The sequence below is a fragment of the Levilactobacillus brevis genome, assembly GCA_021383565.1.
Taxonomy (GTDB): Bacteria; Bacillota; Bacilli; order Lactobacillales; family Lactobacillaceae; genus Levilactobacillus; species Levilactobacillus brevis_B.
Genome location: CP079699.1, coordinates 1,326,446 through 1,787,818 on the forward strand (window position 1 = coordinate 1,326,446; position 461,373 = coordinate 1,787,818).

Annotated in this window: 424 protein-coding genes, 10 tRNA genes, 5 pseudogenes and 2 riboswitches (1 of these 441 running past the window's edge); of the genes and pseudogenes, 130 read left to right on the forward strand and 309 right to left on the reverse strand. The window is 50.4% G+C overall.

Going from position 1 to position 461,373, the window contains the following annotated elements; translation table 11 throughout:
* The 11 genes from KB236_06225 to serS all read right to left on the reverse strand — a co-directional run.
* On the reverse strand, positions 1-1,031 hold the start of the coding sequence (locus KB236_06225; GenBank protein ID UIF28163.1) for an ATP-dependent Clp protease ATP-binding subunit. Its footprint begins 1,462 nt before the window's first position; 1,031 of the gene's 2,493 nt are visible here — the first part of the coding sequence; the start codon lies at positions 1,029-1,031; its stop codon lies beyond the left edge, outside the window.
* Positions 1,032-1,048: 17 nt separating this feature from the next.
* Positions 1,049-1,516: a CtsR family transcriptional regulator gene (locus KB236_06230; GenBank protein ID UIF28164.1), complete on the reverse strand. Its 468-nt coding sequence runs from the start codon at positions 1,514-1,516 to the stop codon at positions 1,049-1,051.
* Positions 1,517-1,823: 307 nt separating this feature from the next.
* Positions 1,824-1,897 (reverse strand) — tRNA-Pro (locus KB236_06235).
* Positions 1,898-1,934: 37 nt separating this feature from the next.
* Positions 1,935-2,008: transfer RNA gene (locus KB236_06240), tRNA-Pro, on the reverse strand.
* Positions 2,009-2,043: 35 nt separating this feature from the next.
* A tRNA-Arg gene (locus tag KB236_06245) sits at positions 2,044-2,117 on the reverse strand.
* Between the two features lie 20 nt (positions 2,118-2,137).
* A tRNA-Leu gene (locus KB236_06250) sits at positions 2,138-2,223 on the reverse strand.
* An 11-nt stretch (positions 2,224-2,234) separates the two neighbouring features.
* A tRNA-Gly gene (locus KB236_06255) sits at positions 2,235-2,306 on the reverse strand.
* Between the two features lie 27 nt (positions 2,307-2,333).
* Positions 2,334-2,406: transfer RNA gene (locus KB236_06260), tRNA-Thr, on the reverse strand.
* 37 nt (positions 2,407-2,443) lie between these two features.
* Positions 2,444-2,525 (reverse strand) — tRNA-Leu (locus tag KB236_06265).
* A gap of 39 nt (positions 2,526-2,564) precedes the next feature.
* Positions 2,565-2,637 (reverse strand) — tRNA-Val (locus tag KB236_06270).
* Between the two features lie 526 nt (positions 2,638-3,163).
* Entirely contained in the window at positions 3,164-4,435 is a 1,272-nt protein-coding gene (gene serS / locus KB236_06275) for a serine--tRNA ligase (protein ID UIF28165.1), read from the reverse strand.
* 853 nt (positions 4,436-5,288) lie between these two features.
* Here serS and KB236_06280 point away from each other — a divergent pair.
* Both KB236_06280 and KB236_06285 read left to right on the forward strand, forming a co-directional pair.
* On the forward strand, positions 5,289-5,966 hold the full coding sequence (locus tag KB236_06280) for a transposase (protein UIF28166.1): 678 nt from the start codon (positions 5,289-5,291) through the stop codon (positions 5,964-5,966).
* Positions 5,963-6,856 (forward strand): IS3 family transposase, encoded by an 894-nt coding sequence (locus KB236_06285; GenBank protein UIF28167.1) that lies wholly within the window; start codon positions 5,963-5,965, stop codon positions 6,854-6,856. Before KB236_06280 ends, KB236_06285 begins: the two co-directional genes overlap by 4 nt.
* A 192-nt stretch (positions 6,857-7,048) precedes the next feature.
* Here KB236_06285 and KB236_06290 read toward each other — a convergent pair whose 3' ends face one another.
* The 3 genes from KB236_06290 to KB236_06300 form a co-directional block, all read right to left on the reverse strand.
* Positions 7,049-7,681 carry a deoxynucleoside kinase gene (locus KB236_06290; protein ID UIF28168.1) on the reverse strand — a complete coding sequence of 211 codons (633 nt, stop codon included), beginning with the start codon at positions 7,679-7,681 and terminating at the stop codon, positions 7,049-7,051.
* 239 nt (positions 7,682-7,920) lie between these two features.
* Positions 7,921-9,426 (reverse strand): amino acid permease, encoded by a 1,506-nt coding sequence (locus KB236_06295; GenBank protein UIF30309.1) that lies wholly within the window; start codon positions 9,424-9,426, stop codon positions 7,921-7,923.
* 368 nt (positions 9,427-9,794) lie between these two features.
* Positions 9,795-10,343 (reverse strand): GNAT family N-acetyltransferase, encoded by a 549-nt coding sequence (locus KB236_06300; protein UIF28169.1) that lies wholly within the window; start codon positions 10,341-10,343, stop codon positions 9,795-9,797.
* Between the two features lie 167 nt (positions 10,344-10,510).
* Between KB236_06300 and KB236_06305 the strand changes: the two genes are divergently transcribed.
* The gene (locus tag KB236_06305; GenBank protein UIF28170.1) at positions 10,511-11,299 is read left to right on the forward strand and encodes an alpha/beta hydrolase; all 789 of its coding nucleotides are present in this window, start codon (positions 10,511-10,513) and stop codon (positions 11,297-11,299) included.
* A gap of 617 nt (positions 11,300-11,916) precedes the next feature.
* On the opposite strand, the gene KB236_06310 is transcribed toward KB236_06305, so the two are convergent.
* From KB236_06310 to KB236_06340, 7 genes are all read right to left on the reverse strand, one after another.
* On the reverse strand, positions 11,917-12,585 hold the full coding sequence (locus tag KB236_06310; GenBank protein ID UIF28171.1) for a phosphatase PAP2 family protein: 669 nt from the start codon (positions 12,583-12,585) through the stop codon (positions 11,917-11,919).
* 109 nt (positions 12,586-12,694) lie between these two features.
* Positions 12,695-13,144, reverse strand: a complete 450-nt coding sequence (locus KB236_06315; protein ID UIF28172.1) for a threonine/serine exporter family protein — start codon at positions 13,142-13,144, stop codon at positions 12,695-12,697.
* 12 nt (positions 13,145-13,156) lie between these two features.
* A complete protein-coding gene (locus KB236_06320; GenBank protein UIF28173.1) occupies positions 13,157-13,912 on the reverse strand; it encodes a threonine/serine exporter family protein in 756 nt (251 codons plus the stop codon).
* A 489-nt stretch (positions 13,913-14,401) separates the two neighbouring features.
* Positions 14,402-15,049 (reverse strand): metal-dependent transcriptional regulator, encoded by a 648-nt coding sequence (locus KB236_06325; GenBank protein UIF28174.1) that lies wholly within the window; start codon positions 15,047-15,049, stop codon positions 14,402-14,404.
* A 51-nt stretch (positions 15,050-15,100) separates the two neighbouring features.
* Positions 15,101-15,985 (reverse strand): cation diffusion facilitator family transporter, encoded by an 885-nt coding sequence (locus KB236_06330; GenBank protein ID UIF30310.1) that lies wholly within the window; start codon positions 15,983-15,985, stop codon positions 15,101-15,103.
* 324 nt (positions 15,986-16,309) lie between these two features.
* On the reverse strand, positions 16,310-16,873 hold the full coding sequence (locus KB236_06335) for a GNAT family N-acetyltransferase (GenBank protein UIF28175.1): 564 nt from the start codon (positions 16,871-16,873) through the stop codon (positions 16,310-16,312).
* 565 nt (positions 16,874-17,438) lie between these two features.
* A complete protein-coding gene (locus tag KB236_06340) occupies positions 17,439-17,882 on the reverse strand; it encodes a MerR family transcriptional regulator (protein ID UIF28176.1) in 444 nt (147 codons plus the stop codon).
* A gap of 218 nt (positions 17,883-18,100) precedes the next feature.
* Here KB236_06340 and KB236_06345 point away from each other — a divergent pair, with 218 nt between their 5' ends.
* Together KB236_06345 and KB236_06350 are read left to right on the forward strand one after the other, a co-directional pair.
* The gene (locus KB236_06345) at positions 18,101-19,588 is read left to right on the forward strand and encodes a multidrug efflux MFS transporter (protein UIF28177.1); all 1,488 of its coding nucleotides are present in this window, start codon (positions 18,101-18,103) and stop codon (positions 19,586-19,588) included.
* Positions 19,585-20,310 carry a DUF4811 domain-containing protein gene (locus KB236_06350; protein UIF28178.1) on the forward strand — a complete coding sequence of 242 codons (726 nt, stop codon included), beginning with the start codon at positions 19,585-19,587 and terminating at the stop codon, positions 20,308-20,310. The genes KB236_06345 and KB236_06350 overlap by 4 nt, the downstream gene beginning before the upstream one ends.
* Before the next feature lie 262 nt (positions 20,311-20,572).
* On the opposite strand, the gene KB236_06355 is transcribed toward KB236_06350, so the two are convergent.
* Positions 20,573-20,812 carry a helix-turn-helix domain-containing protein gene (locus tag KB236_06355; GenBank protein UIF28179.1) on the reverse strand — a complete coding sequence of 80 codons (240 nt, stop codon included), beginning with the start codon at positions 20,810-20,812 and terminating at the stop codon, positions 20,573-20,575.
* 388 nt (positions 20,813-21,200) lie between these two features.
* Here KB236_06355 and KB236_06360 point away from each other — a divergent pair, with 388 nt between their 5' ends.
* Positions 21,201-21,905 carry an AzlC family ABC transporter permease gene (locus tag KB236_06360; protein ID UIF28180.1) on the forward strand — a complete coding sequence of 235 codons (705 nt, stop codon included), beginning with the start codon at positions 21,201-21,203 and terminating at the stop codon, positions 21,903-21,905.
* Positions 21,896-22,231 (forward strand): AzlD domain-containing protein, encoded by a 336-nt coding sequence (locus tag KB236_06365; protein ID UIF28181.1) that lies wholly within the window; start codon positions 21,896-21,898, stop codon positions 22,229-22,231. The genes KB236_06360 and KB236_06365 overlap by 10 nt, the downstream gene beginning before the upstream one ends.
* Positions 22,232-22,315: 84 nt before the next feature.
* On the opposite strand, the gene KB236_06370 is transcribed toward KB236_06365, so the two are convergent.
* The 6 genes from KB236_06370 to KB236_06395 form a co-directional block, all read right to left on the reverse strand.
* Positions 22,316-23,587: an NCS2 family nucleobase:cation symporter gene (locus tag KB236_06370; GenBank protein ID UIF28182.1), complete on the reverse strand. Its 1,272-nt coding sequence runs from the start codon at positions 23,585-23,587 to the stop codon at positions 22,316-22,318.
* A 226-nt stretch (positions 23,588-23,813) separates the two neighbouring features.
* The gene (locus tag KB236_06375; protein UIF28183.1) at positions 23,814-24,221 is read right to left on the reverse strand and encodes a hypothetical protein; all 408 of its coding nucleotides are present in this window, start codon (positions 24,219-24,221) and stop codon (positions 23,814-23,816) included.
* Between the two features lie 117 nt (positions 24,222-24,338).
* A complete protein-coding gene (locus KB236_06380) occupies positions 24,339-24,875 on the reverse strand; it encodes a GNAT family N-acetyltransferase (GenBank protein UIF30311.1) in 537 nt (178 codons plus the stop codon).
* A 270-nt stretch (positions 24,876-25,145) separates the two neighbouring features.
* Positions 25,146-25,922, reverse strand: coding sequence for a DUF1003 domain-containing protein (locus KB236_06385; GenBank protein UIF28184.1), 777 nt, complete (start codon positions 25,920-25,922; stop codon positions 25,146-25,148).
* Between the two features lie 2 nt (positions 25,923-25,924).
* Positions 25,925-26,812, reverse strand: coding sequence for an RluA family pseudouridine synthase (locus KB236_06390; protein UIF28185.1), 888 nt, complete (start codon positions 26,810-26,812; stop codon positions 25,925-25,927).
* Between the two features lie 15 nt (positions 26,813-26,827).
* Positions 26,828-27,145 (reverse strand): glycine cleavage system H protein (lipoate-binding), encoded by a 318-nt coding sequence (locus tag KB236_06395; protein UIF28186.1) that lies wholly within the window; start codon positions 27,143-27,145, stop codon positions 26,828-26,830.
* Positions 27,146-27,331: 186 nt separating this feature from the next.
* On the opposite strand from KB236_06395, the gene KB236_06400 reads away from it, so the two are divergent.
* Positions 27,332-27,526 (forward strand): hypothetical protein, encoded by a 195-nt coding sequence (locus KB236_06400; GenBank protein UIF28187.1) that lies wholly within the window; start codon positions 27,332-27,334, stop codon positions 27,524-27,526.
* 259 nt (positions 27,527-27,785) lie between these two features.
* Here KB236_06400 and KB236_06405 read toward each other — a convergent pair whose 3' ends face one another.
* The 9 genes from KB236_06405 to recQ all read right to left on the reverse strand — a co-directional run bounded on the left by KB236_06405 (position 27,786) and on the right by recQ (position 40,330).
* Positions 27,786-29,195, reverse strand: a complete 1,410-nt coding sequence (locus tag KB236_06405) for a sugar porter family MFS transporter (GenBank protein UIF28188.1) — start codon at positions 29,193-29,195, stop codon at positions 27,786-27,788.
* Positions 29,196-29,605: 410 nt separating this feature from the next.
* Positions 29,606-30,169: a sugar O-acetyltransferase gene (locus KB236_06410; GenBank protein UIF28189.1), complete on the reverse strand. Its 564-nt coding sequence runs from the start codon at positions 30,167-30,169 to the stop codon at positions 29,606-29,608.
* 94 nt (positions 30,170-30,263) lie between these two features.
* Positions 30,264-31,688, reverse strand: a complete 1,425-nt coding sequence (gene araA / locus KB236_06415; protein UIF28190.1) for an L-arabinose isomerase — start codon at positions 31,686-31,688, stop codon at positions 30,264-30,266.
* Positions 31,689-31,738: 50 nt separating this feature from the next.
* Positions 31,739-32,467, reverse strand: a complete 729-nt coding sequence (locus KB236_06420; GenBank protein ID UIF28191.1) for an L-ribulose-5-phosphate 4-epimerase — start codon at positions 32,465-32,467, stop codon at positions 31,739-31,741.
* Positions 32,468-32,484: 17 nt separating this feature from the next.
* The gene (locus KB236_06425; protein UIF28192.1) at positions 32,485-34,086 is read right to left on the reverse strand and encodes an FGGY-family carbohydrate kinase; all 1,602 of its coding nucleotides are present in this window, start codon (positions 34,084-34,086) and stop codon (positions 32,485-32,487) included.
* A gap of 37 nt (positions 34,087-34,123) precedes the next feature.
* Positions 34,124-35,524, reverse strand: coding sequence for a sugar porter family MFS transporter (locus KB236_06430; GenBank protein UIF28193.1), 1,401 nt, complete (start codon positions 35,522-35,524; stop codon positions 34,124-34,126).
* A gap of 630 nt (positions 35,525-36,154) precedes the next feature.
* Positions 36,155-37,252 carry a GntR family transcriptional regulator gene (locus KB236_06435; GenBank protein ID UIF28194.1) on the reverse strand — a complete coding sequence of 366 codons (1,098 nt, stop codon included), beginning with the start codon at positions 37,250-37,252 and terminating at the stop codon, positions 36,155-36,157.
* A gap of 189 nt (positions 37,253-37,441) precedes the next feature.
* Positions 37,442-38,032 (reverse strand): sugar O-acetyltransferase, encoded by a 591-nt coding sequence (locus KB236_06440; protein ID UIF28195.1) that lies wholly within the window; start codon positions 38,030-38,032, stop codon positions 37,442-37,444.
* Positions 38,033-38,548: 516 nt separating this feature from the next.
* A complete protein-coding gene (gene recQ, locus KB236_06445) occupies positions 38,549-40,330 on the reverse strand; it encodes a DNA helicase RecQ (GenBank protein ID UIF28196.1) in 1,782 nt (593 codons plus the stop codon).
* Between the two features lie 175 nt (positions 40,331-40,505).
* Between recQ and KB236_06450 the strand changes: the two genes are divergently transcribed.
* The 4 genes from KB236_06450 to KB236_06465 all read left to right on the forward strand — a co-directional run bounded on the left by KB236_06450 (position 40,506) and on the right by KB236_06465 (position 44,819).
* Positions 40,506-40,946 carry a MarR family transcriptional regulator gene (locus KB236_06450; GenBank protein ID UIF28197.1) on the forward strand — a complete coding sequence of 147 codons (441 nt, stop codon included), beginning with the start codon at positions 40,506-40,508 and terminating at the stop codon, positions 40,944-40,946.
* 72 nt (positions 40,947-41,018) lie between these two features.
* Entirely contained in the window at positions 41,019-42,401 is a 1,383-nt protein-coding gene (locus KB236_06455; GenBank protein ID UIF28198.1) for an NAD(P)/FAD-dependent oxidoreductase, read from the forward strand.
* 200 nt (positions 42,402-42,601) lie between these two features.
* Positions 42,602-43,354, forward strand: coding sequence for a potassium channel family protein (locus tag KB236_06460; GenBank protein UIF28199.1), 753 nt, complete (start codon positions 42,602-42,604; stop codon positions 43,352-43,354).
* A gap of 61 nt (positions 43,355-43,415) precedes the next feature.
* Positions 43,416-44,819, forward strand: coding sequence for a C69 family dipeptidase (locus tag KB236_06465; protein UIF28200.1), 1,404 nt, complete (start codon positions 43,416-43,418; stop codon positions 44,817-44,819).
* 688 nt (positions 44,820-45,507) lie between these two features.
* On the opposite strand, the gene KB236_06470 is transcribed toward KB236_06465, so the two are convergent.
* The 3 genes from KB236_06470 to KB236_06480 form a co-directional block, all read right to left on the reverse strand.
* Positions 45,508-46,584, reverse strand: a complete 1,077-nt coding sequence (locus KB236_06470; protein UIF28201.1) for a hypothetical protein — start codon at positions 46,582-46,584, stop codon at positions 45,508-45,510.
* A 379-nt stretch (positions 46,585-46,963) separates the two neighbouring features.
* Positions 46,964-49,498, reverse strand: coding sequence for a M1 family metallopeptidase (locus KB236_06475; GenBank protein ID UIF28202.1), 2,535 nt, complete (start codon positions 49,496-49,498; stop codon positions 46,964-46,966).
* A 136-nt stretch (positions 49,499-49,634) separates the two neighbouring features.
* Positions 49,635-49,919 carry a helix-turn-helix domain-containing protein gene (locus KB236_06480; GenBank protein UIF28203.1) on the reverse strand — a complete coding sequence of 95 codons (285 nt, stop codon included), beginning with the start codon at positions 49,917-49,919 and terminating at the stop codon, positions 49,635-49,637.
* Positions 49,920-50,086: 167 nt separating this feature from the next.
* On the opposite strand from KB236_06480, the gene KB236_06485 reads away from it, so the two are divergent.
* The 5 genes from KB236_06485 to KB236_06505 all read left to right on the forward strand — a co-directional run bounded on the left by KB236_06485 (position 50,087) and on the right by KB236_06505 (position 53,934).
* Positions 50,087-50,293 carry a helix-turn-helix domain-containing protein gene (locus KB236_06485; GenBank protein ID UIF28204.1) on the forward strand — a complete coding sequence of 69 codons (207 nt, stop codon included), beginning with the start codon at positions 50,087-50,089 and terminating at the stop codon, positions 50,291-50,293.
* 43 nt (positions 50,294-50,336) lie between these two features.
* A complete protein-coding gene (locus tag KB236_06490) occupies positions 50,337-51,026 on the forward strand; it encodes a hypothetical protein (protein ID UIF28205.1) in 690 nt (229 codons plus the stop codon).
* A gap of 116 nt (positions 51,027-51,142) precedes the next feature.
* Positions 51,143-51,562, forward strand: a complete 420-nt coding sequence (locus KB236_06495) for a hypothetical protein (GenBank protein ID UIF28206.1) — start codon at positions 51,143-51,145, stop codon at positions 51,560-51,562.
* A gap of 33 nt (positions 51,563-51,595) precedes the next feature.
* Entirely contained in the window at positions 51,596-52,735 is a 1,140-nt protein-coding gene (locus KB236_06500; GenBank protein UIF28207.1) for a hypothetical protein, read from the forward strand.
* A 56-nt stretch (positions 52,736-52,791) separates the two neighbouring features.
* Positions 52,792-53,934, forward strand: a complete 1,143-nt coding sequence (locus KB236_06505; protein UIF28208.1) for a hypothetical protein — start codon at positions 52,792-52,794, stop codon at positions 53,932-53,934.
* Between the two features lie 116 nt (positions 53,935-54,050).
* Here KB236_06505 and KB236_06510 read toward each other — a convergent pair whose 3' ends face one another.
* The 17 genes from KB236_06510 to KB236_06590 all read right to left on the reverse strand — a co-directional run bounded on the left by KB236_06510 (position 54,051) and on the right by KB236_06590 (position 78,664).
* Positions 54,051-54,989 carry a restriction endonuclease gene (locus KB236_06510; protein ID UIF28209.1) on the reverse strand — a complete coding sequence of 313 codons (939 nt, stop codon included), beginning with the start codon at positions 54,987-54,989 and terminating at the stop codon, positions 54,051-54,053.
* Positions 54,990-55,156: 167 nt separating this feature from the next.
* A complete protein-coding gene (locus tag KB236_06515) occupies positions 55,157-58,510 on the reverse strand; it encodes an LPXTG cell wall anchor domain-containing protein (protein UIF28210.1) in 3,354 nt (1,117 codons plus the stop codon).
* A 397-nt stretch (positions 58,511-58,907) separates the two neighbouring features.
* Positions 58,908-59,441 carry a hypothetical protein gene (locus KB236_06520; protein UIF28211.1) on the reverse strand — a complete coding sequence of 178 codons (534 nt, stop codon included), beginning with the start codon at positions 59,439-59,441 and terminating at the stop codon, positions 58,908-58,910.
* Positions 59,442-59,940: 499 nt separating this feature from the next.
* Positions 59,941-60,507, reverse strand: coding sequence for a TetR family transcriptional regulator C-terminal domain-containing protein (locus KB236_06525; GenBank protein ID UIF28212.1), 567 nt, complete (start codon positions 60,505-60,507; stop codon positions 59,941-59,943).
* A 192-nt stretch (positions 60,508-60,699) separates the two neighbouring features.
* Complete coding sequence (locus tag KB236_06530) at positions 60,700-63,282, reverse strand: MucBP domain-containing protein (GenBank protein ID UIF28213.1); 2,583 nt, start codon at positions 63,280-63,282, stop codon at positions 60,700-60,702.
* A 581-nt stretch (positions 63,283-63,863) separates the two neighbouring features.
* Positions 63,864-64,757, reverse strand: coding sequence for an IS3 family transposase (locus KB236_06535; GenBank protein ID UIF30312.1), 894 nt, complete (start codon positions 64,755-64,757; stop codon positions 63,864-63,866).
* Entirely contained in the window at positions 64,730-65,212 is a 483-nt protein-coding gene (locus KB236_06540) for a helix-turn-helix domain-containing protein (protein UIF28214.1), read from the reverse strand. Before KB236_06540 ends, KB236_06535 begins: the two co-directional genes overlap by 28 nt.
* Before the next feature lie 114 nt (positions 65,213-65,326).
* Positions 65,327-67,972, reverse strand: a complete 2,646-nt coding sequence (locus KB236_06545; protein ID UIF28215.1) for a DEAD/DEAH box helicase family protein — start codon at positions 67,970-67,972, stop codon at positions 65,327-65,329.
* Positions 67,972-68,580 (reverse strand): site-specific DNA-methyltransferase, encoded by a 609-nt coding sequence (locus KB236_06550; GenBank protein ID UIF30313.1) that lies wholly within the window; start codon positions 68,578-68,580, stop codon positions 67,972-67,974. Before KB236_06550 ends, KB236_06545 begins: the two co-directional genes overlap by 1 nt.
* Positions 68,513-69,288 (reverse strand): IS5-like element ISLpl3 family transposase gene (locus tag KB236_06555; protein UIF28216.1). Its coding sequence is split into 2 segments (ribosomal slippage): positions 68,513-68,964 and positions 68,964-69,288, totalling 777 coding nucleotides; the frame shifts between segments, so codons are not numbered across the junction. The genes KB236_06550 and KB236_06555 overlap by 68 nt, the downstream gene beginning before the upstream one ends.
* A 42-nt stretch (positions 69,289-69,330) precedes the next feature.
* Entirely contained in the window at positions 69,331-70,680 is a 1,350-nt protein-coding gene (locus KB236_06560; protein ID UIF28217.1) for a site-specific DNA-methyltransferase, read from the reverse strand.
* A 438-nt stretch (positions 70,681-71,118) separates the two neighbouring features.
* Complete coding sequence (locus tag KB236_06565) at positions 71,119-72,117, reverse strand: IS30 family transposase (GenBank protein ID UIF28218.1); 999 nt, start codon at positions 72,115-72,117, stop codon at positions 71,119-71,121.
* Between the two features lie 79 nt (positions 72,118-72,196).
* Positions 72,197-72,703 carry a hypothetical protein gene (locus KB236_06570; protein UIF28219.1) on the reverse strand — a complete coding sequence of 169 codons (507 nt, stop codon included), beginning with the start codon at positions 72,701-72,703 and terminating at the stop codon, positions 72,197-72,199.
* 166 nt (positions 72,704-72,869) lie between these two features.
* Entirely contained in the window at positions 72,870-74,411 is a 1,542-nt protein-coding gene (guaA, locus tag KB236_06575) for a glutamine-hydrolyzing GMP synthase (GenBank protein UIF28220.1), read from the reverse strand.
* Between the two features lie 142 nt (positions 74,412-74,553).
* A complete protein-coding gene (locus KB236_06580) occupies positions 74,554-75,144 on the reverse strand; it encodes a hypothetical protein (GenBank protein ID UIF28221.1) in 591 nt (196 codons plus the stop codon).
* Between the two features lie 11 nt (positions 75,145-75,155).
* On the reverse strand, positions 75,156-76,079 hold the full coding sequence (gene coaA / locus KB236_06585) for a type I pantothenate kinase (protein ID UIF28222.1): 924 nt from the start codon (positions 76,077-76,079) through the stop codon (positions 75,156-75,158).
* A gap of 287 nt (positions 76,080-76,366) precedes the next feature.
* On the reverse strand, positions 76,367-78,664 hold the full coding sequence (locus tag KB236_06590; GenBank protein UIF28223.1) for an AAA family ATPase: 2,298 nt from the start codon (positions 78,662-78,664) through the stop codon (positions 76,367-76,369).
* A gap of 829 nt (positions 78,665-79,493) precedes the next feature.
* Between KB236_06590 and KB236_06595 the strand changes: the two genes are divergently transcribed.
* Both KB236_06595 and KB236_06600 read left to right on the forward strand, forming a co-directional pair.
* Positions 79,494-81,350, forward strand: a complete 1,857-nt coding sequence (locus KB236_06595) for a cation:proton antiporter (GenBank protein UIF28224.1) — start codon at positions 79,494-79,496, stop codon at positions 81,348-81,350.
* Between the two features lie 97 nt (positions 81,351-81,447).
* Positions 81,448-82,104 (forward strand): histidine phosphatase family protein, encoded by a 657-nt coding sequence (locus KB236_06600; GenBank protein ID UIF28225.1) that lies wholly within the window; start codon positions 81,448-81,450, stop codon positions 82,102-82,104.
* A gap of 525 nt (positions 82,105-82,629) precedes the next feature.
* Here the strand turns inward: KB236_06600 and KB236_06605 are convergent.
* The 7 genes from KB236_06605 to KB236_06635 all read right to left on the reverse strand — a co-directional run bounded on the left by KB236_06605 (position 82,630) and on the right by KB236_06635 (position 92,946).
* On the reverse strand, positions 82,630-83,589 hold the full coding sequence (locus tag KB236_06605) for an ATP-binding cassette domain-containing protein (protein UIF28226.1): 960 nt from the start codon (positions 83,587-83,589) through the stop codon (positions 82,630-82,632).
* The gene (locus KB236_06610) at positions 83,589-84,689 is read right to left on the reverse strand and encodes an ABC transporter ATP-binding protein (protein ID UIF28227.1); all 1,101 of its coding nucleotides are present in this window, start codon (positions 84,687-84,689) and stop codon (positions 83,589-83,591) included. Before KB236_06610 ends, KB236_06605 begins: the two co-directional genes overlap by 1 nt.
* Before the next feature lie 13 nt (positions 84,690-84,702).
* The gene (locus tag KB236_06615) at positions 84,703-85,728 is read right to left on the reverse strand and encodes an ABC transporter permease (GenBank protein ID UIF28228.1); all 1,026 of its coding nucleotides are present in this window, start codon (positions 85,726-85,728) and stop codon (positions 84,703-84,705) included.
* Positions 85,729-85,739: 11 nt separating this feature from the next.
* Complete coding sequence (locus KB236_06620) at positions 85,740-86,669, reverse strand: ABC transporter permease (protein ID UIF28229.1); 930 nt, start codon at positions 86,667-86,669, stop codon at positions 85,740-85,742.
* A 194-nt stretch (positions 86,670-86,863) separates the two neighbouring features.
* The gene (locus KB236_06625; protein ID UIF28230.1) at positions 86,864-88,492 is read right to left on the reverse strand and encodes a peptide ABC transporter substrate-binding protein; all 1,629 of its coding nucleotides are present in this window, start codon (positions 88,490-88,492) and stop codon (positions 86,864-86,866) included.
* Between the two features lie 926 nt (positions 88,493-89,418).
* Positions 89,419-91,044, reverse strand: coding sequence for a peptide ABC transporter substrate-binding protein (locus KB236_06630; protein ID UIF28231.1), 1,626 nt, complete (start codon positions 91,042-91,044; stop codon positions 89,419-89,421).
* Between the two features lie 273 nt (positions 91,045-91,317).
* Positions 91,318-92,946, reverse strand: a complete 1,629-nt coding sequence (locus tag KB236_06635) for a peptide ABC transporter substrate-binding protein (GenBank protein ID UIF28232.1) — start codon at positions 92,944-92,946, stop codon at positions 91,318-91,320.
* Positions 92,947-93,406: 460 nt separating this feature from the next.
* On the opposite strand from KB236_06635, the gene hflX reads away from it, so the two are divergent.
* The gene (hflX, locus tag KB236_06640) at positions 93,407-94,684 is read left to right on the forward strand and encodes a GTPase HflX (protein ID UIF28233.1); all 1,278 of its coding nucleotides are present in this window, start codon (positions 93,407-93,409) and stop codon (positions 94,682-94,684) included.
* 650 nt (positions 94,685-95,334) lie between these two features.
* On the opposite strand, the gene KB236_06645 is transcribed toward hflX, so the two are convergent.
* The 9 genes from KB236_06645 to KB236_06685 all read right to left on the reverse strand — a co-directional run bounded on the left by KB236_06645 (position 95,335) and on the right by KB236_06685 (position 101,833).
* The gene (locus KB236_06645; protein UIF30314.1) at positions 95,335-95,988 is read right to left on the reverse strand and encodes an amino acid ABC transporter permease; all 654 of its coding nucleotides are present in this window, start codon (positions 95,986-95,988) and stop codon (positions 95,335-95,337) included.
* Between the two features lie 19 nt (positions 95,989-96,007).
* Positions 96,008-96,646 carry an amino acid ABC transporter permease gene (locus KB236_06650; protein ID UIF28234.1) on the reverse strand — a complete coding sequence of 213 codons (639 nt, stop codon included), beginning with the start codon at positions 96,644-96,646 and terminating at the stop codon, positions 96,008-96,010.
* Positions 96,643-97,479 carry a transporter substrate-binding domain-containing protein gene (locus tag KB236_06655; protein UIF28235.1) on the reverse strand — a complete coding sequence of 279 codons (837 nt, stop codon included), beginning with the start codon at positions 97,477-97,479 and terminating at the stop codon, positions 96,643-96,645. The genes KB236_06650 and KB236_06655 overlap by 4 nt, the downstream gene beginning before the upstream one ends.
* Positions 97,480-97,500: 21 nt before the next feature.
* Positions 97,501-98,235, reverse strand: a complete 735-nt coding sequence (locus KB236_06660; GenBank protein ID UIF30315.1) for an amino acid ABC transporter ATP-binding protein — start codon at positions 98,233-98,235, stop codon at positions 97,501-97,503.
* A 472-nt stretch (positions 98,236-98,707) separates the two neighbouring features.
* A complete protein-coding gene (locus KB236_06665; protein UIF28236.1) occupies positions 98,708-99,649 on the reverse strand; it encodes a hypothetical protein in 942 nt (313 codons plus the stop codon).
* Positions 99,650-99,669: 20 nt separating this feature from the next.
* Positions 99,670-100,209, reverse strand: coding sequence for a hypothetical protein (locus KB236_06670; GenBank protein UIF28237.1), 540 nt, complete (start codon positions 100,207-100,209; stop codon positions 99,670-99,672).
* 100 nt (positions 100,210-100,309) lie between these two features.
* Positions 100,310-100,774 (reverse strand): transcriptional repressor, encoded by a 465-nt coding sequence (locus tag KB236_06675; protein UIF28238.1) that lies wholly within the window; start codon positions 100,772-100,774, stop codon positions 100,310-100,312.
* An 83-nt stretch (positions 100,775-100,857) separates the two neighbouring features.
* Positions 100,858-101,418 carry a guanylate kinase gene (locus tag KB236_06680; protein UIF28239.1) on the reverse strand — a complete coding sequence of 187 codons (561 nt, stop codon included), beginning with the start codon at positions 101,416-101,418 and terminating at the stop codon, positions 100,858-100,860.
* Positions 101,408-101,833 carry an NUDIX domain-containing protein gene (locus tag KB236_06685; GenBank protein UIF28240.1) on the reverse strand — a complete coding sequence of 142 codons (426 nt, stop codon included), beginning with the start codon at positions 101,831-101,833 and terminating at the stop codon, positions 101,408-101,410. The genes KB236_06680 and KB236_06685 overlap by 11 nt, the downstream gene beginning before the upstream one ends.
* Positions 101,834-102,286: 453 nt before the next feature.
* Here KB236_06685 and KB236_06690 point away from each other — a divergent pair, with 453 nt between their 5' ends.
* The 3 genes from KB236_06690 to KB236_06700 all read left to right on the forward strand — a co-directional run bounded on the left by KB236_06690 (position 102,287) and on the right by KB236_06700 (position 108,024).
* Positions 102,287-103,693, forward strand: coding sequence for an amino acid permease (locus KB236_06690; protein UIF28241.1), 1,407 nt, complete (start codon positions 102,287-102,289; stop codon positions 103,691-103,693).
* Between the two features lie 619 nt (positions 103,694-104,312).
* On the forward strand, positions 104,313-106,751 hold the full coding sequence (locus KB236_06695) for a Xaa-Pro dipeptidyl-peptidase (protein ID UIF28242.1): 2,439 nt from the start codon (positions 104,313-104,315) through the stop codon (positions 106,749-106,751).
* A 361-nt stretch (positions 106,752-107,112) separates the two neighbouring features.
* Entirely contained in the window at positions 107,113-108,024 is a 912-nt protein-coding gene (locus KB236_06700; protein ID UIF28243.1) for a proline-specific peptidase family protein, read from the forward strand.
* An 85-nt stretch (positions 108,025-108,109) separates the two neighbouring features.
* Here KB236_06700 and KB236_06705 read toward each other — a convergent pair whose 3' ends face one another.
* Together KB236_06705 and KB236_06710 are read right to left on the reverse strand one after the other, a co-directional pair.
* Positions 108,110-108,706: a L,D-transpeptidase gene (locus tag KB236_06705; GenBank protein ID UIF28244.1), complete on the reverse strand. Its 597-nt coding sequence runs from the start codon at positions 108,704-108,706 to the stop codon at positions 108,110-108,112.
* Between the two features lie 102 nt (positions 108,707-108,808).
* A complete protein-coding gene (locus KB236_06710) occupies positions 108,809-110,362 on the reverse strand; it encodes an ATP-binding cassette domain-containing protein (protein ID UIF28245.1) in 1,554 nt (517 codons plus the stop codon).
* A 185-nt stretch (positions 110,363-110,547) separates the two neighbouring features.
* Here KB236_06710 and KB236_06715 point away from each other — a divergent pair, with 185 nt between their 5' ends.
* Entirely contained in the window at positions 110,548-110,931 is a 384-nt protein-coding gene (locus KB236_06715; GenBank protein ID UIF28246.1) for a VOC family protein, read from the forward strand.
* A gap of 77 nt (positions 110,932-111,008) precedes the next feature.
* On the forward strand, positions 111,009-111,701 hold the full coding sequence (locus KB236_06720; protein ID UIF28247.1) for a CPBP family intramembrane metalloprotease: 693 nt from the start codon (positions 111,009-111,011) through the stop codon (positions 111,699-111,701).
* Between the two features lie 623 nt (positions 111,702-112,324).
* Here the strand turns inward: KB236_06720 and KB236_06725 are convergent.
* The 7 genes from KB236_06725 to KB236_06755 all read right to left on the reverse strand — a co-directional run bounded on the left by KB236_06725 (position 112,325) and on the right by KB236_06755 (position 120,477).
* A complete protein-coding gene (locus KB236_06725) occupies positions 112,325-113,437 on the reverse strand; it encodes a 5-methyltetrahydropteroyltriglutamate--homocysteine S-methyltransferase (GenBank protein ID UIF28248.1) in 1,113 nt (370 codons plus the stop codon).
* 14 nt (positions 113,438-113,451) lie between these two features.
* On the reverse strand, positions 113,452-114,234 hold the full coding sequence (locus tag KB236_06730; GenBank protein ID UIF28249.1) for a cyclase family protein: 783 nt from the start codon (positions 114,232-114,234) through the stop codon (positions 113,452-113,454).
* An 83-nt stretch (positions 114,235-114,317) separates the two neighbouring features.
* The gene (locus KB236_06735; protein UIF28250.1) at positions 114,318-115,655 is read right to left on the reverse strand and encodes an APC family permease; all 1,338 of its coding nucleotides are present in this window, start codon (positions 115,653-115,655) and stop codon (positions 114,318-114,320) included.
* A gap of 594 nt (positions 115,656-116,249) precedes the next feature.
* The gene (locus tag KB236_06740; protein ID UIF28251.1) at positions 116,250-117,020 is read right to left on the reverse strand and encodes an ATP-binding cassette domain-containing protein; all 771 of its coding nucleotides are present in this window, start codon (positions 117,018-117,020) and stop codon (positions 116,250-116,252) included.
* Positions 116,950-117,918, reverse strand: coding sequence for an ABC transporter permease (locus KB236_06745; GenBank protein UIF28252.1), 969 nt, complete (start codon positions 117,916-117,918; stop codon positions 116,950-116,952). The genes KB236_06740 and KB236_06745 overlap by 71 nt, the downstream gene beginning before the upstream one ends.
* 17 nt (positions 117,919-117,935) lie before the next feature.
* A complete protein-coding gene (locus KB236_06750; GenBank protein ID UIF28253.1) occupies positions 117,936-118,907 on the reverse strand; it encodes an ABC transporter substrate-binding protein in 972 nt (323 codons plus the stop codon).
* 679 nt (positions 118,908-119,586) lie between these two features.
* Positions 119,587-120,477, reverse strand: coding sequence for a DegV family EDD domain-containing protein (locus KB236_06755; GenBank protein ID UIF28254.1), 891 nt, complete (start codon positions 120,475-120,477; stop codon positions 119,587-119,589).
* Positions 120,478-121,067: 590 nt separating this feature from the next.
* Between KB236_06755 and KB236_06760 the strand changes: the two genes are divergently transcribed.
* From KB236_06760 to KB236_06775, 4 genes are read left to right on the forward strand one after another with little or no spacing between them, the layout of a single operon-like run.
* On the forward strand, positions 121,068-122,063 hold the full coding sequence (locus tag KB236_06760) for an ABC transporter substrate-binding protein (protein UIF28255.1): 996 nt from the start codon (positions 121,068-121,070) through the stop codon (positions 122,061-122,063).
* Positions 122,063-122,962, forward strand: a complete 900-nt coding sequence (locus tag KB236_06765; protein ID UIF28256.1) for an ABC transporter permease — start codon at positions 122,063-122,065, stop codon at positions 122,960-122,962. Before KB236_06760 ends, KB236_06765 begins: the two co-directional genes overlap by 1 nt.
* Positions 122,955-123,725 carry an ATP-binding cassette domain-containing protein gene (locus KB236_06770; GenBank protein ID UIF28257.1) on the forward strand — a complete coding sequence of 257 codons (771 nt, stop codon included), beginning with the start codon at positions 122,955-122,957 and terminating at the stop codon, positions 123,723-123,725. The genes KB236_06765 and KB236_06770 overlap by 8 nt, the downstream gene beginning before the upstream one ends.
* Positions 123,726-123,735: 10 nt before the next feature.
* Entirely contained in the window at positions 123,736-124,167 is a 432-nt protein-coding gene (locus tag KB236_06775) for a GNAT family N-acetyltransferase (GenBank protein UIF28258.1), read from the forward strand.
* A gap of 208 nt (positions 124,168-124,375) precedes the next feature.
* On the opposite strand, the gene KB236_06780 is transcribed toward KB236_06775, so the two are convergent.
* Positions 124,376-125,242: an NAD(P)-dependent oxidoreductase gene (locus KB236_06780; GenBank protein ID UIF28259.1), complete on the reverse strand. Its 867-nt coding sequence runs from the start codon at positions 125,240-125,242 to the stop codon at positions 124,376-124,378.
* Between the two features lie 487 nt (positions 125,243-125,729).
* Positions 125,730-126,518, reverse strand: a complete 789-nt coding sequence (locus tag KB236_06785; GenBank protein UIF28260.1) for a TerC family protein — start codon at positions 126,516-126,518, stop codon at positions 125,730-125,732.
* Between the two features lie 241 nt (positions 126,519-126,759).
* Here KB236_06785 and KB236_06790 point away from each other — a divergent pair, with 241 nt between their 5' ends.
* Positions 126,760-128,085, forward strand: coding sequence for a class A beta-lactamase-related serine hydrolase (locus tag KB236_06790; protein ID UIF30316.1), 1,326 nt, complete (start codon positions 126,760-126,762; stop codon positions 128,083-128,085).
* 634 nt (positions 128,086-128,719) lie between these two features.
* Here the strand turns inward: KB236_06790 and KB236_06795 are convergent.
* Positions 128,720-129,343, reverse strand: a complete 624-nt coding sequence (locus KB236_06795) for a glucosaminidase domain-containing protein (protein UIF28261.1) — start codon at positions 129,341-129,343, stop codon at positions 128,720-128,722.
* 116 nt (positions 129,344-129,459) lie between these two features.
* Here KB236_06795 and KB236_06800 point away from each other — a divergent pair, with 116 nt between their 5' ends.
* Positions 129,460-130,446: a YdcF family protein gene (locus KB236_06800; GenBank protein UIF28262.1), complete on the forward strand. Its 987-nt coding sequence runs from the start codon at positions 129,460-129,462 to the stop codon at positions 130,444-130,446.
* 46 nt (positions 130,447-130,492) lie between these two features.
* On the opposite strand, the gene KB236_06805 is transcribed toward KB236_06800, so the two are convergent.
* Positions 130,493-131,470 (reverse strand): linear amide C-N hydrolase, encoded by a 978-nt coding sequence (locus tag KB236_06805; GenBank protein ID UIF28263.1) that lies wholly within the window; start codon positions 131,468-131,470, stop codon positions 130,493-130,495.
* 172 nt (positions 131,471-131,642) lie between these two features.
* Positions 131,643-131,885 carry a hypothetical protein gene (locus KB236_06810; GenBank protein ID UIF28264.1) on the reverse strand — a complete coding sequence of 81 codons (243 nt, stop codon included), beginning with the start codon at positions 131,883-131,885 and terminating at the stop codon, positions 131,643-131,645.
* Between the two features lie 202 nt (positions 131,886-132,087).
* Between KB236_06810 and KB236_06815 the strand changes: the two genes are divergently transcribed.
* Positions 132,088-134,865, forward strand: a complete 2,778-nt coding sequence (locus KB236_06815; GenBank protein UIF28265.1) for an MMPL family transporter — start codon at positions 132,088-132,090, stop codon at positions 134,863-134,865.
* Between the two features lie 113 nt (positions 134,866-134,978).
* Here the strand turns inward: KB236_06815 and KB236_06820 are convergent, their stop codons facing one another.
* Positions 134,979-136,421, reverse strand: coding sequence for an MFS transporter (locus KB236_06820; GenBank protein UIF28266.1), 1,443 nt, complete (start codon positions 136,419-136,421; stop codon positions 134,979-134,981).
* Between the two features lie 17 nt (positions 136,422-136,438).
* The gene (locus KB236_06825) at positions 136,439-136,963 is read right to left on the reverse strand and encodes a PadR family transcriptional regulator (protein ID UIF28267.1); all 525 of its coding nucleotides are present in this window, start codon (positions 136,961-136,963) and stop codon (positions 136,439-136,441) included.
* A 211-nt stretch (positions 136,964-137,174) separates the two neighbouring features.
* Between KB236_06825 and KB236_06830 the strand changes: the two genes are divergently transcribed.
* Positions 137,175-137,747: a DUF1295 domain-containing protein gene (locus KB236_06830; GenBank protein ID UIF28268.1), complete on the forward strand. Its 573-nt coding sequence runs from the start codon at positions 137,175-137,177 to the stop codon at positions 137,745-137,747.
* Between the two features lie 66 nt (positions 137,748-137,813).
* On the opposite strand, the gene KB236_06835 is transcribed toward KB236_06830, so the two are convergent.
* Entirely contained in the window at positions 137,814-138,284 is a 471-nt protein-coding gene (locus tag KB236_06835) for a MerR family transcriptional regulator (protein UIF28269.1), read from the reverse strand.
* A 202-nt stretch (positions 138,285-138,486) separates the two neighbouring features.
* Between KB236_06835 and KB236_06840 the strand changes: the two genes are divergently transcribed.
* A complete protein-coding gene (locus tag KB236_06840; GenBank protein ID UIF28270.1) occupies positions 138,487-138,966 on the forward strand; it encodes a C40 family peptidase in 480 nt (159 codons plus the stop codon).
* A gap of 158 nt (positions 138,967-139,124) precedes the next feature.
* Here KB236_06840 and KB236_06845 read toward each other — a convergent pair whose 3' ends face one another.
* The gene (locus KB236_06845) at positions 139,125-139,559 is read right to left on the reverse strand and encodes a GNAT family N-acetyltransferase (GenBank protein UIF28271.1); all 435 of its coding nucleotides are present in this window, start codon (positions 139,557-139,559) and stop codon (positions 139,125-139,127) included.
* Positions 139,560-139,574: 15 nt separating this feature from the next.
* Positions 139,575-140,240, reverse strand: a complete 666-nt coding sequence (locus KB236_06850) for a histidine phosphatase family protein (GenBank protein UIF28272.1) — start codon at positions 140,238-140,240, stop codon at positions 139,575-139,577.
* 792 nt (positions 140,241-141,032) lie between these two features.
* On the opposite strand from KB236_06850, the gene KB236_06855 reads away from it, so the two are divergent.
* The gene (locus tag KB236_06855; protein UIF28273.1) at positions 141,033-143,183 is read left to right on the forward strand and encodes an LTA synthase family protein; all 2,151 of its coding nucleotides are present in this window, start codon (positions 141,033-141,035) and stop codon (positions 143,181-143,183) included.
* 543 nt (positions 143,184-143,726) lie between these two features.
* Here KB236_06855 and KB236_06860 read toward each other — a convergent pair.
* Positions 143,727-144,725: an NAD(P)/FAD-dependent oxidoreductase gene (locus tag KB236_06860; GenBank protein ID UIF28274.1), complete on the reverse strand. Its 999-nt coding sequence runs from the start codon at positions 144,723-144,725 to the stop codon at positions 143,727-143,729.
* Between the two features lie 49 nt (positions 144,726-144,774).
* On the opposite strand from KB236_06860, the gene KB236_06865 reads away from it, so the two are divergent.
* The gene (locus KB236_06865; protein UIF28275.1) at positions 144,775-145,530 is read left to right on the forward strand and encodes an alpha/beta hydrolase; all 756 of its coding nucleotides are present in this window, start codon (positions 144,775-144,777) and stop codon (positions 145,528-145,530) included.
* Here the strand turns inward: KB236_06865 and KB236_06870 are convergent.
* Positions 145,515-146,558, reverse strand: a complete 1,044-nt coding sequence (locus KB236_06870; protein UIF28276.1) for a PrsW family intramembrane metalloprotease — start codon at positions 146,556-146,558, stop codon at positions 145,515-145,517. The two genes, KB236_06865 and KB236_06870, sit on opposite strands and share 16 nt — an antisense overlap.
* Positions 146,559-146,738: 180 nt before the next feature.
* On the opposite strand from KB236_06870, the gene KB236_06875 reads away from it, so the two are divergent.
* Positions 146,739-147,695: a nucleoside hydrolase gene (locus tag KB236_06875; GenBank protein ID UIF28277.1), complete on the forward strand. Its 957-nt coding sequence runs from the start codon at positions 146,739-146,741 to the stop codon at positions 147,693-147,695.
* Between the two features lie 341 nt (positions 147,696-148,036).
* Here KB236_06875 and KB236_06880 read toward each other — a convergent pair whose 3' ends face one another.
* The 7 genes from KB236_06880 to KB236_06910 all read right to left on the reverse strand — a co-directional run bounded on the left by KB236_06880 (position 148,037) and on the right by KB236_06910 (position 155,456).
* Positions 148,037-148,687: a hypothetical protein gene (locus tag KB236_06880; GenBank protein UIF28278.1), complete on the reverse strand. Its 651-nt coding sequence runs from the start codon at positions 148,685-148,687 to the stop codon at positions 148,037-148,039.
* Between the two features lie 82 nt (positions 148,688-148,769).
* Positions 148,770-149,585: a Cof-type HAD-IIB family hydrolase gene (locus tag KB236_06885; protein ID UIF28279.1), complete on the reverse strand. Its 816-nt coding sequence runs from the start codon at positions 149,583-149,585 to the stop codon at positions 148,770-148,772.
* Between the two features lie 61 nt (positions 149,586-149,646).
* Positions 149,647-150,456, reverse strand: a complete 810-nt coding sequence (locus KB236_06890) for an alpha/beta hydrolase (GenBank protein ID UIF28280.1) — start codon at positions 150,454-150,456, stop codon at positions 149,647-149,649.
* Positions 150,437-151,729 carry a PTS transporter subunit EIIC gene (locus tag KB236_06895; GenBank protein ID UIF28281.1) on the reverse strand — a complete coding sequence of 431 codons (1,293 nt, stop codon included), beginning with the start codon at positions 151,727-151,729 and terminating at the stop codon, positions 150,437-150,439. Before KB236_06895 ends, KB236_06890 begins: the two co-directional genes overlap by 20 nt.
* Positions 151,730-151,814: 85 nt before the next feature.
* Entirely contained in the window at positions 151,815-152,630 is an 816-nt protein-coding gene (locus KB236_06900) for a Cof-type HAD-IIB family hydrolase (protein ID UIF28282.1), read from the reverse strand.
* A gap of 240 nt (positions 152,631-152,870) precedes the next feature.
* Positions 152,871-154,037 (reverse strand): serine hydrolase, encoded by a 1,167-nt coding sequence (locus KB236_06905; protein ID UIF28283.1) that lies wholly within the window; start codon positions 154,035-154,037, stop codon positions 152,871-152,873.
* A 246-nt stretch (positions 154,038-154,283) separates the two neighbouring features.
* The gene (locus KB236_06910) at positions 154,284-155,456 is read right to left on the reverse strand and encodes a serine hydrolase (GenBank protein ID UIF28284.1); all 1,173 of its coding nucleotides are present in this window, start codon (positions 155,454-155,456) and stop codon (positions 154,284-154,286) included.
* Positions 155,457-155,670: 214 nt separating this feature from the next.
* Positions 155,671-155,762: riboswitch (TPP riboswitch) on the forward strand.
* Between the two features lie 87 nt (positions 155,763-155,849).
* On the opposite strand from KB236_06910, the gene KB236_06915 reads away from it, so the two are divergent.
* From KB236_06915 to KB236_06935, 5 genes are all read left to right on the forward strand, one after another.
* Positions 155,850-156,404 carry an ECF transporter S component gene (locus KB236_06915; GenBank protein UIF28285.1) on the forward strand — a complete coding sequence of 185 codons (555 nt, stop codon included), beginning with the start codon at positions 155,850-155,852 and terminating at the stop codon, positions 156,402-156,404.
* A 518-nt stretch (positions 156,405-156,922) separates the two neighbouring features.
* The gene (locus tag KB236_06920) at positions 156,923-158,332 is read left to right on the forward strand and encodes an energy-coupling factor ABC transporter ATP-binding protein (protein ID UIF28286.1); all 1,410 of its coding nucleotides are present in this window, start codon (positions 156,923-156,925) and stop codon (positions 158,330-158,332) included.
* Complete coding sequence (locus tag KB236_06925) at positions 158,329-158,982, forward strand: energy-coupling factor transporter transmembrane protein EcfT (GenBank protein ID UIF28287.1); 654 nt, start codon at positions 158,329-158,331, stop codon at positions 158,980-158,982. The genes KB236_06920 and KB236_06925 overlap by 4 nt, the downstream gene beginning before the upstream one ends.
* 24 nt (positions 158,983-159,006) lie before the next feature.
* A complete protein-coding gene (tenA, locus tag KB236_06930; GenBank protein ID UIF28288.1) occupies positions 159,007-159,696 on the forward strand; it encodes a thiaminase II in 690 nt (229 codons plus the stop codon).
* Positions 159,697-159,741: 45 nt separating this feature from the next.
* Positions 159,742-160,104: a hypothetical protein gene (locus tag KB236_06935; GenBank protein UIF28289.1), complete on the forward strand. Its 363-nt coding sequence runs from the start codon at positions 159,742-159,744 to the stop codon at positions 160,102-160,104.
* Positions 160,105-160,863: 759 nt separating this feature from the next.
* Here the strand turns inward: KB236_06935 and KB236_06940 are convergent.
* Positions 160,864-161,034 carry a hypothetical protein gene (locus KB236_06940; GenBank protein UIF28290.1) on the reverse strand — a complete coding sequence of 57 codons (171 nt, stop codon included), beginning with the start codon at positions 161,032-161,034 and terminating at the stop codon, positions 160,864-160,866.
* A gap of 263 nt (positions 161,035-161,297) precedes the next feature.
* Here KB236_06940 and KB236_06945 point away from each other — a divergent pair, with 263 nt between their 5' ends.
* A complete protein-coding gene (locus KB236_06945) occupies positions 161,298-161,492 on the forward strand; it encodes a hypothetical protein (protein ID UIF28291.1) in 195 nt (64 codons plus the stop codon).
* A 92-nt stretch (positions 161,493-161,584) separates the two neighbouring features.
* On the opposite strand, the gene KB236_06950 is transcribed toward KB236_06945, so the two are convergent.
* The 6 genes and pseudogenes from KB236_06950 to KB236_06975 all read right to left on the reverse strand — a co-directional run bounded on the left by KB236_06950 (position 161,585) and on the right by KB236_06975 (position 166,084).
* Complete coding sequence (locus tag KB236_06950) at positions 161,585-162,097, reverse strand: O-acetyl-ADP-ribose deacetylase (protein ID UIF28292.1); 513 nt, start codon at positions 162,095-162,097, stop codon at positions 161,585-161,587.
* A gap of 4 nt (positions 162,098-162,101) precedes the next feature.
* Positions 162,102-162,356 carry a zinc ribbon domain-containing protein gene (locus KB236_06955; protein UIF28293.1) on the reverse strand — a complete coding sequence of 85 codons (255 nt, stop codon included), beginning with the start codon at positions 162,354-162,356 and terminating at the stop codon, positions 162,102-162,104.
* An 11-nt stretch (positions 162,357-162,367) separates the two neighbouring features.
* A complete protein-coding gene (locus KB236_06960; GenBank protein ID UIF28294.1) occupies positions 162,368-162,694 on the reverse strand; it encodes a hypothetical protein in 327 nt (108 codons plus the stop codon).
* A 12-nt stretch (positions 162,695-162,706) separates the two neighbouring features.
* On the reverse strand, positions 162,707-163,873 hold the full coding sequence (locus tag KB236_06965) for a hypothetical protein (GenBank protein ID UIF28295.1): 1,167 nt from the start codon (positions 163,871-163,873) through the stop codon (positions 162,707-162,709).
* Between the two features lie 126 nt (positions 163,874-163,999).
* The gene (locus tag KB236_06970; protein ID UIF28296.1) at positions 164,000-164,974 is read right to left on the reverse strand and encodes an asparaginase; all 975 of its coding nucleotides are present in this window, start codon (positions 164,972-164,974) and stop codon (positions 164,000-164,002) included.
* A 120-nt stretch (positions 164,975-165,094) separates the two neighbouring features.
* A pseudogene (locus tag KB236_06975) lies at positions 165,095-166,084 on the reverse strand (IS30 family transposase).
* A 195-nt stretch (positions 166,085-166,279) separates the two neighbouring features.
* Here KB236_06975 and KB236_06980 point away from each other — a divergent pair.
* The 5 genes from KB236_06980 to KB236_07000 all read left to right on the forward strand — a co-directional run bounded on the left by KB236_06980 (position 166,280) and on the right by KB236_07000 (position 170,518).
* Positions 166,280-166,429: a hypothetical protein gene (locus tag KB236_06980; protein ID UIF28297.1), complete on the forward strand. Its 150-nt coding sequence runs from the start codon at positions 166,280-166,282 to the stop codon at positions 166,427-166,429.
* Positions 166,430-166,488: 59 nt separating this feature from the next.
* Positions 166,489-166,587, forward strand: a riboswitch (purine riboswitch).
* A 127-nt stretch (positions 166,588-166,714) separates the two neighbouring features.
* A complete protein-coding gene (locus KB236_06985) occupies positions 166,715-168,091 on the forward strand; it encodes a purine permease (GenBank protein UIF28298.1) in 1,377 nt (458 codons plus the stop codon).
* 170 nt (positions 168,092-168,261) lie between these two features.
* On the forward strand, positions 168,262-169,158 hold the full coding sequence (locus KB236_06990) for an ABC transporter ATP-binding protein (protein UIF28299.1): 897 nt from the start codon (positions 168,262-168,264) through the stop codon (positions 169,156-169,158).
* A complete protein-coding gene (locus tag KB236_06995) occupies positions 169,151-170,374 on the forward strand; it encodes an ABC transporter permease (protein ID UIF28300.1) in 1,224 nt (407 codons plus the stop codon). The genes KB236_06990 and KB236_06995 overlap by 8 nt, the downstream gene beginning before the upstream one ends.
* A 71-nt stretch (positions 170,375-170,445) precedes the next feature.
* Positions 170,446-170,518: transfer RNA gene (locus KB236_07000), tRNA-Ala, on the forward strand.
* Positions 170,519-170,794: 276 nt separating this feature from the next.
* On the opposite strand, the gene KB236_07005 is transcribed toward KB236_07000, so the two are convergent.
* Both KB236_07005 and KB236_07010 read right to left on the reverse strand, forming a co-directional pair.
* The gene (locus KB236_07005) at positions 170,795-171,373 is read right to left on the reverse strand and encodes a hypothetical protein (GenBank protein ID UIF28301.1); all 579 of its coding nucleotides are present in this window, start codon (positions 171,371-171,373) and stop codon (positions 170,795-170,797) included.
* Between the two features lie 393 nt (positions 171,374-171,766).
* Positions 171,767-172,426, reverse strand: coding sequence for a hypothetical protein (locus tag KB236_07010; GenBank protein ID UIF28302.1), 660 nt, complete (start codon positions 172,424-172,426; stop codon positions 171,767-171,769).
* 560 nt (positions 172,427-172,986) lie between these two features.
* Between KB236_07010 and KB236_07015 the strand changes: the two genes are divergently transcribed.
* From KB236_07015 to KB236_07035, 5 genes are all read left to right on the forward strand, one after another.
* Positions 172,987-173,337: a hypothetical protein gene (locus KB236_07015; GenBank protein UIF28303.1), complete on the forward strand. Its 351-nt coding sequence runs from the start codon at positions 172,987-172,989 to the stop codon at positions 173,335-173,337.
* Between the two features lie 243 nt (positions 173,338-173,580).
* Positions 173,581-174,693 carry an ABC transporter ATP-binding protein gene (locus tag KB236_07020; protein UIF28304.1) on the forward strand — a complete coding sequence of 371 codons (1,113 nt, stop codon included), beginning with the start codon at positions 173,581-173,583 and terminating at the stop codon, positions 174,691-174,693.
* Positions 174,671-175,495, forward strand: a complete 825-nt coding sequence (locus tag KB236_07025) for an ABC transporter permease (protein ID UIF28305.1) — start codon at positions 174,671-174,673, stop codon at positions 175,493-175,495. The genes KB236_07020 and KB236_07025 overlap by 23 nt, the downstream gene beginning before the upstream one ends.
* Positions 175,492-176,295 (forward strand): ABC transporter permease, encoded by an 804-nt coding sequence (locus KB236_07030; protein ID UIF28306.1) that lies wholly within the window; start codon positions 175,492-175,494, stop codon positions 176,293-176,295. Before KB236_07025 ends, KB236_07030 begins: the two co-directional genes overlap by 4 nt.
* Positions 176,292-177,362 (forward strand): ABC transporter substrate-binding protein, encoded by a 1,071-nt coding sequence (locus KB236_07035; GenBank protein ID UIF28307.1) that lies wholly within the window; start codon positions 176,292-176,294, stop codon positions 177,360-177,362. The genes KB236_07030 and KB236_07035 overlap by 4 nt, the downstream gene beginning before the upstream one ends.
* A 199-nt stretch (positions 177,363-177,561) precedes the next feature.
* Here the strand turns inward: KB236_07035 and pstB are convergent, their stop codons facing one another.
* The 4 genes from pstB to KB236_07055 all read right to left on the reverse strand — a co-directional run bounded on the left by pstB (position 177,562) and on the right by KB236_07055 (position 181,180).
* The gene (pstB, locus tag KB236_07040) at positions 177,562-178,365 is read right to left on the reverse strand and encodes a phosphate ABC transporter ATP-binding protein PstB (GenBank protein UIF28308.1); all 804 of its coding nucleotides are present in this window, start codon (positions 178,363-178,365) and stop codon (positions 177,562-177,564) included.
* Between the two features lie 11 nt (positions 178,366-178,376).
* Entirely contained in the window at positions 178,377-179,264 is an 888-nt protein-coding gene (gene pstA, locus KB236_07045; GenBank protein ID UIF28309.1) for a phosphate ABC transporter permease PstA, read from the reverse strand.
* Positions 179,254-180,207, reverse strand: coding sequence for a phosphate ABC transporter permease subunit PstC (pstC, locus tag KB236_07050; protein UIF28310.1), 954 nt, complete (start codon positions 180,205-180,207; stop codon positions 179,254-179,256). The genes pstA and pstC overlap by 11 nt, the downstream gene beginning before the upstream one ends.
* An 82-nt stretch (positions 180,208-180,289) precedes the next feature.
* Positions 180,290-181,180, reverse strand: coding sequence for a phosphate ABC transporter substrate-binding protein PstS family protein (locus KB236_07055; GenBank protein UIF28311.1), 891 nt, complete (start codon positions 181,178-181,180; stop codon positions 180,290-180,292).
* A gap of 279 nt (positions 181,181-181,459) precedes the next feature.
* Here KB236_07055 and KB236_07060 point away from each other — a divergent pair, with 279 nt between their 5' ends.
* Positions 181,460-181,810: a hypothetical protein gene (locus KB236_07060; protein ID UIF28312.1), complete on the forward strand. Its 351-nt coding sequence runs from the start codon at positions 181,460-181,462 to the stop codon at positions 181,808-181,810.
* A gap of 200 nt (positions 181,811-182,010) precedes the next feature.
* Here KB236_07060 and KB236_07065 read toward each other — a convergent pair whose 3' ends face one another.
* Both KB236_07065 and KB236_07070 read right to left on the reverse strand, forming a co-directional pair.
* Positions 182,011-182,214, reverse strand: coding sequence for a hypothetical protein (locus KB236_07065; GenBank protein UIF28313.1), 204 nt, complete (start codon positions 182,212-182,214; stop codon positions 182,011-182,013).
* 66 nt (positions 182,215-182,280) lie between these two features.
* Positions 182,281-182,544, reverse strand: coding sequence for an HPr family phosphocarrier protein (locus KB236_07070; GenBank protein UIF28314.1), 264 nt, complete (start codon positions 182,542-182,544; stop codon positions 182,281-182,283).
* 153 nt (positions 182,545-182,697) lie between these two features.
* Here KB236_07070 and KB236_07075 point away from each other — a divergent pair, with 153 nt between their 5' ends.
* The 3 genes from KB236_07075 to KB236_07085 are packed head-to-tail and all read left to right on the forward strand — an operon-like array spanning position 182,698 to position 186,670.
* Entirely contained in the window at positions 182,698-185,064 is a 2,367-nt protein-coding gene (locus KB236_07075) for an ATP-dependent DNA helicase (GenBank protein UIF28315.1), read from the forward strand.
* Positions 185,061-185,750, forward strand: a complete 690-nt coding sequence (locus KB236_07080) for a hypothetical protein (protein UIF28316.1) — start codon at positions 185,061-185,063, stop codon at positions 185,748-185,750. The genes KB236_07075 and KB236_07080 overlap by 4 nt, the downstream gene beginning before the upstream one ends.
* The gene (locus tag KB236_07085) at positions 185,747-186,670 is read left to right on the forward strand and encodes a sce7725 family protein (GenBank protein ID UIF28317.1); all 924 of its coding nucleotides are present in this window, start codon (positions 185,747-185,749) and stop codon (positions 186,668-186,670) included. Before KB236_07080 ends, KB236_07085 begins: the two co-directional genes overlap by 4 nt.
* Positions 186,671-187,490: 820 nt before the next feature.
* Here KB236_07085 and KB236_07090 read toward each other — a convergent pair.
* On the reverse strand, positions 187,491-188,534 hold the full coding sequence (locus tag KB236_07090; GenBank protein UIF28318.1) for a lactonase family protein: 1,044 nt from the start codon (positions 188,532-188,534) through the stop codon (positions 187,491-187,493).
* 140 nt (positions 188,535-188,674) lie between these two features.
* Between KB236_07090 and KB236_07095 the strand changes: the two genes are divergently transcribed.
* A complete protein-coding gene (locus KB236_07095; GenBank protein ID UIF28319.1) occupies positions 188,675-189,130 on the forward strand; it encodes a GNAT family N-acetyltransferase in 456 nt (151 codons plus the stop codon).
* 198 nt (positions 189,131-189,328) lie between these two features.
* On the opposite strand, the gene KB236_07100 is transcribed toward KB236_07095, so the two are convergent.
* The 3 genes from KB236_07100 to KB236_07110 form a co-directional block, all read right to left on the reverse strand.
* Positions 189,329-190,921: an APC family permease gene (locus KB236_07100; GenBank protein ID UIF28320.1), complete on the reverse strand. Its 1,593-nt coding sequence runs from the start codon at positions 190,919-190,921 to the stop codon at positions 189,329-189,331.
* A gap of 84 nt (positions 190,922-191,005) precedes the next feature.
* Positions 191,006-191,713 carry a VIT family protein gene (locus KB236_07105; GenBank protein ID UIF28321.1) on the reverse strand — a complete coding sequence of 236 codons (708 nt, stop codon included), beginning with the start codon at positions 191,711-191,713 and terminating at the stop codon, positions 191,006-191,008.
* Between the two features lie 15 nt (positions 191,714-191,728).
* A complete protein-coding gene (locus tag KB236_07110; protein ID UIF28322.1) occupies positions 191,729-192,415 on the reverse strand; it encodes a VIT family protein in 687 nt (228 codons plus the stop codon).
* A gap of 447 nt (positions 192,416-192,862) precedes the next feature.
* Here KB236_07110 and KB236_07115 point away from each other — a divergent pair, with 447 nt between their 5' ends.
* From KB236_07115 to KB236_07125, 3 genes are all read left to right on the forward strand, one after another.
* On the forward strand, positions 192,863-193,366 hold the full coding sequence (locus tag KB236_07115) for a transcriptional repressor (GenBank protein ID UIF28323.1): 504 nt from the start codon (positions 192,863-192,865) through the stop codon (positions 193,364-193,366).
* 230 nt (positions 193,367-193,596) lie between these two features.
* Positions 193,597-194,670, forward strand: a complete 1,074-nt coding sequence (locus KB236_07120; GenBank protein UIF28324.1) for an N-acetylmuramoyl-L-alanine amidase — start codon at positions 193,597-193,599, stop codon at positions 194,668-194,670.
* A 123-nt stretch (positions 194,671-194,793) separates the two neighbouring features.
* Positions 194,794-196,092, forward strand: coding sequence for an SH3-like domain-containing protein (locus tag KB236_07125; protein ID UIF28325.1), 1,299 nt, complete (start codon positions 194,794-194,796; stop codon positions 196,090-196,092).
* 226 nt (positions 196,093-196,318) lie between these two features.
* On the opposite strand, the gene KB236_07130 is transcribed toward KB236_07125, so the two are convergent.
* From KB236_07130 to KB236_07140, 3 genes are all read right to left on the reverse strand, one after another.
* Positions 196,319-197,113 carry a YibE/F family protein gene (locus tag KB236_07130; GenBank protein ID UIF28326.1) on the reverse strand — a complete coding sequence of 265 codons (795 nt, stop codon included), beginning with the start codon at positions 197,111-197,113 and terminating at the stop codon, positions 196,319-196,321.
* Positions 197,110-198,225: a YibE/F family protein gene (locus KB236_07135; protein ID UIF28327.1), complete on the reverse strand. Its 1,116-nt coding sequence runs from the start codon at positions 198,223-198,225 to the stop codon at positions 197,110-197,112. Before KB236_07135 ends, KB236_07130 begins: the two co-directional genes overlap by 4 nt.
* Before the next feature lie 453 nt (positions 198,226-198,678).
* Positions 198,679-199,104 (reverse strand): universal stress protein, encoded by a 426-nt coding sequence (locus KB236_07140; protein UIF30317.1) that lies wholly within the window; start codon positions 199,102-199,104, stop codon positions 198,679-198,681.
* A 217-nt stretch (positions 199,105-199,321) separates the two neighbouring features.
* Between KB236_07140 and KB236_07145 the strand changes: the two genes are divergently transcribed.
* The 3 genes from KB236_07145 (at position 199,322) to KB236_07155 (ending at position 203,230) form a co-directional block, all read left to right on the forward strand.
* Complete coding sequence (locus KB236_07145; protein UIF28328.1) at positions 199,322-200,209, forward strand: hypothetical protein; 888 nt, start codon at positions 199,322-199,324, stop codon at positions 200,207-200,209.
* A 370-nt stretch (positions 200,210-200,579) separates the two neighbouring features.
* Complete coding sequence (locus KB236_07150; protein UIF28329.1) at positions 200,580-201,074, forward strand: MarR family transcriptional regulator; 495 nt, start codon at positions 200,580-200,582, stop codon at positions 201,072-201,074.
* A gap of 206 nt (positions 201,075-201,280) precedes the next feature.
* Positions 201,281-203,230: a M13 family peptidase gene (locus tag KB236_07155; GenBank protein UIF28330.1), complete on the forward strand. Its 1,950-nt coding sequence runs from the start codon at positions 201,281-201,283 to the stop codon at positions 203,228-203,230.
* A gap of 105 nt (positions 203,231-203,335) precedes the next feature.
* On the opposite strand, the gene KB236_07160 is transcribed toward KB236_07155, so the two are convergent.
* From KB236_07160 to KB236_07195, 8 genes are all read right to left on the reverse strand, one after another.
* Positions 203,336-204,343: a LacI family DNA-binding transcriptional regulator gene (locus KB236_07160; protein UIF30318.1), complete on the reverse strand. Its 1,008-nt coding sequence runs from the start codon at positions 204,341-204,343 to the stop codon at positions 203,336-203,338.
* A gap of 21 nt (positions 204,344-204,364) precedes the next feature.
* A complete protein-coding gene (locus KB236_07165) occupies positions 204,365-205,825 on the reverse strand; it encodes a UDP-glucose--hexose-1-phosphate uridylyltransferase (GenBank protein ID UIF28331.1) in 1,461 nt (486 codons plus the stop codon).
* Positions 205,825-206,832, reverse strand: coding sequence for a UDP-glucose 4-epimerase GalE (galE, locus tag KB236_07170; protein UIF28332.1), 1,008 nt, complete (start codon positions 206,830-206,832; stop codon positions 205,825-205,827). The genes KB236_07165 and galE overlap by 1 nt, the downstream gene beginning before the upstream one ends.
* 130 nt (positions 206,833-206,962) lie before the next feature.
* Positions 206,963-208,132, reverse strand: coding sequence for a galactokinase (locus KB236_07175; protein UIF28333.1), 1,170 nt, complete (start codon positions 208,130-208,132; stop codon positions 206,963-206,965).
* A gap of 187 nt (positions 208,133-208,319) precedes the next feature.
* A complete protein-coding gene (locus tag KB236_07180; GenBank protein ID UIF28334.1) occupies positions 208,320-209,747 on the reverse strand; it encodes a glycoside-pentoside-hexuronide (GPH):cation symporter in 1,428 nt (475 codons plus the stop codon).
* Between the two features lie 60 nt (positions 209,748-209,807).
* A complete protein-coding gene (locus tag KB236_07185; protein ID UIF28335.1) occupies positions 209,808-210,050 on the reverse strand; it encodes a hypothetical protein in 243 nt (80 codons plus the stop codon).
* A 421-nt stretch (positions 210,051-210,471) separates the two neighbouring features.
* Positions 210,472-212,205: a phospho-sugar mutase gene (locus tag KB236_07190; protein UIF28336.1), complete on the reverse strand. Its 1,734-nt coding sequence runs from the start codon at positions 212,203-212,205 to the stop codon at positions 210,472-210,474.
* A gap of 146 nt (positions 212,206-212,351) precedes the next feature.
* A complete protein-coding gene (locus KB236_07195) occupies positions 212,352-213,380 on the reverse strand; it encodes a galactose mutarotase (protein ID UIF28337.1) in 1,029 nt (342 codons plus the stop codon).
* 214 nt (positions 213,381-213,594) lie between these two features.
* Between KB236_07195 and KB236_07200 the strand changes: the two genes are divergently transcribed.
* From KB236_07200 to KB236_07210, 3 genes and pseudogenes are all read left to right on the forward strand, one after another.
* On the forward strand, positions 213,595-214,716 hold the full coding sequence (locus tag KB236_07200) for an acyl-CoA dehydrogenase family protein (GenBank protein UIF28338.1): 1,122 nt from the start codon (positions 213,595-213,597) through the stop codon (positions 214,714-214,716).
* 11 nt (positions 214,717-214,727) lie between these two features.
* Complete coding sequence (locus tag KB236_07205; protein ID UIF28339.1) at positions 214,728-215,522, forward strand: electron transfer flavoprotein subunit beta/FixA family protein; 795 nt, start codon at positions 214,728-214,730, stop codon at positions 215,520-215,522.
* Between the two features lie 13 nt (positions 215,523-215,535).
* Positions 215,536-216,261 (forward strand): annotated as a pseudogene (locus KB236_07210) (electron transfer flavoprotein subunit alpha/FixB family protein).
* A 299-nt stretch (positions 216,262-216,560) separates the two neighbouring features.
* On the opposite strand, the gene KB236_07215 reads toward KB236_07210, so the two are convergent.
* Positions 216,561-218,279 carry a phosphoenolpyruvate carboxykinase (ATP) gene (locus KB236_07215; GenBank protein ID UIF28340.1) on the reverse strand — a complete coding sequence of 573 codons (1,719 nt, stop codon included), beginning with the start codon at positions 218,277-218,279 and terminating at the stop codon, positions 216,561-216,563.
* A gap of 201 nt (positions 218,280-218,480) precedes the next feature.
* On the opposite strand from KB236_07215, the gene KB236_07220 reads away from it, so the two are divergent.
* A complete protein-coding gene (locus KB236_07220; protein ID UIF28341.1) occupies positions 218,481-219,353 on the forward strand; it encodes a quinate/shikimate dehydrogenase in 873 nt (290 codons plus the stop codon).
* Positions 219,354-220,175 carry an SDR family oxidoreductase gene (locus tag KB236_07225; GenBank protein ID UIF28342.1) on the forward strand — a complete coding sequence of 274 codons (822 nt, stop codon included), beginning with the start codon at positions 219,354-219,356 and terminating at the stop codon, positions 220,173-220,175.
* Positions 220,176-220,413: 238 nt separating this feature from the next.
* Here KB236_07225 and KB236_07230 read toward each other — a convergent pair whose 3' ends face one another.
* The 4 genes from KB236_07230 to KB236_07245 form a co-directional block, all read right to left on the reverse strand.
* Complete coding sequence (locus tag KB236_07230; protein ID UIF28343.1) at positions 220,414-220,767, reverse strand: type II toxin-antitoxin system PemK/MazF family toxin; 354 nt, start codon at positions 220,765-220,767, stop codon at positions 220,414-220,416.
* Positions 220,767-221,036 (reverse strand): hypothetical protein, encoded by a 270-nt coding sequence (locus KB236_07235; GenBank protein UIF28344.1) that lies wholly within the window; start codon positions 221,034-221,036, stop codon positions 220,767-220,769. Before KB236_07235 ends, KB236_07230 begins: the two co-directional genes overlap by 1 nt.
* 358 nt (positions 221,037-221,394) lie before the next feature.
* The gene (locus KB236_07240) at positions 221,395-222,021 is read right to left on the reverse strand and encodes a hypothetical protein (GenBank protein UIF28345.1); all 627 of its coding nucleotides are present in this window, start codon (positions 222,019-222,021) and stop codon (positions 221,395-221,397) included.
* 156 nt (positions 222,022-222,177) lie between these two features.
* A complete protein-coding gene (locus KB236_07245) occupies positions 222,178-223,593 on the reverse strand; it encodes an MFS transporter (protein UIF28346.1) in 1,416 nt (471 codons plus the stop codon).
* A 202-nt stretch (positions 223,594-223,795) separates the two neighbouring features.
* Between KB236_07245 and KB236_07250 the strand changes: the two genes are divergently transcribed.
* From KB236_07250 to KB236_07265, 4 genes are all read left to right on the forward strand, one after another.
* Positions 223,796-223,972 carry a hypothetical protein gene (locus KB236_07250; GenBank protein UIF28347.1) on the forward strand — a complete coding sequence of 59 codons (177 nt, stop codon included), beginning with the start codon at positions 223,796-223,798 and terminating at the stop codon, positions 223,970-223,972.
* A gap of 102 nt (positions 223,973-224,074) precedes the next feature.
* Entirely contained in the window at positions 224,075-224,248 is a 174-nt protein-coding gene (locus tag KB236_07255) for a hypothetical protein (GenBank protein ID UIF28348.1), read from the forward strand.
* A gap of 77 nt (positions 224,249-224,325) precedes the next feature.
* On the forward strand, positions 224,326-225,126 hold the full coding sequence (map, locus tag KB236_07260; GenBank protein ID UIF28349.1) for a type I methionyl aminopeptidase: 801 nt from the start codon (positions 224,326-224,328) through the stop codon (positions 225,124-225,126).
* Between the two features lie 12 nt (positions 225,127-225,138).
* Positions 225,139-225,858: a demethylmenaquinone methyltransferase gene (locus KB236_07265; GenBank protein ID UIF28350.1), complete on the forward strand. Its 720-nt coding sequence runs from the start codon at positions 225,139-225,141 to the stop codon at positions 225,856-225,858.
* Between the two features lie 146 nt (positions 225,859-226,004).
* Here the strand turns inward: KB236_07265 and KB236_07270 are convergent, their stop codons facing one another.
* Positions 226,005-226,631 (reverse strand): DNA-3-methyladenine glycosylase, encoded by a 627-nt coding sequence (locus KB236_07270; GenBank protein UIF28351.1) that lies wholly within the window; start codon positions 226,629-226,631, stop codon positions 226,005-226,007.
* 54 nt (positions 226,632-226,685) lie between these two features.
* Here KB236_07270 and KB236_07275 point away from each other — a divergent pair, with 54 nt between their 5' ends.
* Entirely contained in the window at positions 226,686-227,078 is a 393-nt protein-coding gene (locus KB236_07275; protein ID UIF28352.1) for a DUF488 family protein, read from the forward strand.
* On the opposite strand, the gene KB236_07280 is transcribed toward KB236_07275, so the two are convergent.
* The 6 genes from KB236_07280 to KB236_07305 form a co-directional block, all read right to left on the reverse strand.
* A complete protein-coding gene (locus KB236_07280; GenBank protein UIF28353.1) occupies positions 227,032-227,709 on the reverse strand; it encodes an HAD family phosphatase in 678 nt (225 codons plus the stop codon). The genes KB236_07275 and KB236_07280 overlap by 47 nt on opposite strands.
* A gap of 99 nt (positions 227,710-227,808) precedes the next feature.
* Positions 227,809-228,267 carry a universal stress protein gene (locus KB236_07285; GenBank protein ID UIF28354.1) on the reverse strand — a complete coding sequence of 153 codons (459 nt, stop codon included), beginning with the start codon at positions 228,265-228,267 and terminating at the stop codon, positions 227,809-227,811.
* Positions 228,268-228,587: 320 nt separating this feature from the next.
* Positions 228,588-230,183: a BCCT family transporter gene (locus tag KB236_07290; protein UIF30319.1), complete on the reverse strand. Its 1,596-nt coding sequence runs from the start codon at positions 230,181-230,183 to the stop codon at positions 228,588-228,590.
* A 330-nt stretch (positions 230,184-230,513) separates the two neighbouring features.
* Positions 230,514-231,119: a sugar O-acetyltransferase gene (locus KB236_07295; protein ID UIF28355.1), complete on the reverse strand. Its 606-nt coding sequence runs from the start codon at positions 231,117-231,119 to the stop codon at positions 230,514-230,516.
* 136 nt (positions 231,120-231,255) lie between these two features.
* The gene (locus tag KB236_07300) at positions 231,256-231,720 is read right to left on the reverse strand and encodes a VOC family protein (GenBank protein ID UIF28356.1); all 465 of its coding nucleotides are present in this window, start codon (positions 231,718-231,720) and stop codon (positions 231,256-231,258) included.
* Positions 231,721-231,837: 117 nt separating this feature from the next.
* On the reverse strand, positions 231,838-232,728 hold the full coding sequence (locus tag KB236_07305; GenBank protein UIF28357.1) for a ribonuclease H family protein: 891 nt from the start codon (positions 232,726-232,728) through the stop codon (positions 231,838-231,840).
* A gap of 275 nt (positions 232,729-233,003) precedes the next feature.
* On the opposite strand from KB236_07305, the gene KB236_07310 reads away from it, so the two are divergent.
* Positions 233,004-233,486 carry a hypothetical protein gene (locus KB236_07310; protein ID UIF28358.1) on the forward strand — a complete coding sequence of 161 codons (483 nt, stop codon included), beginning with the start codon at positions 233,004-233,006 and terminating at the stop codon, positions 233,484-233,486.
* 326 nt (positions 233,487-233,812) lie between these two features.
* Here the strand turns inward: KB236_07310 and codA are convergent, their stop codons facing one another.
* Complete coding sequence (gene codA, locus KB236_07315) at positions 233,813-235,048, reverse strand: cytosine deaminase (GenBank protein ID UIF28359.1); 1,236 nt, start codon at positions 235,046-235,048, stop codon at positions 233,813-233,815.
* 35 nt (positions 235,049-235,083) lie between these two features.
* A complete protein-coding gene (locus KB236_07320; protein UIF28360.1) occupies positions 235,084-235,380 on the reverse strand; it encodes a hypothetical protein in 297 nt (98 codons plus the stop codon).
* Between the two features lie 184 nt (positions 235,381-235,564).
* Here KB236_07320 and thiD point away from each other — a divergent pair, with 184 nt between their 5' ends.
* Positions 235,565-236,383, forward strand: a complete 819-nt coding sequence (gene thiD, locus KB236_07325; protein ID UIF28361.1) for a bifunctional hydroxymethylpyrimidine kinase/phosphomethylpyrimidine kinase — start codon at positions 235,565-235,567, stop codon at positions 236,381-236,383.
* A gap of 69 nt (positions 236,384-236,452) precedes the next feature.
* On the opposite strand, the gene KB236_07330 is transcribed toward thiD, so the two are convergent.
* The 4 genes from KB236_07330 to KB236_07345 form a co-directional block, all read right to left on the reverse strand.
* A complete protein-coding gene (locus tag KB236_07330; protein UIF28362.1) occupies positions 236,453-236,632 on the reverse strand; it encodes a hypothetical protein in 180 nt (59 codons plus the stop codon).
* Positions 236,625-237,317, reverse strand: a complete 693-nt coding sequence (locus KB236_07335) for an NAD(P)H-dependent oxidoreductase (GenBank protein ID UIF28363.1) — start codon at positions 237,315-237,317, stop codon at positions 236,625-236,627. Before KB236_07335 ends, KB236_07330 begins: the two co-directional genes overlap by 8 nt.
* 139 nt (positions 237,318-237,456) lie before the next feature.
* Positions 237,457-237,609, reverse strand: a complete 153-nt coding sequence (locus KB236_07340) for a hypothetical protein (GenBank protein ID UIF28364.1) — start codon at positions 237,607-237,609, stop codon at positions 237,457-237,459.
* Between the two features lie 120 nt (positions 237,610-237,729).
* Positions 237,730-238,035 carry a hypothetical protein gene (locus KB236_07345; protein ID UIF28365.1) on the reverse strand — a complete coding sequence of 102 codons (306 nt, stop codon included), beginning with the start codon at positions 238,033-238,035 and terminating at the stop codon, positions 237,730-237,732.
* Positions 238,036-238,179: 144 nt separating this feature from the next.
* Between KB236_07345 and KB236_07350 the strand changes: the two genes are divergently transcribed.
* Positions 238,180-238,253: transfer RNA gene (locus KB236_07350), tRNA-Arg, on the forward strand.
* 114 nt (positions 238,254-238,367) lie between these two features.
* Here KB236_07350 and KB236_07355 read toward each other — a convergent pair.
* From KB236_07355 to KB236_07375, 5 genes are all read right to left on the reverse strand, one after another.
* Positions 238,368-238,607 carry a cytochrome B5 gene (locus KB236_07355; protein ID UIF28366.1) on the reverse strand — a complete coding sequence of 80 codons (240 nt, stop codon included), beginning with the start codon at positions 238,605-238,607 and terminating at the stop codon, positions 238,368-238,370.
* 152 nt (positions 238,608-238,759) lie between these two features.
* A complete protein-coding gene (locus tag KB236_07360) occupies positions 238,760-238,963 on the reverse strand; it encodes a cold-shock protein (protein UIF28367.1) in 204 nt (67 codons plus the stop codon).
* Positions 238,964-239,156: 193 nt separating this feature from the next.
* Positions 239,157-239,765, reverse strand: a complete 609-nt coding sequence (locus KB236_07365) for an esterase (GenBank protein UIF28368.1) — start codon at positions 239,763-239,765, stop codon at positions 239,157-239,159.
* Between the two features lie 10 nt (positions 239,766-239,775).
* Positions 239,776-240,096 (reverse strand): hypothetical protein, encoded by a 321-nt coding sequence (locus KB236_07370; protein ID UIF28369.1) that lies wholly within the window; start codon positions 240,094-240,096, stop codon positions 239,776-239,778.
* Between the two features lie 70 nt (positions 240,097-240,166).
* Positions 240,167-241,303 carry an A/G-specific adenine glycosylase gene (locus KB236_07375; protein ID UIF28370.1) on the reverse strand — a complete coding sequence of 379 codons (1,137 nt, stop codon included), beginning with the start codon at positions 241,301-241,303 and terminating at the stop codon, positions 240,167-240,169.
* A 273-nt stretch (positions 241,304-241,576) separates the two neighbouring features.
* On the opposite strand from KB236_07375, the gene KB236_07380 reads away from it, so the two are divergent.
* Complete coding sequence (locus tag KB236_07380; protein ID UIF30320.1) at positions 241,577-243,127, forward strand: peptide ABC transporter substrate-binding protein; 1,551 nt, start codon at positions 241,577-241,579, stop codon at positions 243,125-243,127.
* A gap of 611 nt (positions 243,128-243,738) precedes the next feature.
* Here the strand turns inward: KB236_07380 and KB236_07385 are convergent.
* Together KB236_07385 and KB236_07390 are read right to left on the reverse strand one after the other, a co-directional pair.
* Positions 243,739-244,047: a hypothetical protein gene (locus KB236_07385; GenBank protein UIF28371.1), complete on the reverse strand. Its 309-nt coding sequence runs from the start codon at positions 244,045-244,047 to the stop codon at positions 243,739-243,741.
* Position 244,048: 1 nt separating this feature from the next.
* Positions 244,049-245,083 (reverse strand): lipoate--protein ligase family protein, encoded by a 1,035-nt coding sequence (locus KB236_07390; GenBank protein ID UIF28372.1) that lies wholly within the window; start codon positions 245,081-245,083, stop codon positions 244,049-244,051.
* A gap of 155 nt (positions 245,084-245,238) precedes the next feature.
* Here KB236_07390 and KB236_07395 point away from each other — a divergent pair, with 155 nt between their 5' ends.
* Positions 245,239-245,622, forward strand: coding sequence for a glycine cleavage system protein H (locus KB236_07395; protein ID UIF28373.1), 384 nt, complete (start codon positions 245,239-245,241; stop codon positions 245,620-245,622).
* Between the two features lie 232 nt (positions 245,623-245,854).
* Positions 245,855-246,070 (forward strand): hypothetical protein, encoded by a 216-nt coding sequence (locus KB236_07400; protein ID UIF28374.1) that lies wholly within the window; start codon positions 245,855-245,857, stop codon positions 246,068-246,070.
* A 384-nt stretch (positions 246,071-246,454) separates the two neighbouring features.
* Here KB236_07400 and KB236_07405 read toward each other — a convergent pair whose 3' ends face one another.
* The 7 genes from KB236_07405 to KB236_07435 all read right to left on the reverse strand — a co-directional run bounded on the left by KB236_07405 (position 246,455) and on the right by KB236_07435 (position 253,993).
* Entirely contained in the window at positions 246,455-247,075 is a 621-nt protein-coding gene (locus KB236_07405; protein UIF28375.1) for a histidine phosphatase family protein, read from the reverse strand.
* Positions 247,076-247,099: 24 nt separating this feature from the next.
* The gene (locus KB236_07410; protein UIF28376.1) at positions 247,100-248,071 is read right to left on the reverse strand and encodes a DMT family transporter; all 972 of its coding nucleotides are present in this window, start codon (positions 248,069-248,071) and stop codon (positions 247,100-247,102) included.
* A gap of 234 nt (positions 248,072-248,305) precedes the next feature.
* Complete coding sequence (locus KB236_07415) at positions 248,306-248,989, reverse strand: ABC transporter permease (protein UIF28377.1); 684 nt, start codon at positions 248,987-248,989, stop codon at positions 248,306-248,308.
* Positions 248,990-250,051, reverse strand: a complete 1,062-nt coding sequence (locus KB236_07420; protein UIF28378.1) for a methionine ABC transporter ATP-binding protein — start codon at positions 250,049-250,051, stop codon at positions 248,990-248,992. It lies immediately after the preceding gene.
* A 231-nt stretch (positions 250,052-250,282) separates the two neighbouring features.
* Positions 250,283-251,098 carry a MetQ/NlpA family ABC transporter substrate-binding protein gene (locus KB236_07425; protein UIF28379.1) on the reverse strand — a complete coding sequence of 272 codons (816 nt, stop codon included), beginning with the start codon at positions 251,096-251,098 and terminating at the stop codon, positions 250,283-250,285.
* A 508-nt stretch (positions 251,099-251,606) separates the two neighbouring features.
* Positions 251,607-252,155, reverse strand: a complete 549-nt coding sequence (locus tag KB236_07430) for a DNA-3-methyladenine glycosylase I (protein UIF28380.1) — start codon at positions 252,153-252,155, stop codon at positions 251,607-251,609.
* A 197-nt stretch (positions 252,156-252,352) separates the two neighbouring features.
* Positions 252,353-253,993: a peptide ABC transporter substrate-binding protein gene (locus KB236_07435; GenBank protein ID UIF30321.1), complete on the reverse strand. Its 1,641-nt coding sequence runs from the start codon at positions 253,991-253,993 to the stop codon at positions 252,353-252,355.
* A 421-nt stretch (positions 253,994-254,414) separates the two neighbouring features.
* Between KB236_07435 and KB236_07440 the strand changes: the two genes are divergently transcribed.
* Positions 254,415-256,664, forward strand: a complete 2,250-nt coding sequence (locus KB236_07440) for a glycoside hydrolase family 3 C-terminal domain-containing protein (GenBank protein ID UIF28381.1) — start codon at positions 254,415-254,417, stop codon at positions 256,662-256,664.
* Between the two features lie 58 nt (positions 256,665-256,722).
* Here the strand turns inward: KB236_07440 and KB236_07445 are convergent, their stop codons facing one another.
* From KB236_07445 to KB236_07465, 5 genes are all read right to left on the reverse strand, one after another.
* The gene (locus tag KB236_07445; GenBank protein UIF28382.1) at positions 256,723-257,169 is read right to left on the reverse strand and encodes a GNAT family N-acetyltransferase; all 447 of its coding nucleotides are present in this window, start codon (positions 257,167-257,169) and stop codon (positions 256,723-256,725) included.
* 14 nt (positions 257,170-257,183) lie between these two features.
* On the reverse strand, positions 257,184-258,167 hold the full coding sequence (locus tag KB236_07450; GenBank protein UIF28383.1) for a choloylglycine hydrolase family protein: 984 nt from the start codon (positions 258,165-258,167) through the stop codon (positions 257,184-257,186).
* A gap of 460 nt (positions 258,168-258,627) precedes the next feature.
* Entirely contained in the window at positions 258,628-261,786 is a 3,159-nt protein-coding gene (locus tag KB236_07455; GenBank protein ID UIF28384.1) for an SMC family ATPase, read from the reverse strand.
* A 3-nt stretch (positions 261,787-261,789) separates the two neighbouring features.
* Entirely contained in the window at positions 261,790-262,920 is a 1,131-nt protein-coding gene (locus KB236_07460; GenBank protein ID UIF28385.1) for an exonuclease SbcCD subunit D, read from the reverse strand.
* Between the two features lie 14 nt (positions 262,921-262,934).
* Complete coding sequence (locus KB236_07465; protein UIF28386.1) at positions 262,935-263,495, reverse strand: DNA-3-methyladenine glycosylase I; 561 nt, start codon at positions 263,493-263,495, stop codon at positions 262,935-262,937.
* Between the two features lie 218 nt (positions 263,496-263,713).
* On the opposite strand from KB236_07465, the gene KB236_07470 reads away from it, so the two are divergent.
* The 4 genes from KB236_07470 (at position 263,714) to KB236_07485 (ending at position 268,163) form a co-directional block, all read left to right on the forward strand.
* The gene (locus KB236_07470; GenBank protein ID UIF28387.1) at positions 263,714-264,640 is read left to right on the forward strand and encodes a matrixin family metalloprotease; all 927 of its coding nucleotides are present in this window, start codon (positions 263,714-263,716) and stop codon (positions 264,638-264,640) included.
* A gap of 174 nt (positions 264,641-264,814) precedes the next feature.
* Complete coding sequence (locus KB236_07475; protein ID UIF28388.1) at positions 264,815-265,756, forward strand: 1,4-beta-N-acetylmuramidase; 942 nt, start codon at positions 264,815-264,817, stop codon at positions 265,754-265,756.
* 144 nt (positions 265,757-265,900) lie between these two features.
* Positions 265,901-266,848 carry a ferrochelatase gene (hemH, locus tag KB236_07480; protein UIF28389.1) on the forward strand — a complete coding sequence of 316 codons (948 nt, stop codon included), beginning with the start codon at positions 265,901-265,903 and terminating at the stop codon, positions 266,846-266,848.
* Complete coding sequence (locus tag KB236_07485; GenBank protein UIF28390.1) at positions 266,835-268,163, forward strand: Nramp family divalent metal transporter; 1,329 nt, start codon at positions 266,835-266,837, stop codon at positions 268,161-268,163. The genes hemH and KB236_07485 overlap by 14 nt, the downstream gene beginning before the upstream one ends.
* A gap of 37 nt (positions 268,164-268,200) precedes the next feature.
* Here the strand turns inward: KB236_07485 and KB236_07490 are convergent, their stop codons facing one another.
* From KB236_07490 to KB236_07560, 15 genes are all read right to left on the reverse strand, one after another.
* Positions 268,201-269,331: an endoglucanase gene (locus KB236_07490; protein UIF28391.1), complete on the reverse strand. Its 1,131-nt coding sequence runs from the start codon at positions 269,329-269,331 to the stop codon at positions 268,201-268,203.
* Positions 269,332-269,484: 153 nt separating this feature from the next.
* Positions 269,485-269,805 (reverse strand): carboxymuconolactone decarboxylase family protein, encoded by a 321-nt coding sequence (locus tag KB236_07495; GenBank protein UIF28392.1) that lies wholly within the window; start codon positions 269,803-269,805, stop codon positions 269,485-269,487.
* A gap of 13 nt (positions 269,806-269,818) precedes the next feature.
* Positions 269,819-270,229, reverse strand: coding sequence for a cupin domain-containing protein (locus KB236_07500; protein ID UIF28393.1), 411 nt, complete (start codon positions 270,227-270,229; stop codon positions 269,819-269,821).
* A gap of 17 nt (positions 270,230-270,246) precedes the next feature.
* Positions 270,247-270,675, reverse strand: a complete 429-nt coding sequence (locus KB236_07505; protein UIF28394.1) for a MerR family transcriptional regulator — start codon at positions 270,673-270,675, stop codon at positions 270,247-270,249.
* 114 nt (positions 270,676-270,789) lie between these two features.
* Positions 270,790-271,359, reverse strand: a complete 570-nt coding sequence (locus KB236_07510; protein UIF28395.1) for a TetR/AcrR family transcriptional regulator — start codon at positions 271,357-271,359, stop codon at positions 270,790-270,792.
* Between the two features lie 87 nt (positions 271,360-271,446).
* Positions 271,447-271,602, reverse strand: a complete 156-nt coding sequence (locus KB236_07515; protein UIF28396.1) for a hypothetical protein — start codon at positions 271,600-271,602, stop codon at positions 271,447-271,449.
* On the reverse strand, positions 271,599-272,483 hold the full coding sequence (locus KB236_07520; protein UIF28397.1) for a bifunctional hydroxymethylpyrimidine kinase/phosphomethylpyrimidine kinase: 885 nt from the start codon (positions 272,481-272,483) through the stop codon (positions 271,599-271,601). The genes KB236_07515 and KB236_07520 overlap by 4 nt, the downstream gene beginning before the upstream one ends.
* Position 272,484: 1 nt before the next feature.
* Positions 272,485-273,849 (reverse strand): cytosine permease, encoded by a 1,365-nt coding sequence (locus tag KB236_07525; GenBank protein ID UIF28398.1) that lies wholly within the window; start codon positions 273,847-273,849, stop codon positions 272,485-272,487.
* 14 nt (positions 273,850-273,863) lie between these two features.
* Positions 273,864-274,886: an ADP-ribosylglycohydrolase family protein gene (locus tag KB236_07530; GenBank protein UIF30322.1), complete on the reverse strand. Its 1,023-nt coding sequence runs from the start codon at positions 274,884-274,886 to the stop codon at positions 273,864-273,866.
* 172 nt (positions 274,887-275,058) lie between these two features.
* Complete coding sequence (locus KB236_07535) at positions 275,059-275,901, reverse strand: aldo/keto reductase (GenBank protein UIF28399.1); 843 nt, start codon at positions 275,899-275,901, stop codon at positions 275,059-275,061.
* Positions 275,902-275,956: 55 nt separating this feature from the next.
* Positions 275,957-277,141 carry an MFS transporter gene (locus KB236_07540; GenBank protein UIF28400.1) on the reverse strand — a complete coding sequence of 395 codons (1,185 nt, stop codon included), beginning with the start codon at positions 277,139-277,141 and terminating at the stop codon, positions 275,957-275,959.
* Positions 277,142-277,250: 109 nt separating this feature from the next.
* Complete coding sequence (locus KB236_07545; GenBank protein ID UIF28401.1) at positions 277,251-278,438, reverse strand: MFS transporter; 1,188 nt, start codon at positions 278,436-278,438, stop codon at positions 277,251-277,253.
* A gap of 145 nt (positions 278,439-278,583) precedes the next feature.
* Entirely contained in the window at positions 278,584-279,222 is a 639-nt protein-coding gene (locus KB236_07550) for a TetR/AcrR family transcriptional regulator (protein UIF28402.1), read from the reverse strand.
* Between the two features lie 141 nt (positions 279,223-279,363).
* Positions 279,364-280,584, reverse strand: coding sequence for an ABC transporter permease (locus tag KB236_07555; protein UIF28403.1), 1,221 nt, complete (start codon positions 280,582-280,584; stop codon positions 279,364-279,366).
* A complete protein-coding gene (locus KB236_07560; GenBank protein UIF28404.1) occupies positions 280,581-281,306 on the reverse strand; it encodes an ABC transporter ATP-binding protein in 726 nt (241 codons plus the stop codon). The genes KB236_07555 and KB236_07560 overlap by 4 nt, the downstream gene beginning before the upstream one ends.
* A 157-nt stretch (positions 281,307-281,463) precedes the next feature.
* Here KB236_07560 and KB236_07565 point away from each other — a divergent pair, with 157 nt between their 5' ends.
* A complete protein-coding gene (locus KB236_07565) occupies positions 281,464-281,892 on the forward strand; it encodes a MarR family transcriptional regulator (GenBank protein UIF28405.1) in 429 nt (142 codons plus the stop codon).
* Positions 281,889-282,734, forward strand: coding sequence for an alpha/beta hydrolase (locus KB236_07570; GenBank protein UIF28406.1), 846 nt, complete (start codon positions 281,889-281,891; stop codon positions 282,732-282,734). Before KB236_07565 ends, KB236_07570 begins: the two co-directional genes overlap by 4 nt.
* A gap of 86 nt (positions 282,735-282,820) precedes the next feature.
* Here KB236_07570 and KB236_07575 read toward each other — a convergent pair whose 3' ends face one another.
* The 15 genes and pseudogenes from KB236_07575 to KB236_07645 all read right to left on the reverse strand — a co-directional run bounded on the left by KB236_07575 (position 282,821) and on the right by KB236_07645 (position 296,626).
* Positions 282,821-283,420 (reverse strand): TetR/AcrR family transcriptional regulator, encoded by a 600-nt coding sequence (locus KB236_07575; protein UIF28407.1) that lies wholly within the window; start codon positions 283,418-283,420, stop codon positions 282,821-282,823.
* 35 nt (positions 283,421-283,455) lie between these two features.
* On the reverse strand, positions 283,456-284,349 hold the full coding sequence (locus KB236_07580; GenBank protein UIF28408.1) for a 1-acyl-sn-glycerol-3-phosphate acyltransferase: 894 nt from the start codon (positions 284,347-284,349) through the stop codon (positions 283,456-283,458).
* A 1-nt stretch (position 284,350) separates the two neighbouring features.
* The gene (locus KB236_07585; protein UIF28409.1) at positions 284,351-285,298 is read right to left on the reverse strand and encodes a glycosyltransferase family 8 protein; all 948 of its coding nucleotides are present in this window, start codon (positions 285,296-285,298) and stop codon (positions 284,351-284,353) included.
* A 21-nt stretch (positions 285,299-285,319) separates the two neighbouring features.
* Entirely contained in the window at positions 285,320-286,267 is a 948-nt protein-coding gene (locus tag KB236_07590) for a glycosyltransferase family 8 protein (protein UIF28410.1), read from the reverse strand.
* A 13-nt stretch (positions 286,268-286,280) separates the two neighbouring features.
* Positions 286,281-287,102, reverse strand: a complete 822-nt coding sequence (locus KB236_07595; GenBank protein ID UIF28411.1) for a glycosyltransferase family 8 protein — start codon at positions 287,100-287,102, stop codon at positions 286,281-286,283.
* Between the two features lie 3 nt (positions 287,103-287,105).
* Positions 287,106-287,852, reverse strand: coding sequence for an acyl-phosphate glycerol 3-phosphate acyltransferase (locus tag KB236_07600; protein ID UIF28412.1), 747 nt, complete (start codon positions 287,850-287,852; stop codon positions 287,106-287,108).
* Between the two features lie 273 nt (positions 287,853-288,125).
* Entirely contained in the window at positions 288,126-288,674 is a 549-nt protein-coding gene (locus KB236_07605; protein UIF28413.1) for a hypothetical protein, read from the reverse strand.
* A gap of 137 nt (positions 288,675-288,811) precedes the next feature.
* Positions 288,812-290,365: a hypothetical protein gene (locus KB236_07610; GenBank protein ID UIF28414.1), complete on the reverse strand. Its 1,554-nt coding sequence runs from the start codon at positions 290,363-290,365 to the stop codon at positions 288,812-288,814.
* Positions 290,366-290,409: 44 nt separating this feature from the next.
* A pseudogene (locus KB236_07615) lies at positions 290,410-291,729 on the reverse strand (putative glycosyltransferase, exosortase G system-associated).
* A 29-nt stretch (positions 291,730-291,758) separates the two neighbouring features.
* On the reverse strand, positions 291,759-292,364 hold the full coding sequence (xrtG, locus tag KB236_07620; protein UIF28415.1) for an exosortase family protein XrtG: 606 nt from the start codon (positions 292,362-292,364) through the stop codon (positions 291,759-291,761).
* Complete coding sequence (locus tag KB236_07625) at positions 292,364-293,032, reverse strand: Firmicu-CTERM sorting domain-containing protein (protein UIF28416.1); 669 nt, start codon at positions 293,030-293,032, stop codon at positions 292,364-292,366. Before KB236_07625 ends, xrtG begins: the two co-directional genes overlap by 1 nt.
* Before the next feature lie 286 nt (positions 293,033-293,318).
* A complete protein-coding gene (locus tag KB236_07630) occupies positions 293,319-293,963 on the reverse strand; it encodes a hypothetical protein (protein ID UIF28417.1) in 645 nt (214 codons plus the stop codon).
* 206 nt (positions 293,964-294,169) lie between these two features.
* A complete protein-coding gene (locus tag KB236_07635; protein ID UIF28418.1) occupies positions 294,170-294,580 on the reverse strand; it encodes an amino acid decarboxylase in 411 nt (136 codons plus the stop codon).
* A 1-nt stretch (position 294,581) separates the two neighbouring features.
* Positions 294,582-295,145, reverse strand: coding sequence for a UbiX family flavin prenyltransferase (locus KB236_07640; GenBank protein ID UIF28419.1), 564 nt, complete (start codon positions 295,143-295,145; stop codon positions 294,582-294,584).
* Between the two features lie 14 nt (positions 295,146-295,159).
* Positions 295,160-296,626 carry a UbiD family decarboxylase gene (locus tag KB236_07645; GenBank protein ID UIF28420.1) on the reverse strand — a complete coding sequence of 489 codons (1,467 nt, stop codon included), beginning with the start codon at positions 296,624-296,626 and terminating at the stop codon, positions 295,160-295,162.
* A gap of 137 nt (positions 296,627-296,763) precedes the next feature.
* Here KB236_07645 and KB236_07650 point away from each other — a divergent pair, with 137 nt between their 5' ends.
* The 4 genes from KB236_07650 (at position 296,764) to KB236_07665 (ending at position 299,371) form a co-directional block, all read left to right on the forward strand.
* The gene (locus KB236_07650; GenBank protein ID UIF28421.1) at positions 296,764-297,642 is read left to right on the forward strand and encodes a LysR family transcriptional regulator; all 879 of its coding nucleotides are present in this window, start codon (positions 296,764-296,766) and stop codon (positions 297,640-297,642) included.
* A 75-nt stretch (positions 297,643-297,717) separates the two neighbouring features.
* On the forward strand, positions 297,718-298,290 hold the full coding sequence (locus tag KB236_07655) for a DUF1697 domain-containing protein (protein UIF28422.1): 573 nt from the start codon (positions 297,718-297,720) through the stop codon (positions 298,288-298,290).
* A gap of 31 nt (positions 298,291-298,321) precedes the next feature.
* Positions 298,322-298,732, forward strand: coding sequence for a peptide deformylase (locus KB236_07660; protein ID UIF28423.1), 411 nt, complete (start codon positions 298,322-298,324; stop codon positions 298,730-298,732).
* Positions 298,733-298,750: 18 nt separating this feature from the next.
* A complete protein-coding gene (locus KB236_07665) occupies positions 298,751-299,371 on the forward strand; it encodes a sugar O-acetyltransferase (GenBank protein ID UIF28424.1) in 621 nt (206 codons plus the stop codon).
* 55 nt (positions 299,372-299,426) lie between these two features.
* Here KB236_07665 and KB236_07670 read toward each other — a convergent pair whose 3' ends face one another.
* From KB236_07670 to KB236_07685, 4 genes and pseudogenes are all read right to left on the reverse strand, one after another.
* Complete coding sequence (locus tag KB236_07670) at positions 299,427-299,798, reverse strand: hypothetical protein (GenBank protein UIF28425.1); 372 nt, start codon at positions 299,796-299,798, stop codon at positions 299,427-299,429.
* Between the two features lie 138 nt (positions 299,799-299,936).
* Complete coding sequence (locus KB236_07675) at positions 299,937-301,178, reverse strand: hypothetical protein (GenBank protein ID UIF28426.1); 1,242 nt, start codon at positions 301,176-301,178, stop codon at positions 299,937-299,939.
* A gap of 46 nt (positions 301,179-301,224) precedes the next feature.
* Positions 301,225-302,000, reverse strand: a pseudogene (locus KB236_07680) (IS5 family transposase).
* A gap of 46 nt (positions 302,001-302,046) precedes the next feature.
* On the reverse strand, positions 302,047-302,322 hold the full coding sequence (locus KB236_07685; protein UIF28427.1) for a hypothetical protein: 276 nt from the start codon (positions 302,320-302,322) through the stop codon (positions 302,047-302,049).
* A gap of 203 nt (positions 302,323-302,525) precedes the next feature.
* Between KB236_07685 and KB236_07690 the strand changes: the two genes are divergently transcribed.
* Positions 302,526-303,293, forward strand: a complete 768-nt coding sequence (locus KB236_07690; protein UIF28428.1) for a site-specific DNA-methyltransferase — start codon at positions 302,526-302,528, stop codon at positions 303,291-303,293.
* A gap of 102 nt (positions 303,294-303,395) precedes the next feature.
* On the opposite strand, the gene KB236_07695 is transcribed toward KB236_07690, so the two are convergent.
* Both KB236_07695 and KB236_07700 read right to left on the reverse strand, forming a co-directional pair.
* Entirely contained in the window at positions 303,396-304,268 is an 873-nt protein-coding gene (locus KB236_07695; protein UIF28429.1) for a DNA adenine methylase, read from the reverse strand.
* A gap of 250 nt (positions 304,269-304,518) precedes the next feature.
* Complete coding sequence (locus KB236_07700; GenBank protein UIF28430.1) at positions 304,519-306,162, reverse strand: PucR family transcriptional regulator ligand-binding domain-containing protein; 1,644 nt, start codon at positions 306,160-306,162, stop codon at positions 304,519-304,521.
* Positions 306,163-306,340: 178 nt separating this feature from the next.
* Here KB236_07700 and KB236_07705 point away from each other — a divergent pair, with 178 nt between their 5' ends.
* The 3 genes from KB236_07705 to KB236_07715 all read left to right on the forward strand — a co-directional run bounded on the left by KB236_07705 (position 306,341) and on the right by KB236_07715 (position 308,493).
* Positions 306,341-307,606 carry an MFS transporter gene (locus KB236_07705; GenBank protein UIF28431.1) on the forward strand — a complete coding sequence of 422 codons (1,266 nt, stop codon included), beginning with the start codon at positions 306,341-306,343 and terminating at the stop codon, positions 307,604-307,606.
* 154 nt (positions 307,607-307,760) lie between these two features.
* On the forward strand, positions 307,761-308,135 hold the full coding sequence (locus tag KB236_07710; GenBank protein UIF28432.1) for a CrcB family protein: 375 nt from the start codon (positions 307,761-307,763) through the stop codon (positions 308,133-308,135).
* Between the two features lie 4 nt (positions 308,136-308,139).
* Positions 308,140-308,493, forward strand: a complete 354-nt coding sequence (locus KB236_07715) for a CrcB family protein (GenBank protein UIF28433.1) — start codon at positions 308,140-308,142, stop codon at positions 308,491-308,493.
* A 586-nt stretch (positions 308,494-309,079) separates the two neighbouring features.
* Here the strand turns inward: KB236_07715 and KB236_07720 are convergent.
* The 11 genes from KB236_07720 to KB236_07770 form a co-directional block, all read right to left on the reverse strand.
* Positions 309,080-310,039, reverse strand: a complete 960-nt coding sequence (locus KB236_07720) for a 2-hydroxyacid dehydrogenase family protein (GenBank protein ID UIF28434.1) — start codon at positions 310,037-310,039, stop codon at positions 309,080-309,082.
* 75 nt (positions 310,040-310,114) lie between these two features.
* Positions 310,115-310,873, reverse strand: a complete 759-nt coding sequence (locus KB236_07725; protein UIF28435.1) for a glucose 1-dehydrogenase — start codon at positions 310,871-310,873, stop codon at positions 310,115-310,117.
* Between the two features lie 291 nt (positions 310,874-311,164).
* Positions 311,165-312,106, reverse strand: coding sequence for a carbamate kinase (gene arcC / locus KB236_07730; GenBank protein UIF28436.1), 942 nt, complete (start codon positions 312,104-312,106; stop codon positions 311,165-311,167).
* A gap of 32 nt (positions 312,107-312,138) precedes the next feature.
* Positions 312,139-312,993, reverse strand: coding sequence for a DUF2877 domain-containing protein (locus KB236_07735; GenBank protein ID UIF28437.1), 855 nt, complete (start codon positions 312,991-312,993; stop codon positions 312,139-312,141).
* Positions 312,994-314,256, reverse strand: coding sequence for a DUF1116 domain-containing protein (locus KB236_07740; GenBank protein UIF28438.1), 1,263 nt, complete (start codon positions 314,254-314,256; stop codon positions 312,994-312,996).
* Positions 314,257-314,259: 3 nt separating this feature from the next.
* Positions 314,260-316,026, reverse strand: coding sequence for an acyl-CoA synthetase FdrA (fdrA, locus tag KB236_07745; GenBank protein ID UIF28439.1), 1,767 nt, complete (start codon positions 316,024-316,026; stop codon positions 314,260-314,262).
* A gap of 28 nt (positions 316,027-316,054) precedes the next feature.
* Positions 316,055-317,122: an ureidoglycolate dehydrogenase gene (gene allD / locus KB236_07750; GenBank protein ID UIF28440.1), complete on the reverse strand. Its 1,068-nt coding sequence runs from the start codon at positions 317,120-317,122 to the stop codon at positions 316,055-316,057.
* Positions 317,123-317,161: 39 nt separating this feature from the next.
* A complete protein-coding gene (locus KB236_07755; protein ID UIF28441.1) occupies positions 317,162-317,947 on the reverse strand; it encodes a (S)-ureidoglycine aminohydrolase in 786 nt (261 codons plus the stop codon).
* Between the two features lie 54 nt (positions 317,948-318,001).
* Entirely contained in the window at positions 318,002-319,225 is a 1,224-nt protein-coding gene (allC, locus tag KB236_07760; protein ID UIF28442.1) for an allantoate deiminase, read from the reverse strand.
* Positions 319,226-319,561: 336 nt separating this feature from the next.
* Positions 319,562-320,950: an allantoinase AllB gene (gene allB / locus KB236_07765; protein ID UIF28443.1), complete on the reverse strand. Its 1,389-nt coding sequence runs from the start codon at positions 320,948-320,950 to the stop codon at positions 319,562-319,564.
* Between the two features lie 2 nt (positions 320,951-320,952).
* Positions 320,953-322,458, reverse strand: coding sequence for a putative allantoin permease (locus KB236_07770; GenBank protein ID UIF28444.1), 1,506 nt, complete (start codon positions 322,456-322,458; stop codon positions 320,953-320,955).
* Between the two features lie 299 nt (positions 322,459-322,757).
* On the opposite strand from KB236_07770, the gene KB236_07775 reads away from it, so the two are divergent.
* Both KB236_07775 and KB236_07780 read left to right on the forward strand, forming a co-directional pair.
* Positions 322,758-323,603, forward strand: a complete 846-nt coding sequence (locus KB236_07775; GenBank protein UIF28445.1) for an alpha/beta hydrolase — start codon at positions 322,758-322,760, stop codon at positions 323,601-323,603.
* 152 nt (positions 323,604-323,755) lie between these two features.
* A complete protein-coding gene (locus KB236_07780; GenBank protein UIF28446.1) occupies positions 323,756-324,097 on the forward strand; it encodes a DUF1801 domain-containing protein in 342 nt (113 codons plus the stop codon).
* A 51-nt stretch (positions 324,098-324,148) separates the two neighbouring features.
* Here the strand turns inward: KB236_07780 and KB236_07785 are convergent, their stop codons facing one another.
* From KB236_07785 to KB236_07795, 3 genes are all read right to left on the reverse strand, one after another.
* Entirely contained in the window at positions 324,149-324,799 is a 651-nt protein-coding gene (locus KB236_07785; protein UIF30323.1) for an aquaporin, read from the reverse strand.
* Between the two features lie 218 nt (positions 324,800-325,017).
* Complete coding sequence (locus KB236_07790; GenBank protein ID UIF28447.1) at positions 325,018-325,638, reverse strand: SDR family oxidoreductase; 621 nt, start codon at positions 325,636-325,638, stop codon at positions 325,018-325,020.
* A 12-nt stretch (positions 325,639-325,650) separates the two neighbouring features.
* On the reverse strand, positions 325,651-326,304 hold the full coding sequence (locus KB236_07795; GenBank protein UIF28448.1) for a nitroreductase: 654 nt from the start codon (positions 326,302-326,304) through the stop codon (positions 325,651-325,653).
* Between the two features lie 157 nt (positions 326,305-326,461).
* On the opposite strand from KB236_07795, the gene KB236_07800 reads away from it, so the two are divergent.
* From KB236_07800 to KB236_07810, 3 genes are all read left to right on the forward strand, one after another.
* A complete protein-coding gene (locus KB236_07800; GenBank protein UIF28449.1) occupies positions 326,462-327,538 on the forward strand; it encodes a helix-turn-helix domain-containing protein in 1,077 nt (358 codons plus the stop codon).
* A 22-nt stretch (positions 327,539-327,560) separates the two neighbouring features.
* Positions 327,561-327,875: a winged helix-turn-helix transcriptional regulator gene (locus KB236_07805; protein UIF28450.1), complete on the forward strand. Its 315-nt coding sequence runs from the start codon at positions 327,561-327,563 to the stop codon at positions 327,873-327,875.
* Positions 327,876-328,108: 233 nt separating this feature from the next.
* Positions 328,109-329,863, forward strand: coding sequence for a phosphatase PAP2 family protein (locus KB236_07810; GenBank protein ID UIF28451.1), 1,755 nt, complete (start codon positions 328,109-328,111; stop codon positions 329,861-329,863).
* A 77-nt stretch (positions 329,864-329,940) separates the two neighbouring features.
* Here KB236_07810 and KB236_07815 read toward each other — a convergent pair whose 3' ends face one another.
* The 10 genes from KB236_07815 to KB236_07860 form a co-directional block, all read right to left on the reverse strand.
* Positions 329,941-331,707 carry an ABC transporter ATP-binding protein/permease gene (locus KB236_07815; protein ID UIF28452.1) on the reverse strand — a complete coding sequence of 589 codons (1,767 nt, stop codon included), beginning with the start codon at positions 331,705-331,707 and terminating at the stop codon, positions 329,941-329,943.
* A gap of 27 nt (positions 331,708-331,734) precedes the next feature.
* Positions 331,735-332,280, reverse strand: coding sequence for a MarR family transcriptional regulator (locus KB236_07820; protein ID UIF28453.1), 546 nt, complete (start codon positions 332,278-332,280; stop codon positions 331,735-331,737).
* Between the two features lie 189 nt (positions 332,281-332,469).
* Positions 332,470-332,826, reverse strand: a complete 357-nt coding sequence (locus tag KB236_07825) for a VOC family protein (protein ID UIF28454.1) — start codon at positions 332,824-332,826, stop codon at positions 332,470-332,472.
* A 623-nt stretch (positions 332,827-333,449) separates the two neighbouring features.
* On the reverse strand, positions 333,450-334,868 hold the full coding sequence (locus KB236_07830) for an NAD(P)(+) transhydrogenase (Re/Si-specific) subunit beta (GenBank protein UIF28455.1): 1,419 nt from the start codon (positions 334,866-334,868) through the stop codon (positions 333,450-333,452).
* On the reverse strand, positions 334,865-335,179 hold the full coding sequence (locus KB236_07835) for an NAD(P) transhydrogenase subunit alpha (GenBank protein UIF28456.1): 315 nt from the start codon (positions 335,177-335,179) through the stop codon (positions 334,865-334,867). The genes KB236_07830 and KB236_07835 overlap by 4 nt, the downstream gene beginning before the upstream one ends.
* Before the next feature lie 2 nt (positions 335,180-335,181).
* Positions 335,182-336,390: an NAD(P) transhydrogenase subunit alpha gene (locus KB236_07840; GenBank protein ID UIF28457.1), complete on the reverse strand. Its 1,209-nt coding sequence runs from the start codon at positions 336,388-336,390 to the stop codon at positions 335,182-335,184.
* A 460-nt stretch (positions 336,391-336,850) separates the two neighbouring features.
* Entirely contained in the window at positions 336,851-337,663 is an 813-nt protein-coding gene (locus tag KB236_07845; GenBank protein UIF28458.1) for a Cof-type HAD-IIB family hydrolase, read from the reverse strand.
* Positions 337,664-337,782: 119 nt separating this feature from the next.
* Positions 337,783-339,324: an FGGY-family carbohydrate kinase gene (locus tag KB236_07850; protein UIF28459.1), complete on the reverse strand. Its 1,542-nt coding sequence runs from the start codon at positions 339,322-339,324 to the stop codon at positions 337,783-337,785.
* A gap of 39 nt (positions 339,325-339,363) precedes the next feature.
* The gene (locus KB236_07855; protein ID UIF28460.1) at positions 339,364-340,140 is read right to left on the reverse strand and encodes an SDR family oxidoreductase; all 777 of its coding nucleotides are present in this window, start codon (positions 340,138-340,140) and stop codon (positions 339,364-339,366) included.
* Between the two features lie 134 nt (positions 340,141-340,274).
* Positions 340,275-341,708, reverse strand: a complete 1,434-nt coding sequence (locus KB236_07860; protein UIF28461.1) for a glycoside-pentoside-hexuronide (GPH):cation symporter — start codon at positions 341,706-341,708, stop codon at positions 340,275-340,277.
* A gap of 394 nt (positions 341,709-342,102) precedes the next feature.
* On the opposite strand from KB236_07860, the gene KB236_07865 reads away from it, so the two are divergent.
* Positions 342,103-343,221 (forward strand): ROK family transcriptional regulator, encoded by a 1,119-nt coding sequence (locus KB236_07865; protein UIF28462.1) that lies wholly within the window; start codon positions 342,103-342,105, stop codon positions 343,219-343,221.
* 68 nt (positions 343,222-343,289) lie between these two features.
* Here the strand turns inward: KB236_07865 and KB236_07870 are convergent, their stop codons facing one another.
* From KB236_07870 to KB236_07880, 3 genes are read right to left on the reverse strand one after another with little or no spacing between them, the layout of a single operon-like run.
* Positions 343,290-344,057 carry a hypothetical protein gene (locus KB236_07870; protein UIF28463.1) on the reverse strand — a complete coding sequence of 256 codons (768 nt, stop codon included), beginning with the start codon at positions 344,055-344,057 and terminating at the stop codon, positions 343,290-343,292.
* Positions 344,050-344,760 carry an ABC transporter ATP-binding protein gene (locus tag KB236_07875; protein UIF28464.1) on the reverse strand — a complete coding sequence of 237 codons (711 nt, stop codon included), beginning with the start codon at positions 344,758-344,760 and terminating at the stop codon, positions 344,050-344,052. Before KB236_07875 ends, KB236_07870 begins: the two co-directional genes overlap by 8 nt.
* Entirely contained in the window at positions 344,757-345,128 is a 372-nt protein-coding gene (locus tag KB236_07880) for a GntR family transcriptional regulator (protein UIF28465.1), read from the reverse strand. Before KB236_07880 ends, KB236_07875 begins: the two co-directional genes overlap by 4 nt.
* Positions 345,129-345,290: 162 nt before the next feature.
* Between KB236_07880 and KB236_07885 the strand changes: the two genes are divergently transcribed.
* Entirely contained in the window at positions 345,291-346,007 is a 717-nt protein-coding gene (locus tag KB236_07885) for a sulfite exporter TauE/SafE family protein (protein ID UIF28466.1), read from the forward strand.
* A gap of 539 nt (positions 346,008-346,546) precedes the next feature.
* Here KB236_07885 and KB236_07890 read toward each other — a convergent pair.
* From KB236_07890 to argF, 4 genes are all read right to left on the reverse strand, one after another.
* Positions 346,547-347,215 (reverse strand): hypothetical protein, encoded by a 669-nt coding sequence (locus tag KB236_07890; protein UIF28467.1) that lies wholly within the window; start codon positions 347,213-347,215, stop codon positions 346,547-346,549.
* Positions 347,216-347,403: 188 nt separating this feature from the next.
* The gene (locus KB236_07895; protein ID UIF28468.1) at positions 347,404-348,957 is read right to left on the reverse strand and encodes a YfcC family protein; all 1,554 of its coding nucleotides are present in this window, start codon (positions 348,955-348,957) and stop codon (positions 347,404-347,406) included.
* A gap of 164 nt (positions 348,958-349,121) precedes the next feature.
* The gene (arcC, locus tag KB236_07900) at positions 349,122-350,048 is read right to left on the reverse strand and encodes a carbamate kinase (protein UIF28469.1); all 927 of its coding nucleotides are present in this window, start codon (positions 350,046-350,048) and stop codon (positions 349,122-349,124) included.
* Positions 350,049-350,062: 14 nt separating this feature from the next.
* The gene (gene argF / locus KB236_07905) at positions 350,063-351,061 is read right to left on the reverse strand and encodes an ornithine carbamoyltransferase (protein ID UIF28470.1); all 999 of its coding nucleotides are present in this window, start codon (positions 351,059-351,061) and stop codon (positions 350,063-350,065) included.
* A 189-nt stretch (positions 351,062-351,250) separates the two neighbouring features.
* On the opposite strand from argF, the gene KB236_07910 reads away from it, so the two are divergent.
* Complete coding sequence (locus tag KB236_07910) at positions 351,251-352,549, forward strand: ATP-binding protein (GenBank protein ID UIF28471.1); 1,299 nt, start codon at positions 351,251-351,253, stop codon at positions 352,547-352,549.
* Positions 352,546-353,376: a response regulator gene (locus KB236_07915; protein UIF28472.1), complete on the forward strand. Its 831-nt coding sequence runs from the start codon at positions 352,546-352,548 to the stop codon at positions 353,374-353,376. The genes KB236_07910 and KB236_07915 overlap by 4 nt, the downstream gene beginning before the upstream one ends.
* Positions 353,377-353,612: 236 nt before the next feature.
* Here the strand turns inward: KB236_07915 and KB236_07920 are convergent, their stop codons facing one another.
* The 3 genes from KB236_07920 to KB236_07930 form a co-directional block, all read right to left on the reverse strand.
* Positions 353,613-354,092: a glutathione peroxidase gene (locus tag KB236_07920; protein ID UIF28473.1), complete on the reverse strand. Its 480-nt coding sequence runs from the start codon at positions 354,090-354,092 to the stop codon at positions 353,613-353,615.
* 125 nt (positions 354,093-354,217) lie between these two features.
* Positions 354,218-354,715, reverse strand: a complete 498-nt coding sequence (locus KB236_07925; protein ID UIF28474.1) for an isochorismatase family protein — start codon at positions 354,713-354,715, stop codon at positions 354,218-354,220.
* A 193-nt stretch (positions 354,716-354,908) separates the two neighbouring features.
* Positions 354,909-357,440: a glycosyl hydrolase gene (locus KB236_07930; protein ID UIF28475.1), complete on the reverse strand. Its 2,532-nt coding sequence runs from the start codon at positions 357,438-357,440 to the stop codon at positions 354,909-354,911.
* Positions 357,441-357,591: 151 nt separating this feature from the next.
* Here KB236_07930 and KB236_07935 point away from each other — a divergent pair, with 151 nt between their 5' ends.
* Entirely contained in the window at positions 357,592-358,587 is a 996-nt protein-coding gene (locus KB236_07935) for a LacI family DNA-binding transcriptional regulator (GenBank protein ID UIF28476.1), read from the forward strand.
* Positions 358,588-358,748: 161 nt separating this feature from the next.
* Here the strand turns inward: KB236_07935 and uidA are convergent, their stop codons facing one another.
* From uidA to cadA, 6 genes are all read right to left on the reverse strand, one after another.
* Positions 358,749-360,557, reverse strand: coding sequence for a beta-glucuronidase (gene uidA, locus KB236_07940; GenBank protein ID UIF28477.1), 1,809 nt, complete (start codon positions 360,555-360,557; stop codon positions 358,749-358,751).
* Positions 360,558-360,583: 26 nt separating this feature from the next.
* Positions 360,584-362,470: a DUF2264 domain-containing protein gene (locus tag KB236_07945; protein UIF28478.1), complete on the reverse strand. Its 1,887-nt coding sequence runs from the start codon at positions 362,468-362,470 to the stop codon at positions 360,584-360,586.
* 87 nt (positions 362,471-362,557) lie between these two features.
* Positions 362,558-363,853 carry an MFS transporter gene (locus tag KB236_07950; GenBank protein UIF28479.1) on the reverse strand — a complete coding sequence of 432 codons (1,296 nt, stop codon included), beginning with the start codon at positions 363,851-363,853 and terminating at the stop codon, positions 362,558-362,560.
* A gap of 319 nt (positions 363,854-364,172) precedes the next feature.
* A complete protein-coding gene (locus KB236_07955) occupies positions 364,173-364,361 on the reverse strand; it encodes a hypothetical protein (protein UIF28480.1) in 189 nt (62 codons plus the stop codon).
* Between the two features lie 96 nt (positions 364,362-364,457).
* Complete coding sequence (locus tag KB236_07960; GenBank protein ID UIF28481.1) at positions 364,458-365,915, reverse strand: NCS2 family permease; 1,458 nt, start codon at positions 365,913-365,915, stop codon at positions 364,458-364,460.
* Between the two features lie 239 nt (positions 365,916-366,154).
* Complete coding sequence (gene cadA / locus KB236_07965) at positions 366,155-368,062, reverse strand: cadmium-translocating P-type ATPase (GenBank protein ID UIF28482.1); 1,908 nt, start codon at positions 368,060-368,062, stop codon at positions 366,155-366,157.
* Positions 368,063-368,219: 157 nt separating this feature from the next.
* Here cadA and KB236_07970 point away from each other — a divergent pair, with 157 nt between their 5' ends.
* Entirely contained in the window at positions 368,220-368,525 is a 306-nt protein-coding gene (locus KB236_07970; protein UIF30324.1) for a metalloregulator ArsR/SmtB family transcription factor, read from the forward strand.
* A gap of 125 nt (positions 368,526-368,650) precedes the next feature.
* On the opposite strand, the gene KB236_07975 is transcribed toward KB236_07970, so the two are convergent.
* Positions 368,651-369,838, reverse strand: a complete 1,188-nt coding sequence (locus KB236_07975; GenBank protein ID UIF28483.1) for a multidrug effflux MFS transporter — start codon at positions 369,836-369,838, stop codon at positions 368,651-368,653.
* A gap of 377 nt (positions 369,839-370,215) precedes the next feature.
* Complete coding sequence (gene map / locus KB236_07980) at positions 370,216-371,004, reverse strand: type I methionyl aminopeptidase (protein ID UIF28484.1); 789 nt, start codon at positions 371,002-371,004, stop codon at positions 370,216-370,218.
* Positions 371,005-371,213: 209 nt separating this feature from the next.
* Here map (KB236_07980) and KB236_07985 point away from each other — a divergent pair, with 209 nt between their 5' ends.
* From KB236_07985 to KB236_08000, 4 genes are all read left to right on the forward strand, one after another.
* Positions 371,214-372,125, forward strand: a complete 912-nt coding sequence (locus KB236_07985) for a hypothetical protein (protein UIF28485.1) — start codon at positions 371,214-371,216, stop codon at positions 372,123-372,125.
* A 146-nt stretch (positions 372,126-372,271) separates the two neighbouring features.
* On the forward strand, positions 372,272-373,102 hold the full coding sequence (locus tag KB236_07990) for an undecaprenyl-diphosphate phosphatase (protein ID UIF28486.1): 831 nt from the start codon (positions 372,272-372,274) through the stop codon (positions 373,100-373,102).
* A gap of 303 nt (positions 373,103-373,405) precedes the next feature.
* Positions 373,406-373,747, forward strand: a complete 342-nt coding sequence (locus KB236_07995; GenBank protein ID UIF30325.1) for a transglycosylase — start codon at positions 373,406-373,408, stop codon at positions 373,745-373,747.
* 126 nt (positions 373,748-373,873) lie between these two features.
* Positions 373,874-374,410 carry a hypothetical protein gene (locus KB236_08000; GenBank protein UIF28487.1) on the forward strand — a complete coding sequence of 179 codons (537 nt, stop codon included), beginning with the start codon at positions 373,874-373,876 and terminating at the stop codon, positions 374,408-374,410.
* A gap of 45 nt (positions 374,411-374,455) precedes the next feature.
* Here the strand turns inward: KB236_08000 and KB236_08005 are convergent, their stop codons facing one another.
* From KB236_08005 to KB236_08015, 3 genes are all read right to left on the reverse strand, one after another.
* Positions 374,456-375,619 (reverse strand): DUF998 domain-containing protein, encoded by a 1,164-nt coding sequence (locus KB236_08005; GenBank protein UIF28488.1) that lies wholly within the window; start codon positions 375,617-375,619, stop codon positions 374,456-374,458.
* A 136-nt stretch (positions 375,620-375,755) separates the two neighbouring features.
* Entirely contained in the window at positions 375,756-376,619 is an 864-nt protein-coding gene (locus tag KB236_08010) for an aldo/keto reductase (GenBank protein ID UIF28489.1), read from the reverse strand.
* A gap of 16 nt (positions 376,620-376,635) precedes the next feature.
* Positions 376,636-377,502 carry an aldo/keto reductase gene (locus KB236_08015; protein ID UIF28490.1) on the reverse strand — a complete coding sequence of 289 codons (867 nt, stop codon included), beginning with the start codon at positions 377,500-377,502 and terminating at the stop codon, positions 376,636-376,638.
* A 125-nt stretch (positions 377,503-377,627) separates the two neighbouring features.
* Here KB236_08015 and KB236_08020 point away from each other — a divergent pair, with 125 nt between their 5' ends.
* Both KB236_08020 and KB236_08025 read left to right on the forward strand, forming a co-directional pair.
* On the forward strand, positions 377,628-378,503 hold the full coding sequence (locus KB236_08020) for a LysR family transcriptional regulator (protein UIF28491.1): 876 nt from the start codon (positions 377,628-377,630) through the stop codon (positions 378,501-378,503).
* Between the two features lie 195 nt (positions 378,504-378,698).
* Positions 378,699-379,739, forward strand: a complete 1,041-nt coding sequence (locus KB236_08025) for an alcohol dehydrogenase catalytic domain-containing protein (protein ID UIF28492.1) — start codon at positions 378,699-378,701, stop codon at positions 379,737-379,739.
* A 151-nt stretch (positions 379,740-379,890) separates the two neighbouring features.
* Here the strand turns inward: KB236_08025 and KB236_08030 are convergent, their stop codons facing one another.
* Positions 379,891-380,463: an NAD(P)-binding domain-containing protein gene (locus KB236_08030; GenBank protein UIF28493.1), complete on the reverse strand. Its 573-nt coding sequence runs from the start codon at positions 380,461-380,463 to the stop codon at positions 379,891-379,893.
* A 188-nt stretch (positions 380,464-380,651) separates the two neighbouring features.
* On the opposite strand from KB236_08030, the gene KB236_08035 reads away from it, so the two are divergent.
* On the forward strand, positions 380,652-381,083 hold the full coding sequence (locus KB236_08035) for an Rrf2 family transcriptional regulator (GenBank protein UIF28494.1): 432 nt from the start codon (positions 380,652-380,654) through the stop codon (positions 381,081-381,083).
* A 654-nt stretch (positions 381,084-381,737) separates the two neighbouring features.
* Here KB236_08035 and KB236_08040 read toward each other — a convergent pair.
* From KB236_08040 to KB236_08050, 3 genes are all read right to left on the reverse strand, one after another.
* A complete protein-coding gene (locus tag KB236_08040) occupies positions 381,738-382,868 on the reverse strand; it encodes a GGDEF domain-containing protein (GenBank protein ID UIF28495.1) in 1,131 nt (376 codons plus the stop codon).
* Between the two features lie 464 nt (positions 382,869-383,332).
* Positions 383,333-383,761, reverse strand: a complete 429-nt coding sequence (locus KB236_08045; protein UIF28496.1) for a 6-carboxytetrahydropterin synthase — start codon at positions 383,759-383,761, stop codon at positions 383,333-383,335.
* 37 nt (positions 383,762-383,798) lie between these two features.
* On the reverse strand, positions 383,799-385,457 hold the full coding sequence (locus KB236_08050) for an SWIM zinc finger family protein (GenBank protein ID UIF28497.1): 1,659 nt from the start codon (positions 385,455-385,457) through the stop codon (positions 383,799-383,801).
* A 228-nt stretch (positions 385,458-385,685) separates the two neighbouring features.
* On the opposite strand from KB236_08050, the gene KB236_08055 reads away from it, so the two are divergent.
* The 3 genes from KB236_08055 to KB236_08065 all read left to right on the forward strand — a co-directional run bounded on the left by KB236_08055 (position 385,686) and on the right by KB236_08065 (position 388,617).
* Positions 385,686-386,534, forward strand: a complete 849-nt coding sequence (locus tag KB236_08055; GenBank protein UIF28498.1) for a hypothetical protein — start codon at positions 385,686-385,688, stop codon at positions 386,532-386,534.
* Positions 386,535-386,749: 215 nt separating this feature from the next.
* Complete coding sequence (locus KB236_08060; protein UIF28499.1) at positions 386,750-387,676, forward strand: tyrosine-protein phosphatase; 927 nt, start codon at positions 386,750-386,752, stop codon at positions 387,674-387,676.
* A gap of 182 nt (positions 387,677-387,858) precedes the next feature.
* On the forward strand, positions 387,859-388,617 hold the full coding sequence (locus KB236_08065) for a glucose 1-dehydrogenase (GenBank protein UIF28500.1): 759 nt from the start codon (positions 387,859-387,861) through the stop codon (positions 388,615-388,617).
* A gap of 98 nt (positions 388,618-388,715) precedes the next feature.
* Here KB236_08065 and KB236_08070 read toward each other — a convergent pair whose 3' ends face one another.
* The gene (locus KB236_08070) at positions 388,716-389,399 is read right to left on the reverse strand and encodes an N-acetyltransferase (GenBank protein ID UIF28501.1); all 684 of its coding nucleotides are present in this window, start codon (positions 389,397-389,399) and stop codon (positions 388,716-388,718) included.
* A gap of 234 nt (positions 389,400-389,633) precedes the next feature.
* Entirely contained in the window at positions 389,634-390,221 is a 588-nt protein-coding gene (locus KB236_08075) for an NAD(P)H-dependent oxidoreductase (GenBank protein ID UIF28502.1), read from the reverse strand.
* 102 nt (positions 390,222-390,323) lie between these two features.
* Here KB236_08075 and KB236_08080 point away from each other — a divergent pair, with 102 nt between their 5' ends.
* Positions 390,324-390,665 carry a helix-turn-helix transcriptional regulator gene (locus KB236_08080; protein UIF28503.1) on the forward strand — a complete coding sequence of 114 codons (342 nt, stop codon included), beginning with the start codon at positions 390,324-390,326 and terminating at the stop codon, positions 390,663-390,665.
* A gap of 189 nt (positions 390,666-390,854) precedes the next feature.
* Here KB236_08080 and KB236_08085 read toward each other — a convergent pair whose 3' ends face one another.
* The 5 genes from KB236_08085 to KB236_08105 all read right to left on the reverse strand — a co-directional run bounded on the left by KB236_08085 (position 390,855) and on the right by KB236_08105 (position 393,714).
* Complete coding sequence (locus KB236_08085) at positions 390,855-391,232, reverse strand: DUF2255 family protein (GenBank protein UIF28504.1); 378 nt, start codon at positions 391,230-391,232, stop codon at positions 390,855-390,857.
* Between the two features lie 53 nt (positions 391,233-391,285).
* Positions 391,286-392,221: an aldo/keto reductase gene (locus KB236_08090; GenBank protein ID UIF28505.1), complete on the reverse strand. Its 936-nt coding sequence runs from the start codon at positions 392,219-392,221 to the stop codon at positions 391,286-391,288.
* 375 nt (positions 392,222-392,596) lie between these two features.
* Positions 392,597-392,815 (reverse strand): hypothetical protein, encoded by a 219-nt coding sequence (locus KB236_08095; GenBank protein ID UIF28506.1) that lies wholly within the window; start codon positions 392,813-392,815, stop codon positions 392,597-392,599.
* 62 nt (positions 392,816-392,877) lie between these two features.
* Positions 392,878-393,195, reverse strand: a complete 318-nt coding sequence (locus tag KB236_08100) for a hypothetical protein (protein ID UIF28507.1) — start codon at positions 393,193-393,195, stop codon at positions 392,878-392,880.
* Between the two features lie 273 nt (positions 393,196-393,468).
* Positions 393,469-393,714, reverse strand: a complete 246-nt coding sequence (locus KB236_08105; GenBank protein UIF28508.1) for a hypothetical protein — start codon at positions 393,712-393,714, stop codon at positions 393,469-393,471.
* Between the two features lie 279 nt (positions 393,715-393,993).
* On the opposite strand from KB236_08105, the gene KB236_08110 reads away from it, so the two are divergent.
* Positions 393,994-395,334, forward strand: coding sequence for an LPXTG cell wall anchor domain-containing protein (locus KB236_08110; protein UIF28509.1), 1,341 nt, complete (start codon positions 393,994-393,996; stop codon positions 395,332-395,334).
* A 148-nt stretch (positions 395,335-395,482) separates the two neighbouring features.
* Here KB236_08110 and KB236_08115 read toward each other — a convergent pair whose 3' ends face one another.
* From KB236_08115 to KB236_08130, 4 genes are all read right to left on the reverse strand, one after another.
* Positions 395,483-395,680, reverse strand: coding sequence for an energy-coupled thiamine transporter ThiT (locus tag KB236_08115; GenBank protein UIF30326.1), 198 nt, complete (start codon positions 395,678-395,680; stop codon positions 395,483-395,485).
* The gene (locus KB236_08120; GenBank protein UIF28510.1) at positions 395,641-395,955 is read right to left on the reverse strand and encodes an energy-coupled thiamine transporter ThiT; all 315 of its coding nucleotides are present in this window, start codon (positions 395,953-395,955) and stop codon (positions 395,641-395,643) included. Before KB236_08120 ends, KB236_08115 begins: the two co-directional genes overlap by 40 nt.
* Positions 395,956-396,146: 191 nt before the next feature.
* Positions 396,147-396,920: an ABC transporter permease gene (locus KB236_08125; GenBank protein UIF28511.1), complete on the reverse strand. Its 774-nt coding sequence runs from the start codon at positions 396,918-396,920 to the stop codon at positions 396,147-396,149.
* Positions 396,921-396,936: 16 nt separating this feature from the next.
* Positions 396,937-397,872, reverse strand: coding sequence for an ATP-binding cassette domain-containing protein (locus tag KB236_08130; protein ID UIF28512.1), 936 nt, complete (start codon positions 397,870-397,872; stop codon positions 396,937-396,939).
* 152 nt (positions 397,873-398,024) lie between these two features.
* Here KB236_08130 and KB236_08135 point away from each other — a divergent pair, with 152 nt between their 5' ends.
* From KB236_08135 to KB236_08150, 4 genes are all read left to right on the forward strand, one after another.
* Positions 398,025-398,543 (forward strand): MarR family transcriptional regulator, encoded by a 519-nt coding sequence (locus KB236_08135; protein UIF28513.1) that lies wholly within the window; start codon positions 398,025-398,027, stop codon positions 398,541-398,543.
* A 113-nt stretch (positions 398,544-398,656) separates the two neighbouring features.
* Positions 398,657-399,226 carry a hypothetical protein gene (locus KB236_08140; GenBank protein ID UIF28514.1) on the forward strand — a complete coding sequence of 190 codons (570 nt, stop codon included), beginning with the start codon at positions 398,657-398,659 and terminating at the stop codon, positions 399,224-399,226.
* A 148-nt stretch (positions 399,227-399,374) separates the two neighbouring features.
* The gene (locus KB236_08145; GenBank protein UIF28515.1) at positions 399,375-399,857 is read left to right on the forward strand and encodes a helix-turn-helix domain-containing protein; all 483 of its coding nucleotides are present in this window, start codon (positions 399,375-399,377) and stop codon (positions 399,855-399,857) included.
* The gene (locus tag KB236_08150) at positions 399,830-400,723 is read left to right on the forward strand and encodes an IS3 family transposase (protein UIF30327.1); all 894 of its coding nucleotides are present in this window, start codon (positions 399,830-399,832) and stop codon (positions 400,721-400,723) included. The genes KB236_08145 and KB236_08150 overlap by 28 nt, the downstream gene beginning before the upstream one ends.
* A 63-nt stretch (positions 400,724-400,786) precedes the next feature.
* Here the strand turns inward: KB236_08150 and KB236_08155 are convergent, their stop codons facing one another.
* The 5 genes from KB236_08155 to KB236_08175 all read right to left on the reverse strand — a co-directional run bounded on the left by KB236_08155 (position 400,787) and on the right by KB236_08175 (position 410,076).
* Positions 400,787-404,836 (reverse strand): hypothetical protein, encoded by a 4,050-nt coding sequence (locus KB236_08155; protein ID UIF28516.1) that lies wholly within the window; start codon positions 404,834-404,836, stop codon positions 400,787-400,789.
* 36 nt (positions 404,837-404,872) lie between these two features.
* Positions 404,873-405,925 (reverse strand): DUF916 and DUF3324 domain-containing protein, encoded by a 1,053-nt coding sequence (locus tag KB236_08160; GenBank protein UIF28517.1) that lies wholly within the window; start codon positions 405,923-405,925, stop codon positions 404,873-404,875.
* 99 nt (positions 405,926-406,024) lie between these two features.
* Positions 406,025-406,420 carry an LPXTG cell wall anchor domain-containing protein gene (locus KB236_08165; GenBank protein UIF28518.1) on the reverse strand — a complete coding sequence of 132 codons (396 nt, stop codon included), beginning with the start codon at positions 406,418-406,420 and terminating at the stop codon, positions 406,025-406,027.
* A gap of 33 nt (positions 406,421-406,453) precedes the next feature.
* Positions 406,454-407,125 (reverse strand): WxL domain-containing protein, encoded by a 672-nt coding sequence (locus tag KB236_08170; protein ID UIF28519.1) that lies wholly within the window; start codon positions 407,123-407,125, stop codon positions 406,454-406,456.
* A 509-nt stretch (positions 407,126-407,634) separates the two neighbouring features.
* Positions 407,635-410,076: a MucBP domain-containing protein gene (locus KB236_08175; protein UIF28520.1), complete on the reverse strand. Its 2,442-nt coding sequence runs from the start codon at positions 410,074-410,076 to the stop codon at positions 407,635-407,637.
* A gap of 482 nt (positions 410,077-410,558) precedes the next feature.
* Here KB236_08175 and KB236_08180 point away from each other — a divergent pair, with 482 nt between their 5' ends.
* The gene (locus tag KB236_08180) at positions 410,559-410,843 is read left to right on the forward strand and encodes a hypothetical protein (protein ID UIF28521.1); all 285 of its coding nucleotides are present in this window, start codon (positions 410,559-410,561) and stop codon (positions 410,841-410,843) included.
* Positions 410,844-410,867: 24 nt separating this feature from the next.
* Complete coding sequence (locus tag KB236_08185; protein UIF30374.1) at positions 410,868-411,041, forward strand: hypothetical protein; 174 nt, start codon at positions 410,868-410,870, stop codon at positions 411,039-411,041.
* 244 nt (positions 411,042-411,285) lie between these two features.
* Here the strand turns inward: KB236_08185 and KB236_08190 are convergent, their stop codons facing one another.
* The 6 genes from KB236_08190 to KB236_08215 form a co-directional block, all read right to left on the reverse strand.
* On the reverse strand, positions 411,286-411,585 hold the full coding sequence (locus tag KB236_08190) for a DUF3781 domain-containing protein (GenBank protein ID UIF28522.1): 300 nt from the start codon (positions 411,583-411,585) through the stop codon (positions 411,286-411,288).
* Positions 411,542-411,793 carry a hypothetical protein gene (locus tag KB236_08195; protein UIF28523.1) on the reverse strand — a complete coding sequence of 84 codons (252 nt, stop codon included), beginning with the start codon at positions 411,791-411,793 and terminating at the stop codon, positions 411,542-411,544. Before KB236_08195 ends, KB236_08190 begins: the two co-directional genes overlap by 44 nt.
* A 244-nt stretch (positions 411,794-412,037) precedes the next feature.
* Positions 412,038-412,730 carry a 2,3-diphosphoglycerate-dependent phosphoglycerate mutase gene (locus KB236_08200; protein ID UIF28524.1) on the reverse strand — a complete coding sequence of 231 codons (693 nt, stop codon included), beginning with the start codon at positions 412,728-412,730 and terminating at the stop codon, positions 412,038-412,040.
* A 159-nt stretch (positions 412,731-412,889) separates the two neighbouring features.
* The gene (locus KB236_08205; GenBank protein UIF28525.1) at positions 412,890-413,990 is read right to left on the reverse strand and encodes an AI-2E family transporter; all 1,101 of its coding nucleotides are present in this window, start codon (positions 413,988-413,990) and stop codon (positions 412,890-412,892) included.
* A gap of 186 nt (positions 413,991-414,176) precedes the next feature.
* On the reverse strand, positions 414,177-415,361 hold the full coding sequence (locus KB236_08210; GenBank protein UIF28526.1) for an ROK family protein: 1,185 nt from the start codon (positions 415,359-415,361) through the stop codon (positions 414,177-414,179).
* A gap of 474 nt (positions 415,362-415,835) precedes the next feature.
* Positions 415,836-416,732 carry a hypothetical protein gene (locus KB236_08215; protein ID UIF28527.1) on the reverse strand — a complete coding sequence of 299 codons (897 nt, stop codon included), beginning with the start codon at positions 416,730-416,732 and terminating at the stop codon, positions 415,836-415,838.
* A 218-nt stretch (positions 416,733-416,950) separates the two neighbouring features.
* Between KB236_08215 and KB236_08220 the strand changes: the two genes are divergently transcribed.
* Positions 416,951-418,153 carry a cyclopropane-fatty-acyl-phospholipid synthase family protein gene (locus KB236_08220; protein ID UIF28528.1) on the forward strand — a complete coding sequence of 401 codons (1,203 nt, stop codon included), beginning with the start codon at positions 416,951-416,953 and terminating at the stop codon, positions 418,151-418,153.
* Positions 418,154-418,469: 316 nt separating this feature from the next.
* Here KB236_08220 and KB236_08225 read toward each other — a convergent pair whose 3' ends face one another.
* The 24 genes from KB236_08225 to KB236_08340 form a co-directional block, all read right to left on the reverse strand.
* Positions 418,470-418,817 carry an AzlD domain-containing protein gene (locus KB236_08225; GenBank protein ID UIF28529.1) on the reverse strand — a complete coding sequence of 116 codons (348 nt, stop codon included), beginning with the start codon at positions 418,815-418,817 and terminating at the stop codon, positions 418,470-418,472.
* Positions 418,818-418,834: 17 nt separating this feature from the next.
* Entirely contained in the window at positions 418,835-419,638 is an 804-nt protein-coding gene (locus KB236_08230) for an AzlC family ABC transporter permease (GenBank protein UIF28530.1), read from the reverse strand.
* 209 nt (positions 419,639-419,847) lie between these two features.
* The gene (locus KB236_08235; GenBank protein UIF28531.1) at positions 419,848-420,342 is read right to left on the reverse strand and encodes a GNAT family N-acetyltransferase; all 495 of its coding nucleotides are present in this window, start codon (positions 420,340-420,342) and stop codon (positions 419,848-419,850) included.
* Between the two features lie 738 nt (positions 420,343-421,080).
* Positions 421,081-424,227, reverse strand: a complete 3,147-nt coding sequence (locus tag KB236_08240; protein UIF28532.1) for a YhgE/Pip domain-containing protein — start codon at positions 424,225-424,227, stop codon at positions 421,081-421,083.
* A gap of 356 nt (positions 424,228-424,583) precedes the next feature.
* Complete coding sequence (locus KB236_08245) at positions 424,584-425,906, reverse strand: D-alanyl-D-alanine carboxypeptidase (GenBank protein UIF30328.1); 1,323 nt, start codon at positions 425,904-425,906, stop codon at positions 424,584-424,586.
* Between the two features lie 74 nt (positions 425,907-425,980).
* A complete protein-coding gene (locus tag KB236_08250; GenBank protein ID UIF28533.1) occupies positions 425,981-427,150 on the reverse strand; it encodes a HAMP domain-containing histidine kinase in 1,170 nt (389 codons plus the stop codon).
* Between the two features lie 76 nt (positions 427,151-427,226).
* Positions 427,227-427,916, reverse strand: coding sequence for a response regulator transcription factor (locus KB236_08255; protein UIF28534.1), 690 nt, complete (start codon positions 427,914-427,916; stop codon positions 427,227-427,229).
* Positions 427,917-428,680: 764 nt separating this feature from the next.
* Positions 428,681-429,820, reverse strand: a complete 1,140-nt coding sequence (locus tag KB236_08260) for an IMP dehydrogenase (protein ID UIF28535.1) — start codon at positions 429,818-429,820, stop codon at positions 428,681-428,683.
* A gap of 216 nt (positions 429,821-430,036) precedes the next feature.
* Complete coding sequence (locus KB236_08265) at positions 430,037-431,689, reverse strand: teichoic acid glycosyl transferase (GenBank protein UIF28536.1); 1,653 nt, start codon at positions 431,687-431,689, stop codon at positions 430,037-430,039.
* Positions 431,690-431,908: 219 nt separating this feature from the next.
* Positions 431,909-432,565 (reverse strand): hypothetical protein, encoded by a 657-nt coding sequence (locus tag KB236_08270; GenBank protein UIF28537.1) that lies wholly within the window; start codon positions 432,563-432,565, stop codon positions 431,909-431,911.
* 418 nt (positions 432,566-432,983) lie between these two features.
* On the reverse strand, positions 432,984-433,709 hold the full coding sequence (locus tag KB236_08275; GenBank protein UIF28538.1) for a DUF1129 domain-containing protein: 726 nt from the start codon (positions 433,707-433,709) through the stop codon (positions 432,984-432,986).
* A 16-nt stretch (positions 433,710-433,725) separates the two neighbouring features.
* Entirely contained in the window at positions 433,726-434,826 is a 1,101-nt protein-coding gene (ychF, locus tag KB236_08280) for a redox-regulated ATPase YchF (GenBank protein UIF28539.1), read from the reverse strand.
* Positions 434,827-434,831: 5 nt separating this feature from the next.
* Positions 434,832-435,038 (reverse strand): DUF951 domain-containing protein, encoded by a 207-nt coding sequence (locus KB236_08285; protein UIF28540.1) that lies wholly within the window; start codon positions 435,036-435,038, stop codon positions 434,832-434,834.
* A gap of 17 nt (positions 435,039-435,055) precedes the next feature.
* The gene (locus KB236_08290) at positions 435,056-435,940 is read right to left on the reverse strand and encodes a ParB/RepB/Spo0J family partition protein (GenBank protein ID UIF28541.1); all 885 of its coding nucleotides are present in this window, start codon (positions 435,938-435,940) and stop codon (positions 435,056-435,058) included.
* A complete protein-coding gene (locus KB236_08295; GenBank protein ID UIF28542.1) occupies positions 435,930-436,697 on the reverse strand; it encodes an AAA family ATPase in 768 nt (255 codons plus the stop codon). The genes KB236_08290 and KB236_08295 overlap by 11 nt, the downstream gene beginning before the upstream one ends.
* Positions 436,698-436,711: 14 nt before the next feature.
* Positions 436,712-437,542 (reverse strand): nucleoid occlusion protein, encoded by an 831-nt coding sequence (noc, locus tag KB236_08300; protein ID UIF28543.1) that lies wholly within the window; start codon positions 437,540-437,542, stop codon positions 436,712-436,714.
* Positions 437,543-437,561: 19 nt separating this feature from the next.
* Entirely contained in the window at positions 437,562-438,290 is a 729-nt protein-coding gene (gene rsmG / locus KB236_08305; protein UIF28544.1) for a 16S rRNA (guanine(527)-N(7))-methyltransferase RsmG, read from the reverse strand.
* Between the two features lie 282 nt (positions 438,291-438,572).
* A complete protein-coding gene (locus KB236_08310) occupies positions 438,573-439,454 on the reverse strand; it encodes a metallophosphoesterase (GenBank protein UIF28545.1) in 882 nt (293 codons plus the stop codon).
* Positions 439,455-440,070: 616 nt separating this feature from the next.
* Positions 440,071-440,985: a ribonucleoside hydrolase RihC gene (gene rihC, locus KB236_08315; protein ID UIF28546.1), complete on the reverse strand. Its 915-nt coding sequence runs from the start codon at positions 440,983-440,985 to the stop codon at positions 440,071-440,073.
* Positions 440,986-441,068: 83 nt separating this feature from the next.
* Entirely contained in the window at positions 441,069-442,385 is a 1,317-nt protein-coding gene (locus KB236_08320; GenBank protein UIF28547.1) for an NCS2 family permease, read from the reverse strand.
* Between the two features lie 441 nt (positions 442,386-442,826).
* On the reverse strand, positions 442,827-444,083 hold the full coding sequence (locus KB236_08325; protein ID UIF28548.1) for a NupC/NupG family nucleoside CNT transporter: 1,257 nt from the start codon (positions 444,081-444,083) through the stop codon (positions 442,827-442,829).
* A 275-nt stretch (positions 444,084-444,358) separates the two neighbouring features.
* Positions 444,359-445,183, reverse strand: a complete 825-nt coding sequence (locus KB236_08330; GenBank protein UIF28549.1) for a phosphopentomutase — start codon at positions 445,181-445,183, stop codon at positions 444,359-444,361.
* A gap of 1,363 nt (positions 445,184-446,546) precedes the next feature.
* The gene (locus tag KB236_08335; GenBank protein UIF28550.1) at positions 446,547-447,188 is read right to left on the reverse strand and encodes an SDR family oxidoreductase; all 642 of its coding nucleotides are present in this window, start codon (positions 447,186-447,188) and stop codon (positions 446,547-446,549) included.
* A gap of 174 nt (positions 447,189-447,362) precedes the next feature.
* The gene (locus KB236_08340; GenBank protein UIF28551.1) at positions 447,363-447,629 is read right to left on the reverse strand and encodes a hypothetical protein; all 267 of its coding nucleotides are present in this window, start codon (positions 447,627-447,629) and stop codon (positions 447,363-447,365) included.
* A gap of 482 nt (positions 447,630-448,111) precedes the next feature.
* Between KB236_08340 and KB236_08345 the strand changes: the two genes are divergently transcribed.
* The gene (locus tag KB236_08345) at positions 448,112-448,720 is read left to right on the forward strand and encodes a hypothetical protein (GenBank protein ID UIF28552.1); all 609 of its coding nucleotides are present in this window, start codon (positions 448,112-448,114) and stop codon (positions 448,718-448,720) included.
* A 137-nt stretch (positions 448,721-448,857) separates the two neighbouring features.
* On the forward strand, positions 448,858-449,118 hold the full coding sequence (locus tag KB236_08350) for a hypothetical protein (protein UIF28553.1): 261 nt from the start codon (positions 448,858-448,860) through the stop codon (positions 449,116-449,118).
* 99 nt (positions 449,119-449,217) lie between these two features.
* Here the strand turns inward: KB236_08350 and KB236_08355 are convergent, their stop codons facing one another.
* Both KB236_08355 and KB236_08360 read right to left on the reverse strand, forming a co-directional pair.
* The gene (locus tag KB236_08355; protein ID UIF28554.1) at positions 449,218-449,604 is read right to left on the reverse strand and encodes a winged helix DNA-binding protein; all 387 of its coding nucleotides are present in this window, start codon (positions 449,602-449,604) and stop codon (positions 449,218-449,220) included.
* A gap of 234 nt (positions 449,605-449,838) precedes the next feature.
* Positions 449,839-450,609 carry a hypothetical protein gene (locus KB236_08360; protein UIF28555.1) on the reverse strand — a complete coding sequence of 257 codons (771 nt, stop codon included), beginning with the start codon at positions 450,607-450,609 and terminating at the stop codon, positions 449,839-449,841.
* Positions 450,610-450,937: 328 nt separating this feature from the next.
* On the opposite strand from KB236_08360, the gene KB236_08365 reads away from it, so the two are divergent.
* The gene (locus KB236_08365) at positions 450,938-451,546 is read left to right on the forward strand and encodes a hypothetical protein (GenBank protein UIF28556.1); all 609 of its coding nucleotides are present in this window, start codon (positions 450,938-450,940) and stop codon (positions 451,544-451,546) included.
* Between the two features lie 74 nt (positions 451,547-451,620).
* Here KB236_08365 and KB236_08370 read toward each other — a convergent pair whose 3' ends face one another.
* The 4 genes and pseudogenes from KB236_08370 to KB236_08385 all read right to left on the reverse strand — a co-directional run bounded on the left by KB236_08370 (position 451,621) and on the right by KB236_08385 (position 455,656).
* Complete coding sequence (locus KB236_08370) at positions 451,621-453,006, reverse strand: hypothetical protein (GenBank protein UIF28557.1); 1,386 nt, start codon at positions 453,004-453,006, stop codon at positions 451,621-451,623.
* 186 nt (positions 453,007-453,192) lie between these two features.
* Complete coding sequence (locus KB236_08375; protein ID UIF28558.1) at positions 453,193-453,711, reverse strand: hypothetical protein; 519 nt, start codon at positions 453,709-453,711, stop codon at positions 453,193-453,195.
* Positions 453,712-453,917: 206 nt separating this feature from the next.
* A complete protein-coding gene (locus KB236_08380) occupies positions 453,918-454,580 on the reverse strand; it encodes an FRG domain-containing protein (GenBank protein ID UIF28559.1) in 663 nt (220 codons plus the stop codon).
* 86 nt (positions 454,581-454,666) lie between these two features.
* Positions 454,667-455,656, reverse strand: a pseudogene (locus KB236_08385) (IS30 family transposase).
* A 589-nt stretch (positions 455,657-456,245) separates the two neighbouring features.
* Between KB236_08385 and KB236_08390 the strand changes: the two are divergent.
* Positions 456,246-456,554, forward strand: a complete 309-nt coding sequence (locus tag KB236_08390) for a hypothetical protein (protein UIF28560.1) — start codon at positions 456,246-456,248, stop codon at positions 456,552-456,554.
* Positions 456,555-457,413: 859 nt separating this feature from the next.
* Here KB236_08390 and KB236_08395 read toward each other — a convergent pair.
* The 4 genes from KB236_08395 to KB236_08410 all read right to left on the reverse strand — a co-directional run bounded on the left by KB236_08395 (position 457,414) and on the right by KB236_08410 (position 460,113).
* On the reverse strand, positions 457,414-457,827 hold the full coding sequence (locus tag KB236_08395; protein UIF28561.1) for a protein-export chaperone SecB: 414 nt from the start codon (positions 457,825-457,827) through the stop codon (positions 457,414-457,416).
* The gene (locus KB236_08400) at positions 457,827-458,372 is read right to left on the reverse strand and encodes a helix-turn-helix domain-containing protein (GenBank protein UIF28562.1); all 546 of its coding nucleotides are present in this window, start codon (positions 458,370-458,372) and stop codon (positions 457,827-457,829) included. The genes KB236_08395 and KB236_08400 overlap by 1 nt, the downstream gene beginning before the upstream one ends.
* Positions 458,373-458,401: 29 nt before the next feature.
* Complete coding sequence (locus tag KB236_08405; protein UIF28563.1) at positions 458,402-458,746, reverse strand: hypothetical protein; 345 nt, start codon at positions 458,744-458,746, stop codon at positions 458,402-458,404.
* Between the two features lie 152 nt (positions 458,747-458,898).
* Complete coding sequence (locus KB236_08410; protein UIF30329.1) at positions 458,899-460,113, reverse strand: PLP-dependent aminotransferase family protein; 1,215 nt, start codon at positions 460,111-460,113, stop codon at positions 458,899-458,901.
* Between the two features lie 307 nt (positions 460,114-460,420).
* Between KB236_08410 and KB236_08415 the strand changes: the two genes are divergently transcribed.
* Positions 460,421-461,329, forward strand: coding sequence for a LysR family transcriptional regulator (locus KB236_08415; protein ID UIF28564.1), 909 nt, complete (start codon positions 460,421-460,423; stop codon positions 461,327-461,329).
* Positions 461,330-461,373 lie beyond the last annotated feature (44 nt).

The following is a 461,373-nucleotide window of genomic DNA, read 5'->3' on the forward strand; positions in this document are numbered from 1 at the left end:
ACCGTCGCGAACCGCCGTTCCAACGCGGCATCGGATTCGATGTACTTCTGGTATTCGTCCAGCGTCGTGGCCCCAATGGTTTGGAGTTCGCCCCGGGCTAAAGCAGGCTTCAAGATGTTCGATGCATCAATCGCCCCTTCAGCACCACCGGCACCAATCAAGGTGTGAAGTTCATCGATAAACAGGATAACTTGGCCATCGTTGTAAATCTCTTCGATAACTTTCTTCAACCGGTCTTCAAATTCACCACGGTACTTGGTGCCGGCCACTAAGGACCCCATGTCCAGCATCATCAGCCGTTTGTTTTGCATGTCTTCTGGGACATCGCCGGCCACGATCCGTTGGGCCAAACCCTCGGCGATCGCCGTCTTCCCAACACCGGGTTCCCCAATCAAGACAGGGTTGTTCTTGGTCCGCCGACTCAAAATCTGAATGACCCGCTTTACCTCTTTGTCACGGCCAACGGTTGGGTCCATCCGGCCTTCCTTAGCGGATTGGGTCAAGTCGCGTGCCAGAGAGTCCAGCGTTGGCGTTCCGCCCTGTGGTGCCCGCCGGTTACGGTTATCGTTCCGGCGTTTAGGCGTATCGGTAATCCCTAACTTGCGAAGCACCACCTTGTGGGCGTCCGTCAGTTGAACGTTTAAATTCTTCAAAATCCGTGAAGATAAGATTGTTTCGTCACTCAACAACGCCAATAATAAGTGTTCCGTCCCAATCTTCGTTGCGCCTAAGCGTTTCGCTTCGTCACCGGCCAGGGCCAACATGGATTTGGCCTTCGGCGAGTATGGCAAGTAACTATCTTTATCGGTGTTCGCCAGCGTACCGTAGCCCGTGAAGCGCTCGATCTCTTCGCGAACATCATCGTCGGTCACTGAGAACTGTTGGAGAACCTTGTTGGCAATGCCATTTTTTTCAATGGTAAGGGCCAGCAGCAAGTGTTCCGTCCCCACTGCTTGGTGCTTGAAGTACTTTGCTTGTTCCTGTGCCAAGACGAGGACGCTCTTAGCGCTTGGTGTAAATAAATTATCCATTGCAGCTCCTCACTTTCTTAACTCTCATAGCGTAGGTGATTCAAAATAGAAATTAAAATCTGCGCGCGAATCTGCTCATCGGCTTGCCGGTCACCCGTGTTGATGGCATCCTTGTTAATCGCCGCGAGAATAATATTGGCCTCGCTTCGATTAATTGCCCCGGCCTCAAACAGGCTTCGAACCACGGATAAACTATCGTGACGCGAAATCTGGTCGCCAACTGCCGTCACCAGCGAATCAATAAAATCTAAGTTATCCAGTAACTTGACCTTTTCAATTCGAATATAACCGCCACCACCGCGTTTACTCTGAACCACGTACCCGTCTTGAATCGTAAACCGGGTCTTAATCACGTAATTAATCTGCGATGGCACGACGTTAAACTGATTGGCAATTTCCGCTCGACGGATCTCCACCTGCTGGGATTCAGCCAAAATCTGCTTCAGGTAAGATTCAATAATATCCGAAATATTTTGATTCTCCATTATCGTCCCCCCTTCAGTGCAGTGTTCTTGACTAATGTTGACTAATATTATACGAAATTCCAGTGAAATTGCAACGGATTAGACCGCTGATTGGCGAGAAGTTTTGTTTTCTTAACAACGAACCGATTTGGTGCGTGGACCGGCAACACAATCCACCAGTCCAAATACCCGCGCACTGCCCAACTCATCGTCACAATTTTGGCAGAAGTTCTAGTAATCTATGGTAACAAAAAAACGGCTCGCTTCCAAACAATCTGTATGGAAGTTGCCGTTTCTATCATTATATATGTATTCGGGAATAAAAAAATCGGGAAGACAAGATTTGAACTTGCGACCCCCACGTCCCGAACGTGGTGCTCTACCAAGCTGAGCTACTTCCCGAGGAAAGCTCACTGACCCACTAATCACGTCAGTCAAATCGGGAAGACAGGATTCGAACCTGCGACCCCCTGGTCCCAAACCAGGTGCTCTACCAAGCTGAGCTACTTCCCGAAAAATTGCTTACAATGGCTTATAAGCAACAAAAATGCACCCAGTAGGAGTCGAACCTACAACCTTCTGATTCGTAGTCAGACACTCTATCCAATTGCGCTATGGGTGCATAATTATTATTAAGTTAAATGCCGAGGACCGGGATCGAACCGGTACGGTCATCACTGACCGCAGGATTTTAAGTCCTGTGCGTCTGCCAATTCCGCCACCCCGGCAAAAGGGCAAAAGCGGAAGACGGGATTCGAACCCGCGACCCCCACCATGGCAAGGTGATGTTCTACCACTGAACTACTTCCGCAAATTGGCTATTATATTAATGGTACCATGCCGACTAGAGGATTCGAACCTCCGACCTCCTCATTACTAGTGAGATGCTCTGCCAACTGAGCTAAGTCGGCAAAATATTGTTTGAAATATTTTGCTATATTTGGTTAATGCAGGTGAAGGGACTCGAACCCCCACGTCATAAGACACTAGAACCTAAATCTAGCGCGTCTGCCAGTTCCGCCACACCTGCAACGTTGGCGAACTAACGCCAGGAACTTTTGGGTTCCGATGGAGGATACAGGGCTCGAACCTGTGACCCTCTGCTTGTAAGGCAGACGCTCTCCCAACTGAGCTAATCCTCCATATTCTTCGAAGCAAGTCAACAAGCTCGCTCGAAACAACTATTATAATTTACCATGCTCAGCGAAGCTTGTCAACAACAATTTCGAATTATTTTGAATAAATATTCGTTAGCTGAATAACTACTCGCTTAACAACAAGTAATATTGTATCTCATCTTTCGAAGAAAAGCTACTCTTTTTTGCATTTTCTTGCAAAATTTTGAATCAACCAAATTCCAAGAAAGATTGTCGGTACACGCCTGCGCCGGAACTTGTCAACACCGGTCGAATTAACCAACAGAAACTATTTTATACGAAGTCCCTACCCCTCGTCAACAAAAAATTGCAAAAATACTCAAAAAGTTTATTCATCCCGATTTAACTACTAAGCTTCAGCTAGCCCTCGCCGGCAATTTGTTTATCTATATTGTCCAGTCAATCCAAAAAGGCTCCACCGACAATTCAATCGATGGAACCCTCTACTCAATGTTTTAGTTTGTCCAACCAGTCGCCTATGGCTGGCACTATATTTACTCGGTCAATTGACCTATTTGGTGATCTTCGTGACGCCGCCCATATAAGGAACCAGAACTTCTGGAATCGTTACGGTACCATCGGCGTTTTGGTAGTTTTCCAAAATAGCGGCCACGGTCCGACCTACGGCTAAGCCAGAACCGTTCAGCGCGTGGACGTATTGCAGCTTGCCGTTGTCATCCCGGTATTGGATGTGGGCCCGCCGAGCTTGGAAGTCCGTGGTGTTGGAGCAGCTTGAAATTTCCCGGTACATGTTTTGTTCTGGGAACCAGACTTCCAAATCATGGGTCATAGCGGCCGTGAAGCTCATGTCGCTAGTGGTCAACGTAATCACGTGGTAAGCCAAGCCTAACTTCTGTAAGAGGCTCTCAGCGTGCTTGGTTAAGGATTCCAATTCATCCCATGAGTTTTCTGGCTTACAGAACTTCACCATTTCAACCTTATTGAATTGGTGCAACCGAATCAGTCCCCGGGTGTCACGACCGGCACTCCCAGCTTCTGACCGGAAGGCAGGCGTCAACGCCGTGAACCAGACTGGCAGGTCGGCTTCGGGAATGACTTCGTCGCGGTAATAGTTGACCAAAGGAACTTCGGCCGTGGGAATCAAGGTCATGTCTTCATCCCGCAGTTGGTAAACGTCCTGCTTAAACTTAGGGAATTGACCAGTCCCGTACATGGAGTCATCGTTGACAATGTAAGGGGGTAAGACTTCCTTGAAGCCCGCCTTGGTGTTTTCATCCAAGAAGAAGTTGTAGACGGCCCGTTCCAGACGTGCGCCTAAGCCCAAGTAATAGAGGTAACGGCTACCGGAAACCTTGGCCCCTGCTTCAAAATCCAGAATACCGAGGTCTTCACCCAATTCGTAGTGGGCCTTAGGCGTGAAGTCCATGTTGGGCTTTTCGCCCCACTTGCGGATTTCCACACTACCGTCTTCCGTCAGACCAACGGGGACGTTGTCATTGGGAATGTTTGGCAGGTGGGCAGCGGCGTCTTGGACTTGGTCCTTTAACGTGTCCAGATCGGCATCCAGCTTCTTGATGTCCCCACTGACTTGACGCATTTCGGTAATCTTATCGTTAGCGTCTTGCTTGTTGCGCTTGAGTTGTGAAATCTCATCGGAAACCGTGTTCCGTTGGGCCTTCATCGTCTCACTCTTAACGATCAGGTCTCGCCGCTTGGCATCCAAGGCCAACAGGTCGTCGATATCGGCAGGGTCGACACCCCGCGTAGCCAACTTTTCTTTAATGAAGTCTGGTTCTTGACGAATTAATTTTAAATCTAACATCTGCTTACTCCCTTCGATTTTCCGGATGATACAAAAAAGGCCTCCGTCACATGGGACGAAGACCTTCGCGGTACCACCCAAGTTCATGACTGCAATCTTCAGCCATACCCTTGAACATGATAACGGTCTGCACCGTGCGGCATTACCCGCCCACTTTAGTTTGTGCTGGAATGTTCGACGTCGCGGTTTGCAGCTTTCCCCGCTTCTCTGGCCGTCTACTGGATAGGCACCTCGTGTTTTTGATTACGCTTATCATACCGCATTTTGTTGGCGATGACAATTGCAAAGCAAAAGTTTAAACCAGCAAATTAGGTAAATCAGTGTCTACGACTGTCAGCTGTGAAAAGATTAAAGCCATTAAATTGATCATCGTCATCCACCTGCGGTTGCCAGAGATTCCGGCGCTGTGGGGACTGCCTGCGGCCTAAGAAGCGGTCCTCCGGCTCGGTTTGAAGCCTAGCAAAGTTCGCCAGTCTCCAAACACGTCCCGCGCTGTAAGCTGACTCAGGACGTCAGCTAACACCGCTGTCTCGGCTGCCTACATCTCTGGCTACCTCCGGTTACACAAGTGGCCTCCACTAAATGGGTAATGACATCGCCGAGACGGCAGTATTCAGCAGGATTGGTTGATACCCTCTCGCGTAGCCGTGAGTGAGGCAAATTTGGTCTCAGCCGTGGGATTATCTTAGCGGCATCAGCCGGTTAGATAATGGCGACTTGGAAACGCCGATTCTGGGCGGTTCCAAGCGAGCTCCGAGACCGCTTTTCAGGCTCGGAGCGTCTGTTATGATCCCTTTGGGGTTGTCAAATGAAATAATATAATTCATCTGACAATCAACGGAGGGAATATGACATGTCGAAGATCAAGTATAGTGCCGTGGAGAAGCTGGAGTTGATTAATGAGTTTGAAGCATCAGGTCAAACTAATATTGGCTTTGCCAGAGAACATGGTTTGGCAGACAAGGAGGCGGTCATTCGGTGGCGGGCGTTGTACAAACGAGATGGCTTTGATGGGCTTAAAGAATCTAAAGGTTGTCGCAGATACAGTGAGGTCTTTAAGCTAAGAGTCGTGTATGCTTTTTTGAACGGCGAAGGTTCACAACGAGAAGTAGCAATGAAGTATGGTTTGCGCTCAGCTACGCAGGTAAATTACTGGGTTTCCAGGTATAATAGGGACAAAACTGTGACGGCAACCCCGTCTAGAAAGCAGGTCCCAACGATGAGCCGAAAAACTACTCTGGCAGAGCGTATTGAAGTGGTTGAGTACATTACCAAGCAGAACCACTCATATAACGAAGCAGCTGAACATTACAGCGTCTCCTACCAACAAGCCCGTTCGTGGGTGCTTAGAGCTAAGAAAGGTGGTTACAACGCCTTAGAGGATCGACGCGGACACCGTAAGCCACAACGAGAATTAACCGACTTAGATAAGGCCAATTTGCGGATTAAGCAACTAGAAGGTCAAGTCGCCGACATGGAATTACTGAAAGAATTCGTAAAAAAATTTCAAGAAATTCAGCACAAGGGGTGAATCAGCAACATCGACTGGCATATCAGGCAATCAGTGAGGTCAGTCAAGGAAAGCGAGGCGCCATTAAGACATTATTGACGCATATCGGAGTTAGTCGGCAAGCTTATAACAAGTCTTTTCATCGGCAAGAAACGCCGTGGGAGACTCAAGAGCGGCTTCTAGAAAAGCGAATCACTTATTGGTTCAATCAACATCATCAAGCAATCGGAGCTGGCAAGATCTTGTCCAATCTACAGCATGATGAACAGGTGACGTTTAAGGTAACAATCAAGCGTGTTAAACGAATTATGCGTAACTTGAATATCAAGTGTCAGATTCGGGTTAAGAAGCGCCAACGTATCAAGGAACAGGAACAATACATTCAGGACAATGTTTTGAATCGTAACTTTAAAGTCGCCGGTCCCAACCAGGTTTGGCTTGCGGATTCGACTGAGTTGTCTTACGGACCAAAGGGTCAATTCAAAATCCGACTGAGTGGTGTTTTAGATCTATGCGGCCGGAGACTGATCGCCTCATTTTTGAGCACTACAGAAACAGCTGTGGCAGAGATCCAGGTTTTTAAACAGGCTTTTGAACAGGCTGGCGATGTACACCCACTGATCCATACGGACCGTGGAGCTGCTTACACCGCTAAAGCTTTCAATAACTTTCTGTCAGAACATAAAGTGATGCGCAGTATGTCCCGACCAGGAACACCTTACGACAACGCGCCAATGGAGCGTTGGTGGAATGAATTTAAAGCGCATTGGATGGAACGTCATCCAATGCCAAAAACGTATCGAGAGTTTGTGGAGCTGGTAAACGAAGGCATCCACTACTTTAATTACTTGGATCGTTCCCCAGAAAGAAACGGCCTCACCCCAGTAGAATACTGGAATGAAGCCGCTTAGAGTAAATATCCATTTTATATTATTTCGAATGACAACTTGACAGGGACTAGTACATCCTACCCACCGCGTTCCAGACCAAATTTGGCGAACGGTAAGGCGGTCAACTTAGCCTCACCCCGGCTCCTTTCACCAAAGAAAAAAGTGCCAACCGCAGTCAGCACTTCTTGCCTCATAACATTTCAACCAAACGGCCTAGAGTGAGGCAATCTTTTCATCAATTAACTTCAGAACTTCTTGCCGGGCAGCTGGATCTTCCACGAAATCAAGCTTGTCGCCGTCGATCTGCATCTTAGGTGACTTATCGTAGTTGTTGTACCAGTCCACGTAGCGTTGGTCGAGTTCCTTGTAGTATTCGAACAAGCTCGGGTCATGGTCGATTTGTTCGTATGAGCGGCCCCGCTTCTTGATGCGGTCGAGCATCGTGTCGAACGAGATGTTGATGTGAATCAACAGATCTGGGTTCTTCTTGTGCACGGCGTCGGGTAATTCCTGCATCATGTTGGCCAGCAAGGAGTCGTAGATGTCGACTTCCGTACTGGTAGCGCGACCCAGGTCAGCGTTTAAGTGAAAGAGCAAGGAATCTTCGAAGATTGACCGATCCAAGACACTTTCATCGTCCGCGTTAGCAGCCTTGATGCTGTCTAAGCGCTTGTTTAAAAAGTAGATTTGTAATAAGAAAGCATACTTTTGTGGGTTTTGGTAAAACAGTGGCAAGATCTTGTTGTCGTCCACCGATTCATAAAAAGCTGGTTTCTGTAAGTGTTCGGCTAATAAGTTAGTTAGACTCGTCTTGCCGGCCCCAATTGTTCCTGATAGTACAAGCATGCTATCTCTCCTTTGATTTACGCACATTCCGGAAATCGTTTTCATCCGGTCTAAAATTCAACACTACATATTGTACCAACCCTATCGGTAAAAGACAACATGTCGTGGGAAATTCCTCTTCAGCGGTTTTCACGTTCTGTTCCCTTGCAGGATACAAAACGGCGACCAGTCGGGATTCACTCGACCTAGTCGTCGTTCAACTTTTTTTATTTAATTAAAATCGCCCACACAATTTCAATCTAATCGTTTGTCGTATCACTCGTAACGTTAGCCGTTTCCTTCAGCGTCCCATCGCGGTGCACTGGGGAGACGTCAACGTCCTTCAATGGAATCAACTTCGTGTGCTTCTTGATCTTGTAGCCAATGTAGAGAACTAAGACCAGTGGAACACTCATGTAAGTGACCAGCACTTGTTCCCAGTTACCCGTGAAGAAGGATTGTGGGTCTTGCCCAACAATCACAGCGATACAGAGGACTAAGGCCAAGATTGGGCCTAATGGGAACCACTTTGCATGATACTTTAATTCAGACAGCTTGTGCCCTTGCAGGGTAAATGCCCGACGGAACCGTAAGTGTGATAAAGCAATCCCGAACCAAGCGATGAACCCGGTCAACCCACTAGCAGCAACCAACCACATGTAAATCTTAGGGCCGGCGATACTACTGATAAAGGTCAAGGCAGCAATAACAGTCGTGGCAAACAAAGCAGGATAAGGAATCCCATTCTTACCAGTCCGTTCAAACAACTTCGGTGCGTAGCCTTCCTTGGAAAGTGAGAACAGCATCCGCGTTGACGCGTACATCCCAGAGTTGGCAGCGGAGATAACGGCCGTCAAGATAACGGCGTTCATGACGCTGGCCGCAGCGGCTAAACCAGCTCGCTTGAAGACCAAGGTAAATGGACTGATGGCAATGTCACTAGCAGAAGATCCTAACAAATCATGGCTCGTGTAAGGTAAGACAGCGGCGATAACAAAGATAGCTAAAATGTAGAATAAAATGATTCGCCAGAATACAGAATTGATAGCCTTAGGAACACTGTGCGAAGGATCTTCGGATTCACCGGCTGTGATGCCGACTAATTCAGTCCCTTGGAACGAGAAACCAGCAACCACGAACACACTCAGGATAGCAGGGAAACCACCAACGAATGGGGCCTTCTTGTACGTGAAGTTTTCTAAGCCCGTTGCGTGACCACCCATGATACCCACGATGGTCATCAGCCCAACGGCTAAGAAGATAAAGATCGTGACCACCTTGATCAGTGACATCCAGAATTCCGTTTCGCCAAAGGCTTGGACGGAGAAGGCATTGATCGTGAAGACTAAGAGTAAGGCGATGGCACTCCAGATCCAACCGGGGACGCCGGGTAACCAGAACTTCATGACCAGTGCGGCAGTCGAGATGTCAACGGCAACCGTAATGGCCCAGTTGAACCAGTAGTTCCAGCCCATGGCAAATCCTAAAGCCGGGTCAACATACTTGGCTGAGTAAGCCGCGAATGAACCAGAGATTGGCATGTTCGTGGCCATTTCACCCAAGCTGGTCATCAGGAAGTACACCATCAAACCCATGGCGATATAGGCGACTAACGCACCACCAGGCCCGGCAGTTGAAATTGCCGACCCACTTGCGACGAATAATCCTGTCCCGATACAGCCACCTAACGCAATCATTGAAACGTGACGCGTCTTGAGTCCCCGCTTAACCTGATCAGAGGCCTCGCTGGTTGTTGCGTTTGACATGCTTTGTTCCATAATGTTTCCTCCTTCTTTTTATAGAAGGACTTCCTCGAAACGACCCAGTGAATTAAAAAATCTCTCCCGCAGAAAAGCTTTGCGAGAGAGATTGGAAAATTCATTATTCCAAGTCAATATCGTTGAAAGCGCCCCGCAGCCGATATTTGGCTGCGACAGTCCCTGATCTGTTAAACCAGGACCCAACCCCCGCGCTAGGTTGTCACGCGAGAATTTCGGCAATCGCCCCTTTTACTTTCCGTCATCGGTGTGACCCACCTCAGGAAAGCGACTCATGTTGATTGCGCCTCTTCTATTCGATACATTGAAGTATACTCATGAATTCTGAAAATTGCAAGATTAAATCTAGATTAGTATCAATTATTTTCCCAACAATTTAGGTCAAGGCGCAACAAAGCCTGTCGTTGCAGCGTTTGACCGCTACCTGTCACGGCCATCAATTGGTCACCGATTGTTTGGAAAGATAATTTTTCTAATAATTGGACGGAACGATCATTGCTGACCAAGGTATTGGCCCAGACCGTTTTGACCGTGGTCTGTGACCGGGCAAGGTCCGTCAGACAAGCGGTGACGGCCTCGGTCATCAGTCCCCGGCCCCAGAAGGCGGGGTCCATGAAGTAACCAAGCTCCAGCCCGGTTTCATCGGGCGCGCCCGTCTCATCCGTCCAGTCGTAGAATAAGACGACCCCAATCATTTCGTTTGTCGGATGAAAGACCACGGCATAGGACCGCGGGGTACGCCGGTCAGCGCGATACCAATGCCGGACCTGCTGATCGTCCGGATTACCCATGAGTCCCGCCGGCTGTGAAATCCTGAGATCGGTCACCAAGCGTTTATAGGCCGCGTAATCACTGTCCGTCAACGGGCGTAAATCCAACCGCGTCGTCTTTAAAATTGCTGTCACGCTACCCCTTCTTTCCCACTAGGTTTTTGCTTCAACTGCGTTACAATATAGGTGTGTGTACGCCGGGCATGGCCGTTTAAGATTATTTTCAGCCACCGCCCGTTCGCCTAAATCAATCAGCGCACACCCATCTTACCATGCATTCACTTCATCAAGGAGGATTCGTCATGAAAATTATTACCCAATCGCTCGCTGAAGACTCCGCGGCTTACCTACAAGGTTATCTGCGTCAGGGCGATTCAGCCACTTACCCCGCCATGATTATTGTTCCCGGTGGGTCATACACCCACATCCCGGAACAGCAGGCTGAAGACCTGGCGTTGGCCTGGTCCGCTCGGGGCTATCAAGCCTTCTTCCTACGGTATAGCTTTGTCGGCGAGAAGACCCCGCTATTACCGGCACCAGTCGTTGAGTTAGCGCAGAGTGTCGCCGCAATTCGGCAACACGCGACCGACTGGCAGATTGACTCTGACCAGATTGCCGTAGCTGGCTTTTCCGTGGGTGGCCAAATTGTGGCCTTATTCAACGACCTTTGGCACGACCAAAAGCTTAATCAGCTTGCCGGCACCCAGCCAGAACAGGTGAAGCCCCACGCTATTATCTTAGGTTACCCGGTCATTTCACCAAAATTAGGTTTTCCAACCGATCAACAAGTGCTGGCCAGCTGGACCGATGACCCCGATAGTATCGCCGCCGATGAGTTGGTCAACGACCGCAACGTTCCGAGCTTCATCTGGGTCACGGCCGCCGATCCCCTCGTTCCGGTGCAAAACGCCATGAGTTATGCGCAGGCTTCCCTCGCCCATCACGTAGATACCGACCTGCACGTCTTCCATCACGGTTCTCACGGCCTGGCCTTAGCCAACCACGTGACCGCATGGAAACCGGGGACGGCACTGCCACACGTGGCCCACTGGATGGACCTCGCCGCCGAATGGTTGAACGAGCTGAAATAGTTCATCGGCTTAGTCGCCTACGACAGACAGAACATCACACTGACTGTGCCACCCACCTTACCGTTCGCCAAATTTGGCCTGGAACGCGGCGGGAAGGACGGCAAAAGCCAAAGGGCTGTCTTTTGCCTCACTTTGAGCCGATAGTCCACGTCTCAAAGTCGCCATTTTCCAAGCAAATCACTTGGAAAATCCCACGGCTGAGACCAAATTTGCCTCACTCACGGCTACATGGGATATTACCGATTTCTCTGGGTGAACGTTGATATTCTAGTGAGTCGATGGAACATTTAGTAACTTTATCCACATGTAACCGGAGGCAGGCAGGAATGGAGGTAGCCGTGACAGCGGTGTTATCTGATGTCCTGGGTCAGCTTACAGCGCGGGACGCGTTTGGAGACTGACGATTTTGGTCAGGCTTCAAACCGAGCCGAAGGACCACCTCTCAGGCCGCAGGCGATCCCCACAGCACCGGAATCTCTGACAGCCACAGGTGGAGTGACCACTAATTTACCAGCTGAAAACGAGTCAATATTATTTTTAACCTTAATCAGCAATTGAACAATTTTCCACAGAAAAAGGCATGGCCGCTAACGACCATGTCTTTTTGGATAAGCCACTTAAACTTCGGATTTCTTGAGTAACGGCCAGTTCTGCATCATCGGTGCAAAGCGGATGTACAGGCCTTCCGCCACTTGTAACCATAGGTAGGCTAAGAGCACCGCACCAATCGTGTCGGTTGGGAAGTGGGCGTTTAGGTAAACCCGTGAGATCATGACCATGAGCATCCACACAATCAAGATGATTCTGAGGAGCCAGGCTTTCCACGCCTTAGCAATCATCGGCAATAAGATGACCCAAATCATCGCAATCACTAGGAAGGTGCCGAAGACGTGACCACTGGGGAAGCTAAACCCATCATCAATGGCCAAGTGCGTCGAGGGGCGAGCACGCGCCACCACTTTTTTAATTAAAGCGGCAATCACATCCCCACCCGCTAAAGTCGCGAGGCACCATAAAGCTGGAATTTTGAATTTAAAGCCCCATAAGAAGAAGGCAAGAATCAATGTCCAAATAATAGCGAGTTTCGGTTCCGCTAAACTGGTGACCCCTCGATAAAGTAGCGTCTTCCATTCCGGTTGATTTTTCTGAATGACGTCAATGATTGACGAGTCTAAGAAATCAACGTAAGCGTTTTGAGCCTTCACAAAGTAGGCCACGATCAGGAACAGCACCGTGGTCAAGGTAAACTTCCACGGCCGGTCCCGATCTCGATTAAATAACATCATGCTAAAAATTCCTTTCGTCATACCCGATTCTGGGAAACCCCTAGCAATGAGTATACCACCCCACCGCTAGATTACTACACTCCCTGCCAGATTATCAGATTTCCTTAAATTATCGCCGATGCCGCCAAACGCGTTGCTGGACCCGATTGACCAGTTCCGAGAGCAGAAAACCAAAGGCGATGGCCCCAGAAATCATGACCACCTGAATTAAGAAAATAAATGCCGTGGAATTTTGGCCCAGCGCAAAGTATTTAATCATCTGGTAGGCCTGGCCCCCCGGTACCAACGGCACTAGGGCGGGAATATTGAAAAGAATCATCGGCATCTTCTTCATGCGCGCCGCCTGGAGCGAGGCCACCCCAATGACCACAGCCCCCAACATATTCCCGATGACGTAGCCGCCACCCCAGATAACTAAAAATTTATAAACAAAGTAGCCCAGCACCCCAATCCAGCCGGCGTAGTTCAACGCACGCCGGGGGATGTTAAGCAGGATGCCAAAGCCGATGGTCGCGACATAGTTGCCCGCAACCTCAATAAAGAATTCAGTAATAGACATTCGGCAGCCTCCCTAAAGAAATTGTAAGACCATGGCAATGCCAAAGCCAATCGCCGCAGCACTGACCAGCGCTTCGACGCCTCGTGCCGGACCACTCACCAAGTTACCGGCCAAGATATCGCGCACGGAGTTGGTGATGGGAACCCCGGGAACCAGCGGCATGACACTCCCGATAATGATATCATCAACGCTATTTCCCAATCCCAGGTGAACTGACCAGATTGCCAGCACACCAATGGTCGCCGCCGCCGCGAATTCGGAGAGAAACCGAATCTGAATGAACTTACTTAAGAGATAAAAGACCAGCCACCCCACGGTTCCCACGATACAGGTAATCCAGAAGTCATGGAGGTTGTGTCGAAAGACCACTTCCAACGGCCCACTAACCATGGCTGCCGCCAAAAGTTGAAGCCAGAACGGAAAGTATTTGGTTGATTTGTCCAAGTGGTCCAGCTGATTAGCGAACTGCTGCAGCGTAATCTTATGCGCCGCAAATTGCCGCGAGAGATCGTTGACCACGGAGATCTTCTCCAAGTCAAACGTCCGCCGCTTGACCGGTTCAATCTGCGCGCCGACCTCACCGTTGATCGCCATCAGAATGCCCGTGATCATCACGAAGAGTTGACTGGTCTTGGCCCCCGCATTGTGGGCAATCCGTTCCATGGTATCCTCGACCCGTTCCACCTCTGACCCATTTTCAATCATGATACGGCCAGCGGTTAAAGCTGTATGTAAAATTAATTGATCGCGTTTCTTCTGACTACTCATCTCAGTCCCTCCCGCCGGTTTTTCATTCATTATACGACAGTCAGTGGGGGTCTGGCAGTAACAATCTGGCGGATTGCGCAAATACTTAAGAATTCGGTGCCAATCCTGCCGTGAGACTCGGTTATTTTTGCTTGGACTGGTCACCTTACCGTTCGCCAAATTTGGTCTGAAACGCGGTGGGACGGACCGGAAAAAGCCAAAATTCTGTCTTTTCCCTCGATTTGAGCTGAAAGTCCGCGTCTCAAAGTCGCCAGTTTCCAAGCAACCCACTTGGAAACTCCCACGGCTGAGACCAAATTTGGCTCACTCACGGCTACTCGAGGCCGAACCAATTATTCAACAAAGCCCCTCCACACCAGCGATATTAGCGTAAAGTTCGTCACGTTCACCTACTGTACGAAAACAGTCGCTAACCCAAGCTCTCACCCGCTATCCCTCCGCGTAAAAGCACGAAAAAAGCGGCAGCTCAACACTACCGCCTTTCATTATTTATTTGATAAAGATGTAGTGCGCCGCCTTGTAGCTGACAATCAGCTCGGCATCATCGGTTAAGTTCTGTACGGTCACCGGCCCCTCGAATGGGTCGTGCTTGATGATTCGCAACTGGTCGCCAATGTCTAACTTCAGGTCGCCCAGATACGTCAGCAAATCACGGTTATCAATGAACCGGTCCACCGTGACCACCGAACCATCCTTCGCGTCATTCAAGACGGTGTGGCTATCTTCGTGGTAATGGCCATACCGGTCAGGGATCACACCACCGTGTGGACAATGCGTGGGATGGCCCAGCATGTCATCCAGCGAATTAATTAATTTAGGACTCGTCACGTGCTCCAACACTTCGGCTTCTTCGTGGACGTCCGGTAAACCATAACCTAATTTCTCCACCAAAAAGTCTTCCCAGATCCGGTGTTTACGCACCAGATCTTCGGCCAGACGAATCCCCTTGTTGGTCAGGGAAATCCCGGCGTAGGGCGTGTGTTCGGCCAAGCCCTCTGCTGTCATCTTGTTCACCATTTCGGTTACCGATCCGGCAGCAATATTCAAGCTGATGGCGATTTGCTTATTGGATACTTTCTTCTGCTTACCACCCAGCTCAAAAATAATTTTTAAATAATCCTCCTTCATCGGAGTCATCACTGTTCACCTCATCTAAATTAGATACCAACGTTACGTAATCGACTGTTCCTACTCGTGACGCCAATCGTTCTGATCATAAAATAAGGACTCGTGTTCTCCCCGATGACACTCCGCCTGAATCGTCACATGATTTACATTATACTTCTGACAGAGCAACGTTTCAATCTGTCGGTAAATGGGTTCGACCTGCGCCAGCGGTAAATTAGGCATATTGACGTGCACGGAAAAAATAATATTGTGCTCGTCAATCTGCCAGGCATGGAGGTGATGAACCCCCGCGACCTCCGGCAACTGTTCTAAATCGCGGGCAATCGCCTCATAATCTAAGTCCGGCGACGCCTCCATCAAGATGCCCAGTGTTTGCTTAATAATCGGCCACGATTCCCAGGCAATGTAACCGCCCACTAGAATCGTAATCAACGGGTCGACCCACTCCACGTGCCAGAACGTAATCATCAATGCCCCCACGATAACGCCGACCGACGCCAACGCATCGCTGAGTAAATGAAGATAGGTGGCCCGAATGTTTAGATTGTGCTGCGCGCCGTGATTTAGCAAAATCGTCGACAGCAGATTTGCCACAAAGCTAATGACCGCGACCCCCAGCATCACAGTCCCCTGCACGTGCTCCGGATGGAATAACCGCCGAACCGCCTCAATCGCTAGAATGACGCAGATGACCACTAAAACTAATGCATTAAGCAAGGCGGCCAGAATCTCCGCTCGACGATAACCATAGGTATTGGTTCGCGTCTGCTGGCGACCGCCAATCCGATGGGCCGCGTAGCTCAACACGATGGACAGGGCGTCACCACAGTTGTGAAAGGCATCTGAAAGCAGTGATAGGCTACCCGACAGCAGTCCCCCAATGAATTCGAAGACCGTAATCACAACGTTTAACACGGTGACCAGAAAGAATCGGCCACCCGACATACTTCGCTTTTCCAACGTAAACCGCCCCCCGTGGTTAACTACCCCTATTATCGCAGAGTTTAGGTCGAATGAAAAGGTGGTTTTCGGGGAACCTGACTTTTATCTCATTTTGTTTTCTGTCAATCGACTGCGCTGGGTGCATGGAAATCGTAGCCCCACAATAGACAACGAATTTACAGTCTGGTCGGCGGCAAATAACCACCCCACATCCCCGTCGCGCCAGCGTTCAACCATAAAAAAAGGATTGTTTCCACAGTGAAAACGGAAACAATCCTACTATTATATATTCACTTACGCGTTGTTTACCCTAGTCTTGAGACGACCCTACTTCGTCGTCACGGAATGAACCACGTGCGTCGGGCGAACATTTGCCGTCAGCCGTTCGTACGCGAAGTCCTTAACGCCTGGCATGTCGACCGCCGCCAAATCAATCGTCCCGGTTTCCGTGAAACCATTCTTCTTGATGACGTGTTGCATCGCCATATTTTGAGGGTGCGTATCAATCCGGATGCTCTCGATATCTGCGGACTGGTCAATCTGTTCGAAAAGCCGACTGAACAATTCACCGGCGAGGCCCCGACCATGATGATGGCTGGATACGGCTACACGATGAATCGCCAGATACGGCGCCTGTTTGGTCAGCCACTGGCCCTCAATCTGTTTGTACGTTGGGTCTTCGCCCGGAATAATTGCGGCAGTCCCCAAAATTTCGTTGTTTTCTTCCAACACGACCGTCCACCCTTGGTGAATGTCGTCAACTAAGACCGCAGTGTTGGGATAGGCTCCCTGCCATTGATCAATTGCTTGGGCCGCCAATAATTCACGACCATCACGAATGATTGATTCAATTTGTGGTAAGTCCGCCATAGTAGCTTGTCGTAACAGCATGTGTAACACCATCCTTCATGTTTTTGGTTTAAAGCGATTTTGTTATCTTAACACGCTGGCGACGAAATACAACCATTTTGACCAACTTTTTTCTTCTGTGCAAAATGGCACAAATGAAAACGCCGGCTCTATAGCTTTCAGGGGACTTCTCAGCACCAATTTTTCTTTCATTTTCTCACGGACTTTTCACCAACTAACGCGGGCCGTGCGGCGAAAAATGGCCGCAAAAAAAGCGATCAGTCAAGAACTTTCTAAACTTGACCGACCGCAACGGGAGCCGTCCCCGGGCGAGCGAAAAATCAAAACCAGTTTCAATTTTTCAAAAAACACGTCGTTTAGGTTTCACGATTGCTTACGTCAGCTTGTGCCGCCGTAGTCCATGCGCGAGATAAACGCGCTATTACTCATGGTTATTCGCCTGGTTTCACAACACGTCAACAACATGATTGACCACCAATCCAGCCAGAAGATCGATTGGTATCGAAAGTTTTTTCTGCCCGGGACATGAAGAACCTCCCGTGACTTCAGATTACCATTGTTACCGCCGATAAACAATCAAATACGCCTATTTCCCGACTGGACTCAGCTTAAAATGCCACTTGCCGTTGGTTCTCTCCGCAATTAACTCCTGGGACGGGTCCGGATCAAACTGGCCCAAGCCAATCTGAATCTGATCGTCGTCCGCCATGTGGACGTCCATGAACCGCCCGTCAACAAAGGACCGTAGTGCATCGAACAAGGCATCCCGCCGTTGCGACTGCTTGACAGCCGCCACCAACGTTAATCCCTCATCCTGCAGGGTTTTAATCTGCTGGACCCTGAGCAGCGTCTTATAGCTAAATTTACGGTTCTTGCGGTCCCCGACCTCGCGGCTGTGAATATACCCCTTGCGTTCCCAGTAGCGAAGTTGACTCTGCGACACCCCGGTTGCTTCCGCGACGTCGCCAATTCCCAGTACTAAATGTTCGACAGGAAATTTTTTTATTAATTCCGTTTCATCATTATTCATGACCCATCACCCACTTTCTTCAAAAATATTCAAATTTACAAATGCCGTTCTATCTACAATGAAATCGCTTGTTATTTTTATGAACAAATCTAAAAACGTTGTTCACTTTTCTCCAACCAGTATATATATTTTAAAAAGCATGTCAAGCTAGTTGACAAATTAGTTCATTCTGCGTATAGTGATTCCAGAATTAATTTTAGGAAAAAGAGGGAATTACTTTGGGAAATGCAACAGTTGATACAAACGGCAAGCCCTACAACCGGAACCTCCTGGTTGTGCTCCTATTAATTGGGACTTTCTGTACCGTTTTAAACCAAACTATTTTAAGTACGGCCTTTCCAACCTTAATGAAGGCCTTCGATGTCTCGACCTCAACCGTTCAATGGTTGACCACGGGATTTCTGTTAGTCAACGGGATTATGATTCCCATTAGTGCTTGGCTGCTAAACACAATTAGCTCCAAGGTTTTGTACATCAGTGCCATGACCACCTTCTTGGTCGGGACGATTACTTGTTGGGCCGCCGTTAACTTCCCAATGTTATTGGCTGGCCGGTTGATTCAGGCTGTCGGGGTCGGGGTTTCCATGCCACTCCTCCAGACGATGATGCTGACCATCTTCCCAGCCAATAAGCGGGGAACTGCCATGGGTCTGGCCGGAATCGTTATTGGTCTGGCGCCAGCCATCGGGCCAACCCTATCTGGGTGGGTCATCGACAACTGGACGTGGCGTGACCTTTTCGGCATGATCATTCCAATCGTCGCCGTCGTGATTATCGCTAGCTTCTGGATCATGCGCAGCGTGCTGGAAACGCGGAAGGAACCGTTAGACGTCTTATCCGCCATCCTGTCGACCATCGGATTTGGGAGTATGCTATACGGCTTCTCCTCCGTGGGTGACGACGGCTGGGGTAGCGTCAAGGTCCTTTCTACCTTAATCATCGGTTTTATTTTCGTCGGATTATTCGTTTGGCGCCAACTCGTCATGGACGATCCGTTCTTGAACTTCCGGGTTTACAAGTCCAAGCAATTCACCGTTTCCGCCATCCTGAGTTCCGTGGTTAACATGGCCATGGTTGGGGTTGAAATGGTTATTCCCCTCTACCTCCAAATGGTTAAAGGGATGTCGGCCTTCCATTCCGGACTGACGCTGTTAGCCGGGGCCCTCATGATGGGGATCATGAGCCCCATTACCGGACGGGCATTTGACCGCTTCGGGGCGAAACGCTTAGCCACGATGGGGATGTTCCTCCTGACGATCGGGACGCTGCCCTTCGTTTGGATTACCAAGGATACGTCGACGCTGTACATCGTGATTCTCTACGCCATCCGGATGTTTGGGATTGCCATGGTCATGATGCCCGCAACGACTGCCGGGATGAACGCTCTGCCGATGAACATGATTTCTCATGGGACCGCCGTCAACAACACGCAACGGCAAGTGGCTAGTTCTGTCGGGACCGCCATCATGGTCAGTGTCTTGACGAACGTGACCAAGAACAGTATGCCCGCTAAGCACGTCTTAACCACGAATCCCCTGAGCTATGCCTCACGGGCCATCAACGCAACGTTGAATGGTTATCACGCTGCCTTCTGGATTGCCATCGGTTTCAGCGTTGTTGCCTTGTTCGTGGCCTTCCAGTTAAAGGGTACCCACTCCGTCCACATGGCGGATGAAGATTCTATCAAAGGAGGTGCCGCCAAGTGATTGTCATTACATTAGTGCTCTGTGCGGTTCTCGCTTTTATTTTCTACGTGTACCTGTCCAACCGGGTACTCGCCAATAGTCTGACGGTGCTTGCCATTATCGGCCTGCTCACCAGTGTCTTCTTCATGGTGAAGAACGACCACGACCACTATGGCCTGCACAACGTCACGACCACGTCGACGCAAAAGATTTACTCGGCTTCACCTTCTAAGCAAATGCCGATGATGATTTACCAATCTATCGGCACTGCCGACAAGCATCAGGTCTACGTCTATAAGACCAGTGCTAACGCCAAGAAGACTCGCCACACCGCCGCTAAGGTGACCACCAAGAACGTGGTTAAACGGACGACCGGGGCGAACCGGATCGTCACGAAAAAGGTGTATCGCGAATATAAGAATGATATGTACAGTTTCTGGTTTGGCCTCTCCGGCAACGGTCACAAGTACGTCAAGGAAACCAATACCATTTACATCAACAAGAATTGGACGGTGCTGAGTGCTCAGCAAGCCAAGAAGCTCCAGAAGATGGCCAGCTCCAAGGCCTTCAAGGCTAAGCAAAAGACGGCCGCCACTGCCTACGTCAAGCAACAAGTCATGGCAGCGATGACCAAAAACCCCACCATGTCCGCAGCAGAACAGAAGAAAGTTACCCAGCAAGCCGCAGCCGCTTATCAGGCCAAGGCCATGCAACAGCTGATTAAACAAGTTAAGGCTGAATAACCGGTAACGCCGAGGCAATCATCCATCGTGGTGATTGCCTTTTTTGCTGTGCTGGTCAGAATTTCTGCCGTGAAGACCGCAGGCGGTCCCCCACAGCGCCGGAATCTCTGGCTGTGTTGATGACTAGTTTAATGGCGGTAAACCTTGCCAGTTGGGGAATGGAGCTTATTCGCAAACTTTCAGCCTTCAATTTTGGGCAAAAAAATAACGCCTGCGGCTCAACCGCACGGCGTTATCTGGAGCTATATTTACACGTTTGTTACTAAACTTGCATGAGTCGAGATTGGCCCTTCCGGCATCGTGGCAACAATCCGGATAAGTCATCTAAAGACGTCCCGTTATCCTGAAAACACTGAATCATATCGATCCAGTAGAGATCCGAATCGTCAAATTCCGTTGCAGAGTGGTCCGTCCCTAGCAAGCCATGCTGAACGTATTCCGTGATTCGGCTGGCATCAACATTAGCCGCCTTTGCCAGTTCAGTTAAGTTCATCTTCATCATCTTTACCCCGCTTTCTTCTTCGTTAATGAGAGTATCATACAACCGCCGTGAATAAAAAGCAACCCTTTTAAGCTAAGTATTTTTCACAGAAATTTTACATTTTAATTGCAGACTGGACTAGGCCAATAATGTTGACTCTTATCCCTTTAGTGGCGGTATTTATGTCAAATTGATTGGGGACTTTCCGAGTTAATTTTTAGGGGATGATAACTTTTTGTAAGCCCTTTCTTAAAGTCGCCTGTTTCTTCTCATTCAACGGCCGTTTGGCGATAAGTTTTCTTATTTTCAATTGGCCGCCAAACAATTGTCATTACGGGTTTACCTTCATCCCAGATAGCGATAAACTGGAAAATAACTTTATTAATATTTCATGAGAGGAAGTCTGTCTATGGGTCCATCGCTAACCTTCAAGACCGGCGTCCGCGACGTCTTGCCGACGGTTTTTGGCTACATTGGGGTCGGCCTCGCCTTCGGTATCGTCGCGCACACCAGCCATCTAAGTCTCCTGGTTGTCGCCGGCATGTCCTTTATCGTTTACGCCGGCTCCGCCCAATTCATCATTACCAGCATGCTGCTCCTCCACGACCCGCTGTCCGCCATCTTTATCTCGACTTTCTTGGTGAACTCCCGGATGATTCTGATGAGTACCAGTCTAGCCCAATACTTTCGGCACGAATCGCTTTTCAAGAATCTGCTGATTGGGACGCTGGTTACCGACGAAACCTTTGCTTTGGCGATGAATAAACAGAACCGGACGCAGGGAAAACTCAGCTTTGCCTGGCAATCCGCGGCCAACCTCGTCGCCTATCTGGTCTGGGGCGTGGCCACCATTGTCGGCGCTATCCTGGGGGGAATGATTGCCAACCCCACCCAGTTTGGCTTCAACTTCGCCCTGACCGCGATGTTCATCGGGCTGGTCTACCTCCAGCTAATCAGCGATCGGCATCTCGGCCTTTCGCTTCAGTTAATGGTCATGCTCTTCGTGGCACTGGTCTACTACTTCATGATTGCCGTGATGAGCCAAAACTTTGCCCTGCTGGTGGCCACGGTCGCCGGGTGCCTCTTTGGAATGGAGATGAAAAAATGTCGATAACACTAACTGAACTGTGGGCTATTCTGGGCTGCGGCGTCATCACCGTGGCTTCGCGGGTGCTCCCCTTTGCCTTTGTCAAACAGGTCAAGATGCCGGCGTGGCTGATTGACTTTCTCACCTTCGTGCCGATTACCATCATGACGGCGCTGTGCTGTCAGAGTCTTTTCGTCGCCAATCCTGGCCACTTGGCGACCCTCAACGTCGCCAACTGTCTGGCGGCCATCCCCGCCACCATCGCCGGTATTCTGACCAAGAGTCTCCTGATGGTCGTGGTTGTGGGCATCATGGCGATGGCAGTACTCCGCTACTTTTCGATCGGCGGTTAATGGGTAAGTGAGTCACCCTTCTTCTGAAAATGCAAAACGTTGCTGACGCAAAGGTGTCGGCAACGTTTTTTCATTAATAATAGCTTAAATATCCTTAGGTAAAATCAAATTCAGCGCAATTCCTAGCACGGCCGCCACGGCCAATCCAGAAAATTCGTACTGGCCCAACTTGAGGTAGGCATTACCGATCCCAATGACCAGAATGGCCGAGGCGATCATCAGGTTGCGGCGCTTGTTGAAGTCCACGTGCTTTTCAATCAGAATCCGCATCCCACTGGAGGCAATCACCCCGAACAGCAGGAAACTAATTCCCCCGATGACCGGGTTAGGAATACTTTCAATCAACGCACTCAGCTTGCCAACAAAACTGAAGATGACGGCAAACATCGCGGCACCAATCAGGACGTAGACACTGTGTACCCGGGTAATCGCCAACACGCCCACGTTTTCACCGTAGGACGTTACGGGCGGGCCCCCGACCAGACTGGCGACAATCGAGGCCAGCCCATCCCCAGCTAACGTGTGATGGAGACCGGGATCTTCGAAGAAGTTACGGTGCGTCAGTTCGTTTAACACCGTGATGTGCCCGATGTGCTCCGTCATGGTGACAAAGGCAATCGGGGCGAGGCTCAGGACGGCCCCCCAATAGAAATGCAGCGGGTAACTGACGCCGGGAAATTCAAACTTCGGTAGCTGGAACCAGGCCGCGTCCATGACCGGCTGGAAGTTCACCAGTCCGGCGAATGCGCCGACGAGATAGCCGAAGACAATTCCCAAGAGAATCGGAATCAGGCCCAGGAACCCTTTGAGATACAGGTTGAAGGCCACCGTCAGGAGCAAGGTCACCATGGCCACCAGGAAGAATTGCCAGTGGTAGGTACCGTTGCTATCTACCGTAGCCTTCTGCGCAGCGCTACCGGCCAGTGACAGCCCAATCACCATAATCATCGGCCCGACCACGATTGGCGGTAAGACCTTGTTGATCCAGTCCGAACCGACCAGTGCGACCACCACGGCCACAATCAGGTAAACTAGCCCCACGGCCATGGTCCCCTGAGCGATGCCGGGATAGCCCGTGGTCTTCATCAACGCCACCATGGGAACGATGAACGAGAAACTCGACCCCATGTAGGCGGGAATCTTTCCCCGCGTGATCAGAATGTACATCAGTGTGCCGACCCCGGAGCTAAACAACGCAATCCCAGGATTTAACCCCACCAAAATGGGCACTAACACGGTGGAACCAAACATCGAGAATAAATGCTGCAGGGACAACCCAAACCACTGCCCCCAACTCGGACGTTCCCAAATATCAATCAACGCATCGGGATTCCGGTAACGTGATGGTTCTTTCATGCTCTACGACCTCCAGTTCAAAATATATAAAAAAAGACGCGCCCGTCCCGTAAGGAAGCGTGCTCGCCCAATTAGCCCAGCTATCGCCGGAAGTCGAACCCTTCACCGCCTCACGGGACGATGTTAAAGGAACTAAATTTTGTTAATTATACGGTGGAATTTACCAACTTGTCAAGAGAAATCGTCTCTAGTGGCTGAATCATGGTGCCCCACAATTGCTATGGGATTAATCCACCATTCGCCAATTGCCTTCGTCCGCCTTGGAAATATCGTTCAAAAATTTCAGGACGCGTTTAGCCCGGTCAGGTTGTTGCTCATTCAACAGGTTCAAGCCGGCACCGGTCACCAATGGTTGGCTCAAACGGAAGTTGCCATCCGCCATCTCACCCGTCGCGAAGGCCATGACCGTCTCGCCCGACTCAATCTGCGTGGTCAGGAAAAACATGGTGAAGTCATCGTCGGCCTGCATGTACGCGGGCATGGCCCAGATATCAGGCGCAATCTCCTGCATTTCACCGGTCTCGGTGCCATCCAGAAACTTGAATTCCTTGTGGTTGGCCTGGGTAACGGGTTGCTTCAACACCAACATCATCTGGGCAAATTCATCATCGCCTAATTGTAGATTATCCTTCATCGGTACAGTTCCTCCTCGAATCGTTCTTTCGTTATCAGTAATCACTAGTATACCAGGGTTTACGGTTAACGCAAAGGGACCAAGGCAGCCGCCCTGGTCCCACTTTCAAGTCTCTAATTAATTCGCAACCTTAGCGCGTTGGCCAATCTCCAGTTGCATGTGATAGTAGTGATGGTCCCCAATCATTTGCTTGCCAGATACCTCGTAGCCCATGCGTTCATAGAGCCGCATAGCATCCGGGTTCTCCAGATCAACGTTCAAGCCAATGACGGCCTGATTGTCGCGCCGGGCGTAGTAAGGTAACGCCTGTAACAATTGGTGACCAATTCCCTGACCCTGATGATCGGGCGATACCGCCAGTGAGTCCAGATACCACTCACCCTTGGCCGTCTCCGACTGGGTCTCAAAGGGAACATCAAACGCTGCACTCTTAGCGGTGATTTGCGTAAAGACATCGTCCACGGTCTCTTCTCGTTCTCCGGGATAGCCGAATGCCATCCCCACGACTTGGCCATCGGCCTCGGCCACCACCGTGGTTGCCGGCCCGGATAAATAAGTCCGGGTGCGGTACGCCGCCGTAATGGCCTTTAGTAAGTCGGGTTCGGGAACGTCTTCCAAGTCGGTCAGTTCCATCTCATCGTAGATCAAGTTCATCAGCGGCGCTATCTGAGGGGCGTCCGCTGGTTGCGCCTCGCGTATTATCACAAAAAATCCTCCATTTCTAGTTCTCTCACTAGCCTAACGGAGGATCCTAACTTTGTCAACGGATTTGATAGGGTGCCACCCGTATCCCTGACTGGACGGGACTCGGGCACGGCCGACTAATTTCGCCGACGCAACCGAACCATCCCACAATTTTAACCCTAATGTGCGCGTCTAACGGCGGCACGTTTGCCAAAAACCAAGCCAACGGCAAATAAGACGCTAGCTGTGATCCATGTCCTCATGGTGAGACTCCCTTCGTTTTGCCGAATCGCTCTGCGCATCGCGTGCGCGCAACTCGGCCAGTTCTTGTCGAATTTCACCTAAAATTTCTAACTGAAATCGTGCGATCTCCATGGTGTGGGGGACCTGATTCTGTGCTAAATGATCGACCTTGGCGTGGAGTAAGCGTAGCTCATGCTCCGACTTTAGGTTCACATGATAGTCGTTTTCGGCCATCATCCGGTCACGGTCGGCCGAGCGGTTCTGACTCATCATGATGATGGGCGCCTGAATCGCCGCCACACAGCTTAACACTAAATTTAACAGAATGAAGGGGTAGTTGTCAAAGTTCACCCCAAACAAATGAAGCCCGTTGACCAGCATCCAGCCGATCAGAACGAACATAAACACGAAGATAAAGCCCCAGGACCCGCCAAACCGAGCCACGTCGTCCGACACCTTCTGGCCAAACGTCAGGCTTTCCTTGAGGGAATCGTTCACGTCAATAATATCGTAATCATCGCTCTGTAGCGCCTTAGTCAGCTTCTGATTAATCTTGCGCGTCTGCTTCATGTCCGCATTAATCAGGGCGTCCACGTGCTCCAGACGGTATTTTAACAGGTGGTGTCCACAGATATAGTCCCCGGCCTTACTCTGCGGGTAATCCCGCTTAATCCGGTTTCTCAGGCCCACCTCTAGCTCTGAGAGCTGCAGGCTCCCCTCGAGATTGACGGGTTCCCCGTCAACGAGGCAACGTAGCCCCTGTTCATCTGCCATCGCTATTCACTCCTTAATTGCGTGAGTAAGTCTTGCCAATCGGCCGGTACCGGACTCTCGAAGGTCCGTTTCTCCCGAGTAAATGGATCGCTAAAACTTAACGACCGCGCGTGCAACGCCTGCCGCATCATTCCCCCCATCTCGGGACCACCATACAGGTGATCACCAATCAACGGGTGGTCCAGGTAGGCAAAGTGGGCGCGAATCTGGTGCGTCCGACCCGTATGTAGCTTAACGGCCACGACCGTCGCCTGAGCGAAGCGTTCCTGTACCCAATACTCCGTCAGCGCGGGTTTGCCGGCCGGCGAGACCATCTGATTGTACCCCGCGGGATCACTCGCGAGCGGCGCATCAATCGTGCCGTGGTCCTGGGTCAATTGGCCGCTAACCACGGCTAGATACCGTTTGTCCACCTGCTTTTGGGCCTGCAACTGACTGGCTAAGCTATTGGCCAGCCGGTGTCGGGCCACCCAGACCACGCCGCTCGTAAAGCGGTCGAGACGCGTCAAGATATGGGGAACTTGGTTTTCGGCCTGAATCGCCGCCCAGTGCCCCTTAATCCGATTCACCAGCGTATCCGTCCGGTTGGCGGGGCCGGGAACCACGTTGAGTCCCGCTGGTTTATCGACCACCAGCCAGTCTCGATTCTCGAATAAAATCTGAATTGGTTCAGTGCTTACCGCCACCGCCGGATCGGCCACCTCGGCGGGGAGTTGAACGGTCACCGTATCGCCCACGTTGAGCGTCACGGCCGGCGTTACCACCGCACCGTTGACCTTGATCGTCCCATGTTGTTTTAAATCACTAAAAACGCGATGACTAACGCCCTGCTGGTTCAGGAACCGCTTGAGGCTAGTCACCGGCGTTATTACTTGCCAAGTTAAGTCCATGCAACAATTTCCCTTCTACTCATCGATCAGATCGACCATCCAGTCGAGGTCGTCATTGCGATTATTCAGCCATTCCGGGTGACTCGCCAATCCCTCGTTGATCCGCACAATGCGCCCAGCGAAAGGAAAATGAAGCGTCAACTCTTCGTTTGCACCGCTAACAATCAAGAACGGGGTTCCCAGGTGGACGCGACCGGTCGTGACCTGCCACGAAATCTTCTGAACGGGGCCCAACAACTCACGCCCATCATCGGCAAACCCGATCCGGACGACGCCCTGCTCCTTAGGCGTTAACCATAAGGCGCTGGCACTTACTTCAAGCTTATCAATCATTCTCGTCACCCCTCGTATGCTGATTTGTCTGGCGAAACGCCGCGTCAACACTTCCAGCGACGTTTCTTAAGTGGAAAATCTTCCAATCACGATATATTTTAACATAGCCGCAGAATTGACGGGAGTTATTTCACCCTTTTCCACTCCAAGTCGGTATAATAGAAACCATCAAAGGGGGAGAAAATCATGATGATGTCACACAACATCTTAACGGGGACGCTTATTTTACTGGCGGGAATTGTATTGTTGGTCTTTGTTCTCTTTAAGTTATTTCCACAAACTAACAAGACGGGTGACCAGGATACGCGGGTTTTATTGGTCATCTTTACGCTGGTCGCGGTCGGCTTGCTCGGCATGGGCAGTTGGGTCTGCTTGATCTAACAGCGGATGTCACGTCGCCTCCGGCTGCCAGGGATTCTGGCTGCATGGCTACACTGCCTTACCGTTCGCCATGGCACGCTGTAGATGCTCCCCCAAAAAATCGGAGCACAGTCGAACCCCACCACAATCTGGCACTAGTTCATACGGCAATTGTTCGCTTTGTTTAGTCCGGAAGCCGGCTTCCATCAGTGAATCCTACCTATACGCAAAAGACGTTGACTAACGGGAAGCTTCTCGTCGGTCAACGCCTTTTTAAGTTCTATTCTACATAGTCGTCTGAAGTTTCTAAGTTCTCCGTGTTTTTAGCGTGTGTCCCTTGTTGTTCGATTTCTTCCAACGTGCGACCCTTGGTTTCTGGAACGCAGAAGCGGACGAACGCGACCCCTAGCAGGCAGATAATCCCGAAGATGGCAAAGACGGCTTCTTGGGACATGGCGGCCGTCATCACTGGGAATAACAACCCAACTGCGAAGGACCCAATCCAGTTAAATGATGAAGCCAGACCGGAGGCACGGCCCCGAACAGCCAGTGGGAAGATTTCCCCGACCAGCACCCAGGTCAACGGTGCCCACGTGAAGGAGTAAAATGCCACGTAGATGGATAGGAAGACCACAATCAACATGGGGTTGCTGTTGAGTCGCGTCACGTTCAAGAAGGCTGGCAACAGGAAGGATAGACCCATGACGGCGCCCCCCAGAATCAACAGTGTCCGCCGGTTGAATTTATCGGCAATCCACAAGAAGACCAGTGACCCAACCACCAGGATAATCCCTTGGATAATTGGCCACATCAGTGCGGAGCTAGCGGCACTCCCCGTCGCCTGTTGGACGATCAGAGGGATGTAGTAGAAGATGGCGTTAGCACCTTGGAACTGTTGAAAGGCGGCGATACCTACCCCGGCGATGACCAGGTACCGGTATTTCCCAGAAAATAACGTGGCCCATGACGTATTCTTAGCGGCCGCACTTTCCGTTTTAGCCGTGCTTTGAATCGTGGTCATTTCCGTTTCAATCTCATCGGCCGGACGAATGTAGCTTAACACTGTCCGCGCGGCGTCTAACTGACCACTCTTGATCAAGAAGCGTGGAGATTCCGGCAAACGGAGCACTCCAGCGAACAGGATGATCGCTGGCACCGCTGCAGAACCCAACATCAGACGCCAAGCAAAGGCCTCTGGCAACCCTTTCAAAAGAAAGTCGACCACGTACGAGATGAGCATCCCCGACACGATCATCGTCTGGTTAATCCCCGTTAAACGGCCGCGTAGGCGTGCCGGTGACATTTCCGACATATAGGCTGGGACCAGCGCCGAAGCGGCCCCCACGGCCAATCCGAGGAAGATTCGGACGCCAATTAAGTAATATTCGCCCATGTTGGGAACCATGGCGGACATCAGTGAACCCAGCGCAAAGATCAGCGCTGAGATCAGAATCATTTTCCGCCGCCCCAGCTTATCTGAAAGCTGACCGGAGATGGCACCCCCGAAGATGGCACCGAACATGACGGCCGACGTAATCCAGCCAATCAGCGTGGCGTTGGATAAGCTCCAGTCCGTTTCCAAAAATGGCAAGGCGCCCGTCATGACCCCAATGTCATAACCAAACAGGATGCCCCCGAAGGACCCGAAGAAGTAGATGTAACCGCTTGAAATTTTCTTGTTGCCTTTCACTCAAAAAACCTCCCAATATCTCTACGTTGTTCTCTCTGCCGAATCGGACCAGTTTGCAATTGGTCCGATAAATTATAATTGCTGTTTCAACGTCAGGAAAAGCAGTCGTTACCGCGAATTAGGTAAAACGTTTTCACAAACGCAATACAAGTAGTTTAAAACACTTATACGGATAAATCAATAACTGATTTTATTATGCGGATGATTTTTCAAAGCGCTTTCTCCGCTAAATCCCGGTATGAAAGCAACCGTTTGCTTTAAAAACTTTTTTCGAAATTTGACTCTTGCGCGCAAAAAAAGCGGCTCATCAGAATCCCCATCCATTAGGAATGGAAACGCTCTGATGAGCCACTTCATAACGACTTGCTGATTAACCCTAGTTTCTCGGGCTTAAACCTGATATTATGCGCTTAATCCAAGTGCTTGACGACCCGGGCTGGATTCCCGGCAACGACCACGTTGTCGCCAAAGGACTTGGTAACCACGGCACCAGCACCAACGATCACGTTATTGCCTAACGTGACCCCTGGGCAGATGATGGCACCGCCACCAACCCAGACGTCATCGCCCAAGGTCACGGGCCGGCCAATGCCCATGGCTCCGTTGCGCCGCAGCTTCGGATCGGCTGGGTGGTTAACGGAGTAGATCTGAACTTTCGGTCCGAGTAAGCAGTGCTTTCCAATGCGAATGGGCGCCACGTCCAGCATGACACAGTCATAGTTGGCGAAGAAGTCCTCGTCCACGTAGATGTTGTAGCCATAGTCACACTTGAAGTCGGCGTGCACACTGACGTCCTTACCGGTAGAACCGAAGAGCTTCTTGACCAGTTTTTCGGTTTGTTCAGGATCGCTTTCGCCTAAGGCATTGATGGCTTCGACTTGCTTTCTAGCGGCACCCCGTTGCGCAACAAGCTCGTCATCGTAGACGTCAAAGAGTTCACCGGCAACCATTTTTTCTTGTTCTGTTTTTCCCATATTTTCTCTTCCTCCTCATATCCTGAAGCTTCAGAAATAAAAACGGTCGAGGCCGCTCTCGGCAACCCCAACCGTCTTTATCAGTCGTTAATGACTATTTGATGAATGCTTTGTTCATGTTAACCATGGTTGCAAAGTCTTCCATTTGTTCTTCAGTCAGAGCAAATGAGAGCATGGTGTGGTGACCACCACCGGCTTGCATCCAAGCTAAGGCACCCTTTTCAAGGCCAACCTTTGGCGTCCAGAGTTGCTTAGCAACTGGCAAGTTAGGGGTTTCAGCCTCTGGCTTGTGAGCGTCAACGGCGTAGCTGATCATCTTGAAGCCATCACGGAAGTCAGAAACCGTAACGTCAATGGCGTCACCTTCTGAACCAGTGAAGACCAGACGTGCAGGGTCAGCCTTACCACCGATATCCAATGGGTGAACTTCAACACGAGGCTTGTCGGAAGCGATCGTAGGGTCAACTTCCAGCATGTGAGAACCAAGAATAGCTTCGTGGCCCTTACGTAAGTCAAGCGTGTAGTCTTCCATGAAGGCCGTCTTCTTACCGTGGGACATGATCTTCATGACACGGCCAAGCGCAGCGGTCTTCCAGTCACCTTCGGCACCGAAGCCATAACCGTCACGAATTAACAATTGTGCAGCTAAGCCAGGGAGTTGTTCCATACCCCAGAGGTCTTCGAAGTTCGTGGTGAAGGCAGTGTAGCCACCCTTTTCCAAGAAGCTCTTGATCCCAAGGTATTGCTTCAATTGAACACGTACTGAGTGCTTGTAAGTCTCAGCATCGTTGTCGCCTTGAACCATCGTGTACTTGCTTTCCAAGTCGGCGTATTCCTTGTCGATGTCAGCATCCTTAACCTTGTTGATTTCTTCAACTAAGTCACCGATACCGTAGTAGTCAACAGTCCAGCCCATTTGGATTTGTGCTTGTACCTTGTCACCTTCAGTAACGGCAACGTTACGCATAGTGTCTCCGAAACGTGCAACCTTAACCTTGAAGCTTTCGTTGTAAGCAACTGCAACGTCTTCCCAAGCAGCAATCTTGTCTTGAACTGCTTCGTCGCCCCAGTAGCCGTAAACGATCTTGTTGTTCTTCTTCAAGCGAGCATTGATGTAAGCATATTCACGGTCACCATGCGCACTTTGGTTCAAGTTCATGTAATCAAAGTCAATGTCAGCGTATGGAATGTTGTTTAAGTATTGCGTAGCCAAGTGGAGTAATGGCTTTTGCAACAATTCAGTCCCACGGATCCAGTTCTTGGCTGGAGAGAACGTGTGCATCCAGGTAATAACCCCGGCAACCTTATCGTTGTAGTTAACTTCCTTCATGAAGTTAGTGATGCTTTCAGCAGTCGTCATAACATCCTTGAAGACAACCTTGTAAGGTAACTTGCCGCTGGCGTTTAACTTGTCAGCGATGTCTTGTGCGTCTTTGGCAACGGACTTTAATTGTTCTTCACCATAGAGATGTTGACTACCGGTAACAAACCAAAATTCATAATCAGGAACTGATAACATAATTTAAGCACTCCTTCTATATATGATTGTTAGTAAAGCATGATACCTAATTATTCACGCGTCGCATGACTCTGCGACTTGGCATTGTTTTGCCCATAATAAGCGTTCTTACCGTGCTTACGGTAATAGTGCTTATCCAACAGATATTGTGGTAATTCCAGGTTCTTGTGGGTCAATTGCATGGAGTGGTAATCCTCTTCAGCAACAACTTCCAAGACCTTGGCGTTGTACACAGCCTTGTCTGCGGTTGGTCCCCAGGCAAATGGTCCGTGTTGACTGACTAAGGCAGCTGGAATTGCTTCGTAGTCCAAACCACGTTCCTTGAAGGTCTTGACAATGGTCTTACCCGTATTGCCTTCGTAGTCTTCTTCGATCTCTTCCTTGGTCAAAGCATCGGCCGCTGGAACATCACCGTAGAACGTGTCGGCGTGCGTCGTGTTCATGGCTGGAACGTCTAAGTTGGCGCCAGCGAATGAGACGGCCCATGGAGAGTGCGTGTGCACAATCCCACCGATATTTGGAAATGCGTTGTAAAGTACCGTATGCGTTGGTGTGTCGCTGGATGGGTTCATATCCCCTTCAACAACTTCACCTTTCAAGTTTACGACGACCAAGTCGCTAGGCTTCAGCTTGTCGTAATCAACCCCAGAAGGCTTGATGACGAACAGACCCTTTTCCCGGTCAATCCCGGAAACGTTACCCCAAGTAAAGGTAACCAGGCCAAGCTTAGGCAGCTTCATGTTGGCTTCATAAACCTCTTGCTTTAATTCCTCTAACATTCAATTAACTTCCTCTCTTAGTCGCTAATTGCATCGCCAGCGGCAGCTTCCACCGGCAAGCCAGCTTGATACTTTTCGATGAACTTCTGGTAACCCGCAACCCCTTCAGGTTCTGGGCTCAGCGTCATGGATTCTGGGTTGGTGAACACTTCTTGATCCAAGAAGTCTTCCAGTGATTCATCGGTATCGCGCTTAGCATAAACAGCTAAGACCGCCATCCCCCATGGACCACCTTCGCCGGCAGTACTCATAACAGTGATTGGAACGTTCAACGCATTGGCCAAGACTTGTTGACCAATAACTGGTGTCCGGAACAAACCACCTTGGGCAATCATCACATCGGTATGAACGTGTTCTTGATTAATCAAGATGTCCATCCCAATCTTCAGTGGTGCAAAGGCAGCGTATAACTGCGTTTGCATGAAGTTAGGTAAGCTAAACTTGCTGTTTGGTGTCCGAACGAATAATGGACGGCCAGCCTTAATCTTGGTGATGTTTTCACCAGATTGATAACTGTAGTTCACCAAACCACCGGCCTCTGGATCAGCCTTGGCTGCTTCCAAGAAGAGCGTTTCGTACAACCGGTCTGGCTTCAGGTCAACCCCGAGTCGTTGCGCAAATTCGTTGAAGATGCTTGCCCAAGCATTAATATCTGAAGAACAGTTGTTAATGTGGACCATGGCTACGGGTGAGCCATCTGGCGTCATCACGATATCGATATCGCGGTAAACCTTAGTCAGCGGCTTGTCCAAGACGTTCATGGAGAAGGATGAGGTCCCAACGGAGATATTCCCAGTCCGCTTCCGCACACTGTTCGTACCAACCATCCCGGTACCAGCATCCCCTTCAGGTGGTGCCATCACAGAACCGGCTTCCAAGTTGCCATTAGCATCCAGGAGCTTAGCCCCGTCAGCCGTCAAATGACCGGCAACCTTACCAGCTGGCAAGATCTTTGGCAGAATGTCTTCGATGTCCCAAGGGTACTGCTTAACGTTATCGAGGTTGCTGAACTTCTCCAGCATCGTCTTGTCGTAAGAGCCCGTCTTGTCATCGATTGGGAAGACACCGGAAGCATCCCCAACACCCAAGACCTTTTCGCCAGATAATTTCCAAGTGACATACCCAGCCAATGAAGTGATGAAGTTGACGTTACGTACGTGGTCTTCACCATTCAGGATAGCTTGGTACAGATGGGCAATACTCCACCGTTGTGGAATGTTGAAATCGAACAACTTGGTCAATTCATCAGCGGATTGTTCCGTGATGTTGTTCCGCCAAGTCCGGAATGGAACCAACAGTTCGCCACTCTTATCGAAGGCCAAGTAACCATGCATCATGGCACTAACCCCAACGGCACTAATCTTGGTCAAGGCACTGTGGTACTTGCTTTGAACATCAGCAGCCATTTGCGTGTAGCTTTGTTGGATCCCGGTCCAAACTTCGTCGATCGGGTATGTCCAGACACCGTCTTCAAAGCGGTTTTCCCAAACATAACTGCCTGAGGCGATGGTATTGAAGTCATCGGTGACCAATACCGCTTTAATCCGGGTTGAACCTAACTCAATCCCTAAGGAAACCTCACCGGCTTCGATAGCGCGAGTCGTTTCAACTAAGTTCATTTAACTTACCTCCCAATAATTTTAAAATCGAGAATTACTAGTTGTTAGCTGCTTCTTTCTTGGCAGCATGAGCAGTCCCACGTGCTTCGATTTCTTCAAGAGTGTGACCACGCGTTTCTGGAACACAGAAGCGGATGAACAGAACACCCAAGACACAGATAACACCGAAGACAGCGAACACAGCTTCTTGTGACATTGCAGCCGTCATGATTGGGAAGATCAAACCAACAGCCCATGAACCGATCCAGTTAAAGGATGAAGCTAAACCAGATGCACGGCCCCGGATAGCCAATGGGAAGATTTCACCAACCAGAACCCAGGTAAGTGGTGCCCAAGTGAATGAGTAGAATGCAACGTAGATAGATAAGAAGACAACGATCATCATTGGACTTGCGTTAGGAACTAACTTGTTAATGATAGCTGGTAACAGGAAGGACAAAGCCATAACCGTACCACCCATGGTTAACAACGTCCGACGATTGAATTTTTCAGCAATCCAGATGTAGAGTAATGACCCAAGAACTAACAGAACACCTTGAACGATTGGCCACATCAGAGCAGAACTTGCGGCATTCCCAGTTGCCTTTTCAACAATCAATGGAATGTAGTAGAAGATCGCGTTGGCCCCTTGGAATTGCTGGAAGGCAGCGACCCCAACACCGGCGATAACCAAGTAGCGGTACTTGCCGTTGAACAAGGTTGCCCATGAGGTCTTTTCCAAGTTATTTTCTTCAGTCTTAGCAGTATCTTGAATTGACTTAACTTCTGGTTCAACTTCGTCTGGCTTACGAACGTAGGACAGAACCGTCCGTGCTTCGTCTAACTTACCAGATTTGATTAAGAAACGTGGAGATTCAGGTAACCGGAGAACACCGGCGAAGAGGATGAAGGCAGGCACAGAAGCCAAACCTAACATTAACCGCCATGATAAGTTCCCAGGTAAGTCCTTCAATACGAAGTCGACGATGTAGGAGATTAACATCCCAGAAACAATCATCGTCTGGTTAATCCCGGACAAACTACCACGTAACCGTGCCGGTGCCATTTCTGACATGTAGGCTGGGACTAAGGCGGAGGCAGCACCAACGGCTAACCCTAAGAAGATCCGCATCCCGATTAAGTAGTAAGTCCCACCGTTAGGAGAGAATCCACAAAGGATTGACCCAATGGCGAAGATTAAGGATGACATCAGAATCATCCGCCGCCGACCTAATTTATCGGCTAATTGACCGGCAATTGCGGCACCGAAGATGGCACCGAACATAACTGATGACGTTACCCAACCGATTAATGAGGCGTTGGTTAAGGCCCAGTCGGTCTTCAAGAATGGTAAGGCACCGGTCATAACACCGATATCGTAACCGAACAGAATTCCACCAAATGATCCAAAGAAGAATATGAAACCACTTGAGACTTTCTTTTTCGCTTTCGCTTCCAAATTTCGTTCCTCCTAAGTTTAAAGGGGTAAAGATAAAAAACAAATAATGGCTTTTCCCACTTAACTATTGATAGAAATGCAATCGCTACCTAGTTTCATCGCCCTTTCGAACTGGCCGGCCAGCGCGAAAATTTCGATTAACTTTGTGAAGCGTTTTCATTTCTGAACAAACTTAGTGTATTATATTTATACGCATAAATCAACACTTATTTTTTATGTGCGGATTAATATTTAGGGAAATCCCTTGATATGACGCGGTTTTGATTGATTCGACTTTTTTGAAAGCGTTTCCGAATGTTGTTAGGTTAAGCGTTTTACGTTTCTCGTACCAATCTCAATAATTCTCGTGATCATCTGTTTTTGCGCAAATTTATTTATCGCTGTTGCGGGCTGATCACCGGTATTTGGTCTAATCACTTGATAATTAGTAAATACGATCTAACACCGCCCCGGCGGTGTTGGGTCGTCTCAACCACCTCGCCGCTGGATGAACGGCCAGTCACAACCAGCAACACTTTCGGCCTGTTCAATCAATTATTTACTAAAAAAAGCGTGCCAAGACGCGGCACGCTAAGGTTGCTTTAAAATTGGTTGCCCATTCGGGGCTGATAACCGAAGTTGGTTCGAAATTCATCCTAACCTATCTGAAACCGACTTGGGTGCCGCCGCGGACTGACGAATCACCAGTTCCGGTTCATAAGTGATGGATTGGACCGGCTGTTTGTTGAGCAGTTGGAACATCATCCGGCCAGCATCCTCCCCCATGATTTCCTTTTCATGGTTGAGCGTGGTCAGACCGGGGCTCATGTACTGCGACATTTGATAGTTATCGAAACCGACAATCGAAATATCTTGCGGTACCCGGAAGCCCTGCTCCTTGACAAAGGCCATGACGGGAATCGCCAACTGGTCGTTGTAACAAGCAATGGCAGTCGGCCGTTCCGCGTCCTTGAGGTAGGAGGCGATGCGACTGGTAATCCGGGCGAAGTCGTCACCGGACTGGTACATAATCAGATTGCTCTTATAGGAAATATCGGGATGTTCCTGGTACGCCTGAACAAACCCATTCATCCGGTGCACGCCCTGAATATCGTCCACTTGAAAGATTCCCAAGATACTCTCGTGCCCCAGGCGTAAGAGGTGGTCAATGAGCTTCTTCTCGGCGCTCACGTCCGCGGTCGTCACGTACGGAAAGTCTAGTTGCGGATAGGCCGCGTTAATGAAGAGTACTGGGATCTGGTCGTCCTTAATCTCCTGATACAGATCCATATTGGGGTTGGGTAAGGCACTCTGCGTGGGTTCGATGATCAGCCCGGCCACCTTGCTGTTGAGCATGTTAATCAGGTTCTTGCGTTCCTTATCGTGGTTGTTATGCGTGTTCCCCAGGAGCAGTGAATAGCCGCCATCGGAGATCACCTTGTCCATACCATAGATAATCTGAGGGAAGATGTAGTCGGCGATGTGGGTCGTGATGACCCCAATCATCTTACTATCGTTCTCGGTCGCCCAGTCCTTGTGCCAGTCCTGAACGAACATGCCACCACCCTGAATTCGGTAAATGAAATGCTCCGTCTCCAAGTCCCCCACGGCTCGTCGAATAGTATAACGTGAAACCTTAAACTGTTCCATCAGTTCCGTCTCAGTTGGTAATTTTTCGTCAATGGGATACTTGCCCGAAAGAATCGCTTCTTTCAGGGAATCCTTGACCCGTTGGTATTTATTTTCCATGTTTACTCTCCCATAGTTTGCAACCAACCTGCACTGCAGCACTCCCGTTGGTAACGCTTTGCCACATTTGCGCAAAGTTTACCGCACCCATATCGGCCGGCACAAATTTGTTCGTAATTTATCTGGTTACCCTTAGCATAGCAAATTTTACCCCAATTGCCAATTTAACACTGGTTTATTCGGATAAATCTATTTATCGGCCGGGATCACGTTCCCCTCAGCGTCGAGATGCTTAATAATCCGGGCCGGATTGCCCGCAATCACCACGTTATCGCCGAAGGACTTAGTCACCACGGACCCGCCGCCAACAATCACGTTGTTTCCAATCGTCACGCCAGGCACAATCACCGCGTCGCCGCCGATCCAGCAGTTATTGCCGATCTTAACCGGTGCGCCGTTCCCCAGCCACGAGGTCCGTGCGGCGATATTAAAGGGATGGCCGGCCGTATAGATCTGAACCCGCGGCGCCAAGAGCACATTGTCACCAATCGTAATTTCATTGGTGTCCAACAGGATACAGTCGAAGTTTGCGAAGAAATTATCACCCACGTGAATGTTGTAACCGTAGTCACAGACGAACCGCGGCCGAATTTCAACGTTCTTACCCACCGTACCAAATAGCTTCTGGACCACGGCTGTCACCCGGTCCTTCTCGCGGAAGGGAATGTGATCCAATGATTCATAGAGGTCGCGCGCGGCAAACCGGTCGTGCACTAACTTTTCGTCATTTACATCGTAGAGTTCTTGGTCCATCATCTTTTGAAATTCACTTTTCGCCATTTTGTCGTCAATCCTTCACCATAATTTATGAGGATAATGGTAGCACACGATGTAAGCGATTACAACATATTTATCTGTTTTCTAGCAATATTTTACGATTCATCCGGATAAATAAAACGTGCCAAAAAGCGGCGCCACCAGCAATTGGTGACGCCGCTAAATTTATTTGGTTATTTGATCTCCAGCCCCGATAGACGCTAGACCGCAGTTTCTTAAAGGCCGACGCTGCTTTCCGTTCGACAGCTCACCGGATCAATTATGTCAATTGACCCCAGCAGACCGATAACCTTTTTGTTATGATCTGCCATTTCACCCCCGTTTCCGGTTACCACTAAATCATTGATTCTTTAGATGGTTAGCAGAATGGGGAAAATGAGTGGTCAATCATTAACATGACCAGTCGCTCAGCTGTATCGGTCCGGCTAATTCACCATTTAAGCCCATCACGACGGTGGTCCCACTGAAGAATAGCCACCATTCGTCAAGCCAACTAACATACTAGAATGTCCCTAGCGACTAATCAGCGACTGCCGCCTGATCGTCACGAATGATGGCCATGAAGGCTTCACCGTACTTCGCCAGCTTACTCTGGCCGACCCCCTTGACTTCCAGGAACGCGGCCGCACTTTGGGGTAGTACGTCACACATGTCGTGGAGCGACCTGTCGGAGAAGATGACGAATGGTGGCACGTGTTGCTCCTCGGCCAGCTGTCGGCGTAGCTCGCGTAGTTTGCCAAAGAGCGCGTCGTCCACTGGGGCCAACCGCTTGGCCTGCCGTGCCATCTTCCGAAAGACCTGTTGTTCCCCCTTCAAGACGGCGGCCCCCTGCTGGGTAATCGACAACGTCGGGTACTGACCGCCCACGCTCTGCAGATAACCGGCCGCCGTCAGGAAATCAATCAGTTCGCCGACGCTCTTCTGCCGCTGACCGTTCAACAGGCCATAGGTGGACAAGGTCTCTAGGTGATTGTCGCGAATCCGTTGATTATGTGCGCCCGTTAAAACCTGGGCCACGACACCCTTGCCGAAGCGCGATCGGAGTCGAACCACGCACGACAGAACCTTTTGCGCCGTTACGGTAATGTCCTGGGCCTCGCGATCGTCACGGCAATTGCTGCACCGACCACACGGCGCCGAATCCTCACCAAAGTAGGCCAAAATAAACTGTTGCAGGCAGCCCTGCGTATTGGCGTACTGGCTCATCACCTGAAGCTTCTGGTACTCGCGCTGTTTATTGGCCTCGTCACGTTCCGACTGGTCAATGAAGAAATGTTGAATCTGCAGGTCTTGGGCCCGGTAGAGCAGAATGGCTTCACTGGGGAGACCGTCTCGACCGGCCCGCCCCGCTTCCTGGTAGTAGGCTTCTAGCGTCCCCGGAACCTGCGCGTGAATGACGAACCGGACATTACTCTTATCGATCCCCATCCCAAAGGCGTTGGTCGCGACCATCACCTGAATTCGGTCATACAGAAAGTCTTCTTGATTCTGACGGCGTTCATCATCACTCAATCCCGCGTGATAGGCGGCCGCCTGGACGTGGTGCCGGGTCAATAAGGTTGTGAGGCGCATGACCTCCTTCCGTGTGCTGGCGTAAATGATCCCCGTTTCCCCTTGATTGACTTTCAGATAATCGAGGATAAAGCGGTCGGTATCCTGGTCCTTGACCACCGTTAAGTCGAGATTGTCCCGGGCAAACCCGGTGTTCACCTCGTTTTGTGGGTCGATCTGCAACTGCTGACAGATGTCGGCGGCCACCTGCGTCGTCGCCGTGGCCGTCAGCGCCAGAACTTGGGGCTGCGTCGGTAATTGCTCAATCGCCGTACTCAACGCCAGATAACTCGGGCGAAAGTCGTGTCCCCATTGGGAAATACAGTGGGCTTCGTCGACCGCTAATAAGTCAATCGGCAGCTGACCCAGTGCCTGGAGAAAGGCTGCCGAATCCAGCCGTTCGGGCGCCACGTACAGTAATTTATACGCCCCGTTATGCAGACCAGCTAGGCGTTCCTGGATGTCCGGCCAGTCCAACGAGCTATTAATAAACGTTGCGGGGATGCCGCTATCGTTGAGCGCATCCACCTGATCCTTCATCAGAGAAATCAGCGGTGAGACCACGACGGTAATGCCGTCAAACATTAAGGCGGGAATCTGATAACACAGAGACTTCCCTCCACCCGTTGGCATGATGGCCAGACTGTTCTCCCCCGCCATCACGTGTTCAATGACGGCGCGCTGACCCGGACGAAACTCATCGTAGCCAAACGTTGTTTTTAAAATTTTCTGTGCTGCCGTTAAATCCATCACTGTTTACTCCTTTTTCTCAATGTGTCCATTCTACTGGCAAACTCTAGTGGATACAACCGAACGGCATGGCGAACAAGCTTTTTTCACAAAATACCCTGAAATAGTTGACAGCTCGCACATATTAGATTATAGTAAATTAAATCGTACGCAATTGAAATTGGAGGAACCAATCATGAAAGATTCAGACATGACGCTGGCGAACCAACTTTGCTTTTCGATGTACCACGCAAGCCGTCTTTTTATCAAGTTTTACCAGCAGGCCTTACAACCGTTTGGCCTGACCTATCCGCAATACTTGGTTCTTTTGACGCTGTGGGAAGAGGATCGCCAGCCCCTCCATGCACTTGGTGAGCAGCTGGACTTTGGGAGTAACACCCTGACCCCATTACTGAAAAGAATGGAGAATAAAGGGTGGATTACCCGGGAGTTAGCAAGCTCCGATCACCGGCAGTTAATTATCCAACTAACCGAAACCGGGAGAACGAGTAAAACTGAGATTTTTAAGTCGATTCGCGTCTGCGTTCGCCAGCAAGATATTGACCCCGCGGATTACCAGGGCATGCTCGCTCAGAATCACGCGTTAATTGCCACTTTGGAAAAAATGCTGAACTAGCATTTTTAGTTTGATAGATTAGTCGCACACGACCGTTTTTATTGGTCTCACAAGAAAGAGGTATTTTATTTAATGATTCAATATGATGTCGCATTTATCGGTAGTGGCCACGCCACTTGGCACGCCGCAGTCGCTCTTCGTCAAGCCGGCAAGTCGGTGGTCCTGATTGAAAAGGATCTCGTCGCCGGCACTTGCACCAACTATGGCTGTGATGCCAAAATTTTACTGGATGGCCCTTCCGAACTAATCGCCCAACTGAAGCAGTACCGTGGCGTTGGCGTTGACCAGACCCCCGCCTTTAACTGGGAAGACTTTATGGCCTACAAGCACCAAGTCATCGATGCCCTGCCCACTAAAATGACGGCGCTCTTCGATCAACTGGGCATCGACATCATTCACGGTACCGGGATTCTGATGGGGAACCACATGATCCAGGTCGGCAAGCAAAAGATTTTGGCCGACAACATCGTCTTGGGAACCGGCCAGCATGCGACCAAACCGGAGATCCCCGGCAAGGAATTTCTCCATGACAGCCGTGAGTTCTTGAACCTGGAACACCTCCCGGCCGACATGACCATTATCGGCGCCGGCGTGATTGCCTTGGAATTTGCCGCGCTGGTTCTTCAACTCGGGACGCACGTGACGATTCTGGCCCATGGTAGTCGCGCAGCCAAGGGCTTTGCCCCCCGCTACGTGACCAAATTACTGGTTCAATTACAGGCCGCTGGCGCCGACATCCGGTTCAACGAGCCAGTCACCTCGGTGGTTAGCACGGATGCTGGCTACGACGTGACCACCGAAAGTGGCCTAGTCGTGTCGACCGATTACGTTCTCGCCGCCACTGGTCGCCAACCCAACATCAACCTGCTTGGTCTGGAAAACGCCGGCATTCACTCCAGCAAGCGGGGCATCGTCGTGGACGATCATCTGCGTGCTAACGGCGACAACATCTATGCCAGCGGCGATGTCCTCGACAAGTCCGTAGCAAAGTTAACCCCCACAGCAACTTTTGAATCAAATTATATCGCCGGTCAAATTTTAGGTGAAACCGCACCAATCAGTTATCCCGCCATCCCCAGCGTGCTCTTCTCCCTGCCCCGGATTGCCCGGGTCGGTCTCAGCGCCGCCGAAGCTGCCGGAAATACCGACTACCACATCGTTCACTTACCTTATGGGAAGCTATTCAACTTCGAATACAAGAACGAAAACGATGCCGAGATGACGGTCGTCTTAGATGCGACGAATCACTTGGTCGGAGCCGACATCTATGGGATGGACGCGCCAGACCTCGTGAACGTTTTGGTACTGGTGATCGACCAGCGCCTGACCGCGGCGGAATTGTCGAAAATGATTTTCGCCTTTCCCACCCCGGTACAGGGCATTATCGACGCGCTCCTACCAGCCCTGACTCCGGCTACACCAGACTCAGCCGTAAAGATGCGCCTAGACGCTTAGACAGGTCGTCTTCTCTCTAGGGACGTTATCCCCACAATTCAACAGTCTTCATAAGAAAAGTCGAGAGTCCGCTTTCGACTTTTTCTATGTTCTTGACCAAGTTAAGCCACCTGCGCTACCAAGCGGCCCTACACCGTTTGGCCCCGAAAACATGGGATACTGAACTTAAACAGGTGTTTCACAATTGGGGGGTGTGGCGCATGGCCTGGCAACGAAAATTCTATAACGGGATAATTATTCTCTTGGCGTTAGCGGCGATTGGCTTGACCATTCTCGACTTCTCCAGCGTGCTCAACCTGACGTCACGGCCGTGGTCGTGGCTAGATGATAGTATTCTCGCCGTGTTTACCGTGGACTACGTGGTTCGGTTCTGGCGGGCACCACGGAAATGGGTCTTCTTCTGCCACAACCTCTGCGACCTCATCGCCATCCTTCCGCTGACCAGTCTCTTTAGTTTCTTCCGGTTGGCACGCCTGACGCGACTGCTCCAACTCACCAAACTCTTTCGTCTGGTTCGACTGGCGGGATTCATCGGTCGTTTGCGTAAGCCTCTGCGCACCTTTCTGCGGACTAACGGCTTCATTTACCTGGTCTGGGCCAGTCTCGCCATCCTCATCTTGGCGGCGACCCTCTATGCTTACGCCGAACACGTCTCGTGGAGCGAGGCCCTCTGGTGGGCGATCGCCACGGCCTCGACCGTGGGTTACGGCGATGTCGCACCGCAGACCACGATTGGTAAATGGGCAGCGACCCTGCTAATGATTGTCGGCATCGGCTTTATCGGTGCCCTGACCAGCACCATCACCACCTACTTCGCCCACCGCGGGGAAACCAACCAGTATCAGCAATTACGCGACCAACTGACGACCATTGAGAAACAGAACGCGGAGCTCCACCGGTTACTCTCCCAACAGTCGCCTCCACAAGACGACCCGAAGTCCCCACACGACTAATCAACCACTTCAACGCACCCACTTTCAATGCTATAATGTGGGAAAAAGGAGTGCTGTATTCATGACGAAGAGAATTAAAGGTTCATGTACCACCATTTTAGTAGGAAAAAAGGCGTCCTTAGACGGTTCCACCATCATTTCACGAAACGATGATGGCCACGAGGCCTTAGATCCAGAACGGTTTGTCGTGGTTAACCCCGACGACCAGCCCCGCGATTACCAAGCGGTTATCAGCGGTGTTAAGATCAGCTTGCCTGACAATCCCTTACGCTACACGTCCATTCCCAACTCCATTTTGACCAATGGAATCTGGCCCGCTGCCGGGATTAACAGTGAAAATGTGGCAATGTCCGCGACGGAAACCATCACCACGAATTCCCGTGTTCTGGGTATCGATCCGTACGTTGCCGGCGGAATTGGCGAAGAAGACCTCGTCACTTTGGTTCTGCCATACATTCACAGTGCCCGCGATGGGGTTAAGCGTTTGGGCAGTCTGCTCGAAGAATTCGGGACTTATGAACCAAACGGGATCGCCTTCTCCGACAACAACGAAATCTGGTGGTTAGAAACCATTGGTGGCCACCACTGGGCAGCCAAGCGGATTCCGGACGACGCCTATGTAGTTGCGCCCAACCGCATGAACATTGACGACTTTGATTTCAGCGCCGAAGACACCCTGTCCTCTGACGACTTAGAAGACCTGATCGCCAAGTACAACTTGAACCCCGACTTCGACCACGTGAACTTGCGGCACATCTTCGGTAGTGCCACGATCAAGGACACGGTCTACAATAACCCGCGGGCCTGGTTCGGTCAGAAGTACTTCAATCCTGAAATTGAACACGATCCCCAAGACCAAGACCTGCCTTTCATCTGCCACGCCAACCGGAAAATTTCCATTGATGACGTGAAGTTCGTGCTGAGCTCCCACTACGAAAACACGAAGTACGACGTCTACGGTCACGGCTCCGAAGATGACAAGACCCTCTTCCGGCCAATCGGTATCAACCGGAATCACGACGTCCACATCTTACAAATCAGAAACAACGTGCCCGACAGCATCGCCGGGATTCACTGGTTAGCCTTTGGCGCCAACACGTTCAACACGGTCGTACCGTTCTACGCCAACGTTAACGATACGCCGGCTGCTTACAAAGATGCCGATGGTACGTTTAACATGAACCACATGTACTGGTTGAGTTGTACCACTGCTTTATTGGGTGACACGGACTACAGCCTGTACGAAGACTTCCGAAACACTTTCGCCTTGGAAGCCATGTCCGCTTACCGTCAGATTCAACACGAGACGGATGCCGCTATTGTCGATGGTGCCAACACGGATATTTTGAAGGAAGCCAACGAAAAGCTGTCTGACGAATCCTTCAAACGGCAAACCAAGTTACTCGGTGACATGGTGACGTTTGGTTCCGAACACATGAAGTTACGGTACAATTTGAACGACTAATTTTAATCGCAGGTTACCGGTTGAACGACTGGCAACCTGTTTTCTTTTGCTAACTAAAGGTTGAAAGCTAGAAAACAGCTAGAATCCGTAGTATGACAAAGGTACCAGCCACTATAATATGTTAGTCGCGTACTGGCCGCCTTGCCGTTCGCCAAATTTGGTCTGGATCGCGGTGGGAAGGACGGGCCAAGCCAAAGAACGGTCTTGTCCCTCGCTTTGAGCCGTCAGCCGCGTCTCAAAGACGCCATTTTCCAAGCAAAACACTTGGAAAATCCCACGGCTGAGACCAAATTTGACTCACTCACGGCTACCTGAGGGGTATTCAATTAAGCTACATTGCCACTCCAGCGGTGTCACCACGCGTTCAACGGTTTTCATCCAGCGTAACTGGAGGCAGCCAGAGATGGAGGTAGCCGTGATAGCGGTGTTAGCTGTGCATCAGCTTACACCGCGGGACGTGTTTGGAGACTGGCGAATTTTGCCAGGCTCCAAACCGAGCCGGAGGACCGCTTCCCGGGCCGCAGGCGGTCCCCACAGCGCCGGAATCTCTGGCAGCCGCAGGTGGTGTTAATGGCTTGTTTAATGGCGATAAGCCTTGCCAGCTGGGGCTGGAATGTGTTCGCAAACTCTCAACCTTTAGTTGCTAATCCAAAAGGGCCCTGGAAGAAAACTTCCGGGTCCCTTTTCGTTAGAATTTCAATTCATACTCAAACTTTAACTTCTTGTAGTAATCCTGCTCAATAAAATCCGTGGGGCGTACCTCGCCGGGTTTCATCTCAAAGTAGGCCACTCCCGCTCGTTGGAGCATCGTGTAGACGAACTGGGAACAAAACATGATGTTGGGCTTGGCCGAATGCTTCGACACCAACCCAATCATGTTGTAGGCGCTACCCTCACGGTTGATTTCGGCAATCTTGTCGATCACGAAGCGCTTCTGCACCACCGTCACCGGGAGACTGTAGACCAAAATCGAAGCCCCCGCTTTTTGGTGGAAGAACTCCAGCGTTTCCGCATTCATGCCGGGCGGATAGACGTTGTCGCCGCCGTTGTAGCTGATAATGGTTTCTAAGTCGCGATCAAAGGATAGCGAGACGTGGTTGAATTGTTTGCGCGTAAAGACCGAGATCATCTCGCTGGCCGCACTCCCCGTGTTGGACACGGCGAGGTACAGGTTGGTGTCGGGTAACGTGGCAGTCGCCGCCTCAAAATAGGCCGGCGTTAACGTCCCGTGATTGATATAGTGCACGGCGCTATGCCGCGGGAGATCCTCGATAATCATTTTCACGTGAGCCACGGACACCTTATCCTTGGCCGCGGCCGCTCCGTTCAGCAGGTCGCTAAGCTTGTCGGCGCTTTGCCGGAGTTCATCGAAGCTCACCGTCGCCGCCTCTTCCACCGTGGGGAGGTAAAAGACCGTCTGATTATTGGTGGTCACGAAGCGCTCGACCCACAGCGGCAAGACGACCAGCATCACCCCAACCAATTTGCCGACGAAATACATCAGCGATGCACCGCGCAACGGAAAGACCGCTACCGAAATGAAGATGATCTGAATCACCATCAGTAACGTGTAGGCCACGGTCAGTCCAACCTTGGCGGCGTGAGGAAATTGGGCCAACCAGGTCCGCAAGACCATTACCGCCGCCACGTACAGATACACAATAATCAGAATCGGTTGGTTGGCGAATAAATACAGACAGACCAGTAGAATCCAACCCATCCCCCGAATCTTGATGGATTGAAAATAAGCAATAACTTCGTTCATGAAAAGTGGGTCTCCCATCTCGACCGATCCCATCCTGGCGGGGATACGGCTGATTTTGTCATGAAATTAGTATACCATAGACGGCTCATTTGGTGCGGGGACTAAAAGCTGTTGCCCCCTGACCTTTCTCGGGCCTATTCGAAACTTCAACTTTTTTGGTAAAATCCTGCAACAAATCCGTCAGAAATTACATTAGTAGTAAGTGAGGGCAACAAAAAGAGTTTGAGAAAAATATTCCCAAACTCTTGTGTTTCCAATTTAGATAACCGAAACGTGCGCCAAAAGGCAGCCGGTTCCGCCTAAAACTCTTAATGCCCACCGACTAATCGCCTATTATCCCACTCTGTTTCATGTATAGCTCTAAATTAACGATACAGTCTTATTTCACCGCCGCAGCAATCGCAGCGTTGACGGCTGCCTGTTCGTCTCTAATCAGGTTCACGCGGGTGGTAATCACCTTGATGTCCATCGTGATTTCCCGGGTTAAGCCTGGGGTGTTGACCTTAGGTTCGAAGAAGGCCTTGAACTCGGCCAGACGTTCCGGTGTCCGGAAGACCCGCGAGATGACGGTGATGTAGGTTGTAAATTCCATGTCCCCACCAACCGTGTCTTCGAGCCATTGCCAGTCGTTTCTGATCCAGTCCCAAGCGGCTTGTTCGCCCTTGCTGTTGGCAAGAACGTCGCGGAACCAGGCCCGCAAGTCTTGTGGTTTGACCGTATCAGCGTCTTCGAAGGCCACGATTAATTTGGCAATTAAATCCGCGTCCGTGGTACTGGTCAAAGCGGCACACAGGTCGGCCTTGTAGCTGGCATCGGTGGAGTCCCGGTAAGCAGCCAATAAACGGTCGAACAATTCGGCACTGCCGTAATTCTTCACCTCGTTGGCGAGGATTAAGGGCCGCGTGGCTGCCGGTAAGTTGACCAAGTCATCGGCGTTGGCCGTGAACTGGTCGTGAGCGGCGGCGATGGCCTTCGTATTGTGCGCAAAGAGCGCGGCACTCAACACCGTCGGCCGGGATAATTCATCGTCGATGTCGTCATTTTCACGTGGCGTCCAGCCTAAACGGGCAACTTGTTGGGCACTCAGTTGGTCATAGTAGGCCTTAATCTGCTGTTCTTCCGTGGAGTCTGGCGTCACGAATTTCCGCAGGTTGCCGGCGACCGTGTAGAGTGCGCTGGTAACCACCGTGTACTTACTGTCGGCAAATTGGTGAAGTAACGGAACGACGTCGGCGTAGGAAATCCGGCGTCCCTCGGCCAATAGGCGCAAATCTTGTAGGAGTTGCAGTTGCGAAATCTCATCGAGCGCGTTGACATTGGCTAAGATATCCTGTAACAACGTCTCGTCGTACTGGACGATGAAGTGGGAGTTGTTCCCCACGTTCAGCCGGAAAGGTTCCCCGCTGGCCTGACGTAGTGTCTGGTAGTCACCGAGGTTGAGTCGCTCGTTCTTAAGAAGCGTTGGTGCAGCAGCGTAATTGCTGTTCAACGGAATTTGCCATTGCCGACCGGCGTCCTGACCGTCACCTACGAAGAACTGCTGCTGGGTGAGAATCAACTGACCGTCGACAACCTTGGCCGTCACGACCGGATAACCGGGCTGTTCGAGCCAGGAGTTCATGATGGCACCGACGTCTAGGCCGGAAGCCTTCCCCAACGCGGACCAGAGATCGGCACCGCGGGCATTGCCGTATTTGTGGGCGGCGAAGTACGCCTTTAGGCCGGCACGTAAAGCATCGTCGCCGATTAAAGCGCGCACCATCACCAGCATCCGTGCCCCCTTGGCGTAGACGATGGCGCTGTCGAAGAGTGCATCGATTTCGGCCGGGTCCTCGACCTGTACGTGAACGGACTGCACGCCATCGGTGGCGTCGCGTTGTAGGGCCATCGGTACATCGCCGGACTGGAAGGCGTCCCAGGCGCCCCAGGTTGGTTCGATGGCGTCGATAGCGACGTATTCCATCATGTTGGCGAAACTTTCGTTCAACCATAGATCATCCCACCACTTCATGGTGACCAGATCCCCGAACCATTGGTGAGCTAATTCATGGGCAACCACCGTGGCAACCCGTAGCTTCAGGTCAAAGGCGGTATTGTCGGGATCAATTAACAGGTAGGCTTCCCGGTACGTGACCAGGCCCCAATTCTCCATGGCGCCGGCGGAAAAGTCGGGTAAGGCCATCTGCCAGGAATGTGGGAGCGGATATGGTGTCTGGTAGAAATCTTCATAGAACTCGATGGACCGTTTGGCGATGTCGAGAGCGAAGTCGAGTTCCTTGGCCTGGTGGGCCTTGGTGGCGAAGACGCCGACTTGTACCCCACTCTTGGTGGTGGTCAATTTGCTCTGCATGTCCCCAAAGGCAAATGCAATCAAGTAGGAGGACATCCGGACCGTGGTGTCGAAGTAGTGGACGCCGTTTTCGGTCTTCACTTCGGGCATGTTGCTGATGATGGTCTCGCCGGGTTGTTCGTCGAACTTAATGGCCAGGTCAAACGTGGCCTTGGCTTCGGGTTCGTCGACACATGGGAAGGCTTGGCGCGCCGCGGTCGTTTCAAACTGCGTGCCGATAATCTGCTTCTTCTCGCCGTTGAGTTCGTAGTAAGATGGGTAAATTCCCATCATGCTGTCGGTTAAGGGTGTTGTGAAGTCGATGGTCAGGGTAGTGTCACCGGTCTGGCTCAGGTCGATGTGAATGCCTTCGGACTTGTCATCAAAGGTAAATGGGACGTCTTGCCCATCGGCCTTGACGGCAGTGATGGTCATGTATTTTTGGTGAATTGCGACCTTAGATTCGCTGGCGTTCCCCGTGATGGTGGACGTCCCACTAATCTGTTTGGTGGCACGATTAATGTCTAAGTAGATGTTGTAATGCTTAGGTTGGAATAATTCATAGAAATGTGTGGATTTTGCCATGATTGCCTCCTAATAGGATAATGTCGCGCCATGAACCGGTCATGTGTGAGACGTTAAGCGGTTGTGGACGCTAACATTAGAATATTCTCATTATACACTATTATGGGTGGGATGCCGCGTCATTTGTCAGTGTGAGTTAACCCTTCGCGCCTTGCTCCGCCACTAACTTTTGCAGGTACGCGCGGGCCTTATAACGATTAGCCGCGTCGAGCTGTTCATACAGTTCGGCAATTTCCATATCATGCAAGCCTAACAAATCACTGACCTGCACGTTTAGCGCGGTCGCAAAACGATCCACGTAATTTAATGGAAAAGTCCGCGACTTATTTTCGTAGCGTGATAGCGTAGATTTAGCAATTCCAGTTTTTCGGGCCAACTCGGAAAGTGAGATCGCCCGATCCATTCTAATTTTGATAATCAAGTCGATAACTTCTTCACTTGTTCTAACGATCCTCACCTCCCGACTGATTGACTGAAGTATATCAAAAAAGTTCCCACATATAAACTTTTGATGCGAAGCCGGAACACTTCGTTGACAATTGGGAACGATAACGGTATTGTTTATTGGTGAAAAGGAGGCTGGATACTTTGGATTTTGACTTAAGGCGAATCAAGGCAGAGCGCATAGCATCAGGTATTACCCAGACCAAAATGGCACAACGCTTGGGGATGAGTCGGAGTTCTTACTGGAAGCGTGAAGCTGGGACGGTTCCTATTGACGTCAAAGAATTTGCATCCATCCTCACTGTCATTGGGATCGATCGCGACCAAATCTCGATATTCTTTAAGCCGTGATTGCTTCTATTTGACAACTTTTACATATTTCGGAGGTGGAGACATGGATGACATTCAAACAATGTCTAAAGAATCATTATTGGATACGCTTTCCGTTCTTGATAAGGCGGAAAGAATTTACGAGACGGCACTCGCCAAGAAAAATGCGATTAATCGTCAATGGCAACAACAGACCAACGATGCTGCGGATAGTCAGTATCGAAAGCGTGTCCTAGAAATCACGGGAATTTTCACCCTTCCCTCAATTGGCTCACTACTAGGCGCTGAAAATCTCTTCGTTCTATTGGTCGGCTTTATCTTTGTGTGGTGGATTAACTGGTTGGTCTACAAGTTAATTGATAGAATTTTTAAGATTAAGCCGTGGTACCACAATCGCTATTTGCAAAAACACAATACGGCTAGTCCCAGTGTAATCAATCAACTGCGGACGCTTCAGGGCGACATAGCTTACAATCAAAATGGTTTACAAAAACTAGCAGCAACCGTTAACTACCCCGACCGCTATCTTTACAACTACGATCCTGCACGATTGTTTGATATCGTATCCGTTGGACGAGCAGACAGTTTCAAAGAGGCACTGAATGTGCTGGAAACCGACAAGTACCATGATCAAATGAAGAAGACTTCCGATCTGACCTACCAGTCGGCACGCCAAGCTGAAATGGAAGCTCGGGCCGCCAAGGGATGGGCCATGGCGGCTACCTTCTACGCAGCCAACGCCAATCGTCGCTGATTCATTGATACCCGCATCACATCTTTAGCAAGTTTACACCTATAATCAATCATAATTTAGACGATTGGTTTGACGCCTTTTAACGACGATCAAGACTTTCTCGAAGGAAGACACTTATGCCACATAAAATACAAAAGTTCGCTTTACTTATCGTACTCACAATAACAACGATTCTAGTCGTATCTGCTCCTGCCAAGGCTCAAGCCGCTAAATGGCACCACATCACCTTTCAGGGCAAGACTTATCGTTCAAAATACACAATTAAACAGATGCGTAAAAAATATCATTTGAAGTATCGTAAAACTTATCATGGCCACGGCGTTTTGCGCTACTCGACGACCTTCAATGCCTTCGAAGGTATCCTCCACAACGCTCATACCGGTCACTGGGAAAGTGGCCGCTGGCAGAGTGGTAGGAAAATCAAAGGCTATTATGCGCAATTCGTCAGTCAGCCAACCGGAGACGGAAGCATTGTCGATTACAGCAGTCTGATTAACTTAAAGACTGGCCATTTATACAAGTCACACAATAATTAAAGCTTATTAACAACTGAATCAGAGGAGACTATCATGAATAAAATTGTTAAACGAGTTGCACTGACAGCATTAACCCTCGTTAGTTTTGTTGGCCTAGCTGCCGCTCAACCAACCACTGCCAATGCATCAAAAGTTCACTATGTCAAATGGAATAAACCCATGAAACATCACCAAGTAGCCGTCAATGGGCGCAAGTCCTCTTGGAAGGGCTACACGCTGAAGAAAGTTTCTAAGAAGCATTATCGATTCAGAACTGCCGCCAAACTCAATAGTCAGAGGTATCAAACGCATTCCCTGACGACTCTGCGCCATGCCAAGATTGATCACAGCATCTATTATGCAGTTCGCATCGGTAAGAAGGGCAAGACCGTTTGGGTTAACCGTAAGTACTTAACCAGCTGGGTGAAGAAGGCTTCTACCAACAAGAAGGCGCGTGCAAAGGCAGCTTCTAAAACAACCTCATCCAATGCTAAGTCTAAGAATACCGTCAAAAAGGCCAACTCCAAGACAACGAACACCGGAAAAATGTACGTCAAATCTACTAAGCACATCACTTGGACCCAATGGCTTAATCTGCCGGCATTTGGCGCAGATGGCAACGGCATTCCCCTCTACAATGTAGACAATGTGCCCTACGACGAAGACGGCTTCCCGTACGTCTCCAACAAGATGGGCAGCGCTTCACCAATTGAGGTCACTCAGATCAAGAGTGAGTTCACAGCGGCAGCCTATGCGGCAATTCCGGACAAGACCAATACGTACTACTTGAGTGATAAGAACGCCCTCTACCACCCAACAAATCCAGAGGTTGGCCAAGCGATTCGGGATAAGATTCCCAGTGACACATCTATCGCTAATGCTAAGCAGACACAAGCACAAGCCGGAAATCGTGTCGCAGAAATCTCATCTAATTTCACATTAGCTAATATGTCAGTTGGTCAATCGAAAACTGCGCAAATGTGGAGTTCTGTTTACGGAAACTTAAAACTAAGTGAAGCAGCTCGAAATACATTTACCATTCAACCTGCAGATAGCTCAATCGTATCTGTACCTAGTAAAACAACTACCGGCAAGTTTACTATTACGGCCAGACGTACTGGGAGTACAACCATTAAAGTAATTAGCGTAAACAACCCTAACCTTTTTGAAACGTTCACTATCAACGTTAAATAAGGTGTTCAAGTTCACGATGAGTTAAAATTTGGATTAATTGAATGTAGGAGAAAATTATGAATAAGATTACTAAACAACTTACAATTGGCATACTGGCCCTTGCTAGTTTTGTTGGCCTAGCTGCCGCTCAACCAACCACTGCCAATGCATCAAAAGTTCACTATGTCAAATGGAATAAACCCATGAAACATCACCAAGTGGCCGTCAATGGGCGCAAGTCCTCTTGGAAGGGCTACACGCTGAAGAAAGTTTCTAAGAAGCATTATCGATTCAGAACTGCCGCCAAACTCAATAGTCAGAAGTATCAAACGCATTCCCTGACGACTCTGCGCCATGCCAAGATTGATCACAGCATCTATTATGCAGTTCGCATCGGTAAGAAGGGCAAGACCGTTTGGGTTAACCGTAAGTACTTAACCAGCTGGGTGAAGAAGGCTTCTACCAACAAGAAGGCGCGTGCAAAGGCAGCTTCTAAAACAACGTCTTCGTCTAATGTCAAGACTAAGAACGCCGTCAAAAGGGCCAACTCCAAGACAACGAACACCGGAAAAATGTACGTCAAATCTACTAAGCACATCACTTGGACCCAATGGCTTAACTTGCCGGCATTTGGCGCAGATGGCAACGGCATTCCCCTCTACAATGTAGACAATGTGCCCTACGACGAAGATGGCTTCCCGTACGTCTCCAACAAGATGGGTAGTGCCTCACCAATTGAGGTCACTCAGATCAAGAGTGAGTTCACAGCGGCAGCCTATGCAGCAATTCCAGACAAGTCCAACACTTACTACTTGAGTGATAAGAACGCCCTCTACCACCCAACGAATCCAGAGGTTGGCCAAGCGATTCGGGACAGCATCCCCGACACAACCAACTTTGATAATGCAAAAGAGAGTCAGGCAGCAGCTGGCCACCGTGTAGCAGATATTTCCTCCAACGTTTACATCGTTTATCTGGAACCCGGCCAGAGTAAGCAAATCACTATGTGGGCCGGCACCTACAATAACATCAAGCTAAGCGATGTCCAGTTAAATTCCTACACGATCACGAGTGCTAACTCAGCCATCGCAACTGCTCCTACAAAAATCAGCAATGGAAAATTCGATATTACAGCTTTACGCGCTGGCGACACCAGTCTCACGGTTCGTAGCGTGAATAACCCTGATCTATCTGAACGAATCGATGTTCATGTGAAGTAAGCTAAAAAATAGCCTTACAGCCAATCGGCTGGGGCTATTTTTTATAAGAAAATTCGTTAATGACAAACATCGCTCATGCTTAAAAAGATTATCAGCGAAAAAAGACAGCGTTAACCTCAATCCACGTCCTTAAAGAAATCATCGAGTTCAAACGTCACGACCGGCTTCACGTACAGCTGGTATTTAGCGACCAAATCAGCCAATCGTTCACCATTAATCAGTGTAATCACCCGCGTCCCAGTCCGTGCCGCTTTAATAGCCGCCCGCGAAAAATCAGAAGTGGTGACGAAAATGCCAAATTCGGCGTTGTATTTATCCATAGCCCCACGAAATTTGTCGATCTCGGGTGAAGGCACCGGTGATGTCCAACGCTTAGCCTGAATCGCCACTCTTGCCGTTCGAAAGTCGTCGCTGGTCAGATAGCCGAATCCATCGAGGCCTTCATCCCCACTGAGCTTGACCCCAATCTTTTCATCCAGATCGACGCCCATTGCCTTCACTAACCTGCGGGCAAAGAGTTCAAATTTCGCCGGGCTAATCTTTAAAAGCGCATCCTGTAACTCGGTTCGCCAAGTATCAATCGGATCATCGTCAGGGGCGATTCCCTCCTCAGTTGTCAGGGATTCTTCCGTTGGCACTGCCTTATTATGGCGGCTCGCCGCCTTTCTGTCATGTTGCTTTTGCCATTCTGGATCGGCCTTAGCATAAATGTCGCGCTGCACATCCAACGTCTCTAGATCGACCTCTCGTCCCAATTTCGTGAGTTCAACTTCTCCCCGCTTCGGACGCGTTAAAAAATCAGAAAATTCCAAGTTTTTAACACTGAAGTTAAAGATAAAAGCAAATGGTCGATACTTATGTCCGGACTGCTGACTCACGACCTCTCGCGTAATAAATGCTTCTGGAATCACATTGTCCCGCGTTAAGATATCTTCTCGAATACTCTTCGTGAGCGCTCGTCCACCAAGTTTGCGCAAAGATTTGATAATTTCTGGCATCACCAGTATCTCTTGTTTCCGTCGCGATAAATCTTCAAATTTATCATCCCGATTCATACAGTCTCTCCTCACCTTCGCTGAATTTAACTAACCTCATTAGTTTTAAGCATACCACAACGTCACTCCAAGACTTTCTTTGAAGTACCACCAAGGCACCGTTTTCTTCGCAAACAAAAAGCACTATTCGATCATCCGAATAGCACTCTCCTAACTATCTAACTGATTTAATCCTCGCGTTTCTTCCAACCAAACACGCCAGCAACAGCGCCCAACAAGGCCAATCCAACAATTGCCAGCATATTGCCCTGTCGTTCGTTAGTCTGTGGTAAGGTCTGCCGTTCAGTCTTCGTGGCTGACTTATCCAGCGTGACTGGGTGGTGAACCGTGGTCTTCGAGGCAGCTACTGGCTGTACCTTCGCCGCTTGACCACTTACCGTGACCATTGCGCCAGGCTTGGCAATTGTTTTTTGACTATCAGTGGTGACATCGTCTGGGACCTCGCCGCTCGGCTTCTGCCCGTTCTCTTGGTCATCGATCTGGGCACTATCACCATCCGTGTCCGGTACTTCTGGTGTTTCCGGCGTCGTGGTTGGTGGCGTCACATCACCACCGCCGTTGTTGCCACCGTCACCGCCACCACCGGTCGTGTTGTCTGCCGCATAGGTCACTACAATCGCTAAGTCGGCGCTGTCCGGCGTCACCGGTTGAGCCGTCGTCTGCGTCAAATCGTTAGCCGGATCGGTAGTGGCCACCACGTGCATCCCCGTGACCGTTGGATTCTTCACACTAGCCAGCGCTAATGCGTCTCCGCCTTGATAAATGATCCAGTTTGCATCGGTTGGCTTACCCGTGACGTCTAACTCTGGCGTCTCTGCCGACGTGGCATTACTGTAGGTTGTCACGTCCTGCGTCACCTGATCCGTGACGGTCGCAAACGCCATAGTCTGGGCAACCGGTGCGACGACTTGCTTCTGCTGTTGATTTTGATAGCTAATCTGCTCTTGAACCGTTTTCACGGCCGTTTGAAAACCATGGGCCAACGTAATCGTGTAGGCGCCACTACCATCCTTAGTAAAGACAATCGCACTACTACCATCGGCGTTCTTGGTGGTATCGCTGACCAGCTGATAGCCCTTGGCCAGTTCAGGCGTAATGATAGCACTGGAATCAAAGGCACTCGTCGTTCCAATGGCCCCTTTTAATTCTGGATTGGTCGTCGCGTCCAACACCTGAATCGTCTGGCCAGTCGTGGCGTCCGTAACCGTGACCGTGGCTTTCTTAGCTTGGGCATAAACCATCCGCACCGCTTGCGTATCGCTAACGTAAGGAATATCGGCCGTTTGACTGATATCGCTCCAGGTTTTACCAGCGGCACTCGTCTCGGCACCAACGTAGACGTAATCGTCAAAGTCCTTTTCGTAATCGGTCAGCGCCAGCTTGTCAGTCGACGTTCCCTTGTAATTGGCTGTTACGGGCGTCCCGTCCGTGTTCGTAATCGGCGCATAGTTGCCAGCGTCATCCTTCACCCCATAGCCAACCGAGACTGTCCACGGCATAACATCTTTATAGAACAGGATCGTCCAGTTCCGGGAGTCATCGCCCAATGTCGCAACCCAAGAGCTCTGCGCATTGGCTTTCCCGTTACCGGCTAGATAGTCTGAGTAAAGACCCGTGCCATCTAAAATTAATCCGGAGAACGTGTACCCCTTCGAGAGCTGTTGATCCAATAACGTCATTACCGTCGCATTTTGTTGGACGTTGACGTTTGACCCAACTTCACCAGAAATCAAGGTAGCCGGCCCCAGACTCAACTGTTGCCCGTCAGCCTGTAAGAGTTGGATGTTAACGTTTAAATCGCTCACATTTTCGGCTAAATCGTACGGTTGGATGATGTACCCGCCGAAGTTGCTATTGGTATCAGCCCAGGTCGTCGACAGACTCCCGTAGCCCTCACTCGTTCCGGCCAGTAAGTTATACCAGGATAACGTATTACTATTGACGTTCCCGGCATCGGCGCTAGATGGGAAGAGGTGGGGGTAAAGTATTTCTTCGGCGTTGTCGAAGGCCTTGACTGGCAAATTATTAGCCGTTAAGTCCTTAACGATAAAGGATGGGGTCGTATAGGTCAACACACCATCGTCCAAAGTACTCTGGCCCTTCGCCAGTTTGGTGTTAACCGTGATCGGTGCGAGTAAGATATGCTGATTAGCCAGGTTAGTCCCCGTCTGAACATTCAAGCTCTTATCTGTGGCCAGCGGCGAAATATCAGAGATCTGGTTGTACGGCATGTCAACCTCGGTCAATTTATCCTTATTACCCAACGCCGAAATATCATTTACAGAAAACAAAGTAATATTGACACTTTGTAGATTGGTCAAAGCCCCCAAGGCCCGAATATCCCAGAGGTTACCAGACTGCATGACATTGCCAAAAGCATTTGAACTGACAATCTCATCCGGAGAGAGTGTGAGTCTCTGCAAATTCGTCGCGTTCTGTAGGCCCTCCAAGGTGGTCATTGACATGAGCGCCATAAAGTAATCAGTATATTTTAACTGTGCACCGTTAACGGATTGCAACGTCTGACTGGATAAAATGCTCGTAACGGTCGCCAATTCTGCCTTCGTGAAGTTGTTTCTAAAGTCCGTAAACGTCGCATATTTTTTAGAAAAGTTACTCTGCCAAATGAAATATTGGAGCCCAGAATCAGGCATCCATTCATCAATATACAGTGGATGGGTCTCATCTGCATAATGTAATGGAGAATTCATATCCATTCCCTTGGCGTCCTGTGCAATATTAGTCGCGTAGGTTTCACCTAACCAAGTGCGCGCCCCCTGCGCTTGATACTTCGTGCTATAGTCATCATAGGCCCGCAAGTCAGTACTTACGCCTTCATCATCCGTGTGATCATAAGTATACTGAAGCCGCTGGGTCTTGCTGACATTAAATGCTGGCTGTCCCGTGACCTTGTTCGTTAAGTTATCCGGATTCTGAACCGTAATCCCAGTGGAAACGGGCGGCATTGTAGCGGTCCGATCAGTCGGTGCCGATTTCTCCAGTTGATCGCCAGTCGGCCCATCTGTGGTCCCGTCGTTCTGAGCTGACGGCGCATTATCACCACTGCCAGTACCCTCGGGGTCTTGCTCATCAGCAGCCACGTCACCTTTAGCGGCTGATGCCTGTGGCGTACCAGGCTCTTCATTACTCCCCTCATTAGCATCATTTCCAAGATTGCCAGAGCTAACACCACCTGCACCAGCGTCCCCGGACTTCTCACCAGAATCATTCCCAGGCGTTGGTAGCGCCTCAGGATTATTTGTGCCAGCGCTTTCATCATTGCCAGGCGTGTCACTGTCGCTCTTTGACGATTGTAAGACGACCTGTTGTGACTGGTTCTCTGCAGCCCCATCGCCGGCCTTTTCTGTCACCGGTGTGTTATCGGCCGCTTGAGCGGTTGGCATCGCCTGTGGGCTTGCAATGATCCCGACAGCCATACTGGTTACTGTAATCCCGGCTACCAGCCACCCCCGGTGTGACTTGTACATCTTATAATGTGTTTTACGTTCAATATTCCTCATGATTGGTCCCCCTCTTTAACTATGACCAAAATCAGGCGAAACAGCAGCAAAATCATTATTTTTATCGTTGTCACTATCCATTATAGCCACAGTGTGAGAAACAATCAATACGATGAAGTTTTACGGTGCAAAAACGTTCCCCCGAGTTACTGTTGTCCCCGGTAGAAAAGGCTTTTGCGAATTTACAAGTACGCGTGATTTTTTAAGCACAGCTTATTAACTAATAACATATATCCATTAATTGGTACGGTCTTATAAACCGTTTAGGGGACTTTAAATTTACTGGATTTGATATTCAACACAAAAGTCCTCAAAACCATATTGGCGGCTTGAGGACTAGACCATGTCACATTAAATTATTCATTTGCTAATAATCACGCTCAACTAAATCACAGTTTTACCGCTCCGCTGTCGGTCTTACTTTTAACTTGTGAAAATTTCCGACGGTATAACGATGCCCCTTTACATACCCCGGGCGTTTAATCTTGGCATACCGGTAAACCTTCATCGAACGGTGATTCTTAGATAAATAGACCTGATATCCTGATTTATATTCGCCAGACATCGCTGAATAGTCGCCAGTAATCACATAATGCCGGTTACTAATCTTCCTAAAGGCTAATTTATGATGCTTTCTAGCGAACGAACCATAGGGCCCACTGTTGAATAAATTCTCTTTATGCTTGTCCATCGTAAAATCTTCTAAATGAAATTCCTTATTCGTTACATAAAGATCCGTAACAACGTAATGAATGCGCGGATCACTATGTACTTTCAACTTGCGATCATTAGTTTCCCAACCGCCCTTAAGCACTTTAGGCGCCCGGTTAAAATGAATTGCTTGTGCTTGTGCACGCTCATTGACTGAAAAAGATAGACTAAATACCCCCACCAACACGGACCCTATGGCGATAACGCTTTCTTTCTTCATCCGTATGCCTCCTCCGATGAAAACGGCTGACGAGTTAACGACATTCTAAGAATATGAATAGGTAAAAGCTTGAACGAAAGATGCAATCCGCTAGATTATATCTCGTTCCATCAACCTACCCAAGTCAGCATACTAGAAAAGGGAATATTATTCAACACGTAAAACGTTAACATTACACAATAAACATCAGCATGATTTTCTTAATACATTCCTACTATTTCTGTCATATTTCCCGCCAGTCGCTTAATCGTCATTAAATCCAACTAACAGTTGAACGATAGACTAAAAGTTCTAGAATGCTTTCCCATTCATTCACAATAAGATGGTAATAGCTCATAGTGGGGCTTCCTTTGCTTTTCTTGGTCGTTAAGGAATTGTCCCCACTATGGCTCTTTTTAATCAATTAGTATTGCACTTGGTTTGACAATTCATTGTTGAGAAGAAGGTTATTCAACAATCGCAAAGGTACTGGCGCACCACAACGACTTTACGATGGCAGTTACTGCGCCTTGATACCCAGCACATCATACGGTGACAGATACAATGTTCGCATGATTACTTTTGAAAGTTCGCTTTGCGTTAATGAATCCTCATTGGACAGCCAGGTCAGAATGACTGACATGATGGCGTTAGTGACTATGCACAACGCATATTTTTGCGGCAAGTCATTTCTAAATTTTGCAGCCCCCTTGACGCGCTTTAGTTCGCTTAAAATTGATTTCTGAAGCAAAGCTGTAATTGCGCCGGCGAAAGCCGGATCACCATTGGAACCAAAAAGAAAGCTAAGAATTGCTTTGTTCTCAGCCGCAAAAGCAACAATATCTTCTACCACAGGATACGGTTGACCGGAACTCAAATCTTGATAGTTCATCGTCCCGTCAATGCCAGTATCTAACATCAACTGAAACTTGGAAGAAAGACTATTTTCAACATTTGTTACCAAATCATCCTTATCAAGGTAGTGCAAATAAAAGGTTCCGCGACTAATCCTACTAAGACGGGTTAAATCACTCACCGTAATTTGGTTTAGTGATTTCGTTTTCCCCGCGGTAACCAATGCATTCAAGATCTCTGCATCAGTCTGCGCAATTTGTTCTTGTTGATCAGGAGGTCAATACCATGAGTAGAACGCGAAGTCTCTCGAATGTTCATTCGATACATGCAACAAGTTCTTCGCAATGAAAGAATTAACCATCATCGTAAACATGTGCATGGCGGTTATAAAATTGAACCGCTATTGACGCCTCGCTACTATGATTTACTCATTTCTAAACCGGTCCATCCATTTGAACCCGAAAAAAATACTAGTCACAGTCAAGAGGACTTCTCCCCACCATGAAGATGTCTGCTGGTCATTCGTTTGCGGTAAAACCGAAGTCTTGGTAGACATAGCTTCGACCTGCTTTGGACTTTTGGTTACTAATTTTAAAGCTCTCCCACCCTGCAACTTATGAATTGCCTGTTTCTTAATCGGTTGAGTTAGATTGACCTGATTATCCCCATTGCCACCTTCTGCCAAATGAGAAGGTGATTCTGGCCTAGTTGGTGTGCCTGGAACTTCCATTGCTGGTTTCCCACCACTTTCAACTATTTGATACGTATAGTTAACGTCCTGATTAACCGATGTGTAAACGCCCCTTGCATTAATTGGCATCATAGCGAGCTTATATCCTTTAAAAGGCTTAGGAATCGTTGCGTAATATTGACCTACCTTTCCAACCAGCCTATCATTGGGTGCTAACTCTTCGCCGGTCGCTGTTTGATAGTGAACGACCACCGTTCCGACTGCGGCAGGTTTTCCAGGAACAACTGGTGTTACAGGTGGCATTATGGGTTTACCATTGGCTTTATAGTAAAGATAGATATCCTGATTAACGTCCCGAATGGTCCCACTAAGGATTCGGTCAGTCACTGTACCGTTCCCCTCAACGCGGTCAAAATCATAGCCATTAATCTCAGGCAGATTAAGCTTCCAGGACGAATCCATTTGTCCAGATTTCTTGATAAGCTTATCACCAATTGCATTTCCCATTTCATCGACCAAATAAATTTTCTGTAATGGATTGAAAATCAACACAATGCTTTGCGCATCACTATCATAGATCACCTTCGAGCTTTCAACCACATTTGTAAGATTGTGATTATGCTTTCTGGAATTTTCATATGCAAATCCGCGATTTTCAAGATTGGCTATTGTCTTCTGAACAGAAGCATCATTCAATACGTCAAATGTATCACCAGTTTTACCGCTTAAGATGACAAACGGTGCAATATTAACCACACCATTGAGCTGAAAAGCAACCGTAACTGCGCCTACGCTAGGAGCTAGCGTATACGGTACAGTAATAATTCCACTGAACATTAAGCCATTAGGTGCTACTGGCTTAGTAAGATCGTTGTGTCGATCAACACCCCAGTGCAATTTCAATTGTCCGTGTGTAGCGTCTAACATTTTCAACTCGCTCCACGTTGACCAATTTCCACCACCAATCATATGTTCCTCTCCGGTCGAATTTGGATCTCCCTCCATGAACTCATTAAAATGTAAATTATCGTAAGCAAATGACCAAGTTGATAATTTTGTTGTCGCTGAATTTAGAGTGGCTTGAGCTGTCGTCCAAGTTTGTCCGTCCGCCGAAATCGAATACCTAATTTCAGCTCCAGGGAAAAATGGCTTCCAGTCTAGTGCCAACAGGGGCGTAATGTCAAAAATATGATTGCCACCAAAACTCATCATTTCTGGTGAGGTGATATGTTTGAGTGGCGTAAGGTCCGAAATATCATTATTTGAGAATGAAACATGTGTTAAGTTGATTAATGCCGTCAACGGCTTCAGACTTGTAATCTTATATTTACTATCTGCAGACTGGGAGAAATTAATCGTTTTTAAATTGACTAAGTTGGATATAGCCGATAAATCTGTGATTCTATTATTTGATAAATTCAATGAAGTCAGGCCCTTTAAGCTACTGATCACGGACATACTTTCATCCGCAATTTGGTTCCAACTTAAATTTAAGCTAGCTAACTTTGTAAGGCCTTTGAGAGCAGAAATGTCCGATAATTGGCCATGCTGGCCAGCCTTCCCAATCTCTTTACTAACCGACCTATCAGGTAGTATGGCCAATGTTGTCAAATTTTTTGCATACTGAAGGCCGTTCAGCGATTTAATATTAATTACAGCATTGTAGAAAGATCGATCAATTCTCTGTTTTTTTCCTTTATCATTCCAAAGATCAATTTCTGTCAATTCACCTAAAAGGTCCGTGGTGATCTGAGAAGCATCCGTAACCTCAGGGTGCGTCTGCTGAATCGCATACAAGACTACCCGTTGGAGATTCTTGTCCGGTATGATATTGTTCACTGTTGGTAGGGATTTTTTTACACTTGCCACGGGAGTCACCTGGTTAATAACACTATTGGAATTGGGTTGGGACGGCGTATTTGGTACTACTGACTCAGTCTTATCAGGTTTGGGAACGGGATCAGTTGGCGGCGCAACTATCCCCTTTTCCGGTTTAGTAGTTTTATGGCCTTCACCATCTTGAGAATCCACTTTATCCTCATGTTGTTGCAAATCAACTTCAGATTCAGACTTATCTGATCTATCTGTATCCATCTCGGCATTAGCCTCCGATTTAGATACTTCAAGCGACTCCTCATCTTGGTGATTGTGGCTGGTCATCGTACTTTCAGTCGCATTGCCAATCTCTGTGATGGTATCTGCGTACGCTGATCCAGTCGGTACCAGTCCTGTCGTTCCCAATGTAAAAGCCACCACACCTGCAAATAACCAATAATTTTGATGGTGTTTGTCCACGCTTTTCCAATCAATTTTCATTTTCAATCCCCTATCATTGACGAAAAAAACAGCTATCGATGTCCAATGTATGTAATTTTTCTTGTTAAGAAATAATATATCATCAGCAACAAATCCAATCAACACCTTAAACTTTATTTTTAAATAGTTTTTTGAGAGTCAATTTTAAAATAGCAGTCAAATCAATACATTCCACAGGTATCAATAAAATAATATAATTAATAGAAATGTTCTTATCAGAATTCGTTTCATTACTCATATATCAATATTTATCCAGTAATAATCAATGCAACCATGGATGCTAAATATACATTTTTTCAATGATTTTCGTTAGTCAACATTCCAATTAACCGAATAAAGCTTTAAATATGGAAAGAATTCGTATCTTATATTTTTTTATGTATAACTTTGCTAAATATGTGTAAATTCCCTCGTTCAATGCATAATAGACCCCAAAGAGAGTTCTGCACATTTCCAAACATATCTAATTACGTGTAACCCCATTAATCCGTCCAACATCAAACTAATATAACGTAGACAACCTAAAAAAAAGACAGACACCAACTATAATTGAAGTGAACCCCATAAATTGGAGTGAATTTCTAAGCTACTAATTGGCTGGCATGTTCCCGGTATTTTACCGGGGACATGCCGGCCAATTTTGTTTTTATCCGGTGGTAATTGTAATAATCTACGTATTCGGTTATTGCTGCCGCAAGCTCTTGATAACTGCTATAACTGTGATTATGAACAGTCTCTACCTTGAGAATGTGGAAAATACTCTCTGCTACGGCGTTATCAAGGCATGTGGCCTTGCGGCTCATGCTTTGAAAGACTCGAGCTTCTTTGAGAATACTGATATATCGACAGTTCTGGTACTGGAATCCTTGATCCGAGTGAATAGTCATTCGATAAGGCACTTTGGGTCTTCTTACTATAAGGCGTTCTAAGGGATCAGTGACGAATTTAACTGTTGGATGCTGACTAATTGCCCACTCAAGAATTTCTCCGTTATAAAGATCAATGTAGGCAGTGAAGTATGCACGTTCATTGACGGTCTGATGACCCCAACGCACTTCGGTGACATCAGTCACGATTTTTTGAAAAGGGCGATTGGTCTTAAAGTTGCGGTTTAGACGGTTTCTAGCGATTTTACCGACAGTACCTTTATACGAGTTGTACTTCTTTGTTTGCCGTTTAAAGGCAGTGCACAATAAATTATTTTCGCGCATGATTCTCAAAACCGCCTTATGATTGACCAGTATGCCTTTATTCCTAAGTGCTAAGGTTACAGTGCGATAACCATAGTCTGGATTGTTTTGTCGAATCTTTTTGACCTCTTCAACTAACGTTGAAGAGGTGTTTTGATACTTACGATGACAAGCATCATGATAGCTACTGCTCGACATCTTGGCCGCTTTCAATACCACAACTAATTTGACGTTGAATTTACACCTTAGCTCAGTGATTAGCTGGGCTTTTTCTTGGTTTGAGATTTTTTCTGTGCTAAGGCTTCGAGTTTTTCCAAGTAGGCTACCCGAATGCGTAAAATTTCATTCTCTTCTTGAAGTTGTTTGAGTGTTTTAGAATCCTTTGATTTGTCTGTCACTTTTAAAGACCGTCCTTTGAATGGCTTCAAACGTCCTTCAATCAGCTTTCGCTCCCAATCCCATATTGTAACTGGGTTCTTTAGGCGGAAGTGGCTTGCTGTAGCTGGATATGAGGCATGATGAGTCTGTCGCCATTTGATGACTTTAATTTTAAAGGAATAGTCGTAAAAAGTCTTCTCTGAATGGTTCTCCAAGCCCGGAATACCAAACAATTTAAAATTGGCTAACCATTGATAAATGGTCGCGGAGCCTTTGATCCCATACTCTTGCATTAATTTTTGTGGCGATTTTCCTTGAAGATATTTAGTTAAGACTTGTTGTTTTATTTTAGCTGAAAACATAGTAAAACCCCTCGAGTTGGATTTACTCCAATTCGAGGGGTTCACTTCAAACCCAAATGAAGGCTCGGTTTTTTTATTTTTTAGACAATTTCATTCTTTATAGTCTGAAAACATTTAATTATCAGCTAGCAATCCTTTTTCTCGTAATTCAGGAAACATTCGGTGAATATCTTGCTTCCCCTTATCCTCAACGTAAAATTTAACACCAAAGAGCTTTACGTCATCATTATCCTCTAGAATCATTACGTTCTTTGGATCAATTCGTTCAAGTAAATCTTCTTTCCATCTGTCTCTTTCGACAAATGCAGTTCCTTTGGGCTCCATATAAATCTGATAAATATAATCTTCGTTTTTAAGGTACATGATAAAGTCTGGCATGTATCCTTCATAACGATAAACACTTTCACCAAAGTCATGAAGCTTAAAGTCAGTATTTCGCTCATCAATACGTAATAGATAAATTTGATCGTATTTCTTTCGGAAATTTGGGATTTCTGCGCCAATTCGATCAATAAAGTCCATCTCAAGTTGATCTACAATCGCGTAATCATAAGCGTACCAATCCTTACCTTTCATCTCATAAGGGCCGATTTTAGCTGCCTTAGGATCGTTAAAGTTATCCCCCACACGTTTCTCATAGTCTCTAATTACTTCATTAACAGCGAACTTCTCAAATCGGTTAGTCCCTTTAGAGCGCTGGAAATTGTTTACTAAAGCATTCTGAACGCGAAGTAGATACCTTTCAACAGCAGTTAATCGCTCCTGAGGAGTTAATTGATGTCCATTAGCAACTCGCACCCTTACAACTGAATGTCCTAACCAACTGTCACTTGTAAGAAATTCTCTTACACTTGTTATAGTTGGGCATTGTTGTTTTAGGGATTCAAATCGAAAGAATGGGTTAAATGATACGGCAGTCCTAACTAAAGCCTTATCTGCTGGATTACTAAATAGGGCAGCATTTACTATTGGAAATAATGAACGATTATCCTTATCTGCTCCGGTATCGAATTTACGCTCAGTAGTCGCACTAATCATATCAATAGGCTCTGTCGTTTCTGGATCAAACCCGTACTTCAAAATTGAATTGTAGTGTTCTGCTGGTACTACCTCTACTTTGTTGTAGTAAACATTTCCATGTTTATAAGCATCCGTTCGCTTGAATGAGCTCTTAACATTCGCTGTATAAATTTTATACTTAGTGTCCTCATTAACAGGGAGATTAATAGCATCCAATGATTTACGAAGATTCTCCAGATACTGAGGATTATTAATTGTGTGGTAGTAAAGTCGTTCCAGTAACTGAATTTCTGATCTCCGGTCATCAAACCGGCGAGTGTAGACTTTCTGGCCTTTATAGATAAAAGGATTATATCTGGCTCCACGACCGATTAATTGTGCTTCCGCATTGGTATCATTTGGCTTGATATTCTTTTCGCCGATACGGACAATATCATAAAGGTTTAGAACGTCCCAACCCTCACTTAATTTAGCAACGGCAAAAACTGACCTAATCGGGTTTGATGGACTTTCTAGATTATTTAACTTTTGAGCAACATCGTTATTATCAAGAATATCTTTTTTACTAGAATCGTTAGCATTAACCGTCGTGAACTCTTGAAAATCACGTTTTAATTCCGCAACAGTCTCACCAAAGTCTTGGTTTAACCAGTATTTGTACGCTAAACTAAGAGCTTCACTTTGCGTTGAACGGTTTTGGGATTGGACAAAGCTTTGCAATGACTCAGCTGTTAAATTAGCAATCATTGTTAAGAAGCGCGCTTTAATGTCCTTAGATACCTTGATAGTATTGGACTTAAAAAGAATAACAGGCTTGAAGTCTGGAATCTCCATGTTTTGTGCAATTCGCTTTCGGTATTGAGATAGTAAGACAGCGTTTAGCATCTTATCTTCATCACTGTTATTAGCTTGAAGTCGATATACCTGTTTGGAATAGCCGTCGTTAATGAACTTGCTTAAATCATACTGAGCAATAATCTTATTCTGGTATTTATGGTAAATTTCTGGATTATGAAGGTCGATAGTTGCTGTAAATTCAAGCTGCTGGTTGTCAGGGTTCAGGCCCCTAATTCTATCTAGTAACGCTTCCCAACTTTTATTATTAGCATCGTCTTTTTTACTTCTAGTTCCAACGTTAAAGTGGTGAGCTTCATCAGCTAAAATCACAAGTTTATGATTCTTTAGTGATTCTTCAGTAATGCCATTTTCACGTGGAGAATTGATATCATTTGAGAGTTGCTGAATACCAGAAAATTTTAAATAGATTGTATTTTTCTCCAGTGTTATAGGAAACTCTGGCACAGCTTTAATAGATACTCTTTTGCTATCAATAACTAATGGATCCTGATACAGATACTTAGGAGATGCTGGATTAGTTAAATTATCGATAGTCTTGTTAACGACAGCAGTTGTGTTGGTAGTAAATAAGAAGCATTGATAATTATAGTTCTGATACATGTATAAGATAATTGCTGCCATGATATCGGTCTTACCTGACCCAGTAGCCATATAAAACATTAACTGGTTATAAGAGTCCTCTTTATTATCTAATTTTTCAACAGCATCCAGATTATGAATTGCTGAGAATTGGTAATCTCTTAAACTATGCTTCAGGTTCTGCTTAATGTAGAGAGGTAACCTTTGAAGCCCCTGATCCTGATTAAATAAAGAAGTATCATTTAGCCAATTTAGCAGCTTCAGATCAATTTTTTCTTCTGGGATTGTTTTTGAACGAGCCATTATTCTGACTCCTTCCCATAGAAGCTCTTATTGAACTTATAGTCGGTGTCTGAGACTAAGTCACGAACATCAGCATCATCAATATTTGCTTCGTTGTAGTAAAGTTGGTTTTTATCCAGCATCTTAATTAAAAGCTTTTTTTGATCGTCAAAGGATAAGTTTTTACGACCAGGATCACTTTCGTATTTTGCAAGATCAACCCGAAAGTCAAGATCCGCCCCTTTTTTCATTCGTTGATAAACTTTATTCAGTTCGTCAACGTTTGTAGCTTTTTGTAAATCTCGCAGGAATCCTTGATTTTTCTCCATTAATTCAGCATAAACAAAAGATCCACCACCATGCCAATCAACATCTTTTGAAATACCACCTTGTTCTCCTTCAATTACCTTTTGTAATCTGGGAACGGTAATAGTATTAACGTAATCCATCTGTTCAATTCCTATAAACCGTCGATGCATTTTCATAGTTGCTGAAGCCGTAGTACCCGATCCAGAAAAGAAATCCAAAACAATATCATTTTTATTAGGGTCCGTCTGAAAACTACTTAAGTAAGATGCAAATTGAGGCAATGTAGACCGTAGCCAGATAAACATGAGCGAGCTTATCATAACGCGTTGCAATCCTACGAAAGTTCTTCAACTGATTAAAGAAGTTCTCAATCAAATGGCGCTCACAATAAACGTGGTAATCACAGGTCCACTTGTCTTTGGTATTTTCCTTTGGCGGAATGGTATAGACGCCTGCTTTATCTTCAATATACTGGCGAAGTTTCGCGGTGCCATAGGTTTTGTCCGCGATAATATTTGATTGAGAAATATCGAAGCCTTCCAGCAACTCACTGGCAACTTGGCTATCATGTACTTGACCACCTGTTAGGCGAAAACCCAAGGGATTCCCTAATCCGTCAACGAGTGCGTGAATCTTGGTCGTTCGGCCACCTCGACTTAGTCCAATAGCTTGATTTTCGACCATACATTCGGCGTTTTTTTTGCCCCAGTGGCCTTTTGATGCGCTCGAACGATCGTTGAATCTAAGCTCAAGTTTTCCATGTCGGGATCGTCAATCAATTCGAGAAAAACCTGTTCGAACAAGCCTGAACTTACCCAGGCTCGGAAGCGACTATACACCGTTTTCCAAGAGCCATAGCGTTCAGGTAGATCACGCCAAGGAGCCCCGCTGCGCATGAGCCAGAGGATAGCGTTGAGGGCGGTACGGTTGTCTAGGCTTGATGGACGGCCAGTCCGGTATGGCGGGAAGTATCCTTTGATTCGGTCCCACTGAGCATCTTCCAGTTCGTATCGTTTAGGTGTTGTCATCGGAATGCCTCGATTCGTTTTTCCTCAGATTGTACCTGAATTTTAAGTTTTCAGACAGTCCCTAGTAACCATAGTAATAATTCTTTGGATTAATTCCTCTGGCTTTTGGCCACTTGAAAAATCTGAAATTCTTTCCTTAGACATAGGATTAATCACATATATATCATCCCAAAGAGAGTTTATAGGCTGCCCCTTATACTCGTCTAAAAATATCTTTCGATTTATATTTTTATCCTTAGAGTCCGGAAATGCTAAGCGTCCCTCCTTATCCCATTGTTCAAGTACTTTTTTCGATACTGAGTATCCTTTTTTAGGAGTCTTATATCCTTTATAATCATAAATTAAGTTTGGACGATAATTAGGACTTTGTATTGGGGACTTCATAAATTTACGACCATTAGCATCAACATTAGTGAAACGTTCCTTAATATACTTTTGAGTATTTGAATTATTTTTTGTAAATACAGGATTATATTGCATAAGTTCAACATTTTTTGAATACCACAATATATATTCCACAACATTGTTGAGTTGTTTTGCAGGATTGGCACTTCCACCTCTTCGCTTCCAATTAATTTTGTTTCTAAAATTGTCTCTACCAAATATTTCATCCATTAATACTTTTAAGTATGAGTCTTCAAATGAGTCAATTTCAATAAATATACTTCCATTATCACTTAATAAATCATGTGCAATTTCTAATCGGCTCTTCATAAAAGTAAGCCATGTTGAATGGTTAAAACGATCATTGTATATGAATGAATCGGATCCCGTATTATAAGATGGATCTAAATAAATTAAGCTAATCTTTCCTGCATATTTTTTCTTTAATGAGTATAAGGCTATTAAGTTGTTTCCTTTGATAATTAAGTTATCATCCTCATTAAATTCATCAGCTAATTTAACACCATCTCTGTCATACTTTTTAGCATTAATCAGAATTTTAGGTTCAAATAATTCGCTAATTTCAGAATGCGCTAGCGTTTCATTAAGAAACGGCTCATCAGCTCCCACATCAGGATCAGCATCTTCTTTGTCCATACCGGCTTTTAATACTGTATCCTTATATGGAAAATTGAGTACAACATCTGAAGAATCAGAAATAAACTTATTATCACTTGCAAGGCCTATTCTATTTGCATACTTTGTAAAGCTATCTTCCCAGAATTCTTTGTACTCAAACATATTAATAAATTGATTAAGTTTAAAGACTTCAGTATTAGCAATTATTTCCGTATATTCATCATGAATTAACTGATTTGAAAGTAACGCCGTCATTAAGTCATGATCATATTTATCAAGGTCACTAATTACGGTACTTCGTTTTAATGCCCCACCCTCTGTTATATATTTTGTACCAAATTGGCGTAAAACATTTTTTACTTGCTTCATTATCTTAGTTTCTATTTGCATAACTGTTCTCCCATTAACTAATTCCCTTTTTCTTAAGTAACTGCTGGACTCGATAATTTCTTTGCAGTAGTACATTACAATAAATTTTAGTATAAACAGTTTTTGCCCAACTATTAGCACCATCAATTTTATAATAAGAAGCCATTCTTATAAACATCATATTAAGTTCTGATTCCAGCATCGTTAATTCAGATTTTTATCATACATTTCTATTATCATATTAAATTCATCATTATGAGGCTTTACTTTAAAGTTAGCGATCCCATTTACACCATGAGTATTATCGGAATAAGGGGCATACATGCCTAAGTAAAGATCCTTAATTCCAAGATTTTTACATAGTTGATTGAAACTTGTATTTTTGTAATCCGGTTCAGCATTATACCAATGTTGTTTAATCTTATTCCTGACGAATTGTCAAGTCAAGCGCAACTTTATTCCAAAGAAAATTTCTGATGGACTCTTCCAGCCTAAGACCTTACGTGGTCGGTTATTTAATGTTTCAATGAACTGACAGATATCTTGGTCAGTGAGTTGATCTAAATCAGTTCCTTTTGGGAAATACTCACGAATAAGACCATTTGTATTCTCGTTAGTTCCCCGTTGCTGTGGTGCGTGTGGATCTGGAAAATAGACCGGAATACCTAGCTCTTGACTAACTTCACGATATCTTGCGAATTCAGTCCCACGATCCGGCGTAAGCGTACGAACTCGTTTGGGCGTCACAGTATGCAATAAGTCAATCATAGCTTGTGTAACGTTCTTGGCGTTTACTTTGGAAACTCGTTGAGATAGTAAGTAACGTGATTTACGGTCCACCAACGTAACTAAAGCTGAACGTCCAGTCTTACCTCGAACGGTGTCACCTTCCCAATGGCCAAACCAGCTCCGGTTATCACACGACACTGGCCGCTCATGGACTGAAGGAACATCATTAAACCGCCCCCGTCGTTCATTGATTGTTCCTTTGACCTTGCGAGTTTTGCCACGATGGCGGAGTTTACGGGCAAAACCACGAGCGCCACGACTCTTACGTTTAATTCCCAAATTATCACGTTCAATTCCGCGATAAATGGTGTTGTAACTAATTCGCCATCCACTATTTTCGTGAAGTAAACGCCCTGAGATTTGTTCGGGAGACCATTGGTATTGAACGATGCAGCGAAGGACAAAATCTCGTAATTTCAGGTCAGTTAGGAGTCTAGGACGGCGGCTCTTCAGTCGGCGCCTTTGGTAGCTCTCTTGTGCTTTGACAGCTGAGTATGCATCACGACCGCCATTGCGTGTAACTTCACGTGATACAGTGGCTTTAGAACAGCCAATTTTCTCCGCAATAACTTGATAGCTATCGTTTAAAGTGACGCCTAACAGTATGCATTCTCGGTCTTTTAAGGTAAGATGTTTGTACGAACTCATAGCCTAAAATCTCCTTTAAATGATTGTTGTGGTGACTTCATTTTACAGGACTCAGGCTATGAGTTCCTTTTTTATCTTCTTACTTGTTGCACTTCAATTGTAAATTCGTCCTATTAGGAATATTTTGAGGAAATAGTGTATCGTACTTTTTTCTAAAGTATTTGGTTGATTCTTCAAGGCTAGATGCTTCTGAAGGATCATTTTTTATTTGATTATCTATTTGTTGCTGCATATTTTTGGCTAACTCTTTATCAGTTAGTCCTTTTACTATGCTTAATGCCTTAGTATGTGAATTCATTTTTTCATAAAAGAATAATAACTCAGCCCTGGCCTCAGTATTTTTCTGAAATATATATGTCAGATAAACCGATTGTTCTATAAATGCCCTTAATAATGTATCGGTCACATTAGTTAGACCATTATCTGTAAGAATTTTTATTGCCTTGGCATTTGATAATGCAGAATAATACAAAGAAATAATCGCTACATCACTCAGTGTTAATTTTTGCTTTGAAAATACAGAATTATCCTCAAATAATTTGTCAATTAATTTTTCGTTATCATCTATTGTTACTTCTAAACTCATATATTCTCCTCTAACTTCAAAAAGCACCCAGCTTTAATACTGGATGCTTTCATCATATGGCAAACATTTTGGCAAACAAACATGTAGTTTTTAATGAGTTGGTCACCTTTTAACACTGCCAAAATGCTGATACACCGCGATTCCAACTCTAAGTTACATTACCATCCTATTCCCATTCAATAGTCGAAGGCGGCTTACTCGTCACATCATAAAGTATGCGGTTCACGTGATCCACTTCGTTAACGATCCGCACGGAAATCGCCTGTAAGACGTCCCACGGAATGCGGGCGAAGTCGGCGGTCATGCCATCGATGGAAGTCACGGCGCGGATACCGACTGCATAGTCGTACGTCCGGCCATCCCCCATGACACCGACACTCTTGATGTTTGGTAAGACCGTAAAGTATTGCCAAATATCGCGGTCGAGGCCGGCCTTCTTGATTTCTTCACGCAAGATGAGGTCACTATCGCGGACGATTTGTAGCTTCTCCGGCGTGATTTCGCCTAAGACCCGAATCCCTAAACCAGGACCTGGGAATGGCTGACGCCACACGAGGGCACTCGGCATGCCGAGCTTTTCACCCAATTCACGGGCTTCATCCTTGAATAGCGAACGCAAGGGTTCAATCAACTGGAAGTGCATGTCTTCCGGTAAACCGCCCACGTTGTGGTGAGACTTGATGGTTTGCGCCGTATCCGTCCCACTTTCGATGACGTCGGTGTACAACGTCCCTTGGGCCAGGAAGTCGATCCCATCGAGCTTCTGGGCCTCGTCGTTAAAGACTTGGATGAACTCGTTACCGATGATCTTCCGTTTCTTTTCGGGTTCGGTGACGCCGGCCAGCTTACTCAAGAAGCGGTCCTGCGCGTCGACCTTAACGATGTTCAAGCCGAACTTGCCTTCCAGGCTATCCATAACTTGCTGGGCTTCACCCTTCCGCAGCAGACCGTGATCCACGAAAATACTGGTCAGTTGCGTGCCGATAGCCTTGTGCAACAGCACCCCGACCACGGAGGAGTCAACCCCACCGGACAAGCCGAGCAGGACGCGCTTATCGCCGACCGTCTCGCGGATGTGTTCGATTTGCAAGTCAATAAAGTCATCCATCGACCAGTTAGCTTCCGCGTGGCAGACATCAAAAGCAAAGTGCTTCAAGATTTCATTACCGTATTCCGTGTTCCGAACTTCTGCGTGCAATTGAATGCCGTAGAAGTTCCGGTCAACGTCTTGCATGGCAGAAATCGGGCAGTTTTCACTCGTTGCCACCCGTTCGAAGCCATCCGGCACTTGGGTCACCAAGTCGCCGTGGCTCATCCACACCGTTTGTTGCTTAGGCGTACCCGCAAATAGCTTGGCATCATCACTTAACACGGTGATTTCCGCCCGCCCGTATTCCCGGTTGTCGGCGGCTTCAACTTTCCCGCCATCCAAGTCGTAGGCCATCAGTTGCATGCCGTAGCAGATTCCCAAGATGGGAATGCCCAACTTATAAATCTCAGGATCGACGTTAAAGGCACTACTATCGTACACACTATTCGGTCCACCAGAGAAGATGATTCCCTTGGCGCCCCAAGCTTTAATCTCGACCGCACTCATCGTATGGGCCTTCAGTTCGGAGTAAACGCCCATGTCACGAATCCGGCGCGTAATCAATTGATTGTATTGACTTCCGAAGTCCAAGACGATAATCTTATCGAATTTGGACATATCCACGTTTGCCAAGCCATTCACCCTTTCTTCTTTCTCAACATTGTATCTATCATACCGATTTCTGAAACGCGGGTCAATCTAAATCTAACAGAAAAGCGGGAGAATTACTTCACCCGTTAATCGGTTGTGGGACTCCCTGCTACCAACGATTCCCCTGTAAATTCAGTCGGAGATGAAAGGTCGTCTGGCGGTCGATTCGCCGACGTTCCACCGCAACAAAGCCGTACTGGGCCGCCAATTTGGCCAACGCACTGCCCGGCCGGACATCGACGCCCATCGCTTGGGCGCCACTCAACCGAGCCCGATGAATCGCGTCACCCATCAGCCACTCATCGAACCATTTCTGCTGGTAGGTCTTCCCCCGATAGCGTCCGCGGACCGTCAACAGGTCCAAATACCACTCGTCCGGTCGCGCCCGCGGCGTCACCACCAGTTGCTGGGGCGGGGCCACCTGCAACCGGGCAAACAGCGCCGACCACTGATTATCCAGTGTCTGCTCTACCGCCGCTGGGTAGCCATACGCCACGCCCACGGCCACACCTTGATTCTGGTAAACGCGTGCCTGCGGGTAGCCATAGCGAAACTGCGGCTGGTGGTAGCCAACAAAGAGCAATTGCGACAACTGTTCCTTGCTCAGTCGCCGCAAGCGCCGTAGTTGCCGACGTTCCAGCTCGTGGAGCACCAGCATCGCCACCGAGTCGGCATCCACGATTGTTGCATCCCGTAACATGCCGCCACCTCCTAGTATTTCCGCAGTAACAAGCGATCCACCCGGTGATGGAACGTCTTGTGAATAATCATATCCGCCCGATTCCGCGTAGGCAGGATATACTCCTCTAGATTCTTCAAATCAATATCGTGCCACACCTGCTTGGCCTTAGCAATCGCCTGGTCATGCCCGCCAATCGCATACGGATAATAATAGTTCGTCGGGTCCTGAAAGGCCGTGTTCAGCAGCAAGTCGAAGCGCTCCAAGAACCAATCCTCGATTAGCCCCGGATCTGCGTCCACGTAGAGGGAGAAGTCCGTGAAATCACTGACATAAATCTGTTCATTGGTCGGCAACTGCAGGGTATTAATTCCCTCGACAATCAGCACGTCGGGGTGCACGATATAATCAAATTGTTCCGGCACAATATCGTAAATCTTATGCGAATATACCGGCGCCTTAATCAGCGGTTTACCAGCCTTGACGTCATTTAAAAATTGAATCAGTCCGGCCATATCGTAGCTCTCCGGGAACCCCTTGCGCGCCATGAGATTGCGCTTCTTCAGTTCCTCATTACTATACAGAAAGCCATCGGTCGTAATCAGTTGGATACGTTGTCCCTGAAAATAGTGATTCAGGAGAACTTCAAGCAACCGTGCCGTGGTACTCTTGCCCACGGCCACACTCCCCGCAATCCCAATGATAAAGGGCACCCGGTGAGGCTGACGCTGCAGGAACCGCGCCTTGTCCTGCTGGAGTTGTTGATAGTGGTCGAACTCCAGCCGCAGCAAGTGAATTAGTGGAATATAAATATCCTGCACATCTTGTAGCGAGATACGGTCATTAAACGCCTTAATCTGCCGCAAACTCTCCTGAGTCAACGGTAACGTCGCGTCATCGGAAAACGCTCGCCACTGCGCACGCGTAAAGGCATTGTAATTGATGGGATCTGACATGGGGACACCTCAACTTTTTCAGAAATAATTAGCCCCATTATACCGCAGATACGTCCCAATTCCTTATGCTTCGGTGATAAAAATGGTGGAATTCTTCCGCTTAAGAAATAGCAAAAGGGCTACCCGCCATAACTGGAAAGTAGCCCTCGTCATTGCAATCACGATTGACGCTGAGTCAACGTGATCACAAACACCCTGATGGAAATTTTTTATTTAAATTGTCATGGTCACCCAAACCGTTTGAGCGACACAGCATATCGAGGCTTGCGGACTCAACTAGGGCAAGCTTAACGCAACACCTCATACTCATCGGTCGGCACATCGCTCAGCAGCGGTGACATCTCGCCAACCGCCACCAGACTCAGCCGGTGCATCGCCCGCGAACAGATGGTGTAGAGCAATTGCCGCTCATCATCCGCCCCGTAGCGACTAGCTGAAGCGTGCCAAACGATGACGGCATCGAACTCCAACCCTTTGGCTAAGAACGATGGCACTACGATCACGCCGGGTGCCAGCCGTTGATTTTCCGACTGGATCAACGTGACCGCGACGTCCTGCGCCCGCAATTGCTCGGTCAGTGCTCGGCAATCTGCCAAGTCCTTACCAATGATCGCAGTCGTCTCGTCCTCGGCATTGTTCTGCTTGACCTGCGCGATGACGCGTTGCAGGGCTGCCTGCTCATCCGGTGCCACCGTGAGCGTCGGCAGTTCGCCTTCCCGATCAAAGGCCGTGACCGCCTCACCGTTTTTCAAAATATGCTTGGTGAAGTCGGTGACCTGTTGCGTGGACCGGTACGACTGCGTCAGCTGAACGACCTTGGTCTTATCCGGATCAAACATCGTACTGAGCTCCTGTAGCAGCGTGCGGCTATTTTCCTTGGTGAAAATGGCCTGATTCAGGTCCCCGAGCATCGTGAACCGTGCTCGTGGGAAACTGTACTTCAGAAAGGCCAGTTGGAAGGCGTTGTAGTCCTGAATTTCATCCAAGAAGACGTAACGCATGTCCCGTTCACCGGTCTTACCGGTCATCTTGTCGTAGAGGTACAGGTACGGCGTGGTATCGACCAGCTGCATGGTATGATCTCTGAGCTTGTCGATGGTCTCCTCCACACTCGCCTGCCAATCGGCCACGGTGATGTGATAATCCTGCAGATCGAGGCGGTTCGGCATGTCCCGCAGCATGTGCACGTACTGATTGTTAATGCTCAGGAACCGCGCCCGCACGATCGCCTTACGAATCGGGCTAAAGGCCTGCATGACCACCTTCCGCGCCAAGAACTGGAATTCCTTGTCGGCGGATTCAAATTCTCGCGGATCGTCCCCGTACAACGCATTCAACTGTTCACGGTCGAGGTCCTGAATTTTTTCTTCGACCCATTTTGTCCGCATTTCACTAGAGATCCGGCGATTCAGAATCCGAATCAGGGCTTCCTTGGTCGCCTGCAAGCGGTTGGCCAAGTGGTAGTTGCGGTTGAAGCTGTAGTAAATCTCTTGAATCTTTTCTTTCGGGATAAAGACTTTCCCGTTAAATTTAATATTGCGAAAGACCATATCGATACTTTCCAGGTGATCGGCGTATCCAGTCACGGCGTCGAAGAAGTCGAGGCTCCCCTTCAACCGGCTGATTCGGCGCTGGGCTGGCGTATTGACCTCGCCGAAGCGTTGCGCCAACGTCTCCACGTCAATCTTCGGTAGCCGGCGGCCCGCGTACTGGTAGTAGGTCATCTGGACCATGTTGTGCTCACCCAGTTCGGGCAAGACCTGGTCGATATAGTCGTTGAACAACTGGTTGGGCGAGAACAGCATGACCTGTCCGGCCGTCAAATGCCCCCGGTACCGGTATAGCAAGTAGGCTACCCGTTGTAAGATAGCCGCCGTCTTCCCGGACCCCGCGGCTCCCTGCACGAACAGCAAGTCGGACCCGGTGTCTCGGATAATCCGGTTCTGTTCCTTTTGGATGGTCGTCACGATACTCTTCATCTTGGTATCGGAGTGTTCACTCAGCGCCGACAACAACATCTGGTCGGTCACCGTCTGATCGGCATCGTACAGGGTGATGATCGTGCCATCCTCGATCTGAAATTGCCGCTTTAATTGAACGTCGACGGTCTGTTCCCCATCTGGCGTCTGATAGCTGACATTTCCCAGCTCACCATCGTAATAGATGCTCGAGATGGGCGCCCGCCAATCGTAGATGAGAAAATGATCGGGTGAATCGGAGAACGATCCCAGACCGATATAAATGGTCTCGGGCTTCGCCTTAACGCCTTCCTGAAAATCGATCCGGGCAAAGTACGCCTTCTTCTCCAAGCGTTTCAAGGTGCTCAACTCGGTCGTGGCGTGTTGCCAGCTATTCTGCCGTTCAGCCAACATCTGTTGTTGCTGCCGCACGGAGAGCGCCGTTTCCAGGATGCCTTCGTAACTGTCTGTCTTGATTCGTAAGTCATTGACAAAGTTCTTGCGAATGCCCGCCTCGTCATTTTCGGCAGAATCGATCCGCTTCTTGGATTCGGTTTGTGCGACCTTAATCTTCGCGACCACCGCATCTAAATGTTTTTGTTCATGAGCCTTAATTGAATCTGGCAAGCCAATCCCTCCTCGAATTAATGGGCTAATCAGTCATCCAAATCAGCAATCACTATGGCGTTCCGAGTTCCCGTACTCCCCCGTGGTGACCCGGATTAACCATAATAATTCGACTTTCAATTCTACACTTAATCCCCTTATAAATAAAGAAATGTGACCGGCTAAAGATTGAAAACTTGAAAACGCTGACTCATTCTCAACTGGTACAGTTTTGGGGGTATTAAATCACCTATTATGATCCACCTACGGCAGTCAGAAATTCCGGGGCTGTGGGGACCGCCTGCGGCCTAAGAAGCGGTCCTCCGGCTCGGTTTGAAACCTAGCAAAATTCGCCAGTCTCCAAACACGTCCCGCGCTGTAAGCTGACTTAAGACGTCAGCTAACACCGCTGTCACGGCTACCGCCATCTCTGGCTGCCCCCGGTTACGCCGAGTGAAAGCCACTGAATGTGTGGAGTCATCGCTGGTGTGGCAACGTTTGGTCAGTTTAATTGGATACATCCTCATGTAGCCGTGAGTGAATCAAATTTGGTCTCAGCCGTGGGATTTTCCAAGGGTTCTGCTTGGAAAATGGCGTCTTTGAGACGCGGGCTGACGGCTCAAAGCGAGGAACAAGACCGTTCTTTGGCTTGTCCCGTCCTGCCCACCGCGATCCAGACCAAATTTGGCGAACGGTAAGGCGGACGGCAACGACCACATATGATTGAGACTGACTATGCCTTGATCCACCAGGGCTACCAGTCACCTTTTGACTTTAGCGGCGGCTTAATTCCAGTTATCTGCCAATAACTTTGGTATACTTGAGGGGAAATTTTTTCGGGGGTGACTCTATGGATCAAGTTTCTCTATTAATTATCTTAACTGCCGCATTGGTGACGCCGCTCGTGATGGCGAAATTCAAGCTCACCGTCCTGCCGACCGCTGTCGTGGAAATCCTGGTCGGTATCATGCTGGGGCCCAGTCTCTTCAACGTGGTACACACCAACGCCACGTTGACTCTGCTCTCCAACACCGGGGTTATTTTTCTGATGTTTCTCAGTGGGATGGAGATTGACTTCAGTCTCTTCAATCGCCGCAAACAACCGCAGACACCACTAGCCGCCAAGGCCGCCGGCAACGCGCCCAAGTATTCGCCGGTCTTTATCGCGGTTAGTAGCTATGTGGCCATCGCCGCTAGCGCGCTACTACTGGGCTTTATCTGCCAGTGGACCGGTCTATTCAAGGACCCGTGGCTAGCTGCCATCATCTTCATGACCATTTCGCTGGGCATCGTCATCGCGACGCTCAAGGAAAAGGAACTCCTGAGTAAGCCCTTTGGTCAAACGGTGCTCCTAATTGCTGCTCTGGGGGAAATCGTGCCTCTCTTCGCCCTGACCATCTACGCCTCCATCTTCGGCAAGGGTGGCAAATCTCTATGGCTATTATTGTTGGTCTTCCTGGCGGCCGGGATTCTCTTCCGCCGGTTCAAACCGTTCTTCACCTTCTTCGAACGCATCAACAAGTCCACCACGCAATTGGACATTCGGCTCGCCTTCTTTCTGATCTTTAGCATGGTGGTCATCGCCGAATCCGTGGGCGCCGAAGGAATCCTCGGTGCATTCGTGGCCGGGATTGTGATGAAGCTTCTCCAACCCCAAGAGGACACGCGCACGCGACTAGACGGAATCGGCTACGGTTTCTTCATCCCGATGTTCTTCATGATGAGTGGAGTCGACTTAAACTTACGGACATTACTAGCCGATTCGGCGACGTTACTGCTGATTCCCGCCTTTCTGGTGGCTTACCTGCTGGCCAAGGCCGCGGTCTACTTCATCCTGCGGCTCCGTTTCAAGCGTGGCAATGCCTTCGCCGGTATGGCGATTACGTCCGCCACGATTACCATGGTTCTGGCCGTCTTGCAGGTCGCGAAGACCATGAATGTGGTCACTAGTCAACAGTCCGGCGCCTTCCTGCTGGCCGCCATTCTGACCTGCGTGCTGGGCCCGTTGCTGTTCAACACGGGCTACTCCGCCGAGGCCGAGGATCTGAAGAAATCCACGGTCCACTTCATCGGTACCAATTTACTCACGGTTCCCGTGGCTCAGCAGTTGGCCGATAGCTGGTATGACATCAGCATGTACACCGACAAGCCCGCGAACTACAAGACTTACAACTCCGAAGTCAACGTTTCTCTACTGGACTCACTGGACACCGACTACGTGACCAATCAGGACGTCTTCGATGCTGACATCGTGGTACTGGGGCACTTCAACGCCAACAAGAACTACGAGCTGGCCAAGGCGGCCAAGGCTTACGGGGTCAAACGCGTGATTGTCCGCTTCGAGGACCGCAACGTGCTGGACGAACGTGAAGACGAGCTGACCGACCTGGGTATCGAAGTCTACAACACGCCCAACGTCAACATCGCCATGTTGCGTAGCCTAATCGAAGCGCCAACCACACTCCGGCTGATGACGGCTTCAACCTCCGCCGTGTACGAAGTTGCCCTGCGCAACCGGCGCTACACCGACCAGCAGATTCGTAACCTGGACTTTGTGGGGGACGTCACCATCAGTCAAATCTTCCGCAACGGCCACTTTGTGCGGCCCACTGGGAGCACGCTGTTAAAATTCAACGACCGGATCATCTTTACCAGTACGCCAGAAAAAGCTCGTGAAATTCGGCGCGAACTAGGCATTCTGAACTAAAACTGTTACAATGAGACCCGCACCGTTGCTATTGGTCTGGACCTGATTTTCCTAACGACCAAGCACGTTGATTTAACACTTAAAAGGAGCGAATGACATGGCGACAGTTGAACTTTATTTGGTGCGTCACGGCCAAACCTTTTTGAACAAGTATTTCCGTATTCAGGGCTGGATTGATGCCCCACTAACCGACAAGGGCCTCGCCGATGCCAAACGTGCCGGCGAACGGCTGGCGAACATCCCCTTCGCCGCGGCCTACACCAGTGACATGTCACGGGCCAAAAAGACCGCCGAGATTATTCTGGCGGCTAACCAGCTTGATTCCCAATCCCTGCAAGTTGACCCCGCTTTCCGTGAAGAAAGCTTCGGGTTCTTCGAAGGCATGGACGAGGGCGAAACTTGGCACACCGTGGGTAGTCCTAAGGGTTTCCACACCTTTGATGACATGATCGCCGGGTTAACCATCGAGAAGACCAAAGACATGTTCCACGCCCAAGACCCGTACGGCGATGCCGAAGACAATGCCGCCTTCTGGGCACGTCTGCAACCGGGATTCGACCGCGCCATTGCGGCGGCCAACGACGGCGACAAGGTGCTTATCGCTACCCACAGCACCACCATCCGCAGTACGGTGTCGAAGTTCTCCAACATCGACGTGTCAATTCCCGTCGATAACGGCAGTATCACCAAGATTACCGTCACAGATGGCCAGTATCACGTGGACTATTACAATAATTCTGAAGGCACGCTTTAATGGCCTGCTACTAAACGAAGGACGCGCAACCAGCGAATGGTGGCGCGTCCTTTTTGCATGGGACGAATTGAAGATATGGACAAAAGTTAAGAAAGTTTAAATCTGGAGAGATTCAGTGCAACAAAAAATGGAAAATTTACATTAGTAGTAAGTAGAGCGTGGGACAAAAGGCGCTTAGTCGATGAGCATTTAGTTATTAGTTTTAAGCGGAACCGGCTGCCTTTTGGCGCACGTTTCGGCTATCTAAATTGGAACGCAAGGGTTTGGAAAGTTTTATCCCAAACTCTGGGGGCCTTGACTTGGCGGTGGATTTGAATGAAGCCACCAAACCCAGGAGTGCACAAAAAGCCCGAGAACCACACTGGCTCCCGGGCTTTACTTAAGGCGTGCTTTTCATTTATGGTGCCGAAACGTGTTCCGCGAGGCAGCCGGTTCCGCTTAACCCCATTCAGGCCAAAATCCAAAACCGGGATTTTAACCTGAATAACGTTAATGCTCGCCGACTCCCAGCCTCGCTCCACACTCTTATGACTTAATCAACGACGCTTCTTCCGCGCGTTGTCTGTACAACGACACCTCATCCTTCGCGGCGCGGACCCAGTGACGTGGGGAAATTTCGACTAAATGCCGTTCCTTACCGTCATTTTCACCACTCCCGTCGTAGGCAATCTCTTCCCGTGTCCGTTCGAACTCTGGATCGGGCACTGGGACGGCCGACAGTAGACTCTTGGTGTAGTCGTGTAACGGATGGGCGTAAATTTCGTCAGCGTCAGCGATTTCTAACATCCGGCCGTAGTGCATCACCCCAATACGATCGGAGATGTACTTCACCATCGACAAGTCATGGGCGATGAACAGGTACGTTAAGCCCTGTTCCCGTTGTAACTTCTTCATCAAGTTGACCACTTGGGCCTGAATCGACACGTCCAACGCGGAGATCGGTTCATCGGCAATCACGAACTTGGGGTTCACGGCTAACGCCCGGGCAATCCCGATCCGTTGCCGTTGCCCACCGGAGAACTCGTGAGGGTACCGGCTGGAGTGGTCCTTGTTCAGACCTACCGTTTCCAGCAAGTCCTCGACGCGTTTCGTCCGGTCGGCATCATCTTTGGCAAGGTGGTTGATATCAATCCCCTCGGCCACGATGTCCTTAACCTTCATCCGCGGATTCAGTGAAGCATACGGATCTTGGAAGATCATCTGCATCTCTTGACGAAAGTCATGTTGGTCCTGCTTACTGGTAAAGGAATCGACGTTCTTACCGTCAAACAAAATTTCACCAGAGGTTGGCTCGTACAGGTGAATAATCGCCCGGCCCGTCGTGGTTTTCCCTGACCCGGATTCACCAACTAAGCCAAAGGTTTCTCCCTTGTAGATGTCAAATGAAATGTCATCAACGGCGCGAACTTCATCAGCCTTGCCCACGTTGAAGTATTGCTTGAGGTGCTTGACCTCGAGGATTTTTTCGGCATTTTCGTAATCCATTATTGCTGTTCCTCCTCTTCTTCAATCGGCGTGGCTGACTTCTGAGCAGCTAGCCAGTCCTGCTGCATCTTGGCATACTTCTTCTGCCGTTCAACAATCTGTGCGGGTGGCGTCACCTTGGGCGCATTCGGATGCAGCAACCAAGTGGCCGCGTAGTGCGTATCGGAAACCTTGAAGAACGGTGGTTCCTTTTCGGTATCGATCTTCAGGGCGTACGCATTCCGAGCGGCAAAGGCATCCCCGGCCGGCGGATCCAGTAAATCCGGTGGCGTCCCAGGAATCGATGGCAAGGAATCACCACTCGAATCCAGCGTCGGCATCGAACTCAGCAAACCCCACGTGTACGGGTGCTTCGGGTTGTAGAAGATTTCATCGACGGTTCCGTACTCCACGATCTTACCCGCGTACATGACGGCAACCCGGTCGGCCATTCCGGCCACCACCCCTAAGTCATGGGTGATGAAGATGATCGACGTTGAAATCTTGTTTTGTAATTCCTTCATTAGGTTCAGAATCTGTGCTTGAATCGTGACATCCAGGGCCGTGGTTGGTTCGTCGGCAATCAGCACTTCGGGATAGTTAATCAACGCAATCGCAATCACGATCCGTTGCCGCATCCCACCGGAGAATTGGTGTGGATAGTCGTTGATCCGGTTTTCAGCATCCGTAATTCCGACTAACTTCATCATTTCCAAGGCTTGGGCCAACGCCTTTTCCTTCTTCATGCCCTTGTGAACCATCAGTGGTTCGGCGATCTGCCGACCAATCTTCATGGTGGGATCAAGCGAGGTCATCGGATCCTGGAAGATTTCGGCAATGTCTTGGCCCCGAATGGCTTGCATTTCCTTCTCGCTCTTCTTTAGTAAGTCCTGACCCTTGTAGAGAATCGAGCCACTGACAATGTCCGCGTTCGTCGCGTTCAGACCCATGATGGTCCGCGTGGTTACAGATTTACCGGAACCAGATTCCCCCACAATTGCTAAGGTTTCACCCTTCCGTAAATCCAAGTTAACGTCTCTGATTGCCTTAACGTCACCGGCATAGGTCTTGAAGTTAACTTGTAGATTCCGGACCTCTAAAATATCTTTTTCATTATCCATGACGTTATTTCACCTACTCTTTCGTCCGCGGATCGAATGCATCCCGTAGCCCATCACCCAAGAGGTTAAAGGCTAACATGATGATACACAAGATCAGTGCCGGCCACCACATCTGGTAAGGCAGGAACTGGAAGTTCTTTTGTCCATCATTCAGCAGGGTCCCCAAGGAAGCCTGTGGTGAGGAGATCCCGATCCCGATGTAAGACAGCGTGGCTTCGAAGAAGATCGCACTGGGGATGGTGAACATCGTGTTGATGATGATGACACTCGATAAGTTCGGTAAGAGATGCTTAAACGCAATCTTCCACGAACTCTCCCCCAACGTGCGGGCCGCTAAGACGTACTCTTGTTCCTTAATCTCCAAGGTTTGCGCTCGGACTAGCCGGGCCATGTTGACCCACGACGTTAACGCAATGGCGATGATGATTGAGGTCATCCCGGGTTTCAGAATCAAAATCAACAGGACGATAACAACCAAGTTAGGGATCGACAAGATGATTTCAATGATCCGTTGCATGATCGTATCCACCCGACCACCTTTCCAACCGGAGAACAACCCGTAGGTCACCCCGATGGTCAGGTCAAACAACGTCGCTACCAGAGCGATGATTAGAGAAATCCGCGTCCCGTACAAGACCCGGGAGAAGAGGTCCCGACCTAAGTAGTCGGTTCCCATGATGTAGTGCAAGCTGGAAGCCCCGGCTTGCTTGTAGGCGTCCACCCGTTCACCAGCCTGAACCAACGTTCCATTGAACCCGTTGATGTTCACGCCAGGAATCTTAGAAGGTAGGTTGGCGTATGAAGGATTCACGGCGTTGGGATTGTGCGGTGAGAAGAAGAGTGAACCAAAAGCCATAATGAAGATAATGCCCAAGATAATTAATGAGATCCAGGCGCCCCGGTTTTTCTTTAACCGCCGCCATGCATCCTGTGTAAAGGTTAGTGACGGTGCCGCAATCTTTTCACTATCTAAAGCCGCCCGGTCATCGGCCGTAATCGGCTTAAAGCTATCTTCTGGGAGTTTTACTGTATCTGCCATTTATTTACCTCCTAGTTAGCCTTTCCTGTGATCCGAATCCGTGGGTCAACGATTCCGTAGAGGATATCGGTGATCAACAGAACGACACATAACATGAATGAGTAGATGATCGTCAAGCCCATGATGGTTGGGTAATCGTTCGTCAAGACGGACTTCACGAATTGTTCCCCAATCCCGGGAATCGAGAAGATGTTTTCAACAACCATCGACCCGGTCATGATGTTAACCGCTAAGGGACCGACAATCGTAATCAGCGGAATCAAACTGTTCCGCAGCGCATGGTGGTAAATAACCCCCATCCGACTCAGTCCTTTAGCCTTGGCCAACTCAATGTAATCTGAACTCAACACGTCGACCATTTCCGTTCGGACGAACCGCGCCGACTCGGCTAACGGCGTCGCCCCTAACGCTAAGGTTGGCAATACCGTGTAGATAAAGCCGCCCCATTCGGCGATTGGGAACCAACCCAACTTCAGTCCTAAGTAGTACTGTAACAGCACGGCCAAGACGAAGGAAGGAATGGAAATCCCTAAGATTGAAACAACAGTTGTGGTGGTGTCGACCCATGTATTCTGTCGCATCGCGCCTAAAGCACCAATGATGATGCCGACAATGACCCCCAAGACCATGGCTTGCAGCCCAATCTGTAAGGAAGGTCCAATCCGACTCGAAAGCAGGTAGGACACGGGTTGGTCACTGAATTGGAATGATGTTCCGAAGTTACCTTTGACGGCACCTGCGAGGTACAGCAGGTATTGTTGCCAAACGGGCTTATCCAAGCCATATTGCTGGTAAATTAAGGCAATCTGACTCTTGGAAAGCTTGGCTTGGTTGGTCAATGGCGTCCCTGGTAACAACTTCATCAGGAAAAAGGTGACGGTAATCACGATGAATAAGGTCAGGATCAGGTAGAAGATCCGTTTTGCTAGGTACTTTGCCATTTGTTTACCTCTCAATCAGTAGACTTATTCGTTACCGTTAAGTTGTTAAGCTTAACAAGAATTATATGAAAACAACAAGACGATAAATGATTGCTAAATATCGAAAAGTAAGGACTAACTGCCTCGTTAATCCTTACTCCCCGATGTGACTATAAGGTTTGACTCTAACGCGTTATGCCGAATTTTAAATGCTGTTATTTGGCAATGTATGCCTTACTGAAGTCCCAGTTAGCGCCGGTTGGGAAGTAAATTACACCCTTAACCTTGGACTTAACCAGTTGTGACTTCCCTTGTTGGTAAAGTGGGATGATCCCTTGTTCCTTCATCAACGTCTTTTCAGCGTTTACCATGTCATTCCACCGTGCGCTCTGGTTGTTGGCATCCTTGCCATCAGCAGCGGCGATGTCCTTGTCATAGGAACTGTTCTTCCATTGACCACGGTTGTATGAGTTGGTTGATGTGAACATTTCGAGGAAGGAAATAGCATCTGGGTAATCAGCACCCCAGCCAGAAACTACGGCTTGGAATTGACCATTTTCAGAACGGCTCAACCGCGTCTTGAATGGTAAGTTGGAGTTGGTTACCTTGATGTTGCCCAGCTTAGACCATTGACTCTGTACGAATTCAGTGGCGTTCTTACCAGCTGGCGTGTCATCGGCCATCAAGGTTAAGTTGTAACTTGAACGACCCGTTTCCTTCAAGGCTTCCTTCCACAGCTTCTTAGCCTTGGTTAAGTTCTGTGAGTAAGCTGAAGGTACAGCGGCTGCCGTCGTGAAGTCTTGACCCTTGTAGGTCGCTAATCCGGTGGAAACCAGACCCTTAGCTTGGGAAGAGCCATCGGCTAAGACCTTGTTAACGAATTGCTTCCGGTCAATGGCCAGTGATAAGGCTTGACGGGCCTTCTTGTTCTTCATCATACTGTCTTTCCGTTGGTTCAGTTCAATGTAGAAAGTCGAGGCCCCCTTACGTTCAACGTATTGCTTACTGTTCTTGTAGTTCTTTGGTTGTTGACCACTCAAGTAAGTTGCGTCCAGTTTACCACTCTGGTATTGACTCAGGGCAGTTTGTGGTTCCTTTATCGTCTTGAAGTTAATCTTCTTCAGTTTAACATTTTTGGCGTTCCAGTACTTAGTGTTTTTACTCAACGTCCAGTTATCAGAAGTCCCGGTCCAGTAAGTCAGCTTGAAGGGTCCGTTGTAAACGTTACTCTTGGCGTTCGTCGCGTACTTCTTACCGTACTTCTGAACGACTGATTGATCTTGTGGGAAGAACATTGGGCTGGCCGCTAAGGATGGGAAGTAGCTCGTAGCTTGTGTTAACGTGACGACTAACTTGTAGTTACCCTCTGCCTTAACCCCTAAGCTAGATACCGGCTTCTTACTCTTCATGATTTCGTTGGCGTTCTTAACGGGCGCGTACATGTAAGCGTATTGTGAAGCGGTCTTAGGGTTGACGGTCCGTTGCCAGGCATACACGAAGTCTTTGGCAGTAACTTTATCACCGTTACTCCAGTTGGACTTCCGTAAGTTAAAGGTATAGGTCTTCCCGTCTTTAGAAACTTTATAGCTCTTGGCAACCCCAGGGTGAATGCTACTCTTCTTACCGAAGCGTAACAGACCTTCACCGGTGTTGTTTAAAGTTTCACCGGAAACCACGTCGGTTGCGGTGGAAGAATCCATGGATGGTAAGGCGGAACTTTCCATCCAGTTCAACGTTTGTTTACTTGCTTGACTGGAACTGCTCGACGATGACCCACACGCTGCGAGCAAGACTGCCGCGAACGTAGCCACCGTCCCGAGTTTGACTGCCGAATTGATTTTCATTAATATCCAACCCCTCTATGTGTTGTATGTGAAATAAATTGACATCCTCAAATTTGATGTTTCCAATTGTATATTAGAAAACCATTAAAATCAATGGTAAAAACTAATAAAATTTAAATATGCAATTACAAATGCCGTTAAATCAACGTTTGTCGTGTAAAAATAAAATTAAAAATCGTATTTTTTCTCATTTTGATGATAAATTTAAGATAACGCTTACATAAATATTTACCTATTATACATTCACTACGCAATTATCCCCCTGCCGAAATCGTTCGCTAATCCTAGACCGCCTCGCCAGTCCCTTACTCATGAACTTGCACGCTCTAGTCGATCGACTAGGGTAGCAATGGCCACAGAGATTAGTCCCTTTTTTTAATCGGGAAACTGGCTACCCTAACCCCCTCTAAATCATCGTCGACCTCAGCCTTTGTCACGCCACTAGCGACTACATCTCCTCTTAATTCCAAACTGAAGTGGCGGCTAATATACAATTTATGACGCCAGCGGCTTTATGAGAAAACTGCCACCACTTTTTCCCGAGACCGCCATCGCTACACTGCGACTTAAACCGGTTTAAAATCAGCTAAACGCCCTTTATCGCGTTTGTCCGTCTTGCGATGCCTAACTATTATTAAATGACGTACACAGCCATTCACTGCCGTTCACGACTTTCTTGCTAATAACTTCAAGGTTGAAAGCTCGCGAACACGTGCCAGCCTCCCCACAGTAGTCCAGACCAAATTTGGCGAACAGTAAGGCGGTCAGTCTTATCACACTATGGATTCTAGCTATTTCCTAGTTTTTACCCTTCAGCAAATAAGCATAAAAAGGTCCCCAGTAGGCAGGGACACCTTCTGGGGACACATCGTTGACTCGGCTTTACTTCGCCAACGTTAGGACTAATTTACTTTTTAGAATGCGGCTTACTTCGCAACGTAAGCGCGGCTGTAATCCCAGTTCGCACCGACTGGAAAATAAACGACGCCCTTGACTTTAGACTTGACCAGCTGCGGCATCCCCGTTTGGTAAACTGGAATGATCCCTTGGTCCTTCAACAGAACTTTCTGGGCATCCACCAGATTCTGCCACCGCGCACTTGGCCGGTTAGCATTCTTAATCGTGGCTTGGTCGATCAACTTGTCATAACTCTTGGAAGACCATCTTCCGTTGTTGTAAGTATTGCCGGTCGTGAACAAGGACAGATCGGTGATTGGGTCTGGGAAGTCGGCACTCCAGCCACTGACGACAGCCTGGAATTGACCATTCTGTGACCGAGACAACCGGGTCTTGTACGGAATATTCGAGTTCGTAACCTTGAAATTATCCAGCTTACTCCACTGGCTTTGAATGTACTCGGTCGCTGACTTACCGGCTGGCGTGTCATCGGCCAACAAGGTTAGGCTGTAACTCGTCCGCCCAGTCTCCTTCAGCGCCTGATTCCAAAGCTTTTGCGCCTTGGCTAGATTGTAAGAGGTTGCTGACGGAACGGTTGCTTCCTTGGCAAAGTCCTTACCATCACGAATAGCTAGCCCGGTCGACACAATCCCGGTAGCAGGCGTAGAGCCATCTTGTAAGACCTTATTGACGTATTGCTTTCTGTTCAGCACCATGGATAACGCCTGGCGAGCCTTAGTATTCTTCAGCATGGTATCCTTGCGCTGGTTCAGCTCAACGTAATTAATCCGGGAACTCTTACGTGAATGGAATTCCTTATCGTTCTTGTAGTTTTTCGGTTGTTGCCCACTCAGTGAGATAATATCCAGCTTACCACTCTGGTATTGACTGAGAGCGGTCTGGGGATCCTTAACGGCACTGTACTTGACGTGCTGAAGCTTAACAACCTTTGCGTTCCAGTACTTCTTATTCTTGGTCAGCGTCCAGTTGTCAGAGGTCCCGGACCAGGACGTCAACTTGAATGGCCCGTTGTAAACATTCTTCTGGGCGTTGCTGGCAAACTTACTGCCATATTTCTCAACGGCCCCCTGATTAACGGGGTAGAAACATTGCTGCGCCACCAACGTCGGGAAGTAGCTGACGGGGTGGGCCAAAGTTACGACCAACTTGTAGTCGCCATCCTGCTTGACGCCTAACGTCGACGGGGCTTTCTTCCCGTTCATAATCGCATTAGCATTTTGAATGTCAGCGTACAGGTAGGCGTACTGGGAACTGGTCTTTGGCGCAATGGTTCGCCGCCAAGAGTAGACGAAGTCATGTGCCGTCAGCTTTTCACCATTACTCCACTGAGATTTACGCAGGTTAAACGTGTAGGTCAACCCGTCCTTAGACTTGTGGTAGCTCTTTGCCAACCCCGGTAAGGTTTTGCTATTTTTACCGAAACGCAACAAGCCCTCACCCGTATTGTTTAGTGTCTCACCGGAAATAATATCCGTCGCCTTGGCATTATCCATCGAAGATAGCGCCGAGGTCTCCATCACGTGAATCGTTTGATCCTTGGCCTCGTTGGTCTTTGAGCTGGTTCCGCACGCTGCTAACGCTAGCGTCGCGATGCCGGCCACCGCACCTAATTTGGCAATTGATTTAATCCTCATATAAATTCCGACCCCTTCACAAATTAACCGCTAGTAACATAACGTTGAATAACATGTTAAATTACAAAACGATTAGAATCAATAGTGAATTTTAATATTAGTGATTAACCCCGCTCACAAATACCGCAAACATGGGGAGCCAGAGTTGAAAAATAATTTATTATCACCCAATTCATTCGGAAATGTCGCCCAAAAAGCGCCTAGAAGTCGTGCACAACTTCTAGGCGCTTTAAAGACTAGGCCACGGTGGACCCGATTTAATTCAACGCTTCATTATTTACCAATGTAAGCCCGGCTGAAGTCCCAGTTCGAGCTGACAGGGAAGTAAATGACCCCTTTAACCTTAGACTTCACCAGTTGTGGCTTCCCACTTTGAGAAACCGGAATGATCCCTTGGTCTTTCAATAAGATCTTTTGGGCATCAATCAGGTTTTGCCAACGGGCAGCTGGCTTATTGGCATTCGTGGTCGTGGCCTCGTTAATCAGCTTGTCGTAAGTCTTGTTCGACCACTTCCCGTTGTTGTAGGAGTTATCGGACGTGAACAACGACAGATCGGTGATTGGGTCTGGGAAGTCGGCGCCCCAGAGCGTGACGACAGCATCAAATTGGCCAGACGCAGACCGTGACAACCGGGTCTTGTATGGCAAATTAGAGTTGGTGACCTTGAAGTTATCCAGCTTGGACCACTGACTCTGAACGTATTCGGTCGTACTCTTCCCTTGCGCCGTATCATCGGCCATCAAGGTCAGCGAGTAGCTCTTCCGGCCCGTTTCCTTCAAAGCTTCCTTCCACAACTTCTGTGCCTTGGCGACGTTGTGTTCCGTTGCGGCTGGGATCGTGCCTTCCTTGGCAAAGTCCTTACCGTTACGGATGGCTAAGCCGCTGGTGACGATTCCCGTAGCAACCTTAGAACCATCGTCCATCACCTTGTTGACGAATTGCTTCCGGTTCAAGACCAGAGACAAGGCTTGCCGGGCCTTTCGGTTCCGCATCATTGAATCTTTCTTTTCGTTTAATTCGATGTACGTTACCCGAGAGCTGTTCCGGGCATGGTAATCCTTATTGTTCTTGTAGTTCTTCGGCTGTTGGCCACTCAGGTAAATCGCGTCGAGCTTGCCACTCTGGTATTGGCTCAAAGCCGTCTGTGGGTCCTTGACCGCACTGAACTTAATTTGATGGAGCTTAACCTTCTTGGCATCCCAGTACTTGCTGTTCTTCGTCAGCGTCCAGTTGTCAGACGTCCCCGTCCAGTACGTCAGCTTGAAGGCCCCGTTGTAGACGTTGTTCTTGGCATTCGTGGCGTACTTCTTGCCGTACTTCTTCACAACCGTTTCATTTTGAGGGAAGAAGGCCGTTTGGGCCACTAAGGTTGGGAAGTAGCTGACAGGATGAACCAAGGTGACTTTGACCTTGTAATCCCCAACTGCCTTGATCCCCAGCGTGGAGACGGGCTTCTTCCCCTTCATAATGGCGTTGGCGTTCTGGACATCCGCGTACAGGTAGGCGTATTGAGACCCCGTCTTCGGGTTGACCGTGCGTTGCCAGCCGTAAACAAAGTCTTGAGCGGTCACTTTATCGCCGTTACTCCAGTTGGACTTCCGCAGGTTAAACGTGTACGTCTTCCCGTCTTTAGATTTGGTGTAGCTCTTGGCTACGCCGGGATGGGTGCTACTATTTTTTCCAAACTTCAGTAACCCTTCACCCGTATTGTTCAACGTTTCACCGGAAACCACATCGGTGGCCAACGAATTATCCATCGTTGGTAAGGTAGAACTTTCCATCCAATTCAAAGTTTGGTTCTTAGCTTGCTTGTTACTACTTGAAGACGTGCCACATGCGGCTAACGAAATCGCTGCTAGCGTGGCCACCGTCCCTAATTTGACGATTGACTTAACCTTCATAAAATTCCGACCCCTCTAAATATGTATTTCTACCGCTGTGTACCTTAAAGCTGACCTCTCTTGTGCCAACCCTCAAGGCCCACAACGGATGACCCACGTTGCCATCGCAACAGCAACTATTTTAGATTAAAATTAGATTAGAATCAATACCATTTCTTAATTTATCAACATTTTTTTGCTAACCAGGTAACCAAATGAACTTGATTTAGCTTTCTAAGTAATCGTAAAAAGCAGCGTCAACCACTGTAAGATCAGCGTTTATAGATCATAGATCCTATCTCTCCCACAACTAACTCTGAATATTAAATTATACTCATCTCTAACTGAATGTCTTACTTGCTTCCCCTCATCGTTGACGCAATCACTTCGTTCATTTACGCCCAGTTCCCCAGCTAATCTTTATTCGCTCCTGAGCAAACATGTTATACTCAAGTCATAGACTTTAAAGGAGGGTGATCTTTTGGAAGAAACCCCACGAACACCCGTCATTACCATTGGGCTAAACGCTGGTCAATCCACGTTTAACTATTCCATGACGGAGCTGAGAAACTTGGTGGAGGCCAACAACATGACCGTGGCTGAGGAGATTCAACAGTCTCTGACGAAGCCCAACCCTGGGACTTATTTCGGAACGGGAAAGGTCGAGGAATTGGCGACAATCGTGGCCGACGACGGTGTCAACATCATCGTAGTCAACGACGAGCTGACCCCGAGTCAGATTCGGAATCTGGAGAACGGCACCAAGGCCAGAATCATCGACCGGACCGGCTTGATTCTAGAAATCTTTGCGAACCGTGCCCAGTCACGTGAAGCCAAGTTGCAGGTGCAATTGGCCATGCTCCAATACCAACTGCCCCGCCTACACACCAGCGCGTCTCAACGGTTGGACCAACAGACTGGTAGCGGTGGCGGCGGTGGCTTCACCAACCGTGGTTCCGGTGAGTCACAGACTGAAATGAGTCGGCGGACCATCCAACGGTCGATCAACCACGTCAATCATGAATTAAAGGAAATCAATCAGGCGGCGGCCACCCAGCGGCAACAACGAGAACGCAATCAGCTTCCTTCCGTTGCGCTGGTCGGCTACACCAACGCCGGAAAATCAACCTTGATGAACGCCCTCGTCCGCGAATTTGGCAAGAGCGAGGACAAGCAAGTCTTCGTTAAGGACATGCTCTTTGCCACGCTGGACACCAGCGTTCGCCAACTGGTCTTTCCCGATCAAAAGAAACTGTTGCTCAGCGATACGGTCGGCTTCGTCAGCCAGCTGCCAACCCAACTGGTCAAGGCCTTCCGTTCCACGTTGGCCGAGGCAGCTAGTGCCGATCTGCTGGTTCAGGTCGTGGACTACGCCGACCCAAACCGCGAAGCCATGATGGCCACCACGGAGAAGACCTTGGAAGAGATTGGCGTGACCGATGTGCCAATGATTACCGTCTTCAACAAGGCCGATTTGACCGAAGCCAGCTACCCTAGCCGCGTGGGTGATCAACTCATCTTGTCGGCCAAGGACCCCGACTCTGTCGCATTGTTGGTCAAGGCCATGAAGGAAAAGGTCTTCCACGACTACGTGACGGCTAACTTCCTGGTGCCCTTCTCAGACGGTGAAATCGTGTCGTACTTAAACGAAAACGCTAACGTCCTCGACACCAGCTACGAAGCGGAGGGAACCGCATTGAAAGTTGAGCTCCAGCAGGCCGACTTCGATCGTTTCCAGAAGTTCGTGGTCACGGACTAGCGCCTAAATAACCCATCATCAGCCACCAAGACACATGTGCTTGGCGGCTTTTTGTTTTTTCATCCGCCTTCCGTTCGCAAAATATGAGCTGGATCGCGGTGGGGAGGACGCCCCGAGCCTGAGGAGCGGTCTCGGGACTCGCTTGGAACCGCCAAAGACCGGCGTTTCCAAGTCGCCATTCCCTAACCGGCTTGACCCGCCGCTAAGGGAATCCCACGGCTGAGCTCATATTTTGCTTCACTCACGGCTACGATAGCTTTTACCACGGATTTGGGTGCTGTAGCTCGCCAGCTCGTAACGTGCTTCCAGCTTATCTGACGTTCAGTGCCCTCACCGTCAATGCCGGAGGAGGCCAGTAATGGAGCCAGCCGTGACAACGGTGTTAGCTGGCGTATTCTGCCAGCTTAGACCGTGGGACGCCTTGAGAGACTGTCGGGCTTTGACAGGCTTTCAAGCGAGCTGGAAGACCGCTCTTTGTCTGGAAGCGGTCCCCACAGCAGGCGGAATTGCTGGCAGCCGCAGGCATAGTGGCATGGGGACGCTGAACGGCAGGCGGAATGCTTAGGACTACCGTAAAAGGAAACAAAAAACAGCGACTGACAGCTCCCCCATTTCAGGGAACCATCAGTCGCTGTATGATTTAAGCCATTTTAAGCCTGCCGTTTCTCCAAGTACCGTGACAGCAAGGATAGTAAGTAGCAGACGATGAAGTACATGAGCGCAATCGCCACGAACATCGGAATAATGTAGTTGGTGTTTTGCCCGTAAATAATCTGGGAGCGGAACAGCATTTCTGGCAATAGAATAATCGTCGCCAGTGACGTGTCCTTGACCAGTGAGATGAATTGACTAACGATGGCTGGAATCATCTTGACCAGCGCTTGCGGTAAGACGATGTGCCACAGGCCTTGCCAGTATGTCAGCCCGTTGGCCCGCGCCCCTTCCATCTGACCGGGATCGACCGCTTGAATCCCCGAGCGCACAATTTCAGCGAGCATCGTGGATTCGAAGATGGTCATGGCCAAAATGGCCGCCGGAATCACTTCGGGTTTGACCCCTAAATTGGGTAAACCGAAGTAGGTGAAGAAGAGAATCAACAGCAGTGGCAAGTTCCGAATCACATCGATGACGAAACCCACAACCGCCGACACGTATTTAATCTTAACGTAGCGAATGACCCCCAGCACCGACCCGATAATAAAACTACCGATGATGGAAATCACCGAAACCAAAATCGTTATCCATAAGCCCCCGAGCAGGTAGTGTAAGTTTTCGGGAGAATAGGCATCAATAAAGTTCTGCAACATAATTATTCTCCTCCCCTTAAGCTAACCGCTTTTCCAAATAGCGCATGTAATAACTGATTGGCATGGTGATAATCAGATAGAGAACCCCCACGGCGGAATAGGCCGCCATGGTCTCCAGAGAACTTGAGGCAATCACGTTACCTTGATACATCAGATCAAAACCGCCGACAAAGGCCAGCGTCGATGAGTTCTTGACCAAGTTGACGAATTGGTTACCCAGCGGTGGAATCACATAACGGAACGCTTGGGGCAAGACAATGTAGCGCATCGCCTGCCAGAAGGTGAGCCCGTTGGCCCGTGACCCTTCCATTTGGCCAGGGTCCACGGACTGAATGCCCGCCCGAACCGTTTCGGCGATAAATGACGAGGTGTACAGTGTCAACCCAATCGTTCCGGCGGTGAACCCGTTCATCTTGACCACGTACAACGGGAAAACCACGTAGAAGAACATCGTGATAACCAGCAAGGGAATATTCCGGAAAAGTTCAATGTAGGCCCGCGCAATCCGCCGGGCAATCTTACTCGGCGATTCCTCGAGCAAAGCAAAGAACGTCCCAATAATCAAACTGAAGACTAATGCAATTAAACTACAGAGCAACGTTTGGCCAAGGCCGTATAGGAGTGTGCCTCCGTATGCTTGAAAAATATGAATCATTCTTTAGCCGCCTCCTCGTAGTCAAAGCCCTTCACGTTGTGGAACCATTTGTGAAGAATCTTGTTATATTCACCATTTGCCCGTAACTCAGCCAGGGCCTGGTTCACGGAATTCTTAAATGGCGTTTGGTTTTTATCGATCGCAATTCCGTAAGGCTCCGAGACAAACGTTCCCCCCGTGACTTCATAGCCCGGGTTCTGAACGGACATCCCATAAAGAATCCCGTTATCGGTGGTTAACGCTTGGCCCTGCCCAGACTTCAAGGCCGTCATCGCTTGGGCGTAATCCGTCAGCTGTAAGACCTTGGCATTCGGGGCCACCTTCGCCACGTTTTCCACTGAATCGGACCCCACAACGCCGAGGACGGTTCCCTTCTGCTTGTTGAGATCCTTCACGTTCTTAATACTACTGCCGCGTTTAACCAGCAGCGATTGGCCGGCGAAGAAGTAGGTGTTCGAAAAGGCAACCTGCTTGCGCCGCTCCGGCGTATTCGTCATCGTGGCGATAATGGCGTCAATGTTGCCGTTCTTTAACATCGGCATCCGCGTTGAACTCGTCACCTGAATGAATTTAGCTTTGGCGTCCTTCCCCAACATCTGCTTAGTCAGTGCCGTTGCGAGGTCGACTTCAAACCCCTTGATCTTACCGTCCTTCGTGTCTAGTAATCCGAAGAGGCGGGTATCCGCCTTAACTCCCCAGGTAATCGTCTTGTCTTGTTGATCCGTCTTCAACACGTTTCGTTGCGACAGAGGCTTACTACCACAGGCGCTGACCACAACCGTCAGCGTTAACAGGGTCAGGACTAAGCCCAGAATTCGAATAAACTTTTTCATACTGCGCGTTCCTCCCCCATTTTAGTGTGTAATAATCTTGCTTAAGAATTGACGCGCCCGTTCGTTGGTTGGTTGGCCATCGAAGAAGGTTTCCTTGGAATCATCTTCCAGAATCCGACCGTCAGCCATGAAGATGACCCGGTTGGCCACCTCACGAGCGAACCCCATTTCGTGGGTCACAACCAGCGTCGTCATACTGGAGTCCCGGGCGATGGTCTTCATAACGTTTAGCACATCGTCAATCATTTCGGGATCCAAGGCACTGGTGGGTTCGTCAAATAATAAACACTTGGGCTTCATCGCCAGTGAACGGGCGATCGCGATCCGTTGTTGCTGCCCCCCAGAAAGCTGCGAGGGCATCTTCGGTGCTTGGTCGGCCAGACCCACTCGGTCGAGCATCTCCATGGCGACCTTCTTGTTTTCGTCTTCGTTGCGGTGCAACACAATCCGCGGGGCCAACATGATGTTTTCAAGAATTGTTTTGTTCGCATAAAGGTTAAAGTGCTGGAAGACCATCCCCACGTTCTTGCGGATGCGGTTCATATCCGTCTTCGGGTTGGCCAGGTCCTGGCCGTTCACAATCAGTTGGCCGTGGCGAATGGATTCAAGACCATTGATCGTCCGAATTAGCGTTGACTTCCCCGACCCGGAAGGCCCAATCAGCACCACGGTTTCCCCATCTTCAATCGTTAAATTAATGTTGTGTAATGCGTGAAAACTACCGTAGTATTTTTCAACGTTGTGAAATTCAATCATTGACATAAGTCTTTCCCTCCACATAACTAAAGTAGTTGCCTGGTCGGTGTTTTTAACGTCCGTACCTCTGATTTTTTGTGTCTATGATAGAGTCTAAACCAAAAAAATATCGCGGTCAAAACAAACACTCCCGGTGTCACCACCCCCGCTAAAGATTCAGGGATAAAAAGATTAGGCATACCATGGATTGTGCACGCCTAATGACCACCAAAAAAAATTCTGTTAAGTAGCACAGATATGTTAGAAAATATGACATATAGACCGTTATTTTCCGAACATCCCCCCCGGATTTAACCAATTCAGCGTGACTGACGGCTTCAACATGGAGGTTCCCCAGCCTCACCTTCACGCTACCATTGATCACGTTTTCCAATCTTTTTCTACTTCTAGTCGTCATGTTGACGTCCACGTGTGACCTGGCCATAAAAAAGGCACGCGGCTAGTCTTATCCGCGTGCCCTCGTTTGTTCAATTTAGTGATGATACCGTGATGTCCGCGTCATTGGTTCCGAGTCGGTATCCGTCTGCGGTGCCTGATCGTAACGTGCCCGCCGTGAAGTCGTCGTAGCTTCCCGCGTTGCTGGCGTGTCTCGTGACCGATCACGACTGCCCTGATGCTTGTAGGCCAGTTGGACGGCAACCTGAAAATCATTCGCCTGTTCAATCACTGAGGTCCGCCCCAAAACCTTAAAGGGCCCGCCGACCAGCGTCGCATTGGCCAAGTACAATTCGAATTGATCCCGCACGTCGGCTACGTTCTGAAGACCTACCGTGCTGACCACACCGACTCGTTGCTTTTCGGCCTGATTCATCCCCGCATACACGACCAACTGATTATCCTCGGTCTGCATGTCGAAGTACGGAATCAAGGCCCCGGGGCCAGAGGCGTAGACAGGTTTGCCCGTCTGCCGCGTCTGTTCCGTAATCTCCCGATCGCCTAAGCCGGAGTAATCCAGCTGGAGCAATTGATTCTGCTGAAGCCGAGTTGCCAGATTCTGGATATTATCTTGCTCCAAAGGCGTCGACGATAATTTCCCGGGTAATATCTTCTTCTCATCGAAGTATCCGTTAGCCGGGATGTTCCGCCCGCCGATGGTCCGCTTGGGCTGATCCATTTCGGCCTCCTTAGGCTTCATGTGGAGAAGTTTTTCAATCTTCGGCGAGATATCAAACGGGGCCTTTTTATTGGTGAAATAGTAAACCGTATTCAAATAAGCAAAATACAGTAAAATAATGGCAACCAACAGAATCAAGAGGCCCCAGAATGGGTGGCCATTTTGGAGATAACGAACCCCGATGTAGAACAGGTAAAGGTCCCCTAACGCACCCAAAATCACATAAATGCGGTTTTTAATCTTAACACTCACATTGATGTAGCCCAGGTAATGGTTGACCATATCAAGAAAACTAAGCATTGTCGGTCCCCCTTTCTTCGTTATTGACCCGTGGTGTTGGTGTCATTCGTCGTGTTATAAGTGTTCGCGTGACTGTAAGTGCCCGCACCAGTGTCATCCGTCGTGGTGTCATCACTGGTTGAACCGGTGTCGTCACTAGTCGTACCACTATCATCGGTCGTGGCAGAACTCGTCGTACTGGATGACGTCTTCTTCTTAGACGTCGAACCCGTGTTACCTGTCGAGCCCGTTGTGCCGGCCGTACTGTTTTCCGTTTCAGACGTGGAATTAGCCGACGAACTTTCCGTATCCGTCGATGAACTGCTACTACTGCTGTCCTTATCGGATGACTCACTGCTGTCTTTCTTTGAAGAATCGGAATCCTTCTTCTTGCTGTCGTCACTGGCCTTTTTCTTCGAATCATTGGATTGGTTCACGACTAGCGACGAACTGGTCGACGTCCGTGAAGCCCCTTCGTTGGTCTTCGTGACGGAATTGGTCACCACGTTGGTGGCCCCGAGTGCCAATGCCATCGAGACGATGGCAAACGGCGTGATAAAGGGTGGTGTCCGGTACGCCATATGACATTCCTCCTTCTACGTTAAATCAATGCCTCTTATTATCGCACGTTCGTTTCAAAATTTTCTCAAGTTTCTGTTAATTTTTAACTAAGTTCGGCCGTTAATTTTTCACCAACGACTGCGGTGCCGCCGTTACCCCGGCCGCCTTGCATTCCGCACAAATACCATACAATTCAAAGCTGTGGCCGGTGATGTCGTAACCCGGTAGCTGGTCGGTGAAAAAGTCCATGGGGCACATCTGGAGTTCGGTGACCTTGCCACAATTTTGGCAAATGAAGTGGTGATGGTGCTGATGGTGGAAGTCACACTGGTACTTCACCCGCGTCCGCTCCTGTTCCGTGTTCTGCTCCACGATGCCGACTTCCTCGAATTCCTTGAGGTTCCGGTAGACCGTGTTATGGCTCATCCCCGGAAATTCGGTCCGCATGTAGGCGTCAACCGTTACCACATCCGTGTAGTGACCCTGGTTGGTCACCAAAAATTCCAGCAACGCGTGACGTTGCTTGGTCAACTTGTACTTATTCTTTCTTAAAATCGCCACGGCGGCGGTCAACGTGTCTGCCATGATGGGCGGCCTCCTCTTAAAATTTAGTCCGAAATCCTCATTAGTTTCGCACACTTTCAGTCGAAACTCAACCAATGCGCCACTTATTTCGCCTGTAAGCGGTTCATCAGCGCATCTAACTTAATCTGGGTCTGTTGCCAGTTATCATTGTTGAGCTGAATCGCCTTGCCGCGTAACGCCAGTGGCATGGTCAAGTCGCGACGATACTCGGGACTGGCAAAGCGTTGCCGCAACATCTCCCGGTCGTCACCTCGCCGCGTCACCCGCGTTAGCAGGTCATCGGGCTGGCTAACCGTCAAGAAGATGATGACGGCCTGATCGCCCAGCTCCTGCGCGTAGGTGATGGCGCCCTTCGTATCTAAGACGATGGCGACGAACGGTTCCCGCTCGAATCCAGCCGCCAGCCCTTCACGTGACGAGCCGTAATGGTAGCCCGAATAGAAGACGGACTCCAAGTAATGGTTCTTGGGAAAGCTCTCGTCGGTCTCGAAGTAGTAGTCACGACCGTTGACTTCTCCCTGCCGCGGTGGCCGCGTGGTATGGGTGATGACCTTGGTCACGGGGTATTGGCGCACCAAATAATCCTGCACCGTCGTCTTGCCCGTCCCGGTGGCGCCAGTGATGACCAACACTTTATTTGTCATGCTGGTCCCCCACTAAGAAGGTATTGGCCTGCGTCAGTAAGTCCTGCAAGTTGGGATAGCTCAGGCGCTCGTGGGCCGTCTCAAAGTCAAACCAACCGTAGTCGCTAATCTCTTCAACCTGCCGTTCAATCGTGACGTCTGCCGGAACTTGGGCGGTGTACAACACCACATGTTTATGGTGACCATTACGCATGTCGTAATCCAGATCGGCATGGAAGGTCGGGTTCACCGTGACGTTGAGACTGGTTTCCTCGCGAATTTCGCGCACCGCCGTCTCAATATCCGTTTCATTTCCCTCGACGTGCCCCTTGGGAAATCCCCAAAAGTTACTGGTCGCGCTCTTCAACAATAAATACTGCGGCTGCTGGTCGACCAAACGATAAACCACGGCACCGCTGGCATTTTCCGTTATCATCTTCAAATTGCCTCCTCGTTAGCTATGACCTCAACTTTAATTGGCCAGCAAAATAGGTATGGAGTGCTGGCCGCCGTTCAATTCATGAAACTTAACTCTACCACGAACGGCACTTAAAGTGGTCAATTTGTCAGAAAAAATTTTAATTCCGGAGAAATTGTGATTGCCCCGCCACTAAAACCGCTGGTGGCTGTCCAATCGTCTTTCTCAAGGATTGGGCCAGACTGGCGGTATCACGGGGTTTGTCTGGCCAATGATACCACTGAAGCTCCGAGTGGTCGTCGCTATTTTTCCCCGTTAGCCGGCCCATAACTGTTCTATTTTATCCCGAAATCCCGGGTTATGGGGGATTTTTAACTGGTTTTTCCGAAAAGTCTGACTAGCTCTCATTGACTTTTAATTTACGTCTAGGGTACACTATCCGAGATATCATCATTATTAAGGAGGCTTTTTATGGGTATTTCGCGAATTTTTCGCCGCGAACGCTTAGATAATTATTTAAAAAGTGACCAGCATTTTGCCAAGACCATGACGGCAAAAGATCTGATGTCACTGGGCATTGGCGCCGTGATTGGAACCGGGATTTTTATTCTCCCCGGAACCATCGCCGCGCAGTACAGCGGACCCGGAATTGTCTTATCCTTTCTGCTCGCGGCCATTGTCTGTTCGACAGCGGCCATGTGTTACGCCGAGTTTGCCTCCGTCCTGCCCGTCGCCGGGTCGGCTTACTCCTATGGCAACCTGGTTTTCGGCGAAATCATTGGCTGGGTGCTCGGTTGGGCGTTGATTTTGGAATACGTGCTGGCCGTGGCGGCCGTGGCCAATTCCTTTGGCGCCTATTTTAACTCGTTTCTTGCCGGTTTCCACCTAGCCCTACCCACAGCTCTCGCTGGTCCTTACGACCCCGCACATGGGACGTACGGCAACGTGGTGGCTATCCTGGTGGTCCTGCTGATTAGTTGGTTGCTCAACCGGGGCATGCGCGAGTCGATGCGGATTAATACCGCCATCGTCTTCGTCAAGATTGCCATTATTATTTTATTCGTCCTGGTGGGAATCTTCTACGTCAAACCAGCCAACTGGAAACCCTTCGCACCGTTCGGGACCAAAGGAATCCTGCAAGGCGCCTCAACTGTCTTCTTCGCTTATCTTGGATTCGACGTGGTCTCCGCTTCCGCAGCCGAGGTCAAGAATCCCAAGAAGAACATGCCCATTGGGATTATCGGAACGTTGATTGTGGCTTCCGTCCTCTACATGCTGGTCGCCGTGGTGCTGACCGGGATGGTCCATTACACCAAGCTCAACGTGGCCGATCCAGTGGCCTTCGCGTTAACCTTGGTCCACCAGAACTGGACGTCCGGGATCATCTCGCTGGGGGCGTTGGCCGGGATGTTTACCATGATGGTGACCATGATCTACAGCTCCTCACGGCTCATCTACTCCATCGGTCGGGATGGGCTATTGCCTAAATTCTTAGGGAAAATCGACGAAACCAACGGCACACCTAAGAACAGCCTAGCCATTATTACCGTGGTAATTGCGCTTCTCGGGGGCTTCGTTCCCCTGGCGCAACTAACCAACCTGGTCAACATCGGGACGTTAGTGGCCTTTCTCTTCGTTTCCTTTGGTATCATTCGGTTACGGCACATCAAAGAATTACCGGCGAACTCCGGCTTCAAGGTGCCGTGGTATCCGGTCCTACCAATCGTCTCTGGACTACTGTGCTTTGGGATGATGCTCCAACTACCGGCGGAGACCTGGATTGCCTCGTCAATCTGGTTCGTCCTCGGCCTCATCATCTACTTCACTTACGGCCTACGCCACAGCCGCCTCAATGACGACCAGCCTGAGTCTAAATAGAACTTTACATTCGCTGGTCTGCGGCTGCCAGAGTTCCGCCTGCTGTGAGGAACGGGACAAGCCACAAAACGGTCTTGTCCCTCGCCTTGAAGCCGAAAATTCACGTCTTCAAGGTCGTCCAGTGAAGTAACCTGGCCCAAAACGCCAGCTAGCTTCACACTCACAGCTGGCTCCACTCTGGCCTCCTCCGGCCGGCTAACATTGGTGCAAATAGACTGTTCATCATTGACTCAGCCAAAATGAATCGTTGTGCCACGCACCAACGTAGCCGCGAGTGAGCCAAACCGGGACTCACTACCGACTCCACTCGTTTTTACTAACAGCTTCCACTTATTCACTCTGGCCGCCAACGTGTGACTCACACTACTAGCTGAGTTAAGCCACCACCTTAGCCGTAGGCAGACAGGGATGGAGTCAGCCGTGAATGCGCAGTTAGCTGACGTCTCACAGTCAGGTTACTGCGCAGGACGTATTTGGAAACGTGCTTTTCGGCTCCAAATCGAGGTAAAAGACCGTTCCACAGGCTTTTACCGGTCCCCACAGCAGGCGGAATCCCTGTCTGCCATAGGCGACCATAACATAAACCAACAATTTAAAATTATTTAGGAGGGTGATTCATTTGCGTAATCAACAATTTTCCATCCGGCCCACACAACCGGCCGAGGCAATTCACGAACTTGAACGGGTACGTTTCTTAACCGCGGACAATCAAGAACTAACCAGCGGTAGCGCCCTATTACAGGACTTCTACGACAAGAGTTGGCCGGAATATACGACCGCAGCCGTGGTTGAGCAGCAGCTCGCCAGCCTGATGGCCTCGCCGGATACCGATGGTCTCGCCTACCTGACCAGCCACGATGAGGTGGCCGTCAGTGCCTTCTACAACTTAGCGCTTCAACGGCTGGGGTTCTTGCCAGAAGTTGATTTCGACTTAGCCGATCCCCTGGCCGCGATGGCTAAGATTCAGCTTCCGATCGCCGATCACGCGGGAGATGTCTTCACCCTGTCCGAGCTCAAGCAAGCCTGGTATCTCCTGTTGACGACCCACACCAAAAACGGCCAAACTTTCTTGGATCATCTGACCACGCACGGTTATTTTGCCCCCTTCGTTCATGACGAAAGCGTCGAAAAGCCCCTGATCTTCAACGGCAAGGCCCAAGCCGTCTTCGACACCACCCACTTAATTCGCGAAGTGGTCTACGTCGAAAGCCCTCAGGACACCGATGACGACGGCCAACGTGATTTACTCAAAGCCGAGGTCATTCGTCCCGCCGAAACGGAATCCGGGTTGAAAGTGCCCGTCCTCTACACGGCGAGCCCCTACAACCAAGGGACCAACGACGAGGCCGGCGATCAGATGATGCACAACGTTAACGTCCCGTTGGAGCCTAAACAACCCAACGACCTCACATACGCCGACGTCACCGCCGAGCCGAATACACGGCCCGTTCCCGACCCACGGCCCGTGACCACCACGACCAAGACAGCCGAGGAGACCTTTGCCCGCGAACAATCCTACACACTCAACGATTACTTCCTGGCCCGGGGCTTCGCGGTCGTCTACGCCGCGGGGATTGGAACCGTCAATTCCGATGGGGTCCGCACGACTGGGGATCCCGAGGAAACGACCTCGACCATCGCCATTATTGAATGGCTGGCTGGCAACCGCACGGCCTTTACTAGCCGGGCCGCCACGCAAGCCATTCCCGCTTGGTGGAGTAACCACGCCGTTGCCATGACCGGTCGTTCCTACCTGGGAACTCTGGCCACAGCCGCCGCAACCACCGGTGTTACCGGGCTGAAAACGGTGATTTCCGAAGCCGCCATTTCCAACTGGTACGACTACTACCGTGACGGTGGGTTGGTCGTAGCTCCCGGGGGCTTTCCCGGTGAAGACGCCGACGTTCTGGCCGAAGAGACCTTCAGTCGGCAACTCAAGGCTGGTGACTATCATCGTATTCAAGCAAAATGGCAAGCCGACCTCGCCGCCATCACGCATGGCCAAGACCGCGCAACCGGAAACTACAACCGCTTCTGGGACGCCCGCAATTACTTAAAGAATGCCGGAAACATCAAGGCCGATCTGTTGCTGGTTCACGGGCTCAACGACTGGAACGTCAAGCCCCGTAATGTCAACAATCTCTGGAATGCCGTTCGCGACCTGCCCGTTACCAAAAAGTTGATTCTCCACCAAGGCCAGCACATCTACATCAATGCTTTCCGGTCAATCGACTACACTGACATCGTCAATCTCTGGTTGACCCACGAGCTGTTGGACGTGGATAACCAGGCGGAGACATTGTTACCTAACGTCATTATCCAAGACAATGTGGCCCCAGAAACCTGGCATGCGACCGACGATTGGGACGCGCCAAGTAATCCGCAACGCGTCTTCAACCTCCAACACGACGAGCTGGTCGACCAGACGACGCACGAGCCCATGGAATTTGCCACGAGCTTCAACGACCAGTTACCGACCGCACAGTTTCAGCGTTATACCAAGGACATTGACGCCTGGGAAGCGGACTTACTGGGTGACAAGCACAACGACATGTTCGGTCACCGTTTAATCTTCAAATCTGCCGTCTTAAAGGACGATCTGATCTTGGACGGCAAGCCAACCGTTAAACTGCAGGTCGCCGTCAACCAACCGGTCGGCATGCTGAGTTTCCAGGTCGTGGATTACAGCGAGGCCAAGCGTCTCGGGGTTAGTCCCACTTCGTTGCGGATCAACCTTGACGAGGGTTACCACTGGCGCGAGGACAACCTGCGGGAATTCCAGACGACCAAGAGTACGCCGTGGAAGATGATCACCAAGGGCCACCGCAACCTGCAGAACCGGACCAACGCCTATCACGTTGACTCGCTCAAACCCAACCAGTTCTATGACCTCAGTGTGACCCTACAACCGACACACTACAAGTTGTTGGCGGGCCATCAGTTAGGATTGGTCGTGTACGCCACAGACTTTGGCATGACCGTCCGCGGGAATCAGGATCTACAGTATTCCGTTCAACTCGGCGAATCCTCGCTGACGATTCCCTTTGTTGAGAAATAGTCTTGCCCACTGCACCGCCTTACCGTTCGCCAAATCTGGGCTGGAACGCTGGGGAAGGACCGGGCCAAGCCTGAAGGGACGGTCTTGGCCCTCGCTTGAAACCACCACAATTCGGTGTTTCCAAGGCGCCCATTCATAACTGGTAAATCACCAGTCATGGATGCCCCGGCTGAGCCCAGATTTGACTCACTCACGGCTCTGCTAATTCTTTCATCACCAATTTGAATGCCAGTGGGTCCCTGGCTTCTCCACATCGTCAACGAAGGACCAACCAGACCACGCTTCAATTAACTTTAGTTTCGGATTTTAACCGACAGTGCTAAACTATTAGATAACTCATTAGAAACGGGGGAATTTCATTATGAAACAAGGCACGACGATCATTACCTTAGACAACGGCTACCACCTCTGGACCAACACCCAAGGCACCGGCGACATTCACTTGCTCGCCCTTCACGGTGGCCCCGGTGGTAACCACGAATACTGGGAAGATACGGCTAAGCAATTGGCCGCCCAAGGCTTAAACGTTCAAGTCCACATGTACGACCAACTTGGCTCCTGGTACTCCGATCAACCAGACTATAGCGACCCCGAGATCGCTAAGAAGTATCTGACTTACGACTACTTCTTGGATGAAGTCGAAGAAGTTCGCCAAAAATTGGGTATCGACAAGTTCTACCTGATCGGCCAATCATGGGGTGGCGCTTTAGTTCAGATGTACGCCGCTAAATACGGCCAACACTTAAAGGGCGCGATCATTTCCTCCATGGTTGATAACATCGACGAATACGTTGAAAGCATTAACCATATTCGCGAAACGGTCTTATCCGCCGACCAAGTGGCTTACATGAAACAAGTTGAAGCCCAAGGCAACTACGACGACCCAACCTACCAGAGCTACGTGGACATCTTAAACGACGGCTACGTGGATCGGAAGAAGCCAGCCGCCATCTCCCACTTAATCAGCACCATGGCAACCGACGTTTACGGTGCCTTCCAAGGGGACAACGAGTTTGTCATCAAAGGGAAGCTGAAGGAATGGAACTTCCGTGACCACTTGAAGGAAATCAAGGTCCCAACCCTGTTAACCTTTGGGGAACACGAAACCATGCCAATCGCCACTGGTAAGAAGATGGCCGAACTTATCCCTCACTCTCGTTTCGTTACCACACCTGAAGGGGGCCACCACCACATGATCGATAACGCACCCGTTTACTACGATCATCTGGCCACGTTTATCCGTGATGTGGAAAACGATAATTTCAATGCTTAAAAGCTAAACTAAAAACATCCAGTCAATTCCAAACACGAATTGACTGGATGTTTTTCATTTTTATTTGCTTAACAACCGAATCGAGCTAGTGAATCACAACCTTCATCCCATAAGGTACGTTGGTGTAGACCCACTTGGCGTCGGCCACCGATAACCGGACACAACCGTGTGAGGCGTCCGTCTTACCCAGTTCTTCGGCTTCACTCTTGATGAACTTGCCATTCTGATCCGTGGGCACACTGTGGAAGAGGTAAATCCCATGATCCTTCCAAGAAACCCAATATTTGGCCCCTTCACCAGAAGACTGATTGTAGAAGAACTTCCCGCGCTCGGCCTGAATGTAATAGGTCCCGTGCGGGGTGCCGTTCTCCTTACCCGTCCCGGTGGAGCAGTACATGGTGTAGAGGGTCTGGTCACCGTCCTTGATGTACACCCGTTGCTTACTGGTATTCACGTCCAGCCACGCATTCGGATGCTGCTTCAAGTTCGGATAGGCCTTGTCTTCGGATGGCCGACGCCAATTAATCTTCTTGACTGTTGCTTTTTGGGTCGTACCGGTCGTGGCCGTCTGGGTAGTCGACGTTGTCTTATCGGCTGCCGAATGTTGAATCACGCGATTGATGCCCATTGCCGCCACCACAACCAAGATCACAATCACCACTAGTTGTCTGAAACGTCTCATGCTTTGCCGTCCCTTTCTCCTGATATTTTCTCTACCGTCAACTCTAACGGATTTTCATGAAAAAGGAAATGATTTTTACCGAAACGTAATCTTCATGCAACGTTAGTTTTGGACGTTCTTCAAACTTAACTTCTCAACGTTCAAGATCTTATCGACTAAGCCCGTGTAGAAACTGGCCTCATGGCTGACGATGATCGCGTTACCCGGAAAGTTCGCGATGGCTTCCTTCAAAGCTTGTTTCGTCTCGTCATCCAAATGGTTCGTCGGTTCGTCCATGATAAGGAAGTTTGCGGGTTCAAATTCCATCAAGGCCAGCTTGACCTTGGTCTGTTCGCCCCCGGAGAGCTCTCCAATTGGTTTCATCGCATTTGCGGAGTCCAGTCCACACTTGGACAGCTTCCCCCGAATGGCCTTTTGTGGTAACTTTTCGTACTTCGCCTGGATAATCTGCAGTGGTGTCTGCCGATTGTTATCCCAAACTAAATCCTGACTGAAGTAGCTGATCCGCGCGGATGGCGAGAAGGACGCTTCCCCACCCTTGGCCTTGATGATTCCCAGGATGGACTTAATCAACGTCGACTTCCCGACCCCGTTGAACCCAGTCAGTCCAACTTTTTGGTCGGTCGTCACGGAGAACGTCACGGGCTTCAACAGTGGCCGGTCGTACCCAACGGACAGTTGGTCCACCACCAAGGCGTTTTGTGACCCCGTTTCCTGGTAAGGGAAGTCGAAGTGCGCCTGAATGTTGGTCGAAGGCGGATCGACCCGGTCCATCCGGTTCAGCATCTTTTCCCGTGACTTGGCCATGGTCGACTTAGAACCGGCCTTGTTTTTACGGATAAACCGTTCGGCCTTTTCAATCACGACCTGTTGCTTATCGAATTCGCGTTGTTGGGCCTTTTCCTTCTCGGCCCGTTGACGCATGGCCTGCTTGAAGTTCCCACGGTACTTGGTAATCTGCCCGAAGGCCACGTTGATGATACAGTTGGTCACGTCTTGGAGGAAGTCGTAATCATGGGACACGATTAAAGCGGCCCCGTCAAAACTGTTCAGATAGTCTTCCAGCCATTCAATGTGCGCCGTATCCAGATAGTTGGTCGGTTCGTCCAATAAGATAACATCGGGCGTTTCCAGCAATAATTTAGCCAAAATAATCTTCGACCGTTGGCCCCCAGACATCTTAGCCACTTCATGATCCCGGCCCATGTCATCGAGACCTAACCCGGAGATGACCCGTTCAATCTGCGTTTCCACGTCATAGAAGTTGCGCGCGTCCAGTTCCTCTTGAATTCGACCCGCCCGCTCCAGAAGCTTGTCATCCATGCTCTCGGCGTATTCCGTGTACATGGCCGTCATCCGGTCATTCATTTCATATAAGTCAGCGTAAGCCGTGTGGAGAAAGTCAATCAGCGTCATCCCCGCTGGAATGTCCGCGTATTGGTCCAAATAGCCCACGTGGGTCTTCTTCTGCCACTTCACTGACCCCGTCAGTGGCAGCTCCTGCCCCGTAATAATCTTGATTAAGGTTGACTTACCGACCCCGTTTTGCCCAACGACGCCCATGTGTTCGCCTTTCTCCAGGGTAAAACTGGCCCCTTCATAGAGCTTCTTATCGGCGAAACTCATGCTTAGGTCGTCAACTTCTAGTAATGGCACGTGTATCCTTCCCTTCTTCTCTCATGCAAGAAAAAAGCCCCGACAACGTCAAGGCCTCCTCCCAAACGGTAATATATAAGTAGTAACTTACCACGAAACGCCCGGGTTCGTCAACTTCATGGCTTAGGGTCTCGTGAAAACTATGCTATAATAGTGAAAATTTACTTCTAAGGACTGAAGCTTTCATGAATATTCGTAACATCGACCACATTACCCTAACCGTTAGCGATATCGAACGCTCCGTGCGTTGGTACCACGAGGTCTTTGACCTGCCCATCATCGAATTTGACGACGGGCGGCGCGGCGTGAAACTCGGCAAGCAAAAGTTGAACTTTCAACAAAGTGACGACCTGCATTTACCCGTTGCTAAACATCCCACGGTGGGTGGCGCAGACTTCGCCATCATCGCGACTGATCCCCTCGCCAACATTCTCTCTCACCTGACCAACTACGCGGTCGAGATCGTTGACGGTCCCATCCCCAAGCAAGGGGCATTGGGTCCGATGACCTCCGTTTACGTCCGCGACCCCGATGAAAACCTCATCGAGATTGGTAAATACGACAAGTAACGGCGGCGCTTACTGCGACAACGCTTGATTGGTCGTGGTCACCGCTAGAAACACACTAACATTGGAGGACTGCTTGCATGAATTCGTTGAACAAGGGTCTCAACTGGCTACTGGACTGGGTGCTTCGCGACCTCAAATGGCTGGGCTTTCTACTGCTCTACCTGATTGACAGCCTCTTCCTGACCAAGGCGACACTCCAGGCGAGTCACGGGACCGCTACCAACCGAACCATCGGTATGATGCTGATCTACACGGGCCTACTGTTGGGATTCATCACCTGGCGCTATCAGAAACAACTCCAGCAAAATAATCCCCGCCAGTTTGGCCGGACACCCTTTACCGGAAAGACTGTGAGCCAGCTCATTGGCTTCTTTATCCTGATGCTGGCCATTCAGTACTCGTGGTCCATTCTGATTGCCACGCACGTGCTCCCGAGTCCCGCCAACCAGCAGGCGATTAATCAGCAGGTCACCCAGTTACCCTTCTGGAATCTGGCCTACGCCATCCTGCTGGCGCCGGTGATTGAAGAGCTGATCTTCCGCGGTATCTTTCTCAATTACTTCTTCAGTAAGAATACCAAGCTGATGAACTTCCTGGGGATTTTCGTTTCAGGCATTATCTTTGGTTTCATGCACGTCGCCAGCTTCACCCCAACCTTACTGATGTATTCGGCGTTGGGCTGGGTACTGGGCTATAGCTACCTGCATTTCCGTGATATTCGCTACGACATGACCCTACACTTCTTGAATAACGCCATGTCACTCATCTGACTGGTCACAAAAAGCCCGAGGCAATCGCCCCGAGCTTTTTTATGTATGGCCGCTTATCCATGATTTCCTAGTTCTCATGGTTAGCGTCCTTTACGTTTTTCTCGTAACGCCCGCGAGAACTCTCGCTGAATACGCGTCACAATCGCTTCACTCAACTTTAAATGCGGACCTCTTAGGCCACCCAACATTGTGTGGCCCGCGAATCTGGTTACAGTATAGACCATGTTGGGTTGGTTAGAAAGGAAACTCCCACATATCGCGCAAGGTGCCGTGCGTTTCCGAAGACAAGCGGTGGTGAAGGGGCATTTTTTTCATTACGTGTTGGTTTAACAATCAGACTAGACCAAGCTTGGCCTGCGCCTACCAGGGATTCCGCCTGCTATGGGGAACGCTTCCAGCCAAGGAACGGGCTTCCAGCTCGCTCGCCAGCCTCACAAAAATCGCGAGTCTCCCGAGTCGCCCCACCCAGTAACCTGCCAAAATACGCCAGCTAACTGGGTCGTCACAGCTGGCTACACCCCGGCGATATCCGGCCTGAATGCGACCTCTCTTGAAATAACGGCTTGTCCCACCACGCCATGATACTCAGCTCAAATCCTTTTAGCTGGTAACCGCTTGTCAGCCTAAATGGCCCAAACCTGTTTGGCGACATCAATAATTCGTTGTAACTTACGCCATTCTTCGTCCTGCGTCAATAAGTTTCCGACCGTAGATGAGGCAAAGCCACATTGCGTTGAGAGACCCAAATTCTCCAGCGGCACATGCTTAGCAGCCTCATTCAGTCGTGCAATCAATGTTTCTTCCGTCTCGAGTTGAGGTGTTTTGGAGGTGACCAACCCCAAAATTAACCGCTTATTGGCGTCATTATGCCAAATCTCATCGAGGGGTTCAAAACCTCCCGCACGCTGGCTATCATACTCCAAGAATAGGCCATCATAATTAAGTTGGCCTAAATATTTAGCCACCACATCATAACTACCAGAGAAGACGTACGTCGATTTAAAATTTCCTCGACAAATATGCGTTGTGGTCGTGAGATCCGCGGGCAAATCTTTGAGAACAGCATTAACCAAGGACACTGCATCCCTTGCCTGACTCTCAAAATTCGCATGTGCTTCGGGATTATCTTCAGTTGCGTTAAGCTCACTAATCAGATATGCCCAATTAGTATCGTCCAATTGGAGATAACGATTACCCAATGCATAAAAGTGTAGAATCGTTTGATGATAAGCCTCTGCAAGATCACTTAAATAGGTATCCCAATCCGCGTAGATATCATGCCAATTCGCTCCAAACAATAGTGTTGGGGATGGAATCGTCTGCTTAACCGTGACACCGTCCGGCACCAATGATTGTGTGTACTTAAAATCCGTAAAAAAGGGATGTTCTGGATTGAAGGCTACTTTATCCACTAACTGTGCCGTATGAAGTTTGTTACCGCCACCAGCAAACGAAATGGATTCCTTAAAGTGCTCACTAATTCCTGTCAGAGACTTCCAAAAATCCAAGTGCCACCAATTTCGGTTGAATTCACCATCCGTGACAGCCTTCAGCCCTAAGGCCACTTCCCGATCGACGACCTTCTTAGTTTCGGCGCGCTGAATCTTTTTCAGTTCTAACGCCGTGATATCGCCGCGATCAAATCGTACCAAGGCATCCTTCAATTCTGCTGTACGGAGCAAACTCCCCACAACATCGTAATGGTAAGGAAATTTTACATCAGTTACTTCAGTCATCTGCTACACCTCCTCTACTTAGCATCTGGAATTACTGCGAAAGCACGAACCGGAAAACCCGGTGCCTTCTCAGCTTTGGGTACGGAAATAAAAATATAAGCGCCTGTTGCTGGTACCAAATCCAAATTATCCAGCAGTTCCACTTGATAATGACCATGGGACAGCACGTAATACTCACCAACAAGACCATTTTCTTGCTTAACAGCGGTATCCGTATCAAACGTTTCGTGGCCATTAGCTGTGACATGCCGCTGCTCGTAAATGAATTTCAAGGCTTCTAAATCCCAGCCGGGGTAATGTGCCTGATTGTGGCCGTCTAAATTTTCAAATTTGTCTTGACTAGGCCAACGTTTACTCCAATCAGTCCGCAACGCCACAAAGGAGTTTGCCGGAATCTTTCCGTGCTTCTTCTCCCAATTCTGAATGTCTGCCACGCTCAACGAGGTATCCGGACTTTTAGCTACCGCTGCTGAACGATCAATCACAACCAACGGGAGCACCAACTGTTTAAGCTCTAAATCCTCCACATATTTTTCCTGATGGGCATCAAAGTGAATGGGTGGGTCAATGTGGGTACCGAACTGGCCAGGAAATGTATACTGCTTGACGAAGAAACCATCGGCATGGGTAAAAATGGTCTTAAATTCTGGTTTCGCAAATGAGGGGAATCTTGGACTATCCGGCCCAAAAGTGTGGGTCAAATCAACCCAGTCGTAGGATTTTAGCTGCTCAATTGTTTGAGCGACAGGTGAAGTTACGGGTTCAACAGTTACGGGTTCACTAATTTTTGTAGTCATAATTTAGTCCTCCAATAATAATTGTTTCGAATACAAAACGTATCGTCATCAAGCTTCGTCTCGGTTTCAACATAATAACTTCATCAGTCCTTACTGGTGAAGTCTAGCTTCGGCGTACGAACTTTAAAAAACTTGGTCTTGATGATCAGAATAATCAATCCAATAATTAGCCAAGTAGCCCCCACTAATTTGGCATCAGCTGACAGGCTTAAGAAAATCCAGGCACTGACTCCAAAACCAATCAGCGGCGAAATACAATGTTTCAGTAGATCAGCAACCGTTTGATGATGTCCGGTGATATAAAATTTCCAAATAACAGATAAATTGAGAATCATAAAACCAAACAAAGCGCCAAAGCTAACGAGATTAGACACCATGTCTTGGGACAATGCCAACGATAGAATTAAGGACACAACACCGACCAAAACGATGGCGACAACTGGTGTTTTATATCGCTTATGTAGCTTGGCTAGTGACGATGGCAATACGCCGTCCCGTCCCATTGCATAAAGGATTCGTGAAACTGCGGTCTGCCCTTCTTGACCACTGGCAAAGCCAAAAGATAAAATAATCGTGATGTCAGCCAACTTAACTAACCAAGTTCCTCCAACCCGATCAAGAATACCTAAGAAGGCTGTATTGGGATTCAAATTCTGATAGTCTGGAGCGACAAACCCCGCCAGCACTGTGATGAAAACAAAGAGTAACCCAATGCTAACAATTGATAAAATAATTGCCCGACCAACCGAATGATAAGGATTTTCTGCTTCTTCAGATAACGTGCTCACCGCATCAAATCCTAAATAGCTCACGATTACAATTCCAGTAGCTTGAAGCACTCCTTGAAAGTTAAAGTGTTCTGGATTATAGAAAGCCACAACGTTAGGATGAATCGTGCCCTGAATCAACGCCGTAATTGTTCCAACCACGAAAGCTAATAGAACAAACGCCTGGAGGGCAATCAGTGCCCAGCTAATCTTGGTCACGATGTTTACGCCTAAAATATTAACTGTAGTGTTAAAGAGCACCAGAGCAACGATCCATATCCATCCCGGAATACCAGGTAGAAGAGACTTGCCAAATGACTGTGTAATCAAATAAGTAATCGTGGGAATTAGCAGATAGTCAAGAACAATCCCCCAACCACTAATAAATCCTAACCCAGCGGTCGTTCCCTGTTGAACATAGGTATAAACGGAACCCGAAAAAGGATATCGCCCGGCCATTGTGGCGTAACTAAATCCCGTAAATAGCATCGCAATCATCCCCACCAAATAGGCCAAGGAAACCATACCGTTAGCTGGTGTCAGAAACGAACCATAGAAGGCTAATGGTGCGACAGGAATCATGAAGGTTATCCCGTAAATAACTAAATCCTTAGTCGACAAACTAACTTTTAATTCTGAAGTGGTACTTTCCATATCGTCATCTTCTTATGCAAATTATTTATACTGGCTGGCCGTTACATGAGCCAGCACAATTCTCTTCGAGCGGTTGCCAATCCGCATGTCACCTTGCTGATCACTGCAGTTGACCAGCAAAACGTCCAATTGTTTCGACAAAAAAATTCGCCCCTTAAACGTTGTTAACACAACGATTAAGGGGCGAATTGTCGCTTTACCACCCTTTGTTCACGCCAATCACTTGACGCCTCAACGGTACACTATGATACCAGGGATGGTAACGGATCCTTCCGTGGTACTAGCTTGCACTAACACCGGTCATTTCGAAGTTCATCTTCACCACGTTTTTTCTTGCCCGTTCACACCATCGGGGGCTCTCTTAAAAGAACGACGCTTGGCTACTCTTCTTCTCGCGACTTTTTCGAATTTATTTTTATAAATCACTGCGCAATGATTCAATACGTTAAATCATAATGAGTATCAGTCTCATTGTCAAGTATATTTTCACATTATATTTTAATTTAGCATCACAACTAGTAAACTGAAAATCCGGATTCACCCATACTGGTTTATAGAGTCCGCAACTTCCATGCCAACGTCATCCAAATAGGCTTACTCCGCAAACAGCGTCAACAAGTCTTCCTGCCGCAGATTGGCCTTGGCCGCGCCGCGCACGTCTAGCTTGATCTGGCCGTATTGAACCATGACCAAGCGATTGCCATACTTCAGGGCATCACTCATCTTGTGAGTAATCATCATGGTGGTCAACCGGTTCTTGGTCACAATGGTCTGGGTCAGCGCCATGACTTTTTGGCTGGTCCGGGGGTCGAGTGCCGCCGTGTGTTCATCCAATAAGAGCAATTCCGGTTGGCTCAACGTGGCCATCAAGAGTGACAGTGCCTGCCGTTGCCCACCCGATAAATACTTCACTTGGGTGGTCAACCGATCCTCTAGGCCCATATTCAATGGTCGCAGTAAGTCCTGATAGGCGGCCATTTGCCCGTGATGACGATAACGTTTCAAGCTCATACTACCGGTATGCTGGGCGGCTAGCGTCAGGTTCTCCGCCACGCTGAGCTCCCCCGCCGTGCCCATCTTAGGGTCCTGGAAGACCCGCGACAACCAGCGCGAACGGTAGGCGATCGGCTTACGTGTGATCCGGTGTCCCGCCAGTGTCAGCTCACCCGCATCTGCCGGCAGCGTTCCGGCAATCGTATTGAGGAGCGTGGACTTTCCGGCGCCATTATTTCCAATCACGGCGACGAAATCTCCCGGTTCAATCGTCAGGTTGACGTCCTTTAAGACGTGACGCTCATTTGCCGTCCCGGGAAAGAAGACCTTCTGGAGATGCTTGACGCTTAAGACTGCTGGTTTCTGTGGCATTCGAATCGACTCCAATCTGTTTGAGATAACGTTTCAGTTGCTGCTTCGTTTGATATTTTTGCCGTAATAGGGGTAAGCAAATCACGACGACCAGGATACCGGCGGACAGAATCTTCAGGTCATCGACTGGGAAACCGAGGCCCATCGCTACCGTGAGTAAGAACCGGTAAATGATGGCACCCACGACCATCGCCGACAGCCGAACCCACATTTGACGACCGCGCAGGAAGATCTCCCCCACCAACACGGAGGCCAGACCAATCACGATGGTCCCAATCCCCATGCCGATGTCGGCATACCCGTTGCTCTGCGCAATCAGCGCCCCCGACAAGGCGATGCACCCGTTAGAAACCATGTAGCCAATAATCACCATGCGATCGGTGTAAATACCGTTGGCGGCACTCATCGCCGAATTATTTCCCGTTGCCATCAGAGACAGGCCCAGCCGCGTTTTGAAGAGCCAGACCAGCAATGCCATAACCACGCCGGTAATCACGACGCCGACCACGATGGTTTGCAAATCTACCGACCAACCGGCAGGTAAATAACTCGTCAGGACCCGTTGATTCAACAGGGGCACGTTAGACTTGCCCATCACGTGCATGTTGACCGAGTACAGACCGGTCATCGTTAGGATTCCAGCAAGTAATGACGGCATCCGTAGCTTGGTATCCAGCACGCCGGTCACCCACCCGGCCAGGCAACCAGCGACGAACCCCAGCAGGCTAGCCACCAGTGCCGACTGCCCACTGACCATGGCGCTGACCGTGACGGCCGCCCCCAGTGGGAAACTCCCCTCTGTCGTCAGATCGGGAATATCTAAGATACGAAATGTAATGAAAACACCGATGGCAAGGGGCGCCCACAGGAGGCCCTGCCCGATACTCGTGATTAACATAGCCATTCTCCTTCTTTCTAAGGTTCTTGAATCTGGCTGGCCTTCAGCCCAATGGCCTTGGCATTTGCCTGGTTAATGTACATGTGTAGCTTCTTCGAGGTTTGAACGGCGAGGTTCTGGGGCTTCTTGCCCTTTTCCAAAACATCGTAGGCCATCTTCCCCGTTTGCTTGCCTAAATCGTAGTAGTTGATGCCGTAGGTGGCGGTACCGCCGTCCTGAGCCATTTCAATCGATCCGGTAACGACCGGTAACTTCGCGGTCTTAGCCTTCTGACCGATCGTCTTCATTGCGCTGGCCATCAAGTTGTCCGTTGGTAAGTACAGTCCCGAAATCTTACCCTCTAAGCCGGCCAACACGCTGGTCACATCGTTGGTACTCGTGGCACTGACGACTTTTAGACTAAGGTTGTGCTTCTTGGCGTAGGCCTTGGCTAACTTCACCTGAAGAACGGAATTCTCTTCGGATGAGTTGTACATGATACCCAAGGGCTTGTTACCCTTACGCATGCTGGCAAGGAGCTTTAGTTGCAGACCCACCGGCGTTAAATCACTGGTCCCACTGACGTTGGTCTTCGGTTGACTGTCGGACTTGACCAAGCCCGCGGCCTTCAGATCCGTGACGGCCGTTACCAACGTTGGCGTGGTCGTGGTCTTCTTGGCCAACGCCTGAGCGGCCGGCGTAGCAATTCCCAACAATAAATCATTCTTTTGCTGAACCAGCTGCTGGCTCATGGTATTCAGGTTGGACTGATCCCCCTGCGCATTCAGATAGTGATACTTGACCTTCACGGACTTGTTGTGCGCCTTCAATTCATGATTCAGTCCGGCCTTGAAGCCTTGCCGCGCCTCGTCGAGTGACCCGTGTTGAACGACCTGTAAGATCCCCACGTTAAGTGTACTTTTGCTGCTAGCCGCAGACTTGCTGGAACAACCGGCTAACGTTAAACCCAAGCCGAGTAATGCAATACTGGTTAATAATAATTTTTTCATGATGACGACCTCCAGAGTTTGATCGGTCCTGTTGACCGAATTTGATGGTGCTGTTTTATTGGTGGTTCAAGTTTCAGAAAAAGTTTGGATTTTTGATAAGTAATCCGTTTGACCCACCAGTCGTGCTGGCAGGTCAGCCCACAGATTGATTCAACGTGACGTTTGCTTAGTCCGCGCATTTAGCCCGTTTTCCTCATCCAACGCGTCCGCTGGATGAGGATCTGAATTTCTCTTTAGAACCGCTCCGGATCGGTTCTAAGTGGCTAATGCTTTACGTTGGCTTGAGGTTTGCTCTCCATAGGGAGACTGCGGAAACTTGCGGCCTTCGAAACGCTCGACTTCACGCTCTAAACAAAAAACACCAGACAGATTCTAAGTAGAATCTACCTGGTGTTATCGGGCCCGATATTATTTCTCCAGATAGATTATACCCGTATCTATCTGGCGCTTAAGTCATGTTGAAAAACTTTAGCTATTCGATAGATACAAACGCAGTTGTGCGGCGCGTTCGTATCCAACGAGGTGAATACAAACGCTATCTAAAGAAAAAGCTAAAGGCAAATTGGCTATTCAAATGAGTGAGGTTATTTTGCTTCATGAGTGAAGTTCCTTTCATTTATCAATTTACATGTATAAGTAAACCATTAAAAAATAGCCGTGTCAACCCTATTTTTTTAATCTAATTCTCATCATCAACAGTTAAGCTCCGAAAGTCTTGGGACCACGCCATCCCCATCGCCCCGTCGCCCACGTGCACGCCGAAGCTGGGTCCAATCAACGCGACGTCAAATTTCACCGTGGGAAAACGCTCCTGCGCCGCGGACAACCAACGTTGCGTGGCTTCCGGTTGGTCGGCGTTAAGAATTGTCGCCTTGACCGGAACCGTGGCGGTGAGGTCCTGCGCCAAATCATCGAGAAAGTCGCCGCGGGCCCCCCGCCAACGCAGGGTGCTACCGGCATATCGCATTTTACCTGACGGATCGAAAGCCAAGATGGGCTTGCCCGCGTGGAGGGGCGTACTGCCGGGGCCGCGGCTAGGATTGACTTCCCCGGTCCGCAACAGGGGCTTGATGGAATCCACCACGAAAATACTGTGGATGGTCTGCCGCAACAAGGAGAGCTGATCAAAGACCGCTTGGACGGTGGCCCCCTGCTTCACCAAGGCGGCCGCCAGCCGCACCTGATCGCCCATCACCGTCAGAATTCCTCGCGAATCCCACGGCCACACGTGAATGGTTTGAATGCTCTCGGCAAAGGCCGCCAACGTGTTGACAAAACCAGAGATACCCAGCGACGGTCCAATGACGATGACATCGGTGTAGCCCTGCTTCACCAGCGCATCACATGCCGCCTGAATCGTCTTCATCGAGAGTTGAGGCGCGGTCGGCACCACCTTTTTCGTCTTGGCTAACCGCATCAATCGGTAATAATCCGCCGTCGATAGATCTTGATATTCATGATATTGGCGGTTGCCGAACATTATCGGTTCCGGCAATAGTGTAATCTGTCGCTGCTCAGCTTCGATAAAGTCGATGCCCGCTGAGGTATCCGTCATAACTGCAATTTTCATCTTTTTTAGGCAACCCCCTTGAGGTTCACGTCCCGCTAGCGATGACACCCCATCTCTAGCGCTTCACTTAATTACCCTACAGTATACCAAAGTCCCTCACCAGTCACCAAAAAATTCCGTTACCGGCCGCACCGTATCCCAGAAGGCCGTCATTTTCCGAAGAACGGCACCGTTTTCGTTGCGGAAAAAATGAAAATAAGGTTGACGCTTTTTCAGCAATGCCGTACACTAAAATTATTCGAAAACGGAAGGAAGGAAAGTTAGATGCTACTGTCTCGTATTCAACTTAATGGACGTTGGCAAAGCCGGTAATCAAGTCGTCATCGCTGTAGATGCGACTTGAGCTCCCAGAGCGATTTTCGCATCTGCGCCGGCTAACTTTCTGATGCAATAGCCCGCACGGATGTCTTCTATCCGGTTTTGCGGGCCTTTTTCTTGGGCACCCAGCCGGACTGGGTGCTCTTTTTGTTTAAAGAGTGTGGCGCAAGGCTTCTGTCCTGCACCGCACGTTTCCGCTATGTTGCCGTCAAAAAACTATCTACATAAACTAGCACATCAAAAACACTTAGAGAATTGAGGTTGATTGTAGCATGAAAAGATTGTACGGACTCATCGCCATTCTGGTAATTTTTCTCGGCTTTGCCTTCGTCAAGGAAAGTCACCAAGAAGCGGCCACGACCAAGGCGGTGCCGACCGTGGGGATTTTACAACTGTTATCCCATCCGGCACTCGACGCCATTCACAAGGGAATTATCCACGGACTTGCCGAGGAGGGCTACCACGTGGGCAAGAACGTGAAGATTGATTTTCAAAACGCCGAAAATGACCAAAGTAATCTGAAGACCATGAGCGCGCGCTTCGTCAATGAAGACGCCGATGCCATGATTGGGATTGCCACCCCCGCCGCTCAGGCTTTAGCCAACGCCAGCTCCACCACACCCATCGTGCTGGGGGCCATCACCGACCCCAAGGGCGCTCACCTGGTGAAGAGCAACACGCATCCCGGCAATAACGTGACCGGCGTTTCCGACCAAGCTCCCCTAGCTTCACAGCTGAAATTGATTCAACAGATCATGCCCGATATGAAGACACTGGGAATTATTTATACCTCATCTGATGACTCGGCCACCGCCCAGTACCACCAATTTGCGGCGCTCTGCAAGCGAGAACACGTCCGGCTCAAAGCCTACTCCATCGCCAACACCAACGACTTAAACCAAGTCAGTCAACAGATGGTCAGCCAAGTCGATGCCGTTTACGTGCCGACCGATAACACCGTCGCTAGTGCCATGCAAACATTGGTAGCCACCGCAACGGCCAAGAAGGTCCCTGTCTTCCCCGCCGTCGATACCATGGTGAAGGCCGGGGGCTTGGCCACGCTCAGTATCAACCAATATAAGTTGGGCGTGACAACTGGGAAGATGACCGCCGCCATTCTCAAGGGCAAGAAGCCTGCGGACACCCCTATTCACTTCGTTCGCAAGGGTGAAATGACGATTAATTTGAAGACGGCCAAGAAGCTCGGGCTCACGTTGCCCGCTTCGGTCGTGAAAGAAGCCAAACAACACGGGGAGGTATACCGCTAATGAGTTTATTCGTATCCGCAATTGGACAGGGCCTGCTCTGGGCCGTCTTAGGGGTGGGCTTATTCCTCACCTTTAGAATCTTGGACTTTGCCGACATGACCGTTGAAGGCACATTCCCACTGGGCGCCGCAACCGCCGTAGCCGCCATCAGTAACGGGATGAATCCCGTGCTGGCCACGCTATTGGCGTTTGCCGTTGGCGCCATCGCCGGATTGATTACTGGCCTGCTCTACACCAAGGGTCACATTCCCATCCTGTTGGCCGGTATCCTGGTCATGACCGCCTGCTACTCCGTTAACTTGCGGATTATGGGTCGAGCCAACGTTTCACTACTCGGTAAATCCACGTTATTCAAGAACCATTTTCTCGCATCACTCCCGCAATACTTCGACAGTGTCTTCCTAGGCACGCTGATCATGGTGGTCATCACCGGACTGGTCATCTACTTCTTACAAACGCAACTGGGACAAGGTTTCATTGCGACCGGAGACAACCAGACCATGGCCCGGTCGCTGGGTATCAACACCGATAACATGAAGATTATGGGGCTGATGGTCTCCAATGGCTTGATTGCCTTTGGGGGTGCCCTGGTCGCCCAAAATAACGGGTACGCCGATGTCAACATGGGGATTGGGATCATCGTTATCGCGCTGGCTTCCATCATTATTGGGGAAGTGGCCTTCGGGGATTTAACGCTGAATCAACGGCTCGTGGCGGTCACGCTGGGGAGTATCCTCTACCGGTTCGTCCTGTTGATCGTCCTCAAGCTCGGCTTCAGCGCCAACGACCTCAACCTGATCTCCTCGATTATCCTGGCGCTCTGCATGATGTTGCCGGTCTTCAAGAAGACGCTGAACTTCAAGCATATTTTGAAACGGGGGCTGGATACCAATGACTAAACCATTACTCGAACTAAAAAATGTCGTCCTCAAGGTCAACCGCAACACGCCCGAGGAAATTATGATTCTCGACCACCTGAACCTGACCATCAACGCCGGTGATTTCATCACGGTGTTGGGCTCTAATGGGGCCGGGAAATCCACGCTGTTCAACGCTATCGGGGGCGACCTCAGTATCGACAGCGGCCAGATTCTCCTCAACGGCAAGGACATCTCCCACGAATCCGTGGAGAAACGGACGCGCTTCCTCGCCCGGGTCTTCCAGGACCCCAAGCTGGGCACGGCTCCCCGAATGAACGTGGCCGAAAATCTTCTGTTGGCCGAACGCCGCGGACAGCGCCGAACGCTGGCACCCCGTCACCTCAATAAGCAACTCGACCGCTACAAAGAAATCACGGCCACCATGCACAACGGGTTGGACGAACGGCTGACCACGGCGACCGGGAACCTCTCCGGGGGCCAACGCCAAGCCCTGAGCTTCCTGATGGCGACGCTTAAACGACCGGAAATTCTCCTCTTGGATGAACATACCGCCGCCCTCGATCCTCAGACCAGTCAGGATCTCATGCATCTTACCAACGAACGGGTCCAAGAAGAACAGTTGACTTGTCTGATGATTACCCACCACTTGGAAGATGCCCTGACCTACGGAAACCGTCTGATCGTGCTCCACCACGGCAAGGTCACCTTCGATGTGGCCGGCGCTGAGAAAAAGGCCCTGACGACTGAGAAGCTCTACAGTTTCTTCGCCGAGATTGAATAGGAGGCCGCCCATGGAATGCGTCATTTCAAATGCCCCCTTTAACCGTGCCGCCGCGTTATCTCTACGCCAAACCATCTTCGTTACCGAACGCGGCATCCCCCGCGATGTTGAGTTCGACGACCGCGACACCGGCGACCGGATCTACGTCACGCTGTATCAGGACGCCACTCATCCCGTGGCCACGTTACGCTTGGAGCCGCAATCACCAGCAGAGATGCGCTTCGGGCGGGTCTGTACCCGGCAAGATTTGCGCGGTCAAGGTCTGGGTAGTCGCCTACTCACGGCGGCCGAGGACTGGTCGCGTACTCATGGCTACCGCACCGGCGTCATTCACGGTGAGGTCAGCGCGCAGGGGTTTTACGAACATTGCGGCTACGTTGTGGCAGCCGGGCCCTTCGATGAAGATGGTGCGCCGGTCGTGGTGTTGCATAAGGATCTTTAAAGATTGAAATGAGGGTTCACCCCATGACAACTGATGTTTTTGACCGGTCCACGTGCTACCAAGATTGCCCGTAAAGTAACGAGAAGAAGACCGGACAACTCACCACCAGCCAGAGATTCCACCACGAAAAGACCAGCGCCCACACGTCGGTCGACATCAACTAAAAATGCCGTTCACCTCTTGATAGTGTGAACGGCATTGCTTTACCTTAATTTTGTTCGTACGTCTTAATCAACCCTTGGGTTCCATCGTCGCCCAGGCCAAAGTCATCCACCATGGCTTCATAGAGCAACTTGGCCTGCTTGGTCGCCGGTAAATCCAGCTTCATTCGGTCGGCCTCCTGCAAGGCAATCCGCAGGTCTTTAAGGAAGTGTTTGGCGAAAAATCCCGGCGTGTAATCGCCCTTCAGAATGCGCGGCACGTAATTATCCATGCTCCAATTGTCGGCGCCACCACTACTCAGCGTGGCCAGAACCTGCGGCAGATCAAGTCCTGCCGCCTTGGCGTAGACCAGCATTTCGGTCAACCCGGTCATGGTCCCCGCAATCATAATCTGATTGGCCATCTTAGTGTGCTGTCCCTTGCCGGCTTCACCAAAGTAGTTCACGCGTTGCCCAATCTGTTCGAAGATCGGCAGGATCTGGTCGTAGGCGGCGCGATCGCCACCCACCATCACGGTTAACGTGGCATTCTTGGCCCCGACATCCCCGCCGGAAACGGGGGCATCCAACGCTTGGATGTGGTGTTCGTGTGCCAGTCCAGTTAATTTAACAGCCAGCGCCGGCGTGCTCGTGGTCATATCCACGATAATGCTGCCCGCCTGAATCCCGGCAAAGACACCATGCTCGCCGGTGTAAACGGCCTCCACATCACTGGGATAGCCGACCATGGTCATCACCAGTTTAGCCTGCTGAGCCACGGTCTGGGGCGAATCCGCCCACGTGGCCCCGGCATCCAGAACGCGCTGGGCGTGAGCCTTGGTCCGGTTATACACCACGACCGTGTTGCCCGCCTTCAACAAGTTTGTCACGATACCAGTCCCCATCACGCCAGTTCCGATAAATCCAATTTGCATAAAACGCGACCTCCTTCATCCATTTGAGTCTTATGGTACCACGTTGCTCTCCAGATAACGCGGAAAGTCTTCGCCGACCACCTGTTTCCCAAAGAACGGGACCACCAAACGGCTAGCTGGTCACAAAATTGTTGACATCGCCAAACCGCAAGCCCAGGGGCCCCTCACCCGGACTATTCGCTGCGCCTATAAACGAGTTCACGGTTAATTCGATTTTTTCCCAAATCTCCCAAAAACGTGCAACAAAAGGCCATCAATTTACATTAGTAATAAGTAGATGGTCCTTGAGCTGATGTTTTCGTAATTTTTGGTTAGTCGACCGTCGATAGGGCTATTCATTGAAGGTTGAAAGTTTGCGAATACGCGCCAGCTTCCAACTGACAGAGCTTATCGTCATTAAACGAATCATCAACGCCCGCCCTGCGGCTGCGTCAACTGCCAAAGAGATAACAAAAAGGCGCTGACCCGCAGGCCAACCCCCTTAGATTTACGATTCAGTTGATTTCGATGTCTCTTTATTTTTAGTTGCTTGCTTAGTCGGTTGCCGGCGTTTGCGAATCACGTGAATGATCAACGTGAGCACGATTGCCCCCAACACGACGATCCCAAAGTCCGTCGCCGGGATTTCAATGTCGATAGCGGGAATCGAGACGAAGAGCTTCACGGCAATCAGGCCAATCAGAATGTAAGCCATCGGCTCGAGCTCCGGAATTCGCCGCATGAGTTTCATGATGACTTCGGCGACCCCCCGCATGGCCAGGATCCCAATCAATCCCCCGATCAACACGATCACGGGATTGCTGGAGATGGCCAGTGAGGCCAAAACAGAGTCCACGGAAAAGATGATGTCCATCATTTCAATCTGGAGCACTACGGACCAGAACAACGGTAAGATACGCTTCTTCCGGTCCTTCACCAACTTGCGGGTGTGCTTAACCCGCGTCTTGGTGAAATACTGAAAGACCAGAAAGACCAGATACAAGGCCCCAATGACCTTGATTTCCCAGAAATTAATCAGATATGTTCCCAGCCCAATAATGATAAACCGGAAAATGTAGGCGCCCCAGATACCGTAAAACAGAGATTCTTCCTGTTGTTTACGCGTCGGTAATGATTGTGTCTGGGCGGCCAAAACCACGGCATTATCCACGGAAAGTAGGCACTCAATCAGCACCAGCGAAAAGATAATCAACCAGTCATTGCCCGAGGTAACGACCGTTTCCCAATTGTGAAGATCAAAGAAAGGCCCATAGAGTTGGCCTAGAAAGTGTAACAACGGTGTCTTCAGCTCCTCATACGTTATTGTTCATGCGATTATAAACATATTTTTATCTGGATAAGTTTACCACACTCCCTTTAAACTTGCGACTGTTTTATCTAGTGTGCCCCACAACTACTCATGCTGTTAGTTAGCTCACTCAATCCGTTCACCAAATAAAAGATTGAAAATATGGCCGAGCCGCGTTACCATGTAACTGGCTTTGGAGAAACTTAAATCAACTTTAAGGGAATGGATGATGATTTTGAAGAAATTTGTGACAATTTTGGGGGTCACGCTCGCTTGTGCACTCGCTGGTGGCCTATCGACGATTTCCGCCAATGCCAGCAGCTATCTGGGCATCAAGAGCACTCAAAACACCAGTTACAACGCACGCTTTGTGAATCAAAGCAGCCGTAATGACGGAATTTATTATTACGCCCCGTATTACACGCAACGGTCGGCCAAGACGCGCGATGCCAGTGGTAAGAACTGGGAACACCGCTTCGTCAAGGTTAGCCAAATTGCCACGTTATCTAACGGGGTACAATTTGCGAAGTTTTCCTGGTACGGCGACACCATCGGCTGGGTAGACGTCCGCGCGCTAGAGAAGTTCAGTCGAAGTCAAAATGCAAAGGTTCTCTTGAACAATGCCCACTTCCAAGGGAGTGCGATGCTCTTCAATAACTTTGCGACTGGCGCGAGCCACGTCAACGTTGGTTACGCGGATGCGGCCACCAAGACGCTGAATTCGTCGTCGACCATTTACCCCATCGCTTCTCTACAGAAGGTCATGACGGGGGCCATCATTGAGCAGTTGGCTGGTCAAGGCAAACTTTCGCTGAACAATAAGCTCAGTCGTTACTACCCTGGCGTCAAGAACAGTAGTCAGATTACGTTACGGCAACTGTTAAATCAGCGCTCCGGCATCGACATGTCCGAGTCCACGCCATCAACCTTGTTGACGACGCAATCCGCCGAAATCAACTATACGCTAAATCAGCTTAAAGTTGGCAAGAGTGGTGGCTTTAACTACACCAACGCTAACTTTACCCTGTTGGCCGGGATTGCCTCTAAGGTGACCGGTCAAACGTATGACCAGTTGGTTCAAAAACGGATCATCGCGCCACTAAACCTCAAGCACACCTATGCTTGGGATAACCTGCCCAAGAGCGGCACCGTGGCGAACGGTTACAGTTACGCCAACGGCAAGAGTAATAATATCGACAACGCCTCACGGAATCTTGTGTCTTCCCTCTTAGGCGCCGGCAATTACTACTCCACGCCAGCCGACTATTACGCGATTCAAAAGGGTCTACGTAACGGTAAGATCCTGACGACCAATCAGTATTACGATTTGGCCAACGATTATAAGTTAACTTATGGCGGTGGCTTGTACCATTACACGGGCACCATGAAACGGGTCCGTGGCACCCTGAGCGGCGCGGGTTACGAAACCGTGCTGTACGGGTCCGAAGGCAACAAGTCCGGGGTTATCCTCTTCGCCAACCAAGCACCAACGACGGCAATGGACAGCCTCGCCAAGACGCTCTATGATCTGGCACGCTACTATAATGAAAACTAATCCTGACCGACCGCAGCTCTAGTCGGCAGGCATCTTGCTCGACTAAAACGAGACGGCACCAGCGCACTTGCCGGTACCGTCTCGTTTTGATTTACATATCGCTTTTCGTGTTCGTTAGTGGTTAACAACGACTTTCGCATAGGGCCGCCTTACCGTTCGCTATCTGTCAACGATCGCGGCTGCCAGAGATTCCGCCTGCTATGGGGACCGGCGCAAGCCAAAGAGCGGTCTTGCGTCTCGCCTTGAAGCCTCGCCAAAACCGCGAGTCTCCAAGCGCGTCCAGTGACGTAACCTGGCTAAAAAAGCGCCAGCTAACGTCACACCCACGGCTGGCTCCATCTCCGGCCTCCTCCAGCTAAATTTCTAACCGAACGACTAACCCACACGCGACCCGTACGACATACGCCTAAGAAGTAAGCATTGGTTGGCGTACATCTAGCCGAGAGTGAGCCAAATCTGGGCTCAGCCGGGGCCTTTACTGGTGAATGGGCGACTTGGAAACGCCGAATTCTGGCGGTTTCAAGCGAGGGACAAGACCGCTCCTCAGGCTTGGCCCGGTCCTTTCCCCAGCGTTCCAGCCCAGATTTGGCGAGCGGTAAGGCGGCGGTCATCATCCAATCCTGATCCTAACGACCTAAGTGTCGTACTGGTTGAGGTTGTAGGTGGCGATGAGGTTGGTTAGCTTCTTGGCGTAGCTGGGATCCGTTGCGTAGCCATTCTCCTGCAACAACTTAGCCGCCGTCTCATAGTCGGTCACCGTCTGCTTGAAGTAGCTGCGTTTGAGCAACGCATCGTGGTCCAAGATGGCCGCGGTGAGGTTCGGATAGTCCCGGAAATTGGCATGCACGGAAATTTTCTTATTATTCACATATTCATTGGTCAGGAAAGACTTGGTCCGCCCCTCATAACTGCCCTTCACCCCAAAGGGATTGTTGGCCTGCAAGAAGAGCTGCGACGTCCCCCAGCTCGATTCCAGAATAGCCTGAGCAATCACGATGCTGGGTAGCACCTGACCGTTTTGACGATAAACGCGGACGGCTGGTTTGGCCATCTTCTTGATAAATTTCTTTTGGGCCGCGGATTCGTTATCGGTCGAGCTAGTCGCTGTCTGTTCAATACGTTGCGACTGAATGACCGTCTTGATTTTGCCGCGGACTAACAGCCCGCCACCCAGTACCAAGAGGACCATGACGAAGATCCAGGTGGCGGTGGCAGGGTTGTGATTTGATTTCCTTTTCGTTCTTCGACGCTTGGGCACCCGGATTCCTCCAATCTCGGTTATAATGTTCTCAATTATAACGAGTTTTTTTTTAGATAGAATTAATTATCCAAAGCCTCAACAAAACTTAAACTTTACATCGAAAGGAGATCATCATGCTACTAAGCGCCAGCATTGTTCTGATTTGTCTCGTCATTTTACTAACCATCTGGGACCCACACGGCCTAACCAGCGCGGTGGTCACCATTCTGAGTGGCGGTTTGATTACGCTCATGGCCACCCTCTCACAACGACCGTGGGCGCCGCTGATTGCCGATACTGGCCGCTTCATTATTGCGATCATTGGCTGCTGGGGACTCTTCACCCTGCTGCTCATCATCGGCTCGCCCCGACTCATCGTCCGTAAGCGTGAACACTTAGCCTGGGGCCTCATCGCCGGCATCTGGGTCTGGTTGTTTCTAGGTGTCGCCTGGATCTACGCGGTCGGCCACGGTGCTTTCAACGATACTATCTGGCCCTGGCTCAGCTTCATCCCCGCATTTAGCCTCTACCTTGGCATCTTCTTCGCCGCGGGGCTCGTTGGTTACCTCCGCGTGGTGTGCTTGCGCGCCCGGCACGCCGACACACTGGTAGTTCTGGGCGCTGGCCTGATCAATGGTGATCAGATTGGCCGGGTCCTCGGCGCCCGATTGGATACCGCTCTGGCCTTCGCTAAACGTCAGGATCACCCCGTCACCCTAATCGTCACTGGTGGTCAGGGACCGGATGAGTCGCTAAGCGAGGCCGCCGCCATGGCCGACTACCTCACGCGACGTGGCTACCCCGCCGCACGCATCATTCAAGAGACCGCCGCGACCAACACGCGGACCAATCTCATCAACAGCCAGAAGCTCTGGTGGCGTCTGCCCAATCAGGGCGGCCATGTGGTCCTGATAACCAATGGCTACCACCTTTTTCGAACTCGGTTATTGGCTCACCAATTGGGCATTCACGCCGGCGGTTATCCCGCCCCGACGCGGCCCGGCTACATCGTTGTCGGCTGGGCCCGCGAATTTCTAGCCCTCATCATGCTTCACCCACGCCTGCATCGTGGCGTATTAATTGGTCTGATTGCGACGAACGTGCTGTGGATGCTGCCCTAAACAAAAAACGGCAGCGCGGGCCGAGACCCCTGCTACCGGCTTTGACTTAATTTAAGGCGGTCACGGTTAATTGATTGGCCACGTTGTAAAATTTAGGCTTGGTCCACGCCAACATGTCCGGCGTTAATTTCAACTGCACCACATCCAGGCGGTTGTAGGGTTGAAAATAGTACGTCAACGACTCGCTACACGTCGCCGCCCGGTAAACGGAATAGGTCGGCCGGTACTGATGACTCTTGGGAACCGCCACGCTATCCAGCAGATGCCAGGCGCTAACAATGCCCGCCCGTTCATCGGCAGGCAAGTCGGCGCGTTCCTTGTAATAGGCGGCCCGGACGAAACGACCACCCGGCGTATAGGAACCACTCGGCACGGGTTTACCGGAGAAACGACCGGTGGTGACCCGCGGAGCGTTCAGCGGCACCGTGCCCTTCTCAAAGTCGTCGGTGTAGTTGACGTACTGCCCCAACCGTTCAAGCTGCAACTCAAAGTCTTTACTGTTGGTCACAACGCCCAGCGGATTCTCGCGTACACGCATCGGAAAATGCGTGGGTTCAATCACCACGGTGCGCCCCGTCCGATCGACCACCGCAAAGTGGAGTTCGGAATCACCAATATTATTGACGGCATAGGCGCCACTCATCAGTTGAACCTCGTCTAGATGGGCCTCGATGTCGGCGACGGAGGCGTAATTGGCCAGCAGATAAAAGGAGAATTCGTACGGGGCCAAATGAACCTGTCCCGGCGTGGGCCGTTCCACCAGCTGAGAACCATTGGCAAACGTCAGCTTCTGTACGCTCAACCCCATCTCATTAACCCCGTCGGACACGTCGATCTCGTGGTGGTGAGCACCGCCGCCCCCAATCATGGCGTAGCGGTTGGTGTGCCAATGATTGTCGAAGACACTCTGCCACTGGTAGCCACGGGGCACGAATAACGGCTGCACGTAGAGCGCGTGCCAGTCCATGGTGCGCGCCAGGATATGGCTACCGTCCTTGGCAATTTGTAAAATACTGGTACACATGGCAAACGCCCTCCTTTGTTGCTCATTGCATAGTTCTGATGCTTCAATGCCTAGTGTGATCGCCTGCGGTTGCCAAAAGTTCTACCGGATATCACGCGTACCAGCAGGTCCATCATCCAAAACACGATTAATCTAGTTAATTAAGTTTACGTGAAAACTACCGAATCCGCAATTAAAGTGGTTTCGGGGTACCCGCATCTTCGAGAAAGGCCTGAAAACGCCGGTCAATCTCCCGTTGACGGGCCGTGACCGTTTTTCCTGGTTCGGCAACGGTCGCTGTAATCTGAAGATAGGCAAACATGACCTGGCTTTCGTCGAGGTGGTATTGTGCCGCTAATCGTGTGGCCAACGCGAATCGTTCGTTCGTCAGCATCGCGGCGTAGGGACTGTGGTAGGCTTGATGGTGCTTCGTCATTTTTTCACGTTCTTTCTTTTAGTTAGTACGAGGTCTTCTACTTTACCCGCTTTATTCTCAGTGTCAACGAAAGGGTTTCTTAAACTTTCTTAAATAACGCCGAAAACGGCCCGAATTTCCCCCAATATGGTAAAATTGAGAGTGAACTGCACCCTGCTTGCACGGCGGGAAATTGATTAGATAGAGAGGACTCAGATTACATATGCGAGAACGGATAAGAAAGCTTCACCACAACCGGATTTTTGCACTCGTATTCTGGTTAGTCGTGGTCTTTGCGGCCATCGTCACCTTGCCAAATGTTAAGACCATCATTCAATATGATGGGCAGCCACAATTGGCGAATACGAGTCAACCCGTTAAGGCGACCCAGCTTAAGAATAATTGGGGTCGGAATCTAAACGGAACATACACCGTCAACGCGGTCTTTAACAACCCCGACGGTGCCCTCACCAACAAGCAACTCGCCTCAGTCAATAAGACTGTCTCCGATTTGCAGAAACGGTCCAGCTACTACGGTGTGCAAAAGATCACGACTATGACCAACACACCAACGAGCCGTACCCAACTCCTTTCCAAGGATAAATCTACGGAAATTGTTCAGCTGGAGGTTAGCCACAATCAAGGTACCGTGCGGCAAATCACCTCCCAGTTGAAGTCACAAATCTCAACGGTCGGCTTGAACACCTACGTGACGAGTCCCGAGATTATTAGTGATGCCGCCAACGAACACATTTCGTCGTTCACCCTGATCGTCATTTTGATGACCATGCTGATTGCGTTAATTGCCATGGGGATTTTATTCGCTTCAATCATCGCCCCAATCATCACATTTTTAGCTATTTTAATTAGTTATATTGCGACGCTCTCTCTGGCAACTAACCTGGCCTACCACTGGAACTTCGCGTATTCCGAATATACGCCGATCTTCCTCTTACTTGGAATCAGTCTATTCACGTTACTGACCAGCTTCTGGTTCTTCCGGGAACTACGGAACCTGACCGATGACGGGGCCGACAGCCAAGCGGCGACGTCAAAAGTCGTCAATGACTTGGGCTACCGCATCCTCATCAGTACGCTGAGTTTGACCATTGCCTTTGGAAGTCTAATGCTCTTTGACTTCTCAACCATTCGGGCATTTGGCCTGCTGGGGATTGGCTTTGCCATCACCGGAATTGCCAGCGTAACTTTGGTTCCTGTCTTCACGGGAATGCTCGGTACCAGCCTCTTCTGGCCTAAGAAGACGCGGCCACGGTTGAAAGATCACAAGCTCTGGTTCCATTTGACCAAATTCGGTCTCTGGCAACCTTGGATTGCGGTCGCCGTCGTCTTGTACCTCATCGTCCCCGTCGTCTTTGCCAATCGGACCAACCTCAACTACGACAACGCTCAAGATATTCCGAACAATCAAGCCGTGCAGGGTGCTCGGGTATTAAGTGCACACTTTGGTCAAGGGAAAGCAACGCCAGTCACGCTGTACATCTCAACCAATCAACGCCTCGACAATCAAAATCAACTCTATCAACTGGATAACCTGACAAAGAAACTGCAAGCCCAACCGGGTGTTGCCGCTGTCACCTCCGTTACCCAGCCTGGTGGTCAACCGATCACGCAGTACTACGTGTCTAACCAACTGAGTTCCCTCAACGAAAACATTACGGGAATTGTCGGTCAGTTAGGGACTGTGCGCAACGATCTGCAGTCCGACAAGACGAACCTGAAACAGGCGACCTTGAAGTCTGAGGTCAAACGGCTTAACAAGTTGACCACCCAGACGACTTCTTTGATGAGCGACAGCAATGTCCTGCAATCATCACTGCAAGCCGCACTCAGCCGGTCAACGGCCGCTGGCACCACCAGTACGTCCAAGCGCATCACGCGGTACATCAACCAGTTGAACGCCGTGAATACGGAGTTGAACACCGCGGTTAACGATTTAACCAACATCTCCAATTCTGTAGGTACGGTCAATACCGGTGTGACGACTGCTCACTCCAGCCTCAGCAACTACGCAGAAGCCATCAAGGCCGTTAGCGACAACCTGAAGACGTCTAAGAAACAGGTTGCCAGCATGCAAACATCCATGAACAAGATTTACCTGTACCTCAGTGGCTTACAGTCTTCCGAAGCCGCCAAGTCCCTGTACTTGTCGCCTACCCAGATTGCCAGTGGTGATTTCCAACAATCCCTGACGAACTACACGGACGCCAAGGTACAGACGACCTACTTAACGATTACGTTAAAGCAGGCGCCAAACGCGAAGACAACCACCCAAACGCTGAATCAATTGAAGCAAGTCGCCAAGAGTCAATTGCGCGGTACGGTATTGAACAATGCCACGTTAACTTTCAGTGGTCAGCCCGTCGTTGCTAGCACCATTCAAACGCAATACCAACACGACTTACCTCGCGTCTTGCTCCTAGTCTTCGGCATTACGTTGTTACTCCTGGTCCTGTTCAGTCGCTCCCTGCTCCAAGCGGGCTACTGGTTCTTAACGTTCCTGGCCTCCGCCGCCGCAGGTTACCAGCTGACCCAACTCATCATGGGTTGGATCACGGGTAACAGTGAATTCAACTGGCAAGTTCCTCTGTTGGCCTTCATCCCATTAACCGTCCTCGCAGTGGTCGAGTTAACGCAGTTAGCCTTGAGCTACCGCCTCAACGATGGCCCTCTGCTCGACTGGTTATTGCCGGGCATCAACGAAGTAGGCCAGACCATGCGTCACTCCCTGTTCATCATCATCGCCGGGGTTCTCGGGCTCTTAGCCGCCGAATCACAGACGTTGACTGCAGTGACGCTGATCACGATCTTCACGGCCATCATCTTCAACTTAGCCTTGCCACTCATGGCCTCGTCCTTCGGCAAGCTTTCCGTTATCATTCCGGCCCAAAAGCCGATGCAATTCCGGAAACGCAAGCGGTCAACCCGCAAGCCAAAGACCCGTGCAGCTAAGCGGCGTGAAGACACCACCGATAAAAAGTAAATGTTACGCAAAAGGCAGCTCTCGCGAAAAGTGAGGGCTGCCTTTTTGAAATCGTATTGAACTGATCGCCTTACCGCTCGCAAGATATGAGCTGAAACGTGGCGGCTAGGTCATTACCCCTTCGCCGGCGTCGTGCGATGAAACACCCGCCAACCGGTAATCACGCTGGCGACCAGACAGATGGCTAGCGAGACCATGAACGCCACGTGCATCCCGGCGATGAAGATGTCCGGATGCGCTGGTAAATACGCCGTGACCTTGTGGCCCGCGTAATGGCCCATCGCTGAGAACAACACGGTCGTGGCAACCGAGATGCCGACGATCATCCCCATCTCGCGCGCCAATGCGTTGACCCCACCGGCCACGCCGAGATCTTTCATAGGCACTGAGCTCATGACAATCGAGTTATTCGGCGCCATGAAGACCCCGTTACCGAAGCCCACCAGACCGACGAAGAACATGAAGAGCCACAGCGGTGTTGCCAGATTGGCCAACATGTAGCCTACCTGACTGATGGAAATCAGGAGCAACCCGACGAACGTCAGAATTTCCGGTCCAATCTTATCCGAAATGCTTCCGGCAATCGGCGCCACGACGACCTGCACGATGGGAAAGGTCATCAGCGCATACCCGGCGTAATTGGCGGGCATATTGCGGGCGTTTTCCAGATAGAACGGCGCAATCACGTTGAAGAAGAAGTTGGCCACAAAGATCAGAAAGGCACAGAGAATGCTGACGGAGAAGCGTTTATTTTCAAATAAATGGAGGGCCAGAATCGGCTGGTCCAACCGCAACTCCAGCCGGACGAAAACGACTGTGACAACTGCGGCGATGATAAATAGCCCCAGAATCGCAGGCTGGGCAAAGCCAATCTCTTGCCCAATGAAGACGCCGGCGAAGAGCGTGACCATCATCACGGCAAACAACGTGGCCCCGGCCTTGTCGATCGGTTGTTGACTGACGGTAATGTCTCGCGGCAAGATACGTTGCCCCAGCAAAAAGGCCGCGATACCAATCGGCACGTTGATCCAGAAGATATACCCCCAGCTCAAGTGGGCCAGAATCAAACCACCGACGCCGGGTCCCGCAATGCTTCCCAACGCGACAAACGATCCAATCATTCCGAGCGCCCGACCGCGTTCGTTAAATGGAAAGACCTCCGTGATGATACCGCTATTGGTCGCCATGGTCATGGCAGCGCCAACGGCCTGAAGCGCCCGCGCCACCAGCAGAAAGGCCAGGCCAAGGCTGAATCCACAGAGCAAGGAACCGATCGTAAATAGAACGGACCCTATTTTAAAAATCCGAATCTTCCCACAGGTGTCTCCCAGCTTTCCGAACAAGAGGAGCAACGCGCAAATCACAATTAAATAAATGGACACCACCCACTCCGCTTGGTTCATCGGAATGGCTAAGTCCCGACTAATGACGGGTAAGGCAATGTTCACGATGCTCGCGTCCAAGGTGGACATAAAGGTGAAGAGACAGACCGCCACTAGAATCCACCAACGATGCTTTTGAATCTGCGGATCGTCCGCAAAACGTTTCACTTTCATCTGCTCAACTCCCTGACTTAGCACTCAGCAAGCCGAGCGGCCACCCAATCGGCTTGGGCTTGGGCGCGAACTTGCTGTAACTGATTGACCTGCAGCGCATCGACGACATCGGTTGGCACCATTCGCGGGTGACCACCGAGATAGTCCCGAACGTCCTGCAAGTTTTGTAATTGAAACTGACTAAATTTTTGAAAATCCGATAAAATGGTTCGCTGATCAGTCGAAGATAACAGATGTAAAAAATTACATTTAATCTGGAAGGTCAACTGGGCTTGCTTGTTGATGGTGACCGGCACCATGACGAGCTGAGCGAAATGCTCCCGGCCCCGCGACGTAATCCGCGCCACCTTCTTGGCCCGCGACTGTCCAGCTTCGGTCACCAGCGTAATCTCTTCGCGCTGCGCCAGCCGGTCCAGTAACGGGTAGAGCACCCCATAACTCACGGTCTGTTCCTGCCCCACCACCGTGGCCAAGGCCTTGCGCAGTTGATAGCCGGACATGGCATGGTCCATCAACTGACCTAAAATAAATAATTCGTACACACGCGTCAACTCCCTTATCGCTGACTTATTATAGTATATCGGGACGATATATGAAAGTAAAACTGGCATCACAAATCTACCGCTTTATCCCCTTAAGCTACGGGTGTATGCTTAGGCCAAAGTCAACGAAGGAGACGATGACGATGTATGGACGGAAACAATCGGCAACTGGCGCTAAACTCACCATCCTGGTGGCGCAGTGCTTGTATTTATGTCTAAGCGGTTATTGGTTAGCGAACGAGGACCAGCCCCGTCTACTGACCTGGACGCTAGCTGGCTTTCTGGCCATTATCTTTGCGCGTCTCAACGCCATGATGTTCTGGTGGCTCCCCCGGGGATCGGCTGGTCCGAAGCCATTGGAAACAGTCTGGCCTTTGCCCTCTACTATCTGGGGTTCCCCCTGCTGCTCATTTACGGTGGTCACTTCATCCCGGTCACCTACGCGCTGGGGCTACTTTGCTTTATCGGTGGCAGTGTCATCAATACCACCGCCGAACTTTTGCGCAAGCCCTTCAAAGCCGACCCGAACAATGCGGGTAAATTATATCGCGGTGGCCTGTTCAAGTACGCCATCCACATCAATTACTTTGGCGATGTACTCTGGGTCCTCGGTTGTGCGCTCCTGGTGGGCAACCCGTACGCCCTACTCATCCCACTGATGTTGCTGGCGCTCTTCGTCTTCTCTTACATTCCCACGGCTGACAAGTATCTCGCCGATAAATACGGCGCGGCCTTCATCGCCTATCAACGGGACACCAAGGAACTGATCCCCTTCATCTGGTAATCATCACTAAAACTGAACGTCAAAACGGGCCCAAGACCTTGGCGTCTTGAGCCCGTTTACTTATGTTTACATTGCAATTTCCGCAGTCAATCGCTGCGCTTCGGCATTCGGCAATAGTTTGTACTGCACATCGCCCTCGTCCGGTAGCACGGCCATCAACGTTCGCTCGTCATCGAACCGACCCAAATTAAGAGCCATATTCCCGTCGATCTGCGCGAATCCCTTCATCCCCGTCGAGATGAACCGGTGGATATCTTTCACCCGGTCCTCCCGCGCTTGCGCCTGCTTGGCCGCGCCGTTTAGGGTATAGCCGTTATCTAGAAAATATTTCATGATGGAAACCTTGATAAACGTCTTGAACGTGTAGACCCGTGCTTGCTGGCCATCCTCCCGTTCACGAGACGTGATTAAACCCTTCTTCTCCCAGTAACGGAGCTGCCGGGCAGACACATCGGTCATCGTCGATAATTCCCCGATTCGAAAGACTAACCGATGGAAATCAAAGGCTGCTCGCATTTGTTCTGAAAATACTGCCATTGCTCACGCTTCCTCCCCGTGTTAACTTACTTATCAACCCTGTTAGATAATACCAAGTTTTACCGGTATATTGCAACTAAATTGCAAAAAGTAACGATTTGTTTAAGACATTTAACCCGTTTGCAAACGGCTTGTTACATATTTGTCACATTACATTGGTACGCTAGTAACTGTAATAATTCATGAGGAGTTGTCAGTAGGAATGAAGAAAGTTGTTAAACTATTAGCCGCATTTGCATTGGTTTTGGTTGGGGTTTTCGCTGTTTCGATGAGCACTACGACCACCGCATCAGCCGCTTCCAACAGTTCTTTCAAGTCAGTTTACAAGGTTGCTAAGTCTCACTTGGGTGCTCGTTACGTTTACGGTGCTACCGGTCCTTCCGCCTTTGATTGCTCTGGTTTTACCAGCTACATCTACAAGAAGGGTGCCAAGACCACGTTACCACGGACGGCCCAAGCACAATACAACAAATACAAGCATGTTAGTTACAAGAACATTCAAAAAGGTGACCTGGTCTTCTTCGGTTACAGTAAGGGTTCTATCTCTCACGTTGGGATGTACATAGGTAACGGTAAGATGATTGACGCCCAAAACCGTGGTGTCGTTCGCGAAGCCGTTCATGCCCCATGGTGGCACGCCGTTGGTTACGCTCGTGTAACCACGGCCACTGACGCCGACTAGTTCGTCTGAACCTCATGAATTCAATTGAACGATCATAATGATGACACGTTACGCGTAAGCAGTTGGCTTGCGGTAACGTGTTTTTTGTTATCAAATTTCAAACCAAAAAGGCATTGTCCACGACGCGCACACGTCACAGGCAATGCCCTTCAACTCTTCTAATCTACTGTATAGCGCATGGTCTGATGCGGAATTCCTGCTTCTTCGAAGACCTCACCAATCACCGTAAAACCCAACTCCCGGTAAAAATCCAATGCCGTCTGTTGGGCGTCCAATTCAACCCTAGTCACGTCAGACTTCTTGGCGTCCGCCATAATCTGTTTAATCAATTCACCGGCGTACCCATGATACCGCGCGGACTTTTCCGTGGCGACCCGTTGAATCTTCACGCGGTTACCCGCTAACATGTCAATTCGCGCCGTGGTAACGGGCTGGTCGTCCACGTACCCCACGTAGTGCATCTTATCTTCATCCGTGCCGTCTAACTCCACCTGCGGGTCAATCTCCTGCTCGGCGATAAACACGTCCTTGCGAATCTGTACAGCGTCCTGGTAGACGGGGTTCAATTTACCCCAAGCCATTCTAATTTCCATCAAACCATCCTCGTCCTAATCTTTTTGGTTGTAACTCAGCACCTGAATGTCGTCCGGTGTCAGTAATAATTTGGTCAAACTGCCATTGGCGGGCCGCACGCTCAGATCGTACTTGCCCTGACCGTAACGTTCCATCAGGCTCAGCAGGGTATTGCCATGGCTAATCATCAGGACCTTGTCGCCATCCTTCAAGGCCGGATTGGCGCGGATCAAGTCAAAGGCTTGGTCTACCCTTGCCCAATACTCGTCATTATTCTCGGCTTGGCGGAAAGGATCGGCTTCCTTTAAGAAGTCCTTGGCCTTACCAATGGAGTATTTCTCCTCGATGGCCTTAAAGGATGGTACGCCGTGAGGTGCGCCGGCCACGTACCACGCCTGAGCCATATCGGTGCCTTCGTAGTAGCCGTAGAACTCCTCGCGAAAATACGGGGCCGTGGTCAACTTGGGCGCCGGCTGGGTGTGGTTGGCCGCCAAAATCGTCTTGGCCGTCTGCTCGGCCCGCGTGGTATCACTGCAATAGGCCGCCGCAAATGGCACGTCTTGCAGTCGCTCACCGGCCGCCTTGGCATCCGCGATTCCGGCTTCAGTCAGCGGTGAATTACTCCAGCCCTGTAATTTATTATAGATGTTGAAATAAGTCTGTCCGTGCCGCACCACATATAATGTGATTTGCTTGTCCATAACGTCTTCACACCTTTCCTTTACTGACAGTTTTGTCTGACTCTAGTGTACCAAATAACGCCAGAAATGGTATTGATTTCTTTACCCAAACTAGTCCGTTCTGGTCGCCTTGCCGTTCGCCCCAGATGAGCTGGAATGCGGTGGGTAGGACGGAGAAAGCCTGAGAAGCGGTCTTTCTCCTCGCTTGGAACCGCCAAGAATCGGCGTTTCCAAGTCGCCATTATCTAACCGGCTCACGCCGTTCAGATAATCCCACGGCTGAGCTCATCTGAGGCTTCACTCTCGGCTCTGGTAGTGGTTGACCACACTAATTGGCTACGGCTATGACGGCGGGGCCTACAGTTAACGTAAGCTAACGCTAACTTTTGGTTAACTACCCAATCTTGCCGGAGTTCGCCAGTAGTGGAGCCAGCCGTGACAGCGCAGTTAGCTGGCGTTCTAGGCCAGGTTACTGCGTGGGACGACTTGGGAGACTCGTGAGCTTTGCGAGGCTTCCAAGCGAGCCGGAAGCCCGTTCTTTGGCTGCAGGCGGTCCCCACAGCAGGCGGAACTGCTGGCAGGCGTAGGCTACTGGTTTAGTCCATTTCGTGGTTGAAGATAAGTTTGAGTTGGCCCGGGGCGAACGGCAAGGCGACCAGCTGTGTTTTATCGGCCGGGACTTAAACTTTTCCTAAACTTGCCGCTAGACCTACTATCTACCCCAGTTATTTGCTAGGATAGGGAAAATGCCAAGTTTGCGAGCACCAGCCAAGACCCGTTAACTATGGTAGAATAAGACTACTTATCTACAAAATGAAGGAGCGAAATAACTTGGAACGTTTCAAAAGAATCTGGGCCAGAACCGGCACACGAATGGGCTTTGTTACCCTACTGGTCGTGCTCTTCTGGCTGAAGACATTAGTCGCCTATTTCGTCGACTTCAAATTAGGACTGAGCGATCCCTTCCAGTTCCTCATCGTCATCCTGAACCCCATCGCGACAACCGTGTTACTCTTTGGACTGGCACTCTACCTCAAGCGCGCGCGGTTCTTCTACCCCTTTCTCTTTCTGATCGACATCTTAAATACGTTGTTGCTCTACATAAACGTCATTTATTTCCGGGAATTTACCGACTTCATGACCGTGAGCACCGTACTGGGGTATTCAAAGGTTGACCAGGGACTCTCCGGCAGTTCGCTGGCCCTGACCTCACCACATGATATTCTCTACTGGCTGGACCTCGTCATCGTCTTACTCCTGATGCTGACCCGCCGCATCTACGTCGATCCCCGGCCCGTCAACAAGCGTGTCGGTCTGGCCGTTACCTCTGCCGCCCTGCTCGCCTTCTCCGTCAACCTGACGCTGGGCGAAATGGACCGGCCGCAACTGTTAACGCGGACCTTCGATCGGACTTACGTGGTCAAGTATCTGGGGCTGGACGCCTTCACCGTTTACGACGGTATCAAGTCCGGGCACACCAGCGAGATGCGCTCTCACGCCAAGAAGTCCGAGCTTAGTGGCATTCTAAAATACGTTCATAAGAACTACGCGGCGCCTGATAAGAAACTCTACGGGGTCGCCAAGAAGAAAAACGTCATCATCATTCACTTGGAGAGTTTCCAGCAATTTCTGATTAATAAAAAGGTCAATGGCCAGGAAGTCACGCCGTTTCTGAACAAGCTCTACAAGAGTAAGTCCACCTACAGCTTCGACAACTTCTTCCATGAAGTCGGTCAGGGGAAGACTTCCGACGCCGAGACCATGCTAGAAACCGGGACATATGGGCTGTTGCAGGGGTCGTTATTCACCCAATTGGGCAACGACAACACCTTTCAGGCCGCCCCGGCCATCTTCAATCAGGCCGGCTACACCACAGCCGTCTTCCACGGTAATGTGGGAAGCTTCTGGAACCGGAACAACACCTACAAGAATCTCGGCTACCAGTACTTCTTCGATGCCAGCTACTACGATACCTCTGGCGATAAATCACTGGGCTACGGCTTAAAGGATAAACTGCTGTTCAACGACTCCGTCAAGTACCTGCAACACTTGCAACAACCGTTCTACGTGAAGTACCTGACCGTATCCAACCATTTCCCATTCTCCTTGGATAGCGAGGATAGTAGCTTCAAGACCCCAGACACTGGGGATAAGACGGTCGACAACTACTTCAAGACCGCCAATTACCTCGACCAATCCATTCAGGAATTCTACCGCTACCTCAACAAGTCCGGCTTGGCGAAAAATTCACTGGTCATGATCTACGGGGACCACTACGGCATTTCCAACTCGTCCAACAAGAGCCTGGCGAAGTTGTTGGGTGTCAACCCAGATGACTGGAACGATTACGACAACGCTCAGCTCCAGCGCGTGCCACTGATGTTTAACATGCCCGGATACACCAAGGGAAAGGTTGAACACACCTATGGCGGCGAGATTGATGTCTTGCCAACGTTGATGCACCTGATGGGGATGAGTACCAAGAAATACCTGCAGTTTGGGACCGACCTGTTCTCCAGCGAACACAACCAAGTCGTGGCCTTCCGTAACCGCGATTGGGAAAGTCCCGACTACACCTCCGTCGATGGGACCATCTACAGCAATAAGACCAAGCAGGAGATTCATCCGACGGGTAAGTTGAAGACCAAGATTGAGAAGATGCAGCAGCACGTTAATCAAGGGCTAAGTTACTCGGATTCCTTGAACTCTAAGAATCTGTTGCGTTTCTACCATCCGAAGGGCTTTACCGCCGTTGACCCGGCAGACTATAACTATTCCGATGGCCTCCAAAAGGCTGAAAAACTAGAGAAGAAGCTGGGCTTGAAGTCCACAAGCCTCTTCTCCCGGAATGGCGATAAGTCCACGCAGGGTCTGTACAAGACGGATGCGCCGGAACTCAACCACAAGCAAACCGATTCGAACCGTATCAAGATTACCAACCCAGATGACACCAGCGGCAAGTAGACTGCGTTATCTGCGTCCAAAATAAAGAAGCTATCCGTTCAATCTTCACGTTGGACGGATAGCTTCTTTGCATTTAATCAGTGTGCATTCTAAGGTTTAGCTGAAGGTCAGGGGTTGAGCATAGCGTGGTGGCATTGCTCGAACTGGCCGCCTTGCCGTTCGCCCTAGATGAGCTGGAACGCAGAGATTGGCTGAGTGCTCGACAACGGCCAAACCTAACTTGTTTTGAAAGTTGTAACTACGCTACTCGTATCCACCAGCAATGGACAAGTGGCCCCACGAAAAAGCAGCATAAGCAATAACCGCCAATGGCTGACGTAACGTATCTGATTGGACGACGCTTACCGTAGCCGTGAGTGAAGCGAAATCTAGGCTCAGCCGGGGGATTTACCAGTGATCTTTACTGGTAAATCGGTGACTTTGAGAAGATGGGCTTCCAGCTCAAAGCAAGGTTCCGAGACCGCCCTTTGGCTCGGACCGGCCTTCCCCAGCGTCCCAGCCTAGATTTCGCGAACGGCAAGGCGGTCACCCGATATCTCCCAGCTAATCTTTGTTAAGTGAAATTGATGTGCTGTGAACCGGGCCACGACGATCGGGGAAGTACGTGGACATGATGGCCTGTACGGCGATCGGCGCTTCACCATAACCGATGGCAATCAGCGGTGACTTTCCCGGATAAGTGGCCCCGTCCCCGATGGCGTAGATGCCCGGAACACTGGTGGTCATTTGGCGGTCAACAGCGATCAAACGGTGCTCCTCGGCCAAGTCCACGTCCCACGCGGCCAAGGCCGAATGGTCCGCCGTAAAACCATAACTGACCACCAAATCATCGACAACTTGATGGGTCAACTCATCGGTCGACCCGACTTGCTTGAGTGTAACGTCCACGGCCCCATCGGATGTGGTCTGGAGGTCGCGAATCAGATACGGCGTCTGCACGTTGACCGTGGAGGCTTCGAGCAAGTCCACCATGTGGGCCAGCCCTCTGAATTGGGCCCGGCGATGCAGGAGCGTTACGGATTTAGCCACGGATTCTAGCAGCAGAGCTTGGTCGATGGCGGCATCCCCGCCCCCGGCAACCATAACCCGTTTGTCCCGGAAATGTTCTAAATCGCGAACGCTGTAGAACAGGTGCTTGCCGGTCAAGGCATCGGCGTTGGCAACATTTAACTTGCGCGGCGTAAAGGCGCCGTTACCCACGGCCACGATGACCGCCCGCGTCTGACTGGTGCCCTTAGGTGTGGTCACCACAAAGCCCGCGTCGTTAGCCACCACATTGGTGACCGCCTCACCCGTCTTAATTGTCAACGGAAATTGTTTGAGCTGATCTTGTTGGCCGGCAATGAGGTCCCGACCTTTGATACCGGGAAAACCGGCCACGTCTAGAATTGTCTTCTCTGGATACAGGGCGTTCACCTGACCCCCAAGTTCCGCGAGACTTTCAATCACTTGGGTCTTCGCATTGTGCATCCCGGCGTAAAAGGCCGCAAACATGCCGACGGGACCACCGCCGACAATCGTAATATCATAAGCTTCTGTCATTTGTCTTTACTCCATTCTTGAATACCCACACTGTTAGGAGGTGGCCGTCATGAAACATCTGCGTGGCTTCACAATCCTACTCACTACCCTACTGACCCTCGGCGGCCTCACCGGCATTTGGCAGTCGCGACAGGCGGCGTTGGCCCACCTGCGCGTCCCCCAAACCACCACGGCCACCCTCTTCTTACCGGGGAACAGCGGTGGCTGGCTCTCCATGCGCGACATGGTGCTTGATCTCAACCGCCGCCACCTCGGCCACTTTGCCCTGACGGCGCACGTGGCCTACGACGGGCAGATTCGCTGGCAACAACACCGGTGCTTGACCACCAACGTTCTGGTGCCAGTTCTCTTTAAGGATAACACGCACGCCCAACGTGAAGCGACCCAGCTGGTCCCCGTTTTGCGGCAATTGCATGACCGCTACGGTATCACTCACGTTAACTTTATCGGCCACTCTTCCGGCGGCACCATCGCCTACGACTACCTGAATCGCAACCGGCAAGCACCAGTCACCGTCAGTCGATTGGTCTGCATTGGCGCCGACTTCCCGGGTCGCGCACCACTGCGGCGGGCCTATCCGCAGCTTCACATCCTCAATCTCGCCGGTAATATCGGCCGAACGGGTAACGACAGTGAGGTCCCGGTCGATACCACGCTTCCACTACGCCAGCTGGTGGCCGGCCGCGTGGGTAGCTACCGTTTTGAAGAGCTCGACGGCCCCATCTGGGACATGCAGCACTCCCTACTCCACGAGAATCCGGGGATTGACCGGCAGATTATCCGATTCCTCTATCCGCCAAGCTGACTGTTCTTCAAGATGCGTTGCCCCTGGAGCGTCCGGACCTCCCGCAGACCGGCGTTAATCAGCACGAAGATGGCCAGCCAACCAATGGCGATGAGCGCCCATTGTTGGAGATACAGGATATCCAGTACGTCAAACGGCGCGTTCCAATCCCAACCGGCGTGTAACAGAATCGCCAGGAGATAGAAACGGAGAAATTTTGGCGCCACCATATTTCCCCCAGTGACCGGTTGGTGCCGGTCTTTGGCCAAGATAATCGCGGCGCCCATGATGGCGGACCAGATAGTGTGCGTCCCGATGGCCTGCCAACTGCGCATCAGCAGGGTAACCAGTCCGTATTGGCCGGTGTAGCCAGCGGTCTCAAAGACGGCGAACCCCGCGCCGATGGCCGCCCCCACCAGTAAGCCATTAAAGATATAATTCAAGCGGAAACGGTTGACGAAGAAGGCAATCACCAACATCTTAGCGGTCTCTTCGATAAATCCCACGATCAGGGCGGACTCCCACGACACGCCGTTGCCGGACGGAATCAGCGAGTACAGAATCATCGTGGCAACCAACGACAGAATCCCGCCGACCAGAAAGACTGCCATCAGCTGATACACGGAGATATTGCGGAACACGTTGATTTCAAAAAACATGATCATGAGTGAAAATGGGACGGTCAACGATCCGATAAAGATCATCCCCGGCACGGCATTGTTACTCCGAAACCCCAGAAATAACAGGGCTAAAAGGACAAAGCTCGCGCCGAGTACCGCAAAGACGCGGGAAAATAACCACGGTTTCACTGGCGCCGAGGAAACGGCCTCCAGTGATGGCGTGGTTTCTTTGGTCCCTACGATAAATAATGATTCGGCATCATCCAAGTCATGATGTTTAAAAACGGCTGAAAACATTGAAAATAAATGAATTTCAACGACTTTGTTCTCGCCCGTCCATTCGTTCATCTCTTTGGTGGCATCGTCCAATAAATGGTTGTGATACTCAAAATGCCGTTTGACCGGCTTAACAGACTCTTTATTCGCCAAGATTGACTCCCCCTTACATGGTTCACACTGACGCCTAGACTTGGTTTCTAGTTTACCGTGAATGGCGAGCGGCTTCAACTTGCTTCCAACAAGGGTTGCTAAATGTAAACCGTTACATTATAGTTAGAGTAGGTGTTCAGCCCATTTAATATATATCGATCAAAGGGGACGTATGAAATCATGGCAAAACGTAAAATGATTCTAGACTTAGATACAGGTATCGATGATTCCTTAGCAATTGCTTACGCCTTAGGTGCACCAGACGTAGACTTAATCGGGATTATCGGTTCTTACGGTAACGTGGTGGTCGAAGCTGGTGGCCAAAACTCATTAAAGATTTTGGAACTGCTCGGTCACACCGACATTCCCGTATACTTAGGTGAAAGCCACTCCTCAACTAGCGATCACTTTGACCGGATGCAAGTTAGTGCCGACATCCACGGTGAAAACGGGATCGGCCAAGTCGAATTACCCGCACCCAAGCGGTCCATTGAAAAGGAATCCGGTGTGGACTTCTTAATCGACGCCGTTCACAAGTACGGTAAAGACCTGACGTTGGTCCCAACTGGCCCAATGACCAACCTGGCTGCTGCTATCAAGAAAGCCCCAGAAATTGCCACGGAAATTGGCAACATGACCTTCATGGGCGGGGCCTTAACGGTTCCTGGTAACGTGACGGCCTACGCCGAAGCCAACATCAACCAAGATGCTGAAGCCGCTAACGCCGTCTTGACCAGCCCAATGCATTCAACGATGGTCGGCCTGGACGTTACGTTACGGACCCTCTTAACCAAGAAGGAAACCCAACAATGGCGTGACCTGGGCACCGAAGCCGGCGAAAAGTTTGCCGACATCGTGAACTACTACATCCAAGCCTATGTCGACGTTAACGATAACTTAGGCGGCTGTGCATTGCACGATCCACTCGCCGTTGGGGTTGCTTTGGACCCTAGCTTCGTGACGACGATCGACTTGAACATGGTCGTTAACTACAACAAGGAAACCTATGGCCGGACGATCGGTGACGACAACCGGTTAAACGAACCTACCAACGTGAAGGTTGCCGTGGCGGTTGATAAGGACCGTTACTTGAAGACCTTTATGGAATACCTCACCGCTTTGTTCAAGAAGAACTAAGCTCTTGTTAAATCGAAGCCACGCTCATCAATCACGATGGGCGTGGCTTTTTGGGTCGTAATCTTAATGTCCGCCTGCCGTTTCAAGTCAGCTTACAGTGCGGGACGTGTTTGAAGACTGGCAAATTCTGCCAGTCTTCAAACCGAGCCGGAGGGCCGCTTCTCAGGCCCCAGGCGTTCCCCACAGCGCCGGAGTCTCTGGCAGTCGCAGGTGGTGTTGATGACTCGTTTTATGGCGGTAAGCCCTGCCGGCTGGGGACTGGGGCGTGTTCGCAAGCTTTCAATCTTTAGTCAGCAAAAAAACGGCACCACCATCTCTGGCCGTGCCGTTTCGCCGTTGCGTTATTTAACTTTGTAATTGAAGTTGTTGGTCATGGTCTTGACCCCGGCGTTCGCGTATTGATTAGCGAACTTCTTTTGGTTAGCCGCCGACAGAGAGTCGAAAGCCTTCATATATTCTTTATAGAGCACTGGCTTAACGTACTTCTTACCGTAAGCTGCGGCTGGACTGGTCTTCGTCTTGGTATACGTGTAAGTCTTCCCGGTCGTTGCTAAACGCCGGTTAGCCTTGGTCCCAGCAATCTTAGCCGTAAACTTCGTGCTGGACTTCTTGGTTAACTTGAACGTATAGGTCTTCTTGGTCAGTGACGTTGTGGTCTTCTTATCCACCGTCTTGAATTGGATCAACTTGTACTTGGTAGTCAGCGTCTGCCGATTCTTGCTCAGCTTAGTCGACGTTGGTACCCCGTATTTCACGTTAGGCGTGGACCCGAAGTCACCAAAAATCAACATGGAACCGGTCTTTCCACCTGACTTATACGTCTTGAAGTAAAAGGCTGTCTTGGATTTGGCATTCTTATAGTACCGTTTTAAATCGGTATTGTTAATCGTTGGTTTCTTCGCAGCACTCGCAGAGACGCTGGGCGCAACCACGCCACCCAAAGTCCCCAATGCCATCACTGTTAGTCCTAACTTAACCAATAAACGTTTCATGACCATACTCCTCCTTATTCTTCCACTCAATATATCTTTTATAGTGCCATCAAACCTATGAAATTGCAACGAATCGCTACCGTTAAGCCAAGAGCTCTGCGAAACGTTGTTTCAGGTACGCCGCCACGCCGGCCTCGTTGTTGGTCGTTGGCGTCAGATGATCGGCCGCCGTCTTAATTCCCGGTTGACCGTTTAACATCGCCACCCCGTCGCCGGCCGCCTTTATCATTCCCAAATCGTTCTCAGCATCGCCAAAGGCCATCAGATTACTGAAGTCCCAGCCAAAGTGCGTCAACAATTGGCCTAAGCCCACGGCCTTGTCCATGTCCGCCGCCAAGAATTCCAAAATCTTCGGTTGCGAGCGGACCACGTGATACTGGTCGCGCAGTGCTGGGGTCAGATTGCTGACGACCTGATCCAGGATTTCCGAATCGGTGGCCATGACGGCCTTACTGAAGAGGTGATCCGGTAAGTCGGCAAACTTGGTGGGCACGAAGTCCATCGGTGCTTTCAGCATGTGCTGGTAAACCGATGGCGTCAGATCGGCCACCGGATACACTTGGTCAAAGTCCAAGATATCTAGGGGATACCCGTTCTCCTGGGCAAAGGCATGTAGCGGCTGGAAGTCGTGCTTGCTCAAGCCACTCTGGGCCAGCGCTTCTTTGGTTGTGTTCTGGATAACCAACGCGCCATTGAAGGTAATCGTGTAGTCTTCGCTGGTCGTTAATCCCAGCTGCTCCAGATACCCCCAAATCGCGTTGATGGGCCGACCAGTGCACAGCACCACTTTCATCCCTGCTGTGTGCAGCTGGCGTAAAGTGGCGGCGTTCTCCTCACTGATCGTTTTATCGGTATTCAATAACGTCTCGTCTAGGTCGAGTGCAATCATTTTTATCATTCGTTTTCGTCCTCCGTATACCTTCTAGTTTACACGTTACGGGCCGTGAAGTGAACCACGACTATGCCAAAAGGTCCTGACGAATGAGCGCAAGGATTTGCTGATTCTCCGGCAAGTCGGCATGATTGGCGTTTGCGCCAGTCACCGTCATTTGCGTAAAGCTCTTAACTTGCCCCTGGAAGATCAGTTTTCCGCGGTTCACGCTGTCAAAGGGCACGATGCCATCACCAGCATACCCCTGACTCCCCGCAATGGAGTACACGGTAAGCGCCTTGGGCAATCGTTTTCGTCCAGCGATGAGTTGTTTAAATAGTGGCGTATCGACGTTCTGATCTTGTTCCTCGAGGTTAAATGGCGAGGCAATCGTCATCAGGCGATCGGCGTGCGCCTTGGTCCGCGCTAAGTCATCTTCCAAGAAGATAGTTAGGACCAGCCCGCCGTTAGAGTGCCCCATGGCCGAAAAATGATTGAAGTGATACGTTCGCTGTAAAGCCTGAAAGGCAATCGTAAACCACTTGGCTTGTTTCTGAATTGTCTCATAGCCATCGTGGTGATTCTCGAACCCGACCACGATGATTGGCTGCGTGTCGTTGGCCCGAATGCTGCCCGTATACTTCAGGGCTCCATCCGTCATGACTTCCACCCGTAACAGGCTGTGGCGATGCGCCGTCTTCTGATTCACACCATCGACCAGATCGTTGAAGCGATTCTGTGTTGCACTCGAACCAGGGACCAAGAAGACGGGGGCCATTTGACTCCGATACGTCGCCTGCACCGCGGTCCGTTGTTGCGGACGCCACAGAAATCCGGGCACACACAGCAAAACCAAGCCCAAGATAATCACAAGAACACTACGAAATCGTCGGGTCATGGTTCACCGCCTCCTCCGCTATGCTGGCCCACTTCACAAAGGGGTAATAAATCGCCGTACTCAACAGCAGTTCCACCACCGACAAGAGCAGCGCAGCTAAACTGCCTCCGGTGCCCAGATAGGCCTGCAAGATCCCCGGCGTCCCATTTGCCAACGGATAAGCCGCGGCAGGAACCCACTGAAGGACCAAGCACGCCCAACTCATCAGGATGCAGAGCAGTGGCGTCAGCACAAAGGGCACCAACAGAATGGGACTAAAGAGAACCGGCAGCCCCATCAGTAGTGGCGCGTTGAAATTCCCCAGCGTGGGAACCAAGCAGTACCAGCCCAATTGCCGTTGTCGCCGGTTGTGCTGTACCAAAAATATGGCGAGCAACAGTGCAAGTACCATACCGGGTCCCCCACTGGTCGCATACACATCAAAGACCGTATGCACCGTGATGGGATGAGGAATTTGCCAGCCACTGTGATTCAAGACGGCCGCTAAGTTCTGGACCGCCTCGACCGATTGACCGCCGACACTAGCAATGGGACCTAAGATACCGAACCACTGGCAAACGCCAGTCAACAGACCAAAGCCCAGCAAGCTCCCAAGCGTATGGGGCAACTGAAACGGCCAACGCGATAACGCCAAGAGCGCCGCATTAAGGCTAGTGGTTTGCGTGCTCATCCACAGAAATCCCAGCCCGGTCAAGACTAACAACCAGAGGCTAACCGCGCCCACGTTTTGCTCTAAAGGTTGATGGGGCATCTTTCGATGATCAATCAACCACCGATAACCGTTGCCCACGACAAGTCCCACGAGGACGCCGACCAGGACGCCCGACAGGCCCAGGTTGTTTGAGAGCCATTCGACCGGATGATTACTCAGCACCGACTGACGATTTACATTGAGCAATTTGAGCGTGATAATTGCAATAATCCCCGCCATTAAGCGGTCCACAATCAGTGGTGTGGCCGGTGCGACCAAGTAGAAGCTCACCGCAAAAGTCACTAGGATTGCCGTCATCCCGAGAGTCCCGGCACTCAACAAGCCCAGATATTGCCGACACAGTTTCAGCTGGAGCACCCATTTGGCCACGTGTAGCGTCTGATAATAATAACCGCTTCGTTGTAACCAGGCCTGATTGACAAAGTCCGCTAGGGTCCCCACTAAAATTAACGGAAAGATGAGCCGCAACGCATGGTAGATGGCGCGCATCTGCCGGTTGCGACGAAACTTAATTTCAACTCCTATGAGGTGGCGACCTAAGCCGCTTGTTTGTTCAGCCAACGTTATCATCCCCTCAACACCGCCGATTGTACGGCAAAAGGGCTGACACGGATTAATCAAGCTACTCAGTTAGTGTGGCAGTCACCTAAACTAACCACGCCTCAATTTGCTGGCTCACGGCCCCTTGTTGATTCGTAGCCGTTAGCCGATTAATCGGCCCCGTCACGATAGCCGGATCGGCATTGGCCACGGCAAAGCCCTGCCCCACCATCTCAAGCATAGCGTGGTCATTTCCCGAATCACCAAACGCAGCCATCTGATCCGGCGAGACGCCCCATATCTGGCCAAGGGCAAGTAGTGCGGTCGCCTTACTGACCAGCGGTAACGTCACATTCATCCCGCCTAGGCCGCTACTGGTGCCGACCAAGCGGTTCCGAAAATGTTGATTGAATGCCGCAACTTGTGCGCTCACGGTCGTTTCCAACCAGGTGACGTCCAGCTTGAGGATTGCATCGGTCACCTGCGTTAGATCCGCAACGCTGGTCAGACTGGGATAAAAGGCCTGCGATTCGTGAAACCGTTGACTGGTGGCCGCAAGCTCGGTGTACGCCCGATCCCGGCCACAAGCGATGACGAAGCACCCCGCCATCACTGGTGCGGTCTGCAACCAGCTAACCGCCGCGCGCCAGTCAGCCTTGGAGATCGCCTGCAACTGCAGTTGTTCCCCCCGTCCCGTCACGGTTAACGCGCCATCTTCGACGATGTAGGTCAAGGCGTCCCGGTGACGTAAGGGGGCAAACAGGGCCTGGACGTGGTCGAGCGGGTCACCAGTGGTCACGACAAACCGTATTTCTTGGCGGGCCAAGGCCGCGAGTTGCGCATCAAACCGTGCAACAGCGTAGTGTCCCGTATCATCTAAAAATGTCCCATCCAAATCCGTCGCAATCACCTTGGGTCGCATTCGTCTCCACCCTTTCTGAAAAGAAGATACCTCCAGCATACCTGACCAGAACCCCGAGTACAACGCATTTACCTTACAAATAAAATCATAAAACCAGCGCCGGTTTGACGGCGTTCTCGATAGGGTAAACGACTTGTTTACGTGGTAATTATTGGCTAAATTAGTTGCCCACAAAAACCATCATGTAAAAAAATCACGCCAGCGACGACCGGCGTGACTTTCCAGATTATTCAGTTAGGTCTACGCATCCATCCCCAGGCTGTAAGCGTGGTTCATCAAGGATTGCGTTTCCGTAAATTCATTTTCATCGTGCAGGACGACCGTGATGACCCGGTGCTTACCGGTCTTCTGACCAGTCCCGACGAAGCAGTAACCAGCGAGCGGCGTGTACCCCGTCTTCAAGCCATCCACGTTGAGACTGGACTTGTAGTATTTTCGGCCAGGCAACATGTTGTTGTAGTTGTAGCAGAGTTGACCATTCACCGTCTTGGAGCCCACGGAACCGTCCGTTAAGACCCGCGGGTAGTCCTGAATCAGGTGCCGGGCAATCAACGCCACGTCCTTAGCGGAGACCATGTTTGCATTGGCCTTACCGTAGCTGTAGCCAAATGCCTTCAAATCGCTATTTTCCAAGCCAGAAGCCGAGACGAAACTGGCCTTATCTAAGTCCCAACTCTTCGCCTGAGCATTCATCTTCTTGATGAACTTGGCGTTACTGCCAGAGACCCACTGGCCCAGCGCGATAGCGGCGTTGTTGGATGAATCCAATAGTGCGGCATCGTACAATTCTTTGACCGTGTACTTGTGGTTACTGTAGAACTTGAAGCCCCCACAGCTGGCACTGTTCCCCATAGCAACTAAGCCGCTATTACTGGTCTTCACGATATCCGTCCATTTACCAGAGCCGCTATCAATCTTATCCAAGACCAGATACAGCGTCATCAACTTGGACACGGAGGCAATCGGCCGCGCCGTATTGGCACTCTTGGACCAGACAGCCTTACCGGTGGTATAGTCCAGCGCAACGGCGTTCTTGGCGTATTTCAGGCCAAACGGTGCCTTCCCCTTCTTCAAGTAACCGTGCCAGATCCAGCCCTTGACCGAACCCCCCTTGTTGGACACGTAGAAATAAATGCCCTTGGAGTTGCTGTGCTTCAACGTGGCTTGTTTCGTCACGTACCAGGTGGTGTTCGGATACCCCTTCATCGTGGCAATCCGCTTGTTATGGGCCTGGTTGTAAATAGCGCCCGACGTACTCTTCTTGTGGTAAGCCGTCTTCTTGACGGTCTTACTCGAGACGGTCGTATACGTGGCGGCATCTGCGGTCGTTTGAACACTCACGGCGGCCCCTAGCGTCACCGTAAAGAGCAAGGCCACCAGCGCGCCTTTAAGCTTTGACATTTTCATGTTATGTAATTCCCCTCTTCTAATCACTATCGACTAGCCTACCATGCCAAATATCTTGTCAGCAAGAGCTAACAAGACTTTGTAATCTAGTTGTTGGGGACGTAATTTTATCGTAATCCACCGCTTGGCGGCTTAACAACGCAATCGTTTTACCTTTATCCCACCGAGTGGTTGCGGGGCACCCTCATTTCACGAAAAAAATGCCGACTCAGTTATTTCTCCGAGTCGACATTTGAGACATTAATCTTAATCATTCATGCTCCGCAAACCATAAGCATGATTCATCAGTGACCGTGTTTCCGTGAATTCATTTTCATCGTGCAGGACGACCGTAATGACCCGGTGCTTGCCAGACTTGTGGCCCGTCCCAGTGAAACAGTATCCAGCCAACGGCGTGTAGCCGGTCTTCAAACCGTCCACTTTCAATGAGGCCTGATAGTATTTCCGGCCTTTCAGTAGGTTGTTGTAGTTATGGCAAGTCTGGCCATTAACCTTCATCGAACCAATCTTGCCGTCCTTCAAGACCCGCGGATAGTTGGTGATGAGGTGCCGGGCAATCAGCGCCACGTCCTTAGCGGAAACCTTGTTAGCATTGGCCTTGCCATAGGCGTACCCGTACGACCGCAAGTCGCTGTTCTCCAGACCAGACGCAGAAACGAAGTGGGCCTTGCCTAAGTGCCAGGTCTTAGCCTGTGCATTCATCTTCCGAATGAACTTGCCGTTACTGCCAGAGACCCACTGCCCCAGCGCAATCGCCGCGTTGTTTGAGGAATCCAGGAAGGCCGCATAGTAGAGCTGACGGACCGTGTACTTATGGTTTAATTTAAAATGAAACCCGCCGTACGCCGCGCTTCGGCTCATGGAAACCAAGCCACGACTGGTTATCTTAATCTTGTGATTCCAGTTACTAGACTTGCCATCGATCTTTTTCAGTGTCAGGTACAGCGTCATCAACTTGGAAACGGAGGCAATCGGCCGCGCCGTATTGGCGTGCTTGGACCAAACCACCTTGCCCGTCTTGGCATCCATTGCCACGGCGGCCTTGGCCTTGCTCAGAACAAAGGGGGCCTTGCCCTTCTTCAGGTAATTGTGCCAGATCCAGCCCTTAACGCTGCCCTGGCGATTCTTAACGTAAAGGTAAACGCCCTTGGTCTTCCCGTGTTTCAACGTGGCCCGCTTGGTCGCGTACCACGTGGTATTGGGGTGAGCAGTTAGGTTAATGACCTTACGTGTGTGGGTCTTATTAAAGATGGCCCCGCGCCGACTCTTCTTGTGGTAAGCCGTTTTCTTAATTGACTTGGTACTGACAGTCTTGTAGCGAGTTGCCGCTGAAACGGGGGCGACTGGACCGACCACGCCGCCGATCGTTATCGCAACAGCAAAGGCGATCAGGCCGCGGTTCATCTGTACTTTACGCATAATTTTTGAATCCTTCCTATTCCGTAATAATTAAGCTGACTAATGATTAGACTAACACTCTTTTCTGATTGGCGATAGTTGTTCTGACCAGCATAGTTGTAGATGTAACGCATTTGTAAAAACTATTGCGCCACGCAACTGCTTATAGACTGAAAACGATTTTTTTCGGTCACGGTTGCAATTCCCCAGCAAACTCGTTAAGCTAGAAATTAATCAAATACGACTGGGGTGCCATCGCGGCTGAGATCAAACCCATTGAACCTGCTCTGGTTAATACCAGCGAAGGGAACGCGTAATCCATAGCTATCAATGACCCCCACTAAGTGTCTTTAGTGGGGATTTTTTTAGCCTTGGTGACCCCTCAGCGTCTAAAATTATTGGAGGCGACTGTTTATGAAACATTGGCATATTCGAGATATTATTTTGGTGACAATTATTGCAATCTTTATGGGCATCATCTTTTGGGCAATCGGGCCGGTCTACACGATTCTTCAGGCGGCGCTGGCGCCGGTGGGCCTGTCTCCACTGGCTAATGAATTGGTCATTGGCATCTGGGTCATGGCGGGGCCACTTGCCGGCTTTGTCATTCGGATTCCCGGCGCGGCCACGTTAGGTGAGTTGCTAGGGTCCATAGTTGAAATGTTTCTGGGCGGCATATGGGGCGCTAGCACGTTAATTTCCGGCATCCTTCAGGGATTTGGCTCCGAACTTGGCTTCATCTGCACCGGGTACAAACGCTACGGTTGGTTCACACTCGTTCTTAGCGCGCTGACGACCACGATCGTCACCTTTGCCTGGGACCTGGTACGCAACGGGTACGCGGCTTACCATCTACCGTTACTGCTATTGCTGGTCGGCGTCCGGTTCGTCTCCATCTTCCTCTTCGGGGGCGTACTGACCAAGCTCATCAACAACTTGTTGGTCCGCGCCCACGTTCTGAAGAACTAACCTGCATCTTCTGTTTACCGCCTGTGGCTGCCGGGGATTCCGCCTGCTGTGGGGACCGGACCAAGCCACAGTGCGGTCTTGGTCCTCGACTTGAAGCCTCGCCAAAACCGCGAGTCTCCAAGCTCGTCCAGCAAAGTAACCTGGCTGAAAGACGCCAGCTAACTTTGCACCCACGGCTGGCTCCATCCCCGGCCTCCTTCGGCTACGGCAAGAGCAACAATGCCACGAATTACCCTCGGCAGGACATTGCCGTACACACTCATGGGTACGACAATTACAAGTTGCTCGGTTCGTCGCCTAGCTGGAGGGGGTTAGGGTGCAGCTAGCCGTGAACGTTAAGTTAGCTGGCGTTTTGGGCCAGGTTACTTAACCAGACGCTTGGGAGACACGCACCATGGCTCCCAAACGAGGAGAAAGACCGCTCTTGTGGCTTTCTCCGGTCTTCACCGCAGGCGGAACCCTAACCACCGCAGGCGACAAAACGCAAAAAGACAAAGTTAAGTATTGGGGGAATTCATTTGGCAACCGTCACGGTACAATCACTCACTTACACCTACCCGAAGCAGTCGCGCCCGGTGCTGGACCAATTGTCCGGTACCTTTCCCGCAGGTAAGTTCTCCCTGCTCACCGGTGTATCCGGTGGCGGGAAATCCACACTGCTTAAATTAATTGCGGGCCTCTTACCAGATCCCAGTTCAGCCATCACCTTTGACGGCCAACCGCTCAGTGCCATTGCTCCGGGCAAGCGCGCCAGTGCGGTATCCATGCTGTTTCAAGAACCCAGCACGCAGTTCACCATGGATACCGTGACCAACGAGTTGCAGTTTGCTCTGGAAAATCAGCAGGTTCCGGCCGCTGAGATCGCCGATCGAAGCGCCGCCGCCCTGACCTTTGTGGGCATCACGGATCTCGCCCACCGCAAGCTCATGCAGCTATCCGGTGGCGAGCAACAGAAGGTCGCGTTAGCCATCATCGTGGCCATGAACAGCGACGTCATCCTGTTGGACGAACCCTTCGCCAGCATCGATCCGCCCACTCGACTGGTCCTACTCGAGAAGCTGGTCGCGCTCTGCACGCAACGGGGCAAGACGATTATCCTCGCCGATCACGACCTAAGCGGCTATCAGCAGTGGGTCGACCATCTGGCCGTCTTGGCGGATGGACACCTCACCCTACTGTCTACGGCGGAAACGCGTGCCCGGTTCGCCGCCTTTACTCCGCAACGCCTCCAACTCACCCACGTTCAACTGCCGGCCGACCAACTGACCGTTTGCTTACACGGACATCAACTGGGGCTGGCTCACGGTGATCGCCAGCTAGTGACGCCACAGGATCTGCGGCTGTACGCACACCGGACGACACTCATCACCGGCCCCAACGGCAGTGGGAAGTCCACGTTGTTCAAGGCCCTCGTACGGTTGGGACGCTATCAAGGGAACATCACCTACCGCGACACCGACATTAAGAAGATTCGTAAACGTCACTACGCCCGGCAAGTCGGCCTGATGTTTCAGGCGGCCTCCGCTCAATTTCTCAACGTCACCGTCGCTGAGGAACTGGCGTTATCGCAAAAATACGGAAATAACACCTACTTCACGCCGACCCGAATCCAACAGCTCCTGCAGCAGTTAAATCTTGCGGGGCGTGAAGATCAGGTCCTCTACTCACTCAGCAGCGGACAACAGAAAAAGATTCAACTGCTGTGCATGCTCATCATGGCGCCGGCGGTTCTGCTCCTAGACGAACCGCTCAAGGGCCTCGACTACGCGTCCATTCAAGTCGTCATGCACATTCTGACGACCGTTCAGCGTGATCTTCACCTCACGTTAGTTTTAATCAGCCACCAGCTCAGCGGCTTAGACGATCTGGTCGACCTACATTTACAACTCGCCGACCGACACCTCACGTATCTGGGGGTGAGTGCATGAATCCTTCACTCAAACTCGCCTTACTGGTGCTGATTGCGCTGGAGGTTTCCTTCACTCAGGTCTGGAGCGTCAATGTGGCCCTGATTGTGGTCAGCCTCGGTCTGATGCTCGTCAACCACATCGCTTGGCGGCGACTGTTCTGGCTGACGCTAATACCTCTGATCTTCGCTAGCACCTTGGTCTGGTCACTGATGCTCCGAGGAAACGCATCCAATCATTTCCTGCTGGTTCTCTTTACACGGATGTTCGTGTACGTCTACATGGGAGGCTGGTTCACGCTAACCACCAATCCGCTTTGGCTTACTCATTCGCTGGAACAAAACGCCAAGCTGCCCAGCAAGTTCGCCTACGGTTTTCTGGCGGCCTTTAACCTGATGCCCAAGATTCAGGCGGAAGTGGCCACCGTTCGTGCCGCCGCACTGATGCGCGGCGAGATGCTCCACGTGTGGTCGCCCCGACTGTATTTCAAAGTCATCCTGGCCGCCATGAACTGGTCAGACCAGATCGCCGCCGCGATGACCTCTCACGGCTTTGTGGAAGGCGCACCACGAACCCACGCCGAAACGGTGCCCCTAGTGGCCCGCGACTGGTGGTTATTCGCTGGGAGCCTAGTATTGGTTCAACTGGGGCTGTTCATTGGTCTCCCCTAATTTCATGACTAAAGGAGTTTTGACATGTTTACTGACTTAGCACACACCGCGACCTTGGCGTCTTGGACGGCTTCCAAGCACCATCCCTTTATCACCCAACTCTGCGCGGGAACCCTACCGCTGGTGACGTTTCGCTACTACCTGATTCAGGATCATTACTATCTCCAAGAATTCGGCAAGCTCCACGACCTCGCCGCCGACCAGAGTGCCGATCCGCTGGTTGTCCAACAGCTACATGCCGGAGCCGAACACCTCCGCCAGGGGGAAATCGCGGTGCGGCAAACGTTCTTTGACCGCCTACACATCACGGCGGATGAAGTAGCGGCCACCCCCATCGCGCCCACCGGCTACGCCTACACCAGCCACCTCTATCGCGCACTGGCCACGGCCGGTCCGGCGGGCGCTGTGGCGGGACTTTTGCCCTGTTACTGGCTCTACGCCGAGATTGGCCAAGAGCTGGCTCAGGCCGGTTCACCCGTTCCGATTTATCAGGATTGGCTAAACACTTACGACGCCGACGATTACACCGGTATGATGGCCGATCAATTGGCGCTGGCCAACCGCGTCGCGACACCGGCCAACCAAGCGGAACTCCTGACAATTTTTAAGCGTAGCAGCTGGTACGAGTTAAACTTCTGGCAAATGGCCCTCGATCACGAGACATGGGCCCTGCCTGACGCAACGGATCCGTCAGATTTTTCAGTCGAAAAGTAATGCGGTATAATTAGGGCACCGTACGAGAGAAAGTAGGTGTCGGCAATGAAAAGATTACGACAATTAACATTCTTACAGTCTTTTGGTTATCTGGCCTTGCTACTGGGGCTCCTGATTGAGATTTATGCGTTATTCAACGGTTTAGGCAGTCGGCTATCCGGCGACGACATGTTCGGTGGCGCGGTGGTCTTGGCTTTAGCGATCGCCTTCATCCACAGCAAGAATCTGCCCGTCAATCTGGTTTTGATTGCCTTAAGCACTTTAGGGTTTGCGTACTTCACCTTCATTCACACGCAGGCGTGGTTCTGGACCATTGTCTTGGCGGTGCTTGTGGCCGCGTTCATGGTCTACTTCTTCGGTTTACGCGGTGAGGTTCGCCGCAACCAGAGCGAATGGTTCCACTTCTAACTTCTACAGCTAAACGTCGCGCGTTCCCATTGTCGGAACGCGCGATTTTATTTGTCCGCACAATTTAAAATCACACGAGCCTGGCCGCCTTACCGTTCGCCAAATGACGACAATCGCCTGCGGCTGCCAGGGATTCCGCCTGTTGTGGGGACCGGGGCAAGCCACAAAGCGGTCTTGCCCCTCGCCTTGGAGCCGAAAAATCACGTCTCCAAGGTCGTCCCGAAAAGTAACCTGGTTGAAAAACACCAGCTAACTTTGCCATCACGGCTGGCTCCATCCCTGGCCTCCTCCGGCTATGATTAACCAGCAACACGGTATCGCAGGCAATCCAGTAGAACCTTCCTGTTTGGTCCGAAGAAAATGAACAATAGTAAAATTCGCCATCAATCTAGCCGTGAGTGAGTCAAATCTGAGCTCAGCCGGGGCATTTCTAGCTGGCGGGTTACCAGCTAGAAATGGGTGTCTTGGAAACACCGGGATGTGGTGGTTCCAAGCGAGGGCCAAGACCGCTCCTTCAGGCTTGGCCCGGCCCTTCCCCAGCGTTCCAGCCCAGATTTGGCGAACGGTAAGGCGGCCATTTATCACTTTCTTTTATTCCCACCAAATTTATTTCAGATCAAAAAGAAACGGACTAACCGAAGTTAGCCCGTTTCCCTGCTTGATAAACTACAAGAGACTGTAGTCATGTAATCAATATGATTACCGAAATTTAAAGTGACACAGCCGGTTACCCGGCCCCAGTGGCGGCGTGTTCCCGCGTTATTTTAGACGAATCTGCGAGGCGTGGGTCCGCATGACGTTGACGGCTTCGGCGTGGGTGACCACGTGCGTCACCGTTCGCTTCCCCATGGTGAACCAGGAAAACCCACTCACAATGGCTAACACAACCACTGCGACGGTCAAACTCGAAATGACACGCCTAAGATTCATCCTAACACCTCTTTAACCTTTTTACCGCTTAGCTTAAGCCCTGAATGTCACAGAGTCATGACAACTTGGCCAAATTGCGTTAACAATTTTCTAACTAATCGACAGGAATTGTTATATTGGGTATAAGTTTACGCAATTTTGGCCCGTTCATCAAGTAGAATACAAAAAAACTTGCAGATATCGAGGGTTATTTCACCGCTTTTGCAAAACTTTAGTATAATAAACGTAAGCAGTAATCTGGATTATCATTTGGAGGGATATTAATGAGTCAAGAATTAAATGATCTTGCTGAAGCAATCATCGCCTACCAAAAGAAATACGATAAAACTGATGGCGAAATGGCTTTCGGCTCACGCATTTCAGTCGAAAAGTACCATGCAATCAAGTCAGGTGAACTGGCCCCGACGAGTGACGAACAAAGTGCCTTGAAGAGTCTAATCGCCACCAAGCCGAATTAAGCCAGTTTCATCGAATAAGTTTACAAATTCTGTTTCCTTTTTGCAAAGACAAGTGCGTCAAATCAGTTGAGCTGGTTTGGCGCACTTTTTAATTATTGAACTTCTTCCCAAGCCGTGCGGTAAGCGGCCGCGGTCGTCTCATCGAAGGCCACCAACCGAACCGATTGCACAGTTGTCGTGTGGGCCAAAGCCGTCGCGATGGTCTGCGTTGCGATTCCCGCCGCTTCTTCCAGCGGATAGGCGTAGACGCCCGTGCTGATCGATGGAAAATCAACGGTCTGACAACCATACTTGCCAGCCAGAGCCAAACTATTCCGGTAACAGGCCGCTAGTAGCTCGGCTTCGTGCTGGTCACCACCGTGCCAGACCGGTCCTGGCGTGTGAATCACCCATTTGGCCGGTAGCTTAAACCCGGGCGTAATCCGGGCCTCGCCGGTGGGGCACCCGTTAAAGGGCACACACGCCGCGAACAGCTCTGGTCCCGCCGCGCGATGAATGGCCCCATCGACACCACCGCCACCTAACAACGTGGTATTGGCCGCATTAACGATGGCGTCAACGTGACTCTTCGTGATATCACCATGAATCACCGTAAACTTTGCCATATACTCACTCCTTTGACCACGGCCAGTGCCACCGATGCTTGGTTGGCGCTGGCGCCTTGGCTTCTCGTGCTTTCAGGCGCTTCATGCCCTCCCGGTACGGGTTAGCATAGAGCGCGGATAAATTTAATTTTTGCGGGTCCGCCTTTGCCGCCGGTGCGGTTCGAAACGGCCGCAAGTCCGTGTGACACTTGGGACACCGGTCATCGGTTGCCGTCACCGCCGCACCACAATGCGGACAGAACTTTAAGTCTTCAGCCATGTTGGTCCTCCCTACTTCGGCTGCTGATGTTGCTGGTTACGTTGCCGCCGCTTCTGGGCGTTGACGACCTCTTCCAAGGCCGCTTGCTTCTGTTCTTCCGCCCGACGTTTGGCCGCGGCCACCTGTCTCTGCGCCGCGAGTTGCCGGCGCCGTCGGCTACGATCGCTTAAAAAGCTCCACACACCAACGGCCAGCAGTGCCAGCACAATCTGGACTGGCACCAATGTCCAGTCGGGGTGCTTCACCATGAACAAATTATACGCAATCAAGAGGATGGACATGGCGCCCACCACCGACAACGCATCGCGTAGCCAGCGCGGCATCTTTTTGACTTTCATGGTTACAACTCCTTACAAGTCGCCTTCCACACGCAATTGCCGCTCCACCAGGTAGGCGTCCAAGTATCCGAAGGCCACCTCATCAACGTCGCTGATCCGATAGACCTTGCCAACTTGGTCGAGCTGATTGTCCGCCACCTCGTGGAAGATGAACCGCTCACCGCCGACCTGACTGGGATAACCCAGTAACGTGGTGCTGTCGTGTAACTTCAACCGAATGATGGTCCGAAAGGCCGCCGCCTGATTCAACCGAGCGCTAAATTGGTCGACGGTCGGATCAAACAGTCGCTCATCGTTTAAGACCGGCTGGATCTGCTGTTGCTGCGACCGATTCAATAGGGAGAAGAGTCGCATGGTCTGCAGGTAGTCCGACTCGAGCACCACCGCGTGCAGCTCGGTCAACCGCATCACGGTATAGCCACCGAACTGTCCGGTCATGTCGATCAGGTTCATAATCACCGCATTCTTGGTGACCGTGTTAATCCGCCCCACGAAGAAGAGGTCTTGATCGTGGCTCGGCACCAAGGCCACCAGTGAATCACGACCGGCCAGTTGTTGCAACGTCGCTGGAATCAGATCCGCTGCCGTTACTTCTTTAGTCGCAATGTGCGAGAGTTTTCGCAGACGGGGTGCCGCGATGCCTTGTAAGGTCAATTCCTTACCTTGGAACTCGATGACCTCCAACTCGGCTGGATTTAACGTAAACGTGGCCTGATCCGTGTAGTCGAACTTGTTCAGTAACTGAATCGTGACCTGATCGCCCGCCACACTGGTCACCAACCCCTCGTAGAAGTGGTCGTCGTTTTTCACCACCAACATCAACACCAAGCGGTCAACCCACGCGTGGCTTAACACTTGCCGGCGCAAATCACGCTGACCATCGAAACGCATGGTAAGTCCCCCGGCCTGGACGAACTGCTCTTCTTGCGCCGTTTGAATCCGAAAGGCCATGTTATCCAAATCATCGCTCGAAAATTCCACTTCGTCGATCACCGCAACGTCCAGGAACACGGCGCCGTCCGGTAATCCAAAATCATCAAAAGTGGCAAGGATGATGCCAGTATCGCTGACTGCCGTCACGTAACCGGTATACACAACGTCTTGATTGGTCTGATAAACATTGACTAAGATGTGCTGTGCCAATGCCCGGTTTAAATCATTCATGATTGAATTCAACATGACGACCCCCTTTTTGATTGTCTATCGGGCTCACGGTAGACCGTTCACCCGCAACTTATTTCTACTGTTCTGAAAAGCTTATCATATCTGACTTAAAATAGCTCGTGAACCGCCATCAAATTTTGACTAAGAAACCGCCGTACTCAGATATTCCGCCAGCCGTTCTCCCTGTAAGCCTGCGCTAAGGCCGACCAGCAACTTAATCCGGGCTTTTTGTCCGTTTAATCCCTGGCATAGCATCAGCCCCATCTTCCGCAGCTCAATGCCGCCACCCTGGTAATCATAGATGTCCTCGGCAACGCCATTATAACACCGGGAAACCAGGACTAGCGGAATATGGTGGTCGAGTAGCTGTTGAATGGCCGGTAAGGTAACTGGCGGTAAATTCCCGGCACCCAGGCCCTCAATCACGATCCCCGCCGTCTGGTCATTATCCAACGCTTCAAACAGGCTGGCGTCCATCCCCGCGTAGGCTTTCAACAGGTAGACGTGGTCAACCACGTGGTCAATGTCGCAGACGGCTTCACGAATGAGTTGTTGGAAGTAAATCGGATGCCCCTTTGCCACTAAACCGATGGGGCCAAAGGTTGGTGTCCGGAACGTGGCAACGTTGGTGGTGTGGGTCTTGGTCACGTAGCGAGCGGTGTGAATCTCATCGTTCATGACCACCATGACCCCATTGCCCCGTGAGGCATCGTCTGCGGCCACTTCGATCGCTGTCTGAAAGTTATACAGACCATCGGAGCCAACCTCGTTAGACGAGCGCATAGCCCCCGTTACGACGACAGGAATCGTGCTGGGCAGGGTCAGATCGAGAAAGTACGCCGTTTCTTCCAGCGTATCGGTCCCGTGGGTAATAACCACCCCATCGATGCCGTCTCGTTCGCCCTGATTAATCCGTTGCTTAATTTTCAGCATTTCCACCGGCGTCACGTGGGGGGATGGCAGGTTAAAGAGCTCGTCGGTAATCAGCTCGACGCGTCCTTCCATGATGGTTTCTTGCTGAGCGATGGGGTTCTCCGCGTTAGGCACGACCTCGCCCTTTTCATTTTGAGACATAGAGATGGTGCCACCGGTATGGATGGCCAAGATTTTCTTCATTACCGTCAACTTCTTTCGCAACCCCAATTGTCAAATCAAGTGCAACACAGGACAGTAAGGCGTAAGCATAACCGGATGCATGTTCTTGAAGACCTGTGTTTTGAAGACCTGGGCGGCGCTAGCATAGCCCAGGGATTTACGTAAGCGATGGTTAAGTGCGTTTTGAATGGCTTGGATCGTTGGTAGATCAAAGTTCTTGAGAGAGATGCCCTTCGGAATGTACTCACGGATGAGACCGTTGAGATTCTCATTAGACCCTCGTTCAGAGGGCGTATAAGGATGAGCGAAGTAAACTTTGGTTCCTTGGACCTGATCTAGCTCGGCAAATTCACTGCCATTGTCAAATGTGATTGACTGGAAGTTCTTAGGACCATAGGCCGTAATGACCCCTTGAAGTGCCTGGCGGCAAGTGTCAGCGTGGTAGTCAGGAATCTTAACGATGATTTCAAAACGACTGACACGCTCGGTTAATGTCATCAGTGCGGGCTCGCTAGCAACCCGCTTGCCCTTAACTAGGTCTCCTTCCCAGTCACCCACCAAGATGCGTTGGTCGACGATAGCTGGTCGCTCATCGATTGAGCTACCCAATATCTTCTTATTCTTTCGGGAGCGAGTTCGACGAGTGCTCTTTACTCGGCGACGAAGCTTGACTGGTAAATCAGCGTTACAGAGGTCGAGATAACCTAAATCAATGTACCGATAAACCGTGGGGGTCGATGGACACGGCTTGTCCGGATAAAGTTGATGGAATCGGTGGACGAAGCTATCGACACTATCGACTCTAATCTTGGTTTTGAGTGCTTGGACTAACAGCTTGAAGAAGAGCCAGCAACGCTTTAGTAAACCCTTAGAATGGCATTTAAGGCGGTCTTTTTCATAGACAGCCTGTCCTGCTTCAGCAAAATATTGATAGTATGGCAGATAGTCGGAGTTAAGCTGGCGAACCGTGCCACGCTTGATTTCGCGTGAGATAGTACTGGGATTTCGATGAAGATTACGAGCAATTTGGCGAACAGATTGGTGGTCCTTCAAGAACGCTTCAATTTGGCCACGCTCTTCGGCAGAGAGTTGTTGGTAAGTAATGGTAGTGGTATGATTTGACTGGGTCATGGAGATACCTCTTTCTTTTTGGTTTGGTCGCTTAAAAGTATAGGTCTCCATGGCCTATTTGTTTACCCTTAATGTCTTAAGGGGTGTTGCACTTCAATTTTAAATCGGGCACTTCTTTCGCAAAAGATTTCTTGTCCACATTGTACCTTATTTGCTGTAGAATTTAGTTAGAATTAGGAAAGGATGTTCGGAAAAATGGCTAAAAAAGATGAAAGCGCTAAACCCTACCGTCCTGGTGTGGTCGTCCACCCTAAAAAATATAGTAACTCCGGCGGCGTGGCCGACTGGGGACCGCTGCTGGCCTGGTTTAGCAGCATTTTCAAGAAACTATGGCACCGGCATTAGAAATCTGCAAGGGGTGTTGTTTTTTCCATTTTCTCGTGGTAAAGTAAACAACATTCAATTCAAAAAAATAAGTGATTGCCTATATAATGCCAAGATAAGGTTGGCGAGTTTCTACCCAGAGCCGTAAACTCTGGACTATAAGCAAATTGAGGACGAAACTCTTTTTGCCGATGAAAAGAGTTCGTCGGTAGAGTTTTCAGAAAGCCCCCTTTTTGCAAGGGAGCTTTTTTGTTTTCAATCGTTTTCTTGGCGGCGTATGGACATCACGAGAAGGAGGAACTTTTCTTGCAGTCCACTAAGTCCGCGAATACAGCGTCATCAGATACCAGTCGACCACTGCCCATGTGGCGGGCGGCCATCCTTGGATTTCAGCATTTATTAGCCATGTATTCCGGTGACGTCATCGTGCCACTGTTGATTGGGGGCGCCCTGCACTTCAACGCCATGCAGATGGCCTACCTGATCAGCGCGGATATCTTCATGTGTGGGGTCGCAACCCTGCTTCAGCTCAAACGCACGCCGTTGACTGGAATCGGGTTACCCGTGGTTCTGGGTTGTGCGGTGCAGGCCGTCACCCCCCTCAGCGCGATTGGTAATCAATATGGCGTCGGCGTGATGTACGGTGCCATTATCAGCGCCGGGATCTTCGTCTTTCTCAGCGCCGGTTGGTTCTCCAAGATTAAGCACTTCTTTCCACCGGTCGTGACCGGATCACTCATCACCATTATCGGTTTTACACTGATTCCCGTGGGCTTTCAGGACCTCGGTGGCGGAGACGCGACCGCCAAGAACTTCGGCGATCCCAAGATGCTACTGGTTGGTTTCTTGACGATGGGAATTATCCTCGGGCTCAACGTCTTTGCTAAGGGCTTCCTGAAGTCTCTAGCGATTCTCGCCGGCATCCTAATCGGTACGTTGATTGCGAGTGCCATGGGGATGGTGTCACTCCGTGCGGTTGGTCAGGCCAGCTGGTTCCACCTGCCGCAATTCTTCTACTTCGGTACGCCCAAGTTCGAGTGGTCATCGATTCTGACCATGATTCTGGTGTCACTAACGACCATGGTCGAGTCGACCGGCGTCTTCTTTGCCCTCGGTGAAATCACTGGTCGGCAAATTGGTGAACGAGATTTGAAACGCGGCTACCGGGCCGAAGGAATTGCCGTGATTCTGGGCGGCCTGTTCAACACCTTCCCCTACTCGACGTTCTCGGAAAATGTGGGCGTCGTCCAACTGTCCGGCGTGAAGACCCGTAAGCCGCTGTACTTCTCAGCGCTATTCTTGATGCTGTTAGGCTTGCTACCCAAGATTGGGGCACTGGCAACCGTCATTCCCGATGCCGTCCTAGGTGGCGCCATGATTGTGATGTTCGGCATGGTCGGGGTGCAGGGAATTCGGATGCTCCAACAGGTCGATTTCAAAGATAACAATAACCTGTTGGTCTCCGCCATCTCCATCGGTCTGGGCCTCGGTGTCACGGTCTATCCGCAGATCTTCCAGGCGATGCCACAATCCCTTCAGATTGTACTGAACAACGGCGTCGTCATCGGCAGTTTCTCCGCGGTCATTTTAAATATTGTATTTAACATGCGGCCACACCGGGCGACTGCACCTGCAACTGCCCAAGCGCGGGTAAATACCGCCGCGCAACCGCAAAATAAATAATTGCGTCATCGTTGTCCGTCACTTAGCCGATAACCGGGTCCTTTGCCTGGGTTATCGACTTTTTTCTTACATTAATTCGCCCCATCCCCAGCGGTCCACGCGGCTTCCTTTGGGATTCATGGCCGGTTCGCGTATAATGTGGGTATTAACTGCGAAGAGGAGCACGACATATGCTAAGTATTCAGCACATCAGCAAGCAATTCGGTCCCGTCAAGGCCCTGAATGACGTCAGTTTTGAGGTCCCCAACGGTCAGATTCTGGGCTTGATTGGTCAAAACGGTGCGGGTAAGTCGACCACCTTTCATAGCATCTTGAATTTTATTAAATACGACGGCACCATCCGCTGGCAAGGACAACCCTTATCGCCGGCCGATTTCGATACGATTGGCTACCTCCCTGAGGAACGGAGCCTGATGACCAAGTTAACCATTGAACAACAGATTATCTATCTGGCGCGGCTAAAGGATCAATCAGCCAAAGACATTCGACCACAGATTGACGACTGGCTGGGCCGCTTTGCCGTCAAGGGCACGCGGAAGAGTCGGATTAACGACCTGTCCAAGGGAAATCAGCAGAAGGTTCAACTGATCTGTACCTTGATTCATCACCCGAAGTTACTGATCCTAGATGAACCCTTTAGCGGCCTCGACCCGGTCAACGCCGACCTGCTCAAGCAGGCGATTCTGACAGCCAGAGACGATGGTGCGGCGATTATCTTTTCCAGTCACGACATGGAAAACGTCTCGGAACTGTGCGATCAATTGGTCATGCTGCGGAAGGGCGACATGGTCCTTCAGGGCACGCTCAGCGAGGTCCGTAACCAATTTGGTAAGACCGAGCTCTATGTGACCACCGATTGGTCAGCCAAACGACTGGCTACACTCCCCAGTGTCGATCACGTCGACCAGCGTCAGCCCGGCCAATACCGTCTGCATTTGACGGACCCCGCAGCTGGTCCCGCCATCTTCGCCGAACTGACCCAGGGCCACTACATCGAGGAGTTCAGCCAACAGCCGCCAACTCTCGACGAAATCTTCCGCATGAAAGTGAGTGAAGGCCATGCATAAAACTTGGATTGTCACGCTAGAAACGTACTTCCGCCAGATTAAGTCCTGGAGCTTTCTGTTCATGGTCATCGGTCCCTTCCTGATGATTGGGCTGACTGTTGGGATCAGCTACCTCAGCGCCAACAGTGCTTCGAGCAGTAAGCAAGTCGCCGTCATTAGCACCTCGCAGCCGTTACGTCAGGCTTATCTCAAGCAGCAGACAGATTCGCTGAACACTAAGATTACCACGGTAGCGGCGGCCAAATCGGCAATCAACAAGAACCATCTGGCGGGATACCTCAAGCTCAGTGAGTCGGCGCATCAGATTCGGGCCGACTACCACGGCAGCAGTGCCATGGCCAGCGGCTTGAAGGCCCAGACGCAAAACTTCCTCCAGCAGTATCAACAAGCCCAGAACTACCAACAGGCCAAGCTAACGACGCAACAGCAACGGTTGCTGGCTCGAGCGCCCGTCTTGCAGCAACACATTGAGGAAAAGGCAGGAACAGCGAACTTGGTCAAGACCATTTCGTTCTGGGTTCTGGTTACCATGATTTACATTATTTTAATTACCTACGCCTCAATTGCCGCACAAGAGATTGCCTCGGATAAGGGCACCAAGATCATGGAGATTATCTTCTCCAGTACGACGGCCACCAGTTACTTTGTCGGTAAAATCGGGGGAATTCTGCTGGTGATTCTGACGCAGATTGTCATTTACCTGATTGGTGGCTGGGCGGGCTACCAACTCGCTTGGCGAAGCGCCAGCCTGAAACCGTTGATTGTGGAGAATCAAAGCTTGATTGACGCCGTTATCCATAATCTGTTGAACCTGAATCTGGTCTATCTCTTTCTGGGCGTCATTATCTACACGATTCTCGCGGCGTACAGTGGCGCCGTGGTGGCCAAGGCCGAGGACGCCTCTAAGGCTGCGCAACCGGTGATTATGCTGGGGATGTTTGGCTTTTTCGCCACCTTTCCCTTCCAGAACAACCTCGACGCCCTGTTCGTCAAGATTCTGTCGTACGTACCGTTCTTCTCGTCCTATTTCATGCCCATGCGAATCATCAATGGAACGGTCAATGGCTGGGAACAGTTGATTTCGTTGCTGATTCTACTGGCAGCAATTGCGTTGTTCGCCGGGTACATCGGCAGTCAGTATCAACGCCTGATGCTCCAGACGGATAATCGGAATTTCTGGCAACACCTATTCCACGGCTGGCGGCGACACGACTAACGTCAGTTGAAAAAATCTAACTTACCCATTAACATTTTTAGCCGGCGTGCTATAATTAATAGGTAAGTTTCGGGCCCTTAGCTCAGCTGGGAGAGCGCCTGCTTCGCATGCAGGAGGTCGTCGGTTCAAATCCGGTAGGGTCCATTTGGGCTAAATTAGTCAGTCAGAATGCTGATATACCGGCATTCTGATTTGCAATTTAATCACGAATTCGTTCGAAATCACAATCAATGGTAACTTTTTTGGTAACCATTGACTCAAGCACACCTTGGCAGGGGCAACACAAAAACTGTTAGCTTAGCGGCTAGCAGTTTTTATTTTGACCATTTTAGGGGCTTAGTAAAAGGTCTCACAAACACTTGATCATTAGCGTCCGGTCAGTTATCTGTGAGACGCTTCTCTTTCGGATAACACTATGGGTTACGAATCAAACTTCACATTTGCATTTGCCCTTTCTAACTTTGTCAGCGCAAATTCACCATCACCTTCACGAGAAGCTCGATAATAGCCTAAAGTAGCTTGGCCTACCCGCACCATCTTTTCAGACGTCCGCGTGTAAGGGACCGTGAAAATCTGATGCCGTGCTTTTTGATACCTAACTTCTCGGCCATTGACGGCCGCCACTGAGTTTACGAAATCATAGGAATAGGCATTCATTTTTTCACTGATTCTTCGCTGCTTTTTCTTCACCGTCACCGAGGCCGGCAGCAATCGTGGCTGTTTAAATTTAGTCGCCTGCAGCCGCGCCAATTGACGTTGATCAGTTGAAATTATCCGCTTATCCGTCTTAATATTCGCAAAACTAACGACTGTGGCGTTCTGATTGCGTTTTAGATTTTTCTGTTCTTCAGCCAGTGCTTCGCGAGTCGTTGCAATTAGTGTGCGCCGTCTTGCGATAAAATCTTGTTTGGCCCACACGCTTCCCTCTCGCACCAGCTGATCAGTAGACAGCTTAACGACATCCCCCAGCGTAACTGTGGTGGGCACCCGAAAGGCCATTGCCCGACCATTTTGCGTAATCACGATGGCCTTCAATGGTGTGCTCGCTTTAGGCGTTGCCTGACTGGCGGCGAGATACCACGCACGAGCTCGAGAACTTCGCGCGGATTCCCCAAACGCTACATCCCCACTACTCGCAGTCTTCCGCCTACTGGTAGACTGATTGCCACAGGCACCTAAGGATAAGACCGCTAGAATGATTAAGCCCATTATCATTTTCTTTTTCATTAAACGAAACACTTTCCTGGTGACGCCACCATCTTAATTGAGTTGATTGCTTTAGATTATACCCGATACCTGCGTTATCTTTCAAAAGAATAACCACTGACAGAAAAAAAGGACTCACCTCATGAGCCCTTCTGTGTTTATTACTTTAGTTGATGTCACTTTGAGTTACTTATAGGCCTGAACCTTAACCTTCTTGGAATCAGAGAGCAAGTGGAAGGTGTAGACGATCTTACCATTCTTTTTAACAACCTTACCGTTCTTGACCTTCTTAGCATAATACCCGGCCTTGGCCCAAGTAGACTTTGCCTCTGGCGCCTTGATAGTCTTGGTAAATGTCCCCTTCTTGCTCAAGCGAACATACTTATAACCCTTGTATGTGGTGATACGATCCCAGGTTGCTTTGTGTTTCTTCGCATTGGTCTTGTTGTTTACCTTGATTGTTCCGCTAACCTTAACATACTTGTTGGACTTCGTTTTCTTTGAGGTCAACTTCGAAACTTTGTACGCGTAAGCTCTGGCTTTCTTCTTTGCTGCTGCTTTCTTGGCAGCCTTCTTCTTGGCCGCTTGTTTCTTTAATACTTGATTATACTTATATTCATTTGAAGACTTATCCTTTAAACTGTTAGGGTCGTCGACCTTCGCGTCCTCAACAGCCATCTTCTTTTGAGCTGCTGACATCGAATTCCATGAATTCTTATCATCTACTTTGGCTTGTTTCTCAGTAATTTCATAAAATCCTCGTCCAGACGCCGCATGGGCCGTAACATCATTGCCAATACTCGTAAAGGTTGGGACCGCGATACTTAATCCCATTACTGCTGTCATTAACACGACAGTCGATTTCAATTGACTCTTTTTCATATACAAACTCCTCCACCTTTAAATTTGCTCATCATAAAAATATCAATACATAATTATTTTTGCGATGATTATTGTTACTGGTTGACTTAGTAATAAGATAACTATGCCGCTTATCTTCTGGTTTGAACAGCCGTTATTGGCTTGTACAACTCAAGTTGAGATATGGCTAGATTGCGGTTAGTTGCGACAAGCTCCTGGGTAAATATCCTCAAGCTCCATTACTTCTCTCCTGACCAACTAACTATCTACACGTTAAAATCTTTCCAACGTCTAACTACTCAACTTTCTGTGCTACTCGGCCACATCTTCCTAACCAAGTCAATTCGCTTCAATCCTTTATGTTAATTACCAATACAAACATAGCCTAAACATTATCCCCTACTACCGAATTACAGTAAGCTAGAAGAAAGGCTGAGTTACCGTTTTTTAACAAGGGGGGAATGTGTGGGAATTGGATAAATCAGCGGTTCCCGCATGCCAAAATGAAAACTAAAGTGAAAGATACTAAATTTCTTGCATATTCCATGAAACAAATCGCTGAAAAGTATGGCTTTGAGTTGTTTTCCGTGGACTTAGTTGCCGCCTTCAACGAGTCGCCCTATCGCCAATGTCATCCAAAATCCATTATCTTCTTCACCAAAAATACGGATCAACAGTTGATTGCCTTCTTGAGTTTTTGGCACGGCGCTTGGCATCCACTTGATAATCCGCAAAAGTATAAGGTTTATTTCAACACCACCCGGCCAGACTTCACCAAATCCCTAGCCGTCAAATTTGCCGATGAACTCAACTACCTGACCGACAAGTCCGCCAGCCCACTGAAACCGCAAGACTTTATAGCCGCAGAGGATTGGCAACAAATGCAAGATTACTAATCACCGAATCAACTTGGGGGAATCTTTTTTCAATGAATCATACTCAGCCGCGCGCTTTCTTAGGTTCTAAGAAGGCGTTTTTTCTTTTCATTGACCCCTTATCATGGCGTTAATTGCCTCCATTAATTATCTGACCCAATCACCATCTTTTTTCGTTCCCTTTTACGTTCAAACCCGCTATAATCAATAAAGTTACACCGGATTTATCCGCGACACTATTCATTTAACAGAGGAGGTTGCCTGATGACAGAACCCATTATTACCCTACGCCACGTCACCAAGCGTTACGATTCCCATACCATTCTCAACAACATTAATCTAACGCTGGAGTCTGGTAAATTTTACACCCTGCTCGGACCATCGGGCTGCGGCAAGACCACGATTCTGCGGGCGATTGCCGGCTTCATGCAAGTCTCCGAGGGCGATGTACTTTTCGCCGGCAAACGGATCAATGAAGTTCCCGCCAACAAACGCAACGTCAACACGGTCTTTCAAGACTACGCCCTCTTCCCTCACATGACCGTGGCGGAAAACGTAGCGTTTGGTCTGACCCTTAAAAAAGTAGCCAAGGCCGAAATCGCTGAACGCGTGGCCAAGGCCCTCAAACTGGTCCAACTCGCCGACTACGGCGACCGCGCCATCAGCGAACTCTCCGGCGGTCAGCAACAACGCATCGCTATCGCCCGGGCCATCGTCATGGAACCCAAGGTACTCTTGCTCGACGAACCACTCTCGGCCTTAGACGCCAAGCTCCGTCGCCAAATGCAGTATGAACTTCGCGATTTACAACAACGCCTTGGCATTACCTTCCTCTTCGTCACGCACGATCAGGAAGAAGCCCTCGCCATGAGCGACGAGATCTTCGTCATGAATCAAGGCGAAGTCCTGCAGAGTGGCTCCCCCGTCGACATCTACGATGAACCCATTAACCACTTCGTTGCCGACTTCATCGGGGAAAGTAACATTCTCCCCGCCAAGATGATCGAAGATTTTCAGGTGGCTTTCGGCGGTCACCAATTCGAATGTGCCGATGCCGGGATTCCCGACAACGAGCCTGTCGAGGTTGTCATTCGTCCAGAAGACCTGACACTGACGACCCGCGACCAAGCGAAATTAATCGTGACGATCGACACCCAACTATTTCGGGGAGACTATTACGAAATCGCCGCGACCGACAACCACGGTAATAACTGGTTGATTCATTCAGTCAACCCGGCCGAAGATGGCGCGACGGTCGGCATCACCTTCCGCCCACAAGACCTCCACGTCATGCGTTTCGGCGAAAAGGAAGCCGAATTCGACGCCCGCCTCGAAACCTACGAAGAATTGGAGGATGATCACGTTGACCAAACGTAGAACTTGGGCGTACTTCATCCCCTACGGCCTCTGGCTGGCGCTCTTCGTGATCGCCCCCGTCGCCCTCATCATCTATCAGTCCTTCTTCGACCTCGGCCATCATTTCACCTTTGGCAACTATGGCACTTATTTTCAATCCGCCACCTACTTAAAAATGACGGCCAATTCCGTGTGGTACGCCCTACTCATCACGCTCTTTACCGGGCTGATTAGCTACCCCACGGCCTACTTTATTCATCAACTCAAGCATCGACAGTTCTGGCTCTTATTAGTTATCTTACCAACCTGGATTAACATTTTATTGAAGGCCTACGCCTTTATCGGCATTTTTAGTCAGGCCGGCCTCGCCAATCAATTTTTCACGTTCATTGGCATTGGTCCCCAACAGATTCTTTTCACCAACGCCAGCTTCATCTTCGTGGCGACCTACATCCAGATTCCTTTCATGATCCTACCCATCTACAATGCCCTCGATGATCTTAACCCCGCCTTCATCAACGCTAGCCGAGACTTAGGCGCCAGCAATTGGCAGACCTTCCGCCACGTCATCTTTCCGCTGACGCTTCCCGGCGTTAAGGCCGGTGTGCAAGCCGTCTTCATTCCATCGCTTTCCCTCTTCATGTTGACCCGTCTGATTGGCGGTAACAAGGTCATCACGCTGGGGACGGCGATCGAAGAGCATTTCCTGACGACCATGAACTGGGGGATGGGGTCCACGATTGGTGTGGTCCTCATCATCGCCATGATCGTGGTCATGTTACTGACGGGCGATCAAAAGGTGAAGGGAGGGACGCCCCGATGAAACACAAACTGGCAACGGGGTACTTAATCCTCGTCTTCATCATTCTCTACGCACCTATTATTTTTCTGATTGCGTACTCATTTAGTCAGGGTGAAACGATGACCAACTTTCACGGGTTTACCTGGCGTCACTACCAAACATTGTTTAGCGACGCGCGGATGCTCGCCATCGTCGCCAATACGTTACTCATCGCCTTATTGTCGGCCCTCATCGCCACCCTGATTGGGACGCTGGGCGCCCTCAGCATCACCCGAACCACGCGGCGAGTCACGCGCGAGTCCTTATTGACCCTAAACAACGTCCTCATGGTCTCACCGGACGTCATCATCGGCGCTAGTTTTCTGATCTTCTTCACCATGTTGAAGATCCCCTTGGGCTTTGGCACGGTACTCATGAGTCACATTGCCTTTGAGATTCCCATCGTCGTCCTGATGGTCCTGCCACGGTTGCGCGAAATGTCGACATCCCTGCTCGACGCCGCTCAAGACCTCGGGGCCACCACCCGACAACTGCTGACGCAGGTCATTATTCCCTTTATCTCGCCGGGCATCTTCGCCGGTTTCTTCATGGCGTTGACCTACTCGCTGGATGACTTCGCCGTCACTTTCTTCGTGACCGGTAACGGCTTCTCCACGCTGTCCGTGGAAATCTATTCGCGTGCCCGCCAAGGCATTAACTTGGAAATCAACGCCTTATCCGGGGTCATGTTCCTCTTCTCCCTCCTTCTCGTGGGCGGCTACTACTGGATTCAGCAGGCCGGCCATAAGCGGCGACAACGGAAGCGGGAGGTGGCCTCATGAAACGTCTCGTGAGTCTCATCATCGGTTTATTAGCGATTTGCGGTCTACTGGGCTATTCGGCCCATCAGCTTCAGGCCTCAAGCGGCAGTACCGGCCAGAAGGTGCTGAACCTCTACAACTGGGGCGACTACATTGACCCGCAACTACTGACAAAATTTCAGCGCGAGACCGGCTACCACGTCAACGTGGAAACCTTTGACAGCAACGAAGCCATGTATACCAAGATTAACCAGGGCGGCACACACTACGACTTAGCCATTCCCAGCGAGTACATGGTGGCGAAGATGAAGCGCGCCCACCTGTTGAAACCGCTCGACCGCAGTCGGTTAACCGGCCTGACAAACTATGACCGGCAGTTTCTGAACCAGTCGTTTGATCGGGGCAATCGCTACTCGCTGCCCTACTTCTGGGGGACGTTGGGTATCATCTATAATGATAAATTCATCCGCCCTGGGACAATTCACCATTGGAACGATCTCTGGTCGGTGAAGTACCACGACAAAATCATGCTGATTGATTCCGCCCGCGACATTATGGGCATGGCCCTGGTCTCTCAGGGTAAGTCGATGAATACGACCGATCCCACGACGCTGCGGGCGGCTGAACGAAAGCTCAACCGCTTAGCCCCCAATGTGAAGGCCACGGTGGCCGATGAAATCAAGATGTACATGACCCAAAACGAAGCCCCACTGGCCGTTGACTGGTCCGGGGAGGCCGCCGAGATGCTGGCGAACAACGCCCATCTCCATTACGTAGTCCCTAGCGAAGGCAGCAACCTGTGGATTGACAACTTCGTCATTCCCAAGACGGCACAACACACCGACGCCATTTACGCCTTTCTCAACTTCATGTCGCGGCCGGAAAACGCCGCGCAGAACGCCGAATACGTGGGCTATGCCACGCCTAACCGTGCGGCCAAGGCCCAGTTACCGCGCAAGGTCCGCGACGATCGGCAATTCTATCCGGACGCTACGACCCTACGACATTTGGAAGTCTACCGAGACTTGTCCCCAACCAAGGTTGAGTTGTACAATGACCTCTATTTGGAATTCAAAATGCACCATTAACCCGTTAGCAAAAGCCCCGCAACGACACAGCGTTGTGGGGCTTTTGCGTAGATTAAATGATTATTGACAGAGTATTGCATGCATTCAGGGTAGTTTTAGCATTGGTAGTTTCATTGCAGCTCTCGTGGCCGTTTCCAATAGCCATAATCTCGCCAAAACTTGGCGACCAGTAAAATTGGCGCACTGCCACAAGGTAACTTTACCCAAAGCTACCAGCAATATAATCCTGAGTGACCGGAATTTGGGGATTGCTAAACATTGTCCCGGTTGGAGCGTACTCCATAATGTGACCCAGATGGAAGAACGCACACTGACTGCTAATCCGTGACGCCTGTTGCATGTTGTGCGTCACAATAATAATCGTATACTTCTTCTGCAGTTCCAGCAGCGTCTCTTCGACCTTCACCGTGGAGATGGGGTCGAGCGCGCTACATGGTTCATCCAGTAATAGGACATCGGGCGCCATCGCAATCGACCGCGCGATACACAGCCGTTGTTGCTGACCACCAGAAAGTGACAACGCACTCTTGTCCAGATTATCCTTAACTTCGTCCCACAGCGCCGCGCCCTTCAGGCTTTGCTCGATTCGTTCGTCGAGTTCAGACTTTTTCTTAATTCCGTTGGCGCGTAAGGCATAGACAATATTCTCACGAATTGACTTGGCAAATGGATTCGGCCGTTGAAAAACCATGCCGATATGCCGCCGAATCTCGTAAATATTGACGCCGGGTTCGTTGATGTTCACGCCGTGGTACCAGATCTTACCGGTCACCGTGGCAATCCCATCATTCATCCGGTTCAGTGACCGCAGATACGTCGATTTCCCGGAACCTGAGGCGCCAATCAATGCCGTAATCTGATTCTTGGGAAAGGCCAAGTTCGCGTCAAACATCGCATGATTTTCACCATAGAACACTTGCATGTTCTCGGTCTTCATCGCCAAGGCCGTCTTGTCGTCGAACGTCTGCACGGCCGTTTCTTCAAATGAATACTGTTTTAACATCTTGACACCTCCTACTTGCTAGCCGTGACGCGACGATACAGATACGTTCCCAGTAACCGTGCGCCCAGGTTAAAGAGCAGAACGGCAATGATCAGGACGGCCGATGCTGCCGCGGACAGTGCCGCCGCATTGCTGGCCAGACCTTCCGTATTCACCTTCCAGATGTGCACCGCTAAGGTTTCAGCGGGGCGGAATGGATTCAACGGACTGGCAGGGTCCATCGGGTTCCAATCCGCAAAGTTGGTCACGGGGGCACTCTGACCCGCCGTGTAAATCAAGGCTGCGGCTTCCCCGAAGACCCGCCCCGCACTCAACACAATCCCGGTCACAATCCCGGGAAGCGCGACGGGTAAGATGATGCCAATTTCGGTCTTCCATTTCGATAAGCCTAGCGACAGGCCAGCTTCACGCTGACTCCGTGACACCGCACTCAATGATTCTTCAATATTCCGCGTTAACAGTGGCAGGTTGAAGAAGGTCAAGGCGATGGCACCGGAAATAACGGAGAAGCCAATCTTGAACTTAACCACGAAGAGCAAGAACCCGAACAGCCCCACCACCACGGATGGCAAGGAACTCAGGACTTCGATAGCGGAACGAATCAGACTGGTCCGCCAATTGTCCTTGGCATATTCAGCCAAGTAAATCCCGGCCCCCAAAGAAATCGGCACGGAGATTAACATGGTCAGAACCAGCAGGTAAAAAGAATTGAACAGTTGGACGCCAATCCCGCCGGCACCACTAAAGGCATCGGTTGCCCCGGTCAGAAATGACCAGCTAACGTGGGGGAGCCCCGCCGTCAAAATATAAGCCAGCAGGAAGAAGAGAATGCCCACCACTGAGGCGACAATCAAATCAATGACAATCGTTGCAATGAGATCCGTACGTTTAGCGTTCATGTTTGAGTTGCCCCCTCTTAGCAATGATCCGCACTAAGGCGTTGAAGAACAGTGACATCAGTAACAGAATTAAGGCTAATGACCACAACGCGTTGTTTGGCAACGTGCCGTCAATGGTGTCCCCAATCCCGGTCGTCAGTTGACTCGTCAGCGTGGAGGCCGGCGAGATCAGGTTTTTCGGCATGATAGCGGCGTTCCCGATGACCATTTGAACGGCTAAGGCTTCCCCGAAGGCCCGGGCCATCCCGAAGATAATCGCCGTCAGGATACCGGAAGTCGCGGAGCGCAGAATCACGCGAGAAACCGTCTGCCACCGCGTTGCACCTAAGGCCAGTGAGGCTTCCTTGTAGAAGCGTGGAACGGCCCGTAAACTGTCGACCGTCATGGACGTAATCGTCGGTAGCACCATGACGAACAGGACGAATGTGGCGGAAATAATCCCGAAACCAGAACCACCAACCAGATGCCGCATGAACGGCACAATTACGGCCAGACCGATGAACCCGTAAACAACGGAAGGAATCCCAACCAACAATTCAATCACGGGTTGTAAGAACTTACGCCCCTTGTTCGGTGAGATTTCGGTCATAAAGATCGCGGTGCCGATGGCAAACGGCGTTGCGACGATCGCCGCGGCAAACGTGACTGCGAATGATCCTAAAATCATGGGTAACGCGCCAATCTGGCCTTGATCGGGTGCCCAACTGGTTCCCGATAAGAACTTCCAGAGGTTGACGTGGTTTTGCGTAAACGTGGCAATCCCTTTAGAGGTGATAAACCACAACATTGAGGCAACAACTAGAATAATAATACCAATACAGAAATAACTGACACCGCGCCCAATCCAATCCTCACGGGTCGCTTTAGTTGCTTGGTGCAACCGGGCATCCCACTCATGAGTTTGGGCGTCTTGTTTTTTTAAATGAATATTAGTTTGCTCCATTAGATGACTCCCCCTTAAAAAAAGTGAAGGTGCTGCGAACGCACCTCCACCCCGTATCGACTACTGACAGACAGTTGTTCGCTTAGTTTTGCGTCACAACACCCTTAGCGTCCTTGATCACTTTCATATCATGGATACTGATGTAACCCATGTCTTTGACTAAACTGTTTTGAACATCCTTGGAATCCATGTACTTCAGGAATGCAGCAGTTGCCTTGTCAGGCTTGCCCTTCGTGTACATGTGTTCGTAGGACCAGATCTTCCACTTGTTGGTTTGCACGTTGCTATCGGTAGGCGTTACATTGTCGATAGAAACGGCTTGTAACTTGTTCGTGAAGTAGGAGAAGGCCAAGTAGCTAATCGCACCTGGTGTGGTGGAAACGATCTTCTGAACGGCACCGTTAGAATCTTGTTCCTGTGACTTCACAGCGGTTGCACCCTTCAGAACAGCATTTTCAAAGGTTGCCCGAGTCCCACTACCTTGAGCCCGGTTGATGATGACGATCTTTTGGTCCTTACCACCGACTTCTTTCCAGTTGGTAATCTTACCCGTAAAGATCTTCTTCACTTGTGCCATCTTCAGGTTCTTGATGCCGGCATCCTTGTTAACAACTGGGGCCATCCCCACGACAGCCACCTTGTGGTCCGTCAACTTGTCGGCCTTAATTCCAGCCTTTTCTTCGGCAAAAATATCAGAATCCCCGATTGAAACGGCACCGGCCTGAACTTGACTTAAGCCAGTTCCGGAACCGCCACCTTGGACGGTCAAGTTGACCTTGCTATTCTTACCAGTAAAGTTGGCCCCCGCCTTAGCAGCCAGTGGTTGTAAGGCGGTCGACCCAACGGCGGTTACCTTCCCAGAAAGCGGTTCGCTACTGCCCTTACTACTCGTGGAACTTGTTGCCTTGCCACAACCGACTAATAACAAACTGATTGCTGCAATCCCCATTGCTAACTTTGATCCCTTATTCATCTCTGTCACTCCATGTCTTTAAAGATAGTAGAACCACTTCAAGAATTGCGCGAAGCTTTTCTTAAAATGCCTCCCCATAACTTACAACCCTGATTCTAAGCGATGAATATATATTATTCGTAGCAATCGTGTAAATTTTCGGTAAATGTTGCCAAATTCGCTATAAATTCATTTATATTACGGTAGTTAAGCCCCAAACACGATAATTAACTTAATCTGTGACGTTAATTGCGTCTACTCCCGAAATTGGCTAGAATTAGGGGTAAGAGGTGACCAGCAGTGGCAAATAAAAGTGAAAGAAAAGCACGGCACGCCATGATCGTTGATATGAACGATTTTCTGATGGATTACGCAGCAGCTAAATTGGGAGCAAAAGCCGATTTAGCCCAACAAGTGGCGACAGCCGGTAAGAACGACCTGAGTGGCTTGGACGATTTATTCAAGGATAACGGCGTCGGCCGCCGAACCAAGTATCTCGACCTCGCTTCCGGCTTCCTAAGAGACGAAGCGGATGCTGAAGGCGACACAGCTTCTACGGACTTCGATGCCCAAATTAAGGCAATGGGCCAGGAAGCCATCGACTACCTCGGCAGCCATCCCCAAGAATTCAACCGTTGGGAAGAAGCTTAAACACCAATACCGTTAGCGCGGTGACTTTAGAAAGTCACGCCGCTAACGGTATTTTTTCGTTCATATTATCTTGACGTTCATCAAAGGTGGGGTGAAACCCTCTAAGTAGATGCTTCGAGTACCATCGGAAACAAAAAAGGCCGGAAAATCACTTCCGACCGATACATCCTATTTCTCTCTTCGGTAAACAACCGAAGCAGTTACTTCCAATCCCACAAATCTGCCTTCATATTTGTCCCAATAATCTGTGTTAACAAATCAATAAACTGATCGGGCATGTACTTGGTCGTGTCCAACTGGGTCGGCTGATCGTTGACCCGGGTAATGACCAATCCCGAGTGTTCCAAATATAGCCCGTACTTGGGCGCAATTTCACATAATCTTGCTACTTGTTCTTCACTCACCGCTAAGTCTCCTCGAAAAAATCACTTAACTTGAGCTTAGCGAATCAGCACCGGCGCGTCAAGCGGCTAGTAGCAACACTTATCCGCGGCCAATTGTTGATGAATGGCGCCCGCCAATAGTGCCTCGTCTGGGCCCTCGGCTACCACGCGAACGTAGTGGCCCGCGTAGTCCATCAGCCCGGCGATCTCGTCTTGTCGGCTCGGGTCAATCTCGACATCACGAATCTTGATGGTCACCTTACCCGTGTGCTTGCGACAGATCTTTTCAAATGCAGCGGCCTCGTCAACGGTTGGTAGTTCTTCGAATAATGAGAATCCAATTGTCTTCATCGTGATCACCTCTTACTTCTATTGTAAGCGATTACATATGAAAAGCCAAGACTTTTACAATTATTTCACAAGCATTAAATCTCTTCCGAACACGCGTTCAAAGTCGGTCCAAAGTATGGTATGCTTATTGCCAGAAATGGAGGCGATGTGGGTTTGCCAATTAAATTAGGCGTCCGTGAATTGGTTGAATTCACCTTACGAACCGGTGACTTGGGTAGCACCAGCAACAGCCAAAACACGGCATTATTGGGCGCACGCATTCACCGTCGCCTGCAAAAACAGCGCGGAGAAAATTACCAAAAAGAATATTATCTCGACAAGCACCTAACCTTAAATGGTGAGGACTACCTCCTGCATGGCCGAGCCGATGGCGTCACATTGACCGAAGCCGCCGCCAGTATCGAAGAGATTAAAACCTCGGAGACCGTCTTTGATCAGCTAAGCGACAACACACTGACGCTCTACTGGGGCCAGGTCAAGCTGTACGCCTACCTCCTAATGGAGAAGGAGACCGACCTCGACGACGTGACCCTCACCCTGACGTACTTTCAGACCAACACCGAGACCATGACGCAAACCGAACAGGTCATCACGCGCCAAGCCGCCAAGGACTTCTTCGATCAGGTCATCGCCGAGTACGTCACCTGGCTAAAATTCCGCTCCGACCTACGCGAACGGCGTGACCCAACCATCCAGCAACTCACTTTCCCCTTCGACCACTACCGGCCGGGTCAACGCGAGCTCGCTGTGGCGGTTTACAAGACCATTTTAACCAGCAAACGCCTCTTCGCCGAAGCCCCAACTGGGACGGGAAAGACGATATCCACCCTCTTTCCGACCATCAAGGCCATTGGTGAGCGCGTTATCCAACGGATCTTCTATCTCACAGCCAAACAGAGCACGCGTACCGTGGCCGAAGAAGCCATCACGCTCATGGCCAGTCAGGGACTGAAGCTCAAGAGCATCACGTTGACGGCCAAGGACAAGATTCAATTCCCCGAGGAGGCCGACCTCCAACCCGACGAGAATCCCTACATGCTGGGCTACTACGACCGATTAAAGCCGGCTTTGCTCGACCTCATCCAGCACAACGACCAACTGACCCGACCGGTGATTGAACAGTACGCGCGCAAACACACCCTCGATCCGTTTGAATTCCAACTGGACGCGAGCCTCTTTTGTGATGTCATCATCGGCGACTACAACTACCTGTTTGACCCCCAAGTCCACCTCCAACGCTTCTTCACCGCCGAGGACCCCGACAACTTCTTTTTGATCGATGAAGCCCACAACTTGGTCAGCCGGTCACGGGAAATGTACTCCGCCGACTTGACCAGCCGACCGCTAGACCGGTTGATCGACCAAAGCCGTGACCTCGCGCAGGCCACGCCCAAGTTACGGCGCCGCCTGCAAGACCTGCGGGCCACCTTTGACGATATCGTGGCCCCCCTGCTTCAGGACGGCCGAACTGACAGCACCTTCCTAACGCCACCCGAGGACTTCAACCACGACTTGGGGCGCCTCGTGGAAGCCATCCACGACTGGTTGGTCGATCAACCGCAGACGCCCTTTACCCAGAGTATCCTGGACTATTACTTCGCGGCCATTAGCTATCAACGTATCGGTGAGTATTACGATGACACCTACCGCATGCGCTTGGCGGTCGCCGACGGGAATATTACGATCAAACAACTCTGCCTGGACCCGAGTGCCTTTCTGGCCGATAGCCTCGCGCTGGGCCACGGCGCCGTCCTGTTCTCGGCCACCCTGTCGCCGATGAGCTACTACCAAACGGTATTGGGAGGCGACGAAGACAGTCTGGCCTATCGCCTCGATTCGCCGTTTGAACCCGAGCACCAAGCTATTCTGGTCACCAACTACATTCAGACCACCTATAAGCAACGCAACGCCAACCTAGCCAACATTCTGCTGGCCATCAAGACACTGGTCGATGGTAAGGTCGGTAATTATCTTATCTTTCTGCCATCCTACAGCTACCTACTCGATGTCACCCAGGCCTTTCAGCTGGCCTACCCCCACGTCAAGACCGTGATTCAGCAGGCCCAAATGGCCGAGGCGGACCGCACCGCCTTTCTGGCCAATTTCCAGCCCAATCCCAGTAAAACTCTGGTGGGCTTTGCCTTACTGGGAGGAATCTTTTCCGAGGGAATCGACCTCAAGGCGGACCGGCTGATTGGCGTCGGCGTCGTCAGCGTGGGCCTACCGGGGATCAACCCGGAGACCGACCTGATCCGCGACTACTTTGACGTGCAGTCGCACCAGGGATTTGCCTTTGCCTACCAGCTTCCCGGCCTGAACAACGTCTTTCAGGCGGCCGGTCGGCTGATTCGAGGGGCCAAGGACGTGGGCATTATTCTGTTGATGGACCAACGCTTCGCCAGCCCCCGCTACACCAATCTGTATCCACGGCACTGGCAACATTTCCGCCGACTCTACCGGCCCGAACAACTGACGGCCGCCGTTCACAATTTCTGGCAACAGGAGGAATCACCATCATGAAGACTAAGCTCACTCTCGCGTTAGAAAAAACGCTGTATTACTACTGCCGAGAAACCGGCGCCTCCCCCGTTGAAGAGGTCACGATGCCCGATGACGCGGGCATTGTCGATACCCTCAGCTACCAGGAAATGCCCGATTTGTCGGTTGAATGGCGTTGCTATGAACTGAAAGTCACCAAATCCGACTTCCATTCTAAGGCTAAATTATCCTTTGTCGGTCACTACAACTACTTCGTCCTGCCGCTCAAGCTTTATCAGACGGTCGCCGACGAGATTCCGGCCGGCATTGGGGTTTTAATCTATCGACCATTTGACAAGACCATGCTGGCGATGGCGACCGAAGCCCCCGTCGCACCGGGATATCTGACCGTAGCGCGACCACCTCGCCGGCAAGCTCTTCAGGTACCCGAGCAACAGTTGACGTCGCGCTTCATCGCGTCACAGGCCCGTGAGGTCAATAAGGCCAAACAAATGGCGACCGGCCTCAAACAATACGGGACCGATCGCCTCTATCAGGAACTGAAGAAACGCCATCAACACTACGATATCTATGACCCGGACAGCAACTTCTACGATCAATTCATCGCGGACACCCAGTCCACCGCCGTCACCGCCCTGCAAGGCGAGGTCGATGCGCTAAATCTCGAAGTCTACCAGCTACAGCAACAGTTAAAGGAGCGCTCATGATTTACTTTCCCTACTTTCGCGGACGACAGTATGACCTGCAGGCGCTAAAGGCCGTCGCCCAGCAACAGATTCTCCCCGCCAACATCATCCCCATCATTGAACCCGTTCGGGATATCCGGGGACTTCCTCAGACCATCGCGGCTTTCGTCGAGCACGACCAATCAGTCGCCGTCATCGCCAATCCCACCGTCAGCGATTACGCTCTGACCCAACAGAAACTGTATGACTGGCAATCGTACCGGGACAATCCACACTTGATCGTCGGCCACATCTTGACGCCCACCCTGATTCCGGAAACCTTGCGGGCACCAGCAGGACACCAAACATTACTGGTCGCCCGCCAATACGACGAGCTCCAAGCGGCAAGTCAGGCCGGCTGGTTGACGGCGCCCGACTACCTTTTGGTTCCACCGGAAGCCCGGATTCGCCAGCTTCTTCACCGCCCAACGGTCCGCCTCTTCGACCACGCTTGGTTTCCCGAACACGATCGAAGCTACGCCGACATCACCGACGGCTTCTTCAGCGATGATTGGTCTCTGGCCGAGCTGTACGGTGACGTTGGCTTTAGCGACTACACCATCGGTGGCGGCCACTATAGCGAGCATGGCTATCCGTCCCGGGCGGTTACGCTCCACCTGACCTATTTTCGTGGCGACCAGTTGCGGATTCACCGCTTCGTTTCCACGGACCGTGAGGACTTCAAGCACCCCAAAGAAAAATTTTTCCAAGCCGTGGCGCAACTAGCTGACTGGCTCCCGCAACAACCGATCGCTACCCAAACCTCTGCCGCCAAACAACTGGCAGCATATCACGACCAGCATCATTTCCCGGGATTGGGCGTGGTGAAACGTTTGAGCTTGGAACATCACTTGCAGGTGATGGCGGCGTACTTTAAGGCGAATTTTCCCGTTAAAAAATGAGCTCGGCGTTGATCCCAGCTCATTTTTTATGTGATTTTATTTTTTTATACTAGAGGTTGAATGTTCGCGAACACCCCCTAGTTCCTAGATGGCAAGGTTTATCGCTATTAAACGAGCTATCAACGCCACCTGCGGCTGCCAGAAATTCCAGCGCTGTGGGGACCGCCTGCGGCTGCCAGAAATTCCAGCGCTGTGGGGACCGCCTGCGGCCTGAGAAACAGTCCTTCGGCTCGGTTTGAAGCCTAGCAAAATCCGCTAGTCTCCAAACACGTCCCGCGCTGTAAGCTGACTCGGAACGTCGGCTAACACCACTGTCACGGCTACCTCCATCTCTGGCCGCCTCCGGTTACGCTGATTGAAAGCCAATAAACACATGGTGACATCACTGGTGTGACAACGTTCGTTCAGTGTAATTGGACACCCCTCATGTAGCCGTGAGTGAGTCAAATTTGGTCTCAGCCGTGGGATTTTCCAAGTGGGTTGCTTGGAAAATGGCGTCTTTGAGACGCGGGTTGACGGCTCAAAGCGAGGGAAAAGACCGCCCTTTGGCTTTTCCCGGTCCTGCCCACAGCGATCCAGACCAAATTTGGCGAACGGCAAGGCGGCCAGCACGCAACTAGCATATTATAATGGGTGCTATCCTTATCACACTATGGATTCTAGCTGTTTTATAGCCTTCAAACTTTAGTTCTATAGACGAAACGTGCGGAGCAAGGCAGATCCCTGCGCTTAACCCCATTAAGGCCAAAATCCAAACCCGGGATTTTAACCTTAATGACGTTAATGCTCAGGATCTAAACGCCTTGCTCCGCACTCTTTTTTATTTAACCGGCACCACGCAAACACCCTCTGGTACCATGAAGTCCTTTTGAACCATCGTTAATTTACCGCTGTCCGCGTCACGCTGATATAACGTTGCGTTGTCGGAGTTTTGGTTCACCACGATGACCAAGCTTTCGTCCGCGTTCCAGTTGAAGTCCCGTGGGAAGTCGCCTTCCGTGGAAATCCGTTGCACCGTGGTCAGCTTGCCTGCATCATCGGCCGCGAAGACCGTGATAGAGTTGTGCCCCCGGTTGGAAACGTAAACGAAACGGCCGTCACTGCTCAACCGAATTGCCGCAGAACCGTTGTGCGCCGTCCAGTCATCTGGAATGGTGTGACTGATTTGCTTAACCGTTAATTTACCGGCAGTGGCATCGTAGTCCAACGTGGCCACATTACTGCTTAATTCACCGACCAGATAAGCCACACTCTTCTTGGCATCGAACACGATGTGCCGTGGACCGTAACCGGCTGGCAGGTCGACGTGACTGACGGCGGTCAATTTACCAGCCGCCGATACATCATAAATGTAGACCTTGTCCGTCCCCAAGTCACAAACGACCAACCGGTTGTCCGGCGTCAAGTTAGCGAAATGTGGGTGGGCCCCATCGGCTTGTTCCGGTGCTGGTCCGACTGGATCGTCATCATGAATCTCATCGGTTTCCGTCAAGGTTCCATCGTCAGCGATAGCATAGACGTCGACCAGGCCCTTGTGGTAGTTGGCCGTGTAGATTAATTGCCGCGCCTCATCAACCGCAACGTAGGCCGGTGAAGAACCGTGTTCCAGCACCTGTTGAATGGCCCGTGGTTTTTCTTCAGAAACATCGTAGATAATCAACCCACCTTGGGTCTGGCCATCCGTTTCCTTCTTGTTGATGACGTACAGGCGCTTAGCAGCGGCCTTGGCAATATAAGTTGGGCTCCCAGCAGAAGCTAACCATTCACAATTCGTTAACTGTGGCATCTTGGTATCCAGGCTCACCCGGTAAATGCCGCGACTGATTCGCTTGGTGTAAGTCCCAATATAAAAATCTTCCGTCATATGTGCTACCCCTTTCAACTTACCAATATCTAGTTTAAGTATAGCACAGCTCAGCCAACAACACCTGTGAAGTCACTGGTAACGGCACCGATTTATCTGTACAATAGGGATAAATCGTTTTAAGAAAGGAATCACCGTCCATGTCAAGCTTTGAGGGTTACCACCCGTTACTCACACCGAAGTTTCGGTTCGACTGGCTTACCCGCTTTAAATTAAAAAATGTTGCCGACCTCACTCACCGCGATCTCGCCGAAACTGCCGACTGGATCAACAATACCATGCGTTCTACCATGAAACGATCCACCCTCACTTGGGGGATCGAACGGCGGCAGACCCACAAGTTGGTGGGCTGGGGCGGCTTCTTGGAATTAGATCTGCCCGCCCATACGGGTCACGCCGGTCTAGCTGGCAAAACACTGCCCGCTAGCGAACAACAGGAAATCGTAGATCGTCTCGTCAGCTTCGGTCGCGATGAACTCCAACTGACCGAATTGAAATTAACACCGTCCGCGCGATTAGACGAGGCGGTACTTGCGGCGGCAGGGTTTACTGCCGATGACACCGGTCACGACTGGACCTGGCGCTTACACAACTAATATCGCCATCTGGTAGCTACTCATGATTACCATCTATCAATACACCAGCAAAAAGCCTTTGCATCGCCAAATATTGGCGGTACAAAGGCTTTTCTACGTTCTCTTTGCTACAGGCTGACGACTGCTTGCTAACGGTCAGGCTTCCAGCCAACGGAAATCTCCCAACAATATTAGCCGCACTTAACATCAGCCATCCCCTTAATCCTCTTCCGTTACCCGTTGATTGAGCTCACGGGCAATGGCGAAAGATTCACTCCGATAAGCATCGTGGACCCCGAGATAGTAACAGGCCAGACTGCCCAGTGCGACCACCAGGAAGTCCAGCGGATAGGCCAACTGGCCGACCCCGCCGAACTGAGTACTCCCCGCATAAGACATCACGGTGAGCCAGATCATTTCGGCTAACAGCCAGCGGCTTCCCTTGAGACTTGCCCGTAAGGCCCGCCATCCCGCTGGTTGTCGAATTTCGTAATAAATGTAGCATAGCAGTCCCAGGGCAATGACCCCAAAGACCTCGACCGTGGTCGGCCACTTCGCCCAGTAGATAGCGAGGCTCGCCAGCACATAGGCCAGTGGTGCCCACACCCGGACGCCGTGAAGTCGGAACGGCCGACTGAAGTCACGGCCTTGGTGTCGCAGTGCCATCACCGTAACGGGACCCGTCAGGTAAGCGATTAATGTCGACGTGGAAATTACGTTGGACAAGGCACTCCAGTTTCGGAAACCCGCGACCAAGAGAACCCCCAGCAACATGTCCACGACCATGGCGCGCCGTGGCGTTTGGTACTTCCGGTTGATTTCACCCAATCGCGTCGGAACGTGCTTGGTCCCGGTCATAGCGGCCAGCGTACGACTGGTCGTCGCCACGAATGAAACCCCGGTCCCAAATGGGGAGACGAAGGCGTCCAAATACAGTAACGTCGACAACCAGCCCAGATTCAGCAGAATGGCGATATCGGCAAATGGCGACTGGAAGTTGACGCCCTGCCAGCCGTGAGCCAGCATGGTCGTTGGCACAGCCCCAATGAAGGCCACCTGTAGCATCGTGTAAATTACGGTACTAATACCAAAGGCAATGACGATTCCCCAGAGAATGTTCCGTTCTGGGTGGTCAATTTCATTTCCCATATTAATCGTGGTCTGAAAAGCATTGTACGAGAAGATAATCCCCGCAGCCGTCGTCGCCGAGAAGATTGCCGCACTCCCGTTAGGCATGAAGCCCGCGGTGTGGGCAAAGTTGCCGGAATCAAACCCGGTCGCCAACAACACAATAATCGTCAGCGTGGGAATCACTAATTTAAAGACGGCAATAAAACTGGTAAATCGCGTCAACAACTTGACGGACCAGAAATTCAATAGCGTAAACGCCAAAATAAACAGAAAAACAATCAGTAATCCTTGATTGGTAATGTTTCCATCCTTCAGGAAACCCCTGGTCCAGTTTGCCCAGGCCCAGGGCCACGAACTCATGTATTGGACGGCGGCCACCGCTTCAATCGGAATGATCGTCAGTAACGATAGCCAGTTCGACCAACCAGCCACAAACCCTAGTAGTGGGCCGTGGGAGAAGGCCGCATACTGGCTCATCCCCCCGCTGGTCGGGAACATTGTCCCAAGTTCAATGTAATTTAATGCAATCAGGCCGATGACAACGGCCCCTAAAATCCAAGATAGGACAGCGGCCGGACCGGCGATCTGGGCAGCCATTCCTGCCCCAAACAACCAACCTGAACCGATGATGGCACTCAGCGTTAGCATGACTAGTGAAAATAAACTCATCTTGCGCTTCAACCAAATTCCTCACTTTCAAAAAAGATATTGGCCCATTGTACACTAGGAATCTGGCAATGCGCTAAGAAAGCAGCGATATTTCACTTAGAAGAGTTGACCGACGTAGTAGTGAATAAGCATGGTAATAATCCCGACAATTACGTTACGGATAATCGCGGTGCGGACCAATCCGTGGCCTAATTTAGCACTCAGAAATCCCGTCAACGTAACCGACAGTAACACGGCGATAATGGTTGCCGGCCACTGCCAAGCCGTTGAGAAGAGACTCATGGCAATCAGTGGGAAGGCGCCCCCCAGCGATGCCGCAATCAGGGAAGAAAAAGCCGCGTTCCAGGGATTCATGTAGTGTCCCAGCTGAATGTCTTCCTTGACGTTAACCACCGTTGCCAAGGCATCCTTATGCATTAAATCTTGGGCAATCGCCAGAGAAGTCTCGGCAGAAACCCCCCGCTCCTCGTAAAACTTCTGAACGGCGGCCTCTTGGTCGGAGTAGTGACTCTTGAGTAACGCCGCTTCTTGGTCCACGGCTGCCCTTTCCGTATCCTTTTGCGTGCTGACGGAGGCGTACTCTCCCGACGCCATCGAGAAGGCGCAGGCCAACAGGTCCGACAGGCCGGCAATAAAAATCGTAAATTGATTGTTGGTTGCGGCGGCGACACTGAACAATACCCCCACGACGGTTAGAATGCCATCGTTGGACCCTAACACACCGGCCCGCAACGTATTTAACTTTTCAGCCATCGTTTGTTGTTTCTTTTGCTTCTTAATCTGTACTTCTTCATTAGCTGCCATTGCTGTAGCCTCCCTCTAAGCGAATAGACTTCCGATGCCATACGTCACCAACATCGTTAAAATTCCCGCAATCACGTTTCGTCTCGTCCCGTTGCGCCGGTTGGCATTACCCAGAACAGCTGCCACGTAACCGGTAATCGACAAGGCAATAATGACGGCGATAAAGGTACCGAGAATTCGCCATTTCGCCGGCAATAAGGTAATGGACACTAGTGGCAGAATCGACCCGGTTGGAAATGAAATCATCGACGCAATCGCAGCTGCATACGGATTCGTATACTCCCCGACGTTAAAATCAAACCGTTCACGGACGGTGGTCTTTAATGGATCTTCACTCATCATTTCCTTGGCCGCCTGATCAGCCAACTCCGGTCGAATACCGCTGGCCAGATACTTATCGCGCACAAAGGCAAGCTCACCGTCGTAATCATCATCCAAGGCCACGGTCTGCGTCTCGATCGCCTTGCGTTGGGCATCCTTCTCGGCGTTAACGGAGACATACTCCCCCATCGCCATGGAGACCGTCCCGGCGATCATGCCGGCAATCCCGGAAATAAAGATGGCAAAACTACTGGTGGCCGCACCAGCCACTCCAACAACGATCCCGGCGACGGAAAGAATCCCATCGTTGGCGCCCATAACGCTAGCCCGCAAAACGTTGATTCGTTGGGCCAACGTGGCCTTTTTCTTCTCTTTTCTCATACTATCTACCCCCGATTATGTCCGTCTTCCATCTTAACACTCTTACAAATAAAAGTTAGGTGACACAAACTAAATAATGATACGTTTCTAACTAGCCGGTCATTCGTCATGATTAACGGCTCCCCCGCCACCCATCACGGTGAAATTGTGGTATCCTTTTTAAATGCACATCATGGTTGGGCCAACCACTACTTTTGGCGGTCATTACCGCTAGATTAGAATCATTATTATCTGCTAACGAATCCATTGTACTCACATTGTCGTCAAAAGTAAACTCTAAAAAACGCGAATATTTAATTTAGCACGCGGTTTGGTCTCGCGAGGCAAGAAACTGGAAGTATTGTCAAAATGTGGTTTAATAGAGGCAAACTAGATTGATTATAAATTATCTTGGTCGATAGTACGACCAATTGACTAAAACAAAAACAAACAAAAGGAGGGTTCACCTTGGCAAATCAGCAACAACTTTTAAAACAGGCCCTGCAGACCTTGAAGGATCACCACGTCCGGGTCACCCCGCAACGGCAAATTATTTTGACTTATTTGGTGACCCACCACAACCACCCTTCGGTCGACACCATCTTTAACGCGCTCGCCAGCCAGCTGCCCAATCTCAGCATGGCTACGGTCTACAATACATTGAATCTCTTGGTGGATCTGGGCGTCGTCATTGAATTGCCGAATGATAACGGTGGCCTGCGCTATGACTTTTACGGCCGACCACACTACCACGTTATTTGTGAAAACTGTGGAAAAATCACGGATGTCTTCGCTCCCGACTTTCCAGAGATTGAGCGCCAACTCAACCAGGAAGCGGCGGATCAGACCGGCTACCTTATCACCAGTAACCACGTTGAAGTCTATGGTCTCTGCCCCGAGTGTCAGCAGAAGCTCCACATCGATCCGAAGCGGCAAAATTGGACGGCGGATACCCAGAAACCGCTGTCATAGCAATATTACAGCCACATTACAGGTGTCGTTAACTTTTAATGTATTTGCAAACACGCTAAACAAATCCCGTCAGTATCGTTATTAACCCCGTAATATTACGGGGAAACGCCGGTCTGACGGTTGTCGTGGTGGCCGATAATGTATATAGTTGATAACGAAGAATATCGACTGAGCGGCCTGAAAAGGGTCGTGTACGAATAAAAAAGATTTGAGGGATGATCAGGGTGAAGATGCATAAAGTAGTATTGACCGCACTGGCCGCCTTAGGGGTTGTTGGCATTCTCGGTGTCACCAACACGACTACGGCTAACGCGAGTTCTAAAGTGAACAATTATATTAGTAGCAAAAATATCAAGCCAGCTAAAATTACCAAGTCCATTTGGAGTGGTTTTCCAAAGAATAAATACCGGCATGGTAAGGCTAAGCCTGAAGGGGTCGTCGTTCACGAAACGGCCAATCCATCTTCAACCATCTACAACGAAATTGCCTATATGAAGCGTAACTACAACAACGCCTTCGTCCACAGTTTCGTTGACGGTTCGCGGATCATCAACATTGCCAATACCGACTACTTGGCTTGGGGGGTCGGCTTCCCTGGGAACGCCCGCTTCGTTCAATTCGAACAAGTGGAAGTTCACAGCAAGTCCGCTTTCGCCCACGAAATTGCCAACGCGGCTTGGTACACGGCCTACCTTTTAAACGAATACAACTTAAAGCCTAACGATGCCGCTTATGACGGTAAGGGGACGGTTTGGTCCCACGGGTCCGTTGCTTCTCACCTGGGCGGATCATCACACACCGACCCAGTTGGCTACTACTCTACCACGGGTAAGAAGTACTTTGGTCAGAAATACACGATGGCGGCCTTCTACCAGATGGTTAAGAAGTACTACAACGCCATGAATGTTAAGCACACCAAGTTGGTTAGCGCCACTTACAAGTCTGTCAACAAGGAAGCCAAGTTGAGCAGCAAGTACACTAAGTACTACCTGTACAACCACGTTAAAGGTGCCAACAAGAACGCCAAGCGTCAAAGTTGGTCCAAGATTGCTCCTAAGGTTGGTAAGAGTTACGTCGTTGATATGACGGCCAAGAAGAGCAATGGGTCCATGTGGTACCGGATCAAGCCTTCTAAGAACACCACCAGCAAGACGCGTTACTGGGTCTACTCTGGTAACTTGACCAACATCAAGGATATCGAAACGGCCACGGCAACCAGCACGAGTGTGAGTGCCGCTGCCACCTCATCATCCGCTTCATCTGCTAGTGACACCGCAACTTCAAGCGCTTCTAGCAGCAACTAAATTTGATTTAAACCGAACACGACTGGATTGAATTTCCGGTCGTGTTTTTTTACGGCTCTGTAGGCGAATCCGCCCCTGCGCGCTATAATTAAAATTAACCAGCGGACGGGGAGGCTATTTACAATGACTAATAAACGGGGATGGAAAATCGGCGCCATATTCATGGTTCTGGGACTCGCGGGTGGCCTGGGATGGTTCGTCAGTCAACACCAGCAGGCCCATGCGATAGCAGCAACCACCGTGTCGTCCAGTCTGATTCGGCGCCAAAAAGTCCAGTCCCGCACTCACCGCCAGCTACAGAATCTGCGCGCTAAGGTGGGGACCCTGCGGCGAATCGCGCCCAACGACCGGCACATCGCCTACCACCTCACCAAGCACACTCGAATCTACGACGAACTGTTAGACCGGGAGCGACCGAGCCGGCTTAACAATGCCGCCTACGTTACCTATGATGATCACAACGAACGCTACAATTTTATGGCTATTCGCACGTATTACGGCAGTAAGCAAACGCTGGTGGCCGTTCGTATTTACGACCTCTATAACACCTTCAAGCCGTGGCGTGCACCTAATTTTTATCAAGTCAGCACGAACGACTTCGACGACCCCGCCATCACGGGTTACGTGCGCCTGCAGGATCTGCACCGCATCAACCCGGTGCGCTCGCAGAAAACGCTCAATCACGTGCCCTACTACCTCAACCAGTTTGATGGTCGAAACGTCCCCAATAACTATAAGATGACGACCATGCGGGTCTGGAACGCCATCCCCGGCACTAAGCCTAACGTGACCGGTGGCGATGTCAGTCACCTCATGTATCAACAGCTCTACGCCACCAAGGAAGCCACTAACAATCAGGGGCGGACTTACGTCTACCTTCACAACACCGCCGGTCCGGTCGGCTGGGTGCGGAAGAGCTTTCAGCTCACGCAGGGACGCTTCGTTCAACCAGCGAAGGCCCTCCTGCACGCCAAGGCCACGGATACGGTGCGCTTACAGGTTCAGCCGGTCAAGACCCAACACGGCTACCACTACGCGCAACGGACGTACAATCTCTACCGGCATCACCACTGGATTCGTACGCTCACCATGAGCTATTTGCACTCCCCGACCGTCTTTGAGATTACGCACGACAAGGTGACGGCCGTTAAATTCTACGACCACCACAACCGCCTCATCCAGCAGGCGCACAATACTCACGGTCTCCACCACACGATTCAAACACACCCCAAGGCCCACACGTTGGATTGGGAAAATGATACCGCCCGCGTCGTAACCTTTAACCGCCAGCACCAATCTGGGCGCGACCTCTTCTCCATTCAAGATGGCGACCCAGACCCCGAAGACACCTATGGCACCATCACCGTTAATCGCCACGGGCAAGCCACCATGCGCAGTTCGGGCATGGCTTCGCTGGAATAATAATGCTAAAAATAGCCTTTCCGCTTAACCACTCTGGGTTAACTGGAAAGGCTGCTTTGATTTAATAGCTGCAGGTTGAATGCTAGAAAACGGCTAGAATCCGTAATGTGACAAGGATAACATCCATCATCATATGATAGTCACGTACTGGCCGCCTTACCATTCACCAAATTTGGTCTGGAACGCAGTGGGGCGGCCGGGAAAAGCCCAAACCGCTTAACCCCTTTCATTCCAAGCGATCATGGTCTTTCTGGGCCTTGGTCGTTCGACGTCGCTTACCGGCTACCGCGCGCGTCATGACCCACGCCGTAATCGGGACGGTTAGGATGACACTGACCATAGCGAACAGAATCATCAAGATTTCTGAGACAAAGATCTTATCATTTAGAATTTCGCCAAAAGAATAGTGCACGCCGGTAAACCAGATGAAGAGGGCAAGAAAACCTCCGAAGAAGCCGAAGAACAGCGTGTTGAAGGTTGTCCCGATGATCTGCTTGCCCACGGCGATACCGTCCCCTAGCAGGGCCTTAGGCGTCACTTGCGGGTGCTGCTCGAGGATTTCACTGAGGCCAGCCGCAATGGCCATAGCGGCCTCCGCAATGGCCCCCAGCGTGCTGAGAATGGCCGTAGCGGTCGTCACCTGAATAAAACTAATGCCGACCAGAACCGATAAGCCCTCCAAGTCTTCACTATCCTCCGGACCAAATCCCTGAACCAGCGCCCAGTGCTCCACCGGGACGATCAACAGCACTAAAATGACGAGAACGGCTGCCGAAGCCAGAAAAGCCACCGTACTGGACAGGTCATCCCCACTGCTCATGAAGATGGTCAACGCCAAGACTAACAGGCCGACCACCAGCGTTACCGGCAACGGCGGAAAATGAAAGGCCACCAGCACGATTGCCAAGAATAGCAGGCCAAAGTTCAAGAGGAGCGCCAGAAAAGACTGCAGCCCCGCCTTCCCTCCGACCAGAACCATCAAGATTAGGAGCACCAATCCCAAGACATTAATTGTACTCATGCACGCACCTTCTTTTCCATAAAACGGCTGGCGAGGTAGCTGGCCAACGGTACGGCCAACACGATGCCAATGCCACTAATCAAGCTTTGGACCACGCCCATCGACATGTTCATCGAGAAGGTATAGCCCCAACTATTTCCATTCTTCAGGTATAGCATTGCCATCGGAAAGGTGTCCGCCACGAAGATGAAGAAAAGGACGTTAATCAGCGGGCCCATAATGGTACTGCCAATCTGCCGACCAGACTTGAAGACTTGGCCCGCCGACAGCTCCGGCCGTTCGCGTTTCAACGCAAACAATGACGAGATAATATCGGTCGACTCATCCATAACAGCCCCCAGTGACCCCAGCAACGTTTCCGCCAAGAACAATGGTCGCGGTAGCTGCGTGACGTATTGCATGGACTCGTAGTACATCCCCTTCTCGTGGGTGAAATGAAAGACCAGTAGGGCCACGACAATTGAGAGCGCCGTTCCGCCTAGCGTGGTGGCCAGCGTAATCAGCATCTGCCGATTGGCGCCGATGACCAACCACAAGGTCAGCGCGGCGAAGACCACCGCCAGGCTACCGAAGATCCAGAGGACCCGGGCGCCCTGCGTTGACCCATTGAGGATAATGGCCATCAGGAACAGCACCCCATTGAGGGCCACACTCAGGAAGGCCATGAACCCGCTGAACTGCATGATGAGGAGCAATAGGCCGACAACTAACCACAGCATGAAGACCAACGGCGTGTCCCGCTTGGCATCCTTAGCCGTCGCGGTCAGTCCCGAGCGATGCTGATGGACCACCACGAAGAGTTGACTGCCCTTGCGATACCGTTGGTCCATGGCTCCCGACAGTGAATACGTGTTGGTGACCGTCAGCGTTTGCCCGCGATATTGACCATTGAGAATGTGCCCGCGCAGAACCTGTTTGGTCTGGCGATCCACGTTGTGAAAGTCATCCTCCTCGTGAGTGGCCGTCCCCGTCTGCACGCTCGTGACCTGCATGATGGGGTTCCGGTAGAGTCCCGCGTTGTGCTGCGTTCCCCATACCACTAGACCACCGATGAGAAGCACCAGTAGCCACAGGCCGAGTGTGACCTTTCTTTTCTTCACTAAACCTTGCATACTCCCGATCCCTTCTAACCTTTGACGCGTTGCATTCAATATACCACTTTCTGTGGTGGTGCCAGCGTCACGCTAAAAATTTTAACCAAATCACATGAATCGCCGTTCTAGCAACCCTACTAGGGGGTTAATTACCGGAGAATCCCTGGGGACCCTTGCAATTTGTGAGGATAAACGATAGAATGGTAGCCGATTGTTATTTTAATTAAGCGAGGGTTTTTACAATGAGAAAAGCACATCCAAATGGCGTTCAAGGCCGTCGGAAGGTTAACCGTAAAAAGGACCGGAAGCGGCGCGACGAAATTTCAGATTTACAACGTTGGTTAAAGAACAAAAAGTAAATCTGACGCCTATACCATAAAACGCACTGACAAGTTAATTGCCGGTGCGTTTTATTTTGCAGATTTTTTTAGACTAAAAAGGACTCGGCCAACGCCAAGTCCCCTGAATGACTTAATCAACGACTAACACACTCGTCTTGGAATTATGAACCACATAGCTCGTGGTTGACCCCATGATGGCCCGGCCCAGGCCGTGTGCCCCGGAACGCCCAATCACCGTCAAGTTCGTGTTGAGTTCTTCGGGCAAAGTCACGGCAATCGTCGGCTTCGGTAGACCGGTCTTGAACCGTGTTTCCACGGGCACACCGGCTTCCTTGACCTCTTCAACGGCAGTATCCAAGAATTTTGACGCCGCTTCCTTGAAATGCGTGACAATTTCACTGCCAAATTCCGCGCCGTAGTGGGCATAGGTTTGATCACTAGCGACGGAAACGATGAACAGCTTTGATCCCAGCTTTTGGGCCAATTTGGTTGCCTCCACCAGTGCTTTATGGGCGTTATTGCTCCCATCCATTGGTACTAAGATCCGTTCATACATCATATCCCGTCCTTTCCATATTAAACCATCAATGTGGTATCGCTTTCAACACCTTTATCATAGCAATAAACACCGCCCGTTGGAAGACAAATGCACAAATTTTCACGAGAATTTTAGGCTTCTGGGCAAATGTTTAGCCGATTCTCATTCTCGCTTTCCTCCCGGTTTGTGGTAAGATTAACCAAATAACTGAATTAGAAGGATGGTTTCCACAATCATGAAAAAGTTTTTACTGGGTGCCCTAGGCTTACTCGCGTTAACCCTAGCCGGCTGCTCGAATAATCACCTCACCACGAAGAAGTCCAGTTACCGGCCCACGGCGCTCACGGCGGTGGTCAAGGGAAACGCTAGCGCCAAACGCGTCAGCTACCAAATTGATAATGGGAAGAAGCAATCCGTCAAGGTCAACAGCGGCGCTTATTTCTTCCAAGTTCCCGCAGCCACCAAGGACCAAACCGTTAAAATCACGGCGGGGAGCGCGAAGAAGACCGTTACCGTCAAGAAGGTCAAGGCGCTGGGTACCTACAAGTCCCTAGCGGCCAAGTACAACCAGATGGTCACGGCTTCCTACCTGCCAACCAAGGTCCAAAAGCAATTGCAAGCGGCTCAAAAGAACCAAGCGGCAACCAAGAAAAAGTTAACGGCGCTGGCTAAGACCGACCCGGCCGCCGCAGCCGCTGCTGCTCAGCAACAACAAGCCGCCGCCAAGCAGTTACAGGCCGAGATGAACACGGCCAAGCGCAAGGCCAAAGATAGCTTGCTCCCCACCACCACTAAGGATGGTGTCAAGAATCTAACGACGACCAAGTACACCACAGTGCGGGCCAACGTTCAGGACGGCAAGTTAATGGGTCTAGCCATGATTACGCCAACCAAGCAGATGAAGACCAAGACGGGCCAGAAAAAGTTTGGCACGACTTTCGCCCTGCTAGGAACGACGTTGAAGGCTAAGCCGAAATACGTCATTAACAAGTTCGAAAAGGTCTTGAAGGACGCCAAGAAGAATAGTTCATCCACGACGACCAAGACAATTGAATCAAATGGGATTCGCTTCAACACCGGTTTCTCGACGGATCACCTCTACATCTACATGACGCAAGGCTAACGGATAATGGGGAGTGTCTCCGGCTGTCCGCCTTACCATTTGCCAAAATGACTCGGACTTTCTGTCGGGTCATTTTTTTACCGACTTAACTAACTGACTCTCCATCTCGTGGCCACTGTCATCTGTCGCGAAGCCCATTTAGATGGGCTTTCTTCGCCACTTCTTCGTTAATTCAAGGGAATGGTTAACGTATACCCTAAACCAGATAACAAACTGACTTACCCTAACGCATTCTCCCTAAGGGTAATCATTTTTATCCCCAGCAATCAGGTGGCATAATAACGGTATGCTGAGGTAGTGAATATTGGCTGTCATTCAGCATGGAAATGTTTGCTAAACCAGCTAGATTCGTTTTCAAGGGGGAGTTATTATGCAAAACGAAGAAAGAGTATTTGAAAATTTTCTACGGCAGTACCGCGAAATTTTTCGGGTGTTGATCAATGCGGCAGAACAGATTACCGGGCAGTACTCGGTTAGCTTCGAACAGTATTTATTGTTAAAGCAGATCCACGAACAACGGAATATTACGTTGAGTGAATTGGCCGATTCCACGCGGACTACGCGCTCGGCTGCGGCTCGGAAATTGCGGGCCCTGCTGCTGGATGGGTTCGTTGAACAGGAAGCCAAGATGGATGATCGGCGGGTGAAGTACCTGCGCTTGACCGATAAGGGGACCACCGTGGAACATGACATTCACCAAGCCTTTTTGCAGAGTGCAGAGACCTGGAACCAGATTCCAACCAGCTTAACTCCGGCAGATATTACCGACTTCTTTACCCAGTATCAACAAAACATTGCGGTCTGGGACCGGACACGACCAAAGTTCCAGCGGCCAATTCTCAATGCCAAGCGGCGGGTTGAATAACGCCGTGAATTGAAACCGTAAACATGGCTGGTTTCATCACGCATGGAACCACCCATTTCAAAAATAGCGGGAGTTGAATCGTGAGGTTCGGATCCCGTTATTCTTGTATTAGTTTCTATTTATGAGAAAACTATGATAAAAAAATTCCCTTTTAACTATAAAAGCGTTAACCTGTCACTAATGACAATTTTTAAGGAGGATTTCCTATGCGTATTAATCATTTTGCTTCCGATGCGCCATCCGCTGGCGACTTTCCGGTCGACGAATCCCTGTTAACTCAGGACTTTTACGATGCCGTTAATGGCAAGTGGGCCGCCCAAGCAACCATCCCTGGCGACCACGCCTCGACCGGGGGCTTCATGGATCTGGCCGACAACATTGAACACACGCTGATGCATGACTTTAGTGACTTATTAGCGGGCAAATTAACGCCGGCAAATCCCGAAATGGCGGAGTTCAAGAAGCTCTACACCATGACTAGCGACTTCGACCAACGGGAAAAGGCGGGCACCGCACCGCTCAAGCCGTGGCTCGCCAAGATTGAGGCACTGACAGACTTTGATGACCTTAGCCAACACCTAGCCGATTGGTATCGTCAAGGACTTCCGGCGCCCATCGAGGTCGGCGTCGAACCCGACATGAAAGATACCAGCCAATACGCGCTCTACGTGGACGCGCCGAGCCTCTTTCTACCCGACAAGACCTACTATAGCAAAGACAATCCGGCGGCCAAGCAACTCATGCCAATCTTCACCCAAACGGCAACGAAGCTATTGGAACTCCTCGGTTACGACACCGATAAGGCCGCAACCATCGTCGAACAAGCCAAGCAATTCGATGCGCAGATTGCCCCCCACGTGAAGTCCTCCGAAGAAGCCGCTGACTACGTCAAAATTTACAATCCGCGGAAGTTAGCCGCTGTTGATGGCCAGGTCAGTGCGCTTGACCTGACCGGTGCCATTACGGACTTACTGCACGATACGCCGGAAACGGTCATCCTGCCGCAACCGAAGTTCTTCGATGCCGTCGATGACATTCTGGCGCCGGCTAATTTCGACGCGGTTAAGAGCTGGATGCTGGTGAACACTGCCTTTGACGCAACCGGTCTCCTGACCGAAGAATACCGCCAAGTCGGTGGCACCTACAGTCGGGCGCTCTCCGGCAAGAAGGAAGCCCGTTCCCAAGCCAAGGCCGCTTACTACCTGGCCATGGGCAACTTCTCCCAAGTCGTTGGTGACTACTACGGTCGCAAGTACTTCGGCGAAGCGGCTAAAAAAGACGTTCACGACATGGTCGTCAAGATGGCCAACGTTTACCAAAATCGGTTGAAAACCAACGATTGGTTGAGTAAGGCTACCCGGGAAAAGGCCATCGTTAAGCTCCAGAAATTAACGATTAAGGTCGGCTATCCCGATAAAATTGATCCACTCTACGCCAAGTTCCACGTGGACACTGACAAGTCGTTATTCGATAACTTGCAAGGCTTTAGCGAGATTGTTCTGGCTGATTTCTACGGTCACTGGGGCCAACCCGTGGACCGCGACAAGTGGGAAATGAGCGCCAGCACTGTCAACGCTTACTACTCCCCAACCAACAACGAAATTGTCTTTCCCGCGGCGATCTTGCAGAAGCCATTCTACAGCCTGAAGCAATCCAGCAGCGCTAACTACGGGGGTATCGGGGCCGTGATCGCCCACGAAATCTCCCACGCCTTCGACAACAACGGCGCCCAGTTCGATGAATTTGGGAATTTGAACAACTGGTGGACGGACGCCGATCTGGCCCACTTCAAGGACCTGGCTAAGGCCATGATTAACGAATTCGATGGCATCTCCTTTGCTGGTCAGAAAGTCAACGGTAAGCTGACCGTCTCCGAAAACATTGCTGACGCCGGCGGTCTGAGTTGTGCGCTGGAGGCCGCTAAGTCAGAGGATGACGTTGACCTGCGAGCCTTCTTCATCAACTGGGGTAATATCTGGCGGATGAAGGCCACCACTGCGTACATGCAGCTTCTGCTGTCGATTGACGTCCACGCCCCCGCCAAGCTCCGGGCGAACGTGCAACTCAAGAATCTGGCCGACTTCTACAGTACCTTCAACGTTCAGTCGGATGATGCCATGTACTTGGCACCAGCTGACCGGGTGAAGATCTGGTAGTCTTGCCACTTCAATTTCGAATCAAAAAAGCATTTAAATCTTACAGCATATTCAATAACTACGACAAAATAAGGCCTGAATCCGCAAAGATTCAGGCCTTATTTTTTATGCTTTCAACGTACTTTCTCGTTCAATTAATTCGGTACCAATCGTCACTCGTTGCGGTGTCTGCCGGCCCGTCTGCATGCGGTCGGCCACCAGATCGGCGGCCTCCGCGCCCAGCATCTCCGTATTCACGTGAACGCTGCTGAGTTCAGGAAAGACGTACTTAGCAATCGTGGTGTCGTTGAAGCTAAAGACGCTAACCTGTTCCGGCACAGCGACACCATTTTCACGCAGGGCCTTCAGTGCCCCCGCGGCCATAGGATCATTGGTAACGAAGAATGCGTGAGGTAACTGCTTGCCTAGCCGCGTAATGGCGGCCTGCATCTGTTCATAACCCGACTCCGCGGTGTAATCGCCGGTGAAGACCAGCTTGGGATCAAAGACCCCGCGCGCCTGCATCTCGTGGCAGTACGCTGTATACCGGGGATCAATCACCGCCAGCTTGCCATCGGTCGTCGACTCACTCCCACAGATCAGCCCAATCTCGTGCTGATCGCGTTGCCAGAAGAAGTCGACCACCTGCTGAACGGCCACGTCAAAGTCCGTGACTACACTATCGTAGCCGTGACCCAATTGATCCTGATCGACAAAGACCAGATTGGCCGTCAGCTGAGACAATGTACTGACCTGCTCGTCACTGAATTTACCAATAGCAATCACGGCGTCCACGTCTGGATCAATGGCCTGCAGGTTATTCTGAAACGTTCGCGTAGCCAGCATGTTGAGCTGCTCACAGCGTTTCTCTAAGCCCAACCGAATCGCCATGTAATACAGGTCATCCAATTCCTTAGACTTCGAGTACCACTGGACGATGGCAACTCGCAGTTGCTTGGCCGGTGCGTTAGCTCGTCGTTTGGACTTGGTGTAGTTCAAGTCCTCGGCGACCTCGAATATTTGTTTTCTGGTGGACTCACTGACCGACAATGTCCGGTCGTAATTCAGAACCCGTGACACGGTCGCCAGCGAGACCCCTACCGTTGTCGCAATATCTTTTAAGGTGGCTGCGATCACCATCACCTCCCGACTGTTTTAGAGCTGTGCCATGAATTTATCTAGCGCGGCTTGGCCCTGGGCATCGCGCTTGAAGACACCGGCATCGGCCAGCACACGGGCAAAGGTATTGCCGATCGCCTGGTGGATGATGGCCGTGACGTTAGCCGCCGTAACCGTGTTTTGACGCTTCAAATCATCGGCCCACGCCTGATGCATTGGCGCCATCTGGTTCGGCTGGTCCAGCAAGTATTTGCTGACCTCAGCCATCTCTGACTTCAGCCGTGCCGGCAAGATGGCCCGCCCCATGACCTCAATCAAGCCAATGTTTTCGCGCTTGATGTGTTGAACGTCCTGATGCGGATGGAAAATACCGTCCGGATACTGTTCGGACGTCTGATTATCCCGGAGCACGAGGTCCAACACGTAGTCCGCACCATCGCGGTAAGCAATGGGGGTAATCGTGTGATGCCGCGTGCCGTTCGTATAGGCCCGCACGTCCACGCTTTCATCGGAATAGTCAATCCATGAGGTTAAGACCTTGGTTGCCGCCGTAATCAGCGGTTCTGGCTGCGGTCCGCGGAGCCGAATATCGGTCATCGGCCACTGCACAATGCCAGCTGAAACGCCATCGACCCCTAGATCTACCGGCCGGTCAATCCCCGCCTTCATCATTGGGAAGGTGTGTTTACCGCCCTGATAGTGGTCGTGGGTCAGCATGGATCCGCCCACGATTGGCAGATCGGCATTGCTCCCGACGAAGTACGTAGGGAACTGCCGGACAATTTCCAACAAGTTGGTAAAGGTGTGTTGGTTAATCACCATTGGCCGGTGTTCTTGGGCCAAGAAGATGGCGTGTTCCGCGAAATAAGCGTATGGCGAATACTGGAAGCCCCAGGTCTCGCCGCCCACCATCAACCGGATAATCCGGTGATTGCTGCGGGCGGGATAGCCCAGACGGCCCAGATACCCCTCGTTGGTCATGCAGAGTTGGTCAAGCGGATAGCTGACCTGTTGCTGCGTCTGCGCGGCCGCAATGGCCTTGGGGTCCTTTTCTGGCTTGGACAGATTAATGGTAATCTCCAATTCACCAGCTGGTGTCTGCGCCGGGAAAACCACGTTACGCGCAATGTTCCGTGTCTTAATGTAGTTATTGGCCTTGCTCAACTGGTAGAACCAGTCGGTCGCGGCACTGGGACTCTGTTGATAACGGTCCCAAAAGCCACGGTTCACGGCCGATGGGAGTGGTGTCATGAAGTCCATTAACTGTGACTCCAGAATCTCACGGGGACTGGGTGCATCTTCAATCTTATCGTTGGCCACAGCCGTGTCGACCATGGCGGCAACCAAGTCAATCGGTTCGTCACTCACGGCGGCTTGGGCCGGGCCATCACCAATCAGCGCGAAGATCCGGTTGGTCACGTACTGTCGGTCCAGCTCCGTGTACGGCGCTGGTGAAGCCACGACTGCGTTAATAAATGTTTGAATGGTATCCGTCATTACTTAGCCGCCTCGTTTTGATCGTCATAGCCAGCTGGATGCTTTTGTTTCCAGTTCCAAGCGGTCCGGATGATATCCTCAACGTTGTCAAATTGTGGTTGCCAGTTCAGTACCTTTCGTGCCTTGTCGCTGGCCGCAATCAACGTGCTAGGATCGCCGGCCCGCCGTGGTGCCATCTTGGCTGGGATTTCCTTGCCCGTGACCTTCCGGGCAGCCTCCAGCATTTCCTTGTTGGAGAAACCGGTTGAAGAACCCAGGTTAAAGGCGTCGCTGTCGTGGCCGGCCTTCAGGTATTCTAGCGCCAAGATGTGGGCATCGACCAGGTCGACAACCTGGACGTAATCCCGGACGTTGGTCCCATCCTTGGTCGGGTAGTCGCCGCCGAAGATGGAGAGTTCCTTACGTTCGCCAGCAGCTACCTGCAAGATAATCGGAATCAAGTGGGTTTCAGGATGGTGGTCTTCACCGATGCTCCCGTCTTCCTTGGCCCCAGCTACGTTAAAGTAACGAAGCGCAATGAATTTAATCCCGTAGGCTTCATCGGCCCACCGCATGATCTTTTCCATCATCAACTTGCTTTCGCCATAGGGATTCGTCGGAATCTGTGGGTCGGTTTCCTTGATTGGAATCTGCTTCGGTTCGCCGTAAGTGGCGGCCGTCGATGAGAAGATAATCCGCTTGACGTTGTGTTTGTTCATCACTTCAAGTAAGGAAACCATCCCGGTCGTATTGTTATCGAAGTATTTCAGCGGCTTTTCCATGGATTCAGGAACAATGGAGAAGGCGGCGAAGTGCATAACGCCATCGACATCTTCTTGATCAAACACGCTGTTTAAGAATTTTTGGTCGCGTACATCGCCTTCGTAGAACCGTGCCTTTTTATTGACCGCAGCCCGGTGACCCGTGACTAAGTTGTCCACGACGGCCACGTCATACCCCTTTTGAATCAACCGGTCAACGGCGTGGGAGCCAATATAACCCGCACCACCTAAAACTAAAACTGTCATCATCAATTTCTCCTCAATTAGGTTGTCTTCTGTTTATTCTAACCTTATTCATTTTGACTGTTAACCCGTTTAAACCCGGTGAAATCACTTAAAATAAGCTCCCTCATCTGGGTCAACATGACCGACCACTTTACTTTTGTAATTCCTGTGGGCCGTCCGCAATCTCGGCGACGTAGAACTCAGCCTTGTGACCAATCGTCTTCTCGTAGACTTGACCAACTTTGGTTTCGAAGTCTTCGACGTTGCTCTTCTTAACAATTGCAATCGCACAACCCCCGAAGCCGGCTCCGGTCATCCGGGCACCTAACACGCCAGGTTGTTGCCAAGCCGTTTCAACCAAGGTATCGAGTTCCTTACCCGTTACGGCAAAATCATAGTTCAGGGAAACGTGGGAGGCATTTACCAAGTGGCCAAAGGTCGGCAAATCATGGTTTTGTAAGGCCTTAAACGCCTTCAGGGTCCGTTGATTTTCGAAGACGGCATGCCGTGCGCGCTTGATTAACGTGTCATCATTGATGAGGTAAGCGTTCTGGTCGAATTGGTCTTCGTCTAAGTCGCCCAGCGTCTTAATATCGAGCTTGGTCTGCAGCCGCTTCAAGGCCTCTTCACACTGTGCCCGCCGTTCATTATACTTGGAATCGGTCAGTTCACGACGCTTCTTCGTGTTCATGATGACCACGACGTTATCGCCTAAATCAAGTGGCGCGTATTCATAGGCCAGCGTATTGGTATCCAACAAAATGGCTTGGTCTTTCTTGCCCATCCCGATAGCAAACTGGTCCATGATCCCGGTATTCAGGCCAAAGTAATCATTTTCCACTTGTTGGCCGACCTTAACCATTTCAACTTCATTCAGTTTCATCCCGTAGGCGGCATGGAGAATCTCACCCATCAGCATTTCCATGGAAGCGGATGAGGACAAGCCGGAAGCATCCGGTAGGTTCCCATGAACAAAGAGATCGAATCCGTGGTCAATGGTTAGGTCTTGTTTTGCCAGCTCGAACAACATGCCTTTCAGGTAGTTAGCCCAATTGTCGGCTTTGTTAAACGTCAAATCGTCCAACGAGAACGTCAGCGTCCCGGCCTCGGGAACGTTGGCCGAATACACCCGAAACTCACGGTCGCTTCTATCCGAATAGGCGGCGTAGGTTCCCATGCTAATGGCTGCCGGGAAAACGTGACCTCCGTTAAAATCTGTATATTCACCAATCAAATTAATTCGTCCGGGGGAAAAGAATACCCGTTGCGGAGCGACATCAAATTTTTCTTGATATTCAGTTGCTAAGCTGGCAAAATCCATGTCTATTAACCCCTTAATGTTTTTAGTAAAGTTTTACTATAATTATCATAACTGCTTTTCAGTTGATTGTCAACGCATTTATAAAGCGCTTTCTTCTTGTCATCACGATTTACACCTTGGTCATCACCGCCCTTAGTTACCTACAGAAAAACCCCAGACACAAGTTCTGAGGTTTTCTAGATTCTAATTAATTTTGCGTTTCAGACTGCTTTTCAGCCTGTTCAGTCCTTAATTTTTTCTCCAGTTTTCTGACGATTTCTGCATGTTTCTTCTCAGACAGCGTCACCTTAAATTGATAAATCAAGGCTGACACTACCAGCAAGATCATGGGCATGTAGAAAATAAAGGAATGGAAGATAAACATACCATGCGCGGTAATATCACTCGGCTTGGCATCCCCCGTCATCCCAGCTTGGACGGCCGCAATCACAACAATCCCAGTTGAGAAAGCCCCAGCCAATTTATCAATCAAAGGCCGGACGGACAAGGTCACGGATTCGTTCCGCGTCCCGTTCTTCCACTGACCATACTCCACACTGTCGGTAATCGTCATCAACGCCGCCAAGAAAATCATGGGGTACGGGAAGAAGAAGATGGCATCCGCGACGTACATCATCATGGCGCTATCGCCCGCAAAATTAAAGAGCAGGTAGCCAACCAACATCATGCAAATCCCGCCAACGTAGACACCGCGCCGGGTAATCTTGGACACGATGATTGGGAAAAGTGGCACCGAGATGATTCCCAATAAGGCAGTCACCCCACCGATAACACTATAAGCATTGGGATTGCCGATGACGTAGCGGAAATAATAAATCAATAGTGAGTTGGTGACGACATAACTTAAGGCAAATAGCAGATAGGAAAAGCCTAACCACATCAACTGGTCGTTTTCAGCGATCACCTTGAAGACATCCCGGAAACGCGTCCGCTCCGTATTTTCCCGGATCAAGTTCTTGGTTTCTTTCGTCCCAAAGAAGGTGGCTAACGCACCCAGCAGCGAGACCAAGCCAATCACAATGGCGAAGCCTAACCATCCAGCACGGGTCTGCGTATCTCCGTGGGTCCCTGAGAACTTCTGGGAGAAGTAGGTGACCAGGGGCACGACCACAATAATGACCCCTTGAGACCCTAAGGTAGAGCCAAACCGACCGACTGTCCCAAAGCGGTTACGCACCTTGGTATCCACACTCAAGGCCGGTAACATGGACCAAAACGAAATGTCTTTGAACGAATAGAAGATATCCATAATGACGAAGACAATCCCAAAGACTAGGAAGTACATGGAAGTGTTGGAATCCGCCAAACCAAACAGGCTAGAGAACATCAGAATCAGTCCGATCGAACTGACGATGGCCCCGGCCAATAACCACGGCTTGAACTTCCCCATCTTGGTGTCGGTATTATCAACCATCCCACCAATCATCGGGTCAAAGGCAATTTCAACTAACCGGATGACCACGACCATCGTCGTCACAATGCCGGCTTCAGCGGCGGCACCCTTGCCAACGAATAAGGCGCCGGTCACAAACATCGCAAAATAAGTATTGAGTGTTGCGTAGAAGGCATCGTGTCCAAATGCCCCTAAAGCGTATGAGAAATATTGCTTAATCATGGTTCTTTCCACACCTTTCATCGAGAAACTTATCTCTAAGCCACAACAATGACCATTAAGTTAGTGGTATCTGTGTTCAATGATTTTTGAAAGAACATTCTCCCGCTGTTGTGCTTTGGCCATATCAAACTGGGATTCTTCCAGCTTGTTAAAGTCCTGGGCCAGCAACGTGGCCTCCAAATAAAGGGTGAGCTGCCGCTTAATGTACAGTTTATTTTCTTCACCCGGATGCTGCGCGTTACCACCCAAAACAGCGGCCGCAAACTTCGCGGGATCCAATTTAATCTTGTCATTCTTAGCCATCTTGATACACCTCTGATTTCTAAAGATAGAACACCCACAAAATCGGTAAAAACAAGAATTCTATTTTAACTAAAATGTAAGCGGTTTTACGGTCATTATTCTAAGGTTATCTGGCCGTAATTGCAACCAATTCTGCGAACTTAAAAACGTTGGTAGTCCTAGAATTTCCTATCTTAAAGCTGTTGCAACCGGTTGCTCTAAAATTGTAACTTTTTTAGTAAAGAAATAAGTAAATTATCTCACAAATCCCCGGCCTGATGAAAAATACCGAACCATCAAAAAATTACTGAAAGCATGTCACACCGGTAAGGGGCGTCGTGACAACCGGTTGTCCCTCTTTACCAACTGAAATGAACAAAAAAAGAGCTTGGGCTCACTGCCCAAACTCCCGTGTTCAAATTAAGATAACCGTCCGCGATACCTACTTCACTGAAGCCACATAAGTCTTCAGCGCTGCTTCATAGTCCGCCAATTGTTTCTGCGCGGCATCGTTGGTCTTGGCACTGGTTCCGATGTAGAACTTCACCTTGGGCTCCGTTCCGGACGGTCGGATGCAAATCCACGTACCGTCATGCAGCCAGTACTTCAGGACGTTGGCCGCTGGCAAATCAATCTTGCTAGTGCTACCATCCGCGTTCGTCTTCACGCCCGTCGAGAAGTCTTCAGCCGCATCAATCGCCGTGCCGGCAAAGTTTTGCGGGGCATTTTCTCTGAATTCACTCATCAGATGTGCCATCTGGTCGGTCCCATTGACACCAGGGAACTCCTCAAACGTGGTCTTTTCGGCAAAGTAGCCGTAGGTCGCGTAGAGTTCCTCGATCCCGTCGTACAGGGTCATTCCGCGTTGCTTGTAATCGGCGGCGACTTCCGCCAACAGCACCGTGGACTGAATGGCATCCTTGTCCCGGACGAACGGCTTAATCAGGTAACCGTAACTTTCTTCAAAACCGAAGAGGAAGGTGTGGTCATGATTGGTCTCGTACTGGTGAATCTGTTCGGCAATGAATTTGAACCCAGTCAGAACATTCTTCATTTCAACACCGTACGCCGCCGCAATCTTGGTGGCGAGTTCGGTCGACACAATGGACTTGACCACGCGTGAATTGGCCGGTAACTGTCCGGCTTGCTTGCGGGCCTTCAAGATGTAGGCCAACAGAATCGAGGCAATCTGGTTCCCCGTCAATAGTTGGTAATCCCCATCAGGCTGGCGAACGGCGGCGCCTAGTCGGTCGGCATCGGGATCGGTGGCGACTAACAGATCGGCGCCCTCTTTTTTACCCAGGGCAATCGCCATATCAAAGGCTTGGGCGAATTCCGGATTCGGGAACGGAACGGTTGGAAATTCAGGGTCGGCAATCGCCTGTTCCGGCACCATGGTGAAGTTTTCGAAACCGGCTCCGCGTAAGGCGCGTTCCCCGATGACCTTCCCCGTCCCGTGAAGTGGCGTGTAGATGAGCTTCATCGTCTTCCCTACGGACTTAATCAAGTCGGGGTTGATCGTCACGCTGGCGACGTTCTTCAGGTAAGGCTGGTCAACATTTTCACCAATAATCTGCATCGTCTTATCCGCGCGCAGTTGACGTTCATCGGCGACCTTGATGCCAAAGACATCCTTGGCCGAACGTACGAAGTCGGTAATCATATCGGAAGCCTTAGGCGGCATCTGGCCACCATCTGGGCCGTAAATCTTATAACCATTGTACTGCTTCGGGTTGTGGCTGGCCGTGATCATAATCCCCATGGCCGTCTGTAAATGCCGCACCGCAAAGGACAATTCCGGCGTTGGCCGCAGATCATCGAAGACGAAACTAGGGATATGGTGGGCGCCCAAGACCCGAGCCGCCTCGTGGGCGAATTCCGTGGAATGGTACCGGGAGTCAAAGCTAATGGCCACCCCGCGTTGCTTGGTCGCGTCGTCCAGCGTATCCAGGTAACGGGCCACCCCTTCGGTCGCTTGCCGTACCGTGTAGACGTTCATTTGACCAATCCCCGGGCCCATGACGCCCCGCATTCCGGCCGTTCCAAAGCTCATGGGACCACTGAAGGCCGCTTCCAAAGCTTGCGGATCGTCCGCGATGGCATCTAATTCGTGCTTGATATAAGGAATCATCGTGGCCTGTTGTTGCCAAACTTGATAATTATCTTGCCAACTCATCTAAACCTCTCCTTTTTCATCAGTTCTAAACCATTTTGTCTGGCCGTCCGCACCCCTTCAACTGCTCCCCTGAGGTGTGCGACCGTTTAAATCCAATATCACTACTATACCAGTAACGCCCCGATTTTCACAAATGCCGACAAGGATTACTTCTGACCCGCGAGGTATTGATAGGCAATCGTGTGGGTCACGGCTTGATTAGCCGGCAACACAATGTCGCCGAATCCTTGATGGTGAATGGCGTCGGGCAACGTCTGGGCTTCCAGCGCCAAGGCATTGTAATCCCGCTCGGCCGCCCGCTTCGAATCGGTCGGATTGGCCGTGAAGACGACCAGCCCGTTGCGATCGGAGTAAATGGCAAGCCGCCGATGGCCCGCAGCGTCCCCAATTGCAGCGATTGGCGTACGGTCACTCGGAATGACTTCGAAGGCATCGTCGTATTCGACCTTGCCAGCTTCCTTGAGTTGCTTCAGGCCATCGGTAATCTTTCGTGGTTGACTAAAATCATAACCGGTCCCGGCCGTTGGCAGTTTCTTACCCGTCGGAACTTTGGTGTCATCGAGTTCTAGACGATGATCCCCACTCAATAATAGCCACTGTTGATCGAGGCTTTGCTGATCGTCAGTCACATTGAAGTACGTGTGAATCGTCGGGTTAAACAGCGTGTCAGCGTCACTCTTCCCGGTAAAACTAATTTCCAAGCGATCGGCCGCCGTCAACGTGTAGGTGATGGTCGTCGTCAACGTCCCCGGATAACGATCAACTGCCGGCGTTGCGGTATAGGTCAGTACCAAGCTAGCCGTATCGTCGGTAGTGTGTGTCGTTCCCGTCCAGTTGACATTCCGAAAGCCATGGGGGCCGCCGTGAATGGCATTGCCGTCATCGCCAGCTTCCAAGTGAACCGTTTGGCCATCCAGATCAAATTGCGCGCCGCCAATCCGACCGGCAACCCGCCCCAAGGCTTGACACAGGGCCCAGCCATTGTGATCGTAAGCGGCAAGATCTGATTCTCCCACCACGAGTTGTTGCCGCCGAGCCCCCTCGACAACACTAAATTCTTGTAACGTTGCGCCCCAGGATAAAACGGAAACGCGGGTACCTTGTTGATTAGTTAACAGGTACTGGGTGATCGACTGATTGTCGATGGTCCCCATGACACTCTTGGTTATTTTCATCGTGAAATACCTCCCAATTAGAATCCGTTTTCATTGTATAATATTCGGCTGGTCAGTACCAATTTTTTTATAATCGGCATCGTGTTTAGCCACAACCGTTTATTTCCGAAATCAGTAATACTTTTACTGGACTTATCATTTGATTATTCGCTATACTTACTTCGAATCGTGCACTTATACACAATTAAATTGTCTGTTAAGGAGGAACTATCTTATGCCATCTACAACTGCTGCGGCTGAGAAGCTGCTGCTCCAAATGGTCGACGACTACACCGAACGGGAAATCGCGCCTCAGGATATGCCCATGGATGCAGCGGGTGACTTTCCAGCTGGTTTCATGCAAAAGTTAACGGATACCGGCTTTCTCGGCATCATGTTACCTCAAGAATTCGGGGGTGCCGGCTTTGGCCCCGAAGTCACGGCTCAGGCCTTAAACCACATCGCCCGCGGAAACGCCAGCACGGCGGTCACTCTCGAAGGCCATTTTAAAACCATTGATCAAATTTTAAAATTCGGGACACCCGCCTTGCAGAAGCAACTCTTGCCGTCCGCCAACGACCGAATCTTCGCCTTCTCCATGACCGAAGCCTCTGGGGGATCGAATCCCATGGGCATCAGTTCCACGGCGACTCGTGAGGGGGATCACTGGGTCATCAACGGCGATAAGATCATGATTACCAACGGTGGCCTGGCTCAGGTCTACTGCGTCCTGGTCAAGACCGCGCCTAAGGAACTTTCCGTCTTCGTGGTCGACCAAGATATGCCTGGCTTCTCCTTTGGCAAGCGCGAAGACTTCATCGGTCTCCGCGGCACGCCCGTGGGGGAAATCGTCATGGACCACATCATGGTTGACGACGACCACCTGCTGGGGAAACTAGGCGACGGCGGCCTCATCGGCGATTCCGCTCATGATGACGCCCGGATCTTGATGGGCGCCGTCCTTACTGGCATTATGGAACACGAATTGAAGATTGCGACCGACTACGCCAAGGAACGGAAGGCCGGCGACACCCCACTAACCGCCCTGCAAGTTACCCATCGCAAGGTTGCCGATATCGCGATGCGTAAGGAAACTACGCGTCTGTTGTATCAAAACGCCGCTAAATTGAAAGCGGCCGGTCAACCGTACAGCGAGGAAGCTGCTATGGCCAAGGCCCACGGCTCCCGTGCCGCCGTTAGCGCCGGTGACGACACCTTACAGATTTTGGCTGGCTACGGCTACAGCCGCGAATACCCGGTTGAGCACCTGATTCGGGATGCCCGGGCAATGGAAATCGCCGAAGGAACCGTTGAAAAGATGCGGTCCGCCATTGCCACCGCCGAATTTAACAAATAGGAGGTCTCCCCATGAAAATTGTCGTATGTATTAAACAAGTTCCCGAAACCAACGATGTCACCATCGATCCAGTGACCCATAACCTGGATCGGCGCGGCCTCGCGGGGGTCATGAATCCCTTTGATAAAAACGCCATTGAACTGGCCCTGCATCTCAAAGACACGGCCGACGAAGAGGTTCAAGTCGCCCTGCTCACCATGGGACCCGACGACTACGCTGAATCCCTGCGCGAAGGCATGGCGATGGGCGCCGACGCCGGATATCTCCTATCCGACCGGGCCTTCGCTGGGGCCGATACGCTAGCCACCGGCTACGTCATTGCCCAAGCCCTGAAGAAAATCGGTGACGCCGATCTGATTTTATTTGGTCGGCAAGCCGTCGATGCCGATACCGGTCAAGTCGGTCCCATCGTCGCCGAATTTCTTCACCAACCCCAGATTACTTACGCGGCCAGCCTGCGTCTGAGCGGTAAAAACGAAGTCACCGCCGAACGCCTGCTGGAAGACACCAAGCAGACGCTGGTCGCCCAACTCCCCGCCGTCGTTAGCGTCCGCAGCGAATTGAACACGCCGCGCTACCCGACGCCCCGAAACATTCAGCTAAGTTTCGACAAGCCGCTGACCGTTTGGCACCACGACGACCTTGACTTGGATGATTCTCGTCTCGGCCAAGCCGGATCGCCAACCATCGTGACCAAGGTCTACGCGCCTAAGCCTGTCAAACGGGAACTGACGCCGCTGACTGGGACGCCAAGCGAAGCCGCTAGTCAACTCATCACAGCCTTAAAGGGCCGTCAATTAATCTAAGGAGGAATCTGCTATGTCAAAACCAGAACTGTGGGTCATCGCGGAACGCCGCTTAGACCACATTGAGCCCACGACGCAACAACTGATTACCAAGGCCAAGCACCTAGCCGGCAACGTCTTTCACACCGTGGTCATCTTGTTCGAAGCCAACAACGACCACTTGGAAGACGAATTGAAAGCGTACGGCCCCGATGAGATTCGGGTCGTCCGGGATGACCGTTTCCCAACGGCCACCGACGCCGAACACGCCGACGCCTTGGAACAGTTGGTGCACAAGTACCAGCCTAATTCCATTCTCTTTGGCGCTACCATCACCGGCCGGTCTATCGCCCCACGGCTTCAGGCCAAGCTGCAAACCGGCCTGACCGCCGATTGCCTGGACCTGCGCTTCGACGATGAGACCTTAGTCGCCACCAAACCGTCTTACGGGGACAACATCATGTGTGAAATCATCTGCCCCGACCACCGGCCACAAATGGCCACGGTACGGCCGAATACCTTCGTCGCCGAGACCACACCCGGCGACGCCACCGTCACCACAGAAACGATCACCTTCCACCCCGTGGCCCGACTTCAGGTCAAGGCCGCGACACCGGTGGTGAACACCGCCACCACGGTCGGCGATGCCACCCGGGTCGTCGCCTTGGGTCGTGGAGCCGCCAGTGCGGCCACCATCGACACGGCCACGAAGCTCGCCGAAAAGTTAGGCGGCCGTATCGGCGTTTCCCGCCCACTGACCACCGCTTGGTAGCCGTGAGCGAACCAAATCTGGGCTCAGCCGGGGCATTTACGACTGGTGAGTTACCAGTCGTAAATGGGCGCCTTGGAAACGTCAGTTTATGACGGTTCCAAGCAAAGGCCAAGGCCGCTCCCTCAGGCTTGGTCTGGCCCTTCCCCAGCGTTCCAGCCCAGAATTTGGCGAACGGCAAGGCGGCCAGCTAACACCAACGCAGCCAACGATACCTGACAAATTTATTTCAAAAAACGTGCAACAAATCCGCTAATTTTTACATTAGTAATAAGTGTAGGGCCCACCAACTAGAGCTTCAACAATTCAGCCAGCAGTTCCTTTGCCGACTCGTTGAGCTTGGCTTGTGACTTGTCGTTGCCCAAGTGGGTGTAAATCTCACCCACGTAAACGCCATCCGTGAATAACCGATCAAAGACCGCGTCGATGATGGGCTGGGTCGCAGCTTGTTCCTGAACCGGGCCGAACGGGTTAGCGAAGAAGGTCGTGCTCATCCCCACTTCATCCGTGGTGCCCAGCGCCTTACGTTTACCGGCGATGAACGTCTTCTTGGCGGTCTCCTGGTCCGTAAACCGGTGGACGCCCACAGCATCGTCGTAGTTGTTGGCGTAAACCCACATGTCGATGTGATGGTGCGCAACCACCCGTGGCCAGGTATTGGCCGGGATGATGACCCGCGCATTCTTCTGTTCGGGGTTCATGTAGATCCCCCGGTCCATATTGTTAAAGGCCACCTCACTGCTCAGGTCATCGAGGCGGACAAAGGCCCCCGTTTCGGTCCCCTGCGCGTAGAGTTCTTGGCCGTCCAACGTGAAACTCCCCATGTCGTCAAAGATCGTTTCCATGCTGACAATCTGATCATCGGCCACTTGTTGTAAGGCCTCGATGGATTCGGACTTGCCGGCACCGGAATCACCGAAGAAGACCACCGTCTTGGTCTGCCCGTCGGCAAAGGTAATCTTCATCATCGACCCGTGAATCGGCAGGCGTTTCTGCGCAATCATATGCAGGTTATGCAGGGTCAGGCACATCTTCTTCATGTAGCCAAAGTACGTGGTCTGGTCGTTGTACGGAATCTGGCCCACGTAGATGTCATTGGCCTGGTCGTAGAAGTAGTGACCATTCTCCGGATCGGTATCCGTGGCCACGCCTGGCGTCCCAAACAGCAGCACTAGATCCGGCTTGTGACCGGCGACCTGCTTCACGTCGGCGAGCTGGAACAGGTTGGCTAGGGCCAGCCCGGAAGCCAGGTAGTCGCGGTGGAAGTAAATGTAGGCCAAACTTTCGCCAATCATGGCCGGGTAGCAGAAGAAGTCGTCCGACGTTCCCTCAAAGTTGGTCAGTGGATTGACTTGCGTTGCCGTGAAGGTCCCCTTCCGCTTGTTACTCTTGGTATGTAACATCATTGGTGGCCGCAACATGATGCGGTCGATGAAGCGGATATCCTGTAATTTTTCGTAGCCAGCGGGCATTGGCCAATTCAATTTCTGTAGGAGTACGCAGGCACTCGACCCGGCGCTCACTTGCCGGTACACGTGATTGGCGTGGCCCTGAAGCTTCTCTTCAATCGTCCGGTACAACCGAATAACCAAGTCGTTGAAGCGCTGGTCGATGGTCATAAATTCACTGGCGACCACGTCATTACGTTTGATGGTCATCGTAGCAACCCGCAGATACGTCCGGTAATACGAATAGAGGTCTTCGATGCTGGCCAGAATTTCTGATTTTTGGTACGTGGCAAAAGCATCCGGCTGATCGGTCAGAATCGCCTTGATAGTGGCCAGGTAAACCTGAGGCGTGACCAGATTAAAGGTGGTCGACGCATCGGCGACTTCTGGCGTGTGATCGCGTTGTTCATCCAAGAATAACCGCACAAAATCGGCGAGTTCGTCACTGTTAACGAGGTCGAAGATGCTGGTAATAAAACGCGTATTGTAATCCAAGACCGCCACATTGCGGTCCGGATTGGCATAAAATGAAGCCAAATCAATTGCTGCTGGTGTCTGCATGGTGAAGCTCCTTTCATAATGTCTTAACGGTAATTTTAGCCTAAAAGTCGGTCAGAAGGAAGTGACTTTACACTTTAATTAATGGCAATCGCGATTTGTGTGACTTACCATAAAGGGGTAAAGCGCTATCAAAATTTTTATAATCGGCACGGCTCCCCCTCGATTCAACTCGGCCGTGCCCCATGAAAGGAAGTTTCTGACATGAAAATTGATGGTCATACCCAATTAATCGCGCTCATCGCCCATCCCGCGGGTCACTCGCAATCACCGGCGATGTATAATTTCGCCTTTGACCACGAAAATATGAACGACCGCTTCTTGGCGTTGGACGTGGAACCCGAGAACCTCGCCCAGGCCATTGCGGCCGTACGCGCCTTCAAGATGCCCGGCGTCAGCGTTTCGATGCCCTTTAAACAAAAGGTGATCCCGCTACTCGACCACCTCGATGACGCCGCCAAGATGATCGGCGCCGTCAACACCGTGGTCAACCACGACGGCGTTCTCACCGGCTACACCACCGACGGCATTGGTTTCGTCAACGCCTTAAAGGACGCAAACGTGCCGCTAGCCGGTCAGACTATGACGCTGGCTGGCGTCGGCGGGGCCGGCACACCGATTGCCATCCAATCCGCACTGAACGGACTCAAGACGCTGAACGTCTTCAACTTAAACGATGCCTCGGTGGCTAACGCCAAGCGCGTGGTGCAAGTGATCAACGAACAGACCGCTTGTCACGCTAGTTTCACACCGCTCGAAGATCGCGGCCTATTTCACCGGGCAATCGCCGACAGCGATATCTACACCGACGCCACCGGTCTGGGAATGGGCAAGTTGATTGACCAGACCCTAGTGGACGACCCCACCTGGTTCCATCGCGACATGACCGTCTTCGACACGGTGTACGCGCCTGCCGAAACCAAGCTCATGCGCGTGGCGAAGCAAGCCAGCGTCACCCACGTCCTTAATGGTCAAGGGATGTTGCTCAATCAAGGTGTAGCGGCCTTTAAATTGTGGACCGGTCACGACATGCCGGTGGTTGCTGTACGGCGCGAAATTTTTAAGGAGGACGACTAAATGACTGAAAATTGGTTAGGTTTAGACGGTAAAGTGTGCGTTGTCACCGGTGCGATCGGTGGCATGGGAACCAAGATTTGCGAAGCCTTGGCGGATCAGAACGCCAAGGTGGTCGCACTGGATATGAAAGCTGACGCTGTGACGGCATTTGCGACAAAGTTAGCCACGGAACACCACACGGAAACGTTGGCGGTGGCCTGCAACGTCACGGATGAGGCCAGTGTTCAGGCGGCGGTCGCACAGGTTAAAGAGAAGTTTGGCTGGGTTGATGTGGTCATCAATACGGCCGGTATTTTAAAGTTTGACCCGTTGGAGGACCTCGACTATGCCACTTGGAAACAGGTACTCGACGTCAACCTGAACGGCTACTATCTGGTGACCCACGAGTTTGGTAAATTGATGATTCAGCAACGCCACGGCACCTTCGTTCATATCTCCACGGTGGCCAGTGACATCCCCGAGACTTACAGTGGCGCTTATAGCACCAGTAAGGCCGGCGTTAATATGCTATCGAAACAAGTGGCGGCCGAATGGGGCATGTTTGGTATCCGTAGCAACGTGCTCGAACCTTGCCTGGTCAAGACGCCGATGTCCGCGGCTTTCTATGCCGATCCGGAAGTCGAAAACGGGCGCAAGAAGTTAACTGCCAGCAAGCGCATCGGGACGACTGACGACATTGCCAACGCCATTTTATTCTTGGCCAGCGACCGGTCTAGCTACATCAATGCCACCGGCCTCGCCATTGATGGCGGCTTCAGCGTCATGATGCAAAACCAGATTCCTAAGCCCGGTGGTCGCCGCGGCTTTGCGGAAACGCACTAACCTTGCCTTAGCAGTTTAACGGCGTCCGTCGAAATGACAACTAATATCAAAAAAGCTATCCCCATCAGTCGCAAATGACCGATTCGAGATAGCTTTTGTCGTCCTGCCCACCGCGTTCTAGACCAAATTTGACGAACGGTAAGGCGCTAGTACGCGACTAGCCTATTATCATGGATGGTATCCTTGTCATACTACGGATTCTAACTGCTTTATAACTTTCAACCTTTAGTTGCCACTGTCAAAATATCTGACTGGCTTTTTGTAACAAATCATTTAACAGCCTGGCGTGAACATGTCCAACGACTTCTCCATGTCGCGCCTGATAATCATAATTAGGAATTTGGAAGGTAATGACCGAACCATTAATACCACTATCGTAATCTACAATTGCTTGGTAAATTCTGGCGTCACTCTTTTTCTGAGAGGTAATCGGCATACACACCACCATCCCCATAGCTGCGTTATAACCGCTATTCGAAATAACAACCATGGGCCGACGGATATTTCCCGATTGTGGATCATGTCCACTCTCTTCGTGACCGACATGTGGCTCTGCATCAATAAAAATTAAATCACCCTGTTTAGGCATCATCAGTCTTGCTTCTCCTTACCTACGGGAACTTCAACACCGTAATTACCGACGTCTGCCATTTCCGCCCGAAAATCGATGTCGCGATAATCCCCGTTCAGCCACGGGTTATCGTCCTGCGCCTTATAAATCAGCGTGCCATCCGCTTCCATTACTAACAAATACTTCTGCCCCTCCGAAACACCGGAACCGACTGGAACTGTTAAGGATAACGAATTACCCGTTTTTCGCGCTGTAAATTCGCCGAGTACCCGTGCTTTTTTTGTATTCATTACGCTCACCTCATGTGCCTACTAGTATATACACTTTAACTTGTACTCACAAGTCATAACATCTGGCTATCCTGAATACTACGCCTCATCAGTTACTATGCAAAAAGCTATACCCATCAGCCACCATCGACCAATTCGGTATAGCTTTTCTATTTGCTAACCCGGAGCCGTCACCGGATAAACCAGGTTAAACATCAAGATTCGTGTCACGTGAAAATCAACCACTTAAAAACCCGCACTTGAATCTAAGTAAGACCGATTAGTCTCACAGATGCGTTCAAGATGATAGCGTCCCAAAACCTATCGCCAATGCTCACTCACCTTTTTCTGGACATATCGCCCCATCACTTTCAGCGGCCTACGCCTCATCAGCGGACGCAATTGTCTTCAACTGATACGTGTTCCACAGTTTCAACGGATCACGTGGCGTCACCGCGAGGATAACCACCACGTTTGCCTCCCGTTCGCCCTGCAGCGTTGCTAAATACAATCGTTCACGATCGGTACTGCCCAACGCATAGGCCACGTGCACGGCCTGTGCTTGACGGACCGACGCGGCCACGGTTGGCGTCGTGCCGAGTGCCGCAATCGCCGCATTATCTTGCGTCACCGCTTTATCCATGGCCGCCTGCGCCAGTCGGAACGGCCGATTGGTCTGCATGTAGGTGTTGAACCCACCCAAGGCCACCAACAACACCGTCCCCCCTAACAGGCTAAGTGTCGTATTTCTGGGTAGTAATAGGCGCCAAACCGTCGTGAACTGGTGGTGATGGCCGAGTAACGCGCTCATCCCCGTCACGACCAACAGGACAATTCCCCAGCACGCCAACAGACTGAGACTCGTTCGCAAGAAGTCCAAGCGGTAGAGTCCCCAGCCGGTAGACTGGTCATTGCCACCAATCGGTCGGCCCAAGATCACCACCAGGCTTCCGAGGGCTACCAAGAAGACTAGGATGGGCACTGCCCCCAAACTATGAACGTGCATATCTGCTCCCCCCATTCGTTACCCCCATTGTAAACCGAAACGGTATTTAAACCATTTAATCGCCTCGATATTAGAATTTCTTTAAGGAAACCCGCTTGGCAGATTTTTCGTTAAAAAAAGAGCCTGAGATTTCTCCCAGGCCCCAAATTGTTTAATTTAAGCCGCGACCTTGGTCTTGCGACCATCCCGCAACATCGCGGCGAAGATCCACCCGACCACGGCAACCACCAGGAAGGTCACGAAGACGGCGTGATACCCCGCCAGTGTCGCGGCGGCATGACTGGCCACTTTGACGTGACTAGCCGTGACCATCGCCAAGATTAACGTGGCCACCGCTACCCCGGTCGAGCCAAGGATTTGCCGGACGGTCGTGATGACCGCCGTTCCGTGAGAAATCAACTGGTCAGGCAAGGAGTTCGCCCCCAGCGTGACGGCTGGCATCATGACGAAGGCATTGCCGCCCTCAATCAGCGCGGCAATCAGAATCATCGCCACCAGAGACTGCCGGTTGGAAACAACCGCCAGCCACAACCAGCCCAACACGATCATCGACATCCCCGTGAGCATGGTCCCCTTAAACCCGATGTGATCGGCCAATTTACCGGTCAATGGATTCAAAAGGCTCAGCACCACGGCACCGGGAACCAGTGCCATCCCGGAAGCGAACGGCGAGATGCCCAGCACTTCTTGGTAGTACAGTGGAAAAATAATCGTGACCACGATCAGCGCAATGTATGACGTCCCGGTCAGTAGCACCGCCAGATCGAAGTTAAAGGTCTTGAGCACCCGCAGATCTAGCAGCGGCGTGGACATTTGAAATTGACGCCAGACAAAGAAGGCCACGGCCAATAGGCTAACGACCAGTAGACCGGTCATCAGGCCCCAGTTAACGTTGGCTTTACCAATCTGGTTGACCACGTAGAGAATCCCGATAAACCCGACACTGCTGATGACGGACCAGTAATCCAAGTGGGATTCGTGTTGCGGCATGACATCCTTAATCGTCTTCAACGCAATCAGAAAAACGACGGTGATGATGACCATGAAGACCACGAACAGCCCCTGCCAAGTGGTGTAACGCAGGACAATTCCCGAGATGATCGGCCCCACGGCAAGCGCCGAACCCATGACGAGACCGGCCATTCCCATGACGCCACCCCGTTGCTTCTCCGGCGTGATTCGGAGCATGACCGTTTGATACGAGGGAAACATAATCCCCACAGCCATGGCTTCCATTACCCGTCCGAGCATCATCAACCCGAAGCTTGGCGCTAAATAAATAATAAAGGTTCCGATATCGAATAAGGCCAACACACTAACGAACAGCACCGGAAAGCGAATGTTATTGAGTAACCACGGACTAACCGGCATCATCACGACCATGACCAGCATGAACCCAGTCGTCAACCACTGCACGGTCGAGGCTGGCACCCCGAAGTACCGCATCAACGTCGGATACGCCGTCGACAGCGATGACTGACTGATGGACATGGTAAAGGTCCCCGCCAGTAACGTCCAAATAAAGGCCAAATGATTGTATGACCGCCCCTGTAAATCAATTGGTTGTGCCATGTAATTCCTCCCTCATGCCTACTTTAGAAGCATTATCAACTGACTTTTATCCTAGTCCTTTTCCTGTTTTCTGTAAACTCAAGCGTCCCGCAATGGTTGCCCGTACAATCAAGTTACTTATCCGCCAATCTTTGGTACAATGAAGCTAATCAGGACCGATACCAATCGGTCACGCGGACTACGCAAGGAATGAGGGTAAACTATGGATTTAGTAGCATATTTGCACGACGAAATTAACTTCTTGACGGAACAAATGAATCGCGCCAAGAAGGAAAAGGATAACGCCATGAATTTTCTCTGCGACGCCCGAATCACCGAGGCTAAACGGATCTTGGAGCAGATTGATAAGGGAAACATTGATCGGCTGAAGGCCGAATAAATCAACTGACGTCTCGTTGGCGCCGGTTATCTAAACGCACCTGGGCGGGATTGTCCCAAGTGCGTTTGTGCCGTTTAAATACGCTCAGAGAGGGACAGTAACTTGCAGTTAAAAACGCTCATCGACAGCCTGATTTTCATTGTCATTATTGGTCTAGTTACTTTTTTAATCATCAACTTTATCACGGACTTCCGCACCACCCTACTCGTGGTGCTCGCCCTCACGGCTGCCGGTTGGGTAAAAGCACATTTTTTCAAGGGCCACGTCGACCGGTGATTTTTGTATCGCAGGTTCGCCTAATCATGCAATTAGGTGTAGATTAGTAGTGTACGAATTTTTGAGGAGGCAACACATTGATAACCATTAAATCAGATCGTGAAATTAAAAAAATGGCCGAATCAGGTGCCGTTTTAGCAGGCGTTCACAAGGGTCTGCGTGACATCATCAAGCCAGGTATTTCAAGTTGGGAAATCGAACGGTTTGCCAACAAGTACATCGCCGAACATGGCGCCACCCCGTCCGAAAAGGGCTTCGAGGGCTACAAGTACGCCACCTGCGTCAGCGTGAACGATGAAGTCGCTCACGCCATCCCCCGTAAGGACCTCTTGCTTAAGGAAGGCGACATCGTGGCGGTCGACATGACCGTTAACTTGGACGGCTTCGAAAGTGATTCTTGCTGGACTTACGCGGTCGGCAAGATCAGTCCAGAGGCCCAACACCTGATGGACGTCACCAAGAAGTCCCTATACTTGGGCATCGACCAGGCCGTCGTGGGCAACCGCATCGGCGATATTGGCCACGCTATCCAAGCCTACACGGAAGGTCAGGAACACATGGGCGACGTTCGGGAATTAATCGGCCACGGTATTCAACCAACCATGCACGAACAACCCAATGTGCCGAACTACGGTGAAGCGGGCAAGGGCTTGCGTTTACGCGCCGGCATGACTATCACCATCGAACCCATGATTAACTTGGGGACTTGGGAGATTGCGTCCCGTGAAACGGCCGACAAGTCTTGGGAATACTACGTTACGGCCGACGGCTCACTGTCCGCTCAGTACGAACACACACTGGTCATTACCGATGACGGTCCCAAGATCTTAACGTCACAAGACGACCCCATCGACGAAAAATACCGACTCAACTTCTAGGAGGCTCCGCGTATGGCACTGACGAATCAGACACCGGAACACACCGTCCAACACCTCTTTGATCAGATTGCCCCGCAATATGATCAGATGAATAGCGTCATCAGCCTGGGAACCCACCGCATCTGGCGTCACCGCGTCATGACGGCGATGGCCGTCCGCCCCGGTGACTTTGCGCTAGACCTGTGCTGTGGCACCGGTGACTGGACGTTGGCGCTGGCTCGCGCGGTCGGTCCCGCTGGCCGCGTGGTGGGCTTGGACTTTAGCCCGGTGATGATTCGTGAAGCGCAACGTAAGGTCCGCGCCGCTAAGCTAACCGGTCGGATCACGCTGCGACAAGGAGACGCCATGCAGTTGCCCTATCCCGACAACAGCTTCAACGTGGTGACGATTGGCTTCGGTCTGCGAAACGTTCCCGATGCCAATCAGGTCCTGCGGGAGATGACCCGGGTCGTCAAGCCGGGTGGACAGGTGGTCTGCCTGGAAACTTCGCAACCGACTAACCCCATCATTCATGCGGGGTGGCAGGTCTACTTTGGCCACGTGGTCCCGCTGATGGGCAGTCTGGTGGCCCACCACTATCAGGCCTACAACTATCTCCAGCGGTCGACCCACCGCTTCGTTTCGGCCGAACAATTAGCTAAGATGTTTACCGCGGCCGGGTTGACGCAGGTACATGACCACCTCTTCAATCTGGGAGCGGCTGCCGTGCATTTCGGGGTTAAGCCATACTAAATAAAACGGAAAAATCCGCCCTACCAGCGATAGTTCACCATCGTTGATACGGCGGATTTTTTGATTGTCTTTTATCGCCTGCGGCTGCCAGAGATTCCGCCTGCTGTGGGATCGAGGGTTAAGCCCCCCTCCCAATTATTTCAGATTTATGCCCAACCATGGTGCTCGCGGTCCCAGTCGCGCTTGCGGCTACCGGAGACGAACGGGTTACCCGCCACCGTGAAGCGCAGTGGCCGATCCTGCCAGCTTCCAGCCGACACGCCCACGCGTGACGTTGCCGCAATCTTCCTTGGTTGCCGCGTCATTTCCGGCGTAATTGTTAGATTTTGAGCGCCTAGCATGGTCCGGTTCAAGTTCTTTGACTGAATCCCCAGTGCCGCCATCAGTTTTCCCGGACCATTGGTGACATCCGGCACCGGCTTGTCGCGATTTTGCTGCATCAAGTCCAGCCCCTCGTGCGGCTCAATCCCCCGAATCAGAATTCCTTGGGGCGTGCCGGCTGCCTGGGTAGCCACGTCAAACATGTAATACCCACGCAAGATGTAGATATAAATGGTTCCCGGCGCATCATACAGGGCCGCGTTAGCCGCCGTGTAGCGCCCGTTAAAGGCGTGGGCCGCCGTATCCTTCTCACCCAGATAGGCCTCGGCCTCGACAATCCACCCGCTCATGGTACCAGCCGGCGTTTGGTAGACCAACTCGTGACCCAACAAGTCCTGCGCAATTTGCGGCGTGGGCCGTCCCGTAAAAAATTCTGCTAAAGCGTCTGACATCGTTTTCTCCTCCAATTTCACTATGTTAGAATGGGGCCATGGAGATGATACCTTATGGCAATTAAATGCGAACGAATCTACACCAAGCCCGCCGATCTTGACGGTTATCGCGTGCTCGTCGACCGACTGTGGCCGCGAGGAATTTCTAAAGTGAACGCGCAACTCGCGTCCTGGGAAAAGGAAATGGGACCCACCACCGACCTGCGGAAGTGGTTCAACCACGAACCCGAAAAATTCCCAGAATTCAAAAAACGCTACGTCACTGAGCTTGAAGCCAACGCAGCGTTACCCGCCTTTTTAGACCTGGTCGCCGAACAACTCAACGACCAAGATGTGATTTTATTATACGGCGCCAAGGACGAAGAACACAACCAGGCTGTAATTTTAAAGGAATTTTTGCTTAAACGCTTAGCGGATCGAGTACCCGCTGCACGGCTGACAGACTAAGCTCGCGAGTACTGGTGAGCATGGCATCCGCCTGCGGTATCGGCTGAGCATTGATGCCGATGGTCAGGCAACCTGCGGCCTTCGCGGACTGCACCCCAGTCACCGTGTCCTCAAAGGCAATGCACGTGGTCGGGTCGCGATGAATCAGGGCGGCCGCGGCGAGATAGACGTCCGGTGCCGGCTTGCTAGCCTTCAAGTCCTTAGCCGCCACGATGTGTGGAAAATACCGATCCAGACCCAGATGGGTGATTTCGGCTGGCGCATTGGTCGAAGCTGAGGCTAGAGCCAGCGGATACCCCGCCGCCACGAGCTCATCCAGAAAGGCCGTGACCCCGGGCAGACGATTAGCCGGCGTCAGAGCGGCCACATACTGCCGATACAGCGCGTTTTCATGATCCGTAATCATTTGGCGCTGGTCGGGGCCAAAGTCGTTCTGACGGCCCACAGGCGCCAAAATCGTCAACAAAGAATCGGCCCGACTCATGCCGGGTAACGTGGCGGCTAGCTGGTCGGTCCACGGAATGTGGAGTTCTTGCGCAACCGTTTGCCAAGAAGCCAAATGGTATTGCCAAGAATCAGCCAACACCCCGTGGAGGTCAAATAGGAAGCCGCGAAGTTGTCGTGCTTGCATGTAATCTCCCCCTCGTGAAAGCGTTTCAATTTTTAAATCTATTATACACCAAAATAAAATGGTTCACCGCTTTAAACTATGCGGTGAACCATTGTTAATTTAACGAATAACGATAACTGAAACGTCAGACTTCTTGGCGAGCCGTAACCCGATGGCCCCGGGATGACCGTGACTGGCGAAATCAACGTCCGCCCCGCAGACGATCAGATCCGGTTGAAAATCGGGGACAATCTTCTGAAGCACAACATCGTCGACGTCACCGCCCTCCCCCACGATGGCCTGGACATCTTCCACGCCAAACGCGGTGGCCTGATCAGCGTAACTTTTGACGATGGCCTTAAGGTGCTCACGCTTCTCGTTCAACTTATCTGGCATCAGCGATTCATAGATGCTGATGTCATCGCTTTCCAGTACGGAGGCAATGCCCAGATGTGCTTGATAATCCCGGGCCATCGTCATCGCGAACCGGAATGCCCGACTGGTTGAGGGCCGGTCATCCTCATCGATGGTGATTAAAATTCGCCGGAAAAATAGTGGATTGTTTATTTCGTCTGCCATAAAACCCCTCCTGCAGTGATTGTTGATTCGGCCTTATTGTATCATACCTGAGAATGAAAAGACTCGTCGGACTGACGTAATCCGCTCGATTGCCACTCCATGAAAAACGCCCTCCGTGAGCTGGAGGGCGTTTGGTGACTTATTTTGATTGGATGTGGGCGCTAGGTCTCGCTGATATTTTTCTGGCGAGTCTGGCGGCCGCCGAAACGTGCTCTCTCGGGCAGGTTCCTGCGCTCAACCCGGCTAAGCACCGACTCGGTTCTACCGAGTGGGCCCTTAGCCACGTTAATGCTCAGAACCTAACCGCCCTCGATCGCACTCTACCTTGCGTGGTCCGGTGACAAAATCATTGGCCCGCGAACCGCTCGTGGTAATTCAACCGTAATTCGGCGTACCACAACGGGTTGTGGCACGACCACTGGTGCTGGCTTGGGCTTGGCGGCCAACATGTGCCAAATGGAATGTAGCAACAACAGGCAGACAAACATCAGTGGGAAACCGGCAATCGTCGACACCGTTTGAACGGTCTTGAAACCCCCGACCATCACAATCCCAAAGGAGAAGATGATGAAGACAACGACCCAGATCATTCGGTTCCAACGACTGGGTTCCTGACCGTCATCCAAGTGAAGACTGGTGAACGACGATACGATGAAAGCGGACGACGAAATCGTCGTGGCCAAGAAGATGAAGCAAGAGATACAGTACAGCGCCAAGATAATCATCTTGAATGGTAACGTCGCAATGACCGTCGATACCACGGCGGCTTGCCCCTGCGTATTTAGGATGTGTACCAAGTTAACGGCACCAGTCCGTTGCAGCCACAGTGAGTAGCCCCCGAAGATGGCATAAAAGCTCATGCATCCTAAGGCCCCATACGTCAACATACCAACTAAGACCTGACGAATCGTCCGACCCTTGGAGATCCGGGCAATGAACAGCCCCATGACGGGCATGTAGGACAACCACCAGCCCCAGTAGAAAATCGTTTCCTGCTGAGCGGTACTGTCCCCACCGTTAGGTAACGTGTTGGTCGACATTGAAATAAACTTCTGGGCCATTAACCCAATACTATTCGTTTCGGAATTTAAAATATAAATCGTGGGTCCAATAATTAAGATAATAGCAAGCAGACCCAACGCCGTCCAAATGTGGGCGGAACTCAACCGATTGATTCCCCCGTTTAATCCATGGAAAACCGTGACGGCAAATAAAATAAACAGAATGACAAAGAGTTCAATCTTAAGCATGAGGTTGTCTTGAACCCCGGTAAGCCGGCTTAACACCTTCGAAATGATGGGAATTTCCATCCCAACAGATGAACCAATTCCCCCCATGATCCCAAAGACCACGAGAAAATCGACCACGTGACGCGCAATGACCTTGCCCTTGCTGTCACCTTGTAAGCTGGTGATGGCGGCACTGACCCGTTGAACCTTGGCGTGCTTAACGTAGAGCACGTAAGCAATCGCAATCGTCGCGGGCGCAAACATCATCCACGCCATCGGTCCCCAGTTGAACTGCCCTAACATGTGGGCAGCACCGTAAGCATTGCTGGAGAACGGCTTGAACCCAAAGGCGGGGTGTTGCAGATACCGCAGCGGATCAACGATGGACAGCATTAAGATGCTGGCATCAATCGCCGTGGCGAAGACCATTGACCCCCACTGAAAGTTACTGTAGTGGGGCTTGTCATCGGCATCGCCCAATTTAACCTTACCAAATTTACCAAATGCCAAATACATAAAAAATAAGAAGTTGATCACGTACACCATCAAATAGGCCCATGACATGTGCGTATCAATCCAGTTCAATAACGAACTCAGAGTGGTTTGTAATTGGTTACCACCTAAGATAAATAGCAATGACGCGAGAATAAATAAAACGATGGTTGGTACGAATACTAACTTATCAATATTTTTACGCGCTAAAATAAATAATCCTCCTCATTTGTTTCCTGGAAGCAAGCTTCCAGCGGTCATGTTTCGAAGAGATTGTACGAAAAAAGCGCCATACACGGGTCGTTACACGAGCCACCTGTACAGCGCCAATCACGGTTAAATACAAATTGCCTACGCAAATCTCTTTGAATCAATATCCAAAGTCTATTATACGCAGTCGCTAGGATTAGTAAAATCTTGAATAAGGATAAGATTTTTCTGCGGAAATTTAAGCGCTTACACTACCAATCACCATTGGATTCTAAGAATTCGATTAGAATTTAGGTGATAGCTTAACCCTTTGCTTTAGTCAAACTTTTCTGGCCACTGGGCTTTAGCCGCCGTATTTCCAGTGGGACCGTTATCAATTTCCTTGATCACGTGGGCCGGATTGCCAACTAAAACCACGTTATCGCCAAAGGATTTGGTCACGACAGCACCGGCGCCGACCACGACATTATTGCCTAACGTCACGCCCGGTAAAACGGTCACGTTGCCACCAAACCACGCGTTATCACCGATGGTAATGGGCGCCCCCATCTCGACATCGTGGACCCGCGCCATGGCGTTCAGGGGATGAACCGGCGTGTACAGACCCACGTTAGGCCCGAAGTAGCAGTGTTCGCCAATCGTAATCGGGCAAGTATCCAGCAAGGTCATGTTGTAGTTGCCGTAGAAATGGTCGCCGATGTGGATATTCCAACCGTAATCGTATTCCAACCCGGCTTCAACGAAGAAATCATCCCCACTATCCGCCATCAACTTGCGGTAACCCGCGTTCCGTTGATCATTGTCGTCTAACTGGTTGACCGCGCGTAGTTGCTTTCTAACGGCCACCCGGCGTGCAATCAGTTCTGGATCGAATTGTTCGTAGGGTTGACCCGCCGTCATTTTTTCCCGTTCAGTTGCCATTGCATCAATCACTCCTCTTGAGTTCCATGATACCACTTATTCAGAGCGGCCCTAACCATCGACGGGACTAAAAAGGCATCTCGGAGTCTACCGAAACGCCCGCATTACTGATTAAATTAACCGGTCAGCCACAGCGTTAAGCATTTTCCGCTGCCGACTCACCCGATACCCGTTGTTCCCGCAGAATCCAAGTGATCCCGTAAGCATCGACGATCTGGCCCATCTTACCACCAGCGCTCTGTTCACCAAACGGACTGATGACCTTAACGTCGGACTTGAGGAGCCGTTGATACAGCCCCGTTAATTCCTTAACACTAGCGGAATCATCTTCGTCCACCGCAATCATCAGTGAAATTAGCGTGGAAGACGTGGGTTGTCCCATCAAGGCGTCAGCACATTGGACATCCAAGCCCATGATTTTGAAGCCGCCTTGCATCGTCATTTCCTCTAAATTAACGGTGGGTGCTAACCCAAACTGTTCGACTTCCTCGGCTGTCGGGCTGACCCGGTAGGCGTTGGTTGCCCCAAAGACGCTCTGATAATAAGCGATCGCTTCTTTGGCGTTTTCAAATTCCAAATATGGAATTAACTTTGCTTGCATCGTCGGTACCCCATTCACTACTTGATTTTTTGGAACATTTTGCCTGGTCACTGGTGGACCGGTACTAGTCCCCCCAATGAGATTATCCGCATGTGATCTCTAGCTGTTATTATACCCTTAATGACCACGAAACGGTAGGTCTCGCAGCCCCTTGGCAATATCCGCGACCGATTGTTCCGGCGTGGTATGCGTTAACGACGCCTGCGAGGCCGCGGATTGCGGTGCATTTACTGATGAAACCGTCTCGGATTTTTTCGCGACTGACGGCGTGTTTTTCGGCCGGCTTACCCCTGCTTGATGGCGCTCCCGGCCCATCTGATCCATGGTCTCGTTGAGTAAATGATCAACGAACACATTGCCTTGATTGGTCGCGTGCCCCTTGGTCCAGTGGTACTGCAAGTGGCTAAATTGAGGCAACAACCGGTCCACGTCCTGCCACAGCTCGGCGTTGGCCAGTGGTCCGGCACTACGCTTCCAGCCACGACGTTTCCAGCCAGCCAGCCACCCCTGCGTCACGGCATTTAAGACGTACCGCGAATCCAGGACAAAGACAATGCTTTCATGTGCCTGCTGAAGTTCCACTAATTTTTGTAAGGCATTGCGAAAGGCCATGATTTCCATGCGATTGTTGCTGGCCCCAAATTCACCATCCGACCCGGTCACCACATCATTGGGCAACTCGATCCGGTAGGCCCAGGCTGCCTTATCGCCGGTGCGCACGTGACCCCCGGCAACGTTACCGGTATTCCGGGAACCACCATCCGTGTAGACGGTAATGGTAGCGGCCGTCAGCGGTTGCGTCGCTGTTGGTTTAGCCGTCGTCTTAGCCTTAGCTTTGGCCTGGTGCGTGGTCCCCGTATCCTGCATAAAGGCTTCGGCGGCGCTGGCCGTCGTGAAGCTCTTGTACTGCGCACCGGAGAAGCCACTCACCTGTGCCTGTGTCTCTGGCCACGTCTGGTAAATTCCCGGTTTACGGCCCCGACGAACCGCATAGTATTTCTGTGCCACATTCATTCCTCGCTTTCAACCTAATCTAAGCTAGTTTACCATAGATTTCATCATTCTAAATAAATTCGATATGACAATACTTATGAAGCCGATGCCATCCCCCACCGGGCCGTAAAAAGTTTTTTTATACCACCCAGCACAATCTTTAAAAATCGCTAATTTTAAAGTGTAAATTGTTTCCATAACTTTTAGATTATGCTAACCTAGTAGGTGTGAGTAATGGCCGGAGACTGTCATTTTTTACTTAATTTTCCAAATTTCTAAGGGGGTTTTTGATGAAAAATCCAATCCATGCGTCCATGATTACCGTCGAGCAAGCCCGCGCAATGCTTAAAGACCAGCGAGAACAACGTGATGAACGTTTTCCAGAGCTGGCCGCCTCCGGCCAATATATCTTACCAGACTATCGGTTAACCCGTAAACGCGAGGCTTTTAAGATTCGACGACATACTTTTTTGAAGAAACATTTTCGTTCCTACGTGGCCTTTGATTCCGACAACGGTCAGACCTTGTGGATTCACAATTTCTCAAGTCTTTCCGAAGCTTGTTTCTGGTTGAACACCGGTCTGAAGCCCAACGACACGGACTCCGCCGGCTCCTATCAAAGCTGGAAGGAAGAACACGTGACTGAGATTGAAGCGCTCAAGGATCAACTGCGCGCCCAACATCAAGAAAAGAAGAAGCCCGTTGCGACGCCGAAACCGGTGACCGTGACGACCGTTAAAAAGGCCAAGCGCGCTAAAGCCAAGAAAAAATAAGTGCGTCTCTACAGCCCCACAAGATTGGTCAGTTGACTCGTCTTGTGGGGCTGCTTTTTTCAAGAGTGCGCCAAAAGGCGATTAGCCGGCGAGCATTAAGGCTGATAACCGAATAATCCCGGGTTTGGATTGTTTGGTTATCAGTTTTAAGCGGAGCCGGCTGCCTTTTAGCGCACGTTTCGACTATCTCAATGCCGAGACAACACGGATTTTCAGCTCAATGCAAGCTCATTTGACACAAACTACAAAGCACCCCGCCCCACCACACAAAAATCGGCAAGCCATCTCAAACGAGACGCCTGCCGATTATTTTTAACTGTTTAAAATTACAGGTCTAAATGTACCTGTTTCGGGTCGGTCTTAACGATCACCTTACCGTGGTGAATCGAGTACAAGACTTCCGAGCGCTGATTCAATGCATTGTAGAAGTTATCGTTGTTCATGATGACCAGGTTGGCCGGCTTGCCTTCCGCGATACCATAGTGATCGCCGACGTGCATGGCCTTGGCCCCGTTGGTCGTGACAAACTTGTAGGACCCCATGATATCATCGTACCCCATCATCTGGGTGACGTGAATCCCCATGTGGAGAGCGTCCAGCATGTTACCGTCGCCCATCGGGTACCACGGATCTTTGATATCATCCTCACCAAAGGCCACATTAACCCCGGCGGCATTTAATTCCTTAACCCGGGTTAACCCCCGCCGCTTCGGATACGTGTCGAACCGACCGCCCAAGTGGGTGTTAATCAACGGGTTGGAGATCATGTTGATGTGGGACATCTGCAGGAGCCGCATGAGCTTATAGGCGTAGGCGTTGTTGTACGAGCCCATCGCCGTCGTATGGCTGGCCGTGACTTGATCGCCCAAGCCCGTTTCCAAGGCCAAGGTTGCCAACGTTTCCAGTCCGCGGGAAGCCGGGTCGTCAATTTCGTCACAGTGGGCGTCCACGAGTTTACCGTACTTCTGGGCTAGCTCTACCGCGAAATGCAGGGATTCCACGCTGTATTCCCGGGTGAATTCAAAGTGCGGGATGGCTCCGATGACGTCGACGCCCAACTTGGCAGCTTGTTCCATCAATTCCTTACCGTGAGGGAACGACAAAATCCCTTCTTGGGGGAAGGCCACCAGTTGTAATTCGATAAAGTCCTTCACCTCATCACGAACCTGAATCAAGGCTTTCAACGCCGTCAAACTAGGGTCCGTCACGTCCACGTGGGAACGGACGAACTGGACACCGTGACTGGCTTGGCGTTCCAGTGCCTGCCGGGAACGGGTCTTCACGTCTTCAATGCTCAACGTCTTCTTCCGTTCGGACCAGATCCGAATCCCGTCAAATAATGTCCCGGACTGGTTCCACTCCGGATCGCCGGCCGTCATCGTACTGTCCAAATGAACGTGTGGATCAACGAAAGGTGGCAGAATTAATTTTCCCTGCGCATCAATGACCTGTTCATGATCCTTTGCCGTTAAATGATCGGCAATGGCCGTGAACTTCCCGTCCTCAATTCGAATATCCTGTGGCTGCTGTGCGTTTTCAATAAGACCTTGTTGAATTAACATGCGCGTTAACCTACCTCCTACACTTTTCCATCAGATTAATAAAAACCGGGAATGGTTAGACCCAATAAGAGTAGCGTGCTGTCGGCAACCAACCCCAAGACCACGGCAATCGCACTCACCGTAGCCGGAATCAAGCACCACCAGGGGCCACACTTACCAGCACGAACCAACCCTACTAAGCTTATCACAGTTAGCCCGACTCCGAACAATAAAGTGACGGGTTCGTGGGGAAACCAGCGATAAACCGTTTGGACGGCGCCAATTATTGCATACCAACTAACCGCCAAACCAATTAGACTCCAGATCAGGACGCGCCTTGACTGTCGTTTCATCTCTATCGCCCCCACGCATTATCAGCTTCCTTGGCACTCCCCTTTAATTTACACGGTACCAGCGGAAATGACGAACACTTGGCTTGGGTTGTATAACTAAATTTATAGAACGTCAGAGTCATCATTTCCCGACGTTTTATGCTATGCTGGAAGCTATAATCCTGACTTCGGAGGTCGATCAATCATGGTAAATTCTTACCCACAAGCACTCACCATCGCTGGCTCGGATAGCGATGGAAGCGCCGGCATGCAAGCCGATCTGCACACTTTCTTCGCCCGTCACGTCTACGGCGCATCCGTCATGACCGCATGTGTCGCCGGAAATTCTTACGGAATTCACGCCAGCGTGCCCATGCCCACGGACTTTATCGACCAGGAATTCAAAGATCTCGCGGATGACTACCGGATTCGCGCCGCTAAGACGGGGATGTTAGCCGATTCCGAACTGATTCAAACGGTCGTCAAAAATTATCAAGCGGCCGATTTTGGCCCGCTGGTCGTCGATCCCGTGATTATGACCAAGCACGGCAACCAACTGTTGGAGGAAAGCGCCTTTAACACGCTACGGACGACCCTCATTCCGCTGGCCACCGTGCTGACGCCGAACTTCTTTGAGGTCGAAAAGATTGCCGAAATGACCATTACCAGCGATGCCGACATGGAAACGGCGGCTCACCAGCTACAAGCCATGGGGGCCAAGAACATCATCGCCAAGGGCAGTCACGCCGACCCTCACCAGACGGTCGTCAAGGACTTCGTGTTGTTGGAATCCGGCGAGAGTTTTTGGTTGAGCGAACCCTACCACGAGACGGACCGGGTCAACGGCACGGGTGATTCGTTGTCGGCTTGTATTACCGCCGAGCTAGCGAAGGGCACCCCGATGAAACGTGCCATCAAGATTGCCAAACAATTCGTCAACGCGGCGATTGGCTCCCCCATTGCGGTCGGTCACAAATTTGGTCCAGTCAATCACTGGGCGGCAATGGATCGCGATTTCAAATAGTCAAATAGATCCAAGTCGGAAATGGCGGGCTCCCCACGGAACCCGCCATTTTTAAGCACCAAGTCATCGTCACCAGCGATCAGGCCGCCACGTCCGGCCGTCGACCTCACCGCCAAGCTGTTCACTGCGGCGGTCCTGTTCGGCCACCACGCGTTTCAACGCCAGCCAGAAGGCTCGGTCCGTAAATTTTTCCTGTTGATTCGCCAACTGATCGATTTGTTGGCTTAACCATACCGATTGTTCAGTCATCGTCCTGCTCCTTAATCATGGCGAGGGTGTCCTGCAACTGGTCGATTTGCTCGCGATTCTGGTCAAACACACTGGCGATTAACCGTCCCGTAGCGCGCTGTTCCGCTGGCAAGCGGTCAATCACCCCGTCCAGCCGCTGGGCAAACCAATCCTGGCGATTCGCCAAACTATCCGGTTGCGGCTGCGTCAGATATCGTTGGTAGTCCACGACCAGCTGTAACTTCTCCGACTCCTCGAGATAGCTGAATTGATAGATGGGGAAGATTGGCAACCAAATCATTTTCGCCCGGTGTGCCAAAGCCGCCAGTGGCGCCAAGGCGGCGTCGAGTGTCAGACCTTCCGCCCCGCCACGTTGAAAGGCAGGTTGGGGCATACCCGTGGTTACCACAATTCCCAACTCCTTGTCGGCCAACGGATAACGGTGATCCCCGTAAACAAAAGTCCGGGTCAGTACCGTGTCCTCCCAAGCCTTGAGACCGGCCGGTGCCGCATACCAGTACAACGGGAACTGGAGAATAATGCGGTCTGCACGACGCAACTGATCCTGCTCGCGTTCGACGTCTAGCGGGGTCTGTGCCTCGATATGCTCCCAGATGATATTCTCATCGGGTAAGCTTTCCTTCAAAAATTGCTGGCTGGTCGAATCCGCCAACTGGGGATGCGAGACCAAGACAAGCGTGGTCATCGGGCCATCAACTCCTTTGCGTTTTTTCACTAAACCTACTGTAGCACATTTCCCCTGAAATCTTAGCCGTTTCCGCTCAGTAAACTTGGCCAAAAGAAAAGGCCCCTAGCGAAAACGCTAACGACCAAGTTGACTTAAATTAACTTAAACGCCGATCCGAACCATCGTGGAACTTGTCTCCCCGGGTCGCCAGATGTTTGCTATTCTTCCGGAAAGCTTCCCGGTTGTTCAGATATAACTGGCCAACACCGGCCAACAGAATAATGGCCAAAATAATCAGTAGTGCGTGCATAGCAATTCCCCCCGTCAACTTTTAGATTACAATTATATTATCTAAATGTTACAGGAATATTGCAAGTATTGTGTCACGGAAATAAGAAATTCTTCACCTTTTACCGGCCAATTGTATGAATTACTTCGTCGTTGACACGCTTGACGACTGTTGGGATTCCCTTTTCTGCTGGGACTCTCGCTGGGAATGCCGTTTTTTCTGGGCCTTGCGTACCTGATTTGAGACCTGATCCGTGGGACTTACCGTCTTCTGTCGCGAAAGATTGGCCACCGGTGCCGCCAGCAAAAGAACAATTACAGCAGAGAGACAATAAATATAGTTCTGTCGCTTATTGCCCAGCCCCTGCGTAATTTGGAAAAAATAATAAATAATACAGATGGCGGAAAAGAACACCGCAATTTCTGCCACAACGTGCAAGACGATCACCGTGGCCACCTCCAATCCCGTTTATCCCTACTCTACTGAACTGGCGCGGTCCCTGTCAACTTTCAACGCCCGGTTAATCCGCAATTGACACGGCGCAGCGGCTTCTCTATAATTAAGAAGTTGTGGGTTTGCTATTCACATTAGGTCGCAATAGCTCAGCTGGATAGAGCAACGGTCTTCTAAACCGTAGGTCGAGGGTTCGAATCTCTCTTGCGACATCAAATTTAACGAAACGATCGGTGAAGTCGAGAGGCTTTGCCGATTTTTTTAGCTTTAATCCAACCAAAAAGCAGGACCAGCACTCAGCCGATCCCGCCCAGTTTTTAATGAACCTAAGCTTCGTACTTGCCAACAATCGGTAGCTTGGCCAACACTTTGCGGCCGTGTGGGGATTTTTCGTCAATCACACTGGTCAGTTCTTGACCGGCCAAGTTGCCGTGGTGCTTGCCGCCAGCCCAAGCTTCTACACCAGACACGTCGTATACGACGCCATCAATGGCCACGTAGGCTGGCTGACCCTGTTGGCCGTCAAATTTGGCTAATTCATCCTTGGAAAATACTTTTTCACTCACAACTACCACCGCCTCAATTTATTTAGTTTCATCATAAACTGACCGAACCAACAACACAAGTAATTCATCTTTCAGGTGATAACTAAAAAGCATAAAAAAAACCACCAACCGAAGTTGGTGGTTTTTCACGACACGATTTAGGCTAATGTAAATTAGTCAACTACCGTAACGTTAGCGGCTTGTGGGCCACGGTCGCCTTGTTCTACATCAAGGGATACGTGTTGGCCTTCTTCAAGCGTCTTGAAGCCTTCGCTGTTGATAGCAGAGAAGTGAACGAAAACGTCTGAGCCGTTTTCCAAAGTGATGAAGCCGTAACCTTTATCAGCGTTGAACCATTTAACAGTACCTTGTTCCATAAGAATGAAACCTCCATGCGCATAGCGCAATAATATTTGCATTTGAAAGCTGGGGTAAAAAGGAGCCATTCTTATAAGAACGTCGAGCCTTTAAAACTTCCGAACCATAAATACATTAACCATAGGATAACAGGTATTTCGCAGAATAGCAAATGCAAACTCCGATATTTTTAAACTATTTTGCAATAAGCCGCTAATTATTTTCCGATAACCATTCCTTGGCGGCTAATACTTCCTGCGGCGTCAGCATATGGCTTCCCCCCGTTTGAAAGAGCGTGGTAGCCACACCACTTTTTTCGCAATCCGCTGCAACTTGAGCGACTGTGGCGACCGACACTAAGGGGTCACGCTGCCCGGCAGAGAGCCATGCGCGGTAGTTTTTTCGTTGCACATTTTGACTGACGGGCAACCACAGCGGATGAAATAATAAAGCCCGTTGACCGGGAAGAATTCCCGTGCGAATCCCGTAAGCCGCCATCGCCGCACCGTTCGAATATCCCACCGTAATTAAACGGTCAATATCCCAGTGACGGTGCACACAAATATTTTTTACCGTCGCGCTCAACCAGATTGCTTCTGTGGTGACCTGATCGCTGTCGATTGGTCCCGCCGCGGTCTGCTGAAAATATTGACGCTGGGCACCAACGCCACTGCGACCGGCAATCGTCACCAGTGGACTCTGTGGGGCCAAGCGCCGCCCAAAGTTCAACATTTCCGTGTTGGTGCCGCCGGTTCCCTGCAAGAGGAGGACTGGTGGGGTCGTGTTCGCGCCCGGCGCCGTTTCAATTAGTTCATCGTCCACGCGAAGCCTCCTAACGCCGAACGATCAGTTCAATCTGACCCTTCTGCGGGGCGAAATTAAGCCCGTAGCAGTCTTCCCCTAGAATCTTACCGTACTCGGCCAAAACGTCGTCAGGCAACGGCGTATGGGTCTTTAATCGGCTGATGAGGTCTGGCCCCGACTGCACGTCAGCCAACGACACAAATAGCAACGCATTATCAATTAAGTCCCGTAACAAATCAGTCAGCAGACCATTGGGTTTGCCCTTTTCATCGGTCACCACCACCTGATGGCTTTCGACTTCCTGATGATTTACCGAAACTGTTTTTAATTGGTCAAAAATCGTTTGCACGATCAGTCACTCCCTTGCGAATCCGTTTCCAGTTTAACTAGATAATACAGCAAATAGCGCCTAACTGAAACTAATTCTCCCGAAAAGCCGCAGAATCTTGCTGTTTCGCGTACCGCTGCATCATTTTCTCTTGGACCTTCGGCAATGGTAAGGCCGAAATCTCGCCAGCCGGCACCCACTTTCCCGGGAAAAATTCCAAGGGAAGTGCCGTTGGTAAGGTCGCCGTTAAAAGCTTGACCTGCCAGCGTTGATGCGTATACGTGTGGCTGACCGGTTGCCCGCTCACTGGCCCCAGTTTCACGGGGAGCTGATATTCTTGACGCCACTGTCGTTCGAGCGCTGAAATATCGTCAGCTAGCGTCCATGATTTCTGATCCGTCGTGTGCAGGGTTTCCCGTGGGACCAGTGGAAAGCTCCAATACCCGGTCAACATCTCGTTGGCGCCACGCTGGACGAGCAGATAGCCTGCCGGCGACTGAATAATCAGGCCATAGTAGGCGACTGGCTTGGGCCGAGGTGCCCTGGTCTTGACCGGAAAATCCAGCACCCGTCCTGCCCGATAGGACGCGTCAAATGCCTTGACCGGCGAATGTTCCGGGTCGGGATTCTTGGCCGTCATGTAGCTTGACCCCAGATCCATGATGGCTTGATTGAAGGCGCCCGGACGCTGCGGATCCACGATCGGTTGAATGATGGTCGTAAACAATTGGCGCGTCTTAGGCTTGGCAATGTCGGCGTCAATCATCAGTAGCCGCGCGAACACCCGAAAGGCATTGCCATCCACGGCCGGCACGACCTCGTCAAAGGCAATGCTGGCAATGGCACTGGCCGTATACGGACCGATACCAATCAAGTCTTCCAATTCGGCGGCCGTCTCCGGCCATTTGCCGTGGTAGTCCGTCATCAGTTGCTGGGCCGCGCGCTGGAGATTGCGAGCACGCGAATAGTAGCCCAATCCCTGCCAGGTTTTGAGTAACGTCGCCTCGTCAGCCGCCGCTAAGTCGGCCACCGTCGGAAAGGTCGCCAAGAAATTTTCGTAATACGGAATCACCGTATTCACCTGTGTTTGCTGCAACATTACTTCACTGACCCAGGTGTGATAGGGATTCCGGCCATGCCGCCAGGGCAGGTCCCGCCCCTCGCGATCATACCAATCTAGCAACGTCTTGCGAAAGTCGCGGATCGTTGCCGCCGACCATTTTTCCATAGTGTGCCACCGTCCTTGTTTTTACTATTCTAGCGAATCCCCTGCCACACGGCAAGTCCACCACGCAACTAAGCCTTGACGTGCCGGCGCCGCTCCCCTATTATCAGGGAAGATATAGTCAATGAAGCATCACATCATATGAAAAACACCACGTAGTTCGGAGGAAGTAACTTGAAACGTTGGGGAATTCTGATTATTTTAATTGTTTGCAGTGCGCTCAGCGGCTGTACCATCAGTCATGAGACGGACACGCCCAGTGACAGCAAGGGGGTCATGACCCAGAACCAGGTGCTCACGCTGGCCGCGAACCATCCCTTAACCACGCTGGATACGGACAAGCTGACCCAATTTGGGCGACTGAACAATACGATTGAGGGCCTGTACCAGGCCAACGGCGACAACAATCCCCAGCTGGCCCTCGCCAAGCGCGTCAAGGTTAATGCGGCACGGACGACTTACACTTTCACACTGTGGAAGGACTCTTACTGGAGTAATGGCGACGTGATCACGGCCCCCGACTTTGTCTTCTCCTGGCGCCGGGCCCTCGCTCCGACAACCAAGGCGCCCGAGGCCGACCTCTTCGACGGTATTCAAAATGCGCGGCAAATCTTAGATGGCCAACTTCCAGCTAGCCGACTCGGTGTGCGTGCCCCCAGTCGGTTCAAGCTAGTCGTTCACTTAGACCATCCAATGGCCGAGCTCCCACAGAAGTTGGCCTACCCGCTGTTTGGCCCGCAGAATCAGCGAATTGCCCAAAAATACGGCAAGTTGTACGCCACGAAGCCACGCTATCAAGTCTACGCTGGGCCCTTCATGGTCGCGGCACATGGCAGTACGCCCTACCGCTGGCACATGATTCCCAACCCCCACTATTGGGACCGCAAGCACGTCTATCTCAGCCGAATCAACGTGAAGACGTACCGGTCACTCGACGCAGCATGGGACGCCTATGATAGCGGCAAGCTAGACGAGATGCGTCTACTTGGCAAGGCGGATACGAAATATTACGAAAAAAAAGCGGACTACACGGCCCGCCCTTACTCCAAGATGGTCCTGCTGAACTACCGGCAAAACGGTCCCAATGCCACGATTAACCACCTCCTCCAACAGAAGATTGCCCGACTGGCCATTTCCCACGCTATTAACCGGAAGGCTTTGGTCAAGACAGCGTACGGCAATACCTCACTGGCCGCTCAGGGCGTGGTTCCTGCCGGCCTGAGCAGAGGGCTCAAGGGCACGGCCGATTTTGCGGCTGCCCAACCGGAACAGACCACCCTGACCTACCAGCCCAAGACGGCCCAACGGGAATGGCAGACGGCTTTGCGGCGGGCCCATACCGACCGGGTCACCCTGATGCTGAGCTATTTGAACGGAACCAATAGCGGCAGTGCAGCCCGGACATTACGCAGTCAGCTCGAATCGCGTTTGCCCGGCCTCACCATTCTCCTGAAGAAACGAGAACAGACCATCAACCGGTTGGCGGCACCCGTCAATTCCGACCTAACCCTCACCACTCAACGCGCCCAATACGCGGACCCACTCGCCATGCTCTCCCTATTCACCAGTAGTAACTCGGCTAACATTGGCCATTGGGCGAACCAGGCTTACGACGATCTGATTGACGAGGCCAGCAACGCACCGTCATTCAATTCAAAACGGTGGCAGACCCTACTCTCGGCAGAAGGCATGCTCATGAAGGATCAGGGCGTCACCCCACTCGTACAACCGGCCAGCACCTACCTGGTCAACCCGAAGCTCAACGGCGTCCTCTACAATACGGTAGGCACCCAGTCGAATTTCAAAAGTGCCTACTTTGTCAAATAACGCCGTCAAAAAAAGTCAGAGCCAAAACGATTGTCGTTTGGCTCTGACTTTTTTAGTTACACGTCTAAAGGTTGGAAGCTAGAAAATAGCTAGAATCCGTAGTATGGCAAGGATAGCGCCCATTATAATATTAGTCGCGTGCTGGCCCGCCTTGCCGTTCGCCAAATTTGGTCTGGAACACGGTGGGTAGGACGGGGAAAGCCAAAAAGCTGTCTTTCCCCTCGCTTTGAGCCGACAATTCACGTCTCAAAGTCGCCATTTTCCAAGCAACCCACTTGGAAAATCCCACGGCTGAGACCAAATTTGACTCACTCACGGCTACCTGAGGGGTATCCAATTATGCTGGCCAAACGTGGCCACGCCAGCGATGTCACCGTGCGTTTAGTATTTTTCAACCATTGTAACCGGAGGCAGTCAGAGATAGAGGTAGCCGTGACAGCGGTGTTTGGAGACTGGCGAATTTTGCCAGGCTTCAAACCGAGCCGGAGGACCGCTTCTCAGGCCGCAGGCGGTCCCCCGCCGGAATCTCTGGCAGCCGCAGGTGGGGTTGATGGCTCGTTTAATGCCGATAGGCCTTATCAGCTGGAGTGTGTTCGCTTCTATACTAAAGATCACAGCTGCTGTTGGGCCGTTTGTAAGACGTCTTCGGCGACGAACTCACTAGTGAGCCGGGCCATCGGCGTGTATGCGTGCCGTTCCTTGTAGGGTACGGGGTAGGCAGCAACCACCGCTACCTTCAAGTTATTTTCAGTGAGAAAGATCTGTCCCACGCCACGGTACTTGCCCTTGCTGTGCCGTCCTGTTCGCCATGAATGGAGTTTGAAGTCACCATCGGGCTCACGTTTGATTTCATACTTACCGGAGGCGTTGGCCGCCACGGGCACGCCGATGTATTGATTTACTTCGTATTTTGCCTTCATGCTACGCCTTCTTCGTTAAAATTTCGGTTAGCGGCGCCACGGCGGCCGCCCCCAAGACGGCCATTACTTCTGGCCGCTGTAAGACAGCCTGAATCGCCGTAACCGTGGTGGCCTGACCCGCCAGTTGATCGGCAATGTCATGCAGGTCTGCTGGCGTGCCCACCGTGCCAAACAGGGTGATGGCCCGTAGTTGGTCGTGCCGTCGCGTGAAGTTCACGTGCAGATCCCCATTAGGCAAACGCAACCGTTGATACTCGCGAAAACCCGGATTAGCCCCGTAGTTCCACGCGTCCGTCCCGTATTTCTCGGCCAAGCGCTGATCGATAATCTCCCAATCATGCGCGGACAACCGGTACGTCTCGACTTCAGCCAGATTGTCCACTTCAAAAACATGGCAGAGCAACGCCGTCTTAAAGTCTTGAATGTCTAAATCTTGATATTCGGGCGCTAGGTATTGCCGTAGATTGGTGATAGGCACCCGGTTGGAGGCCACGCCCCGATGTGGCCGATCACTGACGGGAATCAAGGCCTGATGAGCGGCATCCACGTTGAGGTCGTACATGATGGTTCCCCCGGCCGCATATCCGGCACCGTTCTTAAACATGGTCATGCCCGAGAACTTCTTGCCGGCCACCAAGAGATTACTCTTCTGACTAATGGACAGATCGGCCACGCCCATGGCGGCTAACGCCTTGAGGACGGGATTGGCGAACACCGTATAGTCACCGAATTGCGCCCCATCTTGCGGATCGCCATTGACGATGTGCTCAAAAATCAGGTTGCGCTCATCATGGTAGACTGCTCCCCCACCGGAAGTTCGGCGGACCAGCTGCACATCATGCTTGGCGAGGTAGTGAAAGTCGACCTCGGCCGTCACATTCTGATTGATCCCCACGATCACGGCCGGCTGATTAACGTACATCATCAGGCCATGCCCGGGGAGCTTCAAGTCATTCACTAAATAATTATCAATCGACTGATTCACAATGGCATCGGTCACGACCTGGCCCTGCCGGTTCGTATCAATGAGAAACATGGTAACCCTCCCTAAACGTCGACAGTTGCCGCCGTTATTTTGATTTTAGTGTAGCATACCGGCTAGCCAGCAACAACTTGCCGACTAGATATTGTCAGCGGTTACAGCTTAAGGGTATACTAAAGCGGTAACCACCTTAAGGGAGGAAATTAATCATGTCTGAAGAAGCCAAGCCATCATTTTGGCAAATATTCAAAAGTTTTTTTCGTCGTAAACCCGTTGAACCCAAGGTCACCACGCTAAATGGCGTGTGGTGGGAACAGCGCCACAGCATCTACCGTCTCGGCCTGACCAGCGATGCCATCCAGCAACTGGGCAAGGTTAGCTTTGCCGACTTGATTGTGGCCCCCGACGACGTCCTCGACCAAGATGAAGATATCCTAGAAGTTGAAAGCGACAAGGCCGTCCAGAACTTTAAGACCCCCTTCGCCGGAACCGTGGTCGACGTCAACCACTTTCTGGTAGACAATCCCGACGCCATCAACTCGAACCGCCAACTGGAAAACTGGATTCTGGATATTCGCATTGATTTCGATTAGCGGCCAATCCCTCGCGATAATTAATTTTACCTACTTTCCCGCCGAGTTGCCTCAGGTCGTTAGCACCACCATTTCGCTGCGCTGACAACCACGAACTTATCTATCTTCGAAATGGGCTAGACAAAATATTTACCTTTTGGGGCGTAAAGGACTACCATAAGTATTGAAGCCGGTGGTACCCATGCCAAACACAGATCCACTGACCCCAATATTTTTTTGGAGGTAATTGGTTATGGCTGTTGTAGAAAAGACTGCTTTATTGGATGAAAAAATGAGCGAAGTATTCGATTGGTCCGATCAAAAGCTCCCAGTACGGGATGCTCTGTGGGATCACTTCATGGAATCCAATGGTCACAACACCGATGAAACTGAAGCTTCAATGAAGGAAATCGACGCTAAGTCCGACGATGAAGTTCGTTCTTATGTCGAAGATAACCTCAAGAAGTAACCGGCTGTCTCAACCTAAAAATAACCCCGCCAATTTGGCGAGGTTATTTTTTCGTCCAAAATTCCGATGACCGCTCTTAGAGGATACCCTACTGCTCACGAAAACTGGCGTGAGCCGGCCGTGGGTACCAAGTTAGCTGGCGTTTCTTCAGCCAGGCTACTTGGCTGGACGACCTTGGAGACGTGATTTTCGGCTCCAAGGCGAGGGCCAAGACCGCCTGTTGGCTTGGCCCGGTTCCCACAGCAGGCGGAATCTCTGACAGCCGCAGACAACCCACGCAATGTGGACTAAAATCTAGTTGAACGGTAAAACAGCATCGTTCAAGGTTAAAGAAAGGTCGCGTTACCCGATGAAACAGGATAACGCGGCCGATTTTAGTTTGGTTTATAACTGCGGGCTAACCCCGTAGAACGGCAGATAGCGGTGGCCCGTCGTCGGGTCAATCACCATCCGCGTGACACTCGTATTCGTGGGTTCTGGCAACGCCGTCGTCGCTGGCGATCCTAGCATCAGCAGAGCCGTTGCCTTGATGGTTAAACCATGACTGACCACCAGGATATGGTCATGGGGATGGTCAACCACCTGTTCAGCCAACCACTGGCCAACGCGCCGCTGAATGTCGCGGTAAGACTCGCCGCCCACCGTCGCCAACACGTCAGGAAGAGCTTCACCGGTCACGGCATCAAAGTCTTGCGGCCGTTGTTCACTAATCACCGGTAGACTCTTTCCCGTCCAATCGCCATAAGAGGCTTCCATCAAGCGTTCATCGAAAGACGGCGTGAGGCTCAACATTGTCGTGAGGGCCGCCGTCGTTTGTCGCGTTCGGTGTAAGGGACTACTAATCAGCTGGTCATAACGTTGATCGTGAAGCCACTGCGCCAAGTGCTCCGCCTGCTGTAGCCCGCGAACCGTCAAGTGGGTTACCGTCGTGTCCAATTGGCCTTGCATAATTTGATCCACGTTGGCTTGCGTTTGCCCGTGGCGAACCCAATCGAAGGTTGTCATTTCTCAGTCACTTCCTTATTCCCATTAAAACCCTTTTTCCACGTTTCGTCGACCCCGTTGAAGTAAATAAATGGCCACAATGACCAATACGGAACCAATCACCTCGGCGGTTGAGATGGCCAGACTGAGGAAAATAATGGATAAAACAAACGTCACCACCGGCTGCATGGCGTCAACGATACTGATGACGTCGGACGGCGCGAAGTGGGAACTGTACAATAACAGAGAAAAGGGCAGAATCGTCCCGAAGATAATCACCGTCGCCATCGAGGCCAACAGCGTCCCAGTCAACGGTGGCGTATTAACCCAAACGGGCTGGTGAATATTAAATACGATACCGGCGATAAACGTTCCCCACCCTAAAACCGTGATGGGGGCGTGACCGCCGTCTCGGACCAAGTTTCGCGGCAGAACCACGTAACAAGCCGCCGTAATCCCGGACCCGATTCCCCAGAGAATGGAGTTCAGGGGCAAGGCTAGCTGCGAGAAATCTCCTCGGGTGATTGCCAGAAAAACCCCAACCATCGCCACAACGAAAGCAATCACGTCGCTTCGTAGCGGCCGTTCATGCTTGAAGAGCAGGCTGCCCAACACAATGAATAGCGGGCTCAAATACTGAAGAATCGTGGCCCCGGCAGCATTCCCCGTTTGCACCGCAATATAAAAGGTCAACAGGTTCGCCCCTAATCCGATGAGCGCGTAAGCCACTAGCCACGCAATCTCACGCCAACTACGAAAGACCGTAAATGTCTGCTTACCATATAAAATCAAGCTAATGATAAGTAAGACGACCCCGGCACCCATCGTCCGCGCCGACAAGAACCAGCCAACGGGAATCGATTGCTCCTGCGAAATAAATTGTAAAACAGTTCCGGAGACCCCAAACATCCCTGAAGCGATGGTGGCCCAGAAAATACCCTTAATGACGTTACCCGTCGATATCTCTGAATTTTTCAAACCTGTGAATCCTTTCTCTCTCACACTCGCGGCGTGCATTATAATTCTCCAAGTTTACCCGATATTCATTAGAATTTGATGATGAAACGGCAATAAATCCGGGATTCAACAAACTTTTTTTCTGCGGCGGACTTTAGCTAAAAATACGGGTGAAGATTGTGAAAAATGTGACGTAACCAGCTACTTTTAGCACTTCAATCTAAAAGAATGGGCCTGAACGTCACCGCTCAAGTCCATCCCTTCTGTTTTTTCATGCTTAGACTATGTGTTCACCTAAGCCGTGTGGTCCACGTGACGGGCCAACAGGTCGCCAATCAATTGAATGGCAAAGACAATGACCAAGATGATTAACATGGCCATGATGGTTACGTCCGTTTCAAACCGACTGTAACCCACGTTGATGGCCAAGTTACCCAAGCCACCACCCCCGATGGCACCAGCCATCGCGGTCAGGTCAATCAGACTAATCAACGTTAGAACGGAGGAACGAATGATATCGGCCAAGCCTTCCTTCAAGTAAACGCGGAAGATAATGGCAATCGGACCAGAGCCAACGGATTCGGCGGCTTCAATCACCCCGTGGTCAACTTCGGCCAGTGCATTTTGAATCTGCCGCGCATAGAACGGTGCGGAACCGATGACCAACGGCACAATCGCCGCGGTCGTCCCGATTGCCGTTCCCACAATGATCCGGGTCAGTGGCGCAATGACGGCCAGTAAGATAACGAAGGGAATCGACCGGCACAAGTTGACGATCTTATCGAGAATATTGTAAATCACGCGATTCTCCAAGATACCGCCGGGTTGGGTGACAATCAATCCAATCCCAATCGCCATCCCCAGAATACCGGCAACAATCGCCGTAATCGCCGTCATGTACAGCGTCTCAGCCGTCGCCTGCACAAAGTCACTCTTCATCGTGACCGCATTAGGAAAATATTTAGTTAATAAATTCATCTAGGCCACCTCCGAATCGTTAGGATTTAAATGCGTAATGCTGATGCCGGCGTCCTGACAATACTGCCAAGCCGCAGCTAGTTTATCCGGTTCGCCGGACATGACCACAATCAAGTTCCCCAGTGGCGTATCCTGTAAAATCTCAACGTTTCCGTACAGGATGTTGGAGACCACGCCGTACCGCTTGTACAGTTCCGTAATCAGTGGCGCATCGGTGCTAGCGCCCACGTACTGCAGTTGAACCAACTGTTGACTGTCACTGAGTTGAAGCGAATCGGCCTGCCGGAAAATCTTTTCCAGCGCCTGATTGATCTGGGTCGCGGTATTGATGAAGTCTTGGGTCAACGGCTTTTGAGGCCGACTGAAAATAGAAACCAAGTCGCCACGTTCGATGATCTCGCCATCTTCCATGACGGCCACCTTGTTACAGATTTCCTTCACGGCTTCCATTTCATGGGTAATCAGGACGACGGTTAAGCCCAATTCCTTATTCAAACGCTTCAACAGCGCCAGAATTGAGGAAGTTGTCTTCGGGTCCAAGGCACTCGTGGCCTCGTCACTAATCAGAATCTCGGGGTCATTGGCCAGCGCTCTGGCAATGGCCACCCGTTGTTTTTGTCCACCGGATAGTTGGGCTGGATAGTCCGTCGCCTTCTCGCTGAGGCCCACCAAGTCCAAGAGGTGCGCGACCTTTTGCTTGCGCTTCTCGTGAGACAACCGGCCCTTCAGCGGGTAACCAACGTTGTCCGCAATCGTACGGGAAGCCATGAGGTTAAAGTGTTGAAAAATCATGCCAATCTTAGTCCGAGCCGTCCGTAACTCACGGGGCGAGAGGTCTAAGATATTCTGGCCGTTGACCACCACGGAACCAGCAGTGGGCCGCTGGAGCCGATTGATCACCCGGACTAAGGTACTCTTCCCGGCACCGGAATACCCAACAACACCGTAGATGTCGCCGCGTTCTACCGTTAATGAAACTTTTTTGACGGCCTCGACCGTCTGCCCCTTGTTGTGGAAGGTGACGTCGATATCTTTTAATTGAATAATCGCTTCATTAGTCAAATCTTCGTTCTCCTTACTCGCCCTATGCTGGCAATTTTTCTCTCTACTTAATTTCCATGACCAGCGCCGCACGCTGAATCTTACTGACAGCGTTCAGGCACCGTGCTGTGAGGGTAACATCATCGGCACAGCGCAGTGCCCGAAAGTCTTTAACGCGTAGAAGTTGGTTAAGTCACTAACATCCGTTATCATGTTAATTGTCTTTTACTTTCTTCTACTTATAATCGCTGTTTACCAAGCTGGTACGGATAAGCCGTGGAAGTACTTCTTGATTAACTTCTTAGTTGCTTCTGATTGGTAAGCCTTGACGATCTTCTTGTAAGTCTTGTTGTTCTTATCAGACTTGTTGGCCGCAATAATGTTGACGTACGGAATAGAGGCCTTGTTCAGCTTTTCCTTGTAAATAGTTTCGCTGTTCGGCAACTTGGCTTCGGCAGCGAATTCGTTGTTGATAACGGCACCAGTCGCATCGCTCAATGAACGTGGCGTCTGGGCAGCATCAACGGCAGTAATCTTCAAGTTCAACTTGTTTTGCGTGATGTTCTTAGGCGTTGGCAGTGCAACCTTGGAATCAACCTTGATTAAACCAGCGGATTGCAGTAAGTGTAAGGCCCGGCCTTCGTTAGTCGAATCGTTTGGAATGGTAATCTGGTCGCCCTTCTTGATATCAGAGACGCTCTTAACTTTCTTGGAGTACAACCGTAGCGGTGCGCGGACAGTCTTCCCGATGGAAACGATATCGGACTTGTGCGCCTTATTCCATTGGTCCATGAAGTACGTGTGTTGGAACGAGTTGATATCAATTTCGTGGTTCGTCAACGCCGCGTTAGGCTGGTTGTAATCGGTGAAGGTCACCAGCTTGATGTTGATGCCCTCCTTCTTCAACTTCTTTTGGATAGGTTTCCAGATCTTTTCGTCGGAGCCCATGATCCCAACTTTAACCGTCTTGTTGCTGGAACTACTGCTGGATTTGCCACAACCGGCAACGATCAACAGTGGAATTAATAAAACGAGTAGCCAACTAAAGCGTTTAAATGATTTCTTCATATTCAAAATCCCCTTTATCCCAATTTAAAATAATTGCTTAATTCTTGCGAGAGAAAACGGTGACCAAAAGAAAAGAGTCCGCTTCTAAATTAATAGAAACGAACTCTGTCGTGGTACCATTCTAATTCAAGTCAGCTGTTGCCTGACCCCTCATTAACACTCGCCAGCTTGCGCCTTAAAGTGCGTGCACGATAATGAGTGCCAAGCATCACCACTTCATCACGAGGACTTAGCGGTGCCAATTCATTTCAGGCCATCTTCACCCCGCCGTGAGTTACTCGCTTTCAGCAAAACGCAAGCTCTCTTGAAACCCGTAACGGTGGTTACTCTCCTGATCACATTGTTTTCAATCGCTTAATTTAATTGCAAGTCTAATGCAACTTTAATCCGATGTCAAGGAAAACATTCAATAAATATTTTTATATTAAGCCCGTCATACCGGCCTTTTGCCGCTACGACTGCTTTAGAATCGGTTTCATAGCGTCTAAACTTCTCACGTAACTTTTACTTATTCCGGTAAAATCGGTTGGCGTAGGAGACCAGCCGCCAGTAAAAACATGTGGGTGACGACCGGACCGACAAAACTAAATCCGCGCCGCTTTAAATCCTGAGCAACCGCCCGGCCAATCGTCGACTGATTGGTCAATTCATCCCGCGTTTGCGCTGGCAGGAGCAGTGGCGTCCCATCCACGAACGCCCACAGATAGGCGCCAAAACTGCCAAATTCCTGCTGAACTTTGAGGATGGCCCGGGCATTCTTCAAGACGGCCCGAATCTTACGCTGATTGCCAATCATCTCCGGATCGGCAGCAATCTCCGGGATCGCCACCTCATCGATCATCGCCGCCACTTTCGGAATGGCCATTTCGGCAAAGACCCGCCGGTATACCGGAAGCTTGCTGGCGGCCGCCTGCCAGCTGAGGCCCACTTGAAAGACGCCAACCGTCAGTAATTCGAATAAGACGTGGTCGTCGTGAGTGGGCGTGCCAAAATACGTGTGGTATTCCTGGACGCCATTCGTTTGCCAGTCGTGGCCATCGTCCGGTTTAATCGTCATCGTGACATGCCTCCTTAAAGACCATCATAGCAAAGTCGGTTGATTTTGCCCAACCGTTTGCCTGTCCCGATGGCTTAACGCAAGTTATCGGTGAGATTAGCGTTTGGTCTAACCTCACCGGCAACTTCAATCTGGTTATCTTCGAACTTGCCCGGGTGCCCACCACCCAGGCTGAATGCGTTCGTTTATTTACAATCTTACTTCATGTACGCGTACTTGTAGCTCCACTGCGTTCCAGCCGTGTTGTGGATAACGCCACGCACGTCCTTACGCTGAAGGTAGGCGTAGTTGGCCTGATAGAGCGGCGTAAAACTCTGCTGTTTATTAATCAGCTTGGCCGCCTGAACCATGTCTTGCCAACGGGCTTCATCGTTGCCGGCATCGGCCCCCTGTGCCTTATCAATCAAGGCGTCGTACTGCTTGTTGGACCACTTTCCGTAGTTCAACGCATTTGAGCTCGTTGGAATCTGCAGGAAGGAAATTGGATCGTTGAAGTCGGCCCCCCAGTGCGAGAGATAGAGGTCAAAGTCCCCGCTGGTTGACCGGGACTGCGCCACCGAAGCCGGCACGTTATCAATCTTCAAGTTAAACCCACTCAGGTTCTTTTCCAACGTGCCCTTGAGGTACTGCGTCACGGTGCTGGCTGCGACGTCATCGTTACCAGCCATAATGTTTAGGTTAACTTTCTTAATGCCTAGCTGTTTCAACCCGGCTGCCCACTTCTTCTTGGCCAACGTTGGATTGTACGCCGTGGTATTCTTCACGACCTGTTGCTTGGCGAAGTCTTCGCCAGTCTTGGGATCACTGGCCAAACCACTCGCCACAAAGCCGGTCGGGGTCACGGAACCATCCCCCAGAACCTTCTTCGTCAGCTGACTGCGGTTAATCGACAACGCAATGGCCTGCCGAATATTTTGATTGCTCATAATCCGCCGCTTCTCGCTGTTCGTATCCTTGAAGTTATACTTCAGGTGAATCACGATTGAATACGGATATTCCTTAAAGGCGCTGTTGTTCTTGTAATTCTTAACCTGTTCCGTGGACAGCTGCGCAAAGTCCAGCTTGTTATTTTGATACAAGCTCAGTCCAGTCTGAGGATTTGTGACCACCTGATAATTAATCTTCTGGAGCTTGACCACTTTCTTATCCCAATACTGATTATTCTTAACAAAGGACCACGTGTTCCCGGTCCCACTCCAGTTGGTAATCTTAAACGGTCCACTGTAGACCATGTACTGTGACTTGGTGGCATATTTCTTGCCATACTTGTTGACCACTTTTTCATTTTGTGGGGCAAACAGCGGATAGGCCATCAGAATCTTAAAGTAGGCAATCGGCTTGTCCAACTGAATCACCACGGTCTGCTTGTTCTTCGCGTGAATCCCAATGGTATCAGGGCTGGCCTTGCCCGCGATGATCTTATCCCCATTCTTGATGCCGGAGAACATGGTCGTATAGGAGGCCTTGGTCGCTGGCGTCAGCGTCCGCCGCCAAGAATACACGAAATCTTGAGTGGTAATCGGATCACCATTACTCCACTTGGCGTTGTCACGGATGTGGAACGTCCAGGTCTTCTTATCCTTGGAAACCTTGGCGGAATCGGCCAACCCCGGAGCGACCTTCCCGTTCTTACCTAACCGATAAAAACTTTCAAAGACGTTCCCCGTCTGGCCATAACCCGTGGCCTTGGCCAAGTCGATTGTGTCGAGCTGAGCCGTCGCGGGTAACCGTAAGACTTGCGATGGCTTAGTCGTTGAGGCGGATTGACCGCAGGCAGCTAGACCCAATCCTAATACCATAACTGCCGCAACTAAGCCGATACTGGTCCATTTTTTCATAAAATCCATAGCTCCCTTATCCTCAAATTTAGTGGTGTGCAATCCCTAAATCCGTGTGAAATGAGACAGAAAAAGGCGGGTTCCCCCTCACGTCGATCGTGATGGGAAACCCGCCTACAGGGACAACAATTACTGTTGTCGTCGTTATGTAGTACTACTGGTTAGCCGGAAAATCACGATTGAACGCAACGCAAACAAGCACGTTACATTGGCAACATGCGGCTAACATCATTTGGTTTTGGTTGGCGTTGAGCATCATCGTGATTTTCCCTCCTTACTTTTTATAATCGAATTGGATTGCACAAGATTAAAGATAAACTCTTTCACGTCGTTTGTCAAAAGAAATAAATCGGTGACTAACATCTCAAACAGGAAAACTGTATACTGGAGATAGTTGAATTAGTAGAAAGGATTTGAACGTATGGACATCGAACGAACGCTTGCTGCATTGACGTTACCGGAGAAGGCCGCCATGGTCTCCGGCAAGAATTTTTGGTACACGGCCGCTGTAGACCGCTTGGGCATCCCCGCCTTAATGATGACGGATGGCCCTTCCGGCTTACGGAAGCAGGACCCGAACGCTTCCGCCGGAGATATTACGGACTCCGTCAAAGCCATCACGTATCCCGCCGCGGCTCTCAGTGCCAGCTCGTGGAATCAGGACCTGATGAAACAGCTGGGGGAACACCTAGGAGAAGAAGCGCGGGCCGAACAGGTTAGTCTCTTGCTGGGACCCGGGGTTAACTTGAAGCGTTCCCCACTCGGCGGGCGGAACTTCGAGTATCTCTCAGAGGATCCCCTGGTTGCTGGTAAATTAGCCAGTGCCTACGTCGAAGGTGTCCAGTCCCAACACGTCGGCGTGTCGGTCAAATACTTCGTGGCCAACAATCGCGAAAACCAGCGTTTCACGGCTTCTAGTGATATGTCGGCACGGACCTTACGGGAACTCTACTTACGGACGTTTGAAATCATCGTCAAGGCGGCCTACCCAGCAACGATTATGACCTCGTATAACCGCACGAACGGTGTGCTCAACTCACAGAACCGCCACCTCTTGCGTGATATTCTGCGTGATGAGTGGGGCTTCCACGGCGCCATCATGTCCGACTGGGGCGCAGTGGCCGACCATGCCGCCGCTCTAACGGCTAGCCTGGATCTGGAAATGCCAGGGAAGGGCCAAGCCTCGGTCGACGAAATCATTCGGGCCGTAGAAACCGGCGAACTGGATATCGGAACGCTGAATAAGGCGGTCCGACACCTGCTACACGTCGTGGACAAGTGGAAGCCTGCGCCGACCGCTCAGACCTACGACCATCAAGCCCACCACGATTTTGCGCGTAAGCTGGCGGACGATAGTATTATTTTGCTGAAGAATCACCAACAAGAACTGCCACTCAATCCTAAGCAGGCTGGTAAGGTGGTTGTCATTGGTGAATTGGCCGAACACCCACGTTACCAAGGGTCCGGTAGCTCCCACGTCAATCCAACAAAACTGGTTACACCGCTGGAAGCGCTCAAGAACACCGGTCTACAAGCCGACTACTACCCTGGCTATCAGCTGGACGAAGGCGAAACGGATGACCGCTTGGCGGACGCCGCACTCGCTGCAGCCAAGGATGCCGATCACGTCATCATTTTCGCCGGTTACCCAGCTGCGGCCGAATCAGAAGGCTTCGACAAAACGTCGATCATGTTACCGGAAAATCAAACGGATCTGATTGGCAGTCTGGCGAAGTTGAACGCACACACAACAGTCGTCTTGCAAAACGGATCAGCCGTTGAAATGCCTTGGATTCACACGGTGGCTGCCGTGGTTGAAACTTACTTAGCCGGTGAAGCCGTCGGGGAAGCTACCTGGGATATTCTGACCGGAGCGGTCAATCCTTCCGGTCACTTGACGGAAACCTTCCCGATTCGGTTGACCGATACGCCAATGGCCCCAACCTTTGCACAGGACCCGCGGCACGAACTTTACTCCGAAGGCATCTTCATGGGGTACCGGTACTACGATACTCACGAAATGCACGTGCTCTATCCCTTTGGTTACGGTCTGAGCTATACTGAATTTGAGTTCACCAATTTGGCCGTCAAGCAAAGCGAACACGGTGCCACGATTACGTTCGATGTGACCAACACCGGCGATCGGCCTGGCCAAGCGGTTCCTCAACTTTACGTGGCAAACCACACGTCGCACGCACCAATGCCAACCAAGGAATTACGCGGCTTCACTAAACTAGCCGTTGAACCGGGCGAAACTAAGCCGGTCACGCTAACCTTAGACCGGCAAGACTTTAGCTGGTGGCGGCAAGGGAAACATCGTTGGCAAGCCGACTCCGGTGATTATGAAATCATGGTCGGTCAATCTTCCCGCGACATTCGGTTGCAGGCCAAGCTGACGATGGACTTCAAGAACTCACCGGCACCAGTCACGGATGAAACCTACCTGACAATCGTAGCCAGTGACCAACGTTTGCTGAAACTCTTCAAGCAGTACGTGATTGCACCGGCCAATCAGGACGACAACAGCCTATTGAGCGCTACCGACGCTAACGGTGAGCCAACCGTTCTGCAGGATAAGATGTTTCTCAACATGCCGTTACGCGCCTTGACTGCCCAAGGCGTGCCAGCAGATTCAATCGAAGACTTTATCCAAGCCGCGAACGCACGGTAATCATAAAAAGATAGACGAGCTCGAAATCAATTGATTTCGAGCTCGTCTTTTGCTGTCTTTAAGTTAGCGATAGCACCATGTCCAGATGGGGAATTCCCGTGTCCAAATAGACCGCACTCGTTGGCTGAAAGCCAAACGAGGCGTAAAACTTCTGCAGATACGCCTGAGCCTGAATGACAATAGCCGTGGCTTCTGGATACGTGCGGCGAGCCGCCGTCAGAGCCATGGTCACCAGTCGCCGTCCGGCCCCCGTACCACGATGGTTCGGGGCGACCAACACGCGACCGATGCGTACTTGCTGGCCCTCATCGATCAATCGGGCGTAAGCGGTGACGTGTCCCATCGCGTCTTGGGTAAACAAATGCTGGGCTTGGACGTCTAAATCATCAACTTCCTGATACGCACACGCCTGTTCCACCACGAATACGGCCACCCGGACGCGATAAATTTCAAACAATTCGGTGGGCGTAAGTTGGGCGAACCCTTTTTGCTGAAAGTCTGACATCAATCCACCCCCGCCTAATTCAAATGCTTAATATGGTTCTGATGGGCCAGCGGATATTCAACTGGCGTATCCCAATCCGTTAGCATCTTATCCGTTATCTCGACGCGCTGTAACTCCAAGTTATCGTAAGGTTCCATGTAGTAGGCCCGTTCGTTCAGGCTCATGTAACCCCGATACTGCGTGTAGTCACTGCTGCCATCCGGCTTGAGTTTAACACCCTTAGGAATCGTCACGCCATCCAGCAGATGTTGCAACAAGTTCATGGTCGTTGGTGTATCGGCAGTTGGCCGGCTGTAGTGCTTGTTAAAGACCGTGCGCACAAACCGTGAAGGAGACGTGTAATCCCCAGGCATCCCAAAGGCCCCCGTTCCCGGCCCAACCGTCTTGAGATTGAAACCTTGATAGTCGTGGAGGGGGCGCGTATCCGCCACCAAGGTGCCGTACGTGCTCAGGTTCTGCAGGTGCCAGCTTAACTGGGGCGAGTTAGCCATGACCCCGACTGGATCCTCAATCAAGTGCAAGTCGTGATCGGTGGCTTCTAACACCGCCGTATCGCCAGTCGGATCACTGAAAATGAAGTGTAACGGCACCGTAATTCCCAGTAGTGCGACGGGTTTATCCACAATCTGAATCTCCTTAATTAGCTCACGTAAATCCGCAACGCTCCGAGCATTTCCGAGCACCCAAGCCGTCAGGTCATGGGGGGCAATTCCCAGCTTATCGGCCGGTGCGGACTGCGCGTACTGGGCGTAATCCGAGAAATACAGGGCGGCCGCGCCCAGACCAAACTCATTAACCCCATCAACAAACATGTAGTGACTCAGGTTACGCCCGGCCCCGACAAATCCAAATTTCGTCGTAAACTCACCGGCATCGCCTTGAATCTTCTGGTTCCGGGGCATGAAGATCGGCTGACCACCCAGCTCAAATCCAAAGTCCATGGTGCGAGCCAGGAAGTGGTCTCCACGGCTATTCTCGTAAGTCAAACTCGTACACATCAAAATCATCCCGTTTCCAATTTAGTTACCAATCATTTTAACCCTAAATCAGATGGCGTGCACGGATAATCGTTGATTATATAACTTATTTTTATAAATCCCGCCAAATCGCATAGCACCGCCGTTTTACGGTTCATCCCCAGAACCGTATGTGGGGCAAAAGATTGCCCATTATGGCGATCATTGGCTGACCAAATGACTGCGTTTATTTAGCAATTACTCAGTCTCATGGTTAGCCGGTGTCCACGATGGACGGGCCTTCATTTTCTTCAGTAAAGATATGTGTCACACCCTTTTACAGGGACACCCTAATCCCCATCATTGAAGGCATCCACGCAGACCGTAAAATTCATCAGTCGGTTAACCTTAACGAATGCAGTAAATTTCCTGTCCCAGTTGCGTTTCCAAACTGGCGGCACGCATCTGACCATGCTCGTCAGGACTACTCCCCCATTTCCGCTTAGCCTTCATCAATTTGGTAAGTAATCTTACTTTCCCCGTTGCCATTGCTAACCACTTGGAGCTGGTTGGGTACTTGGGCGCGTAATTCGCTGACGTGACTGATAATACCAATCATGCGGTGCTGGCCTTCCACCGTCTCCAATGATTCCAAGGCGGTCATCAAGGCATCCTCGTCCAACGAGCCAAACCCTTCGTCAATAAATAGCGCATCGACATCCACACTCCCTGTGGTCTGTTGAATCACTTCCCCCAAGGCCAGCGCTAGTGCCAAGGCGGCAATGAAGCTCTCACCCCCAGATAGCGTATGAACACTACGCTGCTCACCAACGTGGTCGTCATAGACGTTAATTTCCAAGCCGGAATTCTTTTTATACGTGGCCGGCTGGTCATCCACCAAGAACTGATAGCGGCCGTTAGTCAATTGCTGCAGGCGCTGATTGCCGACCGTTAAAATCTGCCGGAGATACGTCTGCAACACGTAACGTTCCAAGCCCAGCTTGCTGTTGGGACCATCCCCATTGACCACATCGACCAACTCCGTTAGCTCCTGCGACCGTTTAAGGGCCGTTTCCTGTTGTGCCATCTGACGTTTCAGCGCTGACACCGTCTCGGCGTTACGTTGAAATTGATCCTGTTGGTTGTGGCGTTGATCCTGTAGCGCGTTGACCTGCTTAGCCGCAGCTTGCAAAGCCGCTTGGGTCTGTGCCCGATCGGGTTCCGGTTGGTCGGCCACCCGCTTTTTTAGCTCCGCAATCGTGGTGGTTACCCGCTCTTGCTGGGTCCGAAAGTCCTGTACCCGTTGGCGTTTCTGGGGTAACGTCGTGAGTTGTTCGAGGCATGCGGCCACTTGGCTTTCCGTTTCCGGCGTGACCGCCTCAAAATGCTGGCTCAGCAACGCCTGAACTTGGTCAGCAGCCATTTGACAGCGCTGTTGACTTTTCTCCAATTCCGCCGTGGCCGCCTTGACCTCAGTCGTAGCAACGGTTAGCCGATCTGTGGCCTGCTTAACGCGTTGGGTAACGGCCTCCCAGGCAGCTTGATCGGTCGCTAGTTGCTGTTGAAGCTGTTGTTCCTGTCGCTTGAAATCGGCTAACGTCGCGGCCGTAGCCGGTAGTTGTTGCCGTTGGGTGGTTAACTGAGCCGTTAAGCGGTCAACAGCGCGGGTCTTTTCTTGCTGCGTTGTCTGAGCCGTCTGCAATTGCTGCTCGCATTGCGTGACTTGCTTCTTCAGTTGGTCAACCTGAGCTTGCGCCTGCGTAATGGCGGCCTGCTGTTGGTGTAACGTCCGTAACGCGGCTTGTTGTTGGTTGGTTAGATCTGCTAGGCGTTGGGCAACCGCCGGCAACGTCATGGGGTCTACCGCAACCGTTGCGGGTAAACTCTGCCAAAATACCCGCACATCCGCTTGCTGCTGGGTTTGCCGCGTCGTTAACTCTTCCCGTAAATTTTGTTGCCGCGTGGTCAACTGCGTTAAACGATCCTGCTGCTGTTGGGCCACTGCTTGCGCCTGTTTGACTTCGGCCTCTGTAACCGTGGTATCCGCAACTGCCGCCGGTGACGGATGATCCGTGGCCCCACAGATGGGACAGGGACTGCCCGGTTTCAGCTGGCCCACTAACCGAACAATTTCATGGTTTAAGAGCTCTTGATTTAAGTCTTCCGCCTGCTGGCGAGCCTGACCCGTCGCCTGCCGCTGCGTTGCAATCTGTGTTTGCAGCGCTGTTAACTGCTTTGTCTCTTGCTGCTGTTGCTGCTCAGCTGTTTGGAGCGCCGTTAGCTGGCGATTCCAGTCCTTGAGCTGTCCGTCTTGTTTGGTGAGTTGTTGACCCGTCTGATAGAGGGTCGCCTGACCAGTGACCACTTGCTGTTGGTCCTGCAGTTCCTGTTTGGTCTGCGTTAACTTTTGCTGAAGCGCCACCACCGTCTGTTGGGCAGCCGACGCGTCCTTTTTTCCTTGGCTTAGTTGCGTGGTCAGCGCCGCAATCTGCTGGTAAATCGGCTTAATCTTGGCCTGTTGGGCCAGTTCATCCTTGGTCGTCGCGATGCGATCGGAAATTGACTGCGCATCGGTCTGAGCAGTTGTAGCCGTCACGTGGGCCGCTTGTGCCTGATCCAACCCAGCCTGTGCTTGCTGCAGCGCGGTTCGCCGCTGCGTCAAGTTATGACGGGCAGTCTGCCGTTCTTGCCACTGGGATTGAATACCTTGACTCCACTCCAACTCCGCAATCTGCTGCTGTACCGTCTTCATTGCCGGGGCTTGAGCCGCCAACTTCTGCTGACGATCGGTCTGAATGACCAGCTGCTGGCGGTCTTGTAGCAACTGCTCTTCTCGAGTATCCTGCTTCGTCAGCATCGTCACCTGATCCTGCGCGGCTGTCACTTGTTCCGTGAGCGCCGCCACCGCTGACTGCGTAGCCTGTTGCTGCTCTTCCACTAGTGTTAGCAAGGCCGGTGTCTGATGAGCATCTAACAGTTCCGTTGCCCGATCCTGATTCGCCTGAGTCCAGATTAGTCGCGTCTGAAGCTGCTCCAACTGTTGGGCAACTTTTTCCGTCTGTGCACGATCCCGCCGCCGTTTATCGCGTAGCTGGTCCGTCCACCGCGCGAAAATTTCCGTGTTAAATAATTGCTCCAACACAGCGGCCTTATCCTCACTGGGTGCGACCAAGAATCGACGAAATTCACCCTGCGGCAACAGAACGATTTGAGCAAATTGCTTGCCGTCCATCTGTAACAATTCCTGCAAATACTCGTTGACTTGCCGAGCTTTGGTGAGCTGCTTAATCTCCGTTTCCCGTTCAAACACCGTTAGTTCAACGCTCGCAGCTGTTCGTTTGACTCCCGTTCCCCGTTTTTTCTTCAGTATCTGAGCAGGTTCTCTGACGATCCGATACGTCCGATTCCGGTGACTAAATGTAAAGGTCACCCGGGTATGATCACCAGTCGTGGCAAAATCCGACCGCATGTCTTGCGGCTCTCTATCCACCCCGGAAGACTGGTCAAACAGCGCGTAACACATGCCATCAAAGATTGTGGTCTTGCCACTACCCGTTTTACCGCTAATTAAAAAGAGTGGTGTGGCGTCAAATTTTTGAAAATCGATATTTTCGTCCCGATAAGGACCAAAAAACTGGAGGTGTAAGGTTAATGGTCGCATCGCTTATTTTTCCTCCTTCATGGCATCTTGTAAGGTCGTCTTCGCCCAAGTCTGTTGCTGCATCGTCAAGGCATGGGTCGTGACTGTGTCAAAGAAGTCCCCTAACAAGGTCAGCGGGTCACGCTGCACTTCCTCAATGTTTAACGTCGTCGGTGTAACGTCCAGTTGGTTGACCCGTTGCAGTTCAATGATCTTGGGGAACCGGGTCTTTAGCCGCTGCATGACGTTGGCAATCGGCGTCGTATCCGTTAATTCTACGGCAATAAAGTCATCGGCCGAAACCGGGTAGCTCACCTCGGAATCTATCAAATGGTCAAATGAGTCAGTCAACACAACCAGGTCATGGAGGGGCTTCAGTGGCTTAAATGTCACGCTGACTGGCGTCTGATCGGTATCCACAATCCAAACACCTTTGGTATCCTCGGCCTCACTCGTCGAAAATTTCAACGGTGAACCGCTGTATTTAATCACGGGTTCGTTCTGTAAGGCTTCCTTGCGATGCAAGTGGCCCAAGGCAACGTAGTCAAACGGTGCCAGCAAATCCACGGGCACCGCGTTCAGACCACCCACTTGAACCAACGTTTCCGAGTCACTGTGTTGGCTGCCAGCCGCAAAGAAATGGGCCACCAGTACGTGCTTCATCTGTGGGTCAAATTGGGCCTGCATCGCCGCCACCAATCGTTCCATCCCCGCCGCAACCGTCTTAATGCTGTCATCGTGGAAATACTGCCGAACAGCAAACGGCTCAAAATACGGCAACAGAAAAAATTGGGTATTCCCCATGACCACGGGCTTCACACCATCGGCAATCCGCGTCTTCAAATAAAAATCGGTGCTGGCGTACCACTCACTTCCCTGGCCCAGCCGCACCGCCGAGTCATGATTACCACTAATGGCTAGCAGCGGCAAATGTTGCTGGCGATTCAAGTCGACCAGCATCTCATCCAAGGCACTGACAGCATCTTCACTCGGCAACGCCCGATCGTAAAGATCCCCAGCAATGACGACCGCATCGACCCGCTCCGCAAGTGCAATCGCCTTAATCTGTTCGTAAGCATCCCGTTGTTCCGTCAGTAAATCATAACCGTGAAGCTTTTTGCCGATATGCCAATCGGCCGTATGTAAAAAGCGCATGACATCTCTCCTCTCTACTGATTCTCCGGCGCCCAGTCACAACCCAGTACATGGTCATTAACCAACCCGGCGCCCTGCAAAAATGAATATACGGTGGTGGGCCCGACAAATTTAAATCCCCGCTTCTTCAACTCACGAGAAATGTGCTGGGACAAATCCGTTGTCGCGGGAACTTCATCGTCTGTCGTCACCTTGTGGCGGATCGGGTGTCCCCCAACAAAGTCCCACAGCCAGGTGGCAAAATCGGGCGTATCCGGCCAATTCATCAGTACCCGCGCATTATTGACCGTCGCCTCTAATTTACGGCGATTCCGAATAATCGCCGCATTGGTCATCAACCGATCGATGTCAGCCGACTGCATGGCTGCCACGGCGGCAATATCATAGTAATGGAACGCCGCTTCAAAGGCTGACTGCTTATTCAAAACCGTCTGCCAGCTTAATCCCGCCTGATAGGTCTCCAAGCAGAGCAATTCAAACAGCGTCCGTGTGTCATGCTCTGGACGGCACCAAACCTCATCGTGATACCGTTGCATAGCTGCTGAAGACATTGCCCAAGCACACCGTTTAACCATCGTGAAACCTCCTCTTTTCTGTTGTCTTTACTATACCAGATTCGCCGGGAAAAGGCCCGAACAAATGTTCACTTCTATATTTTTGAAACCGTCATCATTGCCGTCGTTATTGAGAATGTTAGTTAAAAATTAACAGGCAGTTTTTACTTGACCGCCCCCGCAGAAAAGGCTATGCTATTGTAAATGTTACGTTTTGGGGAATTGAGGAGGTTAGTATCATGCACAGAGCACACCATCTGAAAGCGCGATCGTTAGCGATTGCTGCGGCAGCCGCACTCCTATTCGCGCCGGCTGTTGCCACCAGTACCGTCACAGCACAAGCAGCCAGCGTGACGCCTTCAGCCGCCAAGTTGAAGAAGTCCAAGAGCTACTACCGTAAGAACGCCAAAAGCTTGGGCAAGAAGTACAAGTTAGCCTTTGACGCCCAAACCGCTCTGAAGAAGAACGGCAAAGCTACGGTGTGGATCAACACCAAGGACGCCAAACTCAAGAGCAGTGTTAAAATCGCCATGAACTACTGGAACAAGAAGCTGGGTAAGAAGGAGTTCGTGCAGGGGTCTAAAAAGAACCATACCCTGACCTTCTCCGTCTCCAAGGCGAAAGCCACGAAGAGCGATCAGAGTGACGCCTGGTGGACGCCTAGCAATAAACGACTACAAGTTCGGTGGTCCTACTATCAGGCCGAAACCAAAAATATCGGGGTCGCCATGACCAACCAGTTAAACGATGCGTTCTACAACAAGTACGCCAACACCATTGAATCGCACGCCAAAGCCAACTTAGCAGCTAAGGGGATCACGTCTGCTGACACCGACTACCAGGACGCCTTCAACGCCGAAGCGCAATCCGTCGAAAAGTCTCTGCCGGCTTACAGTACGCTTGAAAAAGAAGTCCAAGGCGTCAACACGGTGGCCAAGAACGGCCGAATGTACGAGTACGCTAGCACGATTGCCCACGAACTGGGCCACGTGATGGGACTCAATCATTCACCGAATAAATCAGACCTGATGTACTTTGAAAGTGGTAACAGCAACGTTTACAGCTACAAGAAAGTCAAGGCCGGGTTGTCTAAATATAATCCGGTCACGAAGACCGATAAGAACCGTGCAAAACTCGCCCTTAAAATTTACACGGCTGTTCACTAAATTTAACGTCAACTTCTACCCGGAATTCAGTTCCGGGTATTTTTTATTTGCTCACCAAAATTGTCGCTTTTCACGAGCTTGCAATCTAACTGTAATCAATTGTAAATCTGTAGTAACCTGCTAGCTGGTCACACCGTGTACAATAGCAGGTAAAGACTGAGGAGGATGTCATTCATGCAAATTAAGTTACATAAATTGGTTGCCGGTATCGCGGCTTTTGCAGCTGTGTTGGCCGTTGGGGTTAGTTTGAACACGACGACGGCGAACGCTGCGGGTAAGAAAGTTGCCGATATCTCGCAATACCAAGGGAATATCAATTGGAAAAAAGCGTCTAAGGACTTAAAGTACGCGATTATTCGGGTTCAACACGGGAGTAAGGGTGACGCTGGCTACATGATCGATAGCAAGCGTAACGTCAACGCTAATGGTGCTTACAAGAACGGCGTGCCATTCGGCCAGTACATGTTTGCCGAATTCACCAGCGTTAAGGATGCCCAACAAGAAGCCAAGGACTTCTACAAGCGGAGCAACAAGCATACGAAGTTCTTCGTCTTGGATGAAGAAAAGCGGATGCCATCTGCTAAAGGTAAGGAACAAACTTACGTTAACGCTTGGTTGAAGACGATGCGTGGGTTGACCGACAAGCCATTAATCATGTACGCCGGCGAATACTACGCCAACGCACACAACCTGAACTTCGACAAGTTTGATGGTACTTGGATTGCCAAGTACAGTTCCGTTAAGCCTAAGGTCAGCGGCACGTCCGTCGACTTGTGGCAATACACCAGTACTGGCCGCGTCTCCGGTATCAGTGGCAACGTTGACTTGAACAAGGTACTTGATAGTTCTGCCGTGAATAAGTGGTTCTCCGGCAAGACCAAGAGTGCAGCTAGCTACTACAAGAGCATGACTGACGTTAGTGGTATCAAGACCAAGAAGACCGTCTACCAATACAATTCAACGTCATTCACGAAGAACAAGCGCAGTACCAAAGTTACTGCTGGGACGAAGTTGGCCGTTAAAGCCATCACCAAGAACAGCAAGAACGCCTACCGTTTCCAATTAACTAACGGTAAGTACGTCACGGCGAACCAGGCCTACGTTTCAACTTATTAATCAGTCATCTATTAAGGGTCACTGGCCATCGCCAGCGGCCCTTTTTTGATCTCATGTTTACATCCTTAGACTGGTGGATTCGCTGTTATTGAAAGCGGTTAATTATGCTATGATAAAGCTATGAAATCTTTGGGAGGGATTGGTATGCAAGGTCTATTACTCGTTAACTTAGGCTCACCGGCATCCCCAGAAACAGCGGATGTACGCGCCTACCTCAAGACATTTCTCAGTGATCGCAGTGTGATTGAAATGCCACCGGCGCTCTGGCAACCCATTTTACGGGGGATTATTCTGCCGTTACGGTCCTGGCGCTCGGCCACCTTTTATCAACACATCTGGACCAAGGAGGGATCGCCTCTCGTCGTTTATACGCAACGGATCGCCCAGCAGGTCCAACAGTTATTACCCGACTGGCAGGTCCGGTACGCCATGACCTATGGTGAACCGGACATTGCACAGACGCTAAACGATATGGTCCGTCAGGGCTGTGAACACGTTGTTCTCCTGCCTCTCTTCCCCCAATACACCCAGAGCACGCATGGTGGTATCTTCAAACAAGCTTCAGCTAGTGATGCCGAACTCCTGACCATTCGCCACTTCTACCAGGAACCGGCCTACCTCGACTTGTTGGCCGATCAGGTCTGGCACGCCTACCAGCAGGCTGATTTCGACGCCGTTCTCTTCAGTTACCACAGCATTCCTAGCGCGATGGTGGCGCACGGCGACCCCTATCCCGACGAATGCCAGGCCACGACACGCGGCGTACTCGAGCGCCTACCGGACTTACCTGCTGAGAAGGTTCAGACCGTCTATCAGTCCAAGTTTGGGCCGATGCCGTGGCAGAAACCGTACTTAAAAAATACGCTCATGCAACTCGTCGAATTGGGCAAACGAAATGTTCTAATTGCCACACCGTCCTTCGTGGCCGACTGTCTGGAGACCTTGGAGGAAGATTACGTTCAAAATTACCAGACGTTCAAGGCCAGTGGCGGCGATAACTTTCAGCTGGTGCCGCCCATGAACGACGACCCGCGCTTTGCAAAATTCCTCGCCGCGTTGGCGCAACGAAGGGCGCGTGATGGCCATGCCTGAACCTCAACGTCCCAGTCTAGACGAGGTCAACCGTAGTGTGGCCGTTCCCAACTATGGTGCCTCATTTTTCCAAAAATTTCTCGCCTATAGCGGACCGGGGGCCCTGGTCGCCGTGGGCTACATGGATCCCGGCAACTGGCTAACTTCACTAGCGGGTGGCAGCCAGTACCGCTACCAATTACTGGCCGTGTTGACGCTTTCCATTCTGGTTGCCATGTTCATGCAGACCCTCGCCATTAAGTTGGGCGTGGTGGCCCGCCGCGACCTGGCCCAGGCAATCGCCGAGCGGGTACCGACGCCGCTACGGTTCACACTGTGGATTCTCAACGAAATCGCCATGATGGCTACCGATCTGACGGGCGTGGTAGGTACCGCCATCGCGTTGAAGCTTCTCTTCGGCCTGCCGCTAGTCTACGGCATTCTGTTGACGATTGCGGACGTTCTGATTGTGCTCTTATTTCTGCGCTTTGGGATTCGACGCGTCGAATTCATTGTCTTGGCCGCCATCCTGACCGTGGGCGTCATCTTTGCCATTGAAGTCGCCCGCGCACATCCCGCCCTGCCGGCGATTCTGCGGGGCGTCGTGCCCACAACTAGCCTGTTGACGGACCACCGCCGCTTGATTCTCAGTGTCGGTATCATTGGTGCGACCATCATGCCCCACAACCTTTACCTGCATTCATCCTTGGCGCAGAGTCGGCGCTACGACTACCATGATCCTCAGCAAGTCAACGAGGCGCTGCGATTTGGCAAATGGGACTCCAACGTCCACCTAATTGCGGCGCTAATTGTCAACGCGCTACTGCTGATCCTAGGCGGCACTCTCTTCTTCGGGCGCACGGGCCAACTCACCAGCCTGCAAGCCGTCTTCACAGGGCTTAAAAATTCGGCGATTGTCGGTAGTCTGGCCAGTCCCGTCATGAGCTGGCTCTTCGCCTTTGCGCTCCTCATCACCGGATTAATCTCCTCTATCACCAGTACCCTCTCCGGTCAAATCGTGATGGAAGGTTACATTCACATTCGCCTACCACTCTGGCAACGACGACTACTGACACGATTCGTCACGCTCATTCCGATTCTCCTCATTGGGTGGCTCATCGGCTTTAACGACCGAACGTTTGAGCACCTCATCGTCTACGCACAGGTCACGTTGAGTGTGGCCCTTCCCTTTACGCTATTTCCGATGGTGGCCCTCACTGGTAGCACCCAGCTTCTCGGTGAACACGCCAATCGGCGCTGGGTCACCGCCTTAGGTTACCTGCTCACTGCCGTCATTACCGTATTCAATCTGCAATTATTACGTGATCTCTTCTAAAAAAACTCCCGACAAGTCCTGTCGAGAGTTTTTTCGGTTACTGTAACCCGGTAACCACCTGTAATGTAGCCGAATAATAATTGTGTTTTTCGATGGTCCGCGGCAATTGCTTAGCCGTCTTGTTCTTCAGTCCAGTTTGTTTCAACGTCTTCGCGGCAAAATGAACGGGGGCTGTGAACGCCGTATTTTCATAAGAATTGACCGCCTTGCCACCTAACGTGTAGACCGCGGTGATTTTTTTCTTACGATTGAAGAATTTCAACTGCTTCAACAGCGCCTTCTTGGTCGTACTATCCTTGCGAATCTTGTAGGTTTGCGCTAGCCGCCAAGGTACCCGGTTAGCATTGTAACCCACCTGATTATCCGTGCTGGATTCGATGCTATATGGTTTCACGGCCTTCAGCTTCAGACTCTTTCCCGTCACCAGGATAAAATCAGGGAACAGCCCCGTCTTGTGACGCGCACTGAGTTTCTTCACGGCCGACTGGCTACGCTTGGCTACCTTCGTCCACGTCCCATCCTTGGTGTAGGTAGCGAACGTCTTGAAGTACCCCGTCATCAGGTCGGAGGTCCGCAATTTGCTCAAATCATAACTATTTGTGGCCCAGTTGCCCATCGTCGGCAGGTAGGTCGTATGATTGATTTCTTTTTGCTTAATGGCCTTGATCAGCTTCTTGGCTGCGGCCCGGTAATTGGTGTGCTTACTGCCCCACTTCTTGTCCGCCAAGATTAAGGCGTAGGCGATATCCAAGTCGCCATCCGTTGCAGAATTTCGTTGCGAGCCCGTGCTGGTCATCTTGCCACCACGCTTGGTCTGTTGCCACTGCATGAGCGGCACCTTGCTGGAAACGCGATGCGCCCGGTAGTATTTATACATCTGGTTAAATGTCGTCTGGGTCTTGGCCCCCTTCTTGGCCGCCAGGACGGTCGCTAACATCCCGTAGCCCTGTCCCTCAGACAGCGCCGTGGTTGCGCCCTGACCGTTATTAGACTTCACGTACTTTTGCGTCTTTCCACCAACGTAGGCCTTCTTCCACTGCCGGTACTGCGTCACGGCCTGGCTGGTCTTAGCCTGTGCGGTCGTTGGTCGTAATACATTTAAGCCCATGACCAAGCCACTCACAGCTAACATACCGAGAAGGCCAGCGAAAATTTTACGTTTCTGCATCCCAAATCAGTCCCCTTTTTGATGCGTCTTTATGTTTTATTATGTAACTTTTCTCACAACTTGTCGTCCAAAATGACTCAGTCTGCTGGAAATGGCCTAGAAAAAATTAGCAAAAAAAGGCGTCCAGGAAGGGGCCCCGGACGTCAATTCTGTCTAGTCTTTAAAGATTTCCTTGGCAATGACAAATGCGGACCAAGCCTTAGGCCAACCCACGTAGAAGGCTAAATGCGTAATCACTTCGGAGATTTCATCCTTGGTGATGCCATTGCCCTTGCCAATCTTCAGGTGGGCGGGCAATTGTTCAAAATTCCCCGCCGAAATCAAGGCGGAAATGGTAATCAGACTCCGTTGATGAGCGGACAGCTTGTCCTCACGCGACCACACTTGCCCGAATAAAACATCATCATTTAACTCGGCAAATTTAGGGGCAAATTCACCTAAATTATCCCGACCAGCCGTTTGTTTCTTTGCCATTATCCGTAACCTCCTAGTCTAAAGCGTCGTAATGAGCATCGTCAACGGGTTCCAACCATTCTGGCGTGCCCGCGGTGATGGCGATGTGGCTGAACCAGCTATCCTTCGTCGCACCGTGCCAATGCTTAACACCATCTTTAGTAACCACCACGTCACCAGGATGTAAGCGCCGTGCGGGTTGACCGGCTTCCTGGTACCAGCCTTCGCCGCCAGTTACCAGTAAAATTTGAAAGCCGTTGTGGTGAATATGCCAGTTGTTCCGGCAACCGGGTTCAAACGTCACGTTACCAACCCCCACACTGACGTCGGGATCATTGACTAATCCTTGTAAGTAACTTTGTCCGGTGAAAACATCCTGATAGGCCACGTTCTTGTCGCCAGCAGGAAAAATCACACCATTTTTGACTTCTTCATTTTTTGCCAAATTCATGCACTCCTTTGCTATTCTTGGTTAAAGCGTTGCAAATAATCGTGGAAACTCTCGGAATCGGCGATGGTCTGGTCCAGCTTACCGTCGTACCAGTCAATCTTGTGACGTAGCACTTGCAGATGCATCTGTAGTTCGGCAATATCGGCCTCAGCATCATCCTTAGTTTTCTGCAACATCTCCCGGCGTTCGGGAATCGTTGCGTCGCCCTGGGCCCGCAACGTCACGTAACGTTTAAGCTCATTGAGTCGCATGCCGGTGCCCTTCAAATGTAAGATGAACCCTACCCACCGAATATCCAAATCCGTGTAGTAACGGATGCCAGCCTCATCGCGATGAGACTTAATCAGGCCCTGGTCCTCGTAGTACCGCAACGTATACGTGGATAGACCCACTAATTTGGCAAATTCGCCAATCCGATAACGACGGTTCGTCTCTACCATGTCGCCACCTCCTTCGCTTCCTAACAAGTCCTAGTAAACACCTTAGAGTGCACTTTAAGTCAAGCTGAATTTGATAAAAAATAAAAAAGCCGGACGCGCCGCCCGACCCTTAATCTATTCCAATGTCATCTGATCGATGACTAACTGCATCATCTGCTGGAACCGTTCGTCAATCCGCTTCTGCGGCAACTTCAAGTACCCCCCCAGTTCCTGCATGATAAAGCCAAACAGGGCCGAACGATACAACGTCGATTCAACTAAGTTGGGATTATCGGCCCCTTCCAGTACGTGCAGGCTCTCAAACATTTGCTTATACAAGTCCCATAAGGCTTGATGCGTTCGCTTTAATTGACGTAAGTCATTGGAATTCATTAAAATGGGCGCCAGGTGTTTTTCCTGACGACACCCCTTCCGGAATTCCTGGGCAAAGACCATTAAGGCTTCTTTTCCACCCACGCCAAACAAACGATGCATCAACCGATCAGTCAACTTATTGACGAAGCGTAGCCCCACTTGATCGAGCAAATCATTCAAACTATCCGCGTAGTTATAAACGGATTGCGGTCGAATCTCCAAGGCATCCGCTAAGGCCCGGATCGTCAGGTTTTCCAATCCCCGCTCCGCGATCAACCGGTTCGCCTGATCCAACACAATCTCTCTGGTTAATGTTCGCCGTTTTACCACGTTCTCGCCTCTTTCTGAAGTGTTCAATACTTCCTATTATACCTTGAATAGGTGTCTTAAACCAAATCAATCATGGGGCTCCCACGCTTATTTCTTCGGGCGATCACGAGAAAAAAGATCGGCTAACGACACCCAAGCCTGACCGTACCCGCCACCTATCAGACCACTGCCCAACATAGCCAGCAGAAAACTACGCGTCAGCCATGCCCGTTGCTCGGTCTTAATCTGCTTATCTTCAATCATGATTGACGCTCCAAGGCACCGGCACGTTGCGCGACCACCCGGGCGGCCAACTGGTTAGCGCGTTGAACGGCCGTCGCTACCGCATGTCCGGTCGCCAATTCAGCCAATAAACCACCGCAGTGCGTGTCGCCGGCGCCAATCGTATTCACCACCTGCGTCGCTTCGCCGGGAACCATCGTCCCCACGCCATGATCGACGTAGTAACATCCCTGGGCATCCAGCGTGACGACGACCGGTGCTTCTGTCTGAGCATTCAACCGCTGCGCGATGGCCTGGTAGGTTTCTGTGGGCGCACCCAACTGTTGAATCTCGACCGCGTTCCCATGAATGATGACGCCCGGCCGAATCAGCTGCTCGATAACTGCTGGCGCCAACTGGCTAACGCGTGGTGACGTGTCAAACAGCACCCGTAATTGTGGGTGGCGCTGCAGCGCTGTTAAAATGACCGCGGCCGCCTGTGGATCCTCCAGCTCATAACCGGAAAGATAGACGTAATCGTAGGCGGCTAAGTCGAGACGTGAAAACCACGCCGCCTGCCAATACCGTTCGACACCACTAATGGACAGAAACGCCCGCTCACCAGTGGCCTCGACAAAGGAAATATCCCAGCCGTTGTCCGCCCGTGAATCCTCTAGGCGTATCGGAATCTTCAAGCGGTCAAAGGTTGACCGCACAATTGTCGCGTGTTCGCCGCGACCAATCGGTGCCAGGAGATCGGCCGTGACACCCGCATACGTCAAGGCCCGCTGAACGTTAAAGGCCGACCCACCCACTTGCGTACTGCGCCACTCACCAGCAACATCTTCTCCACTTTGTGGCAACCGCTGAACGTTAATCACAACGTCCACATAGGCGGCGCCAATGACCAATACCCGTCCCACGTTACTCGACCTCCTCAGTCAGTCGTTTCCCAATGGGCCGTAGCACCAGCATGCAGATCACCGCCGCCAAGCCAGCGATGAATACGCCTAAGCTGTTATCCCGGAAGATTCCCTGTGCAAACGGCCCATTCCACACTGCGTTATTCGTGAATAGAAAGCCGGTCACCACCGCCACGATCCAGGAGCTGATTCCTTTCCAATTATAGCGATTGGTCGAGGACAACATCATCTCACTCACGGCATACCCCTCACGGCGATAAAGCACGCTGTCACAGAGAAAGACGGCGACCCATGCGGCTAGGCACGTGCCCAAAAAGCCCAAGAATAATTCGAAATTCCCCATAAAGTCTTCCGCCACAAAAAGCACGTAGACGGGAATCAAAATGACAATTGCCCCGTGAAGCAACAGTGAATGCGGCTGAGAAATGTGAATTCCCACCGTTTCCAGATTAATCCGTGCTGAACGCAGACTGATAATACACTGGGGAATCAATCCACCAGCGGCGACTAAGAAGTAAATCACCGTCATCCATGAAGGCAGGGCACGACTCATCACGTCAATGGGATTCGCAGCACTGGCCAGTCCCGGTTCAACAGTACTGAGGAGCACACCACCCCACATGAGGATGAATAATGGTACCGCGCCACCCAACAATGTATGCCAAAAGGTCGCACGTTGCGTGGCCTGGGGTTTAACATAGGCGCCCCAATCCGCCGCGGCCATGGACCAACTAATCCCGGAACCGGCAGCGACAATGGATACGGCCGGCCAAAACCCGCCTAACCATTTACCAGACGGTCGAGCCAGGGCCTGTTGCCAATCGGCTTTCATCAAGAACAAAATTAAGATGACGACCGTTAGCGCCCCAAAGATCCACGACAGCCAGGTTTGAATCTTGGCTAGAAAGGCTTCATCTACCAATCCCGATAGAATGACTACCCCAGCAAAGACGGCTAAGGCAATAGCCATCACTACGCCGGACTTGGCAACGTGGACGACTTGTAGGAGCGAGACCAACAGGAGGGTCCCCGTAATGACGTTGATGGCGAGCCACCCCACCATGTTGACCCAAGCAATCCCGTTGGGCAATTTATTTCCCTGCGTCCCGTATGCGGCCCGAGAGAGTTTAAACGTTGTGACACCCTCACGTTTGCCAATCATGGCGACCCAACCGGGAAAGACGAAGGACAGTGCCCCAACCAGTGAAGCCAGCGTGGCCTGAACAAACGAGAGATGATAGCTCACAATAATCGCACCGAATACAATTCCCATGATGCCGATGTTGGCCGCAAACCAATTGTAAAACAGTTTTCCCGGCGTTAACGTCTTGTCTTTCTGTGGTACTTTCAGTGTTTCCCCATTCATATTTTCCAAACTCCTCAGTTATGTATTTGTTGATTACGGCAGGCGACAATCGCCGTCACGTAGGTCGATAAATGATGCTGCGGATTCTGTTGATCGATGAGACTTCCCCACCCCAATGGCAAGCAATGGTAGCCGAGCTTAGCGCCGCAAACGGCGACGGCCATCGCCCCGATCGTATCGGTATCCCCACCAAGATTCGCCGCTAGGAGCGCACACTGCCGCAGATCACGCGTGTAGTAGGCTAACGCCAAGGCCGCCGGCACCGATTCACTCACCGCCGTACCGGTCCCCACCAGTTCGGTGAGTTGCCGGGTAAATTCGGCCGGATCGCCCTGCGTGGCCCGAGCAATCTCCAGTCCCAAGCGTAACCGGGCCTGAGGACTAGCGGCCCATGTCGGCGTCCCCAGGCGTTTGGCAGCATCACCAGCCATGATTGCCCACTCAAGAAGTGCGTCCCAATCCTGATCGGCCAACGCGGCCGTGACCGCACCGGCAATCATGGCCGCACCGCTAAAAGCAACATCCGTGGCGTGGGTCACGCGCGTGATGGCGACCACCATTTTTACCAGCTCAGGTAACTGTTCCGGCGTAAACAGCGTTCCGATCGGTGCAATTCGCATAGCACAGCCATTGGTGACGGCCTGTCGCGTGACATGCTGCGGGTCTTGGCCTGCCTGGATGGCGAGCAACGCCGCCTTCGAACTGGGACCGAGAATATTGCGCTCAAAGGCGTGGACTGATTTCGCCCAAGCTAAGAACCGTTGCGCCAAGTCAGTCGGCGAGACCTCCCACCGCTGTGCGCGCAGACTGTCTAAAATCAGCAGCGCTTGACTGGTATCATCCGTATATTGTCCCCGCAAATAGTTCATGGCGATGGTGTTTGTGCGTGGACCGGTCACAAAATCCGTGATGCCGGCGGGATATGTCCGCTGAATCTGGGCAACCGACCAGAGCTCCGTGGGCATCCCCATGGCATCTCCGATGGCCTGACCATACAGTACGCCGCGAATCCGGTCGGTCAGGCGATCTTGATTCATTTTCCCCACTTCATTCACCCCCTCCTAAAAATTGAATATCCCCACTATACCGGAAGTCGCTGACCTTGTCAGAAATGAACACTTACAAATTTATTTATATTATTATTCGTGTATATTGCCAAATTTGACTACAAAAAAACGTATAGCCCGATAAGCTATACGTTAAAAGCGATTAATCAAATTCTTCGTATTCATTGGGATCCTGACCATCCACTCGGCCATCCGCACGGTTCAAGTCGTTGATGGCACTCATTTCTTCGGGCGTCAGATTAAAGTCAAAAATGTTCAGGTTAGAGCGCTGATGCAGCAGGTTGCTGGCCTTAGGAATTGGCACAATTCCTCGTTGAAAATGCCAACGCAGGATAATCTGGCCCACGTTCTTCGCGTATTTCTTCGCCAATTTCTGAATCAGAGGTTCCTTTAGCGCCGCGCTACCGCGACCCAGTGGACTCCACGCCTCGGTCACAATGCCTCGCTGCTGGTCGGCCGTTAACATCCGCTGATTGTTCCAGTAAGGATGGGCTTCGATCTGATTGACAGCCGGTGTGACTCCCGTCTCCTTGACCAGACGATCCAGATGTTCTGGCTCAAAGTTGGAAACCCCAATCGAGCGAATCAACCCACGGGATTGGGCATCAATCAGGGCCTGCCAAGCTTCGACGTAGTGGTCACGCTTAGGCAATGGCCAGTGGATAAGGAATAAATCGAAATAATCCAGTCCCATACGATAGAGTGATTCCTGAATGGCCATGGTGGCGTCGGCATACTGGTGATATTTTCCCGGTAATTTCGAAGTCACAAAGAAGGCCGAACGAGGCAACCCAGAGCGGCGAATCGCCTCGCCCACGGCCCCTTCATTGTCGTAGTTGGTCGCCGAATCCAGACTGCGGTAGCCATCTTTAATCGCCGCTAAGATCTGGTTGACGCCCTGACCGCCACGAACTTGAAACGTGCCTAGTCCGATCGCCGGCATTTGGCACCCGTCATTAAACGTTACTGTTGGTGTATCTGTCATCAAATAACCTCCTAGTTTAATTGTTCAACTAGGATAACCTTAACGCTGAACGTCCTTAAAGGGAACTATTTTGCCGACGATGCTGCTTGATCACCTGATTTAAAATGACCGCCAAAACCAGTGAAATTGTCGCGTAGACCGCCGCACCCCAACTGATGTGATTTAATCCCACAACGCCCAGTAAACCGGAAGCCGTAGCCGAGCCCAGTGAAATGCCAAAGTTGAAGAAAATAGAATTCAACGAGGACGCCAACACCGTTGATTGTGGGTACTCTTCCTCCGCAATGTTTAAGAAGTGAATCTGAATGGGTGAGTTGATAATCGTCACAATCAGACTGAGTACCAGTAAAATTCCGAGTCCCCCGAACTTAAAGGCCAACCCAACTGGCAACACCGCCAGCAAGATCACATCGGCAATGTAAAAGCGGGGCATAATCCGTAGTCCATTTCGCTCGGCCAGCATCCCGGATAGACGGTTGCTGATAATACTCATAATCCCAATGAGGAATAACAACCAGTTCAGGCTCTGTGTGCTAAAGCCCAACGCGGTCGTCAGTAACGGCCGAATGTAGGTGTAGTACGCGTACATCGTCGCCGCCGTAAAGAGTACTAACGCAATGCCGACGTAGATTCGGCGGTCCTTAAGTAAGACCAGCTGATTTTTGATACTCCCCTGTACCTGCTCAACCTGCCGTGGCAATAACCACCCCAGCAAAACGCAGGTTACGGCACTAATCACGGAGATGAGGTAAAAGGCGTCGTGCCAGCTATAGCTGGTACTAATCGCCGTCCCAATCGGCACCCCGAAAACCGAGGCGATACTGAAGCCTGCGAAGATCCACGAGACCAGAGACGCCCGCTTCTCTCGCGGTGCGATGGAACTGGCAAACGTCATGATTAAAGAAATAATCGCGCCAGCCACCATCGCCGTCATCATCCGTGACAGCAGCAGGACCGGGTAATTCATGGCGAATCCACTCAACGTGTTCCCCACTAAGAAGATTCCCATCAGCGTCATGAGCGTCTTGTACCGACTAAAGCGACTGGTTAGCACCGTGATAAACGGCGTGCTGACCGCATAGACCGTCGCAAAGATCGTTACCAAATAACCGACCGTGGCGACCGGAATTTGATATTCCTTTGCAATGTCGGAGAGTACCCCAACCACAATAAATTCATTACACCCCAACATAAATGCCACCAGGACAAAGACGATGGCTTGCCAACGATACTTGTTCACGATATTTTCTCCTCTGACTCTCAATATTTTCACTCGCTACCTATCAGAATACACTACCTTCTAGAAAACGAGCAGTCGGACGTCTTATGAAAACGTCCCCAATAAAAAATTATTTTTCAACCGCTGCTAAACGTTGATGAACGGCAATGACTCTGTTCAAGATGACCACTAACACTAGCGAGAGCAAGGCGTATCCTGCCGCCCCGAAGCTGACATTCTGTAGTCCAACTTGCCCTAACATCAACGAAGCCGTGGCCGACCCCACCGAGATACCGATATTAAAGGAAATCGGACTCACCGACGAAGCCAGCATAGTCGCCTGCGGGTAACTTTCGGCGGCCACGTCGAGGAAGTGAATTTGAATCGGCGCCCCGGCGATTGTGACGATTAACGTCAGAATCAGAAGCACGCCAAAGCCCAGCACCTGGCTATTTAACGCCACCGGCAAAAAGAGTAACAAGGCAATATCGACGATGTAGAACCACGGGAGCGGCCGTAATCCGCCGCGTTCGGCTAGCGCTCCCGACAACCGATTACTGATGATACTCATGATTCCCAAGATGAAGAGCAACCAGTTCAGACTCGTCAGGCTAAAGCCCATGCTGGTGGTAATCAGTGGTCGAATGTACGTATAGTACGCGTACATCGTCGCCGCCATGAAGAGGTTGACCGCAATGCCAAGATACACCCGTTTATCGGTTAGAAAGACCAACTGATCCTTCACGCCACCCTTGACCTGCTGCACGTGACGCGGCAATAACCAGGCCAATAAGATATACGTGACCAGCGTAATTACCGAGATCACGTGGAAGGCCGCGTGCCAACTATCGGCGGTACTGATCGCCACCCCAATTGGCACCCCAATAACCGAGGCGATACTGAACCCGGCGGAAATCCAAGCAATCAGGACCGCCCGTTTGTCATGCGGCGCAATGTCGTTGGCAAAGGCAATGATAAAGGATTCAATGGCTCCGGCCACAATCGCCGTCATCATCCGTGCCAACAGCAACATACCATAGCTCGTGGCAAAACCGCTCAGCGTGTTTCCCACCAGGAATATCAGCATCAGCACCATCAGCGTCTTATAGCGACTAAAGCGATTCGTCAGGACCGTAATAAACGGTGTGCTGACGGCAAAGGTCGTCGCAAAAATCGTGACCAGATACCCCACCGTGGCCACCGAAACATTGAGTGATTGGGAAATATCCGAGATCACCCCAACTACTATAAATTCATTACACCCCAACATAAACGAGGTCAAAACAAAGAGGATCGTTTGGAGACGGTACTTCGACATGGTTGACTTCCTTTCGTTTACCGAGATTATCGGCGTTTTTCGTTGCCAGCGTAACCGCTAGTCTGGTTAACGCATTGGCTTTACCCTCTAGGTTACACGAGAATCAAAAAAACGGCTAGTCCCCTCAGGCAACTAACCGTTTCATTTATTTCTTAATCGTGCGAATAATTTGTTTGGCAATAATCTCGAGGTCCTGTTCCTCGTCGTGCACCAAGACTGGTGCATAATTCCGTTGAACGAGATAAACCACCAGCTGTCCACCAAAAATCCGGACAATTCCCGCCGCATCGATATCGTCTCGCAATTCACCAGTTCGTCGAAAGTTCTTCAGCAACTCACCCAAGAAGTCAAAGTCATTCGTTGAAACTAATTTACCAAAGAGTTGTCGTAGCTCTTCATTGGTCATCATTTCCATCGCCAGAATTTTCACGGCTTCAAGATTACCAGCTACAAAGTGATACCGGTCGGTCACCATAAAGCGGACCATTTCAGGCAGCGTTTCCTGTCTGGCAATTCCGGCAAAAAACTCATCCCGATACGCGGGAAAGAAGTGCTCCATTACCGGTCGCACGATGGCAAACATCAAGTCTTGCTTGGTATGAAAATACTTAAAGATAGTTGCCTGACTAATGCCGGCTGCCTTAGCGATATCCACCGTTGAAGTACCGTCAAAGCCTTCTTCCGAAAAGAGTTCCATGGCAGCCACCAACGCTGCCTTCTTACCGCGCGGCATCTTCTGCTGATCCAACCAATCGCGGTAATTGACAAAAATATTTGGTTCCACACCGCTCACCCTTTCCTCGTTGTTTGTTGATTTTCACGAATACGGATTGCCGGTCGCGGTGAGTCCGTGACCTCCGCAATCGGCAATCGACTGTACTAATCTATTATACGCGAACTGACCAGCAAACGCCTGTAGTTTTCGTTAAACTTTCCGATACCGTTTCAAACCAACCACGTTTAGAATGGTCAACCCAATCAAGAAGACCAACAGAATGGAAATATCGAAGCCCAAGTTGAAGATGGAGGTCCCCCGCATGATGACAGAATTAACGGCATCTCCAGAGTATTTCAGCGGAATCACGTAGGAAATATCTTTAACCCAATCGGCCATGGAATCTAGTGGGATAATCCCGGAGAAGAAAACTTGGGGAATCACGACTAGTGGAATGAACTGCATCATCTGGAACTCAGAGTTGGCAAACGTGGATAGTAAAATCCCAAAGGCCAACGCTACCAACGCCAGAATTAAGTTGATGACGACCACACTAGCCATACTACCAACGACTTCAATGCCCAACAGCCAAACGGTCGTCAGCACAATCACGATGGTCTGAATCACGGCGAGAATCCCGTAGCTCAGCATGTAACCGAAGACAATCGACGACCGCTTAACCGGCGTTGCTAACAACCGGTCCAAGGTTCCCGTCGTCCGTTCCTTCAGAAGCGCCATCCCGGAAATCAGGAAGACAAAGAAGAAGACGAAGAAGCCCATCAGAATTGGTAGCATTTTGGCAAAATAGCCGGTGTTCTTATCCCCATAAACATAGTGATTCGTGATCTTAGGGATCGACTGGCTGGAACTCTTGGTGGCGTGATTAGTTGACTGGGCCTTGGCCGCGGCCGCTTTTTTGGCAGCAGCCGCATTGCCAGTCGTGGTTGCTGAGGTGCTGGCAGCAGCCTGTTGTTTTTGCAATGCCTGTAACTGCGCCTGCAACTTGACTGTAGCCTTGGTACTCTGCTTCAAAGCCGATTTTAGTTGATTAATGCTGGTAGCTGTCAAAGCGTTTTTAAAGGCTAACTTGACCGTTGCCGTCTTAGTGGAATCGGTGTTAGCGTACGTCAGACTGTAGTTATGCCCGTTCTTTTTGATAATTGCATCGACTTTTTCATCGTTCATGGCCTTCTTGGCATCCCGTTTGGTGTCATAAGACTTGATCGTGACGTGCTTGATACCGCCCATTTCCTTATTCAGCTTCTGAGAAACGGCGACCGTCCCCACACTGACGTCTGTTGAAGAATTGGTATTAAAAATCACACTCATCAATAACATCACTAGAATTGGAGCGATAAACATCAGCGCTAATGTCCGTTTATCTCTGAAAAGTTCCTTCAGTACCCGATTCATAATTCCTATTGTTCTCATTGTTCAACACCCTCCGCCTTTAAAAATACGTCTTCAATCGTGGTCACCCCGTACTGCTGTTTCAATGTAGTCGGCGTGTCAAAAGCCATCACTTCACCACCCAAGAGTAAGGCAACGCGGTCAACTAATTCGGCTTCATCCATCACGTGAGTCGTAATTAGAATGCTTCGTCCTTCGTCACGAATTCGCCCTAATTCTGACCAAATCTGGCGCCGTAACGCCGGGTCAATCCCTACGGTTGGTTCATCTAAAATCAGCAATTCTGGATTACCCAATAAGGCAATGGCGAGTGATAACCGCCGCATCATCCCACCGGAGTACCCGGAAACCCGCTTGTTCAGATCAGCCGTCAAATCAACGACCTCTGCGGCGTGCATGACTTCTTGTTTCATATCCGCTTTTGCAATCCCCTTCATGAGGCCGAAGAACTTCAAGTTTTCCATTCCCGATAAAGTGTCATACAAGGCATCCGTTTGAGCCATGTAACCAATTCGGCCAAGCAACTCACGGTTGGGCATGGTGGTATCGAAGACTGTAGCGGAACCCCCGCTAGCGACCTCCATCCCCAACGTCACTTTAATGACCGTTGACTTTCCGGCACCAGATGGCCCGATTAATCCGACAATTTCACCGGGTTTTACGGTGAGGTTGATGTCTTTTAACACAGTTTGATCGCCAAACTTCTTGGCGAGATGTTGTAAATCAATAATAGTTTGTCCCATGATAATACCTCCCAAAACAAATTTTAAAAGGTGAGTGATTAATCACTTACTCAATAAAGTGAGTATATACTCACCTCGTCTTTTTGTCAATTCGGACTTGTAATTCTTTTGAAATAGGTTTAATGTGTATATACACAGTAAAGAGAGGAGCTTACCCATGACTCATCATTTCTACCAGACCTGTGCCTACTTCACGGCCGCGCGGTACATGCGGTCCGTGGAGCAACTAACCGATAAGATCTTTGCCCCCACCGGCCTGAAACCCGCCTACAGCTATATTATGATGGCCTTGGAGGATCACCATCCCCAGACCATCAAAGAACTTTCTACTAAGCTGGGATACGAACGATCCACAATTTCACGGCTAACCAAGACGCTCGCACAAAAGGGCCTAGTTAACTTGCAGGCTCAGGGCCGGGCGACCAGCATCGATCTAACGCCGGCAAGCGCCACATTTCTAGTCACCGCTAATCAGTGTCTCGACCAACTCACCGCCACGACTGACCGCCTCATGGGCCCCGACAAGGCCCCGATGACGACACTATTGACCGCTAACAATCAAAAAATTCGGGAGGACTTACAATGACCACTTATCAAACACTTGAAGTTAATGACTTGCACATTTTCTACAGAGAAGCCGGCGACCCGCATAAACCAACCATGCTGCTCCTTCACGGTTTCCCCACGGCCAGTCACATGTTCCGTGATCTCATACCAGCACTAGCTGATCACTTTCACTTGATCGCCCCGGACTTCCCCGGCTTTGGCCAATCCAGTGCGCCCGATCACAGCCAATTCATCTACAGCTTCCAACATCTCAGCGAAGTCATGACGGCCTTTCTGGAAAAGCTTCATCTAAATTCTTTCTACATGTACGTCTTCGATTACGGCGCACCGATTGGCTACTACATCGCTCAAGCCCATCCCGACTGGATTCGCGGCATCGTCAGTCAGAATGGTAACGCCTATCAAGAGGGGCTCGGCAGCAAGTGGGCGACCCGGCAAGACTTCTGGGATCACCCGACACAGGCTAAGCGAGATAGCTACCGCAACGCCTTCGCCCCCGAAACCATCAAGGGACAATACCTCACTGGGACGCAGTCAAACCGCGTCGCCCCGGACGGCTACACCCTCGATATTGCCTACACCCACACACCAGACTACGCGGAACGGCAGCTCGACTTGATTTTTGATTACCAAAACAACGTCAAAGACTATCCCTTATTCCAGCAGTATTTTCGCGAATACCAGCCGAAATTACTCGCCGTCTGGGGTAAGAACGATCCGTCCTTCATCCCTGCTGGCGCCGAGGCCTTCAAGCGCGATGACGCCAACGTTGAGGTCGATCTGCTAGATACCGGTCACTTTGCGCTGGAGACCCACGCCCAGACGATTGCGCATTTAATTATCCAGTTTTTCAACAACTAACCAACCCGACCATATTTGGTTGGCGAACCCCAAAAAGATGACGCTCAGCACAGTTGCCGAACGCCATCTTTTTTTATCATCTCTATTCAAATCAACTGCATCAACAGATGAACCTGCCCACTGATAAACGCGTGGGTCCCCGCCGGCAATTCCTGCCGATTACGGATGAGTAGTTCATCAAAGATAACCTTTTGGAAAGTCGCCATGATGGCCATTGCCAGCTGATGCGTCCGCTCCTTGGTAATTTCCGCCGAGGTAATCTCGAACAAACTATCCGCCACCAGCTGTTGTACGCTCTCAAAGGATTGCACCAACCACGCCGACTGCTCATCCGACAGCATGGCCCGGTTGCGAATTGTAATAATAAATTCCTGGTAACCGATACCGTCACCCAAGAGTTGCCACATCTTTTCAAATAGGCCCACGACGTCCTGTTCAATGGTCTCTCTGGTCCAACCAACCGTCATATTCTTAGCAATCCGAACACGGTCATCGACGCCTTCTCTGACGATGGTATCCAGCAATTGCCGTTTGCCTTTAGGAAAGTAGTAATACAACAGACCTTCCGCAATACCCGCCCGGTCGTTAATCTCCCGGGTCGTCGTCTCCGTATAGCCTTTCTGCGTAAATAGTTCCCGACTGACCGCAATAATTTTTTGCCGCTGCTGGTCACTTTTTTTCGTCATAGTTCCGTCGCTCCACTCAAGATATTTGCCTTTAATTATACCGTTTTTCTGGTCTCCCGGGTAACGGGCATCCGTTCACCCCGCCAGCCTGCGATGTCACCAGGCTCAAACTGATACGTCAACGGCTTACCGTAGGCTTGTTCGTAAGCGGCCTTCTTCTGTTGATAATCCGTCGCCATCATGGCTCGGCTGTTATCCCGCACAGATTTCTGCGGATCGGGAAAGATCGGCTTTAAAACGTGCATGACGTAGCTGACCTGATCGAATTCAGCATTGTCCACGTGGGGCAGATCGCGAATTTCCACGAAACACGACAGGATAGGCACCTGAAATTTAGCTGCATAGTAGTAGGCGCCCCGCTTGACTGGTCGTGGCTTGCGGTAGTTAAACCACATCTCCTGTTCCGGATAAATCAAAACGTACTGCTGCTGGGCGAGCGCGTTCTGAATGAACTTGGGAAAAATTCGCCCAGCATACTCCTTGTCATCACTGATCGGAATCGTATCGTAATAATTCATCAGGTAGCCGATGAACCCGCCCATCTCGAGATTGGTATCTCGACTCACAATGTACAGCCGCTTCTTACTGGTCCGCTGCACCATCCGCCGCACGACCGTGTTATCTAGCGGATTAAAATGGTTGCTGGTAATGATTGCCCCGCCAGTAATCCCTTGGAGATTATCCAGTCCCTCGAAGCGCGTACGGCGGTTGAAGTAACGCGTGGCCAGTCCGGCAACCTGTCGGGAAACCTGATTATTGACGCGGTACGTGAGCGTTCCATTGCGGCGCAGGTAGCGGCGGAGAACCGCCTGCTGTTGAGCTTTTGTGAACGTGGGGTCATTCACCTCAACCTTAGCATTGAGATTGCCGGTTAAGGCGTCGTGTTCAATATTTTCAACAACTTTTTCCTTCATCCCACCAATAATCATGTTAGATCAACTCCATTTCTTTTCTGATTTGTCGCACACCAGTCTGAGGAGCGTTCGCATAGTGCGCCAACGTCTTTAGCAATCGGCGCTCAGCCAGGCGATCCTGAGCACGATCCGCAGCGGAAAAGGCCCGTTGCATCGCCAGAATTTCTGCGTAGTACGGCGAATTAACCGCATCGGCCCAAAAGTATTGGGCATTCTGAGCATTGGGATTGTGCCACGGTTTACTAAACAAGGTATAGTGCACAATCTTAGGTACCACTTTCCTTGAGCTAAGGGTCGGCATGACATTCCAACAACGGTCTAAATACAGGACCCGCCCCCGACACAACTCGTTCAAATAATCCTGATCTGGTGCCATAAAATCCGGGTGATTGGTCGTTAAGACGTGCACAAATTTTTCACTAAACCTCTCAAGACGCATTTGCTTGAGATTCAACAGCAGTACGCCCGAATTGAAATACTGGTCGATCGGCAACTGTAATCGTCGTTCAACGTAACGCCGGCTCTGAGGGTGCTCGATGGCAAAGTTCTCCCGCACGGCCCCCACCAGATGTTGGCCCAGATCAATAGTAAACAATGCCGCAAGATCCGTCGTTACCACTAAGTCTGCATCGAGATAGATGGCCTGGTCATACTGCGGAAACATCTTGGCGATAAAGAGGCGATAGTAAATTGCGAAAGAGAACTGCGCCCACGGTAACGCACGAGATTCTCCCGCCAACTGATGAATGAAACGTTCGTCAATCCGGACAAACCGAATGGTAACCGTAGCCGTGGCCATTTTTCCCAATCGTTCACGATTCTCTGAGCTAAGTGCTTCAGACAAAATGATCAATTCATAACTTTGGTGCGGGTCGGCATGCGCCGTAATCGACGCAATGGTGACTGACAGAAACGGTGCATAGGCATCATTAATGGCTAAGAAAATAGGTATCGGTTTCGTCATCATTATCCCCTCCTAATCGGCTTAATTCCGGGCAATCTCTCTTCTAAACTGCTGTATATCATGACGATCCTTTTCCGAAAAGGTCTTCAAGGTGGCTAGCAAGCCCTTCTCAGCCGCCGTATCTTTGGCCTGATCCGAAGCTGTAAAGGTCCGTTGGATGGCCTTAATTTCCGCAAAATACGGGGATTGTGCTGCGTAGTCCCAGAAGTACTGACCATTCTGGGCATCCGCATAGTGCCACGGCTTGCCAAAAAGACTGAAATGCAGGAGCTTCGGCGCCACCACCCGCGACTGCTGGGTTGGCATGACGTTCCACGCCCGGTCGATGTGAACCACGCGATTGCGGCACAATTCGTTGAGGTAATCCTGGTCCGGAGCGATGAATTCTACGTGGTAAGTCGTGAGTAGCCGGGTAAAGGTCTCACTGAAGTTTTCCGCACGCATCTGCTTAAGGTTCAGGACCATCATGCCGGAGTTAAAGTAATCGGCAATCGGCAACTGCAGGTGGTGCTCCACGTACCGAACGCTCTGGGGATTATCGGCGGCAAACGTATCCTGTACAGCGCCGACCAGATTAGTTCCAAGGTCGGTCTGGAATAGCTCCGCTAAATCCGTGGTGGCCACAACATCGGCATCGAGATAAATCGCCTTATCGTATTGGGGAAACATCGCCGCGATGAAGAGTCGGTAGTAAATGGTCAGGGTGAACATATCCCCCCGGAGTTTCATGTGCTCGCCAGCTAACTGCTTCAATAGGTTCTCGTTGACCGTGACAAATTGAATCGATACATTCGTCGTTGCCAACTGGCCCAGTCGTTCACGATTCTCCGCATTCAGGTCCTCGTACAGAACAATCAGCTCATACTTTTTCTGCGGGTCAGCGTGCGCGACAATCGAAGTCAGCGCAACGGAAAGAAACGGGGCATAGGCATCATTGATTGAAAAGAAAACAGGAATTGTTTGGGTCATAATGGTCTCCTCCTTACAAGGTCACAATTAATTTTTGGTAGGCAGCTAATAGGTCGTCGTATTCATGAAGTTTCAATTTGCGATGAACATCATCGACTTGCCATGGCTTAACAGTTAACGTGTGGAGCCACGGAAATAACCGGAAGCTGGTCGTGAAATGTTGAAAGACGGTGTTGGCCTTTAATCGTCGCTGCTCGTTGTAACGCCGCGGTAGCAGTCGCTTTCGGGTTACCAAGTTGTTCAGCGCGGATTGATCGGGCATGAACATTTCCTTGGTCCGGCACAATTCTCGACTCCGAGCAAAGAGTCCTGTGCGGCGAATCTCTCGTAAATTCAGTAGGAGTACCCCTGAATTCAGGTAGTCAAAGTGTTCCCAATCCTGGTGGAAGAACCACCGGCCATAATGGTCGAGCACGCCTGCTAACTCAATGTTCGTCACGTCTTGGTGATAGAATGACTGGCAATTCAAGCGACAAATCACATCGGTATCCAGATACAAGAGTTTATCTGGCAATTCCGGCACCTGGTCGGCGTATAGGCGTAGCATGCAACACGGCGTAAAGATTGTGTCGCGGTTGGCCGTTGGTGGATTGGTAGTAACCAACGCGGTCACGTCGATTCGAATGACCTGATTAGCCGGATTAGTCTGCTTAACAAGGTCATCCAGCTCCGCGGTCGTTCGCGCGGATAACGGGTAAAATCGTTGGGTGTCACTTTGCATGGAAGCCGTTAAAATATAGATATTGAGTGGCTCTCGGACTTGCTTACGTAACGACAGAATCGAAATCAACAATCCCGATTTCATTCGACTGTCGCCACAGTAAAGAATATTCATCCTTCATCCCTCCTCATAAGTTACATATTGAACGTCACTGGTCGCCGCGCGCTTGGCCATCTGCGCCTGAATCCGCTGCTGCAGCACACGTTGCTGTTGTTTGGGCGATAAACTGGTGTCTGGTAGAAACGGCCCATCTAGATAAACGACGAGTCGCGGCCGCCGGTGCCAACGCTTACGGTAAGTCACCGTCACACAGTAGGCTGGGACCTGAGCCGCCACGGGAAAGTGAAACGCACCCGGATTGAACGACCGAATTCCCGTGTAGTATGGCCAAACGTGCTCTTCGGGATAAATCATCACCCAGTCCCCCGCCTTCAATTTGGCAACGACCGCGCGATTGAATCGTCCCAACTGATGCAGTGTCTGCGGGGTCGGCAACGCCCCTCCCCGATCGATTACCGGCCCAATAACTGGAATACCAAGATTGGCTGGACTGGCGAGAAAATTCACCGTGTGATGATTGCCCAGATAATAAGGAATGAGGACATCTCCCGTTGGCTGTGTATGATTCCCATAGAGAACGAATCCTTGCTGACCCGCTGCTTTGAGGCGCCAAGCATTTTTAAACGTGATTGCCCGCCCCCACCGGCAATAGAAGTAACTGATGGTCTTGGCGGTTGCCCGGACCAAACGTCGTTGCCAACTTTTCCCAGCCGGTCGCCACTCATAGTTGGTGGGTAACTGCCAATCCTGATGACGACTCGTCACAAAATCATCGTGAAAACTACGATAGACTCGTGTTCTCATGGCAATCCCTCCTTCTCTCTCAAAAATTAAGTGAGTGCTCAATTACCAACTTCAATATAGCACATCTTTTTAAGAATGCAAGCCCCTTTTTCGCAAAAGAAGTGTTTGGAAAAAATCTGCGTCGTAAATTTAGATAGCCGAAATGGCCGCCATAGGACAACCTGTTCGGTCGCGGCTAGCTTCGTTCCAGTCCGGGGCATCATCGTGTGAACCGGGATTTTCCGTAAAAAAAAGTGGTCACCGCCATCGTGACCACTCGCTTAATCATTATTCTTATGAGGCGTAATAGACTTCGCCGGGGAACCGGTGATCCTTCATCTGCTTGGCCACGTGCTTAGAGGGGTAATAATGTTGGATGACCCAGAGGCCCCCACCACCCGCTTCGCTCATCACCCGGAGCTTCTGCCCGCGGTAGTACTTGTTGGCGACCTTGTAGTAGGTGCCATCACCAGCCGACTGGTTCCAGCCCCGCAGGTCAATCCAACTGGCGTGCCGCGCCCGAAGCTTCAGGCCAACCACCCACTTAGGATGCCGGACAACCTGATCGGCATCGGCGCTCATCGGACGTTGATGTAACTTCAAGGTGCTCGCGTAACGCTGATTGTTGTCATAACCGACCGTCCGCCATTTCTTCGCGGTGAAGGACACCCGGTCATACTTTCCCTGTCCGTCGTAGTGGTACCAGGTTCCCCGCAATCGTTTCGGATAGGCCGTCAGCGTGCGCTGCGCCTTGGCGTGAGCCGTCGTGGGAACCGCCACTTGGGTTGCGCCACCGAAGATTAACCCCGCCAGTAGCGCCAATAACCATACTTGCTTTTTCATCAATAAAACTCCTTCCCAGGAATATGATGTCTGTGTTCTCGGTACGCAAACAGTATACACCAGATGCCCCCTAAACGACCGTATAAAAAAATAAATAATGGCCCCCATGATGAGGGGCCATTATTTTGGTTGACCGCTCAACCTGGTAATTTAACCCAGCTGAAGAGTCGTCGTAAAAGCGTCAGTGACCGCCGAAATGACAAGGTTCCCAGGATCAGAAACGCCGGCAAATATTGGATGAGATACCGGCTCCGGCCACCTTCAAATATCAGTAAGAACATGAATGCCCCGACAATAGTGAGCCGCAAGACCTGCGTGAATTTATGCTGATCACTCCAGCCAAAGAAAATCATCAACAACCAGATAATCCACCAAGCTTGAGCCAAGTAGCGAAAATCTCCCAGCCGTGTCCCATACAAGTAGACGAATTCACGTAATCCCCGGGCAACCCCCGTCCCCTGGGGCTTCGTACCGTGTAGAATGAAATGACCTTCTTTAATCCAAGCAAAGGACCCATCTGCGCTGTTATTGCGCTGCTTCTTGACGAGAAAGGCCAAATAACCCCAGAATCCCCGTTGTTTCAGTCGTTTCAGATACATTTTCTTCGACCAATCGGACCGGGCCTGTTTCGTCGGCAGTTGAGCCATCTTCAACGCATCCTTAGCATTATAGCCCCCGTCGCCGGAGATTCCCATGCTCATGAAATGGACCGCGGGAATCGATCGCGCCGTATTAATCCGAATATACGTCTGCGTCGCCAGCACGTGATTGCCGGCCATGTAGACCCCGCCACCGACACCACCGCTTATTAGGAGTAGCGCCACCACGAGCAATCCGTGACGCCGGGTGAGCCGTTGCCAATACTCCCGTCGAATCAGCTGAAGGCTTTCCACTAAAACGATAGCAATCAACGCCACGATCGCCGAGGGCTTCATGAAGTAAGCCGCGGCGACGTTCAATCCCAATCCAGCCGCGGCCACCAACTTGAGTGCCCAGTGGCAGTGGCTGTAGCTCATCACGCAGTAGCAAAAGACATAGGCCGAAACAAACGGCAAAACCCACGCATCGGTGTAGGGCACGATGATCATGGGAAATAGCGCCAGCCAACCAGCGTGGACATACAGGGCCGTGGGCACCTTTCGTCGGTCAATCACCGCCACACTTAAGATGTTAAAAATGGCCGACAGATCCGTCAAGACTAACGTTACGCCATCGAAAAAGAGCCAGGAAGTCGTCCGAAAAGTCTGCGCTAACGCGTGTTGAACCAGTAAGATGGGTAAGTTGTTGGCATTTTGGCTAAAGTAAGACATCGTGTTGATGGCCTTAGGATTGTGCAACGCCTGATGGATGGCGTCCACATCGAAGCCAATCGCTGGATGGACACACATCACGAAGAGAATTTGCCAAGCCACGACTGCAATCAGTAAGAGCGTGGCCGTCGTCGCCTGATGTTGCACGAACAGCCATTTAAAGCCGTGGGCCACACGTGGATAGGTAAAGCCCACCAACACTACCGCAATTGCAACAATCAGGGCAAGCGCCGTCACAATTGTGGTGCCCGAGCCCGTCTGCGCGTTATCGCCCAGAACGAGATTGGCCGAAGTTATGGCGAAGTAAGTGGTCAGCCCAAAGAAAAAGTAGAATATTCCCCGAATGAATCGGTTACCATAATTAAATAACTGATGATCCATGGCTTCCTCCTAACGTTTCTCCTTTTGCATAGAACCACGGGCGGTCACGAATTCCACTCGCTCCCCTTCTTCTGTCGCAAATAATGGGCGTCTTTGCCCACCACGTGCTTAGCCGCTCGCGCTTCGGCCGCGAAGGTACTCGTGTTCCAGACACCAGGAAGCGACATGGAATTAATCACACCCACTAGCCGAATCCACGAGACGAAGAAGTTGTACAGTGGCAACGACCAGACGACCCAGCGAATATTGCGATAGAATCGTAACTCGTCTGGAAAACGTAGCAAAAGGCGCTCAACGCTGACGTAATTGACCAGCGAGACAAAGACATACAGCAGATAGATTACTACGTAGGAGAGGCCTAAAACCACCGGTGAGTACCGGAAGAACAGCAGCACAACGCTGGCAAACATCCAGATCATTTTGGGAAAGACGAAGGTGTGGTCAATCATCATGCGGCGCACCAAAAAATTGTTGAAGAAATTGCCCAACGTGGCGTGCTGGTGCATGTATTCCTTAGAAACTTCCAGCTCACCGCGCATCTACCGCTGTCGTTGCTTATAGAGTTGTTCCAGACTAGCGAGTGGCTCAATGTAGAAGATGGCATTGGCACACAGCATGACCTTCTGCTTCAGCCGTTGCCGTACCTGAAAGGTCATATCGGTATCCTCGCCCACCGTGTCCGTATTGTACATAAACGTATCGACCAACGTGGACTTACGAAACGCCGAGAAGGCACCGGACATGGTAAATAGCTCGTTCTTATTGGACTCGATCGTTCGACCGGAAAGGAAGGCCTGCGCGTACTCAAAGTATTCCGTCTTTTGGAGAAACCGTAGCCACCGGCTCTTGGTGCGTTTGATTTGAGATCGCTGGGTTAAAATGGTCCCCGTCAGCGCGGCAAGGTCGATGTCATTTTCGAATTGTAGCACCATATTCATCAGGGCATGCTTCTCCAGCACCCCGTCACTATCAATATTGATGACATAGGTCCCGATACACTGATAAATAGCCCCGTTCAACGCCTTGGCCTTTCCCTGCGCCGTCCGCATCAACTGCATGTTCAAATTAAAATGGTTCTGTGCCCGGGCGTAGGCACCAAAGCTATCATCGGTACTCTGGTTGTCCGCCAGCACAATCTGCATGTTACGGTTCGGATAGGTGGAATCGTTAATCGACTGTAGGCAGGCAAAAAGAGTCGCCTCGGAGTTGTAGACCGGCACGATAATGGAGATAAAGGGGAGCTTCGCCGGTGCTTCTAGCTGCTTCAGGTGCTTGCTCTGCCGTAACAATCGCATGGCCGAAATTAACGACGGAATAATTTCCACCACAATGGGGATCAGTGCCCAGGTAATCCAGAATCCCATCTGGGCCAAGGTTAAATCAATGAAATATCTCACGAATGATTACCTCTCGAAAAATGTCGTTTAAAATTCGTATAGAGACTCTGCGATAGCTGGGAATACGTAAACACGTTGTAATACAGCATGATGACTAACACGTAAAAGACGATCCGTCCCAGCAAGGTGTGGGCCATGAAGTACCAATCGGCCCCGCCAAAATAAACCAACGAGACCACTAACATCAACCGAATCACGTTGGCAAGATAGATCCACAGCGCCCCCATCACCAGGTAGAAGAGTTTGGCTTGCCGACTATAGGTTGGAAAGAAGGCCAGTAGCCCCACGAAGGCGGTGGTTTCGATAATGCCCGAACACTCGTAGTCAATTGACATCGTCACGGGGTTCGTGCCATTGCCAATATAGACGATACCGTATTTTACAAAGACCCGACACCAGTGCGTCAGATCTCCCAGCGCCGACACGCCATTAATCACCAGATGGGTCATGAACCACACCCAGTACGGGTTGCCCAACGCAATGAGGATAAAGAACAGGCCAACACTTCCCGCAATGAAATAATACGCGGAAAGGTGGGCCCGTTTTAAGACTGAAATCACGTAGAGCCACCCCATTATCCCGAATAACAGGTAGCTATTCATTAAGCCTTCCTCTGCTTTTTAGCCTTGGCTCGTGTCCGGGTAAACGTTACGACACTGCCTAAGGCGATAATCAATCCGACACCAGCCAGAACGACCGGTCCCGTAGAACCACCGGTAGCCGTTAAAGTTTGTGACCCTAAATTATCGTTCTTCATGGTAATGGTCTGCGACCCGCCAGCGACCTTGAGCTCACTTAGCGGAATCTTGGCTTCCATGATGTCGTTATGACCGTTAGCCGTCTTGAAGCGGTGAACCTTCATTGTGGCTTGACTCAGGTCGCCACTCCCACTGACGTCACTGTTCCAAGCGTTGACAGTCCCATCGACCGTAGCGCCATCCGTCAAGTTACCATTGGCTTTAAACGTCACGTAGAACGTCTTACTGCCAATCTTCAACACGTATCCCGACGGTTGTAAGGTACTGTACCCACCACCGTGTTCCGGTGACATGTTCAGGTAGAAATAAATATTGTTGTCATCGGCCAATAAGGATGCCTTCTTGATGTTGTAATCATCCCAATCTTCCTTGACCGTGGTCATGGGTTTATCGGACCAATCATCAAAGTTGCCATCAATACTGATGTCATATTTATTCGTCGTTGACCCATTATTGGCCGCATGGGCAGTCGTCAAACCGCCCCACAGCATCACACCCATTAAGACTGTCATTACGAACATGACTCTTCGCACATTCATTCCTCCTCAACTTTATCACGTCGGCCTAAACCGCGACTTTCGTCATTTGTGCCGGTATTTTGGACGCAAAATCGTTTAATCTATCGGTTAGTCCCCTAGTCGCCTTCATTGTAGTCACTTTTCAATCGAATTTCTACTGATTTTCCATCATAACCGCTGAAGTGTGAAAAAGCCAGAACATTTTTCAATTTAATCAAGGCGTCAGTCAGCTAGACGGCTTAATTATCGCCTGACAACCGGTTGCTCGCCGGGTCAATTCTCAGGCTACTCGCTGTCGACGCCGCGTCACCTTGACCACACCGATCACGGCAATGCCAAAACCGGCCGCTACCAGGAGCACACCGCCCGTACTGCCGCCGGTCGTCGTCAACGTTTTACCGTCAAAGGCGCTATCGGTGCTGGTCAGCGAAATGTTCTGACTAGCCGTCGTTACCACACCTAATCCGGCTAAGGGCACCCGTAGTTCGATAATTTCGTAATTACCGTGGCTATCCTTGGGCCGTGAAATCATGGCCTGCGCTCCACTTATGACCTGACCATTGGCGCTGACGGTCACGGCCTTGGTCTTGCCAGCACCCAATCCCTGGGCCTTGCCTAAGGTCAGGGTAAACGACTTGTCACCCACTTTGAGTGTGTAGCTGGCGGGCAACCAAACGGCGCCATGTTTACTGTCATTCGGATTCGTATTCAGGTAAAAGTAAGCTGCACTGTCATCGGCCACTAGAGAAGCCTGTTCGTCATCCCCCAACGTGGTCAGCGGCTTATCGTGCCAATCACTGAAGTCACCATCGATGCTGATATTTAGTTGACTGCTCGCCGTCGTGGCGGCCTGTGCGGTCGTCGCTGTGGCGCCCAAGCCAATAAGACCCAGACAAGTTAAAGCTATCCAAAATATTCGGTGCATTCGCAAACTCCTCCAATCGCAACTGCCAGACAGATCGTACATGAACGCAATCATTTTGACCGCGTTATAGTTGTCTTCAGCATACACCGTTATCCTCGCGAAAATACCCCCTACTCGGTCAATCTGTGCAATCTTTTAAGTTAGCTTTAAGCTTCAATCGAGAAACAAAAAGACAGGCTCAATTCGGGTCTGTCTTCGCTAAAATGCTATTGCGGTTGTTCCTGATCACTATAATACTGCGGGGCTGGCGCTGTCACCGGATGGGCGGCCAGCCATGCCACAATCTGACGGCCAAGATTCTCCCCCATGGGTGCGGAGGCCGCAATCTGAGCCTTGGTAATCTGATTCACGTGAATGCCGGCCGTAATCGTACAGCTACCGGGTAACACGGGTTGAACCACCTTGGCGATCCGTTCACCGACAAAATTATCCTTATGGAAACGACCATCGTGACTGGGGTACTTGGTGGTTTGCATCGCGGTATCCTTGGTTAACGTTGTGACGTCGCCGATATGCGGATTGCTGCCCCCGGTGACCACGATCAACAAATCCTTGCCAATCACGGTCACGTCTGCGGCAATCGTGTAGTTTTCCTGTGTCACTGTGAACTTTGGCACGCTAATCGCCCTCCCAACGTTTGGCCGCCTCTTCGTGAATACCGAAGGCGTCGAGCACCTTCATGGTCTGATGGTCGACCAGATCTTGAATGGTCTGGGGATGATTGTAGAAGGCGGGAATGGGCGGAATGATCTGGGCACCGAGCTTGGCTAATTTGGTCAAATTCTCCAAGTGAATCACACTTAGTGGCGTCTCGCGGGGCACGATGACTAGCTTTCGCTGCTCCTTAATCGTCACGTCCGCGGCCCGGGCTACCAGATTATCCCCGAAGCCGTACGCAATGCTAGCCACCGTCTTCATGCTGGCCGGGACGATGACCATCCCCGTGTTTAAAAACGACCCACTTGCAATCGCGGCACCTTGGTCACGGTCGCTATAGACCACGTCGGCGAGGGCTTTAATCTGATCCAACGTATACGTCGTCTCCAGTGCCAAATTCTTCTTAGCCCACGCACTCATCACCAAGTGGGTCTCAACGTCCGGTTGTGCCCGAAGTTTCTTTAATAGGTCAATCGCATAAATCGTCCCGGACGCCCCGGTCACCCCAATCACAATCTTCTTCATCCACCATCAGTCCTTTACTTCAAATATTTCTGCCAATCGGGGACCTTCATAAACTGGGCCCGAACGAATTGGTCCTTCATGTCAAACGGTACCGTCCCGTCAATGACTAACTTCGACGACATCCCCCGCGTTCGAATCGACTTGGGGTCATAACCCGGTCGCTCGGAGGGGTCCAACGGATGATTACGCATGCCCGGCAAGACCATCAAGTCTTGATCGGCCTGGAATCGCGTGTTAACCGTCCACATGACGTCGTTCATATCGAAAATATCCACATCTTCATCCACTAAAATGACCGTCTTTAATTCCTTGAAGGCCGAAAACGCCAGTAAAGCGGCCTGGCGCTGAATCCCCTCGTCAGCCTCATCTTCCTTGTGAATCTGCATGATGGTCATGAGCTTACCTCCACCAGCTGGCGGATTGTAGACGTTTAATACCTTGCCGGGAATGGCCCGGTTAGTCAGCTCTAGAATGCTAGCCTCGGTCGGAATACCGGCCATGCTGACGTGTTCTTCGGAGGGGCCGATGACACTTTGCATGATCGGATGTTTGCGGTGCGTGACGGCCGTAACCTTGATGACCTGCACCGCTGGATTGGCATCGCCATCGTAACCGGGGAATTCAGGCATGGCCTTGCCGGTATGGGTGTTGATATCTTCCTGCATCCGTTGGTTAGGCATAATGTAGCCCTCCAGGGTAAATTCGGAACGGGCAATCGCCTTTTCATCGACGGTGATCGCTGGTGTCAGGCCCACGGCTTCCTGGCGAATCGCACCGGCAACGCCCAACTCGTTGTAGCCCAATGGCGTGGTCGGCGGCTCGAAGGTACAACCGATGGTAATGGCGGGGTCCAACCCAATGTTAATCGTCACGGGCATTGGTTCGTTGGCCGCTTCGTATTCCTTGGCGAAAGCGCCGATGTGCCGGCCACCAGGCATGATGTAGATCCCCAGCGTGTCCTTGTCCTCCAGCACCATCCGGTGAATCGTGACGTCACTCATGGTCTTGGCCTTGTTGGAGCCTAAGACCACGCCCACAGTGATGTACGGACCGGCATCCTCGGGTGTATTGGTCGGGGCCGCCACCAATTTACGAATATCAAAGTCCGGATCGGTGGCCTTGTGCACGACCTCGTGAGCCGGCGCATCATCGACCATCTCCGGCGGCACGGGATGCTCCACGGCATCGTTTAGGAACTGTCCCAGCGTTTGATAGTCGTGGTGAAACATCATCCCCACGCGTTTTCGACTGGCCATCAAGCCCATCAAAACCCGTGTGCCCGGGAAACCCTTAACGTTGTTAAACATCATGGCCGGGCCTTCCTGAGTCGGTCGCTCAACCGTTCCACCGGCACCAATATAGCGGTAAACCCCCGCTAATTCGGCGTCTGGATCGATTGCCACATCGGTTGCGTGATATTGGCCGGGTTGCGTTTTAAGCTCGGCCAGTACCTTACGCAAATCATAAGGTTCATTTGCCATCAGATTACCTCCTGTCAGTTATTTACACGGATAACCTTAGTCTATAAACCGCTTGCAAACAAATCCAGTTTCGACTAACGTTATGCTTAATAGGAATAATAGCTCGTTTACGACTTCTCAGAAAGGTTGATGTTCACGTGACCCTCGACGACTTTTATAGTTTCATCGTGCTGTATCAGATGCGCAACGTCTCGGACGCCGCGGTCGACTTGCACATTACGCAGTCCGCGCTGTCCAAACGCCTGCGGAACATGCAGCAGGAACTCGGAACGCAGCTCATCTCGACCCGCAATAAGCGCCAGCTCACCATCACGGAGAGTGGTGAAGTCTTCTTTCGTTATGCGCAGACCATCACGGCACAATATGCCCTCCTACGCACGGAGTTGCAAGACTACCGGGTGTTACGCCGCGGCACCCTGCGTATCGGTAGTGTCCCCGTCATGGCCCAGTATGGCCTCACCCAGAAGATGAGTCGCTTCATGCACGATTACCCGCAGATCAACATTCATTTGGACGAACTACAGGGGGCCGACCTCCTCAAAGCCTTACAGAACCAGGAACTCGACCTCGGCATTTTGCGCGACGTCCAGAGTCAGCAACTCAACAAGTCGCAATTTGACGCGATTAACTTGGATACCGATGAGTTGCGTGTCGTCTTGGCTGCCGATCACCCGCTGGCTCAGCAAGACAGCATCGCAATGGCCGATCTGCAAGACAGCGAGGTGGTCACACTCAATCCGGGTTCCGGCGTCTACGAAAAGATGGGCCATCGCTTTCAACAGGCGGGCTTCACGCCGAATATTCGTTTTACCACGCCCCACATCGAGACACTATTGGGGATGATCGCTCATACGCAACGGGTCACCTTCCTGTTTGCCAAGGCGGCCGCTCCTTTCCTAACGGCAGCGTACGTCACACGGCCTTTCACGCAACCACTGGTCAGCCACCTACAGCTGGTCTACCCACGGGGCGCCTTAAGTCCGGCAGCCCAACGTTTTGTGGGCTACTTAAAATGACCCCCTACTTATAACTAATGTTTTTTTCGGTCATTTGGTTGCACGTCCGACCCCACCTTAGGAGGAACTTAAGAAATGACCTATTTATTGCTTTTACGCGGTATTAACGGCGGCACCTATCACCAAGTGAAAATGGCGACATTACGGGACTGGTTGACGGCAGCCGGCTTCACGCAGGTTGTCTCGTACGCCAATAGCGGTAATCTTATCTTGGACGGTCCCGACAATCAGGCGGTCTGTACCCAACGTGTGGCCGATGTCCTGGCCACTAACGTCGACTTTCCACTTAACTTTGGGTTGTTCCCCGCGACCACCCTCTGCCGGGAGTTTCAGCAGGCACCTGCTTGGTGGGATGGAACGGGCCAGCACCAACACCTCTGCCTGTTCAAGCTCACTAACTATCGTGAGCAGGTGACGTGGCTCCGTGACCGGCTCACAACGCTTGACCATATTGTAACGACGCCCCACCTGATCTTCTGGACGGTCGACGCTGTGGGTAATTTTCAGCATTCGGCGTATGGTCAGGTCTTCGGTACGCCCTTTTACCAGCAAACCAGCGCGCGGAGCTACCGAACCACGCGGAAGCTAGCCCAACTTTTGCAAGAACGGCTAGACCACCCGTGCTATAATCGAGAAGATGATTTATGACTTTTAACCCTTAACTTTTTGGAGGTCACACATGATTAGAAATGTCGTCCACGACCCCACCCAACTTAGCTTCAAGGCCCAGCCCGCCACTAAGCTGGATGCCCCGGTCGTCACGGATTTATTAGACACACTCAAGGCCAACAGCGAAAACTGTGTGGGCATGGCTGCCAATATGATTGGCATTAATAAGCGGATTATCGTAGTCGATATGGGCGTGATGCCCGTCGCCATGATTAACCCGCAGATTACGAAAAAGGCTGGACCCTTTCAGACCCAGGAAGGCTGCTTATCGCTCACCGGCGAGCGGCCAACCCAGCGGTACCGGACCATTGACGTGGACTTTCTCAACCAAAGTTTCCAACGGCAACACCAGACGTTTACTGGCTTTGTGGCGCAGATTATTCAGCATGAAGTCGACCATTGCGATGGTATTGTCATTTAGACGGGAGGCCTGTTTGTCATGACGGAAGAGGAAAAAATGTTAGCGGGAAAGCTCTACGATCCATCCGATCCTAAGCTCCAAGAACGGCTCCACTACGCGCATCGCTTGTCACAGGAATATAACATGACCTTCGATGATGAAACTGAGAAGCGCGAGGAAATCTTGACCAAATTGGTGCCGGATCATGCGACGGGCACCTACCTTCAAGGCCCAATTTTCTTTGACTACGGCAGCTACACGCATCTGGGAAAACACTTCTACGCCAACGCCAACTTCACCGTTCTGGATTGCGGCTACGTTACAATCGGTGACAACACGTGGTTTGGCCCTAACGTGACGTTGGTTACCCCCATGCACCCGCTACGGTATCAGGAACGCAATCTCCACCCCCACGCCGACGGGTCGTTATTTGATATCGAATACGATAAGCCCATCACGATTGGCGATAACTGCTGGTTTGGCAGCAACGTTACGGTCATTGGTGGTGTGACCATTGGCTCCGGCTGCGTGATTGGCGCTGGCTCCGTGGTCACCCGCGATATTCCAGCTCATTCGCTAGCCGTCGGTAAACCCTGCCGTGTCGTTCGCGAGATTACGGAAGCGGACTCGATTCAGTACAAGACGGATATTCAACCATAACGACGCAAAAGCACACGCGACATCCCGATAAGTCGGGACATCACGTGTGCTATTTTTATTTATTTTTCCACCACAGCCGATAACTCCCCCACCCAATCAGGGCGAGATTAAACAGCATCAGCAAACCCCACAACCAGAGGTAATCCGTCAGTAACGGCGAGTGCTGGGTGTGGAACAGATCAGCTGTCATGCCCAACACGACGACTGCGTTAACGATGAGGCCGGCGCGCTTGGCCCATAGGCGCTTGGCAAAGGCCGTTGCAACGACAACGACGAGTACCAAGGCCACGCCGACCACATCGGGATTGTGCCAACTAAAGTCCAACCCCAGACTGGTCGTTGAAGAAGGCTCCAGGGACATGACTAATAAAAAATACAGGCTGCCCAGCCCGCTCAACAGGGGCACATAACCGTAGAGTCTTTGCATGATCATCGCCTCTCTTCATCTCTCACCTCGTACTTTAGGCGATTGCGTGGGAAAAGTAAATGGATATGCTGGGGTTGCGATGGTGAGCAGCGTTTTTAGACACCTTACTCTAGTTAAACTCAAACACTAACCTCAAGCTCACGACAACTGAATTCCCATCAATAGCAAGACTTGCTTACACATTGACTTAACACTAGATATTCGCCGCGTCAGCGTATTGCCGCTAATTTGACTGTCCTGAGGAACCTCCTGCATTTCCTTTTGGATAGTCTTTTTGAGCGCGTCCAAATCCAATTGATGATTATCCAAAAGGGCTTCCAGGACAACTCTTGAGGAGGGATGAGCGGCCATTGCTTGTAACAATATGTCATTCTTATTGGCTGTACTTGCCGAATTGAGCGCCTTCCCCTCACTGGTGACGACAATTCCAGTCTGTGGCAGTTTGTCAACAAAACCAAAATAGCCGAGCCAGTTCAAATAATAATTATATTGGCGACTATCGTACTTAAACGTATCCACAAAGGCTTCCGGACCACTTCTCGGCGTTTGTTCTTCATTCACCAAAACATTTTCCGAAGAACCACTTAAAAAGTCGAGATAATCCAACGCAATCTGCAAGTTATTGGCTTGCAGAAAGCTCACGGTCTTGCCATTCGAATAAATCGGATACTGCGTGAGCACCTCAGTCTGCTTGATTAATGCCCTAGCGCGTCTAGTCGCCTCATCGCTATTATACTTGGCCTTATCCGCTGCCGTTTCAATTGAAAACACATTGTGCGGATCATCAGATAACCTAAATTTATACTGGCGATGAATCTTTATTGAGTTCATATTCTTCAGATCGGTGAAGCGATAAACCGTGAAGATATAGACATCTTTCGTCTTCACAAAATAACACACGTAAGTATCTTTTTTTTCATGTAACCGCTGCATGGTCTGCTCGATTAGCAATCGCGGAATAAACAGCTGACGAATGTTAAAGTCCTTGGGAAACTTCATCTTACTCTCAACGACTAGCACCGTTTCATTGGACTCGTAAACGCCGTCAATTTCCGCTTGCCAAGTATGGATGCTCAAGGGGATCGGGACAGCCTTATTCACCACATTATCGATGTTAAACGCGACGTTGTGCACATTATTTTTACCACTTAGGGTAGCAATGACTTCACGATTATGGCTGTTTAAATCATGAAAAATATAAGTCAGCATCTTCGTAATCTCTGCCACCGTCTGTGCGTTTGGTTCAGTCGTAATTTTGCCAAAATCTAAACTGGCCATTTTCATAGGACTCGCCATCGGAATGACGGGAACCGCTTGATTCACCAGTGGGTAATACATATTAAACGGTGCAATTCTATATTGCTTACCGCCTATTGGCATAATTTGAAGCCGGTATTCTTTAAAGATATTAGGGCCTGTTCTCAAACTATTTCAATAGAATCATGATGGCGCAGATGTATATGGTGGACAAGAAGCTGGTAGCTAGCTTATCGTAGCGTGTTGCGAAGCGTCTAAAGTTCTTCATTTGATTAAAAAAGTCTTCAATCAGGTGACGTTCACAGTAGGTGAAATAATCACAGTCCCAAGGATCTTTGGCATTCTCTTTTGGCGGAATGGTATAGGTCCCATGGGCTGATGTAATTTGGTCTCTTAGCTTTTCGGCACCATATGCTTTATCCGCAATCACGTTTACGTTAGTCAAATCAACAGTTTCAAGTAGTTCAGGTGCCGCAATACTATCGTGTACCTGACCACCTGAAAGCAAGAATTTTAGTGGGTTGCCCAGTCCATCTACTAACGCATGAACCTTGGTGGTAAGGCCACCTCGGCTTCGTCCTATGAATTGGTTGAACTCTGCATTGACTGCGTTTTTTTAGCACCGGTAGCTTTTTGATGAACCCGAATACTGGTTGAATCTAAGCTGATGTTCTCCATGTCTGGATCTTGAGAAAGTTCTTCAAACATTTTTAGAAACAGACCGGAATTTGACCAACGTTGAAATCGGCTGTAAATTGCCTTCCAGTGACCGTAGCGCTCGGGAACGTCACGCCATGCCGCTCCGCTTCGCATCAGCCAGAGAATACCATTGAAAGCCGTTCGGTTATCAATGGTGGCTGGTCGACCGGTACGATAGGCTGGAAACATTGGTTCAATGCGGTTCCACTGTTCGTCAGTTAGTTCATAGCGCTTTGGTATAGTCATGATGTACTCCAATCCGTTTTTGATGGAGTATACCAGAAATCAATGTTTAGGAACAGACCCTAGGCAAATCTGCAGAGAAATCAAATTTCAAAATGTTTCGATTGTCTGGTGCCTTTTCATCCGGATACCTAGCGTGCCATTGACTGGCGATAGCATTGTCACGCATCATCTTATCGACATTAATATCATAATACCCAGTTTCTTCAATCTGATGCACAATGTCATAAGCTTCAAACAAGATCTCCCAAGCCTTACTGGGTTTATTATTTCGCTTATCGTAGCTTTCCAGCTTGTGCTTTTTCAGTGTTAATACCTGACCCATGTTCTCCCCCCTGTCAAAAACGCTTAGATTGCGTCATCTTCTAATATCCTATCATTTTTTTAGGACCGGAAACAATCGTCATGCGATTAATTCCATCACCATCCCCGACACATTTAATCAAAAAAGAATATCCGTTCGCCTGACACCCCAACCTCAGCGAGCTTATACTTTAGACTACCAATCTACTTTCCAGGAGGTCGCCTATGATTCAACCCTACTATCGCAACGATTTGATTCAATTATATGCCGGTGACTCTCTTCAATTAATCCCTAGCATGATAAAAGAAAGTATAGACGTCATCATTGCCGATCCGCCCTATTTCTTATCCAACGGCGGTTTCACCAACAGTGGGGGTAATAAAGTCAGCGTTAACAAGGGAAATTGGGACGAGATCAATGACAAATATCCCTCGTCCGAAGCGTTTAACGCTCTATTCCTAAAAGAAGCCCAAAGAGTTCTTAAACCTACTGGCACTATCTGGATTTTTGGTAGTCTACACAACATTTATGAGGTCGGCTATCTTCTGAAAAAATACGACTATCGTCTTCTAAACAACATTACTTGGCAAAAATTAAATCCCCCACCCAATCTGAGTTGTCGGATGTTCACCCACTCGACTGAAACCATCCTCTGGGCCCGGAAGTTTCCAAAAGTTCCACATTTTTTCAATTACAATCTCATGCGTCACTATAATCAAGGGAAACAAATGAAAGATGTCTGGTCTACGCCCGTTATCCAACAATCTGAACGAAGATTTGGTCGACATCCCACGCAAAAGCCAATCAGCATTATTAAACGAATGATTGAGGCTTCTACTACTGAGGGCATGACCATCCTAGACCCCTTCGTCGGTAGCGGTACAACTGCCGTCGCTTGTCAGTCTTTAAAAAGATACTGTATCGGCATCGACAGCTCACCAGAATACTTAGCAATCGCGAAAAGAAGGCTGGAAAACCAACAGCATCATTAACTTTTAGTAACAGTTTCTGAAGGATAAAACAAAATCCTCCTTGAACGTCACACTGAATTGTCTTCAGCATTTGCGTTCAAAGAGGACTTACGTCGAAAAAAACTATTGTTTAGCGTCGCGATAATCGTAATTCATGACCAAGACTTCATCAACTTTGCCGCGTCCCTTAGCGTTAGAATTTATGGCCCGGTTCGCGTGAACAATCTGGGTCGTCTCCTGATAATCAGCATATAAGTCGTGGATAAACTCAACCGAAGAATTTGAAAGCATCACGTAGACACCTCGTTCATCCAACGCCTTAAAGGTCGCGTATAATCGCCGTTGATCATCGTCATTGAAGCCATTCAACGTGTAGCTCACGAAGCTGGATTTATCGTCAACCACCGGCGCATACGGCGGGTCAAAGTACACGAAATCCCCTTTTTTAGCCGTCGCGACGGCTGCCGCAAAGTCACCATTCATGATCTCAGTGTTACTGGATTCTAGGTACTGGCTAACAGCTCTCAAAACTTCCGCGTTTACGATGGCCGGATGCTTATATTTACCGTAGGGCACATTGATTTGATTTTTTTTATTCACCCTATAAAGGCCATTAAATCCCGTTTTATTTAAGTAAATGAATCTCGCAGCTAGCTCAACGTTTGATTTCTCATTAATTAAATCCGAGCGATCCCAACTTCTCAATTCATAGTAATAATCACTAGAGTTATGTTCCTCATGTATTTTCAGAAGTTGAATCAGAGCCTCAACGTCATCTCTAACAACCTTGTAAGTATTAATTAAGCTAGCGTTAAAGTCATTGATCGTCGTCTTTTTATTTTGAATCGCTAAAAAGACTGCTCCCCCACCCACAAAGGGTTCATAGTAATCGTTAAAATCAGTGGGTAAATATTTTTCTATCTCTGGGAGTAACTGTCGCTTACCACCCGCCCATTTTAAAAATGGTTTGACCATGTCATTGTTACGTTTTCCCATAAAATCACACTTTCAGTATATGAACTCAGTCCGCCGCGAGAACATAAGTTCCCTACACTAGTCTCCATTAAATGTTATCGAAATTACGATCCTAAGTCAACGGCTTAATTAAATTAAGGCTATCGATGTGAAACAAAAACACCAAGATAAAATGAAAACTCTTGGTGCTTCTAAATTATTGGTATTTTTTGATAGCTACGTGAATGTTCTGGCGCCGATAATATTTACGTTTGTTGTACAGAATGCTTCATTACCCAATCTCAATATCCCCTGCTTTGGATAATTCTAGTGCTAACCGTAAGTTCAAGCTTGTCTGCGGATTCTTAACAGATTGACCTAGAATCTTTTCACACTGCTTAATTCGATATTTAATCGTATTACGATGAAGATACAAGGTATTAGCCGTTTTAGTAATTTCACAATTGTAATCCAGATAATATTGCAGTGTCTTTCGTAAATCAATCGTTGACGGATCTGTTGGATAGGCTAAATCTTTCAAGACCTTTTCACAGTAGTAGTGAATATCTTCATCGTTAGCTCCCTCAAACAGACTAATCAACCCTCGCGGATGATAGTAGTTCAACATATCCGGTTCTTCCTGCTGTTTAACCTCGTCTAAAGCTAGCTTGGCTTCAACATACGAGCTCGATATTTCCTCAATTTCATCATATGGATTACCAAAGGAGAAACTCAAATTAATCCCCAATTCGGTTTTTAAACTGGTAATTAGTGTTTTAACCGTTCGCTCAAAACTAACTTCTTTGGACTGAAATAGCAATGCAATATCGTTACTATTTTTCACTTTAAAAGCGACCACATCACGAATTTTAAGTGGGAGTTGTTCTTGTAACCAATTATTAGCGACTTCAGATTCTTCTTTACGATAAAAAATCTGATTTTCACTTTTCTCATTCGGCACACAATAAACCAAAGCAATCCGATAATAGTCGCTCTTAACTAAACCATAGTTCTCGCCTAAATCAATCCAATCACGATTTTCATTACTTTGTTCCGTTTTAGCTTTAATTAACTGGGATAAGAAGTCACTCTTCATAATATCAAAAAATTCCTGAACCTTTTGATTTTTATATAGCACAAACGTTAAGACCAGCACCGCTTGCTCAATTGCAAATTCCGAAATTGGATATGGAATTTGTTCTGGTCTAAGCACTAATAAGTAATACGGAAAGTAATTGGAGACCTTAACTGGATAACCGAGCACCTGAATTTTTTCACCTCGGATGTCCTTAATCAGGATAGTACTTTTACCCTCGTTAATCTTCTCGTAATGCTGAGTGGTTAGCTGTTCCGCATAAAATGAGGCCGGATGATCGGATTCAGAAAAAAATTGAGAGCTTCCAATTACCTTATGCCAAGGGTTTAACATGATGACTGGTGCATTGATAATCTTACCCAATTCAGCAACGAATCGCCCATTGCTGACATCATGCATTAATAAGTTGGAGAAGCTTTTTTGAATATCTAACGCGTATGTAAGCTGTTCCGTTTTGCTATCCCATAAGTAGCTTTGCATCTGGTATAACAGGCCACCCAGCGGCTGAGTGCTGGGAATTTTAATCAAAGGGAGGTTGATCTCGGTCGCGTAATCAATCACAGCCTGATCAATCTCCTCAATAAACCGTCCCACTTTAATTCCTAACGCCGCAACTTGATGATCAACTAGCGACGCCAAAAATGGCTTCAATTTCTCCTGACCATTCCGAAAAACCATTGCCGTAGTCAAGATAATGACGTGTTCCGGAATAAAATTAGCAACATCGGGGGTTTCGGTAATTTCAACGCTTTCAACCGGTCGTTCTAAATCTTTGTGAATTGAAAGAACTTCCAGATCAGAAAAGCGAGGTAAGTTTAGTAACTCTTTGAGTGTGCTCACTTTAGTTAGCCTCCTTAAATAAAAGTTAGCGCTTTCATCCACCTAATTAAAACATATTTAGCTAAAATAGACAAATACCATTAATTTATGGTGCAGAGTATGCAATGAATTTCTTGTGAATCTCCTTATAATTGTCACTGTAAGCGTTTACATATATGGTGAAATTGGAGGACTTATCATGGACAAAGTTACAGAAAAATCAGGTATGGCCTATTGGAAGAAGATTGTCATCTTACTCTGTGCCGGCTGGATTACCATTTGGATTTACCGTTCTGCCCTTGCGCCGGTCTACCCCCAAATCCGCTCATCACTTGGCGGTGGGGTGTCCGACACCGCACTTGGTTCCATCTCTAGTTTTTATTTCTTAGGTTATGTCATTATGCAGATTCCCGCGGGCTTCTTAGTCGATAAGATTGGGAAAAAACGCGTATTGATTCCCGGATTCATCTTATTTGCCATCGCAGCCTTGATCGTTGCCCTGGCTGGCTCCATCCAGATGATCTACGTTGGGTCAGTTTTAGCCGGGCTTGGCTGTGGTTCCTTCTACGGTTCTGCCTACTCACTGACTTCACAAAACATCCCCGCCAACAAAAAAAGCTTCTCTACGGCCATCGTGAACAGTGGTTCCGCCGTAGGTTCAGGCCTTGGGATGATTCTTTCCAGTTTTCTGGTTGCCCAACAAGGCATGCCGTGGCAAACAATGATGTACATCACAATCGTCATGATTATCTGCATGGTCATTGCATTCCAAGCTATTATTAAGAGTAACAAAGACGATATCGTCAACATTCAAGCCGCCGAGGAAGCTACCAAGGCCGCTGAAGAAGAAGCGCCCAAAGTTAAAGAAAAGGTTTCTCTGGGGACCTTGTTCCAACCTAAGATGCTCTTCGCCTATATTTTATATTTCGCAACTTGCTATGCCTACTACATGATTGTCACTTGGCTACCAAACTTTCTCGCCACTGAACGAGGGTTCCACGGTGCCGCTATTGGTTTCTCCTCATCACTAGTAGCCTTCGCTTCTATCCCCGGCGCCCTGTTCTTCAGTAAATTAGCCGATAAATACTTAAACAAGAAGATTCAGTTCATCGTTGTTCTAGAATTACTTTCCGCGGCTATGTTACTGTTGACCGTTCAGGCAACTACCTCCGCCTTCCTGCTGACCGCCCTCATTCTTTACGGATTCTTGGGCAAGCTAGCTGTGGAACCCATCATCATTTCCTGGTTGGGGGAAAATGCGCCGGCCGTCGGTGTCGGTACAACGCTGGGCGTCTTCAATTTCTTCGGGATGATGTCATCCATCATTGCCCCTGCCTTAACCGGGAGTATTTCCGACGCTACCGGATCAAAAGTGCTCGGTTTCTACATTGCCATTATTCTCTTGGCGGTTGGAACGGTGCTCTTCTTACTGGCCAACTTACGTAAGAAACAAGCGCAAGCCTAACCCTATCTGTAAGTTCTCCACTGAAACGTTCATTATCAACCCTGCCTAAACACCTAAGCACCCCTAATCGTTGCCACTCACTGCCAGATTGTTCCAGCGATCGTGAGTGGTAGCGACTAGGGGTGCTTAGGTGCTTGAATTGGAGGTCCTCAGCGTGCTCAAAAAACTTAGTTCTATCTTCATCTTTGCCTGCTGTGGTAGTCTCTTAAGGTTCGGCCTGACTGCAATGACCAACCACCACCTGACCACCATTTTACTCATCAATGTCATTGGGTCTTTTCTCCTGGCCTTCATATCAAAAACACTACCCACGCTAATTCCGCTCTCTGAGGCCGTCATGGCCGGTCTAACCGTTGGCCTCGTTGGGAGCTTCACCACCTTTTCAACCTTCTCTATGGATGTCGTCAGCCTACTCCAGCAAGGGGCCATGGGACTCGCTCTAACCTATTGGCTGGCCAGCCTCTTACTGGGCTGTAGTGCCACCGTTCTTGGCTTTCGCTCTAGTTCTCGAATCTCCGAAAGGGCGTGATAGGATGCTGACGATCTTGTACATCTGTCTAGCCGGTGGCTGCGGTGCTCTAGCCCGTTTTACCGTGGGTTATATGACCGATCGACTCTTGCCACCCACACACTTCCCCGTTGCAACCGTCTCCATCAACATTCTTGGGTCAGGCCTTCTGGGAATCACCACTGGCTTATTAGCCCCCACCGCCCTCCTCTTTCAAGTCGCCAGTGGCTTTCTGGGCGGCTTCTCCACGTTTTCAACCTTTACCAATGACTTTATTAAGCTCATCGACCATCGGCCCGTGACGGCCATGAGTTACTTAGTCTTATCCGCAACTCTAGGGGTAGTCAGTGCTTTTGTAGGGTATGAACTGGTCGCTTAAACTAAAGTTTGTCAGAATCGTAACGATTTAGGGACACTTAAAATTCGCAGGTTCGGTGCGGTTTACCGCATGCGAAAAGAAGCAGCGGTCGCCTTGCTAACGACCGATAAAGCTGCTTCTTTTTATTTACAATGGCGATAATGATTAAATCATCAGTGAAAGCGTTGTCCTTGCTTTACCGACAGCGTATAATATGGGTAACCGCAAGTCTAGTGTGGTGTCGTGTGAGGGAGCAGTGGTGACTGCTCCCTTTTGTGTTGGCTAAATTATCTGTGCCCCTCCATCGACCCGATAACTATTTTGACACCGAATCGGCCACCACATTAACCGCCAAGACTGCCAATACGATAGTTGTCGCTATTCAGAGACGCTTCTGCTATGCTCGATGTACTCGTGAAATCTAAGCAGGAAGAAGCCCCATACTACTGTTATTTTTAGACACTACCGACTTGTCACTCTACCATCCCTTGAGTTGCCGGCTTTCCTACATCCAGCACCGGCATTTCGCACAAAAACAGGACCAACTCATGTCTGAGCCGGTCCTGTAAAAAACTATTCTCTAATCATAATATGAAGGTGGTGTTAATTAGTTAACGATGTGTAATGGTTCCTGCCCCTGATCAACCCGTACGGTGTTCTTAGCAACGATAGCGGCCATGGCGTCCCGCGCTTCAACGGTGGCGTTCCCCACGTGCGGCGTCAAGATAACATTATCGAGTGCTTTGAAGCCATCATCAACGTTTGGTTCCGCTTCATAAACATCCAGCGCTGCGCCGGCCAATTCGCCAGCCTTCAGAGCTTCGAGCAGAGCCGCCTCATCAATCACGGGTCCCCGAGCGGCATTAATCAAGTAAGCAGATGATTTCATCTGTTTAAACTGTGGTGCACCAATCATGTGATGCGTCTGGTCATTCAATGGGCAGTGCAAGCTCAAGACGTCACTCGTTTTAATCAATTCTTCCAAACTGACAAACTTAGCGTCAAACTGTGCCTCCACTTCTGGATCAAGCCGGGTCCGTTGCGAGTAGATGATGTTCATATCAAATGCCTTCATCCGCTTAGCAACGGCTTGTCCAATCTGCCCCATTCCGACAATTCCCAAAGTCTTGCCAGAGAGTTCATGGCCCAAGAAGAAGAGTGGCGACCAACCATCAAATCCCTTGGTTCGCATCAACTTATCACCTTCGACCATCCGATGCGCTAACGTAATCATCAGGCCCGTCGTGACCTCAGCGGTTGATACCGTTGAGACTTCTGGCGTATTGGTAACCGGAATTCCTTTTTGCCGAGCATAGGCGGCATCAATGTTATTGAAGCCTGCACCATAGTTGGCAATAATCTTCAGGTTAGGATCGGCATCGATCACGTCGCGATCAACCTGCGTCGACAATGGCGTAATCAAGTAATCCTTTCCCACAATCCGTTTCACCAATTCTTCTTTCGTGATTAATCCACTGCCCGTATAGACATCGATCTCCAGTCCAGCCTCTTTCAGAATCGCCAGAGCGGACTGTGGAATTGCTGCAGTTACTAAAACACTAGCCATGAATGTCACTCCTTTTGCAAGATTTGGGTTTACAACTCTATTGTATACGTTTTCATCAAACGATGCACTGCCGGTTTATTGCGCAGTGTAACCTCCGTCAACCACGAATTCTGACCCTGTCGCGAACTTGGATTCGTCCGAAGCCAAGTATACGCAAATCCACGCGATGTCGTTCGGCTCACCGATATGCCCCATTGGCGTCTTGGTCCGATCAGACATGGCAGCTTCAGCGCCAGGTAAATCGTCGACCAGCGGCGTCTTGATGTAGCCAGGGTGCACGGTGTTCACACGAACGTCATAGTCCTTTAACGCGCAGTCCACAGCTGCTGACTTAGACATAATCCGCACGCCACCCTTGGACGCATTGTAAGCCCCCAAGTTAGGGTCACCAACAAAACCTTCGATTGAAGACATATTGATGATGGAAGCGCCTAAGTGTTTGTTCTTCATCCGTTGAATACCCAGTCGCGTCCCGTAGAAGACACCGTCTAGGTTGACCGCCAATTGTTGTTTCCATTCTTCGGTGGTGGTGTTTTCAATGCTCTTGTTAACGGCCATCCCCGCATTGTTCACAATCGTCGTAACGGGGCCAAAGGCTTTTTCAGTCGCATCAAATAAATCAAGCCAGCCTTGTTCGTCAGTTGCGTCGTGTTGGAAAAATTGAATAACATCTGGCCCGCCAATACTCTTAGCGGCTTTCTCCCCCACATCAGCGTGACGACCGGTAATCATGACCTTGCCGCCTTCTTCAACGAACTTGTCGGCAACAGCTAAACCAATGCCCAAAGTTCCACCCGTAACAATCGCAACTTTTCCATCTAAACGATGACTCATAACGTTCGACCTCCAGAATTATAGTGTGGTTGTAACAACTTTCACAATGAGTTGCGGCGAAAGTCGAGCTATCACGTCACTTCTGACGTGGTAGTTCGACTAGCCTATCCGATAACGTTGGTGTTCAAAGTCTAAAAAACTTTGGCCGTTATCGTTAGGGTATCCTCTGGCAATCACAAAGCTACTCAAAGGGTCGCCTTGTTCGGCAGTTCATTGCGTAAGGATTGCCGCAACTCTCACGGTACCGTTTAATCCATCAATCAATCTCTAAAGCTAAGCACTGTTGTTGCCTTAAGTATAGCTAATCCGCGTCCCTGCCTTGCCCTGTAAGGCTAAGTCGGCTTCATCTAAGGAGCAGATGATCGCTGTTCGTCCGGTTTTGGCAAACGCAATCGCGGCTTCAATCTTAGGTCCCATACTCCCGGCGGCAAATTGCCCGTCGTCGAGATACTTCTGGGTTTCCTTGACGCAAACATTCTCTAGTTTCTTTTGGTTTGGCTTTCCATAATTGATATAAACATTATTGACATCGGTCAGAATCATGAAGATATCGGCATTGACTTGTTCCGCTAATTTCCGACCGGTTCGATCCTTATCAATCACAGCTTCCAAACCTTGCAGTAAACCATCCTCAGTTTGGTAAACCGGGATACCGCCGCCACCACCGGCAATGACGATGATGTTTTGTTCCAACAAATGGTTAATCGAATCAACCCCGTGGATCATCGCGGGCATTGGTGACGGAACCACGCGCCGGTAACCCCGACCCGCATCTTCCTTCATGATCCAACCCTTGTCGGCTTTTAGCTTATCAGCTTCCTCTTTAGTGTAGAACACGCCGATCGGCTTGCTTGGGTCCTTAAAGGCTGGGTCGTCACGGTCAACTTCAACTTCGGTCAACAAGGTTGCCACGTTCGCTGAAGATTGATTCTGCCGTAGTGTGTTCTTTAAGCTCTGCTCCAACATATAGCCAATAAAGCCTTGCGACTCACCGTTACAAGCATCCAGCGGGAGTGCTGGTACCGTATGCTTAGCCAATTCATTTTGTTGGAGAATATTCCCAACTTGCGGACCGTTACCATGCGTCAACACAATTTCGTAGTCCATGGCTTCAATCTTCGCGATCTGTTCCGCACTTTTCTGAACATTTTCCATTTGAACTTCAAATGTTGGGTCTTGCTTAGGTTGGAGAATCGCGTTACCACCAACCGCGATAACAACTCTTTTAGCCATTGGGATTTCCCCCCTTCTTCCGTTTAATCAAATCAATATTTCAAATCAAGATCGAGATTTACCTGCTTGTAGACCAACGCGGATACAATTCCAGCCAGGCAATCAATGCCCGACGTGTTCCCGTATTCAACGGCTTGTGCCAATAGGTTGTCCAAGTTTTCCAGTGGCTCGTTGCCCTTCAGGTACCGAACGATGCCCAGTAATGCGCTACTGAACCGTCGACGAAGAGCGTAGTATAGATAGCTTCGGCCAACATCCGTCGTGTAACTGGCCGACTCAATTCGTGAAGCAACCGCCGCTCGAAGCTCTTGATGATTACCACTCAGCCAATCAATAAGGATCCAGCCTAACAAAAAGTCATCGCCCGATGGGGTGAGCCCCCTGCCTCTGCCAATGAAGAAGTCGACTCCCCATTGAACGGTAACGGCATTTGTTAGCCAAGACGTTTCCTTTTGATACGGTGACGTGTCCAGCGTCAAGAAATCCTGAAACGGTTGATCGAATCCAGTCTGACGATCGATGTTTCGACAGTTATTCAACAAGTACCCCAACCGGTCTGACCGAATCCCTTCGGTCAGCAAGTCGGCACGGAACGTCTCGGTAATCTTGAGCTGCCAAGTTTCTTGGTAGGTCTCGATATAAAAGGACGCATCGCGGAAATTGACACTGCGGGTATCTCGAATTTGACTCAATAAATCGGTAAAATCGCGTGGCGGAAGATAGAGTCCACCTGGTAAAAGTTTTGAGCGGTCGCTAGTCAGAATCACCAACGGCGTGTGCTGCTTGTCTGTTAAATTAAAGGTGTGCTCAAAGACGCTATGAACATACCATTCTCTATCTTCTAGAGCCAGAAGTACATGGTCACCCAGAACTTCTACTTCACGCATTTATTCCTCAAAACCTAACTTTTTAGCATAAGCCAGGACAGCTTTTTCGAAGGCTTCCATCGGTGGATTAACGGTCCCAGCCCCGATTTGTCCTAGACCCGCTTTCTTGTTGGCAATCCCGGTGTTAATTACTGGGAGAATGCCCGTCTCAACAACTTTTCGCGCATCAATCCCGATAGAGATTCCCCGGAAGTCCCAAGTAGGGATTGGGAAATTAGGATTGGATGCCGTTGTGATTTCGGTCATGTCCTCACTCGTATGCAGGGCATCGAAGAATCCACCAGTTCCGACGAACCGCGTAACAGCCGGTGCGGCAATCATGGCGAACCCACCAACCCCAAACGTTTCGGTGATGGCACTATCACCCATATCAGGTGAGGCATCGTCTTCGGAGAACCCGGAGAAGTACAGCCCATGTGGCGTATTAACCGGACCAGTGAACCATTCATCACCCATCCCAGCAATCCGAATACCAAATTCGTAACCATTCCGGCACATTGCCGTTACAATGGTTCCTTCTTGAATCTGACGGGCACCATCCATCACGGATTTAGCGGAAGCCATCATGATGTTCAAGAAGAACTGGTCGGTATCGGCCAAGAATTGAATAACATCTTCCTTGTCCTTTTGGTCAATGTCCAACGCCACGATACTTGGTGACATTTCCTTTAAGAAGGCCAGTGAAGCGGCGATATTCCGTTGGTGGAATTCATCCCCCATGGCAATCGCTTTGGCAATTAAAACGTTTACATTCAATGGTTCGCGCTTCTGTAAAGCCTTGCTCAAGACTGGTCCTAAGACATCACGCATCCAGCGTAACCGGTCAATCACTTCTGGTCCATTGGCACCAAACCGCAGTACGGCACCAATTCCTTCATTCATCGTGCAGTAAGCGCGGTTCCCATCCGTCCGGTTTTCCACAACAACCAGTGGCATATGAGCTGAGGTAATCCCGCCCATCGGCCCAACTGCATCCACGTGGTGACAAGGAATGAGGGTCACTTCGCCACTCTCCATGAGCTTACGCGCGTCAACTTCATTATCTGCCCAACCTTCAAACATCGCAGCACCGATGCAGGCACCCTGGACGGGGTCAATCATCTTATCATAGGTGATTGGTGGACCGGCATGTAGCAACACTTTGCCATGTTTAAATTCGTCAATAACGTCCATTGCAGGGACAACATCCAATAGGAATGGTGAACCGGCAATAATTTTGGAGACTACCGCCTGATTGGCTTCGTCAATACTTTTATAAACCATTCATTACACCCCTACTTTCAAGTCAACTTTACTGAGGAACAAGAGAGCCTTTTGCAGCTCAACGTTCCCACCGGCGATTGGCTTCCAATCAAATTGGACAGCACTCCCGCCACTTTCGTTAATCGCATCCGCAAAGCTTTCCAGCCCAATGTTTAAGAAACGAGTGGCCGTCAGCATTTCCTTCAACCTATCAGAAACAGCTGGCATCTTCACATTCGATGGCTGTTCTGGGAGGATTGGTAATGGTTTCTCCTCTACTGGATGGCCCACAATAGCTAACGCTGTTTTAACCGCCTGGGCGTTATTCTCACAAAGAATTACACCGGCAGATTCCAACGTCTTTTGTTGTTGACTGTAGTCTTGAGGGTCCATATCCGTACCAACAATGGTGGCAATAACTGGTAATTCACGACCTTCAGCCTTGGCATCCGCCTTGACCTTAATGATCGTATCCTTCAAGTCGCCAGCCATATCGTCGGTCGTCCCGTACCCCAGCACGATATCCAATAGAATTGCGGCAGTCTCCGGATCTTGTCCAGCCGAAACCATCATTTCTTTCCGCTTCGTGGCATCAATCATTGGGTGTGGCCGACCTTGCGTGAAGACATCATCCCCAAGGTCCAAGACCTCGTAACCATCCTTTTTCAAGATGGATCCATCCACACCATTTTCGGCGTGAAGGCCCAGCGTATTGTTCATTAAGGTTGCGGCTTCATAAGCCAAAGTTCCACCGGAGTAGTACCCCTTAATGTACTTTTGTTGCGGTTGTAACTTCACGTCTGGCACCTTGACAGCAACATCTTCGTTACCAGTTGGCTCTTGCCCGTGGAGCAAGCCCACCGCAATTTTAGCCGTTTCTTCCAGCGTGTAAGCTCTGTAAAGTCCCTTTTCATGGGCTTCTGGCTTTTCACCTAAGAAGATTGCTACGACAGGCTTCTTGGCTGCCCGTAACAAGTCAACGGCATCGTCGCGGACCTCCTTTGCAGGCGGCTTAGAAATGGCGACAATCACCTTAACGTCTGGATCTTGGTCCAGCAAGGCAATACTGTCTTTAAACGTAATCCCTTGAACCTGAGCCTTTAAATCACGGCCACCAGTTCCGATCGCGTTCGTCACACCTTCACCCATCTTATGGATGATTGCCGTGACTTCCTGAATTCCAGTTCCAGAGGCACCAACAATTCCAATGCTTCCTTTGCGAACCCGGTTAGCGAAGGCTAAAGGTAACCCATTGGCAATCCCAGTCCCACAGTCGGGACCCATCAACAGTAAGCCCTTTTCGTGGGCCATCTGCTTCAACCGTGCTTCGTCTTCAATCGTCACGTTGTCACTGAAACAAAAGACGTTTTTACCGGCGTCCAAAGCCTTCTCAACTTCGCTCGCGGCGTAGACACCGGGAACAGAAATCAAGGCAACGGGGGCATCCTTAGCAACTTCTAAGGCCTTATCCCAAGTCTTAACCCGTTCTTCACCGCTGGTTTCATCGTCATTTCCACTGGATTGTTCGTCCAGATAAGTCTTGGCTTTCTTGACCACATCGTCGATCAATTCCTCATTGTCGACATCGAGGACAATAACCATGTCGTTGGGCGTTGCGGCTTCCAATTCGTCAGTCGCCAGACCACCCGTCTTGAAGATATCCTTGTTAGCAGGGGTTCCCATCATGACTTGTACATTGTTGACGCCATCCAACGTTTCCAGATAGTTCGTCAACAGCATGAGCACGATGGAGTCCTGATAACTATTCTTTTCAATCACTGTGTGCAGCATATAGTTATCAACTCTCTTTCGTTTAGATTTATTCGGCGAAGGCACCTTGCCCATTGTACTTATCAAAGTGAACCGTATCGCTCTTCAAGTAATCGTAAATTTCAGTTGCCACTTCGATACCATCCTTCATCGCTTTCTTCCGACGAATTTGGCTACGTTCACCTGGCAGGTAAACTTGATCGAAGCCCTTAGCTGGTTTCATTTCATGCAGTTCTTCCGTCATCTGTTGCACTTGCTTAGCAAAGGCATCAGGATCCGTGAACTTCTTCGGATCAATCAGAATGTAGAATTGACCTAAATTCCGCTTTTCAGTCAAGTCGGCATACATCGAAGAAACGTGCTTCCCGAATGGCAGGCCCAGCAAGGAACCAGCAACCACATCAACCAACATCATTAAGCCGTACCCTTTAGGACCAGCAATTGGAAGTAAGCCCCGAACGTCGTGTGGATTCGTGGTTGGGTCCCCGTTGCCATCAACCGCCCAGGTATCTGGAATGGACCGGTTCTTGGACCGGGCATCCAAGACTTTCCCCCAGGCTTGAACCGTCGTCGCCATATCGAAGACGAGTGGTTCCCCACTGGAACGTGGTGCGGAAAAGGCAATTGGGTTAGTCCCAAAGTAGTTTTCACTACCACCATATGGCACCACCATTGGGTCGGATTGGCACATTGCAATAGCAACTAAGCCTTCTTCTGCAGCCCGCTTAACGTAGTAAGAAAGCATCCCACTGTGGCCGGTCTTTTCGACACCAACAACAGCTGTCCCGGTATCTTTAGCCATGCCAATTGCGTAAGTCAAGGCCTCGTTGCAGACGTATTGACCCATCCCGTTGTCGCAGTGAACGACCCCGGTAGACGTCCCCGTCTTTTCAAATTGGATGTTTGGGTTGAGGTTAACGCCCCCCTTGGCAATCCGTTCGGCATAGTAAGCCACCCGTACGGTCCCATGGGAGTGAATCCCACAGGCATCGGCGTAGGTCAGATGCCGTGCTGTTTCCTCAGCTGGTTCTTTAGGTAACCCGGCGGCGATAAACTTGTTCATCATCAAATCTTGTAATTCTTGCGCTTCAACTAGCGTAATTCCTGAATCTGACATATGTTGTCCCTCCGTGTCTAGTGTGTGTGGTGTCGTGTGTTAGATTTCTGGGTCGCGGTTGGCGTCCTTGGAGTATACGTAAGCTAATGGTTCGCCACGGCCAACGGCATAAGCAGCTTGTGGTGAGTAGGAACCCATGTAGAGGTAATCACCCTTTTCAACGGGGTACCAACCATTGTCCAGGTTGTACATCCCAGAACCACTGATTAAGTATGCCCCGTGTTCTTGGTAATGCGTTTCAATGTAAGCATGGCTGGCACCTGGTTCGAAGGCCAAGATGTGCATGTTCATGTCGAAGCCCAAGTCATCGGTTGGCAAGAAGTCCCACAGATGTACATCAGTCATGCCTTCGTAGTCTTGTGGTGCCCGGTCATGCGTGTTGCCAACGATCTTGTAAGCCTTGTGACCAGCGATTGGTTGGTAACGCTTCTTGTAAAGGAAGACTTCAGTTAGTTCGTCTTGGGCATTTTCCATGGTCATGATGACACTTTCTGGGAAGTAAGCGTAGCCACCATCGGTCAAGATATTTTCTTCCTTGCCATCGGAAACTTTTAACTTACCTGAAACGACGTAAGCAACCGTTTCGATTCCTTCGCCACCAAAACCAGTGTGCTTACCACCCTTTTGAAAACTAGCAATGTAGTCAACGAAGTGGGCACCTAAACGCGGAGTCCCCATGATGGAAACGTCTACATTTTCAAACCCGGGAACATTGTTCTTAACTAAGCCATCGTTAGGAATCAAGGCAAAGTTGCCAGCCTTAACGACGGAACGTGAACCTAACAATTGCTTTTGGTAACCGGTACGATTATTTTTGTAACTCATGATCAAGTCTCCCAACTTTTTGATTAATTTTGTGTGGTCTTGCTAAGTAGAATATTATTTGTAAGCCAATTGATAAAGCGTATCTGCCATCAACTTCACGCCTTCAACTAAGTCTTCAAACTTAGTATTTTCGGCTGGGTTGTGACTCACCCCATTGATGCTTGGGACGAAGATCATCGCCGTTGGATAAACGGGCGCAATAATCTGAGAATCATGGCCGGCACCACTATGCATGACGCGGTACTTGTAGTTTCCAGCCTTGGCTTGCCCCTCGATAGTATCCACAATCTTTTGGCTCATAGGTACTGGCTTTTCATCCATCCAGAGGTCAATGTTGATGTCTAAGCCCATTTGCTTGGCAACATCACGCATCATATTTTCAATCTCTGTCGTGAATTTGACTAAGTAATCAGCATCCGTATGCCGGCAGTCCATCGTAAAGAGAACTTCCCCAGGCACCACGTTGACGGTATTAGGCTTTGGCACAACTTTACCAAACGTCAGAACCAGCGGATCGCCAATTTCATGGGCTTTGTCCAAAGCTGTATTGACAATCTTAGCCATCCCATAAACGGCATCGTGACGATAACTCAGTGGCGTGGTCCCAGCATGGTTGGCTTCACCCTTTAAGGTAATGTCGTACCGCCGTTGACCGGCAATGCTGTTCACAACCCCGATTTGTTCATGTTCTCTTTCAAGGATGCTTCCTTGTTCAATATGTTCTTCAACGAAGGCCTTGATGTCATCACGCCGCGTCTGCTTGTCACTAAAGTCAAAGCCTTGGCGGTGCATTTCATCAACGAACTTCTTACCTTCAGCATCGGCAACGTCCTTGACTTCATCGTTGTTAGCAATTCCGACGAAGTTCTTGCTACCCCAGAATACTGTAGGGAACCGGCTACCTTCTTCTTCGGCCATTGAAATAACTTCCAAAGACCGCTTGGGTGCGCCGTACTTTTCCTGTAGGAACTGAGCGGCAGTCAATGAAGCAACAACCCCAAATTGGCCGTCAAGCTTACCACCGTTAACCACCGTATCAATATGTGAACCCGTCATGATGGTCTCTTCAGGCTTCTCGGACCCTTCGATTCGCCCAAATAAGTTACCAACATCATCGAACTTCGTTGCCATCCCAGTTGATTCCATCTGGGCTTTAACGTACTTCTGCGCTTCTAACCAAGAGTCAGAGTACAGTAACCGCGTCATCCCACCTGTGGGATCACTCCCAATTGATGACAATTTCTTAAGTCGTTCATCAACAACTTTTTCGAGTTCCATAATTTTTGCCTCCTTCATATTATGTTACAAACTCATTGTATGCGCTTTCATTACGATCATCATTAGTCACTTTGGCTAAATTCAATCGTGAAATTGTTGCATTTCCACTAGATTTAATCAAAATCACCTACAATTCTAGCCGTCCGCTTGACTTCGAGCACCCATAAATGACCATTTTGAAAGGTGACACCCTTTGGCCAACCGCTTTCTTAGCGTTACCAGCCACCTTCACATGCCTTTGTGCCCTTTCAACTTAAACACCAAAACAAAACGACTCGCTTCGAGTCAAGTCGAAAACAAGTCGTTTTATCAGCACCTTATGTGCTTACCTTCAATTTAAACGGTTTGGGCAACCTTCTTAGCAGCCTTTTCGATGAACTTGCCAGGGAAGGCAGACGTTACGCCGGCTTCCTTGCTGTAGATCGTTTGACCACGTAAGATGGTTTGCATGACTTGAGCACCAATCTCACGGCCAATGTATGGGCTAATCTGGTTCCGATATTCCAAGTCTTCCGCTTTCAACGTGTATGGTGCATTTGGCTTAATCAGAACGAAGTCGGCATCTTTACCAACACTGATCCGGCCTTTGTCATCCAAGTTGTAACGGTCCGCTGGATTCGAAGCAATGATTTGAGCAAAATGCGTTAAGGACATGCCGCGTTTTTGAACGGCTTCATCATACATGACGTCAACATCATTTTGAACACCAGAGATCCCACCCCAAGCATCGAAGGCATTATCGGTATCCTTCAAGTCAGGTGTACATGGTGAGTGGTCAGACGTTACGAAGCTAATAGCGCCTGATTCAACCCGCTTCCACAAAGCATCTTGTTGTGCTTGTTCACGGATTGGTGGTGAACATTTAACCACGGCACCAATTGCATCCAACTCGTCCTTGGCAAAGTACAGGTAGTGTACACAGGTTTCACAGGTAACGTCGACACCTTCAGCGCGACCCTGGATAACCGCATCCACACCTTCTTGGCAAGCCACGTGGCAGATGTGAATCCGGCAGCCCGTTTGCTTGGCCATAAAGATGGCTTTCTTGATCGCCATAACTTCGGTAAAGGCAGGACGTGTGTCAACGTAGTCAGCCAACGTCGTCTTCCCTTCAGCTTTAGCAATTTCGCCTAACCGGTCGGTAATTGCAGCATCTTCGGCGTGAATAGCTAAGACTTTACCGGTCTTGGCAATCTGCTTCATGCCTTCATACAGGGAGTAATCATCAACGTTTTCAAAATCACCGTCGATGGAACGGTCCCCACAGGTTGCTAAGAAGCACTTGTAACCCGCAACGCCACCTTCATCCAATTCTTGAATGCCGCCCTTTAAGTTCGATGGGACTAAGCCACCAAACGAGCCAACATCCACTTTTAATTCATCTTTGTGGGAATACTTTTCTTCAAGGGTCTTGCCATCAACTGTTGCTGGCACTTGGTTCAGAGGCATTTCCATAAAGGAAGTGACCCCACCTTTCGCACAAGATGCCGTTCCAGTTACGTAGCCTTCCCATTGATCCCGGTACCCACCACCCATTGGGGTAATATGTACGTGGGCATCAACCATCCCAGGACTAACAATTAAGCCTTTGGCGTCAACAATCTTACTACCATCTAGATTTTGTCCAATGGCGGTAATTTTACCATTGTCAACGGCCACATCAGTATGGACTTCGCCACCCTCAAGGATAACTAATCCGTTTTTTATGACTAATTCATGACTCATGTTTATTCCTCCTTTATATCTTGGTTTAAACTCTGGTTAAGTGTTGCCGGTTCTTTTTTCGACACCATTTTCTTTAACCCTAGGTAAATCAGGAATGCAGAGATAAATCCAACAAACCATGACAAATCAGAAATTACTTTGACGGCTGGAATAAATTGGCCACTGAGTGACAATATAAGAGCTAAGATTGTCGCGATATAGGCCTCTTTATTGACGCCATGATAACGAATCTCTTTATTCCCGGTATTCAGATCCATATACAAAGTATCTAGATTTTCATGCCGGTAATGAATGAAGAAGTAGTTGGCAATCATGACCCCAGCAACTGGTCCCAAGACAGCACCAATTCCGTTCAGGAAAATAAAGATACTATCTGAGTTCTCCATCAACTTCCACGGCATAATCAGGAAACTAATGATACTAGCAATAATCACACCACTCTTGTAATTGAGCTTCTTCGGGAATAACGCGGTCAGTTGATAACCGGCTGGAATGATGTTCCCCGTAGCGTTCGTTGAAATCGTGGTCAACAGGAAGACGGCCATTGAAATCAAGATTGCGGGTAAACTACCCCACCGTTCGATAATGTTCAAAACATTCCATTCCTGGATATTGTAATGAATAGATCCCCCGATCAGAATCACCACACTGGTGAAAGCAAAAATCAGATAACCGACCGATAACCCTAACGTTTGACCGATAGCTTGGGCCTTCGTGGACTTAGCATTCTGCGTAAAGTCTGCGATGCTGGTCCCAGGCGCCGCCCAAACGGCAATTACAGAGTTGAAAATGATAAAGTAAACCAGAAGCGGATTGGCATGGGAAGTTGCATTGACGTGGTAAGCCAGAATCGGTCCTAACCCACCAGCGCCCCAGATTGCCCAGATTGCCATACCACCAAATACGACATAAATCAGCGGGCTTAAAATCGCGGTAAATTTGTTTAAAATATTACCACCACCAAAACCAACTAGAACGTTTAACGCCCAGAAGATGGTGAATGAAATTAATCCCGGAATACTGATTCCTAGAATCTTAGTCGACCCGCCAATATCAAGGAAGCCCGGCCAAATCTTGCCAATCATAATCAGCAAAGCTAGAGAACCTGTATACGTCTGTAACCCAAACCAGGCAATCGCCGCGACACAGCCACGCAAGAATCCTGGTAGCTTAGCACCGAGGTTGCCATAGGCCGAACGAAGGTGCATTGCGAAGGGAATCCCGTATTTAGATCCAACGATCCCATTGATGGCCATGAATGCGGAAACGAAGAATGCACTCAAGAATATGGCGATCATGACGTTAAGCGGTGAGAGGCCCAAGAACAGGAAGCCACCGACGGCCGCGTAATTAGGAATGTTGTGAATGGACCCCATCCACAAGGTAAAGAAGTTCCCAATTCCCATGTTACGTTTATCCCCGGTCTTGGGTAGTAAGTCATCGTTGTAGCCGCGCTCTTTGAACGTTGCAATTTGCTGCTCAGTTACTTCATACTCGTTCGTTTTCACCTTCAAAACCCCTTACGAATGTAATAACCACCTTCGTTGCAGAATAGTCTCGATAAACGGCTACGTCCTAAAAGTCCTCAGAGATGATTGTCCGCGCGAACTGGTAAGGATCCCGATCGGTATCAAGCGTTACCGCTTGTCAGTTGGGCGTTAACTATTTATCACCACCCATTGTAAGCGGTTTCTTTTCAAGGAGCATTGTTCAAATTGACCAGAAAAACATTTTCATTTGTCACTTTGATGGCCTAAAATTTGGTACAATGTAAACGATTACAATTTTAGAAGGAGTGCGGGCAAACATGAAAACAACACAAATATCCTTAAACACATACCAAGATATCCAACTATCTGCTACCAGTTACGCGCCTGATACCAAAGCTTCCACCACCATCTTTTACCTGCACGGCGGTGGTTTGGAATTTGGCCAACGTAACGACCTTCCTGTGGATTACATTCAGCGTTTCGTTACTGCCGGAATTGAACTCGTTACATTTGATTACTTATTAGCTCCCGAGGTTAAAATCGATGTTATTTTACCCGTCCTACGGGAATCTCTTCAGGTCATGGTGGACAAAAAGGCTAGCTCTTCTCGGCTCATTTTGATGGGCCGGTCCGCCGGTTCCTACCTCTGCTATCTCCTCTTACGCGACGGCTTTGAAGCAGATGGTTTTGTCGATCTGTATGGATACGCCAGCCTAGATTATCCTGAATTTAGATTACCAGCGGGCTTCTACGACGACTTCCCTAAAGTATTGCCGATGAACGCCCAGGCCCTGATTCAACAACAGCCGTTGGTTGCTGGGGAAATGAAGGACCGCTATCCTCTGTACGTTTCTGGCCGCCAATTTGGCACCTGGCTCAGTCAATTCTTACCCAGCATGCGCGCTGCTGACAGCTACTCTCTGACGCCGGACGAGCTGCGGCGCCTACCGCGAACTCTCCTCATTCACAGTACCGACGATCCCGATGTTCCTTTTGCGACTTCGACAGAAGCTGTTAAATATCTACCAGACGCCAAACTCATCCCTATTCAACAGGCTGAACACGACTTCGACCGAAACGTGACCGCGGAAAATTTAGCCATTTATGATCAAATCATCGACTTCATTGTCGCTATACCGATTGGTGTGCGGGCCTCAGCTTAAGTCACTTAACCACATAATCTGATGAATACTCGGCGCTATTTACGTCGGGTATTTTTATTATCGCTAACGTAAAACGTTTTATTTAAGTAATCACCACGCACCTATGCTATGCTCAATGCAACCCAACCGCACAATATTTAGGAGGCGTTTTCATGACCGTCATTACTGATTATATCGAAGAAGCTGATGCCAAGCAACAACCACAACTAACCGCCATGTACCAGATCCTGAAGTCACTCCTGCCGGAAGCTACTGAAACACTCAGCTACGGCATGCCCGCCTTTCATCAGCAAAAGGATATCGTCTACTTTGCAGCGATGAAGAACCACTTGGGCTTCTACCCCACTAATACGCCAATCGCAGCGTTTGAAGATGAACTCGATGGTCGGTACAACTATTCGAAGGGAGCCGTCCAATTCGACTATAATAAACCCCTACCGGCAGAACTGATCGCTAAGATGGTTCGCTTTAAGCTCAACGAACTTCAGTCATAAAAAATGGTTGACCCAGCGCCACACTGGATCAACCATTCTTTAGTTCAAAACTTAATCCTCACTGCCCATCATCCGGCCAACAAAAGCAGCCAAGACGGCGCCGACTTCCGGTGCCAAAATGTAGAGCCAGAGGTGAGACAACGCGCTACCACCGGCAAAGACCGCTGGGCCAAACGACCGCGCTGGGTTCAAGGACCCACCCGTCAAGTTCAACGCCACGATGATCAGGAAGGCCAAGGTCACCCCAATCGTCACACCGGCGAAGTCACCATTGCCGTGACGATCGCTCGTCACATTCAAGATAACCAGCAGGAACAGGAACGTGACGAGGGCTTCAACGAAGAAGGCCAAGCCCGTAGAGATCTTGGGAAAGTCCGTTTGTCCCAATTGGTTCGTTGCCAGGCCCAAGCCACCGACAAATAATTTCATAATAGCTGAAGCCACGGTTGCGCCGAGAACCTGCGCCACGATATACCAGAGTGCATCCTTACCCGAGATCCGCCGGTTAATCAACATGGCGGTCGTTACTGCGGGGTTAAAATGGCCACCGGAGATGCCACCGAACGCATAGGCGGATACCGTAATTGCCAGCCCAAAGGCCAGTCCAATCGTCAGGGTACTCCCTGCGGCCACCGTCACGGCACCGGTCCCCAGGAACACCAGCATAAAGGTACCCAAAAATTCTGCAGTATATTTCTGCATCATGATTCCTCCAATCCAATTCTCTAGTTAACTTCTCTATTATAATATAAATAATAATCACCTGCCGCCAATATGCTAATTACTTAACGGCTCGGCTAATTAATGCCGCACGCCATCGGCTTAATTGGCCCGTTTCTTACAGTCATCACGTCAAAAACAGGCGTCGTTCCAGTCTCTGACTGAATCGACGCCTGCCCTGTTGTTTTTTCTATCGGTTGTTAAATTTCGGCTAATGCCGTGGTGATCGGCGTATGACCGCTCTTCATCATGATGACCTTGCCAATGGTTTGCGGCGCATCAATCAAATTGGCCAAAACGGCGGCCACATCCGCCAACGGGTTCTCGCCCAACGTTTCCTCATCCAAGCTTACCAGACCGGTTGCGGGGGTCTCGGTCAGGACACCTGGCTGAAGAATCGTATAGTCTAGCGTTGTCCGATGAATGAGCCAATCATCGGCAAAATACTTCGCAATATTGTAGTTCGTCAAGCCTTTAAGGTAGCCTTCCGACCACCGCTCCGGCTGCAAATCATAGGCGGAGCTCAATTGAATAAAGCGCTTAACTCCAGCCAGTTCAGCTGCCTTCATCACGTTGACCGCGCCGTTCAAGTCGGTCTGCAACAGATCCTTGCCACGTGAACCGGCGACGAAATAAACGGCTGCCATCCCTTGAAGGGCTGACGCTAGGTCTCGAGGCTGGTCGTGCAAGTCAAAGAAGACCTGATCGTCTCCAGCTTGGGGCTTACGAGAACCGGCAAACACCTCATGACCGGCTTGGCGTAAGCGTTCAACCAATGCCTGTCCTACCCGACCGGTGGCTCCAACAACAAATAATTTCATCAATCGTCCCTCCTAGTCCTTAAACGTCAAAAATTCAGAATTTGCGACCCGACTCGACCGGAAATCATTGATTAGCGCCTGATCACGATAGCCTAGCGCTATGCCCATGATAAAGCGGTGGGTCTCGTCCAATCCAAGCAGATCGCGCAGGGCATCCGGATATCGAATGATCTCATACGCCGGAATCGACTGGATGCCGTGGTTGGTCGCACTCAACATCAGCGTTTGGGAAAAGGCGCCCAGATCGAAGATGGCCCAATCATTGACCGGTGCACGTAAAACCAAGTAGACCAATGCTGCGGCATTAAACAACTTATCCTGCGATTGGCCATACGTCGCCTGCGCCTGTTGCGCCGCTAAAAGCTGGTTCAACTCATCATTAAACGTCGCAATATTCTGACGGCTAGCCGCCGCCCACTCCGAACGATGGGCCACTGCCATATCCGTATTGCCGGCCACGCCGCGCTGGCTGCGTTCCAGATGTCCCGCCTTGATCTGCGCCAAGGTTTGACCAGTAGCGACCACGACTTGCCACGGCTGGGCGTTGGCCCAAGAGGGCGCGTGCTTTGCCTCGGTCACAATTTCTTCGAGAACACTCGGTGCAATCGGCTGATTGGTAAAGGCACGATAGGAATGCCGTTCACGAATAATGTCTTTAAAATCCATCAGATAACCTCCTCGTAGACAACTTGCCCACTAAATGATATGATGCTTTCAACGTGGTGTAACTATACCATCAGGAATACCAACGCTACAAGGTGGATTGTGCCCACCGTTTTATTTTTTAAGTGTGCAATCTGCACACCCAGGAGGAAAGACAAGCATGCAGAAGGAAGACTTACTTCTAAAATCCATTCAGTGTACCACCATTGACGAGCTCACCGACCTAATTGCCTGCTACCTTGATCAAGCGATCATTCTGGTCGACCAGTCTGGGCGCATCATCAGTAGCGGCCAATCTTCACTCTCAAAGATTCCCACCGATTGGCTGGATCCCACGACTAATGCGCCCCTTTACCGTCACGGCCAACTGGAATTCATTCGTAACATCATCAATCCACTGGCTCTGAACACGTGGTACCTCTTTAGTTCCCAATCCAAAGGCTATCCGGTTGCGCTTGATCAAATCCAATTGGCCATCCGCGTCATCAATAGCTTCATCGACCGTTACGCACTCAACCCCAACCAAAGTGAAGTCAATAGCTTATTGGGTAAGCTATTGACTCAGCCCACACAGACCGATACCACCCTATTACACCCCCTACTTACCGACAAAATCGTCTGTGTCACCGTCACCCCTGAGGCCGGGGCCACCAACCAGACTGCCTTGATTCAACAGCTCCGCGACCTGGTGGCACCACTTCCCCTCGCTGAAGATCAGCAACGCCTAGTCTTTCTTCTAAACGCTCCGGATTTGCCAAAATTACGCCCCAAACTCCAGCAACTCGGGACCTTCTTCCACCACTATTTCTTTATCTCCGAGGGTTACGACGACGTTAGCAAAACCGTTGAATTCCGTGACATCTGCGTGCAGTCCGCCAAAATTGCCCAGCAACTGGGGACGTTAACGGTCATCAATCCGACGCAGAAGTACAATATTTACGTGATCTTATCGCAAGTAGACAACGCCCCACTCCTCAAAAATACGATGTGTACCCAACTTTTAATCTTACAAAAATACGACCGGCGCCATCACAGTGAGCTTTTTAAAACACTCTTCGAATACCTGGAAAATGAATGTAAAATCAGCATTACCGCTACACAACTTCATCTCCACCGCAATAGTCTTACCAAACGCCTGCAAAAAATTACCGATCTCATCGATGTCGACTTCGATGATCCCGACCGGACCTTTGGCCTCCGCCTGAGCTACCGGTTATTTAACTTCTTACAACTCTAATCCCCGAAAGGAACGATCACTCATGGCTTTAACCCAACTCAATCTCGGCAGCGAACTCGGCCTGGAAATTCTCCACCAGCGCTGGTACGCGCTGATTCTCTACCAGCTGGCACCTGTCCCCACAGATTTCATGGATCTGCGCGTCACCGTCCGCGGTATTTCCACCTTTAACCTCTTACTCCGTCTCAAGCACCTGACGGAATGGGGGCTAATCGAGACACTTCCGGAAGACGACTACAGCTACCGACTCACGGCTAGTGGCGAGATGTTCCACCAGATTCTGCGCGAACTCGAAGACTGGGGCAACGACACCCTCGAAAATAATTTAGCAATTTAACGAATTGGACGACCTCTAAATGGGCCGTCCTTTTTAATTGAAAGATTTATGAAAACGGATTGCTATCAGGATATTCATCGCCTAATCTGGGCAAAACGAACACCATGTATTGATTTGGTATAGTTCTTGTATGGTTTTGCCTAAGCCTGCTGACAAGGGGGTTGAAATCAGGTATGCTGTGCTTGTAACAAAAAATGAAAACGAACTCCTAATCCTGAAAGGTAGGTATTTTCATGAAAATCAGACAACAGACTTGGACCAAACGCGCAGCGGTGATGCTTTCCCTGGTGGCTGTCACCCTTCCCCTAGTAACCAACGTGACGACGGCGAGTGCCAAGGCTTCCCGTCCTAATGTGGCGGCACTCCTGCAGCCACACGAAGCGGACTACGGTTACCTCGTCGATGGCTATCACCACAACCTCGATAACATGACCTACATGACGCCCACTAGTGATCCCGTCATTGGTGTCATCAACGGCTTCACCAAGTATTGGCGCGACGGTAAAGTCGTGGATCAATCCATGATTGATCTGAACCTCGCTAAATCCGCTAAAGTGACGGAAGAGCGGTCAGCCAGCGAAAGTGAACGGGCCTACTTCTCCGATCGACGAGACCTTCGTTATAACTTAATTTCAGGATTAGGACCTTACGCGCCAGCCTTCATTCAGAATGCCGACGCCCAAACCAGCTACATATCCATGCCAAGTGCCCCGCTCCCCGCCGACTACAAGGCTAAAAAGACGACCTGGGCAGCCCCAGATTCAAAATTAGGCGCACTGGTCAAGCTCGTCAACGTTGCCGAGGGCTCGCCTTACTCCGGGATTAATTCTCCTAAACACTACGTTGCCATGCCCCGGCCTTATCGACTAAGCACGGCGGTCAAGCCCCTGCCTGTGATTAAAAACATCATGGCTCACGCCAAACCAGACTCCTTCGATCTGCCGAGCGGTCACACCACGGCAGCCTTCGACAGTGGATTGGCCTTTGCCTACGCCTTACCACAACGGTTCCAAGAACTGGTTACCCGGTCTTCCGAAGTCGGTTATGACCGAATCATCGCCGGCCGGCACTCACCACTGGCCGTCATGGGCGGTCGAATGACCGGGACAGCCATCGCCGCTGCCGTACTAAACGACCCAGCCAACCAAGAGATCGCTAAAGCTGGTTACCAAGCCGCTCAGTCCGCTGACCTCTTGGGAAGCAAGGACACGACTGCTCAAGATGATTTCAAGAACTACGAGCAGAACCGCAAGGACTACCGTTATCGGATGACCTACGGCTTTGATCAAATCGGTGATACGCATCAGGCTATGCGGGTACCTAAGGGCGCCGAAGTCTTATTAGCGACCCGGCTACCTTATTTAAACGCTACCCAACGCCGTGCGGTTCTCTTCACGACTGGTCTACCTTCCGGCTATCCTGGAATGGATGATACCGAGGGTTGGGGCCGTCTCGACCTCTTCTCTGCGGCCAACGGTTACGGCGCCTTCTTAAACAATGTGACGGTCAACATGAACGCCAAGAAAGGGACGTTCAATGCCAAGGACACGTGGAAGAACCAGATTGGCGGAACCGGTAAGCTCACGAAGAAGGGAACCGGACAGCTCACACTGAGTGGCGCTAATCGCTATTCTGGTGGCACGACCCTGCAAGGTGGAACTTTACAACTCGCCAACACCAAAGCACTGGGGACCGGGAACGTCAAGCTAACCAAAGGGACGCTAAAATTAGCAACCACCAACGTGACGATCCGCGGTCAGTTCCAACAAGCCAAGCACGGTCAATTATCACTGAGCCGTACCAGTCATCTGACAATTAAGAAGACGGCCAAACTGGGCGGTACCTTGAAATTAACTTCTGGTAAGCTGAAAAAGGGCGCCAACTTAATTTCCTACAAGAAGCATACCGGCAAGTTTGCCCACATTCAGGGCTTGCCTAAGGGGTGGCACGTTACGTACACGCAACACGCCGTCAAATTAGCCAAGTAAACCTGCAACGGAACCATTTAAAATGGCGCCACCCCATTTCGGGACGGCGCCATTTTAGACTCGCGATAAGCTGGAAACTATTCCTTAAACTGAATCTTCACGTAATCTCGGTACAGCGGTAAACTGGCCATCAACTCGTGGTGCGTTCCCTGACCACTAACCCGACCGTCTTCGATGAAGTAAATATTATCGGCATCGACGATTGTGCTCAGTCGGTGGGCAATGATCAGCGTCGTCCGCCCCTTCATTAATTCGGCCAGGGCCTGTTGTACCATGGCCTCAGATTCGGAATCCAGACTAGCGGTCGCCTCATCCAGCAGGAGAATCTTGGGATCGCGGAGAAAGGCCCGGGCGATGGCCAAACGCTGGCGTTGCCCGCCGCTCACCTTGACGCCCCGCTCGCTAACCTGCGTATCCAGGCCATCCGCCATTTTGTGAACAAAATTATCGGCGGAGGCCAAGTGTAAGACGTGCCAGAGCTCATCGTCCGTAAACGCACGGTCCGCACCATAGGTCAGATTATGCCGAATGGTCCCCGCCATGATGGCGGAGTCCTGACTCACATAGCCAATCTGAGATCGCCAATCACTCAGATTGATGTCCCGGACATCCGTCCCGCCAATCGTGACTCGCCCACTCTGAGGTTGATAGTAGCGCTCCAACAACCCAAAGATGGTTGATTTTCCACCGCCGGAAGGACCGGCAAAAGCCACGACCGTGTTGGGCTGCGCCTCAAAACTCACATCGTGCAAAATGGGGTGACCCTCTTCGTAGGCAAAGTCAACATGGTCCATAGCCAACGTTTCATCACTGACGGATTGGGCTTGCCCCGCCACCAACGCTTCTTCCGGCTCGTTCAAGAGGTCGCGCACCCGTTCCGTTGAGCCGTTAGCCTTGGACAGATCCGTAAAGAACCGGGCCATGGTACCCGCGGGCCCAATGATTTGGAACAGATACATCATAAAAGAAAACATAGTCCCCATACTCATGGTCCCTGCGGAGACCCGCACCGCCGCGTAGGCTAACACCCCAACAAAGACGGCCAACATGCTCGCCGTCATAATCGGACTCGCGATGGCATCGTAAATGGCCTCACGCAGGCCGATGCGGTAGAGATCTTGAATCTGTTGCGCTCCGGTCTGCGTTTCATACTTTTCGGCGTTAGAAGACTTAACCAGTCGAATCTCGCTGAGCGTTTCATCGGTCTCGCCACTAAAGGTGGCCATCGCGTCTTGCCGCTGGTGACCAATTTTACTGGATTGACGCATGATGGGAAACATGACGAGCATCACTAACGGTACGGCGATGAACATAATCGCCGTCATCCGCCAGTCCATCAGTAGCATAATCACCAGTGCCCCCACCAATTGCAGCAATGACGTTACCATCTGCGGAAACGAGTTAGCCAATAAATTCTTAATTTGCATCGTATCATTGACCAATCGTGAGGTCATCTCACCGGTCTTGACGTTATCGAAATAGCTGACCCGTAACCGCACCAGCTTCTGCCACAACGTCGCCCGCAGCCGCGCCACCACGTTTTCTCCAAAAAATCCCAATAACGCGCCCGATACGGCACTGACCACCGCACTCACAACGAATAGGATGACCACGCCAACCAGTAGTGGCCGGTTCATCGCGTGACCTAAGCCATTAATCAAGACCTGCGCAAACTTGGGGACGGCCAATTGAGCTCCCGTGGCAATCAGGCCCAAGACTAAACCGACCCAAAGCTGCCAATACTTGGGCTTCGTTTGCCGAATTAAATGTAAAAATCCCTGAACATCAAACTTGCCAGTTGGCCGCCGCTTCGCGGTCCGTGGCGTTGCTAGTCTACGTTCCATCTCTCTTTGCCTCCGCTATGCCTAAGTTTAAAAATGTGGATGGCGGCCCATGCCGCGGTCACCCATCCCATGGTGGGGCCAGCCCTGCATATGCCCCATGTAATCGCCCCAATCCAAGTCGCGTAATTGATGCGTTAGCTTGGTCAGAAGTTGCTCTAGCTGTTGCTGCTCGTCGGGCGTTAAGCCACCAAACAAGTCGTCAGCCGTCGACTCGACGCGTTCGTCGTATTGCGCAAAGAGCTCCCGGCCCTTGGCACTCAATCGAACAATCACTGACCGTTTATCCGTGGGACTTGGCATCCGCTCCACGAAGCCCGCGTCTACCAACCGACTAATCGTCGCACTTACGGAGCTTGGCCGAATATCTAAAATCTCGGCAATTTCCGCATTGGTCAAGCCATTCGGCGATTGCGCCAACACCTTGAGCAATCTCCCCTGGCCCCGGCGACCATTACCCGGGCCACCCTCACCGTGACCGCCCATGCCGGCCTGACGTCCCACGGCCATTAAAAAGGCCCGGTTTTGGAGTAGCTTGCCAAAACTTTTCAATAAATTACGACTACTGTCTGTCATTTCAAAAACCTCCTGGATAACTTGATGTCCATTATATTAGCACGATAGTTAGTCTTTGTAAACTAATCCTAACTAAAAGTCTAACTAAATAGTGGAATAAGTTGGCTGCTTCCCAGCATAACGCCTTTCCTAAGTCCACCTGTGCACAAAAAAAGTGATGCCCACTGCGCATCACCCACTTCAAACGTCTCACTTTGCCTGACTGACCGCAAAATAATTTCCCTCGGGGTCCCGAAAGTTAAAAGTCGCCGTCCCATTGGCCGTGACGATCTCACTCGCCGTCGTTAACCGATCGTGAAGGGCTTGAAAGTCTTCACTATAGAACATCAGCGAGGGCGTGTTGTCTAGCACCTCGGGGGAATACCGCCGGATAAACGATTTCGCAAAGAACGAGAGCTCCACGTTAGGCGCCACCGTGACCACAATATTTTCTGAATCATCGGGTAACGCATTCACCTCAACCACTTCGGCCCCTAACTTATCCTGCCAAAACTGAACAATCTGTTCCACATCATCGACATACAACATGGTCCGCATCTTTTGCATAGCTACTCACCCCACTGATTTATTTGGTTAGGCCCATACTACCATGAAAAGAAATCATCGCCAATTATTAAATAGTGCTGGCTATTCTCCACAATGTCGCGTACACTAGTTAATGCAGGTTCCCACCTGCCCAGTTGCTCTGTACATTCCAGATGCAACCTATGGATCAACTGGTGCCCTCATCTCGGATTGATGAGGGCTTTTTTGCGTCGTTATTTTGATGACTAATTTAATGGCGATAAACCTTGTCAGTTGGGGGGCTCGAGCGTATTCACGAGCTTTCCGTCTTTAGTTAACACGCTAACTAACTTTAGATTGTAAAGTCTAAACACGGATTCATTCCCTATCTGCTGCCGGCTGAATCACCTACTATCACCAATTATTGGCATAAACATGACTACCGCTAACATCTTTCCCCCTGTTCTAGTTCTCCTTGCCCGCCACCAAAATATCCCGTATAATTCTGCTTAACATGTAATTTCTCAATTTCAAATAGGCCGGTTTTCCCCGAAAAGGGCCGCCACTTTTCGGTCCATTTCGACGCCCACCACAATACAAAAAGGTTCGCCAGCGCCCCGTCAAACGGCACGTTTCGCGAACCTTTCTCATCTTTACTTTTCAGATTAGTCTTCCAAGTACTGCTTCGTTGCAGCCACAATATCTTGCAACCCAACCTTGGCATCGGAGAAGAACATCTGCGTGTTATCCAGCGAGAACAGTGGATTTTGGATACCAGCGTACCCAGTACTCATTGACCGCTTGATGACAACGACGGACTTCGACTTATCAACATCCAGAATTGGCATCCCAGAAATTTCATTCCCACTTTCACGAGCCAGTGGGTTGGTAACGTCGTTCGCCCCGATGACCAGGGAAACATCGGTACTTTCAAACATTGGGTTGGCATCATCCAACTGCTTCATCTGATCGTAAGGGACGTTAACATCGGCCAGCAACACGTTCATATGCCCTGGCATCCGCCCGGCAACCGGGTGAATCGCGTAGTTCACGTTAATCCCTTTTTCCGTCAGAACCGTGGCTAATTCAGCAACTTCATGTTGGGCTTGCGCTGCGGCTAACCCGTAACCAGGCACAATCATGACATTCTGAGCGTAGGCCAATTGCAGCCCAATATCATCGGCAGATGTTTCCTTCACATCAACAGGGACATCCGGACCAGCACTGCCACTATCGCTGTCACCAGTCCCAAAGCCACCGGCTAAGATATTGGCAACGGAACGGTTCATCGCTTCGGCCATCTGCAACGTCAGGATCGTCCCGGCAGCCCCAACTAAGGCACCGGCAATAATCAAGACTTGGTTATTGATAACGAACCCGGCAAAGGCAACGGCCAAACCGGTAAAGGCGTTCAAGAGGGAAACAACAACTGGCATATCGGCCCCACCAATTGGCAAGGTCATCAGCAACCCGAAGATTAGGGCCATGGCCAACCCAAGGATAACGAACCAGATGTTGGTTGGTGTTGCCAGCATGAACCAAGCAGCGACCAGCATCCCCAAGACCACGATAATGTTTACAATCTTAGCCCCAGGGAAGGTAATGGGTTTCCCCGGCACTTTCCCAGACAGTTTTCCCGTCGCAATCAGTGATCCGGAGAAGGTAATCCCCCCAATGATCACATCAAGGAACACGGGAATCGAGAACGCGAGGCTTAAGGCAACCCCGTCACCCTTCATCAGGTAATCAAAGATCCCGATAACGGCAGCGGCACCACCACCCACAGCGTTGAACAGACTAACTAATTGTGGGACATCGGTCATTGGCACCTTACGTGCTTTGACCACCCCATATGCGATTCCGACTGCTAAGCCGGCGATGAGGACAATCCAACCAGTAGCGGTAATCTTACCATCGGCCACAACTTCGATAATAATCATAATAACGGCCATAAACATCCCAATGGCGGATAATCCATTCCCTTTACGGGCGGTCTTTGGTGAACGCATCATGTGCACACCCAAGACGTAGCACACCGCGGAAATTAAGTAAATTAAAGAGGCAATCGTTTGTAGGGTACTCATTTAGAATCATCCCCCTCTGACTTTGCTTTTGGCTTACGGTCAAACATCCCTAACATCCGATCGGTTACGGTATAACCACCCGCCACGTTGATGGCCGCAAAGACGGCACCAAAGAACGCTAACGTGTAGAATACCCAACTGTTGGCTTCGGCCGCAATGACGAACGCCCCGACGACAACGACACCATGAATGGCGTTGGCCCCGGACATCATAGGGGTTTGCAGAGTAGCTGGAATTTTACTCATAACTTCGAAACCAACTAATAAACTCAGAACAAAGATTGCTAGATTCGTAAATAATTCCTCACTCATCACTAATCAGCTCCTTTCGCGTCGTCTTGATCATCAGCCGGCGTTTCAGGTTCTTCCGGTTCTGCTGGCTTACGTTCCGGCAGTTCCATGACAGACCGCAGCCGGTTACTGATAATTTCACCGTCATAGGTCGCCAGTAGTTCGCCTACCACTTCATCATCAACATCGAAGACCAACTCGCCATCTTTGTTGAGGTCATTTAAGACCGCCTGAACGTTCTTGGCGTACATATCCGAAGCGGAAGCTGGTAATTGACTGGCCATGTCGCCGGCACCCACGATTTCAGCACCATTTGGTGTCGTTACCGTTTCACCTGGCTTCGAGCCAGCCACGTTGCCGCCTAAATCACTCGCGGCCAAATCCATAAATAACGTCCCGGTCTTGGCCTCGTCCACGGACTTCTGAGTAACCAGAAGGGGTGGCCGCCGTCCAGGTACTTGCGCGGTCGTAATAATCACATTGTTTTGGGCGATGAATCCTTCCAATTCTGCTTGTTGTTGTGCGGTTTCTTCCTTGGTCAACTGCCGCGCATAGCCACCTTCACCAGTCGCAGAAACGGAGGTCGTCAAGAACGTTGCCCCTAACGATTCCACTTCACCACGAGAAGCTGGCCGAATATCATAGCCGGAAACCATGGCACCTAACCGTTTGGCAGTCCCAATGGCCTGTAGTCCGGCAACCCCGGTCCCCAGAACCAAGACCTTAGCTGGCTTGGCGGTCCCAGCGGCCGTGATCATCATTGGGAAATACCGTGAGAAATGATCCGCGGCCATCAGGCCAACCTTGTACCCCGCAACACTGGCTTGCGAACTCAAAACATCCATAGTTTGGGCCCGTGACACCGTCCGCGGTAACAGTTCGAACGCTAAAGCATTAATCTTCTTGGCGGCAAGTTTCTTCACAAACTCTGTGTCCGTCAGTGGTGCGAGTAATCCGATGAGTGTTTGCCCCGCCTTCATCTGATCAATGGCTGCATCATCTGGTTGAGCAATCGTGGCGATTACAGTTGCCTGCGTAATCGCCGCCGAACGGTCGACAACTTTGGCACCGGCCTTGGTATAAACCTCATCGCGATAGAAGGACCGTTCCCCAGCACCTTGTTCGATCAGCACTTGGTAGTCATTCTTGACGAGCTTACGTACGACGTCCGGTGACAATGCTACCCGGTTTTCACCAGGAGCTTCTTTTAAAACCGAAATGGTAATTGCCATTCAACACATCCCCTTTTTGATAAGCTGTTCACAAGTTAACTATAAAGCATTTCGGGTCACAAAACAATGCTTTCAGCCGCATTTGTGCACAAGCAACAATTCTTTGTTCCACGCGGCAGTAAGTGCTCCCAAGTCAATAAAAAATCACAAAATATTTTTCCGATTAGGCACTTGATCTTCTGCGCAATTCGTTAAGTCAACGTGAAAACAAGTTTTAACATTCACAAGTAAAAATGATGACTTATTTTCATTTGTAACTTATTGGTCTAGTCCTGGCATCGAATGCGGCGGTCTCACACGCCAGCTACCATAAAAACCATTGGCATCCCTTTTTACAAGCCGGCGTGTCCATCGCACCCGACTAAGTTAGGCCATTAACTGTCCTAACCTAGGGCCCTCAAGCCGCCAATTGCCGCGCTTTTCAGTTGTATCTGCCCGCATTTTCAACAGCACCCCCTTGCTAACTCAGGCCCCAGCAATCAATCGCTTCACCAACACCTCGTTCAAAGTCTGCGGTGGTCACGTGGGCCGCCGCCGTCTTGACCGCTGGTGTGGCGTTTTGCACGGCCACCGGGCAGCCCACCCGGGTGAGCATCGGCAAGTCATTGGCATTGTCCCCAATCGCCATGATCTCGTTGGCGGCGATACCCAAGCGCTGGCCCAAAGCTAACGTAGCCGTCCCCTTATCGACCCCCACCGGATTCACTTCCATATAACGACCGGAGGAAAATGTACAGTTCACCGGCTGGTCAACCCGGGCGAGCACCGCCGCCTTGGCCGCTCGACGAACCTTAGCAGCCGGATTCATGGCGATTACCTTCATGATCGGGGCCGTCTGAAACTGCTCAAAGCCGCCGTGCATGGTGGTCGCTTGCACCCCACGCGTCTGTAGATACGCCAAGTCATCAGCTCGTGGATGGTAGATAGCAAGGCCCGTCAGCGTATAGACATGAATGGCGACATCAAACTGCCGAAGCACCGTGAAGACCGCGGCCGCCACGGGATACGGCATTGTGGCCTGGCGGACGACACGATTATCCTTATTTTCGACAATCGCTCCACCATTGTAGGCAATCACGTATTGTTGCGGCAGATTCCACAGCCCCAACCGCTTTAGTAACGGTTGAATGCTCAGAAAGCTCCGCCCCGTATTCGGTACGAATTTAATCCCCGCTTGCGTCGCCCGTTGGATGGCGGCCACATTTGCTTCGGAGACGCTTCCGTCCGCGCGCAGTAAGGTTTCATCGAGGTCACTGGTAATCATTCGATACATGCCTTTTCCTCCTTAACCTAACGAAGAGTCCGAGATAAAGTTCCCGAACTCTTCATTGTGATCAGCTTATGCGTCACTAGTCGCGCCCCGCTCTCGTCGGAAACGCCTTTAACTAGTCACTAAGATTCTTCAATCCCGGAAATCAACGACAGCGTATGCATGTCATCGCCCAAATCATCGTAGAGCTTCCGGTAAAGTTGATAATATTTGTTATAGGTGGCGTGCTGTTCGGCACGTGGTTCGACCTTATCACCTAAAACTTGCCATTTCTGAACTTCGTCAACAGTCAACGTATCCGTCGCCAAACCGGCCAGCATGACATCCCCCAGATTGGCTTCGGCATCATCGACCGGCGTGCGGACGGCATAACCCGTGACATCGGCAAACATTTGAACCCAATCCGGTGAATTCGTGACGCCCCCAGCAATCACGATGTAGTCACCAAGGTCTCGACCGGTGCTTTCCATACTGTGCCGCAGCGCGTAGCAGACGGCTTCTTGAAAGGCGTGGAACAGGTCCGCCTTGGTGTGAACCAGCGACAAGCCGAAGATCATGCCCTTGGCATCGGAATTCCAGATAGGCGCACGTTCGCCCATAAAGTAAGGAAGAACGACCAAGCCGCGGCTTCCGGCCGGCACATCCTTGGCTTCCGCCCCCAGCGTAACGTAGGCGTTCGGTCCCCCTTGGTTGTGAACGGCAACTTCGGCATCGCCAAAGTTATCGCGGAACCATTTGGTAATCGCGCCCGCCGTGGCTGACCCACTGAAGTTGTAGACCAACTCGCGAGACTTATAAGGATACGGCCAAACGATGAGACCCTTTCCCTTGATTGGCTTGTCGCTCACCAGTGCGGCGTTCATCGAGGACCCGATAGCCGCGACGTACCGACCGGGTTCAAAGACGCCCATGCCAATGTTGGCGGCCCCCACGTCGACCCCACCGGCGATAACCGGCGTGCCCGAGTCGAGACCCAGGTCAGCAGCAACGTCCGCCGTTAACCGCCCGGCAATCTCGGTCGCATCGACGAATTTCTGGGGCATCTTGTCCATTGGAACACCCATCGCGTCCATCATTTCCTTGGACCAGGTCCCGGTGTTGACATCGTAGAAGCCCCCGATGTTCCCGGCGGCGGAGTAGTCAATGGAGACTTCTCCGGTCAGCTTGTAAATGGCGTAGTTGTTTGGCGGCAGGAACATCGCCGTCTTCTTCCAGTTCTCTGGCTCGTGGTTCTTAATCCACAATACCTTGGTGTACCCGTAATACGGGTCAACCACGTCGTTCCCGGTAATCTCGGATAGTCGCTTTAAGTCAACGTGTTCCTTGACCCATTCCGTTTCACCCGCGGCACGCCGATCCATCCAAATCAGGTCGGGGCGCACCGGGTTCATGTGCTCGTCCACCGGCACGCCGGAGCCACCGTACAGGCCACTTAAGCCAATACCCTTGATGTCCGCCGGCGCGATACCGCTTTCACGAACGACCGCGCGAATGGAGTCCTTTACGCCTTTGAGCCAAACGTCCGGCCACTGCTCTGCCCACAAGGGACGGGGCGTCAAGACGTCGTATTCTTCCAAATCCTGGGCAATGAGTTTGCCGTTCGTGTCCATCAGGATGCTCTTCGTTCCCGAAGTCCCAATGTCCGTACCAATCAAGTATTTCATCGTTATTCCCCTCTTTAATCAAGCGTTATGCGCAACGGTTTACCATGCGGTGAAGGCCCCATCGACTAAGTAATCGGAACCGGTGGAGAAGCTGCTGGTGTCGCTGGCTAAGTAAACGGCCATGCCTTGTAATTCTTCCGGCTTCCCTAAGCGTCCCAGTGGTGCCCAGTCATTCCAAGTCTTGATTAACGGCTTCAGATCCGGTGAGTTCAAGGTTAAATCAGTGCCCATGTAACCAGGACTCATGGTGTTGACCCGGACGCCCTTCTTGGCCCACTCAATAGCTAAGGACTTGGACAATTGAATAACCCCGGCCTTAGTAGCGTTGTAGGAGCATTGTGGTTGTGGCCGGTTGACGATGTGTGCGGACATCGAAGCCGTGTTCACGATGGACCCGGAGCCTTGCTTCAACATGTACCGTCCAGCAGCCGTGGAGCAAAGGAAGACGGCGTTCAAGTTTAAGTTGACCACCTTTTGCCATTGGTCGTAGGTCATTTCTTCAGCCGGCACGTTCAGGCAAACCCCGGCGTTGTTGAAAGCGGCATCTAAGTCACCCAATTCCTTAACGACCGTGTCAACCATGTGTTGGACCTGTTCGGGGTCGGTGACGTCCGTCTTGATGGCAATGGCTTTTTGTCCCGTAGCTTCGGCAATTTCTTTGGCCGTTTGTTGAGCCTTGGCAATGTTGATATCTACAATGGCCACGTCGGCCCCGGCTTCAGCTAATCCCGTTGCCATCGCCTTACCTAAACCTTGTGCACCACCCGTAACATAAGCTTTCTTACCGTCCAAACGCATTCTATCTAAAATACCCATGATGAATTCCTCCTAAAAGATAAATGTATTTTGTAAAATGACTTTCTTTAATTCACGACTTAGCATAATCCCTCAAAACTGAGAAGTCAATAGTTTTTGGTAACGTTTTCATATTTTTCTCAAAAAATAACCGCCTAATCGTGCTGCATCGCTTGTTGCGTCTGACTTTCTGCCGTCTTCGTCTTTAGCCGTTTTTTCAACTCGCGGACGATCTCGGCATGTTTCTCCTCCGTCAGCGTTACCTTAAGCCAAAAGATAATCGCCGCTACAATCAGTAATCCGATGGGAATGTAGAACATAAACAGGTTGAACTGCGAGACGCCCGTGGCGGAGATATCGCTAGGTTTGGCATTCCCCGTCATCCCCACCATCACGGCAACGATTCCCACGATACCATTGGAGGCGGCCCCGGCGAGCTTATCAATCAACGGCCGAATCGACAGTGTGACGGATTCATTCCGCACACCGTTGACCAGCTGACCGTACTCCACACTGTCGGTGATCGTCATCAACGTCGCTAAGAAAATCAGCGGGTATGGGAAGAAGTAAAACGACACCGCCAATAAGACCAGTAGCAGGTTCTGCCCGGCGAAAAGGAACAGGACGTAACCCACTAGCATGAAGGCAATCCCACCAATGTAGATGGCCTTGCGTCGAATCAATGCCTCCAGCGCCGGGTATAGGGCCACCGAGATGACCCCCAGAATACAGGTGATGACCCCCACCCAGGTGTAGGCGCCCGCATTGCCCAGTCGGTAACGGAAGTAGTACATCAACAGGGAGTTGGTGACCACGTAGCTAAAGGCAAAGAGAAAGTACGACGCCGCAATCCACAGCAGTTGTCGGTTCCGACCAATCGCCCGGAAGATGTCGGAAAGCGTGGTGTGCTTGACGTTTGATCGAATCACGTTGTGCTGTTCCTTCAGGTTCAGGGAGGTAATCAGCGCCCCACCGGTACAGAGTACGGCGACGATCACCACATACCCCGTCCAGCCGGCACGCGTTTGCTGCCCAAAGGGAACCTTCGAGATCCAATGGGAAAACAGCATAATCGCCGGTGTGATAATGACGATGACGATCTGCGCGCCCAGCGTGGAACCAATCCGCGAAGCCGTCCCAAACTTAGTCCGCGTCTTAGAATCCAGGATCACGGCGGGCAGCAGCGACCACAGCGCGATATCACTAAACGAGTAGAAGACGTCGACGATCAGAAAGGTGGCGGCAATCAAGACCAGGTAGATGGTCGGATTGCTCCAGGCCAAGCCGAAGTAGTCCGAGAACAAGAAGACCAACCCCAGTGAGGCCACGACCGAGCCGATCATAATCCACGGCCGGAACTTGCCCCACCGCGTATTCGTATTGTCCACGACGCCCCCAATCATGGGATCAAAGAGGATCTCGCCGACCCGAATCACCACAATCAGCGTCGTCACAATGCCGACCATCTTCTCGTCCGCACCGTTCGTGAACAATTGGCTGGTCAAAAACATCATAAAATAAATGCTCAACGTGTTATAGAACGCATCATGTCCGAACGTCCCTAACGCATAGGATAAATATTTTTTCAATTCCAACACCTCACAGATAATTAATACCAAACGTTTTATAAACTCATTTGATAAAATCAATTTACTGCACTAGTATAAATGCAATCGCTTACATAAGCAACCGGTTAACCCGATAAATATCTATTTCACAGGTGATTAACTGCGTCCGATTAGCCAATAATATGGCATTATCAGAGGTAAGCCGCACACAATTAACTCGTAATTGTGAAGTATTCACGTGACTAATAGTCTTAAAACACGCGATCGGTTCGCCAACGTCACTAATCGCTAATTCTGGTCAAAGTCTCCGTAGAACGGCAATGACAGCGGTTACATAATTAGCTAAAATCACTTTCTATTTTGCTCAGATGTGCTAAACTAAACCTATTCAGTCTTATTCAGAAAGGGGCCCATCATGAGTACTAGTAATATGCAAGCTATTCAGCACTCGAACTATTCGGATATTTACCACCTTCTCTACGATAATGAGAAGCTCTCCAAGCAGGACATTGCGGATACCCTGGGCCTGAGTCTGCCCACGGTTAGCTCCAACTTGCAGAAGTTAACCGAGCGGCATCTCATCATCAAGAGTGGCCAACTGAAGTCCCTCATTGGTCGCCGCGCTACCGCTTATGCGATTGACCCCAACGTCAGCCTGAGCGTGGGCATGGAAATCTTCCGCAGCTACGCCACCATGACTGTGCTCAACCTCCGCAACGAGGTGTTGGCCCTGCACACGACTAACCTACCGTTCGCTAACGACGACCAGTACGCACAGGCGCTGAGTCAGCAACTCCTCAGTTTTCTGCAAACCAAGGGCTTCAGCCTGACCCAGATTAGCGGCGTGGGGATTGGCATTCAAGGGTTGATTTCAAACGATGGCACGACCATTCTTTACGGGAAGATTCTCGACTGTACCGGCATGCAGGCCGATAATTTCGGGCAGTACCTGCCCTTCCCGGTCACCTTTTATCACGATGCCGACTGTGTTGCGGTAGCCGAATACGCCAAAAAGCCCACCGATGGTATCTTTCTCTCCATCAGTGAGCATATCGGGACCGCTATTATCATCAACGGTCAGGTCTTCAAGAGTCCCAGCGGTCGGAGCGGGACCATGGAGCATATCACCTTAAACTCCGCGGACGGGCCGGTCTGTTACTGCGGCCGGCGGGGGTGCATTGAAACCTACTGCTCCGTTAGCTCCCTGTTGCAACCCAACGAGGATCTCGGCACCTTCTTCGCCGACCTCCACCAACACGATGCGGCGGTCGAAGCGCGTTTCGAGACATACCTGAATTACCTGTCCGAAGCCATTTATAACCTCCACATGTTCGTTGACCTACCGATCGTCATCGCCGGTGAGCTGACGAAATACCTCAGTGAAGCTCACGTGAAGGCGCTCAAACAACGCCTCAAGCAGCTCTCCGTCTTTCCCGAAACGCCGGGGTACCTGCAGCGCGGGTCCGTCGTGGATCATGCCGTGGCGATTGGCGCCGCAATTCCCGCCATTCAGGTACAACTTCAAAATATTTAAGTTTCCAGTGATCGAAAAGGGTCGAGAAAAATTTCTCGACCCTTTTTCCACAAGCTGATCTATTCAACTTAATTGGCGACCGTTTCCACCCAGCGCTTCATCAAGAAGATATTCAAGACGGACTCCAGCGCCGCCAGAACCAGCATCCCCAGGATTGGCAGAATCATATTCGTCGTGCCCTGAAGATTCAAGGTCGTCATCAGCTGATTGACTTGACCAAAGAAGAAAGCAACCAGACGAACCACCAGCACAATCACCACAATGTAGAGGATCGCATCCACGACCCGTTTACCAGCGACCGGCAAGAAACTATTCGTTGCGCTGACGGTCAGGTGAATCAGGGTAATCGTGGTCAGTGCCAGAATGAAGAGGGCCAGGACAACGAGAATGACCAGCGTGATCCCCTTGGCCAGTTCTGCGCTGCTGATATTTTCGAGACGCATTATCCCGTCCAACTCTGGATTAATCCGTGACCAGGCAACGCCGATCCCCACTAAGTGGAGAATGACCTGCAACGCAATCAGGTAGAGGAACATCACCAATGAAGAAAATAAGTTTGCCAGATAAAAGGTGGTATCCTTGGCCGGAATCAACCGGTAAGTATCATGTGTGAAAGCATTCTCGGCACGCCGAGAAATTAGGATAAAGCCCACGACATAGGCCAGTCCGGACCAACCGCTGACGGTGCCCAGTACACTCATCTGGGACAAATTCCCCCAAATCAGGCTCCAGATGAGGCTAACGGCAATCACCGCCAGCTCAATTAGCATCAGCTGGTTAACCGTGGCAAATTTGTTCCGGTTAAACACCTTAAATAGTTTCCCAAAATTAGTCATAGTCGTTACCCCTCTCATACAGGCTCTCGTAGTAGGCCTCAATTCCAACATTGAATTTTTCGCGAATCTCATCGGCCTGACGGTGGGCGTAAATGGTCTGGTCCTTGACAACCACAATCTCGTCTAAAATCGGCGCGATCTCGGAAACATAGTGGTCGCTAATCACCATCGTCGCGTTCTCCGGCTTCCACTGAATGATACTGTTGATAATCTTCTTGCGGCTCATACTGTCAATGCCACTGAAGGGTTCATCCAACAGATACAGGCTGGTGCGGCGAGCCAACGTCAATGCGATGACCAATTTTTCCTTCATTCCCTTAGATAACGCCGCAAGCTTCAGGTCGGTGTCAATCTGGAGAAAGTCGGCGAGTTCAGCGAAACGGTCGGCTTCAAAATCACCGTAGACCGTTTCGTAGAAGGCCAAGACGCGGCTCACATTAACGTTGCTAGAGAAACCCCGGAGCTGTTCGGAAAAGCTAACGGCTTGTTTGCGTTCCGCCTCACTGGCGAGACCGTTAACTTGAATCGTGCCCTTGCCCTTCGCACTCCCGGTAATCAACCGCATTAAGGTGGTCTTCCCTGCCCCATTTTCCCCGAGCAGGCCGACAATCTTACCGGGGGCCAATGTCAGGTTGACATCGCGAAGAATGGTCTTCATCCCCCGCTTATAATTTCCGTTTTGAATGCTTAAACTATCAGTCATTTGGCTTGCCCCCTCTGTTGGATGTAGCGCTGTAGGCTCGTGACGATTTCGTCATCACTCAGATTCAACGCATGTAGTTGGTCGTAGACCCGTTCAAGCTGGGTCGTGACTAATTTGACTTTCAATTGATCAATCTTGGCGGTCTCCATGGTAACAAAATTCCCCCTACCTCGTTTGGATTCAATGATGCCGCCCGCAATCATCTCACTGAGTGCCCGCTGGACGGTGTTCACGTTGGCCGTGACGTCCACGGCCAACTGCCGAACGGACGGTAACTTCTCTCCTGGTTTTAACGTGCCGGTGATAATCTCGTGATAGATATAATTCTCGATTTGATAGTAAATGGGGATCTTATCGTCAAAGTTCACTTACTCCGCCTCCCTAGTGTTATATTTTACTATCACACTATAACATCTTAGCGGTGGCTTGGCAAGCACAACTCATAAATTCGCCGAAAACGGTGAGGACCGTTGACTTTCCCACCGATATTCTCCACACTGGATGCAACGAGATTTAAAGGAGTTTTACCTATGACTTGGTTTCTAATCATTCTATTTGGCTTTCTAGCCGGGCTGGTCCAGGGGCTAACCGGATTCGGCGCCGCCATCATGATGATGATTTTTCTGCCCAGCATTCTGCCGATTGCGGAGAGTGCCGGCGTGGCTTCGCTAATTATGGCGGCCAGCGTGCTGACGCTGGTTCTGCGCTACCGCTACGATATTCACCTCAAGCGGATTATCATCCCCTTTCTGGTCTACGCCAGCGTGGCGGCCTGGTCGGTTCATCTGGTCAAAGTCCTCGATGTTCATCTGCTGCGAATGCTCCTGGGCGGACTGCTGATTGCACTATCCCTCTACTTTTCTTTCAATAAAAAAGCCGGCACCCAACCCTATCCGTGGTTCGTCGCCGGTATCTTCATGATTATCTCGGGCTTTTTCAACGGCCTCTTCGGGATTGGGGGTCCCCTCATGGCCCTCTATTTCCTGTCGCTCGCCAAGTCCACCGGCGACTACATCGCCAATATCCAAACGTTCTTCCTCATCGATATCGTCTACATCACCACGCTACGGGTCGCCAACGGCATTCTCACTACAGCCGTCATTCCAGATATTTTAGTCGGCATGGTCGGCGCCATTCTGGGCACGGCAATTGCGGCCCGGCTCCTCAACCACTTGAACATCGGGACGGTGAAACGGTACATCTACGTCTTCATCGGCTTGAGCGGCGCCTACTACCTGTTCTTCTGAAGATTGAAAGTTCGCGAACACGTTTCAGTCCCCCGCTGACAGGACTTATCGCCATTAAACAAGCTATTAGCACCACCTACGGCTGCCAGAGATTCCGGCGCTGTGGGGACCGCCTGCGGCCTGAGAAACGGTCCTCCGGCTCGGTTTGAAGCCTGGCAAAATTCGCCAGTCTCCAAACACGTCCCGCGCTGTAAGCTGACCCAAGACGTCAGCTAACACCGCTGCCACGGCTACCTCCATCTCTGACTGCCTCCGGTTACAATGGTTGAAAACCACTAAACGCGCGGTGACATCGCTGGCGTGGCCACGTTCGACCGGCATAATTGGCTACAGCAAATGTAGCCGTGAGCGAGTCAAATTTGGCGAACGGTAAGGCGACCAGTACGCGACTATCCTATTATAGTGGATGGTATCCCTGTCATACTATGGACTCTAGCTGATTTCTAGCTTCCAACCCTTATCTATTCTTTTAAAGCTATCCCAAAAAGCCATTCCAATCGCAGTTGGAATGGCTTTTGTGATGCCTGAAATGGCGCTGACTAGCTCAGCCACCCGTCCATCTCAAACTTCTTCATCTGAATGATTTCACCCGCCGTGACGACTAGGTCTTGCGTTGTCGTTACCGCTGGGGAGTGCTGGGCCTGCTGAGCGAAGGCAGTCGTTAGTGTCGACAGCTGCTGGTCAGAAAACAGGTACTTCAGCGCGTTCTGCTGCCGTAGGATCAACCAGAGATTGCTGTCCGTCGGCGTGACAGTTCCTGCCGTTACCCGTTGTGCCAGGTTGGTCCGCACCCGCTGGCGACTCGCGTCCTGCGGTTCATAGATGACGTGGGGCTTCAGATTGTTTTGAAAGATCACGCGCTCAACCAAGCCGGCCGCTTCCAGCTCAGCCCCAATACCATCATAAATAGCGTTGACAATGTTCCAGCTGGTCACCACTTTTAAGAGGGTCTTGACCCGCGTGTCCTGCCGCAAGTCGGTCTGCAGCCGAACCTTTAATTCATTGAGGTACTGGGGAAGCGCGTCAAATTTAGCCGCATCGGCCACTCGCATCTGACCATCCGCTGCCGTCAAAACATGCTGGTCAATCAGGTCCAACAACGTGGCTAGGACCAGATAGGCCTGCGTGGTAAACCGCGTCCGAAGTACTGGCTTTTCATTGATTCTCTCGGTTAACAGTAAATAATTCTTCGCAGTCGTCAATGACATGCTGTGCCTCCTCATAGTCAACTTCCTTACATTAGATTAGTATACTACACGACGACTGAGGAGAGACGGCTTCCCTGCTTTCCCACCCACGACGCACCAAAATGGCCTGTCCCGACAGCACACCGCGGACAGACCATTACGCTAAATCTGAAACCATTTTGTATTTCTTACCACGCTTTAAACGCGTCTTAACTGACCAGGACCTCGGCCACCAGAATGGCGCCACCAAAGACCAGCACGAAGACCACGACTGGCCAGACGAACTTGAACCAGTGGGAATACTTCATGTCCAGCATCTGCAGGGTTGCCATCACCAGGCCGGTTGGGGCCAGGAAGAGCATCGCGTACTGGCCAAATTGGTAGGCCGTCACCACGGCGAACCGGGGGATATCCACCGTATCCGCCAGTGGCGCGAAGATCGGCATCGCCAAGACCGCCAGCCCAGACGAGGACGGCACGATGAAGCCCAGAACGAAGAAGATCAGCATCAGAATCAAGATGAAGACCGAACCGCTCACGTGGGCCACCAGCGTCGAGGAATACTGGAGAATTGTATCGGAGATTAACCCTTCATTCATGACCAAGTTAATCCCTCTGGCCAACCCAATGATTAACGAGACGCCAACCAAACTGGCAGACCCGTTGGTGAAGGCATCGACCACGCCCTTTTCGCCAATCCCGTATTTTCCGGTCGCCGTCAGGAACATGATAATAATGGCGAATGCTAGGAAGGATGAGGCCATAGTTGGGAACCACCAGCCCTGCGACATGACGCCCCACACCATGATGGGGAAGGTCACGACGAACAAAATCAGGATGAGCTTCTTCCGAAAAGTAAATTCGCTCCCCTCTTCGCTATCACCAGAGGCCACCGACCACATCTTGTTAAAGGATGAGCGGTCCTCGTAGGTGTAGGAGAACGCCGGCGTGGCCTTGACCTTCTTACTGTACCAGTGTAGATACCAAATGACGAAGACGGAGGCCACAATCAACCCAACGATCCGCCACACAATTCCCTCGGTGAAGTTGATGCCGGCCGCGTTGGACGCGATCACCACGGAGAACGGATTAATCGTGGAGAACGAGGTCCCGACCGAACTCGCCAGGAAGATAGCCCCCACACAGACAATGGAATCATAGCCCATCGCAATGAAGATTGGCACCAGAATTGGGTAAAAGGCCACGGCTTCCTCTTCAATCCCACACAGCGTTCCCCCGAGAATCATGAGAATGGCGACCATGAAGATCAGCATGAACTCGTGACCCTTCGTCTTCTTCGTCAGCGCCAGCAGGCCGGCTTCAAACGCCCCGCTGGCTTTCACCACACCGATGAGACCCCCTAACACGAAGATGAAGACCATGATATCGACGGCCTCAATGGTTCCTCTCACCATACTACTGGTGATAGCGCCCAGACCAGCCGGATGCTGTTTCAGCCGTTGATAAGTATTAGGAATCGAGACGGCCTGCGTGATGCCGCCGGAGGTAAACTCGCCAATCTGAATTTTCACGCCGAGTTTATCCAGCTGCTCCTGTGTCGCCGCTACCTTTTCCGTCTTCCCCGAAGGCTTCGTGATGACCAGCGAAGAACTCGGAGAGTCGTAAGCTAATTTGGAATAAGACCCCGCCGGAATCAACCACGTCGCGATTACGGCAACGATGGTTAAGATAAACAGGATCACGAAGGCGCCGGGCATCCGTAGTTTGAATTTTTTCTTAGGTTGTTGTGCTGGTGTATCCATAGTGTCACCCCTTAACGCGTATTTAACTTCTGTCCTGACACGGCGAGTGCCGCCATGCCAAAACGTGGCCCAAAGAACGGGTGTTACGCCAACATCCTTTGGACCACGCTCTATGTGTTATGCAACCTTTTTCTTAGGTCGGCTTTCTTGCCAGCCGCCGTCATTTATTTAATCAGCGTTCCCACTTTGCCCGCCAATGCGTCGTCGAGACGGTCCAGCGACGTAATCAGCGCCGTGCGGTGGGCACCCGAGGCCACGAAGTCCAAGCAAGCTTCGATCTTCGGGAGCATGCTCCCCGGGGCAAACTGGCCCTCGTTAATGTAACGCCGGGCGTCTTCGGCCGTTAGCTCGCGCAGGACATCTTCGTCCGGCGAGCCGTAGTTCACGTACACCGCGTCCACGGCCGTCAGGATAATGAGCTGTTCAGCGGCAATGTTAGCGGCCAACAGGGCACTGGAGCGGTCCTTGTCGATCACGGCGGGGACCCCTTTCAAACCAGTTGGGGTCTGAATCACGGGCACCCCGCCACCGCCACCAGCGATGACCAGATTGTCATTTTCAATCAGATCATTAATGCTCTTCAGCTCGATGATGGTCTTCGGGAGCGGTGAAGGGACGACCTGCCGATAGCCGCGGCCGGCGTCTTCGACGAAAGTGTAGCCCTTTTCGGCCACAATTCGATCGGCGTCCGCCTTGCTGTAAAACGCCCCCACCGGTTTCGTTGGATGCTGAAAGGCCGGATCGTTCTCGTCCACCTCAACCTGCGTCACCACAGTCGCCACATCCTTAGTGATCTGCCGCTGGTGTAGCTCATTTTGCAGGCTCTGTTGGAGGTGGTATCCGATGTAGCCTTGGCTCATGGCCCCACATTCGGGGAAGGGAAAGGCCGCCGTTTGGTCGTGTTCGGCCGCATAGTTCATTCCCAGATTAATCGCACCCACTTGCGGCCCATTACCGTGACTAATCACGACCTTGTGCCCCGCGGCGACCAACCCAATCAGGGAGGTAGCCGTGTGTTTAACGAGTTCCAACTGTTCTTCTGGTGATTTTCCCAGGGCGTTTCCACCCAGGGCAACAACGATTTTTGCCATCTGCTTGTCCTCCGCTATTCGCCTAAGGTAGCGACCATGACCGCCTTAATCGTGTGCATCCGGTTCTCAGCTTCCTGGAAGACCACCGAAGCGGGACTCTCGAAGACTTCATCGGTCACTTCCATCTCGGTCAGGCCAAACTTCTCTTCGATTTCTTTGCCGACCTTAGTCTCCGTGTCGTGGAAGGATGGCAGGCAGTGTTCAAAGATACAGTTAGGATTGCCCGTCTTCGCCATCATTTCGCTGGTAATCCGGTAAGGCGAAAGCAACTTGATCCGTTCCGTCCAGACCTCGTCGGGTTCACCCATGGAGACCCACACGTCGGTATAAAGAACGTCGGACCCCTTGACCCCCTCGTCAACATCATCGGTGATGAAGATGGTGGCGCCGGTCTGTTCAGCAATCGCATCGACCTTGGCCAGCAGTTCTGGCGTTGGATTCAGTTCCTTCGGGCACACGAGGTGGTAGGTCATCCCCATGATGGCCGCACCAATCATCAAGGCATTGGCCACGTTGTTCCGACCATCCCCCACGTATGTAAAGTGGATCTGGTCGTAAGGTTTCTTCAGGATTTCCTTCGCCGTTAGGAAGTCGGCCAGCACTTGGGTCGGATGATCTTCATCGGTCAGACCGTTCCAAACAGGCACGCCGGAATACTTCGCCAATGTTTCCACCGTCCGTTGAGAGAAGCCCCGGTATTCGATACCATCAAACATCCCGCCCAGCACGCGAGCCGTGTCCTTCGCCGACTCCTTCTTGCCCATCTGGGTTCCGGATGGTCCGAGATAAGTGACGTGGGCACCCTGGTCGTAGGCCCCCACTTCGAATGCACAACGGGTCCGCGTCGAGTTCTTTTCAAAAATTAGGGCGATGTTTTTGCCTTTTAACTTTTGCTGTTCCGTACCGGCATACTTGGCCTTCTTGAGGTCTTCGGCCAATTGTAACAGGAAGCCCATTTCCTTAGGGGTGTAGTCCAATAACGTGAGAAAACTCCGATTCCGCAAATTGTACATTGTTAATTCCTCCTTTGTTATTTACAATGACAGTATATGTAATCGGTTTCGTAAAACTTCACGAAGCTTCACAACGTGCGTAAAATATTAAAAAATTTCTACGCCATCTTTTTGGTTCGGTGGTTCCTTTGCCCACCATCACCCTTTTACAACGTCCGTTCACCCATTGTGTGAGGAGTTCTATCAATTATGCTGAAACCATCTCGCTTCATCAGTCACGAACGCTACCGCCGAATTTTGATTGCGGCCACCTGCATTGCCCTGGCCTCGCAGGTCAACTTTTCCGCCTACACCCCGGGGTTTATCCTAACCCTGTCGGTCTTACTACTGCCTATCTTTCTGTATTTCAACGCCGACCTGAATCCTATCCACCTCACCCTAGCTATCGCGCTGGCCTCGCCCCTCTTTCGGGGAATTCTGCTATCTATCGGCAATGATGTCAGCCGCACCGATAACTTACGCTATGTGATTGCCGATATGGCCTTTTACGCCTGCTATGGCCTACTGTATTACGGCCTCTACTGGCGCAAGGGAGAGCGCAACAATAGCTCCTTTCTATTGACGATCATCGTCTGCGACTACCTCGCCAACCTGCTGGAAGTCAGCATTCTGACCGGCTTCACCGACTATCACTACCGCCTGTTTCAACTGCTCTTCGTGACCGCACTGATTCGCAGCCTAATTAGCTGCGGACTGGCCTTTCTCTACCACCACTTTACGCTACTGATTCGCGACGAGGACCATGAGCAACAATACTACCACTTCATCTGGGTGGCCTCCGTCGTGAAGAGTGAGGTCTACTTCATGCGCAAGAGCATTACGGAAATCGAAAACGTCATGAAAAACGCCTATCTCCTGAACAAACACCTCCAAGAGGACAACGCCACACCGGCGGAACAGGAGATGGCCTTGACCATTGCCCGCGACGTCCACGAGATCAAGAAGGATTATCAAAACGTTATTTGTGGTCTCGGTAGCTACTTTGGCAACGACCAGACCGCCCCCATGCAGCTGGCAGATATCCTCAAGGTGACGACCCGCTACATTCGTGAGGCGTTGAAGGAACATCAACGTGGCATCGTCATCGAGACCCATAGTCACGTCGATCTCGTGGTCCCCAACCACTATTACGTGGTGTCCATTCTCTCAAACCTCATCTTCAATAGCGCCGATGCCCTGCTGGACCAGTCCAAGGGCCACATTCGCATTACCGTGGCCGACGCCGGTCCCAACATCATCATGACTGTGAGCGACAACGGCAGTGGGATGGACGCTGACACGCAAGCCATGATCTTTCAGCCGGGATTTAGTACCAAGTTCGACCAGGTCACGGGCAACGTTTACCGCGGTATCGGCCTCTCCCACGTAAAGATCATCGTTCAGGAACAATTCGACGGCGACATCCGCGTGGACTCCACCCCCGGCAAAGGCACTAGTTTTGAAATCACCCTCAACAAACAACGACTGACACAGGAGGCGCCCCAATGAATTTTTATATCGTTGATGATGACCCCGCCATCCCCATGATGTTGCGGCGGATTCTGGAACAAGACCCGACCAACAGTGTGGTGGGAACGGCCCCGACCGCGCAGAAGGCCATCGCCGACATCATGCTACTCGACGTGGATATTGTCCTGGTCGACCTGCTAATGCCCGGCATGTCGGGCATCGAGCTGGTCGATAAGCTTAAACGCCTACACCCCACGTTACGATTCATCATGATCTCTCAGGTCAAGGACGCCGATCTCCGGGCCGAGGCCTACCAAGCCGGCATTGAATTCTTTATCGACAAACCCATCAACCTGATTGAGGTCAAGACGGTCGTCGAGAAGGTCGCCCAAAACATTCAAATGGCGGCCAAACTCAATGACATTCAATCACTCGTGGGCGGTGTGACAACTGCCAAACCCGCGGTCGACCCGCATCAGGCCCAAAAGGCCAAAATTCTCTCGATCTTGCGTTTCCTCGGGATTACCTCCGAGGCCGGATCCGCCGACATTTTAGCCATTACCCAGATCATGATCGACCAGCAACTTAGCTTCCGCGAGATCGACTTCAACGTGGCCTACCACATCGACGACCGCGAGAAAAAGATTGTCTTTCAGCGCGTGCGCCGGGCCATCAAGACCGGTCTAACTAACCTGGCTCACCTGTGTCTGGACGACATGGGCGATGAGATCGTGGTCGAATACGCCAACACGCTGTACGAGTACAAGAACGTCCGCAGTGAGATGCTCTACCTGGAGGGTGAGCGGAGTACGCGCGGGAAGACTTCGCTCAAACGGTTTTTCGATGGCCTGGTGCAAGAGGTCTAGCGTTTTCGGCTCAAAGTGAGGAAAAAGACTGTTCTTTAGCCTGTCCCATCCTCCCCACCGCGATCCAGACCAATTGGGCGAACGGCAAGGCAACCAGCACGCGACAATCATATTGTCCTGGATGTTATCCTTGTCACACTGCGGCTTCTGGCTGCTATCTAACCTTCAGTTATTCAAACACAAAAGGCGTTGACCATCGAAAATTATTCGGTGATCAACGCCTTTTGATTAGTCCTTTATTTAGCTGGCACGCTTAACGCTTGAACAATCGCGTCCTCAAAACTTTCTGGCTTAGTAACCGGCGCGTAGCGGTCAATCAGCTGGCCGTCGCGACCGATCAGAAACTTGGTGAAGTTCCACTTAATCCGACCATGTCCGGCCGTGGCCTTCAGGTAGGTGAACAGTGGGTCCTCATCGTCGCCGTTAACCCGAACCTGCTTGGTCATGGGGAACGTCACGCCGTAGTGCATCTGACAAAAGTCACTGGTGGCTTCATCCGAATCGAGCTCTTGATGGAACTGATTGGACGGCAACCCCAGCACATCTAAGCCCCGTTTATGGTACTTCTTGTACAGAGCTTCAATTCCCTCCAGTTGTGGCGCCAGACCACACTTACTGGCCGTATTGACGATCAGGACCACACGTCCGCGGTAAGTGTTGAAATCAATGGTCTGGCCGCTCATTTCGGTCTCGGTAAAGTCGTAAATCGCTGTCATTTAAAAAACTTCCTTCCTAAAGAACAGGGGGATGCCTCGTCAGCACCCCCACCGTTCGCAAAAGTAAATTCCATTCATTAAATTGTGCATAACTCAATTATACGCCAATTGTTTTCAAATGACAGTTATTCAACAGCTTGATAAACCGTGGCAAAGCTCCCGTTCCAGATTCCCTCGTGATGCCGCCGAATCACGTCCGCCGACAATTCTGGGGTGTCAAAGGTCGTGCTCATCCCGGCAATCGTAATCATATCGAAGCCACGGTCATGCCCGACCCGAAAGGCCGTGTCCACGCAGTACTCCGTTTGCAAGCCACAGATTTCCACGCTCTGGGCTTCAATGTGGTGTAGCCGTTCGGCCAGGCCAGTTTCGTAGAAGGAATCCGAATGGTATTTCAGAAAAACCGTATCACTCGGTTGCTGGTTCAACCGCGCGTCTAATCGCCAAGCCTCGCTGCCATACGGCAATTCCTCGTCGGTATGCTGCATAAAAATAACGGGTCGTTCTTCATCGTGGTAAATATCCAGGCGTTCGTTAATCCGGTCAACCAATTCCGCGTAGCCCGCGGCTTGATTCAACCCATTCTGAACGTCAATCACTAACAATACATCTGCCTGTGGCATGGTCGTCACCCTTTCGCGCCTTAGTTGTTTTGAGTGTAGCACGCTTTCCTTAAAATTTCATCACTCAAGGGGTGCCAGCCACCGGCTAATTCATGTTGACTGTCAAACGCACATCGGCGATACCGTTAAGGGGCGGTGTGATTGGTAGGGAAACGTGAAGGACCAGTACCCTGGTTGCCTCACGGGACACCATTTACCGGTAGAACCCAAGCGCATCTAACGTATACGTCCCGGCCGTCACGTCCACGGTCACATGATGCTTAACTGCCGATAGTCCTAAGAAAATGGCGTTCTCCGCCTTATCGGCCGCACGTTGGGGCTGGAAGTTGGGAACGAGTAAGTGCCCATCCACCTTGATGGTCAACCGACTTGCCACCTTCTGTTGACCATAGAGGGCGAACCCAGTTCCTGTGAAGTCAAAGGCCACCTGTGTCTGCGAACCCGCCTGTCCGGTCGACAACGTCCGGTTCCAAATCGTATTGCCCAAGCCACAGACGTGTTGCCAGTCGCCACAATAGGAGACGCGTTCATCAAGGTCATCGATTCGCTGATACTGAACACCATCCGCAACATCATTCTTCTCCACGATAATCTGGTTAATTTCCGTGTGGTAATAGCCCGTCCCCACTTTAACCCGTCCGCTGTAATGCGGGTTGTCCGTGTCAACGTAGGTTAAGACGATACGCCCATCCACGCTAGCCGTTAATCGATTGCCGTGGATACCGAAGCTCAGCTGATGCTGACGGCTTAAATCCAAATTATCCACGTGCTGTAACGCAACCACACGGTCATCCTTGATGAGTTGGCAGCCGCCATCCGTAGCCAATTTGAAGACGTATGGCGCACTCTCCAGACGCCCTTTGACATCCGTAACTTGATACAAGCCGATGCCCAGGTAGTTACCGCTCGGCGAGTTCTGTTGCGTCTGCTGATCAAACTTGAACGAGAGGCGGACGGTGTAGTTCCGCCAACGGTCGTCTCCCAACGTGAAGTTTGGTGCATAGGAATATTCCCAATCCAAGGCACGCTGGGCTTCCGTAATCTGTTGGCGCAAGACGCCTTGACCATCACGATATTCGACCTCAAAGGCCCCACCTTGGTCCGTGGTATATCGCGGCGTTCCCCCACGCTTATTCTGATAGTCCGCCGCGTAACCAAAGTCATCCTGGTAAAAGATCGCCTGACTATCTGCGACATCTAGCAGATCATTGTTGACGGGCGCCGTTTGCCGGGTGTAAACAACGGCCGGATCATGGGACAAGTCTAAGGTCGTGGCGGTCACAATCGCATGTGGCCGGACTTGCACGGTGAGCTGTCCGGCCTTAGCCGTTATCGTTTCGCGCTGGCGTTTTAACCCGCTATCATAAGGCTGACCGGCTTCTGGTCCGCGGCTCTCCCAGATCGTGACGGGCTTACCCATTGCCGGTAAGTTCTGGAGTTGTAACGTATAGGTTCGTGGTTCGGCGCTGTCATTGACAAAAATCGTGGAGAAGTCCTGCTTATCCGGGGCTACCAATGTGAGGTAACTCGGTGCGGCCGTCTGAGTGGTCAGATTCTCCGTTCCACCCACGCGGCTATCACAGGCACTCGGCAGGTACCGCCATGGATTGGACTCGTGCCATCCCGCCTGAGCGAAGTCCGTGAAGTGCTTCATCACCTGTAACCCCACGTTATCGACTTCAAAGTACCCCGACCACGGACGGTTCGCCGTAATCAATTCCTTGTGGCTGTAGTTCACCCCCGGATAGTAGGCCGCAACTGCTGGCTGGAAAATGTAAAAGGTTCGCCGTGACTTGACGTAGCTCTTAATCAAGCGATTGGCCACATCCAACCCACTCTGCTTCCCGCCAATACCATCACCGGAACTGGCCCGTACCCGGTATTTACCAAAGGTCATTGGCGCGATGCCTTCGCTGTACCAAACCTCGTGCTGTTGGTCATCGGCTAAGCGTTTATATTGATTGTGGGGCCCATCATCGGTATTGTAGTGATAGCCGACTGCCGCCACCCGCTTCAAAAGCTCGGGGTCATTGAGTAGTGCATCGCCGAAGTCCGTCTCGTAGTTCTGATCGGCCGCGATTATCTTGATATGCTGATACTGGGAAAACGGGAAGTCAGCGGGAAAATCCGTATCCGTCCGTAGACGATCCGCAAACCATTTAATCCACCGATACATCGGGTGCTTAGTCTCATTACGGTCCGGATCAACATAATCAAAGAGATATCCGAACTGCTGGTAGGCCGCCACAATCGTCTGCTTATAGAGTTGATACATGGGCTCGTACGCGTCGGAACTCACCAAACGATCAGGATCATCGCTCTTGACAGCCTGCCACAGAGGCCGCAGATAACCCGGTTCTCCCCACCGCAAGAGGCTGGTCTTCAGCTGTGGATTCAGGGCCTTCGCGTCGGCAATGAGCTGATACCCCGCGCCGCGCAAGACGTTGGCGGGTTCGGTGGCGGAGCGCTTGGTGGCGGGTTCCGTCCCCGACGACGTATTGGCATCATCCCCCAGTTCCAGCTTAATCATCGTCATCAGCGGATGGTGCCCACCAAAGAGAATCTGTAAAATTTGCTGGTAGCTGGCTGGATGTTCCGCCTTATAATCCAGCAATAATCGTGAAGAGTTGTTACAGCTCAGATAACCGAAGCCTTTGAACGTATTGGCGTCCTGCGCCGTCGTATCCAACAAATCACCATTAATCATTACTTGTGTCGTATTCATGATTCGTGTCACACTCCAATCTCAATCTAAAAGTGAAGAAAGTACGAAAATTCAATTTTATCCGCTATTTTTCTGAAATTTACGGCTATAATAATTATATGGAATGGAATACATAGCCTATAAATAAATCTAATCAAAGGAGGACTGCCCGATGACAACCATCAAGGACGTGGCCAAGAGTGCTGGTGTATCGGCCTCGACCGTTTCACGGATCTTAAACTACGATGCCACCCTTGCCGTCAGTGAGGAAACGCGCCGCAAGGTCCTAGAAGTCGCCGAGAAGTTGCAGTACAAGAAGAAACCCAAGAAGGCCAAACAGTCTGGCGCCAAGATCGCCGTGGTTCAGTGGCACTCCGATAAAGAAGAACTCAATGATCTCTATTACTATCAGATCCAGTACGGGATTGAAACCCGTGCGCTAAGCGGTGGCGTCTCCGTTGACACCATCTCGTTTAATAATATCGACCACATCGACCTGACCGATTACGCTGGCATCATTGCCGTGGGAAAGTACGACGAATCGGAAATCCACCGACTGGCCGACTACCGTAAGCCACTGGTCTTCATCGGCGAAAACTATCTGCTCTACGGCTTCGACAGCGTTCAAAGTGACTTTCTGACGCCCATCAACTGGATCATTAACCACTATCTGGCCGAGGGAATCAAGGATATCGGTCTGATTGCCGGTCAGGAAGAAACGCTGACCGAACACAACGCCGTGTATGATCCGCGGGCCACAACCTACCGGACCCGACTACTTCACGAAGACCTCTTTAACCCTGATTATCTCTTCACCGGCAGTTACGGTCCCGACTCCGGCTATTTGCTGATGGAACGCGCCATCACCGAATTACAAGACGACCTCCCCCACGCCTTCATCATCGGGAGTGATTCAATGGCTATCGGGGCACTCAAGGCTTTGAAACAACACGACATTCAAGTACCTGAGCGCGTCAACATTATTAGTTTCAACGACGTCGCTATCGCCAAGTACGCCTACCCCGCATTATCCACGGTCCACGTCTACACGGAAATCATGGGTGAACGGGCTTTCGATCTCCTACAGGAACAGATTAAGAATCCCAATAAGATTCCTGAATCCGTCGTGATCAGTACCCGTATTATCCAGCGCGACAGCAGCCTGTAAGCTTTCAATATTTAGCAATTTTCAAATAAAAACCGCAGTAAAGCCAGGCTTTTCATGCTTGGCTTTACTGCGGTTTTTGCTGTTCAATTGTTGCTCTTCAATTTAGTCAGGATACCACTAAATTTACCACGTTAAACCAAGCTTAACGTTCTTTAGCCTGTCTAATTCTTAAAGTCAGGGTCAATCTTCAACCACCGTTTGCGGAGATAGAAGGCCGCTTCTTTCGGTTGACGGTCACGCGTGAACAACCCCTTCTTATTACCATTAACCCGCATGTTTCCTTCAACTGTTTGGAAATCAGCCAAGTTCCACGGTTGTTCCCCGCGAATGAAGTCGTAGGAATCAAAGACCCGGTTGAACATTTGTAAGAGTTCAATCTGATATTCCTCACTCCACATCACGGATGGCAACTTATGCAGACCCGGTTGGGTATCAGCACCGTATTCGGAGAAGACGATGGGCTTGTCGATGTCTGACGCCGCCCACTTGTCGAGTTCCTCGCGCAAGCCGGCTTCCCCATCAGAAATTTCGTAGCCCCACTTGTGATACCAACCAGGGTAACGATTCAACAGGTAAAAGTCTGGGAATTGCTTGCAGTAGGATGTATCGAAGGTATCATCTTCATTGAGGGTGAAGGTCCGTGGCCGCTGTTCGGGATCCAACGCTTTGGTATCTGCAAACAACTTCTCAAAGTACGGTACGGCCGACTTGCTGGAGGTATCCGGTTCGTTTAACAAGCTCCACGCCAGCACACTCGGGTGGTTCTTATCCCGGTGAATCATGTCAGTAATCTGGTCGAGATGCTTCTTGTACAGTTCATCCGTCCAGTCACCATCAAAGAATGATTGATCCAAGCCCCCTAAGAAACTGGCAGCGGCCATCTTAAAGCCCACGGCCGGCACTTCATCAATGATTAGGAAGCCTTCGCGATCGGCAAAGCGATAAACCTCTTCATCGTAAGGATAGTGCGAAGTTCTAAAGGAGTTCGCCCCCATCCACTTCATCAATTCGAAGTCCCGCTTCTCCACGTTCAGGTCAAAGGCCCGACCAGCATAAATGCTGTCTTCGTGCCGCCCAAACCCTTTCAGGTAAACGGGTTCGCCGTTAACCAAGATCTGGTGACCGGAAATAGCAATCGTCCGCAAACCAATCTCGTCGCTGTATTCATCAATCAGCTGGTCATTAGCCGTCATCTGAATGGTCAACGTATACAGGTGAGCATCCCGAACACGCCACAACAACGGGTGCTGGACGACCAGATCACCAGTCCGACCGTTGCCCGTTGCCACCACCTGTCCGGTTTCGTCGCGTAAGGCAACGCTGACACTCGCCGCGGATTGGCTCGTTTTGACCGTGTAGTGAACCGTCGCCGTCTGGTCTTTTAACGTGGTGACCGCCGTGTAATCAACAATATGATTCTGCGGTGTGGCGACCAAGTGGACGCTGCGGTTCAACCCCGAGTAGTTATAAAAGTCAAAGAAGGGCTTAGCCATCTTCTTACCGTTCTTCAGGACCGCGGTGTCTCCAGCGGGCAAGGCATCCCGGTGAAGTTCATTGTTCATCTGCACCGCAACGGTATTGGGTTCATCGAATTTTACTGCGTCGGTGATGTCGGCCAAGAACGGTAGAAAACCGCCCTCGTGATGTCGAATCTCCTGACCGTTAACGTAGACGGTTGCCCGGTGCGTTGCCGCGCCGAAGCGAAGGCCAATCCGCTGTCCACGTAGATAGCCGGGTACAAAGACTTGCTTGGCGTACCAGAAGTCTCCCGTGAATTCACGGGAATCCTTGTCCGTGAAGAAGTCGTTGAAGCTGGCTGGAACGGGCATTTTAATTGGATCGGGTAATTGTGTTGACCAGTGCTGTGTAACGCCCTGGCTGTCGCGATCAAACTCGAAGTCCCAAAGACCATCTAGTTTCTGATCGAATCTTTTTTTATTCGTGCGAGGATAAAGTAACTCTTGCTCCATAACGTCTGATTCCTCCAAACTTTTCTTTAAAATTCAGCCAACGTAATCTTGGTGGTCTGTCCATTCAGGGTGATTTCCACCCGATTGCCCACGAGCGCAACCGTCGGCACGACGATTTTTCCGTCAGCATCAAGGCTTTCCAGCTCCCGGTCACCCAAATACAGGGAAACCAGCGTATGCTTCCCGGGCTTTAAAATTCCCGTTTGTAGCGGAATCTTCGTCTTAGGGAAGTAGATGTTGGTGTTGGGTTCCGGTACAGATAACTCGACTTTTAAATTATCTGATAACCCGACCAGGCCGGTAATCCCTACGCGAGTCCGATAAAAGACGGCATTCTTGGCTTTCACCGGCATCTCGCGCTCTTGTGGATCGCCACTATCAGGACCAGCAAAACTCCCTTCGGCAAGGTGAAGTGTCCGGGCCGTTTCAATCTGGTGAACCCGTACGTGCCAAGGCATTGCGGGGATCACGTAGTTCTTAATCTCCACGTCGTCCCAAGGCTGCCAGTCAGAATAGACGTAATCATCGTGAATCTGATAATCGGCGTACTTGAAGGCCGTCCGCCAGAAGTTATCTGATTCGGAGACCGCCAACGTGTTGTCAAAGGCCCCCTGTTTCAGTAGAACCGAGCCTTTAGGCGTGCTGAACCCAAAGGAAGAGGAATAAACATACTTTTCATATTTCGCAGCACCAGCCGCGTGTTCGTGGGAATGGTGGCCCGCGGTAAAGGACTGGACTTCTTGGCCAGTCTTACTGTGAGCCACCAGCATACGCGGTTCTGGCTGCTTCTTCAGGGCCTCAAACTTAAAGTCCTCACTCTCTGGCGTCGTCCAGAACGGGTCGTCATCGGGCAAGGCATAGAAGATAAAGGTCTTCAATGCCCAGTAAGCTGAGGCTGGGCCGTTATACCCTTCCGCAAAGACCATGTTGGGATAAGCATAGCCGATCGGAATCAGACCATCCGTTGTGAAGATATTTTGCTGGAACCACCACCGTAAGTTATTGAGGAGCAGGTGCTTAATATCTCCTAACGTATAGTCGGTTGGCAGGTCGATGTGGGCGTAAGCCGCCACTGCCCAGAAAGCCGCTTGGGCAAACCGATAATCGAGACTTCGACCATAGGGTAAGGCCGCCCCATCGGCCGCAAACCAATTGGCATAGCTGGGAACAAAGGCCTTGGCGCGTTCTCGCAGTAAGGTCGCTTCATCCCCCTGCCAGTCGGTCAGTCCCACCGTTAATAGGGTGAAGAACTGGTAGGCAAACGGAATGTAATTATCAATCTGATTCTGATACCCATCGTAGGACCAGCCGTTATCGAGATAGTGGGTATTGGTGATTGCATAATCATCGGCGACCAGCTGAGCATGGTCGGCATAGCCGGTATCGGTGATAAACTTGTTGACCATCGCTCTAAAGAAGAGCCAGTTGGTCTTGGGGACCACTCGGCCATTCACCTGGTTCATCCAGTCAATGACTTGCTTCTGCTGGGTCGTCGACAAGCTATCCCAGAAGTTAGGCTTGGTCTCGTACAGAAAGGCTGTCAGTGCCCCCATCTCAACGAAGAGTTGATCGTAGTCGCCAAGGTCACCGCCCCAATAACTATCCGATTGTGGGTCGACCCCCGCTAAGATTCCCTGCGTGACCATCTCAAACCATTCTGGATAACCCTTGACGTTCTCGGCATTACTGAAGAAGGGACCGAGCCCCCAGAGGAGCCGCATGAAGCCTTCAATCTCCGTCTTATCTTGGAGATAGACCGCCCCGCTATCACTCATGCGGAACCGCCCCTTTTGCTTCTGCTGACTCAAGACATCCATTGCTGGGCTTAAAATATCCAGCAACGCGGCCTTAACGTCAGCCTTGCTTCTCAACGGATTCGCTTTAATCTGTTCGTTAAACAATTGTCGTTTCAAGTGAAGTCCTCCTTTACACACTTTGTCAAAAAGGCTCTACGCCGTCACTGACATAGAGTCTTTTCATCATGACACGCTAATCAACATTTATCGTACTCGCTTAATCATGGCAATCGCAATCCCACCGATTAATTCCATGACGATGGCAAAGACGAAGATTGCACCATAACCAAAGGCAGCAACGATGGCAGAAGCCACCATGGCCCCCAGCATCTGGCCCAACGTGTTGGCTAAGTTGATTAAGCCCAAGTCTTTCCCAGCCGTATCAGAAGAAGGCAAAACGTCCATGTTCAAGGCACCATCGACGGAGTTGTACAACCCATTACCGAAGGCAGCAATGACGGCGTAAACAAACATTGCCCATGGCTTCTGAACGAACAGTGGGAACAAAGCGGCAAAGCCTAAAGCGAAGGTTGCAATCACAACAGGCGCTTTAACTCGGTTCAACTTGTCGGCTAATGGTCCCCCAATCAGGGCGAAGATAACCCCGATGATTAACATAATTGAGGAGAAAATTGAAATGGATTTCCCAGCTGCACTGGTTCCTTGACCGATGTAATCGGTGAACAAGAAGAGCAGGAACGTCGTAACAATGGTTGACCCAACCACCATGAAGAACTTACCGATCAAAGCCAAGTAAAAGTCTCGAGCATCGTGAGTTGGGAAGAAGAAGTACTTCTTTAAGGTATCTTTGTTTAAAGCGACCTTAGGTTCATCCAAGTTCCCTTTTTCCTTAATCAGAAGCAAGTGGATGATGGCTAAGACAACGGTACTGCCGGCCATGAAGTAAATCCCCATTTTAACATTACCCAAGAATTGGGCGGCTAACAGCGCGAATCCTTGTTGGGCAATGGTGAATCCAACCCCGTAGAACGTCGAAACCGTGCCCCGCCATTTCGGAGCAACCCGGTCCGATATTTGCGGGTAAATCGCCGCGGCAATGGCATTTTCGGCCGCGGCCGCGATAATCCAAATAAAGATGATAGCGACAATCGATTTGACGTTGGCAATCACAATCAGTGAAACCGCAACGGCAATCGTCCCTAAAACAATGTAAGGTTTCCGTTTCCCAAAGCGTGTCCGGGTCACATCAGAGAAGGCCCCGAATAATAGGTTGGCAACGGCCCCGGTGATGGAGGCAACCGTGGCTAAAATCCTAACGGCCCAGACTTTATGTACAGGATCGAGTTGGGCGAATAATTGCGGAATTAAAACACTTCTAGTAGACCCAATTGGTCCATACCAGCATAATGGCGCTAAAAACATGGCGGAAGAAACCATCCAAGGCAGTTTCGGTTGTTCTTCGTCTTTAACTTTGGCGTTGGTAACGACCCCGACACCAGCCTTAACGGCGTTCTTGTCCGTCTGATCCTTTTTCGACATTATTTCTCACTCCTAAGTATGTATAAATTTTGTAAGGGCTTTCTTTTTGGCGTAATTTTTTGTTCTCGGCTTAGTTGTCACCGAGAACAAGTGTGAATCTACAAAATTACGTTTAATAAAAACGCTTACAAATGGATTATAACGCTTTCATTTCGTAAAGTATAGAGATAATTTAGTAAAACATTACTGTATTTTGCGCTGATTTACTAAAATACGTGTCATGCTGGGAATCCGTCCAGCAAAAATACTTTTTACTGCGATTAATCAAAAAAGCAGCCCCTCACACAACCAAGGGACTGCTCACCATTAAATTCAATTTTTACAGATTAGATATCTGGGCGTCTGCACGTAGCTTCTGTAACTCCTGAGGTGGCACCACTAACTTGACTTCACCGGTCTCCAAATCAACGTCAACAACGGGACTGACCGTCTTTTCCATCCGCCCGTCCACCTTGCGTTTAATCTTAAGTGTTCCAGTGGTGGCGAGCGTTTGATAGTGTTGATGCATCGGCTGACCCTCCTCATTCAGATTATCTTTAGGGTAACACAGCCGACCGCGAACGTCCGGTCAGACGCTTACGAACTTTGCAGACCCATCCAGTCTCTAAACAAACGCCAATACCGCGAAGTTAATCACGAACAATGCCGAGACAATCCAGATTAAGCCGTGGACCTCTTTGGCCTTGCCTTCCACCGTCTTCACCAGGCAGTAGAAGATAAAGCCCGCCGCAATTCCGTACGTGATGTTGTAGGCAAAGGCCATGATGAACGCCGTCATAAAGGCGGGAATCGCCTCGCCGAAGTCGTGCCACGGAATCTGGCTAAAGGAACTCATCATCATAATACCGACCAGAATCAGTGATGGCGCAATCGCGGCCGTGGGAATAATCGACAGTAGCGGAGAGGCCAGTGAGCTTAACAGGAACAGGATGGAAACCACCACACTGGTCAACCCCGTTCGTCCACCGGCACCAATCCCGGCGGAACTCTCCACGTAAGTCGTCAGGTTCGAGGTCCCAAAGATTGACCCCACCCCGGTCGCGATGGAATCCGCGAAGAGGGCCTTGTCTAATTTCGACTTGAATCCCGGTTGCGCCTCCAGTTCCAGCTCACGTTTACCAGAGAAGATCCCGGTCTGGCGTCCCGTACCGATGAAGGTACCCAGCGAGTCAAACGTGTCGGACAGGCTAAACGATAGAATCGTCATCAAGACCAGAATCACCCGGTTATGCTCGGCAAAGAGTGACCCCATTCCCTCAGACGAAAACGCCGCCAGAAAGGTCGTTCCTAATTGATGGAAGGACGCGCCAATCGAGTAACCGCTGGCCAGATGCAGGTTGGTCACGCCCATCGGAATCCCAATCACGGTGGTGGTTAAGATCCCAATCAGTAAGGCGCCCGGCACCTTGCGGACTTTGAAAATCACGGTCACCACCAGCCCGATCACAGCCAGAATCAGTGCCGGCGAATTGAAAACGGCTAGGGCCGGCGTAATACTCCCGTTGGTGACCACCGTATTGATACCGTGCTTGAAGGTCTCCTGGGTCGCATCGAAGGCCTTCCCATTGACCGTTAGCAAGCTACTGGCATCACTGGTAAAATGCAGGAAGTTACCATTCTTCAAACCGACATATGCGATGAACGCGCCAATCCCGCCACTAATCGCTAACTGTAGATTGACGGGAATCGCCGAAATTAGCATCTTCCGAATCTTAGTGGCCGTGATGATAATGTTGATGATCCCGCAGAAGAAGACCAACGCCAGGGCCTGTTGCCAGGTGAAACCCAGCCCCATCACCACGGTGTAGGTGAAGAAGGCGTTCAACCCCATCCCCGGGGCTAACGCATAGGGCACATTGGCAAAGAGGCCCATCACTAACGTCCCGGCAACCGAGGCAATAATGGTGGCCAAGAAGACGGACTGTTGCGGCATCCCCGTTTGCCCCAGAATCTGCGGATTAACAAAGAGAATATATGACATGGCAAAGAAAGTCGTGACGCCGGCCCCAATCTCGGTACCGACAGTGGTACCTGATTCCTTAAGTTTAAAAAACTTATCCACGATGGATTCCTCCTAAAATACGAACAATATAATAATTAATAAAAATAATATCGGTGTTTATAAGGATAACTATACCAGATAGTCGTGAAAAAGCCAAGAAAAATATACGATACACGAACTTGATTAATTGATCCGCAAGTGATTGTCTCCCACTACCATCTCCTTTTGGCTCGGAACGTCAAAAATCCCGTAAAGTCCAGTACGTGACCTTACGGGATACCTCTTACGATTTAATTGCGCTAACCGTTAACTTTCGCCAACGTCTTCTGAATCTTCTGCGGCTTCTCCTGCCGACCAATCAACAGTAAACGTAACGTGTTCAGAACCGCAATCAGCGTCACACCAACGTCGGAGAAGACGGCCCACCACATGGTCGTGATACCAAAGGCGGCCAGCGTCAGGAACAACAGCTTAATGCCTAACGCAAAGACAATGTTCTCCCACACAATTTGCTTGGTGCGTTTGGCAATCGTGATTGTGCGTGGAATGGCCAGTGGATCGTCGTTCATCAAGACGATGTCTGCCGACTCGATAGCCGCATCGGAACCCAATGCGCCCATGGCAATTCCGACATCGGCACTGGCCAGTACGGGGGTGTCGTTGAGGCCATCGCCGACGAAGGCTAACTTTTCCTTCGGCTTCAGCTGGGCCTTCAGCTTGCCCATCTCAGCTACCTTATCCTGCGGCAATAATTCAGCCTTGACCGCATCAATCTTAATCTGTTCACCGACGGCCTGACCGACTTGCTGGTTGTCCCCCGTCAGCATAACGGTCTGACGAATGCCAGTTTGCTTAAGCGCAGCCAGAGCTGGAATCGTCGTCTCTTTTACGGCATCGGCGACCTCGATGGCGCCCTGATACTTACCTGCCCAAGCCACGTAAACCATAGTGCTCGCGGGACTCCTTGGCAAATCAGCCGTAACGCCAATCTGGCGCATCAACTTAGCATTCCCCACGTACAGCGGCTGATCATCGGCTTGGGCCTTCACGCCTAATCCGACCAATTCCTCGGCGGCCGTCTGACCGTCGTCCTGATAACCAGCCAGTGCGACAATCGACTTGGCAATCGGGTGCGGTGACGCTACCTCGGCCCGCGCCGCGAGTTGAATTAGTGCCGACTTGCTCAGACTGACCGGTGCCACGTTGACCACCGCGAATTCGCCACGCGTCAACGTTCCAGTCTTATCGAAGGCCACCGTTTTCACCTGGTTCAGTGCTTCCAGATAGTTACTCCCTTTAATCAGGACGCCTGCCCGCGAGGCGGCCCCTATCCCACCGAAATAGCTCAACGGCACGGAAATTACGAGAGCACACGGACACGAGATGACTAAGAAAATGAGCGCCCGGTACAACCACGCATTGAATGGTTGGGCGAAGAACAACGGCGGCACGGTTGCCAACAGAATGGCCATCCCGACCACAGCCGGGGTATAAACCCGGGCAAACTTGGTAATGAAGTTCTCCGTCTTGGTCTTTTGGGTCGTGGCGTCCTGAACCAATTCTAAAATTTTAGCGACGGTTGAATCGGCGTAGGCCTTCTCCACTCGCAGTTCAATGACCCCATTGCTCACGATGGTGCCACTCAATGCCTGATCGCCGCTTCCAACCAGCATCGGCTTGGTTTCTCCGGTCAGCGCCTTGGTATCCAAATAGGTCTCCCCACTCGTGACGATCCCATCGGCGGGGACCTTTTCCCCGGGACGTACAATCAACGTATCGCCCACCTGAACCTGGTCCGGCGTGATCTGCTGGGTCTGGCCATTGACCACCAAGTTGGCATAGTCCGGTCGAATCTTCAAAAGGTCCGTAATTGAGCGTTTGGACTTATTGACGGCGGAATCTTGGAAGAATTCACCAATTCGGTAGAATAGCATGACTGCTACCGCTTCGGGATACTGCTGGATGGCGAGCGCTCCGACCGTCGCCACCGTCATGAGAAAGGCTTCTCCAAAAAGCTTACCGGTAAAAAGGTCCCGAACCGCTTCCACCAGGATTGGCCCGCCTACCAAGAGATAGGCCAACAGGTATAGCCCAATTGTAACCGCTTTCAGAAACGGTGAAAAAGTGGCAATGAGTAGTAGCCCCATGCTCCCTAGAATCAGGGCTAAGTTCCGTTTGGTTTCAGCTAATTTTAGATATTCCCGCATCGTACTCGCCTCCCAGACTAGATATGAACAACCGTTTATATGAATACTCGCTCATATGTATGGCTTCATCATAACATATCCATTCCCCGTGTCAACCGCCAAAGTGGACAAACTCGCCGGTCCCTTTTATGGTAAAATGAAAGCCATGGTGATGAATATGGAAAATCAAAATAATCAGCTCCCAACAACCACGGAAATCAAAAAAAGCGTCGACCTTTTCAAAACGTTCGGCGACGCCACTCGTTATCAGATTCTCTCGTTGCTCTACCAGAACAGCCGGACCGTCAGTGAAATTACGGCGGTTATGGATGTTTCGCAATCAGCCGTCTCCCACCAGCTGAAGACCTTGCGTCAGGCGGGACTCGTCATCGGTGAACGCGACGGTAAATTTATCAAGTACACCTTGGCCGACGAACATATCTTCGAAATCTTCGAACTGGTCAAGGCACATATTCAGGAATAATGAAACAAGTCCACAATAAAACCGACCTCAGCGATGAGGTCGGTTTTTATTTTACAGTTTGGTAAGATGGTTCGCACTGGACGCTAAGCAAATCATGCCCAATAAGCTACCCGATTTAGTTAGCTTCACTCCGGCGCCAGCACTCGAGACCGCGAACGCACGAGTAAGACGAAAATCACCAGCATCCCGAAGCTCAATCCTGCCATATACCACGGCAAAGTCTGAACCGTTCCATTGTGCAGCCAGCTCATTCCGCACGTCAGAGCGCTGACCAGCAGGTAGTAGCCGAGGCTAAACCAACCGCTAGCGCTACCCATAACCGCCTCATACCCCACCAACGCGCGATTCAAGGCGTTGGGTAAGGTCACATTGAGGCCCAGAAACGTCAAAAAGATGCCGATAATCATTAGCGTTGCCTGTTGCCAATAGGCAGCCACCACCAGGCCAACACTCGCCAGACTACTGAAGATGAGGCCGCGCAGTGCGACTTGTTCCGGCGTCCAAACGTTCAGTAACCGATTGACCAGCAAAGCGCCAAACAGACTGGCACCGGCCAGTACCAAGCCCAGCCACCCGTATTGGACGGCCGAATAGCCAAAGTGGGTCATAAAAACAAACGGCGCTTCAGCGTAATAACTGAACAAGAGGCCATTGATGCCGCCGATGAGTAGCCCATAACCCCAGACAACGGGGTCGGTCAACAGACGGCGCACCACACGCCATTGCTGAATCCGTGGTGGACGGCTAGTCTGCGTTTCGGGCAGCCGACTCAATGCATATAGCCCCACAGCCACGGCCATGGTGACCAAAGTGGCAAAGACACTGCGATAACCAAAGTAAGTCTGCATGACCCCACCAATTAGGGGACCCAAGGCTGGTGCCAGGGCCATCGCGGCACTCGTCTTGGCAAAAATTTTTGCGCCGGTCACACCACTAAAACTTTCACGCATGATCGTCTGGGTTACCACCGATCCGGCACTCGCTCCGAGCGCTTGGATCAATCGCCACCCCAACAAGGTCAGAAAATGCGGGCTCATCAATAATCCAATATTTCCCAATAAATAAACGGCGATGCCGGCTAACATGGCCGGTCGCCGACCCCACCGGTCAGCCAGTTGCCCCCACATCAGGACACCCAGGGCAAAGGCCACGAAATAGGTACTCATGGTGAGTTGCACTTGGTTAGCACTCACCGTAAAAGCCCGGCGTAGTTGCGGTAACACCGGGGTAAAGATTGACTCGCTGATTTGTGGAAATCCCACGAGTGTAATCATCAATCCCAATGAAGGGACCGATGGACGGACGTTTTTCATCGTATTTCTCCTTAGAATTTACTTTGAGGAAAAACGTCCTTTTCCGTCTGCGGGGACGCAGGCCATTAACGTTTGTAGCGTCATGGATGGTCACCCCTTTCTGTTAAGTTGCGTTTCACATTACGGGAAATCCGCGGGAGTGTCAAGCGTCGATTGCTGGCACGGTGCCTAAATCTCTACAATTAGTCAAAAAAAGGTCTGGGACAAAACATCCCAGACCCCTTTTGAGCCAACTTTAAATGGCCGAAACGTGCGCCAAAAAGCAGCCGGTTCCGCTTAAAACTGATAACCAAACAATCCAAGCCCAGGATTATTCGGTTATCAGCCTTAATGCTCGCCGGCTAACCGCCTTTTGTCCCACTCTCTTTCATCTGCAGTTATTTCAATAGATACGACGCATCCAACTCATGGTCAAACGACGTCAGAATCTTGGGCCCATCCGTTGTGATCACGATGGTGTGCTCGTACTGGCAACTCAGGCTCCCGTCAACCGTTGAGATGGTCCAGCCATCATCGGCCGGCGCGCTGCAGGCCCAATCGCCCACGTTGATCATCGGTTCAATGGTAATCGTCATCCCCGCCTTCAGCCGCGTACCGTGACCGGCCTTGCCATAGTGCGGTACGTCTGGGTCTTCATGCATGGTCGGGCCGATGCCGTGACCAATGTAGTCGCGCACCACGCCGTACCCCAACTGGTTCTCGGCATAATTCTGAATGGCAAAACCGATATCGCCAATTCGGTTGCCGACAACCGCTTGGTCAATCCCTAGATACAGTGACTTCAGCGTAACATCCATTAATTTCTGAGCTTCCGTGGAAGGCTGGCCCGCCACAAAGGCGTGGCAAGCATCACTCAAGTAACCGTGGTAGTCGATGACGGTGTCCACCTTAACCAAGTCGCCGTTCTTAATCAGGACGTCCTTACTGGGACAGCCGTGGCAGATGACGTCATTGACGCTCACACAGGTCGAGTATTTATAGCCTTCAAAGTTCAGCTCACCCGGCGTGGCATCGTGGTCAATAATGTATTGGTAGGAAAAATGGTCAATATCCCAGGTCGTTATCCCTGGCTTGATATAATCCGTCAGGGCATGAAACAGCCCAGCGAGAATATCGCCGGCCGCCTGCATCCCCTGAATTTCGCGTGGTGATTTTAAAGAAATCATGTTGCCTCCTGATGGTTGTCTACGTTTTAAGTGTTATTTTCAGTATACCCTACTGGGCGGGCGCTTCAACCTAAAAAAGTAATTCACGTCAAATCCCTAATGACACCGTTTTCAGTGGCTTTTCAGACCTGAATATTTTATGGAAACGTGTTACAATCACTTTTGCTGCATTTCACACGGAATTTGTAAAAACAACAAGGAGGTGCCCCATGGCACTCACGAAACGTGACGTCCGCGATTACTTTATCGGCTTCGCCCTCGTCCTGACGATGGTTGGCATCGCCACTGGGCTCAACGATTATGAAATTATTCTTCCCGAAATTGGTGCGCTGACGGCGGGGATGTGGATTTATCACAACCCCACCTGGGTCAGTCAACCCCTTAAAATCTTTCTCGCTCCTTCCGGCACCGCGGTGATTGGCTTCGTCGTCAATCAACTATCCATCAGCTATCCGGAAAAGGTTGGCATTACCCTGCTCTTCATCTTGTTACTCCTCAACGTGCTACGGTCGACGTTGGCGCCATCCTTCGCCACAGGGCTGTTGCCAATCATCATCAACGCCACGCACTGGTCCTTTATCCTCGCGATCTTTGCGTTTACTCTGACCTTGATGGTGGGCGTTCTCCTGCAAGGTCACTACAAGGGCCAACCCGCGGGGCATCCGCTCCACTACCAACACATGCTGGGCTTCGTACTCGCCGCAGCCGTCTGGATCGGGGCAGTCTGGCTAGCCGGCTATCCGCAAATGTCTGGAATTCCACCGGTACTGGTCGTCTTCTTTGAGGTCTCGCAAAAATCCAGTTACAGCGGAAAACTTGCGGTCAAGCACATCATCGCTCTAGGTGGTGCGGCGACCATTGGCGTACTGGTTCACCTGGTCATTGGGTCATGGCTGCTGGCCACACTAATCACGCTGCCGCTGGTGTTCGTGCTCCTGCAACTCTTGCGAATTAAGCTTCCGGCCGCTTACGCCTTTCCACTGTTGGCGCTGGTCTTACCGGCCAATATGTTCCACACACTACCGATTGCGGCGACGCTGGCCGCCTGCTTCTTCCTGGGCGCGACCTTTGCTTACCGCAAACTCGCGGCACTGACGGGCTTGGCCTCGGAAAATAATTAAGCACACCTAAGGCAACGACTTCTGGAAGGAAATCGTTGCCTTTTTTCATTTTACAAACTTTTTACGTAAACTACACGTTAGTTTTACATCACTCCCGTATCCTGAAAGTTACCATTCAGGCCAACTACATACAAAGGGGTTTTAACGTGTTAGATATTCTAAAAGCCGCAATTCTGGGCATCATTGAAGGAATTACGGAATTCTTACCCATCAGTTACACCGGACACCTCTACTTAGCCGATGAATTCATCAAGTTACACGAGTCCACGGCTTTTATCAATATGTTTATGGTGGTCATCCAACTCGGCGCGATTCTTGCCGTCGTCGTCCTTTATTTCAACAAACTCAACCCCTGGGCCCCGAGCAAGAATAAACTCGAACGTCATCAGACTTGGACACTCTGGTTCAAAGTGATTCTCGCCGTCCTGCCCTCAGTCATTGTCGGCCTTCCGCTCAACGACTGGATGGAGGCTCACCTGACCAGCTGGGAGGTCATCGCCTCAACCTTAATCGTCTATGGGATTTTGTTCATCGTGATTGAGACCTACAACCGCCACCAAACGGCCCGCTTCAACGATCTCAATCAGCTACCGGTTAAGATTGCCCTCTTCATTGGAATTTTCCAAATTCTCTCGATGGTTCCCGGCACCTCACGCTCCGGGGCCACCATCCTCGGCGCCATCCTGATTGGGACCTCACGTTTCGTGGCAACCGAATTTTCCTTCTTCTTGGCCATTCCGACCATGTTCGGGGCCTCGCTACTGAAGATTCTGAAATACTTTCTTCACGGTAATGGTTTCACGGGCAGTCAAACGATCGTCTTACTGACCGGTGTCATCGTGTCCTTTGTCGTTGCTTACCTCGCCATTAAGTTTTTGTTGAATTACATTCGTCAAAACGACTTTAAGGCGTTTGGCTGGTACCGCATCATCTTAGGTGTCGTTGTCATCGTCTACTTCGGGGTTGTGAACCACTAAGTTGCCCCACAGAATATTCAATGACCGATTAATCAATAGTTTTAGCTGATTTCTCGTCATATTACCATTCAATCTCGGTTTAGCCACTGGGTTATACGTTTGAAAGCGCTGGATAACGTCGTTTGCAACAATCTGCAATCAAATGTGACAGCCTTTTAACTACACAGTAACTAAACTGCAATACTTCTCGGGTATGCTGTTAAGTATTAAGAAAACAGATTGGATAGATTAAAAAATATGTCGAAATCAAAACTTACAATTAAATTTGCTTCATTTTTACTTTTATTTGGCTTTTCCTTCGGCATGGTGACCGACGTGACGTCAAGCTTAGTTCCTGAACAAACCACGACTGCCCAGGCGTCAACTCGGGTATCCGCTAGTCAGGCTAAGAAGATTGCCAAGATTAATGCCGGCCTGTCTAAAAAACAAAAAGCAGCCAAGAAATGGATTGCTAAGCGCGAATCCGGCTATAACTATTCGGCGCGTAACGGCAGATGTTACGGTCGTTACCAACTTTTGAAGTCTTACTTGCACGGTGACTACTCACCCGCTAACCAAGAAAAGACCGCCAACCGTTACGTCAGTGGCCGTTATGGGTCATGGACGAAAGCCAAGAAGTTCTGGCAAAGTCATCACTGGTACTAAAACCAGCGAGACTGCTTAACCGCGGTTTCAACTACATAATTGTGACCTTGAACCTGGCAGTTAAACCCGTACGTTGCGTTTAACTGCCTTTTTTCTACCCTAAAATGACTGAAGGATTGATGCTAAATGAAGAAGATGCTTAGCCTGGGACTCGTCATTCTGGTATTGGGCGTGGGAATTCTTCTGCTCCCTCACTTGACCACTAATCACTCGCAAGCCAGCGCCCCCACCGCAGCCAAACGTGCCAGCCAGCACCCAACAACGTCCAAACTCACGCGTGCAGAATTGCAGCGTGACCGCAAGTTGACCTACAGTGCCATCATTTATTTCGCCATCAAACACTCCAAGCTCCAACGCTGGCAGGAGGTCTCCGACTTCAAGCTGGGTTGGCAGGTCGAAAGCTATCCGCGTGACGGTCAGACCAAGTATCTCGTATGGCCCGATCAACATATCCAGGACAGCGCTAAGAATCTCGCCCCTAACTGGTTCCGACTGAAGGACCAGCACGTTCTTTACGACAGCATGATCGTCCACTCCTTCCGCAAGGACCAGACCAAGACGGCTTCGCTCACCGAAATTGTCAAACAAGTCAACGCTGATCATGCGGCAGCCAAGGTCCGATCCATGCCCGAAAAGATGACCGTCATCACTCACCATCAGTAGCCAAAAAGCCGGCACCGACATGGCACCGACTCGAATGATCCTTACTTAGTCATCTAATGAAATGGTACTCTCCGTCCCCACGTTAATCAGCGATTCAATACGATCCAGTAGCATCAGTAACCACCCGAAGGCCATCACGAAGGCGACCATTTCAAACGCCGTCAAGGAAAAGTAGCCGATTCCTCGAAACAACACTTCGGCAACGGCCAAGGCCACCCCGACACCGTACGATAGGTAGAGAAATTCCTTGGTGATCTGCGGCAACAACCAACGAACCCCAATAATCAGTGCCAACACACAGTAAATCAGGAAGCTCGCCACCTGGTCGTGCAGGAGATGTGACGAAATGTTGTTTGGAAAGACGCCGACCAGCCCTAGATTGATCGCAGTCAGTGTCAGAAGTATCCGGAGTACAATCAGCCGCCGGGAACTCGGGTAGTATTCCTGCAGGCTCACAAACAGGTAATCGATTAACGCAATCATCAGGAGCGCCGAAAAAATCAGCGTCGCGTTAAACTGCCACCCGCTGGACGCGTGGCTGGTCCCCAGAAAGCTCAAGTTGTGTTGCCACCAGTAACGTTCATTGTTGACAGCCATAGAAATGACCACGCCGCTGATAATCACCAGCGTCAGGACGGTTGACAGGACACCCGCGTCGACCGCCTGGGCAAAGTAAATCATGGCCAGATTAATAAACACCCCGAAGACAAAGATAATCATACTGGCGGTGATCCGATCGAAGCTAGCGCCGTTGAACAGCATTCCTAACAACCACATACTGCCGACCAGCACCAACGCCAGAATCAGCGCAAAGGATAGCACAATAACCGGAAAATTTCGCCAATAGATATTTTTCGTGAAATGATTCTGTGGGTTATTACGATCTCGAACAAAGAAGATGGCAAATAACACCGTTCCCATGACCACTCCGGTAACGATCAGACCGGTTGCGAGGGAGTTATCCCCGGATAGTTTGAGATGGCGAATGCCCTGCCAGCGACAAAAGATGTAATAGCCAATGCTGACAATGAAGGCCGCGATGACCGGCCACCACATCAGCCGGTTCTGAAAGATTCGCCGCCGGGATTCCGCAAATTCCACGACCAACCGATCCCGCTTAACCACCAGTTTTACCGGCGTATCGCCATCAAGCTTCAGTTGCTCACCGATGTTCGCCGGGATTTTTAAGTTAAAATCCTTACTTTTCATGTTTTCCTCCTGTAACTATTCCCACTAATTATAGCAAATCTAGGCGGAAATTAACGACGTTTCTGGTGATCACCCGTGGCGGACTCTAAAAAAATTGCCGACAGATTGTCGGCAATTTCAGCAACTTTCTATTCAGTTAGCCATTGGCATGCACATCGAAAGCGTTCAGCAACATCTCTTGAACGCCGGGCGCATCGGGATCGTGGCGTCCTTTACCGGTGTCCAACGCCACTAACGTTACCACTTCGGCATCCGTTAGGCTGAAATCAAAAATATCTAAATTACTTTTGATCCGTGTGGCGTGGACCGACTTGGGGAAGACAATCACGCCAAGTTGATGTTCAAAACGCAGAATAATCTGCCCGGCGTTTTTGCCGTATTTTGCCGCCAACTGGGTAATTACTGGCTCATTCAATAAGTCTTGATTCCCCTGTCCCAGCGGTGCCCAAGCCTCCAACTTCACGTCGCCCGGTGCCATTAATTGACGAATGGCCGTTTGTTGGAAGTAGGGGTTAAATTCCACCTGATTGACTGCCGGCAGCACGTTAAATTGGGGCACAAAGCGTTGCCAAATCTTAGGCGTCATATTGGAGACCCCAATCGACTTTAACTTACCAGCCCGTTGAGCAGCTTCCATTGCTCGCCAAGCCCCCGGCACGTCGCCATAAGGTTGGTGGATCAGGTACAGGTCCAAATAGTCTAACCCCAGCTTCCGCAACGATAGGTCAATCGCCCGCTGTGCGGGTTGCTCGCCGTAATCTTGTAGCCAGAGCTTACTGGTTACCCAAATCTGATCGCGTGGAATCCCACTATCCTTGATGGCACGACCGACCTCACCTTCGTTGAAGTAGGCCACGGCCGTATCAATGTGGCGATATCCGGCCTGCAAGGCTTCACTCACTGCGGTGTAGGTCGATCCGTCGCTGGGAATCTGAAAAGTTCCGAACCCAATGGCCGGGATTTTCCGACCATCATTTAAGGTAATCGTTGGTGTTGTCATGTTTATCACAGCTCCTTTAGTTTAATTCTTTCAAGCTTGACCCAAAGATCTGTTCAATCGTCACGGGATCGCGGTGATCAAAGAACTGGCTCTTGCCTTGGTCCAAGCCCGCAATCATCTGCATTTCTGCCGGTGTTAGCGTGAAATCAAAGACCTCGCGATTCTCAATGATTCGTTCGCGGTGGACGGACTTGGGAATCACGGTAATCCCGCGTTGGAGGAGCCACCGTAAGATCACCTGTCCGGTCGTTTTCCCGTGGGCCTGCGCAATCCCTTGTAAAGTTGCATTGGTAAAGATGCCCTGTTTGCCCTCCGCGAAGGGGGCCCAGGCCTCTACCCGCACGTTTTCGCTTTGATTGAAGGTCACTTCATCAGGTTGTTGGTACCACGGGTTAACTTCAATCTGGTTAATCACCGGCTTGACGGTCATGGTCAGTTCAAGGTTCTTTAACTGGTCCGCGTAAAAGTTAGAAACCCCAATCGACCGAATCTTTCCGGCCTGTTGCGCTTCTTCCAACGCCCGCCATGCACCCATCGTATCGCCATACGGCTGATGGAGTAGGTACAAATCCAAATAGTCTAAACCCAGGCGTTGAAGAGAAGCGTCGATGCCGCGCCGTGCCCGTTCATAGGTAAAGTCCGACACCCAAAGCTTCGAAGTCACGAAGATGTCGTCACGTTTGACGCCACTGGCCTTGATCTCCCGACCAACTGCCGCTTCATTTTGATATGCGGTAGCGGTATCTAGCAGTCGGTAACCGGCTTGCAGTGCCGTGGTGACGGCCGTCTCACACTCGGCTAAATCCGGCACTTGGAACACCCCAAACCCGAGTTGCGGCATTTCAACGCCGTTATTTAACGTTATTGTTGGTATCTCTGCCATAAAATTCATCGTCCCTTCTTGAACTTGCATGCCTCTACTATAACTGCAGAATTGGGCGTTGAAAATTACCACTTCATCATGCTAGTATACGGGTATCGTATACTGACCGTCAGGAGGGACTGTCATTGCTTGATAATTACTTATTAGAAGAACTCACGACTTTTGCTGAAACGGGAACTCTCGCTAAAACGGCGGCGCAACTCAACATCACCCAACCGACTGTGACCCGTGGCATGCAGAAGTTGGAAGCTGACTGGGGCGTTCGCCTCTTCGATCGGCAACCCAACCGCATCGCGCTGACGCCGACCGGCAAGCTAGCTGCTCAGGAAGCGGCGACGCTCTTGCAAGCACAGCACCAGGCTATTCAAAAAGTCCGAAACTTCGACCGCAGTCAACATCAGCTTACCATTGGTAGCACACTCCCCGGGCCGCTCATGCTGCTGCAGCAACTACGGCCCCAATTGCCAGTCCAAACGACAATTGCTACAGATTTATTGCCGGATCAGAACTTGACGCAAGCACTACAGAATCGCGATTACACCTTGATTCTGACGTCTCAGGTACCGGCTGCTTCAGACATTACCACTCAGTCTTTGGGCACCGAAGACCTCGCGGTAAATTTAAATCAATTTATGTATCAGGCCAATCAAGCTGACATTAGTTTCGCCGAGTTAAAAGATCTGAGCTTTCTGGTCATTGCTGACATTGGTCCGTGGCGCGACATTATTCAGCGGGCCATTCCGGGAGCCAAATTTCTCTACCAAGACCAACGTGAAGCCTTTCGCGAAATTAGTACGCATACCGACTTCCCATACTTTAGCAGTAGTTTCTCACCCTTCGACCCACTACTAACCCCGTCCACGAAGACCAATACCGTCCGGCTACCCATCCGTGATCAGTCGGCTCACATGCCAGTATACGCGACTTACCTACAGGCTAATCAGACGGTCGTGATGCCGATTATTCGGTTGTTGCGTAAAAGCTGGCCGAAAAGTCACTAGTTCATCGCTACTTCGACGCCCGCGGCTATACCCTACCCGTATACCAGCCGATACCCCATAAGTATTAGACAACTGACCGGGCCTTGGTCTAAACTAAGCAACGGGTCGGATATGATCTCTCCCCAAGGTAAAGATGCTTTACAAACATCGTGTAAACGCTTAAAATTTCCGTATTAAGGCCTAGGAGGCTAAAAGATGAAGTCTACTATTTTTATGGAACCTGGAAAAGTTGAAGTTGAAGATATTCAAAAGCCAACGCTTCAAGCCAGTGATGACGTGATTATTCACGTCGTACGGACCTGTGTGTGTGGGTCCGACCTCTGGGCTTACCGTGGGTTGGAAGACAAGCCCGCCCACTCCGAAAACTCCGGTCACGAAGCTATCGGAATCGTCGAAGAAGTCGGTAGCGACATCACCACGGTCAAGCCCGGCGACTTTGTCATCGCACCATTCACCCACGGTTGTGGCCACTGTGCCGCTTGCCGTGCCGGATTTGACGGTGTTTGCCAGAACCATACTGATAATTTCAGTAACGGTGTCCAAGCCGAATACATTCGTTTCCAACACGGTGAATGGGCCCTGGTCAAGATTCCTGGTCAACCCGAAGACTACAGCGACGCCATGTTAAACTCCCTGTTGAGCTTGGCTGATGTCATGGCAACGGGGTACCACGCCGCTCGGGTCGCCAACGTCAAGACTGGTGACACGGTGGTCGTCGTCGGTGATGGTGCCGTGGGTCTCTGTGGGGTCATTGCGGCGCAGATGCGCGGTGCTAAGCGGATTATCGCGATGAGCCGCCACGCTGATCGGCAAAAGTTAGCGCTCGAATTTGGCGCTACCGATATCGTTTCCGAACGGGGCGACGAAGCCGTGGCCAAGGTGAAAGCCTTGACGAACGATGCCGGTGCCGATGCCGTTCTCGAATGTGTCGGGACTGAATTGTCTAACGATACGGCCATGAAGGTTGCCCGTCCCGGTGCCATCGTTGGCCGGGTCGGTCTGCCTCACGAACCGAAGATGGACATGACCACCTCGTTTTATACCAACACGATCATTGCTGGTGGTCCCGCTTCCGTGACGACTTACGACAAACAAGTTTTGTTAAAGGCCGTCCTGGATGGCGACATTCACCCCGGCAAGGTCTTCAACCAACAATTCACATTGGACAACATTGAAGATGCCTACCAAGCCATGACCGACCGGAAAGCTATCAAGTCTCTGGTGGTTATCGACTAATCTTAAACTAACGACAAAAGCGCCAAGCTCCGATCATCCCGGAACTTGGCGCTTTTACTGTGGCAAAAAAGTCTTGAACGGCATTGTCCCGTCAAGACCATTTCCCCAGTTATCAGGGTGTCGCCACCCGTCAATTCAAAATGATTAACCCTTACTTTTCGACCGCAAAGCCACCGGTCCAGCCAATCTTTTCATTAGCGGCCAGCGTCATTTGCAAGAAGCCAAAGCTTTCCAACTCACGAGCCCGCTTCAGAGAGCCTGCGTCAACAAAGGCGACACCACTATCGGTTAAGGCTGCGGCTAACGTCTGCTTGGCGGCGTCATCGTCACTAGCGGCCATAACCGTCGTCTGTTGGTCGCCTACCTGACGGCTTTTCAGTGTTGCGGCAAAGGTTGTGTTGAATGCTTTAACCACCTTAGAATCTGGTAAAGCGGCGGCAATTTGCGCAGCAGCGGAACTGTCGGCCGGAACGACTAATTCGTCCCATGTTTCAAAGTTCAGTGGGTTGGTAATATCCACGACAACCTTGCCGGCTAATGCGGCCTGGTTGGCCTTCGCAATGCTCAACGCGGCATTGAAAGGTACGGCCAGCACCACAATTTCACCGAGATTTTCAACGGTATCCTTGGAGTCAATGAAGTTAACCTGATTGCCACCCTGGGTGAACACGTCACCGATTGCTTGACCCATATTTCCTTTACCAAAAATCGTAATTGCTGCCATAGTACAAACCCCCTGATTAATTTTTGTATTTATTTTAAGTACAGTTTTTATCATACGGGTATTTCTTCTAAAAGTCAATTCATTTGATTCACGCATTATTAGGATTAAATACCAGCATGTTTTGAATGACTTTTCAGTAAAACTGTTATAAAATAACATACAGAATAATAAAAAGGAGGTGGCCCCGGATGGCCAACACCCAATTGAGTGATACGATTCATGTTCTGGTCTACATCGCTTACTTTAAAGGCAAAAAAATCACGAGTCAGGAGATGGCCAGTAGCCTCGAAACCTCACCTAGCCTGATTCGTAAAATCATGGCAAATCTGAAGCGTAGTCATCTACTCGCTCCCACGCACGGGCCAACCCAACTGGCTTTGGCGGTCGATCCGGCAGAGATTACGCTCCGTGACGTGTACGCCACGCTCCCCGGTCAAGCGCCGCTGCTCAAAGTCGACGACCACACCTCGCAGAAATGTCCGATTGGGCAGACCATGCCAACGGTTCTGGCGCATTACTACAGCGAGATTCAGGCCGCGGCCGAAGCCAAGATGGCCAAGATCACCTTACAAGATATCTTAAACGACGTGACCCTCATGCAACGCTTAACCGCAGAATAGACATAATCATCCCGTTGACGCAACGGGATTTTTTGATCACCAAAATAAAAGAGTGCGGCCAAAGGCGATTAGTCGGTGCGCATTAAGACTGATAGCCAAACAATCCTGATCTCAGATTGTTTGGCTATCAGTTTTGAGCCGACCCAGCTATCTTTTAGCACAGGTTTCAACCATTAGAAGTTGGTGTACAAAAAGTTTTTGGGCGGTGTCCCAGGCTCCTTCTTATACTAATCTATTAATAAACTAATCAATCCCGTCATCAATAAAATGCCTAATTGAAGACCAACCATTCGCTCACCCCATCCGCGGTTACACGTCAATTAACGAAGTCCCGTTCTATATGCATTATTAATAAATTCCATGGGTCAACCAATCCCTCGTAGCAAACAAAAATGGCTGATTCCATCGGCAGAATCAGCCATTTTCTAAAACCGTTATGCTCTACAGGTAAGGGGTCAGTTCTGCAACTCAAGTTCCAAGTCGATTAAGCCCGCTAGCGTCGGGAAGTTGCTACCGCGCTTAACCATGCCCCTATTATGCTACGATTGACGCGCCGCTAACAGTCAGTCGAAATAAACTTTTTCTGAGAGTTTATCAGAAATTACTAGTCATTCATTTTCCCGTAGAAGTCATTTCTATAAGTTTATAAATAAATCAGGCCACCGTGATCTGCATCCGCCCGTGACGCTTGGAATGGTAGAGGTTCCGGTCAACACGGTTGTAAAAGTCCATCGGCGCCTTGTCATCCGTCGTAATGGCGGAAACACCCACGGACACGGACAGGCGGACCACGTCATCTCCCGCCGGAACTTCCAGGTGATTGATGGCCGTGAAGATCTGATCCACGATGGTCTTGGTGGCATCCACATCATACCCCGGAAAGAGAAGATTGAATTCCTCGCCACCGGTTCGGTAGAACTTGACGTGGGGATCATTAGCCGCCAGAACCGTCTGGACGGTCGCCGCCACCTCGCGTAAAACGTTATCTCCGATGGAATGACCATAGGTATCGTTGATGGCCTTAAAATGGTCAATATCAAACATCATCATCGACAGGGCTTGCCCCCGCTGACTACTCCGTCGAAACAGACGCTCGATGTCTTCGGTATACGCCGCAAAGTTACCGGTCTGGGTGAGTGCGTCGTGACTGGCAAATTTAGCCAGTTGAATCTTAAGCGCCGCATCGTGTGACAGCATGGAGACATAGATGTAGAGCAGCGTTTCAAAGATCATCAGATACAGCCACTCTTCGCCCAGCGTTCCCCACGAAAAACCAAACTTCAGTTTCATCCAGAACCACAGAAGTCCACCAAACGGTAGGATAATCGCCAGATACGGGATTACCGCGTGCCGTGCCCCTTGAAACCGCGTATGGGCGACGTTTAACGCCACGAAGAAGATAAATAAGGTAATCGCATGCGCCCACGACTGCCAATAGCCTAGAGAACCGTCGAAGACCATATAGACCAGAATAATGGGGAACAGGAGTAGATAGGAAATTCGGACATTCAGGAAATACGCGCAGAAGGTAATCGCAATTAATTCGAAATTCATAAATTCCCACGCGTAGCTTTGGCCAACGATTAACGACTGGATGCCGAAAACAAAAACAATCATATAAATCAGGCCATACCACGTCCGAATCGATTCATCGGAAACGTTGAATTGATGGGCATGGGTCCACGAGATGAGCCAATTGTACGACACCCAGTAGAACGTCAGAACGCCCAGGACAAAAAACACGCTGGTGGTAAACGGCGGCACCTGCCAATGAGACCAAGTCATTACGAAACCCTCTTCTTTAAAGTGAAGCTTCTGCCCACCGCATAGGGCGACAGCCGCTATTATTTTTTGATTCGCCAAGAGGCCCGCTCAAAAATCATGCACGGGCCATACTTATTTTTTATTTATACAAATTGATGTATGCCGTTAACTCGGTTAATTTTCAACCAATGCTAACGAGTATAAAACTATAGTAGTCCCATCGGCGATCAAAAAGTATAACCAAATTGATAAAAGTGCTGAATTGTGTAAACATTTTTAACAACGATTCTAGTTTCTCTATTAACTACTTATGCAAATATTGATGTAACGTAAGTTCAAGCTTCTCAGCCACCACCAGTCCAACGACCTATTTGCTGAGTGCCAACCCCGTTTCCAGCCAAGAGAGAGAGTTTTCAAAACCTCGCTAATCACAAAAACTGATTAGATGCCCTTACAGCATCCAACCAGTTTTCAATACTATTGACCTAGCCGTGATCCTCCGTCGGCTGGTCTCCTTCCGACTGTACTTCTGCCAGCGTCGGAAATTGCCGTTCCGTCACGTCGATGCAGTACGACCGAGTTGGGGAATCACTGACCTCGATGCGCAGGAGCACGGCGTTATTCTGCCGTAGAATCCCGTCAATTTCGTTAAATAGATACTCCGTCACATTTTCTACGGTCGGATTAATCACCTTGAATTCCGGCAAATCATTTAGGTACTTCCCGGATAATTCATCGATTGCCTTGTTCAACGATTTCTCAATGTCAAAGAAGGACACCATCCCCTCGAACACGTGAAGTTCACACACGATTTCCCAGGTATGGTTGTGCTTCTTCCCCGTTCCCGACTTCCACCGGACGGCGTGACTCGCATTGACGTATGATTTAATCTTGTAGGTTCGTTGCTTCTTCATTCGTACTTTCCTTTCTGCCAACTTCTAATACCTGCCGTTAAAAAGCGACACCCTTAAACTTGCTAAGTTCGTCCAACATGGCCGACCGTCGCGCGTATTTGACTCGCCACGTCTTAATGAGCTGACTAGCCGTATTGCTTCCCATAGGATAGGCCGTCATCTGATTCAACACCTTGACGATCTTGCGGTAATGCTTCCGGTCTCCCGTCTGACTGGCCATCTGCTCAGCAACGGCCACGTACTTTTGTAAAAGTCGATCGGAAAATTTGGGCATCAACATTTTTTCATAGGTCTGCACGCCGCTCAACCCCGGCTGGGCCAACACAGCCTGCAGGAGTTGTCGCAGTAGACCTTCCTCGGCGTACAGCTGCGCCACGTCGGCTGTCGGGGGTAAGGCCGCAAAGAGCTTGCGCCGTTGGACTGGCCATTCGGTAGCGGAATACAATTGCTTTAGCTCCTGAAAATCCGCCAAATTGGCCGGATCATAGGTTGTCACCAGCTGCCACAACTCCCGTTGATAGTCTGCCGGTCGGTCCAGTTGGTGATAGAGATCCTTCAATTGACGGCTGTAAGTCCGCACCACACCCGCGTGCCGATTAGTCTGCGCCTGTTGCTTGCCTTCTGTCAATTGCGCCAACGCCGTCGAATAATCCCGCCGTTCCAAACAGTAGGTGATATAGACCTGCCGGACGTCACCATAGTGGGCATTAGCCGTACAAAAACGGGCAATCTCCGTCTGATCCACTTGCGCCTGAATCATCAGTTTAAGGTGCCACGTCGCCCATTTTCGCGCCTCCCACTCTTCTTCCTGTCGTTGCGCCTGTTGGAGACGTTGCATCGTCCAATTCAATTTAAGCCGGATAAATTCTAGTGTCGTAAAGTTTTCAGCCAGCAAGTCCGTCACCAGTTCTTCAAAGGCCAGTAGCGACGCGTTGGCATGTTTCTGAAGCCAAGCAAAAATTTCGCGTTGCAAGGGCAAATCCGCCTGCTGAATGACCCGACGCCACAGGTCATGACAGATTCCGGCCAGCATCATCAGTTCACCATCGGAATCGTCAATATCTACTCGCGATAGAATCATGACCGTAGCCGTGAGTTGGTGAAAGGCCAACGACCATTGCTGTTGTTCCACGGCTAACCGAATGTTGTCGCGGATAAACGTGGCCATCTCCTCTTCAAAATCACCAGCCGCCTGATAATCAATGAATCCCCCGCTATCCTCATAACTGTCACAAATCTCCTGGACCTCTTCTTGAAAATCTTCCAAGCTATCCACAGTTTTTTTCGATGACGTCAACATTCTAAATACTTTAGCCAACTGATCATCAATTTGTAAAACGGAGGCCAGAAAGTCCCGTACTTGTTGATCTGAGGCACGATCCACCAGTTGCGTCACGGTTAGCGATTCTGTATCCACATTTTCCGATTCAGATTGATCATCGTCTTCGCCAAACGCCCAAAACAACGTGGCCGCCATGTGCTTACAGTACTTGCCATCGACCGCATAGGGACAGTCGCACACAGCGTCCACTACCTCGTCATCGACCAGCTTAATGACGACGTGATAATCTTGCGTTCCCGCCACGATTGCGTGAATCTCATCGGCTGATTTTTGCCCATTTACTACGAGTCCCCGACGATAGTAGTCGTAACCACGATCCACAATCTGTGGCTGAAATTGCACTTCCCAATCCATCTATTCTCCGCCTCCCGACAGTCGTTTTCTTCACTATACCAAATCCCCCCGGTAAAATAAAATGGTCCGGTACAGCCGCAACGACTGTCCTTTATTTTCTCGGCACGATAGGTGTAAACTAGGTTTAGTCGGCTATTTGTGTCGGCTAAATTTAGTCGTTCAGTCCCCGGTCATCTCAACTAAAACGAGATGGCGAGGAATTGGACCGATTTATCGGGGAGCGTTTACATGAAAAAATTGTTAATCGGAGCGTTGGTGCTGACCGGAGGCGCCGCCGGGTTACTGGGTCTCTCGGCAACGACGGCCGCCGCGAGCTCATCACCCTACTTGCCGGAGCACGTCCGCTACGTTCGTTTGAAGAAGAACATGGACGTCGGCTTTTCGCAAAAGACCGGGAAGCACTACTGTAAGTTGCTGAAGAAAAAGGGTGCCTTGCTGGAGGTTACGGGACGAGGTGGCACGACCATCAAGGGGAAATTCGTTGAAACTGGGGGCTTCACCTCTGGCGCCGTCCACTACAATCGTCTAAAGAAGTTACGCTATGCCACCATGAAGCCCATGCATGCCATGACGATTCCGATCACCAAGGCCAACTTCAAGCCGGTCAAGCTCAAGGCCCCGGACCGCACGTTGCTCTTTCAACGGGGGACCGGCTTTAAGGTTGCTTCCCAAAAGGAGGAAACGCTGGTCACCACGCCGGCCTTCTACTTGACGCTGGATAACTATTTACAATATTACAGCGCCAAGGACATCGCCAAATACGCCCCAAGTGGTCTCTACAAGTCCGTATCCGGCCGCAACGTTTGGAAACCGACTGCTTCCGTCAAGGTTCGCAAGGTCACCGTCAAGGGGAAGACCACCACGATCGACTACGCCAAGCCCCTCAAGGGAATGCCTAACCGCAAGCTTAGTAAGGGCCACTATCGCCTAAAAATTGTGCACAACACCAAGCAGCATCACCAGGTTTTCTTCCCAGATGGGTATACCGAGGACGCCACCTGGACCACCTATAAAGTTAATGGTAAAAATTATTATGTCGGCGAATCCATTGAGATTAAGGATTATCTCGATGAATAGCTATCCCTGTCGCGATCTGTCTCTGACGGACCGCGACTTTTTTCGGTAAAAATTTTAAAATAGCCCATTCAACGCACCGGTGTCACTATCCACAATGAGGCCCTTTCATAAATTTAATACTAACAAGGTGCCCCCGATCTTTACACAATCTACATTATCGCTTTACATTCACTTAGTATCCTAGGGACGTACCCAATTAAGAGGAGGAGTTACCTATGAATAAACGTGTTAGCACCTTAGTGACCGCTCTACTGTTGACCACCACCCTCGGTTGGCAACAACCCCTGTCCACCCTCACGGCCTCGGCGAAGACCACGACGACGCGGACGACCAAGCATAAGGCTAAGAAGGCCAAATCAACGTCAGAACATATCAAGTTGCAGGGGGCGTCCAACGCTCGTGACTTGGGCGGTTACGTGAACAGCAAGGGCCAAAAGATCAAGGCTCACCGTTTAATCCGCTCCAACAGCCTCTCTACTCTGTCAAAGTCCGACCAAAAGAAACTGGTCAAGACCTACCACGTGGCAACGGACGTTGATCTGCGGACCGTGATGGAACAACAAAAGAGTCCCGATGTGAAGATGAAGGGCGTTAAGCTGGTCAAAGCCAATGTCTTCAAGTCCTTCGGTGCCTTTCCTGACTTTTCCAAGAAGGGCGCTGCCGATAAGATGATGGAGAAATCCTACCACGATGCCATCACCACGGCTCAAGGGCGTAAGGCTTACAAGTCCCTGTTTCACCAATTACTGAAGAACCCTAAGAATAAGGCCGTCCTCTGGCACTGTTCCGCCGGTAAAGATCGTGCCGGTATGGGGACCGTCCTCGTCCTCTCCGCCCTCAACTTCAACAAGAAGGCCATCGCCAAGGATTATCTGAAGTCCAATACATACTTGACGCAGACCAACAAAGAAAACCTGAAGCACCAAGAAGCCGGCTGGAAGGCACACGGTAAGACGTTAACGCCAACCGTTGTGGCGAACTTCAAGGCTCAAAACGGCGTTAAGATGGCTTACCTGAACACGATGTACAAGGCCGTCAACACGAAGTACGGGAACATGAATAACTTCTTACACAAAGGGCTAGGCTTAACCAACACCCAGCTGAAGCAACTGCGCGCCAATTATTTAACTACAGCAAAATAGAAGCGTTTTAACCGAAAGATACGTGTTACAGAGGGAGTCAACGCCCTATCGACGTTGCCCCTCTTTTGGTTTCCGCTTAAACGGTATGGCAAATTACTTAACAAACTGGCAAACTTGCGGCATAATGATAATTATATTAAATGTGAATTGGATCACACAGTAATTATCTGGAGGTAATAATTATGGCACATCGTTTAGACGGAAAAGTTGCAATCGTCACGGGTGGAACACTTGGCATTGGTTTGGCCATCGCTCATCGGTTTGTGGAAGAAGGCGCAAAGGTTATGATTACCGGGCGTCACGCTGACGTTGGTGAAAAAGCGGCCAAGTCGATCGGCACCCCGGACGTCATCCAATTCTTTAAGCAAGACGTTGCCGAAGAATCCAGCTGGAATCAAGTCTTTGATGCCACTGAACAAGCATTTGGCCAAGTCACGACCGTAGTCAACAACGCTGGCATTGGCCTGACTGGTCTCATTGAAGACACGACTACTGAGGATTGGCACAAGTTGCTCTCGGTCAACCTGGATGGCGTCTTCTTTGGCACCCGGCTGGGCATTCAGCGGATGAAGAACAAGCATTTGGGTGCTTCCATCATTAACGTTTCCTCCATCGAAGGGTTGATTGGTGACGCCAATGCCGGTTCATACAACGCATCTAAGGGTGGCGTGCGGTTGATGTCTAAGTCTGCCGCACTGGATTGTGCCCTGAACGACTACGACGTCCGGGTCAACACCGTTCACCCCGGCTACATCAAGACACCGATGGTCGAAGCCGTACCAGAGGTTGAAGCAGCCATGGCCGACCGGACCAAGACGCCAATGGGCCACTTAGGTGAGCCCGACGACATCGCCTACATCTGTATCTACCTGGCCTCCAACGAATCGAAGTTCGCCACTGGCGCTGAATTCGTGGTTGATGGTGGCTACACGGCACAATAATCGTTGCCAAAGAGCATAGGAACTCAAAAATCACACGGAAATCATCAATTAGACTGACGACTTCCCGTGTGATTTTTTACGCCCAACTGCCGAAACGGCTAGTCGGCTGGCTGAATCATTGAGCGACTCACAATATTAAATTCTTCCTGACTCGGTTGCCACTTCTTCTGTAGCGGCGGTAACGACTGGTCGAATTGCTCGACCGCCGCCATATCAACATTCATCGCCGGACTCTCTTGATAGACCCAGTGATGTTGAGCCAAGCAATCAGGCGTCAGTTCTTTCACTAACATAGCGGTTGGGTACTGACCGTCGGCTAGTGACACGTGACAATCCGCACAACATCGAAAGCCGCGTGCCACATAGTTGGCCGGCATTCCGAAGATGACCACCGTATCGAAGCCCATCTTCCGCGCCAGACTAAAGGACGCCTGAATGAGACGCTTGCCGTACCCGCGTCGTTGAAACCCCGGCCGTACACTCAGCGGTCCAAAAGTGAGGATCGGCTTAACGTGCCCCGACTCATCGGTTAACGTTGCCCGCGTATACATGATGTTGCCCACAATCTGATCATCCAATGTAATCACCAGATCCAAGTCTTGAATGAAGTCAGCGTGGTCTCGTAATTGGTGTGCGAGGTAGTGCTCCACGCAACCGGGTGCGTACAGATTCCAAAACGCTGCGCGCGTCATCATTTCTACCGTCTGCCAATCGGCTGGTTGTTCCTCGCGAATGGCTAGGTACTTGCCTGTTACTGAATCAGTTGTCTCTAAATAAGTCATGTTTTCCCTCCGAGGTCAAAATTCTACCATCTGGGAGGTCTGCGTGAAGTGTTCAATCGGCCAAACCTCCCGATTATGCGACACCTTCACTTTCCGCAATCATAGGCATTTTCTCCTAAAATTTATTTGGCTAACTTAGCCTTGCGAGTAGCTTATCAAAGAACCACCGAGTCTGTCAACATGCATGACGGCGCCGTTTTCGCTTATTGTCCGCTTGTTTCTTAACGTCTATGCTCACACCTGTCCATGCAGATACAGATCTGGCAAATCTGCCAAGAACCGATGACGAACTGCATCGGTTGTGGTATTCGCTTCTCCCAGATGAATCCACTGAGACTTCTGCGGATCAATGCCAATATCGGCAAAGGTCCGATCGATCAGATTACTTTGGATCGGATCGCCCGAGTGCTGCTGAAAATAGGCCTTTGAATAGGTTGCTGTCGTAATGACCGTCGCCTTGTGAATGTAGGTCAATAACCCCCGCCAGCCTGAATCTTCTTCGTAGGCAAAACCTTTCAACATGACTTTATCGAAGAATCCCTTCAGTTCAGCGGGAAGCTGATGCCACCAGATTGGCGTGATAAAAAGTAGCTCATCGGATTGACTAATCATCTGTTGATAGTCTTTCACTAACTGGTAAGGCGTCTCGCCCCGACTAAACAACCGTAATTCCTCTTTAGAATAACGGGGATCGAACCCATCTCGGTAAAGATCAATGACTTGATAAGCCTGTTTTGTTTTCGTAAAATACGCGGTCATTCGTTCCAAAATGGCGTGGTTCAAACTGCCTTCATAGGGGTGAGCATACACGATGGTTTTCACAATTGATGGCCTCCTTCAAATGATTGCCTACAGTCTATGCTATAATAAACGCCCAAACAAGTACGCAAATCAAAGTGCGGTACTCACCCAAAGGAGAGTGTCATGGCAGATATTGACTACATTAAAGAAAATCGTTTAGAAGACACGGGATTTGCTTACACGTTACGGTTAATCGGTGGTAAATACAAGATGCAACTCCTCTACGCATTGGACCTCAATCACGGTCCCCTACGGTACAACGCGCTCAAACGACTGCTGGTGCCAATTTCATTTAAAACCCTGACCAATACGCTCCGTGAGCTTGAAGCCGATGGTCTCATTCATCACGAGGAATACCCGCAGATTCCGCCTAAAGTTGAGTACAGCCTCACGCCTCTGGGCGAATCACTCATCCCCGTGATGGCGGAACTGTGCAACTGGGGCGAGACCCAACAAAAATCCTAACTGTGCAAGCCGGTACCGAAGACATCCACTTTCTCCCCGGTACCCGCACGATTGACCCCACTACCAGAAAGCAGTATCAGGCCGCGCTAGATCAGACCAATAACCGCCAACGCTTAATTACCTTACCCGACTAGCTAAAAATGACCAGACCCGTGACTATCCGGACTTGGTCATTCTTAAATCAATCAACTATTTTTTTCGTGGTAACACTTGAATCGTGGCTCCGGTCGGCGCCGCAGAGATCATTCTGGCAAGCGACGAATCACCCGGATATTTCCGCTGATATGCTGCCGTAATGGTCTGCAAGAGTTGGTCGTCCATAACTGGTCGAAAGTCGGCCGCAAAGGATTGATCAGCCAACTTGATCTCGCCCATCCCTTGGGTGACGGCCGCCTGATACCACTTGGTCTTTTGGCCATTCCACCCCCGTGAATAGACGCGGCCATCGACGACCACTTCCCAGATGGGAGAAACCTCTTCAAATGTTTTCAAATCCGCGTTATATGGTTCAATCGTTAACGTTTCCGCGGACGTAAACGTCGCGAGTTGTTTCGAATTCCATTGCATCCTTAACATGCCTCCAAAACACTTAATCAATGTAAACCTCATGCGCTAAAAGCTTAAGCCATCGGTGCTTCCCATGATCCCTTCGTATCCACGTGGGTAGCTGCGGCAAGGTCTTCCAGCGTCGTGATATCTTCAGCGGTCAATTTGAGACTTGCCGCCTTGGCCTCACTGGCGATGTACTTCGGCTTGGTGACGCCGATGATGGGCGTCGTCCCCTTAGCCAATGCGTAGGCCGTAGCCACTTCGGCCGCAGATGCCTGATATTTGGCCCCAACCGTATTCAATCCGGCGGTTAAGGCTTCTACCTGTGGCAACACCTGATTGTAGACAGCCGCCCGCATACTCCCCGTTGGCAATGGGTTAGCCACGTTGTAGCGACCGGACAGAACACCTTGTTCCAAGACCATGTAGGCAAAGAAGGTGATATGGTGTTCTCGACAGTAGTCGAGAATGCCGGCCTCTTCGGACGATCGGTAGAGCAGGCTAAAGTGATTTTGTACGGCTGAAATTTGAATCCCCGCCGTGGCTAAGATTTCGTTGGCCCGCTTAATTTGCGCGAGATTGTGGTTAGAAACACCCACGCGTTTGACCTTACCGCTCTTAACTAGTGGAATTAAATCCGGCGTCCATTTCTCAACATCGGCAGGGTTGTGAATCCAGTAAATATCCACGTAGTCCGTCCCCAGCCGCTTCAGGCTACCATCCAGCATGTCAGCCATCTCGTGTGCCCCGTCGCCGGCCATTTGCGGCGTGAACTTCGTTGAGAGCTGATAGCTGTCGCGCGGATACTGTCGTAAGACTTCACCTAATAACTTCTCCGACTGACCCGATCCATAAGCAAAGGCCGTGTCCCAAAGATTCAGCCCTGTCTGCATCGCGGCATCTGCGACCGGCTGGAGTTTCTCGGCAGAAAACTGTTCACCAAAGACTTGGCCATCGCTGGTATCGCCCCACGCCCAGGTTCCTAAAGCAATTCGTGTGCTTGTCATGATTCATAACCCCTCTTCGTTTTCAATTGGTTCCGTTATCGGCAATGTATGGATACTGTCGTCCGAAACGATTGGCCTTTATCATAGGTCCTAAGCAGCACAGTGTAAAATACCTATTTTAAATCCCCAACTATTCATTTCATGCATAGTTTATCTGAATAGCGTCGCTTCTTAGGTTTGTGCAACAAAGCTGTTCACCGGAAGGTCAGAAGTCACCACAAATATTGCGTTACCCGTGCGCACAAAAAGGGGCCCGCTCTCAGCTAAGAGAAACTGACCCCTTCAATCGTCTTCACGTATCATGTACAGCACATCCACTTCCGTTACGCTCAGCACCGCACTGCTGGTACGTAATTTTTTAGCAAGATCATCGGTCTACTGAACCCGGTACTTCTGTCCGCGCTTCTGAATATCAATCTGTACACCCACGGGCTTCACTCGCTTGCACCAATTCCGGTGATCGCGACGCTTCTTGAAGACACTCCAGATGAGCATGCAGAACGAAACAACTCCATAGATTAAAAAGAAGAAAACGATCATCACGACAAAATCCATAAAACTCCCCTGTAAAAATTGATTAACGACTTCCATCATCGTGATTCCCCCCCAAAAAGTTTTGACTTAGTCTTCACTTAACCATACCAATTGACTCCCCATCAATGAATACGGTGTAAATAGATCGAATCCGGTTCAGCATCGGCGTCTAAGGTCTCCTTCGCGTTTGCCAGCTTGAGAATCCCAAAATATAATTTTTGATTCCGGCAAACCGGTTGCCGGACCAGCTCTTGATTATCTCCCCGATCAAAAGCCACCACGGCATACTTATCTTTCTGAGCGCCTTGAACGTCCTCGTTCACACACCAAATACGATTGACAGAGGATAACGCCTTGAACGGTTTGACTATCCGTTCTAAATTGCGGACAAATCCTTCTCCCTTAAACGTTGTGCTTAACACAACTGTTTTTCCCCTCACGATTACCCCTCCAAACTAAAGATTACCTCGACTTACGCGTTAAAATTAACACATTTAGGCTGCGTTAGGGAAAGAAAGACTATCGATTAACTTCTATCGTTTACTATCTAAATTAATTATCCGGTTCAGCCTGATGCACCCCAAAGAAGGGCCGTCCACGTCATTTGTGGGCGACCCTTTCTTTTGTCTAAAATCGGTTCTTTGCTGAACCAATAAGTTCCGTTTTGAATTGGAGATAGACTTCTTTGGCCATTCACCTCGACAATGTCGCCATTAAAAAGGCCCAGCAACTCGCCCTGCAAACCGCCGCATTGTTAAAACGCCGTGGTTATCGGAAACATCATCGGCAAATGCCTCGCAATTTCTTCCACCGCGGTCAGCTTCCGCAAAAAGTTGGGTGATCTGGTAGCAAAAAAAGTTCCCATAAATTATCTTATCCAACGGCCAACGCAAAATAACTTCCCCTCTTCTCCCGGCCAAGCCATGGGCGAACAACCTTAAAATTTCGCCAATATCCAACTAGTCACTTAGTAGTTATGCAGGTAATCTTTTGAATATTCAATCATTAGTCAGTTTCAACTTTTGTCTGTTACCAACGACTCGTCCACCTTGCCTTTTTCACATGGTTAACACGTCCCCACATTCAATTCATCACCGTCCTTATCATATCAAGGATTATGCGTTGTTCGCCCACTTGACAAACTAAAATGCAACTGTGAACCTCGCGCCTATAAACATGTTAGTTTGAAGATGGTGTGAGAGAGGTAAATAGATTTTTATCGATAGGAGGTATTATTTATGCAAAAAGTTTGGCATTTTAGTCTCTTTGCCATTGCCTGTTTAATCGGCTTGTTCTTAATTGGCAAGCCTGTTACCGGCGAAGCCAAAGTTATTGAAGGCCACGGCACGAGTGCATCCGAAACCGTAATTACGGATACGAGAGGTAAAGTTCACTCACAGACTGAAGTTTTACCAGAAGCCTCACGTTATTACGTTAAATACAATCTATCCATCGATAATGGCATCAAGATTGCTGACGGCGATCAAATGTTCTTCTACATCCCAGCTAACGTAAAAGTTCCAGAATCGGAAACATTCCCAATGTCCGCGCTGGGTGGCCGGTCATTTGGTAACGCGACCGTTACCAAGGGGTCTCAAGTTGGTGTGATTGTCTTTAACAGCGCCTTCTCTAACCCAATGATTATGCGTCGTGGCTTCATCCGTCTTGACGTTGTGGGTGCCGGCGGTGACGGCGACGAAGAAGACGCACCTGGTGTCGAAGAACCTGGAACCGAGGAGCCTGGCGAAGAACCTTACCCTGAAGAGCCCGGGACTGAAGAACCCGGTACCGAAGAGCCTGGCACTGAAGAGCCTGGCGAAGAACCTTACCCTGAAGAGCCTGGGACTGAAGAACCCGGCACCGAAGAGCCTGGCGAAGAACCCTACCCTGAAGAACCTGGCACCGAAGAGCCCGGCGAAGAACCTTACCCTGAAGAACCTGGCACTGAACAGCCTGGAACCGAACAACCCGGAACTGAAGAACCTGGCGAAGAACCTTATCCCGAAGAACCTGGGACTGAACAACCTGGTACCGAACATCCTAGCACCGAAGTTCCTGGTACTGAATTTCCTGGTACCGAACAACCTGGTACTGAAGCGCCGAGCGTTGACCATCCAAGTCCCGAAGAACCTGGAATCGATGTTCCTAGCACCGAAACGCCTAGCACCACGCATCCTGAAACCACACATTCTGAGACCACTTCACCTGAATCATCTTATTCTGAAAACCCAGAATATGCTCACCACATTTCAACAACCACGCGGCCTGAATATGCTCACCACGTCGCTACGGCAACGCAATCAGAATCTAACGCTTCAGGTGCTATGACCGTAACACGTGCAAGCCAAAATCAGACTTCAATGACGCCGATGCAAAAGCGTGATCAAAACACGACCAAGCCTGTCTACGCTGCCTCAGCACAGTCCAACACTACCGCTGGCAAGCGGGCGGCAACTTTGCCTCAAACTAACGAGAACACCAACCAAGCTTGGGTTGTCTTAGGCTTGGGACTCTTAGTCCTTGCATTGGTAGCTGGTAGCTTGACCGTTGTTGCTGACAAGAAGTCTCACAACAACTAAAATCAAAAAGAATCACGAGCCGCATTGCCCGTGATTCTTTTTGACGCTATACTGAATGACCACAATCATTTCTTCCCTACGTCATAAAAACGGCTAGCTCCCCCAGCGGAGAGTAGCCGTTTCTACCACCTAAATTCTGGACGAAACGTTAACGAAGGAAGACCCGCTTCAGCCGTCCCGTCAGCATCAGCACACAGATAATCGCCAAGATGGTATCCGGGATGACGTAGAGGCTGTTATAAATCAACGAATACAGCCAGACCGGTTGGCCCTTAGGCGCATACGAGGTGTAGAACGCAATCCCCGCTAGCGTGTGGAAGAGGAGTCGTAGAACCCCCTGGAAAATAACCCGGCTAGGCCAATCGACCCGTACGCCAAGAGATAATCACAGACCACCTGAAGTGGGGCCACGAAGAAACCGCCGAACATAAAGGTGATGGCCCCGGTGACTACCCCACAGAAGATACCGGGACCCACGCCCTGCTTCAGCGAAATAATCAGAATAGGCGCCATGACCAGCGAGATGGACCCACCCTGCGGCGCTCGGAAAATAATGATGTAACTCAGAATAATTGCTAAGGCCGAAAAAAGCGCCGTTTCTGTCAGTGCCTTGGGTTTCAAGATGGTACCTCCTCAAAAGCTAAGATAATTTCATTATACTGCAAAATCATCGCCTTTTTAGACGAAGGTTGTCTTGCGCTAGAATTTAAGGACTAGCCGTCATCAAACATGAGTAAGTCCGATAATTTTCCATCAAAAAAACGACCCTACGTGTGCCGTAGGATCGTTGTTGCTTGTTCACTACTCTCAGCCTAATTTCGGTCATACGCCCAGACGGCTAACGGCGCAAAGACCACCACAATCCCGGCACCGGCCGCCAGGACTACCAATGCTTCCGGCGTCCAGCCACCCGTGGCGAGAATCTGCCGAATAGCTGTAATCACGTAGGTCACGGGGTTAAGGTCGGCCAACACCCGCAGTGGCGTCGTCAACGACTTCAATGGGACGAAGGCGTTTGACACGAAAGCTAATACGAGCATCGCCATCAGTGAGAAACTCTGTACGGCCGTGACGCTCTTCGCTAGTAAGCCCAGCAATGCGAAGACCCAGGACAACGCCCAGCCGGTGAAGATGGCCAAGAGGGCGCTGACGATGACCCAACCCAGTCCAGCGGCCGGCCGCCACCCCATCAGGTAGCCAGTGGTTAACGACGTGATGGCCGCAATAACCAACCGCAGACTATCGGCGAAAAGCTGACCGGCTAATGGCGCGATGTGGGCCATGGGCAAGGACTTGAAACGGTCGAAGACGCCGGAGTCGAGATCCTCGCGAATCTGTGACCCCGATCCCGAAGCCGCCGACAGCATTGCTTGGGCTAGGATTCCCGGCACAATGGTCGGCAGATAAGCGTGCACGCCACCGGCGATCGCCCCGCCGAAGAGATACCCGAACATCACCATAAACAAGACGGGTTGGATAATCACATCCATAAAGCGATCGGGGTTGTGCACCGTCTTTAACAAGTTCCGATAGGCCATTGTGGCCGTGTTCATGATTAAATTTCCGCTATGCGTTTGTACATCCATTATATCTCCCGCTTCCTTAATTCTGACCAACTGTCAAATTCATAAAGACATCGTCCAACGACGGTTCTTGAATGGTTAGGTGGCTAATGGTAATCTTAGCTTGCGCCAGCTGCGAGAGGATCGGCGTTAACTGTGCGACCTGCTTTAACTTGATGCTGAGCCGTTGTCCGGTCTGTTGAACGGCGCTCGTCACCTGCGACGCTATCAGTTGAATCGCTCGATTAACCTGTGCAGCTTGGCTGACCGTAAAGTTCAAGATGGTTCCGCCAACTTGATCCTTGAGTTCGTTCGGCGTCCCGATCCTGACTAGTTTGCCATGGTCGATGACCGCCAACCGATCGGCCAATTCATCGGCTTCGTCCAAATATTGCGTGGTCAATACAATCGTCGACCCCTGCTTGACCAACCGCCGAATCGTCTCCCACATCTGGGTTCGCGTCCGTGGGTCCAGCCCCGTCGTCGGTTCATCCAGAAAGATCAATGCTGGCCGTGTGATCAGGCTGACGGCCAAATCCAGCCGCCGGCGCATCCCCCCAGAAAAGTTCTTCAAGGCCTTATCCGCCGAATGTTCCAGCGAAAACTCCTTAAGCAATTCAGCCGTCCGAGTCTTGGCGGCCGCCCGGGATAACCCATTCAGTCGAGAGAAGATCATCAGGTTCTCGCGCGCCGAAATATCTTCATCGACCGAGGCGTATTGGCCGGTCAACCCAAACATCGACCGTGCCAACCGCCCCTCTTTCGCCGTGTCGTGGCTGAAAATTTTGACCTGACCGGCGTCTGGTTTGAGTAGCGTCGTGATCATCCGAAGCGTAGTGGTCTTACCAGCACCGTTAGGCCCTAACAGGCCGAACACTTCACCTCGCTTAACGTCAAACGACACATCGTCTACGGCCGTATTATTGCCGAATCTTTTGGTTAAATGCCGTACTTCAATTGCATTTACTTTTGTCATAATCTTACCCTCTTAGTCTGGTTCTTTTTAATCAGGTCCCCCTGAACAAATACATAATAAGGCCCCCTGATGAAATTGTCAACAATTTCCCTCGAAATCAGATGCCACTTGCCATCTGGGTCGGGTATAATGGCTGTAGGGAGGGCGATGACATGCCTAATTTATCAAAAAAAAGAAACGCGGCCGGCAAGCTCATCGAGTACGGCATGGTTCAACACATGGCTGATGACCTCGCGCACCGTCGCCACGCCAATAAAGGCGACCAACAGTCCCCCTTTCAGGGGCAAGGGAAGATTCTACTGGCACTGTCCCAAACGGATGGTCTTTCACAAAAAGAACTGGCCAATCGATTGGATATGACGGCCCAGTCCACGGCGGAGTTCGTGAATAAACTGGTCAAGAAAAACCTAGTCTCTAAGGAAAAATCTACGGTCGACCGACGTAAGACCATCATTCGCCTGACCGATCACGGTCGCCAGACGGCCAGCAAGGAATCCGCCAAAATCCCCGCCTATCTGGACGACTTGACGGATACTGAATTGGACCAGTTGATTGTAATTTTAACCAAGATCAACAACAGCCTGTACGATGAGATCCACACGGAGAATCCGAACTGGTTTGAGAATTTCCAGCGGTCGGTGTCGGACCATTTGCGAGACTGGTTCCTGTAAGGTCTACAGCAGTTCGGTTATTTTAGTTTTAAACACCAAATGACATTTAATCCCCAAGGCCGGTCCTTGAACCAGCCTTGGGGATTTGAGTCCCTATAAGGAGTGGATTTTTCATGCGGCCCTTTGCATTACCTAACGAAACACAACATTTTACCGGGACCATTTCCCACTACGGCAAGACCCCCAGTGGTCAGTTGGCCACCGCCATTGCCAACGTCGAGGACGGGTCGGGGCGTCGCATTACCGATCATGTTTGGCTCCAACACTTTGTTCATCCACGAAAAGGCGGTCAAGAGGAAAAATTCGGCAAAATTGTATCATTCACGGCTAAGCCCATTCTCTACACCCGCCACGGCACGCAGACTCAGGATTACGGTCTCGATCAGATTGGCCGCGTCTTCCGGGCGCTTCCCGTTCCAGACACGTTAAGCCCTAAGTTCCGTAAACGTCTACGTAAGCATCGAAACCGGTACTTTGCCGGCGTCATTCACGATCATCAACTACAATTCATCGGCCAAGACGGAACGGGGCGAATCAGCAAAACGACGGAAAATACCCGTTTCTTCGCAACCATTAGCGAACTCATCAAGCTGACCACGCCCTATCTGGATGACCAAACACCGGTCATTTTTAAAGTGATTGTGTATCAGGATATTTTGTTTATGGGGATTTCGCGGGGGTAGGCGTAGGTGAACAATCTATTATCCTGCCGAGTAATGACTAGAAAAATCATTTCTGGTCCAAAATCTTTGTCGTCAAAAAAAGCTACTAACCTCAAAACTTGAAGTGAACCCCTCGAATTGGAGTAAATCCAACTCGAGGGGTTTTACTATGTTTTCAGCTAAAATAAAACAACAAGTCTTAACTAAATATCTTCAAGGAAAATCGCCACAAAAATTAATGCAAGAGTATGGGATCAAAGGCTCCGCGACCATTTATCAATGGTTAGCCAATTTTAAATTGTTTGGTATTCCGGGCTTGGAGAACCATTCAGAGAAGACTTTTTACGACTATTCCTTTAAAATTAAAGTCATCAAATGGCGACAGACTCATCATGCCTCATATCCAGCTACAGCAAGCCACTTCCGCCTAAAGAACCCAGTTACAATATGGGATTGGGAGCGAAAGCTGATTGAGGGACGTTTGAAGCCATTCAAAGGACGGTCTTTAAAAGTGACAGGCAAATCAAAGGATTCTAAAACACTCAAACAACTTCAAGAAGAGAATGAAATTTTACGCATTCGGGTAGCCTACTTGGAAAAACTCGAAGCCTTAGCACAGAAAAAATCTCAAACCAAGAAAAAGCCCAGCTAATCACTGAGCTAAGGTGTAAATTCAACGTCAAATTAGTTGTGGTATTGAAAGCGGCCAAGATGTCGAGCAGTAGCTATCATGATGCTTGTCATCGTAAGTATCAAAACACCTCTTCAACGTTAGTTGAAGAGGTCAAAAAGATTCGACAAAACAATCCAGACTATGGTTATCGCACTGTAACCTTAGCACTTAGGAATAAAGGCATACTGGTCAATCATAAGGCGGTTTTGAGAATCATGCGCGAAAATAATTTATTGTGCACTGCCTTTAAACGGCAAACAAAGAAGTACAACTCGTATAAAGGTACTGTCGGTAAAATCGCTAGAAACCGTCTAAATCGCAACTTTAAGACCAATCGCCCTTTTCAAAAAATCGTGACTGATGTCACCGAAGTGCGTTGGGGTCATCAGACCGTCAATGAACGTGCATACTTCACTGCCTACATTGATCTTTATAACGGAGAAATTCTTGAGTGGGCAATTAGTCAGCATCCAACAGTTAAATTCGTCACTGATCCCTTAGAACGCCTTACAGTAAGAAGACCCAAAGTGCCTTATCGAATGACTATTCACTCGGATCAAGGATTCCAGTACCAGAACTGTCGATATATCAATATTCTCAAAGAAGCTCGAGTCTTTCAAAGCATGAGCCGCAAGGCCACATGCCTTGATAACGCCGTAGCAGAGAGTATTTTCCACATTCTTAAGGTAGAGACTGTTCATAATCACAGTTATAGCAGTTATCAAGAGCTTGCGGCAGCAATAACCGAATACGTAGATTATTACAATTACCACCGGATAAAAACAAAATTGGCCGGCATGTCCCCGGTAAAATACCGGGAACATGCCAGCCAATTAGTAGCTTAGAAATTCACTCCAATTTATGGGGTTCACTTCAACTAATTGAGATTAGCGGCTTTTTAAACTTAATTATTCGCCAGCGAACACGGCGTTATAAGCCAGTAGCATATTTAAATCATTGAAGGCATACGACTCACTACCTGCATAGTTTGACCCGTACAAGGCATTGCTTTCATCAGTCGGCGTCATCGACTCCAGTACCGTAATCGCTTGATCGTACAGTGTTGTGTCACCGACGGCCGCAGCAATTTGTGCAACGTAACCATAGGTAGACGCCGCCGTGGACTCATCAACTGGACTACCATCCAACTTGTAATTGTTATAGATTGTCTTATCGGCCGTATGGGCTTTGAGCCAATTCAACGAAGTTTGCGGTAACTCGCCAACTTTGGCTAAATTCAACATCGTCAGTAAGCCATCGGTAATGTTGACCTGACTATCCTTGTCATCGCCATCATCACCAACCTGATAGCTCCCCGTGCTATAGTCATAATAGGTATCGAACAGCGGTAATTTATCACTGATATAACCATCCTTAATCAGCTGAAGTTGTTGGTTGTAGGCCGTATTTCCGGCGCTTCCCAACCCTTTCTCATAAATAGCCTTTAACGTGGATAAGTCCAAGTAGTCCAAACGAATCCGCTTTTCTTGGCCCCCTGACTTGCTATAACTATCAATCATTTGGTAGTAAGCATTCAGGTCGTGTTTCGTGAAGCCATCAATCAATTTATTAATCCACAGCGTTCGGTCGTTGTCAGGATGTTTAGCATTCATGACCAACAGGGCCTGAATAATCCGCAAGTCATCGATCGAGGCATTGCTTGTGGCTGACGAATCATGATCGGCCCCCGTAACACGCCAGTTAAAGGTTTGGGTATCGGCATCGTAGAAGCGCTTAACCGTGGCGTTAAAGCTAGCGTTGAAGTTGGTCTCGTCACCTGATTCAGCCAAAGCCAGCAACCACAAACCATTGGTCTCCGAGAGTTCCTCATAGGCATTGTTGCCGGCCCCCTGCGCCGCTTGATAACTAGAATAGAGCACGCCAGAACTATCCGCCAACTTATTTCCGATAAAGTTGGTCATGTTGGTCTGTAGCTTGGTCCGCACGGCCTCTTCCTCAACCGGTAACGCTGTTGCAGCAATGGTTGGGGCCATCTGACTTAGCGTGGTAGCGGTAATTTGACTGACATCACTAGCCTGACTCGTTGTAGACGGATCGTCGGCCGGCGCGCTGGCTAAGGTGTAGGTAATATTGCCGGTATATTTACCGGTATGAGCAGTTTCAGGAATATCTGTTTTCAAATTCCCCTTAGTTGGATCACTACTATCCCCGACAACCGTGGTGTCATCGCTAGACGTCGGCTGATAATCATAAATGTTCTGCGCCGTGCCGGTTAATAACACACTGTGCTGACCGGTATCGTAATACAACGGCAACGCATATCCAGCCGAGGAGGTCAGGCCATCCGTTTGAGCGGTCAACTGGTAAGAATCCCCAGCCGCATTCATCGAATGAACGGCCAAGCTAAAGGCTTGGGCGGTGCTGACCATCCCCGATCCGACTGTGTGTTTACCAAAATAAATGTTGTCACTATTGGTCTCGATTTCATAGGATTTTGGCAGGGACAGGGTCACCGGGATGGCGATCGTTGCTAAATAATTCATGTCATTGTCAGAACTAGAATTAAACACCGCTTGTTTCCCAGCTTGGTCAACTACATTAACACTAAGCGTTCCATTCGTTACTGTTGTATTCGTCGTATCAATCGTCAACAACGGATGGGCCGAATCGCTCTTATTCAGCGTAACGCCGGTCTCACCACTGGGCATACTGTAACCAAGATACTGATAACCAGTTTGTCCCTGTTCACCGCCATAATACTTGCTTAAGTCTAGCGTCATGGTTTTACCATCACTTGATGTTTGCCAATCCGGATGGTCAATCGACCAAGTCTGGTAGCCACCATTAGCATTGGGAAGCGCACTTCCACTGGTAATATGATTCACACCATACGATAGCGTGGTTAGCTGCGTATCCTTCGTCAGATCCGGCAGGGCGCCAGTCAGCTGATTACTCTGTACATCTAACCAGTTCAAATTCGTTGCCTCACTAAGCGTACCTGGCAGAGCACCACTCAACTGATTATTATTGGCTTCAAAGTGGGTCAACTTAGAGGTAAACCAAGCAGACGGTAGACCCCCGTCAAAACCGTCTTGATCGAGATAAACCTCAGTCAAGTTGGATAACTGGGAGATCTTGTCCAGATTTCCTTCTAACTGATTAGAGCTAAGCGCCAAAATGGATAAATTCGCTAACTTAGCCCAATCAGTCGGAATTTTTCCAATCAATAGATTTGACGTTAATTGGAGTTGGGTTAACTTAGGCCAATTCGTCACTGGAAACTGACTCAGCTCCCCTGTAAGCGAATTGTTGGAAAGATCCAGAACAGATAATGCGGGATCATCCGCATAAACACTAGTCGCCGGGTCAGTTAGGCCATCATCCTGAGCAATAATACTCGTTAGACTGGTCTCACCAGCTGACCGATTTAATCCCCAACCCTCTAAAGAAATTGTCCCATTGGTGGCAGCATCCCCCAGCTTTGAATGATCAATTTCAACTTTTTCTAAACTAGTCAATTTAGACAGTACTTGACTATTCGTGGTCTTCCCTACACCACCATCACCGTACAAGTTACTATTCGTAATCTTGAGACTATCCAAATTGCTGGCAAATTGCATCCCAGTTAAATTACTAACACCCGTTAAATTATCTGCGTCTTTTAGCTTAGCCAGATTGGCCTTCGTCAAACTGCCGAGGCCTTCCGCGTCTAAATCGGCTTGAATCTCACTCCGCAAGCTAGCGTCCGGCATCCAGGCTGTTACAGACTCCGCCAACGTTAGCGTCAAATCAACAATTTTACCCCCCGCAGAAATCGTGATATCTGACTTTAAATTTCCGTTACGCAACTTTTCAAGACCACTGTTGGTCAATGTGAAATTAATTTTATTCTCCGCGAGATCTGGCGAAAACGTAATATCATCGGCGGTCAAATCTCCAGACTTAATGGTTAAATCAGCACTAGTCGCGTCGCCAAAGCCAAACGTTGCGGTATTAATGGTTCCCGTAGAACTCGTTTGATCGTCTATTTGAACAGTTTGCGATGTATCGGCTGGCACCGCTGACATAGGAATAACGGCATCCAATGTATTACCTTCATCGTAAAACTCCGCTGTTTCTTCACCATCAGTCACACTATCTTTTATGGCAAAACTTGGAATCTTAATCTCATGGCCACCGCAAACATTGAGGTCAACGACAAACCGACGATTGGCCAAATCAAGCGTCACACCACTAGGTAAGGTGGGGTAACTCGTCACATTACCATACGTATAATTTCCATCCGTGGTCATAATCCCCTTGTACCAATTCGACAGCGGAATATACGCTTTCATTGAAGACAAGTCGCTATCATAAGTCATATTAACGCCTGGTTTTAACGTCGTAATCTGAATACCCGAAGTTTTATCGGCCGGTTCAGGATTATTAGCGTGATTGATTATCCCCATGTTGCCACCATTTACTAGCGTATACGGAACTGTTGCGGGCAATTTAGCTAGGCCCTTCAGATCAGCATCTGCAGAAGTGGCATCTATAGATCCCAAATCACTATATTGATTGACGTTATCAAAAATTGACCAGTCCCCCGGTGACTTTTTAATAGTTGACCCACTAAAATTAACTTGCGCTAACCCAGTCGCATTCTGTAATCCCGTCAAATCAGTGATCCCGTCAACGTGCGTCGTGCTACCAGCCCCGGTATTGAGATACCTAATATCTGCCAACATCGCTGGTTCCACCTCTGATAGGGTCAGATTACTTCTGGAGCCAGTATTAATTGAACAGCCAGAATCTTTCAGAGCTGCCAATACAACTTGCTGTAACGTCTTATCCGGCATCCAATCATCAATCGACTCAGCCGCTGTCACGCTGGACGTGTCGCTCTGACTAGTGGCCGCCTCAGCCACGGCGCTTCCCGACTGTAAAAATAACGCCAACGAGAGAATCAGGACCAGTAGGCCATCGACGAGCCGAATCATTGTTGATTTATTTGACACAAGGCATCCCTCGCTCCCCAAGAATCTCCAGCGAACCTACTTATTACCCAGATGTTTTCTGAGCCACTTGACCAGTTCGTAGAGCAAAACCAACACGGCTAACCCGGTGATGATGTACATTAAGTAATCTTTCCAAGTCTTCCGTGGGCCAAAGTTGGCCGCATGCTTCTTAACGTTATTCGCCTGAGCATTCGTGACGGTGAACGACCGGTGAATATTCCAAGAGTAACCACCCTTAGCCGTCAAAGTCCCAGCTAACGTGTAATGACCCGCTGCTAGCTGCTTATTTTTCAAATCCAGATTGAGCTTAAATCGACTCTGCGGTGCAAAGGTCATCTGGTCTTTGGTAAAGTGCATGATCTTCTTTTGCTGGGCATCGTACAGGTTCAGCTGTAGCTTTCCCTTGGCCACCAGACCAGGCGTCTGATTGGCCATCCCCAAGGTCACCGTGGGCCGCGCTTGGGCAAGTTGGTAGCCCGCCCGATAAATCTTCACTTGTGGCGCCGACTGATTAGCTTCCAGGGCGTTGTAGAATTCCAAGCCAATGACGTATTGTACCTTGGCCACAACCCCAGTGGCCTTCTTCGAGCCGGTGCGTTTACCCGCATTATGCTCGGCAATCGTAAAGCCCCCCAACATCAGGCCCTTGAACGGCTTAGCCGGTGCAGTAAATTTATATGGCACCTTAACCGTATGCTTCCCCAGTACCTTGACCGAACGCGTCCGCGCTGGCGCAATTAACTGACTAATCTGAGCAGGTAACTTAGCGTTGGTGTTATTGATGCCGTAATCCAAGATACCATTGGCATTCGTCGACGCGATCCGTGGCGTAATGTCAAAGGTGTTGGTTTTACTGGAATTGTTGGTGACTTTTAAAATGAGCGTCCGTTTTTGAGCCGGCTTCACCTTAAATTGAAAGTAGTCGGCTTGCTTCGCGTTGTCCGCCGGCAATTCTGGTGCGACTGTAAAGCTAGCGGTTGCCTGACTACCAGCAGCCCGTACCGTTGCGGGGCTTTCCCAGCCAATACCGACTAACAAAGTCAGCAGGGCCAACGCTAGGGAGCTAAACCAATTCTTCTGCAGTTTCATGAACTATTTCTCTCCTCCATAGATGTAGGAACAAACTTAAAACACACTTCTCCAGTCGAATGACTAAGGAAGTGTGTTTTAGATCAATTTACGCGGTCATCAGCCATTATTTTTTTCAATGCGTGTGTGGTAAAACGCTTTAATCGCCAGCGCCACCAAAATTAACAGGCCCAAGACCACGGCAAACCCAATGGTCGCCTCGCCAGTCTGGGGTAACCGGCCTACGGACCATGCCGCGGCAGGTCGATTGGGTTGCGTCCGCACCAGCTTGGTTGTACGAACCGTCCGCGTCTTTGACGCTGCCTGATCCGCTCGAGTCGGCACGACCGTTGCTCGCCGATCACTCGCCGGCGAACCGGTTGAAACGCTGTTAAATGCCGGCGATCGGGGGACCTTATTCCCTGAGACTAAGAGTGCCTGATTCGGAATTTGTGGCAGGGACTGGCTATTCGACTGCTTAACGATCGTGACACTCGCTGATTTTTGCACCGACATGGCTGGGCCCCCTAAGACTAACTGACGAATTGACTAGGCAGTGGGATTGTCAGCCGGACCAGAAGTCAGTGTGTAAGTTAAGTCCGCAACGTAATGGCCAGCGTATTCCGGTGATGGTAAGTCTAACGTGGCACCAGCAAAATCAGTTGATGAATGGCCTAGACCCTTACCAGCGGCAGCACTGAATACTACAGAAGCAGCGGATGCACCAGCAGTCAAGTCAGTCGTAGATGCTGTAGCGGCAGCATCCTTATCGTCACTAGCGGTACTAGTTGGATTCATATGTAAAATAGCACCACTCAATGAATGGCTAGCAGTATCGGAAAAGTTCCCCAACTTAGCCGTAACATGCCAACCGGCACCAGACCCGGTGTTGTCGTCAACTGCCAGTTCGGACCCGGCATAGTTGTCCGTCTTATCATTTTCGTTAGCAAAGGTCGCAGATTTCAACCCGTTTTGCGCGGCTGTAGAAGCTTTAGCGCCAGTGAATTGAAAAGATGGTGCTTCCACATCATCGGCATTTTTAGTAAATGTTAAATTTCCCCCGGTGACTTCCACACTCGCAGATTTTTCTGCACTAGTTACCGCCGACGATGAAGTTGCATCCGTTGAACCATCTGCCGCATTCGCCACGACGGGAAGTGTCAGCGGAGCAACCATGCCTAATACAATTGCAGAAGTCAATAATCCTGATTTAATTTTCATTGTCCATCACTTGAAAGCAATTTTGGCCGCCTAGTTGCCTCCAGCTCCCTTCTCCAAAATAAGTCATTCACGCACGACCAGTTACCACTTAGATAACTATTGTTCACCATCGAATTTTATCAATGTTAAATTATTGAACAAACGATTGATTAACCAATCTACATGTTTAGTATAGCACAATTGGTGTTTTTCACTCGTTGCCTTTACGGCCAATTAGCGCAATGTGTGGCACTGCTACAAACCGCGGCATGTCGGGACTTGCGGGGGACTTTTATAATAAAATTAATCGTTTTAAGGGCTACCTGAATACGATCAACAAGCGATAAATTTCACTCGTCAAATTATTAGCTAGCCTTTTCGCTAAAAATAATACCCCCTTTTCGGATAGTCACTTATCAAATCAGATAGTACTCAAAATAAGGCTAGACGCCATCACGGGCCTAGCCTTATTTCTGTCGCTTCACTATCCTATAAGTATGACCCTTTGATCGCCTAAAATAGCGTCAACGCTACTCTTTCTTCCGCTTCCAGCCTAACCAGCCGCCAATCGTCAGCAACCCAAGTAACGCCGCGCCCCACCAGCTTGAGACGGTCCATTCATCCGTTTGTGGCAGCGTTTCCATTTTAGGTGATTTCTCTGATTTAGCTACCGTGGACCGCCGACCATTTAATACCGTCATCCCCGGTTGCGGACGGGCTTGCGTGGTACTCGAGCCTACCTGCACGCCATCCGGCTGGCCGCTTGAATCTGGCTTAGTCGGCTTTTCGATTGGCGCTGGATCCGGCTTATCCGGCGTGATCTGATCACCATCACCATCGCTGGTCACCTCTTCATAGAGATAGGTAACCACTTGATCCGCTGTGCTAAAGGTCCCCTGCGCATTAGCCGGCGTCGTAACCAACTGATAGCCGGTCACTGTCACCGGAGACGTTGCGTAGGCTTCACCTGGCTTTCCTGTCAATACAACATCCGGTGCCACTGGCGTTCCATCCGCCGTCTGGTAGTGCACCGTCACTCTGGTTTCACTCGTTGTCGGCGGTACCACAACGCTCGTCTTCGCGTAGAAGTAGGTCACTTGTTGCGCCTGATCCGTGAAGGTCCCCGTGGCTGGTCCCTGAACTTTCTGTAACGTATAGCCCGTCACCGTCTTGGCTTGGGTGGTGTATGACTCACCGTACTTTCCTGTCAAAACTTGCGGTTCAGCCACCGCCGCACCGGTTGCTTCATCTACATAGGTCACCGTCACCGGGGCACTCTCGTTTTGATCATAAACGTAAGTCACGGCAATCGCCGTCGTCCCAAACGTCCCGGTAGCATTTGCTGGTAGCTTGCTCTGGTCTAGCGTATAACCCGCGATAGTCTTGGGCGTGGTGGTGTAGGTCTGACCAACCGCCCCGTCACTCAGGACGGTAGCCGGCGCAATCGAGGCGCCTTGCTGATTGGTATAATGAACCGTTACTGGCGCGGCTACCTGCGCATCGGTAATGTAAGGCGCGTAGTAGGTCAACACACGGCGCCCGTCCCCATCATAATAGCAAGCGACCAAGTAATACGTATACGGCAACTGCTGAATACCAATCCCGGAGCCGGCCGCCGAACTGGTCGTTGGTCCAGGGGTTACCTGCGATTTAACCACTTTAAATTCCACCTGGGTATCACCAATCGCCGTACCGTTAGCGCCCCGGCGATAGACATTAATCACACTGGGATTCAGAGTGTGCCAACTCCAGTAGTCAAAATAAATGGTCGACCCAGTTGGTTCCCCGTAATGTCCGAGTACCGCATTGTAATTTTGCGGTAATTTCAAACCCAAGTTAGACATCAGCACCGTGTCCTGCCCCGGCTTCAAATAAACCGGTGCGCGCCAAATCTCCTGGCCGCCAATGTTGAGACCGCCCTGATCAAACTGTGCGGCGTCTAGCATGGAGAAATCTCTAATTGAATTGTGAATAGCCGAGATATAGGTTAGTTTCTTCATGTTGGCCAACGCACTAATATCACTGACTCGATTGTTAGAGAACTGCAGGGAGGTCAGTTTCGTTAAATTCTTGATGGGTGACAAGTCGGTAATATCGCCGTGCCAGTAGCCGGGTACTCGACCATTATCTGTGCTGTCTAAGACGTTCAGTAAGTCTAAACTTTCCAAATTGGTCGCATATTGCAGGCCCTCGATAGAATACGAGGTCTTCCCGTCAATATAGGTCGAAGATTTTACTTGAATAGAAAAACTCTTTAGCAATAGCATGTCGCTCTTGGTAATGTCGTCAACCGAATTCCACGTCTTATCCGAATAGCCGGGATCGACGAGATTATTATTCCAATGGTTGCCATTGCCTTGGAGATTCCGAAGCAACACTGCCTGTAGTCGCTTGTTGGGCATCCACTCATCGATTGGCGCATCGTCATAAATAAGTTGATCGTCGGTCGGCGCTATCGGAAGAGTCGCCACGACCGGACTGACTGCCGTGCGGACACGGGCGGTACGCGTCTGTCTGGTTGGCGATACAGGTGGCGTGACGCGCTGATACTTATGGACCTGCGCCGGCGTGACTGGCTTCTGCACCGTGGCTGGTGTTGGCCGATCCGCCAGTTGCTTTACGGGTTTGGTTGGCTGCTGTGGTATTGAATCTGTCGGTGCTGGATTAGACCCGTCCGCAGTCGTAGAGGTTGTTGTCGGCGTTTCTTGGGCTGGTACTGTCTCGTCAGCTGGCTTATTCGCAGGTGCTGCCGCATGGCCCCTAACGGTTGTCGACGGTAAAGTTACCGTCTGGGTCGCTGAACGACTAGCTTGAACGGCACTCTCTGTATCCGCACGTGCCCCATCATTTGGTGGTAATTGGTCGGCCTGGGCCTTTCCAGAAACCATCAGTAACGAGACGGTTGCAATGCTAGCAATTATCCATTTTTTATTCGACTTATACAGCTTGAATCGAACGTTTTCTTCAGTCATACGTCATGGACCTCCCCAAAACGGTTTCTACACTTCACTACGTCCACATCATACCACGTATTACGGATTTTGTAACAATATTAATCCAATGATTGGATTAGATTTTCATATTTTTTTATTTGGAAGATTATTTCCGCCGCTTATTACCGAAAAATGTCATTTGCAAAAGTGGCTATGCATTAGTTCTCAGCCCGGTTTTGTCCAGTCCTACTGGCCGATTTGTTTGCTAATGGGCCGCTCCCCTCACTGGTATAATATAAGCATTTCTAATAGCATATTCTATGAACTTAATTGAGAGCTGGTAACCGATTAGCCAGTAACTTTCCGCCCCAAGTTACCAGCGACACTACGGCCAATCGCACCGAAAAATATTATACACACCATTAATATGGTCTAAAAAGTTCCCGGCCAGTTGTTTTTCTAATCTCAGCTAGTATATAATTCAAGTAAGCCTTGAACTTTCAATTTAAGGGAGGATAAACATGTCCGAATACTTTCTGATTAACCAACAGAATTACTTTGCAGCCGGTTTTATCGTCAATAACGGCTCGCCATATGTCGACACCGCTGCTGGTCTCGACGTCGCGGCCGCCGTGAAAACCGATACGCCAATGAACGCCAAGACTGCGCTTTACCAGCAAGTCTTGACACACCCCGCGGCTGGTAGTGAACGCCCAGCATTAACCGAACAAGAGCAAGTCCAATTAACTCGGAAGCTCGATGAAAGCTTTAAAATTATCAGTACCGATAACCTGGAAAGTTGCTAAAAAAATGAATTGGAGACGATGATTATGGCTGAAGAAAGCAAGAAAAACAAGACTACCGAAGACAATCCATTTTGCCACGCCGGAATGACCTGCGCTCCCGGCTGTGGTTGTGCCAGCGCCGATGGTATTTGCCACTGCCCGATGATTTCCGATCGTAAGTGTGCTTGCGATGGTTTCTGTGGCGTACCGAAACATTAATGAATGCAGTCGAAGATACGGTCGATCTCGCCAATCCAGAGTTTGACCGTATTTTTATTGGCTAGTCTTCCATCCCGGATGTTTGCAACCCAATTAACGAGACCATTCCTATCAGTACGCCAATCGCACAGCTAACCACAGAAGAATTAGTAGCTGTTCAGCAAGCGCTGCTGAATCTTTTTAAACGACCATAGGTGCTCTAAAAAATGCTAGTCCCTTGGATTGGGGCTAGCATTTTTTACTTCTATTCAGTTACCCGATTAGCGGTAATCAACCGGTAGTTAAACGAATTAATCACTAACTGCGCGCGTCGCGTTGAGTTAGTCACATAGTAATTCTTCCCCAACTTCTCAACGTCAGTAGCGCCATCACCCAATACCGCAATGACCAGCGATCCTACCTCTGCCTTTGTCAGATTAACCGCCAGCTTTTTCTTCACTCGCCCATACACCAACTCGGTATAGCAGACCTGCGCCTTAATCTGGTCTAAGAGTTCCCGCCTAGCTTGCGTCCGCGTCTTCCTGCACAAATGTATGCTTGTCATCCAACACATACTGGAAGGCCACGGAATTCAACATCAGACTTGCCCGGAACAACGCCTTGATACCTTGTTCATTGCTCATGACCACGAAAAATTCCCGATCAGTGCCGCTGACGCGTTGGAAGGATTCGTATTCTCCCTTGAAGCCTTCCTTACGAAACAGCGCGATAATCTTCATCATTTCAATCTGTGATACTTCTTTGTCTGCCAATTCAATCTCTTTTCTCTTATCTAAATTTTCAGTCGCTAGCGGCCCCTCTAGTGACCGCTAGTGACAAAACGTGCGGCTAACGAGCAGCCAGCTGTGCTTAACCCCAGTGGTCGAATCAGCCATTCTGGCTAATCCCGCCCACTGCCGTTAATGCTCACTGCCTAACCGCTCTTCGCCACACTCTCAATTTTTTCCCACGAAAAAGCCGCCCCCACAAATGAGGCGGCTTCGAGTCAGTTGGGAATTACTTGCCCAACTTCGTCTTGTTAGTCATGTTTAACTTGTCATCGAAGTCGTAGACAACGGGTTCACCGGTTGCCATTTCAAGGTTCATGATGTCATCATCACTGATCCGTTCGATGTACTTGGAAAGGGCACGCAGTGAGTTACCGTGGGCGGCGATGATCACGTTCTTGCCGTCAAGCAGCTTTGGTGCGATTTGGTCTTCCCAGAATGGCATAACGCGTTCCAGGGTAACCTTCAAGTTTTCACCACCAGGCACGATGTTCGGGTCCAAGTTAGCGTAACGAGGGTCCTTCACAGCTGAACCTTCAGCGTCTGCATCCAAGAGTGGAGGCAAAACATCGTAAGAACGACGCCAGATGTGGACTTGGTCATCGCCGTACTTTTCAGCGGTTTCCTTCTTGTTCAAACCTTGTAAAGCACCGTAGTGACGTTCGTTCAAACGCCAAGTCTTGGTTTCTGGGATCCAAAGTTGATCGGATTCTTCCAAGACGTAGTGTAACGTCTTGATTGCCCGCTTCAGAACTGACGTGTAAGCGTAGTCGAACTTCATGCCAGATTCCTTGATCTTTTGACCAGCTGACTTAGCTTCTTCGACACCCTTTTCGCTTAAGTCAACGTCAACCCAACCAGTGAACTTGTTAGCTAAGTTCCATTCACTTTGGCCGTGGCGAATCAATACTAATTTTGCCATCACTTATAACCTCTTTCTTTGGTAGAATACCTAGTTATTTTACACCATCTAGCGGTTAATTTCAGCTTTATTGTGCGCTTCTTTTCGTGACACCGCTTACTTACCGCGTTTTATAAAAAATGGCTAACCGCTGTCCCCAGCAATCGGCCATTTCCCCCCTTATTCTTTAGGGTCGTCAGAATCATTATCCTTACCATGATGGTGCCGGTATTCGCGAATCTTCTGCACGTCAACCTGTGGCCGCGGATGGAGCCCGTGAACCGGCCGCACGCCCAAAATATCCAGGAAGAACGTGAAGATTGGCACCCCAACGATCAGGCCCCAGACACCAAAGAGCTGTTCGCCCGCCAGCAGGACCACGAACGTATAGAAGATTGGCAGTTCCGTTCGGCTCGACATGAACTTCGGATTCAAGACGTAGGCTTCCAGCGCATGAACCACCACAATCATCACCAGAATGTAGACGATGTAGCGCACACCCCCGACGGAATACCCCAGGAAGGCCAGTGGAATCACCGACACGATGACCCCGGCCACCGGAATTAGGCTTAGAATAAAGATCATAATCGCCAGCGTCGGCAGCTGGGGCATCCGCATGATGGCCAGCACCACGGTCGTAATCACCGTATTACACAGGGCAATGAAGAATTGCGCTTCCAGAACTACCCCGAACGTATTGACGAATTTAGTCGCGAAAAAGTTAATATCTTGGAAAATCCACCCGTACGTGCTGGTCAAGAAATGCTTCGAAAAAGCGGACATCTGCTTATTCTCAATCGTAAAGAAGTAACTCAGAATCAGCGACATAAACAGCGTGACCCCGAACGTCCCCACCGTTGAGACGTAGGTAAAGACAACCTTCGCCCCGTTCTGAAGCTGGTTAACGATGTCCGACCCCTTGATATAATCCGAAATCCACCGAACAATTTCATTATTATCCGACTGCGGACTCTGGTAGAACTTAATCAGTGTCTGGACACCCTTCACCGTAGACGTGATCAGCGTCGGCAGGTACGTGGTGATCGCCCAATACATGCCACCAATCAGGACAATATACGCCACCGACACGATCAACGCCGGTGGTAGTTTGACCACCTTACGCACGGCCTTAACCAATTGTAGGATTAAGAATGTAAAAATAAACGTGAGTAAAATCATATTCATCTCGGCCCGAATCAGCCAGAGGATGAAGATTAGGACGACCAATACCACGAAACGGCGTAGTCGAACGTTAGCAATAAACCGTTCCCATAAACTCAATTGTAAATCCCCCATTCTCTTCTCAAATTTTATTATACCGCATTGCGCGAGATTCTCTACTGGATTCTTCACGGGTCATCACCGGTTCGCTCACTGGCTGATAGAACCGTCTCTTCCCAGCAAAAAAACCGCGACGAACGGTGGCTTGCCAGCCTCCACTCATCGCGGCTCCTAAACAATTTCTCTTTATGATTCGACGCCCTCTAAGACTGCCGACCGCTGATTGCTAAAAGTCAGTTGCAGGTCATCCAAGCCCAACGCCTTGTGGATGATGGCCGAAGCCCCACCCTTCAAGGACGCTTCCTTGGCGTTCTTGGTTAACAGCAACGGTGCCTTGCGGACAATCGCCAAATCATCCACGTACTTTCTGACACAGTCCATCATCTCTGGTAGCAGCTCCAGGATCGGGGCATTGACGATGATGGCGTCCGGTGCAAAGGTATTCGACAAATTACCGAGAACCTTTGCGAGATAGAAGGAGAACTCATCGAGGATCGCCAACAATTCTGGCCGGTGACCCAAGTAGTCCCGCCGAATCCGGTTAACGTCTACGTGATCTAGCTTCTGATAAGCCATGATCCGCTGAAGAACGGTGCCTTCAGCGACGTATTGGTTCACCGTCCGCACATCCTTTTCCTGATAACGGTCGGCCAACGGACAGGTTCCAATATTGCCGGCCTCACCGTTGTGGCCGCGGTACAAGTGGCCTTCCGTCACAATTCCGGCCGAGACTTGATCGCGAATCGTCACCGAAATCAAGTTCCTATAGATGCCTTCGCCAGCGAAGTCCCGCTCGTAAATCGCGGATTCGTTGGCCAAGTTTTCCAGAATAACTGGTACTTGGAACTTGTCACTGAAGTACTTCGCCAAATCAAAGTTCTTGAAGCCCTTCAATGAGGCCCCTAAGATTTGGTTTTCATAGATGATGCCGTCTAAGCCAAACGAAATACCCAATAGGCGGCTGTCATTTTCGGCCACGGTCGCCGCAATCTTCTCGTCAATCATGTCGAGCACCGTGGTTAAATCAACGTCTCGCGTCGAAACGCTGGCGTAGTTCTCGGACCGACCGTCCAAGCGACTGGTAATCATCGAGAACCGTTGCCGTAAGATGTTGATGCTGATGACATAGCCATACCCCACGTTTAGCAATGCCATGACTGGCTTCCGGCCACCGTTACGCGTGCTGACACCGTGACCAACCTCACGGATCAAGCCTTCGTGCAGTAACTGGCTATAGATATCAGAAACCGTCACTTTATTTAAACTAAGATTTCGGGAAATTTGACTACGCGAAATTGGACCTGCGTTAACAATCTGCTGAAGAACTTGCTTCTCATTCGTCGTACGCATGATGTGTTTGTTGATAATCATAATTTTCTGTAACGCGCCCGTCTACCTGGCCTCGTGGTGATTCGGGAATCAAATCAGTTTTTAGGTCTCGCCCCATCCCCCAAGATTGGTGCTCACCTAGCCAGTTATCAGGCACGTTACTCTACCCCCCTTAGTAGAATTTCCTGATTCTAAATATATAGTAAATCACGCTTACCAATTTAGCGTGAAAAACGACTTGTGAACTTTTTGAGGGAACACAGTGTTTTGAAACGCAAAACCAGTGATGAACCCTGACAATTCGGCATTTAAAGCACTTGTTGTCTGATTAAGCATATTATACACCCTGCTAAACTATTTGTTTGCTAAACTTACCATCTTGTCAAATTATAAGACTCATAAGTTCAAAATGGTAAGTTTTCTTTCCAAATTAGTGTTGGGGCTGAAGTAGTATGACGTCACAGATCTAAATAAAAAAGGAGCGCCACCGTAGTCGCGTTCCTCTCACTCCATGATTTATTTCAAATATTGACTCGTGTACTTCGACAATGACAGGTTCTTCTTGTCGGCCTGTTGCATCGCTACCCGCACGTCCTGATCACTCATGGCGCTGGCGTTACCGCCCGCGGAATCAATGGTCTTCCGGGCACTCGCAATCTGTTGAGCCGTGATGGTCTTGCCATCCAGTTCCTTTTGACTCTGGGTCACCGTGTATTCATTGCTCCCAGAGTAATTCTTCGCCGCCTGCTTCTCAGAAGACGTCAGTGACGCACTGGAACTGCTGGTGGTTGTGGCCGAACTACTTGCGGCCGTTGACGATGAGGCCGCCGATGCCGCCGAACTGGTCTCGCTAGTCTGGCCGGCGTTGTTGGCCTTCCGTAAGGCTAACGCTTGATCGTAGAGGTCCTTGTAGTAGCTCTGACGGAACTTCGCGTTATTAAAGAGTTCATCCAACGTCGTGTTCGACTGCCCATAGTTCAACGCCTTATTTTCACCCTGCGCCTTACTCAAGATCTGCTTGAACTGTTTAACGTTGGCCTTAATACCCTTGACCTGCTTGTAGCGGTCCTTAGCCCGCGTCACAAGCACTGCCGAACCATTCTTCGTCTTCTTAACGGCCGCATAGTGCGTCTCTGCCGCGCTGAAATGACGAGCCTCTAAGGCGTCTTCACCGTCCACGTAACGCTGCGTTTGGGTTAAGTAACGCTGCGCCGTCTTATCGTTTAGCCGCCGCTTAAGCGCATTTTGGAAATAGCTCTCGGCTTGTGTGTAATGTTTACTTTTAATGGCAGTACGCCCGTTGGCCATTGCCGCTTGGTACTCTTTGGCTGTCGCGTGATGATTTGAATACGCGTAACCACCAATCAGCAGTGCCACAACGATTGTTGCCACGACCCATACCCATTTTTTCAAAGTGAAAGACCTCCGCTGGTTAATTATGGTTATATTATACCATGCCTGTTCGGCGAAACGGTGGATTTTACAGGACCAAGTCAGCCAAAGAAAATGTTAAGCGTTTTCATTAAGAGCTCCCCCTTACGTTTTGGGGGACGATAGGCGTATAATGGCATGGTAATTTTGTTTCTTCACGTGTTTATTACTATATGAAGAAACCGGAAAGGACCCATGACATGCTTGAAAAAACTTTCTACAAAACGTTTCTGAGCCACACCTTTAACATCCCCGTCCGCGTCAACTATTGGGACGGTACCAGCGATGTATACGGGACCGGCACTCCTGACGTCACCATCACCATTCACGAGGCCATCCCGGTTAAGGAAATCTCCCGCAACGCGTCCATCGCGCTGGGAGAAGCCATCATGGACGGTAAGATTGAGATTGATGGGAGTATCGAAGACCTGCTGACGGCGGCTTACGAGAACGCCGATAGCTTCTTCCACAACTCCAAGTTCATCCACTTCCTGCCTAAACAAAAACATACTGAAAAAGAAAGTAAGGAAGACGTCCAAAACCACTACGATATTGGGAATAACTTCTATCAACTCTGGTTGGATGACACCATGACTTACTCCTGTGCCTACTTCGAAACCCCTGAGGACGATCTGTACACGGCACAAGTCAACAAGGTTCATCACATCATCAAGAAGCTCAACCCGAAGCCGGGTAACACCTTACTCGACATCGGATGTGGCTGGGGTACCCTAATGTTAACGGCAGCCAAGGAATACGGCCTGCACGTAACGGGAATTACCCTGAGTCAGGAACAATACGACTACGTTAACCAACGGATTCAAGACGAAGGCTTAGCCGATGTTGCCGAAGTTCGTTTGGAAGACTACCGTGAGCTAGGTAACGAAACCTGGGATTACATCACGTCTGTGGGGATGTTCGAGCACGTGGGCCAAGAAAACTTGGGCCAATACTTCGACTGCGTCCAGAAATACCTGACCAATGACGGGGTGGCCTTAATCCACGGGATCACTCGGCAACAAGGCGGCGCCAACAACGGCTGGTTGAACAAGTGGATCTTCCCCGGTGGTTACGTCCCTGGGTTGATTGAAAACACCACCCACATCATCGAGAGCGGTCTGCAAATTGATGATATGGAACCTCTCCGGCGGCACTACCAAAAGACGGTCGAAATCTGGGACAAGAACTTCAACGAACACCGTGACGAAGTTGCCCAGATGTTTGACGATAAATTCGTGCGGATGTGGGATCTTTATCTCCAAGCTTGCGCGGCATCGTTCAAATCTGGTAATATTGACGTGATTCAGTATTTGATTTCGAAGGGCCCTTCAGCCCGGATGTTACCAATGACACGGGACTACATGTATGATGGTTCCCATGAACACGTTGAAGTAACGGACTAATTCAAATCTTCAGGTGACCGCGGATCATCTGATTTAAAAAGCCACCACACTAGGATTGATCACCCAGTGTGGTGGCTTTTTTGATTATTTTTCGATTAATATTGGCGCTACAAATGCCGGTACGAATGGATTTAAACCAGACTATCGCGTAAACCTTTGTCGGTGATTTTCATCTCCGCTTTTCCCGGAGTAGCGACCATGATATAGTTGGTCTACCAGCGAAATGTTGGTGAATCGGGCAAAACTAACACCAAAAACAGTGCTCCTAAAAAAGGACCTTGCTAACCGGCAAGGTCCCACTCATTTGTAAATTTTGTCACGCCATGAACATCGATAAGATGAAGACGCCAATCAGGCCCACGATCACCGAGATGGCCATCGAACGGGTACGATACGCCACAATAATGACCACGACCGCTGCCAGCATTTCCGAATACTTGTCCAACAACAATGCATAGCTCGCACTATCAATGAAGATATCCTTCACCACTAGCGCCGTAAACAGTGATACCGGCACGAACTTCATCCATTCGTTAAACCATTCCGGAATCGCCCGCTTGGTGAACAACATCAGCGGGAAGAAACGCGGGATAAAGGCCACAATAAAGCCTAAGATAATTAGCCAAAAATGTTGCGTACTGTTCCACGTATTAACTGCGTTCATATAGCTCTCCCTGTGTCCTAATTAGCATCCGAATGCTCCACGGCTTCCTTCTTGGACCCCGGACTACGCAAACGCCACAGCCAATGACTGTCGGGTAATTTCTTGCGGAGCGTGGCTTCCAAGCCGAAACCAATCAATGAAGCAATAATTGTCGAAATAACCAACCCTAACGTGCTCTTGGTCAACATCATGCAGACTGCCGCGAGCACTCCTGAAATCAGGCAAATGACGATCGTCAGGCGGTTCTTGATCTGCATGACAATCATGTACAAGAACAACGCCGTCAGCGCAAAGTTCACGATACTGAGGTCAATCTTCAAGGCACTGCCAATCAGACTCCCAACAACGTTACTAGCCGCCCAGAATAGCAAAGAATAATGCTCCACCATCAGAGCTTCTCTGCCCGTCCACTTTTTATCAGTGGCAAATTTCAAGTAGTTAATGGCGTAATTTTCATCGTTTAACGAAACCGCGAACATGAACAAGAAGCGGTTAGATGAGCCCTTTAAGTATGGCGATAAACTCGAACTCAGTAATGCATACCGTAATTCCAGGAAAAACAGCATCAAAACAATTGATAGTAATCGGGAATTAATAGTCAACATCGTGGCAATTAAAAATTGTGCCCCACCGGAAAAGATCAACAAAGAAACCAATCCAGTCAGTAAGGTATTGAACCCTGCCGCGTGTAGCAAAATCCCACAAGCCAGCCCAATTGGTATGTAACTTAAATTAAGGGGCATGGCTACCCGCAGTGTCGACCGCCATAAGGGTTCATTGGGGTCCGGCACTTGCTTGGGGTTTGGCCGTCGTTTATTCAAGAATGTTTGCCTCCGTCGAATACTCTGAGATATGAAGCAACCTAACGGGTTCCCCCGTTATGCATAAAACCACACGATGATATTTTAACATGTTTCACGTCATTTTCATATAACATATACAATATTTATCAAGGATTAGCCCGTATGGCACCCGGTTTGATGCGTCGTTTGTGAAAATACTGGGCAAGTTTTCATCACTTATCATTCCATTAGAAATGGTGGCCATACACCTCGAGATCCGCCGCAAAGCCGTGCATATCCGCAATCGCTGGTAAATGGCCCCAGTGTGCGTAACCCGCCTTTTCGAACAAGTGGCGACTCGCCCGATTGTGGCCGAAGATCCGTGAGATCACGGTGGTCACCCCTAATTGTGGCGCCTGTTGGGCGATAAAGTCGACCGCCCGGGTTCCCAGGTGCTGACCCTGATGATGAGCGTCCAAATAAAGCGCCACCTCGGCTGTCTGACGGTATCCCGCACGGTCACTGTAGGGTTCTAACCCCACGAAGCCCGCCGCCTCACCGTCGCTCTCAATCACCCACAGTGGAAAATGATCCGGCGTGAAAGCTGCGAACCACGGTTGACGTTGCGCAACCGTTACGGGCGTTAAATCGGCAGTACTCCCCTTGGTAGCCACCGCTTGGTTATAAATGGCAATGATGGCCGCCTGATCATTGACCCCGGCCATTCGAAATTTTACGGACATCGCGTCTCCTCTTTTCTCTCGTCTGCCCTTATTATACGCGAAAAGTGCCGTGAAACCAGAGGCTTCACGGCACAGGAATAGACAAAGCGTGAATTTAATTTTTCTTGCTAAAGTTCGCGAGCACGCTCCAGTCCCCAGCTGAAAATGCTTATCGCCATTAAACTAGTCATTACCGTCACCTGCGGCTGCCAGAGATTCCGGCGCTGTGGGGACCGTCTGCGGCTTGAGAAGTGGTCCTCCGGCTCGGTTTGAAGCCTAGCAAAATTCGCCAGTCTCCAAACACGTCCCGCGCTGTAAGCTGACTTGAAACGTCAGCTAACACCGCTGTCACGGCTACCTCCATCTCTGGCTACCTCCGCAATGGTTGAGCGCACGGTGACATCGCTGGCGCAACAGCGTGCGGCTAGCTTTAATTGATTACCCCTCATGCAGCCGTGAGTGAGTCAAATTTGCTCTCAGCCGTGGAATTTTCCAAGTATTCTATCTTGGAAAATGGCGTCTTTGAGACGCGGGCTGACCGCTCTTTGGCTTGGCCCGTCCTACCCACCGCGATCCAGACCAAATTTGGCAAACGGCAAGGCGACCAGTACGCGACTAGCCTATTATCATGGATGGCATTCTTGTCATACTACGGATTCTAGCTATTTTATAACTTTCAACCTTTAGTTATAACGTCAAAACTTTACAAAAAAAGAGAAACACAACATTCACGTTGCATTTCTCTTCAGACGTTATATTTTATGAATGAGCATTCGTGTTCGGATCCTCAACCGCTTGTAACTTTTGGTTGTCATCCAATTGCGAGATTCCCATTAGATGCTTCTTTTGTAACCAAGCCATCGTTGGCCAGAGCAGCGCTAAACCAAGAATGGTAAAGAGTGCTAAGACCCATAAGGCTTGACCAACCATGCCGGACATCCCCGACGTAATGGCTTGCCGGAATCCAAGGATCGAGTAAGTCATTGGTAGGAATGGGTGGACAACGTTGTAGAAGTGGTTCGTTACTTCCATTGGGAACGTCCCACCGGAACCCCCAAGTTGAAGCATCAGAAGAACCATGGCGATGAATCGTCCTGGGTTATCCAATAACATTGACAGGAACATGACGATAAACATCGACGCCTCGGCGAAGAAGATCGAGATCAGAATCATCTGACCTGGATGGTCGACCGTTAAGCCCCCTAGCATCATCAATGTTGGTTCAATCAGCCCCATGGCCAGTCCTTCGACCGCCCCGATGGAGACCTTACTCAAGTACCAGCTGGTAGCTGTCCCGCCCTCGCGAGAAACCTTCCGAATTGGGAAAGCAAAGTTGAAGACCAAGGCCCCAACATACAAGGCAACGGACAACACGTAAGGTGCTAAGGCGTGCCCGTAGTTTGGCACGTAACTGTAGCTTTCATGCTTCAGCTTCGTTGGTGCGGCAAACATGTCGGCCGTCTTACTGGTCAACGGTTGTGCCTGAATCTGATCGGCCCCACTCTTCAGTGACTTGGCTAACGTGCCATTGCCATCGGAAAGCTTCTTGGCGCCTTGCATCAGCTGGTTACTGTTATCATCCAACTGCTGCGAACCGTTAGCCAACTGGTTAACCCCACTGGTCAGCGTTGGCACCTTGCTGTTCAGCGTGTTCAAGCCAGACGTTAATTGGCCAGAACCGTTTATGAGTTGTGCGGATGAACTGGTTAACTTGTTGCCGGCTGCGGTTAACTGCGGCGTATTAGCGTTGAGCTTGTTGCCAGCAGCGGTCAACTTACCCGTGTTAGCGCTCAGTTGACTACCAGCAGAATTAAGCTTGCCAGTGTTGGCATTCAGCTGGTTTACCCCGGAGGCTGCAGTCTGTAACCCAGAATTCAACTGACTTGCACCTGAATTAACCTTATTGGAGCCAGACTTCAACGTTGCGCCATTCTTGGCCAGCTTGGCAGTGCCATCCATAATCTTCGTGATACCATCAGTCAATGTAGGAACTTGGCTATTCAATTGAGATAATCCCGTATTCAGAGTCGTTGACCCAGCAAATGCTTTATCAACACCAGACGTATAATCATTGACACCACTAGTTAATTGGTTGACGCCAGCCGTCAAGCTAGTACCTGTCGCTGGGTTAACTGCTGCATTTAACTGTTGAACACCTTCCGCAAACGTCGTTAACTGACCCGTTGTGCCAGAAAGATTCATATCAGCCAACTGAGTCACAATTGTGTTCAATCCATCATAAACACCTGCTGTTGCCTTTTGAACGCCAGCAGTTAATGTTACCAATTCTGCACTAGCCTTGCTGTCTTTACTTGCTGAGCTCGTACTATCAGCAGAAGATGATTGTGTAGAAATCTTGCTAGTTGCATCGTTCGCCGCGATTGCCTCCTTAGCTAATTCATCAGCCAAAGATTCTTTGGTCGAGCTATCACTTGCTGCTTGCACACTAGCAGCAGTTTTAGCTGCAGCCGCTGCAGCCGTCTTTGCCGCGGTAGTCCCACTATCAGAAGTCTCGCCAGAAGAATCTGTCCCAGTGCTTTCTCCGGAACCTGTAGTACTTTCACTCGCGGCTAAATCTTTAGCTTGATTAGCAAGATCATCAGCCGTTTTAGCATCTTCAGCCACCTGGTTAAGACCCGTCTGTAAAGCAGTGACCGATGCCGTCAAGCCAGGATCATCAGCCGTTCCATTGCCATTAATAGACTGAATAACTTGATCCGCCCCAGCACCCAACGTTTTAACACTACTTGACAACGTAGCGGCTTGTTGGGCCAACGCAGCGGCACCTGTCGTCAATTCGCCAGACTTACCACTCAAAGTAGAGAGTCCAGAATTCAACGATTGGCTACCATCCGCTAGCTTAGTAACCCCACTAGCCAAAGAAGTCGATCCGCTGCCTAAAGTCTTCACACCAGTATTCAAGGTATAGACGCCATCAACGTATTGATAAGTCCCGTCTTTCAAATCACTGGCACCTTTAGCCAGTTGTGACGTACCAGCAGTCAGTTTAGGCATACCCGCACTCAACTGGCTAACACCACCAGTAAATTGGTTAACCCCATTTATATACTGGCCAGTTCCACTGGTAAATTGGTTGACCCCATTGGCGTATTGGCCAACACCGCTCGTATACTGATTAACCCCACTAGCATACTGGCCAACACCGCTGGTATACTTCGCCAGTCCGCTTTGTAGCGTCTGCGAACCGTTCGACAACTTCTGAATCCCCGTTGCCAATGGCTTGACGGACGTCTTCATTTCTTGCAGACCATTATTTAACGTGTGAACCCCAGTCGTGTAGGTGTTCAGACCATCCGTTAAGGTAACCGTCCCATCCTTCAACTTCGCGGAACCCTTAGCGGCCTTGTCCATCCCCTGACCGACAGCGTAAATCTGCTTGAACGTGGCTTGGGCATAGGCCTTCGTCACCTTAGCGCGGATTTGACTGTCCAACTTGGATGAGCCCACTTCACTCATGACCTGAGCAATGTAGTTCGCAGAGCCGTTGGTTTTGTAGGTGAACGTCATCTTCTTGGGATGCTTGTTCAGCGCCGTCGCGGCATTAGCCGAGAAGTTCTTCGGGATCGTAATCACCGTGTAGTACTTGTGGTGCTTCAACCCATCGGCCGCCGTCTTAGCGGACACGAACTTCCACCCCAATTGGTGGTTTTTCTTCAAATTGGTGATCGTTTGATCCCCAACATTTAGTTTCTGCCCCTGATAGGTCACGGGCTTATCCTGATTAACCACCGCAACGGGTAGTTCGCCGGTTTCCCCATACGGGTCCCAAACCGACTTCAGAAAGAAGATACTGTAGAGGAATGGAATAAACATAATGGCAAGAACGGAGATTAAAATCAACCGATTATGCCGAATGTAATTCCATTCACCTTTAATCATATTCACAAATGCCAACTCCCTTTATCCTCAAAAATCTTTAAAATTGCGCGTTTTCAGCTAATAATAAAAGTATCTTCGCACATTAATACTTGACTTGTCAAAAAAGCAACACGCCATCGACAATTCTTAGAAATCGTCACCAATTCGATCACACCGGCATTTCGGCGTTCTCAAACATTATAAATTAAATTTCACGACCATGACTTCACCATCGATAAATCCCAGTATAGTGGTCTAACCACGCCGTCGCCTTGACTGAAATCAACTCGCCCGTTATCCGCCAAATTCTCACGGTCGAACCACAATTTTTCCATTTAAAAAGTCGCCCACCCTACGGCAAGCGACTTCCATTAATCTTAACTTTAGAACAAGGCAACGACTGCTCGCCAAGCGCGGACAAAGATGTTGGCTTTCTCCACGGATCGGGTCACCGTCAATGGCACCTTCACCGTCTTGGTGTTACCCAAGAAGCCCAATTGGTCGCCCTTCAGCGAAACGTTGGCCGTTCCAATCGTGGTGTTCTTGGCGACTGGAGCTTCCAATTCACCCTTCTGACTGTACTTCGCCTTCAACTGCGGTTTAGCCGAAATGTTGCTGGCAACCTGATCGTTTCGAATCCAGAGCTTAACGTCTTGACCCAACGCCGTCCTAGCCGTCTTGGCCTTGGCGTCGTGCGTCGTGATGGTCTTCGCCCCCGTCAACTGGTCGCCGGCCTTGTAACTCACCGTCTTAAAGTTGTTGTAGACGTAAGACATCATCTTCTGCGTTTGTTGGAAACGCGAGGCGTCGGTCTCCGACTTGTGTGCGGCGTGCAAGACGACCGTCACGATTCGGTTGTTATCGTTGTTGGCGGTCCCGGTAAAGTTGGCACCAGCCGCATCGGACGTCCCGGTCTTCAAACCATCCACGTGCAGCTTCGAGTAAGCGGCGGAAAGGCCCTTCAACATCCAATTCCAGTTTTCCATCTTGGTTGCATCGTTAGTCCCCTTCTCAAACCACATCTTCTTGATGCTCGTGGTCTTTAAGACTTCGGGGTACTTGTTCAACAGCGCAACGGCTAATTTGGCCTGGTCGGCGGCGGACCATTCATTTTCCGCTGAACCCTTCACGTTGTTGTAGCCAAGGTTGCCGACCTGCTTGTTGGTCAACCCACAGGCGTTATAAATCTTCACGTCCGTCATGCCCAATTTCTTGGCCTGAGCTTTCATCTGGGTGACAAAGGCGTGCGGTGATCCCGCCACGGCGCTTCCCAACGCTTCCACGGCACCGTTGGCCGAATAAATCAGTGAGGCCTGGTACAAGGCTTTAACCGTATACTTGTGACCGGCGCGCAACGGCACGTTGGATAAGTTCGTGTTCTGAGCGACCTTGGCAATATCCTTACTAATCGTAATCTTTTGATCCCACTTCAGCTTACCGGAGTGGATGGCGTCGAGCACCATGTAGATCGACAACAACTTAGTCATCGAGGCCACCGGTAACGTCTGGTCCGCGTTCTTACTGTAGAGAATCTGTCCCGTCTTGGCGTCGACCGCAATCCCCGCCTTGGCCTTCAAATTCACGGTGGTACTGGTACTACTGGTTGCGGCGTGGGCCGTCACCGGTGCACTTAAACTACTAAACCCGCCAGTGACCAGCGTTACCGCCGTCACCAGGCCAATCAACATTTGCCGTAATCGTTTCATCATTAGAATCAAAACTCCTCTGTCTTATGTAAGGCCAAAATGGCCGTTAATGCTACTCACTTATTTTAAATCTATTACTGTCCCGGTGTCTTCAGTCGTTGGGGAATCTCGAGGGGCTGGTCGTGCTTGACCGGCAAATGAATCACAAAGCTGGTCAACGCATCGTCCGACTCCACGTAGATGTAGCCACCGTGTAAGGCGACAATACTCTGGGCAATCGCCAAGCCCAGCCCGGTACCGCCCGTTTCCTTGGACCGGGATTCCTCGACACGGTAAAACCGCTCAAAGATCATGTTCAGCGATTCCTTGGGGATCTTCGGCCCATCGTTGGTGACCCGCACCTCCAGCTCCGAAGCGCTGAGTTGCTTGGCCACCAGATTGATGTGCTTCCCCCCATCGCCGTATTTCACGGCGTTAGATACCAGATTGTTAAAGACCCGCACCAATTTCTCAGGGTCGGCCTCCATCATCATGGTCTCCGACGAATTCTCCGCGCCAATCGTCATGCCCTTCTTCTGGGCCTCCAGCTCGAAGCTGGCACCCAACTGCTCCAGCATGGCAGCCAAATTAATACTGGTCAGGCTCAATGGCGTATCCGTCTGCCGCACCTTGGTGTACTCAAAGAGGTCGTCCACCAGTGATTTCATCTGTTTAGACTTCAAAAATGCCGTGTGCGTGTACTTGAGGAGGTCGCCCTCACTGTGGTACTGCTTATCCTCAATCAGTCCCAGATAGCCAATAATCGACGTTAACGGCGTCCGAATATCGTGGCTAACGTTGGTAATCAGTTCGTCCTTGGACTTCTCAATCGCCCGCTCTTCATTCATGGAATTAATCACGGAGTCGACCAGTGCGTTCACGGAATCCACGACCCGCTGCACGTCACCACTAACTCGAAACGGAATCCGGTGGTCAAAGTGACCGTTGGCAATGTAATGCAGCTCGTCGATGATGTGACGCAACTGCATTTGCCGGTAACGCCGAATCAGCCGCCACCAGACGACTAACGCGTCGGCCACCAGCATCAGGCCAATGAACAGGTTCTCCCAGCTCCACAACTGAAAGTGGTTGGGACCCAAGACGACCGAACGTTTGATAATGAAGATACCATCCCGCAAGCCGGGATTACTCTCGATGGCCTGCACAATTAGCACCAACAACGCCAGATTCAGCATCAGCAGGAGAATGACGGTGACGACCCCTTCCATGAATAACGCACTCTTCTCGCGCGTGGTCAGCTTCATGGTCGTGCCCCCTGCTTATTAAAATAATTGTTCCGTGGTTTCATGTTGTGCTCCTACTCTTCTGGTGACGCCTTTCTTAATGCGATTCAATCTTGTAGCCCACGCCCCAGACGGTTTGAATGACCTTCTCGCCGTTGGTGGCGTCTTCGATCTTATCCCGCAAGTGACTCACGTGAACCATGACGGTCTTGGCCGACACGATGCTTTCCTGCCGCCAGACCCGTTCAAAGATTTCATCCGCCGAAAAGACCCGATTGGGATGGCTGGCCAGCAGGTAAAGAATCCCGAATTCCAGCGCCGTCAACGACACCGTCTTACCGGCAATCGTCTTAACTTCGTGGGAATCCTTGTTGATGGTCAACGTCCCGATATCTAAGATGTCGGGACTATCGTCGGTCACTTGGTCCTGACTCCGCCGCAGTAGCGACTTGACCCGGGCCATGACTTCCAACGGGTTAAATGGCTTGGTGACGTAATCATCGGCACCGGAAATCAACCCCTGAATCTTATCCATATCCCCGGTCTTGGCCGACAGAATCAGAATCGGAATCTGGGAATCCTTCCGCACTTCCTTCATGACTTCAATCCCACTCATCTCGGGCATCATGATGTCCAAAATCATCAGCGCGATGTCTGGCGTGGTGTGTAGCTTGGTCAACGCTTCCTTGCCGTTGTAGGCGGTCAAGGGTTCGTAACCTTCATTTTTAATGTAGATTTCGAGTAATTGTGCAATTTCTTTATCATCATCGACAACTAAAATTTTCATGTGGGTTGTTCTCCTTTTTCTGCTAGGGTAAATCACTAGCGGTCCTGCCCCGTGGCTTTACGTCTATTTTAACAAATAACGCCAGCGAGACGACCGGAAAACCCGAACCTTTAGCCGGGCGTAAGGCACTTAACCATTCCTTAATCTTACACTATTTGCCCCGTGACCGCCAACTTGAAGGTTAACGGGGGCTTAACTTTCTTTTGAGGTGAAGGCAGGCTGGTGGGAGCTGGCCGCCTTGCCGTTCGCACAGGATGAGCTGGAACGCGGTGGGCAGGACGGCTCAAGCCTGAGGGAGCGGTCTTGGGCCTCGCTGGGAACCACCAAAACTCGGTGTTTCCCAGTCGCCATTATCTAACCGGCTATCGCCGCTAAGATAATCCCACGGCTGAGCTCATCCTGTGCTTCACTCTCGGCTACGATCGTCGCCCTTGTCAACACGTGTTGAGTCCCCAGAGAACCTTTGTCCCGACAGTAAAGCCATGCAAAATCTACAAGACCCCACGATTAAATCACATATCTGTCGGCGAAAGTCACTAATAATCCATCATACCCGACTTGGACTAGCCCGTGGCAACGACTGCAAAATTAACCAGCAATCTTTCGATAGCTGAAGGAACTCTGATCACCTGGTGTCATAGCTTAAGCGACCACCTCGTGCTGACCCTGTGGGGTTAAACCCACCGTCCGTTTAATCCAAAAAGAGACCGGCGCCCCCCCGCTTAAAGCGAATGAGGCGCTAGTCTCCAAAATTTCAGGATCGTTTATTTGTAGTTAGGTGCGGCCTTCGTGATTTGAACATCGTGCGGGTGAGATTCGATCAACCCGGCGTTGGAAATCCGCACGAATTGCGCGTTGTCAATCAGGCTTTGGATGTTGGCACTGCCCGTGTAGCCCATCCCCGAACGTAAGCCACCGACCATTTGGAAGAGAATGTCGTTGACACTACCCTTGTATTCCACGCGGGCTTCGATTCCTTCCGGCACCAGCTTGTTGGCTTCGTTAACGCCGCCTTGGAAGTAGCGGTCGGCAGACCCGTGGGACATGGAAGCTAGACTCCCCATCCCTCGGTAGGTCTTGTACTTCTTGCCGCCGTCTTCGATGATGTCGCCAGGGGCTTCGTCGGTCCCGGACAGCATGGAGCCAAACATCACGGCGTTGCCACCAGCGGCCAAGGCCTTGACGATATCGCCGGAGTACTTGATCCCCCCGTCGGCGATGATCGGCTTGCCAAATTCACGCGCAACGTTAGCGGCATCGTAAATGGCGGTGATCTGGGGAACACCCACACCGGCAACCACCCGCGTCGTGCAGATCGAGCCAGGGCCAATCCCCACTTTAACCACGTCAACGCCGGCTTCGAACAGCGCCCGCGTGCCTTCACCAGTTGCCACGTTCCCGGCAATCAACGTTGCGTCGGGGAATTGTTGGCGAATCTCGCCAACTTTACGGAGCACACCGGCTGAATGGCCGTGCGCCGTATCAATGATGATGGCGTCGGCACCGGCCTTAAGCAAGGCGCCAGCCCGGTCAAACGTGTCGGACGTCACACCCACGGCCGCAGCCACCAGCAAGTGGTTGTTGGCGTCAACCGCGGCGTGCGGATATTGTGTCGCGTCATTTTCGATGGCTTTCACATCAGCCACCATCTTGGCTTGCGCTTCAGCACTCATGTTCTTGTGGATGACCCCTAGCCCACCGTTGCGGGCCATGGTCGTGGCCATCGTGGTCTCCGTGACCGTATCCATGGAGGCACTCAGGAAGGGAACGTTCAACTTCAAGTTTGGTGCCAATTGGACACTCAGATCAACTTCATTCGGCAAGACGTGACTCTCTGCGGGTATTAACAAAACATCATCAAATGTGATTCCTTCTTTAGCAAACTTCGTGTCCCAATTAGACATAGTTGATATCGCTCCTCTTTAATTTAGTCTCAGGCTCGGTTAGGAATCCTGGGAGATATTGTTTCTAAATTTACCAGTCTAGGCCACTCAGGTCAAGGACTCTCATCGAACTATTATTGTAGAATTAGCTCGACTGGGTAAATTAACGAGCGACTGAATAACTTGAAACTAAATTAATCTAGCGGGTATCAACATTGCTATTGCAACCCGCGCGTTCTACTTACGTTGGTACAGCCAGTAGGTCACATTGACGCCCTCAAAGACCTGAGTATGCTGGGCCACACAACGGTAGTGGCGGGTCAATACCCGGCTTAATTTGGCCGTTCCGGGATTGAGATTACCACTGGTAATGCGGCCACTACCGCCCTGCCACTGCTTCACCGACTTACCGGCCGGCGTGTTGAGTACGACCCACTCGACCTGATGCCGCTGAATCACAGCGCGCTGGGACTGAAGAATCTGGGGCGCTGCACTCTGGGGAATGTTGTAGTTCTGGAAGAAGTAGGTCGTCGGCACCGCCCCGGACGCCGTGTAGAAGCCCATGTCGATCGAGCCATAGTTGAGGAGGGTCAACCGCGTACCAGCCGGCGTGTCTCGCCGCATTTGTCGGCCAAAGTCGACTTGCGCCGGTTGTTGGGGCCGTTTCGTCTGTCGCTCCGTAATCGAAGTATTGTTGGGAAAGACCTTCGAGCTGGTCACGTTGTTGTTGACGCCGAGCACCAGAAATAGACTGAACAGTAAGGTCGCCAGAATGGGAAAGGTCGCTTCCGAATCCGTTTGCGGTAGCGGGACGCGGCGGAAGAACAGCTGACAGAAGTAAATGAACGGGAGCACGAAGAAGCCGAAGTAAATCAACTGGTAGTACTGGTAGACCGACCCGGCTTGATACCCATAGAGTGCCAGAAGGTCACAGCCCAAGGCACTAGCTAGATACAGGCCACGGCCGAAGCGACTATGGAAGATGTCCGGTTGAAAAATGACTACCAGTGTCCCCACAATCCCCAAGGCAAAGAACAGGACGTTATCCCAGTAGAACTGCGAGACCAGCGTCACGGACTGAACCAGATTGGCAAAGGCGGCCACGGACGAGGTCAGGTAGACCTTGGTATTAAACAGAATATAAACGTTGATGAACGCCTTCAAGGCGCCAGTCATCAGAAAGTAAATCAGCCACGGCAACGTCGTCAGAAGAAAGCCCCCGGCGCTCCACCCCACGACGCGGCCCAGTAGCCGCCACTGCCGCTTGACCAGTAGTCGACCCACGACCACCAGATAAAAGGCGATCCAAGCCCCGAGCAGCGTGTATTTCGAGAGAAAAACGATACCCACTATAGCGCCCTGCGCGAAGAACCACCAGTGGCTGACCTTAAACTGGCGTCGGTCCAGTAATACCATCAAATAAATCAAGGAAAGCAACAGCGGCAACGTGAAGAACTCCACGGTATCCCCGTAATCGTAGTACGGATGGTAGAGAAACAGGAGCGGCGAGAGCAAGGCCGTCAGCAACGCGGGGAGCTGCTTGGCCCGCAGTAGCTTGGCCAATTTATAGACCAAAAACATGGCGGCCGTGACCGTGGCAATCTCATAGACGAAGATCAGCAGAAAGCTACGGGACGAGACCAGGTAGGCCAAACCGTGCAGGAAGTACACGTACGGCCCCTTCTGCTCGAAGATATCTTTATACGGAACGATCCCGTTCATCATGGCCTTGCCCACCGTGAAGAAGGCGTTGTTGTCCGGCGACGTGTCGAAGTAAAAGGCCGGGGACGTATAGGAGCAGAAGGTCATGATGAACGCCCCCACAATGGCCAGCAGCCCCAACGACTGACCGTCTGGACTTTTGAGTTTTGAATGAATTCGCTTCAACATCGTGACCCCTCCTCATTTATTCGGTGAACAACCAATCTGAGCGGATAAGAAAAGACGTGGTTACCCACGTCTTTTCTGGCGGCACTTGTCGCTGGATGATTTCGTTTTACTGGGTCAGCAACAGCAGCGCTCAGTCGCCGTGCTATCGTCAGCCTGGTATTTCCTGACTGACGACTTCAGTCTACCAAGTTAGCCCCGTTGCTGAACAGCTATCACATTCTATTTGTAAATGCGGTAGCTAATCTCGTAAGGACAGTATCCCTTTTGATGAACATCAAACCGGAAGTACTTGCCACCCTTATCGAGCTTTTCGGCTTGCTTCTTAGTCAAGCGCACATCAAAGCGGCCGTTCTTGTCCACCTTGAACTTCTTGACTTCCTGACCCTTACGGTTGAAGAGTTCCACTTCGTCACCCTTCTTGCTCTTCTGGAACAGGATGACCCGACTGTCCTTACGGTAGTGTAAACGACCCCGCATCTTCTTGTCGGCAGCCAAACTCTTTGCCTTCTTAATCCGCTTCTTGGCGACTCGCTTCATGATCTTAGCGGACTTCTTCGGTGCCCGCCGACTCATGGTTCCGGTGAACCCACCGACATCGCTGGCGCCAGTATCATCGCCGGTATAGTTGCCAATCGCTGGATTGCCCGCGTCACTCGCATCACTGGCGGCATTAGCATCACTGGCATCACTGGCATCGCTAGCGGCATTGGCGGCACTACTCCCCGTTGCTGGCGCGACCTCACCGCTGCTGGCATTATCGCTACTCCCACTGGCAGCATCGGCGGCATTCCCGTCGGCGTTAGCACCGGTCGCAACAGCTCCAGCAGCAAACAGCGCAGCAACTAACCCTAATACGTATCCAAAGACTTTTTTCATAAAAAAATCCTCCCCACGAAAATGATAGTTTTTCATCAAGTCACTGACTGGCTCAACTACTTGGTGCCATCATAGGTCCCCGGGTGATGGACGACAAGCCATAAAAATTACCCCGTTAGTCCCCAAATAAAATCAGCGGGGGTCGCGATAATCCGGGGCCATTTTAGGGTAGCAACATCACTGCCATACTCAGTGGTCACGGTGCCAAACGGTCACGTACCGCCTCAATCACGCCGAGCGCCGTCACACCAGAAAAGTGGCGTGTCAGCGGGCGAACCTTTGTCCAACCAATTCAGTGCGGGGCAACGCTAATTTCCGCCAAAAAAGGTCACGGTCAATCGCAACACCGCGTGCGCCGATTGACCGTGACCGATAATGTTATTTCGTTAGTTTAACTTCACCCAAGTAGCTGGGGCGTCTAGCCGAAGAACCCACCGTTAATCTTGTAGGTCCGCCGCATCCAGAACATCACGGCGATGGAGACCAGACCGAGGATAATGCTTGGCCATGGCATCAGGATTGGATTGACCAAGCCTGGTAACATCTGTGCCAGGTAGAACAACGCCATCCAGACCAGGAACCCGAGCAACACGATCAACGCCCGCACGAAGCCGTTAAGCTTGTGCTTGATCTTCGGGCTAAATAACCGCGGCATGATAGGCAGGATGAACCCAGCAATCAGCGCACTGACGGTAATGGCCGTGATCCCGACAGGGCGGCTCGTCGTCATCAGTTTTGGTGAGAAGAGGTACATCAACCCAAACATCAAGTTGAAGATCATGAAGAACGTTAAGGCATTGTACAACATGTTTGGCCAATAGTTGCGCCCAAACAGTTCATTGTCGGGCTTCGTTGGGCCTTCGACAACTTCCTTCACGCGGGATTCGATATCCCCGTAAGTGTTCTTCCCGGTCTTCCCACTCTTCTGGCCTTCAACCAGCTCATTGACCATGTCTTGCACGGCTTGGGCCTTCTTCTCCGGCGTCAGCTTGGTCTTTTCAAGCTCCTTGTTGAAGCGGTACATGTATTCGGCATTGCGCTTGGTCAAGCCCAGATTATCAAACGCTGCCCGTTCATTGACTGCCACCGAGTTACGGTTCTGATGAACGCCCGCATTGCGGGGAGTTTGCTTGTTATCACTCATCTACTTCTGTTCCCTTCTAAACGTTGAACCGGAATTCGACAATGTCGCCGTCTTCCATCACGTAGTCTTTACCTTCAACCCGCAGCTTACCGGCTTCCTTAACGGCCGCTTCGGATTCGTACTTGTCCAAATCATCGAATGCCATGACTTCGGCCCGGATGAACCCGCGTTCGAAGTCAGAGTGAATGATTCCGGCCGCTTGAGGCGCCTTAGTGCCCGTCTTAAACGTCCAAGCACGGGTTTCCTTACCACCAGCCGTGAAGAACGTTTGGAGCCCTAAGAGGTGGTATGAGGCCCGAATTAAACGGTTCAAGCCGGGTTCTTCTACCCCTTCGGCTTCCAAGAAGTCTTGCTTCTCGTCGTCATCCAACTCGGCAATCTCTTCTTCGGCTTCGGCCGCCACAGCAATGGCTTCGGCGCCTTCCTTGGCAGCGTAGTCCTGAATACTCTTGAAGTACTTGGAGTTTTCGGGATCGGCCATATCGTCTTCGGCGATGTTGGCCACGTACAGAACGGGCTTGGAAGTCAGTAAGAACAGACCCTTGACGATCTTAGTCTCGTCTTCGTCAAAGTCGATGGTCCGAACGGCACCACCGTCTTCGAGGACTGGCTTAATCTTGTCCAGAACGGCTAATTCTGCTTTGGCTTCCTTGTCGCTTCCCTTGGCCGCCCGTTCAACCTTAGCGAGACGCTTGTTGACGGCTTCCAAGTCAGACAGACCGAGCTCCAAGTTGATGGTTTCAATATCATCGATGGGGTCAATCTTGCCGGACACGTGGGTGATGTTGTCGTCGTCAAATGCCCGCACCACGTGGACAATGGCGTCAACTTGGCGAATGTTTTCCAGGAACTTGTTCCCCAGACCTTCACCCTTGCTGGCCCCCTTGACGATCCCGGCAATATCCGTGAATTCGAACGTCGTGGGGACAACCTTCTTGGCTGGAATTAAGGCTTGAATCCGGTCGAGGCGGCTATCTGGCACCTCCACCATCCCCACGTTCGGGTCGATCGTAGCAAACGGGTAGTTCGCCATTTCGGCCCCCGCCTTGGTAATCGCGTTAAATAAAGTTGACTTCCCGACGTTCGGCAGGCCAACGATCCCTGCAGTTAATGACATAGCAATTATTCACTCTTTCCATTATCGGTGTCGGCCTTACGAACCAATACCTTTTTTAATTTCTTTTCAAACTCGCGCCGTGACAACATCACAACGTGGCCACAATTCGTACACTTGATCTTAATATCGGCGCCCATCCGGGTAATCTCCCAGCGGCTCGCACCACAAGGATGGGGCTTCTTCATTTCTACCAAATCGCCTAAATCGTACATGCTTTGGCCTCCCTTGCTTAGTCCGTGTGGATGTTCAACAAGTCCAAAATCCGATTCAAATCGTCATTGGAGAGGTATTCAATCTCGATGCGTCCCTGGTGATCGTCGCCATTGCCCTCGTTGATTGAAACCTGCGTTCCAAAACGTTCTTGGAGTTGATTTTCCGTCGAACGCAGGAACGGCGACTTCTTCTTGGCGGGCTTCTTAGCTAACTTCTTAGCGGCCCCGTTGAGCTTGCTGACCTCGGCCTCCAGCGCCCGAACGGTCATCCCATCCGCGACGGCCTTCTTGGCTAAGGCGACCAGCTTGGTCTTGTCCTTTAGGGATAACAACGTCCGCGCTTGACCCATCGACAACTCGTTTTTCTGGAGCATGTCTTTGACGGCCTTGGGCAAGCCCAGTAACCGCAAGTAGTTGGCAATGTACGGCCGACTCTTGCCTAGGCGTTCGGAGACCTGAGCCTGCGTCAAGGTGAGCTTGGTCATCAAGGTATCGTAGGCTTCAGCCTCTTCAAGGGGCGTCAGATCCTCGCGTTGGAGGTTCTCCAACACGGCGATCTCCATCATCTGTTCTTCAGTAACGTCTCTAACAATCGCGGGAATCGTCTCCTTACCAGCTAATTTGGAAGCCCGGAAACGCCGCTCGCCCGCAAGAATCTCGTAACGGTTGGCCCGCTTGTCCGGTTGACGCACAATAATCGGCTGGAAAACCCCCGTCTTTTCGATGGAAGCCGCTAAGTCGTTTAAGCCCTTGTGATCGAACTTCTGCCGTGGTTGGTACGGGTTGGGGCGAATATCGGCCAACGTTAAATCAACGACCGTTTCTTCCCCAGCATCCACGCCGTTCTCGGCAAACAGCGCGTCAATCCCGCGTCCTAAACTTTTCTCTTTCTTACTTGCCATGGGCAGCTAGCACTTCCTTTGCGAGTTCAGTGTACACCTCAGCACCTTTGGATTTCGGTGCGTAATCAATAATCGGCATCCCGTGACTAGGCGCTTCCGCCAACTGCACATTCCGCGGAATGATCGTGGCGTAGACCTTGTTTTGGAAATACTTCTTCACTTCTTCGTTGACCTGCTTCCCCAGATTCGTCCGGGCATCATACAGGGTCAACAGCACGCCTTCGATCTTCAACTCACGGTTGAAGTGCTTCTGGACCAACTTCACCGTATTTAACAGTTGCGTCAACCCTTCCAGCGCATAGTATTCACTCTGTACCGGAATCAGGATTGAGTTGGCTGCCGTAAAGGCGTTGATGGTCAACAGCCCCAGCGAAGGCGGACAGTCGATTAAAATATAATCGTACTGATCACGAATCTCATCCAAGGCGTCTTTCAGCCGCGTTTCACGCGCCATCATTGGCGTAAGCTCGATCTCCGCACCAGAAAGCTGGATGGTTGCGGGAACGATGTCCAACCCCGGATGTTCAGTATGCAAAATCGCGTCGGTAATCGGCGTCTCGTTGACCAAGACGTCGTAGACTTCGCGTTCAATGGTGGCCTTTTGAATGCCCACGCCGCTGGTCGCGTTGCCTTGGGCATCGGTATCGACCAGCAGGACCTTCTGGCCAGCGGAGGCCAGTGCGGCCCCCAGGTTAACCCCGGTCGTGGTCTTACCCACGCCACCTTTTTGATTGGCTAATGCGATGATATAGCCCATATGTCGTTCCACCTCTAGCTTTCTTTGGGAATGTCAATAATGATCCGGTAACCGTCTGCAGTTTCTTCTTCCTTGGTCGTCAGCGCCATGCCGGCATCCGTCACCATCTTTACCGACTGACGAATCGTATTGACCGCCACTCTGGTGTCACCGGATACGCTGTGCTTGGTCACCTTGCGTCGACGTTTGGGCCGCTTGTGCTTGGCGATCAGTGCTTCCGTTTCCTTAACGGTTAGCTGACCGTCGGCAATCCGCTGGAGCATGGCCGGCTGGTCGTCAACCGGTAGCGCGAGTAAGGCGCGTCCGTGACGCTCGGTAATCTGGCGATTCAAGATGGCGTTACGCACGGGCTCTGCCAGCTTCAGGAGTCGTAGCTTGTTGGCCACGAAACCCTGACTCTTCCCAATCCCCTCGGCCAACTGCGCCTGAGTCATGTGATTGAGCGCCATCAATTGTTGATAGGCATGGGCCTCTTCGATCGCGGACAGCTCCTCGCGTTGGAGGTTTTCAATCAGGGCCATGGAAGCCGTCTCGTCGTCGTTCATCTCTTCGACGATGGCCGGCACCTCGGTCCATTTCAGACTGTTCACCGCCCGGAAGCGTCGTTCGCCGGCGATAATCTCGTAATGGTCAGGTTCGTATTGGCGCAACACAATCGGCTGCAGTAGCCCATGTTCTTCAATCGTCTGGGCCAACTCGGTAATGGCCGTGGGATCAAACCGTTGGCGCGGTTGGAACCGGTTGGGAATGATCTGCGCAACCGGAATCATCACCACGTTTTGTTTCACGGGATGCGTCGGCTGCGTCGCCTTTTCCCGATTATTTCCAAATAATGAAAATGGCAATTATCTTACCCCCATCCCATTAATCTTCTAACGGTTCTTTGTTCGGCGTTCCCGCTTTACGGGGGTAACGCTTAGGCGTGTGCTTGACCTTGTCGATGACCACGATGTGGCGTTGGTCGTGACTGACAGGCAGCTCAAACGCGTGATCGGCGCTGAGCTGACCGCCCAACGTCGTGATCGCCGTCTGGCTCACCGCCAATTCATCGGCGGTGGCGGCAGCCTTCAACGCCACGAACTGGCCACCTACCTTGACCAGCGGCAAGCAGAGTTCGCTGAGCACGGACATCCGAGCCACGGCGCGGGCTAATACGAGATCATAGCCCTCGCGATTGGCCGCGCGCTTTCCACCGAATTCCTCGGCCCGCGCGTGGTGAAAGGCCACGCCGGTGAGATTAAGTTTGGCCGCCAATTCATTTAAGAAAGTGATCCGCTTGTTCAACGAATCCACGATGCTAATCTGAAGTTGCGGGAACAAGATCTTCAGGGGCAGGGATGGAAAACCAGCGCCGGCGCCAACGTCACAAACCGTCAGGGGTTCCGTTCGCAGTGCGGGCACATAAAAAGCGGGGGTCAGTGAGTCATAGAAATGTTTCAAATAGACATCTGGCTCCGCCGTAATCGTGGTTAAATTGACGTGTTCATTGGTCGCCACCAAGAACTCAAAATACGTCGCAAATTGCTGTTCCTGTGTTGCGGTTAACGTAATGCCTTGCGTGGCTAGCGCGGCACGAAACTCTTCTGGATTCATACACACTCTCCCAGTTCACTTCTGTGAAACACAATTGTTTCACGTTTGATTATACTTTACCTTACTTACCTGCGAAACGCAACCGACCACCCCACCGAAACTGACGGGGTGTGGTCGTCTCGCAATCACGTCGTTTCCTATTATACCGAAAATTCGGTTCACATGAAACGCCTATCACGGGAAAATAAATGAAGGGCGGACTCCCGGCGCTACGCTAGGAATCCCCCCTTCAGAAAAGTTCTGGGTCGTGCCTTGTTTAAAAAGTTATCGCCAATTGTCTCTTCACAGAAATGGTTCGTTGACCGCACGCCGAGGGCCCATCAAACGCGGACGGTGTTTGGCAAAGCCAGTATTGTTCACAGTAATCGTGTCGATGACCGACTGACCGAAATAGAGCGGATGATTGGTAACACTAGCCATCCCCCGCTGAATCGTAATTACATTGTAACTCGTCGCATCGTGAACCTCGTGATAGTGTGGGTCCTGACAATTAATGTAAGTGGTCGCGGACCCCACGACCGTCACGGGAATCGTGTTATCGACTAAGTAGCTGGCTCCAAAGTGTAAATGGCCGGTAAAGATTCCCCCGATATTGTGCCCATGCAAAATCGCCAATAGTTCGCGATTGTTCTGTAGCAACGCATACCGTATGGTGCGTAGCGCGGGGGCGTCCAACGGATGATGGAGGAAAATAAAGGCCCGCCGCCGTGGCGCAATGTGTAGATTCTTATTTAGCCAATCCAGCTGCTCACGATCCAGCCAACCGGCCTCTTTGTGAGCCTCCCACTTCGAATCCAGAAAGTAAAAATCCATGTTTTGATAGATCTGTTTGTAGGCATAGTACGGCTGATGGGCTTGTCCCAAATACCCCGCATTAAAGGCTTCACGGTCATCCTGATCGCCCAGAATCACCTGAATCGGCGCCTGTAATCGCGCCGATTGTTCCGTTAAGTAGGTGCGTAACCGCGCATAGTCCGGCCCGGTTCCGCCCTGCATCAGATCACCGCCAACCACGATCAGGTCGGGCTTAATCTGGTGCGCTAACACGTCATCAAAAATCTGCTGGAGCTTCTCGATTGGCGGCACCTGTTGATGATACTGTGGTTCGACGGCGGCCGCTGTTAGTTGCGGATCCGATAAGTGCACGATGGTGAATTTATTCATGGCCCCGTTACTCCCCCCAAAATAAAGATTAGCGATCGACCGTTCCAAGTCCCCTGGCGCCGATCGTAAACGATCTCCAAGATATCTCTAGCATAGCGAAGTATTGTAAATTATCGGTATGGTCCTTGTCAACATCGTGTAAAGTTTCCGCAAATTGTGAGCAATCTCGCGTCCACCCTGAACCAATTATCCGTCAAAATGCTACCGCAGACGTCAAAAAAAGGCGTCGCGAACTTCACTGAATTCGCCACGCCTTTTCCACCAAGTCCACGAACACGCTCACGGACTTAGCTGTGATGTTTAGACGGTCGGGAAAACCACAACATCGGTAACCAAGTCACAATCAGTATGATCAACGTCTCTATGTCTGTTGTGGACATACGATCATCCTCTTCCCCTTGATTTAAGTCCATGATAGCAAGTGGATGTATCGTTTCTGTATGGAAATCCTCTTGTTTCTGTAAAAGTTCTGGGGATAGGCTTGTGCAGAGCTGGCCGCCTTACCGTTCGGCAATCCTTCCTGATAGCTAGCCATTCTAGTCCCACCAAAAATCCCGGTACAGTCAACTTTGACGTTGGCCGTACCGGGATCGTTGGATTAGCTTATTGGCTTGAATTAGTTCTTAATTGCCCGAACTTCTTCAAGGAACCACTTGTTGAATTCGACCGCGTCGATGTCCACGGAAACCTTAGCGTTGGTCTTGCCATCATGGTAAGCGCCACGGATGTCTCCGACCGTTTCACCGATGGCTGGGCCGTCAGTTTGAACGTCGATCCACATGTCTTCCGTCGTAATAGCTTCTGGGTGAAGCAGGTAGAAGATGGTGTTGACGTCGTGCATAGCAATCCCCTTGTCGCTGTTGTCACCATCGTTAACGATGATGTCATGGAGCATCTTACCCGTTTCACTAATCTTAGGTAATTCTTCGATGCTTTCGTGCGTCAAGAGGGCCTTCATGGTAATGTCCAAGCCGACCATGACGATTGGCACACCGGACTTGTACATGATTGCCGCAGCGTCTGGATCGGTGAAGACGTTGAATTCGGCGGCACTGGTCATATTCCCCTTGCCTAAGGCACCACCCATGGCCACGATTTGCTTAATGTGGCTCTTAACTTCCGGGTATTCGGAGAACAGTAAGGCGATGTTCGTGTATGAACCCGTTGGCACCAATGTAATAGGTTCGTCGCTAGCCATGATTTCATCGTGTAAGGCTTCTACGGCCGTCTTAGCCAGTGGCTTAGGTAAATCAGTTGGGAAGTCGTAACCTGGCATCCCGGATTCCCCGTGGATCCGTGCGGCGTCTTCAAAGTCCTTGAACAGTGGTTGTTCAGCACCGGACGCTACGGGAATGTTCGCGTTGAAGAAACGCACAATCTTTTGCGCGTTGATCGTGGTCTTATCGACCGTCACATTACCCGCCACCGTCGTGATCAGCTTCAAGTCAATGCTTGGATCGTTGATCGCCATGGTCAAAGCAGCTGCATCATCAATTCCGGGGTCCGTATCCATAATAATTTTTGTCGTCATTTTTGTTTCCTCCCAATGAAATTAATTCGGTTTTATTTGCGGCCGTAACCGCTTACGTTAAACCCTTAAGTGAAACCCCGCCATTACAGCAGGGCACTAAAGACTAAATCAAGTAGGAACAGCACGCCTAACAGGTAGACGGGCCAAGTCATGTCCTTGGCTTTACCCAGTGCTAACTTCATAATCGGGTAGCACACGAAGCCAAAGGCTAAACCAGTTGAAATACTGTTGGTGAACGGAATCAACACGATAATCAAGAAGGCTGGGAACCATTCGGAAAAATCAGCCATCTTAATGTTGCCAATCGCCGCCATCATCAACGCGCCAGTGATGATAATCACCGGCGCAATCGCTGCGGACGGCACGTAGGCCAACAGCGGAACAAAGACCAGGGACAGAGCGAACAGGACTGCGGCCACCAGGGCCATAATTCCCGTTCGACCGCCCGTCTCGATCCCCGAAGCACTTTCGGCCGCGGCAACCGTGGGGCTGGTCCCTAAGAAACTCGACAGGAAGGTCGTCACCGAACTGCCTTCGAAAGTCTTCTTGAATTTCTTTTGGTTGGGCAACAAGCCTTGCAGGAGTCCCATAGATTCAAAGACCAGAATCATAGTCATCGAGAAGGCTGCCAAGATAAATGGCGTGCTCAGCCAGTGAGAGAAATCGTTCTTGAAGACAATCTCGTGGTACTGTCCCAACCGCGCGAGGTCAACGCTGGGCGTATCGCTATCCTTGACGCCGAAGAAGAAGGCCACCAAACTCGTTGCGATAATCGCAATGAAGAAGTTTCCCTTCACCTTTCGAATGTACAGAATCAAGCTGAGAATTAACCCGAACAGCGCCAGCAGCGGCGTGGGTTTGGTCAAATCCCCTAACACGACCAGTGAGGAGGTCTTCCCAGCGACGATCAGCCCGGCTTTCTCCAGGCCAATCTCCACCAGGAAGAGACCAATCCCCGCGGTAATCCCACTCTTCAACGATTCGGGAATCGCCTCCGAGAGAATCGTCGACACCTTGGTAAAGGCGATCAACATGTAAATAAAACTGGCGACCGCCGCAATCCCGAGGGCCTCTTGCCAACTCAGGCCCATGTTCACCACGATGGTGTAGGTAAAGAAGGCGTTGACCCCCATCCCCGGCGTCAGAATGATTGGTGCGTTGGCCCAAAAGGCCATGACCAAACAGCCAATCACCGAGGAGAAGATGGTCGCGAAGACGCTCAAATCGGTGGGAATTCCCGCATCCTTTAAAATCAGCGGGTTCACAATGATAATATACGAGATGGCAAAAAAGCCAGTAACTCCCGCGATCAGTTCGTTGCGGACGACATCCTTATGCCGCAAAGCTTCTCGTAGCGTCATGTTATTCGCTAAGTCCACCTGCGATTGTTGCTTATCCATAAAAATCCCTATCTTTCGATGCGTCGTTCTGTGACGCACAAACTTCAACGGGCTTTGCAACCAGATGGTCTCACGCATCTGGCTGGGTTTCACTTCCCGGCTAGGAAGGTCGGCACCCGTACGGACTAATCGAACAGTTACGAATTAGTCTCGCTACATTGTACACAACATTTGTTAAAACTTCTGGTGAACGGCGGTTAGCCATGATAATTGCCGGACTGGCGCCTTACCGGGCGGGTACTGGCGATAAATGGCCAACCACCACTCACCAAATCAATCTATGTCTGCCGCGGCACCAATTAACCGGCTGGTCACTGATATTTATACGAAATCCCTAATATCAAGTCATTAATTAAGCGCGCTTTTGACACAGATAGCCCAAAGCCAACGGCCCTGGGCTATCAATTTTAAAACTTGAATCTTATCTAATCACGGAACATCTTACCAAACGAAGAGACCAACGATCCCGGCAGACAGCAGGGAAACTAAGATCCCGGAAAGTAACATGTAACCAACGTTCTTAGAAATCAATTCGTTGTTTTCGCGGTCAACGATCCCCTTGAAACAACCAATGATCATCCCAGTAGTTGAGAAGTTCGCAAAGGAAGTTAAGAAGACGGTCAAGATGGCACGGTAGTGAGCGGAGAAAGCATCAGTGTTGATGGTAGAAGCAATCTTACCCATGACAACGAATTCGTTCGTAACCAGCTTAGTCCCCATGTATTGGGCAAAGCCGAATGCATCGTGGACGTTCAGACCCATTAACCAAGCAAATGGGAACATGATGATCCCTAAGATGTGTTCCAGAGATAACCATGGGTTGAACAGTTCAAGAATCCGGTCAATCAATGCGGCTAAGGCAACGAAGGCGATAACGTTTGCGGCGATGATCAAGATCAGACGACCGGCACCCAGGATAGAGTCACCCAAGAATGAGAAGAATGGTTCCTTCTTGCCGTCATCTTCAACAGCGTCTGATTCAGCAGCTGCGCTAGAACCACCGATTTTGGCGATGGTATCTTCTTCAGGAGCCACTTCAACAGGGTTCAACATGTTCGTCACGATAATGGCGTTCAAAATGTTAATTGGAACGGCCGTCAGAACGAATTGACCTGGAACCATTTGGGTATATGCACCCAGAATGGAAGCCGTGATACATGACATCGACATCATGGCAAGCGTTAAGTTACGTTCCTTACGCATGCTCTTTAATTGTAATTGAGAAACGGCTAAGGCTTCAGTGTTCCCTAAGAACATCATTTCAACAGAGAAGAAAGATTCGAACTTAGGTTGACCAGTGATGAAGGAAAGGCCACGACCAACCCACTTGATGATCCAAGGCAATACCCCGATATAAGTCAAGATATCGAACATTGGAACAACCAATAAGATTGGCAGCAGTGAACTTGTCACGAAGTTCATCGTCTTGGCAGTCCCACCGAATTCTGGGGTTACCCAGTTAGGTAAGGCGAAGACGATCCCTTGATAGGCCACTTGAACTAACCAGTTGAAACCATCGGCGGCACCCTTAACGATGTCTTGCCCGATTGAGAAACTGGTGAAGAACCAAGCCAGAATCAAGTTAAGAATTAAAACAATTCCAGTTGATTTCCAGTTGATCTTTTTCTTATTCTTGGAGAATAAGAACGCGATGGCGAGGTAAACAATTACCCCTAAAATATTGACTGCGACTAGCATTGGTCAAAATACCTCTTTCCGATATTATTCTTTGATGTATGGACGTTTGCCATACAAAAGTTGACACGATGTGGCTGCAGAAATTATGTACCGCATAACTTCTGTTACGAACGAACGGCATCAGTTCGTAACCCTAGATTTCAACGTTTTCGGCGAATGGTGAAATTGCAAATAATAGATGTATCGTTGCCTACTCGACGTTGACCTTTGCAACCTAGTGGTTACCCCCTAACGATGATGCTTCCTCACCCCCCTTCAAGGTTCGTTCAAAACTTCTATTGCGTAAATTCATTTAAAAAGCTATGTCCAGCCGCGTGACTGGCTAAGCCGAAATTCTCAAGAACCGTGGCGCCAACATCGGCGAGCGTGCGCCGAATGCCCAACGCGTGTGTGCTGGGCCGCGATGCCGAATAGGCAATCACCGGCAAGTATTCGCGGGTCGGCGTGACCGCCACCGTGGGATCAACCGCGTGACTGGCCGTCACAATCAGAAGGTCATTGACCCCCATATCGTGAATAATCTGGCCCAGCGCTTGATCGGTGTGCATCAGTGATTCACCGAAAGACGTGATGTCCCCACGCTCCCCGGCGAACCGGAAATCGGGTAACATAATCAGCGCCATGCCGGACGATGGTCGATACAACAACTCATTGAGCACGCGGAAGGCCTCCTGGTTACTGCCCAGTTGAACCTTTTCAGCCGCATCCTGCGTCTGCAGGTAGCTTAGAAACGGCGCCGCGATGGTAACGGGATATCCCGCCTCGGGTAGAGTGGCCAACACACTTTGCGTGCGGGTCTGTCCATTATAGTCCCACATCTCACGAAGCCCCGTATCCGGATGATTATCCTGCGCGGCCATGTGTAGACGCCCATAAAAGCCCATTGGCGTGGCGACCGGGTCAATGCCCAGCAACGGATGACCAACCCGAATGTTTCCGAGTCCCAACCGCTGTAATGTTGGAAGATTTAGTTTACTCGACCAACTAACCGCCACATGACCTAACGTATCAGTTCCGACCGACTGAAAGCGATTTGCGTCCGGAGCTTCCCCCAGACCTAAACCAGCGAAATCAATCACGAAAATGCGATGAAATGCCATCAACTCTCACTCCTTAGGTCAGTTCTCGTTAAAAAACTCATCGGCAGTTTTTTCGGTCTAGTAATAATATACCGTTTCCGCGAGCGCCTGTAAATGGCTGATTGCAAGAAATCTGAGAAACTCGATTTCCGAACATTACGCCCATTAACCAAGGCTCACAAGCGGTCTACGGCCCCTAATTTCTCGCAAAGGGCTGGATTCGCAACCGATTGCATAAAAGGATTTACCTTTGGCCTGTGCCCAACATGTTAGCGCTATCATCTAACTGCAAATACCGTACCACCGGGAAGCCAAACTGTCAAACCGTTTTACGTGGTTGACCATCATTCAAACCGGCCACAGCTTGGTTGAACCGAACAACTTACTCCAGAAGTCATAAAAACGGGCTTCAAGTTGGATGGAGATAACTTGAAGTCCGCTAACTTCCGGAAAGGAGGTTGTGACGTAATTCCCGTTTCGTAATCATCTTAATACTTAATCGCCTCATAACTCATATTTCGAACCAACTGCCGCAGCCGTATACTCATACTATATTTTATTTCAGGCTACCGTTTTGGTTTGTTACGTTGAAACTTAATGCCTTCATTACCCTAACAGAACACGCTCTAACGATTCTACTTGAAATCCTTGCATGACCTCTGTTACCGCAACATCCGAGCTCTAGTTAAACCTAATGACACTGTCTACACGTCTCTAAACACATACGCTTACGTGAAGCGCTAAGCTGACACTATATTCAGTTGTACATCATTCTTGAACCTGTTACTTGACTCTACCAGAGTTCGTTAGAAGGTTTATCGGAGTTGTCTAAAACATTCTGTGGTGCAGGTTACTCTACTCGTAAATCTGACTTACCTCAAAACGGAAATCAGTTTCCTAAAGCATTGAATCAACTAGATCATGTGCTGCAATCACAACGCTTAATTCCTTTCCGTGACATAATAGTAACACGGGTTGTAAGCGTTTGCAATAGATAAGCCGCAACTTCTCAATTATTTTTGCGCACCTCCGGATAAACGTTACAACGACGGGTTTTTTAGCGTAAAAAAATATCGCCAACGAGTCGTGGTCGTTGACGATATCGCAACGTATGAATCAATTCCAGGCAAATTCCATGGGTTCTTGTTTGGAGGAAAAGTTTCACAGAGATGAGCTTAGTAAATTGATTCCAAATTAAGTGATGCATGAAACTAACGGTCGTGTGGAGCTCTGCTCAACACACAACATAGTTATACCGCGAATTTACCGATAATGCACACTTTTTGAATCTGGAATTTCGCCGCTTCAGAGTGAAGTGTTGGCGTACGGGGATTTATAGTAGGAAAATTATTTTTACCCCACTATGGCTCCCCGGCGTTGACGATTAATACCAAGCTGGCTTGTCACCATCGGTATTGGGCTTGTTGACGCCCAATGATTCGCGAACCGCTTGGCTGGGATCAGCGACTAATTTCGCAACGACAGCGGCAATACTCTTCCGTGAGACCTCGGTGCCCTTGAAGGCCTCCCCCTTCTTGGTCAGTTCATAGTCGATCTCGTCCTTGTTGTCCAACCAAGCCGGGCGAATAATCGTGTAATCGAGGTCGGACCCCTCAATGACCTTGGCCGCCGCGGCGTAGGTCTCTAAGTAGCCGCCGTCCAGCATCTGGTGATTCCACTGACCGAAGTTGCCAGGAACCTCATCGTAAATCCCCAGAGTGGAAATCCAGATCAACCGCTTAACCTGACTAGCCGCCATGGCCGCAACGACCGCCTTGGCCTCGTCTTCGATGTTGTGACCCGCCAGATTGGCGTAAACCACGTCGATGCCGGCCATGGCCGACTTCAGATTGGCCACACTGCTGGCGTCGCCCTCAAAGACCGTGACCCGGTCACTCGCAGCATCCGCCAGTCGCTCCGCATGCCGTAAGAACAACGTGAGGTGATTCTGTTCATTGTCTAAAAGTTGTGCCGTCGCAAGCTTTGCAATCTTTCCGTTGGCGCCCAGAACTAATACGTTTGTCATGAAGATTAACCCCTTTGCTTTTTGGTTTACGGTTATACTGTAATACTAACAGTTACATTTAGCAACCGAAAAGGATCACCGTCAGTCATCCCAAGACTGCTCAGTCCCTTAACGCCGCCACTTTTGGACCAATAAAAAAACACCCCAGCCGTAACGACTGAAGTGTTTCTGCGTTTAAATCAACATTAACGTGACGCCTTCGATGGGCGTGATGCTGTCGCCAAGGTCGCCGAAGACCAGTTCCTTCTTCAGAGCCGGTTGGTCGAGTTCGGTTAAATTGGTCTTCTCAATGGTCAGATGATAACTGCCATGCCGATCCTTGCTTAAGCCATAATTCACGAATTCTTGTTCGGGGGCGTATTCCGCAAAATGGACGGCGTAATGTCCGAGCTGGTGGGAAACGACCAGACGAATCCCGTTTTCATCTCTAAAAATGTGCAAAATTGTTCACTCCTAAATTGATTGAAACTATCCTGATTTCGGCACCACGACAAAAGGAAGGGCCGCGGCAACACGCCCCTCCATTATCGGCCCGTAGCCAATCACGAGTGGGAAACGTGCCGCGGCTATCGACAATCACGGCTCGTTCAACCCATGATTAACTCACGTGCGCACGGTGATGTCAGCCTTGCCAAACCACAAAGCGTTCGGCGTCACCAAGATAGTTCCTCTATGTACTTAGATTGTACCATACTTGGCCTAAAAAAATTAGGAACAGCGGATCTCACCGCAATTTTTACCAAAAATTAGGCCCTTCCCCTTGCCAGCCGCGGGGGAAACATGCTTCAATATTAGTAATAGAGTAATTAATTATTGACCGGCTGGCAATGACAACCGACGATTAGGTTGCTACCGCGGCACTTAACGGCTTACTTTAATGATTAATCGACTAGTAATTACGGGAATTTCGATGGAGGCCCACAATGGCAAATACGAAGAACAGTCAAGCAGCAAAAATTCGGCAACAAATTATCGCTTGGTTACAGGATGAACAAACTTCAGAGGTGGTCTCCGAGGAGAAATTTCCGGGAATTCGCGGCATCCGGGCCGTCAAACTCCGGGAAATGCTGGGAAAGCTGGGCTACGTTCAATCGGTGGTGATGGGCGCGGTCTCGGCGGCGCCGTCGATTGATCCGCGGATCAAGAAGGCCGCTGTGAAGCCACGAGAAGTCTATTACTACTTCGACAACAGCGTGCCGGCACCGGCCAAGATTCAACGTCAGGAACAACGCGCCGCCGCTAGCTCGACGACCCCCACCGCTTCAGCCAAGGTCGCAACCTCTGCTGTCCACATCAAGGCCACCGACTTGCCCGGACTCTCGGGAACGCCAGCCTTCAAGGCATTGTTAGCGGCCAATGAACAGGTCACGGCAGCCGTGGACGAGCTATTGACGGCGGCGCAAACCCAACGACCGCTAAGCGACTTAGAACTGAACTTTCTCACGGAATTCGCGACTAAGACGGCTCAACAGACCGAGGCCCTGCAGAACTTTACGGCCCAGTCTCGAATTGACCGGCTTCGTCACCTATAAGCCGAATTAATTCGTGCGTTGATTAACTTGTCGGTTAAATTGTTTGACCATTTTAACGTTTTTCGTGAAATTCGCTTGACTTTTGGGCACGTGACCTTTAATCTGTTATAAATTACTTTTATGGGGGACGATTGCTCATGGCACTACACGAAGACAACCGCGTATTTTGTGAAAAAACTGAACTTTTCTCAAATTCATTCTACGGAACCATCACGAAGATCTACGAACACTCCGCACTGGTGAAAGTTGAACCTGAACAACTCGCCAAGAAGGAAACCGATAAAATCGATTCCTTCGGTGACTTAGTCGTCATCCGCCTAAGTGAACTCCAATTGGTCGATGCCGCTGGCAAGCCAATGGACGAACCTGAAGACGAAGAACTTGAAGCAGCGGAATAGGTAAACTGAGTCAGCTCACAGCGTGTGGGTTGGCTTTTTATTTGCGGTTAACCACAAAAAGAAGATGCAAGTTGCCCTGCATCCTCTGGATTAATCCGATTAATGATCATTCACAATCTCGGTCAGTTGCTGGATTAGTTCCGGCAATTCTTCGTTGAGCACATCGCTGACGTGTTCTTCGATTCGCCGACCACGCGCCGTAATCTCAAACACGTGATAACGCCGATCGGTCGCCAACGTTTCGTCATCAATGTAACCGTTGTTTAACAACCGGCTAATCTGAATTGAAATCATGGATTGGCCCACGTTCAGGCGCCGAGCTAATTCACTGGTGCTGACCTTTTCCATGGCGAGTTCGTGTAGGATTCGATATTGTTCGAACGTAATTGCATCCCCGCTGCTTGGCCGTTTAATAAAGGGACGGAGCAACGAATTCAATTGGTGAATCCGCTGAACATCCACGGCTAACTTATTGGCTTCCATCATGTTACTCTTCCTCCTCGTGACCACCGACAGTCTGGTATCGTCGGTCTGTCTTTAACATAGTCATCGCGTAGTGATAACTTCGTGGGTAAAACCATAAGCCCTGAAAGTTACCTCCCCTAAACATCCTACCACAGATAACAGACTACATTATAAACAAATCACATCTTGGCCAAATTTGCTATTAATTTCTTAATATGGAATGCTTTAAAACGTTGAAATACCCCTCTTTTCGGGCTAGTAGTGCTCATCCTCAAAGTTGAAGACTTCTCGCCTGCCCTGTTGCACGTTCAAGATAACTTTACGGACGTGTTCCGGACTTAGTGGATGATTGCACATGGTAAAGCACGCCGAAACCAGCCGAACACTACGCTGCAGTCGGCTCTCGTGACCATCAAAGTCATCCACTATCTGCGCGGCTCCCTCGTCAGGAGCGAAGTGTCGCCGTAAATCTTCATGCTCACGAATCAAATAGTACTTAATTCGCTGTGCTTCAGCCATCTTCTTGCGGAGTCGCACGGCACGGTCCCGAAATATCATCTCCATCCCGTTCTTCAATTGCACGCGGACCTTCTTCTCGGAGGCCGCGTTCACCCGTTCGATTGATTGAACGCCAACCCAACTGGTGTGATTCTTCCGCGCCGGTTGCTCAGTCACCAAGAGCTGCAAGTTACCGCTCACAACCGGCGTGGGCCCACTTAGATGTAGGATATCTACATTGGTGTTGTGATCATGCCACGTCTTGTCCGTGGAAGCAATTGCTAAATCGACCAATTCACGCGGGGACAGCGGGGTTCGAAAGAAACCGTCATACAGCGTCAGGACGATCGTGTCCGCCGGTCGTTTGTTCTTAATGAACAGCAACGACTGCCAATCCACCTCGACTTCCCCTCGTGGAATGAAACGCGTCACGTCCTCTAGCTTTAAGTGTGTAAAATCAATCACACCCGTGTCTTCGATCTTCAAACGAACTGCTGGTGCGAGTCCCCTCGTCAATAAATTAACCATTTACTATTCCCTTTCTCAAGAAAATTAAGGTCTATGACAACTTACCACGGCCTTCCTGTGGCCCAGCTATAGATTCCCACAAAAACCGAATGATAGCAAGAAATAAACATTGAAATTCAAAAATAATTTATCGGACAAAATATAAACAGATAGCCGTCATCAAAGGTGTTTAGGGGCCATCGTTTGGTGGATGATAGACGAAATATAATTTAATTTATACGAATTAAATTCGATTTTTCTCATGATTTTAGCGGTGAACTTTCATGAATATTTCATAGAAGTATTAGATAGTCTTGATACAATCTAGGTAAAAGTGAGGTGTGGTGATATGATGATGCAACGACATTCGTTGGGCGCCGTGCTATCCAAGGCACGACTGATTTTGGCCGATGGCGCCAGCTATGAAGAGATCTTGAAAAACTTGGATATTCCCGCCTGGTATTTAGAAGAATTGGAGCATGACCATATCACACACCCCAATCCGGATTTATTGGCCCTAATCTGTCAATGCTACGGGCTTAACTATCAGCAGGTTACCACTTTACAGCGGGCTGAGGACCTCACCACGGCGTTATTTGAACTTACTATCTCCGACAACTTACGCCTAGCCGCCAATCACCATCAGGCCATGGACTGGCCAGACAGTGCCGTCTTCGCTGCCAAGCATGGCGTCGTTAAACCCGCGCCCCACACGGTGAACAGCTACGCCGATATCTTACGGTGCCTGCGCTTAGCCGACGACTATTGTCCCATTCACACGGCTAGCCTGATCTACGGCGTCTCCCCGATGGTCTATTGGCAAATGGAAGCGGCCCAGATTTCAGTCTCACCACAGATTGTGGCCGTACTGGCGGAACAGTTGCGAGTGGACAGTCTCCAGCCGTTTCTGACGGCACCAGATTTGCCGGCGGCGGTGGAACGACGATTGCGGGGGTAGGTGCCAGAGAGTTTTGCGGATATTAAAAGGGCCGTCCAAGTTGGGCGGTCCTTTGTGACGCTACTTAATCAAAATTACTTGTTCGTGTGGTAGTTCGTAACACCAGTCGTGCTAGTTGTCGCAGTTGTTGCTACTGGAGAATCTCCAGTTTTTTCGGAATGCGTATAGAAGGCCTTCGTAATTTGACCAAAGGTACCCGCAATTGTGCTGGACAGCTTGTATTCCGTATAGTACTTCGTCGTTGAACCAGATTTCTGGTAGTTAGGCGTATCTAACGTTGCCAAGCCGGCGTTCTTCAAGTAAGTTGCTGCATCGGCAGCCGTAAACGTTGCGTCCTCGACGCCCGTGAAACCAGCTGTAACACTTGGAAAGACAACCGTATTCTTAGTCGCCGTCACCCCAGTCGTATAAGCTTGCAGACCCGTAGCGGCTTGGGAAAGATCCCCGTTGCCATCTGTCTTGTAGAACGTAAAGGATGAGGTCGTGCTTTGATTTTGCGTTACGATCAGACTGATTGTATCTCCACTCTTAGCTGCAGCTAAATTAGCAACATTGGTGCTATCAGAAGCCTTATAAGCATATCCCGTTCCAGTCAAAGCAGTCTTACCCCAAGCATCCGTTGCTTGAGCCCTAGCGTCAGTGCCGACAGCCGTTCCTTTAACCGTCGAAACAGCCTTGGTGTCGTTAGCCTTCAAGTTGGCCAACGTCGTTGAGGCAACCGTCTTACCATTAAAGGTGAAGTTAACCTTCACATCAGCCTTGTCATTAAATGAGTCAGCTGCAGGCTTTGTTGCCGTAACGGCCTTCGAGTAAATCCACCCATTAACGGCTGGATTAGCGTCATCGGTCACGTAGTAGTACAGAGAACCTTCACGCGTCTTCTTAGCGGCAGACGTAATCGTCAGCGCGTCACTGGCGTAGGCCGTGGTGTCCTTAACAGACTTGCTGGCCTTGTATTGCGTGTACTTAGGTGCGTTCCACGTCACGTTAGACTTCCCTGGCTTGGCGAAGTAAACGGTCGTGTTGGCTGGCTTAGCCACGGACTTCGTAGTGGCAGCCTTTTTGAGCCCACCGGCAAAGGTACCAGACTTCTTACCGCCGTAGATGTAACCACGGTATTTACCGTCCATGGAAACGATCTTGTAGTAAACGGAGCCCTTGTTCGTGACCTTCTGGTAGTAAGCGCGGAAATAGTCGGCGGACTTCTTGGATGAAGCCAACTTCTTCATGGTAGCGGTCGAAGCGACCTTCTTGGCACCCTTAACCGTACCCGGCTTAGAGTACAGCGCGTTCTTCCCGGTTGGTTGAACGTTCCGCTTGGTCCCGTCGTTGGTCAACGTCTTGCTGGACACAACCTTGGCCTTGCTGGCAGCTTGGGCGGTAGTTGCGACCGTCGTCACGGCACCCAGACTCAAGACAGCTAAACCAAGATACAATGATTTTGCTAAACTTGCTTGCATGTGTATGATCTCCTCTGAATTATCAGTTTATGTGTTAACGCCTTTCAGTATAACAAACTATTTATAATTTTACTGATAATTTAGTTGGCCCACGAAACGAATTCCAATGTAGACCTTACTTAAGCATTGTATGTTGCGCGTTCGCCGCCTTTAACTCCGGGCGCAGATATCACGCCACCCGTTAAGCTACATCTCGTAGTGGACCAACTTTTCAAACAGCCCTTCAGCGTCCATCTCGACCTGATGACAACGTTCTTGCATAATTTCTTGGTGACTGAGGACAAAGTTCCTGAGAACGACGGGAGACAGCAACCAGCGTAATTTAAGCTCCTGGTCGTAAGGCTGCAGGGCCATATTGGCTTCAATATCCGCCAATAGGCTTTCGTCTAAGCCCAATACAACCGCGGCTTCGGCCTGAGACAATCCTAATTTCTGCCGGGCAGTCGCAATCTCTTCCGGTTGGAGAAAGTTGTATTTCTGCCGATAAATGGCGAAATCTGTCCGAAAATTGTAGTCAGGATCATCCACCGGCTCTAAGTATTCCTCTTCATCATCGACATCCGCCGTGGCGGGTACCCAGTAACGGTGCGTATTGGCAATGGGTTCGCTAAAAATCGTGATCCGTTCTTCAACTTCAATGACCTTAAAATCCACGGGTGCGCCCGTAATATCTGGGTGACTCACCTGCGCAACGACCTTAACCATGTAGCCGACTCCCCTTTCAAAACCTCACAGCTTCGTGCTTTCATAAATTCAGTAATCTTCTGCAAACATCGTCTCTTTTCAACGTCTCCATTACTATACCGAATTTTGCTGATTTAGTCGTGGATGTTGGCTTACAAATAAAGTTATAGCGGCTTAGATAGCGTTAAACCGGACTTGCCATGAACTGACAGGTCCGGTTTAATTTATTATTTATTTTTGGGCTCCGACACTTGATACCACTTTTTAACATCGTGCTGGTTAGTATCTGCATACTTTGTTTTTAAAACATCCAAATACATATAGAAGTCTGGAAACAGATCTTCAATTCGATAATAGTAAGATGTCAGTTTACCCTTAATGTCGTTCACGGCCGTCGCCAAAGCCTTAGCCTTGATTCGTGATTCATCTGGATCCACTGGCAAATTACCATCGGGAAGAGTATTAGCGGTTGACGTCGCCAACGAGCTCTTCACATACTGAAGTCGTAAGCAAACGCGTGGAATCTTATGTTTACCCGCTGAAATATCAGGTGTCAGTTTGTCAAAATTTAAAAAAGCTCCTTGTTGGGCTGAAATCCGTCGATTTTGCTCTTGTTTAATCACTTCTTGATAGAGCGAATTTTTCCCGTCTTCTCGAACAAAAAAGACATCTAATTGTGGCTCATTTCCTTGATCCGTATACCCTTCAACCATAAACAACATGGAAATAAACGGATTCGCACTAACATCAACTAGTGGTGTGCCCAGTCCGTAGTGCTGTAACTCAGCTAAGTTGGCAGCCCGCAGATCCAAATCCTGCGTGGTATAATACTGAACATTTTCTGGAAACTTCTGCGCAACTGACTTATAAGTTTGTTCCCCAATTGTCAAATCAAGTGCAACACAGGACAGTAAGGCGTAAGCATAACCGGATGCATGTTCTTGAAGACCTGTGTTTTGAAGACCTGGGCGGCGCTAGCATAGCCCAGGGATTTACGTAAGCGATGGTTAAGTGCGTTTTGAATGGCTTGGATCGTTGGTAGATCAAAGTTCTTGAGAGAGATGCCCTTCGGAATGTACTCACGGATGAGACCGTTGAGATTCTCATTAGACCCTCGTTCAGAGGGCGTATAAGGATGAGCGAAGTAAACTTTGGTTCCTTGGACCTGATCTAGCTCGGCAAATTCACTGCCATTGTCAAATGTGATTGACTGGAAGTTCTTAGGACCATAGGCCGTAATGACCCCTTGAAGTGCCTGGCGGCAAGTGTCAGCGTGGTAGTCAGGAATCTTAACGATGATTTCAAAACGACTGACACGCTCGGTTAATGTCATCAGTGCGGGCTCGCTAGCAACCCGCTTGCCCTTAACTAGGTCTCCTTCCCAGTCACCCACCAAGATGCGTTGGTCGACGATAGCTGGTCGCTCATCGATTGAGCTACCCAATATCTTCTTATTCTTTCGGGAGCGAGTTCGACGAGTGCTCTTTACTCGGCGACGAAGCTTGACTGGTAAATCAGCGTTACAGAGGTCGAGATAACCTAAATCAATGTACCGATAAACCGTGGGGGTCGATGGACACGGCTTGTCCGGATAAAGTTGATGGAATCGGTGGACGAAGCTATCGACACTATCGACTCTAATCTTGGTTTTGAGTGCTTGGACTAACAGCTTGAAGAAGAGCCAGCAACGCTTTAGTAAACCCTTAGAATGGCATTTAAGGCGGTCTTTTTCATAGACAGCCTGTCCTGCTTCAGCAAAATATTGATAGTATGGCAGATAGTCGGAGTTAAGCTGGCGAACCGTGCCACGCTTGATTTCGCGTGAGATAGTACTGGGATTTCGATGAAGATTACGAGCAATTTGGCGAACAGATTGGTGGTCCTTCAAGAACGCTTCAATTTGGCCACGCTCTTCGGCAGAGAGTTGTTGGTAAGTAATGGTAGTGGTATGATTTGACTGGGTCATGGAGATACCTCTTTCTTTTTGGTTTGGTCGCTTAAAAGTATAGGTCTCCATGGCCTATTTGTTTACCCTTAATGTCTTAAGGGGTGTTGCACTTCAATTTTAAATCGGGCTATTGTTGTCATTTAAACCCTTGATCTTTAAACATTGAAAACGCTCTGAAAGATACTCGTTAAGCCCCACATAAGCTTTTGTGTTTTGTTTAACTTTAACCCGCCATTAAGGTAAGTCAATTCACTTGCTTTTCTCCCGGTGCGGGTCTACACTGTGGTCATTAAATGAAAGGGGGTGATGCTTTTTGGCAACTGGAAATAGTTACCTTAAAGTGATCGCTTCCGCGGAGAACGGAAACGATTAACTTCTTTAAGGTAGGCGTCAGCGAAATTATCTCGCTGGCGCTTTTGTTTTGCCTAGTTTTAGCGGTTTGGCGAGGACTGAGTGGCTAGATTAAAGTTTTCGACCGACTTGGGCAACTTTCGACCGATTGGCTTCGGATTCTGACGCGGACAATGTATATGGCGTGCACGCCGGCTGGCACTCCGCTATAGTGAGGATGTTCTAACCCATTACATCATCCTAAAGGAGTTCGCTCATGTTATCTCAAAACCAGTTACCTGCGTCTGCCCCTATCCGGTCCATCTCCACCCAAGTGCCGCGCACCCCGGCTGATCACGAGTCACCGACACTCATGCCACCCGTCACTGCGATCCGTTTTCAGCGCGATCCCGCCCGTGAGTTGGCGCGGTGGTACGTCACGGTGAAACACGATCCGGACTTCTTAGCAACATTGGTGGCCAGTACGCCGACACCACCCAAGCGTCCGGAGCGTGATTGCATCCCCGTTAGTGCGGGACGGTACTTTGACCCGCACACCGGGATCTTCTACCAGACGAAGCGCTAGCCACCTGGTAGCCATCAGCATCATTGACTAGGGCTGAACGTTTCGGTTTTTCTTGAGTTGATACGTCACGAGTTGGCTGTATCAATCTTACATAATTGAAATTGGGTGGTTTGGGTTTCTTCCTATAATTGGCGTTGATGTTTTTTCACGTTAAGGTCGTCACTTTCAGCACGCTGACAGTTGGGGGGATTTCAGACCAGTGCAGGGGCTCAGCTTGACTATCCAAAAACATCCAGCGTAACCCGAGATGGGCTGCGCTGGATACTTGGGTTAATTTAGCTGTTGGTGCTGGTCAGCATGCGCCGACAGCCACTACTTTCAAATCTGTACGAATACGCTGATGAGCAATCTGATCAGCACATAGGCAACGGCTACTGCGACTATCGCCGACAGACAGCCCGTCATAGATGATAGACAACTGGCAAAAAAAGAATCGTCTTCATCCTCTGGTTTAAAGTCCATGTTTCACCCCGATTACCACGTCATACTGACGTGATTTTTTTGTTGCTGCAGTAATGGTTGTGGCGTGGTTGGGAAGCCCCCCTGTTTCTGCTACTCCCGTGTTGCCCCCTACTACGCACAACGACTTTCATTACGGCTGTTTACCGAGATTAATCATACCATTAGTGGTGTTGGGATTTTGGGTGGATTTATAAATCGCTAATGAAAACGTTACTTACCGCTTTTTCTACCTCGACGCCACTAGTCACGCGTGTTTAGTTCTACGGTGTTTGATATTGGCATAAGAACCTTTCAACGTCCAGCCTCTAAATCAGCTAAAATATCCAGTACTGCTACTCAACGACCGGCACTGGATATTTTAGCTGTTCCATCATCCGCAATAATGAGGCTATGCTATTTAAGCTTCCTCCTGATCACGCAATAATTTATTGACATTAATTGTAGGCATAATATAGCCTGGATACTCATTCGATGTCGTCGTCAGCATCGTAATAATCGATCGAACATATGGATATAAAATAGCTACTGCATTAACTCGAACCAGTTGGTCTAACCCGGCGTCCGTATTATCTTCCTCTGGCTGATAGTCAAATACACCGGTAATTGCACACGACGTTTTAAAAGGAATATTTTCATTTTCTAATGACCCAACGACGATACTTAAAGTTACATTTATTCGGTTTTCATCTATATCAATTTTTCTAGATACTTGGGGATTCATTTTTATTTCGGAACGTGTTTGATGATAATTTTCATTTCGCTGGTAGGTCATATTTTGGACGTTGTATTTTATGAATTTCAAAACAGCCACTACGCAACCTCTCCTATCTCGACATTTTTAGAATAAGATTTTATCTTTGATATCTCCGGACCAAACGTCTTGTAACTAAATTCTCTATTTTCTGCATGATATGAACAATCGGCTAATTTATGACTCGTCAGCCATTCTTCCGGTAACTGACCATGTTCTTCATAACTATCTCTGGCTGCCTCAAATAGATTTTCCTGATACTTAGCCTGCACCCGCTGATTATTCTCTATTTGAGTAAGTGAAGATGGTGCAATTCCCAGCGTATCAGCAAATTTTCTCACGGACATTTTTAGTTTTCCTCTCAAGTCTCGTATTTCATTCGGACTCATATATCCTTCAGCCGCTCGATAGGCGGCGAAGGCACGGTAAACATTCTCCATGGGGTGATCAAAATCTACCCACAATTCCCCGTCACTATCTCGCCAATAATGATTTCTAACCACTAAATCATCTTTATTTCTCACTTTTACTAATTCTAGCTTCCACACCTCTGAATACTGTTCTGTCGTTTCCGTTTCCGGATTATAAAAAGTTTTCTTCATCATTTTTACTCACTCCCAACATACTATCTGAGTCATTTGTACGGAAAATGTAAAGGATAATCCGCAACGTGTACTGAAATCCACATTACGATACCGCTTGGCTTGTCCTGAATCTTTAAATAACAGAGTTCTCCTTCAATCGTTAGCCCAAAAATCCAAATATCACCGGGAATCGGCTTGGTATGATTATCCAACTCAGGTCCCGAAATATAGTCCTGCCAACTTATCCTTTGATAAATTAAATTAAATACTTCAACATCCGTCATAGCCAATTTTGTTAGAGTTTGTATATTTTTGGGCCTTCTACTAAGAACCCATCGATCACGACGAGTTCGGATTTTTGACACTATTCTTTTAACATCGTCCCTATTTGTCAAAACTTACACTTCCAAACTCATCGTCATTTCTCAAAATATTATAACACCTTTGTATCTCCAAAAATACAAAGGTGCTCCGCTAATTTATCCATAAAAATACCCATGCCCGAATCGCTTATGATTCAGGCATGGGTATCCTGACATCTTAGCCCTCACACCACCGGCCGTACCTCACGCACCGCGGCCTTCACCACGGTGCCTAGTCGCCGCATGCCCGCGTCAATCTCACTCGGCGTCAGGCCGGTGAAGCACAGGCGCAAGCCGTTGTGGACGTTTCTGGCCGGGTAGAAGTTAGTCCCTGGCACGTAGGACACGTGGGCCTGGGGAATGGCCGCCTGCGTCAACAGGTCCATCGCGTCCACCCCCTTAGGCAACGTGACCCAATCAAAGAAGCCACCATCCGGGTGGGTAAAGTGCACCTCATCCGGGAAGTAGGCCGTCAGTGCCCGCACCAGTGCCGCACACTGCTCGCGGTAGCTGGCCCGTAGCGCGGCGATATGCGCATCCAAATCATGCACCGCCATATAGGCATTAATCGCCGCGTGGACCACGTTATTGGCCTCCAAGTCACTAGCCATTCGCACCCGCAGGATCGCCGTCAACAGGTCCCCATCGGCCACCAGCCAGCCCGTCCGCAACCCCGGCATCAGAATTTTCGACAGGCTGGATACGAAGACCACCCGCCCCTCGGTATCGAAGTGCTTAACGGCCGGCAACGGCGCGTGGGTATACCCCAAGTCGCGGTACGGCGAGTCCTCTAAAATGATGAAATTATACCGGTTAGCCAACGCCACTAAGTGCTGGCGTTTCGCCACACTCATGGTAATTCCGGTCGGGTTGTGATAGTCCGGCACGGTGTAGAGCAGCTTAATCCGTGGATGCTGCTTCAGCGTGGCCTCCAAGTAATCGAGGTCGAGGCCATCCGATTGGAGTGGCACCGCATGATACGTCGGCTGGTAGAGGTCAAAGGCGGCCAATGCCCCAATGTAGGTTGGCACCTCCACAGCCACCTCATCCCCCACGTTCAGCAGCGCCTTCGCCACCAGCTCGATGGCCTGCTGTCCGCCGACCGTCAGGACCACATTATCCGCGGCGGTCCTGACCTGGCCCCATTTACCAATCCGCGCCGCCAACTTGGCCCGCAGTTCCGGATTCCCCTGGGCGGTCTGATATTGGAAGAGGTGCGCGCCACTCTCCGCAATCGCGGTATGAAAGGCCGCCTGCATCGCCGCCACCGGGAACAGATCTTCTCGCGGACTCCCCGCCGCAAAGGACAGCGCCCGCGAGTCATCATCCTGAGGAAACAAGCCACTCAAAGCCGAAGGAACATCGGGATTCACGCGTTGTGCGAACAAGTCTTGTAACATCATAACCACACCTTTCTGGGACGCGTGGCCGGAATCATCGACCGCGTCCAATCAATTTGCTAACGAAAACACCACTTCTGCAACCCGCCAGAAACAACCGACACTGTCTAGGCCGGTGATTGCCACCACCCAGTCAGGCGGCGTCAGCCCCGATTTCAATTCATTACGGCCCACAATTATCCCAACATCCAATTATCGCTTCCCGCTTGCTTAGGAGTATGATAGAATACCGTTGACAGAAAAACTATTTCAACTATCTAGAAATAGCGTGAATGTAATTCATCTTAACCAATCGGAGGTGGCCACGATGTTACCCTTTGCCTATCGCGTCTTTCAAACCATTGTTCAGGAACAGACTTTCTATCGGGCCGCGCAGACGCTGAACGTCACGCCCTCAGCCATCAGCCACTCGGTCAATCAACTGGAAAAGGAACTCGGCTTTCCCCTATTCATCCGAAACCGCACCGGCGTCGAACTGACCCCGGACGGCAAGACCATCCTGCCGCTGATTCAGGCGATCATTAACGCCGAGGACCGGCTCCAACAGGCCGCCGCCAACATTAACGGCATGAACGCCGGCTCCGTGCGCATGGGGGCCTTCTCGTCCGTGTGCATCAACTGGCTGCCGCCCATCATTCGCCAGTTCAAGCAGGACTACCCCGAGATCGCCATCAACGTCGAACAGGCCGACTTCAGTAACATCGCCTCGGCCGTCAAGACCGGCCGCCTAGACCTCGGCTTCTCCGCCTTACCCGTTTCCGAGAAACTAACGATCTTACCCCTGGTCAAGGACGAAATCTACTGCATCACGCCCAACGACTTCATCCCCGCCAACCGCACCACGGTGACTGCCGCCGACCTGGTCGATCAGAACTTCATCCTCCAGCGCGGTGACTACGACAAGGACACCAAGGCCGCACTCGACCACTACCAGATTCGGCCCAACGCCCTGCGCTTCTCCATCGACGATCAATCGATTCTCGCCATGGTCGAGGCCGGCATGGGCATGGGGATTCTCCCCGAGTTGGCGCTGGAGCGGGTCAGCGGCAACGTGAACGTCTATCCATTTGATACGAAATTCTTCCGCACCATCTGCCTGGTCGTCAATTCCGAACAGGCCAAGGCCCCGTCGACCGCCAAGATGATTGGCGCCATCACCGACTACGTGACGGCCAAGTATCCGGACAAGGTGCTGGCCCATCCGCACGTGGGGTAACTTGGACTCGTAAATGTTTGCTGAAAATCGCAATCTCTTTGCCG

What these genes read in the sequence shown, in the direction of transcription:
- KB236_06230 (UIF28164.1), bottom strand. Translation starts at nt 1,516, where the DNA reads ATGGAGAATCAAAATATTTCGGATATTATTGAATCTTACCTGAAGCAG.
- serS (UIF28165.1), bottom strand. Translation starts at nt 4,435, where the DNA reads ATGTTAGATTTAAAATTAATTCGTCAAGAACCAGACTTCATTAAAGAA.
- KB236_06280 (UIF28166.1), top strand. Translation starts at nt 5,289, where the DNA reads ATGTCGAAGATCAAGTATAGTGCCGTGGAGAAGCTGGAGTTGATTAAT.
- KB236_06290 (UIF28168.1), bottom strand. Translation starts at nt 7,681, where the DNA reads ATGCTTGTACTATCAGGAACAATTGGGGCCGGCAAGACGAGTCTAACT.
- KB236_06295 (UIF30309.1), bottom strand. Translation starts at nt 9,426, where the DNA reads ATGTCAAACGCAACAACCAGCGAGGCCTCTGATCAGGTTAAGCGGGGA.
- KB236_06305 (UIF28170.1), top strand. Translation starts at nt 10,511, where the DNA reads ATGAAAATTATTACCCAATCGCTCGCTGAAGACTCCGCGGCTTACCTA.
- KB236_06310 (UIF28171.1), bottom strand. Translation starts at nt 12,585, where the DNA reads ATGATGTTATTTAATCGAGATCGGGACCGGCCGTGGAAGTTTACCTTG.
- KB236_06315 (UIF28172.1), bottom strand. Translation starts at nt 13,144, where the DNA reads ATGTCTATTACTGAATTCTTTATTGAGGTTGCGGGCAACTATGTCGCG.
- KB236_06320 (UIF28173.1), bottom strand. Translation starts at nt 13,912, where the DNA reads ATGAGTAGTCAGAAGAAACGCGATCAATTAATTTTACATACAGCTTTA.
- KB236_06325 (UIF28174.1), bottom strand. Translation starts at nt 15,049, where the DNA reads ATGACTCCGATGAAGGAGGATTATTTAAAAATTATTTTTGAGCTGGGT.
- KB236_06330 (UIF30310.1), bottom strand. Translation starts at nt 15,985, where the DNA reads ATGTCGGGTGGCCGATTCTTTCTGGTCACCGTGTTAAACGTTGTGATT.
- KB236_06335 (UIF28175.1), bottom strand. Translation starts at nt 16,873, where the DNA reads ATGCTGTTACGACAAGCTACTATGGCGGACTTACCACAAATTGAATCA.
- KB236_06340 (UIF28176.1), bottom strand. Translation starts at nt 17,882, where the DNA reads ATGAATAATGATGAAACGGAATTAATAAAAAAATTTCCTGTCGAACAT.
- KB236_06355 (UIF28179.1), bottom strand. Translation starts at nt 20,812, where the DNA reads ATGATGAAGATGAACTTAACTGAACTGGCAAAGGCGGCTAATGTTGAT.
- KB236_06360 (UIF28180.1), top strand. Translation starts at nt 21,201, where the DNA reads ATGGGTCCATCGCTAACCTTCAAGACCGGCGTCCGCGACGTCTTGCCG.
- KB236_06365 (UIF28181.1), top strand. Translation starts at nt 21,896, where the DNA reads ATGTCGATAACACTAACTGAACTGTGGGCTATTCTGGGCTGCGGCGTC.
- KB236_06370 (UIF28182.1), bottom strand. Translation starts at nt 23,587, where the DNA reads ATGAAAGAACCATCACGTTACCGGAATCCCGATGCGTTGATTGATATT.
- KB236_06375 (UIF28183.1), bottom strand. Translation starts at nt 24,221, where the DNA reads ATGAAGGATAATCTACAATTAGGCGATGATGAATTTGCCCAGATGATG.
- KB236_06380 (UIF30311.1), bottom strand. Translation starts at nt 24,875, where the DNA reads ATGAACTTGATCTACGATGAGATGGAACTGACCGACTTGGAAGACGTT.
- KB236_06385 (UIF28184.1), bottom strand. Translation starts at nt 25,922, where the DNA reads ATGGCAGATGAACAGGGGCTACGTTGCCTCGTTGACGGGGAACCCGTC.
- KB236_06390 (UIF28185.1), bottom strand. Translation starts at nt 26,812, where the DNA reads ATGGACTTAACTTGGCAAGTAATAACGCCGGTGACTAGCCTCAAGCGG.
- KB236_06395 (UIF28186.1), bottom strand. Translation starts at nt 27,145, where the DNA reads ATGATTGATAAGCTTGAAGTAAGTGCCAGCGCCTTATGGTTAACGCCT.
- KB236_06400 (UIF28187.1), top strand. Translation starts at nt 27,332, where the DNA reads ATGATGATGTCACACAACATCTTAACGGGGACGCTTATTTTACTGGCG.
- KB236_06410 (UIF28189.1), bottom strand. Translation starts at nt 30,169, where the DNA reads ATGGGAAAAACAGAACAAGAAAAAATGGTTGCCGGTGAACTCTTTGAC.
- araA (UIF28190.1), bottom strand. Translation starts at nt 31,688, where the DNA reads ATGTTATCAGTTCCTGATTATGAATTTTGGTTTGTTACCGGTAGTCAA.
- KB236_06420 (UIF28191.1), bottom strand. Translation starts at nt 32,467, where the DNA reads ATGTTAGAGGAATTAAAGCAAGAGGTTTATGAAGCCAACATGAAGCTG.
- KB236_06425 (UIF28192.1), bottom strand. Translation starts at nt 34,086, where the DNA reads ATGAACTTAGTTGAAACGACTCGCGCTATCGAAGCCGGTGAGGTTTCC.
- KB236_06435 (UIF28194.1), bottom strand. Translation starts at nt 37,252, where the DNA reads ATGGAAAATAAATACCAACGGGTCAAGGATTCCCTGAAAGAAGCGATT.
- KB236_06440 (UIF28195.1), bottom strand. Translation starts at nt 38,032, where the DNA reads ATGGCGAAAAGTGAATTTCAAAAGATGATGGACCAAGAACTCTACGAT.
- recQ (UIF28196.1), bottom strand. Translation starts at nt 40,330, where the DNA reads ATGGATTTAACGGCAGCACAGAAAATTTTAAAAACAACGTTTGGCTAC.
- KB236_06450 (UIF28197.1), top strand. Translation starts at nt 40,506, where the DNA reads ATGAAAGATTCAGACATGACGCTGGCGAACCAACTTTGCTTTTCGATG.
- KB236_06455 (UIF28198.1), top strand. Translation starts at nt 41,019, where the DNA reads ATGATTCAATATGATGTCGCATTTATCGGTAGTGGCCACGCCACTTGG.
- KB236_06460 (UIF28199.1), top strand. Translation starts at nt 42,602, where the DNA reads ATGGCCTGGCAACGAAAATTCTATAACGGGATAATTATTCTCTTGGCG.
- KB236_06465 (UIF28200.1), top strand. Translation starts at nt 43,416, where the DNA reads ATGACGAAGAGAATTAAAGGTTCATGTACCACCATTTTAGTAGGAAAA.
- KB236_06470 (UIF28201.1), bottom strand. Translation starts at nt 46,584, where the DNA reads ATGAACGAAGTTATTGCTTATTTTCAATCCATCAAGATTCGGGGGATG.
- KB236_06475 (UIF28202.1), bottom strand. Translation starts at nt 49,498, where the DNA reads ATGGCAAAATCCACACATTTCTATGAATTATTCCAACCTAAGCATTAC.
- KB236_06490 (UIF28205.1), top strand. Translation starts at nt 50,337, where the DNA reads ATGGATGACATTCAAACAATGTCTAAAGAATCATTATTGGATACGCTT.
- KB236_06495 (UIF28206.1), top strand. Translation starts at nt 51,143, where the DNA reads ATGCCACATAAAATACAAAAGTTCGCTTTACTTATCGTACTCACAATA.
- KB236_06500 (UIF28207.1), top strand. Translation starts at nt 51,596, where the DNA reads ATGAATAAAATTGTTAAACGAGTTGCACTGACAGCATTAACCCTCGTT.
- KB236_06505 (UIF28208.1), top strand. Translation starts at nt 52,792, where the DNA reads ATGAATAAGATTACTAAACAACTTACAATTGGCATACTGGCCCTTGCT.
- KB236_06510 (UIF28209.1), bottom strand. Translation starts at nt 54,989, where the DNA reads ATGAATCGGGATGATAAATTTGAAGATTTATCGCGACGGAAACAAGAG.
- KB236_06515 (UIF28210.1), bottom strand. Translation starts at nt 58,510, where the DNA reads ATGAGGAATATTGAACGTAAAACACATTATAAGATGTACAAGTCACAC.
- KB236_06520 (UIF28211.1), bottom strand. Translation starts at nt 59,441, where the DNA reads ATGAAGAAAGAAAGCGTTATCGCCATAGGGTCCGTGTTGGTGGGGGTA.
- KB236_06530 (UIF28213.1), bottom strand. Translation starts at nt 63,282, where the DNA reads ATGAAAATTGATTGGAAAAGCGTGGACAAACACCATCAAAATTATTGG.
- KB236_06540 (UIF28214.1), bottom strand. Translation starts at nt 65,212, where the DNA reads ATGTTTTCAGCTAAAATAAAACAACAAGTCTTAACTAAATATCTTCAA.
- KB236_06545 (UIF28215.1), bottom strand. Translation starts at nt 67,972, where the DNA reads ATGGCTCGTTCAAAAACAATCCCAGAAGAAAAAATTGATCTGAAGCTG.
- KB236_06550 (UIF30313.1), bottom strand. Translation starts at nt 68,580, where the DNA reads ATGATAAGCTCGCTCATGTTTATCTGGCTACGGTCTACATTGCCTCAA.
- KB236_06560 (UIF28217.1), bottom strand. Translation starts at nt 70,680, where the DNA reads ATGAAGCAAGTAAAAAATGTTTTACGCCAATTTGGTACAAAATATATA.
- KB236_06565 (UIF28218.1), bottom strand. Translation starts at nt 72,117, where the DNA reads ATGAGTTCGTACAAACATCTTACCTTAAAAGACCGAGAATGCATACTG.
- KB236_06570 (UIF28219.1), bottom strand. Translation starts at nt 72,703, where the DNA reads ATGAGTTTAGAAGTAACAATAGATGATAACGAAAAATTAATTGACAAA.
- guaA (UIF28220.1), bottom strand. Translation starts at nt 74,411, where the DNA reads ATGTCCAAATTCGATAAGATTATCGTCTTGGACTTCGGAAGTCAATAC.
- KB236_06580 (UIF28221.1), bottom strand. Translation starts at nt 75,144, where the DNA reads ATGTTACGGGATGCAACAATCGTGGATGCCGACTCGGTGGCGATGCTG.
- coaA (UIF28222.1), bottom strand. Translation starts at nt 76,079, where the DNA reads ATGTCAGATCCCATCAATTACAATGCCTTTACGCGTGCGCAGTGGCGA.
- KB236_06595 (UIF28224.1), top strand. Translation starts at nt 79,494, where the DNA reads ATGGATCAAGTTTCTCTATTAATTATCTTAACTGCCGCATTGGTGACG.
- KB236_06600 (UIF28225.1), top strand. Translation starts at nt 81,448, where the DNA reads ATGGCGACAGTTGAACTTTATTTGGTGCGTCACGGCCAAACCTTTTTG.
- KB236_06605 (UIF28226.1), bottom strand. Translation starts at nt 83,589, where the DNA reads ATGGATTACGAAAATGCCGAAAAAATCCTCGAGGTCAAGCACCTCAAG.
- KB236_06610 (UIF28227.1), bottom strand. Translation starts at nt 84,689, where the DNA reads ATGGATAATGAAAAAGATATTTTAGAGGTCCGGAATCTACAAGTTAAC.
- KB236_06615 (UIF28228.1), bottom strand. Translation starts at nt 85,728, where the DNA reads ATGGCAGATACAGTAAAACTCCCAGAAGATAGCTTTAAGCCGATTACG.
- KB236_06620 (UIF28229.1), bottom strand. Translation starts at nt 86,669, where the DNA reads ATGGCAAAGTACCTAGCAAAACGGATCTTCTACCTGATCCTGACCTTA.
- KB236_06625 (UIF28230.1), bottom strand. Translation starts at nt 88,492, where the DNA reads ATGAAAATCAATTCGGCAGTCAAACTCGGGACGGTGGCTACGTTCGCG.
- KB236_06630 (UIF28231.1), bottom strand. Translation starts at nt 91,044, where the DNA reads ATGAGGATTAAATCAATTGCCAAATTAGGTGCGGTGGCCGGCATCGCG.
- KB236_06635 (UIF28232.1), bottom strand. Translation starts at nt 92,946, where the DNA reads ATGAAGGTTAAGTCAATCGTCAAATTAGGGACGGTGGCCACGCTAGCA.
- KB236_06650 (UIF28234.1), bottom strand. Translation starts at nt 96,646, where the DNA reads ATGATTCATATTTTTCAAGCATACGGAGGCACACTCCTATACGGCCTT.
- KB236_06655 (UIF28235.1), bottom strand. Translation starts at nt 97,479, where the DNA reads ATGAAAAAGTTTATTCGAATTCTGGGCTTAGTCCTGACCCTGTTAACG.
- KB236_06660 (UIF30315.1), bottom strand. Translation starts at nt 98,235, where the DNA reads ATGATTGAATTTCACAACGTTGAAAAATACTACGGTAGTTTTCACGCA.
- KB236_06665 (UIF28236.1), bottom strand. Translation starts at nt 99,649, where the DNA reads ATGCTTAGTTTTCTTGATATGGTCAACCATTACCTGGGCTACATCAAT.
- KB236_06670 (UIF28237.1), bottom strand. Translation starts at nt 100,209, where the DNA reads ATGGCGTACCGGACACCACCCTTTATCACGCCGTTTGCCATCGTCTCG.
- KB236_06675 (UIF28238.1), bottom strand. Translation starts at nt 100,774, where the DNA reads ATGGCAGACACGTTGACCGCCGCCGTGGCGATTTTAAGAAAGAATAAG.
- KB236_06680 (UIF28239.1), bottom strand. Translation starts at nt 101,418, where the DNA reads ATGACAAATAAAGTGTTGGTCATCACTGGCGCCACCGGGACGGGCAAG.
- KB236_06685 (UIF28240.1), bottom strand. Translation starts at nt 101,833, where the DNA reads ATGATAACGGAAAATGCCAGCGGTGCCGTGGTTTATCGTTTGGTCGAC.
- KB236_06690 (UIF28241.1), top strand. Translation starts at nt 102,287, where the DNA reads ATGGGTATTTCGCGAATTTTTCGCCGCGAACGCTTAGATAATTATTTA.
- KB236_06700 (UIF28243.1), top strand. Translation starts at nt 107,113, where the DNA reads ATGAAACAAGGCACGACGATCATTACCTTAGACAACGGCTACCACCTC.
- KB236_06705 (UIF28244.1), bottom strand. Translation starts at nt 108,706, where the DNA reads ATGAGACGTTTCAGACAACTAGTGGTGATTGTGATCTTGGTTGTGGTG.
- KB236_06715 (UIF28246.1), top strand. Translation starts at nt 110,548, where the DNA reads ATGAATATTCGTAACATCGACCACATTACCCTAACCGTTAGCGATATC.
- KB236_06720 (UIF28247.1), top strand. Translation starts at nt 111,009, where the DNA reads ATGAATTCGTTGAACAAGGGTCTCAACTGGCTACTGGACTGGGTGCTT.
- KB236_06725 (UIF28248.1), bottom strand. Translation starts at nt 113,437, where the DNA reads ATGACTGAAGTAACTGATGTAAAATTTCCTTACCATTACGATGTTGTG.
- KB236_06730 (UIF28249.1), bottom strand. Translation starts at nt 114,234, where the DNA reads ATGACTACAAAAATTAGTGAACCCGTAACTGTTGAACCCGTAACTTCA.
- KB236_06735 (UIF28250.1), bottom strand. Translation starts at nt 115,655, where the DNA reads ATGGAAAGTACCACTTCAGAATTAAAAGTTAGTTTGTCGACTAAGGAT.
- KB236_06740 (UIF28251.1), bottom strand. Translation starts at nt 117,020, where the DNA reads ATGCCACAGAAACCAGCAGTCTTAAGCGTCAAGCATCTCCAGAAGGTC.
- KB236_06745 (UIF28252.1), bottom strand. Translation starts at nt 117,918, where the DNA reads ATGTTAATCACGAGTATCGGGCAGGGCCTCCTGTGGGCGCCCCTTGCC.
- KB236_06750 (UIF28253.1), bottom strand. Translation starts at nt 118,907, where the DNA reads ATGAAAAAATTATTATTAACCAGTATTGCATTACTCGGCTTGGGTTTA.
- KB236_06755 (UIF28254.1), bottom strand. Translation starts at nt 120,477, where the DNA reads ATGAAAATTGCAGTTATGACGGATACCTCAGCGGGCATCGACTTTATC.
- KB236_06760 (UIF28255.1), top strand. Translation starts at nt 121,068, where the DNA reads ATGAAAAGATTGTACGGACTCATCGCCATTCTGGTAATTTTTCTCGGC.
- KB236_06765 (UIF28256.1), top strand. Translation starts at nt 122,063, where the DNA reads ATGAGTTTATTCGTATCCGCAATTGGACAGGGCCTGCTCTGGGCCGTC.
- KB236_06770 (UIF28257.1), top strand. Translation starts at nt 122,955, where the DNA reads ATGACTAAACCATTACTCGAACTAAAAAATGTCGTCCTCAAGGTCAAC.
- KB236_06775 (UIF28258.1), top strand. Translation starts at nt 123,736, where the DNA reads ATGGAATGCGTCATTTCAAATGCCCCCTTTAACCGTGCCGCCGCGTTA.
- KB236_06780 (UIF28259.1), bottom strand. Translation starts at nt 125,242, where the DNA reads ATGCAAATTGGATTTATCGGAACTGGCGTGATGGGGACTGGTATCGTG.
- KB236_06790 (UIF30316.1), top strand. Translation starts at nt 126,760, where the DNA reads ATGATTTTGAAGAAATTTGTGACAATTTTGGGGGTCACGCTCGCTTGT.
- KB236_06800 (UIF28262.1), top strand. Translation starts at nt 129,460, where the DNA reads ATGCTACTAAGCGCCAGCATTGTTCTGATTTGTCTCGTCATTTTACTA.
- KB236_06805 (UIF28263.1), bottom strand. Translation starts at nt 131,470, where the DNA reads ATGTGTACCAGTATTTTACAAATTGCCAAGGACGGTAGCCATATCCTG.
- KB236_06810 (UIF28264.1), bottom strand. Translation starts at nt 131,885, where the DNA reads ATGACGAAGCACCATCAAGCCTACCACAGTCCCTACGCCGCGATGCTG.
- KB236_06815 (UIF28265.1), top strand. Translation starts at nt 132,088, where the DNA reads ATGCGAGAACGGATAAGAAAGCTTCACCACAACCGGATTTTTGCACTC.
- KB236_06820 (UIF28266.1), bottom strand. Translation starts at nt 136,421, where the DNA reads ATGAAAGTGAAACGTTTTGCGGACGATCCGCAGATTCAAAAGCATCGT.
- KB236_06830 (UIF28268.1), top strand. Translation starts at nt 137,175, where the DNA reads ATGTCTAAGCGGTTATTGGTTAGCGAACGAGGACCAGCCCCGTCTACT.
- KB236_06835 (UIF28269.1), bottom strand. Translation starts at nt 138,284, where the DNA reads ATGGCAGTATTTTCAGAACAAATGCGAGCAGCCTTTGATTTCCATCGG.
- KB236_06840 (UIF28270.1), top strand. Translation starts at nt 138,487, where the DNA reads ATGAAGAAAGTTGTTAAACTATTAGCCGCATTTGCATTGGTTTTGGTT.
- KB236_06845 (UIF28271.1), bottom strand. Translation starts at nt 139,559, where the DNA reads ATGGAAATTAGAATGGCTTGGGGTAAATTGAACCCCGTCTACCAGGAC.
- KB236_06850 (UIF28272.1), bottom strand. Translation starts at nt 140,240, where the DNA reads ATGGACAAGCAAATCACATTATATGTGGTGCGGCACGGACAGACTTAT.
- KB236_06855 (UIF28273.1), top strand. Translation starts at nt 141,033, where the DNA reads ATGAAGGAGCGAAATAACTTGGAACGTTTCAAAAGAATCTGGGCCAGA.
- KB236_06860 (UIF28274.1), bottom strand. Translation starts at nt 144,725, where the DNA reads ATGACAGAAGCTTATGATATTACGATTGTCGGCGGTGGTCCCGTCGGC.
- KB236_06865 (UIF28275.1), top strand. Translation starts at nt 144,775, where the DNA reads ATGAAACATCTGCGTGGCTTCACAATCCTACTCACTACCCTACTGACC.
- KB236_06875 (UIF28277.1), top strand. Translation starts at nt 146,739, where the DNA reads ATGGCAAAACGTAAAATGATTCTAGACTTAGATACAGGTATCGATGAT.
- KB236_06880 (UIF28278.1), bottom strand. Translation starts at nt 148,687, where the DNA reads ATGAAACGTTTATTGGTTAAGTTAGGACTAACAGTGATGGCATTGGGG.
- KB236_06885 (UIF28279.1), bottom strand. Translation starts at nt 149,585, where the DNA reads ATGATAAAAATGATTGCACTCGACCTAGACGAGACGTTATTGAATACC.
- KB236_06890 (UIF28280.1), bottom strand. Translation starts at nt 150,456, where the DNA reads ATGACCCGACGATTTCGTAGTGTTCTTGTGATTATCTTGGGCTTGGTT.
- KB236_06900 (UIF28282.1), bottom strand. Translation starts at nt 152,630, where the DNA reads ATGCGACCCAAGGTGATTGCGACGGATTTGGATGGGACATTTTTAGAT.
- KB236_06905 (UIF28283.1), bottom strand. Translation starts at nt 154,037, where the DNA reads ATGAAAATGTCAAAGCTTAAAGGCGCGCTGGTGGCCTTGCTCTTTACG.
- KB236_06910 (UIF28284.1), bottom strand. Translation starts at nt 155,456, where the DNA reads ATGCGTAAAGTACAGATGAACCGCGGCCTGATCGCCTTTGCTGTTGCG.
- KB236_06915 (UIF28285.1), top strand. Translation starts at nt 155,850, where the DNA reads ATGAAACATTGGCATATTCGAGATATTATTTTGGTGACAATTATTGCA.
- KB236_06925 (UIF28287.1), top strand. Translation starts at nt 158,329, where the DNA reads ATGAATCCTTCACTCAAACTCGCCTTACTGGTGCTGATTGCGCTGGAG.
- tenA (UIF28288.1), top strand. Translation starts at nt 159,007, where the DNA reads ATGTTTACTGACTTAGCACACACCGCGACCTTGGCGTCTTGGACGGCT.
- KB236_06935 (UIF28289.1), top strand. Translation starts at nt 159,742, where the DNA reads ATGAAAAGATTACGACAATTAACATTCTTACAGTCTTTTGGTTATCTG.
- KB236_06940 (UIF28290.1), bottom strand. Translation starts at nt 161,034, where the DNA reads ATGAATCTTAGGCGTGTCATTTCGAGTTTGACCGTCGCAGTGGTTGTG.
- KB236_06945 (UIF28291.1), top strand. Translation starts at nt 161,298, where the DNA reads ATGAGTCAAGAATTAAATGATCTTGCTGAAGCAATCATCGCCTACCAA.
- KB236_06950 (UIF28292.1), bottom strand. Translation starts at nt 162,097, where the DNA reads ATGGCAAAGTTTACGGTGATTCATGGTGATATCACGAAGAGTCACGTT.
- KB236_06955 (UIF28293.1), bottom strand. Translation starts at nt 162,356, where the DNA reads ATGGCTGAAGACTTAAAGTTCTGTCCGCATTGTGGTGCGGCGGTGACG.
- KB236_06960 (UIF28294.1), bottom strand. Translation starts at nt 162,694, where the DNA reads ATGAAAGTCAAAAAGATGCCGCGCTGGCTACGCGATGCGTTGTCGGTG.
- KB236_06965 (UIF28295.1), bottom strand. Translation starts at nt 163,873, where the DNA reads ATGTTGAATTCAATCATGAATGATTTAAACCGGGCATTGGCACAGCAC.
- KB236_06970 (UIF28296.1), bottom strand. Translation starts at nt 164,974, where the DNA reads ATGAAGAAAATCTTGGCCATCCATACCGGTGGCACCATCTCTATGTCT.
- KB236_06980 (UIF28297.1), top strand. Translation starts at nt 166,280, where the DNA reads ATGGCTAAAAAAGATGAAAGCGCTAAACCCTACCGTCCTGGTGTGGTC.
- KB236_06990 (UIF28299.1), top strand. Translation starts at nt 168,262, where the DNA reads ATGCTAAGTATTCAGCACATCAGCAAGCAATTCGGTCCCGTCAAGGCC.
- KB236_06995 (UIF28300.1), top strand. Translation starts at nt 169,151, where the DNA reads ATGCATAAAACTTGGATTGTCACGCTAGAAACGTACTTCCGCCAGATT.
- KB236_07005 (UIF28301.1), bottom strand. Translation starts at nt 171,373, where the DNA reads ATGGCCTTTCGGGTGCCCACCACAGTTACGCTGGGGGATGTCGTTAAG.
- KB236_07010 (UIF28302.1), bottom strand. Translation starts at nt 172,426, where the DNA reads ATGACAGCAGTAATGGGATTAAGTATCGCGGTCCCAACCTTTACGAGT.
- KB236_07015 (UIF28303.1), top strand. Translation starts at nt 172,987, where the DNA reads ATGAAACAAATCGCTGAAAAGTATGGCTTTGAGTTGTTTTCCGTGGAC.
- KB236_07020 (UIF28304.1), top strand. Translation starts at nt 173,581, where the DNA reads ATGACAGAACCCATTATTACCCTACGCCACGTCACCAAGCGTTACGAT.
- KB236_07025 (UIF28305.1), top strand. Translation starts at nt 174,671, where the DNA reads ATGATCACGTTGACCAAACGTAGAACTTGGGCGTACTTCATCCCCTAC.
- KB236_07030 (UIF28306.1), top strand. Translation starts at nt 175,492, where the DNA reads ATGAAACACAAACTGGCAACGGGGTACTTAATCCTCGTCTTCATCATT.
- KB236_07035 (UIF28307.1), top strand. Translation starts at nt 176,292, where the DNA reads ATGAAACGTCTCGTGAGTCTCATCATCGGTTTATTAGCGATTTGCGGT.
- pstB (UIF28308.1), bottom strand. Translation starts at nt 178,365, where the DNA reads ATGTTAAAACAGTATTCATTTGAAGAAACGGCCGTGCAGACGTTCGAC.
- pstA (UIF28309.1), bottom strand. Translation starts at nt 179,264, where the DNA reads ATGAACGCTAAACGTACGGATCTCATTGCAACGATTGTCATTGATTTG.
- pstC (UIF28310.1), bottom strand. Translation starts at nt 180,207, where the DNA reads ATGGAGCAAACTAATATTCATTTAAAAAAACAAGACGCCCAAACTCAT.
- KB236_07055 (UIF28311.1), bottom strand. Translation starts at nt 181,180, where the DNA reads ATGAATAAGGGATCAAAGTTAGCAATGGGGATTGCAGCAATCAGTTTG.
- KB236_07070 (UIF28314.1), bottom strand. Translation starts at nt 182,544, where the DNA reads ATGAAGACAATTGGATTCTCATTATTCGAAGAACTACCAACCGTTGAC.
- KB236_07080 (UIF28316.1), top strand. Translation starts at nt 185,061, where the DNA reads ATGAAGACTAAGCTCACTCTCGCGTTAGAAAAAACGCTGTATTACTAC.
- KB236_07085 (UIF28317.1), top strand. Translation starts at nt 185,747, where the DNA reads ATGATTTACTTTCCCTACTTTCGCGGACGACAGTATGACCTGCAGGCG.
- KB236_07090 (UIF28318.1), bottom strand. Translation starts at nt 188,534, where the DNA reads ATGACGGAAGATTTTTATATTGGGACTTACACCAAGCGAATCAGTCGC.
- KB236_07095 (UIF28319.1), top strand. Translation starts at nt 188,675, where the DNA reads ATGTCAAGCTTTGAGGGTTACCACCCGTTACTCACACCGAAGTTTCGG.
- KB236_07105 (UIF28321.1), bottom strand. Translation starts at nt 191,713, where the DNA reads ATGGCAGCTAATGAAGAAGTACAGATTAAGAAGCAAAAGAAACAACAA.
- KB236_07110 (UIF28322.1), bottom strand. Translation starts at nt 192,415, where the DNA reads ATGAGAAAAGAGAAGAAAAAGGCCACGTTGGCCCAACGAATCAACGTT.
- KB236_07120 (UIF28324.1), top strand. Translation starts at nt 193,597, where the DNA reads ATGCATAAAGTAGTATTGACCGCACTGGCCGCCTTAGGGGTTGTTGGC.
- KB236_07125 (UIF28325.1), top strand. Translation starts at nt 194,794, where the DNA reads ATGACTAATAAACGGGGATGGAAAATCGGCGCCATATTCATGGTTCTG.
- KB236_07130 (UIF28326.1), bottom strand. Translation starts at nt 197,113, where the DNA reads ATGAGTACAATTAATGTCTTGGGATTGGTGCTCCTAATCTTGATGGTT.
- KB236_07135 (UIF28327.1), bottom strand. Translation starts at nt 198,225, where the DNA reads ATGCAAGGTTTAGTGAAGAAAAGAAAGGTCACACTCGGCCTGTGGCTA.
- KB236_07140 (UIF30317.1), bottom strand. Translation starts at nt 199,104, where the DNA reads ATGTATGAACGGATCTTAGTACCAATGGATGGGAGCAATAACGCCCAT.
- KB236_07145 (UIF28328.1), top strand. Translation starts at nt 199,322, where the DNA reads ATGAAAAAGTTTTTACTGGGTGCCCTAGGCTTACTCGCGTTAACCCTA.
- KB236_07150 (UIF28329.1), top strand. Translation starts at nt 200,580, where the DNA reads ATGCAAAACGAAGAAAGAGTATTTGAAAATTTTCTACGGCAGTACCGC.
- KB236_07155 (UIF28330.1), top strand. Translation starts at nt 201,281, where the DNA reads ATGCGTATTAATCATTTTGCTTCCGATGCGCCATCCGCTGGCGACTTT.
- KB236_07165 (UIF28331.1), bottom strand. Translation starts at nt 205,825, where the DNA reads ATGACGGATACCATTCAAACATTTATTAACGCAGTCGTGGCTTCACCA.
- galE (UIF28332.1), bottom strand. Translation starts at nt 206,832, where the DNA reads ATGACAGTTTTAGTTTTAGGTGGTGCGGGTTATATTGGCTCCCACGCC.
- KB236_07175 (UIF28333.1), bottom strand. Translation starts at nt 208,132, where the DNA reads ATGGATTTTGCCAGCTTAGCAACTGAATATCAAGAAAAATTTGATGTC.
- KB236_07180 (UIF28334.1), bottom strand. Translation starts at nt 209,747, where the DNA reads ATGATTAAGCAATATTTCTCATACGCTTTAGGGGCATTTGGACACGAT.
- KB236_07185 (UIF28335.1), bottom strand. Translation starts at nt 210,050, where the DNA reads ATGGCTAAGAATGACAAGATTAAATTGGATCCCGCGAAGTTTGCGGCC.
- KB236_07190 (UIF28336.1), bottom strand. Translation starts at nt 212,205, where the DNA reads ATGAGTTGGCAAGATAATTATCAAGTTTGGCAACAACAGGCCACGATG.
- KB236_07195 (UIF28337.1), bottom strand. Translation starts at nt 213,380, where the DNA reads ATGAAAATAACCAAGAGTGTCATGGGGACCATCGACAATCAGTCGATC.
- KB236_07200 (UIF28338.1), top strand. Translation starts at nt 213,595, where the DNA reads ATGCCATCTACAACTGCTGCGGCTGAGAAGCTGCTGCTCCAAATGGTC.
- KB236_07205 (UIF28339.1), top strand. Translation starts at nt 214,728, where the DNA reads ATGAAAATTGTCGTATGTATTAAACAAGTTCCCGAAACCAACGATGTC.
- KB236_07215 (UIF28340.1), bottom strand. Translation starts at nt 218,279, where the DNA reads ATGCAGACACCAGCAGCAATTGATTTGGCTTCATTTTATGCCAATCCG.
- KB236_07220 (UIF28341.1), top strand. Translation starts at nt 218,481, where the DNA reads ATGAAAATTGATGGTCATACCCAATTAATCGCGCTCATCGCCCATCCC.
- KB236_07225 (UIF28342.1), top strand. Translation starts at nt 219,354, where the DNA reads ATGACTGAAAATTGGTTAGGTTTAGACGGTAAAGTGTGCGTTGTCACC.
- KB236_07230 (UIF28343.1), bottom strand. Translation starts at nt 220,767, where the DNA reads ATGATGCCTAAACAGGGTGATTTAATTTTTATTGATGCAGAGCCACAT.
- KB236_07235 (UIF28344.1), bottom strand. Translation starts at nt 221,036, where the DNA reads ATGAATACAAAAAAAGCACGGGTACTCGGCGAATTTACAGCGCGAAAA.
- KB236_07240 (UIF28345.1), bottom strand. Translation starts at nt 222,021, where the DNA reads ATGCACGTTCATAGTTTGGGGGCAGTGCCCATCCTAGTCTTCTTGGTA.
- KB236_07245 (UIF28346.1), bottom strand. Translation starts at nt 223,593, where the DNA reads ATGGCACAACCAATTGATTTACAGGGGCGGTCATACAATCATTTGGCC.
- KB236_07250 (UIF28347.1), top strand. Translation starts at nt 223,796, where the DNA reads ATGGATTTAGTAGCATATTTGCACGACGAAATTAACTTCTTGACGGAA.
- KB236_07265 (UIF28350.1), top strand. Translation starts at nt 225,139, where the DNA reads ATGGCACTGACGAATCAGACACCGGAACACACCGTCCAACACCTCTTT.
- KB236_07270 (UIF28351.1), bottom strand. Translation starts at nt 226,631, where the DNA reads ATGTCAGACGCTTTAGCAGAATTTTTTACGGGACGGCCCACGCCGCAA.
- KB236_07275 (UIF28352.1), top strand. Translation starts at nt 226,686, where the DNA reads ATGGCAATTAAATGCGAACGAATCTACACCAAGCCCGCCGATCTTGAC.
- KB236_07280 (UIF28353.1), bottom strand. Translation starts at nt 227,709, where the DNA reads ATGCAAGCACGACAACTTCGCGGCTTCCTATTTGACCTCCACGGGGTG.
- KB236_07285 (UIF28354.1), bottom strand. Translation starts at nt 228,267, where the DNA reads ATGGCAGACGAAATAAACAATCCACTATTTTTCCGGCGAATTTTAATC.
- KB236_07295 (UIF28355.1), bottom strand. Translation starts at nt 231,119, where the DNA reads ATGGCAACTGAACGGGAAAAAATGACGGCGGGTCAACCCTACGAACAA.
- KB236_07300 (UIF28356.1), bottom strand. Translation starts at nt 231,720, where the DNA reads ATGCAAGCAAAGTTAATTCCATATTTGGAATTTGAAAACGCCAAAGAA.
- KB236_07310 (UIF28358.1), top strand. Translation starts at nt 233,004, where the DNA reads ATGAAAAATCCAATCCATGCGTCCATGATTACCGTCGAGCAAGCCCGC.
- codA (UIF28359.1), bottom strand. Translation starts at nt 235,048, where the DNA reads ATGTTAATTCAACAAGGTCTTATTGAAAACGCACAGCAGCCACAGGAT.
- KB236_07320 (UIF28360.1), bottom strand. Translation starts at nt 235,380, where the DNA reads ATGAAACGACAGTCAAGGCGCGTCCTGATCTGGAGTCTAATTGGTTTG.
- thiD (UIF28361.1), top strand. Translation starts at nt 235,565, where the DNA reads ATGGTAAATTCTTACCCACAAGCACTCACCATCGCTGGCTCGGATAGC.
- KB236_07330 (UIF28362.1), bottom strand. Translation starts at nt 236,632, where the DNA reads ATGACTGAACAATCGGTATGGTTAAGCCAACAAATCGATCAGTTGGCG.
- KB236_07335 (UIF28363.1), bottom strand. Translation starts at nt 237,317, where the DNA reads ATGACCACGCTTGTCTTGGTCTCGCATCCCCAGTTGGCGGATTCGACC.
- KB236_07340 (UIF28364.1), bottom strand. Translation starts at nt 237,609, where the DNA reads ATGCACGCACTACTGATTATTTTGGCCATTATTCTGTTGGCCGGTGTT.
- KB236_07360 (UIF28367.1), bottom strand. Translation starts at nt 238,963, where the DNA reads ATGGAACAAGGTACTGTTAAATGGTTCAACGCTGATAAAGGTTACGGC.
- KB236_07375 (UIF28370.1), bottom strand. Translation starts at nt 241,303, where the DNA reads ATGGAAAAATGGTCGGCGGCAACGATCCGCGACTTTCGCAAGACGTTG.
- KB236_07380 (UIF30320.1), top strand. Translation starts at nt 241,577, where the DNA reads ATGACCCAGAACCAGGTGCTCACGCTGGCCGCGAACCATCCCTTAACC.
- KB236_07385 (UIF28371.1), bottom strand. Translation starts at nt 244,047, where the DNA reads ATGAAGGCAAAATACGAAGTAAATCAATACATCGGCGTGCCCGTGGCG.
- KB236_07390 (UIF28372.1), bottom strand. Translation starts at nt 245,083, where the DNA reads ATGTTTCTCATTGATACGAACCGGCAGGGCCAGGTCGTGACCGATGCC.
- KB236_07395 (UIF28373.1), top strand. Translation starts at nt 245,239, where the DNA reads ATGTCTGAAGAAGCCAAGCCATCATTTTGGCAAATATTCAAAAGTTTT.
- KB236_07400 (UIF28374.1), top strand. Translation starts at nt 245,855, where the DNA reads ATGGCTGTTGTAGAAAAGACTGCTTTATTGGATGAAAAAATGAGCGAA.
- KB236_07405 (UIF28375.1), bottom strand. Translation starts at nt 247,075, where the DNA reads ATGACAACCTTCGATTGGGTTCGCCACGGGCAAACGCAAGCCAACGTG.
- KB236_07410 (UIF28376.1), bottom strand. Translation starts at nt 248,071, where the DNA reads ATGCACGCCGCGAGTGTGAGAGAGAAAGGATTCACAGGTTTGAAAAAT.
- KB236_07415 (UIF28377.1), bottom strand. Translation starts at nt 248,989, where the DNA reads ATGAATTTATTAACTAAATATTTTCCTAATGCGGTCACGATGAAGAGT.
- KB236_07425 (UIF28379.1), bottom strand. Translation starts at nt 251,098, where the DNA reads ATGAAGAAATCATTTAAACGCTTTAGTTGGCTACTCGTTTTATTAATT.
- KB236_07430 (UIF28380.1), bottom strand. Translation starts at nt 252,155, where the DNA reads ATGACGATTAAACCGGACGATGGCCACGACTGGCAAACGAATGGCGTC.
- KB236_07435 (UIF30321.1), bottom strand. Translation starts at nt 253,993, where the DNA reads ATGAAAAAATGGACCAGTATCGGCTTAGTTGCGGCAGTTATGGTATTA.
- KB236_07440 (UIF28381.1), top strand. Translation starts at nt 254,415, where the DNA reads ATGGACATCGAACGAACGCTTGCTGCATTGACGTTACCGGAGAAGGCC.
- KB236_07445 (UIF28382.1), bottom strand. Translation starts at nt 257,169, where the DNA reads ATGTCAGACTTTCAGCAAAAAGGGTTCGCCCAACTTACGCCCACCGAA.
- KB236_07450 (UIF28383.1), bottom strand. Translation starts at nt 258,167, where the DNA reads ATGTGTACGAGTTTGACTTACGAGAATAGCCGTGGAGACCACTTCCTG.
- KB236_07455 (UIF28384.1), bottom strand. Translation starts at nt 261,786, where the DNA reads ATGCGACCATTAACCTTACACCTCCAGTTTTTTGGTCCTTATCGGGAC.
- KB236_07460 (UIF28385.1), bottom strand. Translation starts at nt 262,920, where the DNA reads ATGCGCTTTTTACATACGGCCGATTGGCATATCGGCAAAAAGCTTCAC.
- KB236_07465 (UIF28386.1), bottom strand. Translation starts at nt 263,495, where the DNA reads ATGGTTAAACGGTGTGCTTGGGCAATGTCTTCAGCAGCTATGCAACGG.
- KB236_07470 (UIF28387.1), top strand. Translation starts at nt 263,714, where the DNA reads ATGCACAGAGCACACCATCTGAAAGCGCGATCGTTAGCGATTGCTGCG.
- KB236_07475 (UIF28388.1), top strand. Translation starts at nt 264,815, where the DNA reads ATGCAAATTAAGTTACATAAATTGGTTGCCGGTATCGCGGCTTTTGCA.
- hemH (UIF28389.1), top strand. Translation starts at nt 265,901, where the DNA reads ATGCAAGGTCTATTACTCGTTAACTTAGGCTCACCGGCATCCCCAGAA.
- KB236_07485 (UIF28390.1), top strand. Translation starts at nt 266,835, where the DNA reads ATGGCCATGCCTGAACCTCAACGTCCCAGTCTAGACGAGGTCAACCGT.
- KB236_07490 (UIF28391.1), bottom strand. Translation starts at nt 269,331, where the DNA reads ATGCAGAAACGTAAAATTTTCGCTGGCCTTCTCGGTATGTTAGCTGTG.
- KB236_07495 (UIF28392.1), bottom strand. Translation starts at nt 269,805, where the DNA reads ATGGCAAAGAAACAAACGGCTGGTCGGGATAATTTAGGTGAATTTGCC.
- KB236_07505 (UIF28394.1), bottom strand. Translation starts at nt 270,675, where the DNA reads ATGGTAGAGACGAACCGTCGTTATCGGATTGGCGAATTTGCCAAATTA.
- KB236_07515 (UIF28396.1), bottom strand. Translation starts at nt 271,602, where the DNA reads ATGATTGAAGATAAGCAGATTAAGACCGAGCAACGGGCATGGCTGACG.
- KB236_07525 (UIF28398.1), bottom strand. Translation starts at nt 273,849, where the DNA reads ATGAATGGGGAAACACTGAAAGTACCACAGAAAGACAAGACGTTAACG.
- KB236_07530 (UIF30322.1), bottom strand. Translation starts at nt 274,886, where the DNA reads ATGAATCAAGATCGCCTGACCGACCGGATTCGCGGCGTACTGTATGGT.
- KB236_07535 (UIF28399.1), bottom strand. Translation starts at nt 275,901, where the DNA reads ATGACAGATACACCAACAGTAACGTTTAATGACGGGTGCCAAATGCCG.
- KB236_07545 (UIF28401.1), bottom strand. Translation starts at nt 278,438, where the DNA reads ATGTCGAAGTACCGTCTCCAAACGATCCTCTTTGTTTTGACCTCGTTT.
- KB236_07555 (UIF28403.1), bottom strand. Translation starts at nt 280,584, where the DNA reads ATGAGAACAATAGGAATTATGAATCGGGTACTGAAGGAACTTTTCAGA.
- KB236_07560 (UIF28404.1), bottom strand. Translation starts at nt 281,306, where the DNA reads ATGGGACAAACTATTATTGATTTACAACATCTCGCCAAGAAGTTTGGC.
- KB236_07565 (UIF28405.1), top strand. Translation starts at nt 281,464, where the DNA reads ATGACTCATCATTTCTACCAGACCTGTGCCTACTTCACGGCCGCGCGG.
- KB236_07570 (UIF28406.1), top strand. Translation starts at nt 281,889, where the DNA reads ATGACCACTTATCAAACACTTGAAGTTAATGACTTGCACATTTTCTAC.
- KB236_07575 (UIF28407.1), bottom strand. Translation starts at nt 283,420, where the DNA reads ATGACGAAAAAAAGTGACCAGCAGCGGCAAAAAATTATTGCGGTCAGT.
- KB236_07580 (UIF28408.1), bottom strand. Translation starts at nt 284,349, where the DNA reads ATGATTATTGGTGGGATGAAGGAAAAAGTTGTTGAAAATATTGAACAC.
- KB236_07585 (UIF28409.1), bottom strand. Translation starts at nt 285,298, where the DNA reads ATGACGAAACCGATACCTATTTTCTTAGCCATTAATGATGCCTATGCA.
- KB236_07590 (UIF28410.1), bottom strand. Translation starts at nt 286,267, where the DNA reads ATGACCCAAACAATTCCTGTTTTCTTTTCAATCAATGATGCCTATGCC.
- KB236_07595 (UIF28411.1), bottom strand. Translation starts at nt 287,102, where the DNA reads ATGAATATTCTTTACTGTGGCGACAGTCGAATGAAATCGGGATTGTTG.
- KB236_07600 (UIF28412.1), bottom strand. Translation starts at nt 287,852, where the DNA reads ATGAGAACACGAGTCTATCGTAGTTTTCACGATGATTTTGTGACGAGT.
- KB236_07605 (UIF28413.1), bottom strand. Translation starts at nt 288,674, where the DNA reads ATGAAAAAGCAAGTATGGTTATTGGCGCTACTGGCGGGGTTAATCTTC.
- KB236_07610 (UIF28414.1), bottom strand. Translation starts at nt 290,365, where the DNA reads ATGGATCATCAGTTATTTAATTATGGTAACCGATTCATTCGGGGAATA.
- xrtG (UIF28415.1), bottom strand. Translation starts at nt 292,364, where the DNA reads ATGAATAGCTACCTGTTATTCGGGATAATGGGGTGGCTCTACGTGATT.
- KB236_07625 (UIF28416.1), bottom strand. Translation starts at nt 293,032, where the DNA reads ATGACAGTCTTAATGGGTGTGATGCTGTGGGGCGGTTTGACGACTGCC.
- KB236_07630 (UIF28417.1), bottom strand. Translation starts at nt 293,963, where the DNA reads ATGCACCGAATATTTTGGATAGCTTTAACTTGTCTGGGTCTTATTGGC.
- KB236_07640 (UIF28419.1), bottom strand. Translation starts at nt 295,145, where the DNA reads ATGAAGAAGATTGTGATTGGGGTGACCGGGGCGTCCGGGACGATTTAT.
- KB236_07645 (UIF28420.1), bottom strand. Translation starts at nt 296,626, where the DNA reads ATGGCAAATGAACCTTATGATTTGCGTAAGGTACTGGCCGAGCTTAAA.
- KB236_07655 (UIF28422.1), top strand. Translation starts at nt 297,718, where the DNA reads ATGACCTATTTATTGCTTTTACGCGGTATTAACGGCGGCACCTATCAC.
- KB236_07660 (UIF28423.1), top strand. Translation starts at nt 298,322, where the DNA reads ATGATTAGAAATGTCGTCCACGACCCCACCCAACTTAGCTTCAAGGCC.
- KB236_07665 (UIF28424.1), top strand. Translation starts at nt 298,751, where the DNA reads ATGACGGAAGAGGAAAAAATGTTAGCGGGAAAGCTCTACGATCCATCC.
- KB236_07670 (UIF28425.1), bottom strand. Translation starts at nt 299,798, where the DNA reads ATGCAAAGACTCTACGGTTATGTGCCCCTGTTGAGCGGGCTGGGCAGC.
- KB236_07675 (UIF28426.1), bottom strand. Translation starts at nt 301,178, where the DNA reads ATGCCAATAGGCGGTAAGCAATATAGAATTGCACCGTTTAATATGTAT.
- KB236_07685 (UIF28427.1), bottom strand. Translation starts at nt 302,322, where the DNA reads ATGGGTCAGGTATTAACACTGAAAAAGCACAAGCTGGAAAGCTACGAT.
- KB236_07690 (UIF28428.1), top strand. Translation starts at nt 302,526, where the DNA reads ATGATTCAACCCTACTATCGCAACGATTTGATTCAATTATATGCCGGT.
- KB236_07695 (UIF28429.1), bottom strand. Translation starts at nt 304,268, where the DNA reads ATGGGAAAACGTAACAATGACATGGTCAAACCATTTTTAAAATGGGCG.
- KB236_07705 (UIF28431.1), top strand. Translation starts at nt 306,341, where the DNA reads ATGGACAAAGTTACAGAAAAATCAGGTATGGCCTATTGGAAGAAGATT.
- KB236_07715 (UIF28433.1), top strand. Translation starts at nt 308,140, where the DNA reads ATGCTGACGATCTTGTACATCTGTCTAGCCGGTGGCTGCGGTGCTCTA.
- KB236_07720 (UIF28434.1), bottom strand. Translation starts at nt 310,039, where the DNA reads ATGGCTAGTGTTTTAGTAACTGCAGCAATTCCACAGTCCGCTCTGGCG.
- KB236_07725 (UIF28435.1), bottom strand. Translation starts at nt 310,873, where the DNA reads ATGAGTCATCGTTTAGATGGAAAAGTTGCGATTGTTACGGGTGGAACT.
- arcC (UIF28436.1), bottom strand. Translation starts at nt 312,106, where the DNA reads ATGGCTAAAAGAGTTGTTATCGCGGTTGGTGGTAACGCGATTCTCCAA.
- KB236_07735 (UIF28437.1), bottom strand. Translation starts at nt 312,993, where the DNA reads ATGCGTGAAGTAGAAGTTCTGGGTGACCATGTACTTCTGGCTCTAGAA.
- KB236_07740 (UIF28438.1), bottom strand. Translation starts at nt 314,256, where the DNA reads ATGGTTTATAAAAGTATTGACGAAGCCAATCAGGCGGTAGTCTCCAAA.
- fdrA (UIF28439.1), bottom strand. Translation starts at nt 316,026, where the DNA reads ATGCTGCACACAGTGATTGAAAAGAATAGTTATCAGGACTCCATCGTG.
- allD (UIF28440.1), bottom strand. Translation starts at nt 317,122, where the DNA reads ATGTCAGATTCAGGAATTACGCTAGTTGAAGCGCAAGAATTACAAGAT.
- KB236_07755 (UIF28441.1), bottom strand. Translation starts at nt 317,947, where the DNA reads ATGAGTTACAAAAATAATCGTACCGGTTACCAAAAGCAATTGTTAGGT.
- allC (UIF28442.1), bottom strand. Translation starts at nt 319,225, where the DNA reads ATGGAACTCGAAAAAGTTGTTGATGAACGACTTAAGAAATTGTCATCA.
- allB (UIF28443.1), bottom strand. Translation starts at nt 320,950, where the DNA reads ATGAGTCATGAATTAGTCATAAAAAACGGATTAGTTATCCTTGAGGGT.
- KB236_07775 (UIF28445.1), top strand. Translation starts at nt 322,758, where the DNA reads ATGAAAACAACACAAATATCCTTAAACACATACCAAGATATCCAACTA.
- KB236_07780 (UIF28446.1), top strand. Translation starts at nt 323,756, where the DNA reads ATGACCGTCATTACTGATTATATCGAAGAAGCTGATGCCAAGCAACAA.
- KB236_07785 (UIF30323.1), bottom strand. Translation starts at nt 324,799, where the DNA reads ATGCAGAAATATACTGCAGAATTTTTGGGTACCTTTATGCTGGTGTTC.
- KB236_07790 (UIF28447.1), bottom strand. Translation starts at nt 325,638, where the DNA reads ATGAAATTATTTGTTGTTGGAGCCACCGGTCGGGTAGGACAGGCATTG.
- KB236_07795 (UIF28448.1), bottom strand. Translation starts at nt 326,304, where the DNA reads ATGGATTTTAAAGACATTATTCGTGAACGGCATTCCTATCGTGCCTTT.
- KB236_07800 (UIF28449.1), top strand. Translation starts at nt 326,462, where the DNA reads ATGCAGAAGGAAGACTTACTTCTAAAATCCATTCAGTGTACCACCATT.
- KB236_07805 (UIF28450.1), top strand. Translation starts at nt 327,561, where the DNA reads ATGGCTTTAACCCAACTCAATCTCGGCAGCGAACTCGGCCTGGAAATT.
- KB236_07810 (UIF28451.1), top strand. Translation starts at nt 328,109, where the DNA reads ATGAAAATCAGACAACAGACTTGGACCAAACGCGCAGCGGTGATGCTT.
- KB236_07815 (UIF28452.1), bottom strand. Translation starts at nt 331,707, where the DNA reads ATGGAACGTAGACTAGCAACGCCACGGACCGCGAAGCGGCGGCCAACT.
- KB236_07820 (UIF28453.1), bottom strand. Translation starts at nt 332,280, where the DNA reads ATGACAGACAGTAGTCGTAATTTATTGAAAAGTTTTGGCAAGCTACTC.
- KB236_07825 (UIF28454.1), bottom strand. Translation starts at nt 332,826, where the DNA reads ATGCAAAAGATGCGGACCATGTTGTATGTCGATGATGTGGAACAGATT.
- KB236_07830 (UIF28455.1), bottom strand. Translation starts at nt 334,868, where the DNA reads ATGAGTACCCTACAAACGATTGCCTCTTTAATTTACTTAATTTCCGCG.
- KB236_07835 (UIF28456.1), bottom strand. Translation starts at nt 335,179, where the DNA reads ATGAGTGAGGAATTATTTACGAATCTAGCAATCTTTGTTCTGAGTTTA.
- KB236_07840 (UIF28457.1), bottom strand. Translation starts at nt 336,390, where the DNA reads ATGGCAATTACCATTTCGGTTTTAAAAGAAGCTCCTGGTGAAAACCGG.
- KB236_07845 (UIF28458.1), bottom strand. Translation starts at nt 337,663, where the DNA reads ATGTATCGAATGATTACCAGTGACCTCGATGAAACCTTACTGCGCGCG.
- KB236_07850 (UIF28459.1), bottom strand. Translation starts at nt 339,324, where the DNA reads ATGAAATACTTGATTGGTACGGACATTGGGACTTCGGGAACGAAGAGC.
- KB236_07855 (UIF28460.1), bottom strand. Translation starts at nt 340,140, where the DNA reads ATGGGTATTTTAGATAGAATGCGTTTGGACGGTAAGAAAGCTTATGTT.
- KB236_07865 (UIF28462.1), top strand. Translation starts at nt 342,103, where the DNA reads ATGAGTACTAGTAATATGCAAGCTATTCAGCACTCGAACTATTCGGAT.
- KB236_07870 (UIF28463.1), bottom strand. Translation starts at nt 344,057, where the DNA reads ATGACTAATTTTGGGAAACTATTTAAGGTGTTTAACCGGAACAAATTT.
- KB236_07875 (UIF28464.1), bottom strand. Translation starts at nt 344,760, where the DNA reads ATGACTGATAGTTTAAGCATTCAAAACGGAAATTATAAGCGGGGGATG.
- KB236_07885 (UIF28466.1), top strand. Translation starts at nt 345,291, where the DNA reads ATGACTTGGTTTCTAATCATTCTATTTGGCTTTCTAGCCGGGCTGGTC.
- KB236_07890 (UIF28467.1), bottom strand. Translation starts at nt 347,215, where the DNA reads ATGTCATTGACGACTGCGAAGAATTATTTACTGTTAACCGAGAGAATC.
- KB236_07895 (UIF28468.1), bottom strand. Translation starts at nt 348,957, where the DNA reads ATGGATACACCAGCACAACAACCTAAGAAAAAATTCAAACTACGGATG.
- arcC (UIF28469.1), bottom strand. Translation starts at nt 350,048, where the DNA reads ATGGCAAAAATCGTTGTTGCCCTGGGTGGAAACGCCCTGGGAAAATCA.
- argF (UIF28470.1), bottom strand. Translation starts at nt 351,061, where the DNA reads ATGTACAATTTGCGGAATCGGAGTTTTCTCACGTTATTGGACTACACC.
- KB236_07910 (UIF28471.1), top strand. Translation starts at nt 351,251, where the DNA reads ATGCTGAAACCATCTCGCTTCATCAGTCACGAACGCTACCGCCGAATT.
- KB236_07915 (UIF28472.1), top strand. Translation starts at nt 352,546, where the DNA reads ATGAATTTTTATATCGTTGATGATGACCCCGCCATCCCCATGATGTTG.
- KB236_07920 (UIF28473.1), bottom strand. Translation starts at nt 354,092, where the DNA reads ATGACAGCGATTTACGACTTTACCGAGACCGAAATGAGCGGCCAGACC.
- KB236_07925 (UIF28474.1), bottom strand. Translation starts at nt 354,715, where the DNA reads ATGCCACAGGCAGATGTATTGTTAGTGATTGACGTTCAGAATGGGTTG.
- KB236_07930 (UIF28475.1), bottom strand. Translation starts at nt 357,440, where the DNA reads ATGAATACGACACAAGTAATGATTAATGGTGATTTGTTGGATACGACG.
- KB236_07935 (UIF28476.1), top strand. Translation starts at nt 357,592, where the DNA reads ATGACAACCATCAAGGACGTGGCCAAGAGTGCTGGTGTATCGGCCTCG.
- uidA (UIF28477.1), bottom strand. Translation starts at nt 360,557, where the DNA reads ATGGAGCAAGAGTTACTTTATCCTCGCACGAATAAAAAAAGATTCGAT.
- KB236_07950 (UIF28479.1), bottom strand. Translation starts at nt 363,853, where the DNA reads ATGTCGAAAAAGGATCAGACGGACAAGAACGCCGTTAAGGCTGGTGTC.
- KB236_07955 (UIF28480.1), bottom strand. Translation starts at nt 364,361, where the DNA reads ATGCATCAACACTATCAAACGCTCGCCACCACTGGAACACTTAAGATT.
- cadA (UIF28482.1), bottom strand. Translation starts at nt 368,062, where the DNA reads ATGCGGGAATATCTAAAATTAGCTGAAACCAAACGGAACTTAGCCCTG.
- KB236_07970 (UIF30324.1), top strand. Translation starts at nt 368,220, where the DNA reads ATGGAAAATCAAAATAATCAGCTCCCAACAACCACGGAAATCAAAAAA.
- KB236_07975 (UIF28483.1), bottom strand. Translation starts at nt 369,838, where the DNA reads ATGAAAAACGTCCGTCCATCGGTCCCTTCATTGGGATTGATGATTACA.
- map (UIF28484.1), bottom strand. Translation starts at nt 371,004, where the DNA reads ATGATTTCTTTAAAATCACCACGCGAAATTCAGGGGATGCAGGCGGCC.
- KB236_07985 (UIF28485.1), top strand. Translation starts at nt 371,214, where the DNA reads ATGGCACTCACGAAACGTGACGTCCGCGATTACTTTATCGGCTTCGCC.
- KB236_07995 (UIF30325.1), top strand. Translation starts at nt 373,406, where the DNA reads ATGGTGACCGACGTGACGTCAAGCTTAGTTCCTGAACAAACCACGACT.
- KB236_08000 (UIF28487.1), top strand. Translation starts at nt 373,874, where the DNA reads ATGAAGAAGATGCTTAGCCTGGGACTCGTCATTCTGGTATTGGGCGTG.
- KB236_08005 (UIF28488.1), bottom strand. Translation starts at nt 375,619, where the DNA reads ATGAAAAGTAAGGATTTTAACTTAAAAATCCCGGCGAACATCGGTGAG.
- KB236_08010 (UIF28489.1), bottom strand. Translation starts at nt 376,619, where the DNA reads ATGACAACACCAACGATTACCTTAAATGATGGTCGGAAAATCCCGGCC.
- KB236_08015 (UIF28490.1), bottom strand. Translation starts at nt 377,502, where the DNA reads ATGGCAGAGATACCAACAATAACGTTAAATAACGGCGTTGAAATGCCG.
- KB236_08025 (UIF28492.1), top strand. Translation starts at nt 378,699, where the DNA reads ATGAAGTCTACTATTTTTATGGAACCTGGAAAAGTTGAAGTTGAAGAT.
- KB236_08030 (UIF28493.1), bottom strand. Translation starts at nt 380,463, where the DNA reads ATGGCAGCAATTACGATTTTTGGTAAAGGAAATATGGGTCAAGCAATC.
- KB236_08035 (UIF28494.1), top strand. Translation starts at nt 380,652, where the DNA reads ATGGCCAACACCCAATTGAGTGATACGATTCATGTTCTGGTCTACATC.
- KB236_08040 (UIF28495.1), bottom strand. Translation starts at nt 382,868, where the DNA reads ATGACTTGGTCTCATTGGCAGGTGCCGCCGTTTACCACCAGCGTGTTT.
- KB236_08045 (UIF28496.1), bottom strand. Translation starts at nt 383,761, where the DNA reads ATGAAGAAGCAACGAACCTACAAGATTAAATCATACGTCAATGCGAGT.
- KB236_08050 (UIF28497.1), bottom strand. Translation starts at nt 385,457, where the DNA reads ATGGATTGGGAAGTGCAATTTCAGCCACAGATTGTGGATCGTGGTTAC.
- KB236_08055 (UIF28498.1), top strand. Translation starts at nt 385,686, where the DNA reads ATGAAAAAATTGTTAATCGGAGCGTTGGTGCTGACCGGAGGCGCCGCC.
- KB236_08060 (UIF28499.1), top strand. Translation starts at nt 386,750, where the DNA reads ATGAATAAACGTGTTAGCACCTTAGTGACCGCTCTACTGTTGACCACC.
- KB236_08065 (UIF28500.1), top strand. Translation starts at nt 387,859, where the DNA reads ATGGCACATCGTTTAGACGGAAAAGTTGCAATCGTCACGGGTGGAACA.
- KB236_08070 (UIF28501.1), bottom strand. Translation starts at nt 389,399, where the DNA reads ATGACTTATTTAGAGACAACTGATTCAGTAACAGGCAAGTACCTAGCC.
- KB236_08080 (UIF28503.1), top strand. Translation starts at nt 390,324, where the DNA reads ATGGCAGATATTGACTACATTAAAGAAAATCGTTTAGAAGACACGGGA.
- KB236_08085 (UIF28504.1), bottom strand. Translation starts at nt 391,232, where the DNA reads ATGCAATGGAATTCGAAACAACTCGCGACGTTTACGTCCGCGGAAACG.
- KB236_08090 (UIF28505.1), bottom strand. Translation starts at nt 392,221, where the DNA reads ATGACAAGCACACGAATTGCTTTAGGAACCTGGGCGTGGGGCGATACC.
- KB236_08095 (UIF28506.1), bottom strand. Translation starts at nt 392,815, where the DNA reads ATGATGGAAGTCGTTAATCAATTTTTACAGGGGAGTTTTATGGATTTT.
- KB236_08110 (UIF28509.1), top strand. Translation starts at nt 393,994, where the DNA reads ATGCAAAAAGTTTGGCATTTTAGTCTCTTTGCCATTGCCTGTTTAATC.
- KB236_08125 (UIF28511.1), bottom strand. Translation starts at nt 396,920, where the DNA reads ATGGATGTACAAACGCATAGCGGAAATTTAATCATGAACACGGCCACA.
- KB236_08130 (UIF28512.1), bottom strand. Translation starts at nt 397,872, where the DNA reads ATGACAAAAGTAAATGCAATTGAAGTACGGCATTTAACCAAAAGATTC.
- KB236_08135 (UIF28513.1), top strand. Translation starts at nt 398,025, where the DNA reads ATGCCTAATTTATCAAAAAAAAGAAACGCGGCCGGCAAGCTCATCGAG.
- KB236_08140 (UIF28514.1), top strand. Translation starts at nt 398,657, where the DNA reads ATGCGGCCCTTTGCATTACCTAACGAAACACAACATTTTACCGGGACC.
- KB236_08145 (UIF28515.1), top strand. Translation starts at nt 399,375, where the DNA reads ATGTTTTCAGCTAAAATAAAACAACAAGTCTTAACTAAATATCTTCAA.
- KB236_08160 (UIF28517.1), bottom strand. Translation starts at nt 405,925, where the DNA reads ATGAAACTGCAGAAGAATTGGTTTAGCTCCCTAGCGTTGGCCCTGCTG.
- KB236_08165 (UIF28518.1), bottom strand. Translation starts at nt 406,420, where the DNA reads ATGTCGGTGCAAAAATCAGCGAGTGTCACGATCGTTAAGCAGTCGAAT.
- KB236_08170 (UIF28519.1), bottom strand. Translation starts at nt 407,125, where the DNA reads ATGAAAATTAAATCAGGATTATTGACTTCTGCAATTGTATTAGGCATG.
- KB236_08175 (UIF28520.1), bottom strand. Translation starts at nt 410,076, where the DNA reads ATGACTGAAGAAAACGTTCGATTCAAGCTGTATAAGTCGAATAAAAAA.
- KB236_08180 (UIF28521.1), top strand. Translation starts at nt 410,559, where the DNA reads ATGTCCGAATACTTTCTGATTAACCAACAGAATTACTTTGCAGCCGGT.
- KB236_08185 (UIF30374.1), top strand. Translation starts at nt 410,868, where the DNA reads ATGGCTGAAGAAAGCAAGAAAAACAAGACTACCGAAGACAATCCATTT.
- KB236_08190 (UIF28522.1), bottom strand. Translation starts at nt 411,585, where the DNA reads ATGACAAGCATACATTTGTGCAGGAAGACGCGGACGCAAGCTAGGCGG.
- KB236_08200 (UIF28524.1), bottom strand. Translation starts at nt 412,730, where the DNA reads ATGGCAAAATTAGTATTGATTCGCCACGGCCAAAGTGAATGGAACTTA.
- KB236_08210 (UIF28526.1), bottom strand. Translation starts at nt 415,361, where the DNA reads ATGATTATCAACAAACACATCATGCGTACGACGAATGAGAAGCAAGTT.
- KB236_08220 (UIF28528.1), top strand. Translation starts at nt 416,951, where the DNA reads ATGCTTGAAAAAACTTTCTACAAAACGTTTCTGAGCCACACCTTTAAC.
- KB236_08225 (UIF28529.1), bottom strand. Translation starts at nt 418,817, where the DNA reads ATGAACGCAGTTAATACGTGGAACAGTACGCAACATTTTTGGCTAATT.
- KB236_08235 (UIF28531.1), bottom strand. Translation starts at nt 420,342, where the DNA reads ATGTCCGTAAAATTTCGAATGGCCGGGGTCAATGATCAGGCGGCCATC.
- KB236_08245 (UIF30328.1), bottom strand. Translation starts at nt 425,906, where the DNA reads ATGAAACGATTACGGCAAATGTTGATTGGCCTGGTGACGGCGGTAACG.
- KB236_08250 (UIF28533.1), bottom strand. Translation starts at nt 427,150, where the DNA reads ATGAAGCTGACCACGCGCGAGAAGAGTGCGTTATTCATGGAAGGGGTC.
- KB236_08255 (UIF28534.1), bottom strand. Translation starts at nt 427,916, where the DNA reads ATGAAAATTTTAGTTGTCGATGATGATAAAGAAATTGCACAATTACTC.
- KB236_08260 (UIF28535.1), bottom strand. Translation starts at nt 429,820, where the DNA reads ATGTCTAATTGGGACACGAAGTTTGCTAAAGAAGGAATCACATTTGAT.
- KB236_08265 (UIF28536.1), bottom strand. Translation starts at nt 431,689, where the DNA reads ATGTTGAAGCGAATTCATTCAAAACTCAAAAGTCCAGACGGTCAGTCG.
- KB236_08270 (UIF28537.1), bottom strand. Translation starts at nt 432,565, where the DNA reads ATGAAAAAAGTCTTTGGATACGTATTAGGGTTAGTTGCTGCGCTGTTT.
- KB236_08275 (UIF28538.1), bottom strand. Translation starts at nt 433,709, where the DNA reads ATGAGTGATAACAAGCAAACTCCCCGCAATGCGGGCGTTCATCAGAAC.
- ychF (UIF28539.1), bottom strand. Translation starts at nt 434,826, where the DNA reads ATGTCATTAACTGCAGGGATCGTTGGCCTGCCGAACGTCGGGAAGTCA.
- KB236_08285 (UIF28540.1), bottom strand. Translation starts at nt 435,038, where the DNA reads ATGTACGATTTAGGCGATTTGGTAGAAATGAAGAAGCCCCATCCTTGT.
- KB236_08290 (UIF28541.1), bottom strand. Translation starts at nt 435,940, where the DNA reads ATGGCAAGTAAGAAAGAGAAAAGTTTAGGACGCGGGATTGACGCGCTG.
- KB236_08295 (UIF28542.1), bottom strand. Translation starts at nt 436,697, where the DNA reads ATGGGCTATATCATCGCATTAGCCAATCAAAAAGGTGGCGTGGGTAAG.
- rsmG (UIF28544.1), bottom strand. Translation starts at nt 438,290, where the DNA reads ATGAATCCAGAAGAGTTTCGTGCCGCGCTAGCCACGCAAGGCATTACG.
- KB236_08310 (UIF28545.1), bottom strand. Translation starts at nt 439,454, where the DNA reads ATGAATAAATTCACCATCGTGCACTTATCGGATCCGCAACTAACAGCG.
- rihC (UIF28546.1), bottom strand. Translation starts at nt 440,985, where the DNA reads ATGACGACAAAAATTATTATGGATACGGACCCCGGAATTGATGATGCA.
- KB236_08320 (UIF28547.1), bottom strand. Translation starts at nt 442,385, where the DNA reads ATGGATAAGCAACAATCGCAGGTGGACTTAGCGAATAACATGACGCTA.
- KB236_08325 (UIF28548.1), bottom strand. Translation starts at nt 444,083, where the DNA reads ATGCTAGTCGCAGTCAATATTTTAGGGGTAATTGTTTACCTCGCCATC.
- KB236_08330 (UIF28549.1), bottom strand. Translation starts at nt 445,183, where the DNA reads ATGGCATTTCATCGCATTTTCGTGATTGATTTCGCTGGTTTAGGTCTG.
- KB236_08335 (UIF28550.1), bottom strand. Translation starts at nt 447,188, where the DNA reads ATGACAAACGTATTAGTTCTGGGCGCCAACGGAAAGATTGCAAAGCTT.
- KB236_08345 (UIF28552.1), top strand. Translation starts at nt 448,112, where the DNA reads ATGGCAAATACGAAGAACAGTCAAGCAGCAAAAATTCGGCAACAAATT.
- KB236_08350 (UIF28553.1), top strand. Translation starts at nt 448,858, where the DNA reads ATGGCACTACACGAAGACAACCGCGTATTTTGTGAAAAAACTGAACTT.
- KB236_08355 (UIF28554.1), bottom strand. Translation starts at nt 449,604, where the DNA reads ATGATGGAAGCCAATAAGTTAGCCGTGGATGTTCAGCGGATTCACCAA.
- KB236_08360 (UIF28555.1), bottom strand. Translation starts at nt 450,609, where the DNA reads ATGGTTAATTTATTGACGAGGGGACTCGCACCAGCAGTTCGTTTGAAG.
- KB236_08365 (UIF28556.1), top strand. Translation starts at nt 450,938, where the DNA reads ATGATGATGCAACGACATTCGTTGGGCGCCGTGCTATCCAAGGCACGA.
- KB236_08370 (UIF28557.1), bottom strand. Translation starts at nt 453,006, where the DNA reads ATGCAAGCAAGTTTAGCAAAATCATTGTATCTTGGTTTAGCTGTCTTG.
- KB236_08375 (UIF28558.1), bottom strand. Translation starts at nt 453,711, where the DNA reads ATGGTTAAGGTCGTTGCGCAGGTGAGTCACCCAGATATTACGGGCGCA.
- KB236_08390 (UIF28560.1), top strand. Translation starts at nt 456,246, where the DNA reads ATGTTATCTCAAAACCAGTTACCTGCGTCTGCCCCTATCCGGTCCATC.
- KB236_08400 (UIF28562.1), bottom strand. Translation starts at nt 458,372, where the DNA reads ATGATGAAGAAAACTTTTTATAATCCGGAAACGGAAACGACAGAACAG.
- KB236_08410 (UIF30329.1), bottom strand. Translation starts at nt 460,113, where the DNA reads ATGTTACAAGACTTGTTCGCACAACGCGTGAATCCCGATGTTCCTTCG.
- KB236_08415 (UIF28564.1), top strand. Translation starts at nt 460,421, where the DNA reads ATGTTACCCTTTGCCTATCGCGTCTTTCAAACCATTGTTCAGGAACAG.